The 461373-nt window shown below is 43.5% G+C and carries 391 protein-coding genes, 6 tRNA genes, 1 other RNA gene, 8 pseudogenes and 1 CRISPR repeat array (2 of these 407 only partly in view); of the genes and pseudogenes, 208 read left to right on the plus strand and 198 right to left on the minus strand.

Annotated elements, in window-relative coordinates; genetic code table 11:
- Nucleotides 1-1658, minus strand: partial view of a PD-(D/E)XK nuclease family protein gene (locus LKE40_07645; GenBank protein MCH3917321.1) — the 5' portion only. The gene continues 1054 nt to the left of window position 1, outside the view; 1658 of the gene's 2712 nt are visible here — the first part of the coding sequence; the start codon lies at nt 1656-1658; the stop codon falls past the left edge of the window.
- Between LKE40_07645 and LKE40_07650 the strand changes: the two genes are divergently transcribed.
- From LKE40_07650 to LKE40_07665, 4 genes are all read left to right on the plus strand, one after another.
- Nucleotides 1602-2576 (plus strand): CPBP family intramembrane metalloprotease, encoded by a 975-nt coding sequence (locus LKE40_07650; protein MCH3917322.1) that lies wholly within the window; start codon nt 1602-1604, stop codon nt 2574-2576. The genes LKE40_07645 and LKE40_07650 overlap by 57 nt on opposite strands.
- A 4-nt stretch (nt 2577-2580) precedes the next feature.
- Nucleotides 2581-3603 carry a DNA/RNA non-specific endonuclease gene (locus LKE40_07655; protein ID MCH3917323.1) on the plus strand — a complete coding sequence of 341 codons (1023 nt, stop codon included), beginning with the start codon at nt 2581-2583 and terminating at the stop codon, nt 3601-3603.
- A 527-nt stretch (nt 3604-4130) separates the two neighbouring features.
- The gene (locus LKE40_07660; GenBank protein ID MCH3917324.1) at nt 4131-5042 is read left to right on the plus strand and encodes a DUF488 domain-containing protein; all 912 of its coding nucleotides are present in this window, start codon (nt 4131-4133) and stop codon (nt 5040-5042) included.
- Nucleotides 5043-5056: 14 nt separating this feature from the next.
- Nucleotides 5057-5896, plus strand: coding sequence for a hypothetical protein (locus tag LKE40_07665; GenBank protein ID MCH3917325.1), 840 nt, complete (start codon nt 5057-5059; stop codon nt 5894-5896).
- A gap of 580 nt (nt 5897-6476) precedes the next feature.
- Here LKE40_07665 and galE read toward each other — a convergent pair.
- From galE to LKE40_07680, 3 genes and pseudogenes are all read right to left on the minus strand, one after another.
- A pseudogene (galE, locus tag LKE40_07670) lies at nt 6477-7487 on the minus strand (UDP-glucose 4-epimerase GalE).
- A gap of 94 nt (nt 7488-7581) precedes the next feature.
- The gene (locus LKE40_07675; GenBank protein MCH3917326.1) at nt 7582-8901 is read right to left on the minus strand and encodes a hypothetical protein; all 1320 of its coding nucleotides are present in this window, start codon (nt 8899-8901) and stop codon (nt 7582-7584) included.
- A gap of 16 nt (nt 8902-8917) precedes the next feature.
- On the minus strand, nt 8918-9484 hold the full coding sequence (locus LKE40_07680; protein ID MCH3917327.1) for a hypothetical protein: 567 nt from the start codon (nt 9482-9484) through the stop codon (nt 8918-8920).
- Nucleotides 9485-9659: 175 nt separating this feature from the next.
- On the opposite strand from LKE40_07680, the gene ugpC reads away from it, so the two are divergent.
- Complete coding sequence (gene ugpC, locus LKE40_07685) at nt 9660-10754, plus strand: sn-glycerol-3-phosphate ABC transporter ATP-binding protein UgpC (GenBank protein MCH3917328.1); 1095 nt, start codon at nt 9660-9662, stop codon at nt 10752-10754.
- Between the two features lie 80 nt (nt 10755-10834).
- Complete coding sequence (locus LKE40_07690; protein MCH3917329.1) at nt 10835-11548, plus strand: GNAT family N-acetyltransferase; 714 nt, start codon at nt 10835-10837, stop codon at nt 11546-11548.
- Nucleotides 11549-11559: 11 nt separating this feature from the next.
- On the opposite strand, the gene LKE40_07695 is transcribed toward LKE40_07690, so the two are convergent.
- Nucleotides 11560-12867 (minus strand): aspartate kinase, encoded by a 1308-nt coding sequence (locus tag LKE40_07695; protein ID MCH3917330.1) that lies wholly within the window; start codon nt 12865-12867, stop codon nt 11560-11562.
- Between the two features lie 251 nt (nt 12868-13118).
- On the opposite strand from LKE40_07695, the gene LKE40_07700 reads away from it, so the two are divergent.
- Entirely contained in the window at nt 13119-14537 is a 1419-nt protein-coding gene (locus LKE40_07700; GenBank protein ID MCH3917331.1) for an MFS transporter, read from the plus strand.
- Nucleotides 14538-14877: 340 nt separating this feature from the next.
- Here the strand turns inward: LKE40_07700 and LKE40_07705 are convergent, their stop codons facing one another.
- Both LKE40_07705 and LKE40_07710 read right to left on the minus strand, forming a co-directional pair.
- Entirely contained in the window at nt 14878-17247 is a 2370-nt protein-coding gene (locus tag LKE40_07705) for a ribonucleoside triphosphate reductase (protein MCH3917332.1), read from the minus strand.
- 125 nt (nt 17248-17372) lie between these two features.
- Nucleotides 17373-18065 (minus strand): anaerobic ribonucleoside-triphosphate reductase activating protein, encoded by a 693-nt coding sequence (locus LKE40_07710; GenBank protein MCH3917333.1) that lies wholly within the window; start codon nt 18063-18065, stop codon nt 17373-17375.
- Between the two features lie 304 nt (nt 18066-18369).
- On the opposite strand from LKE40_07710, the gene LKE40_07715 reads away from it, so the two are divergent.
- Complete coding sequence (locus tag LKE40_07715; GenBank protein ID MCH3917334.1) at nt 18370-19614, plus strand: diaminopropionate ammonia-lyase; 1245 nt, start codon at nt 18370-18372, stop codon at nt 19612-19614.
- A gap of 75 nt (nt 19615-19689) precedes the next feature.
- Here LKE40_07715 and LKE40_07720 read toward each other — a convergent pair whose 3' ends face one another.
- From LKE40_07720 to glpK, 12 genes are all read right to left on the minus strand, one after another.
- Nucleotides 19690-20094, minus strand: coding sequence for a VanZ family protein (locus LKE40_07720; protein MCH3917335.1), 405 nt, complete (start codon nt 20092-20094; stop codon nt 19690-19692).
- Nucleotides 20081-21088 (minus strand): TIGR01212 family radical SAM protein, encoded by a 1008-nt coding sequence (locus LKE40_07725; GenBank protein ID MCH3917336.1) that lies wholly within the window; start codon nt 21086-21088, stop codon nt 20081-20083. The genes LKE40_07720 and LKE40_07725 overlap by 14 nt, the downstream gene beginning before the upstream one ends.
- Nucleotide 21089: 1 nt before the next feature.
- On the minus strand, nt 21090-23330 hold the full coding sequence (locus LKE40_07730) for a patatin-like phospholipase family protein (protein MCH3917337.1): 2241 nt from the start codon (nt 23328-23330) through the stop codon (nt 21090-21092).
- A gap of 42 nt (nt 23331-23372) precedes the next feature.
- Nucleotides 23373-24305 (minus strand): methionyl-tRNA formyltransferase, encoded by a 933-nt coding sequence (gene fmt / locus LKE40_07735; protein MCH3917338.1) that lies wholly within the window; start codon nt 24303-24305, stop codon nt 23373-23375.
- Between the two features lie 2 nt (nt 24306-24307).
- On the minus strand, nt 24308-24829 hold the full coding sequence (gene def / locus LKE40_07740) for a peptide deformylase (GenBank protein MCH3917339.1): 522 nt from the start codon (nt 24827-24829) through the stop codon (nt 24308-24310).
- Nucleotides 24830-25068: 239 nt separating this feature from the next.
- Complete coding sequence (priA, locus tag LKE40_07745) at nt 25069-27024, minus strand: primosomal protein N' (protein ID MCH3917340.1); 1956 nt, start codon at nt 27022-27024, stop codon at nt 25069-25071.
- Nucleotides 27025-27044: 20 nt separating this feature from the next.
- Complete coding sequence (locus LKE40_07750) at nt 27045-27824, minus strand: uracil-DNA glycosylase (GenBank protein ID MCH3917341.1); 780 nt, start codon at nt 27822-27824, stop codon at nt 27045-27047.
- Nucleotides 27784-28656: a tRNA pseudouridine(38-40) synthase TruA gene (gene truA / locus LKE40_07755; GenBank protein MCH3917342.1), complete on the minus strand. Its 873-nt coding sequence runs from the start codon at nt 28654-28656 to the stop codon at nt 27784-27786. Before truA ends, LKE40_07750 begins: the two co-directional genes overlap by 41 nt.
- Before the next feature lies 1 nt (nt 28657).
- Complete coding sequence (gene acpS / locus LKE40_07760) at nt 28658-29014, minus strand: holo-ACP synthase (protein MCH3917343.1); 357 nt, start codon at nt 29012-29014, stop codon at nt 28658-28660.
- The gene (locus LKE40_07765; GenBank protein ID MCH3917344.1) at nt 29011-29415 is read right to left on the minus strand and encodes a hypothetical protein; all 405 of its coding nucleotides are present in this window, start codon (nt 29413-29415) and stop codon (nt 29011-29013) included. Before LKE40_07765 ends, acpS begins: the two co-directional genes overlap by 4 nt.
- On the minus strand, nt 29402-30202 hold the full coding sequence (gene cdaA / locus LKE40_07770; GenBank protein MCH3917345.1) for a diadenylate cyclase CdaA: 801 nt from the start codon (nt 30200-30202) through the stop codon (nt 29402-29404). Before cdaA ends, LKE40_07765 begins: the two co-directional genes overlap by 14 nt.
- Before the next feature lie 53 nt (nt 30203-30255).
- Nucleotides 30256-31761 carry a glycerol kinase GlpK gene (gene glpK / locus LKE40_07775; protein ID MCH3917346.1) on the minus strand — a complete coding sequence of 502 codons (1506 nt, stop codon included), beginning with the start codon at nt 31759-31761 and terminating at the stop codon, nt 30256-30258.
- Nucleotides 31762-31822: 61 nt separating this feature from the next.
- Here glpK and LKE40_07780 point away from each other — a divergent pair.
- Nucleotides 31823-32566: pseudogene (locus LKE40_07780) on the plus strand (FAD-dependent oxidoreductase).
- Nucleotides 32567-32697: 131 nt separating this feature from the next.
- Here the strand turns inward: LKE40_07780 and LKE40_07785 are convergent.
- Nucleotides 32698-33651: an IS1595 family transposase gene (locus LKE40_07785; GenBank protein ID MCH3917347.1), complete on the minus strand. Its 954-nt coding sequence runs from the start codon at nt 33649-33651 to the stop codon at nt 32698-32700.
- Between the two features lie 255 nt (nt 33652-33906).
- Between LKE40_07785 and LKE40_07790 the strand changes: the two genes are divergently transcribed.
- A complete protein-coding gene (locus LKE40_07790; GenBank protein ID MCH3917348.1) occupies nt 33907-35223 on the plus strand; it encodes a valine--pyruvate transaminase in 1317 nt (438 codons plus the stop codon).
- Between the two features lie 56 nt (nt 35224-35279).
- Here LKE40_07790 and LKE40_07795 read toward each other — a convergent pair whose 3' ends face one another.
- The 5 genes from LKE40_07795 to LKE40_07815 all read right to left on the minus strand — a co-directional run bounded on the left by LKE40_07795 (nt 35280) and on the right by LKE40_07815 (nt 41304).
- A complete protein-coding gene (locus tag LKE40_07795; GenBank protein MCH3917349.1) occupies nt 35280-36431 on the minus strand; it encodes a hypothetical protein in 1152 nt (383 codons plus the stop codon).
- Nucleotides 36431-37225, minus strand: a complete 795-nt coding sequence (locus tag LKE40_07800; GenBank protein ID MCH3917350.1) for an outer membrane lipoprotein-sorting protein — start codon at nt 37223-37225, stop codon at nt 36431-36433. Before LKE40_07800 ends, LKE40_07795 begins: the two co-directional genes overlap by 1 nt.
- Complete coding sequence (locus LKE40_07805) at nt 37218-39521, minus strand: MMPL family transporter (GenBank protein ID MCH3917351.1); 2304 nt, start codon at nt 39519-39521, stop codon at nt 37218-37220. The genes LKE40_07800 and LKE40_07805 overlap by 8 nt, the downstream gene beginning before the upstream one ends.
- 54 nt (nt 39522-39575) lie before the next feature.
- Nucleotides 39576-40157 carry a TetR/AcrR family transcriptional regulator gene (locus LKE40_07810; GenBank protein MCH3917352.1) on the minus strand — a complete coding sequence of 194 codons (582 nt, stop codon included), beginning with the start codon at nt 40155-40157 and terminating at the stop codon, nt 39576-39578.
- A gap of 172 nt (nt 40158-40329) precedes the next feature.
- The gene (locus LKE40_07815; protein ID MCH3917353.1) at nt 40330-41304 is read right to left on the minus strand and encodes a Gfo/Idh/MocA family oxidoreductase; all 975 of its coding nucleotides are present in this window, start codon (nt 41302-41304) and stop codon (nt 40330-40332) included.
- 177 nt (nt 41305-41481) lie between these two features.
- Here LKE40_07815 and LKE40_07820 point away from each other — a divergent pair, with 177 nt between their 5' ends.
- Complete coding sequence (locus tag LKE40_07820) at nt 41482-41877, plus strand: dinitrogenase iron-molybdenum cofactor biosynthesis protein (protein MCH3917354.1); 396 nt, start codon at nt 41482-41484, stop codon at nt 41875-41877.
- 74 nt (nt 41878-41951) lie between these two features.
- Nucleotides 41952-42335, plus strand: coding sequence for a DUF134 domain-containing protein (locus tag LKE40_07825; GenBank protein MCH3917355.1), 384 nt, complete (start codon nt 41952-41954; stop codon nt 42333-42335).
- Nucleotides 42336-42569: 234 nt separating this feature from the next.
- Here LKE40_07825 and LKE40_07830 read toward each other — a convergent pair whose 3' ends face one another.
- The 7 genes from LKE40_07830 to LKE40_07860 all read right to left on the minus strand — a co-directional run bounded on the left by LKE40_07830 (nt 42570) and on the right by LKE40_07860 (nt 51076).
- Nucleotides 42570-43922 (minus strand): sodium-dependent transporter, encoded by a 1353-nt coding sequence (locus LKE40_07830; protein MCH3917356.1) that lies wholly within the window; start codon nt 43920-43922, stop codon nt 42570-42572.
- A gap of 275 nt (nt 43923-44197) precedes the next feature.
- Nucleotides 44198-44947 (minus strand): amino acid ABC transporter ATP-binding protein, encoded by a 750-nt coding sequence (locus tag LKE40_07835; GenBank protein ID MCH3917357.1) that lies wholly within the window; start codon nt 44945-44947, stop codon nt 44198-44200.
- A complete protein-coding gene (locus tag LKE40_07840) occupies nt 44944-46137 on the minus strand; it encodes an amino acid ABC transporter permease (GenBank protein ID MCH3917358.1) in 1194 nt (397 codons plus the stop codon). Before LKE40_07840 ends, LKE40_07835 begins: the two co-directional genes overlap by 4 nt.
- Nucleotide 46138: 1 nt before the next feature.
- Nucleotides 46139-47350 carry an ABC transporter permease subunit gene (locus tag LKE40_07845; protein ID MCH3917359.1) on the minus strand — a complete coding sequence of 404 codons (1212 nt, stop codon included), beginning with the start codon at nt 47348-47350 and terminating at the stop codon, nt 46139-46141.
- A 96-nt stretch (nt 47351-47446) separates the two neighbouring features.
- Complete coding sequence (locus tag LKE40_07850; GenBank protein ID MCH3917360.1) at nt 47447-48613, minus strand: amino acid ABC transporter substrate-binding protein; 1167 nt, start codon at nt 48611-48613, stop codon at nt 47447-47449.
- 37 nt (nt 48614-48650) lie between these two features.
- On the minus strand, nt 48651-49652 hold the full coding sequence (locus LKE40_07855) for a LacI family transcriptional regulator (protein MCH3917361.1): 1002 nt from the start codon (nt 49650-49652) through the stop codon (nt 48651-48653).
- 284 nt (nt 49653-49936) lie between these two features.
- Nucleotides 49937-51076 (minus strand): transposase, encoded by a 1140-nt coding sequence (locus tag LKE40_07860; protein ID MCH3917362.1) that lies wholly within the window; start codon nt 51074-51076, stop codon nt 49937-49939.
- A gap of 93 nt (nt 51077-51169) precedes the next feature.
- Between LKE40_07860 and LKE40_07865 the strand changes: the two genes are divergently transcribed.
- The 3 genes from LKE40_07865 to LKE40_07875 all read left to right on the plus strand — a co-directional run bounded on the left by LKE40_07865 (nt 51170) and on the right by LKE40_07875 (nt 54944).
- Nucleotides 51170-51325, plus strand: a complete 156-nt coding sequence (locus LKE40_07865; GenBank protein MCH3917363.1) for a hypothetical protein — start codon at nt 51170-51172, stop codon at nt 51323-51325.
- 182 nt (nt 51326-51507) lie between these two features.
- Nucleotides 51508-53736 carry a glycoside hydrolase family 3 C-terminal domain-containing protein gene (locus tag LKE40_07870; GenBank protein MCH3917364.1) on the plus strand — a complete coding sequence of 743 codons (2229 nt, stop codon included), beginning with the start codon at nt 51508-51510 and terminating at the stop codon, nt 53734-53736.
- Nucleotides 53737-53837: 101 nt separating this feature from the next.
- Nucleotides 53838-54944, plus strand: a complete 1107-nt coding sequence (locus LKE40_07875; protein ID MCH3917365.1) for an FAD-dependent oxidoreductase — start codon at nt 53838-53840, stop codon at nt 54942-54944.
- A 464-nt stretch (nt 54945-55408) separates the two neighbouring features.
- On the opposite strand, the gene LKE40_07880 is transcribed toward LKE40_07875, so the two are convergent.
- The gene (locus tag LKE40_07880) at nt 55409-56599 is read right to left on the minus strand and encodes an ATP-binding protein (GenBank protein MCH3917366.1); all 1191 of its coding nucleotides are present in this window, start codon (nt 56597-56599) and stop codon (nt 55409-55411) included.
- Between the two features lie 307 nt (nt 56600-56906).
- Between LKE40_07880 and LKE40_07885 the strand changes: the two genes are divergently transcribed.
- Entirely contained in the window at nt 56907-58181 is a 1275-nt protein-coding gene (locus LKE40_07885; GenBank protein ID MCH3917367.1) for a DUF4143 domain-containing protein, read from the plus strand.
- A gap of 26 nt (nt 58182-58207) precedes the next feature.
- Here the strand turns inward: LKE40_07885 and LKE40_07890 are convergent, their stop codons facing one another.
- Nucleotides 58208-58585 (minus strand): hypothetical protein, encoded by a 378-nt coding sequence (locus LKE40_07890; protein ID MCH3917368.1) that lies wholly within the window; start codon nt 58583-58585, stop codon nt 58208-58210.
- A gap of 147 nt (nt 58586-58732) precedes the next feature.
- Here LKE40_07890 and LKE40_07895 point away from each other — a divergent pair, with 147 nt between their 5' ends.
- Genes LKE40_07895 through LKE40_07910 form a run of 4 tightly spaced genes read left to right on the plus strand, consistent with a single transcriptional unit; the run spans nt 58733 to nt 65443 of the window.
- Nucleotides 58733-60241: a DUF3375 domain-containing protein gene (locus tag LKE40_07895; protein MCH3917369.1), complete on the plus strand. Its 1509-nt coding sequence runs from the start codon at nt 58733-58735 to the stop codon at nt 60239-60241.
- Entirely contained in the window at nt 60238-60861 is a 624-nt protein-coding gene (locus LKE40_07900) for a DUF4194 domain-containing protein (GenBank protein MCH3917370.1), read from the plus strand. Before LKE40_07895 ends, LKE40_07900 begins: the two co-directional genes overlap by 4 nt.
- A complete protein-coding gene (locus tag LKE40_07905) occupies nt 60858-64280 on the plus strand; it encodes a hypothetical protein (protein MCH3917371.1) in 3423 nt (1140 codons plus the stop codon). Before LKE40_07900 ends, LKE40_07905 begins: the two co-directional genes overlap by 4 nt.
- On the plus strand, nt 64277-65443 hold the full coding sequence (locus tag LKE40_07910; GenBank protein ID MCH3917372.1) for a DUF2220 family protein: 1167 nt from the start codon (nt 64277-64279) through the stop codon (nt 65441-65443). The genes LKE40_07905 and LKE40_07910 overlap by 4 nt, the downstream gene beginning before the upstream one ends.
- A gap of 57 nt (nt 65444-65500) precedes the next feature.
- Here the strand turns inward: LKE40_07910 and LKE40_07915 are convergent, their stop codons facing one another.
- From LKE40_07915 to LKE40_07925, 3 genes are read right to left on the minus strand one after another with little or no spacing between them, the layout of a single operon-like run.
- Entirely contained in the window at nt 65501-66361 is an 861-nt protein-coding gene (locus LKE40_07915; protein ID MCH3917373.1) for a hypothetical protein, read from the minus strand.
- Nucleotides 66358-68142 carry a hypothetical protein gene (locus tag LKE40_07920; protein ID MCH3917374.1) on the minus strand — a complete coding sequence of 595 codons (1785 nt, stop codon included), beginning with the start codon at nt 68140-68142 and terminating at the stop codon, nt 66358-66360. Before LKE40_07920 ends, LKE40_07915 begins: the two co-directional genes overlap by 4 nt.
- A gap of 36 nt (nt 68143-68178) precedes the next feature.
- Nucleotides 68179-68334, minus strand: coding sequence for a hypothetical protein (locus tag LKE40_07925; protein MCH3917375.1), 156 nt, complete (start codon nt 68332-68334; stop codon nt 68179-68181).
- Nucleotides 68335-68427: 93 nt separating this feature from the next.
- On the opposite strand from LKE40_07925, the gene LKE40_07930 reads away from it, so the two are divergent.
- A complete protein-coding gene (locus tag LKE40_07930) occupies nt 68428-69567 on the plus strand; it encodes a transposase (GenBank protein ID MCH3917376.1) in 1140 nt (379 codons plus the stop codon).
- A gap of 321 nt (nt 69568-69888) precedes the next feature.
- Here the strand turns inward: LKE40_07930 and LKE40_07935 are convergent, their stop codons facing one another.
- The 5 genes from LKE40_07935 to LKE40_07955 form a co-directional block, all read right to left on the minus strand.
- The gene (locus LKE40_07935) at nt 69889-71262 is read right to left on the minus strand and encodes an ISL3 family transposase (GenBank protein ID MCH3917377.1); all 1374 of its coding nucleotides are present in this window, start codon (nt 71260-71262) and stop codon (nt 69889-69891) included.
- 186 nt (nt 71263-71448) lie between these two features.
- Nucleotides 71449-71799, minus strand: coding sequence for a hypothetical protein (locus LKE40_07940; GenBank protein MCH3917378.1), 351 nt, complete (start codon nt 71797-71799; stop codon nt 71449-71451).
- A 103-nt stretch (nt 71800-71902) separates the two neighbouring features.
- Nucleotides 71903-72505 (minus strand): hypothetical protein, encoded by a 603-nt coding sequence (locus LKE40_07945; GenBank protein ID MCH3917379.1) that lies wholly within the window; start codon nt 72503-72505, stop codon nt 71903-71905.
- Between the two features lie 58 nt (nt 72506-72563).
- Nucleotides 72564-72734: a hypothetical protein gene (locus LKE40_07950; protein ID MCH3917380.1), complete on the minus strand. Its 171-nt coding sequence runs from the start codon at nt 72732-72734 to the stop codon at nt 72564-72566.
- Nucleotides 72735-72948: 214 nt separating this feature from the next.
- Entirely contained in the window at nt 72949-73104 is a 156-nt protein-coding gene (locus LKE40_07955) for a hypothetical protein (protein MCH3917381.1), read from the minus strand.
- 390 nt (nt 73105-73494) lie between these two features.
- Here LKE40_07955 and LKE40_07960 point away from each other — a divergent pair, with 390 nt between their 5' ends.
- A complete protein-coding gene (locus tag LKE40_07960; protein ID MCH3917382.1) occupies nt 73495-73857 on the plus strand; it encodes a hypothetical protein in 363 nt (120 codons plus the stop codon).
- A gap of 159 nt (nt 73858-74016) precedes the next feature.
- Here LKE40_07960 and LKE40_07965 read toward each other — a convergent pair whose 3' ends face one another.
- Genes LKE40_07965 through LKE40_07980 form a run of 4 tightly spaced genes read right to left on the minus strand, consistent with a single transcriptional unit; the run spans nt 74017 to nt 80163 of the window.
- Nucleotides 74017-74982: a hypothetical protein gene (locus LKE40_07965; GenBank protein ID MCH3917383.1), complete on the minus strand. Its 966-nt coding sequence runs from the start codon at nt 74980-74982 to the stop codon at nt 74017-74019.
- Entirely contained in the window at nt 74889-77159 is a 2271-nt protein-coding gene (locus LKE40_07970) for a DEAD/DEAH box helicase (GenBank protein MCH3917384.1), read from the minus strand. Before LKE40_07970 ends, LKE40_07965 begins: the two co-directional genes overlap by 94 nt.
- Complete coding sequence (locus tag LKE40_07975) at nt 77159-78508, minus strand: ATP-binding protein (GenBank protein ID MCH3917385.1); 1350 nt, start codon at nt 78506-78508, stop codon at nt 77159-77161. The genes LKE40_07970 and LKE40_07975 overlap by 1 nt, the downstream gene beginning before the upstream one ends.
- On the minus strand, nt 78505-80163 hold the full coding sequence (locus LKE40_07980; GenBank protein ID MCH3917386.1) for a hypothetical protein: 1659 nt from the start codon (nt 80161-80163) through the stop codon (nt 78505-78507). The genes LKE40_07975 and LKE40_07980 overlap by 4 nt, the downstream gene beginning before the upstream one ends.
- Before the next feature lie 123 nt (nt 80164-80286).
- Here LKE40_07980 and LKE40_07985 point away from each other — a divergent pair, with 123 nt between their 5' ends.
- On the plus strand, nt 80287-81072 hold the full coding sequence (locus LKE40_07985) for a GNAT family N-acetyltransferase (protein ID MCH3917387.1): 786 nt from the start codon (nt 80287-80289) through the stop codon (nt 81070-81072).
- Here the strand turns inward: LKE40_07985 and LKE40_07990 are convergent.
- The 12 genes from LKE40_07990 to LKE40_08045 all read right to left on the minus strand — a co-directional run bounded on the left by LKE40_07990 (nt 81069) and on the right by LKE40_08045 (nt 93048).
- Nucleotides 81069-82061, minus strand: coding sequence for an FAD:protein FMN transferase (locus tag LKE40_07990; protein ID MCH3917388.1), 993 nt, complete (start codon nt 82059-82061; stop codon nt 81069-81071). The genes LKE40_07985 and LKE40_07990 overlap by 4 nt on opposite strands.
- A gap of 113 nt (nt 82062-82174) precedes the next feature.
- Nucleotides 82175-83932, minus strand: coding sequence for a glycerophosphoryl diester phosphodiesterase membrane domain-containing protein (locus tag LKE40_07995; GenBank protein MCH3917389.1), 1758 nt, complete (start codon nt 83930-83932; stop codon nt 82175-82177).
- A gap of 152 nt (nt 83933-84084) precedes the next feature.
- Nucleotides 84085-84825, minus strand: a complete 741-nt coding sequence (locus LKE40_08000; protein MCH3917390.1) for an amino acid ABC transporter ATP-binding protein — start codon at nt 84823-84825, stop codon at nt 84085-84087.
- Entirely contained in the window at nt 84825-85589 is a 765-nt protein-coding gene (locus LKE40_08005) for an amino acid ABC transporter permease (protein MCH3917391.1), read from the minus strand. The genes LKE40_08000 and LKE40_08005 overlap by 1 nt, the downstream gene beginning before the upstream one ends.
- A 47-nt stretch (nt 85590-85636) precedes the next feature.
- On the minus strand, nt 85637-86485 hold the full coding sequence (locus LKE40_08010; protein MCH3917392.1) for a transporter substrate-binding domain-containing protein: 849 nt from the start codon (nt 86483-86485) through the stop codon (nt 85637-85639).
- A 180-nt stretch (nt 86486-86665) separates the two neighbouring features.
- On the minus strand, nt 86666-87451 hold the full coding sequence (trpA, locus tag LKE40_08015; protein MCH3917393.1) for a tryptophan synthase subunit alpha: 786 nt from the start codon (nt 87449-87451) through the stop codon (nt 86666-86668).
- Entirely contained in the window at nt 87444-88628 is a 1185-nt protein-coding gene (gene trpB, locus LKE40_08020) for a tryptophan synthase subunit beta (GenBank protein ID MCH3917394.1), read from the minus strand. The genes trpA and trpB overlap by 8 nt, the downstream gene beginning before the upstream one ends.
- A complete protein-coding gene (locus tag LKE40_08025) occupies nt 88628-89239 on the minus strand; it encodes a phosphoribosylanthranilate isomerase (protein MCH3917395.1) in 612 nt (203 codons plus the stop codon). The genes trpB and LKE40_08025 overlap by 1 nt, the downstream gene beginning before the upstream one ends.
- The gene (trpC, locus tag LKE40_08030; GenBank protein ID MCH3917396.1) at nt 89236-90009 is read right to left on the minus strand and encodes an indole-3-glycerol phosphate synthase TrpC; all 774 of its coding nucleotides are present in this window, start codon (nt 90007-90009) and stop codon (nt 89236-89238) included. The genes LKE40_08025 and trpC overlap by 4 nt, the downstream gene beginning before the upstream one ends.
- Nucleotides 90006-91022 carry an anthranilate phosphoribosyltransferase gene (trpD, locus tag LKE40_08035; protein MCH3917397.1) on the minus strand — a complete coding sequence of 339 codons (1017 nt, stop codon included), beginning with the start codon at nt 91020-91022 and terminating at the stop codon, nt 90006-90008. The genes trpC and trpD overlap by 4 nt, the downstream gene beginning before the upstream one ends.
- Nucleotides 91022-91591, minus strand: a complete 570-nt coding sequence (locus tag LKE40_08040) for an aminodeoxychorismate/anthranilate synthase component II (protein ID MCH3917398.1) — start codon at nt 91589-91591, stop codon at nt 91022-91024. Before LKE40_08040 ends, trpD begins: the two co-directional genes overlap by 1 nt.
- Nucleotides 91588-93048, minus strand: coding sequence for a chorismate-binding protein (locus tag LKE40_08045; GenBank protein ID MCH3917399.1), 1461 nt, complete (start codon nt 93046-93048; stop codon nt 91588-91590). The genes LKE40_08040 and LKE40_08045 overlap by 4 nt, the downstream gene beginning before the upstream one ends.
- 196 nt (nt 93049-93244) lie before the next feature.
- Between LKE40_08045 and LKE40_08050 the strand changes: the two genes are divergently transcribed.
- The 7 genes from LKE40_08050 (at nt 93245) to LKE40_08080 (ending at nt 100046) form a co-directional block, all read left to right on the plus strand.
- Nucleotides 93245-95143 carry a GGDEF domain-containing phosphodiesterase gene (locus tag LKE40_08050; GenBank protein ID MCH3917400.1) on the plus strand — a complete coding sequence of 633 codons (1899 nt, stop codon included), beginning with the start codon at nt 93245-93247 and terminating at the stop codon, nt 95141-95143.
- 133 nt (nt 95144-95276) lie between these two features.
- Nucleotides 95277-95714, plus strand: a complete 438-nt coding sequence (gene dtd, locus LKE40_08055) for a D-aminoacyl-tRNA deacylase (GenBank protein ID MCH3917401.1) — start codon at nt 95277-95279, stop codon at nt 95712-95714.
- Between the two features lie 4 nt (nt 95715-95718).
- Nucleotides 95719-96282, plus strand: coding sequence for a 3'-5' exonuclease (locus LKE40_08060; GenBank protein MCH3917402.1), 564 nt, complete (start codon nt 95719-95721; stop codon nt 96280-96282).
- Nucleotides 96283-96640: 358 nt separating this feature from the next.
- Entirely contained in the window at nt 96641-97780 is a 1140-nt protein-coding gene (locus tag LKE40_08065) for a betaine/proline/choline family ABC transporter ATP-binding protein (GenBank protein ID MCH3917403.1), read from the plus strand.
- The gene (locus LKE40_08070) at nt 97780-98403 is read left to right on the plus strand and encodes an ABC transporter permease (GenBank protein MCH3917404.1); all 624 of its coding nucleotides are present in this window, start codon (nt 97780-97782) and stop codon (nt 98401-98403) included. The genes LKE40_08065 and LKE40_08070 overlap by 1 nt, the downstream gene beginning before the upstream one ends.
- Nucleotides 98404-98457: 54 nt before the next feature.
- Complete coding sequence (locus tag LKE40_08075) at nt 98458-99336, plus strand: glycine/betaine ABC transporter substrate-binding protein (protein ID MCH3917405.1); 879 nt, start codon at nt 98458-98460, stop codon at nt 99334-99336.
- 53 nt (nt 99337-99389) lie between these two features.
- Nucleotides 99390-100046, plus strand: a complete 657-nt coding sequence (locus tag LKE40_08080) for a GntR family transcriptional regulator (protein ID MCH3917406.1) — start codon at nt 99390-99392, stop codon at nt 100044-100046.
- Here LKE40_08080 and LKE40_08085 read toward each other — a convergent pair.
- Entirely contained in the window at nt 100037-101353 is a 1317-nt protein-coding gene (locus LKE40_08085) for a hypothetical protein (GenBank protein MCH3917407.1), read from the minus strand. The genes LKE40_08080 and LKE40_08085 overlap by 10 nt on opposite strands.
- A gap of 213 nt (nt 101354-101566) precedes the next feature.
- Between LKE40_08085 and LKE40_08090 the strand changes: the two genes are divergently transcribed.
- On the plus strand, nt 101567-102439 hold the full coding sequence (locus LKE40_08090) for a hypothetical protein (GenBank protein ID MCH3917408.1): 873 nt from the start codon (nt 101567-101569) through the stop codon (nt 102437-102439).
- A gap of 67 nt (nt 102440-102506) precedes the next feature.
- On the opposite strand, the gene LKE40_08095 is transcribed toward LKE40_08090, so the two are convergent.
- The 7 genes from LKE40_08095 to LKE40_08125 form a co-directional block, all read right to left on the minus strand.
- Complete coding sequence (locus LKE40_08095) at nt 102507-103472, minus strand: alpha/beta hydrolase (protein ID MCH3917409.1); 966 nt, start codon at nt 103470-103472, stop codon at nt 102507-102509.
- Entirely contained in the window at nt 103465-104463 is a 999-nt protein-coding gene (locus LKE40_08100) for an ABC transporter permease (protein ID MCH3917410.1), read from the minus strand. The genes LKE40_08095 and LKE40_08100 overlap by 8 nt, the downstream gene beginning before the upstream one ends.
- Nucleotides 104460-105968 (minus strand): sugar ABC transporter ATP-binding protein, encoded by a 1509-nt coding sequence (locus tag LKE40_08105; GenBank protein ID MCH3917411.1) that lies wholly within the window; start codon nt 105966-105968, stop codon nt 104460-104462. Before LKE40_08105 ends, LKE40_08100 begins: the two co-directional genes overlap by 4 nt.
- A 47-nt stretch (nt 105969-106015) precedes the next feature.
- On the minus strand, nt 106016-106984 hold the full coding sequence (locus LKE40_08110; GenBank protein ID MCH3917412.1) for a sugar ABC transporter substrate-binding protein: 969 nt from the start codon (nt 106982-106984) through the stop codon (nt 106016-106018).
- A 275-nt stretch (nt 106985-107259) separates the two neighbouring features.
- Nucleotides 107260-108012, minus strand: a complete 753-nt coding sequence (locus tag LKE40_08115) for an SDR family oxidoreductase (GenBank protein MCH3917413.1) — start codon at nt 108010-108012, stop codon at nt 107260-107262.
- Nucleotides 108005-109045: a LacI family transcriptional regulator gene (locus LKE40_08120; GenBank protein ID MCH3917414.1), complete on the minus strand. Its 1041-nt coding sequence runs from the start codon at nt 109043-109045 to the stop codon at nt 108005-108007. The genes LKE40_08115 and LKE40_08120 overlap by 8 nt, the downstream gene beginning before the upstream one ends.
- Nucleotides 109045-110079, minus strand: a complete 1035-nt coding sequence (locus LKE40_08125; protein ID MCH3917415.1) for an NAD(P)-dependent alcohol dehydrogenase — start codon at nt 110077-110079, stop codon at nt 109045-109047. The genes LKE40_08120 and LKE40_08125 overlap by 1 nt, the downstream gene beginning before the upstream one ends.
- Before the next feature lie 375 nt (nt 110080-110454).
- On the opposite strand from LKE40_08125, the gene LKE40_08130 reads away from it, so the two are divergent.
- From LKE40_08130 to LKE40_08140, 3 genes are all read left to right on the plus strand, one after another.
- Nucleotides 110455-111975: an FGGY-family carbohydrate kinase gene (locus LKE40_08130; protein ID MCH3917416.1), complete on the plus strand. Its 1521-nt coding sequence runs from the start codon at nt 110455-110457 to the stop codon at nt 111973-111975.
- Between the two features lie 185 nt (nt 111976-112160).
- Entirely contained in the window at nt 112161-113405 is a 1245-nt protein-coding gene (locus LKE40_08135) for an MFS transporter (GenBank protein MCH3917417.1), read from the plus strand.
- Between the two features lie 160 nt (nt 113406-113565).
- Nucleotides 113566-115161 (plus strand): ATPase, encoded by a 1596-nt coding sequence (locus tag LKE40_08140; protein ID MCH3917418.1) that lies wholly within the window; start codon nt 113566-113568, stop codon nt 115159-115161.
- Nucleotides 115162-115247: 86 nt separating this feature from the next.
- Here the strand turns inward: LKE40_08140 and LKE40_08145 are convergent, their stop codons facing one another.
- From LKE40_08145 to LKE40_08170, 6 genes are all read right to left on the minus strand, one after another.
- Nucleotides 115248-116063, minus strand: a complete 816-nt coding sequence (locus LKE40_08145) for a histidinol-phosphatase (protein MCH3917419.1) — start codon at nt 116061-116063, stop codon at nt 115248-115250.
- A 262-nt stretch (nt 116064-116325) separates the two neighbouring features.
- Nucleotides 116326-117312 carry an Abi family protein gene (locus LKE40_08150; protein MCH3917420.1) on the minus strand — a complete coding sequence of 329 codons (987 nt, stop codon included), beginning with the start codon at nt 117310-117312 and terminating at the stop codon, nt 116326-116328.
- A gap of 136 nt (nt 117313-117448) precedes the next feature.
- Complete coding sequence (locus LKE40_08155) at nt 117449-118507, minus strand: GGDEF domain-containing protein (GenBank protein ID MCH3917421.1); 1059 nt, start codon at nt 118505-118507, stop codon at nt 117449-117451.
- Nucleotides 118508-118666: 159 nt separating this feature from the next.
- Nucleotides 118667-119638 carry a permease gene (locus LKE40_08160; GenBank protein MCH3917422.1) on the minus strand — a complete coding sequence of 324 codons (972 nt, stop codon included), beginning with the start codon at nt 119636-119638 and terminating at the stop codon, nt 118667-118669.
- Between the two features lie 197 nt (nt 119639-119835).
- On the minus strand, nt 119836-120111 hold the full coding sequence (locus LKE40_08165) for a thioredoxin family protein (GenBank protein MCH3917423.1): 276 nt from the start codon (nt 120109-120111) through the stop codon (nt 119836-119838).
- Between the two features lie 53 nt (nt 120112-120164).
- On the minus strand, nt 120165-120467 hold the full coding sequence (locus LKE40_08170) for a metalloregulator ArsR/SmtB family transcription factor (protein MCH3917424.1): 303 nt from the start codon (nt 120465-120467) through the stop codon (nt 120165-120167).
- A 261-nt stretch (nt 120468-120728) separates the two neighbouring features.
- Here LKE40_08170 and LKE40_08175 point away from each other — a divergent pair, with 261 nt between their 5' ends.
- From LKE40_08175 to LKE40_08210, 8 genes are all read left to right on the plus strand, one after another.
- Nucleotides 120729-122036, plus strand: a complete 1308-nt coding sequence (locus tag LKE40_08175; protein ID MCH3917425.1) for an extracellular solute-binding protein — start codon at nt 120729-120731, stop codon at nt 122034-122036.
- 69 nt (nt 122037-122105) lie between these two features.
- Nucleotides 122106-123011 (plus strand): sugar ABC transporter permease, encoded by a 906-nt coding sequence (locus LKE40_08180; protein ID MCH3917426.1) that lies wholly within the window; start codon nt 122106-122108, stop codon nt 123009-123011.
- On the plus strand, nt 123012-123851 hold the full coding sequence (locus tag LKE40_08185) for a carbohydrate ABC transporter permease (protein ID MCH3917427.1): 840 nt from the start codon (nt 123012-123014) through the stop codon (nt 123849-123851).
- A gap of 116 nt (nt 123852-123967) precedes the next feature.
- Complete coding sequence (locus tag LKE40_08190) at nt 123968-125719, plus strand: sensor histidine kinase (GenBank protein ID MCH3917428.1); 1752 nt, start codon at nt 123968-123970, stop codon at nt 125717-125719.
- Nucleotides 125712-127283 carry a response regulator gene (locus LKE40_08195; protein ID MCH3917429.1) on the plus strand — a complete coding sequence of 524 codons (1572 nt, stop codon included), beginning with the start codon at nt 125712-125714 and terminating at the stop codon, nt 127281-127283. Before LKE40_08190 ends, LKE40_08195 begins: the two co-directional genes overlap by 8 nt.
- Before the next feature lie 107 nt (nt 127284-127390).
- Nucleotides 127391-128452, plus strand: coding sequence for a hypothetical protein (locus LKE40_08200; GenBank protein ID MCH3917430.1), 1062 nt, complete (start codon nt 127391-127393; stop codon nt 128450-128452).
- 34 nt (nt 128453-128486) lie between these two features.
- On the plus strand, nt 128487-129581 hold the full coding sequence (locus LKE40_08205) for a glycoside hydrolase family 3 C-terminal domain-containing protein (protein ID MCH3917431.1): 1095 nt from the start codon (nt 128487-128489) through the stop codon (nt 129579-129581).
- On the plus strand, nt 129578-131686 hold the full coding sequence (locus LKE40_08210) for a glycoside hydrolase family 3 C-terminal domain-containing protein (protein ID MCH3917432.1): 2109 nt from the start codon (nt 129578-129580) through the stop codon (nt 131684-131686). The genes LKE40_08205 and LKE40_08210 overlap by 4 nt, the downstream gene beginning before the upstream one ends.
- A 153-nt stretch (nt 131687-131839) precedes the next feature.
- Here the strand turns inward: LKE40_08210 and LKE40_08215 are convergent, their stop codons facing one another.
- The 4 genes from LKE40_08215 to LKE40_08230 form a co-directional block, all read right to left on the minus strand.
- Nucleotides 131840-132130, minus strand: coding sequence for a ferritin (locus tag LKE40_08215; GenBank protein MCH3917433.1), 291 nt, complete (start codon nt 132128-132130; stop codon nt 131840-131842).
- A 31-nt stretch (nt 132131-132161) separates the two neighbouring features.
- Entirely contained in the window at nt 132162-133196 is a 1035-nt protein-coding gene (locus tag LKE40_08220; GenBank protein ID MCH3917434.1) for a 2-hydroxyacid dehydrogenase, read from the minus strand.
- Between the two features lie 232 nt (nt 133197-133428).
- Nucleotides 133429-133881, minus strand: a complete 453-nt coding sequence (locus LKE40_08225; GenBank protein MCH3917435.1) for an arsenate reductase ArsC — start codon at nt 133879-133881, stop codon at nt 133429-133431.
- Between the two features lie 45 nt (nt 133882-133926).
- On the minus strand, nt 133927-134319 hold the full coding sequence (locus tag LKE40_08230) for a VOC family protein (GenBank protein ID MCH3917436.1): 393 nt from the start codon (nt 134317-134319) through the stop codon (nt 133927-133929).
- 152 nt (nt 134320-134471) lie between these two features.
- Here LKE40_08230 and LKE40_08235 point away from each other — a divergent pair, with 152 nt between their 5' ends.
- Nucleotides 134472-135419 carry an NAD(P)-binding domain-containing protein gene (locus tag LKE40_08235; GenBank protein ID MCH3917437.1) on the plus strand — a complete coding sequence of 316 codons (948 nt, stop codon included), beginning with the start codon at nt 134472-134474 and terminating at the stop codon, nt 135417-135419.
- 95 nt (nt 135420-135514) lie between these two features.
- Here the strand turns inward: LKE40_08235 and LKE40_08240 are convergent, their stop codons facing one another.
- The 3 genes from LKE40_08240 to LKE40_08250 all read right to left on the minus strand — a co-directional run bounded on the left by LKE40_08240 (nt 135515) and on the right by LKE40_08250 (nt 139283).
- Nucleotides 135515-136696, minus strand: coding sequence for a sugar ABC transporter permease (locus tag LKE40_08240; protein MCH3917438.1), 1182 nt, complete (start codon nt 136694-136696; stop codon nt 135515-135517).
- A gap of 1 nt (nt 136697) precedes the next feature.
- Nucleotides 136698-138239: a sugar ABC transporter ATP-binding protein gene (locus tag LKE40_08245; protein MCH3917439.1), complete on the minus strand. Its 1542-nt coding sequence runs from the start codon at nt 138237-138239 to the stop codon at nt 136698-136700.
- 69 nt (nt 138240-138308) lie between these two features.
- On the minus strand, nt 138309-139283 hold the full coding sequence (locus LKE40_08250) for a sugar-binding protein (GenBank protein MCH3917440.1): 975 nt from the start codon (nt 139281-139283) through the stop codon (nt 138309-138311).
- 835 nt (nt 139284-140118) lie between these two features.
- Here LKE40_08250 and LKE40_08255 point away from each other — a divergent pair.
- The 4 genes from LKE40_08255 to LKE40_08270 all read left to right on the plus strand — a co-directional run bounded on the left by LKE40_08255 (nt 140119) and on the right by LKE40_08270 (nt 144877).
- Nucleotides 140119-141339, plus strand: a complete 1221-nt coding sequence (locus LKE40_08255) for a dicarboxylate/amino acid:cation symporter (protein ID MCH3917441.1) — start codon at nt 140119-140121, stop codon at nt 141337-141339.
- Between the two features lie 459 nt (nt 141340-141798).
- Nucleotides 141799-143076, plus strand: coding sequence for an extracellular solute-binding protein (locus LKE40_08260; protein MCH3917442.1), 1278 nt, complete (start codon nt 141799-141801; stop codon nt 143074-143076).
- An 87-nt stretch (nt 143077-143163) separates the two neighbouring features.
- Nucleotides 143164-144042, plus strand: coding sequence for a sugar ABC transporter permease (locus LKE40_08265; protein ID MCH3917443.1), 879 nt, complete (start codon nt 143164-143166; stop codon nt 144040-144042).
- A 1-nt stretch (nt 144043) separates the two neighbouring features.
- A complete protein-coding gene (locus tag LKE40_08270) occupies nt 144044-144877 on the plus strand; it encodes a carbohydrate ABC transporter permease (protein ID MCH3917444.1) in 834 nt (277 codons plus the stop codon).
- A gap of 43 nt (nt 144878-144920) precedes the next feature.
- Here LKE40_08270 and LKE40_08275 read toward each other — a convergent pair whose 3' ends face one another.
- Nucleotides 144921-146633 (minus strand): ABC transporter ATP-binding protein/permease, encoded by a 1713-nt coding sequence (locus tag LKE40_08275; protein ID MCH3917445.1) that lies wholly within the window; start codon nt 146631-146633, stop codon nt 144921-144923.
- Between the two features lie 158 nt (nt 146634-146791).
- Between LKE40_08275 and LKE40_08280 the strand changes: the two genes are divergently transcribed.
- Nucleotides 146792-147643, plus strand: a complete 852-nt coding sequence (locus tag LKE40_08280; GenBank protein MCH3917446.1) for a pyridoxamine kinase — start codon at nt 146792-146794, stop codon at nt 147641-147643.
- 32 nt (nt 147644-147675) lie between these two features.
- Here LKE40_08280 and LKE40_08285 read toward each other — a convergent pair whose 3' ends face one another.
- The 7 genes from LKE40_08285 to LKE40_08315 all read right to left on the minus strand — a co-directional run bounded on the left by LKE40_08285 (nt 147676) and on the right by LKE40_08315 (nt 155590).
- Nucleotides 147676-148203 carry a GGDEF domain-containing protein gene (locus LKE40_08285; GenBank protein ID MCH3917447.1) on the minus strand — a complete coding sequence of 176 codons (528 nt, stop codon included), beginning with the start codon at nt 148201-148203 and terminating at the stop codon, nt 147676-147678.
- 743 nt (nt 148204-148946) lie between these two features.
- Nucleotides 148947-150578 carry a formate--tetrahydrofolate ligase gene (locus LKE40_08290; protein ID MCH3917448.1) on the minus strand — a complete coding sequence of 544 codons (1632 nt, stop codon included), beginning with the start codon at nt 150576-150578 and terminating at the stop codon, nt 148947-148949.
- 238 nt (nt 150579-150816) lie between these two features.
- Entirely contained in the window at nt 150817-151980 is a 1164-nt protein-coding gene (locus LKE40_08295) for a GGDEF domain-containing protein (GenBank protein ID MCH3917449.1), read from the minus strand.
- A gap of 414 nt (nt 151981-152394) precedes the next feature.
- On the minus strand, nt 152395-153402 hold the full coding sequence (locus LKE40_08300) for a GGDEF domain-containing protein (protein MCH3917450.1): 1008 nt from the start codon (nt 153400-153402) through the stop codon (nt 152395-152397).
- Between the two features lie 159 nt (nt 153403-153561).
- Nucleotides 153562-154671 carry a GGDEF domain-containing protein gene (locus LKE40_08305; GenBank protein ID MCH3917451.1) on the minus strand — a complete coding sequence of 370 codons (1110 nt, stop codon included), beginning with the start codon at nt 154669-154671 and terminating at the stop codon, nt 153562-153564.
- 120 nt (nt 154672-154791) lie between these two features.
- On the minus strand, nt 154792-154950 hold the full coding sequence (locus tag LKE40_08310) for a hypothetical protein (protein MCH3917452.1): 159 nt from the start codon (nt 154948-154950) through the stop codon (nt 154792-154794).
- A 130-nt stretch (nt 154951-155080) separates the two neighbouring features.
- A complete protein-coding gene (locus LKE40_08315) occupies nt 155081-155590 on the minus strand; it encodes a phosphoribosylanthranilate isomerase (protein ID MCH3917453.1) in 510 nt (169 codons plus the stop codon).
- A gap of 797 nt (nt 155591-156387) precedes the next feature.
- Between LKE40_08315 and LKE40_08320 the strand changes: the two are divergent.
- Nucleotides 156388-157079, plus strand: a pseudogene (locus LKE40_08320) (DUF4143 domain-containing protein).
- Between the two features lie 308 nt (nt 157080-157387).
- Here the strand turns inward: LKE40_08320 and rlmD are convergent.
- The gene (gene rlmD, locus LKE40_08325) at nt 157388-158548 is read right to left on the minus strand and encodes a 23S rRNA (uracil(1939)-C(5))-methyltransferase RlmD (protein MCH3917454.1); all 1161 of its coding nucleotides are present in this window, start codon (nt 158546-158548) and stop codon (nt 157388-157390) included.
- Between the two features lie 73 nt (nt 158549-158621).
- On the opposite strand from rlmD, the gene LKE40_08330 reads away from it, so the two are divergent.
- Nucleotides 158622-159377, plus strand: a complete 756-nt coding sequence (locus LKE40_08330) for a fumarylacetoacetate hydrolase family protein (GenBank protein MCH3917455.1) — start codon at nt 158622-158624, stop codon at nt 159375-159377.
- Nucleotides 159378-159478: 101 nt separating this feature from the next.
- Here LKE40_08330 and LKE40_08335 read toward each other — a convergent pair whose 3' ends face one another.
- From LKE40_08335 to LKE40_08375, 9 genes are all read right to left on the minus strand, one after another.
- Nucleotides 159479-159688, minus strand: a complete 210-nt coding sequence (locus LKE40_08335; GenBank protein MCH3917456.1) for a hypothetical protein — start codon at nt 159686-159688, stop codon at nt 159479-159481.
- Complete coding sequence (locus tag LKE40_08340) at nt 159675-160343, minus strand: DJ-1/PfpI family protein (protein MCH3917457.1); 669 nt, start codon at nt 160341-160343, stop codon at nt 159675-159677. Before LKE40_08340 ends, LKE40_08335 begins: the two co-directional genes overlap by 14 nt.
- A gap of 78 nt (nt 160344-160421) precedes the next feature.
- Complete coding sequence (locus tag LKE40_08345) at nt 160422-161696, minus strand: transposase (GenBank protein ID MCH3917458.1); 1275 nt, start codon at nt 161694-161696, stop codon at nt 160422-160424.
- A 571-nt stretch (nt 161697-162267) separates the two neighbouring features.
- Entirely contained in the window at nt 162268-163626 is a 1359-nt protein-coding gene (locus LKE40_08350) for a hypothetical protein (protein MCH3917459.1), read from the minus strand.
- Nucleotides 163627-163894: 268 nt separating this feature from the next.
- Nucleotides 163895-165559, minus strand: coding sequence for an asparagine synthase B (asnB, locus tag LKE40_08355; GenBank protein MCH3917460.1), 1665 nt, complete (start codon nt 165557-165559; stop codon nt 163895-163897).
- 114 nt (nt 165560-165673) lie between these two features.
- The gene (locus tag LKE40_08360) at nt 165674-167827 is read right to left on the minus strand and encodes a heavy metal translocating P-type ATPase (GenBank protein ID MCH3917461.1); all 2154 of its coding nucleotides are present in this window, start codon (nt 167825-167827) and stop codon (nt 165674-165676) included.
- The gene (locus tag LKE40_08365) at nt 167827-168027 is read right to left on the minus strand and encodes a heavy-metal-associated domain-containing protein (protein MCH3917462.1); all 201 of its coding nucleotides are present in this window, start codon (nt 168025-168027) and stop codon (nt 167827-167829) included. The genes LKE40_08360 and LKE40_08365 overlap by 1 nt, the downstream gene beginning before the upstream one ends.
- A gap of 178 nt (nt 168028-168205) precedes the next feature.
- Nucleotides 168206-168805, minus strand: coding sequence for a GNAT family N-acetyltransferase (locus LKE40_08370; GenBank protein ID MCH3917463.1), 600 nt, complete (start codon nt 168803-168805; stop codon nt 168206-168208).
- A 243-nt stretch (nt 168806-169048) separates the two neighbouring features.
- Complete coding sequence (locus LKE40_08375) at nt 169049-171139, minus strand: glutamine synthetase III (GenBank protein ID MCH3917464.1); 2091 nt, start codon at nt 171137-171139, stop codon at nt 169049-169051.
- Between the two features lie 653 nt (nt 171140-171792).
- Here LKE40_08375 and LKE40_08380 point away from each other — a divergent pair.
- From LKE40_08380 to LKE40_08415, 8 genes are read left to right on the plus strand one after another with little or no spacing between them, the layout of a single operon-like run.
- Nucleotides 171793-172905 carry a glutamine amidotransferase family protein gene (locus tag LKE40_08380; protein ID MCH3917465.1) on the plus strand — a complete coding sequence of 371 codons (1113 nt, stop codon included), beginning with the start codon at nt 171793-171795 and terminating at the stop codon, nt 172903-172905.
- Nucleotides 172896-174401, plus strand: coding sequence for a glutamate synthase-related protein (locus LKE40_08385; protein MCH3917466.1), 1506 nt, complete (start codon nt 172896-172898; stop codon nt 174399-174401). The genes LKE40_08380 and LKE40_08385 overlap by 10 nt, the downstream gene beginning before the upstream one ends.
- Before the next feature lie 4 nt (nt 174402-174405).
- Nucleotides 174406-174834 (plus strand): 4Fe-4S binding protein, encoded by a 429-nt coding sequence (locus LKE40_08390; protein ID MCH3917467.1) that lies wholly within the window; start codon nt 174406-174408, stop codon nt 174832-174834.
- Nucleotide 174835: 1 nt separating this feature from the next.
- The gene (locus tag LKE40_08395) at nt 174836-176071 is read left to right on the plus strand and encodes an FAD-dependent oxidoreductase (GenBank protein ID MCH3917468.1); all 1236 of its coding nucleotides are present in this window, start codon (nt 174836-174838) and stop codon (nt 176069-176071) included.
- Nucleotides 176068-176802 (plus strand): glutamate synthase, encoded by a 735-nt coding sequence (locus LKE40_08400; protein MCH3917469.1) that lies wholly within the window; start codon nt 176068-176070, stop codon nt 176800-176802. The genes LKE40_08395 and LKE40_08400 overlap by 4 nt, the downstream gene beginning before the upstream one ends.
- Before the next feature lie 16 nt (nt 176803-176818).
- Entirely contained in the window at nt 176819-178102 is a 1284-nt protein-coding gene (locus LKE40_08405; GenBank protein MCH3917470.1) for a glutamine synthetase family protein, read from the plus strand.
- A gap of 19 nt (nt 178103-178121) precedes the next feature.
- Nucleotides 178122-178703: an ANTAR domain-containing protein gene (locus LKE40_08410; GenBank protein MCH3917471.1), complete on the plus strand. Its 582-nt coding sequence runs from the start codon at nt 178122-178124 to the stop codon at nt 178701-178703.
- 21 nt (nt 178704-178724) lie between these two features.
- Nucleotides 178725-180332 carry a CTP synthase gene (locus tag LKE40_08415; GenBank protein ID MCH3917472.1) on the plus strand — a complete coding sequence of 536 codons (1608 nt, stop codon included), beginning with the start codon at nt 178725-178727 and terminating at the stop codon, nt 180330-180332.
- A gap of 188 nt (nt 180333-180520) precedes the next feature.
- On the opposite strand, the gene hcp is transcribed toward LKE40_08415, so the two are convergent.
- Nucleotides 180521-182149, minus strand: a complete 1629-nt coding sequence (hcp, locus tag LKE40_08420) for a hydroxylamine reductase (protein ID MCH3917473.1) — start codon at nt 182147-182149, stop codon at nt 180521-180523.
- A 135-nt stretch (nt 182150-182284) separates the two neighbouring features.
- Entirely contained in the window at nt 182285-182995 is a 711-nt protein-coding gene (locus LKE40_08425) for a 4Fe-4S binding protein (protein ID MCH3917474.1), read from the minus strand.
- Between the two features lie 96 nt (nt 182996-183091).
- On the opposite strand from LKE40_08425, the gene LKE40_08430 reads away from it, so the two are divergent.
- The 7 genes from LKE40_08430 to LKE40_08460 all read left to right on the plus strand — a co-directional run bounded on the left by LKE40_08430 (nt 183092) and on the right by LKE40_08460 (nt 189406).
- Complete coding sequence (locus LKE40_08430; GenBank protein ID MCH3917475.1) at nt 183092-183769, plus strand: Crp/Fnr family transcriptional regulator; 678 nt, start codon at nt 183092-183094, stop codon at nt 183767-183769.
- A 469-nt stretch (nt 183770-184238) separates the two neighbouring features.
- Complete coding sequence (locus LKE40_08435) at nt 184239-185000, plus strand: MBL fold metallo-hydrolase (protein MCH3917476.1); 762 nt, start codon at nt 184239-184241, stop codon at nt 184998-185000.
- A 210-nt stretch (nt 185001-185210) separates the two neighbouring features.
- Nucleotides 185211-185283: transfer RNA gene (locus tag LKE40_08440), tRNA-Ala, on the plus strand.
- Between the two features lie 700 nt (nt 185284-185983).
- Nucleotides 185984-186268 carry a chitobiase/beta-hexosaminidase C-terminal domain-containing protein gene (locus tag LKE40_08445; protein ID MCH3917477.1) on the plus strand — a complete coding sequence of 95 codons (285 nt, stop codon included), beginning with the start codon at nt 185984-185986 and terminating at the stop codon, nt 186266-186268.
- Nucleotides 186269-186675: 407 nt separating this feature from the next.
- Nucleotides 186676-187362 (plus strand): TetR/AcrR family transcriptional regulator, encoded by a 687-nt coding sequence (locus LKE40_08450; protein MCH3917478.1) that lies wholly within the window; start codon nt 186676-186678, stop codon nt 187360-187362.
- Between the two features lie 268 nt (nt 187363-187630).
- Nucleotides 187631-188470, plus strand: a complete 840-nt coding sequence (locus LKE40_08455; protein ID MCH3917479.1) for an NYN domain-containing protein — start codon at nt 187631-187633, stop codon at nt 188468-188470.
- A 324-nt stretch (nt 188471-188794) separates the two neighbouring features.
- Complete coding sequence (locus LKE40_08460) at nt 188795-189406, plus strand: hypothetical protein (GenBank protein MCH3917480.1); 612 nt, start codon at nt 188795-188797, stop codon at nt 189404-189406.
- A gap of 158 nt (nt 189407-189564) precedes the next feature.
- Here LKE40_08460 and LKE40_08465 read toward each other — a convergent pair.
- Nucleotides 189565-191750, minus strand: a pseudogene (locus tag LKE40_08465) (DUF4954 family protein).
- Between the two features lie 273 nt (nt 191751-192023).
- Here LKE40_08465 and LKE40_08470 point away from each other — a divergent pair.
- Nucleotides 192024-193103, plus strand: a complete 1080-nt coding sequence (locus LKE40_08470) for an alpha/beta hydrolase (protein ID MCH3917481.1) — start codon at nt 192024-192026, stop codon at nt 193101-193103.
- Here LKE40_08470 and LKE40_08475 read toward each other — a convergent pair.
- Genes LKE40_08475 through LKE40_08490 form a run of 4 tightly spaced genes read right to left on the minus strand, consistent with a single transcriptional unit; the run spans nt 193096 to nt 195787 of the window.
- Nucleotides 193096-194136 (minus strand): hypothetical protein, encoded by a 1041-nt coding sequence (locus tag LKE40_08475; protein MCH3917482.1) that lies wholly within the window; start codon nt 194134-194136, stop codon nt 193096-193098. The genes LKE40_08470 and LKE40_08475 overlap by 8 nt on opposite strands.
- A 7-nt stretch (nt 194137-194143) precedes the next feature.
- Entirely contained in the window at nt 194144-194431 is a 288-nt protein-coding gene (locus LKE40_08480) for a leader peptide processing enzyme (GenBank protein ID MCH3917483.1), read from the minus strand.
- A 60-nt stretch (nt 194432-194491) separates the two neighbouring features.
- Nucleotides 194492-195025, minus strand: coding sequence for a signal peptidase II (gene lspA, locus LKE40_08485; GenBank protein MCH3917484.1), 534 nt, complete (start codon nt 195023-195025; stop codon nt 194492-194494).
- 9 nt (nt 195026-195034) lie between these two features.
- Nucleotides 195035-195787, minus strand: coding sequence for a Nif3-like dinuclear metal center hexameric protein (locus LKE40_08490; protein ID MCH3917485.1), 753 nt, complete (start codon nt 195785-195787; stop codon nt 195035-195037).
- Nucleotides 195788-195811: 24 nt separating this feature from the next.
- On the opposite strand from LKE40_08490, the gene LKE40_08495 reads away from it, so the two are divergent.
- Nucleotides 195812-197860, plus strand: coding sequence for an AAA family ATPase (locus tag LKE40_08495; protein MCH3917486.1), 2049 nt, complete (start codon nt 195812-195814; stop codon nt 197858-197860).
- Here the strand turns inward: LKE40_08495 and LKE40_08500 are convergent.
- Together LKE40_08500 and rsmI are read right to left on the minus strand one after the other, a co-directional pair.
- Complete coding sequence (locus tag LKE40_08500; protein MCH3917487.1) at nt 197846-198640, minus strand: TrmH family RNA methyltransferase; 795 nt, start codon at nt 198638-198640, stop codon at nt 197846-197848. The genes LKE40_08495 and LKE40_08500 overlap by 15 nt on opposite strands.
- Entirely contained in the window at nt 198609-199325 is a 717-nt protein-coding gene (gene rsmI, locus LKE40_08505; protein ID MCH3917488.1) for a 16S rRNA (cytidine(1402)-2'-O)-methyltransferase, read from the minus strand. Before rsmI ends, LKE40_08500 begins: the two co-directional genes overlap by 32 nt.
- A 304-nt stretch (nt 199326-199629) precedes the next feature.
- Between rsmI and LKE40_08510 the strand changes: the two genes are divergently transcribed.
- The 3 genes from LKE40_08510 to LKE40_08520 all read left to right on the plus strand — a co-directional run bounded on the left by LKE40_08510 (nt 199630) and on the right by LKE40_08520 (nt 201463).
- Nucleotides 199630-200286: a PspA/IM30 family protein gene (locus LKE40_08510; protein MCH3917489.1), complete on the plus strand. Its 657-nt coding sequence runs from the start codon at nt 199630-199632 to the stop codon at nt 200284-200286.
- A gap of 1 nt (nt 200287) precedes the next feature.
- On the plus strand, nt 200288-200527 hold the full coding sequence (locus LKE40_08515; GenBank protein MCH3917490.1) for a PspC domain-containing protein: 240 nt from the start codon (nt 200288-200290) through the stop codon (nt 200525-200527).
- 282 nt (nt 200528-200809) lie between these two features.
- Nucleotides 200810-201463, plus strand: a complete 654-nt coding sequence (locus LKE40_08520) for a CPBP family intramembrane metalloprotease (protein ID MCH3917491.1) — start codon at nt 200810-200812, stop codon at nt 201461-201463.
- 73 nt (nt 201464-201536) lie between these two features.
- Here the strand turns inward: LKE40_08520 and pspF are convergent, their stop codons facing one another.
- Entirely contained in the window at nt 201537-202577 is a 1041-nt protein-coding gene (gene pspF / locus LKE40_08525; protein ID MCH3917492.1) for a phage shock protein operon transcriptional activator, read from the minus strand.
- A 329-nt stretch (nt 202578-202906) separates the two neighbouring features.
- Here pspF and LKE40_08530 point away from each other — a divergent pair, with 329 nt between their 5' ends.
- The 4 genes from LKE40_08530 to LKE40_08545 are packed head-to-tail and all read left to right on the plus strand — an operon-like array spanning nt 202907 to nt 205230.
- Entirely contained in the window at nt 202907-203575 is a 669-nt protein-coding gene (locus LKE40_08530; GenBank protein MCH3917493.1) for a PspA/IM30 family protein, read from the plus strand.
- Nucleotides 203572-203913: a hypothetical protein gene (locus LKE40_08535; protein ID MCH3917494.1), complete on the plus strand. Its 342-nt coding sequence runs from the start codon at nt 203572-203574 to the stop codon at nt 203911-203913. The genes LKE40_08530 and LKE40_08535 overlap by 4 nt, the downstream gene beginning before the upstream one ends.
- Before the next feature lie 19 nt (nt 203914-203932).
- A complete protein-coding gene (locus LKE40_08540; GenBank protein ID MCH3917495.1) occupies nt 203933-204388 on the plus strand; it encodes a PspC domain-containing protein in 456 nt (151 codons plus the stop codon).
- Entirely contained in the window at nt 204385-205230 is an 846-nt protein-coding gene (locus LKE40_08545; protein MCH3917496.1) for a DUF4097 domain-containing protein, read from the plus strand. The genes LKE40_08540 and LKE40_08545 overlap by 4 nt, the downstream gene beginning before the upstream one ends.
- A 109-nt stretch (nt 205231-205339) precedes the next feature.
- Here LKE40_08545 and xylB read toward each other — a convergent pair whose 3' ends face one another.
- The 5 genes from xylB to LKE40_08570 form a co-directional block, all read right to left on the minus strand.
- Nucleotides 205340-206824: a xylulokinase gene (gene xylB, locus LKE40_08550; GenBank protein MCH3917497.1), complete on the minus strand. Its 1485-nt coding sequence runs from the start codon at nt 206822-206824 to the stop codon at nt 205340-205342.
- Between the two features lie 9 nt (nt 206825-206833).
- A complete protein-coding gene (locus tag LKE40_08555) occupies nt 206834-207835 on the minus strand; it encodes a LacI family transcriptional regulator (protein ID MCH3917498.1) in 1002 nt (333 codons plus the stop codon).
- Between the two features lie 60 nt (nt 207836-207895).
- Nucleotides 207896-208897: an ABC transporter permease gene (locus tag LKE40_08560; GenBank protein MCH3917499.1), complete on the minus strand. Its 1002-nt coding sequence runs from the start codon at nt 208895-208897 to the stop codon at nt 207896-207898.
- Between the two features lie 13 nt (nt 208898-208910).
- Nucleotides 208911-210404 carry a sugar ABC transporter ATP-binding protein gene (locus LKE40_08565; protein ID MCH3917500.1) on the minus strand — a complete coding sequence of 498 codons (1494 nt, stop codon included), beginning with the start codon at nt 210402-210404 and terminating at the stop codon, nt 208911-208913.
- A gap of 73 nt (nt 210405-210477) precedes the next feature.
- Complete coding sequence (locus LKE40_08570) at nt 210478-211452, minus strand: sugar ABC transporter substrate-binding protein (protein ID MCH3917501.1); 975 nt, start codon at nt 211450-211452, stop codon at nt 210478-210480.
- A 272-nt stretch (nt 211453-211724) separates the two neighbouring features.
- Between LKE40_08570 and LKE40_08575 the strand changes: the two genes are divergently transcribed.
- The 6 genes from LKE40_08575 (at nt 211725) to LKE40_08600 (ending at nt 221049) form a co-directional block, all read left to right on the plus strand.
- Complete coding sequence (locus LKE40_08575) at nt 211725-212765, plus strand: NAD(P)-dependent alcohol dehydrogenase (protein MCH3917502.1); 1041 nt, start codon at nt 211725-211727, stop codon at nt 212763-212765.
- Between the two features lie 308 nt (nt 212766-213073).
- Nucleotides 213074-213469 carry a hypothetical protein gene (locus tag LKE40_08580; protein MCH3917503.1) on the plus strand — a complete coding sequence of 132 codons (396 nt, stop codon included), beginning with the start codon at nt 213074-213076 and terminating at the stop codon, nt 213467-213469.
- 273 nt (nt 213470-213742) lie between these two features.
- Nucleotides 213743-214894 carry a glutamine-hydrolyzing carbamoyl-phosphate synthase small subunit gene (gene carA / locus LKE40_08585; protein ID MCH3917504.1) on the plus strand — a complete coding sequence of 384 codons (1152 nt, stop codon included), beginning with the start codon at nt 213743-213745 and terminating at the stop codon, nt 214892-214894.
- Entirely contained in the window at nt 214891-218097 is a 3207-nt protein-coding gene (carB, locus tag LKE40_08590) for a carbamoyl-phosphate synthase large subunit (protein MCH3917505.1), read from the plus strand. Before carA ends, carB begins: the two co-directional genes overlap by 4 nt.
- A gap of 224 nt (nt 218098-218321) precedes the next feature.
- The gene (gene aspS / locus LKE40_08595) at nt 218322-220118 is read left to right on the plus strand and encodes an aspartate--tRNA ligase (protein MCH3917506.1); all 1797 of its coding nucleotides are present in this window, start codon (nt 218322-218324) and stop codon (nt 220116-220118) included.
- A gap of 22 nt (nt 220119-220140) precedes the next feature.
- Nucleotides 220141-221049, plus strand: coding sequence for a cation diffusion facilitator family transporter (locus tag LKE40_08600; GenBank protein MCH3917507.1), 909 nt, complete (start codon nt 220141-220143; stop codon nt 221047-221049).
- A 37-nt stretch (nt 221050-221086) separates the two neighbouring features.
- Here the strand turns inward: LKE40_08600 and LKE40_08605 are convergent, their stop codons facing one another.
- From LKE40_08605 to LKE40_08625, 5 genes and pseudogenes are all read right to left on the minus strand, one after another.
- Entirely contained in the window at nt 221087-221641 is a 555-nt protein-coding gene (locus LKE40_08605; protein ID MCH3917508.1) for a DUF6062 family protein, read from the minus strand.
- Nucleotides 221642-221712: 71 nt separating this feature from the next.
- A pseudogene (locus LKE40_08610) lies at nt 221713-221835 on the minus strand (DUF6062 family protein).
- Entirely contained in the window at nt 221835-222569 is a 735-nt protein-coding gene (locus tag LKE40_08615; protein ID MCH3917509.1) for a glycerophosphodiester phosphodiesterase, read from the minus strand. Before LKE40_08615 ends, LKE40_08610 begins: the two are co-directional and overlap by 1 nt.
- 166 nt (nt 222570-222735) lie before the next feature.
- The gene (locus LKE40_08620) at nt 222736-223683 is read right to left on the minus strand and encodes a 1-deoxy-D-xylulose-5-phosphate synthase (protein ID MCH3917510.1); all 948 of its coding nucleotides are present in this window, start codon (nt 223681-223683) and stop codon (nt 222736-222738) included.
- Entirely contained in the window at nt 223680-224510 is an 831-nt protein-coding gene (locus tag LKE40_08625; GenBank protein ID MCH3917511.1) for a transketolase, read from the minus strand. The genes LKE40_08620 and LKE40_08625 overlap by 4 nt, the downstream gene beginning before the upstream one ends.
- Before the next feature lie 701 nt (nt 224511-225211).
- On the opposite strand from LKE40_08625, the gene LKE40_08630 reads away from it, so the two are divergent.
- Nucleotides 225212-225778, plus strand: coding sequence for a hypothetical protein (locus tag LKE40_08630; protein ID MCH3917512.1), 567 nt, complete (start codon nt 225212-225214; stop codon nt 225776-225778).
- A 190-nt stretch (nt 225779-225968) separates the two neighbouring features.
- On the plus strand, nt 225969-227729 hold the full coding sequence (locus LKE40_08635) for a proline--tRNA ligase (GenBank protein ID MCH3917513.1): 1761 nt from the start codon (nt 225969-225971) through the stop codon (nt 227727-227729).
- Between the two features lie 108 nt (nt 227730-227837).
- Here the strand turns inward: LKE40_08635 and LKE40_08640 are convergent, their stop codons facing one another.
- The 3 genes from LKE40_08640 to LKE40_08650 form a co-directional block, all read right to left on the minus strand.
- Entirely contained in the window at nt 227838-228350 is a 513-nt protein-coding gene (locus LKE40_08640; GenBank protein MCH3917514.1) for an ankyrin repeat domain-containing protein, read from the minus strand.
- Nucleotides 228351-228535: 185 nt separating this feature from the next.
- A complete protein-coding gene (locus LKE40_08645; GenBank protein MCH3917515.1) occupies nt 228536-229168 on the minus strand; it encodes a rhomboid family intramembrane serine protease in 633 nt (210 codons plus the stop codon).
- Between the two features lie 53 nt (nt 229169-229221).
- Nucleotides 229222-230094, minus strand: coding sequence for a DMT family transporter (locus LKE40_08650; protein ID MCH3917516.1), 873 nt, complete (start codon nt 230092-230094; stop codon nt 229222-229224).
- A gap of 987 nt (nt 230095-231081) precedes the next feature.
- Between LKE40_08650 and LKE40_08655 the strand changes: the two genes are divergently transcribed.
- Together LKE40_08655 and LKE40_08660 are read left to right on the plus strand one after the other, a co-directional pair.
- Nucleotides 231082-231741 carry an SGNH/GDSL hydrolase family protein gene (locus tag LKE40_08655; GenBank protein ID MCH3917517.1) on the plus strand — a complete coding sequence of 220 codons (660 nt, stop codon included), beginning with the start codon at nt 231082-231084 and terminating at the stop codon, nt 231739-231741.
- A gap of 70 nt (nt 231742-231811) precedes the next feature.
- The gene (locus tag LKE40_08660) at nt 231812-232423 is read left to right on the plus strand and encodes an RlmE family RNA methyltransferase (GenBank protein MCH3917518.1); all 612 of its coding nucleotides are present in this window, start codon (nt 231812-231814) and stop codon (nt 232421-232423) included.
- Between the two features lie 13 nt (nt 232424-232436).
- Here the strand turns inward: LKE40_08660 and LKE40_08665 are convergent, their stop codons facing one another.
- Both LKE40_08665 and htpG read right to left on the minus strand, forming a co-directional pair.
- The gene (locus LKE40_08665) at nt 232437-233021 is read right to left on the minus strand and encodes a mechanosensitive ion channel family protein (protein MCH3917519.1); all 585 of its coding nucleotides are present in this window, start codon (nt 233019-233021) and stop codon (nt 232437-232439) included.
- A 489-nt stretch (nt 233022-233510) separates the two neighbouring features.
- A complete protein-coding gene (gene htpG, locus LKE40_08670; protein ID MCH3917520.1) occupies nt 233511-235394 on the minus strand; it encodes a molecular chaperone HtpG in 1884 nt (627 codons plus the stop codon).
- Nucleotides 235395-235660: 266 nt separating this feature from the next.
- Here htpG and LKE40_08675 point away from each other — a divergent pair, with 266 nt between their 5' ends.
- The gene (locus LKE40_08675; protein ID MCH3917521.1) at nt 235661-236290 is read left to right on the plus strand and encodes a glycerophosphodiester phosphodiesterase; all 630 of its coding nucleotides are present in this window, start codon (nt 235661-235663) and stop codon (nt 236288-236290) included.
- A 51-nt stretch (nt 236291-236341) separates the two neighbouring features.
- On the opposite strand, the gene LKE40_08680 is transcribed toward LKE40_08675, so the two are convergent.
- Nucleotides 236342-237328, minus strand: a complete 987-nt coding sequence (locus tag LKE40_08680) for a LacI family transcriptional regulator (GenBank protein MCH3917522.1) — start codon at nt 237326-237328, stop codon at nt 236342-236344.
- A gap of 153 nt (nt 237329-237481) precedes the next feature.
- Between LKE40_08680 and LKE40_08685 the strand changes: the two genes are divergently transcribed.
- From LKE40_08685 to LKE40_08720, 8 genes are all read left to right on the plus strand, one after another.
- Nucleotides 237482-238876 carry an extracellular solute-binding protein gene (locus LKE40_08685; GenBank protein MCH3917523.1) on the plus strand — a complete coding sequence of 465 codons (1395 nt, stop codon included), beginning with the start codon at nt 237482-237484 and terminating at the stop codon, nt 238874-238876.
- A 62-nt stretch (nt 238877-238938) separates the two neighbouring features.
- A complete protein-coding gene (locus tag LKE40_08690; protein MCH3917524.1) occupies nt 238939-239853 on the plus strand; it encodes a sugar ABC transporter permease in 915 nt (304 codons plus the stop codon).
- 10 nt (nt 239854-239863) lie between these two features.
- A complete protein-coding gene (locus tag LKE40_08695) occupies nt 239864-240742 on the plus strand; it encodes a carbohydrate ABC transporter permease (GenBank protein MCH3917525.1) in 879 nt (292 codons plus the stop codon).
- Nucleotides 240743-240757: 15 nt separating this feature from the next.
- Nucleotides 240758-241837, plus strand: a complete 1080-nt coding sequence (locus tag LKE40_08700) for an ABC transporter ATP-binding protein (GenBank protein ID MCH3917526.1) — start codon at nt 240758-240760, stop codon at nt 241835-241837.
- A 647-nt stretch (nt 241838-242484) separates the two neighbouring features.
- Entirely contained in the window at nt 242485-243225 is a 741-nt protein-coding gene (locus LKE40_08705; GenBank protein ID MCH3917527.1) for a GntR family transcriptional regulator, read from the plus strand.
- Nucleotides 243226-243286: 61 nt separating this feature from the next.
- A complete protein-coding gene (locus LKE40_08710) occupies nt 243287-243442 on the plus strand; it encodes a hypothetical protein (protein MCH3917528.1) in 156 nt (51 codons plus the stop codon).
- Nucleotides 243406-244185 carry an ATP-binding cassette domain-containing protein gene (locus LKE40_08715; GenBank protein MCH3917529.1) on the plus strand — a complete coding sequence of 260 codons (780 nt, stop codon included), beginning with the start codon at nt 243406-243408 and terminating at the stop codon, nt 244183-244185. Before LKE40_08710 ends, LKE40_08715 begins: the two co-directional genes overlap by 37 nt.
- Before the next feature lie 180 nt (nt 244186-244365).
- Nucleotides 244366-244968: an NAD(P)H-dependent oxidoreductase gene (locus LKE40_08720; protein MCH3917530.1), complete on the plus strand. Its 603-nt coding sequence runs from the start codon at nt 244366-244368 to the stop codon at nt 244966-244968.
- Between the two features lie 23 nt (nt 244969-244991).
- On the opposite strand, the gene LKE40_08725 is transcribed toward LKE40_08720, so the two are convergent.
- The 4 genes from LKE40_08725 to LKE40_08740 form a co-directional block, all read right to left on the minus strand.
- A complete protein-coding gene (locus LKE40_08725) occupies nt 244992-245909 on the minus strand; it encodes a transcriptional regulator (GenBank protein ID MCH3917531.1) in 918 nt (305 codons plus the stop codon).
- Nucleotides 245909-246631, minus strand: coding sequence for a metallophosphoesterase (locus tag LKE40_08730; GenBank protein ID MCH3917532.1), 723 nt, complete (start codon nt 246629-246631; stop codon nt 245909-245911). The genes LKE40_08725 and LKE40_08730 overlap by 1 nt, the downstream gene beginning before the upstream one ends.
- Before the next feature lie 80 nt (nt 246632-246711).
- Entirely contained in the window at nt 246712-248178 is a 1467-nt protein-coding gene (locus tag LKE40_08735; GenBank protein MCH3917533.1) for an AraC family transcriptional regulator, read from the minus strand.
- Nucleotides 248135-249154 (minus strand): hypothetical protein, encoded by a 1020-nt coding sequence (locus LKE40_08740; GenBank protein ID MCH3917534.1) that lies wholly within the window; start codon nt 249152-249154, stop codon nt 248135-248137. The genes LKE40_08735 and LKE40_08740 overlap by 44 nt, the downstream gene beginning before the upstream one ends.
- A gap of 103 nt (nt 249155-249257) precedes the next feature.
- Here LKE40_08740 and LKE40_08745 point away from each other — a divergent pair, with 103 nt between their 5' ends.
- The 15 genes from LKE40_08745 (at nt 249258) to LKE40_08815 (ending at nt 263290) form a co-directional block, all read left to right on the plus strand.
- The gene (locus LKE40_08745) at nt 249258-250040 is read left to right on the plus strand and encodes an IclR family transcriptional regulator (protein MCH3917535.1); all 783 of its coding nucleotides are present in this window, start codon (nt 249258-249260) and stop codon (nt 250038-250040) included.
- 59 nt (nt 250041-250099) lie between these two features.
- Nucleotides 250100-251149, plus strand: coding sequence for a hypothetical protein (locus LKE40_08750; GenBank protein ID MCH3917536.1), 1050 nt, complete (start codon nt 250100-250102; stop codon nt 251147-251149).
- A 374-nt stretch (nt 251150-251523) separates the two neighbouring features.
- Nucleotides 251524-252471: an L-lactate dehydrogenase gene (locus tag LKE40_08755; protein ID MCH3917537.1), complete on the plus strand. Its 948-nt coding sequence runs from the start codon at nt 251524-251526 to the stop codon at nt 252469-252471.
- Between the two features lie 12 nt (nt 252472-252483).
- A complete protein-coding gene (fumC, locus tag LKE40_08760; GenBank protein ID MCH3917538.1) occupies nt 252484-253860 on the plus strand; it encodes a class II fumarate hydratase in 1377 nt (458 codons plus the stop codon).
- Nucleotides 253861-253868: 8 nt separating this feature from the next.
- A complete protein-coding gene (locus tag LKE40_08765; GenBank protein MCH3917539.1) occupies nt 253869-254678 on the plus strand; it encodes a CoB--CoM heterodisulfide reductase iron-sulfur subunit B family protein in 810 nt (269 codons plus the stop codon).
- Complete coding sequence (locus LKE40_08770; protein ID MCH3917540.1) at nt 254671-255060, plus strand: 4Fe-4S dicluster domain-containing protein; 390 nt, start codon at nt 254671-254673, stop codon at nt 255058-255060. The genes LKE40_08765 and LKE40_08770 overlap by 8 nt, the downstream gene beginning before the upstream one ends.
- A gap of 9 nt (nt 255061-255069) precedes the next feature.
- Complete coding sequence (locus tag LKE40_08775) at nt 255070-257061, plus strand: CoB--CoM heterodisulfide reductase iron-sulfur subunit A family protein (GenBank protein MCH3917541.1); 1992 nt, start codon at nt 255070-255072, stop codon at nt 257059-257061.
- Nucleotides 257052-257495 carry a hydrogenase iron-sulfur subunit gene (locus tag LKE40_08780; protein MCH3917542.1) on the plus strand — a complete coding sequence of 148 codons (444 nt, stop codon included), beginning with the start codon at nt 257052-257054 and terminating at the stop codon, nt 257493-257495. Before LKE40_08775 ends, LKE40_08780 begins: the two co-directional genes overlap by 10 nt.
- Nucleotides 257480-258454, plus strand: coding sequence for a 4Fe-4S dicluster domain-containing protein (locus LKE40_08785; GenBank protein MCH3917543.1), 975 nt, complete (start codon nt 257480-257482; stop codon nt 258452-258454). Before LKE40_08780 ends, LKE40_08785 begins: the two co-directional genes overlap by 16 nt.
- Nucleotides 258454-259485 carry a 4Fe-4S dicluster domain-containing protein gene (locus LKE40_08790; GenBank protein ID MCH3917544.1) on the plus strand — a complete coding sequence of 344 codons (1032 nt, stop codon included), beginning with the start codon at nt 258454-258456 and terminating at the stop codon, nt 259483-259485. Before LKE40_08785 ends, LKE40_08790 begins: the two co-directional genes overlap by 1 nt.
- Nucleotides 259479-260309, plus strand: a complete 831-nt coding sequence (locus LKE40_08795; protein ID MCH3917545.1) for an FAD/NAD(P)-binding protein — start codon at nt 259479-259481, stop codon at nt 260307-260309. The genes LKE40_08790 and LKE40_08795 overlap by 7 nt, the downstream gene beginning before the upstream one ends.
- Nucleotides 260310-260323: 14 nt before the next feature.
- Nucleotides 260324-261001: a 4Fe-4S dicluster domain-containing protein gene (locus LKE40_08800; GenBank protein MCH3917546.1), complete on the plus strand. Its 678-nt coding sequence runs from the start codon at nt 260324-260326 to the stop codon at nt 260999-261001.
- Between the two features lie 10 nt (nt 261002-261011).
- Entirely contained in the window at nt 261012-262616 is a 1605-nt protein-coding gene (locus LKE40_08805) for an FAD-binding protein (protein ID MCH3917547.1), read from the plus strand.
- 72 nt (nt 262617-262688) lie between these two features.
- Nucleotides 262689-263015, plus strand: coding sequence for a hypothetical protein (locus LKE40_08810; protein MCH3917548.1), 327 nt, complete (start codon nt 262689-262691; stop codon nt 263013-263015).
- 17 nt (nt 263016-263032) lie between these two features.
- Nucleotides 263033-263290 (plus strand): (2Fe-2S) ferredoxin domain-containing protein, encoded by a 258-nt coding sequence (locus LKE40_08815; protein ID MCH3917549.1) that lies wholly within the window; start codon nt 263033-263035, stop codon nt 263288-263290.
- Nucleotides 263291-263423: 133 nt separating this feature from the next.
- A CRISPR array of direct repeats spans nt 263424-275043; the repeat unit is 32 nt; unit sequence ATTTCAATACACGCTCCTCTGTGAGGAGCGAC.
- A 146-nt stretch (nt 275044-275189) separates the two neighbouring features.
- On the opposite strand, the gene cas2 is transcribed toward LKE40_08815, so the two are convergent.
- The 10 genes from cas2 to LKE40_08865 form a co-directional block, all read right to left on the minus strand.
- On the minus strand, nt 275190-275480 hold the full coding sequence (cas2, locus tag LKE40_08820) for a CRISPR-associated endonuclease Cas2 (protein MCH3917550.1): 291 nt from the start codon (nt 275478-275480) through the stop codon (nt 275190-275192).
- A gap of 4 nt (nt 275481-275484) precedes the next feature.
- Entirely contained in the window at nt 275485-276510 is a 1026-nt protein-coding gene (cas1c, locus tag LKE40_08825) for a type I-C CRISPR-associated endonuclease Cas1c (GenBank protein MCH3917551.1), read from the minus strand.
- Entirely contained in the window at nt 276507-277172 is a 666-nt protein-coding gene (gene cas4, locus LKE40_08830) for a CRISPR-associated protein Cas4 (GenBank protein MCH3917552.1), read from the minus strand. Before cas4 ends, cas1c begins: the two co-directional genes overlap by 4 nt.
- Nucleotides 277172-278041 (minus strand): type I-C CRISPR-associated protein Cas7/Csd2, encoded by an 870-nt coding sequence (cas7c, locus tag LKE40_08835; GenBank protein MCH3917553.1) that lies wholly within the window; start codon nt 278039-278041, stop codon nt 277172-277174. Before cas7c ends, cas4 begins: the two co-directional genes overlap by 1 nt.
- Nucleotides 278038-279864, minus strand: coding sequence for a type I-C CRISPR-associated protein Cas8c/Csd1 (gene cas8c, locus LKE40_08840; GenBank protein MCH3917554.1), 1827 nt, complete (start codon nt 279862-279864; stop codon nt 278038-278040). Before cas8c ends, cas7c begins: the two co-directional genes overlap by 4 nt.
- Entirely contained in the window at nt 279861-280514 is a 654-nt protein-coding gene (gene cas5c, locus LKE40_08845; protein MCH3917555.1) for a type I-C CRISPR-associated protein Cas5c, read from the minus strand. The genes cas8c and cas5c overlap by 4 nt, the downstream gene beginning before the upstream one ends.
- 9 nt (nt 280515-280523) lie before the next feature.
- On the minus strand, nt 280524-282695 hold the full coding sequence (cas3, locus tag LKE40_08850; protein ID MCH3917556.1) for a CRISPR-associated helicase Cas3': 2172 nt from the start codon (nt 282693-282695) through the stop codon (nt 280524-280526).
- Nucleotides 282696-282932: 237 nt separating this feature from the next.
- Nucleotides 282933-284018 (minus strand): ABC transporter ATP-binding protein, encoded by a 1086-nt coding sequence (locus tag LKE40_08855; protein MCH3917557.1) that lies wholly within the window; start codon nt 284016-284018, stop codon nt 282933-282935.
- A 15-nt stretch (nt 284019-284033) separates the two neighbouring features.
- Nucleotides 284034-285722, minus strand: coding sequence for an iron ABC transporter permease (locus LKE40_08860; GenBank protein MCH3917558.1), 1689 nt, complete (start codon nt 285720-285722; stop codon nt 284034-284036).
- 64 nt (nt 285723-285786) lie between these two features.
- Nucleotides 285787-286812: an ABC transporter substrate-binding protein gene (locus tag LKE40_08865; GenBank protein ID MCH3917559.1), complete on the minus strand. Its 1026-nt coding sequence runs from the start codon at nt 286810-286812 to the stop codon at nt 285787-285789.
- A gap of 198 nt (nt 286813-287010) precedes the next feature.
- Here LKE40_08865 and LKE40_08870 point away from each other — a divergent pair, with 198 nt between their 5' ends.
- The 6 genes from LKE40_08870 (at nt 287011) to LKE40_08895 (ending at nt 294957) form a co-directional block, all read left to right on the plus strand.
- The gene (locus LKE40_08870; GenBank protein MCH3917560.1) at nt 287011-288600 is read left to right on the plus strand and encodes a helix-turn-helix domain-containing protein; all 1590 of its coding nucleotides are present in this window, start codon (nt 287011-287013) and stop codon (nt 288598-288600) included.
- Nucleotides 288597-290087, plus strand: coding sequence for a sensor histidine kinase (locus LKE40_08875; protein ID MCH3917561.1), 1491 nt, complete (start codon nt 288597-288599; stop codon nt 290085-290087). Before LKE40_08870 ends, LKE40_08875 begins: the two co-directional genes overlap by 4 nt.
- A gap of 137 nt (nt 290088-290224) precedes the next feature.
- Entirely contained in the window at nt 290225-291223 is a 999-nt protein-coding gene (locus LKE40_08880; protein ID MCH3917562.1) for an ABC transporter substrate-binding protein, read from the plus strand.
- 136 nt (nt 291224-291359) lie between these two features.
- Nucleotides 291360-292871, plus strand: a complete 1512-nt coding sequence (locus LKE40_08885; GenBank protein ID MCH3917563.1) for a sugar ABC transporter ATP-binding protein — start codon at nt 291360-291362, stop codon at nt 292869-292871.
- Nucleotides 292868-293932 carry an ABC transporter permease gene (locus tag LKE40_08890; protein MCH3917564.1) on the plus strand — a complete coding sequence of 355 codons (1065 nt, stop codon included), beginning with the start codon at nt 292868-292870 and terminating at the stop codon, nt 293930-293932. The genes LKE40_08885 and LKE40_08890 overlap by 4 nt, the downstream gene beginning before the upstream one ends.
- Nucleotides 293933-293934: 2 nt before the next feature.
- Nucleotides 293935-294957 (plus strand): sugar ABC transporter permease YjfF, encoded by a 1023-nt coding sequence (locus LKE40_08895; protein ID MCH3917565.1) that lies wholly within the window; start codon nt 293935-293937, stop codon nt 294955-294957.
- 141 nt (nt 294958-295098) lie between these two features.
- Here the strand turns inward: LKE40_08895 and LKE40_08900 are convergent, their stop codons facing one another.
- Nucleotides 295099-296220, minus strand: coding sequence for a thymidine kinase (locus tag LKE40_08900; GenBank protein MCH3917566.1), 1122 nt, complete (start codon nt 296218-296220; stop codon nt 295099-295101).
- On the minus strand, nt 296213-296872 hold the full coding sequence (deoC, locus tag LKE40_08905) for a deoxyribose-phosphate aldolase (GenBank protein ID MCH3917567.1): 660 nt from the start codon (nt 296870-296872) through the stop codon (nt 296213-296215). Before deoC ends, LKE40_08900 begins: the two co-directional genes overlap by 8 nt.
- 141 nt (nt 296873-297013) lie before the next feature.
- Between deoC and LKE40_08910 the strand changes: the two genes are divergently transcribed.
- Genes LKE40_08910 through LKE40_08920 form a run of 3 tightly spaced genes read left to right on the plus strand, consistent with a single transcriptional unit; the run spans nt 297014 to nt 299498 of the window.
- On the plus strand, nt 297014-297952 hold the full coding sequence (locus LKE40_08910) for an 8-oxo-dGTP diphosphatase (GenBank protein ID MCH3917568.1): 939 nt from the start codon (nt 297014-297016) through the stop codon (nt 297950-297952).
- Nucleotides 297939-298859, plus strand: coding sequence for an aldo/keto reductase (locus LKE40_08915; GenBank protein MCH3917569.1), 921 nt, complete (start codon nt 297939-297941; stop codon nt 298857-298859). Before LKE40_08910 ends, LKE40_08915 begins: the two co-directional genes overlap by 14 nt.
- Nucleotides 298860-298898: 39 nt before the next feature.
- Entirely contained in the window at nt 298899-299498 is a 600-nt protein-coding gene (locus LKE40_08920) for a YigZ family protein (GenBank protein ID MCH3917570.1), read from the plus strand.
- A gap of 5 nt (nt 299499-299503) precedes the next feature.
- On the opposite strand, the gene LKE40_08925 is transcribed toward LKE40_08920, so the two are convergent.
- Complete coding sequence (locus LKE40_08925) at nt 299504-300928, minus strand: M28 family peptidase (protein MCH3917571.1); 1425 nt, start codon at nt 300926-300928, stop codon at nt 299504-299506.
- A gap of 209 nt (nt 300929-301137) precedes the next feature.
- On the opposite strand from LKE40_08925, the gene LKE40_08930 reads away from it, so the two are divergent.
- The 14 genes from LKE40_08930 to LKE40_08995 all read left to right on the plus strand — a co-directional run bounded on the left by LKE40_08930 (nt 301138) and on the right by LKE40_08995 (nt 314767).
- Nucleotides 301138-301222, plus strand: a tRNA-Ser gene (locus LKE40_08930).
- 26 nt (nt 301223-301248) lie between these two features.
- Nucleotides 301249-301335 (plus strand) — tRNA-Ser (locus LKE40_08935).
- A gap of 547 nt (nt 301336-301882) precedes the next feature.
- Nucleotides 301883-302680, plus strand: coding sequence for an aldolase/citrate lyase family protein (locus LKE40_08940; GenBank protein ID MCH3917572.1), 798 nt, complete (start codon nt 301883-301885; stop codon nt 302678-302680).
- A gap of 14 nt (nt 302681-302694) precedes the next feature.
- Nucleotides 302695-303657 carry a dihydrofolate reductase gene (locus tag LKE40_08945; GenBank protein ID MCH3917573.1) on the plus strand — a complete coding sequence of 321 codons (963 nt, stop codon included), beginning with the start codon at nt 302695-302697 and terminating at the stop codon, nt 303655-303657.
- A 10-nt stretch (nt 303658-303667) separates the two neighbouring features.
- Nucleotides 303668-304636, plus strand: a complete 969-nt coding sequence (locus LKE40_08950) for a D-2-hydroxyacid dehydrogenase (GenBank protein MCH3917574.1) — start codon at nt 303668-303670, stop codon at nt 304634-304636.
- A gap of 137 nt (nt 304637-304773) precedes the next feature.
- On the plus strand, nt 304774-306180 hold the full coding sequence (locus tag LKE40_08955) for a GntP family permease (GenBank protein MCH3917575.1): 1407 nt from the start codon (nt 304774-304776) through the stop codon (nt 306178-306180).
- Between the two features lie 144 nt (nt 306181-306324).
- The gene (locus tag LKE40_08960; GenBank protein ID MCH3917576.1) at nt 306325-307224 is read left to right on the plus strand and encodes an AraC family transcriptional regulator; all 900 of its coding nucleotides are present in this window, start codon (nt 306325-306327) and stop codon (nt 307222-307224) included.
- Nucleotides 307225-307426: 202 nt separating this feature from the next.
- Nucleotides 307427-308449: an SPFH domain-containing protein gene (locus LKE40_08965; GenBank protein ID MCH3917577.1), complete on the plus strand. Its 1023-nt coding sequence runs from the start codon at nt 307427-307429 to the stop codon at nt 308447-308449.
- A gap of 27 nt (nt 308450-308476) precedes the next feature.
- Complete coding sequence (locus tag LKE40_08970) at nt 308477-308707, plus strand: Arc family DNA-binding protein (protein ID MCH3917578.1); 231 nt, start codon at nt 308477-308479, stop codon at nt 308705-308707.
- Nucleotides 308708-309140: 433 nt separating this feature from the next.
- Nucleotides 309141-310172 carry an ABC transporter substrate-binding protein gene (locus tag LKE40_08975; protein MCH3917579.1) on the plus strand — a complete coding sequence of 344 codons (1032 nt, stop codon included), beginning with the start codon at nt 309141-309143 and terminating at the stop codon, nt 310170-310172.
- A gap of 77 nt (nt 310173-310249) precedes the next feature.
- A complete protein-coding gene (locus LKE40_08980) occupies nt 310250-311932 on the plus strand; it encodes an iron ABC transporter permease (GenBank protein MCH3917580.1) in 1683 nt (560 codons plus the stop codon).
- 5 nt (nt 311933-311937) lie between these two features.
- Nucleotides 311938-313029 (plus strand): ABC transporter ATP-binding protein, encoded by a 1092-nt coding sequence (locus LKE40_08985; protein MCH3917581.1) that lies wholly within the window; start codon nt 311938-311940, stop codon nt 313027-313029.
- The gene (locus LKE40_08990) at nt 313030-313926 is read left to right on the plus strand and encodes a PfkB family carbohydrate kinase (protein ID MCH3917582.1); all 897 of its coding nucleotides are present in this window, start codon (nt 313030-313032) and stop codon (nt 313924-313926) included.
- Nucleotides 313907-314767, plus strand: coding sequence for a sugar phosphate isomerase/epimerase (locus tag LKE40_08995; GenBank protein MCH3917583.1), 861 nt, complete (start codon nt 313907-313909; stop codon nt 314765-314767). Before LKE40_08990 ends, LKE40_08995 begins: the two co-directional genes overlap by 20 nt.
- Before the next feature lie 8 nt (nt 314768-314775).
- On the opposite strand, the gene LKE40_09000 is transcribed toward LKE40_08995, so the two are convergent.
- The gene (locus LKE40_09000) at nt 314776-315702 is read right to left on the minus strand and encodes a LacI family transcriptional regulator (protein ID MCH3917584.1); all 927 of its coding nucleotides are present in this window, start codon (nt 315700-315702) and stop codon (nt 314776-314778) included.
- Between the two features lie 397 nt (nt 315703-316099).
- On the opposite strand from LKE40_09000, the gene LKE40_09005 reads away from it, so the two are divergent.
- On the plus strand, nt 316100-316744 hold the full coding sequence (locus LKE40_09005; GenBank protein ID MCH3917585.1) for a sulfite exporter TauE/SafE family protein: 645 nt from the start codon (nt 316100-316102) through the stop codon (nt 316742-316744).
- A 67-nt stretch (nt 316745-316811) separates the two neighbouring features.
- Here the strand turns inward: LKE40_09005 and larA are convergent, their stop codons facing one another.
- On the minus strand, nt 316812-318050 hold the full coding sequence (larA, locus tag LKE40_09010; protein ID MCH3917586.1) for a nickel-dependent lactate racemase: 1239 nt from the start codon (nt 318048-318050) through the stop codon (nt 316812-316814).
- A gap of 150 nt (nt 318051-318200) precedes the next feature.
- On the minus strand, nt 318201-319229 hold the full coding sequence (locus tag LKE40_09015; protein MCH3917587.1) for a type II glyceraldehyde-3-phosphate dehydrogenase: 1029 nt from the start codon (nt 319227-319229) through the stop codon (nt 318201-318203).
- Nucleotides 319230-319759: 530 nt separating this feature from the next.
- Between LKE40_09015 and LKE40_09020 the strand changes: the two genes are divergently transcribed.
- From LKE40_09020 to LKE40_09030, 3 genes are all read left to right on the plus strand, one after another.
- Nucleotides 319760-320758 (plus strand): Gfo/Idh/MocA family oxidoreductase, encoded by a 999-nt coding sequence (locus LKE40_09020; GenBank protein MCH3917588.1) that lies wholly within the window; start codon nt 319760-319762, stop codon nt 320756-320758.
- Nucleotides 320758-321690: a sugar phosphate isomerase/epimerase gene (locus LKE40_09025; protein ID MCH3917589.1), complete on the plus strand. Its 933-nt coding sequence runs from the start codon at nt 320758-320760 to the stop codon at nt 321688-321690. Before LKE40_09020 ends, LKE40_09025 begins: the two co-directional genes overlap by 1 nt.
- Nucleotides 321691-322113: 423 nt before the next feature.
- Nucleotides 322114-323118: a LacI family transcriptional regulator gene (locus LKE40_09030; GenBank protein MCH3917590.1), complete on the plus strand. Its 1005-nt coding sequence runs from the start codon at nt 322114-322116 to the stop codon at nt 323116-323118.
- 95 nt (nt 323119-323213) lie between these two features.
- Here LKE40_09030 and pgk read toward each other — a convergent pair whose 3' ends face one another.
- From pgk to LKE40_09085, 11 genes are all read right to left on the minus strand, one after another.
- The gene (gene pgk, locus LKE40_09035) at nt 323214-324458 is read right to left on the minus strand and encodes a phosphoglycerate kinase (protein ID MCH3917591.1); all 1245 of its coding nucleotides are present in this window, start codon (nt 324456-324458) and stop codon (nt 323214-323216) included.
- A complete protein-coding gene (locus LKE40_09040; GenBank protein MCH3917592.1) occupies nt 324455-325483 on the minus strand; it encodes a type II glyceraldehyde-3-phosphate dehydrogenase in 1029 nt (342 codons plus the stop codon). Before LKE40_09040 ends, pgk begins: the two co-directional genes overlap by 4 nt.
- Nucleotides 325484-325495: 12 nt before the next feature.
- Nucleotides 325496-326143, minus strand: a complete 648-nt coding sequence (locus LKE40_09045; GenBank protein ID MCH3917593.1) for a cytidylate kinase-like family protein — start codon at nt 326141-326143, stop codon at nt 325496-325498.
- A gap of 9 nt (nt 326144-326152) precedes the next feature.
- The gene (gene iolG, locus LKE40_09050) at nt 326153-327181 is read right to left on the minus strand and encodes an inositol 2-dehydrogenase (GenBank protein MCH3917594.1); all 1029 of its coding nucleotides are present in this window, start codon (nt 327179-327181) and stop codon (nt 326153-326155) included.
- Between the two features lie 9 nt (nt 327182-327190).
- Nucleotides 327191-328087 carry a myo-inosose-2 dehydratase gene (gene iolE / locus LKE40_09055; GenBank protein MCH3917595.1) on the minus strand — a complete coding sequence of 299 codons (897 nt, stop codon included), beginning with the start codon at nt 328085-328087 and terminating at the stop codon, nt 327191-327193.
- 9 nt (nt 328088-328096) lie between these two features.
- Complete coding sequence (iolD, locus tag LKE40_09060; protein ID MCH3917596.1) at nt 328097-329977, minus strand: 3D-(3,5/4)-trihydroxycyclohexane-1,2-dione acylhydrolase (decyclizing); 1881 nt, start codon at nt 329975-329977, stop codon at nt 328097-328099.
- A 10-nt stretch (nt 329978-329987) separates the two neighbouring features.
- Nucleotides 329988-330794, minus strand: a complete 807-nt coding sequence (locus LKE40_09065; GenBank protein ID MCH3917597.1) for a 5-deoxy-glucuronate isomerase — start codon at nt 330792-330794, stop codon at nt 329988-329990.
- A gap of 412 nt (nt 330795-331206) precedes the next feature.
- Complete coding sequence (locus tag LKE40_09070) at nt 331207-332172, minus strand: sugar ABC transporter substrate-binding protein (GenBank protein MCH3917598.1); 966 nt, start codon at nt 332170-332172, stop codon at nt 331207-331209.
- A 68-nt stretch (nt 332173-332240) separates the two neighbouring features.
- Nucleotides 332241-333230 (minus strand): ABC transporter permease, encoded by a 990-nt coding sequence (locus LKE40_09075; GenBank protein MCH3917599.1) that lies wholly within the window; start codon nt 333228-333230, stop codon nt 332241-332243.
- 11 nt (nt 333231-333241) lie between these two features.
- On the minus strand, nt 333242-334243 hold the full coding sequence (locus tag LKE40_09080) for a Gfo/Idh/MocA family oxidoreductase (GenBank protein MCH3917600.1): 1002 nt from the start codon (nt 334241-334243) through the stop codon (nt 333242-333244).
- Between the two features lie 10 nt (nt 334244-334253).
- Nucleotides 334254-335759, minus strand: a complete 1506-nt coding sequence (locus LKE40_09085; protein ID MCH3917601.1) for a sugar ABC transporter ATP-binding protein — start codon at nt 335757-335759, stop codon at nt 334254-334256.
- 815 nt (nt 335760-336574) lie between these two features.
- Between LKE40_09085 and LKE40_09090 the strand changes: the two genes are divergently transcribed.
- The 5 genes from LKE40_09090 to LKE40_09110 all read left to right on the plus strand — a co-directional run bounded on the left by LKE40_09090 (nt 336575) and on the right by LKE40_09110 (nt 340885).
- Nucleotides 336575-337609 carry a LacI family transcriptional regulator gene (locus LKE40_09090; protein ID MCH3917602.1) on the plus strand — a complete coding sequence of 345 codons (1035 nt, stop codon included), beginning with the start codon at nt 336575-336577 and terminating at the stop codon, nt 337607-337609.
- A 328-nt stretch (nt 337610-337937) separates the two neighbouring features.
- Entirely contained in the window at nt 337938-338672 is a 735-nt protein-coding gene (locus LKE40_09095; GenBank protein ID MCH3917603.1) for an amino acid ABC transporter ATP-binding protein, read from the plus strand.
- 52 nt (nt 338673-338724) lie between these two features.
- Nucleotides 338725-339516 (plus strand): transporter substrate-binding domain-containing protein, encoded by a 792-nt coding sequence (locus LKE40_09100; protein MCH3917604.1) that lies wholly within the window; start codon nt 338725-338727, stop codon nt 339514-339516.
- A 32-nt stretch (nt 339517-339548) separates the two neighbouring features.
- Complete coding sequence (locus LKE40_09105) at nt 339549-340217, plus strand: amino acid ABC transporter permease (GenBank protein ID MCH3917605.1); 669 nt, start codon at nt 339549-339551, stop codon at nt 340215-340217.
- Nucleotides 340214-340885 carry an amino acid ABC transporter permease gene (locus LKE40_09110; protein MCH3917606.1) on the plus strand — a complete coding sequence of 224 codons (672 nt, stop codon included), beginning with the start codon at nt 340214-340216 and terminating at the stop codon, nt 340883-340885. Before LKE40_09105 ends, LKE40_09110 begins: the two co-directional genes overlap by 4 nt.
- A gap of 69 nt (nt 340886-340954) precedes the next feature.
- On the opposite strand, the gene eda is transcribed toward LKE40_09110, so the two are convergent.
- Nucleotides 340955-341917, minus strand: coding sequence for a bifunctional 4-hydroxy-2-oxoglutarate aldolase/2-dehydro-3-deoxy-phosphogluconate aldolase (gene eda, locus LKE40_09115; GenBank protein ID MCH3917607.1), 963 nt, complete (start codon nt 341915-341917; stop codon nt 340955-340957).
- 174 nt (nt 341918-342091) lie between these two features.
- Here eda and LKE40_09120 point away from each other — a divergent pair, with 174 nt between their 5' ends.
- Complete coding sequence (locus LKE40_09120; GenBank protein MCH3917608.1) at nt 342092-343126, plus strand: sugar kinase; 1035 nt, start codon at nt 342092-342094, stop codon at nt 343124-343126.
- Nucleotides 343127-343323: 197 nt separating this feature from the next.
- On the plus strand, nt 343324-344277 hold the full coding sequence (locus LKE40_09125; protein MCH3917609.1) for an HD domain-containing protein: 954 nt from the start codon (nt 343324-343326) through the stop codon (nt 344275-344277).
- 110 nt (nt 344278-344387) lie between these two features.
- Here LKE40_09125 and LKE40_09130 read toward each other — a convergent pair whose 3' ends face one another.
- Nucleotides 344388-344873, minus strand: coding sequence for a hypothetical protein (locus LKE40_09130; GenBank protein MCH3917610.1), 486 nt, complete (start codon nt 344871-344873; stop codon nt 344388-344390).
- 262 nt (nt 344874-345135) lie between these two features.
- Here LKE40_09130 and LKE40_09135 point away from each other — a divergent pair, with 262 nt between their 5' ends.
- Nucleotides 345136-346539: a hypothetical protein gene (locus LKE40_09135; protein MCH3917611.1), complete on the plus strand. Its 1404-nt coding sequence runs from the start codon at nt 345136-345138 to the stop codon at nt 346537-346539.
- A 136-nt stretch (nt 346540-346675) separates the two neighbouring features.
- On the opposite strand, the gene LKE40_09140 is transcribed toward LKE40_09135, so the two are convergent.
- The 8 genes from LKE40_09140 to LKE40_09175 form a co-directional block, all read right to left on the minus strand.
- Nucleotides 346676-349408, minus strand: coding sequence for an AAA domain-containing protein (locus tag LKE40_09140; protein ID MCH3917612.1), 2733 nt, complete (start codon nt 349406-349408; stop codon nt 346676-346678).
- A gap of 630 nt (nt 349409-350038) precedes the next feature.
- On the minus strand, nt 350039-350899 hold the full coding sequence (locus tag LKE40_09145; protein MCH3917613.1) for a sugar phosphate isomerase/epimerase: 861 nt from the start codon (nt 350897-350899) through the stop codon (nt 350039-350041).
- Nucleotides 350896-351897, minus strand: a complete 1002-nt coding sequence (locus tag LKE40_09150) for an ABC transporter permease (GenBank protein MCH3917614.1) — start codon at nt 351895-351897, stop codon at nt 350896-350898. The genes LKE40_09145 and LKE40_09150 overlap by 4 nt, the downstream gene beginning before the upstream one ends.
- A gap of 2 nt (nt 351898-351899) precedes the next feature.
- Nucleotides 351900-352922 (minus strand): ABC transporter permease, encoded by a 1023-nt coding sequence (locus LKE40_09155; GenBank protein ID MCH3917615.1) that lies wholly within the window; start codon nt 352920-352922, stop codon nt 351900-351902.
- Nucleotides 352923-352924: 2 nt separating this feature from the next.
- The gene (locus LKE40_09160; protein ID MCH3917616.1) at nt 352925-354430 is read right to left on the minus strand and encodes a sugar ABC transporter ATP-binding protein; all 1506 of its coding nucleotides are present in this window, start codon (nt 354428-354430) and stop codon (nt 352925-352927) included.
- Between the two features lie 73 nt (nt 354431-354503).
- Nucleotides 354504-355508, minus strand: a complete 1005-nt coding sequence (locus LKE40_09165) for an autoinducer 2 ABC transporter substrate-binding protein (GenBank protein ID MCH3917617.1) — start codon at nt 355506-355508, stop codon at nt 354504-354506.
- Between the two features lie 25 nt (nt 355509-355533).
- Complete coding sequence (locus tag LKE40_09170; GenBank protein ID MCH3917618.1) at nt 355534-356016, minus strand: VOC family protein; 483 nt, start codon at nt 356014-356016, stop codon at nt 355534-355536.
- A 14-nt stretch (nt 356017-356030) separates the two neighbouring features.
- Complete coding sequence (locus LKE40_09175) at nt 356031-356606, minus strand: sugar isomerase (GenBank protein ID MCH3917619.1); 576 nt, start codon at nt 356604-356606, stop codon at nt 356031-356033.
- A 161-nt stretch (nt 356607-356767) separates the two neighbouring features.
- Between LKE40_09175 and LKE40_09180 the strand changes: the two genes are divergently transcribed.
- Both LKE40_09180 and LKE40_09185 read left to right on the plus strand, forming a co-directional pair.
- Nucleotides 356768-357271, plus strand: coding sequence for a VOC family protein (locus LKE40_09180; GenBank protein MCH3917620.1), 504 nt, complete (start codon nt 356768-356770; stop codon nt 357269-357271).
- A gap of 2 nt (nt 357272-357273) precedes the next feature.
- On the plus strand, nt 357274-358044 hold the full coding sequence (locus tag LKE40_09185; protein ID MCH3917621.1) for a DeoR/GlpR family DNA-binding transcription regulator: 771 nt from the start codon (nt 357274-357276) through the stop codon (nt 358042-358044).
- Here LKE40_09185 and LKE40_09190 read toward each other — a convergent pair.
- From LKE40_09190 to LKE40_09215, 6 genes are all read right to left on the minus strand, one after another.
- The gene (locus LKE40_09190; protein MCH3917622.1) at nt 358039-358716 is read right to left on the minus strand and encodes a fructose-bisphosphate aldolase; all 678 of its coding nucleotides are present in this window, start codon (nt 358714-358716) and stop codon (nt 358039-358041) included. The two genes, LKE40_09185 and LKE40_09190, sit on opposite strands and share 6 nt — an antisense overlap.
- Before the next feature lie 4 nt (nt 358717-358720).
- The gene (locus tag LKE40_09195) at nt 358721-360166 is read right to left on the minus strand and encodes a rhamnulokinase (GenBank protein MCH3917623.1); all 1446 of its coding nucleotides are present in this window, start codon (nt 360164-360166) and stop codon (nt 358721-358723) included.
- A 2-nt stretch (nt 360167-360168) separates the two neighbouring features.
- Nucleotides 360169-360942, minus strand: coding sequence for a DeoR/GlpR family DNA-binding transcription regulator (locus LKE40_09200; protein ID MCH3917624.1), 774 nt, complete (start codon nt 360940-360942; stop codon nt 360169-360171).
- A gap of 122 nt (nt 360943-361064) precedes the next feature.
- Nucleotides 361065-361667, minus strand: a complete 603-nt coding sequence (locus LKE40_09205; GenBank protein ID MCH3917625.1) for a class II aldolase/adducin family protein — start codon at nt 361665-361667, stop codon at nt 361065-361067.
- Nucleotides 361668-361840: 173 nt separating this feature from the next.
- A complete protein-coding gene (locus LKE40_09210; protein MCH3917626.1) occupies nt 361841-362254 on the minus strand; it encodes a hypothetical protein in 414 nt (137 codons plus the stop codon).
- Between the two features lie 45 nt (nt 362255-362299).
- A complete protein-coding gene (locus LKE40_09215) occupies nt 362300-363220 on the minus strand; it encodes a polysaccharide biosynthesis C-terminal domain-containing protein (protein ID MCH3917627.1) in 921 nt (306 codons plus the stop codon).
- A 230-nt stretch (nt 363221-363450) separates the two neighbouring features.
- Here LKE40_09215 and LKE40_09220 point away from each other — a divergent pair, with 230 nt between their 5' ends.
- From LKE40_09220 to recR, 14 genes and pseudogenes are all read left to right on the plus strand, one after another.
- A complete protein-coding gene (locus LKE40_09220) occupies nt 363451-363750 on the plus strand; it encodes a MarR family transcriptional regulator (protein MCH3917628.1) in 300 nt (99 codons plus the stop codon).
- Between the two features lie 266 nt (nt 363751-364016).
- On the plus strand, nt 364017-364607 hold the full coding sequence (locus tag LKE40_09225) for a DUF2589 domain-containing protein (GenBank protein MCH3917629.1): 591 nt from the start codon (nt 364017-364019) through the stop codon (nt 364605-364607).
- A 44-nt stretch (nt 364608-364651) separates the two neighbouring features.
- Complete coding sequence (locus tag LKE40_09230) at nt 364652-365221, plus strand: DUF2589 domain-containing protein (protein MCH3917630.1); 570 nt, start codon at nt 364652-364654, stop codon at nt 365219-365221.
- Nucleotides 365222-365274: 53 nt separating this feature from the next.
- Nucleotides 365275-365778 carry a DUF2589 domain-containing protein gene (locus tag LKE40_09235; GenBank protein MCH3917631.1) on the plus strand — a complete coding sequence of 168 codons (504 nt, stop codon included), beginning with the start codon at nt 365275-365277 and terminating at the stop codon, nt 365776-365778.
- A complete protein-coding gene (locus LKE40_09240; GenBank protein MCH3917632.1) occupies nt 365775-366518 on the plus strand; it encodes a hypothetical protein in 744 nt (247 codons plus the stop codon). Before LKE40_09235 ends, LKE40_09240 begins: the two co-directional genes overlap by 4 nt.
- Before the next feature lie 485 nt (nt 366519-367003).
- A complete protein-coding gene (locus tag LKE40_09245; GenBank protein ID MCH3917633.1) occupies nt 367004-367279 on the plus strand; it encodes a helix-turn-helix domain-containing protein in 276 nt (91 codons plus the stop codon).
- A 102-nt stretch (nt 367280-367381) separates the two neighbouring features.
- Nucleotides 367382-367816, plus strand: coding sequence for an L-fucose mutarotase (fucU, locus tag LKE40_09250; GenBank protein ID MCH3917634.1), 435 nt, complete (start codon nt 367382-367384; stop codon nt 367814-367816).
- Between the two features lie 242 nt (nt 367817-368058).
- Nucleotides 368059-368132: transfer RNA gene (locus LKE40_09255), tRNA-Arg, on the plus strand.
- Nucleotides 368133-368155: 23 nt separating this feature from the next.
- Nucleotides 368156-368243 (plus strand) — tRNA-Ser (locus LKE40_09260).
- Nucleotides 368244-368293: 50 nt separating this feature from the next.
- Nucleotides 368294-368379 (plus strand) — tRNA-Ser (locus LKE40_09265).
- 8 nt (nt 368380-368387) lie between these two features.
- An RNA gene (gene ffs / locus LKE40_09270) (signal recognition particle sRNA small type) lies at nt 368388-368486 on the plus strand.
- A gap of 82 nt (nt 368487-368568) precedes the next feature.
- Nucleotides 368569-369822, plus strand: a pseudogene (gene dnaX, locus LKE40_09275) (DNA polymerase III subunit gamma/tau).
- A 460-nt stretch (nt 369823-370282) separates the two neighbouring features.
- On the plus strand, nt 370283-370612 hold the full coding sequence (locus tag LKE40_09280) for a YbaB/EbfC family nucleoid-associated protein (GenBank protein MCH3917635.1): 330 nt from the start codon (nt 370283-370285) through the stop codon (nt 370610-370612).
- Nucleotides 370609-371196: a recombination mediator RecR gene (recR, locus tag LKE40_09285; GenBank protein MCH3917636.1), complete on the plus strand. Its 588-nt coding sequence runs from the start codon at nt 370609-370611 to the stop codon at nt 371194-371196. Before LKE40_09280 ends, recR begins: the two co-directional genes overlap by 4 nt.
- A gap of 35 nt (nt 371197-371231) precedes the next feature.
- Here the strand turns inward: recR and djlA are convergent, their stop codons facing one another.
- Both djlA and LKE40_09295 read right to left on the minus strand, forming a co-directional pair.
- On the minus strand, nt 371232-372017 hold the full coding sequence (djlA, locus tag LKE40_09290) for a co-chaperone DjlA (GenBank protein ID MCH3917637.1): 786 nt from the start codon (nt 372015-372017) through the stop codon (nt 371232-371234).
- The gene (locus tag LKE40_09295; protein ID MCH3917638.1) at nt 372017-373435 is read right to left on the minus strand and encodes a hypothetical protein; all 1419 of its coding nucleotides are present in this window, start codon (nt 373433-373435) and stop codon (nt 372017-372019) included. Before LKE40_09295 ends, djlA begins: the two co-directional genes overlap by 1 nt.
- A 408-nt stretch (nt 373436-373843) precedes the next feature.
- Between LKE40_09295 and nagA the strand changes: the two genes are divergently transcribed.
- From nagA to LKE40_09310, 3 genes are all read left to right on the plus strand, one after another.
- On the plus strand, nt 373844-375022 hold the full coding sequence (gene nagA / locus LKE40_09300; protein ID MCH3917639.1) for an N-acetylglucosamine-6-phosphate deacetylase: 1179 nt from the start codon (nt 373844-373846) through the stop codon (nt 375020-375022).
- Nucleotides 375023-375091: 69 nt separating this feature from the next.
- On the plus strand, nt 375092-376531 hold the full coding sequence (locus LKE40_09305; GenBank protein ID MCH3917640.1) for an aminoacyl-histidine dipeptidase: 1440 nt from the start codon (nt 375092-375094) through the stop codon (nt 376529-376531).
- Nucleotides 376532-376652: 121 nt separating this feature from the next.
- Complete coding sequence (locus LKE40_09310; protein ID MCH3917641.1) at nt 376653-377423, plus strand: gamma-glutamyl-gamma-aminobutyrate hydrolase family protein; 771 nt, start codon at nt 376653-376655, stop codon at nt 377421-377423.
- A 127-nt stretch (nt 377424-377550) separates the two neighbouring features.
- Here the strand turns inward: LKE40_09310 and LKE40_09315 are convergent, their stop codons facing one another.
- Complete coding sequence (locus LKE40_09315; GenBank protein ID MCH3917642.1) at nt 377551-378768, minus strand: FprA family A-type flavoprotein; 1218 nt, start codon at nt 378766-378768, stop codon at nt 377551-377553.
- Between the two features lie 269 nt (nt 378769-379037).
- On the opposite strand from LKE40_09315, the gene LKE40_09320 reads away from it, so the two are divergent.
- Entirely contained in the window at nt 379038-379451 is a 414-nt protein-coding gene (locus tag LKE40_09320; protein MCH3917643.1) for a hypothetical protein, read from the plus strand.
- Here the strand turns inward: LKE40_09320 and LKE40_09325 are convergent.
- Nucleotides 379448-380461, minus strand: coding sequence for a lysine exporter LysO family protein (locus LKE40_09325; GenBank protein MCH3917644.1), 1014 nt, complete (start codon nt 380459-380461; stop codon nt 379448-379450). The genes LKE40_09320 and LKE40_09325 overlap by 4 nt on opposite strands.
- Nucleotides 380462-380594: 133 nt before the next feature.
- Between LKE40_09325 and LKE40_09330 the strand changes: the two genes are divergently transcribed.
- Entirely contained in the window at nt 380595-381788 is a 1194-nt protein-coding gene (locus LKE40_09330) for a TraB/GumN family protein (GenBank protein MCH3917645.1), read from the plus strand.
- 35 nt (nt 381789-381823) lie between these two features.
- Here the strand turns inward: LKE40_09330 and radA are convergent, their stop codons facing one another.
- From radA to LKE40_09350, 4 genes are all read right to left on the minus strand, one after another.
- Nucleotides 381824-383182, minus strand: coding sequence for a DNA repair protein RadA (gene radA / locus LKE40_09335; protein ID MCH3917646.1), 1359 nt, complete (start codon nt 383180-383182; stop codon nt 381824-381826).
- 86 nt (nt 383183-383268) lie between these two features.
- Nucleotides 383269-384216 (minus strand): peptidylprolyl isomerase, encoded by a 948-nt coding sequence (locus LKE40_09340; protein ID MCH3917647.1) that lies wholly within the window; start codon nt 384214-384216, stop codon nt 383269-383271.
- A 9-nt stretch (nt 384217-384225) separates the two neighbouring features.
- Entirely contained in the window at nt 384226-385179 is a 954-nt protein-coding gene (locus LKE40_09345) for a ParB/RepB/Spo0J family partition protein (GenBank protein MCH3917648.1), read from the minus strand.
- The gene (locus LKE40_09350; GenBank protein ID MCH3917649.1) at nt 385169-385930 is read right to left on the minus strand and encodes a ParA family protein; all 762 of its coding nucleotides are present in this window, start codon (nt 385928-385930) and stop codon (nt 385169-385171) included. Before LKE40_09350 ends, LKE40_09345 begins: the two co-directional genes overlap by 11 nt.
- A gap of 142 nt (nt 385931-386072) precedes the next feature.
- Here LKE40_09350 and LKE40_09355 point away from each other — a divergent pair, with 142 nt between their 5' ends.
- The gene (locus LKE40_09355) at nt 386073-386300 is read left to right on the plus strand and encodes a NifU family protein (protein MCH3917650.1); all 228 of its coding nucleotides are present in this window, start codon (nt 386073-386075) and stop codon (nt 386298-386300) included.
- Nucleotides 386301-386809: 509 nt separating this feature from the next.
- On the opposite strand, the gene gyrA is transcribed toward LKE40_09355, so the two are convergent.
- Together gyrA and gyrB are read right to left on the minus strand one after the other, a co-directional pair.
- Complete coding sequence (gene gyrA, locus LKE40_09360; GenBank protein ID MCH3917651.1) at nt 386810-389281, minus strand: DNA topoisomerase (ATP-hydrolyzing) subunit A; 2472 nt, start codon at nt 389279-389281, stop codon at nt 386810-386812.
- A gap of 77 nt (nt 389282-389358) precedes the next feature.
- Nucleotides 389359-391350 carry a DNA topoisomerase (ATP-hydrolyzing) subunit B gene (gene gyrB, locus LKE40_09365; GenBank protein MCH3917652.1) on the minus strand — a complete coding sequence of 664 codons (1992 nt, stop codon included), beginning with the start codon at nt 391348-391350 and terminating at the stop codon, nt 389359-389361.
- Nucleotides 391351-391655: 305 nt separating this feature from the next.
- On the opposite strand from gyrB, the gene dnaA reads away from it, so the two are divergent.
- From dnaA to LKE40_09405, 8 genes are all read left to right on the plus strand, one after another.
- Nucleotides 391656-393194 (plus strand): chromosomal replication initiator protein DnaA, encoded by a 1539-nt coding sequence (dnaA, locus tag LKE40_09370; protein ID MCH3917653.1) that lies wholly within the window; start codon nt 391656-391658, stop codon nt 393192-393194.
- Between the two features lie 355 nt (nt 393195-393549).
- Nucleotides 393550-394671: a DNA polymerase III subunit beta gene (gene dnaN, locus LKE40_09375; protein ID MCH3917654.1), complete on the plus strand. Its 1122-nt coding sequence runs from the start codon at nt 393550-393552 to the stop codon at nt 394669-394671.
- A gap of 44 nt (nt 394672-394715) precedes the next feature.
- Nucleotides 394716-395759 (plus strand): DNA replication and repair protein RecF, encoded by a 1044-nt coding sequence (recF, locus tag LKE40_09380; GenBank protein MCH3917655.1) that lies wholly within the window; start codon nt 394716-394718, stop codon nt 395757-395759.
- Nucleotides 395752-396066, plus strand: a complete 315-nt coding sequence (locus LKE40_09385; GenBank protein MCH3917656.1) for a DUF721 domain-containing protein — start codon at nt 395752-395754, stop codon at nt 396064-396066. The genes recF and LKE40_09385 overlap by 8 nt, the downstream gene beginning before the upstream one ends.
- Nucleotides 396067-396229: 163 nt before the next feature.
- A complete protein-coding gene (rpmH, locus tag LKE40_09390) occupies nt 396230-396397 on the plus strand; it encodes a 50S ribosomal protein L34 (protein ID MCH3917657.1) in 168 nt (55 codons plus the stop codon).
- Nucleotides 396378-396737, plus strand: a complete 360-nt coding sequence (rnpA, locus tag LKE40_09395) for a ribonuclease P protein component (protein MCH3917658.1) — start codon at nt 396378-396380, stop codon at nt 396735-396737. The genes rpmH and rnpA overlap by 20 nt, the downstream gene beginning before the upstream one ends.
- Nucleotides 396738-396817: 80 nt before the next feature.
- On the plus strand, nt 396818-398668 hold the full coding sequence (yidC, locus tag LKE40_09400) for a membrane protein insertase YidC (GenBank protein ID MCH3917659.1): 1851 nt from the start codon (nt 396818-396820) through the stop codon (nt 398666-398668).
- Between the two features lie 101 nt (nt 398669-398769).
- Nucleotides 398770-399459, plus strand: a complete 690-nt coding sequence (locus LKE40_09405) for a protein jag (protein ID MCH3917660.1) — start codon at nt 398770-398772, stop codon at nt 399457-399459.
- 89 nt (nt 399460-399548) lie between these two features.
- Here the strand turns inward: LKE40_09405 and metK are convergent, their stop codons facing one another.
- A complete protein-coding gene (metK, locus tag LKE40_09410; GenBank protein MCH3917661.1) occupies nt 399549-400703 on the minus strand; it encodes a methionine adenosyltransferase in 1155 nt (384 codons plus the stop codon).
- Between the two features lie 291 nt (nt 400704-400994).
- On the opposite strand from metK, the gene murA reads away from it, so the two are divergent.
- A complete protein-coding gene (gene murA / locus LKE40_09415) occupies nt 400995-402287 on the plus strand; it encodes a UDP-N-acetylglucosamine 1-carboxyvinyltransferase (GenBank protein ID MCH3917662.1) in 1293 nt (430 codons plus the stop codon).
- A 423-nt stretch (nt 402288-402710) separates the two neighbouring features.
- Here the strand turns inward: murA and LKE40_09420 are convergent, their stop codons facing one another.
- Genes LKE40_09420 through LKE40_09430 form a run of 3 tightly spaced genes read right to left on the minus strand, consistent with a single transcriptional unit; the run spans nt 402711 to nt 404915 of the window.
- On the minus strand, nt 402711-403256 hold the full coding sequence (locus LKE40_09420; GenBank protein MCH3917663.1) for an RsmE family RNA methyltransferase: 546 nt from the start codon (nt 403254-403256) through the stop codon (nt 402711-402713).
- Nucleotides 403257-403269: 13 nt separating this feature from the next.
- Complete coding sequence (locus LKE40_09425) at nt 403270-403491, minus strand: 16S rRNA (uracil(1498)-N(3))-methyltransferase (GenBank protein ID MCH3917664.1); 222 nt, start codon at nt 403489-403491, stop codon at nt 403270-403272.
- Nucleotides 403488-404915 (minus strand): S41 family peptidase, encoded by a 1428-nt coding sequence (locus LKE40_09430; GenBank protein ID MCH3917665.1) that lies wholly within the window; start codon nt 404913-404915, stop codon nt 403488-403490. The genes LKE40_09425 and LKE40_09430 overlap by 4 nt, the downstream gene beginning before the upstream one ends.
- Nucleotides 404916-405048: 133 nt before the next feature.
- Between LKE40_09430 and lgt the strand changes: the two genes are divergently transcribed.
- From lgt to gpmI, 3 genes are read left to right on the plus strand one after another with little or no spacing between them, the layout of a single operon-like run.
- A complete protein-coding gene (gene lgt, locus LKE40_09435; protein ID MCH3917666.1) occupies nt 405049-406011 on the plus strand; it encodes a prolipoprotein diacylglyceryl transferase in 963 nt (320 codons plus the stop codon).
- Complete coding sequence (locus LKE40_09440) at nt 405998-407776, plus strand: aminopeptidase P family protein (GenBank protein ID MCH3917667.1); 1779 nt, start codon at nt 405998-406000, stop codon at nt 407774-407776. Before lgt ends, LKE40_09440 begins: the two co-directional genes overlap by 14 nt.
- Before the next feature lie 50 nt (nt 407777-407826).
- Nucleotides 407827-409473: a 2,3-bisphosphoglycerate-independent phosphoglycerate mutase gene (gpmI, locus tag LKE40_09445; protein ID MCH3917668.1), complete on the plus strand. Its 1647-nt coding sequence runs from the start codon at nt 407827-407829 to the stop codon at nt 409471-409473.
- A gap of 610 nt (nt 409474-410083) precedes the next feature.
- On the opposite strand, the gene LKE40_09450 is transcribed toward gpmI, so the two are convergent.
- The 4 genes from LKE40_09450 to pth all read right to left on the minus strand — a co-directional run bounded on the left by LKE40_09450 (nt 410084) and on the right by pth (nt 416290).
- Nucleotides 410084-410851 carry a hypothetical protein gene (locus LKE40_09450; protein MCH3917669.1) on the minus strand — a complete coding sequence of 256 codons (768 nt, stop codon included), beginning with the start codon at nt 410849-410851 and terminating at the stop codon, nt 410084-410086.
- A gap of 3 nt (nt 410852-410854) precedes the next feature.
- On the minus strand, nt 410855-412102 hold the full coding sequence (locus LKE40_09455; protein ID MCH3917670.1) for a cation:dicarboxylase symporter family transporter: 1248 nt from the start codon (nt 412100-412102) through the stop codon (nt 410855-410857).
- A 94-nt stretch (nt 412103-412196) separates the two neighbouring features.
- Nucleotides 412197-415523 (minus strand): alpha-amylase family glycosyl hydrolase, encoded by a 3327-nt coding sequence (locus LKE40_09460; protein ID MCH3917671.1) that lies wholly within the window; start codon nt 415521-415523, stop codon nt 412197-412199.
- A gap of 266 nt (nt 415524-415789) precedes the next feature.
- Nucleotides 415790-416290 carry an aminoacyl-tRNA hydrolase gene (gene pth, locus LKE40_09465; GenBank protein MCH3917672.1) on the minus strand — a complete coding sequence of 167 codons (501 nt, stop codon included), beginning with the start codon at nt 416288-416290 and terminating at the stop codon, nt 415790-415792.
- 37 nt (nt 416291-416327) lie between these two features.
- On the opposite strand from pth, the gene cutA reads away from it, so the two are divergent.
- Nucleotides 416328-416645 (plus strand): divalent cation tolerance protein CutA, encoded by a 318-nt coding sequence (gene cutA, locus LKE40_09470; GenBank protein ID MCH3917673.1) that lies wholly within the window; start codon nt 416328-416330, stop codon nt 416643-416645.
- Between the two features lie 12 nt (nt 416646-416657).
- Entirely contained in the window at nt 416658-417752 is a 1095-nt protein-coding gene (locus tag LKE40_09475) for a DUF362 domain-containing protein (protein ID MCH3917674.1), read from the plus strand.
- A gap of 6 nt (nt 417753-417758) precedes the next feature.
- Here the strand turns inward: LKE40_09475 and LKE40_09480 are convergent, their stop codons facing one another.
- On the minus strand, nt 417759-418355 hold the full coding sequence (locus tag LKE40_09480; GenBank protein MCH3917675.1) for an endonuclease III: 597 nt from the start codon (nt 418353-418355) through the stop codon (nt 417759-417761).
- A gap of 824 nt (nt 418356-419179) precedes the next feature.
- The gene (locus LKE40_09485; protein MCH3917676.1) at nt 419180-419686 is read right to left on the minus strand and encodes a hypothetical protein; all 507 of its coding nucleotides are present in this window, start codon (nt 419684-419686) and stop codon (nt 419180-419182) included.
- Between the two features lie 364 nt (nt 419687-420050).
- Here LKE40_09485 and aroF point away from each other — a divergent pair, with 364 nt between their 5' ends.
- Genes aroF through LKE40_09500 form a run of 3 tightly spaced genes read left to right on the plus strand, consistent with a single transcriptional unit; the run spans nt 420051 to nt 423285 of the window.
- Nucleotides 420051-421958 carry a 3-deoxy-7-phosphoheptulonate synthase gene (gene aroF, locus LKE40_09490; GenBank protein ID MCH3917677.1) on the plus strand — a complete coding sequence of 636 codons (1908 nt, stop codon included), beginning with the start codon at nt 420051-420053 and terminating at the stop codon, nt 421956-421958.
- A gap of 4 nt (nt 421959-421962) precedes the next feature.
- Nucleotides 421963-422511, plus strand: coding sequence for a DUF4416 family protein (locus tag LKE40_09495; GenBank protein MCH3917678.1), 549 nt, complete (start codon nt 421963-421965; stop codon nt 422509-422511).
- A gap of 6 nt (nt 422512-422517) precedes the next feature.
- Entirely contained in the window at nt 422518-423285 is a 768-nt protein-coding gene (locus tag LKE40_09500; protein ID MCH3917679.1) for a hypothetical protein, read from the plus strand.
- On the opposite strand, the gene LKE40_09505 is transcribed toward LKE40_09500, so the two are convergent.
- Together LKE40_09505 and leuS are read right to left on the minus strand one after the other, a co-directional pair.
- The gene (locus tag LKE40_09505) at nt 423251-423799 is read right to left on the minus strand and encodes a GNAT family N-acetyltransferase (GenBank protein MCH3917680.1); all 549 of its coding nucleotides are present in this window, start codon (nt 423797-423799) and stop codon (nt 423251-423253) included. The genes LKE40_09500 and LKE40_09505 overlap by 35 nt on opposite strands.
- 62 nt (nt 423800-423861) lie before the next feature.
- Complete coding sequence (leuS, locus tag LKE40_09510) at nt 423862-426378, minus strand: leucine--tRNA ligase (GenBank protein ID MCH3917681.1); 2517 nt, start codon at nt 426376-426378, stop codon at nt 423862-423864.
- A 163-nt stretch (nt 426379-426541) separates the two neighbouring features.
- On the opposite strand from leuS, the gene LKE40_09515 reads away from it, so the two are divergent.
- From LKE40_09515 to LKE40_09530, 4 genes are all read left to right on the plus strand, one after another.
- Nucleotides 426542-427213 (plus strand): alpha/beta fold hydrolase, encoded by a 672-nt coding sequence (locus tag LKE40_09515; protein ID MCH3917682.1) that lies wholly within the window; start codon nt 426542-426544, stop codon nt 427211-427213.
- The gene (locus tag LKE40_09520; protein ID MCH3917683.1) at nt 427167-427448 is read left to right on the plus strand and encodes an alpha/beta hydrolase; all 282 of its coding nucleotides are present in this window, start codon (nt 427167-427169) and stop codon (nt 427446-427448) included. The genes LKE40_09515 and LKE40_09520 overlap by 47 nt, the downstream gene beginning before the upstream one ends.
- Nucleotides 427449-427661: 213 nt before the next feature.
- Nucleotides 427662-428615, plus strand: coding sequence for an IS1595 family transposase (locus tag LKE40_09525; GenBank protein MCH3917684.1), 954 nt, complete (start codon nt 427662-427664; stop codon nt 428613-428615).
- Between the two features lie 220 nt (nt 428616-428835).
- Nucleotides 428836-429867 (plus strand): YeiH family protein, encoded by a 1032-nt coding sequence (locus LKE40_09530; protein ID MCH3917685.1) that lies wholly within the window; start codon nt 428836-428838, stop codon nt 429865-429867.
- A 4-nt stretch (nt 429868-429871) separates the two neighbouring features.
- Here LKE40_09530 and LKE40_09535 read toward each other — a convergent pair whose 3' ends face one another.
- From LKE40_09535 to LKE40_09545, 3 genes are all read right to left on the minus strand, one after another.
- Complete coding sequence (locus LKE40_09535) at nt 429872-431131, minus strand: hemolysin family protein (GenBank protein ID MCH3917686.1); 1260 nt, start codon at nt 431129-431131, stop codon at nt 429872-429874.
- A 150-nt stretch (nt 431132-431281) separates the two neighbouring features.
- Nucleotides 431282-431860: a hypothetical protein gene (locus LKE40_09540; GenBank protein MCH3917687.1), complete on the minus strand. Its 579-nt coding sequence runs from the start codon at nt 431858-431860 to the stop codon at nt 431282-431284.
- Nucleotides 431861-432225: 365 nt separating this feature from the next.
- On the minus strand, nt 432226-432711 hold the full coding sequence (locus LKE40_09545) for a lysoplasmalogenase (GenBank protein ID MCH3917688.1): 486 nt from the start codon (nt 432709-432711) through the stop codon (nt 432226-432228).
- Between the two features lie 43 nt (nt 432712-432754).
- On the opposite strand from LKE40_09545, the gene LKE40_09550 reads away from it, so the two are divergent.
- The 7 genes from LKE40_09550 (at nt 432755) to LKE40_09580 (ending at nt 438526) form a co-directional block, all read left to right on the plus strand.
- A complete protein-coding gene (locus LKE40_09550; GenBank protein MCH3917689.1) occupies nt 432755-432958 on the plus strand; it encodes a hypothetical protein in 204 nt (67 codons plus the stop codon).
- 78 nt (nt 432959-433036) lie between these two features.
- Complete coding sequence (locus tag LKE40_09555; protein MCH3917690.1) at nt 433037-433801, plus strand: FadR family transcriptional regulator; 765 nt, start codon at nt 433037-433039, stop codon at nt 433799-433801.
- An 11-nt stretch (nt 433802-433812) separates the two neighbouring features.
- Nucleotides 433813-434844, plus strand: coding sequence for a sialic acid TRAP transporter substrate-binding protein SiaP (locus tag LKE40_09560; protein ID MCH3917691.1), 1032 nt, complete (start codon nt 433813-433815; stop codon nt 434842-434844).
- A gap of 67 nt (nt 434845-434911) precedes the next feature.
- The gene (locus tag LKE40_09565; GenBank protein ID MCH3917692.1) at nt 434912-435463 is read left to right on the plus strand and encodes a TRAP transporter small permease; all 552 of its coding nucleotides are present in this window, start codon (nt 434912-434914) and stop codon (nt 435461-435463) included.
- Complete coding sequence (locus LKE40_09570) at nt 435460-436749, plus strand: TRAP transporter large permease (protein MCH3917693.1); 1290 nt, start codon at nt 435460-435462, stop codon at nt 436747-436749. The genes LKE40_09565 and LKE40_09570 overlap by 4 nt, the downstream gene beginning before the upstream one ends.
- Nucleotides 436750-436759: 10 nt before the next feature.
- A complete protein-coding gene (locus LKE40_09575; GenBank protein MCH3917694.1) occupies nt 436760-437680 on the plus strand; it encodes a dihydrodipicolinate synthase family protein in 921 nt (306 codons plus the stop codon).
- Between the two features lie 69 nt (nt 437681-437749).
- Nucleotides 437750-438526, plus strand: coding sequence for an aldolase/citrate lyase family protein (locus tag LKE40_09580; protein MCH3917695.1), 777 nt, complete (start codon nt 437750-437752; stop codon nt 438524-438526).
- Between the two features lie 11 nt (nt 438527-438537).
- Here the strand turns inward: LKE40_09580 and LKE40_09585 are convergent, their stop codons facing one another.
- The gene (locus LKE40_09585; protein ID MCH3917696.1) at nt 438538-439002 is read right to left on the minus strand and encodes a YhcH/YjgK/YiaL family protein; all 465 of its coding nucleotides are present in this window, start codon (nt 439000-439002) and stop codon (nt 438538-438540) included.
- Between the two features lie 181 nt (nt 439003-439183).
- Between LKE40_09585 and LKE40_09590 the strand changes: the two genes are divergently transcribed.
- The 10 genes and pseudogenes from LKE40_09590 to LKE40_09635 all read left to right on the plus strand — a co-directional run bounded on the left by LKE40_09590 (nt 439184) and on the right by LKE40_09635 (nt 451487).
- Nucleotides 439184-440998, plus strand: a complete 1815-nt coding sequence (locus LKE40_09590) for a type IIA DNA topoisomerase subunit B (GenBank protein ID MCH3917697.1) — start codon at nt 439184-439186, stop codon at nt 440996-440998.
- Nucleotides 440998-442992, plus strand: a pseudogene (locus LKE40_09595) (DNA topoisomerase IV subunit A). The gene LKE40_09590 and the pseudogene LKE40_09595 overlap by 1 nt, the downstream one beginning before the upstream one ends.
- Nucleotides 442979-443692, plus strand: coding sequence for an RNA pseudouridine synthase (locus LKE40_09600; GenBank protein ID MCH3917698.1), 714 nt, complete (start codon nt 442979-442981; stop codon nt 443690-443692). Before LKE40_09595 ends, LKE40_09600 begins: the two are co-directional and overlap by 14 nt.
- Before the next feature lie 216 nt (nt 443693-443908).
- Complete coding sequence (locus tag LKE40_09605) at nt 443909-445267, plus strand: extracellular solute-binding protein (GenBank protein MCH3917699.1); 1359 nt, start codon at nt 443909-443911, stop codon at nt 445265-445267.
- A 71-nt stretch (nt 445268-445338) separates the two neighbouring features.
- A complete protein-coding gene (locus tag LKE40_09610; protein ID MCH3917700.1) occupies nt 445339-446244 on the plus strand; it encodes a sugar ABC transporter permease in 906 nt (301 codons plus the stop codon).
- Nucleotides 446241-447080 carry a carbohydrate ABC transporter permease gene (locus tag LKE40_09615; GenBank protein MCH3917701.1) on the plus strand — a complete coding sequence of 280 codons (840 nt, stop codon included), beginning with the start codon at nt 446241-446243 and terminating at the stop codon, nt 447078-447080. The genes LKE40_09610 and LKE40_09615 overlap by 4 nt, the downstream gene beginning before the upstream one ends.
- A 61-nt stretch (nt 447081-447141) precedes the next feature.
- Nucleotides 447142-448524 (plus strand): annotated as a pseudogene (locus LKE40_09620) (alpha-N-arabinofuranosidase).
- A gap of 263 nt (nt 448525-448787) precedes the next feature.
- Nucleotides 448788-449714 (plus strand): winged helix-turn-helix transcriptional regulator, encoded by a 927-nt coding sequence (locus tag LKE40_09625; GenBank protein ID MCH3917702.1) that lies wholly within the window; start codon nt 448788-448790, stop codon nt 449712-449714.
- 179 nt (nt 449715-449893) lie between these two features.
- Nucleotides 449894-450301: a hypothetical protein gene (locus LKE40_09630; GenBank protein MCH3917703.1), complete on the plus strand. Its 408-nt coding sequence runs from the start codon at nt 449894-449896 to the stop codon at nt 450299-450301.
- Nucleotides 450302-450533: 232 nt separating this feature from the next.
- The gene (locus LKE40_09635) at nt 450534-451487 is read left to right on the plus strand and encodes an IS1595 family transposase (protein ID MCH3917704.1); all 954 of its coding nucleotides are present in this window, start codon (nt 450534-450536) and stop codon (nt 451485-451487) included.
- A gap of 97 nt (nt 451488-451584) precedes the next feature.
- Here LKE40_09635 and LKE40_09640 read toward each other — a convergent pair whose 3' ends face one another.
- Nucleotides 451585-454521 (minus strand): pyruvate, phosphate dikinase, encoded by a 2937-nt coding sequence (locus LKE40_09640; protein MCH3917705.1) that lies wholly within the window; start codon nt 454519-454521, stop codon nt 451585-451587.
- A gap of 276 nt (nt 454522-454797) precedes the next feature.
- Between LKE40_09640 and gdhA the strand changes: the two genes are divergently transcribed.
- Nucleotides 454798-456135 (plus strand): NADP-specific glutamate dehydrogenase, encoded by a 1338-nt coding sequence (gene gdhA / locus LKE40_09645; GenBank protein MCH3917706.1) that lies wholly within the window; start codon nt 454798-454800, stop codon nt 456133-456135.
- Nucleotides 456136-456279: 144 nt separating this feature from the next.
- Here the strand turns inward: gdhA and LKE40_09650 are convergent, their stop codons facing one another.
- On the minus strand, nt 456280-457332 hold the full coding sequence (locus LKE40_09650; protein MCH3917707.1) for a LacI family DNA-binding transcriptional regulator: 1053 nt from the start codon (nt 457330-457332) through the stop codon (nt 456280-456282).
- Nucleotides 457333-457537: 205 nt separating this feature from the next.
- Here LKE40_09650 and LKE40_09655 point away from each other — a divergent pair, with 205 nt between their 5' ends.
- From LKE40_09655 to nifJ, 4 genes are all read left to right on the plus strand, one after another.
- Nucleotides 457538-458164: a DUF4867 family protein gene (locus tag LKE40_09655; protein ID MCH3917708.1), complete on the plus strand. Its 627-nt coding sequence runs from the start codon at nt 457538-457540 to the stop codon at nt 458162-458164.
- 11 nt (nt 458165-458175) lie between these two features.
- A complete protein-coding gene (locus LKE40_09660) occupies nt 458176-459648 on the plus strand; it encodes an L-fucose/L-arabinose isomerase family protein (protein MCH3917709.1) in 1473 nt (490 codons plus the stop codon).
- A gap of 412 nt (nt 459649-460060) precedes the next feature.
- Nucleotides 460061-460288, plus strand: coding sequence for a hypothetical protein (locus tag LKE40_09665; GenBank protein MCH3917710.1), 228 nt, complete (start codon nt 460061-460063; stop codon nt 460286-460288).
- A 240-nt stretch (nt 460289-460528) separates the two neighbouring features.
- Nucleotides 460529-461373: the 5' portion of a pyruvate:ferredoxin (flavodoxin) oxidoreductase gene (gene nifJ, locus LKE40_09670; GenBank protein ID MCH3917711.1), read on the plus strand. Its footprint extends 2692 nt past the window's final position; 845 of the gene's 3537 nt are visible here — the first part of the coding sequence; it begins with the start codon at nt 460529-460531; its stop codon lies off the right edge, out of view.

Below are 461373 nucleotides of genomic sequence, written 5' to 3' on the forward strand. Positions count from 1 at the left end.
AGAATTTCAGGTATGTCGGCTCTTGTACGTTTTCCTAACCCATGTTCAACAAAAAACGGAGGGGGCAGTTGGGCTCCCCGATAATCTTCCTGTGCATAGGAAAAAAAACATTTGCCCTCATTGAGGCAATAGTCACTCAATACTGCGGGAGTAAGGTCCTCTTCCTCCCTTAGCCTTGCATCTTCTACAGAAGGAGGTAAAAGAGACAAGGGTCGGTCAATGACATGGGCAGCATCATAATTCAACCCCAAGACAAAATGATATGGCACCGTAAGAGAAGCTGACAGAGGATATGGCTGGACCACTACTCCCGTTCCGGCTTCCTGAGGAACATATGTATCACTGTCAAGCAATTTGATAAATTGTGCATAGAGGGAGCCAAAAGTCGAAAAACCGCAGTGTCCAAGGGATTCTTCCAGCTCATCAAGCTTACCCATACAGTATCCATAGACATCTTCGCCTTCAGTTCCTTTCCAACCGATCTCACCGAACAGATACTTCTGGAAATGATGCAAACCCTTCCGCAGGGTATCAATGGTATGGCTACCACATATACCGACAATTTCCTTTTTCAGTTGAAGATACCATTTGCGAAGGGAAAGATCCTCCTTGCGGTCAAGCTTGTCCAACCAATAGTCACCTTCCCTTGCCAATGCTCCATGGGCAACATTGTACGCTACACCTTTTTTGATCAAGTTCCTTCCCGTTGAGGGATCCGTGAAAGGAAAAGCAGGATCAAGCAAGAAGGATTTCATGGAATCAAGAGAAAAGCTGTCTTCATAGACCTGTTCGATCCTCTTGAAGAAACGTCCTGCAGGATAACAGGTAGGCAACTTTCCCCTATGGTAACTCAACGGAATATCCAGCCTTGCAGCCGTTTCTGCAAAATCTTCTATGGCATCATCAAACGATGTCAATGTCACCATGATATCCCGAGGTGGGACACCATCATCAAGGAGGCTTGCAATCCTTCGCAATGAAGTCCGCTGTTCGGCAACATAATTCGGAAAAATCTCCAGCCCCAGATCTTCACGGTTTGTATCCAACGGTTGGTCCAATGCGCCTTGACGTTCTATTTTCCCTTCCATTCCTTCCAACCGATTGAGAAAAGCATAACATCCGGCTTTTGCATCTCCACTGAATATCACATAGTGGCGTTCCAAGGTTTCCTTTGGGGCAAAAGCAACCGACGGTCTTTCAAAAAGGGGTTCAAACAAATGGTTTTGTTCCAAGAACGCAGTATAAGAACCATAAATATGCTGGATATCCCGCTCCATTGCACTTTCTATGAGATGCTGTTTGAAAACTTCACTGTCAAGTACTTGCCTGAAAGAAGGCAGAACAGAGGCAATATAGGAAGAAAATCTGTCTACCGCTTCAGGATAACGATCCTTGTCAATGAAATATTCCAATTTCTCGTGTGTAAGAAAATCCTGACAGAACAATTGCCTGATCAAACCAGTAACCTGGACAAGTCCCGAGTGAGAAGGCAAAAAGATTTTCTGAAAAGTATCCCAACTTATTGCCTGGTCACTCAAAATGGCATGTCGTCGGCTATTCTGTACATACGCTACCAGATAAGACCGGGCAACCACTTCATTATGAAAGACACAGACTTTTCCTTCGTCAAAGGCCTGAAAGACTTTTTGTTCTATCATGGCATTGATTATAGCATACCTTTTTCCTATGATGGAACAATGTTACGGAACTTCTTTCTACGACATCTCAGATGGCTTTTGGCCATGTTGCTTAGTTTATCTTTCTTTTATCTCCTGGGACCGGTTATCCTTGCTATGCTGAATCTTGTCCTTACGGATAAAACAAGTATTGCACTGGCCCTCATCAAAGCCAATATCTGTCACCTCTGCCTGGCTCTAGGTATTCTGTTTTGCCTATCAAATTTGCTGAACTGTACGCTTTCCCAAGCTATCACTGACGCAGGCCATTTCAGGTGGAACCTTTTCCTGCAGGGATTTGTATCTCTTTTTCTTATCTTTGTTGTTTACCTCGCCATAAGCTTACAAGCTTATACATCATCATATAGTCCTCCAGATGGGCAATGGACAGCCAGACTTCTGTTGCTCCCCTTGCTTTTGTTATTGACGCCGATCCAAGTCGGTGCAGAAGAAATAACCTATCGGCTATTTCCCCTGCGCTTCCTGTTCGGACGGCTATGGGGTACAGCAAAGCAAAAGGCAGCGGCTAGTTTTGTCCTTGCCTTTCTCTTTATGGCAATCCATCTGCATAACCATGAAGTAACGACTTCAACAAATCTGCCTTTGACATTGGGATATTATCTTATCTTCGGATTTGCAGCTACCTACATTACATTGGATACAGGAGGATTGGAAGCGGCGTTTGGCATGCATCTGGCAAATAATCTCTACACAACAACAATCTGCAACTATGTGGGGTCAACACTCCCGTCCCTTCCCTTATTCTTGAAAGCAACAGATATGGTCAGTGTTACTGACCTAGCCGTTCTTGCAGTAGCAATGTTGCTTGTATACGTGCTTTGCCATAGAACTACCAGAAGGAAAAGTGCTATGGTAGATAGCCGAAAAGGAGAACAATAGGAACATGCCAAGACGAAAAAAACATACTCGGGTAAGGATAATCATCATCCTGATACTTGCCTATATCATCCTCAGCATCATCTCCCTGTACTACAAGCCGTTCCAGCTTCCCAATGCAACAGAATCAGTCTCAGGGAAACAGATTGCAAACCTAGAGATTCCAAAGTCTGTCGGACAAGACTTCATCACAAAGCATCCGGGCTATACGCTCAGTTACAATGAGAACTATGAAGTTGCTGACTGGGTAGCTTATGAAATCACCAGGGCTGACATCTATGGGAATGCAACCAGAAGTGATGATTTCAGGATTGACCCGACGATCCCCACGGGAAGCGCGGCATTGGAAGATTACCGTGGCAGCGGTTATGATCGTGGACATCTGTTGCCTTCTGCTGCAAGAAAGGCCTCTGAGAATGAGCAAAGTGCCACCTTCTACATGTCAAACATGTCAATGCAGGCACCGAAATTCAACAGGGGAATCTGGAAGGAACTGGAAGAAACCGTAAGGACCTTTGCTGATAGGGCCGGAAGGGTATATGTAGTGTCCGGTCCAGTACTTACCGATGGGCCATTCAAAACTGTAGGGAAAGACAAGGTTGCTGTACCAAAAGAATTCTATAAAGTCGTACTTGTTGACAATCCTGATGAAACAAAAGGCATCGGTTTTATTGTTCCGAACGAAGGCTCGAAAAAAGACCCGAAGGATTTTGCTGTTTCAATCGACAAGGTAGAACAATTGACTGATCTGGACTTTTATCCTAATCTACCCGATACCATTGAAAATAAGGTAGAAGCCCAATGCAACGTAAATGATTGGGACTGGAATACATTTTCTGCATCTGGAAAAGCAGATTCAACGGCAACTGAAAATACATCAACCAAGCCTTCCTATGAAAAACCGGAAGACCAGGCTAAAGATTACCTGAACAAGGTAATGGCAAATATGAAGACAACGACACTATCATTTCTGCTTAAGTATATCAGTGCAGAGAATCTACAGTTACTGGGGATTGATGCTACTTCATGACAGAAATATGGCTTTTAGGCTATCATTCTTATAAAAGCATACGAACATAAACAAATTTGTTTTTTTCATGCAATCAAAGGAATTATTTACATCAGTCTATGGCACTCAACAAAATTGGTATGACAAAGAAAAGGAACATATTCAAGGCTTTGGCTGTTCCCAGCAAAAGAATACCATAGGGTATCAAATCAGAAATCGAAAACTCCTCTCCATATTGTGCAAAAGAGCCAAAAGAAATTACAATCTGAAATATATGGTTAGACAATCATACTTCAGGTATGCCATTATTAGGCACGACAAAAGCTCATAGGAACACTCACCATATAAAAGCTACATGACAAAAATCAAACTTAATCCACTTCTTTAAAAATGAAACAAATTAGCAAAAGTACAAATTGGCTATAAGTTTTTCGTCCAATTTTTTTGAAAGAGTGATATTATCAAAGCGAAATATGTACCTATTGATTTTAATAATCGGGGACTGGAAAGAACAAGTCCTTTCTGTTATTACAGTATGAGGAGCCAAGATGTTTACACGCCAAAAAATAGTTTTAAATCTTCTTGATATAGCCAATTGTGAAGTGTCTTCTCTGCAATTGCAGAAATTGATGTTTTTATATTCACTTACCGCGGGACAACAAAACCGAGTATACGACTTTGTACCCCATAAATTTGGATGTTATTCTTTCACCCTACATCAGGATCAACGCAAGCTAGAAGATATGAGATTGATTAAAGTCCGCAGACCTTATGGAGCTGATTATTCTTTCATTTCTCTTATCAAACCGAAATTCGTACCTATAATAAAAAAAGAAACTAGAGAAAAGTTGCAGTTGCTTGTAAGAAAATTCATCGGATTATCAGAATCTGAACTGATAGCACAGGTTTATGAAAAGAAACCATACTATGCAATACGTAGTGATATTCTATCTCATTTTGATAAAAACAAAACCTTGTTAGAAAAGATTGATTTGTTACAGACAAAGTTTGGAAATGAAAAACATTGTTTGTATACTATTGGATATGAAAAGAAAAGTTTAGAATCCTTTATAAATGAACTTATAGTACATAACATAAAACTGGTTGTTGATGTAAGAAGAAATGCATATAGCATGAAACCCAATTTCAAGGGATTTGAATTGGAAAATATATTGGAAAAAACAGACATAGACTATGTCCATATTCCTGAAATAGGTATTGCTTCAGAAGATAGAAAAACATTTTTACCACAAGGTCAAAGAGAAGAACTTTTCAGACTGTACTATGATTCATTAACAGAAAAGAAAAATTTCGTTGATAAAGTAATAGAATACTATCAACAAGGAAATATAGCCCTCATGTGTTTTGAGTTAAATCCTAAGGACTGCCATAGATTACAATTGGCCAAGTTCTGTAAAGCAAATTATCCAGATGATGAAATTGAAATATGCAATATTTGACAAAGGGAAAGGTCATGAAAATTTTAGTCCTTGTTAAAACATATCCACAGCCTTCTAACAGCAGCGGTGAAACAGTTTGTACAGCAGGAATGACTGAAGATGGGAATTGGATTAGAATTTATCCCATTCCTTTAAGAATGTATAAAGATGAAAAGAATGAATTTAAAAAATGGGATTGGATTGAAGTTGAGGTAGAAAAGCGTGATCCAAGGTTAGATCCACGCAAAGAATCCTATCATTGTGACTATAGAACCATAAAGGTAGTCGGTTCCATCGGCACTGAAAACGCTACTTGGAAAACAAGAAAGACCCTTTGCTTGCAACATGGTTACTATACGAGTATTGATAAACTTATCTTGGATTCAAAAACAAAAACTCCTGGATTTATTTCCCTAGCTGTCTTTAAACCAAAGAAAATAACTCGACTTGTGGTTACTCCTGTTGCTATTGAAGAGCGACAGCAAAAACGTGACGAAATTGAAAAAAAATTCAAGCAACAACGAGAACTTTTTCCAGAATTTCAAGTCAATGATATGTGGCAAATGTCAGAAGAATTACCATATTGCTTTCGATATGAATTTTTAGACAGCAATGATAAAAGCCATACCATTCAAATTGAGGATTGGGAAATGGGTGCATTATTTCGAAAATACAAAGGCAACGACGAATTGGCCCTTCAGAAAGTACGGGAAAAATATGAAAAATCCTTTATTGAAAAAAAAGATATATATTTCTTTATGGGTACAGTTTTTAAAAACCATATGAAAAACACAAGAAACCCATGGGCAATTATTGGCGTCTTTTATCCTCCCAAAAGTAAATCTCAAAAAGAAATCCAACTTGAATTGTTCTGATTAAGGAAATTTTTTCACGCATCGACAGGAATAAGCACATATCAACTCCTGTGAGTATATATCAAAATTAATTCTCTAAAAGCATATGCTAAAATTTAAGAATCTATGATTTTTAGTACCTGTCCTTTCAGTTGTCCCATCCTGGCAGCTTGACCTTCATCCATGTAAGCAACACTCTGTCAATCCTTTGGCTGCTTATTCCTATGGCTCAAGTAACAATACCCCAAAATCTCATACAACGTTCAGCATTATGCCCTGATCAGCTCGGTACCTCGCTGCAAAACACTCTAAAAATCAGGTGTGCATGTTATGGTGTTTTACCGGTTTGAAAAATTTCCTTGACATTCACAGCGAAACCCGAAAGTATACTGTCACCGGTCGTCGTCAGACAACCCATGGCACAACTGGAAAACGTACTGCGGTTAAAAAGACAAATCGGAGTGTCAACCTGCCCCGTGTACCCAAAAATGCAAACTTCTGGAACACAGATCAAACTACTACTGTTACCATAACAAGCCACTGATCATATACAATGCAGTATCCCGGAAAAATACAGACAAGGTTATAGGATCTGAAACTTTCAGTCCCTATAGCCATTCGGATTCTTTTTCTGCCAGTTCCAAGCATCCCTGCACATATCAACAAGGTTTTTCTGTGCACTCCAACCAAGAAGTTTCTTGGCCTTTGAAACATCGGCATAGCAGGTAGCAATATCTCCGGACCTGCGAGGCACTATGCTATATGGGATAGCAATGCCCGTAGCCTTCTCAAATGCATGGACCATATCAAGTACACTGTAGCCTACTCCAGTTCCCAAGTTGATTATCTCAACGCCTTCATGCTGATGCTCACAGGCAGCTACATGCCCGCTGGCAAGATCTACGACATGGATATAATCCCGCACGCCCGTGCCATCAGGAGTCGGATAGTCATTTCCAAAAACAGACAGTTTCTTAAGTTTACCGACGGCAACCTGACAGATATAGGGCATGAGATTATTCGGAATACCGACAGGATCTTCTCCGATAAGGCCAGATTCATGTGCCCCTACAGGATTGAAGTAACGCAGCAAGTCTACGGAAACTTCAGGATTGGCATGTGAAAAGTCCTTCAAAATCTGTTCAATCATATATTTGGTCCATCCATACGGATTGGTACAGCCAGTAGGCATATCTTCTGTAAACGGTACTTTCTCAGACATGCCATAAACTGTTGCAGAAGAACTGAACACTATTTTCTTTATCTTGAATTCCTGCATCAGTTCACAGAGAGTCAGCGTCGAATCAAGATTATTGCGATAGTATGCCAAGGGCTTTGTAACAGACTCACCTACTGCCTTGTAACCGGCAAAGTGAATGATTGCATCAAAATCGTACGCTTGGAATATTTTTCTCATGGCTTCTTTGTCACATACATCAGCCTTCATAGAAAGGAATTTCTTTTCCTACGATCCGTTCGACGCGGGCAACTGCCTTCTTTGCGGCTGTTGTAGAAATTATCGACAATAACGGCTTCATGTCCCTGCTTCCGTCAAAGCAATGCAAGTGTGAGTACCGATGTAACCGGCACCCCCGGTAAGCAGAATTCTCATAATCATCCTCCTATGACTGCAAGCATACATTGCTTATGCAACAAGCAATATGCCATATGTACACGTGTACTATTACTATGGAAACAGACTGTTGTCAACCTATCCGAAAAGACGGCCTGCCGTCAGGATTGCCTCCTGCCAAAGGCAAACCGGCATTCTCCCATGCAGGCAGTTCATCCAAAGCCTGAGAAAAAAGTCTGATAGCTTTCCTTATCTTGTCATCAGTAGCATGTTCCAACCCGAACATCGAAACAAAATCAGAAACAAACCGTTCGGCATCATCTCCATAGGCATGGGACAGCTGCTTGAACTTCAGGTTGAAATTCATCTGCAGCAATCTATCAGACGGAATATCCAACAAGGACCGTAAAGCTTCGACATATCTGTTTTCAGGAATATAGGAAAAATCTGCATATCGATAGAATTCTGCCTTGGAAGGAACTGCATATCGATGCGCTCCCTGCTGCCGTTGATACAGCATCCAGTATAGACTGAGATAGTGCTTGTCAGCAGTCTTGTCCTTCTGCAGATTATCCATGAATGACTGACTCCAATACCTATCTGCCGATATGCCGTTGAATTCACCGGACACATATGCATCAGAAGAAAAGGGACAGACTACGGATGCATCGATATGATTGGCAATCAAATCGAAATCCTCACGGGAAACTGCCTCATTGTCTTCAAATTTCTTATAAATCCTGTACGCATGCGATTTTTCTATAAAGCCATACAGTTGCATTGCTGCCACGATAAAGCTGTTGACCCTGTCGATACAGCGAAGAGTCAGACGGCCGTCAGCAAGTCCTGCATCAAGCCACTGGTCTTTTTTCCTGTCAACCGCCCGCAAGCCACCATTGTACCATGATGGCTGGACCTGGGCAGCAGCTTCAAATAATCGGTCAAGTTCATCATCATCTTCAATTTCAAAAAAATTCAGGATACCAGGCAAGACATAGGCATGTTCCCGTACCGTAATACCGTTGAAAGATACATAGAAGCGCATAAGGAACTGTTTTCCCAGTTCTTCCTTGTTGTCACTCCGAGGTGTCTTCGAAAGGCAGTATGCCTTCAGTGTATCCAATTCGGGTGTCACGGGCAGATTCCGTACATCGCTCCAGCCGGTGGCATCTTTGCTGGACAAACCTGCAGGAAGAGGAAACTCATAGCAATAGAAAAACAAATCAGTATATTGTGCTTCATTGTATAACCGAGAAAACAACACGCCATCCCTGACGATGAAATCAGGCCCTTGAGCCTGATTTGCCATTTCCTGTATCTGATTTATGGGAACACCTTCCAACAAAGGATGGAAATGCTTGAAATCAAGACGACCGGACAACGGAAGGACACCATAACGATTGGCAAGCCCGCTGAGAGTTTCGTACAAGACTTTCTTCTGTATCTCATTCATAGACAATTACCTTTTCTTACTTTTCAAAGACCCGTTTTACATCTTTGTCTGCAACAGGAACTTCCAGGATATCTACAGGAAGCCACACAAGTCTTTTTGCCCCGATGATATCCATGGTTATACCGATTTTCTTTGACCGTTTGTCAACTTTAGCCACTTCCCCACAACAATCGACCAAAGGACCTGAAACAACCCGGACGACACTACCCAATTCCAAGGTTACCTTTGACGGCTTGATAAGACCATCATAGGTATATACCCATTCTGCATATGCAATGTCATTGCCAAACATCCGGAAAGTATTGTCTACACGATTACGGACCAATCCGAAACAGTAGGGATTCTGGTGGATGTCCCTGGCATAGTACCCCAGTTCCTGCTCCGTTCTCAAAAGGATATACCCAGGCAACAGCGGTTTTTTAGTCTCGACATAAACTTTTCCATGCCTTTCCCTGATCAGCTTGTAGGGAAATACAATCTCAACATCATCGGCATCTTCAAAAGTCCGTTCGAATTCTTTCTGTAAATGAGGTATAAGCTTGTTTTCCGCTCCGACCCTACTTGATATGCAGTAGTATGCCATGGAATCAACCTACTGCAAAGCTTTTAAAAAATCAAGATTTCATTATGTTCAGGCAAAAGGACAATGTTTTTTCTCAAAACACGATAAAAAGGCCAAATCAAGAAGGAAAAAGTTTGACATGACCTGTAAAAGCCCGTACACTAAATCCTAGATAAAATAACTATAGGAGCTTTTTATGGCAACTGTAAAACTCAAGAACATTTGTAAGATATACGATGGTAATGTCAAAGCTGTTGACAATGTAAACATCGATATTGAAGACAAAGAGTTCGTGGTCCTCGTAGGACCTTCCGGATGTGGTAAATCTACCACACTTCGTATGATTGCCGGATTGGAAGATATTACATCCGGTGAGTTGACTATTGATGACAAGATTGTCAACGATGTTCCCCCGAAAGACAGAGATATTGCAATGGTTTTCCAGAACTATGCACTCTATCCTCACATGACGGTCTATGACAACATGGCCTTCGGTCTTAAAATCCGAAAGTTCCCCAAAGAAGACATTGACCAGCGCGTAAGGGAAGCAGCAAAGATCCTTGATATCGAAGAACTGCTTGACAGAAAGCCGAAGGCACTTTCCGGTGGACAGAGACAGCGTGTAGCTGTCGGCCGTGCAATTGTCCGTCAGCCAAAGGTCTTCCTGTTTGATGAGCCCTTGTCAAACTTGGATGCGAAGCTACGTGTCCAGATGAGAGCAGAAATCTCAGGATTGCACAACAGGTTGCAGGCTACGATGATCTATGTTACCCATGACCAGGTTGAAGCACTGACCATGGCAGACAAGATTGTCGTCATGAAGTTCGGTGTCATCCAGCAGATCGGAAAACCGCTTGAACTCTACAATGAACCAGACAACAAGTTTGTTGCAGGCTTTATCGGATCACCACCGATGAACTTCATCAATGTAAAAGTTGAAGCAAAAGATGATGACATCTATATCAATGAAGGTACTTTTGCCATCAAGGTGCTTCCCGAACAAGCAAAGTTGCTGAAACCTTATATCGGCAAAGAAATCACGTTCGGTGTTCGTCCTGAGGATGTCGCATTCAGCAAGGAACCGATTGAAAACAAGACTATCAACGGCGATATTTCTGTTGTTGAACCTCTTGGCAGTGAAACCCACGTATATGTAACTACTTCCAAGGCACAGGTCATCGGTAAGATTGATCCTGAGCATACCGTGAAAGTAAACACCAAGATTTCACTTCTTCCTGACCTTGAAAGGTCAAAGTTCTTTGATAATGAGACAGAATTGGTAATCAGATAATCCGATACTATTCTCAAAAAAGGACGGGGTTGCCTTGAAATGACAACCCCGTTTTTATTATATGTCATTAGGAAAACAAGATGACTGCCATTGAAAGAAAAAAAGAAGCAACTACAGTACTCAGACAAACCGGTATTGCTGCACATATCGATATGCTGGAAGCAATCAAAGAGCCAACATCAGTCATACTCCATTGCGATGCACAAGGCATACTCATCAGATACAACGGCGCCTACATGCTCAGTGTCTTTGCATTGTCCGCTGTCAGGCTATTTGACAAATACCTTCCACTCCAAGGTAATGGGCCTATTGTCGTAAGGCAGGCCTTTGAACGTCAGCACCTCCAGGACCGTGGCTATAAAGAAGAAATCCGTTGTGTTACGGCATTCTATGATGGGCCACAACTCAGTGAGGCTGATTTACCTACATTTATAACTTTCTCAAAACTAGTTCCCGATGATCTGGATTTCATATGGAACTATTATCATGAACTGGCAACGGAAGCTTACCTGACAGACAGGTTGGAAAAAGGTGTCATGACAGCTGTCACTTCCAAAGGTAAAAAGGCAGGCTTCATAGGAATCCATCAAGAAGGCGCACTTGGCATGCTGGAAATCTTACCAGAATACAGAAGAAAAGGCTATGCTGCCATGCTGGAACGTCATGTCATGAACCAGCTTATCGCAAATGGCAAAATTCCCTATGCTCATATCAAATCGGATAATGAACCTTCTCTGGCATTACATAGAAAATTAGGTTTTTCCTTTGCAAAGGAAGAAATAAGCTGGTTCTGACAACTAGCTTTTCAAGCAAAGACCTCATCAAACAGAGCCTGCACAGCTTTCTTTCTGTCTTCCTCTGCTACACCGAGGAGCATCGTCAGGGAGGAAGCTCCATAATTGACAAACTTCAGTGGAATTCCTGCCTGAACCAAAGCTGTAGATGCCTTGTCGACAATATGTGGCAATGTCATTATTCCCTGCCCGACGATACCGACGATAGCGAAACCTCTTTCAAAAGATGCATCGTCAAGTTGGAATTCCTCCTTTATGCGGGCACAAAGGGAATCCAAGACACTATCACTGGCCATGGCACTGTCGAAGTACCAGACAATCGAATCTATACCGAACAAGGAAAGAGTTGGCCTGATACCATAGATATGCATCATAGTCAACAGAGCGTGTCTGGTCCCTGGCTTCTTGAACAGCATCAGCTTGCTGACAATGATCCTGCTGTAGTTGCCAATTGCAGAAACACCAACCAATGGTTTCCCATCCATACTCCGTGAAGCCGTAATAAGTGTTCCCGGCGCAGCAGGATCATTGGTATTACGGATATTTATCGGTATTTCAGCCTCTCTGACAGGAGCTATGGCTTCCTCATGGAAAACACTGGCCCCTATGGCAGAAAGTTCCCGTACTTCCCTGTAGGTCATTTTCAGAATCGGAGCAGCGCCTTTCACGTAACGCGGATCAGCATTAAAACATCCTGCTACATCAGTCCAGTTTTCATATAATTCTGCCTGGACGGCTCTTGCCAGGATCGCACCGCTTATATCCGAACCACCTCTGCTGAATGTCTTGACCTTCTGCTCTTCTCCCATCCCATAGAAACCGGGCAAGACATAGTGGCCTTCAGGTTTCAGAGCCTTCTGCAAATTGAACCATGTCTTAGGTGCAATCGTACCATCAGCATGAAGCTCAATGACATCCGCGGCATCAATGAATGTCCAGCCAAGATATTGGGCTACCAGTTTTGCATTGAGATACTCACCTCGGCTTGCGGCATAATCTGCACCTTCCCCCGCATTGATTTTCTCAAGCACTTCGCCAAGTGCCTGTTCCATGGACAAGGTATCAAGATTCAATTCAACCATGATCTGACGGTAACGCTGAGATACCCTTTCAAACTCTTGGTTGCAGTTCCCTTTGGACTGTACGGCTTTTTGACAGGCATAGAGCATATCAGTAACCTTGATATCATCACTCGACCGTTTGCCCGGAGCCGAAACAATGACAATCCTCCGGCGTTCATCCGCCTCAAGTATTGCCTTGACTTTTTTCAATTGCCCGGCATCGGCAACCGAACTACCGCCGAACTTACAGACGACCATATGCCTACCTCCAAGATTGCTGACTTTTTGGAAATTACCTTCTTCTTCGTAGTATCAAGAAAATCCGTCTGACCTCCGTCAGATGTGTTTTCCCTTCACTCTGAAGTGATGTCTCTTTATTCTATGGAGAGACAAAATTTTTGGCAAGTAGAATTTTAAAAACAAACCACACAGCAAGTAACTTCTGGAAAAAATATCTATCTTCTGTTGCAATACCTATGCTATGCTATCTCAAAAGGGAGTCATGGGTCTTGAAACAACTACAACAGACTGTCACAAAAAGAAAAAATCATCAGGCAACTGTCATTCTTCTTTGTCTGACCACCCTGATGTCAACCATTGATACCAGCATAGTTACCATTGGATTACCGACGATAGCAGGGCAACTGCATGCTGATTTCCCGACTGTACAATGGATCATGCTCAGTTATATGCTGGCCCTGACTTCCCTTATTGTCGGCATAGGACGCATAGCTGACATATTCGGCAAGAAAAGGCTCTATGCCATCGGCATCCTGTTGTTCATTATCAGTTCAGTACTATGCGGAATTTCAACATCTGTCGTACAGCTGATTATCTTCCGTACCATCCAAGGCATCGGAGGAGCCATATTGATTACCCTGTCATTTGCCTTGGCTGGCGATGTTCTGCCAAAAGACAAATTGGAAAATGGTATGGCCGCAATAACAGCCATGCTCCCGATAGGCTTTGCCATCGGCCCCTCTGTCGGGGGGCTGCTGATTACATGGACTGGTTGGCGTACTATTTTCTTTCTGAACTTGCCATTGGGACTCGTCGCACTCTTGCTTTTCAGATATCTGCCGGTTCTGCCGATACCGACAAGAGGGCAGGCTCTAGATCTCAAGGGCATGCTGCTGCTCAGCTTCAGTCTGATATGCTATGTCCTCAGCATTACCTTGGCAGAAAAAAAAGGCCCTTGCTTCGGTGTCCTTTGCCTGGTTATAGCCGCAGTGGCAGGAATAATATTATTCATACATCAGGAAAAAACAGCAAAAGAACCTTTGATTCAGCTTAACGTCTTTCATAATATCATATTCAGTGCAAGCCTAGGTATCAGTGTAATCCTCTATCTGGTGATCAATGGCTATGGATTCATCATGCCGTACTACCTTGAGCAGGCAAAAGGACTGACAGCAGCTGCCGCAGGCAGCCTGATGATGGCAGGTCCGGTCGGATGTGCAGTACTTACACCAGTTTCCAGCATCATGTCAAAACGAATAGGCAATATAAAAGTCATGGAATTGGGTATGCTGATGCTGGTAATAGGCATGATCGCCCTGTCTTCTTTGGCTGAAGGGACATCACTTCCTCTCATTGTCATTGAACTCTTCTTTACAAACGGCAGCCTTGCTTTCTTTCAGACACCGAACAATGCTTTCATCATGTCAATGGCAAAGCCCGGACAGCGAGGAGTGATTTCCGGCCTTCTCAACCTTTCACGTACCATGGGGCAGGCTTCGGGAACTACAATCATAGGTGCATTTTTCTTTCTTTTTGCACAAACACCTTCAATACACACAGCTCCATCAGAAAATATCGTAGCAGGTATACACGGAGCATTCATCATAGCTGCAGGTTTTGCTGCAGGCGCATTTTTTCTCGGTCTGTTTGCCTATAATACAAAGGGAAAAAGTAAATCCATCAGATAACAAGAAAAGGGAGAACATTGCTGTTCCCCCCCTTCAATGGAATATGTTAACTATTTGGAAACCAAGTCGAACGGCAGAAACGACAACCAAATGGTCATTACTGATATCCTGCAGACTCTTCCTTTTGGTTAATGATAAAACATATCTCTCGGATTGGCAAGATATTTTTTCAAAGGAAGCAAGGTTTTAACATCAGCAGGCAACCGATAGCTGTCATCCTCTGAGTACCTATCAGAAAAAGCCATTTCCAGCATTTCTTCGGAAAATTTTTGGAAACTGATCTGATTTTCCTCTGTCGGTCTGCCTGACATTCCGACAGAGAAAAACCATACAAGAACAATCAACAGACCTTTTCGGTAAAGCCCTTGATGGCAGATGCATCCGAGTAAACAGAAACTTCTCCCTCATGGACAACAACCAACGAAGGTGCCTGCATTATTCCGAATTGAGAAGCAAGGTCCTTCTGGACCGTTGCATCAACAGTTTCATACTGGATGCCGGCACCATCAAGGAAACGCTTGGCTATCTTGCAATTGGGGCAAGTAGGAGTTACAAACAGAAGTGTCTGGTCTTTGCTGCCGACCATGGTAATCTGCTGTTCCTTTTTCTTCACTTCCCTTGTCTTGGGATCAAGGACACTCTGCTCGAAATTATATACTTTCCTTTCCTTGAACTCTTCAGCCTTACCGATGTTCCAGTTCTTTACAGGACGATAGTAACCGGTAATCCTGCTGTAGACTTCCGTCTCCTTACCGCACTCAGGGCATGTGTAATGCTCTCCGGCAATATACCCGTGCTCATGGCAGACGGAATAAGTCGGGCTAAGCGTGAAATATGGCAACTTGAAATTAGATGCAATCTTTCGGACCATAAGTGCCGCGTCACTCCACGAAGAAAGCTTTTCTCCCAGGAATGCATGGAATACAGTACCTGACGTATAAAGCGTATGCAACTGATCCTGTTTTTCCAGAGCTTCAAAAACATCAGATGTATACCCCACCGGCAGATTGGTGCTGTTGGTGTAGTATGGGCTGCTATCATCCTTGGAAGCAGTAATGATATCAGGAAACTGCTTCCTGTCATGGGCGGCAAGCCTGTAGGCCGTTGACTCGGCAGGAGTAGCCTCCAGGTTATAGAGATCTCCCGTTGCCTCCTGGTAATCAGACAACCTGTCCCTCATATGGTTGAGTACATTGACGGCAAAGCTCTGTCCTGCATCATCCGCAATAGTACAGCGTAGCCATTTTGCATTGAGACAAGCTTCATTCATGCCAACCAAGCCGATTGTCGAAAAATGGTTCTTGAATGTACCAAGATATCGTTTCGTATACGGATACAATCCTTCCTCAAGCAACTTTGTAATGATATTTCTTTTGGTTTTCAGTGACCGGGCAGCGATATCCATCAGATGATCAAGACGTGTATAAAATTCTTTTTCATCTTTTGAAAGATAGGCAATCCTAGGCATATTGATCGTTACTACGCCTACACTGCCAGTAGATTCCCCACTACCAAAGAATCCTCCGCTTTTCTTCCTCAACTCGCGCAGGTCCAAGCGAAGACGGCAACACATGCTACGCACATCACTGGGTTTCATGTCACTGTTGATATAATTGGAGAAATAAGGAGTACCATACTTGGCTGTCATTTCAAAAAGCAACCTGTTGTTCTCTGTATCGGACCAATCGAAATCCCTTGTTATCGAATAAGTCGGGATAGGATATTGGAAGCCTCTGCCTACGGCATCGCCTTCAATGAATACTTCAATGAAAGCCTTGTTGACCATATCCATTTCCTTCTGGCAGTCTCCATAGGTAAAATCCATCTCTTTACCACCTACGATGGCCGGAAGCTTTTTCAAATCATCAGGACAAGTCCAGTCAATGGTCACATTGGTAAAAGGTGCCTGCGTACCCCAACGGGACGGTGTATTGACTCCGAAAATAAATGATTCGATGCACTGCTTGGTTTCCTTATAGGAAAGGTCGTCTACCTTGATGAACGGAGCAAGATAGGTATCAAAGGAACTGAAAGCCTGAGCGCCAGCCCATTCGTTCTGCATGATGCCAAGAAAGTTGACCATCTGGTTGCACAACGAAGAAAGATGCGCTGCCGGCTTGCTTGTAATCTTGCCAGGTACCCCACCCAATCCTTCAGTGATCAGCTGCTTCAAAGACCAACCGGCGCAATAACCGGTAAGCATCGAAAGGTCATGGATATGGATATCGGCATTGCGATGCGCATTGCTGATCTCATCATCATAGATTTCAGAAAGCCAATAGTTGGCTGTAATGGCTCCGCTGTTGGACAGAATAAGTCCACCGACAGAATAGGTAACAGTAGAGTTTTCCTTGACACGCCAATCATTAAGATGCAGGTAATTGTCAACGATATCCTTATAATCAAGGATAGTCGACTTCATGTTCCTGATTTTCTCCCTCTGCTTACGATAGAGAATATATGCCTTGGCAACTTCAGAGTACCCAGCAAGGACCAGCACCCTTTCAACAGAATCCTGAATATTTTCGACCGCAATCAGGTCATTGGAAATCTTATTTTCAAAATCAGCCGTCACTTTGAGGGCAAGAAGGTCGATCACATTGGTGTTATAGTTTTTACCTGAAGCTTCAAACGCTTTTTCAATCGCATGAGAAATTCGTTTGATATCAAAGTCAACGACCTTACCATCTCGTTTCGTTACTTTATACATTTCTACTGTCTCCATTTATTAAGAATGTTTCTTGATATAGATGGAGTATAGCACAATATTTTTAACTACGCAAGATAAAGAGTATTTTTTTTATAGATACACTATGACTAGTGTCAAATACAATTTCACACTCCCCGAAGTTCAACAAAATCCATATAATTTTTTAATCTAATCTGGAAGTTTTCTTCTTCTTTCTTAGTAAAACCATGCAATCCTGACACTATGTTCCGCCCCTTGTCTTCGAAAGTCTGAAGAAAATAATGCTGACCTCTGCCAAGCCACAGGCCGATTGCATCAATATCTTTTTCAGTATGAAGTTCCCTCACAAGCGTTGTCCTGAATTCATGCTGGACAGTACTATGTTTCAGCAAATCGACACTTTCCAGAATCGGTTTGACGTCAAAAGATTCCAGTCCCGTTGCCTGTGCATATTTCTCAGGACTGCTTTTGATATCCATGGCAACATAATCTACGTTTCCTCCTGCAAGCAATTCTGCAAGCCGCGAAGGAATCGAACCATTGGTATCAACCTTGACCTTGAAACCTAGTTCCTTCAAATATGAACAGTATGCTCCGATATCCTGCTGGATCAGAGGCTCGCCCCCTGTGATGCAAACCCCATCAAGCAAGCCGATCCGGCTTTTCAGGAAAACATCGAGATCATCAAGATCAAGGACCGGTTGGGAAGACGGATCTTCCACCAAAGAAGCATTCTGACAAAAAGGACAACGGAAATTACAGCCCCCGGTAAAAAGCGTACAGGCCATCAATCCCGGATAGTCCAATACAGTTGCCTTGACGATTCCATGAAATTTCATTTGCATCCACCTTTTGCTACTGACAAACGGACAGCAGCCCTATCAAAAGTAACTGACTTTGCCGTGAAGAATCAATATGACCCGGTAAAAACAACCATATCAGGATATTAGAAAAATAGATGATATAATAAAATAATCAATGTTATACTTATGTATACAATTATATATAAAGTTTATTTTTACTAAAAAATAAATATTTTCATTTTTTATTACATCAGATACTTGCCAATTGCATCAATAGATAGTACCTTGTCGGAGCAACAGGCACTACCACAAGGATAAGAATATCCAGGAGATAAATCATATGGAACATGAATCAGACATAAGTTGGATCATCAATGACCACGTAGAACAAGACAACTCACGGGCAAAGGAGCTGTTTCCCCTCTCTGCCGCTAGACTAGCAAGAAGACTTCACAGCGAGATACCGGATTATAGCATGACCAGACTTGCCGCACTGCCGAATCTTTCAAGAATGCTGCAAGTAGAGGGCATATACGTCAAGGATGAAGGGCAAAGGATGGGACTAAACAGCTTCAAGGTAATGGGTGGCAGCTTTGCATTGTTCCGCTACCTGCAGCGCAAGCTGGGGCTTACAGATGATGAACTCAGTTTCAATATACTTACCAGTCCGAAAACAAAGAAAAAGCTAGGAACCATTACTTTTGCCAGTGCAACAGACGGCAATCACGGCAAAGGCATTGCATGGGCTGCAAGATTATTGGGACACCGTTGTGTCATCTATGTACACAGTCAGACCAGCCAGAACAGAATCGATGCCATCAAGCAGTACGGGGCTGAAGTAAAGGTAATTCCTGGGAACTATGACCATGCAGTCCGCACATGCGGCATTGACGCCAAGAAATATGGTTGGGAAGTAATCAGTGACACAAGCTGGAAAGGCTATACCGTCATTCCGACACAAATCATGCAGGGATACAACACCATGTTGCTGGAAGCACAGGAACAGTTCAGCGGACAGGGAATTTCACTGCCGACCCATGTCTTTATACAGGCAGGGGTAGGAGCGCTGGCCGCATCAGTCATCGGATTCTATACAGGGCTCTGTGCTCCGGAAAACAGACCTAAGTTCGTCGTTGTCGAACCAAGCCAGGCAGCCTGTATATTTGCAAGTGCGCAGGCAGATGATGGGAAACCCCATACCATAGATGGTTCTCTGTCGACCATCATGGCAGGTCTTGCCTGCGGTGAGCCAAGTCCGGTCGCTTGGGACATATTGAAACGTTATACTCATGCATTTCTTTCGGTACCTGATTATGTTGCAGCCAGAGGCATGAGGATCATGGCAGTTCCACTCAAGGGGGATCCCATGATCATCAGCGGTGAATCCGGTGCCGTCACCCTGGGAGCACTCTATCAGCTGCTCACGCTTCCCGGCAACGAACAGTTGAAGCAATACCTTGGATTGGGAAAAGACAGCAGGATACTGATCATCAATACAGAAGGCAATACAGATCCTACAAGTTTCAGACAGATTATCTGGGATGGACAAGACCCTGTGCCAAAAGAATATGTAACAAGACATTGACAACATCAATCTCTATTCTTTTCACCAAGGACATTCATTCTTTCTTCCGACATCTTACAAGAAGAAAGGATGAATTCAATTTTCAGGGCAGAAAAAATGGCGATATAGATATAAAATGGCAAGTGATATCAGGATCCCTGATACTATGCCGATACAATCGGCAAGCAAATCAAGCAGATCATAATCCCGGCCTACAAACCCCTGTATGATTTCCATGGTATATCCGAACACAGCACCCAGAAGCAAAGTCTGCAGGAAAGGACGCCAGGAAAACTGCCTTGATTTTCCATTGAAAGCAAAGAAAAGACTGAAACCAAAAGCTGCATAGGCAAAAGCATGGGCTCCCTTATCCTGCAAGGGGAAAAACTTCACCAATGATTCCCCTTCAGGATGTCGGGCAAGGCTGAGGTACATAAGTAAAAATGCCAGCAGCACTGACAATACGCGAAACATTTTGGTGATGGTCCTAGACTTCATCATAAAGGTCTCCCTGTACATATCCCCTTTCATACATCAGAGAAGCAAGATCCCGCAGGAATTTTTCCTTGTCACCGATTCCTCTGGGAGCAACCAGCCGATGCACAGGCGTTTCACACAGCATTCTCTGAACCACTATCCTAGGATCAAGATGCCTAAGCATAATGATGCAATTCTCCATGATCCTGCGCCTTGCAGGAACGGTAAGTTCTCCTTCAAGATACTCTCTATGGAATTCCGTTCCGCCGGCAATGTCAAGGTTATGGATCTTGATAGCTTCGCTTCCGACTGCATTTACCAAGGCAGCAGTCCTACGATAGTCCTCGGTATTTTCCCCAGGCAGCCCGTTGATCACATGGGTACACACCTTTATGCCCTTTGCATGCAATCTTTTGACAGCCTGAACGTAGCAATCTACATCGTGACCTCTGTGTATCCGGGACAAAGTCACATCATTGGCGCTCTGCAGGCCGACTTCCACCCAGACCTGTGCAACAATACCGCCGTAGGAAGCCAAAAGGTCAACCACCTCTTCTTCCAGGCAATCGGGACGGGTAGAAACAATGAATTCCAAGAACTGCCCGCAGGAAAGTGCAGCATCATAGATAGCCTTCAGCTCTGTTACCGGCGCATAGGTATTCGTCCAAGCCTGAAAATATAGGGAAAAACGTTCTGCACCATATCGTCTTCTGACAAAATGCATGCCACTTTCTATCTGTTGCCTCAAACTGTCAATTCGCATCGGCAAATCAAACTGCATCCTTGGTCGTACCGATGCAATTTCATTACGGAAATTTCCGGCAGCGGCCCATTTACCTTCTTCTTTTCTTTGATAAGCCGCTCTTGCACCTGTCGCATCACAGAAAAAACAGCCACCTTTTCTATCCTTATCCCTGTTCGGACAGGAAAATCCGCCATCAATACCTACTCTGTATACCTTGTAACCATAAGTCTCCTTCAGGTAGCTGCTATAGGTTCGCCAGGGTCTTTCTTTCATATCAGAGTACCGCCAGGGACAAACAAAGTCTACCACGCACCGAACAGCCAAGACCCACGACAAAATTACCAAAATCGGTATCGATACCACACCCAGCCAATACACCGAAATCCCAGATGCCAAAAGGATCTGTCAATTCTTCAGGGGCTTCCATCAAATAGGAACCTACACCTACGCTATCAATAGGGTCATAGGTATCAAACGCCCCGGCCTTGGCCTCAAGCAAAAAATACAATGGAATATCAGGTCGTAATTTCGCTTCATAGATAGCTGACAGCATGGTATAGCCACGCCTGAAAAAATATTGAGGATAGCCCGGAAAGCCTTCCAAGCCACCGATATCATAGTAGGAATCCGTCAGCTGGTAATGTTCCTGCTTGCAACCGAACTGTGCATCGAAAATCAGACGCCGTGCATTGTCGATAGGGACATCAACCGTAAACTGACCTTCATAGAACCAACCCAGTTCCTGATTCGGCAGGCTCAGACCTCCTGCCACACGGAAAAACTGTCCTTTGTCCGAAAAAAGCTTACGCACTCGGGTGTTCCATACATACCCGACGTTCACACTCGGTATGCTTATGGCTCCATCTTGCCAATCGAGATCTACGATTTCGGAAGGAAGAGCCAAGCTGCCCATCAAGGCAAGGGAATAGCCACATACAAAATCAAACCGGGAATGTGCTGCAGGCATGATATCAAATCCGGTCGAAATTCCAAAACTGGAACCAAAGGCAGGAACATAACTGTCAAGACGTGAATCTGTTGCAACAGAAAGTGAACCGGCCTTGATTATCAAATCACCAAGAAGGCTGAGTTTAGTATCCTTATAGCGACCCAATCCATAGGTAAGCCCCAGATCTGCCCGGATCGTTGAACCGAAATCAAGATATGCAATATATTCCATGGAAGAACGTACAGGCGATTCAAGTGTCAGGTTACAGGAAAATATCGAATCCATCCAACTTTTGTTGTCCTGATCAGAGGAAATACCCAATGAACCATTCATTCCCAGGCTGACTGAAGATGTCGAACGATCCCAATTGCGGATATAACATACCAACGTGCCATGGCTTTTCCCGTCTTCGATTTTTCCTGATGGTTCAAACTCGAAAGAAACCGTTGAGAAACCATTCAGGTCACGGAAGGAAAGGAGATCATCCTTCAGCGAATCTATCACAGAAGGAGTCAGTTCTTTTCCTATGTATTTGGTAAACAGCGTTTCATAAGCATAGGAACGTCTACTTCCTGCCACAAACCTAAAAGAAAGGGAATCAACTACTGGAACCGGCAATTTATCATATGGTCCTTTGGTATCCTTCCTGAACTCAAGGGCTCTTGTCTGGCTGATTTTTGCAGCCAAAGCCAAAATATCTGTTTCCCTGGCTTCTGCTGCTTTTTGTCCTATCTCCAATATCATCTGAGGATTGGAATAATCAAGAGTAGAGACTTTCTTTGCATCAGGCAGTATCAACAAATCAGCAGCCCGCTGGCTTTCTGCCCGTCCATGAAACGTAGCAAGGCTTATGGTTTGGTTGATGACCCCGGTCAAAGACGAATATGCTCCTGGTTTTCCCAGATCTTCACTTGTTACGTCAACGGCAATGATGATATCTGCTCCCCATTCCTTGGCCAAGGATACAGGAAGATTATCAACCAAGCCACCATCCATGCAGACCGTACCGTCCTTAAGGACAAAAGGAAAAAAAGCAACCGGTAATGACATGCTTGCACGCAACGCATCGACCAAGGAACCATTCTTCAACTTGACAGCTTCCCCTGTCGATACATTGGTCGCAAGGGCAGCAAAAGGCACAGGAAGGTCACTGAAATTTTTGGTCCCTTCGACTTTTACCAGTTTTGATGAAATATAATTGAGAATCTTCTGGTCACCGATGAACCCAGGATCGTCTCCCAACCCTCTGCTGCTTATGCCGAGACTGATCAGATTGTCATTTTTGCGACGGAAAAGATACGGAACAGACTGTGAGGCTCGTATCGGAGAAGAAAGTAGCAAAGATACGATATCATCCCGAGAAAAAAGCTCAGCCATCTCCTTGGGAGTGTATCCTGCAGCATACAATCCGGCAACCAAGGCACCCTGGCTTGTCCCACAGACGAAGTCAATAGGAATACCGGCATCTTCCAGTGCCTGTATGACAGGGATTTCCGCAATACCCTTTGCTCCTCCGCCAGATAATACCAAAGCGACCTTAGGATAAAGTGCGACTGCCTGATGCATGGACAACAACAATAGCAGAAATGGAAGATATTTTTTCAATCGTTACCTCAACACGGCATTCCTGATGGAAGGATTTCCATTTACAAAGGCCCTGAAGTCCATCTCCTTCTTACCTGCCAACTGCAACCTGTCAACATAAAGCAAACCGTCCCCGCAGGCAATGCCGATTCCTTTTTCCTTGTCAACCTTTACTACTGTACCAGGAATGACCTCAGGACATGGTTCTTCTTCAAAAGGAAAATGTACACCTGTAATTGCAAGTTGCTTATCGTCATAGACGGCAACAGCCTTTGGCCAAGGATAAAAAGCTCTCACTTTGCAGTGAAGCGACCATGCGGAAGCCGTCCAATCGACTGGAGCTTGTTCCTTTTCAAGCATTGCCGTATAGCTGGGTTCTCCTTGCTGAGGCCGCAAGGCTACCGGTCCTTTTTCCAAGTCCTTCAGAAAGGATACAAGCTGTCCGGCCGCAAGATCCGATACCTTTTGTGTAAGGGATTCTGTCGTTTCACTACCATCCAATCCAACCAATTGGACAGAAGCAAGGTCACCCTCGTCAACACCAAGACTCATCTGTTGGATACTGATACCAGTCTGTCTTTCACCATGCAATATGGCATATTGGATAGGAGCAGCACCCCTATATGCAGGAAGTAAGGAAGGATGAATGTTATAGCATCCCCGAGGAAACAGTGAAAGCATCTTCTTGCCAAAGATCTTGCCATAAGCAAAGCAAATCAGGACATCACAGCCGTAGGAAGCAACCTGTTCAAGGACAGCCCCTCTCAGTCTTTCAGGCTGCAGGACATCAATTCCCAGACCGACGGCCTTTTCCTTGACCGGGCTTGGAACAAGCGTATGATGCCTCCCCTGAGGTCGGTCAGGGTTAGTCAGTACGGCTGGTACGTCAAACTGCGAAGCCGCAGCCTGCAAAGACGGAACAGCTATTAAAGGTGTACCGGCAAAAAGAATCCGCATGCTCATGTTCTCCCTAATTTGACATGATTCTTCTTTTCATAACGACGGATCATCTTTTCTTTTTCAGCTTCAGGTAATCGATCGATGAAACAGATCCCATTGAGATGATCATTTTCGTGAAGAATGGCACGTGCAAACAGGCCGGAAGCCTCTACCCTGAAAGCCTGCCCTTTGACATCCTGAGCCTGCACAGTAACACTGGCAGCCCTTTCCACATCATGCCAGACCATCGGGATGGAAAGACATCCTTCTTCCATCACTACTGTTTCCGCAGAAGTCTCGATGATCTCCGGGTTTACAAAAGCCATACGGTGTCCCTGCTGGTCATTGACCACAAACAACCGCATATCTACCCCGACTTGTGGAGCTGCCAATCCGACCCCATCCGCATCTTCCATCGTTTCGAACATTGCATCAGCAAGAAGAGAAACTGAAGAATCAAACTTAGAGACACGTTTGCATTTTCTAGAGAGTATTTCATCTCCCAATTTATAAATATCCAACATAGTGCTGATTGTAGGCATAAAGTTGTCCATCGTCAATGAACAACGCCTGCAAAACCCCCTATAAATTAATCTGTACTACTGATAATGTACTGACAATTTGCCATATCGAAAAGAAAAATCAAGACAAAGCAGAAAAAGCGTGACAATATTTGTCATCTGCACCTTCCTGTTCCATCAGCCGACAGTGTACCTTAGGTACCGCAGTAATGCAAGTCGTCATCCAGCTACGGTATACGTGGCTATAGCGACATTCCCCCCTACATCATCTGCAGAGGATCCACATCGATTTCAATATACAAGCCAGAAGGCACCTTATACTGTTCCAATATCCTTTTTGTCCACAAATGCAAAAGCGATGCCTGCTTGCCCTGAAGCAACAGGTGATAACGGTAATTACCACCAAGTTTTGAAAGCAGACATTCTGTCGGTCCCAACAGTTCCAGTTCTTCCCCTGTACGTTTGTGAACTTCATCAGCCAGAATCCTTGCTACTTCCGCAAGGTCATCTATCCCCTTTTCTACAGCTCCTTCCCGCCTTCCTCTCACTACAAGATTCACTTGTCTGGAATATGGAGGGAAACCAGTCTGTTGTCGGACTGCAAGTTCCTGGCTATAGAAATCAGGGCCCTTGCCTCTCAATGCATATTGTATGGCCTTGTCCTGTGGTTTGAAGGTCTGGATGATGACCTGCCCGCTATTGGAAAAACGTCCGGCTCTGCCTGCTACCTGCGTAAGCAGCCCAAAGGTCCTCTCCTCAGCCCTGAAATCAGGAAGATTCATACCTGAATCAGCCAGCACGATGCCGACAAGTTCCACATCAGGAAAATTGAATCCTTTTGCAACCATCTGGGTGCCGAGCAGGATATCACTCTGATGCGTAGAAAAACGATGGAGTATCTGTGCAACATTACCGCGTTTCAAGGCAGCATCCGCATCAAGTCGTTCTACATGGTTGAAAGGAAACAGCCGGGAAACCTCCTGTTCCACCATTTCAGTACCGAATCCACTGTATCCTACATCCAAGGAATTGCATTGGGGACAGACAGAAATAGGTTTTGTTGAATAGCCGCAGTAATGGCAAAGCATGCGATTCCTATCCTTGTGATAGGTAAGAGCCACAGAGCAATGCGGACAGGTCATTTCATAGCCACAGCTGTTGCAATGGAAAAAATATGAATAACCCCGACGGTTCAGGAATAGTATCACCTGTTTATGCCTGTCAAGTGTCTGTTGCATTGCACTCATCAGTTTTGAGGAAATAACTCCTTTTTCGCCGAGCATATCAACTACTTCTATCTTGGGCATGCATCCTCCGCTCACACGGAATGGAAGATCAAGCCTGTGTACCTTTCCTTCCCCCATAAGTCTCCAGGCCTCAAGAGAAGGTGTTGCACTGCCCATAACCAAGGTTGCATGGCAGGAAGCACACCTCCATTGGGCTACCTGGCGAGCATGATACCGGGGCGCCTGACCGCTTTTATAGGAATTTTCATGTTCCTCATCCAAGATAACCAGCCCAAGGTTCCTGAACGGAGCAAAGATACAGCTTCTTACCCCGATAGCCAGACTGACATCGCCTCTCAATATCTTCTTCCATTCCTTCAGTCTCTGGCTGGCAGTAAGCCCCGAATGAAGGATTGCAACTTCGCCTTGGAACCGCTTTGAAACCTGAGCTATCAGTTGGTGGGTCAGAGTTATCTCAGGAACCAGATAAATGACCTGACGGCCTTCCTTGATGACCTGCTCGGCACACCTGAAGTATACTTCGCTCTTTCCTGATCCAGTCACTCCGTAGAGATAATACATGGTATCTTTTCCAGCAAGAATAGTATCAATTGCCTCCTGCTGGTAGGAAGAAAGCTGTTCTATCGGCTCTTCTGCGGCTTCCAGATCATCTGTAACCGTATCCATCCGGGAATCCTGCCTGCCGCCTGGTATCTGCAAAGCCAGGCATTCACCTACATGGCACAGATAGAATTCGGCAAGCCATCTTGCCATCTTGACCTGGTCATCGGTAAATACTTCCTCCTTGTCTATGATTCTACGGATGTCTTTGATCTCATAGTCGGCCTCAAGTGTATCCATGACAGAGATTACGTACCCAACCATCCTACGACGGCCAAACGGTACTTCAACCCTGATTCCCGTCTGCATCGCAGATTCATACTTTTCAGGCACATGGTATGAAAAAGGATCATCAAGAGGAAGGTCCATCAGTACTTTTACGTACAAAACTACCTCCTTGAAGGAATAGGAAGTTTCAGATACCTTGCAACCCGCTGCATATCATGCCAGACAGGCAACTTCCACTGTGGATTCCGCAGTACCGCAGCAGGATGATAGGTAACAAGGAAAGGAATCTTCCGATAGAGATGGAAATGACCCCGCATTGCTTTCAAAGAAAGGTCTGTCCCGGCCAAAGCTGTCCCGGCTACACGGCCTAGGCAAAGAATAAGCTGCGGCTGTACCAGTTGGATCTGCCTATCCAAATATTTTCGACAGCTGTCCATTTCCTCTGGCACCGGTCGTCTTTTCCCTGGAAAGCACTTTACCACATTGCTAATGTACACATCCCTGCGTATTTCCAGTCCAATGGCGGCAAGCCAAGTTGTCAGGGCGTCTCCGGAAGGACCGACAAACGGCCGGCCAGTCATGTTTTCCGTCATCCCAGGACCTTCGCCTATCAGCATCAAACGACACGGGGCAGGTCCTTCTCCAAATACGACCTTGTTCCTGATATCACAGAGCCGGCAATCCCGACATCCTTCCACCATCGTCCGTAGTTGCTCAAGCGAAGCATGTGCAGTAGCATCTGACGGCTCAGCTGTTTCAACAACTTTCTCTGTCGGCATTTCGGGCAATGTAAAACGGGGCAGAGGCGAAACTTGTATCTCATCAGCAAGCAAATTGCCTGAGACTACCCGTTCTGCCTCTTCCAACAGACCGTAACAAGCACCATAAGCCTTTTCAAGTTCACTCTTCTCCATTTTCCTTACCCTTTTTCCATCGCTCATCTTCTTCAAACCAAGCATATTCCTCTGGATCATAGGAAATGCGATTGAGATACAATCCACAGGCCTCTGCCGTTCTTCCGCACTGGCACCTTTCCTTGGCATGTAAAACTGCAGCAAACTGCTCCGCAGACAGACCTTTTGCTGCAAACTCCAGCTGAGTTCCGACCAAGGATCGGACCATGTGATAAAGGAAAGCATTGCCACAGATGGTATATATCAGGACATCACTGCCGAAACGATCTTTTTCAATCCGCCAATCAGAGGCATAGATATCTCTCCATTTTGACGGACAAAGGTCTCCGCTGGCAGTAAAAGTCGTAAAATCATGCGTACCAAAAATCAACCCTGCATATGACTGCAAAAGTTCCAAAGGAGGAAAATGACGGACCATCTTGACGTACCCTGCATCAAAAGGAAACATCTGGTCTGCTTCTTTGACAAAGTATTTATACTCTCTTGCCATAGCAGTGAAACGGGCATGGAATCGCCCATCTGCCTCATGGCACTCCATTACCCTGATACCATGCGGCAACTTGCTGTTCAGGATAAAAGGAAACGCCTTTGCAGGAATCGACTGGTTATCAGTATCAAAGTGAGCCACCTGGCCCAACGCGTGTACACCGCTGTCCGTTCTCCCCGATCCCTCGACTATTACCCTGTTTCCCAAGGTCTGTTCCAATATTTCCTCCAAGGCACCTTCAACCGTAGGAGCATTGTCCTGCACCTGCCATCCACTGAAACAATTTCCGTCGTACGCAACAGTCAGGACAAATCGTCTGTAATGCTCCTTCAGTGGTTTTAGCGGAGGTCTTCGCCAATCAGAACGGGACATATCAACCCTCCACCAACACAACGGCAATTGCCGAAGGATCATCATGGCTGATGGAAAGCAAAATTGACAATCCAGGATAACGTTCTGCAGTTTTTCCATACAGATGCATGCAGGGCTTGCCATCTTCCAAATTTTCAACCAGGACTTCAGAAGTCACTATACCACCCAATCCGGTTCCCAAAGCCTTTGCCAAGGCTTCTTTTGCAGCAAACCGTCCTGCCAAGAACTCAAGGCGAGCCTCACCGTGCAACTGTGCAGCTTGGGCAACTTCTTCAGGATGGAATAGCCTGGAAACCGTATATTCGGTAAGTCTGCTCATCCGTGCAATATTTACAATATCGATGCCAATTCCCTTCATGATATAGGAACCTTACCAAACTTTATGCGACAGGTATGTGTCTTGGCAGTAGCAGTTACTTCTCCTCTCTTGAATGTATCAGAATCATAGGAAAGGACCACGTCCGCCTGGGCAATACCCGGTTTATCAACATACGAAAAATCAGCGCTGGCCTTGATTTGGGAAGGATCAATGAGATAAATCAGATGTTCATCACCATGGATCCAGATATCTACATTCTTAGGAACAAGGCTTTCAGCTTGATAACCTTGAGGCAAGACAACCGTCAGGGGAATGGTCACCTCCCTGTCTTTCTGCCTTGCATAACCAATGAAAGAAACGAGGCAAATAGCAAGCAGCAGACAAGTCATCTTGACTTTCCAATTATAGGAAACGAACTGGACAAGTTTATTTTGTGACATTTTCTTCATCCTCCAGTTCATTCAGACTGCTCAGGTCATTGGAGAAAAGCTGAGGAATCAATTCCTCAATTTCCGTGGCACTGAGGTCATAGTAAAGATTTGCATCATAGGCAAGGGACAGTGCTCCGGTTTCCTCGGAAACCACCAATACAATGGCATCACTTTCTTCCGTCTGTCCCAACGCAGCACGGTGACGGGTACCGAAGTTTTTCCTGATATCCGCCTGCCCGCTAAGTGGCAGGTAACATCCAGCCGCTATGATCTTGTCATTCTGGATAATCATCGCTCCATCATGCAATGGAGTATCATGGTCAAAAACTGTCAGGATCAGGGAAGTAGAAAGATCTGCATTGAGCATAGTCCCTGAGTTAATTACTTGGGCAATTGCATCTTTACGCGGAAAGACAATCAAAGCTCCTCGTCTTTTGCTACTGAGGACGGTACAGGCATTGACGACGCTTTCAATCTGTTCAGTGGTCGAAGCCAGGGTTGCGATACGAAGCCGTGACTTACCGAACCATTCGGTCGAAAAGGACCTGCGCAACTCCGGTTGGAATACTACACACAGGAACACGACGAATGGCACCTTTAGAAAATCCATCAGTGAGATGATTTCCGGGAAATCCAAGATGTAGAAGATGATGTAGATGACAAATACAAAGAAAATCATCCGAATCATCCGCTGCATGCGGGTTTTATCCAGGGCTAAGTAAAACTGATAAAAAGCCCATGCCAGGAAAAGCACTTCTGCGGTCAATTTAAGGAAATCAATGGTAAAAATATTCAATGCCTATATGACTCCTTTTCCCAATCAGCTTCACTATCAGTGTAATTCTAATTTCAGGAATTGCCAACCCAGTTTAAAGTCCGCGAAACAGATTTTCGCCACATTGCAATACGTTCTTTCCGTATTGAATCAGACAGATTGGGCTCCCAACGTTTCGCTTCCTGCCAATGGGACTTGAGCTCATCAAGATTCTTCCAAATCCCTACAGACAGACCAGCAGCATAAGCAGCACCCAAAGCCGTTGTTTCGACTATCTTTGGCCTGATGACCGATACTCCGAGAATATTTGACTGGAATTCCATCAAAGGACGGCTGTTCGTAAGCCCGCCATCGACTTTCAGTTCCTTCATGGGAATACCGGAATCCTTTTCCATGGCCTCAAAAAGATCATAGGCCTGGTAAGCTGTAGCATTGAGAATGGCCCGGCATAGATGAGCCCGGGTAGCAAAACCAGTGAGCCCGACAATGACACCCCTGGCATCACTTCTCCAGTACGGAGCAAAAAGGCCACTGAAGGCTGGAACGATATAGACTCCTCCACAGTCATCAGGAACTGAAGCAGCCAATTCGTCCAGCTCCTTGGGACTCGAAACTATTTCAAGGTTGTCCCTGGCCCATTGGACCAGTGATCCTGCTACTGCAATGGAGCCCTCCAGCGCATAGACAGGCTTCTGATCCCCTATCTGATAGGCGACCGTAGTAAGCAAGCCGTTCTTGGATATATATGGAGTATTGCCGGTATTCACCAAAAGGAAGCAACCAGTACCATAGGTACTCTTACCTTGCCCCTCATCATAGCAGGCCTGGCCGAACAAAGCTGCCTGCTGGTCTCCAAGCGTCCCACAGACAGGAATCGAAGCCTTGAAAGGGCCATTAGGCAATGTATTCCCATAGATCTTGCCGGAAGAAGGTACGATGGTAGGCAAACTTACCCGAGGAATATTGAACAGCTTGAGCAATTCATCATCCCATTCCAATTTATTGATATCCATCAGAAGGTAACGGGAGGCATTGGTCACGTCGGTGACGATAGCCTCACCACCTGTAAGATTCCATGTCAGCCATGTATCAATTGTCCCAAAGATTGCCAATCCTCTCTCGGCAGCAGCACGAAGTCCTTTTACATTGTCTAACAGCCAGGCAATCTTGCTGGCCGCAAAATAGGGACTGAGACGAAGCCCTGATTCCTTTGCAAGCCAAGCTGGGTCTACATGGCCCTCCAGACTATTGATAAGATCCGTACCTCTGGTATCCTGCCAAACGATGGCATTGTACCAGACAGTTCCCGTAATAGGATTCCATGCAACCACTGTTTCTCTCTGGTTGGTAATCCCGATTCCGCTTATCTGGTCCCCGGAAATTCCTGCCTTCTGCAACGTGGCCCTGATACATTGGCTTGTATTCTCCCAGATTTCCCATGGATCATGTTCAACCCAGCCAGGTTTTGGATAAATCTGCTTATGTTCTATCTGGTGAGAAGCAACGATATTGCCATCTTCATCAAAAAGTATGAAACGTGAGGATGTAGTACCCTGATCAATTGAACCTATATAAGACATACTGAATTCCTTCTTTTTTGCTTTGGTGGTTATTATACGACAAGTCACAGACAAATGCAAAAAGAAAATTAAACAGTTAATGACTACTGATGGTTTTGAAGCTATCTTTGTTGGTGCAGGTGCTGGACTTCCTAAGTTCTTAGGTATTCCAGGAGAAAACTACGTTGGTGTTTTCTCTGCAAATGAATATCTCACTCGTAGTAACTTAATGAAAGCCTATGAAACCCATAAGGCTTTGACTCCTGAATGGAGAAGTGAAAGAGTTGCTATCTTTGGTGGTGGTAATGTTGCCATGGATTCAGCTCGTACTGCTTTGCGTCTTGGTGCAAAAGAAGTTACTATCGTTTACAGACGATCAGAATCAGAACTTCCAGCACGAAAAGAAGAAGTTGCTCATGCGAAGGAAGAGGGTGTTAAGTTTATGCTTCTCCATCAACCAAAAGCTATTGTTGCCGATGAAAAGGGTAAAGTAACAGGCGTTAATGTGATTACCTGTGAATTAGGCGAACCTGATGCTTCTGGAAGAAGAAGACCTGTAGAGATGGAAGGTACTGAAAAGGTTGTTCCTTTTGATACCGTTGTTGTTGCTATTGGTAACACCAGTAACCCACTCATTAAGCTTACAACAAAGGGTATTGATACCAATAAACGTGGTAACTTTATTGTCAATGAAGAAACTTGTGAGACATCAATTCCTGGTGTATATGCAGGTGGTGATATTGTTCTTGGTGCTGCGACCGTTATTCTTGCTATGGGGCAAGGTCGTAAGGCTGCAAAGTCAATGAACGAATATTTGTCAAAATAGTATCGCTGTGACATTTTTGTCCATTGATATACCATATATGACACCTCGTGCTTTTTTATAGTGCGGGGTGTTTCTTTCTACTTGTCATTCGCTTTTTCTTTTAGGCTCTGTTTTCCGAGTGTATTGTAGGGCTAGCCAACAGTGGGAAAAGGCAAGGGAGGCTTGTGAAATATCCCCCAATAGGTTGAACATGTTCCGATTGTCCGCATCTTGTCCAGCAATACGGTTTTCAGGTCCAGACGATTCAATCCGGGGTTCTCGACCTCGAAGCCATTCCAGGCAAGATAGTTGTCAAGATATTTCGTGGAAACACCCCTGAATCCAGCCAGCAACCCCCGAAGACGGCTATGCAGGCTGTTGACCTTCTGCAAGTTGTATCGCCCTCGTACCGGGCATCCCTGTATGCCCGCCTTCAGCTGTACCACCGGCAGGCCATCCGAGGCGCAGAATTCCCGGCTTGCCCGGCTCTTGTCGGTCACCATCACCACGTCATCGCCCAGGTGCGAGGCCAGGACAAAGGAAAGGTAGCGGGGTTGCACCATCCCCCTGCCGGCAGCCTTCGCCAGGGTCTTCCCCTGCTCGTCGATGGCGCACGGCACGCAGACCTTCTGGTTGCTCAAGCCCCTCGTATGGGTCGCTTTCCCTCTCTCATGACGATGGCCCGTCACCCTATGGGTCTTGTATGCCGGGCTCCGATGCCGCTTTCCCCTAATTCCCAAGTTGTTTTCCGCATCGCAGTTGCCTTTGTAGTTGTCCTGGATGTACGTCTCGTCTTCCTGTACCCGGCCGCTGAGCAAGTTCCCCGTGGATCCCGTCGCCAGTGCATCGAGGATCTTGTGCCGCCAGAAGAACGAGGTGCTCAGCGCTATGCCGCACTTGCGTGCGGCCTCCCGCAAGGGAAGCCTCAGGGCGAATGCCTCCAGATAGGCCTCCCAGGTTTCCTTGCCGTGCTTGCTCTTGTATCGCACAGAACCGGTGGTCGCCCCGAACGTACGCCCGCAATCCCCGCAGAGATACCGCTGCCTGCCCCTGACGAAGCCGTTGCGACGGACATGGACACCGGAGCAGTGGGGACAACGCGGCATGTCCTCGTGACTGTCCCGATGCTTGTCGGGAGCATCCGTTGCCAGTTCGGCCAATGCAATGACCCTCTGGCGGTCCTGTTCCGACAGATTCCCGAGCATTTCCGCCAATGTTTCAAGGCTGATGGTTTCTTTGTTTTTACCTAACATATGTTGAGTATATTACAAAAAGACGGTCGCTTCAAGCGCTTAGCAATACACTTGGAAAACAGAGCCTTCTTTTATTAAGGTATTCATAATATAAAAAGAGGTGTTATGATGGAAATGTCCGCATTTGGTACGAAATTAACCAGTCAATCAGGAATATTACAATTGATGGATGATCTTGGTAAAAAGGGAGCTGAGGGGCTCACCATGTATGGTCTTGGTGGAGGAAACCCTGCTCGTATTCCAGAAGTGGAAGCGATGTACCGAAAAGAAATGGAAACACTCCTCCATGATGGTGATTCTTTTGAAAAGGCTATTGCTCATTATGATGCACCTCAAGGTCGCATGAATTTTGTGCATTCGATTGCTACTTCGTTATCCAAAGAATATGGGTGGAATCTCGGCGAAGAAAATGTGGCTATTACCAATGGTAGTCAAAGTGCCATGTTTTATTTGTTCAATCTTTTATCTGGCACCTTTACGACAGAGGAAGGAAAAGCCTACAAAAGAACCATTCTTTTTCCTCTGATGCCAGAGTACGTTGGGTATGCCGATCAAGGCATAGAGAGCGATACGTTTGTCAGTGTACCTTCTCTGTGTACCTATTTTGATAATCACACCTTCAAATATCAAATTGATTTTGAGAAGGTTGCACAATATCTCGATAATCATAGTCAGGTTGGTGTAGATGGAATGGTTGGTGCTCTGTGTATTAGTCGACCGACAAACCCTAGTGGTAATGTATTAACCGATGAAGAAGTGATGACGTTATCTTCTCTAGCTCAAGCACACCATATACCGCTTATTATTGATAGTGCATATGGTCTTCCTTTTCCTCGTATTGTTTTTACTGAAAATGCAACTCCTTTTTGGAATGAAAATATTATTTTATCCATGAGTTTGAGCAAAATAGGGCTTCCTGCAATACGAACTGGCATTGTTGTTGCACAACCAGAAATGGTGCAGGCTCTCTCAAATATTAACGCTATTGCAGCCTTAGCTTCAGGTTCAATGGGGCAGGTCCTTGCTGGTCCTTTATTTGATGATGGCACGCTTATTCGTTTTGCTCATAGGTATGTGCAACCATTTTATAAGAAGAAATCAGCACAAGCTCAGCAGTATATACAACAAGCGTTTGAGGGGAAACCGTATTGGTATCACGTGAGTGAAGGGGCTATTTTTCTTTGGCTTTATTTGCCAAACCTTACTATTCCAACAATCCAATTTTATCAAAAATTGAAAGAGAAAGGCGTTATTACCGTGCCCGGAGAATATTCCTTTTTTGGTCATGAAGATCAAAAAAAGGGGTTGCATTATCCTCATCCTCATTATGATAAGTGTTTGAGACTTAACTATAGCGGCGACGATGAATGTGTGAGAAAGGGTATAGAGATTATCAGTACTACCTATGATGCATATCGCAGGTAAGTCTTCCGAGGAGAAAGAATCAGTATTTGTGTTCCTTTCTCCTCTGATTTTTTTGTTTAGAAGCTGAGTTTTATCTTTGTATACAGCATGCTATTATCATCAAATTGTCCATAAGTTCCGGAGTCTCCCAAAAAGATGTTGCAACCTGCCATGACTGTTATATCATCAGAAAGACTATAGGTAACTTTTGGACGAATCAATGCATTTATTTCATCAAATTCGATATATGTGAAGATTTCAAAGAGTATCGTATTGTCATAGAACTCTTTATTTGCCATCAGTGTTATGGTATTTTGCCATTGATCTACTGAAGTGTTATCTTCATAATCAAGGTACACTTTTTCAATGAATTGCGCACTGAGATTCCAGCTATTGACGGTAGTGTCAATTCCCACCATATAATGGAGATAATCCATTTCAAGGGTCGCATTGACATATTTTCCTGTGTTCCATGCTCCTTCTCCACGGATGATATAATGATGTACTGTGGTGCTAAAACTGCCTCCAATAATGCCCATTCGGTGATGGGTAAAGTCACCATCTGTTGTTATAGTTGGTTCATCATCCCACATAGAGCCACTCATAATGTCAAAATCGATGGTTGAAGAGTACAGCGAATATTTTCCAAAGATTTCACTATTTTCAAGGGATGCATCAATGTCCTCCGTACTGTCGCCAAAATCTATTCCGTTCACATTCCAAATTGAATCTGCTTCAGGCATGGTATTGGGCGTAAAGAGAGGAATCCATACCAGTTCGTACGTTGCATCATTTCTATAGTAATCGACTTTGACGGCGGTAACTCCTAATCTGATTTCATCGAAATCAGGAAGAAGAAATTCGCTGAGATTTTTAGGTGATACGACGTCGGTGATAAAGACTCCATCAGCTTTCCCATAGATGATTTGCTGTTTACCAATTCGTACATCGACATCTTGAGAATACATATCAATATAGGCTTCTGTGAGCCCTACACTCAGGTCTGTATCAAAATCATAGGTGAGTGAAGGAGAGAGATGGACTGCTGAGTTATCACCATAATAGTCTAACGTGAGGTCAAAGGTATTTTGCAGTATGGAATAGTCAAAATCTTGGGTAGGTAAGACTCCCATATAATTTTGGAGACTTCCATGGATAGAAAGATCTGAAGCATATAACTGAGAAGCTATAAGCATAAGAGAGGTACATAAAAGGGTTTTTCTTTTCATTATCGTATTCCTTTTGTCATGGTTCTCACCGAAAAATCTGAGTCTTTGATGCCTGAATTGAGGACAAAGTTATTTAGTTCCATCAGTGTTATATGGTCTTTTTGGACATTTTCCATTTTTAAGCTGGTTATCATCCAATACCCTTCGATATTTTCATAATCGGTCACCGTCAGGGTTTTGAGCAGAGCTCCATCTTGATCATAAAAGTCCTTTTTTAATCCCATCCAGTATGCATCTGAAACCCACGTGATTGTTTTTCCATACATATCATCTTTTTCGATGGGGATACTTTCTACTTTGATGCAATGGACACCGTTGATGGTCTCTTCTCCGATAATGGTGTGAGTATCTTCACTGGGGAGTCTTTCCCCCATATCGTCATAGGTGAAATCAGAGCCCATGAAGTAGTCACTACTCTTTCCACTGGCAATCCGTTTGACTTTTTTTAAAGCAGGAAGATAAATCCACTGGCTGTCCTCTTTTTCATTATCATTACTAAAGCTCATAAACGACGTGTTTCTTACATCGGCGGGTGCCGTAAAAAACATAATCTTTTTGGTTTCTTCTCCATCATCTTTGATGTATTGTTGAATTTCTCTCACTCTTTGGTCTCCTCGAGAGTTTTCGAGAGTCATGATGAGTTCTGCCTTTTGATCCTCCGGTGTTGGTCTTTCATAGACATTATCAATGACTTGTTGTGCACTGTAGTCTCTGTGAGCGAAAAGAATGGAAGAGGAGAGGAAAAGAAAGAGAGAAAATACGATGAAAGAGCGAATTGTTGTGTGTTTATTCATGTGAAATCTCCTTGTGAATAAATATGTGAGATTGAACCAAAATGTATGCCATAATGGTTAAGGTTCCGATAAAGCTGGTGAACATGTTGAGTGATACAAGAAAACCAAGTGTTCTATTTGGGGGAAAGGATGAGAACATGAGCACCATAAATCCTGCAATAACGACAAGTGCATTGAAAAGTATTGCCGTCCCAGAATGCTTGATTGCCATGATCATTGCCTTTTGGGGGTCATTTGTTTCGCGGGCATATATTTTATACATCTCAAGATAATGAATGGCATAATCGACGCCCATCCCGATTGCAATACTGGAAAGAAGTGCGGTTGTGGTATCAAGGGGAATATTGAAGAGCCCCATAAGTCCAAAACTGATGCAGACGGTAATAAAGCTTGGAATGACGCCAATCAATCCTATTATCACGTTTTTAAACATGAGCGAAATGAGAAGAATGACGATGGCAAGAGAAATAAAAATACTATAAATCTGTCCTTTCAGAATTAAATCGGTAAAGACAAGAGAGCGATATCCTGAACCGGCATATTTCATATGGATGCCCAGTTCTTCAAATTGAGGTTGGTATTTTTCGATAATATCAATGGCCGATTGTATAGCCAAAGAGCTATCATTCTTGAGTTGGAATGTCATGTTTGCCTTTTGATACGGATAATCAACAACCTTCAAAAGATTATCGGGGTCGCCAGACATTTCATATAAGAGTAGGTATTGCGCCACCAGTTCCTGTGAATCAGGAATGACATTATATGCCATGTTGTCAGCATGCATGACCATATTCATCCTTTTGAGATAATCGACAATGGAGAAGGAATTACCAACAACTGGAAGAGCATGCTCAACGTCATTTTGTAACTCATCCATCAGCATGAGCACGCGAGGATTTTTAAACGTATCTTCTTCATTTGCATCGAAGATAACATTCATTGTTGACGTCCCTCCGAAATGGTCATTGATAAAGGTATCTGCAATGGCGATGTTACTCGTTTGTTCAAACTGGGAGAGAAAACTTGAATCAATCCAAATTTTTGAAGTTCCCCAAAGTGAGACGATAACAAGGGTGACGGTCATCATCATGGTGAAGGTGGCATGGTTGAGTATCCAGAGGGTAAATTTTTCGCTGAAAGAGGAGTTGTGCAACAATGTCTTATTTTTTTTGGGTCTTTTCCATCGCGGAAGTCCAAAGAGGGTGATTCCGGCAGGAATGAGACTGAGTGATAAACACATGGCTACTAAAACACCAAAGGCTGCAAATAATCCAAAATATTTCACTGGATATACTTCTGATGTAAGAAGTGATAAGAAACCGATAGCCGTTGTTACCGAGGTCATGATGACCGGTTTCCACATGAGCTGAAGCATATCTAAAATACAGGTTTTGTCATTTGCTTCTGGGTGGTTTTCTTTAAAATGTCTGAGATGGCTGAAAAGATGAATACCATCTGCGACACCGATGGCAATGAGCATAACGGGAAGCATTGTTGATACCGCGTAAATGGGAATATTGAGTGCAGACATGAGCCCAAATGACCACAGAACACTGCATAAAACAACAAATAATGTGAGAATCATTGCCATGAAACTTTGCATCACTAAAAGGAGTACCAGTACAATAGTGATAATCACCAGAGGGACCATTTTTGCCATATCTGAAGAGGCAAGAGAGGCAAGGGATCCTTCAACAATGGGTCTGCCTGCGACATAGATTTTTTCTGGTCCTTCATAGGATTGTGCGAGATCTAATATGCGCTGGTAGAACGCTTGAGAAAATGAGTCATCATGGATTGTTGCAATAATGAGGGTTACTTTTTCATCTGCAGATACAATTCGATGAAAGACCATCTCATTCTTTTCAACGGCTTCTTGTACGGCTTTAAGCTGTTTCTCTGTTGATGGTACGTGGGTGAAAAAAGGTTCAACTTCAAGCCCGTAGTCAGAACCCGTAATATTATCTGCGGTCGAGAGGGAGGTGATATCAGTGGCATCAATTTCCTTCATCTCCTGCAGTTTTTGGGTGATTTCTTTGACCTTTTCTAACGTTTCAGTCTGGTAGATGCCTTGAGGATTTTCCACCGCAATAATAATACCATCATGGATGGAGAACCATTCTTCTGCTTGATTGCTGTAGATAAAGGCTGGGTTATTCTGCGGCATATACTTGTCTAAATTGGTTTCAATATGGGTATTGGTTTTGAGAGGATAGATAAATCCTAGAGAAATGAGAAGTATTGCTATGAGAACGATAGCGGGATGACTCCTTAAAGTTTTAAGTAACCGATACATACCTGCTCCTTTGTTGGTTAGTTATTAATAACTAACCTTGTATATAAAAAAATATTAGCCAAGTAAAAGGGTGCGTAAAGCATTCCATGTTTCTTTGAGTGCTTCTTCAAGATCAAATTGAAATCCTGCAAGTTTCCATCTGACGATGGTAAATCTGAGTGAACCTATAATCATATAGGTTAATTGTTCTGCTGAAATATCATGTCTTACTTCACCGTTCTGTTGAATTTTTTCAATGACAATGCGGGTAAGATTATTCATTTGAGTCATGATTTGTAAGACACGGTTTGAAAATGTTTTATTGTTCTGGAAAATTTCTTCTGAAAAAACAATGGATGAAATTTCTGGATTTTCGATAAATAATTGGGCTTTGCTGATAAACATTTGTTCTAACAAAGCAAGGGATGGGGCCTCTTTTTCACTCTCTGCTTGGAATCGCTTGTTTGCATCTTCAACGATGTTCAGCATGGAGAGAATAATATCGGTTTTACTTGAAAAGTGTCTATAAATGGCAGGTTCTGTTACCTGCAGTTTTGCAGCTAAAGTTTTCATAGTGAAATATTGAATACCACCTTCTGAAATAAGTTCAATTGATGCTTTGACTATTTCACTTTGTCTTTTTGTAAGACCTTTCAATTTTTTTCTCCTGCATGTTAGTAAATACTAACCTACTGTATGTTTTGAGATATGTCAAGTTAATTAAGAATACAAACTAAATTTATCAAGATTTTATTTTAATTTCGTAGACCACTATTACTATTGCTTCTATGTATAATCCCACTTGTCAGCACTTTCGATATAAAGGGTTTTATTCCCTTTCGCAAGGATATACCAATCCCCACCGCCTACGGATTGTATCCATCAGTTTCATCATGAAAAGCGTATCCTGATGCGGCATCTCAGGGCATTCGACTTTGCCCTCGGCTATAGCCTTTGCACAGGCCCTCACTTCGTATTCATATCCGGAAATCTGTTTAGGACAATGTCTCTCTTCGGCAAGCTTGCCTGTATCATCAAAGATTCTCAGCACCTCAGGGTTGTTGATATTCTGGACTTCCAGATATCCCTTGGTACCATAGATCATCCCCCTTCTGTCAGACAATCCGAACATACTGGCAGTCAGATTTGCCAGCTTGCCGCCGTGGTAGACAAGTGTCATCTGGTCAATGGCATCTACACCAGTTGAAAAAGGTACCATGCAAGTCTGGATCCTTGCTATGTCCTTGCCCAGGACCATCACTGCAAAATTCAGCGGATAAATCCCGATATCCAAGAGAGACCCACCTGCCAAAGCAGGATTAAAGACACGTTCCTTCCAGTCAATCTTATAGCTCAGGTCAGCAGACAGATGCTTTACTTCTCCTATGGTACCATCCGCTATGAGTGATTCAATCATCTTCCTTGAAGGCATAAAACGAGTCCACATAGCTTCACAAAGAAGCAGGTGACGTTCCTTTGCCAACTGCACCAACTCTTCTGCCTGCAGCAGATTGACGGTAAATGCCTTTTCAACCAGGACATTCCGTCCTTCAAGCAAAGCTTGTTTTGCAATGGTAAAATGCTCAGTATGGACCGTTGCCACGTATACCAGATCAACTTCATTGTCTTCCAGCAATTGTCCATATGATCCATAGACCTTTTCGGCCGGATGTTTTTTACTGAAAGCAACTGCCTTTTCACGGCTTCTCGAAGCAACTGCAAATAGTCGCGCATCTTCCATCTGCTCAAGGGTACAGGCCATTTTATCAGCTATATGTCCCAAACCGACGATACCTACTTTCAACATCACCATTTCCTCCGACAGGGAAAAGGATAGCATGGATAATCCAGTTGCAACAGCCCTACGGTAATTCTCCAGTATCCATCTGCAAAAAAAAATCTTTTGCTACAGAAGTTATTGACTTATGCCACAAACCATACGTATACTTCTATTAGTGTATATCAAGGAGTATATAATAAGATGATTATTGCTACTACGTATGAAAATGGCCAGATCGGCCAACATTTCGGTCATACCGAAGAATTCAAGTTCTACACAGTCGAAGATAAGAAAATTGTGTCATCAAAGGTCATTCCGACAGGAGAGTTCAGCCATGGGACTCTTCCGACATTCATCAAGCAGAACGGTGCAACCCTTCTGATCTGCGGAGGACTTGGCGGTGGAGCAAGGACTGCACTTGCCGAAGCCGGCATTGATCTGATACCTGGCGCAGCAGGAGATGCCGATCAGGTAGTCAAGAGTTATCTTGCAGGCAATCTTGAGTACGATCCAGATATCCAATGTGCTGGACATGAACACAATGGAAGCGACCATGAATGTGGCCAGGATCATCAAGGTTGTGGCGGCAGTCATTGATAATCAGTAGGGAACCCTATATATGGCCTTCCCTATCACAGGGGAAGGCCATATCATAAGTTCAGGAGGAAAAGATGCCAAGACCAAGGAAAAACCGTAGGATCTGCGGTGGTATGCCCCGGTTCAGCGACTTTGTACCGAGAGGATCCCATGAGGGCAACATGCCCATACATATGAGCATCGACGAATATGAAGCCCTCCGTTTGATCGATTATGAAGGCCTCATGCAGTCAGAAGCAGCTGACCGCATGAATGTAGCGCGCACGACTGCACAAGCCATTTACAACAACGCCAGAGCAAAAGTAGCTACTTGTCTGGTAGAAGGCCGTGAGTTGCTCATCGAAGGTGGAGACATAGAAGTCTGTCCAAGGGAAAACACCTGTCCGCATCCAGGCAGGAGATGCAGATACGGAAGAATGCGACGACAATCGGATCAGAAAGATTCTCCAACCGAGTAGTCTACAATTTTAAGACTTTGGCAAGAAAAAACCCTGTCATATGAGATATGTCTGAAATAATTTCCTAAGATATCAAAAACACTCCAACCAGTTTTTCCACCAATTCTTCTTGCGTCAGCTCCATGCTTTTGTACTTGCCTGAACAAATGCATACAATCAACATTATTTCATTTATAAGAGTATAATTGACTAATATAGATCTATTATTCTACAAGCGACAAAAGCTATCGTGACTCATAGCGAAAGTACCCCGATTCTCTCCAGGATTGCACTGACAAGGATAAGTACGATGCAAACCGGAGCAATAAAGGAAATACTGGCTGAAAACAGCTTTTCACCCTTGAAAGGAGAAGAAATCTTGACTTCGTCAGCAATCGTCTTCGTCTTGATTACCCGTGCAATGAAATAGCATGTCCCGAGTGCAGCAATCGGCATCATTACAGAATTGGTAATGAAATCGAAGAAATCAAACAACGAAAGATGGAATATCTTCAGGAAAGAAAGCGGACCGAATCCCAACGATGTAATGATGCCAAGAACAAGCGTATAGGCAGTTGCAATCAGGCAACTTTTCCGTCGGGAAAAACCAAATCTATCAGTCATAATGGAAACAATGGCTTCCAGCAAAGCTATCGAACTGGTCAATGCAGCAAACAGCACCAGCAGGAAAAACAAGGTTCCCATAAACAAGCCGAATCCACCCAGATTAACAAAAACCTTAGGCAACGTAACGAACATCAAGGAAGCTCCTGCTTGCATTGCAGAAGGGTCACCTCCAGAAAAGACAAAGACAGCAGGGATGATCATCAGCCCAGAAAGAAGCGCGACGCCAGTATCAAACACTTCTACCTGGATGACTGCGTCGTCCAAGGCAACCTCTCTTTTCATATATGAACCATAGGTAATGAGAATACCCATGGAAATCGAAAGAGAGTAAAACATCTGACCCATAGCGGCAAGTACCGTCTTCGCCTTGAAGTTTGAAAAATCAGGAAAGAGAAAGTACTTCACTCCTTCGCTTGCCCCTGGCAACGTAATGCTGTATATGGCCAGTATCAACGAAAGGATGATGAGAGCTGGCATCAGAATCTTGCTCATTTTCTCGATACCGCGGTCAACTCCCAAAAGCACGATAATACAGGTTGCGATAACAAACAGGACAAAGCAGGTGATCGGACGTATATCCTGTCCGACGAAAGCTGCAAAATAACCATTTTGCGCCATTGCCTGTGCACTTCCGCCACAGAATCCAACAAAGTAGTTGATTACCCATCCACCAACGACAGAATAGTACGGAAGAATCAAGATCGGTACCAACGAAGGAAGGATACCCATCCACCGATAGCGAGCAGAAAGGTCCCCGAAAGCATCTATGGAACTTTTTCCTGTTTTTCTGCCGATTGCTGTCTCAGCAACCAGCAAGGCAAATCCGAATACAACAGTCAGGACCAAGTAGACAAGAAGAAATATGCCACCTCCATACTTTGCTGCCAGATAAGGAAACCTCCAGATATTCCCAAGTCCTACCGCACTGCCTGCCGTAGCCAAAACATATCCGAGTTTTCCTGAAAAACTATTTTCCTGCATACCCACCCCTTGATTTTCAAAATAACTTGACAAGGGTATGCAGGAAGAAGAAAAAAATCAACTATGTTTACTGTTTTACTAAAACAAATTTGATATCATGCAGGAAACAGAAACCAATAAAATAGTAACAAATCCCTTAGTAGAAATTATGTCATATCCTATTGCTTCATTGCTATCTCCTAATCATTTATTTATCAAATATGAATATAGAATAATGCATCATATGCCGAGGCAGAGACAGATCCCACCCCGGCATCGGAAAATTCAAAGGTTTTCTACTGATGTAGGATCTGGGAAAGAAAATGTTTGGTCCTCTCTTCCTGCGGATGTGCAAAGAATTGTGCTGGTGGAGCAGTTTCGACAATCTTTCCCTTGTCAAAGAAAATGATATTGTCACTTACAGCCTGTGCAAACCTGATTTCATGGGTAACACAGATGATCGTCATGTTGGACTGTGCCAATTCAGTCATGACATCAAGTACTTCCTTGATCATCTCAGGATCGAGTGCTGAAGTAGGCTCATCGAACAACATGATCTCAGGATCCATAGCCAAGGACCTGGCAATGGCTACCCTTTGCTGTTCACCACCTGACAGTTGGAGCGGATATTTGTCCACATGTGCAGCCATGCCGACCCTTCCAAGCAATTCATATGCTTTTTCCTTGGCTTCTTTCTTGCTTCGCTTCAAATTCCAGACCTGAGCAAGGGTAATGTTATCCATTACAGTCAGATGAGGAAACAAATTAAAAGACTGGAAGACAAAGCCACATTTTTTTCGGATTTCGTTGAGTTCTTTCAGATTGTTGCCCATTACATGTCCTTCGACGGTAATGACTCCTTCCTGATGTTCCTCCAACCCGTTGATCGTCCTTATGAACGTACTCTTGCCACTCCCAGAGGGACCGATGATAACGGTAACTTCGCCCTTATAGAATGTATAATCAATTCCTTTAAGAACTTCAAATTCAGGAGTATACCACTTATGGACATTCTCAAAAGTGATGATCGGTTCTTTATTGCTCATCTGCCAACTCCTCCGTGCACATTGGTATTAAGTTTCTTTTCCAATTTATAGGATGCTCCGCTGATACTGTAGCAAAGTACAAAATATATCAGTGCCAGGAAGGAAAGCACCTGGGTACTGCAGGTCATATACTTCGGATTCGAGGAAATCGAAGTAGATATACCGATGAGATCAAGCAATCCGATAATCGATACCAAGGAAGTATCTTTCAATATGCCTGTAAATTCAGAAACAAGTACAGGTATCATCCGCTTGAGGACCTGAGGCAAAATAATCAAAACCATGGTATGGAATGAATTGAATCCCAGCGCTTCAGCCGCCTCATATTGAGTCTTCGGAATGCCTTGCAAGCCCCCCCTGAAATTCTCTGCCATATAGGCACTATGGAATAAAATAATACCGATAATTGCCCTTGCAAGGACCGAAGGACTCAAACTCGGCGGTAAAGCCAGTGGAATGATCAGGTAACCGATGAAGAGAATGGTAATCAGAGGAACACCACGTACGACTTCGATAAGGAACGTACTCACTCCCTTGATCAACGGGAGTTTAGACCGACGGCCAAGAGCAAGCAACAGACCTACAGGAAACGATACGACAATAGTAGTCAGTGAAACCAACATGGAAAGCAATAGTCCGCCCCAATAGTTGGACTTTACGTGATGACTGCCGAATCCTGAAACTAAAATAAAAGCAAGCGGAATGAACAGAAGCCAAGCTACAGCCAGTATCTTCAGCCGAAGAGAAGCTGGAACAAGTTTTGTACCATAGAACCCAGCGAGGCATAAGGCAAAACACACCAAGCAGAATATCCTATTTGTAACAGAAAAAGGTATAAGGCTCATACCCAAGAAAAAGATCATGATTAAAATCAGCGGCACAGGCAGTTTCTCATATCGGCAAGAAAAGGTCGCTGAAATAAAAAAGAAGAAATAACAGACAATGACCCACACCTGAGGCAACTGCGCGGCAGGATAACTGCCGACAAGAATCAGCTTGAGATTTGCAGGAATGACATGCCAATCCAAATGTGCCAACGGAACAATGCCATCAATGACCAGCTTATAGAGCAGATAGAAAGTAAAAATCGTCAGCAGAGAATTCAAAGGAGTGGAAAAAAGATTTTTCTTTATCCAGTAGATCATCGGATGCTGAATTTCCATAGGAGTCTTGAATACATTCTTGTTCATATCACCGCTCCTTCAATTGTACGCGGGAATTGTACCAGTTCATAAACAGACTGGTCAGGATACTCAGGGTCAGGTAAATAACCATTACAATAAGAATCATTTCCAACGACCTGCCGGTCTGGTTGATAATTGTGCCTGCAATGGAAAAAAGGTCAGGGAAGCCGATCGCAACTCCAAGAGAAGTATTTTTTGCCACCCCTAGGAATATGCTTGTAAGCGGCGGTATGACCACAATCTTTGCCTGTGGAATGACTACCAGCCGCAATGTCTTCATATGTGAAAAGCCCAAGGCTCTTGCAGCTTCCACTTGTCCTCTGGGAACACCTTGGATACCGGCACGGAACGCTTCTGCGATAAAAGCTGAAGTATACAGTACCAAACCTGAGAACAGTGAAAACCATTCAGCAGAAATCGAAAGTCCGCCGACTGTATTGAATTTCTCTATTTTAGGATAATCCAACTTAAGAGGTGATGTCGGGAACAGAAGTATGGTCAAGAGGCTGAGTCCGAAGAAAAGACAAATCGGCAGGAAAATGAACATTTGTTTCCTACCTGTCTTCTTTCCCTTGAGATACAGATAGATTCCCAATATGACCGCCACCACAGCAAATACATAAAGAAACAACTTATAGGTGGGAAAAGTCTCCGTAGGTCGCGGCCAGGCTATTGCCATACCACGATTGGAAAAAATGAACGTTGCACTGCGCACGCCGTCAGCACTTATCCTATGCCCAGCAATAATAGCTTTGGAAATGCCAGGAAGCCTAAGGAAAAAGGCACGGTACCAAATCAACAGCAACATGAGCAGCGGGATATTTCTTATAATCTCAATATAGGCCAAAGCCAGCTTCTTCAACAGCCAATTTGAACTAAGCCTGCACAAAGCAATGATCAATCCAAGAATCGTCGCAAAGAAAATTGCAAGGAAAGAAATGGATATCGTATTCAGGAAGCCGACAAGGATAGCCCTTGCATTCGAAGAACTGTTGCCAAAATGAATCAACTGTTCTCCGATATCGAATCCGGCAGTAAGTGACAGAAAATGAAAAGATGGAAGCAGCCCACGTTTTGTCAGGCTGGCAATGACATTTGCATAACCGGCTGAAATAAAATAAACCAGTATCAGGAAGAACAACACCTGCAGTGCGCCATTATGGAAACGTTTGTCCTGAAACCAATTATGGGCTTTGTCTTGCAACAGGGGATTTTTCACGTTTTATTACCTTAGAAATTATTTCCCTGGTTTTTTTGCCAGGGAAAACGAAATTACCGGTCTGGCCAAAAAGGCCAGACTGCCCAGACAAACCGATTACCGGAACGGATAGGAATAGTTCAAACCACCTTCCGTCCATGGACGGTTGAGACCACGGGCTACGTTGAAAATCGTACCAGGCCCAAGATGCCTGTCAAAGATCTCCTTGTAGTTACCCATAGTCTTGATTACGTTGTAAGCCCAATCAGGACTCAGTCCAAGCTGTTTGCCACTGTTGCCACGGGTCCCAAGTACAGTCTGGACTTCAGGTGTCTTTGTGGTTGCCTTGATCTGATCAACATTGGCACTGGTAATATTGTGTTCGTCGCCAAAGAAGAGAGCAAACAGCGTCCACTGGCAGATATCCTTCCATTTGCTGTCACCTTCACGTACGGCAATGCCAAGCGGTTCCTTGCTGATCGTCGTATCCAATGTCACATAGTCCGAAGCATTGGGATAGGTTGCAGCGGTTGCAGCGATACTGCTCTTATCACCCGTCCATGCATCTGCCCTGCCAGAGAAGAAGGCATTCTTCAGTTCATCAAGACTCTCAAAGAGAAGCGGCTTATATGTGATACCCTTGGCTGCCATGTAATCTGACAGGTTGGATTCACTTGTTGAACCGGTAAGAACTGCAATCGTTGCTCCAGCCAAATCCTCAGGAGTCTTGATGCCGCTGTCCTTACGTACAAGGAAAGTCTGTCCATCATAGAAATAAGGTACGGTAAAGTCCAATCCCAATTCAGTATCCCTGGTCTCAGTGATCGTAGCCGTCCTCACCAACAGGTCTATTTCTCCATTCTGCAATGCTACGAATCTTTCCTTGCTGGTAAGAGGTCTGAATTCAATCTTGCTGGGATCGCCAAAGATTGCTGTTGCAATGGCACGGGCGATATCTGCCTCAAAGCCTTTGTAGGTTCCATCACTTTCAAGATAGGAGAAACCTGCATTGGCGCTGTTGACACCGGCAATCAAATAGCCTCTGTCAAGGACAGTCTTGAGCGTAGAACCCTCCGTAGTTGCAACGGCGGCAGCTGCAGTCAAAGCAGGTGCCGGTGTAGCCGCAGGTGCTACCGTTGCTGTAGTAGTAGCAGCAGTCTGGGTCTGAGTAGTAGCATTCGATGCAGTCTGTGCAGCAGAAGCATCTTCCTTGCTGCTGCCCTTGCAGGAGGCCAGCAGCACACTGCAGACAAGCAGCACAACAAATAACATTTTTTTCTTCATATGATCCTCCAAATCAACTGAATGACAAGCAAATTCTTTATGTGTATTCCAAACAAGGAATCAAATGCAAAGGACTGACGCTTTTCCCCTCAATCCGAGCAAGCAAGGTATCCACAGTTACCTTGGCAATTGTCTTGGTATCCTGTTGGACCAAAAGATTGTTTTGTGGAAGCCTTGTTACCGTATCGTCAAAATAGTAGTAATCAAAGACACAGGAGTCGACCGAATAGAAACGCACATCATCATCCAAACTGCCATATTCGCACAATGCCTTGTAAATCAACGGGAAATAGTAACCTGAATGGAGAAAATAGCCTTTCGCTTTCGGAAGATATCTGAGTGAAGTCTTCAGGCTGTCAAAGTTCCTATCAACATAATTGAAACCATACATCCTCGCCTTCAGTCCAAGATGTCCCATTGTATCAGTATATCCGTTGAACCTGGTCGTCGATGTCTGGTTATCCAACCTGTCAGTCCGTCTGAGGAATATCAGATCATCTATTCCATCGGCAACAGCTTTTTTGACAAGATTGCAGGCAACACCATAATGATCACTACGAATCTGAGGAGCTGAGCTATACATATTCGCTCTGTCAACAAACACATAAGGAAACCCTGCATCATCCATCTTTTTATATAAGGCTGCATGGGTCTTTTCAGAAAGGGCTGCAATGGCCAATCCATCGAAAAGATGACTGTCATACATCTTCAGGGCACTTAGTTCTTTGTCAGGATCTTCAAAATTGTTTATCACGACCGTCGTATATCCCTTGGTCGCAGCATAGTGTTCTACATAGTAAACAAGTTGGGAAAAGAAACCTACCGGAGTAAAAGGAACAATCAAGGCAAACACATGGGTATGCCCTTGGCGCATTGCACTTGCCAACCTGTTCGGCTGGTAATCCAAATCATGGGCAACTTTCATAATTCTCTGCCTGGTCTGGTCACTGACCCGTACTTTTTTCCCGTTCAGTACCTGCGAGACCAATGAAACAGAAACATGAGCTTGTTCTGCAATAGTTGCTATAGTAACTTTCACCACTTCATCCTATGCTAAAACGATTTATCACAGCCATATCTAACCATACTTTTCTGCTGCTGTCAATTTTTTTTTCATTTTGGAGGTTTTTGCAAAACTCACGAATGCCTGAATAAATATTCACGGATGATGCATATCCATGCAGAAGCCATGCCTGACAGCTGCAGGGGATGGAAACCGGCCGCATCACGTAGCCTTCATGGCCTGCCGCAGGCCTGCGCGCACACGCAGGACGGACGCCCTCCCGGGTGCCTGCACTCTGCCATCATTTCCATTCCTTCCTGCTATGCGCTCTTCTTCCTTGCCGCCTGCTGCCGTGCTTCCAGCACCTTGCCCATCCGCTTGACGGTCAGCAGCAGCACCGCAAGCCGCAGGTCGAAACGTGCCCTCGGCCCCCGGCCGTACAGCGCCTTCGGCAGGAAACACTCCTTCAGCTCGCTGTTGGTACGCTCCACCGTGGTCCGTGCCCGGTACCTGGCGCGTCCCGCAGGGTCCATCTCCTCCTTGGCCCCGTTGCGGTCGGCCTTGAAGTCGATGAGCGGCACCCTGCCCATGGCAAGCACCCTGTCCCTGATCGCCCCGCTGCTGTAGCCACCGTCCATGAGGGCATACAGCCAGGTGCACCGCCCTGCGGCGATGCGCAGCAGGGGGATCGCCGGCTGCGTGTCATGCACGCACGCCCCCGTCACCGCACTGGCCACCGGGATGCCGCTGTCGTCCACTGCCAGGTGTACCTTGTAGCCCACGCGCCACTGCATGTGCCCCCTGCTGTTCCGCTTCCCCGTGACCGTGCACCGCTGTTCCAGCGTGGCCAGGTAGGCATGGGGGTCCCCGCTGTCGCGCAGCTGCACCAGGCGTGCCTCCTGCCCCTTCCTTTCCTGCACCGCCTTCTCCTCTGCGCTGCCGGCCTTCGGGCGGCCCCTCCGGCCCTTCTGCCGCTTCGCCCTCACCGCAGGCTTCTCCCGTGCATCCACGGGCGTGCTGTCAAGGCTCAGGTGGCACACCGTCCTGCCTGCATAGAACTGCCTGCACAGCCGGTCATGGATCCCCCGGAAGTCCATCTCCTCCAGCAGCCGTGACGTCCGCCTGCTCACCGACGACGGGCTGGGTACCCGCCCCAGCTGTGTCACCGTCCTCAGGTTCGGGCTCGACTGCAGCAGGGCAACCGCAGCCGTGACGGTGTCCAGGCGGAAGAAGAGCAGCACCGCACGCACCGCCAGTATGTCCATCAGGCTGTAGCCCCTGCGCCCGGTACGCCCTCCCGCAGGCCGTGAAAGCCGCGTGGGGACCAGGGCAACCAGTGCCTGCCAGTAGCGCAGGAACTCCACCTCCTTCGGGGTGGGCTCAAGGAAGAAGCAGCCGCACAGGTCCTGCCGGTCGAAGAGGAGGGGTTGCAGTGAAAGGCGGTTCGGTGTACTATCCATGGTAAAGGCTCCTTTTATTCTTTTTTACAATCAAAGTATATCAAAAGCGAGCCTTTTTTCATACCCTAAAAAGAATTGTTTTTCAAGAAAAAGATGACGGTACACCTGTCCTTTGCCGTACGGGGCGGGGCTGTCCTCCCGGCACCATGGCATGCCGGTGCAGCCTTCCCCTCAGTTTCTCCCCTTTCTTTCCCTTCCGGGCACAGGCCGGGAATCCTGCTGAGAAAACTGCATATTTATGCACACTGACCCATCAGTTTCGAGTTTTGCAAAAACCTCTTTGACAAAATAATTAACTCAAATATCAAAATCAGCACCATATGAAAAAACGGAATATTTATACAATTACATCAAAAAACAAACAAGAAAAAGAAAAAATCGTAGGTTTTCAGCAAGAAGATGATGTACAATGAATCCAATCGGAGGAATCAATGAAACAACCGGAGGAACTAGTCAGACAGATGACATTGGAAGAAAAAGCCAGCCTATGCAGCGGTGAAGATTTCTGGCATACCAAGGCAGTCGAAAGACTTGGCATACCACAGATAATGATGAGTGATGGCCCTCATGGATTGAGGACTCAAAAGGAAAGGGTCGATCAGCTCGGCATAAACGAAAGCATCGAGGCAATCTGCTTCCCTACCGGCTGTGCCCTTGCATCAAGTTTTGATCCGAAAGTCATGGCCTGTCTCGGAGAAAACCTTGCAGCAGAAGCCCAAAGCGAAGGTGTACATACGGTCCTGGGACCGGCCGTCAATATCAAACGAAGCCCATTGTGTGGTAGGAATTTTGAATACCTTTCTGAAGATCCCCTTGCCGCAGGCAAGATGGCTGCTTCATACGTCAAGGCCATGCAGGCAAAAGGCACCGGAGTAAGCCTCAAGCATTTTGCTGCAAACAACCAGGAGCTTTGCCGCATGCGTGTCGATGAGCACATCAGCGGGAGAGCCCTCCGTGAAATATATCTGGCAAATTTTGAAAAAGTCGTAAAAGAAGCATCGCCATGGACCATCATGTGCAGTTACAACAGGATCAACGGTACATATTCAAGTGAAAATACATGGCTTCTCACTCAAGTCCTGCGTAAAGAATGGGGCTACACCGGTATCGTCATGACTGATTGGGGAGCAATGAACAGAAGGACCATAGCCTTGAAGGCCGGTCTGGATCTTGAAATGCCGTCCAGCCATGGAGAAACTGACAAGCAGATAGTCAAGGCAGTACGAGAAGGAAAACTCGATGAGGCATTTGTAGACCAAACTGTAGTAAGGATGCTTGCCTATATCCAAAAATGCTTGGAAGGAATGCCAAAAGAAACCAGCCCATATGACAAGAATGCGCACTCAGAACTGTCAGGAAAGCTTGAAGAGGAATGCGCAGTCCTTCTGAAGAACAAGAACAATCTGTTACCTTTGAAAAAAGGAATGAAACTGGCTGTCATCGGTGAGTTTGCCAAAAAACCACGATATCAGGGAGGAGGAAGCAGCCACATACATAGTACGAAGGTCGTAGGAGCCCTGGAAGCTTTTGATGCAATGGATATTCCTTATACCTATGCAAAGGGATTTCCATATGATGAAGATAAAGAAGACGAAAAACTCTTTGAAGAAGCAATCAATGCCGCAAAAGATGCTGACATAGCCATCATATTTGCAGGACTTCCTGAAAGTTTTGAAAGTGAAGGCTTTGACCGAAAAGACATGGAACTCCCTGCTTGTCAAAACCAGTTGATTGCACGTATTGCCGCAGTGCAGCCAAATATTGCAGTAGTCCTACATAATGGAAGTCCCGTAACCATACCATGGTTGGACAAAGTAAGTTCAATCTTGGAAATGTACCTCGGAGGGCAACAGGTAGGAACTGCAACCGTCAACCTGCTGACAGGCAAGGCAAATCCATCCGGCAGACTCAGCGAAACCTTTCCTGTCCGACTGGAAGATACTCCATGCTATCTTACCTATCCGGGCAACGGACGGACAGCATTGTATGGTGAAGATATATTCGTCGGTTACCGTTACTACGAAAAAAAAGGTATAGCTGTCAATTTCCCATTTGGCTTCGGACTCTCATATACGACATTTACCCTTTCTGACCTTGTCCTTTCAAATGAGGAAATTACAGACAAAGATAGCCTTACTGTACAGGTAAAGATAAAAAATACAGGAAACCGCCTTGGAAAGGAAGTCGTACAACTTTATGTAGCAAATCCAAAAGACGGTGAAGAGCTTCGTCCTTTGAAGGAATTGAGGGATTTTGCAAAGGTAGAGCTCAAGCCTCAGGAAGAAAAGACCGTTGCCTTCACCTTGGGGAAAAGAGCCTTTGCCTACTGGGAAGAAAGACTTCATGACTGGTATGTCCCGGAAGGTACCTATACCATCTGCATCGGAACCTCCAGCAAAGACATAGCATTACAGAAGAAAATCCATATCAAGGCAACAACAGCTATTCCATTCAAGGTGGCTGATACGACAACCTGCGCTGATGTATGGAACTATGCATCAAATTCAGGGCTTCTCGATGACTTGCTCAGACGACATGGAAAAGATCCGACAGACCCCCAGGAAAAAGCCACATGGGTGGATATGCCATTGCACAGCATAGTCTCTTTTCTTCCCGTTTCAATGGAAGAAATTGACGAACTGATACAAAAATTACATTGAGCAAAATCATACATCAAGGACTGATGGTAGCCGATTGTCTGTTTTAACTTTATTTACAATCGGCAACCATTGGTCTATCATATCCTCCATCGGAGGTTTATATGAAGACAATAGTAATCGGGAACGGGCCAGCGGGCAATGCCGCAGCTGCAATCCTGGCAAAGGCAGGAATGGATGTTACGCTTTATTCTGATGAAAAGGTGGGTTTCTACAGCAGGATAAAGTTGCCACAATGCCTTGAATCAATACAGACATTATCGGCTTTACCACAAAAAAGCGAGCCTCCGTATATACAACATAAAGCTATATTGCATATTGATAGGACACATAAGATGGTTATTCCAGCAGAGGGAAAGCCGGAATCTTATGATAAATTGATTTTAGCAACAGGAAGCAAGCCCAGACGGTTGTTTGTTGATTCCGGACTTGATGGTATCCTTACGTTACGTACCTATGAGGATGCCTGCCTGCTGCTTGACAGACTGAAGGAACCGGCAGTGGTTCTCGGCGGAGGATTACTCGGGCTGGAAGCAGCCATTGCCCTGAAGAAAAAAGTCGACAAGGTATTTGTCATCGAAAATGCAAACCATATATTGGCTCGCCAGGTAAATGATGAGGTTGCAGCACTGATAAAAAAGGAATTGGAAAAAATCGGTATTGAAGTGTATTGCGGACAGGGCATTGCTTCCGTAACAGGCAAGGAAAAACTCAAATCCGTAGTGCTCTCTGGTGGCAAAGAAATAGAAGCCTCTACGCTTCTGCTCTCCATAGGTGTCATTCCTTCGACCAGCTTGGCAAAAGAATGTGGTCTCAAGACCGAAAGGGCAATCGAAGTCGATGCACATTGTGCAACAAGTGATCCCGATATTTTTGCAATCGGAGACTGTGCTCAGTTCAATGGCAGCTGCCCTGGTCTTATGCCTGTAGCTCTTGCAATGGCCAAGGTTGCAGCTTCCTGTATCATGGGCAAAGAAGCAACCTACCAGATTCCCACATTGCCAGCCCGCTTTGAAGTCGATGGTCTGAAGATTGCCTCATTCGGGCATCTTGATGGTCAAGAAACAACTATACGCAAAGATGGAGAAACCGAAGTATACTACTGTCAGAATGGTATTGTTTCCGGTATAGTCCTTGCAGGAAAACTGACCTCCCTTGCAAAGGCAAGCAAGCTCTTCGGGAAACCGTTTGATCCGGCTGCCATCTACTGATAAGAACAAGACAGAGGACTATTATACTATCATCCTATGACTTTTGTAACGGTCCTTATGGTTTTTATTCGTAACTACTCAGGTACTTTTACCCAGAACAAATACGTCAAAGATACCTGCAAACACTTGGAACAGTAGAGCAAAAGCTCTTGGGTTGTTCTTCCTTGCGGTATCAATCACCGAGAAAATGAAGAAAAAGTGAACACCTCCGCCATCGGAACGGAAAGAATCTGCAATCTTTATCTTCAGATGTGCAAGCTGAATGATTTCTCGGCTATGTTAAAAGGCAATCAGTCAACCTGTTAACACCGCTACCAGAACTGTGCTTACCCTATCTTAATTCCATTGAGCCCCTTCCCTCTGCAGACATTTCTTACTTCTCCACAGATTTCAAGCAGATATTGCAAACAGTATAGTCCGTAAATGTTTTTTATTTATCCTGCAATCAGATAAACATATGAATCCTACCCTTTCAGCAACCATTCCAAGACATTGAGCTGTTTTATGCCGTTATATGACATCATCGGCGTATAGTCCATGGTGAGAAGATATTTGGGATTATGGTCCCTTATTGCATCAAGCGGAGCAAGTTCCCGCTTCAAAGTCGACTCAGCCATTACCGTCTGTGCAACTTGATAGTATGAGGTTCCCTCTGAACCAATAGCAATGAAATCCACTTCAGCATTTCCAACTTTTCCTATATGAATTTCATAACCACGTCGTAAAAGTTCAAGGTAAACAATATTCTCCAATATATGTCCCATATCCACCTGTTTTTGTCCTAGTATGAAATAGCGAAGTCCAATGTCTACCACATAGTATTTGGCTCCTGTCGCAAGGTACTGCTTTCCTTTTACATCATAGCGTCCCACTTTATAGAGAATGAAACTGTCACACAGAGCGGAAAGGTAGCTCTCGACAGTTGGTACGCTAATCTTTCTCCCCTTCGATGCCATTGCATTGGCAATCTTAGAGGAAGAACAGAGGTTACCGATGCTGTCGAACATAAATTCCACTATATTCTGTAACATGGACGAATTGGATATATTTTTTCTAGTAATGACATCCTTGATCAAAATCGTATTGTAAACTCCTTCCAGATAGGTCCTTATATCTTGCTTTCTTATAAGTTCAAGAGTTCCAGGAAAAGAACTGTTCTGTAAGTAGTTCATATACAACATCCCTGTATTGGTATCAGTAAACGCCGAAACATATTCTTTGAGGGAAAGCGGAAGCATCTTGATTTCTACATACCTTCCGGAAAGTAAGGTTGCAAGTTCCCCAGACAACAGAAAAGCATTGGATCCTGTGATATATAAGTCTACGTTTTTCTTTACATAAAGCCAGTCTACTGCTTCCTGAAAGTCTTTCACTTGCTGTACTTCATCTAGAAATACATAGTTCATTCTCTCCTTCTGCAGCCTGACTTCTACATAACGATACAGAGTTTCTGCCGTACGGATGTCACGATAGTCACCATCTTCCAGATTGACTGCCAAAATCTGTTCATCCGCTATACCGATGGTTTTCAGATAAGCTTGGTACAGTTCAAGCATGGTTGATTTACCACAACGACGGATTCCTGTCACGACTTTTATCAATTTCTTATCCTTGAAGCTTATCAAATCCTGAAGATATTCTTCCCTTTCTATCATCCGTACAGCTCCTTATGATTTCATAAACTCAAAATAGCACAGCCCTATCTATTTGTCAAATTTATAAACTAAATTTTATAAAAATATATTCTATACATAGTTTATAAATCATAACATTCATTTTTATCTATACAAACAGCATCAAATCATAGTATATTAAAAAAATCTACAACGCCATCTTTGTAGCCAAAATCAAAAAAGCCAAACCTAGGAACAACATCAAGCCAAAGTTAGGAATACTGTTCCTAACTTTGGCTTGATGTGCTATACTCTGTCTTGAATAATTTGAATTGGAGAGGCCCCTGATATGCAAGAATACAAAAAACGTATTGCCGATGCACTACTTGCCGAAAAATTAGCAGGGAAAGGTGCAGTTTTGATAGAAGGTCCCAAATGGTGTGGCAAGACAACAACTGCAGAACAGCAAGCAAAAAGTATCCTGTATATGGATGACCCCCAACGAGGAGCTACAAACCGTGTCCTAGCAGATGCAAATCCCCAATTACTTCTTGAAGGAAAAACTCCAAGGCTTATTGATGAATGGCAGATTGCTCCGAAACTTTGGGATGTAATCCGCTTTGAGGTCGATCATCGCAGGGAATTTTCCCAGTTCATTCTTACAGGTTCTGCAGTTCCTCCTTCAACGGAAGAAATTCACCATACAGGAACCGGCAGGTTTTCCTGGCTTAGAATGCGACCGATGAGTCTTATGGAATCCGGTGAATCAAACGCTTCCATTGGCCTTGGTTCATTATTTGAATCACCTGAGACTATTTATGCCGAAAACAAACTCAACCTGAACGATATCTGTTTTTTGATCTGTCGAGGCGGATGGCCACTTTCAACATATCTGGACGGAAAACTTGCTTTGAATCAAGCAAGAGATTATTTCGATGCTGTTGTAAACAGTGATATTTCCCGAGCGGATAATATCAGAAGGGATCCACAGCGGACTAAACGTTTGATGAGATCTTTTGCAAGACACCAAGGGCAACAAGTCGGCAATGCAACCATTTGCAAAGACATCAAAATAAATGATGTAGAATCCATAAGTCCGGATACCGTCCACTCATACATCGGAGCCCTGAAGAAAATATTCGTAATTGAAGATGCTCCCTCATGGAATCCAAATCTACGTTCAAAGACAGCAATACGAACATCTGACACCCGCTATTTCGTGGACCCATCCATTGCCGCAGCTTCACTTGGATTCGGACCTGGAGATTTGGTTTCAGACATGGAGACCTGTGGCCTTATGTTTGAAACAATGGCTATCAGGGACCTACGGATTTATGCAGAAGCACTGGATGGTGCTGTATATCATTACAGGGACAAGACCGGACTTGAATGTGATGCCGTAGTACATCTGCGAAATGGTTCATACGGCCTGATAGAAATCAAGATAGGCGGAGAAAAACTGATTGACCAAGGTGCTACATCATTGAAGAAACTGGCAAATATCATCGATACGGAAAAAATGAAAAATCCATCATTCCTGATGATTCTTACAGCAACGTCTGAAATCGCATACAGACGGCCAGATGGCGTCTATGTAGTACCAATCGGTTGCCTCGGAGTATGATTGAGTATTTTCGTTTGGTCCTTACTTCAACTGCCAGAAGATTTCCATAACCTATGTATCGATTGTTCTCCGAAGTAAGCTTCTGCAATCTTATCAAGCTGTCCTGCAATCTGTGAAAAAGGCAAAGTCAGATCCAGTGTCTTGACACTGAACCTGTTGCCATGTATCTGAAACACACTATCCGGTTGGATTTCTTCATCTGTCTTAGCATAGAGAAGCAGGCCTGAAACATTCTTGTCAGATACGTAATGGCAATTTTTCACATAAGTAAAAATCTGATAAAGGTTATGAGAATACAATGTATGCTTGTCATAATGCCCCTGTGTTATATGATCATAGTATTTTATGTAAATAATCGGCGCTTCATTCCTTTTATTCAAGTCAAGGATAGCTTTCTCTACCATAATTCAAAATATTACTTCAGGATCTTACTCCCGACATTGTCAAAGCTATATATCATCACTTATCTCTTCATCTTAAAAGCACACACGTATAGCATGTAGCAGGAAAATCATGATATACTCAGGACATCTATACTATGGAGCAAGGATTTGTTTTCAGACATCGATACAGTTGAAAACCTGATTCGTTCTGATGGTGGTCTGACATTACTGTCAAAGCGAAATGCAGCGTTCATCATCTCTTTCCTTTCAGGAACCTTCAAGGAATATAATGAAGGAACCAGCAGTGCAATCGAACAGACTCATCTGGTCCAGCTCTTGGCTTCCTATATCACGGCAAACAAGGAAAGCAGGCAATACATCGATGATGGAGAACAACCAGAAGAAGGCACCTTGGATTGGGACAATCAGGCAAAAGCCCTTGCTATGATCAAATCATGGTCAAGTCCTGAAAACAACTTCATATTCCGGTACTATGATGATATGCAACATGAAATGGTCGAGCTTTCGGCCGGTACAGAAAGACTGTTGCGCTATCTGGATGAAGTCCAGGATTCCAAGAAACTTTTCGTAGGTACCGAATCACGCTTTGCACAGATCCTTACCATGTTCCAGCAACTTGATGAGAACACAATTGTCAATCCGAAGGCAAGGATTGACGAACTCGAAAGGAAAAAGCAACAGATAGACCGTCAGATCAAGGAAATCGAAGAGACAGGGCAAGCCACCACCTATACCCAGCTTCAGGTCGCAGAAAGACTGCATGACCTTGAACGCCTGTCACAAGGACTGCTTGCTGATTTCAGGCAACTGAAAGACAACAACCATTTGATTTTTTCCGAACTATGCCACAGGCAACTGAAACCTACAGAAGACAGAGGGACACTCCTAGGCTATATCATCGACTCAACCGAAGCCTTGGAAAATTCCCCGCAAGGACAGAGTTTCACAGGATTCTGGAACTACCTCAGTGCCATGAGCAGCGGCGATTCCCTCGCATCGAAAGCTACTTTGATCCGGGAAAGAATGCCTGAACAGAAAATAAACATGGATTTCTTTTCTCACTTGGAAGAATCCCTTTACCAAGCAGGAAAATCAATCCTTGAAGAAAATCATCTCCTTTCTGAAAGACTGAAGAAAGTCATCACACGCAAGAATACTCCTGATTACCAGCTGATCGCGAGCTTGATCAGGCAAATCAAGACCTTGGCCGTAGATCCGAAAGTCCAGCTTCCCAAGTCCTCTGAACCCTTCCTTTCCATGGATGACAAGGTATATCTGAACGGGAACATGGCACGGCCCCCGATTCTTCCTCCGCTCAAGAGTGAAGCAACGGATGAATATCTTATCGTAGATCCACCGAAGATTGACCTTGCAGAACTGGTTGCTGATATACATATCGATGAGGAAGAATTGCTGAATATCCTAGAAGAGGAAAGGAAAAAAGCCACAAGAGAAGGTCGTGGCCTTACAATTCAAGATATCCTTACACGTCATCCTCTACGCTATGGATTTGCAGAGTTGATCACCTATCTTGCCATTCTTTTCAAAGTTCCTTGGTGTCAGGTGCATGATGATGAACAGGACAGTATCTGTTATGAAAATGAAGAAGGGCAGCATATACGGCTGCATATACCGAAAGTGGAGATTTTGACATGAATGAAAATGACATTTTAAGTGACAGCAAAAGCTGGGGAGACCTATGCGTCCGTCTGATAAAGGGACCGATATTCCAAGATGACACCCCTGATGTCTTTTCAAAAATTGTAACATGGAAAAACCAAATCGATGCCTACCTGCATGTAATCGGCTTGACGCTTGTCCTCGATACCACTGATGATTACGCATATCTGGCCCAACTTGAAGATGAAGAAGGAAACGTAAAGGGATCATTGCAACGGTTGATGATCCGCCATCCTCTTTCCTATGAAGCATCTCTTATCCTTGTCATCCTAAGAGAAGAACTTGACAAGATGGATGCAGGAGAAAAGCATGATTTCGGTGCCATACTCAAGGAAAGCCAAATAGCAGAACTGGTAGAACCTTATTACGATCAGACAATGGACCGTATCCGTTACAAGAACATCATTGCATCAAATCTCAATATTTTGGAAAGCATGGACCTTATCAAACAAATCAAGCGACCAACGGAAGGAACCCTGCCACTGGGACAGGACCGGGAATACTTGCTCCGTCCATTGATCAGAGCAAAAGTAAGTGCACAGTTCATGAATGATTTCAAACTCAGGCTTGAAAAACGCAAGGAGGAAGAAGCATGAGCAACGACTTGGGACTGGACTTCGGACAAAAACATTCAGGTTATCGGCTTTCCTATGCACAGATGTTCAATTGGGGTACCTTTGACCGTCATATTGTCACAATGGAAGTCGGAGGCAAAAATGCACTGCTCACAGGCTCCAATGGTTCAGGCAAGACGACTCTGGTCGATGCATTGCTGACACTTCTGGTACCTTCTCAATTCAGGACATACAACCTTTCTTCCGGCATAGAAGGTAAAACAGGCAGGAATGAAGAAAGCTATGTACTGGGTGCATATTCAACCAGCAAGGATGAAGATGCCTATGCAGCTACCCATAGGTGCTTACGAGACCAAAGTTGCCACAGTATTCTCCTTGCCTGTTTTACAAATACGACAGCGACGACACCGCTGACACTGATGCAGATAAGGTATTTCTCGACACAAGGGATATTGCAACGCAAATATTTCCTTATCGAAGGTAGCATGACAATTGAAATGATCAAGAAAAAAGATGCCGGGTATAAACCAGGCACAAACTGGATCGATAATTTCAGAAATACCTTCAGGGAACTCAACATCTTTGTCTATGATACATTCAAGGCTTACTGCAATGACTTTTCCCGACGCTTTGGCTTCCGTTCATCAGAAAAAGCTTTGAGAATCCTTGGACAGACCGTCGGCATGAAAGATTTGATGGATCTCAATGACTTCATACGGACAAAGATGCTCGATGAAGAGGATATCGGCTCCAATTTCAACAGTATCTTGGAAAACTATCAGAACCTCATAGGTCTGAAAGATACCATTGACAAAGAAGAATACCAAATCAAGCAACTAAAAGAAATAAACCGATTCGGAAAAATCTATCTGAAGGCAGACGAACACTACAAAGCGCTGCAGTTCCGTCGCGATACAGTGGCTTTGGTATGGCAGGCAAAAGCAAAAGTCGAACTTTGCCAGCAAAAACTGCAAAAAGAAGAAGAACAGCAACGTAGGGATATTGCAAAACAAATAACAATTGAAGAAAGCCAGGAGAGAATCAAGAAAGAAATAGAATCTATCCAGGCCACGCTAGCTTCTGATGAGCGGGAAACACAAATAAACAACCTGAAGGCTACCAGATACGAAAAGAACCGCAGACTTGAAGACTCAATACGTCCCAACAGGCATAGCTATGAAGATTGGGCCAAAAAGACATCACTTCAGATTCCACAGGACTTCGACAGCTTCCAAGCGAATAAAAAAGAGGCCTGTGCGCAAAAAGAAAAACTTTCGACACAGATTGCAGAAAGCGAAATTGAAAAGCAGGACTTCATAGTACAACGAGCCAAGCTGCAGGAAGTACTTGGTAAGATTGAACAGAGACTGCAGGCTTTGCAAATGAGAAAAAGCAACATGAGCCTTGAATACCTGCAACTGAGAGAGCAACTGGCAGCAGACACAGGTCTGGAGCTTAATCAATTGCCTTATCTTGGAGAATTGGTCCAAGTAGCAGCCAGTTGTCCTTACAATCGCACGGCAATTGAATCCATCATTGCTCCTCTTGCCCACATACTTCTGATATCGAAGGAAAACCTGCCTAAGATAATCGGATGGTTGGAAAAGCATAATCTGGAAGAAGCAGTCGAAGTCTGTACGGTACGTCAGGATTCCAAAGGTCCTTCAGCTATCAGGATAAGCAAGGAAGAAATTGAAGACAAAGAAGCCATAACCTTGAACCAACTGTTGGAAACAAAGGCAGACTGTCCGTTCCGCAAGGACCTCCAGAAACTATTGAAATCAAAACTCCATCTTGTCTTGGCAGAAGATCCTGTCTTCCTCTATGAAGGCAATGACAAATTCACGGCAGACGGCTTGGTTCACCAAGGACAGACCTATGGCAAAGGCATTACGTCAGAAGAAAAAGACATACACATCACCGGTTGGGATATTGAAGAGAAGAAATCCCGGCTTGTTGCCTCCTCTGAAGAACTGAACAGACAGATTGCCGATATCAACCGGCAGTATGAATTGCTCCAGAACCGCCTGCTCGCACAGCAAAGCAGACAAGAAGCTTTCTCCAGAATCCTTGAGTTTGTCGATTATAAACAGATTGACTGCAATGAAATCGAAACTGAAATTGCTACGCTTGACAGTCAGATAGAAGCCTTGTTGGAAGAAACGAAAGATCTGGAATCCTTAAGAAAGAAAATCGAAGAGCGTAGGGAAAAGGAACAGGAACTGGGCAATGAAAGGGACAAGCTGCTGAAAAGCCTCGGTAGACTGGAAGACAGTATCTTGCAACATAGGCAGATAGCTGAAGACAACAGGCATATCCTTGAGGAAAAAAAGGCAGGTTCTCTCCAGGATGCCATAGCAGAACTTGTTACAGCTTACATGCTTCCGCAACAATTTCAGGAATTCCCAACACTCAAGGATTGCTATGATTCACTTGAAAAGAACATAAACAGCCAGATTGACAGCGTCACACGAGAACAGTCGGAAGCCCGTGGTAAAACTGTCGGTCTCATGGGAGAATTCAAGAAACCCAAGGAACAACGTTTTTCAACATGGGTAAGCGATGTAAATGATCTCGTCGTAGAAATCGGTGCACTGCCTGCTTACCAAGCCATGCTTGACAGACTGCAGAAGGAGGACCTTCCCAAATATAAGGAACAGTTCGGCAGGATGCAGGCAGACAAAGTCAAGAAAGATATCCAGGACCTTAACATCTGTCTCAACAATTGGGAAAAGAAGATTGCAAGGAATATCAGCGAATTGAATGACAGCCTTTCTGATATTACCTATGCAAAAAACCCTTCGACACGGATTCAGCTTGTCATGTCCACTGCACGGGACAAGGACATCAAGGAATTCAAATCCTTGCTCTCAAAGGCACTTCCGGATGTCGGTATCGGAGCCAATACGGATGCCTCCGCTGCAGAACGTGCAAATACCTTGTTCCTTGAAGCTGTCCAGGCACTTGTTGACCGCCTGAAGAATGATGCATTGTTCAGAAACAAAGTCCTTGATGTACGTCGCTGGCATGATTTCGCAGCTGAGGAAACAGACATACAGACAGGAAAGCAGATACGGTTCTACCAAGACAGTGAAGGTATCAGCGGCGGGCAGAAAGCAAAGCTTGCCTATACCATCATGGCAGCCGCCATTGCCCATCAGTTTGATGTCTTTGATTTCGACAACGAAACAAAATCCTTCCGGTTTGTCATCGTAGATGAAGCTTTCAGCAAGAGTGACGATGAAAATTCCCGATATGCCATGAATCTCTTTGCAAAGATGGACCTGCAGCTGATGGTGGTTACACCGATGGACAAGGTCAATCTTGTAGAACCTTTCATTGAAAATGTACAGGTAGCTGTCTGTGATGACGGCAAACATTCCTATCTGCACAATATTTCCAAAGAAACCTTGGAAAATGCAAAGCAAGGACAGACATGATCGATAGCCAGGGAATCATAAGAAAGGCAAAGAATAAATTTGACAGCTACCTTGCTGCCATCATCAATGAAAACGTAGATGAAGTCGTTCCATGGACAATACGTTGCAGCAAGCAACCGGGAAGTGCTGCTGACGAGGCAGAAGCAGCTTATGTGGAACTTGGGACACATTGTAAGGACAAGCTTGGTCAGGGCTATACCCTTGAGCTAAAAAAGGTCAAAGGCCAGACACGAATCAAAGAAATCCGAGTTGATACGCCTGAAGATCTGTCGTTCCTTTGTGGCTGCAGCAAGGAAACTGCAATATTCAAGGAAACAATTGCAGCATTCAAGGAAATGTTCCCAGATGAACGGACCGTTGCATGGTTGCTTGAAAACAGAAAAATGCTATTCAAATGGACAGCTGACCAACGAAACAGGTTCCTGGACCTTGCATGTTATCTCCACGATCATCCGGATTCAGGCCTTTACCCTCGAGAACTTCCGGTCAAGGTGCCTACGAAATTCCTTGAACAGCATGCAGGAATACTTGTCTCTTTCCTTCAGATATTCGGCCCTCTCAGGACAGGTACTTCAGATTTGTCCAAGCTTGGACTTCTGGACAGAGATTTTACTTTGCTTGCCAGAGCCTACGCTCCTTTTACCCTTGTTCTCAACGATGCTCCCATATTAAGAACTACGGTCGCAAGCCTTACCCTTGATGAACTGGAAACCTGTACCTACCAGTTCAACGCTATTTTTATTCTTGAAAACGAAACGACTTTCAGATCTTTTCCGATTCCGAAGAACTGCCTGGCTCTTTATTTCGGAGGATTTGCAATCGGACGTATCCCAAAGGATTTTTCATTCTTCAGCAACGCAAAGGTCTTTTATTTCGGTGATTTGGATGAACATGGGTTTGCCATACTTTCACTATGCAGAAGCAGATGTCCCAATACCCAGTCTTTCTGCATGGATAGACTGACACTATCCAAGTTCAACCGATATAGAAGCAAGGGAGAAACATGCAAGGAACCTGTCGACGGCCTGACAGATGAAGAACGCCAGACCCTTGCCTTGCTTAAGGCTGAACCGAAAAGGAACCGGTTGGAACAGGAAAAGATAAGCAAGGAATGGGTGCTGGCAAGGCTTGAAAAGGAAAAAGTATTTACAACAGCTATTTAGCCAAAAAGATTATATTATGTTTATTCAAACAAAGATACTCAGTTTTTATTGCTTATATCAATAAAGTAAAGGCCTAATCTTTGTCGTATAAAATTTTTTATAAAATAGTTCTTCTCTTAACAAAAATGGCACAGATTTGGACATTTCAGAAAGTAGCTGCTGAGCATTTTCTGATTTATCATTTAAGGCATAAATAAGATTAGGATATTTTTTTATCTTTGAACCAAACAATATCTTAATATGATGTGTTAAATCAGGTCGCAGCTCTTCCATAGTGCTCCTCGTTTGCGCAGTCTTTTCAGAATTATTTTCAATATCGCCTAGTAAATGCACATAATACAATAATGCAGCCATACTATCAATTTTATTTCCAAATGATTGAATAAAACTAGAAATCCAAGAAACCTGTGTTTTATTAATTGTAGCCTCTTTACAGGCAAATTTATACTTTGATTTTGATAACAAATCAAAATCAAATACTTTCACTAAGGTATCTGTCAATAGTTTTTTTCTTTTTAACCATTGCGGTTGAACATAAAAATCGTATTTATCAGTATAGTCATAGTCCCATCCCATATGAGTATACTTTTCGTGATAAGGTCCCCCTTTTACACCACTACTCAGTTCCTCTAAGGAAGGTAAAAACTCTACTCCACCATCCTGTAAGGTTACTAGGGCTCGCGTACCAGCATAACGAGAAGATAGAGTAAAATCTGTAGTTAAATAAACTGCGTCACAAATCATTTCAATCTCTCGAACACGACTTTTTACGATCCTATAATAATTCCTATCACCGATTAGCATACTACATATATCTTTATCATGCTCATCTCGTGACTTAGCTCCAAGATTAAAAAGAAAGCAAAATACTAATAAAAAAAATAAAAATCTAGTTTTTTTATGATTAAAATGAATCATAAAATATTGCTCAACAGAAATTTACCATTTCTTTCTTTTATAAAGGAAAACGTTAAAAATTCATTACCCGTTGTAATTCTAACCGTATAGCCGTAACCATAATTTTCTGCTTTATAATTTTTATTATCTCCAAAAATGGTTGTAATAGTATTTCGTCCCAATCTATTGACATTCTGTAAAATATTTTTAATTGTCTTTTTTCTAAGGCCATCAACTGGAATTATTATTTTTGCTCTGAAATTCTGTAAATCTGTGTCATTTTTTTCTCTTTCAATCATAATTTTTTTGGGAACAACTCTATAAAGATTGTCTTTTTCATCTAATCCCTTTATTTCAATTTTACTATCACTTGCAATGAAAGTAGCAGGTAAAGTCAAAACTAGAGAATTCCGTAAAGGATTAGTTTTAAGGTTAATACCAGATTTTGAAGGAAGCACATTAAACAGACTATGAAGTAATTGGGGAACTATAAGTGACTGTTTGATTATCTGGTTAATTTTATAAATTTCATCTTGAGAAGATTTTTCTTCTCTTTGTATTTGTAAAAGAAACTGTATATTTTGCAAATAAGCAGGGCTTAATGGAGGAAGTTCATGTTCTCTTGATTTTATCAATTGCTTATAGTCTTTTTCTACTGCATCTCGTCGCTCTTTTGTCATTGCTTTTAATTTTTTCTCTGGAATTTTTTTAACTGGCATAACATAGGTCTGCAAAGAATTTTCTTGTTGTTTAGATAGTTCAATAATATTTGACCGCACTAATACGTATGCTTTATCTATACAAGCGTTCTTATCAGAAAAATCATCTGAAGCTATTGATAAATAAGTCACAGCACAAAAATACCGTTGTAACCAATCATCATTACTAGTATTGTCAAGAATCGTCTGTAACATTTGCAATATGGTTGCATGATATTTGACAGGATCATTACACACATATCCAAAAGCAACAACACCACGAGTTAAAGCCTGCCCAAACTTAATATCTTTCCTATAAATATGATCATTATTGACAAGATTTTTATAGCTTTTCAAAGCATCCAGACAACCTTGATATTTGCCATTTTCATAATATGTTTTAGACAATGCTAACCAATAATCAGGTAATTTCGCATAAACTGCCTGATTATCAAGTAGCCATTGTAATCGTCGAACAATTATTTTATCATTAGTATTTTTCACAAATTCGGAAAGAGATTCTTGACTAAGAGAATCAGTTTTATTCAAATTCCCCGCATTTGTCTGATAGATTATGTAATCAAAAATACTTTCATTCAAATTATGGATTGTTGCTCTTTCTTGATCATCTAGTTTCCAATTCTTTTGCATAAATTCCAAATCTATAGAATCTTTAGCTGCGGCATAACTAGAAACAGAAGAGGATGCTGTACCAACAACAGCAACAATAGCTCTTAAAGGATCACGAATCATATAAGACATACCCATAATACTTATAGGCGAAGGAATTGCTTGCTTTATGGCTTGTGTTTCTTCATGTTCATATAAAATTTGAAGCCTTTGTCGCTCAATATCTGTAATTCGAAAATTTTCAATATCATCTAGTAATTCATGAATATAAAATTGGGTTGTTTCATCTATTATGGAAGGATCATAATTATTTAAAAGTGATGAATATATATCATCAAGCATAAGACGATTGTCCTGTTCCTCTAATACCTGATTTGCCGTTAAAGTCAACTGATTTAATAAAGCTAAAGAAATATCAGAAGAATCTTTTGTATATCCCTTCATTAAGGATATAGCACCTAAAACTATAAACATTATAATGAGGTTTTTGCAAAACTCGAAACTGATGGGTCAGTGTGCATAAATATGCAGTTTTCTCAGCAGGATTCCCGGCCTGTGCCCGGAAGGGAAAGAAAGGGGAGAAACTGAGGGGAAGGCTGCACCGGCATGCCATGGTGCCGGGAGGACAGCCCCGCCCCGTACGGCAAAGGACAGGTGTACCGTCATCTTTTTCTTGAAAAACAATTCTTTTTAGGGTATGAAAAAAGGCTCGCTTTTGATATACTTTGATTGTAAAAAAGAATAAAAGGAGCCTTTACCATGGATAGTACACCGAACCGCCTTTCACTGCAACCCCTCCTCTTCGACCGGCAGGACCTGTGCGGCTGCTTCTTCCTTGAGCCCACCCCGAAGGAGGTGGAGTTCCTGCGCTACTGGCAGGCACTGGTTGCCCTGGTCCCCACGCGGCTTTCACGGCCTGCGGGAGGGCGTACCGGGCGCAGGGGCTACAGCCTGATGGACATACTGGCGGTGCGTGCGGTGCTGCTCTTCTTCCGCCTGGACACCGTCACGGCTGCGGTTGCCCTGCTGCAGTCGAGCCCGAACCTGAGGACGGTGACACAGCTGGGGCGGGTACCCAGCCCGTCGTCGGTGAGCAGGCGGACGTCACGGCTGCTGGAGGAGATGGACTTCCGGGGGATCCATGACCGGCTGTGCAGGCAGTTCTATGCAGGCAGGACGGTGTGCCACCTGAGCCTTGACAGCACGCCCGTGGATGCACGGGAGAAGCCTGCGGTGAGGGCGAAGCGGCAGAAGGGCCGGAGGGGCCGCCCGAAGGCCGGCAGCGCAGAGGAGAAGGCGGTGCAGGAAAGGAAGGGGCAGGAGGCACGCCTGGTGCAGCTGCGCGACAGCGGGGACCCCCATGCCTACCTGGCCACGCTGGAACAGCGGTGCACGGTCACGGGGAAGCGGAACAGCAGGGGGCACATGCAGTGGCGCGTGGGCTACAAGGTACACCTGGCAGTGGACGACAGCGGCATCCCGGTGGCCAGTGCGGTGACGGGGGCGTGCGTGCATGACACGCAGCCGGCGATCCCCCTGCTGCGCATCGCCGCAGGGCGGTGCACCTGGCTGTATGCCCTCATGGACGGTGGCTACAGCAGCGGGGCGATCAGGGACAGGGTGCTTGCCATGGGCAGGGTGCCGCTCATCGACTTCAAGGCCGACCGCAACGGGGCCAAGGAGGAGATGGACCCTGCGGGACGCGCCAGGTACCGGGCACGGACCACGGTGGAGCGTACCAACAGCGAGCTGAAGGAGTGTTTCCTGCCGAAGGCGCTGTACGGCCGGGGGCCGAGGGCACGTTTCGACCTGCGGCTTGCGGTGCTGCTGCTGACCGTCAAGCGGATGGGCAAGGTGCTGGAAGCACGGCAGCAGGCGGCAAGGAAGAAGAGCGCATAGCAGGAAGGAATGGAAATGATGGCAGAGTGCAGGCACCCGGGAGGGCGTCCGTCCTGCGTGTGCGCGCAGGCCTGCGGCAGGCCATGAAGGCTACGTGATGCGGCCGGTTTCCATCCCCTGCAGCTGTCAGGCATGGCTTCTGCATGGATATGCATCATCCGTGAATATTTATTCAGGCATTCGTGAGTTTTGCAAAAACCTCTAATACATTTAAATTTTTTCAAAATTACATCCCAGAATTATCATAAATTAGCCAAAATAATGCATATAGAGTTTATTATATTCGATTTTTAAATAATATTTAAGCTAATAACGGCTCAATCATAAAGTTTGTGGGTTTTTAAGGATTTTATGTGACACTTGATTTCTCACATAACTTTTCCTACTTGCATCAAAGAGCTTTAGAAAGAAATATTCATCATCAGAATAGCCAAAAGCCTTGCGCCTGGCCGTCTTAATTTTGTTGTTAATTCCTTCTATCTTACCTGCAGATATATTATATGTAGCATGAGCTATTATACCTTCAAAGTGATTATCTAGAAGCCGATAAAACCAAAGAAAATGTTTATTTTTGGTATTGCTACAAATATCCATAATCTCAGATATTTCGTTTGCCATTTTAGCTTCATCTGTCATCTTATATGCATCTGAGAGCTTTTCTTTAATTATATCTAGAGTAAAGAGAAGTTTGTTTTGTTTAATTAATTCTTCGTATCTATCAACATAACCAGATTTTCTAACAACTTCTCCTTTATGAAAGAGCGTGCTGCCTTTTGATATTACTTTCCCATCTTCTGCTTCTTTGTCTTTCTTTTGAAGAGTTTGCACAGAAGATGTAAGAATATATCTGCTCTTCTTAAGAGAAGCTGCAGCCTTGTTATCTCCCTCTGCAATTAACCTTCGAAATTCATCCTTTCTAACTTCTCCTACAACTTTATCATTCAAATTTTTTTTAATATGAAAGAAATCGAATATAGGTTGTATATGAGGGCAACGATGCTCAAAAGCTTCTTCAAAGTCACTGTTCATGTCGCATGCTATAGCTTCAACTCCATCCATCCAATCAAGACCTACATGGTCTATAAATGCATATACAGTTGCTTTCTTCTTGCCATGCGCTAACCAGAGGATATGACCTGTTTCCATATCAATAATTACTACCGCATATTTATGACCATTATGTAGCTTAAATTCATCGATTCCAAGGAACCTTGCTTGCCTTTCTGGTTTGATGAGAGTTTTATCATCTATAGTATATTTTTCTTTCAATCGTTGTAAATCAATATCTTTAACAGTATTCTTTCCAAGGCCAGTAAGTTCTGCTATTTCTTTATTGGTAAAGCCATAAGCTAATAGATCTCTAGTGTATTGGCAGAGCTCACAACTAATCCTGTGCCCTTTTGCTTGGAAAGGGACTTCCTGCATCTGTGTATAGCTGCATTCAGGGCATCTATATCGAATCTTAGAAAATCTAATAGTACTTAATCTGCTTCCGAAACAAAGATGCTTTAAATTGACTTCATATTTATTATTAACATGCATTTTCTTATGACAATAAGGACAAATACAAGGCTTTTTATCTTTTTTTAGAGTCCCATGAAGAAGATACATCTCTTTATTTGATACTGTATTTACGATTTCCGTAGTTTGATTGTTAAAGCCTACCAATCTTGATGGTAATTTGATATATTTCATTTAGGGCAACTCTCTTATGTTTAATGTGTGGTAACTACAACATAAAGATGTTGCCCTTTTTTTACAACCTTTTAGAAAACACTATTTAGTAAATGTTAATTTAAAATCACACAAGAAAAGTGATTGAGCCCTAATAACTCACAAATTCCTAAATTTTCAGGGACTTTGTATAATTAATCCGACAGCCTAGTCCTGGGCTGCATTTCTTTTCTTCCTTCCGGTTTTGGAACCGATATGCTTGGTTTCCAGTCCGCAGCCCTTCGGTAGCTCAAGATCGAGATACTTGCAGATCTCCAGCTGCCGTCCCATGAACGGGGTCACGATCCGAGCCTTGCCGTTGTGCTCGATGCACAGGATGTCCTTCATCTCATCAATGACGGCGTCAACGGTCTCGAACCGGTCCTTCAGCTCCAGCTTTCTCCAGACGTGCTTGATATGGGAATAGACGGAAAGGCCGACGAAGTGGACCAGAAGCCGACCTTCCTTTCCCTTCTCCGACCAGGCAGGATTCCTGTCATCGGGCATTGCCCCCTTCATGTCGGAGAATGTGCGCGGTATGATGTTTTTATCGGTTCATAGTAAGGAGTTTTTTCAGTAATACAGTAAGGACTTTTCCATATCTGAAAAATCTTCTTGACATTCACACGGAGAAGTACTTCTCCTGTTCGTCACGGAGCCTGTAGGTCTCCCAGGCCTCGGCCGCATCGTAGCCAAGGTCGTTCTGGAGCAGCACGATGTAGCCCATCGTCCGCTTCCTTGACTCGACCCTCTTCAAACTGAATGCGAACGAATCCACATGGCTGCCTTGGTCAAGGACGATGTCATAAAGCGGGCAGTCATCCTTCAGGTCCTGCAGGACGGGAACCTCCGTGCCCTGTTCCTTCAGATCTGAAAGGAGGAACCTCTGCTCCTTGATCGCGGCATCGAGCTCCCTCGTCTTCAATGCCTTCCGCACCGGGTCGAAATAGATGTCAGCCTTGAGCGTGGAGGATTTCCGGGGCTCCCCATGCAGGGTGTCCTCATACCAGTACCTCACATCAGACTGGCATTCGTAGTTCTTCGTGTCCTGGTACTTGTAGACGGTTCCCCTGTCGATGTCCAGGCTCCGTGCAATCTCCGTCGGCGTATAGCCATCCATTTTCAATTTCCGTATACTTTCTATTATGGGCATCTTGATCAACTCCTCGTTCCTCCTTGCTTGGATTTTGGTTTGCAAAGAGTAGAACCTCAGGGGATTCCGCATCAAGATGCTCCTTTTTCACCTCGATGAAAGTGTCGATTTCCACATGAGTATTCGTTGATTAAGAGACTACCATACACACATTGTCATCTACGATGGTGCCCCGGTCGACGATTCTGAAGCGATGCCTGCCGTCCTTCTCATAGGCTTCATTGGACGAGGCATAGAGATTTGCCCCGTTTTTCCTGGGATGAAGATGTATCTTCCCATCGTTACGTTGCGGCATTGCCATTCCGACCTCCTATATACTATCGTTCAAGTCATACGAGTGGAAGTCAATGAGAAAGCAGAGTATACAGAAGTGAGAATACCTTTTCTAATAAAGGAATTACTATCACCATGCGTTTGCCATGATTGAGTTAATTATACGAAGTAACTGAAAACTCAGGACAAATTAAGATATAATTTAACTTTTTGAGGTTTTTGCAAAACTCGAAGCTGATTGGTCAGTGTGCATAAATATGCAGTTTCCTCAGCAGGATTCCCGGCCTGTGTCCGGAAGGGAAAGAAAAGGGAGGAACTGAGGGAAAGGCTGCACCGGCATGCCATGGTGCCGGGAGGACAGCCCCGCCCCGTACGGCAAAGGACAGGTGTACCGTCATCTTTTTCTTGAAAAACAATTCTTTTTAGGGTATGAAAAAAGGCTCGCTTTTGATATACTCTGATTGTAAAAGAAATAAAAAAAAGGAGCCTTTACCATGGATAGTACACCGAACCGCCTTTCACTGCAACCCCTCCTCTTCGACCGGCAGGACCTGTGCGGCTGCTTCTTCCTTGAGCCCACGCCGAAGGAGGTGGAGTTCCTGCGCTACTGGCAGGCACTGGCCGCCCTGGTCCCTCAGCGGCTTTCCCGGCCTGCGGGAGGGCGTACCGGGCGCAGGGGCTACAGCCTGACGGACATACTGGCGGTGCGTGCGGTGCTGCTCTTCTTCCGCCTGGACACCGTCACGGCGGCGGTTGCCCTGCTGCAGTCGAGCCCGAACCTGAGGACGGTGACACAGCTGGGGCGGGTACCCAGCCCGTCGTCGGTGAGCAGGCGGACGGCACGGCTGCTGGAGGAGATGGACTTCCGGGGGATCCATGACCGGCTGTGCAGGCAGTTCTATGCAGGCAGGACGGTGTGCCACCTGAGCCTTGACAGCACGCCCGTGGATGCACGGGAGAGGCCTGCGGCTTGCGGTGTTGCTGCTGACCGTCAAGCGAATGGGAAAGGTGCTGGAAGCACGGCAGCAGGCAGCAAGGAAGAAGAGCGCATAACAGGAAGGAATGGAAATGATGGCAGAGTACAGGCACCCGGGAGGGTGTCCGTCCTGCGTGTGCGCGCAGGCCTGCGGCAGGCCATGAAGGCTACGTGATGCGGCCGGTTCCCATCCCCTGTAGCTGTCAGGCATGGCTTCTGCATGGATATGCATCATCCGTGAATATTTATTCAGGCATCCGTGAGTTTTGCAAAAACCTCTTTTATTCATTTTTTAAATAATACTATACCCTATAAAATGTTAATCAAGCTATTGTTACCTATTTTTCTTTCTCTTGTTAACCGACCGTTTATTTCCTGAGTACCCAGTAGTAGCTTCTTTCTTCAACTTCTCTATTTGGGCAATCTGTTTCTCATCCATCCATGTAGGCAACAATTTATCGACCCATTGGTTCTGCTTGCCTCTATGAATCAAGTAATAATAGCCATAAAAGGAAAATACTATTGCTCCGATAAAATTGACGAACAGATCTTTCATTGTATCAATCAGACCGATGTCAAGATAACCGTTGATAGGCAGTACGGTACCATTGACACTTGTCTGGGATATATCGGAAACATGTACTACCTGCATACCCTTCGAATCCAATGCAACAGAATTGATCGTATGGATAATCATATCTTTCTGCATATCTGTTCCTGTAAACTGGTCCATCAGAAATTCAACGAATTCCCATAAGACCCCCAGTGTCATTGAAAAACAAAATCCAGTAAAAACAACGAACATAGGAGATACCTTGAATGAAAATTTCTCATTCCGATTGAACAAATCAATGAGGGAAAACCCAACTGCTGCCATAACAAAGCCATTGATCGCATGCAATGCAGTATCCCAGAAAGGTACCAACAGGTAAAAGGAACCAAGCTCACCGAGAATTGCAGAAGCAAATACGGAAGCCATGATCAGTATTTCCAACGTATCCGGTACATCAAGATGATAATTTATTTCGACAAAAGCTGGCAAAATGAAAACGATAAGTGTCAATATACATATGAACACACTTTCATAGGATCCTTTGAACAGGCTAAAGATCAGGACAGCTACAACAATACTGCGAAGCAAAAAATAAAATATTGCAGTTCTTTTGTGTTCATGAAACTGACGGAAAATTCCAAGATGCATCAGGTTCAATCGTCTGATTGGTTTCGATTCCTCTGTCCTGATGTCTTTTTCCCCAGTCTCCCCTGTTCCGTGCTTTTTGTCATCATGTTGCTTTGGCATCTTTGTTTCTCCATAAGCCTTCCAAGCCCTTTCTTCATACCAGCAGGATCGTAAGCCCAAGTCACATAGGCTTCTTTCCGCAGTTCCATTGGCAAAAGTGTATCATATTTGAAATTACCCCGCATGGCTTGTTCATCCACATCAAGTTCCATCAAGTCAACGGGAGCATATCGGATTGCTTCCAAAGCTGTCCGAACTGCCTGCTCCGTCAAAGCTCCACGACCTTCTACGGCAAGGCAGAAATCATCTTCCATGATTGCGTCGATGCCGCGGCTCTTGAAACAGGCAGAAAGACAAGCAAGAGACCGACTGCCAAGCCAAGGATAAATTCTTACCATATCCCTTTCAATCCGTACAACTACATCATTGCCGATACCAAGGGAGCGATAACGTTCACGGGCCTTACCCAGATAATCAACAGCACAGGGATCAAGATAAGGATAGCTTTCATCACTATCCAGAATTTCCTTGATCTTTACAAGGATCCTGTCGTCGACTTGCAGGCTACCGTTCCCTTCCCATTTGGCATAACCACCTTTTCCATCGGAAACAACAAATGCAATCATCCTGTCATAGTCTATCTCGGTAATTTTCCATTTGTAGCCAGAAAGTACAATCCTGTCCCCTTTCCTAAGGTCTCTTCCGACTGTCCCAAGGACCTTGTCTTGGAATTTGATAGTCATCTCAGGCATGACGAGAAAAACCGAATAAAAGTCATAGAAAGAAACCAGCTCTTCTCCCCGTTCTCCAAGATTTATCGTGCCATCTTCCATTGTCTCAAGCAGTTTTTCATCCAGCATACCATGCAATAGAGTACGGTAAGCATCAATAGTTATGGCCCTGAAAGGACTAAGGGTAAGTATATGGCGGGCAAGAGACTGTACCGAAAGTGCTCCCAAGCTCCTCAAAACTGAAAGAGTCTGATGCAGAGCAAGGAAATAACATTTTTCCAAGGGATGCACCGGCTCAATCCAATGCTCCTTCAGGTAAAGTTCAATAGTTGCAATCGTAGAAAGAAGATCAAAAGGCAAATAGGTAGGATCCGCTTTCCAGACAGCATCCCGACGTTTGAGAACAAAAGCCATATTACGATTCTGACCCTTACGTCCCGTCCGTCCTAACCTCTGGACAAAAGAAGAAACAGAAAGCGGAGCTCCTGTCTGTACAATCATATCCAAGGAGCCGACATCAATGCCAAGCTCAAGCGTTACCGTTGCTCCCACACACACAGAACCGGGATGGTTCTTCAATGCGTCTTCAGCTTCTCCTCGCTGCAAACGGCTCAATGAGCCATGATGGGCAAAGACCTCAAGGCAATTCCCACGGGCAGCCGACATGTCATGCAAGCCGGCAACCGCAAATTCCACTTCATTCCTGGTATTTGCAAAAACGATGGAACGATGTCCTTTTACGAGGTGATAAAGTACTTCCATCCATGGCTGTGTGGTATCGACGATATCGTTTTCTTCTTTCCGGATATATGGACATTCCTTCACCAAGAGATTGAGCTTACCCCCTGCGGCTCCAGAACTACAGACTATACAGTCGAGTCCATTTCCTGCTTCCAACCATTTTGAAGCTTCGTCATAATCAGCAAGCGTAGCAGAAAGTCCGATATGTCGCACAGGATGACCAATCATCTGTGCTATCCTGCCGATCAGCGATTGTACTTGCAGGCCTCTTTCACTGCCCATGAATGCATGGACTTCATCAATGATGATATAACGTAGATCACCGAACAACCGCCTGCAATGACGGCTTTCTCTGATCAGGAGAGCTTCAAGGGATTCCGGTGTAATCTGAATGATACCCTGAGGATGTGCAATAATCCTTTTCTTTGCGGAAGCAAGGGCTTGTCCATGCCATCGGACTATAGGCAGTTCCTCTTCTTCCAAGATATCCTGCAACCGTTCGAACTGATCATTGATCAATGCAATCAAAGGGCTGATATACAGGACTGCTATGGTCGATGAAGGATGCATTTCCAAGTCACTGAGCACAGGAAAGAAAGCAGCTTCGGTCTTGCCGCTTGCAGTTCCGCTTGTCAGCAACACATTGTGCGATTCCGTAAGAATGGCAGGTATCGCCTTTTCTTGTATTTCCCTTAAGTCCATCCATCCTTTTTTATAGATATATTCCTGAATGGTCGGAGAAAGTAATTCATATGCCTGTTCCATCAGAGTGTAAATGTGGAGAATTCATCTTCCGGCCCTTGCCCTTCACCTGCCATTCCAGACTCATCATCCTTCAGTGGTTCAGCATAAGTAAAACCACTGCCTGACATGATTGACTGGACGGAGTCCCCTGGATTCTGCAATAACAGATTCATAAGCTCAATGAAATCACGTATGATTTCTCGCGGAGTAAGCCTGTCAGCAGCACCGACACGCCCTAGTTCACAGCCAAGGAAGAACCGAATCTCTTCTGCAGAAAAATGCCTTCCTGTTGAAAAAAGATCGGCATGCAGCATACTCAGCCTTTCCATAAGAACAAAAAGTTCTTCTCCTGACAGTTTCTTTATCCTGATGATAGGAGAAAGCAAATCCTTCATGTCTTTCGTAGCCAAACGACCTGTTTCCAACCGCGACCGAAGAGCCTCATAGCTGAATACACCTCTTCTGGTATCTTCGACGCTTTTTGGTGTTGCACCCATCAGAATTCCAAGATAGCTTGCTTTTCCCTGAAGTGTATCATTGTACATCGCGAGCAATTTCTCATAATTATTCTGTCGGCTTATCTTGTTGGATATCTTATACAGGTTGATCATTTCATCAATGAAGACAAAGGTACCCTTATAACCTGCCTGCTGACAGAAAACAGCCAGCAACTTGATATAATCATACCAGTCCTTGTCCGTAATCACCAACGAAATGCCCAAATCAGTTTTTGCGTCCCTCCGATATTGGTATTCTCCCCGAAACCAACGAAGCACCTTGTCCCTAAGGTCATCATTTCCATCCCTATACGCCCTATAATAAGTAAGTAGCAAACCTGCAAATTCATACCCATGAACCAATTGTCGTATATCTGCACAACGGGAATAAATCTGCTGTTCCATCTCTTTGTCAAGCTCAGCGTCCACAAAACCCTTTGCCTTCGCCTCAAACAACAACTCATTAATCCATTTGTCCAAGACCAAAGGCAATGCACCACCTTCCGGATGTGCCGCAGTGGAAAGGTTCCTTACCAATTCCCTGTAAGTAGCAAGGCCTTCGTCATGAGTACCTACAAGCTTACGATCCGGGGAAAGGTCCGCATCCATGACGACAAAGCCTTTCTTGGTGACATGGCTGCGAATGATGGAAAACAAAAAACTTTTCCCTGCTCCAAACGGACCTTCTATAAAACGAAAAGTGGCCCCACCGTCTTCGATAATTTCAACATCCCTTAATATGGCTTCAAGCTCTTCTGTTCTGCCGACGGCAATATACTCTGCACCATCCCGAGGTACAACGCCGCCTCTCAGGGCATTCATCAGCCTGTTTGCAATCCTCTTAGGAGGCATCTTGAATTCGGCATCACTCATAATTTCCCCTGCTCCTTGACCAGTTCTCCGATTCTTCCACGATACTCATCCAACACACTGTTGTCTTCAATCAGCACATCATCATATATTGTAAGAGCTTTCTCATTGATTTGTTCAACCATAAGATTAAGCATCAGCCCATGGGAACGACAGAAGGCATCGGCCATCTTATCATCACCACCGCATAAGTAGCTGACTACCTGCGTCTCATCAGGAGTGAAGGCTTTAGCCAGTGCCTCAAGAGAATCTGAAACAGCAGCAGGTAAGAAAGATCCTTCTTCTGTAAACTTGTTTTTCCCTTTTGCAGTTCCTTCAGGCAGAGGAAAGGAATGGGTATCCTTCAATTTCAAAAAATAAGTACGTGCCTCCTCTGGCTTTTCCTGTTCTGTTTTTTTGACGGTTTCTTCATCTTCGACAATCAATCTGTCCTGAATAACTGCACTATCTTTCCTTATCTCTGCTACATTCTCCAGGTTGATGCTGAATTCACAGACATGTTTTCTAGCTTTCAATTCTTCAGGTGTCAGCCCATAGGCCTTCTTTGCATAGGGATGTTCAGATACCCATTGCATGACAACCTTGAGCATCGTATCCTGGTTCTTTTCCCTTCGGCCAGCATAGTAAGCAAAGTAGCTGTCATTTTCGCGTTGTGAAAAATTCTCCAATATATTACGAGGTCCCCCACAACAGTAGGTAAGTACTTTTCCCAACAATTGTAGGTATATCCTGCAGTTCTCTGTACAGTCATACGACAAGGACATCACTACCTCTCGTAAACGTCCATTATGTACCTCATAGGTAACCTGATCATCCATTGGAATAGAAAAATCAGGTAATACAGGAAAATCAACATACAGTGGCTTTGCTCCCTCACAAGGAGATCCTGCATCTTCCATTGCAAATAATTCACTTGAATCATTGAGATACCCCAACGAACCATAAAACCCTTCTGAAATGCATGGAACCGCCAAATCAAGATAGCATTCTTCCATTAGAAAAAGAATAGCCGAGTCAAAGCATTGATCCTTCAAATGAAGTACTTTATAAAGGTAGGAAAAACTAATAATATTTTCTCTTTGGGAAACAGTTTCAGGAAACAACTGCATATCTGTTTTTTTCTCAAGTCTGTTCAGTTCTTCAGATTGTCCGCCATAAAGAAAATACAGGTTACGATATGCAGACAACAGGAATCTCTTCATCTTGCTTTTCCCCACTGCAGGCAACAGCAACTGAAACGCCCGATCTAATTCTTTTTCGATATCGGCAGTGTTCCTGGAATATATGCCATTCAAAATTTCCATCAAGTAAAGACTGATGAAAAAAGAATCAGGATAGGTCGGAGAAATCCCTTTTCTCAACGCAGTTCTGAAACCAAAGTATGCTACTAGATTTGCACGCTCAAGAAGGAAATACTGCGGACAGAACTTTGTCTTCGAAGTTAATCCCTTGACAGGTTTTTCCTTTTCAAAATCGATGCTTGCCAAATAGAAAGCATCGGATATAAAGCGAGCAATGCTCTTTTTCCGTTCGTTTCCCAAAGTCGTAAGCTTTGTTTTCCATTTGCCTGAAAAACTACTGGCTGTACGGAATGATTGGTATGACTGTATCCTGGACATATAGCCACTGATGATGGAATCAAGCGTCTGTTCATTCATACCTTTCCTCTTTCGCCTACAATACCATACACATGGAAATACCTCAAGCATTGTACCAGAGAGACTCCCCTGCATTGCATCGACTTTTCATTTCCCATAGACTTGGAAAAGAGAGGATAACAAATGAAACTGGCACTTGCAAAAAGGAATGAAGAGGACAGGATAAAACAGTTCTGGAAAGACAATCTCGCCGGAAATACACTACTGCTGGATAAATTCTTTGAAGCCAGAAGGGAAATTGACCATTGCTATATTGCAAAAGATGAAAACGGAAACATACTGAGCATGCTGCACTGTCTCCAACAGGGATTTACCAGGGAAATGCATACGACACCAACGGCTTACATCGTCGGTGCAGCAACAAGACCTGATTACCAGCGGCAGGGATTGATGAACGATCTGCTGGAACTGGCATATACCGAAGAACACAAGATATTGACGATCAATCCCGGATTTAATTCCTATTTCCTTCATCATGGATTCTATACTGCAGCACATATGGCTTGTTTCAGGCTTACCGGCAACAAAAACGGGGAATTGTGCAACGACAGCAAATGTCCACTTGAAACAATCTATATAAATGCAACAGAAAAATCAGGAGCATTGGACCGAGACAGTTTTGCTTGGGATCTGCTCAAAGAAAGCATGTCCATTGTCTTTGCTGAAAGCAACAACGAAAAGGGATATGCTTTGGTAGCAGATGGCATAGCCTACGAAACCATGTGCGAGGGTCTTTGCAGTGCAAGGGCTCTGAAAGAAAAAATAGAACAAATGCCGATACAGCAGGTCTGGATGCCATCCGATTCGCCCATGGCATCCCTATTCGATCAAATTCCAGTACTCCTGCCGATCGGCATGAGCAACGAAACATCAATCTGTGCAGGTGTATACATAGCACAGCAGCTTTAATTCCGACGTACGTCCTCATATACATAAGGAAATGACGGAGTCGTGGTGATCGATCCGTCATTCAACAGAAAAATGGCTGCTACCTGCGGAAATTTCTTCAGGAGAGCCAAAGCCTTGCTGCTACCAAGCACAAAGCAAGTCGTTGAGAGTACATCACAAAGAGTTGCATCCTTTCCTATGATAGTTGAACTAGCAATATCGGTTTCTGCCGGATACAAGGTCTTCGGATCAAGGATATGGCAGTATACTTTTCCATCCTTGACAAAATACCGTTCATAGGCTCCGGAGGTAACGACAGCTACATCATCAAGAGAAAGCAGGACATAGGATTCTCCTCTTTCCTTGAAAGGAGCCTGCAAACCGATTTTCCAAGGCTTGTCCTTTGCTTTGCTACCAATTACCCTGACATTTCCGCCCAGATTGATAATGGCACGGCCAACACCTTTTTCCTTGAAGTAGCTGACCAGGCAATCTGTAGCATACCCCTTGCCTATGGCACCCAGATCAATTTCCATTCCTTTGGGAATTGTGATGGTATGCTCTGCCTTGTTGATGGAAACCTGGCTATAATCAGCATCAACCTGTGCAAGTTCTGCCTCGGATGGTATCCTTTCATGTTCTGTTCCGATTCCCCACAAGGCCACGGCCTTGCCTATAGCAGGATCAAAGGCTCCTCCGGTAGCATCTGCCAATTCAAAAGCCCGACAGAAAAGGTCAAAATAGGAAGTATCAGCAACCTTTATCTTTCCCGTATCATTGAGCGTCTTGACCAATGATCCTTCCTTGGTACGTGAAAGATTATCGTCAATATCCTGGAGCAAGTCAAAAGCTCCTAGGTAAAGATTCTCATCGCTCCCTTTAGGAAGGGATACTGCACAGACAGTTCCCATATATATACCGCTCTTTGCAACCATCGGTACTGTTGTCTGTTTGTTGCATGCAAATAGAAGCAAACAACAAGGAAACAGCAGGAACAGCTTATGCTTCATTCTGTCTTGTCCTCGCTTTGATCTGAAATACGTCATTGTCAGAGTATAGAAGGTGTACGAAAAAGATTGAAGACCATCAGCAAAAACAATGGAAAACAGAAACAGGACCTTTACTATAATTTGAACAGACTAGGAGGAAATTCAGAAACAAACAGAAGTTTCAGATGACTGGTATTCCGATCAATCGTCTGTCTGTAAAGCTCCTGTTCCATTTCCTTCGGATAATCAGTTATGATACCATCAACATTCAACTTGAAGAATTTTCTGGCATCCTCCATATCATCGACATTCCAGACAAAGATCTGTTTGTTGATTTCATGTACCTGCTTGATTGCACTGGTTGTGGCAAAACTCTTTTCTATGCTGAAGAAATCGGCATACGGGAAATCTTGGAACTTTCCGGCAGCTACCACCATGATCAGACCTGTCTTTCGCATTGAATTCAGTTGCTTGACATATCTGAGGGCATTGGCATCAAGGGAACTGATAAGATGTCTTGGATATTTCTTCAGCAAAGCAGTCACTTCCTCTGCCATAGCCTCGGCATTGGTACCACTGGTCTTAAGTTCTATGTTCAGCACGACCGTAGGCTTTACCAGAGGAAGCAGTTCTTCCAAGGTCATCAGATGACCGCTCTTGTCACCTACATGGATCGGCACTGCCAATACCTGATCCAAATCCATATTCTCGATGTTCTTGTCAAGACCGGCAAGCCGCTTCAGGTTATGGTCATGGCAAATAACAAGCTTATGGTCCTTCGTTTCCACGACATCCAGTTCAATATAAGCCACACCATCAGCCATTGCACGCAAGAAAGCCGGTTTTGTATTCTCGATTTCAGTAATGCCGGCTCCACGATGTGCCATTATCTTGGTTCGCAGATTCACACTGACAAAGGAAGTTGACAAAACAAAAACAAATAAGATAGCACCCAGAATACAGTTTCTGATGACACGGCCTTTATGCGACAGACGCCTTGGGCCGCAGAGGAACTGCACCTCAGGTACAGGTTCATGAGCAAAGAAGATGCTGGCAATGACATACATGATATATACTTTGACAATGACATTGACTGCAACGGTAATAACCAGATTCGCTGTCAGCAAGGCACTGCAGATAAGACGGAAAGGAAGTCCCTGTCCCAAATGCAGACTGATATGATAAAAAGCCGTCTGGGTACCTAGGAGTCCAGTCAGCAACAGGAACGTAATAGCCGTACATTTCAGCAAAGCCGGAACGATTTCCTTGGCAGTATGGTGTACCAAGGTATTGCTTTTGGCTTCTGCAACTGCAAACCTTGGATTCTTGCTGACCAACAGGTAAAGAAAGGAAAACAGATTCAAGAAAGAATAGCGCAGTGCAGCGACGATGCCTACGATAAGACCGGACATCAACAGTGGATTTGCTTTTATATATTCCATGATGAAAGATGGGATCTTCAGGTTTTCAATAACCGGATTCTGGTAAACGATGCCAGAAAACGGCAATAAAAGGCAAATATAGATATATAGACCTATATTGTGCCACCTGGGCATCTTGTCCGTGACATCAAATGTCTTTTGCAACAAACCAAGGATGCTGATCTCTCCCTTTTGCTGGACACCTGCCAGGTAAATCAGATTTATGGCATTGTAGTCAAACAGCGTTACAAGACTTATGGCAAAAAAGAAAAAGAGCCAGGCAATGATTACCAAGGGGTTGCATAAAAAATGCAATACATTGCTTTGGTCCAGGAAAGGATAGCCAGCCAATCGGATGACCGTGTTGATTCCCAATCGGAGCAATGGAGAAAAAATGAAAGAAATGAATGCAGTGTAAATAGCTTCAAAGACTACAAGAATAATTAAATTGTCTTTTATTAGCTTGTACATCAAAACTCCTTGCTACAACGGCCCCAGCATATCGCTTTTACACAGAGGAATCAATTCTATCATCAAGTCACAGGAAATAACAGCATATAACCAGAAGGACAACGCTGTATGCCAACGTTGTCCTCCTTTTCTCAGTTTTTCTTTTTGCTTAATTAACGTTCCTCATTGTATCGGGACAGGAACTCTTTGGTCCTCGGACTCTCAGGATGTCCGAATATCTGGCTCGGCGGACCTTCTTCCTCAATCTTCCCATCGGCCATATAGACGACATGACTGGAAATATCACGGGCAAAAGACATCTCATGGGTTACGACAAGCATCGTCATGCCTTCCTTTGCCAGTGTTTTCATGACATCCAAGACCTCTCCTACCATTTCAGGATCAAGCGCAGATGTAGGTTCATCAAACAAAAGGACTTCGGGTTCCATTGCCAGAGCCCTGGCAATGGCTACCCTTTGTTTCTGTCCGCCTGACAGATGATGCGGCTTGGCATTGATATAAGGAGCCATTCCGACCTTATGAAGATAATTCAAAGCTGACTTCTTTGCTTCTCCAGAAGATTTCTTGAGTACTTTTATCTGTCCCAATGTACAGTTGCTCAGCACCGAATGGTTGTTGAACAGATTGAAGGATTGGAACACCATACCTACCTTCGCCCTATAGGCAGCTTCCGCAACCCCGCCGTTTACGACATTTGTTCCATGGAACAGGACTTCACCAGAAGTCGGCTCCTCAAGCAGATTTATGCAACGCAGCAAGGTCGATTTTCCGGAACCGGATGCACCGATTATGGAAGTAACATCCCCTGTATCAACGGTAAAATCAATATCCTTAAGAACCTCATTTGAGCCAAATGTTTTGGAAAGATGCTTGATTTTCAGTATTTCACCCATCAAATTTCCCCCCTTGCAGTCGGAAAATTGGTCATGCCACTGGTAAAAGCAAGCGTATCAGATGTCGCCAAATCAAAGCTTTCAGGACCATCCATCTTTTTCTCCAGCCATCTCAGAATCCTGGAACAGGTAAAAGTAAGGATGAAATAGATGATCAGTGTAACAGTTGCAGCTTCAAAGTAGGTATATAGAGCTCCTGCAATGCTTTTGAAAGTAAAGAACAGTTCAACTGTACCAATGATGGAAAGCACACAGGTATCTTTGATGTTGATGATCAGGTTGTTGCCTATCTGGGGCATTATCAGACGAAGAGCCTGAGGAAGAATTACATAGATCATTGTCTGAAAATGATTCATGCCTATAGCCTTGGCACCTTCTGTCTGTCCGATATCGACCGAAAGGATACCTCCTCTGACTGTCTCTGCCATATAGGCTCCTGTATTGATGGATACGATCAGAATGGCTGCATGCCACATGCCCATGTTCACATTGAAGAGCTGGCTGGCACCATAGTAGATAAAAGCAGCCTGCAGCATCATCGGTGTCCCTCTGAAAAACTCCACATAGGCAGTAAGGATCAACTTGACAATCTTGAGCAAGACCCTGCCTGCAGGGTTTGCACTCTTTTTCGGTTCAATCGTCTGGACGATACCTACGGCAAAGCCGATGAGACATCCGAGGGCCGTACAGATCAACGCAAGAGCCATCGTGACACCGGTTCCCTTGATCAGGGAACCGCTGTATGTGTGCACGATGTACGCCATACGCTGAAGGAAATTCATATCAGCTATAGACATGTTTACATCCTATATTATTTTGACAAAGGCTGGACTGCTATAGCCTGCTCCATCATTTTGTTGAAATCATCAACTGTAAGTGTTGCAAGCACACCGTTGATTGCCTTTGTCAGCTCTGGGTTTTTCTTGGATACGGAAACACCGATGTTGATATCTTCCTGGCTTACATTGAAATCATCACCTGAATTTGCAAAATCAAGGATCTTCATATCAGGATAAGCAACCAATGCCGCCTGTGCTGTCGGCATATCAGTGCAAATGTAATCTACCCTCTTGCTTTCAAGTGCAACCAACATTGCAGGAGCAGATTCCTGTGCAGGAAGGATATTGGCATCTTTGATCTGAGGCAGACACTTGTCATACCAAATGGTTCCAAGCTGGCTGGTACAGGTACCGCCTGTAAGATCGGAAAGACCCTTGGCAGAAGCATATTTGCTGCTCTTCAATGTCAGACAAACGATGGAAGCATAATAATATGGTGCCGTGAAATCAACCATCTGCTTTCTTTCGGAAGTAATTGATTGGCCTGCAATGACACAATCTACGGAACCAGACTGTACAGCAGGGACCAATGAATCCCAGTCAAGCTTGACAATGGAAAGCTTATATCCCAGTTTCTCTGCAATCAACTTAGCCATCATGACATCATATCCATAGGCATAGTCATTGGAATCAGCAATAGGAACAGCACCATTGGAATCGTCCGTCTGTGTCCAGTTATAAGGTGCGTAGCCACATTCCATAGCCACCCTCAGAGTTTTCTGTGCAGGAGCTGCGGAGGAAGCAGTTTCATCAGAACCTTGAGCAAAGACAGAACTACAGGCAATTGCAATTGCCAATGCACCGACAAGGAATTTTTTCATTTTTCACCTCTCCATTTGTGTATAAGACTGGAAGTTTGCCATCATCCAGTACAGGTGGTAAACCTTCCTTCTTTATGTATTAAGAAAGTATCAACATGTTAAACTGTTGTCAATAGTGTTCTAAGTTCCAAGAGGCTGTTAAAATAAAAACATTTTTGACTTTTTTTGAAACAGTATTGCTTATTTTGCTCCTTCCTGTGCGGCAATCTTAAGTTCTTTTGCAAAATCAAGTACAGCAGGAACACAATCCTTTCCTTGGTCAGCAATCAATTTGACGATTGCAGATCCGACGATGATTCCATCAGAAAGGGCAGCCATTTTTGATGCTTGCCCGGCATTGCCGATACCAAAACCGATGGCACAAGGAATGTCAGGCCTGACATTTCTTACCTGCTTGATCAGTGCCCCGATATCAGAAGACAACGTATTTCTGGTACCGGTAACACCAAGCGAGGAAACACAATAGATAAACCCTGTGGCTTCCTTGGCAATCTTTTTCACTCGGTCAGCAGAAGTAGGCGCAATCATTGAAATCAAGTCAATATCATGAGCTTGAAATGCACTGGAAAATTCCTTCCGCTCTTCAAACGGAACATCAGGAAGGATCAAGGCATCTACACCGGCTTCCCCTGCTTTTGTAGCAAAACGTTCAATGCCATAAGAAAAAATGACATTCGCATAGGTCATGAAAGCAAGTGGTATGGAAGATTTCTTCCTGATCCGTTCCACCAGAGCAAACACTGCATCGGTCGTTACCCCGCCTTCCAGTGCCCTTCGGCTTGCAGCCATGATTACCGGACCTTCGGCAGTGGGGTCAGAAAAAGGGATGCCCAGCTCAATCAGGTCACTTCCGGCCTCTTCCAAGGCATAGACAAGTTTTTCTGTGGTTTCAATATCAGGATCACCGACAGTAATAAAAGGAATGAAAGCCTTGCCTTTCCCAAATGCATTGCTTACCCTACTCATTGATGTCTTCTCCTCTGTAACGTGCAATCTGTACGCAATCCTTGTCCCCGCGACCCGACAGATTGACGACAATGATCTTGTCTTTGTCCATGGTCGGCGCCAGCTGCATGGCATAGGCAGCCGCATGGGCACTCTCTATTGCAGGGATTATGCCTTCCATCTTCGAAAGGTATTCAAAGGCTTCTACTGCCTGTTCATCCGTAATGGGGTAGTATTCAGCTCTTCCGATATCTTTCAGATGTGCATGCTCAGGTCCTATTCCAGGATAATCCAACCCAGCAGAAATGGAATAGACCGGGGTAATCTGGCCATAGTCATCCTGACAGAAATAACTCTTCATTCCATGGAAGATGCCAAGCTTACCGACAGCAAGCGTAGCCGCAGTGTAAGGTGTATGGACACCCCTGCCCGCGGCTTCAAGTCCGATCAGGCGGACCTGCTTGTCAGGAATAAAATCATAGAAGGCTCCGATTGCATTTGAACCTCCGCCGACACAGGCAAGGATTGCATCAGGAAGCCGGCCTTCCTTTGCGAGGCATTGCTGTCGTATTTCCTTGGAAATGACAGACTGAAAATCCCGTACGATAGTAGGAAAAGGATGAGGTCCCATTACAGAACCCAATACATAATGCGTATCACTGATACGTCCTGTCCATTCCCTCATGGCTTGGGATACCGCATCTTTCAGTGTCCCGGTTCCTGTAGTGACCGGCACGACCTTGGAACCCAGCAATTTCATCTTATATACATTCAGCGCCTGCCGTTCGATATCCTTGCTTCCCATGAATATCTCGCACTCCAGTCCCATCAGCGCTGCGGCAGTTGCAGTTGCAACTCCATGCTGTCCTGCTCCGGTCTCAGCAATGACCCGCGTCTTACCCATGCGTTTTGCAAGCAGGCACTGCCCCAGGACGTTGTTGATCTTATGGGCACCGGTATGGTTCATATCCTCACGTTTCAGATATATCTTGGCTCCACCCAAATCCTCACTCATCTTCTTCGCATAGTATAGACGAGATGGCCTTCCGGCATACTCATTCAGCAAGTAATCAAGTTCCTTCTTGAATGCCGGATCATCCTTGTAAGTAGCATAGGCTTCTTCAAGTTCAATCAAGGCATTCATCAAAGTTTCAGGCACATACTGTCCGCCATGAATTCCAAAATGACCTTTTTCCATCATGATTCTCCAGTGAGACGATGCAACGTCTCTACCAATTTCCTGATTTTTTCCTCATCTTTATATCCATCAGTCTCTACAGAGCTACTGACATCAACGGCATAGGGATGAAAAAACTCTATTGCAGCTTGCAGGTTGGAAGACCCGATGCCACCTGCAATAAACAAAGGCTTGTCTGTTACCGACTCTTTCTTCCAGTCAAATGTCTGCCCTGAGCCAGCTCCGCTATCCAGCAGGAAGCACGAAGCACTTGGAAAAGAAAGCAAGGAAACTTCTTCCTTACCGTTCATTCTCACTGCCTTGATGACTGGCACATCGCATTTGGCTTTCAACGTCTGTATGTAGCTTTCATCCTCATTTCCATGCAACTGGACCATACTGATGGCTCCTGACTGTACGGCAGTTTCAACTTCTTCAAGCGAAGCATCGACAAAGACACCGACAGTCCTGATGCGAGCATCAAGCAAGGACCTCAATCTGACGGCAGTCTTCACATCTATCTGTCTTTTGCTAGAAGCAAAGACAAAGCCGGCATAATCAGGCAGGAACCGATTGAGCAAACCTACATCTTCATCTCTGCGGATACCACAGATTTTCAACCTGACACTCATGATTGCCCTCTCAAATTTGCCAGCAACACCTGTTTGTCATCGGCTCTCATGAAACTTTCTCCGATCAATACGGCATCTGCACCAAAATCCTCTGCTCTTTTTATGTCATTTCTGGTAGCATAGCCGCTCTCACTGACCATCAGGCAATCAGATGGAATGTATTTCCTCAATCTGGCAGAAGTGGCCAAATCAACCTTGAAAGTCCTCAAATCCCTGTTATTGATCCCAATGATCCTTGCGTTGCAAGCAAGTGCCTTTTCAATCTCCACCTCATCATGGGCTTCCACCAAGGCATCAAGTCCAAGGCAGTCACACAATGAAATGAAAGCTTCCAAAGTCTGCCTGTCAAGCAAAGCACAGATAAGCAGCACACAGCTTGCACCCAATACCTTTGCCTGATGGATCTGATAAGCATCAAGGACGAAGTCCTTGCGTAGCAAAGGCAGTGCAACAGATCCAGCAATCTGTTTGAGATACCTGCTGCTACCTTGGAAAAAATGTGGCTCGGTCAGGACTGACACAGCATCTATACCTATCCGCTCGTATTCTCTGGCTATTGCCACAGGATCAAACTGTGGAGCGATCAGTCCTTTTGATGGAGAAGCTTTCTTGACTTCAGCTATGAAAGACAGCCTCGGCCGTGACAGTGCCTGTGCAAAAGGAAACGACCTGTCCTTCCGAGAACTGAAAGCTTCCCGTTCCATTCCTTCCTTGTCAGTGACTGCAGCAAGCCGTTTTCTCGTATCGGCCGCAATCTCATCCAGAATCACTGCTTTACCTCGTTGGTTGCCTTGATCATCTGCTGCAGTTTTGCAAGGGCCCTCCCACTGTCAATAGCCTTTTCTACTTCAGCAAGAGCCTGAGGGAATGTCAGATCGGCTTTTCCTACATACAGGCCTGCAGCACTGTTGAGCAGAACCGTATCACGTTTCGGACCTTTCCTGCCCTTCAGTATATCCAGTGTAATAGCTGCATTTTCCGCCGGAGTTCCCCCAACCAAATCTTCCTTCCTGCACAAACTGAAACCATATGATGTAGGATCAATGAAATAATTTTTTACCCAACCGTTCCTTATTTCACAGACCTTGGTTTTGCCTACCATGGAAATCTCATCAAGGCCATCCAAACCGTACACGACCAAGCCTCTTTTTACCCCAAGGTTCAGCAACACCTGTGCCAGTGGTTCCACAAGGGATTCATCGTATACTCCCATTACCTGATAGGCAGCCCCTGCAGGATTGGACAAAGGTCCAAGGATATTGAAGATAGTCCTGATGGACAACTGCTTCCGTACCGGTGCAACATACTTCATGGCAGTATGGTACTTCTGTGCAAACAGAAAGCAGATGCCGATTTTCTGCAGTATTTCCTTTGCCTGTTCAGGAATCAGGTCAATGTTGACACCCAAAGCTTCAAGGACATCAGCCGCTCCACATTTACTGGTTGCAGCCCTGTTGCCATGTTTTGCTACAGGAACACCGCAGGCGGCTACAACTATCGAGGATGTCGTGGAAATATTGAATGAATTGGAATGGTCTCCGCCTGTTCCGACGATTTCCAGCACATCCATATCATTGAGCAACTTCAATGCATGCGACCTCATCATTCGGGCAGATGCAGTAATTTCATCAATTGTTTCACCTTTCATCGAAAGTCCGAGCAGATATGCACCGATCTGCAATTCACTCGCCTTGCCGCTCATGATCTCATCCATCACAGCCGAGGCAACGTCAGCCGCAAGGTCTTTCTTTTCACTTAATTGGATTATTGCTTCCTTTATCATCATCTTGCTCCCTTGAGAAAATTCTTGACTATATCTTTTCCATGTTCCGTCAATATTGATTCAGGATGGAACTGCAGACCGACTACATGACGTCCGAAATCTTCCACTGCCATGACTTCATCCATATCCGTACGGGCCGTCACGGTAAGGTCCGGAGGCAACGTGTCCTCAACAACTGCCAGTGAATGGTACCTTGCAACGGTCAAAGGAGAAGGAATCCCTGAAAATACCCCTTCATGGCTCAAGTTTGCCAAGGAACTTTTCCCATGCATCAGTCTCGGGGCATGTGCAACAGTTGCACCATAGGCACAGCAGATTGCCTGATGCCCAAGACAGACACCCAAGATGGGAATAAGCCCACGGAAATGCTTGACCACATTGATACAGATACCTGCATCTTCCGGCTTTCCAGGCCCGGGGGAAATAAAGATATGAGTCGGTGCCAGCTCTGCGATCTCCTCCACCGACAGCTCATCATTGCGTATCGTCCTGATATGGGGATCCAATGTCCCGATCAGCTGATAAAGGTTATAGGAAAAACTGTCATAGTTATCTATAAGAAGTATCATGCTTCCTCCTCCAGGGCATTGATGACGGCCTGAGCCTTGTTCAGGCATTCCTGATGTTCTTTCTCTGGAACCGAATCAGCTACGATACCAGCCCCGCTTCTGACATAGACCTTTCCATGTTTCTTGAACGCCAGCCGTATGGCAATGCAGGTATCCAAGCCACCGCTGAAGGAAAGGTAGCCGATTGCCCCGCCATAAATGCCTCTCTTGTTATGCTCAAGCTCATTGATGAGCTGGCAGGCCCTGATCTTCGGAGCTCCCGAAAGGGTACCGGCAGGAAGAATCGAATCTATGGCATCAAGACTGTCCAGATCATCCCGCAAGGTTCCTGTTACAGTAGAGCCAAGATGCATTACATGTGAGAATTTCTCAACCTTCATATACTTCTCTACGTTGACACTCCCGAAACAGCTGATCTTGCCTATGTCATTGCGGCCCAAGTCAACCAGCATGGTATGTTCGGCTTTTTCCTTCTCATCTGTCAGCAACTCCGTCTCAAGCCTGTCATCTTCTGCTTTGTCGCGTCCCCTGGGTTTCGTTCCAGCAAGAGGAAACGTACTCAGTTTCCTGTCTTCCAACTTGACCAGGGTCTCCGGTGATGCACCGGCAATTTCAATTTCATCGCTTGAAAAATAAAACATATATGGAGAAGGATTCATTTGCCTCAGAGCTGCATAGACTTGTTTGAGGCTTCCTTCGTATGGGGCAACCAACCTATTCGAAAGCACTACCTGGAAAATATCCCCATCATAGATATGTTTTTTTGCCTTCTCGACCATCGTACAGTATTCGTCTTTCGAGAAAAGAGGTACAAGAGGTCCAAGCAGTCTCCCGTGCTTCTCTAGTTTCGGTTCTGTATGCTGTGTAAGCAGGTATTCCATGTTCTGCAAGGCAAGGACACCCTTGCTATAGCTGGTTTCGATATCGTTCCGCTTGATATTGACGATAAGGAAAATCTTCTGCTCAAGATTGTCAATGGCTATCAACTTGTCAAACAACATCAAGTCAAGGTCATTGAAGCCCTCTTCGTCCTCGGCATCAAGCCGTAGGACTGGTTCACTGTAGGCAATGAAATCATATGAAAAATAGCCGACCAATCCTCCTGTAAAAGGTGGCAGTCCCTCGACCAAGGGACTACGGTTCTCGCTGAGGATTTTTCGGAGATAGGGATGAGGTTTTTCAGCTTTGAGATGTAATTCTGTCCCTGATCTGATGCAGAGATCTTCCCCAAGCATGGTAATCTCAAGACTGGGATCGAAACCAAGAAAGGAATATCTTCCCCAATTCTTACTGTCTTCACAGGACTCCAACAGAAAACAATGCTTGCTCACCTGCTGAAGAATGGCAAGGATATCCGTGGCAGACCTTTTTTCCAAAGGAATGGTCCGCGAAATCGGTATGGTTGTAAAAGATGCCTCATAGCTTTTGGCTTGGGCAAGGCTCGGATAACACTTCATGCTTGGCTCCTGTTTCTACATATAGAAATACTGGTGTTACTATAGAAAGAAACTTTGTTTCTGTCAACAGAATCTAAGAAAAAGAAAAAAAATTCTTCATCGTACGGTAGAAGCAATATAAAACAAAAAATCAAATCACATAAAAAGATTTACAGGATATCGTTTTTCAGCTACCATTGATCAAGGATACCCCGAAATGCAATATGATTTAAAATACAATATTACAGCCCTTGCTTTCCTCGTACTTCTTACTATTTCTTTTTTCAGGACGAAACGCTTTCCCAACAAAGCAAACAGAACCTATGGTCTTGTCCTTGTCATTACTTTTTTCTGTGTCAGTTTCGATTGTCTCACCGCCTATACCATTTCTTTTCCTTACCTGCTTCCCGTATGGTCCAACTATGTGCTGAATATCTTTTTCTTTATCATGCATACTTCTTTGGGTTTCCTGGCTTTGATCTATGTCCTGCTGATAACTGACAACAATATAAAACCCTTGAAGAGATTTCCAATCATAGTTTTCAGTGCTTTCTATATACTGTTGGTCCTGCTGATTCTGACTACCATGTTCCATCATGGTATTTTTTACTTTGACCGGAACAGGACCTACACACATGGAAAACTGTATGTTCCTTATTTCATTATCCTTTCATCTTTCCTGATCACAGGATCAATCTACTCCATTGCAAGAAGAAATTTCCTTCAAAAGGACCAGAGGCTGACCATCCCGATCTATACTGCAATCTTGATAGGTGCAAACATCATACAATTTCGTACCCCATCCATCTTCATCAATGGGGTCTCAGTCATCTTGGCTGAGTATATGATGTATATTACCTTGCAAAACCCTTCTGAATATTTTGACCAGACTACAGGACTTTATTCCCGCTATGCCTTGGATACCTACATGGAAGACTGCATACACGACAAAAAGCAGTTCCAAGTCGTCATGGTCAACATGAAACACACCAATGCCATCAACAAGGCACTGGGTATTACATTTACAAATCAGATATTGAGGGAACTTGCTGCTACACTGGCTGCAATTGCGGGAAAGAAAAACCTCTGTTTCAATGTAACAGGAGATATTGCTGTCATTCTTACCCATGAGGAAAAAGAACATAAAAGAATTTATGAAAAACTACATACAGCCTTTCCTTCCATCATGGAAATTGAACATAAGAAAGTAGAGGTAGAACTTCATTTAGGCTCCATCGACACCTTGGAAGGACTTTCCAATACTTCTGAATTTCATGAAATGCTACGGTTGTGCAACATAATGTCAAGGGATAAGAACAGTAAGAAGGAACTTACAACAGCAGAGCTGACAGGTATCAAGAAATACCAAAAAGCTGAAAAGAACTTAAAGGATGCACTGCTTTTCAAGCAAATATTGCTCACTCTCCAGCCTATCTACAATTCGCAAACAAAGAAGATCATAGGGGCTGAAGCCCTAGCTCGGATTGAAAACGAAAAAGGTCAATTGCTCCAACCCGCCAGTTTTATTCCCATTGCAGAAGACAACGGTCTTGTTACCGAACTTGATATGCAGATTTTTGCAAACGCATGCGAAGCTTTGAAGAAAATCAATAGGACGAATGCTGATTTCACAGTTTCAGTCAATCTTGCTGCCATCGATTTCCTATCTGATAAAATTGTTGAACGAATATTCCAGATCATAGACAAATATGACATTGACACCCAAAAATTGGTAATTGAGCTTACAGAAACAGGGGCTTCAATTTCCCCTATGATCCTACAAGTAATGCAAAGGCTAAAAGCAAAAGGCATCAGGTTGGCCATTGATGATTTCGGTATAGGTTTTGCCAACTATGATGCAATTCTCAGGCTTCCTGTCGACTTCATCAAGATTGACAGGAACCTTCTCCTGCTTTGTCAGGAACAACCGAAATACCAAGTCATCCTGGAACATCTTGCCATTGCACTGAAACAAGTAGGGCGTCTGGTCTTGATCGAAGGCATAGAAACTCCAGAACAGGCAACACTAGCTAGCAAAATGGGTATCTGTCTCCAACAAGGTTTCCTCTATGGCAAGCCTGATTCAATAGACAAGATGCTGCAATTGCTCCAGTGAAGAGAGAAGACATGCTTCTTCAGCCTCTCGAAACTTATCCATTTCCATGGTATAGTAGCAACATTGTAGAGGGTTGTCATTTTCTTCATAGTAAACAGCAGCAACACAACCTTGGATCAACAAGGGGAAAAACATGAAATGTGTCATACAACGAGTCAAAGATGCCAGACTGACAGTAGAAGACAAACTGATAAGCAGCATCGATGAAGGGCTTTTGATCTACTGGGGAGTTGCCAAAGGCGATGGTCCTGAAAAAGTTACTTACCTCTGCAATAAGATAGCAAAGCTCAGGCTGTTTACCGATGCAGAAGGCAAACAGAATCTTTCCAGCTACGATGTACAGGCAAAACTCATGGTCGTCAGCCAATTTACGCTCTGTGCAGATCTTTTCAAAGGAAACCGCCCCTCCTATGACAAGGCAGCAAGCGGCCAAGAAGCAGAACCACTGTACGAACTTGCACTCAGGACCTTCAGGAAACTAGGGTTTCAGACTGTCGCAGGTGTCTTCGGAGCCCATATGATGATAAATTATACGAATGTCGGTCCACTTACCATGGTAATAGAGAAATAGGATCATGAACTATACAGCATTGGACTTTGAAACTGCAAATGCAAAACCAGGAGGTGCATGCTCCCTCGGACTGGCAAAATTCAACGGAGACGGAAAACTGATCGGCACATGGTACTCCCTTATCCGTCCGGTCATACCATACTTCAATCCCTATATGAGTGCCATCCATGGACTGGACAGCAGCAAATGCCTCTGTTCTCCTGAATTTGACAGACTCTGGCCGGAAATACTTGATTTCATCCAGGACGATGTATTGGTCGCCCACAATGCCCAGTTCGACATGCGTGTGCTGAAAGGTTGCCTTGACTGTTATGGATTGGGACTGCCGGTAAATCCGTATGCCTGTACCCTTCAGATCAGCCGAAAGGTCTGGCCTTGTCTGGAAAACCATAAATTGACTACGCTCAGCCAACATTTCGGTTTTGACTATAAGGCACACTATGCTTTGGATGATGCGATAAACTGTGGCTTGCTTTTGGCAAAAGCAGGGAATGGGCATCTTGGCAATCTTCACAGCTTCGAATGTTTTCTTGAACAGATACACCTGAACATCAGGTTCCTTCAGTAACGGAAACGCCTGGGTTACGGCAATGAAAGCTGTCCATCATACAGCATACATACAGCTCATGGAATTCCTTTATACAAGGAAAAGTTCCTATCACAGAAAACCTTCGTAAACATACCGATCTATGTTTACCTCCTAGAATATAAAATGGTTTCACTTTATTCCTATATCTAGGATAATGCATTGCAAAAACCATCGTAATTTCATTTTAATCAAGTGATTATGCTCAGGAATCCCCCCCTTGACCAACTGACAACCTGTTAATATAATTAAGTTGTCAGTTGATTTTATACAAATTCATTACGTCCCAAACAATCATTTCATTTTTTTTGATAGTAAAGAATTCATATCCGGAGGATAAATGATAACATATAGTCATGTATATAAGTCCTATAAAAATGGGGCTTATGTCATCAAAGATTTAAATCTCCAGATCAAGGATGGTGAACTTATCGTCCTTGTAGGAGAAAGTGGCTGCGGCAAGACCACCACAATGCAAATGCTGAACCGATTGATTGAACCTACAAAAGGCAGGATTTCAATCAATGGCAATGACATCATGGAAATGGATCCCATCGACTTAAGGAAACACATTGGATACGTCATTCAGAATACCGGTCTGTTTCCTCATTGGACCATTGAAGAAAACATAGCAACGCTACTACGATTGAGAAAAGTTTCAAAACAAGAAACTGAAATGAAAGTAAAGCAATTCATGGATCTGGTAAACTTGGAATATGACCAATTTGCCAAACGTTATCCAAAGCAACTTTCAGGCGGGCAACAGCAACGGGTAGGAGTTGCTAGGGCACTGATAAACGAACCGGAAATCATACTGATGGATGAGCCGTTTTCTGCTCTTGATCCCATCACCAGGGAACAGCTCCAGGATGAATTGCTAAAACTTCACGATGAACTGCACAAAACAATCATTTTCGTCACTCATGATATTGACGAAGCCATAAAACTGGGAGATAGGATTGCGGTAATGCAACATGGCAAGATTTCCCAGATTGACACTGCAGAAAACATTCTCAAGAATCCTGCAAATGAATTTGTAGAAAAATTCGTAGGAAAGAACCGGTTATGGAAAACACCGGATATGCTCACTGCACAGGATGTCATGGACACTGATTTCGTCACCATAGATCCTGACAGATCGGTCATACAGGCAATTGAACTGATGCAAGCACATAAGAAACCGATACTCTGTGTCGTTCAAAAAGCACCGAATGATCGTAAGAAACTAGTCGGTCTTATCGGTACAAACAGGCTTTGGAGCATAAAAGACAGGACTGTAAGAATAAAAGATGTCATGAAAACAAACCCAAAGGCTTTCCTCCCTTCTACCAGTCTGACCGAAATCATAGCAGAACGAGAAAAAAACAATGTAGTCTTCAGTGCGGTAGTTGATTCAGAAGGCATATTGCAAGGAATGATCACAAATACTTCAATACTCAACATCCTAAGCCAGATCATGCCTGGGAAGGAGGATTACTGATGTTCAATTTCATACTGACCCATGGTCCGGAAGTAGTATCAAAGACTCTGGAACATATCTCACTTTCACTGTCTGCCGTCATCCTCGCCTGTATCATAGGTATTCCTGTCGGTTTTCTCATCGTCAATCATAAAAAGTTGTCAAACCTGGTCCTGGGCATTGCAAACATAATCCAGACAATTCCATCTCTGGCAATGTTTGCTTTTGCACTGCCTTTATTCGGGATCGGTGTCAAACCAGCCATCTTCGCCTTGTTCCTTTATGCATTGCTTCCTATCATCAAGAACACATTGCTCGGGATAAGAAGTGTTGATCCTGCCATCATCAAGGCAGCCAGAGGCATGGGGATGTCAAAGAAACAGATTATGTTCATGGTAGAAGTCCCTCTTTCCATATCCATAATCATGGGTGGTATCCGCATTGCGACGGTTACCAGCATCGGCGTCACGACAATTGCCACCTTGATTGCGGCAGGAGGACTGGGAGATTTCATTTATCAAGGACTGAGTACCTTCAACCAACCGATGATACTTACAGGCGCTTTCCTTTCTGCCTTGCTTGCCCTTGTTTCCGATTTCTTCCTCGGACTGCTGGAAAAGAAGTTGACATCCAAAGGCCTATAACACAGGTCATAAGGTATCGTCAATCTATTTTAATATAAATTTAGGAGTATACATATGAAAAACAAAATAAGATTATTCTTAGCAGGAACATTGCTGTTCATGACGGCAGTATCTTGCTCTTCACATGATAAGACAATCACTATCGTGCACAAGAATTTTACCGAACAGCGCCTGATCGGACAGGCAATGGGCATATACCTCAAGGACAAAGGATTCAAGACAGAAGTCAAGGAACTGGGTGGTTCCATGCTCTGTTTCAATGCCTTGGTCAGCGGGGAAGCAGATATGTATCCTGAATATACAGGTACGGTCTATTCAACGATATTCAAACATACGAAAATCTTGTCAGAGCAGGATACCTATGACATGGTCAAAAAAGAAAGTGAAGAAAAATATGGTATCACGTGGTTGGAACCGATGGGATTCAACAATACCTATGTTCTCTCTGTAACCAAGGAAACAGCAAAGAAATATAATCTGCACAACATTTCAGACCTTGCACCTTATGCAAAGGATCTGGTTCTCGGTGGGGATTCTGAATTCGGAGTTAGGGAAATAGATGGATACCCGGCACTGATCAAGAAGTACGGATTCCAGTTCAAGAGCTACAAGAGCATGGACCAAGGCCTGACCTACCAGGCATTGGTCAATGAAAAGATTGATATCAATGCATCCTATGCTACCGATGGTAGAATTGCAAAGTATGGACTGGTCAATCTGAAGGATGACAAGCAGGTATTCCCACCCTATTACTGTACGCCGATCATGAAGCAAAGTTTCGTCGACAAGAATCCAAAGGTAGTCGCATACCTCAACAAGCTGAAGGGTGTATGGAGCAACGAAGACATGCAAAAATACAACCAGATGGTTGACGATGGTAAAGATATTGACAAAGTAGCTACACAGATGTTACAAGATAAAAATCTTATTTGATTAAGTTACCTGGCAATCGGTACACCCGATTGCCAAATACAGGTGGCAATAAATTGAACAGAATCAGGGCCACGGTTCCCAGTTATATGAAGATTGCAATTGATATTGCCCATTCCATCAGTGACGGGCAATATAGGGAAGGTGACTTGCTCCATATCCGTACGGCTTTAGTCGGTAAATACGGTGTTTCTGCGGAAACAGTCAGAAGAGCGATCAACATTCTCGGTGATGTCGGTGTCGTAGACATCAGAAAGAACTTCGGCGTATATGTCCTTTCGGAAAAGAAAGCATTGCAGTTCATGCTGGACATGGGAGACTTCGGCACTTTGACCAGTCTGGTAGACTCTCTCCAGAAAAAAATGAAAGCCGCAATTGATAATATAACCAGCATGCAGGATACATTGATTGACTTGACGACAAGAATCGGCCATTACAGCAAGCTGTCTTCGATCTCTCCCCGGAAACTCCAGTTGTCTTCGGCCTGTCTGTACTTGGGAAAAACCATTGCAGACATCCAGCTTTGGCAGCATACAGGCGCTACAATCATAGCCATCCAGCATGGAAACGGCCTGACCTTATCTCCAGGTCCTTCCTACAGGTTTGTTATCGACGATATCTTGTACTATGTCGAAAGCCCGGATAAGAAAGAATGTATTGTTTCCTATCTGGGCCTGGCATCTCCAACTGAAGGAACCGACAGTCAATCGTAAAACTTTTCCAGGGCCTCGCCATAAGAGTGGAACATGCCGATCCCCACACCAGCATGGATCACAGCCCCCATGGCACTGTCTTCGATTTCTTCATGGAATAAGATTTTCTTCCCATATGCCTGTTCTGCTTTCTGCCGCAGCAACAGATTCTTCTTCAAGCCGTTGCCGGCACCAAGCAACAGGGTCTTTTCCTTTTTTACTGCTTCTGGAAGCATCCTATAAAAGCGGAACAGCTCTTCCACCATGCCTTCGGTCAGGGCCAAGGTCATTGATTCAGGTGTAAAGTTATCAACATCAATGTCCGTAAAAGAAGCATAGGCTCCTGGCTTTCCCCGCTCACCGAGGAACATGGGCTGGCATACCATAGGATGGCCCGATACTGAAAAATCAAATCCGTCCATATGCTTTATTATCCGAGCAATATCGCAGGTATATCCGAAACTTTCCAACACCTTGCAAAAGAACCTTGCAAGGATACGATAAGAATCACCACCGCACAGTGAAAAAGCAACATGAAGGAAACCGTCAGTTCCCAACGGACGTTTTTCAAAACCAGAAAAAGAAGCTTTTCCACTCTGATAAAACGACAGTTGTCCTGATGTACCGTAATGCAGCAACAAGGTATGTTCCAAACCTTTTACAGAACCAAGAAAACTGGCCTGATTGTCTCCAAGAGGCTGGACCATAGGTACATCCCTGTAAATTCCTTGAATCTTTGGTTCTTCCGTCACAGAAGGGAACAGTACATCATCATAGACAAGTTCTTCCTTCTCTACATCCCAGATTCCAAGGCTCGCTGCAATCGAAACATCACATACGGGCCGAGTAGTTCCGATAAGCCGAAGAAGTACATAGTCACCGATATTGCAGAAAGATGTTGCTGTTGCAGGACGTGGAATACATGCATCAGTTACGATGCCATATCCAGTATAGACAGGAAATCCTAATTTTTCAGAAAGCAATTCTTCAGTAGAGATACCATCAGCATGTTTTTTTCTTCCCCATTGGTTCTGCCAGGTATAAAACGGCGAAACAGCATTGCCATGTGCGTCTACATAGACGATGCCATGCATCTGGGATGAAATGGAACAGCCGACAATTTCATCATCTCCTTCATCTATCAAAGCATCAAGGATACGTTTTGTCTTCACATAAATAGCTTCAGGATCCTGAAGCGCATCCTGCAGGTCGCTGCCTTCGATATAGGCATTGTCACAGGACAAAGTGCGGCAGATTTTCTTAGTTTCAACGTCAACCGAAATTCCACAGATGCTCGTCGTTCCGATGTCCAATCCAATAAGCTTCATTAATTATTTCCTCCTTAGCTTAAAGATCTTATCATAAGCTACAGATTAATAAATTACCATCTGAATTTGCACCGTGTTGTTAGCGGGTAATTGAAACAGGAGTATCCAAGCTGGTATCATCAGTCTTGCAGTTGCAAGACTGTGTTGCCGGCCGGTTGCGATGTGGTAGTCCTTCTGGCCGGCTTCCCTTTCTTGCAAAAAGGACTACCACCCATGAGTATCATCAAATCCAAATCCCGTAGGGAGACCCCGTGGAGCGGAGACGGCAATGCGTCTGCGCTCCAGCAGTTCATTGACGAAAGCAACCAGGCCAATTATGAACGGAGACATCCGTCAGAAATCGGTGCAACGGAGGCCGGGTTCATAAACTCCTTCATACCGGACGGATGCCCTTGGTGCGGATCATCGCAATACATTTCCTTCGGCAAGACCAGGACAAGGATCAGGAGATATCGCTGCCGCCAGTGCGGCAGGACATCCACTCCAATCACAGGCACCATCTTCGACAGCAGGAAGATCCCCTTGTCCCAGTGGCTGGATTTTCTGCTGTCCTTGTTTGGTTACGGAAGCTTCAGGATGGTATCGAAATCGAACAGGAATGCGTACAGTACGACCATGTACTGGCTCCACAAGGTGTTCCTGGTCCTCCGGGGAATCCAGGACGATATCGTCCTGGACTGCAAGGAAGTCCAGCTGGATGAAACCTGTTTCAAGGTACGCAAGCCGGACGTCCGGAAGAAACCAAACGGCAAGGAGTATGCAGGGCTCTCAAGGAACCAGATATGCATCGGCATAGCCTATGACGGTGTGCGTATGGTTGCCTTCGAGGAAGGGACCGGCAAGCCGGCAAAGACGAAGACGTACGGGCTTTTCCGAAGGCACATACCCCGGGGGACATTGATCGTCCATGACATGGAACATGCCCGTGACAAGCTCGTCCGGGAACTCGGACTCACCAGCAGGACCTACAGCTCCAAGGAAATGAAGAAGCTCCCCGAAGACAAGTTCAAAAAGGTCGAGATACTCATGAATCGGGCAATGCATTTCCGCGAAAGGCTAAAATTTAGGGATGGATTCCGCAAATAGAGCGTTCATTTGCAGTTTCGTAACAACACTGTGCAAATTCAGATGGATAAATTAAAATTGCAAATAATCAACGTGGAACACTTTCACAAATTAACTGAAGAGCTTCGAATGTTTTTTGATATGTCCGATTAATAAACCCATGGATCATTCCTAAAAACAAATGGTAATCAACGGTAACACCAGAATCTTCAAGCTTTGCTGCATAAAATAATGCATGATCAAGCAAAGGGTCACATTCTGCTGAAATAATACATGCAGATGGCAAGCCCTTTAGATTTTTTGCAAGAAGAGGAGAAGCGTAGCAATTAAATTTTTCTTTTTTATTTTTTAAATAAAAAGAAAAATTCTCATCTCTTGCACTTGAATAAAGCAAAAAATATCCTCCTTTACCATATCGATTCTCAGACGTAACTATATTATCAAAATAAAAACTAGTTACTGGATAAATTAAAATTTGTTTATGAATTTTAGGTCCATTTCGATCACGGGCAAGCAAACAAAGAGCAGCTACGAAATTTCCACCAGAACTATCTCCACATAATGTAACGCTATTAATATTTCCTGAAAAATTTTCAGCATGCTTTACTACCCATTGTATAGAAGCATAAGAATCTTCAAGACCTATAGGAAAAGGAAATTCTGGTGCCAATCTATATTCTACAGCAATAACGACAATCTTTCCAAAATTTGCAAAGAATCTTGGCACATAATCATATACGTCAAGGTTATTCATGCACCATTCTCCTCCATGAAAGAAAATCATAATAGGAAAAGGGCCTTTACCTTTAGGATGATAGATTCGTATAGGGATCATTGTACCATTACCTTCAATAAGCAAATCTGTTGTATCAATGGTCATTAAATCAAGATAACAATGACATTTTTTCATCAATTCTGTCAATTCAGCAACAGACTCTAAGTTATTTCGCTTGCGCCAAGAAGCAGGACAAACTAAATCAATCTGCTGAGGTTGCGGAATATTAACCTCAAATGATGGTTCACCATAAACAGGTTCAATGTATTTCCTATACATTTTGATGCCCCAAGTTTAAATCTTTTCCGGCAGTAATATCTGCAACTTTGACTTTTTTATCCATATGCTGATAACTATCCAAAATAACAGCAGCAACAAAAATTGCTCCTCGAATAACTCGTTGTGTGTATTCATCGATATTCATCAAAGTCAAACCATTAGTTAGCATTGAAATAAGAACAACACCACAACAAGCCTTAAAAACTTTTCCTTCGCCTCCTGCAAGACTTACTCCGCCTATTACTGTAGCTGTTAATGCATCCATTTCCATTCCTTCGCCACTCATTGGTTGTCCAGAACCAACACGACCATACATAATAATCCCAGCAATTCCACACAGGAACCCACTCAATAAATAGGCGAATATACGAAGTCTATAAGTATTGATACCAGAAAGTCTTGCTGCTTCATCATTACTTCCAGAAGCATAAAATTGCCTACCAAGATATGTTTTATTCAACACAAATGAAGCAAATAGGGCAATTATTATGAATATGATAATTGGAATTGGTATACTACCTATAAATCCTTGTCCAAAAATTTTAGAATTTTCAGGGATTCCATATACCGGTAATCCTCCACAAACGATATAAGCAAAACCACCAATAATAATGCTAAACGCATAAGTACCAATCATTGCTACAATTTTTGTTTTTTCGATAATCCATCCCATTATTGTACTTAATACTGTACAAATCAAAAGAGTCAGCAACATTGCATATCCCCAACTCATACCAGTGTTAACACAGAAAATTGCAACTAAGACCGTAACAATAGAAATAAAAGAACCTATGGCTAAATTCAATCCTCCAGCAATCATAACAATCATACCACCTATACTGGCAATTCCTAATATAGAGGATTGACGTAGTATAGTAATAATATTACTACCTTTAATAAATGCATGATTACCCATAAAGAACACAATTGCCAACAATAACATTACAAACACAATTGTATATTCCTTAAACCCATCAGCCAATTTTTTCATTTGCATTTCCCCTTTTGGTTCTTTTCCCCAGAAGCATAAAATAAAATTTTTTCTTGTGAATAATTTCTTTTTTGCAATTCAGTCATCAACTTACCTTCATACAAAATCAGTAGCTTATCTGTAATGCCAATAATTTCCTGCATATCTGAAGACACAACAACAATTGCCATTCCTTTCTCCGCAAGTTGATTAATTAATTTGTAAATCTCATATTTATTACCAACATCAATCCCACGTGTAGGTTCATCTAGAATTAGTATTTTAGCATCGCTTGCCAACCATTTTGCCAAAGCAACTTTTTGTTGATTTCCCCCAGATAAGTTAATTACCTTCTGTCTTTTGCTTGGTGTTTTAATCGATAATTCACGTATTTGTTTTTCTACAATAGTTTCTTCTTTTTTGAGATCTACTATACCGTTATTAGAAATTTTCCTTAAAATGGGAAGAGAAATATTATCATTGACTGATAATCGAAGTAAAACACCAAGATTTTTTCTATCTTCAGGTACTAATCCAATACCGAGTGCTACAGCATCTTCTGGTTTTTTTATCTCAACTTCTTTGCCATCAATAAAGATTTGACCAGTTATTTTTGAATCTGCACCAAAAATCAATCTAGTTAATTCAGTTCGTCCAGCACCAACCAGTCCTCCCAAACCAAGTATTTCACCTTGTCTGACGGAAAATGAAATAGGACTATTATGCTGACCTGAAAGTTCTTTTATTTCAAGCATAGTTCTTCCATAATGCAAATTTCTTTGAGGAAAGGTTTCTGTCAGTTTACGCCCTACCATATCGAAAATCAAATTTTCTTTATTTACATTGCAAATATTGTTGATTGAGACTAACGATCCATCACGTAAAACAGCAACACGGTCTGCAATATCAAAAATTTCATCAAGTCGATGTGAAATATATATTATAGTTATTCCAGAGGTTTTTAACTCTTTGATAATTTTCCCAAGTACAATAACTTCATCATCTGTTAAAGGTGCAGTAGGTTCATCCATAATGATAAATCGGGCATTTTTGGCCAATGCTTTACCTATTTCAACTAATTGCATTTGTGCAACTGAAAGATTTTTCACCAGTGTTGAAGGTTTCATACTTGCATGCAAACGTAAAAGTATTTCATTAGCTTTTGATTGTAGCAATTTTTTATCTATAATTATTCCAGAATTCAACTTTTGTCCCAAAAATAAATTCTCAGCGACAGTCAATGTCGGAGCCAAAGTAAACTCTTGATAAATTGCGGCAATACCAATACGTTGAGAAAGTTGTGGAGTTAATTTAAAAAAGTGATTTCCATTAAAAAAAATTTCACCTTTATCAGGTTCAATCGCACCTGTAATTATTTTTATCAAAGTTGATTTTCCTGCTCCATTTTCTCCGGCTAAAGCTAGTATTTCTCCAGGATACACATCAATCGATATGCTATCCAAAGCCATAACCCCTGGATATTGCTTTGAAACTTGTCTCATTGACAAAATTGGAGTTCCTATCATTTTTCCACCTTTTTACGAGGAGGATTCCCCCCCCTCGCAAATAAATTTTATAGGTAATCTTGAATATTATCCTGTGTAATTGCAATAAATGGAGAAGTATAATTACCTCCTCCCTTATCTTGGGCCAGCTTGACAGCAATATCAATAAATTGCGGAGCAGCAGCAACTAAACCAGTTGTAATGGTTCCTCGATATATTTCTTTTTCTGCAATCGCCTTTAAAGCATCATTTGTTGCATCACATCCAAAAATACCCACTTTATCATTACCATAATTTGCAGCTTTAAAAGCTTCATAGACACCAAGACAACCAGCATCATTAATTCCTACAATAAGATTAAGTTTTTTTCCTGATTGAAGGAAATTTTCACCGGAGGTAACTCCCTTAGGGGTATATCCACCTTCCCCTTGGATTACAAATTGGACATTTGGACATAAGTCTTTCATAGCTGCCAAATAACCATTTTCTCTAATTTTTAAAAAATTATAACTTGGATAGTTGCAAGAAGCTGCTAATACTGTTTCTTTATCAGAAAAAGTTTTTTTGACCCAATTTGCTGCATTCTTACCTATTGCATAGCCCATTTGATAATTATCATACCCAAAATAAGCATCAGCGCCTTCAACATTCGTATCATAGGCAAAAAACTTGACTCCAGCCTTCTGAGCCTCCTTCATCACAGACTCCATAGCTGGTCCATCATTAACATGAACAATAATAGTATCAACTCCTGCAGAAATATAATTTTCACAAGCAGTAATCTTATCTCCTGTAGTGCTACAAGCTTTATAAACGAATTTGACACCAATTTTCTTTGCATAGTCTTGCATTGCTTTGACTTGCATAGCAAAAATCTCATCACTCAGTTCTGAACACACATATGCAATCGTTATGTCAGACATTTTTTTGTCAGTGGCAGTTGCTACAGATGTAGTAGCTTGTTCCTTCGTTCCTTGTGCAAATACATTTGAAGAAAACATCAAAGCAATTAAAACAAAGCAAAAAAGTTTTCTCATTTTTTTCTCCCTTATAAAATTAATCGATTACCTAAATAGAAAAATATAATTTTCACATTTTATAAAAAATGTTATAAAATATTACACTGAAATAAAAAAATAACTCTAAGTTTCAAACAAATCATTTCCATTCACTTTATCTGTTTTCATTTTGTGTGTAACAGAAGACAATCAGTTATTATAATAAATTTAATCGTTTGAAATTAAAATATCATGGATTTATGTAACTGTCAAGAAAATATTTACAACACTTTCTATCCTCATGAAATCACAAATTATATGCAGGTAAAAGCCCCATCTACAACCACATCACATCCGGTTGTATAAGACGATTCATCACTTGCCAGATATATAATGGCACTGACTAGCTCCTCAGGAGTTCCCAAACGATGTATAGGTATCTGTTGCTTCCAACTTTCCTTCCAGGCATCGCAGGCTCGTTGGGTAATTGCGGTACCAATATATCCAGGACTTATGCAATTTACCCTTACGCCCTTGTTAACCCATTCAACAGCCAAGGATTTCGTCAAGAGAATGACACCAGCTTTAGAAGCATTGTATGAACACTGGGGCTGAGGAAAATTGACAATATGTCCCGACATAGATGCAGTATTGATGATACTTCCTTTTCCCTGGGCAATCATAACCTTTCCTACTTCCTTACATGTAAGGAAAATGCTACTCAAATTAACATCAATTACTTTCTTCCATTGTGCATAGGACATATTCTCAGCATCTTCATTTATGCAGATACCTGCATTGTTATGGGCAATGTCAATCCTTCCCCATCTGCCCACGATCGCCTTGATCATGCCCTGGACCTGATCTTCCTTTGTTACATCACATTCTATAGCAAAGGAATCTACTCCTTTAGCTTTCACTTCTTCGGCAACCTGCCTGGCCGTATCCACAGCAAGATCCACTATGGCGACATCAGCACCTCTTTCTGCAAGACCGAGGGAAACGGCTCTGCCGATTCCTCCTGCCCCGCCTGTTACGTAAGCTTTCTTACCCGTCAAATCAAACATGTTGCTCATCTCCTTTATTTCCAACCAAAACCAACTTGGTATGAATTCTGTATTCAGATGTCAGGAATATTTCACCATTCATGCGTCTGAGCAAAGTCTTCGCAGCAACCGTTCCAAGAGCTTTCTCATCTTGCTTGACTGCCAGGAATGGCATCTGGACTCCAAACATCCAAAATGAAGCATCAAATGTTGCAAACAACAGGTCCCTGCCTGTAATCAAATGATTTCTATTAAAATAATTTATTGCAGTAAAGGCAAATATTTCATTACCTGAAAAAATTCCATCAACTCTTTTCTTCTGTAATACATAAGTCAATGACTCGTCCCAATCACCTCCCTGAAGCATTTCTCCGAATGTCTTCGGATGTTCAACACCAAAGATCTCACATTCGTGGTCAACTTCAAGCCCATTTTGTACAATGGCATCCTCAAATCCCTCGACCCGTTCCCGCATCGTGGCATCAAAACGGGGAGAAAGAAATGCAAGTTTCCTAGCTCCCAGCTCCACCAGTTTTTGCGTACCGAGAAAGGCCCCATTGTTGTTGGTAGACAGAACCGTATCCCGTCGGACTCCCTTTGGTTTCCTATCAAGAAACACACAGGGGATATCTTCCAATAGAGATGCAAGATCCTGCCATTGCTTGGCAACAGGAACAATGATGATACCTGCGAAGTTTTCTCTTACACAGTTCTGTATGTGCAGGGCCTCCTTTTCCTCTGATTCCTCACTGTTCATATAAAACAGGTGATATCCAGCCTGATTCAATACATTTACTATTGCATTTCCTATCTCAATATAAAAATAGTTTGAAAGATTCGAAACAAGGAACCCGACTATATTTGACCTGCCATTCCTGAGCTTTCGAGCGGTAGGATTGACTTGATAAGACAAGACATTGATTGCCTCCGCTACTTTTTTTTGCGTCCGGACACTCACGCCCGGGTTCCCGTTGATTACATGGGAAACCGTTGCCGTTGACACGCCGGCAAGACGGGCCACATCCTTCATCGATGCATCGGAACTACTGTTCATCAGAAAACAATCTGCACCTTGACGGCAGTCGATCCTTTTGCCGAAGCAAACTCATATGCTTCTATGCTTTTATCGAAAGGATACACAGCAGAAACAAGCGGCTTCACGTCAATATTCCCCGAAGCAACCAAATCAATGGCACGAGGATACTTATGTGCATACCTGAACACCGTCTCCATACGCAGTTCCTTAGCCTGCAAGCCCGTAATGCTGAATATGCCTTCCCCGGCTGCAGGAATGCCGACCAAAACCACACAGCCACCGGGACAGGCATACTGATGGATATCCCGATAAAGCAAATCGGTACCTGTTGCCTCAAATACAACATTTGCGCCCCAACCATCAGTAGCGGTATTGATGATCTGTGCCAAGTCCTCTCTTTTCGTATCTATAGGAATCAAGTTCTTATACCTGTTACAAATCTTCAGTTTTTCACTGTTGATATCAGCAACGAACACTTTGCTGCAACCACCGGCCAAAGCGGAAAGTGCAGTTACAATGCCAATAGTTCCGCAACCAAGTACAATCGCTATATCCCCAGGTCTTATGGCAGCCTTCGTTGCAGCCTGCAACCCGATTGCAAGCGGTTCAACCATAGCACCCTCAGCAAAGCTGACAGAATCAGGAAGTTTAAATGTAAAAGCTTCAGGGTGCACTACTTCTTCACAAAGGCAACCATCAATCGGGGGAGTTGCCCAAAAACGTACCGAAGGGTCCAGATTATACATCCCAAGGGATGTTTCCCTGCTGTGGGAATCAGGAATGCCAGGTTCCATGCACACGCGGTCCCCCACATGCAGATGTTCTACTCGTTTTCCTGTTGCGACGACAACACCAGAGGCTTCATGTCCCATTACCATAGGTTTCTTTACTACATAGTCCCCGATTGCGCCATGCAGATAGTAATGGATATCACTGCCACAGATACCGACATTTTTTATCTTGATTCTGACATCAAAATCGCCCATCTTTTCATAGAGACTGACGTCATCAATAGATAGAGTCTTTGCCTTATGCAATACAAGAGCTTTCACAGATACCTCCAAAAGAGTTGTTAATCGATTAATATTATACTACACCTTGCTTCTTAGTTTTGCAATGAATATTTCTTTATTTATTCATCCAGACTAATATCGAGTTTTATGCGTAGTCATGATTTTTGTTTTTTATACCATTCAGGTATCAAAAACATGCTATAATCGCAAACAAGACTTATTTATTTGATAGATATCAATCGATTAAATTTTCTTGATTTTCCGCTTTCCGGTGGTATAATTCATCAAGAAAAGTCTAAGGAAATATATATGCTTGTTACACTCAAAAAAATTCTTGCTGAAGTCCTATAAAACTTTCCAAAGCCATGAAAACAAAAAGAAATATGATGGATCAACATCGAGGAGATAACAACTATGTCAACCTACGTCCTTGCCCATGATCTCGGCACTTCGGGAAACAAAGCAACCTTATTTGATGACAAAGGCAGGCTTACTGATTCAGTAACAGATCATTACAAGCTAGTGTTTCTTCATCAGAATTGGGCAGAACAGCAGGCAGAGGACTGGTGGAATTCAGTCTGCAGGACAACAAAGAAACTACTGGAAGGCCATAATCCGTCGGGAATTGCTGCAGTTTCCTTCAGCGGGCAGATGCAAGGTTGTCTATGTGTGGACAAACAAGGACATCCCCTTCATCCGTCATTGATCTATTGTGACCAAAGAGCTACAGACCAGGCAGATATACTGATACGCAAGCTGTCACTGCCGTATATCTATCGCATCACAGGACATCGGGCAAGCGCTACCTACACCCTTGAAAAACTGATGTGGATCAGAGAACATGCTCCTGAAATCTATGCCAGTACACGTTATGTCCTGCAAGCAAAGGACTACATACTTTTTAAGCTCACCGGAAATTTCGTTACCGAAGGCAACGACGCCTCAGGGACAAATGCATTCGATCTGCAAAAATTTACATGGTCTGATGAAATTATCAAGGCATCAGGCATAGACAAAGACAAATTTCCTCGTGTAGCACATTCGAGTGATATCATTGGGGCAGTTACAAAAGAAGCAGCTGAAACAACCGGCCTCATGGAAGGAACTCCTGTAATAGCAGGTGCCGGTGACGGAGGATGTGCAACTTTAGGGGGAGGATCAATCAACCCAGGAGAAGTCTACAGCTATATAGGCTCCTCTGCATGGACCTCGGCAACTGCGACAAAACCTATTTCCGAGCCATCAATGAAGACTTTTACCTGGGCTCATCCGATTACGGGACTTTACCAGCTGTGTGGTACCATGCAGACAGCAGGCAACAGTTACCGTTGGTATATTGATGATATCCTGGAAGGATCGGACAATACAGATGCCTATGAACAGCTCAATAAGAAGATCCTGACTTCCACTGTCCCAGGAGCTGGCGGTTTGCTTTTCCTTCCTTACCTTCTCGGAGAAAGGACTCCTTGGTGGAACGAAAAAGCAAAGGGTTGTTTCATAGGCTTGTCCTTGCAAACAAAAAGAGAAGATATGGCAAGGGCAATACTGGAAGGCATTGCCATGAACCTGAACTACTCATACAAGGAATATGAGAAAATCCTGGATTTCAAAAGAGCAACCATCATCGGAGGAGGTGCCAGGAATACTTCCTTGATCCAAATCCTGTGTGATGTCATAGGGAAACCGATCGATGCACTGCAATACCTTGAAGAATCGACCAGCATGGGAGCTGCCCTGTTGGCAGGAGTCGGTTGCGGGCTTTACGAATCTTTTACACAGATACGGACAATGAATCCGATCAGCAGACATTACGAACCGATAGAAAACCACACAAAACTCTATGCTGAATTATCAAAGCTATTTGAACAGGCATATTTCGGCAACAAACAGCTTTTTGATGAAATCTACAGATTCAAGGAAGACTTTCCAGAATAGAGAAAAATCATAACACAGCTATGGGGTGATATTTTCTGAGTCAAAAAGACCGAGTATACCAGCAATTCTCCCAGAAAATTGAAATTAGAGAAAGTAATAAGTCTGTAACTATGACAAGGTGTGGACATAACTATTTTTCTTGCTTTAGAATATCTCAACTATATCTGTCATCATCAGGAGTCCACATGTCCTTTCTGTCCAACTTCGGCAAAAAAAATATTATATCAACCTTTCAGGAAGGATATTCTCCTTGGCCTTTTCTCATAACCACATTATGCTATGGACTGACGTTCGGCCTCACAAAAGGCATCATGGACAACTACCTGGCTGAGATAGCAAATGTCATGGAATTTGAACGTGGCGTCATCGAATTCTGCAGGGAATTGCCCGGTTTGTTCCTTATTTTCATTTTGGCTGCCATGTACCGAAACTCAGATAAAAAGAATTACCAGATTGCATTGGGCATTGCAATGATAGGACTAAGCGGCTTAGCTTTTGCACGTAGCAGCAAATGGATCATCGTTGTTTTCCTGGTCATCAACAGCCTGGGAGAACATATCGTCATGCAAGTGAGACAAAGTCTTTCCATTGAAATGGCGAAACCCGGCAAAAGCGGCAAATCACTGGGAATCATGACAGGGTTCCGTTCATTGGGACGAATTACAGGTTTCCTCTTGATTCCGGTCTTCTATCTTATCTTTGCTCGATTTTCGCTGGGGAGAAGTGACGCCAGAAGTTATAAGCTGATCTATCTGTTCGCACTTTGCATAACCATCATTGCATTTTTCCTTTCGACTAAGATCCCAGAAATAAAGGAAAAACAATCAAATGCACCCATTGCCAAGATTTACTTTAATAAAAAATTCGGAAAATATTATGTACTTTCTGTTTTCTACGGAGCACGAAAACAAGTTTTCCTGACTTTTGCACCTTATGTCCTCGTACTTCAATATGGTGCAAGCGCTTCCGTTATGTCCATGCTTTTTGCCATCACTGCCGGCATGTCCATCATATTCAGCCCTATCATTGGACGAATCATCGATCGAATCGGATATAGGACAGTCATGATTGCCGATACCCTCATTCTTATCATCGTATGCTTCTTTTACGGCTTTGCACATCGGCTATTCCCTGAACACATAGCTTTTTATGTTGTCTGTAGCAACTACGTATTCGATTCCATTCTTTCACTGTGCAGCATGGCAAGCTTGGTCTATATCAAAGACCTTGCAGACAACCAAAAGGAAGTCAGCCAGACCATTTCCTCAGGAATTTCCGTCAATCATCTCATCAGTATCATCATTGCCCTATGCGGTGGCCTGATCTGGGAAAAAGCCGGTATAGAGCTGTTGTTCTCACTTTCTGCTCTTCTTGGTTTGATAAACAGTATTGTTGCTGCTACCATACCCAAGACTAGGAAAGGCCTTTAACTGTCAACAAAGCGGCAAATAGGAAAATTCTCCAAATTGAACGGAAAATAATACCATTCATTCTGCTTGTTGTAAGCTTTTTTTCGGCTTATACTTATTGTAACTCGATAATGAAGGAGGAAGGGCAACGCCATCACAGATGCTTCGTTGTCTATCACTAATGGATCGTATACAGAAAGAACTCACGGAAGGCAAGACGGTACTTGGCATTGAATTTGGTTCTACGCGAATCAAAGCCATTCTCATAGATACAAAAAACGAACCGATTGCCCAAGGAAGCTTTGATTGGGAAAACTCCCTTATCGATGGAGTATGGACATACTCCTTGGAAGAAATAAGGCAGGGCCTTCAGACTTGCTATGGTAACCTGAAACAGGACGTCATGGACAAATATGAAGTAAAACTGACAAAGTTAAAGGCAATGGGTATCAGCGCCATGATGCATGGATACCTTGCTTTTGACAAAAATGGCAAGTTGCTCACTCCTTTCAGGACATGGAGAAATACATTCACCCATGAAGCTTCAAATGTCCTAGCTCAGTTGTTTGATTATCCTGTTCCCGAGCGATGGAGTATCTCCCATCTCTATTATTCAGTCATGAAGGACCAGCCTCATCTCAAATCCCTTGACTATATCTGTACCCTTGCAGGGTATGTGCACTGGCTGCTTACAGGTAAGAAAGTACTTGGAATCGGTGATGCATCCGGCATGTTTCCTATCAATGACAAGACAAGGGATTACGATCAGCAATTCATCGATAAATTCGAAGCACTCATCAAAGATAAGCAGTATGGTTGGAATCTGAGAAGTATTCTTCCCAAGGTATTGCTTGCAGGTGAAGATGCCGGAACCTTAAGTAAGGAAGGAGCAAAACTGCTCGATCCTTCCATGGAACTAGCAACCGGCATCCCGTTCTGCCCTCCTGAAGGCGATGCGGGGACAGGTATGGTGGCAACCAACAGCGTGGCACCGAAAACAGGCAATGTTTCCGCAGGTACTTCAGTATTTGCTATGGTAGTCTTGGAAAGACCACTTTCAAAGAGCTATCATAACCTGATCGACCTTGTAACGACTCCTGACGGTTCCCCTGTTGCCATGGCACATGCAAACAACTGCACAGGCGAATATGACAAATGGATAGGGCTTTTCAACGAAGTGCTTGAAGCCACTGGCAGACCGATCAAGAAAGGAGAGCTCTATGATATCCTCCTAGGCAAGGCATTGGAAGGTGACAATGACTGCGGAGGCCTGATACCCTTCAATTATCTTTCGGGAGAAACCATGGTAGGAGTAAAAAGCGGAAGACCGTTGTTTGTCCGCACCTCTTCATGCCATTTCAGTCTTCCGAATTTCATGAGAGCACAGTTGTTTACTTCTCTTGCCGCATTGCGAACTGGTATGGATATCCTATTTGAAAATGAACAGGTACAGGTCGATGCCATCAATGGGCATGGAGGATTCTTCAAGACAAAGGAAGTCGGTCAGAAAATAATGGCAGCAGCTCTGCATACCCCGATTTCCATTCTGGAAACAGCTGGGGAAGGCGGTGCCTGGGGTATTGCCCTTCTTGCATCCTATCTTGTAAACGGAAGCAATCAGAAACTGGAAGACTTCTTGAACAAACAGGTATTCCAGGACAGCAAGGCTTCAACACTTGAACCAGACAAAAAGGACATCGAAGGATTCAATGCTTTCATGACCAATTTCAGGAAAGCCTTGCCTATCGAAAGAATGGCCGGAGAACACATAGTCTAGTAAAATCGATTGGTTCTCTATTGCAAAAAGGCTGCAAAACCATGATGAGTGGTAACTGCAGCCTTTTCTTTCCTGCAAACATATCTTCAGAATTGAATCTGGACAAATCCTGAATCAGTAAGTTCGGTCAAAGTCGTAAAACCTATGCTCCTAAGAAGCATTTCCGCTTTTTCAAATCCAAAGACAAGGTCTTCCTTACGGTGAGCATCAGAAGAAAGGCAAATGGGAAAACCAAGTTCCTTGATACGCCGAAGCAAAAAGGCATCTGGATATGGCTGCGTCCTATAACCTCTGGAGATAGCCCCTGTATTCACTTCAAAGATCTTCCCGCAATCTCCGATTGCTTCCATTGCAGCAAGAGCTATGTCCTGATATTTCCTATCCTCATGGTCGAAGAGAGGTATTCCCTGTTCATCAAACTTTGTAATCAGATCGAAATGACCGACTATGTCAAAATCTGTTCGCTTGGCAAAATCCACAAATGTATCATAGTAAGCCCGGGCAAGCTGAAGCGGTCCCCCGAGCATGTCTATGCCTTCTTTCAGCAGTTTAGGGGTATCATCGATAGTAACCATGCCTGATATCGTCGGTAAGAAATGGATAGAACCGATGTGATAGTCTGCCTGGGGATAGAGGACCGGGTATACTGCATCGATTTCAAGTCCGGAAAAAACAGAAATTCTATCTTTGTATTTTTCCTTCAATGTCGAAAGTTCTGAAAAATATTGCTTCGTGGCTCCAAGTGACATACCACACGTATCATTCTTGAGCCCTGTATAGGCGTGTCCTGAGAATCCTATGGAACGGAATGAAAGTGACAAGGCTTGTCCAATCATTTCCTCAAGGCTATTCTTGCCATCACAGTATAGACTATGTGTATGCAGGTTGCTCCGGCTGATCATCTGAAGGTCCTCCTCATTCTGGTTCAGTGTACAGGACTACTATACAGAGAACTGCACAAGAGGACCATATCCTCCGAAAATTCCCTCATGACAGTCCTTGCTTATCTTTGGAATCAAAGCAGACTTTTCTTTGTCAGAGCAATAAGAAGCCATAAAAAAAATCAGGAGAGCTACGAGGAGCTCTCCCTAAAAGAATAACGCTAGCTATTCTTTGATCATCAATCTAATAATATTGTCACAAGCTTTAGTTGTCAATAGAAATTTAAAAAATAGAAATAGATGCTTTCTCATAATAAAAAGCTAGTATTTTTTTAAACAATTGGTATGCCTTACAGATATTCTCTTGTTTTGTAAATAGTTCCTTATGTTTTATACACCGATTATCCAAGAAAAACATCAAATAATAAAACTCATGATTCTTTACTTTCTTGCTCATAATAACAGAATCCATTCCTAAGATAATCATTGCCAAATCACGAAGTAAAAGGGATCTATTAAGTAAATTTTTTTCACCATCAGTCAAATACAAATTACTTAATTTTGAAAAAAGCTGTTTATTTTGATTTTTATCCCCGTTCTCAACATTTCTATTTGGTTCTTTAAACAAAGAAGGAAGAAGACAATTATTATGCGCACAAGCATTACGAATAATACGCACTGACCAAAAACAATTTTGTGTCCAAATAACATTAGCATTTTTTCGATGATGTTGTCGCTCATAGAATGAAAGGAAGTTTACATACTCACCAAACGTAAGCAATTCCATAAGTACCCAAACAGGCATATCTTCACTATATTTAAGTTTTAGGTCACAGCAATAATCTCGACGTTCACTTGCGTTTTTTTTATTTTTTTCTTTAATTTTAGGATTTGCTTCTAAAAAATCAGCAACAATCTGATAACCATCATCTTTGGAGTCTTCCGTACATTGATTCAAGAGATTTATTTTAGAAAAATGTTCTATTGAAATGGTAATGTTCAAAAGTAAGCGCCGAAGGTACCAATCAATTTTTGACAACTCAACCAATTGATCTATACAAAGATTTCTATATTTACCAATATCCTTTCCTGTAAGATTTTTTTCAAATAGTTTGGCATATGATTTAAGGTTAAAGAAATTAACTGACTTTGTTAAGTAGTTTTTAACATCTTCTTCACTATGAGGTGAAATATCAATGCCTTCGTTTTCCTCCATATAGTTCACTTGCTGTGAAAATGTCAGTTTAGTTTTTCGTCGTGATCCTGACACGTAGTTTTTTCCTCCTCAGACATCCAAATCTATAGTTAGAATACAAAACCAAAACTTAAAAAATGTATATATCTCAATAAATAACATTAAGTAATATCTTCTGTTTTGGGAATACATAAAAAATAAAAAGTCATGATTATTCAGCAAACCTGCAGCAGGCCTTGCCGGCAGCCTTGGCTTCATAAAGCGCAGCATCAGCCTGTCGGGTCAAATCTTCCTGAGTCATCCCAGGTTTCAGAAAACTGACACCGAAACTCGCACTGACAGACAACCCTCTGTATATCTCCTTGAACCGTTTCTGAATACTATCAATAAGAGCCTTCACCTGCAGTTTTCCTTCTGGCCGGCAAAGCAGAATGACAAATTCTTCCCCACCCCATCGAGCAAGATACCCGTCTGCAGGAACCAGTTCACTGAGAATCTGTGCATGGTGCACCAAGAGGGCATCACCATCAATGTGACCATGGGAATCATTGACAGACTTGAAATCATCCAAATCCATGATAACAAAGGCAATAGAGAAATCTATCGCATCAGCTGCAAACAATTCATTGAGTTTTGCCTGCAATCCCATGCGGTTATGTAGCCCTGTCAATTCATCGGTGCGGCTTAGGTGTGCATACATGGTCCGGCTGGTAACCAATGCTTCATTTGTCTTTGCTCGGACTGTTTCAATCAGCAGTCCTACAAAATAAGTACATGCATACGTCAGAGGAAAACGATGGAGAAAAGCATCGGTATATTCACATTTCAACAGGGATCTGCCAAATGACGTACAAAACAGGAAAAGCAATGTGATGAATTCTATTCCACAGAGAATCGTTCCATTCTTTGTACCAAGTGCATATAAACCACAGCAAGGAAGCAAGATAATCCAGACTGGAGAATATCCTTCTACTCCTCCTGTAATGATAAAGCTAGTCAAAAGCAAATATACGGCAATTGCAAACAGGAACTCATGCAATGCACGATGAGAAGGAAACTTGGCAGCAAAAAAAGCAATAGACAAACAGCAGATACCAAAGAAAAAAGTTTCTCTCATCAAAGCATACTGATGGACATACACATTGAAGAAACTCATGAACAGTGATATCAATCCAAACAGAAGAGGAAACAGGACAATCTGCATTTCCCTCCTGTATGTATCGTCCATCAGCTTCTCATTCAATCTGCCCAGGAATCTTTTCCCTACCATTTCTCATACTTCCTTGCCTACCATATCACATAATCAGCAGCTATACCAGAAAATCATATAGCAAGCAAATGGATTTTATGAAAACAGTCAAAAATACTCAGCCTTACAGGATATCAATCCTGTAAGACAGGCATATGGTTACCTTTAAACCATAACATTTCACCCAAGAAGCCACGGAGCAACTGCATTGAAGACATACCCGACAATGATGATACCTATGGTTGTAATGACTAGGAAAGCTCCGATAAGCCGGACTTTGATGACTTTCCGAAGTATGATCATCTCAGGCAGGGACAGAGCTGTCGTCGCCATCATGAATGCAAGGGCCGTACCTATGCCTACGCCTTTTGAAATCAAAGCCTCTGCAATCGGAATCGTTCCCAAGGCATTGGAATACAACGGTACTCCGCAGACGACAGCAACAAGCACAGCAAAAGGATTACCCGGTCCCGCATAATGAGAAAGCAATGAAGCCGGAGCCCAACCATGAATCAAAGCTCCCAAACCTATGCCGATAAGCAGGAAAAGCCAGACACGCCCTACGATATCCTTGAGGTTTGTCCAAGCAAAACCCAGCCTTTCCTTTTGGCTCCGTTCCGGAATCTGAGTTTTTCCGGCTTGGATTTCATAGACATAGGATTCCACTTCTTTTTCCATATGCAGCGCACCTATGAGCAAGCCACCGCAAATACCGACAATAACTCCTGTAACGACATATACGGTAGCAATCCGCCAACCAAAGGATGCAAGTAGGATTGCAAAAGCTGCTTCGTTGACAATCGGGGAAGTAATCAGGAATGAGAACGTTACCCCTAAAGGTATGCCTGCTTCAACAAATCCTATGAAAATAGGAACAGAAGAACAGGAACAGAAAGGTGTCACGATACCAAGCAATGAAGCTACGACATTGCCTCCTATGCCTCCGAAACGTTCCAATATCTTCTTGGTACGTTCCGGAGGAAAGTAACTTCTCAGATATGAAATCAGAAATACCATCAGAGACAAAAGGATTATTATCTTGATTGAATCATAAAAAAAGAAATGTATGCTGCTGCCAAGCCGGGTTGTCATGGAAATGCCGAAGACATTTTCAACCAGCAACCTGACAAGACTGTCAAGCCAAGTGAACATATAAGCTCCTACTTAGTATTGATCCAAGACAAAGGATCAGATTTGATACTGATTGATTCCAACGGAAACCACCCTCACCGCAAAACAGCAGTTTCCATAATATTTATCAATCATATAAAAATTTAAACAAAGTTCGATGGGTATCAAGCTACACTGGAGGGGGAAACATCCAGTCAATAGCCCGATACCCGATAAAACTACTTCTGTAATACCAACTTTTTGATTTCTGCAGGGGAAAGGACTTTCCCTGATGACACGACTTTTCCATCTATTGCAAGGGCAGGTGTACTCATCACTCCCATCTGCATGATCTTTCCGATATCGGTCAGATGACCTACTTCATAACCAGTACCTTCCAAGGCTACCTTGGCATTGCTTTCCATCTTCTGGCATTTGGGGCAGCCAGATCCCAGAACTTGGACAAGCCCCTTTTTTTCTCCGTTTTCAGTGGCCTTTTCTTCAGAAATATTCATGTTACACTCCTCATATCAAAAATTTTTGATATATAAAAATAAAAAATTTTCCTTCAGCACTTCTGCACTGACTGATCTTCCTTCGTCACCAGCAATTGCATCAGCATATCGACAGCACAATCCCTTCCTTTTTCAGACAAACTGTAATGACTCCATTTGCCATCCTGCCGGCAACAGACCAGACCGGCATCACTCAGGACCTTCAGATGATAGGACAAGCCTGATTGTCCAAGATCACAATACTGCTGCAACCGGCAGACACAGGTTTCTCCCTTCTGCAAGAGCTTAAGTATATGAATCCTTCTCTTATCAGACAAAGCCTTGAATACTGCAGCAATTTCCTCATCCGAATACACGCTGACACCTCATATCAATATATTTTGATTTGACATATTCATCCTAGTAATATTGCCAAACTTCGTCAATAGATTCAGAAAATAAAACTCATTGGATTTTATTATTTTTTCTGTCAAGAAATCAAAAAATATTGTTCAAGCAAAGAAATAAGGAAAGATTTTTAAAGAAACTAGGATGATTATTCAATATCAGGCAGCTAAGAAGCCTTCTAGAATAAAGACGTATTGATGATAATCAATACAAGACAAAAGGAGCACAACATGAAAAAACAGTTGGTTATGGGTATTGCAGTATTGGCAATTGCAACAGGCGTTACTTTTGCAAATGGCCAAGGAGAAACCACTGCTGCAAGTACAAAGACAAAGCAGGAAATCACCTTCTGGAACATAGCAACGGAGAATCCAGACAAGATGATCATGGACTACACTGTTGACAAGTACAACAAAAGGACAGATACAGACTATACCGTCAAGGAAGTACCTACCCAAAATGATTCTTATAAAGAGAAAATCATCATTGCCATGAGCTCCGGCCAATGTCCTGACATGTATACCTCATGGTCTGGTGGACCAATGAACGAATACATTGAATCCGGCTTTGCACAGCCTCTTGATGATTTGGTCAAAAACAGCGACCTCCCTGACAAGTTGATGCCGGCAGCTTTGGCACAAGCATCCTATAATGGACATATCTATGCCATTCCAGTACTCAACGTAGCTCTTTCCGGTATTTTCTATAACAAGGAAATCTTTGCAAAATATAATCTCCAGGTACCAAAAACCATCGGTGAATTGGAAAAGGACTGTGATGTGCTGGTTGCACATGGCATCATTCCATTCGCATTGGCAAACAAGACAAAATGGACAGGTTCCATGTATTTCATGAACCTTGCTGCACGAAAAGGCGGACTTGAGCCCTTCCGTAAGGCAGTAGCAGGAACAGGCACCTTTGAAGATGAATGTTTTATCTATGCAGGACAGAAAATCCAGGAATGGGTCAAGAAAGGCTATTTCCCTGAAGGCGTCAACTCCCTTAATGAAGATGACGGACAAGCAAGACAGCTGATGTATCAGAACAAAGCAGCCATGACCTGCAATGGTTCATGGTACACAGGAAACTTCCAGACCGACAGCAAGGAATTCTATAAGAAAATAGGTTGGTTTGCCTTCCCTGCCCTCGAAGGTTCTTCTGCCGATGCTTCAATCCAGATCGGTACTATCGGCGACCAGTTCATTTCCTTCAACTGCACAGGCGACAAGCTGAAGGCAGCATTCGACTGCATTTCTCATTATGCAGATGAAGATTCCATCAAGCTGATGGTAGAAAACGGAAAGATTCCACCGGTAAAGGATGTTTCACAGTACCTGACCGATCCTGTCACGAAGAGTATTCTTGCTGCTGCAAGCAAAGCATCTTCCGTACAGCTCTGGTATGACCAATATCTGCCTCCTGCAGTTGCCCAGACACATCTCAACACCTGTCAGGAACTCTTTGGCCTGACGATGACACCACAGGAAGCTGCAGCCAAGTTTGAAGCTTCGATGAAGGAATATCTAGCTTCAAAATGATATGAACTGAAGCATACAACAGCTGCTGTCCCATCAAACGGCAGCTGTTTTTTTCAAAAGGAGAAAGCCATGAAACATCACGCAGAATCATTGCGCCGATGGCAAGACAAGTCAGCAAACCAAGCAGCTTTCGTTTTCCTTCTCCCTGTCATGCTGGTCCTGATTATCTTTATCTTCTACCCGATAATCGACACATTCAAGATCAGCGGATACAAATGGAACGGTATATCTGCTTCAAAACAGTCAATTGGTTTTGCAAACTGGATAGAACTGCTGACAGACAATCATTTCTGGGTTGCCTTCCTCAACAACATCAAGATCATGATCCTTTCCATACTCATACAAATCCCGTTGGGCACCGCCCTTGCTACATTCGTTGAGTTCGGAGGGAAAAAAACGACTTTGTTCAAGGTAGTCTGGTTTATCCCGATGCTGATGTCCTCTGTGGCCATCGGGTTCCTGTTTACCTATGTACTGGCTACCAACGGAGGATTGATCAGCAGCATATCGAATCTGCTGGGAGGTCCGAACATCGATCTGCTAGGCAATCCAAAGACTGTACTCTATACAGTCATTGCAATCATTTGCTGGCAGTTTACTCCGTTTTATATGGTCTACATCATGGCCGCTTTCACCAATATTCCTGTAGAAATATTCGAAGCCTCATTGATAGATGGTGCCACCAGAGGTCAGTATTTCTGGAGAATTGCCTTGCCATTGCTCAAACCAGCCCTGTCTACAGGAGCAATCATGTCCATAGTAGGTTCACTCAAGTACTTCGACCTCGTGTATGTCATGACAGGCGGAGGTCCAGGAACTGCTTCCGAACTGATGGCAACCTATATGTATAAACTGACTTTCAAGACCTTTGAGATGGGCTATGGTTCGACCGTAGCAGGCGGCATGTTCATCTTAATCTCCGTACTTGCAGTACTTACATTCAAAATCCTACGACACTACCAGGAGGATGTATAAATGACAACATCAAGCAAAAAAAGCCATTTATATTGGGCCATTGCAATAATTCTGGCCATTTTCTATTTCATTCTGTCCCTTATGCCTTTCATCTATATGGTACTCAATTCTTTCAAAGGCAAATTCGAGATGCTTGTAAACGGTGTCTTTTCCATGCCGGAAAGTCTGGATTTTTCAAATTATGTCACTGTATTGTCCGGAGGTTTCTTCAGATATTTCTTCAACAGCGTCATCGTCCTTGCATTGACCTTGGTCATCCTGCTTTTCATCACAGCCTGCGCTTCCTATCCTCTTTCACGATTCAAATTCAAGTTGTCAGGTCAGATTTATGCGTTGATCATAGCCTGCATGTCCATACCGATCCATATTACCCTGATTCCAATCTTCAAGATGGCCAATGCAACAGGTATATATGACACCATCTGGTCATTGATCGGCCCTTATGTAGCTTTCGGCGTTCCTATCTCCGTATTCATACTGACCAGCTTCATGTGCTGCATACCGAAGGAAATCGAAGAATCTGCAGAAATAGACGGCTGCAGCAAATACGGGATTTTCTTCCGGATAATCCTACCTCTTTCGACCCCAGGGCTCTCCACACTGGCAATCTACAATGGTGTCAATGTGTGGAACGAATTCGCTTTTGCCTATACGCTGACCCAGTCAAAGGAAAACAGGACGCTGCCTTTGGCAGTATGGGAGTTCCAAGGACAGTATTCCATGGATATTCCCATGATCATGACAGTCCTTACGCTGACTATACTGCCGATGATCATTCTCTTCATTTTTTTCCAAGATAAGTTGGTCAAGGGAATTACAGCAGGAGCAATAAAGGGATGATGCATGTTTGACAAAAGTTTTCCCTGTCCTACATACAGAATCGGAACTTTCTTCATTGGCATCTTCTGACATAGAAACCTGTGGTAAAATGAAAAGGACAAAGGATAAAGACAGGTATGCATGCAATAGGAAAAAACAAAAGGCTCAAGTTCAATCAACGGATATATCTTTTCACGACTTTTACCATCCTTATCTTTTCTGCACTCCTGCTTGCTTCTGCCATTGCAATGCTCCAGGTTCTGGCAAACAGGGCATCAATACATACGGAGCAAAGCAGGATTGACCAGGATGCTGACGGACTTTCCAAAAATTTTGAAGTATACAAAAACCTGGCCTATGCCATCTCCATTTCTGCAGCCACCCAGGATTTCCTCTACTCAACGAAAGGAACGGACCAAGGATACTATGAAAAGCTGGAAGCTGCAAAAGATAACATAAAGAACATATGCATTGCAAACAGCAATATCAATTTCATCACTATCATACCGAAACAAGGAGATGGATATATATTCACAAGTACCCAGTACAGTCTCAAGACCATTGACCCATTGGAGATATACACAAAGGATATAAAGAACAGTCATCCATTCTGCCAAGGAAATTTCAGGATATCCTTTTCCAATGCATATTTTCCCCAGTATGGACCTTACCTGAATGTTTATTTCCCACTCTACTCAACAAAGACAATCAACCAAGTCCTGGGCTATCTGTGTTTTTCGATAAACGACAAGACGCTGACCAACATCAGCAAAGCAGGTTCAGATTCCTTGCTGTTATCACAGCAAGGAGAAACGATCACTTCAGACCCATCGGTATACTATCCTCAGATGAACCAGTTCACCAACCGAAGCGGTTACGTCACTTCAAACGGAAGGTTCTACTTCTACACACAGGTCCCGGACTCGACTCTGATCCTGGTCCATTCGATACCGACAGGTTCGATTACCCGTAAATTGCCACAGATAGCCATGCCGTTGACATTGCTCATCCTCATACTGCTTGCAATCTGCCTGGCATTGCTCAAGCCGGTAATCAAACATGCGTATGCCCCGATGTCAGCACTGCTGAAGGCAATGCAGGAAGTAACCACAAACAGAAACATCTCCCATAGAATTGACTGTGACACCTTCGGTGCCGATTTCTCAAAGATTGCCCAAGGCTTCAATGCTATGATGGAAGAAATCAACTCCTTGATCCTCCAGGTCCAGGAAGAACAGAAGACAAAGGAAAAACTACGCTACTATATGCTACAATCCCAGATAAAACCCCATTTTCTCTACAACACCCTTGAGTGTATCCATTGGCAGGCTCTTGCAGACGGAAACAAGAAGATATCAAAGCTTGTACTTGCATTGGGCTCCTATTATAAAATCAGCTTAAGCAAAGGAGCTGAGATCATAAGTCTCAGAGAGGAACTTGAACTGGTCAGGAATTATCTTGTCATTCAAAACATGCGTTATGGAAACATCATTGAAAATAAAATTGAAATAGATGAAGAATATCTTGCCTTACCTATTCCCAAGATTACCTTGCAGCCTTTGGTAGAAAATGCCATTTATCATGGCATCAGAGCAAAGAGTGGCAACAAAGGATCTGTTGCAATTACAATCTGCAGGCAAGCCCCGTTTTATTGCCTCTATATTACAGACTCTGGTTCAGGAGAAGCAAACAAACCGGCAAAACAGCTCAATGAACTTCTTACAAAAGAAAATCCAAATGCAGGCTATGGCATCTACAACGTCAACAAACGTCTGCAACTTTACTATGGCAAGACCTGCGGATTGCATTTTATCGACAATTCCATGGGTGGCCTGACGGTTGAAATCAAGTTGACATGGCTGAAAACCAAGGGAGAACCGTATGTATAACCTGCTCGTAGTAGATGATGAGATGATGATCAGGGAAGGAATCAAGAAGGCAATCGATTGGGAAAAAATAGGCATCAAGATCATATTGACAGCAGCAAGTGGCCAAGAAGCCCTGCATCTGCTGCAGCAAAATGAAATCAACATCATGATTACCGACATCAACATGAGCGAAATGTCAGGACTTCAGCTCATCGCACAGTGCCGAAGCCAATGGCCTGACCTGCGGATCATCGTCCTGTCAGGGTATGATGATTTTGAATATGCAAGGGAAAGCCTGAGACTGAAAGTACTCGATTTTCTATTGAAACCCATAGATGAGACAACCCTCCAGGAAACAGTAAAAAAACAAGTTGCTTATCTCGATGAACTCAAAGACAAGACAAAGAAGGAAATATATCTGCACAGGACACTTGGAACTGCGGCACAGCTCAACCTTGAACAGATACTGATCAAGCTTCTCCATGGAAATACCATTACTTCCGAAGAACAACAGATGCTCACGGCACATTACTATTTCAACTTCAAGGAATCCCTTCAAGTCGTAGTATTGCTTTCTCCTGCAATAGACAGAAATATCAGCCAGGAGTATCTGCAGGGAAACAAAGTACTGAATATCTGCATAGAACAAGTCGATGTAAAGGAACTTGGACTAGCCCTGATGGAAACCGACCGGAAAATCATTTTGATCTTACAGATTGAACGCCTGGAAAAGCCGATTGAGGCACTGATTGAAAAAATCAAATCAATGCTCAAGCAACAGGCTATTCCTATCCCTCAAGTCTGCATAGGAAGCAAGTCAGAAGGACTGGCAGATCTTCATATATCCTATAATGATGCACTTCTGCCTTTGGATTCAAAAAAGGAAGAGTTAAGAAAAGCTCTGCAAATGAAACGTTCCGCTTTCAGCCAGGGACAGTATGCTGATATTTTCATCAACATAAAACAGATGCTCATTGATGCTACACCCAACGGGGATAAAGTCATGCATGTCTTTGAACTATTTGCACAGTCTCTGTCTCTGTTCAATATCAGTGAAAACAATACGAAACGTTATTGTTTCGAATTGATCAGTGACGCTTTTTTTTCCTATTTCAATAGTACCTCCTGTGCACTACCGAAAGGAAAGCTATCAAAGCTCATGGAGTTGCTCCGTACTACAGGCAAAAATGATACCATTGCTATTTCAAAAGGATATCTGACTTGCCTTTATGCGAAAGAAGAACAGCTTTCGGCACAGTGGGATGAAGCCATAAGGAAAGCAATTGACTATATCCAAATCAATCTGAACAAAGATCTCAGTGTCTCACAGCTTGCAGAAATGCAACATTATACTCCGAATTATTTCTCCAGGCTTTTTAAAAAGGAAACAGGGCAAGGTTGCAACGAATACATCGTCAGCAAAAGAATTGAAAAAGCCAAGGAGTTGCTTCTGAATACCAATTTCCCGACTGGAAAGATAGCAGAATTGGTCGGGTATAGGGATATCAATTATTTCTCGATTGCCTTCAAGAAATACTGTGGTGCTGCTCCTACCAGCTACAGGAAAAGAGCAAGGAAGGGATAAGAGTCCCAAAACAGTTTTTTCAATAAAAAAGATGAAAAAATCAATATCGACCCTCTTCCTTGGGTGCTAGAGTTAGCATTGGACAATCAGGAGAAAAGGAAAATATCATGAGTGAATACATCAAGTTTGACCATACGGACCAATTGACATCAATGCCTTCTGCAAGATTGGCAGAAGTAAGGAAAGCAGTACTCAGGGACCTGCATGAACATCCCGTAAGACACATAGGGACAGAATGGGGTGTCCTTGCAGATATACCACAGGAAAAAACGGAAGCGGCAATCACGGATATCATCGGGAAGATGAGCTTGGAAGACAAAGTAAACCAAATGTCGGCTGATTACGATCCGGCTACGGCGACTTTCATCTATGACCGTTATAACTTCGGACCTTACTATGCAGGAGAAGACCTCAAGAATGATATTCCAGCCATAAAGTTCACTGATGGACCGACGGGAGTCGTAATGGGATATCACGCAACCGCCTTTCCAGTTTCAATTGCAAGGGCAGCTACATTTGACCCGGAGTTGGAAACAAAAGTCGGCAATATCATCGGAATCGAGGCAAAAGCAGGAGGAGCAAATCTGTTTGCAGGTGTCTGTATCAATCTGTTACGTCATCCAGGTTGGGGCCGAGCCCAGGAAAGCTATGGGGAAGATCCTTTCCTGCAAGGTACGATGGGAGCAGCTTTGGTAGATGGGGTCCAGCGCCATGTCATGGCCTGTATAAAGCATTTTGCAGCAAACAGCATCGAGAATTCCCGTTTCAGGGTCAGTGTCGAAATGAGTGAAAGGGTTCTCAGGGAAATGTATCTCCCGCATTTCAGGAAATGTATCGAAGCCGGTGCTGCAAGTGTCATGAGCGCATACAACAAGGTACGGGGACAATGGTGCGGCCACAACCGTTACCTGCTCAGACAGATTCTGAAAACAGAATGGGGTTTCAAGGGATTCGTAATGTCAGATTTCGTCTACGGCATCAGAGGGACAGTAGAACCGGCCAAAGCAGGTCTCGATATCGAAATGAACACCACTCAATTCTATGGCAAGCGGCTTGTCGATGCAGTAAGGGATGGACTAGTAGAAGAAGATAAAATTGATGAAGCAGTACGAAGGATACTCAGAGAGAAAATTCGGTTCGCCGATGTAGAAAAAGGGAAAAACCTATGACAAGGCCCTTATCGGAAGCAAGGAACATGCAAAGTTGGCTCTTGAAGTAGCAAGGAAATCGACAGTTCTTCTCAAGAATGAAGACATCCTTCCGCTTGACCGTTCCAAGACCAAGAAAATCCTGGTTGCTGGTGATCAGGCCCTGTTAGGTTGCGTGGGAGACAGCAAAGGCAGTTCAGCAGTATTCCCCAGCTATGTCGTCACTGCCCTGGATGGTATAAGAAAAGCAGCAGGATCTGATATCACTGTGGAATTTGCCAGAGGGATCGTTGCAGATGAAGTAAGGCAAAAAGGTAAGGACTGCGATGCAGTCGTCGTATTCGTCGGGTTGACCTATCTGGACGAAGGAGAATATTTTTCGCCTTCCTCGGATGCTCCCGTCGGAGGGGATCGGCTTGACCTGTCTCTGCATCCTTCTGATATTGCCTTGATCGAAGCTGCAGCAGAAGGCAATGCACATACCGTCGTCGTACTCCAGGGAGGCAGCGCCATCCAAGTAGAACCTTGGTGCCATGAAGTCAAGGCAATCCTGATGCAATGGTATGCAGGCATGGAAGGAGGAACAGCATTGGGAGAAATTCTCTTCGGAGATGTCAACCCAAGCGGCAAGCTGCCAGTCACCATCCCCGCCTCTTCCCAGCAACTTCCTTATTTTGGCCTCCACCTGGATTCCATTGTATACGGTTACTACCACGGTTACTTTGCCGCTGACCGCTATAGGCAGCAGGTTTCGTATCCTTTCGGTTTCGGACTCAGCTATACGACTTTTGCTTATGCAGGTCTTGAAGTCTCACAGCAGACAGACGGGATACTTAAGCTCAGCGTAGATGTAACCAACACAGGAAAGAAAAAAGGCACTGAAGTCGTCCAGGCCTACATCGGCTACATACACCCGGCTGTTGAACGGCACGTAAAGGACCTGAGAGGTTTTTCTCGAATTACCCTTGAACCTGGTACGACAAGACACGTAGTCATACCTATCAAGACATCCGAACTGGCTTACTATGATGATAAGGAAAGAAAATGGAAGCTCGATCCTATTACTTACATTGCCTATGTAGGAGGATCATCAGATACGAAATCTCTGATAAGCAAGATATTTACCTTACACGAAAGGAGAAACTCATGAGAAACAGACAATGGGCAGAAACCAAAGCCAAAGCTTTGGTAGCAAAGATGACAATAGAGGAAAAAGCTTCGCAACTACGCTATGATGCCCCGCAGATCGAAAGGCTAGGTATCCCTGCATACAACTGGTGGAACGAAGGTCTGCACGGTGTCGCCCGGGCAGGCGTAGCGACAGTGTTCCCACAGGCCATCGCTTTGGCTGCCATGTTTGATGATGCCATGATGGAAAAGATCGGAGACGTCATCGCAACGGAAGCCAGGGCAAAATACAATCAGGCTATTGCGCAAAATGACAGGGATATCTACAAAGGACTGACTTTCTGGTCTCCGAACATCAACATATTCAGGGATCCCCGTTGGGGAAGAGGACATGAAACCTACGGTGAAGATCCATACTTGGCTTCCCGGCTCGGCTGTGCCTTTGTAAATGGACTCCAAGGTAGCGGAAAATATCTGAAAGTTGCAGCCTGTGCCAAGCATTTCGCAGTGCACAGCGGCCCTGAACATCTGCGCCATCAGTTCAATGCAATTGCATCAAAAAAAGATCTGGCAGAAACTTATCTCCCAGCTTTTGAAGCTTTAGTCAAGGATGCTGAAGTAGAAGCAGTAATGGGCGCCTATAACAGAACAAATGGAGAACCCTGCTGTGCAAACGGTCCCCTGATGAAAACACTTCGCAAGGAATGGGGATTCAAAGGCCATTTTGTCTCAGACTGCTGGGCAATCAGGGACTTTCATGAACACCACAAGGTCACTTCCACACCAGAGGAATCCGTTGCCTTGGCTTTAAAAAGCGGATGTGATGTCAATTGTGGCTGTACCTACCAATATGTACTGTCTGCTTTGCAAAAGGGTTTGATTACTGAAGCTGATATTGATAGGGCTGCTACCCGTCTATTTACTACCCGCTATCTGCTTGGTATGTTTGAAAAAAACGAATTTGATGATATAAGCTCTGATGTAATAGAAAGCAAGCCTCATATTGACCTTGCCTTGGATGCTGCCAGGAAAAGCTGCGTACTGCTGAAAAACGATGGTACACTTCCATTGGAAAAAGACAAACTGCATACCATCGGTGTCATCGGTCCGAATGCAAATAACAGAGTGGCTTTGATCGGCAACTATCATGGGACTTCCAGCCGTTACATTACCCCGTTGGAAGGCATACAGGATGAAGTGGACGATAGCATCAGGGTCCTGTACAGCCTCGGTTGTCCGCTCTTCAAGAAAAAGGATGAAGGTTTGGCAAAAGACGGAGACAGGATGAGTGAAGCGATCAGCGTAGCCATGCGAAGCGATGTGGTCATCCTCTGTCTCGGCCTTGACGAAACATTGGAAGGCGAAGAATTTGATGCAAGCAACGAAGTCGGTTCAGGAGACAAGCAGGACCTGAAATTGCCTGGACTTCAGGAAGAACTGATGAAACGTATTATCGAGACAGGCAAACCGGTCGTCGTACTTCTACAAGCAGGAAGTTCACTTGACCTGTCTTATGCAAAAGCACACGCCGCGGCAATCCTACTGGCATGGTACCCAGGTGCACGGGGAGGAAAAGCAATTGCAGAAATCCTGTTCGGCAAGGTTTCTCCCAGTGGAAAGTTACCCATAACTTTCTATAAGGACAGTGCAAAGCTCAGAGCTTTTACGGATTATGCAATGGAAGACAGGACCTATCGGTATGTCAATGCGGACAATGTACTCTATCCTTTCGGCTATGGACTGACCTATGGCAGGGCAGAAGTCATACAGGCTCATCTCCTAGCTGAACCTACACAAAACAGCGATATTGAGATGGAAGTAATGATACGGAATGCCTCAGCCATAGCTACAGAAGAAGTACTTGAAGCCTATATACAGGCCATAGATTCACCTTATGCCGTAGCAAATCAAAGTCTTTGCCAATTCAAAAGAATTTCATTGGAAGGAAAAGAAAACAGAAATATACGATTTTCAATTCCAAACAAAGCAATGCAGACAGTTGATGAAAATGGGAAAGCCTTGGTCCGAGGGCATAGGTTTATTCTGACCGTTGGATTCAGTCAGAATGACAAAGTAAGCCGAACATTGATGAAATATCCACCGAAATCAATCAATTTTACAATCTGAACTTCTGCTTTACGAAAGATATTTCTTATTCATCAAACTAATTCCTTAATTTACCTTCTCTTTGTGGAACTGAAACAGATTTTATTGAACTCAAATCATAAATCCCTGGAATTCCACAAAGAGAGAGTATTGTGCTCCATTTAGAAGTTTGATTTACTTCCCTTCCATTTCAATTTTCAGCAAGGAACCTTCCGTGAACAAATATTCATGCAGTTCCTTGTCAAAGGCAGGAAGTTTCCTTCGAAGCCATTCGATGAGCATGGCAGCATGTTCAAGTTCCTCATCACGGTTATGGGCAACCAGTGCCTTCAGCTCGTTGTCCTCTGTCGTCGCAACTCTCTGATGGTAGTAGTCTACGGCCTCAATCTCCTCGATCAAGCTTTTCAGCCCTCGGATAATATCCCTATCTTTCTGTGATAGTTCCGTTGCTGGTTCAAGATACATATATTTCCTCCTTTTGATTTACTATATAAGTTCAGAAACATCGCCCGTTTTTCTGATGATTACATACACCACCTTTCTGCTTGCACTGGTAACAGATTTCATTGGCAAGCGGTTTGCCTGCAAAGAAATCATCAATATTCTGCAAGGTCGTCTGGGCAATATTGGAAAGAGCCTCTTTCGTCAGGAATGCCTGGTGCGAGGTAAGCAATACGTTGTTGAAGGAAAGCAATCTGGCAAGGATATCATCCGTAATGACATCATTTGAGAAATCCTCAAAGAAGTAATTTGCTTCTTCTTCATACACGTCCAGACCTGCCATACCTATCTTCCGGGTTTTCAAAGCATCAATCAAAGCCTTGGTATCAATCAGCCCACCTCGGGAAGTATTGATCAGGGCAACTCCATCTTTCATCTTCGCAATAGCCTGTGCATCAATGAGATGATGGGTTTCGGAAGTAAGCGGACAGTGCAAGGAAATGACATCTGACTTGGAAAGCAATTCATCAAGTCCGACATAGGTAATGTAGTCGATATCCTTCGGATAGTTATCATAGGCCAGTATATCCATGCCGAATCCATGGGCTATTTCAGCCAATATACAGCCAATTTTTCCAGTTCCTATGATACCGATGGTCTTGCCATGGAGATCAAAACCTGTAAGTCCCGCAAGATTGAAATTATTTTCTCTCGTGCGGTTGTAAGCCTTGTGAGTCTTTCTGTTCAAGGTCAAAAGCAATGCAAAAGCATGCTCGGCAACAGCATATGGAGAGTAAGCCGGTACCCTTACCACATGTATCTTTCCATAGGCAGCCTTGAAATCAATATTATTGAATCCTGCACACCTCATGGCAACAAGGCCAACCTGCTCATCTGCCAATGTATCGACTACGGCCTTGCTGAGCGTATCATTGACAAAAGCACAGACAACATCATATCCCTTTGCCATACTTGCCGTATCAGCATCGAGCTTGTACGGGAAGTATTTGATATGCATCTTTTTTGAATCCAACAAGGTATCAAAAGAATCCCGGTCATAGGGTTTTGTATCAAAAAAAGCAATCTTGATCATGGGCTATCTCCTTATTCCCTGTCATTATCAATGATACACAAGTTCTGACTTGACGTATACATACTAACCGATATTTCTGCCTATTTACAGCACAAATCATAACCACAAAAAAAGTATCACAAAATATCCTCATATAACATATGAAATAAATACAAAACTTCGTTTTTTTTCGAGTGCAGAAAAAACAAAAATACATTTTTTCTACAGAATCTATCCCTGAAAACCTGAATCAGAACTTAGCTAAGGCAAGTGTACTGTCATTCCTGTACAGTTCGAGAAAAGAAAGTATCTTTTTCTTGATTTCATCTCTCACAACAACCGTTGCCGACAGAATTTCATCAGTACTGCCAGTCAACCCTGCAGGATCAGGGAAAGGCCAATGAAAAACCTTTTCCTGGCAAGGAAATACCGGACACTGTACTGCGGCATCTTTGCTACATACGGCAATAACATAAGTAAAAGAATGACCTCGCTCCCAAAGTGACTGTACGCTCTTAGGCTGGGCTTTGCTGATATCTATGCCATCCAGTGCCATGGCCTTCACTGCATATGGATTCAGTATACCGGGTTTTAATCCCGCGCTCTCTACCTCATCAAATACATCTGAACCATATTTTCTGAAATACGCCGCAGCCATCTGGCTTCTGGCTGTATTACCGACACAAATAACGAGTAGATTCATCGTCTTGCTCCTTGATATTATTCCAAATCATCATATAAGGAAGTGTTATCCAACATTGAAAGATCCTATCTCAATGAGATTTCCTTCCGGATCAGCAATATAACAGGTATGTTGTCCCCAAGGTTCAGTTGTCGGTTTCAGTATAGGTTCGGCACCTTTCTTGACAACCGTCTCATATATCCGATCTACATCTGAATATGTTTCAGCAGCCAATGCAATCTCAAAATGACCATTGATACCTTCAGCATAGCCATATGTACGTGATGTCATCTGCTCAAAATTTTTCCGTCCATAAAACATCAACAGCACGCCATCTTTTCTGACTCCGGCATCAGGCTGTAGGCCATCCCACTCCACGTCAAATCCAAGTACATCACGATAAAAACAGACCATGGCCTTCATATCTTTCACAAAAAGCCCCAATCCCTCAAATTTCATGGCATACCTCCGTCAGTAATAGCATAAATCCTTACACTAAAGCAACTATAAGGTAACATCCAAATGGAAAATGGTTGAATAGATCAGGCAACACTTTCCCAACTTGGAGCTTTTCTTTTATTATGCTACACTTTCCTTGAGGAAGACAAGCCATGAAAATTTCAGTACTTGAACCACTAGGTATACCAGAAAAGATGCTGGTTAAGAAAATTCGGCAAGCGACAGGGAGTACCCCACAGCTAGTCTGTTATGATGACCGCAAAGAAGATGAAGCTTCCTTGATCGCCCGAAGCAAAGATGCAGATATCGTCGTACTCTCAAACATCAGATACAGCGAATCAGTTTTGGAGCACTGCCCTTATCTTAAACTGATATGTGTAGCTTTTACCGGTGTCGACCATATCGACCTTGATTATTGCAAGGCAAGAGGTATAACAGTATGTAATTGTGCCGGTTACTCCACCGTAGCTGTTGCAGATCTTGTATTTGCCCTTGTCCTTGACCTTGCAAGGAATATCCTTGACTGCGACAAAGCCTGCAGAACAAGCGGAACAAAAAATGGTCTTGTAGGATTTGAACTCGAAGGCAAAAAATTCGGCATCATAGGATTGGGAGCAATCGGAACAAGAGTTGCTGAAATTGCCAATGCATTCGGATGTGAGGTCTATACATATACAAGGACCAAAAAGGAAGTGGCAAATGTCACTTTCTGCAATCTGGATACCCTGCTCAACACGTGTGACATCATTTCAATCCATGTACCACAGAATTCTGATACCATCGGAATGATTGGAAAAAGGGAACTTTCCCTAATGAAGAGTTCAGCCTTGCTTATCAATACAGCACGAGGTCCTATCGTAGATATGGAAGCTCTCTCTGAAGCATTGACCGATGGTACCATTGCAGGAGCCGGCATAGACGTCTTTGCTATGGAACCACCCATACCAGAAGATTATCCGCTGCTGCATGCACCTCATGCAATCGTCACTCCGCATATTGCCTTTGCAACCACGCAAGCTTTTGAAAAACGTGCCGATATCATTGCTGAAAATCTAAGGCAATGGTTGCATGGTACACCAGTCAATGTCATTGTCCGGTGACTAGCAAAAGGCAACAACCCATCTAGGGGTTGCTGCCTAAGACTTCCCATGCAATTACCTGCAAGAGAATATACCTGTTACTGACAGCCAATCACTTACTTGCTTGCACGTTTTTTTGAAAGTACATCAAAAACGACAGCAAGCAGGAGTACCAGTCCTTTTACTGCTTTCTGCCAGTTGGCATCGACTCCCATGATTGACATACCATTGTTCAGAATACCTATGAACAAAGCTCCGATTACTGTACCAAGTACAGTTCCACTGCCACCGAACACACCGGCACCACCGACGAAACAAGCAGCAATGGCATCCATTTCATAACCGGTACCTGCCGAAGGAGATGCACTGTTGAAACGTGCACAGCAGATCAAAGCAGCGATAGCAGAAAGAAAACCCATATTTACATAGGCAAAGAAAAGGATCTTGTTAGTATCGATACCAGAGAGTTCCGTTGCCTTTGCATTTCCTCCCATAGCGTAGAAATGACGTCCAGGGACTGTCTTTGCAGTAAAGTAGCTGTAAATCGAAATGATCACAAGCAACCAGATAAGTATGACAGGAAGGCCCTTATAACGTCCAAGCAAAGAAGCAAACCAAAGAATCAGAGCACAGACCACGATAAGCCGAATCAATTGTGGAAGGCCTGCCTCATATTCATATCCTTTTCGCTTCTTGTTGTTCGTAGAATGAATCTTACTGAAAACATAGACCGCACATGCTATGATGCCAAGCAACATTGAAAACAGGAATACGCTGTCCGCACTTGTTCCCTGAGGGAAATAACTGGCAAAGACATTCATGTAATTGTCAGGGAACGGGCTGATGGTCAAGCCGTTGAGAATAATATTGGCAATACCTCGGAACAGGAGCATGCCAGAAAGTGTAACAATAAAAGATGATATACGTATATAGGCAATCCAGAATGCTTGCCAAGCACCTAAGGCTATACCAAACAACAGACAGAGTATGATTGCAGCTCCCGTATTCATATGAGCATCAACGATAAGCTTACCTGCTATGGCGCCGATCAGGCAAACCAAGGAACCTACAGACAGGTCAATGTTGCCTCCGCTTATGATACAGAGCAACATACCGGTAGCCAAGACAAGTACATATGCATTCTGGCTTATGATATTGGTCACATTTGCAGGTTTCAGCAATGAACCTCGCCCTGATGTGACTATGAGAATTTGGAAAAATATGATGACTGCGACCAAAGCAAGCAACATTGTGTTATCCTTCAGCCGGTCCTTGATGTTTATTTTTCTTTCTGCCATTTTATTTCGACTCCTTTTTTTCACTCTGCAGAATCATAGCCATTATCTTTTCCTGAGAGGCTTCTTCATGGGACAGCTCCCCTACGATACGGCCTTCATTCATTACATAGATCCTATCTGCCATACCTAACAGTTCAGGCATTTCAGAAGAAATCATGATTACAGCCTTACCCTCAGCAACCATCCGGTTCATCAGACAATAGATTTCATACTTGGCACCGACATCAATACCTCTGGTCGGTTCATCCAGGAACAGAATGTTCGGTTCTGCAAAAAGCCATTTCCCGACAAGGACCTTCTGCTGGTTTCCACCGGAAAGATTGCCTACCAGCTGCTCCTCGCTGGCACATCTGGTACCCATTTCCTGAATCATATCCTTGGCAGCCTGGTCTTCCAGGTCAACATCAATAGTCACGTTTCCACTGCACACTTTTTTTAACCGAGAAAGTGTTGTATTCTTCTTTATCGACATTGAAAGAATCAGTCCGTTCTGCTTACGATCCTCGGTAACATAGGCCAACTGGTGGTCAATGGCTTCCTTCGGCGTATGCAAAAGGACCTTCTTTCCATCAATGAAAAGTTCTCCAGAAATGTTTCTGCCGTAGCTTCTGCCAAAAATACTCATGGCAAGTTCCGTACGGCCAGCTCCCATCAGTCCGCTGATTCCGACAATTTCTCCTGCATTGACACGAAAAGAAATATCATTGCAGACTTTTTTCCCCTCGTATTCAGGGTGGTAAACGGTCCAATCCTTGACCTCAAGACGGGTCTTTCCAATTACAGGTACGCGTTTGGGAAAACGGTTGGTAAGTTCTCGTCCGACCATCGCTTTGATAATCTGTCCCTCATCAAAGCCCTCTTCCTTGGTCAATGTCGTAATTACAGCGCCATCCCTAAGGATGGTAACTTCATCCGCACAATAGGCAATTTCATTGATTTTGTGAGAAATAAGAATCGATGTCATGCCCTTCTGCTTGAAAGAAACCAACAAGTCAAGCAAATGATTGGAATCCTCTTCATTCAAAGAAGATGTAGGTTCATCCAGGATCAGGACCTTGACATTCTTTGCCAACGCCTTGGCAATCTCAACCATCTGTTGCTTACCGACGCTGATATCCTTTACAAGCGTGTGAGAAGATTCATGAAGACCGACCAAACGCAGGTACTCATCCGCCTTTCCATAGGTTTCGTCCCAGTCAATATTTCCCTTTGATCCCCTTTCATTCCCAAGGAACATATTTTCCCCGATACTGAGGAGAGGAACCATAGCTAATTCCTGATGTATGATGACAATGCCTTTTGCTTCGCTTTCCTTTATGGTATGGAACCTGCATTCCTTACTGTCAAAAAAAATCTGCCCTTTGAAAGTTCCCACCGGATATAATCCGCTGAGCACATTCATCAAGGTAGATTTCCCTGCCCCATTCTCTCCGCAAATGGCATGTATCTCGCCCTCCGTTACCTGCAGGTTTACATCATCAAGTGCTATGACACCAGGAAATTCTTTAGTAATATGCCTCATTTCCAGCAATATTTTTCCCATACACTACCCCTATAATGTTCAGGCAGGTATATACCTGCCTGAACAGTCTTTCCGCATTACCTGCAAGTTTTACAGACCAAGTTGCTCCTTGGTATAATAACCGGAGTCAACAAGCAATTGCTGATAATTGTCTATGGATGCATAAACAGGAGTGCACAGATATGTCGGAATGATACCAGAACCGTTATCATAGCTCTTGGTATCATTGATTTCAGGCTGTCCGCCCTTCATGAGGGCATCGACCATTGTCACGACCTTGCTGGCAAGTGTCCTTGTATCCTTGAACACACTCATGGACTGTTCGCCCTTGATCATGTTCTTGACAGAAGTCACATCGCAGTCCTGACCGGTAAGGAACGGGAAGTTATCCTTTGTATATCCGGCATCGACCAAAGCATTGGATATACCCTGGGCAACACTGTCATTTGAAGAAAGGACAGCATCAAGCTTCTGGGCATTCGGACCATACCCACAGCTGGTAATCAGATTTTCCATTCTCTGCTGTGCTGATTCAGTGCTCCAGTTCGGAGTTGAACATTGTTCTTTACCTGTCTGTCCGGACAAGCAGACAATCTTTCCACTGTCAAGATATGGCTTCAGGATAGACATAGCACCGCCCCAGAAGTAGACACAGTTGTTGTCATCAGGAGCACCGGTGAAGAATTCCATATAGGCAGGAGTCGTACGGTTGTCAAGGTCAAGCTTGTCTTTCAGGAACTGTCCCTGGATGACTCCGACACCGTAATTATCGAACGTTGCATAATATGAAACAGCATCACTGTTCATGATCAGCCTATCATAGGCAATGACAGGAATATTCTTTTCCTTGGCGCCCTTGAGTACTTCTGTCAAGGCAGATCCATCAATTGATGCAATGACAAGAGCAGCATCATTGTTCATGATCATATTCTCAACCTGATTGACCTGTGTCGGAATATCATTGTCACCAGCATACTGAAGGTCAACTGCATAGCCAGCCGCTTCAAGTTCTTTCTTCATGTTGGCTCCATCCTGATTCCACCTTTGCAAGCTTTTGGTCGGCATAGAAACACCGATACGCTTCTTTGCAGCACCGGAAGCAGCCTGTTCAGTTCCCCCCTGGGCAAACAGAAGAGTCCCTGCAGCAATGCCAAACAAAGCAACCATTAGGATTTTTTTCATCATTATCCTCCTTTTGGATATATAGGTATCTACTGCACCACAGCTCCTAACATGCCATGATGCGTATACGCAAAAAATATATGTGTCCGAGCACGAAAATTATCATAAACATCAGCTTCAATCGGTCTCCCCCCAAAACCAATCCTTTTTAGGACATCAGTTCCTAAACATAAAATTCAAGGGAAAATTAAACTTGCCGACCCTATGAAACATTATATACTACAGACAGATTCCGAACATCGGAAGGGCACCCCGCCTCCCGATATGCTTTTCCAACTCACCGATGCAATAGAAGCCATTTCTTTGCAACTGCATCGGAAAACTGCCCTCCCTTCGCCCCGAAATCACATGAACCGAATATGGATACATTCCATATAATGTAAGTTTCTCTCAGAATTTTGTTCCCGTACATTCAAAATTTTATGATATTTCTTAATATTTTTTCGATTTTGCCTTTCTGCACTCCTCTAGACTATGGATAGATGTAAAAAACATCACGGAAAATTATTCTTTACCAAACACAGGAACAGCAAGCAACATTCCCTGATACCATGCTATCGAAAAACCCACATAGATCTGCAAGCAATAAGATTTTCCTTTATATAAAGGGAAAAATGACTTATACTTTTCACATCATAAGGAGGTCATTTTGCACATAAAAAACAAAGTGTTAAAATGGTATTTTACTACTAACTTATTGTATCGGATTCTTGCCGGAATGATTATAGGTGCCATATTGGGACTTATCTTCGGACAGCACATTCTTTGGATAGCTCCCTTTGGTTCCCTATTTGTCAGACTGCTGAAGATGATCGTCATGCCGATCATCATCTCAACTCTGATTTGTGGTGCAGCATCAATCAGCCCAGCTACCTTAGGCAAAGTCGGTATCCGCATTGTTCTGATTTATCTGCTTACTTCCGCTTTTGCAGTATTCATCGGCCTTCTCTCCGGTGTCATATTCCATCCCAGCGCAGACTTGAATGGTTTTGCATTGGCTTCCGTAGCAGGCAAGCAGGCAGCTTCTGTTTCTCTTTCCGATACTTTGCTTGGCATCGTCCCGACGAATGTCTTCTCATCCATCGTACAGTCTCAGGTATTGCCTGTCATATTCTTTTCAATTCTCTTCGGGCTAGGGATTTCCTATCTCACTACAAGCAAAGATGAAAAGATCAAGAAATCCGGTGATACAATGCTCAGTTTCTTCAACGGAGTTTCTCAAGTCATGACAAACATGGTAGGAGGCATCATGCAATACGCTCCTATAGGTGTGCTTGCCCTGATTGCCGAAGTATTCGCAAAACAAGGTGCAAAGATCGTCGGTTCCCTTGGTATGGTCACCGTTGCATGCTTCAGCGGCTATCTGCTTCAGATCCTGTTGGTCTATGTAGGAATGATCACGCTCTTTGGTCTCAATCCACGCAAATTCTGGCATGAAGCAAAGAACCCGTTTGTAACAGGATTAGGTACCCGTTCTTCCTATGGCACACTTCCCGTAACCATGCAAGCAGCAGAAAACTTAGGCGTTTCAAAAGATATCTATAGTTTTTCTCTTCCTCTTGGAGCTACGATCAACATGGATGGTACTGCAATCTATCAAGGAGTCTGTGCCACTTTCATTTGTCTGACGGCAACAGGAGCTCCTCTTACACCAACCCAGATGGGTATCGTCATCCTGACAGCTACCCTCATGTCCATCGGGACAGCAGGAGTTCCCGGTGCAGGAGCACTGATGCTTCTGATGGTTCTTGATTCAATCGGATTGAAAGTTGAAGCAGGTACGGCAGTTGCCGCTGCTTATGCAATGATTCTCGGGATTGATGCCATATTGGATATGGGACGTACAGCATTGAATGTCACAGGAGATCTGGCTTCCACTTCATGCGTAGCAAAATCTCTGGGACAAATTGACGAAAAGAAATTCAATAAAATCAAATAATTTGTCAACCTAAAGGCAACAGGTTCTTTTTCATCTTGGAAAGGAGCCTGTTTTTTTTCCCTTCAAGCCGTTTCGCTACGTTTTCTCCAGGCTTATGTTTTCGATTTATTTGCTGTCACCGACATTGGGTCTACATTTGAAACAAATTGAACTTGCCTAAGGAAGAGGAATTGCACGATATTTTTCGAAAACAAAAAGTTTCTGCAAATATTGCAACTTCAATGCAACTTTATATAAAAATTATCAACATTGTATAAAGTTTAGCAAAATATCGTCTTATACGTTGCAAAATCTAAAAATTGAAATAATTATCGCAATAATACAAATTAATATATACTTTTTTCATACTTTCTTCACATTTATCTGATTTTTCATTGGTAATATTTGCAAAAATAAAAAATTATTTTGCAATATAATGAAATATGAGTTAAAATATTGCAAAACACAAGGAGGACCAAAATGAAAAAGGTATTCAGTTTGGTTATGATCGGAATTCTTGCTGCTTCTGCCGTGTTTGCCCAAGGTAGCGGTGAAGGGCAGTCAGGAGCAAAAAAAGTAAAATTGACTATTGCGGGAAGGGACGGTGCCTATGGAGATGCCATGCAGATTGCAGTCAATGACTATATGGCACAACATCCGAATGTTGATATCGAACTGTTGAAACTTTCAGGCAGCAGCCTCTTCGAGAAGACAGTCATTGATATCAAGACCCAGACAGGAACATACGACATCATATTGATTGATGATACCAACGTCACACAATTCCAGAAATCAGGCTGGTTGGTCGATTTGGACAACTTGTATAAAGAAGAAGGAAAGACTGTGGATTCTGACCTGATTCCATCCACAGTAAAACTGGGACGTTATCCATATGCGGACAATGGTACACTCTTTGCCATGCCGATCGTAGGAAATGTTGAACTGTTCGCCTACAGAAAGGACCTGATGGCAAAATATGGTTATGAGAACCCAACGACCTATTCACAGATTCTGGAAGCCGTGAAAAAAATTGATGCAGGAGAAAAGGGTGTGGACGGAGTTGTCTTCAGAGGAGTCAAAGGCAATCCGATCGTAACAGGTTTCCTCCCAATATTCTGGGCTTTCGGCGGGCATGTACTTGATGCAGATGGAAACGTCACATTTGACTCACCGCAAGCACGTGCAGCAATGAACTATTTCCTTGAATTGGCAAAATATGCACCGGAAGGTGTATCCATGTACCAGTCTACACAAGTCAAGGATGCTATCTATGCCGGCACAGCTGCAGTAGCTACTGAAGTATGGCCCGGTTGGATCGGAGAACTTGAGAATCCTGAAAAGTCCAAGGTTGTCGGAAAGGTAGCAGTCGTAAAAAGCCCAGGAGAAAAAGTCAATGCATCATCCATGCTTGGCGTTTGGCTTGCCGCAATCCCTACGACTTCCCAACATCAGAAAGCAGCTTTCGATTTCCTGCAGTTCCTGACAAGCAAGGACATGCAGTCAAAGATGTCTCTTGAAACAGGTGTACCGCCTACAAGGGTTTCTGTATTCAAGGAAGAAGCACAACAGGCCAAGTATCCTTGGTACACTGCTCAGTTGGATGCACTTGAAAATGGTGTTGCAAGACCAAGATCGGTAAAATGGAAGGAAATTGAAGACCAATTGGGTACAGTCCTTCAGGAAGCAATCCTCGGCAACTATGATGCGAAGCAAGCTGTTGCTGAAGCCACAAAGGACATAAAGTCAGTATTGGAATAGACTGAAAATTTACTTTTCAGGACAGGATACATATAGGTATCCTGTCCTATATTGTCAATATTGACGTAACAAAAGGACCATATACCGATGAAACAACTCAATTCACGAAGGGACAGTTCTGCATTTTTCTATTGGCTCATGCTCCCTACCGTACTCGTCATTGCGATACTTACCATCTATCCATTGATCAGAGTATTTACTTTGTCTTTCTACAAATATAACTTCATAAGTGATACACCGACTTACATCGGTACAAAGAACTATGCAACCATTACCCATGACGCACTTTTCTGGCAATCATTGAAAAACACACTTGTATTTTCCATGCTTGCAACATTTTTTGAAGTATTTTTCGGAACCGTACTGGCAATTGTCTTCCAGCGGAAATTCAAACATAAGCAATTGTTCATGACATTGATCATATTTCCCATGATGCTTTCTACAATGGTCATCTGTGCCATCTGGCGCGTCATGTACCACTACGATATCGGTCTTTTCAACTATCTGCTTACCGCTCTTAGCATGCAAAAAGTCGGCTGGCTGATTTCTCCTGACCAAGCACTTTACTCAATTGTCTATGTAGATATCTGGCAATGGACACCTTTCTGTTTTTTATTGGCGCAGGCAGCCATGTCTTCGATTGACGAATATCTCTATGAAGCAGCTGCAATAGATGGGGCAACCTTTTCCCAAAGTTTAAGGAAAATAACCCTTCCGCTCATAAGGCCACAGATATATCTGCTGATTACATTGAGAATCATCGATACATTCAAGCTCTACGGCAAGGTGTATGCATTGACTATGGGAGGCCCAGGCAATGCAACTGAGACACTGTCTTTCTACATTTATAGGGAAGGTTTTTCCTATTTCAACCTTGGACGCTCTTCCACTGCGTCTATACTGACGCTCGTCATCGTCAGCCTTATCGCAAGCCTGTCAGTCAGACAGTCATTGAAGGACATCTAAGATGCAGAACCATTATTCCAAGACATCAACAATCCTATTCAGGGTACTTGTATGCATATTGCTTGTCATAACGCTGTTCCCGATCTATTGGATCATCAACACCTCGTTCAAGGGATCTTTGGAAGTGGTATCACCTATACCGACATTTTTCCCTCATAAACCGACATTGGAAAATTTTACAAATGTGCTTACTTCGGGATTCTGGGGAAATCTGCTCAATTCACTGATCGTTACCGTCTGTGCAACGCTGCTTTCACTTGTCCTTGCCTACTGCAGTTCCTATGCACTGGTCAGGCATAATTTTCCCCTGAAATTCAATCTTGTATTCCTCATCTGGATACTCATCGTCAAGGTACTCCCACCTGTCGTACTTGCGATACCGCTCTATATGATGCTCAACTTCTTCAAGCTGATCAATCATCTCAGCGCATTGATCATAGTATACCAAGTCTACACCTTGCCATACTGCATCTGGATGATCTTTGGATTCCTCAAGGCAGTACCCAAGGAATATGAGGAAGCTGCCCTGATCGACGGAGCAAGCAGAAGCTACATACTCTTCAGGATCGTCATGCCTTTGGTCCGGGCCGGCTTGATCGCAACTTCCATATTTGCCGCAATCACAGCCTGGGATGAATTCCTGTTTGCCTTGCTGTTCATCAGGACACCGGCAAAGCTGACACTGCCATTGGTCATAGTCAACTATATCGGAGAGTATGAAACACTCTGGGGCGAACTCATGGCGATCGGCTTGTTCACGGCAATTCCTATGCTTCTGTTTACGAACTTCGTGTATAAATACTACACCCAGGGATTTTCGATGAACCTGAAGTAAAGATTTCCGGCAGGTTGCCTTGCCTCAACCTGCCGATGATTTCTTACAACTTCTGAGCCCTGTACAACCGTGCATAGACACCGTCTTGCGCAAGAAGCTGCTCATGATTACCACTTTCTACGATCTGTCCGTTTTCCAAGGCAAGTATCCTGTCAGCATCCCTGACCGTAGAAAGCCTATGCGCAATGACAAGGGAAGTCCTGCCTTTTGAAAGCTTCTTGAAGGCATCGGTGATCAATTGCTCGCTCTGAGAATCAAGGGAACTGGTTGCCTCATCAAATACCAGAATCGGAGGATTCTTGAGAAAGACCCTGGCTATGGATAATCTCTGCTTCTGCCCACCTGAAAGACGCGTACCCTTTTCACCTACCTGAGTATCGAGACCGGCAGGAAGCGAATGTACGAACTCATCAAGGTTGGCAGCTTTCAAAGCTTCCCAGAGTTCTTCTTCAGAGGCATCCAGCCTTCCATACAACAGGTTCTCCCTTATTGAGGCATCAAAAAGAAAAATGTCCTGGCGTACAAAGCCAATGGAATTTCTCAGAGTTACCTGTGTTACATCGGCAATATTCTGTCCATCAATGCTGATGGAACCTTCCTGAGGTTCGTAAAAACGTGGCAACAGTGAAGCAAGAGTCGTCTTACCTGCACCAGATTCACCCACCAAGGCAATGCTTTCACCTCCCTTGATGGAAAAGGTAAGATCCTTTAATACGACTTCACCATCTTCATAGGAAAAGGATACATGATCATAACAGATATTACCTTGTGTAACGACCAGGGGTCTTGCCTCTGGGCTGTCGCTGATCGTAGGCTTGACATCCATGACTTCCTCAAACCTTTCAAAAGCAACAATGCCTTGCTGCAGTTGCTCTGTAAAGTTGATAAGCCGGTCAATCGGTGGCAGAATGACCGCAATATACAGGATGAAGGTCAACAAATCGTAGGACTCCAGCAATCCCTTATACATAAGGATAGCACCACCGGCAATAGGGAAAAGATAGCAGAGATTACGAAGCAAGCCCATTACTGCATGATAACTGGCCATTGCACAATACTGCTGGCTCTTGCTTTTCTTAAGCGTACCATTGACTGTATCAAACTGTCCCTGCTGAAACTGTTCCCGGGAAAAGGATTTTACTTCACGGATACCTTGGATTCCGTTCTCAACGGCACTGTTTACTTCTGCAACAGTCCTGCGGACTTCCATGAAACGACCTTTCAAGCGCAATCCCCATCGGACTCCATAAATTACCAGGAAGGGAAAAGGGATCATGGTAACCAATGTCAGCCGCCAATTGTAGGAAAACATTACGGCAAAAGCCCCGATAAGAGTTACTGCACTCATGATCAGATCCTCAGGACAATGATGAGCAGTTTCCGTTATGTCAAAAAGGTCGTTGGTCATCCTACTCATCAAGTGCCCGGTCTTTGACTTATCAAAAAACTCAAAGGGCAACTGCTGGAGATGGGCAAACAGATCATGTCGCATATCAGTTTCCATGCCTACACCAAGGATATGCCCCCATCTGACACGGATATACTCACTGACATATTGCACCAGATAGACTGCAAGCAAAGCAAGCAATGTCCAGACCAACGGCATCCAAAGTTTCTGAGGGATATAGACCTTCAGGAGCGTCCTCGTCAATACGGGGAAAAGAACAGATAATCCGGCATAGATGAGGGCTGCTACCGTATCAAGTATGAACAAACCCTTATAGGGTTTGTAATATGATAGAAATCTTTTCAACATAATCTGAAACTAGCGTTTTTCCAAGGAGTTTTCAAGAAAGGAAACTATAAAAAAACAAGTTGTACAAATAAAATAAACAAATCGTATACAATTAGCATCGATTGCATTTATAGTCGATATGGTCTATTATCCTTCCAAAAAGAAAAGAGCAATAGACAATGAAAAGAATAGTTACCATACAGGATATTTCAGGAATAGGCAAGTGTTCCCTTACTGTGGCACTCCCGATTATTTCAGCAATGGGCATCGAAACTTCAGTGTTACCGACAGCGGTACTTTCTACACATACGGCCTTTGAAGGTTTTACCTTCAGAGACCTGACGGAGGACATAGAACCGATACTTTCCCATTGGAAAAAGTTAGATCTTCATTTTGATGCCATCTATACAGGCTATCTCGGTTCTCAGAAACAAATCGAACTCATGTCAACTATGTTTGATGCCTACAGGCAAAGTGGTTCACTCATATTTGTCGACCCCTGCATGGCAGACAACGGCAAGCTCTATCCCGGCTTTACAAAGGAGTTTACCATTGAAATGGCTAAGCTTTGCGGCAAAGCCGATATCATCGTTCCCAATATGACCGAAGCCTGTTATTTGCTGGATATTCCTTATCAAGAAAATGAATATGATGAAGCCTATGTAAAGAAACTGCTAAAGGGACTGGCAGCAAAAGGCACAAGAAAAGTTGCAATCAAGGGAATCACCTGCAAAGAAAACAAAATCGGCATCATGGCATATGATGCCCAGACAGACAGCTTTTCCAGTTATTACCATCAGAGACTTCCGCAGAATTTCCACGGGACAGGAGACATCTTTGCCAGCGTCTGTGTCGGTGCCATGATGAAAGGTATGGTATTCTCCCAAGCTCTGCAATTGGCCGCAGATTTTGTCGTAGAATCCATCAAGAAAACTCTTGCAGACAAAGAAGCAAATTGGTATGGCGTAAATTTCGAAGAAGCTTTCCCTTATCTGCTGAAAAGACTTGAGGAAGACAACATAATTCCCTAAAAAACAAGACACCAAAAACTTTTCATACAGCATCAAACGGAAATGTTCTTAGACTTTCTCTCCTGTTTGTTCATATACATGGCGCTATCAGCCGTTGCCCTGAAAGCATCGATGCTTTCTCCCTTGCTATAAACTGCACATCCCATGCTTGGCAAGAGACAGTACCGTGCATGGGCACTCTGGTTGTAAGCCGAGGAAAATGACCTGATCCTTGCCATCAGTTGCTCAATTTCCTTATATTCCGTCCGTTCGCCCAAGACAACGAATTCATCTCCACCTATCCGAGCAATGAAATCATCATTGCCGGAACAGGCTTGTCGAAGCAATCTTGCCATATGCATCAAAGCTTCATCCCCTACTATGTGGCCTTGGATATCATTGATGCTCTTGAAGCCATCAAGATCCAGCATGATCTGGAACAGGAGGTGCTTGCCATTATACTCACGGATCCTCCGTTGCAGATGTTGGTCAAATCTCCGGCGGTTATAGAGACCTGTCAGATGGTCTGTTGAGATTTCACCATTCTGTATATTGATGTAGACACTTGTACATGCCAGCATCGTACAGACCCAGATAAGTGAAAAACCAAAGAAAAGGCTCTGTATGAATGCTGCTGCTATAACCAGAAGAGAAAACAAAGCCAGATGCAAATCAACATCCTTTGTCTCTTTCCTTGAAGCCCTGAAATAATCCCTGAAAGCCAATGTACAGGATAGGACAAGGTAAAAGAAAGCTATCAAGGTCATGATGAAAAACAGTGGCCCACGCTTATAATGGTTTGTAGCGTCAATTACAAAGAACCATTTGGTAACAGGGGAAATAAGACTTATTACAGTAGAGATTTCCATAGGTATGGCGTAGAATTTGGCACGCTTCTTCAAATCCGCTTTATTTTCATAAATCTTGAAATCAGTATACACAAGCAACAGAAAGCATATGAAAGGATTACTGATGTAATAGAGAGTAGTCACAATATAATTGGTGACCAGCAACCAGGTCCCTGACTTTCCATCAACTACCCACATAATTGTATCCAATATAAAAATCAACAAAGTCAGAATCAATATCCTACTGAACATCCAAAGGTCAAAAGGAACATCTTTTCTTTTATTCAATTTGATATTGTTCAATAGGAACAGCAGAATTATGGATCCAACCATATTGATTTCTACGTATAAATAAGTCACTGACATAGGAACTTTCCTCCCCAAACGATTATGACATCAAGCTCTTCATATATTGCTTCTTGCCCATCTGACCTACTTTTCCCATAGCAACCATACACAGCCACAAAAGCAATACTTCAACCATCCAAACCTACCAAAGGTTCCTCTTCCATCTGTACGGCTGCGGGAACAGCATTGAGACCTGGCATGGTCAATACTTTTCCTGTCATCGGAATAAGGAAACCAGCTCCTGCTGAAAGCAATACTTCACGTACCGTAATGGCAAAGCCTTTCGGAGCTCCCAATATCTTGGGATTATCAGTCAATGAACTGGGTGTCTTGGCCATACAGATATATAGATCATCCAGCCCCATTTCGTGATACTTTGCCAGCTGTCTTTCTGCCTGCTCAGTATAAATGACTTTTCCTGCTCCATAAATTTCCTTGGCTATTGTCTCAATTTTCTTCTTGACCGGCCAATCCAACTCATAAAGAGGCCTATACTGACTGTCATTTCCTGCAAGCATCGAGACTACCTTCTTTGCCAGATCGATCGCGCCAGCCCCTCCTTTTGCAAAACCATCAAGGAAAGCAACTTCATAGCCCTGCGCAGTACACCAGCCAGAAAGCGCATCGACTTCTGCCTGGGTATCAAATTCAAAATGATTGATTGCTATGACAACGGGCACACCAAACTTACGGACAGCCTCGACATGCGCCTTCAGATTACAGGTTCCCTCAAGCAAAGCTGCAACATTTTCTTTGTCAAGTTCCTCGTAAGGCACACCTCCATGCATCTTCAAAGCCTTTACAGTTGCAACGACCACAGCACCGACAGGCTGGGTCCCTGCAACACGGCAACAGATATCCATGAATTTCTCAGCCCCCAAGTCGGCACCGAATCCAGCTTCTGTTATGGTAATCGGTGCAAGTTGCATTGCAAGGTGAAGTGCACTGATCGAACTACACCCATGTGCAATATTTGCAAAAGGGCCTCCGTGGACAAAGACAGGATTATGCTCAAGCGTTTGCACAAGATTCGGCAGCAATGCATCTTTCATCAGTTTCATCACAGCATGGGAAACCCTGAGGTCTGCAAGGGTCACAGGTTGCCCATCATAGGTATAGGCAACGATGATCTTTCTAATCCGTCTGTAAAAGTCTTGGGCGTCCAAGGACAGGCAAAGGATTGCCATCAACTCAGAAGCAACGGTGATGACGAAATGGCCCTTATGTTCTATACCGTTTCCTTTGCCTTGCCCTACAGTAATGTTTCTCAATTCCCTGTCATTCATATCCATTGCCCGTGACCATACGATATGATCAGGATCAATGTGCAAGGGGTTGCCCTGATAGATTGAATTGTCCAATACTGCAGCAATAAGATTGATCGAGGATGTAAGCGCATGCATGTCACCGGTAAAATGAAGATTGATATCTTCTTCTGGTCCGATTGAGGCTTTGCCTCCTCCTGTTGCCCCACCTTTCAGGCCGAAAACAGGCCCCATCGAAGGTTCCCGAAGACAAAGCATAGCCTTTTCCCCTATCATGGAAAGACCATCGGCAAGAGCAATTGAAGCAGTCGTCTTGCCTTCTCCTGCCTTGGTTGGCGTAATGGAAGTCACCAACACAAGCTTGCCTGGTTGCTTCTTTCCTATAGCGGAGTAAATCTTATTGTCAACCTTTGCTTTATAATTGCCGTAATGAATCAAATATGATTGGTCAATTCCAACCGAACGAGCAACTTCCTCAATCCCAACAAGTCCCATGCAGTTTCTCCTTCCTTGTGCCCCTGGCATACTACACCGGAAAGATAAGCAAGCAACTCATGGCGTATGTATTCCGATGTGCTGAAACCTGAGCAGCAGCACCTTCTTTATAGCATGGTTCCTAAGAAATGCAACAGTCAATCAAGATATATTTATTGCCAATAATGATAAAAAACAGAAAAAAATAGAATAATAGCTAACTTATAAATAATGACAAGCAATCATTTTTCCAGTCAGTTTAATAATTTCGTATCGTATTTTTTTCGAGTTTCTTTCTTTGTTTTTCATAGTACATACTTTCGTCTGCTGCCATATAAAATGAGTCCAAGGTGTCACGCTCTTCAAGAACTGCATAACCCATGCTCGCTTCCAAGGTATAAGGGGTCAATCTCTGGGCATTGAATGTTTCCATCAGAGTATGGATTTTTTTCATCAGTTGCTCAATTTCTTTTTTTTCTGACCGTTCCCCTACTATAATGAATTCGTCACCACCCATTCTAGCCAAGAAATCCTCTGACTTTCCACAGGCTTGCTGCAACAACCTCGCAACCCGTACAAGGGCCTCATCGCCCGCAGTATGACCGAATTTGTCATTGATGATCTTGAACCCGTCAAGGTCAAACATCAATAGAAACAGAAGGGACTTACGCTTGCCCTTGGTCCGACGTTGCAGATGCTGTTCAAGCCTACGCCGATTATACAGACCGGTCAGATGGTCCGTTGAAAGTTCATCATTCTGGATATTGATATAGAGACCGGTGCAGGCAAGCATGGAACAGACCCAAATGATAGAAATTCCAAAGAACAGGCTCTGTATCCCGGCTGCTATTATGATTACCAAAGAAAAGAATGCAAGATGCAAGTCAATCCTTTTGTTTTCACTTCTTCTGTTCCGTTGATAATCCCTAAAAGCCATGATACAGCAGGTAGAAAGATAAAAGAAAGAAGATAGGACCATGACAATGAAAAAATTTCCATGGGAATATCGGTTCCTTGCATCTATGGAAAAGAACCAACCTGTAAAGGGACTGGCCAAGGTCATGACAGAACATACACAGACAGGAATGATGTAGAAGCGGCATCGCCTGAGCAAATCCGTCCGGCTTTCATGAATCTTGAAATCTGCATAGAGAAGCAAGAAGAATGAAATCAAAGGGTTATATAGATAATATACAGTAGTTACAATATAGTTGATGCTTTTCCACAGTTGCCCAGGCCGGCCGTCAGCAACCCACATACCGCTGTCAAACAGGAAAATCAACAGGTTCATGATCAGAATGGACCTAAACAGCTTCTGATCCATTGACATGACCCTTCCCAGAGTTCCTTTATCAATGTTATGCAGGAGAAGTAACAGCACCGATGCCCCGACAGCGTTGATTTCCACATATAAGAATGACATCAAAACAAAAGACCTCCAATAAACAGTGCAAAGACTCCGACATATAAGATCAGCACCAACCATTGCATCGGACAAACCGAAGAATTCATTTCACTCTTATCACATCAGGTGAAAAACAATCCATTTTCTTCTCCAAAACAAAGAGAAAATACCATACAGAAGGGAAAAACCTTATAACCGGCATTGAACATATTCGGAACTACCGTCCTAAGGTACTTGATGCAGACTCGGGTAAAAACAAGATATCAGAAGTATTACTGCACATACTGCTTTCACCGCAACTTGAGTAATTTTTCCTCTTAAAATACTTTATGTCAAGTATTTATTTCCATTTGCAACAAACTGGTTCATTCTGCTACAAAAACAACATCCATCCCTTGAGAATACAACAAAATCACGACAAACAAAAAAACTTTATTCTTGCATGAGCACTTTCTTCTGTTTTGCCTTATGGCAATACATATGGTCATCAGCTTCACTGAATACCATATAAGGGCTTTTTTCTTCTTGTTCAGAAGGTAGAAAAGATGAAAAACCATGTGCAATGCTTATGGGTACCTTGCGATTCCTGCTACAAATTTCTATTTTTGAGTCCAGGTCCACCAACAGATTTTTAGCATCCATATCCGACAAATATCGGCTGATGACACAGAACTCATCTCCACCGATACGATATGCATCACCATATTCCCTGAAGCATAGATTGATGGATGCAGCTGCAACGGCAATCATTTCATCGCCGGCCTTATGTCCAAAAGTATCATTGGTCAATTTCAAATTATTGAGATCAAAGACAAACAAAGTTGCACTTTTGTTTTCCCTTGGAATACGAAGCATTCTCTTTTCGAAAGCTTCACGGTTCTTGATGCCTGTCTGCATGTCGTAGTCAAACTGCAGATCAAGGAAAAACATATAGTAAAGCAATAAAGCAATGGACAACCCACCGTTGAGGGTAAGTATTTCAGGATTCAAGATTTGCAAGAAACTTGTAATCAAGGTAAAGCAAATAATCAGGAAAAGGAATACCTTCGTATGTCTTTCATAGGTATTGAGCCTTTTTCCTTCTATAGTCACGACCCAAAGGAAATAATATAGGCAAATTGCCGTTGTCACAAAGAAAAGCGGTCCACGGGAATATGCATTCATTGCATCGACACTGAATAACAGGCCAGTCCAGAAACTGGCAATACTCAGAATAGTGTTCACAACCAGAGGAAGGATAAAACCAGCAGATTTCCATTTTACGGTACATTGGTTTCCTGCAAACGGTATGAGAAAATATGGCACAATAGGATTAAGCCCAAAACCGATGACATTCAGCAGCTTGTGAGGAAATATATACGTTGCCTGGCTGTATTGCGCAAGAGTCTGGCAAATGATTTCTGTCAGCAATATACCGATCATGGCAATGACAGAAAACATAAAATACCTGTTCCTATAGTTTTCCCGGACATGACGATCAGAAAGACTAATGGCAAACAATAAAGGTACAATGGAAAAAATATCCAGAATAATCTTTGAAACCATATCTATTCGCTCAAAACTCCCTCAAAATATTCATAGACAATAGGCAAGCCTGACTTAGTACTTTGCTTTATCCTGATTGTTTTTCCTCTGTACTTTATCATAATACATTGCATTATCCGCAAGGGTAAAGGCTTTGTAAGGTGTAATATCAGCTACGCGTACGGCAAAACCATGTGCGATGCTTATTTTCTCATCCGAACAGCCTTCGTTGATCTTATCTATGCAGGCATCAAAGTCCCTGAGAATTTTCCAGGCTTTCACGGTATCAAAGGAATTGCATATTGCACAAAATTCGTCTCCGCCAATCCTATATGACTGTCCGATGGAAGAAAATATCTTTTTCATGCAGTCGGCTGCTATCCGAATCTTTTCATCGCCCGTAACATGTCCACAACTGTCATTGATCATTTTCAGGTTATTCAAATCAAAGACAAATATTGTTACAGGTTTATTTGTCTGTGACAATTCCTGCATATATGCTTCAAATGCCTTGCGATTCCCCAATCCGGTTTGAATATCATAACTGAACTGCCGTTCCAAAAGAAATATATAGAAAAGAAGCAAAGCCAAGGCACTGCTTCCCCAAATGACCAAGATACGGGGAAAACCCATCTGAATGGCTATAGCAAGCAATGGCAACAGATAAATAGCACTCAATAACCTGTTGTCCTTCTGAACTCTTTCTTCACGATGTCGCAAGAAGACAATACCGATAAGAAAGTAATAATATAGGCAGAGACAGATCGGTATCCACTGATATGGCCCTCTGGAATAGAAGCCTTCATTCGTAACATGAAAAATCCAGCCTGTTTTTATACTGATAAAACTGAGTACAATATTTGCTTCAAAAAGCAATGTAAGCAACCGAACTGCACGTTTTCTGAATAGTCCATCATTTATAAACAGCAGGATAGCGTATAGTATGATAGGAGCAATCGAAAACCCTAAGGCATTTATAACCGTAATAGCAACAGCATGCCTCGGAAGCGAAGCAGTTCCCAAGATATGTACGGTGATTTCCATTACCAGCTGGACACAAGTAAGCGCAGATGCAACAAGATAGTGAAATGTCTGCATTTCATAGATTGACCTATAGCGGACAAGGCTGATAGTAAAAAGCAAAGGTATAATTGAAAAGATATCAACGAAAAGAAAAGAATTCATACATGTTTTCCCTATCACTGCTGTCTTCCCCTACAGCAGATAATGCCCCGTCTGTCGGATGTGAATGTCATGGATTTTGATCCTATCATCCATAAATAAACCATGGCAATTATCCAACAGTCATAAAGAGTTTTCAAGGGAACGTTTTATCAAGAAGGAAAAATATCTGAAGAAAATCCCATCAAATTGGCCTATTGCCACATATTTTATTGTTCTTTCCAATAAGATTGCCTTCCAGTTTCCACAATCCTCCATATTTACCACCAGAACTTCCGGCATATCCACTTTAGTTCAATGTTTTATCACTTCAATTCTACGAAACATTGCCAATTTATTTTGTTTTCAATTTGATGCCATAAAGGGGCTGTCCCTACCTATAACAAGCAAGAACATCAGAATTCTTCTTGTTTCAAACCCTTCTTAAGCCTTTCAGCCTTTGCCTGAGATATAAAATCTTTTCTTTGTCCCTATTCACTTTGTCAGCACTTCTGTAACTATCATGTGCCGAAGCACTATAGATAGACAAATACTGTTCTAGTGTCGGGAGATAAAAAGAGGCTCCTTTTGTTTTCATAAATGGAATATCGCTGGAAGAAATTCCCGCAAAATCGAGCAAGGAGTTGCTTACCCCGAACTCTATAGTATATGAACCATTCGTAATTTCATGTTCGTGTACATCAACTACATGATATCCTGCAATTGTTACCATATTAAGGATATCATTCCACCGATTAATCCGAATATCGTCCGGTGCATCCCATCCTCTCGGGTCTCCCGGTACATGTATGTCGATATCTTTTGCATGCCAATCCAAACCTGAAATATATTCAAGGCCCAAAGACCCCATAAGTACAGGACAGATTCCAATCATGTTCAATAACTGTGCAATTCTTAAAAATTCATCAAACATACCCGCCATATCATATCCTTATATACTTGAATACGGACCGTAAAGATCAGACAGAATCCTGTAGAGAATATTGTTCCTTGTACAATCCCGTCGGATACGACCACAGTAAAAAGACTGTTCAAGTATCTCTTTCCAAAGACAAACAAGTCTAGCTTAGCGGAGCATAGTTCTGATCAATTTTGTGATTACTTCATCTTTACCGCCAGATAAATCGAATTTGAATAAACAAAAAAACATATCTGACCCATGACAAGAAAGCACGAGCACTCTTATACCTTCTGTGCAAAACAATAAGATAACCACAAGCATAAACTTATTTTAGCATTACGTTGCCACAAACTCCATAGGCGGTCTTGCCTCTATCGGTATTTTGTAAATCATTGTCCTCAGATAAGACTCACGCAAGAAAATGAATCCCTTTACATCTTTGCTTAGTATTATGAAATCGTTCTCTGATAAGCGTATGTTAATTTCATTTGGCTTTTGTTCCATTTGGACTCCTTTGTGTTTATCAGGAATTTGGTCAACCTCAACAAGTTGATTTTTGTTCTCAAAAGGTAATACTTGCTAAATTAATGCTATGCATTATTTCAATACCCTTGCTTTTGTCAGGAATATATTTCCTTTGCTATTACAGGTGTAGGTAAGCAAATCTCGGAGAAAATTTCTCTTCGCTATGCATTTATAAAAAACCCTGCAAGAAATCGGCTCATGCTGAAAATTTCGTATGCTAAAGAAAATATTCACTGTAATAACTGTAATATTAGTACGTTTTTACATCGTATTTTTTTGATATCTGGTGCCATAAGGATTTCAACGAAGTACGTGAGATCCAGAAACGTATTTTGGCAGCATATGAACAGGACTTTTCCAAGCACGCACCCTATGAAACCGTACCAAAGATCCGCATGATCTGGAACAGCATTCCATCACAGCTTGCCAAGGGGAAAAAAAATTCATCTACGGGCTTGTCCGCGAGGGCAGTCGGGCAAAGGAATATGAAACGGCAATCATGTGGCTTACCGACTGCGGGCTTGTCCATAAGGTCAGCCGTGTCAACGCCGGCGGAATCCCGCTGAAAGCCTATGAGGACGTTCGGGCATTCAAGCTGTTCATCGTGGACGTGGGACTGCTGGGTTGCATGGTAAGCTTACGCCAACGTACACTGCTTGACGGCAATGATCTGTTTGCAAAGTTCAAAGGCGCACTGACTGAGCAGTATGTCTGCCAACAACTTAAAACGATTGAGTACTTGAGCGTCTATTATTTTACCAACGACCGGGGCTCCTGCGAGGTAGATTTCGTCATCGACACCGGAGAGAAAATCATCCCTGTAGAGGTTAAGGCAGAGGTCAATCTCAGAGCGAAGAGCTTGAAAACCTACCGTGAAAAATACAACCCGAAAATCTCCGTCCGCACTTCTATGACAGATTATAAAAAGGAAGACTGGCTTGTGAATCTGCCGCTGTATGCAGTTGAAGAGATTGGAAAAGTATGAAGTAAGCAATCATGATAAAAGCATCTGAAAACGGTAGTATCACATAGACTTATCTCAATGTAACTGAAGTTTCGCAGTTAGCGAAATAGTCTTTTTCAAGCTCTCTTCGGGAATATCAAAAGGTTTTTAAAAAAGTTAACTATCAGTATGGTTCTATGGATTCCGACAAGATAAAGGATTCGGCAATATCATCGAAGACACCCCTGACAATGAGAATAAGAAAAATGTAGCTATACGATACCGCCATAGTAGCAGCACTGGCAGCCTTGATAATGTCAGTGCCTTATTCTGTAAACGGAATACCTAATCTATGCATCAGCCCGCTGTAGCAACACTATAGTCTCCACGTGAGTCGTATAAGGGAACATATCTATCGGTTGGATTCCTACTACCCTGTAGTCACTGAAACGATCCAGATACCGAAGGTCACGGTCAAGAGTCTCAGCATTGCAGGAAATATAGATTATCTTCCGAGGTCCCAGTTTGATGGCAGCTGCAAGGAAACGTTCGTCACTGCCGGGCCTCGGAGGATCAAGGAAAAGCACATCCACCTTGACATGCTCCTTCGCCATCTGCTTGCAATACTCACTTGCATCGCCCTCAATGAAACTGGCGTTTTCAATGTGGTTCAACCGGGCATTTTCAATGGCATCAGAAACTGCACTGTGGTTGATCTCTATACCGATCAACTGTGAGATGCCCCTGCTAGCAGCAACCAGACCGATGGTACCAGTCCCACAGTAAGCATCAAGGACAACATCGGTTTCTTTCAGTTGGGCCATTTTCATGGCAATTTCATATAGCTGTTCTGCCTGAAACGTATTGACTTGGTAGAATGATTTTGCAGATAACCTGAATTTCAAGCCACAAAGCTCGTCTTCAATGTATCCCTTTCCATACAGGATTTCATCCTTTCCTTCGCCCAGCACCATGGAAGTCTTTTCTCCATTCAAATCCAAAAGAATCGTCTCCACCTGGGGATTGTACTGCCTCAGCAAGGCTGCAAATTGCTTTTTCTGGGCAAAAATCGGATTACCGATGACAATCACGACCAGCAACTGTCCTGTCGCAAAAGCCTTCCTGACCAAGACATGCCTGATCAGACCGGTACCTAAGTCTTCATCATAAGGAAGGATACCGAACTTCTTCATCAGCTTACGCACCGAATGGAAAATCTCATCAGCCTCTTCAGCCTCAAGCATACAGGAACGGACAGGTACTACCCAGTGAGTGCCCCGTCGGTAGATACCGCTGACAATCTTTCCATTCTGCAAGGCAAATACAGCCTGAGCTTTATTACGATAATGTACAGGTTTTTCCATAGCAAGGATAGGAGCGACAGGCCCCCAGTATCCCAAGACATCCTCGCAATAGTCCATCTTATCATCCAATTGTTCCTGATAACTCAGATCCTGCAACTGACAGCCGCCGCAGCGGTCTGCAAGCGGACAAGGCATATACTTACTCATATCCCACAGACTATCCCCAAACTGAAGCGTTGGTCAATTGAATTCAACATCATACGATGATAGACTCTATAGTATGAAATATGTACGATATGGAAAAAACAACACGATAAGCTACGGTTTGCTTGAGCAAAATGGCAAAATCAGGAAGATAGATGGCAATCCGTTCGACAGTTACACCGAAACAGCTACTGTCTATGACATAAATGAAATCAACTTGCTTACACCATGTATCTTTTCAAAGGCATTGTGCATAGGGTTGAACTACAGGGACCATGCGGTTGAATTCGGACTACCGATCCCGACAAGTCCTGTTGTATTCATGAAACCATCTACATCCATGTTGCCATACGGCGGCACTGTAGTGAAACCGGAAATCTGCCAAAGACTTGACTATGAAGCCGAACTTGCCATAGTCATCGGCAAGAAAGCCCATAATGTTTCGGAAGACGCAGCAAAACAATATATCCTCGGGTATACCTGTGCAAACGACATAACTGCCAGGGATCTCCAGCCGAAACAAGGACAATGGACCATTGCAAAAGGTTTTGATACCTTCTGTCCTTTCGGTCCGTTCATCAGTGATGAAGTTGACCCTGCACACTTGGATATTTCAAGTACCTTGGATGGCAAAGTAATGCAAAGCAGCAACACTTCAAACCTTATTTTTCCAGTACCCTTCCTTGTCAGCTACCTCAGCAGCATCATGACCTTGCTCCCAGGCGACATCATACTCACGGGAACACCCGGAGGTATCAGCGGCATGCAGAAAGGAGCAAGGATAGAAATCAAAATTGAAGGTTTGGGAACCTTAGTCAATACCATAGGTTAGAAACAAGACAAAAACTTTGTCTTTCCCTATCACTACACAGGGGAAAGACAACCAGTTTTTCCAAAGCCTCTCCTGTGCTTCCTAAGAACTTCAAATCGAAGCTATTCCTTGCATTTTGAAAATGTTACCCATTTTTCTTTCAGGGAAATTTTTCCGACTTGGTACCCATAGTCCAACAATTCCTTCTTGAAGTTCAAGAAAGAATGGTCAATAGGAAATCCCAAGATTTGTTCTATTTCTCCAAAGGATAACCTGAACGTACCTTCATCCCTTGCCTGTATGCTTTTCCACAGAGGATCATATTTGCTCATCGTTTTTCTCCATCGATTCCTGATGATAGGAGCTATCCTTGAAGCTTTCCATCAGGATTCCAAAACATTTGGCATCTCCGGTTGCAAAATAGCTATACCAGGCTTCAATTGTTACCTTTGTATACATATCCAGGCTTTCAAGGATGTAACGGGCCCAAAGCAATCCTCCTGCAGATGAAGCCGTAATCAGATTTCCATCCCTTACGGCAGACACATCCTTGTAGAAAGCCTGCCCTGTATAATTCGTTGACAGCTGTGACAGGAAACAAACTGCATTGCTTGTGTGCTGACGGGAATTCAATATACCCATATTTGCCAGTCCCAATGTTGCACCACAGATTGCCGCAACCACAGTACCGTTTGAAAGCAAATCCGACACCAATGACAGGATCTTTTGCTGTGCAGCTTCCATCCAGACATCTGCACCCGGCAGCAACAATGCCGCCACTTCGTCCTTTTTGATTTCATCAATGGTACAATCAGGAATAATTGTTACGCCACCGGCTGTGACAATGGCATTCTTAGATAATCCGACAGTACAGAATCGGTATACAGGTTTGACCAACATCTTCTGAAGCGTAAAACCTTGGAGAAAATACCCCGTTTCCCAATCTGCCATCGTATCCACTACATACATATAGACGGTTTTCTTCATTACAGTATGGCTTCCTTTCTTTCTTCATGGGCAAGTATTTTATGAAACTATATAGTACAACTTTCCCAATGAGTGAGACTATACGGGCTTCACTTTAGGAGGACGACCGCGTTTCTTCTTCGGTTGAAGCTTCTCTGTGGGATGAATGTCGAGTCTCTTCAGGACTTCCTCCTGTGACGGATTGATCTTGATCAGACGCCACCCGATACCAGGATCATTGAACATCTTCGCCCTTGCCAGGATCCTCATGATCTTCTTATACGGCAAATCTTCGAGTAACTTGGCCTCGTCAAAGGCAGCTATCATCCTGAAGGTGAGCACGGAAGCGAGGAAGTCGCAGAACTCGCTTCCTATCACGCTGTAGTCGTCATGCACACGGGTCTCATCGAATTCGAGTGCTGACTTGTAGAATCTCATGACAATCTCGATCTCCCATCTCTTGGAATAGGCTTTGTAGATCGTCTGGGGATCTGTGTCCAGATCGCACTCAAGGACCACCGTCCCGAATGTCGCTCTTGCCTTCTCAAGATCAGTGAGGCGGTAATTCTTCTTTTTCCGGCTTCGGCTCAGCCAGTCACGTTCTTCCTTTGAAGCCCTGTAGGCATCCCGGAAGGAATAGAGCCATCGGTCCCCACCTTTCTCCTTCCTGCAGGTTATGCCTTCATACCCTTGAAGAAGCTCTGTAAACTCAAGCATATGGAGTTGCGATGCAATCTTCGCATTCCTCTTCAGAGGATTCAGGTAATGGAGGTCGGGATGCTGCTTGAAATGCTGCCTTGCTACGGACTGGGGGAATCCTTTGTCTGCAACTACGATTCCCTTTGTCAGTTGGTGCTCGGAGATGAATTCATCGTAGGCGGTGACATCAAGCATGTTGCCCGGAAAACACTTGGAGCATACCGGTTCCATCGCTTCAAGATCGAAAGCGAACAGGACAGAGATGTCCCTGGTTCCTTTCGTCCTGGCTTTCCTGGAAAAATCCGAGAGAGAATTTACCTTCGATTCATCCGATTTCAATGTCCCGTCAATCAGTACATGGTGATCCATCTCGACTTTCGAAGCCCTGGCCCTCATGAACAGGGTGATCTTTGAACAGGTACGTCCAAGATTGTTCAGGAAGGTGGAGACCGTGTTCTTCGAGAGGGCTACATCAGGATACAGCTCGGACAGGAAACTCTCCTCATACGCATCTTTCAGCTCATAATCCTTTATACCGCTGAAGCAGACCCTGAGCACAGCGATGGACCAGATCCTGAGCGCATCCTCCCTGCCATAGGATTCTCCTAGCTCAATGAGCATGTCAGCAAAGAGTTTCTGCGCAAGGATGATGTTTGCCCAGTCCTTGAGGTCCACGGCCGCCCCAGACACGGGCGGCGGGGCATCTTCCCCGAGGGGTATGTACTTGCCGTCCACTATATGGCCGATGGTCGGACCGTTGACCGGAAGTCTTCGGCTTCCGACACTTCTGCATCCGACCCTGGCCCTTACCGCGTAACGGTCGCGGTCCTTGCCGTACACGATGACGATTGAATTCTTGGGTCGCTCGACCGCTAGTACTTCCTTTGGGATCGGCATGGCAGTCCCTCCTTGTGTATAGTCTTAATTATACAATAATTAGACTATATATGCAAGAAGAAACCGTATGCTGACATGAGAAATTTCCAACATTCCGCAAGCAAAGCCGCGAGAGAAACGACAAATCGACTGTAACCCTCTCCATAAATTACAGGAAAGAGGGGTTCTGTATGAGAAATGGATGATTTCAAGTGTTATTGTATAGTCCTATTGATTGGGAAAGTTGTAATATAGCAAAGCAATTTTTCTGTATATCTTCATTCCGAAGCCATACCCTGATCTATGGCAAAACCATAACGAAATGGCCCTCCTTTAAAAAAGAAGGGCCAGAAGAAGAAAGTACTGTAATCTATTTTAAAACGGCTATGCCGTTGATATACAACATATATCCATTCAGATCAATCTGTGAAACATTTCCATCATAGGTTGTTATGTAGCTGTCACCTGTCAGCTTCCATGTACTCGTGTCATCAAGCTTGACAATGACGCTACCTTTCCCTTTTGCTACAGTTTCGTTTATGGAACCGCTGAAGGTACTGTCCTTGGACAATTCCATCTGGAGGAAAGATCCACCGTTGACGGCAACCTTTCCTGACAAAGTCTCACTCTTGGCTACGAACACAAGATGTCCATCACTTGTCTCGTTTGCGTCTTGTTTCTGGAGATTGTCATTGCCAGTTACGGTCAGCAACATCCCGCCGACTGAGGTAAGACCGACATGGTCAAGCATGATGGTCGCATCACTACCGGATACATAGAAGAGATCTCCCGTTCCTGTGGCTATAGAACCACCGGTTACGGATAAAGATGCTTCACCTGTATTCGTCATATCCAGCGAACCTCGGCAAATCCTGACACCATGGGCATTGTTCCCATCCGCATCTTTCATTACCCCGGAAAGTGTACAATCGTCAAGGATGACATTGTTACAACCCTCTATGACTGCACCTTCGCAACTATTTGCTACGAAAATTGTATCAGATGCAGAAATATCACCGGCAGCATAGATGGCAGGACTTGCTTTGCCGGAAGTGACAAAGTTACCACCCTCGACTACGATCTTTCCACCAGCCCTGCCGGTCATGACGGCAGGTGAACGGTTTCCCGATGTCGTGACATCAAGATCAGTAGCATGTATCGTACCACCATCGATGGTTTTGATGCCACTTGAATTGTTTCCGGCAGTTGTAACCATGGAATCATTGATTGTAATATCGGTACCCATGCCGGAAGAAACGATTGCATCTCCTTGTTCTGCATTTGAGACAACGGCTGCATCACTGATACTTGTCTGAGCTCCACCGATAGCCAGCAAGGCTGCATCCTGTCCAGATGAATTATTTTCTTTCTCAGTATCAGTGGAGCTATTTGCAGCAGTTTTTTTAACTGTGATATCAGAAAGGTGTACGGTAGCGCCATCAATTCTCAAGGCATTTCCGTTCCCATTCATCGATACATAGGTAGTTCCATCTATGGCGGTGTCTTTTTTTATCGTCGTAGCAGCTACCCCGACTGTAATGTCTGGACTACCAGACAACATATCAGGAGATGGCATATGGTTACCACCGGGATCATCTCCCGGCTTATGCTGCCCATTTACGGCACCAGGCCTGGTCAGATTTTTCTCCTCCCAGCTTCTATTGGTTGCACAACCAACAAAAGCCAGGCTAGACATAAACAAAACCAAAATCATATATCTCTTATTCATCTTCAACTCTTGGACCCCGATATCCTATCTCAGTCATAAGGAAAGTATACAGAAGAATTATGTACAAATCGTAGACGTCATTTGTGAATCATATGAAGAATGTAAAACTGTAGATAAGTGTACCTGCATTACAAAGTAATCCCAGCAGGTACTTTTCGGGCCGTTGCCGATATTCAGACTGTTGTCCTGAAGTTCTTCTTATATAAAAACAGAGATACCATCTTTCGGTACCTCTGTCTTCATGCTACAAATCATCAATAGCCGGCAGTTATTCCTGGTCCTCATGGACACCGGCAACTGCACGTCCGCTCGGTTCGTTCATGCTCTTGAATGCAGCATCCCATTCCAAGGCCACTGCAGTGGAACAAGCAACAGAAGCTTCATGCGGTACACAGCTGGCAGCACCCTCACTCTTGAAATGCTTGGTAAACAGAATACGATAATACGCTTCTTCCTTGGTTGATGGCGTATTGATCGGGAATCTGTTTGCTATGGTTTCGAACTGTCTGTCAGTAATCATCTCATCAGTCATAGCCTTGAGTGTATCAATCCATGAATAACCTACGCCATCAGAGAACTGCTCTTTCTGTCTCCATACGATTTCCTTGGGAAGCATATCCTCGAAAGCTTTTCGCAGGATCCACTTTTCCATATGGCCATCCCTGCACATCTTGAGCTCGGGATTGAGCCGCATGGCTACGTCTATGAACTCCTTGTCAAGGAAAGGAACCCTCCCCTCGACACCCCAAGCCGCAAGCGCCTTGTTTGCTCTCAGGCAATCATAGAGATGCAGTTTACTGAGCTTTCTCACTGTCTCTTCGTGGAAATCCTTGGCACTGGGAGCCTTATGGAAGTACAGATAGCCCCCGAAAAGCTCATCACTGCCCTCACCTGAAAGGACCATCTTGATCCCCATGCTCTTGATCACACGGGCAAGCAGATACATCGGGGTCGCTGCCCTGATTGTCGTAATATCATAGGTCTCCAAGTGATAGACGACATCCTCAACAGCATCAAGTGCTTCCTGGATCGTAAAATGTACTTCATGGTGAACAGTCCCAAGATAGTCAGCGACAACTTTGGCTGCCTTGAGATCCGGAGATCCTTCCAACCCGATTGCAAAACTATGGAGCCTAGGCCACCAGGCTACCTCAGTATTGCCTGATTCAACCCTGGAAGAAGCATATTTTGCTACAATTGCCGAAATGATGGAACTGTCAAGTCCTCCTGAAAGCAACACGCCATAAGGTACATCGCTCATCAGCTGACGTTCGACAGCAGATTCAAGAGCAACACGGACATCCTTAGCGGTCCCGCCGTTGTCCTTGACAGCGTCATAGCTCATCCAATCCCTGTGATACCACGTAGTCGTTTTCTTGTCCGGGCTATAGAAATATTGTCCAGGCTGGAATTCACACAGTGAAGGACAGATGCCTTCCAATGCCTTCAATTCACTTGCGACATAGTAATGTCCGTCGACATCCCATCCCTGATACAGCGGAATGATACCGATGTGGTCACGGGCAATGAGATAGCAGTCCTTTTCCATATCATAGAGTGCAAAGGCAAATATACCATTCAAATCTTCAAGGAAATCCGGTCCCTTGTCCCTATAAAGAGCAAGGATAACCTCACAGTCACTATGAGTCAGGAATTCATAACGACCTTCGTACCTTTTCCTGATCTCCATATGGTTATAGATTTCTCCATTGGCGGCAAGGACAAGCTTGCCATCCTTGCTGTATAGTGGCTGCTTGCCCGAAAGCGGATCGACGATACTCAACCTTTCATGTGAGAGGATGGCATCCTTACCCTGATACACACCAGACCAATCAGGTCCCCGGTGCCTCAGTTTCTTGGACATTTCGAGAACTTGGGTGCGATATTGATCGCTGTCCTCAGTAATGTCAAACATTCCTACGAATCCACACATATCGGTCTCCCTAAAAGTTTAAAAAAAAGGCGCACTCCAGCTCCATGCGGGTGAAGAACGCCTTTGTTCTTTGCGTTACGCTAGCGCATATGTCTACCATCTGTCAAGACATAATCAGGAAAACCGATTGAGTCTCAGGGCATTGGTCACTACGAAGAAACTTGACAGGCTCATGCAGAAAGCTGCCAAAGCCGGCGTAAGGGCAATACCTCCGAAAGGAACCAGCAGTCCTGCCGCAATCGGAATACCTATCGTATTGTAACAGAACGCCCAGAAGAGATTCTGCTTGACATTACGCATGGTAGCATGGGAAAGGCTCTTTGCCTTGGCAACTTCTTCCAATTTTCCGCCCACAAGCACGACCTGTGCACTTTCCTTTGCAACATCACTTGCCGCAGCAACGGCTATGCCGACATCAGCAGCAGCCAAGGCCGGAGCGTCATTGATACCATCTCCCACCATTGCCACAGGTCCTCCGCCGACTTCTTCCTTGATCTTCTTCAATGCCGCTTCCTTGTCACCAGGCAGCAATCCTGCATAATAACCATCCAAGGACATCTTCGAGGCAATTGCCTTTGCCGTACCCTCGCTATCACCGGTAAGCATGTAGCACTTGGCGCCACCTGCCTGCAGTTCTTCAATTACCTTTGCAGATTCAGGACGCAATGTATCCGCTACCCCGATCGTGGCAAGTATCCGACCTTCAGACTGCACAAGCAGGATGGTCCGACCTTGGCTACGAAGGTCTTCCAATGCCGCCAGTATATCAGGTTCCGTCACCGGAACAAGTTTTTCATTTCCGACCAAGACATTCTTGCCATCGACCATTCCCCTTATGCCGCTTCCGACTTCAGCCTTGAAATCATCGACAAAAGCAAGAGAAAGCCCCTTTTCCTTTGCCTTTTTTACGATAGCCTTTGCTATAGGGTGCTCACTTTGGGCTTCCAAGCTTGCAGCAAGCCGAAGTCCCTCATCAGGACTACTCCCGATGATATCGGTCACCTCAAGCTTGCCTTCAGTCAAAGTCCCTGTCTTGTCAAAGGCAAAAGCCTTTACATGATCCATTTGTTCAATTGCAGCAGCTTCCCTGAACAGGATGCCGAGCTTCGCTCCACGCCCGCTGGCCACCATGATGGCAATGGGAGTAGCAAGTCCCAATGCACAGGGACATGCTATGACCAATACGCTGACCGCACGTTCAAGTGAAAGTGCAAAGTTACCGGTAGGAATATACCAGATGAAGAACACGGCAAGTGCAATCAGCATCACGATCGGTACGAATACCCCGGCAACTTTGTCAGCTACCCTGGCAATAGGAGCCTTTGAACCCTGTGCTTTCTTTACCAGTTCGATGATGCCAGAAAGAGCGGTATCAGCTCCGACTTCCGTAGCTGTATAGCTGATGGCTCCGGTTGTGTTGATCGTAGCCGCATAGACTTTATCACCCTTGTTTTTGGAAACCGGCAAGCTTTCTCCTGTCAGCATCGACTCATCGACGGAAGTACTGCCTTCATCAATCACACCATCTACAGGAATCCGTTCTCCAGGTTTGACAAGGACCTTGTCCCCTACCACGACACGTTTGCAGGCAATGACAGATTCATATCCGTTACGCATGACCGTTGCAGTTTCTGGTGCAAGCTGCATCAATGTCTCGATTGCCTCGCTGGTCTTTCCTTTTGAACGAGCCTCGAAATATTTGCCAAGCATCACCAAAGCTATGATCATGCTGACACCATCAAAATAAAGCGGACCGCCGCGGAATACATTCCACGTGCTGAACAGGAAACTTGCAGTAGTCGCAACAGCCACGAGGCTGTCCATATTCGGATTACGCTTGAACAGCAGCTTGAAACCTGTCGTAAAGAAGTAGTAACCATCAATCATAGTCGCCAGTGCCAGAGCAAGCTGCAAGTAGGGAAGCCGCGGTATTGCCGCCGTCGCCATCGATCCCATGGAAAAGACCATAAGGAGCACTGCAAAAAGAATTGCAACGATCAGGCGGTTCCGGCGATCCTTCAGCTTGTCACTTTTTTTCTGCAGATGCTCAGTCAAGTCTTCTTCTACAACCGAGAAGCCTGCCCTTTCGATAGCCTGCTTGAGTTTTTCTGAATCAACCTTATGCTCATCGTAGACGACTTCAGCCTTTTCCGTCGCAAGATTGACAGAAGCAGTCTGCACGCCATCAACCCGTTTGAGCGTACGTTCTACAGCAGCACTGCAGGCGGCACATTCCATTCCGCCTACACAGATTTCCTTTTCAGCCATCAGACAACCTCATAGCCTATATCATAGATAAGCTTTTTTGCATCTTCTACAGTCTGCGGATCTTTCGCTTCAACTACAACATTCCCTGTCTTTGCATCAGCTTTACAAGATGTGATACCATTCATCCCCAGCAAAGCCTTGGTAACCCTGGCTTCACATTTAGAACACATCATTCCTGTCGTCTTTATTGTCGTCGTCATCATATTTCTCCTTACTGCCGGTGTTCGGTATGGTACATCGGCAACACAATATAGTATACTTTTTTACTAGGAATACTCTTTTCTTAGAAAATACTACTAATGCAACTAAAAGACAAGGCCAAATTATATTAGTTAGAGAAATTTAATTTATATTTGGGACAAAATAATTTTACAAAGCTCAATCAATCAGCAATCCCATGACGATACCATCAATGAATTGTCCGTCAACATAGAATAATCTTGACACATGACCTTCCTCAGCAAAACCAAAATGCCGATACAGTGAAATTGCCCGCTTATTGTCTGCCCGAACCGTCAGGTCAAGTTTCCGTAAGCCTGCAGCAGGTGTCCTCGCCCACACCAACATCGTTCCAAGCAAGCTCGTACCGATTCCTCTGCCCCAATAGTCCTTTATGACAGAAAGACCGACTTCTCCCCTATGTCGGATCTTTTTTCGGGATGAGGTATCGACACTAAGGCAGCCAACGATACGTTCTCCATCGATGGCAAGCAACTGTATGGAATTCATAGTCTCATGCTTTGCCTCAAGAAAAGTCTGCTCCGCTTCTACGTCATCGCCTATTCCCCGGCCATCCATTGCCAGATTTTCAGTTTCACCGCCAACAATTTTCAGATAATCCAGCAAGGCCCGGGCATCCTCTTTCACAGCCCGGCGAATGATTATGTCTCCCTGTTTACCCAAAGGATATTCCTCCTTGCACATGACCGGAACATGTTTTGATACCCCTGCATCGTTTCCTGGATTTGTATCTACCATTTTACATCTTCATGCACATGTGGTCCATCTATGGAAACCTGAAGGCAACCATCAGCATCTCAGGTGTACTTTCTCAATGTTGTGACGGACCTATGGTAGAAAATACAATATGATTCTCTTTACCAAAGAAGCAAACAAAAACAATTGGCAAGAAGAAATGGCTCCCAAGTATACCTGGGAGCCATTTGGAACTGAATAAATATTTTGAGAGAATCGAATCAGCGCTCGATCAAACGCCCATTGTTATACAGAATACAGCATTTCACCATACACCGGGAACGGCCAGAACTTACTGTCAACCATCAGCTCAAGTTCATCGGCACTGACCCGCACCTCACTCATCAGAGGAAGTACTGTATCGTGGAAATACACTGCGCATTCCTTTGAACCTTCAAAATCATGGGATGCAAGCACAGCTGCGTCAAGTTCTTCAAGTCTGAGAGACATGCTGTCAATCAGAGAAGAAAGCTTGGTAACCAGTTCAGTCTGGGACTTCATCGTCAAGCTGGGAACTGCTGTCTTTGCTGCACTGATTTCAGAAGATACAGCAGAAAGATATCCGTTACAGGCCGGTATGACCTGTTTGCTTACCATATCAATCAAGGTCAAAGCCTCAATGTTGATTGTCTTTGCATACTGGTCAAAGAGAATCTCTACCCTGCTGGCAAGCTCACATCTGCTCAGCACCTTTTCCTGCTCAAACAACTTGACGTTCTTGTCAGAAAGATACACAGGGTAAGCATCAACGGCAGAAGTAAGATTCAGCAAACCACGTTTCTTTGCCTCGCCAATCCATTCAGGACTGTAGTTATTGCCATTGAAAACAATATGCTTGTGTGCATTATATGTATCCTTTACCAACTTCCGCAATGTCTGCGTAAAGTCATCGGCATCTTCAAGCACATCGGCAAACTCACCCAAGATCTGAGCAACCGCAGTATTGAGAATGGTATTCGGACCGGAAATTGAAGCAGCACTACCAAGCATCCTGAACTCAAACTTGTTGCCAGTAAAGGCAAACGGAGAAGTTCTGTTCCTGTCCGTCGTATCCTTCGGGAAATCAGGAAGTACATGGACGCCAAGGATCATATTCTGCTTTTCGACTCCATCAGCTACACGGCCATTGCCGATAGCCTCAAGGATGTCAGTCAACTCGTCTCCAAGGAACATTGAAACGATGGCAGGAGGTGCCTCGTTTGCTCCCAGACGGTGATCGTTGCCAGGTGAAGCAACGCTTGCTCTCAGCAAATCCTGATATTCATCTACAGCCTTGATCACAGCAACAAGGAAAAGCAGGAACTGTGCATTGTCTTTCGGTGATGCACCAGGCTCCAGCAGATTTATGCCGGTATCAGTCGAAATGGACCAGTTGTTATGCTTGCCGGAACCATTGACACCGGCGAAGGGCTTTTCTTGCAACAGGCAGGCCAAACCATGTTTTTCAGCAATCTTCTTCATCATTTCCATGGTCAGCTGGTTATGGTCACAGGCAACATTGGTCGTCGTAAAGACCGGAGCCAACTCATGCTGGGCAGGAGATACTTCATTGTGCTTGGTCTTTGCAAAGATACCAAGTTTCCAAAGTTCCTTGTCCAGATCCTGCATAAAAGCACTGACCCTCGGGCGAAGACTTCCGAAATAGTGATCAGCAAGTTCCTGGCCTTTTGGAGGACGGGCACCGAGCAGGGTCCTACCGGTATACTTGAGATCCTTACGAAGTTCAAACAATTTCTGATCAATAAGGAAATATTCCTGTTCAGGACCGACGGTGGTAAATACCTGCTTCACATCATCATGACCAAACAGCTTGAGAATCCTTTTCGCCTGATCACTGATAGCTTCCATGGAACGAAGCAACGGAGTCTTCTTGTCAAGCACCTCGCCGCTGTAAGAACAGAAAGCAGTCGGAATATAAAGTGTCTTTTCCTTGACGAACGCATAGCTGGTCGGGTCCCATGCGGTATAGCCACGGGCTTCAAACGTAGCCCTCAGACCACCGGAAGGGAAAGAGGATGCATCCGGTTCACCTTTGATCAGCTCCTTGCCCGAAAAACTCAGCGTGATATTGCCGTTTTCCGTCGGATTGATAAATGAATCATGTTTCTCTGCGGTAATACCGGTCATCGGCTGGAACCAATGTGTGAAATGAGTAGCCCCTTTTTCCAAGGCCCATTCCTTCATCGCATGTGCTACGACATTGGCAATATCAAGGTCAAGGTCCTTTCCGTCCCTTATGGTTTCCTTTAATTTCTTATAGACATCCTTCGGCAGACGTTCACGCATCACATCATCGCCAAAAACCATGGAACCAAAAAAATCTGTAATCTTTTCCATCACATTTGTCTCCTTGCTGGAAGTCGCTGCCAATCAGTCGTCCTGACCGTTGCAGAAATGTATCCAGTTAAAAAAAGCGCCGTAGTCCTGCCGAACTACAGCGCCATTGCTGATGGAATCTTCATACAACAAAATACAAATGCTTGTCAACACATACTGCCTGAAATTTTCCAACAAATCAAAATATCTACCTTTCAGCCTCTGGGAAAATAGCAATCAAAGCCATTTTTACTAAAAACATCCCATTCACGCTTACTGCAAAGTCCTTGATTATGTATTTTTTTGCAATAGTTTGAGCAAAAAAGCTTATTTTTATACACTTTTTTGCATAGGAAATAAAACAATACATCAATTCACATAACCAATTTTGCCTTTTGCATCAAATAATTTGATAAAAACGTGTCTAATAAGGCAAATAATCAAATATGTTCTATTCTCCTCAAAAAAATCTACTATATAGATAAGTTATAGACAAGAAGTTACAATTTCTGTATTATCCTCAACAAAAAGACAATGGTGTCTTGTCCGGGGAAGGAATCTCTCCTCAGCTTACGATTTCATGAGTAGACAAGGACGTCTGCAGCATGGAGAACTTTCCGTCTGCAGACGCTTTTTTTCTCTTTGGACACTGCACAAAAATAGGAGACTGACTTATGTTCAATGCACCGAAAGAAGGGGACGTCAGAATACCCTCAGGCTGCGCTATCAGCGGTATCTTCTCCAAGAAAGGCAAACGCTTTTCCGGAGAACAAGCCATAAAGTCGATCACCTTGATGCACGACCGTTCCAACGGTCTCGGCGGAGGTTTCGCAGGTTATGGCATCTACCCTGAATATAAGGATTACTATGCCTTCCATCTTTTCTATGATGACACCATAGCAAAGAAAGAATGCGAGGAGTTCCTGGAAGATCATTTTGATATGATCAACCTTTCAAAGATACCTACCCGTAAGATTCCGCAGATTACAAACGAGCCGATGATCTGGAGATATTTTCTTTCTCCGCTTCCTACAAAACTTGCCGAGAGCCAACTGCCTGAAAGCGAGTATGTTGCTCAATGTGTCATCAAGGTAAACACTACGATCAAGGGAGCGTGCATCTTCTCCTCCGGGAAAAACATGGGCGTATTCAAAGCCCAGGGATTCCCTGAAGATGTTGGACGATTCTACCGCCTGGAAGAGTATGCAGGCTATAGCTGGACCGTACACGGACGCTATCCGACCAATACTCCTGGCTGGTGGGGCGGAGCTCATCCTTTTTCCCTGCTTGACTGCAGTGTCGTCCATAACGGAGAGATTTCCAGCTATGACGCAAACCGTCGTTTCATAGAAATGTTCGGTTATCGGTGCACATTGCTCACAGACACCGAAGTCATTACGTATATGATCGATTACCTGCATCGGAAACAGGGACTCGGCTATGAGAAAGTAGCCCATATCCTTGCAGCTCCTTTCTGGAGCACCATTGACCGAATGAATGAGAAGGACAAAGCTGAATATACCTATCTTCGAGACAACTTCGCCAGCATGCTCATTACAGGACCATTCTCTATCATCGTTGGTTTTACTGGAGGACTCATGGCTCTGAATGACCGTCTGAAGCTAAGATCTCTGGTCGTCGGAACAAAAGACGACATGGTCTACATGGCTAGCGAAGAAGCCGCCATACGCGTGCTTTCTCCACAGCTCGATTCCATTACCTACCCAAAAGGGGGTGAACCCTTTATCGTCACCTTGGACAAGGAGGCATACCAGCAATGTCAATAAACTTTCTCCAGCCGGAATATGAAGTAGTAAGGAACATGGACAGGTGCATTACCTGCCGTGTCTGTGAAAGACAATGTGCCAATGAAGTGCACCATTACAATGCTGACCTTGACCGGATGGTCAGCGATGACTCAAAATGCGTTGACTGTCAGCGATGTGTTACCCTTTGCCCCACAAACGCATTGAAAATTGTCAAGACAAACAATTGTTTCAAGGAAAATGCAAACTGGCATACAAGTGACATTACGGATATCTACCGCCAGGCAACCACCGGCGGCGTCCTGTTGGGGTCAATGGGAACTCCGAAGGAATATCCTGTGTATTGGGACAAGCTCCTCATCAACGCCTCCCAAGTCACGAACCCTTCCATCGACCCCTTGAGGGAACCGATGGAAACAAGGACTTTCCTTGGGAAAAAAGATGCTACCATCCACTATGACAAAGACGGCAACATCATTACCAAGACAACCCCGCAGCTTGAACTGTCAACTCCTATCATGTTCAGCGCAATGAGCTATGGGTCCATCAGCTACAATGCTCACAAAAGCCTTGCCATGGCAGCTACCAAACTGGGCATCTACTACAACACAGGCGAAGGTGGCCTCCATGAAGATTTCTACGTATATGGACCAAACACCATCGTACAGGTAGCCTCCGGTAGATTCGGCGTACATTCCGACTATCTGGAAGCAGGTGCTGCCATCGAAATCAAGATGGGCCAGGGTGCAAAACCCGGCATAGGAGGACACCTTCCTGGAGCCAAGATTACCGAAGCAGTTTCAAAGACCCGTATGATTCCTCAGGGAACCGATGCAATAAGTCCGGCACCACATCATGATATCTATTCGATTGAAGATCTCAGGCAGCTGGTCTACATGCTGAAGGAAAGTACGAACTACAAGAAACCCGTCATCGTCAAGATTGCTGCCGTACATAACGTCGGAGCTATTGCAAGTGGTATTGCACGTTGCGGAGCCGATATCATTGCCATCGACGGATTCAGAGGCGGCACAGGAGCTGCTCCGGCAAGAATCAGGGACAATGTCGGTATCCCAATCGAACTGGCATTGGCTTCAGTCGACAGAAGGCTGAGGGAAGAAGGTATCAGGAATCAGGTAAGTTTGGTCGTAGGAGGATCGATACGTTCCTCTGCCGATGTCATAAAGGCTATCGCTTTGGGAGCCGATGCCTGCTATATCGCAACCAGTGCACTCATTGCCCTCGGGTGTCATCTGTGCAGGACCTGCCATCTGGGAAAATGTAACTGGGGCATAGCTACCCAGGTACCGGAACTGGTAAAAAGACTCAATCCGGCAATAGGCAGTGAGCATCTGGTCAACCTTGTTACCGCATGGACACATGAGATCAAGGAAATGATGGGAGGCATGGGTATCAACTCCATAGAAGCCCTGAGAGGAAACCGCCTCATGCTCAGAGGTGTGGGACTCACAGAAAAAGAGCTTGAGATCCTTGGGGTCAAGCACGCAGGAGAGTAGAACTATGAAAAGAGTATATGTTGAAGAAGACTGGTGCCTTGCTTGTCATCTATGTGAGTATTGGTGTGCGTTCAGCAACAGCGGCAAAGACAACATGGTTGCAGCCTTGAAGAACAAGACCATCAAACCGATGATCCAAGTTGAAGAAGGTGACAAGATCAATTTTGCAGTCAGCTGCAGGCACTGTGAAGATCCCATCTGCGTCAAATCCTGTATTTCCGGTGCACTGAGCATCGAAGACGGGGTCATCAAGATAGACAAGAGCAAATGCGTTGACTGCTATACCTGTATCATGGCCTGCCCTTATGGCGTGCTGATGCCGAATGAAGACGAAGGCATCATGCAGAAATGCGAACTGTGTACACCACGGGGTACGGCACCTTACTGTGCCGCCCACTGCCCGAACCAGGCAATTATCTATGAGGAGCGATAACATGAACAAGTATCTGATCATAGGAGCTTCGATTGCAGCCGCTTCGGCAATCGAAGCAATACGGAAAAATGACAAGGAAGGCAGCATTACCGTCATAGGAAAAGAGCCCTATGCACCTTACTGCCGCCCGCTCATTTCCTATGCACTGCTGGGTAAGACGACCTTTGAAAAAATGCCCTACAGGGATGCATCCTTTTATAAAAAAATGAAGGCAAAGCTCATACTCGGCAAGGAAGCTACCAGCATTGACAAAGCAAAGAAACAGGTAATCCTTGATGACGGTACGAGACTTCCCTATGACAAGCTGTTGGTTTCCACAGGCTCCCGTCCGTTCGTACCTCCGATGGAAGGCTTGGACAAAGTTGAGAAAAAATTCAGTTTCATGACAATTGACGATGCAAAGTCATTGGAAAAGGAACTTGATCCAGAAGCAAAGGTATTGGTTGTCGGAGCTGGATTGATCGGCCTGAAATGTTGCGAAGGCATCCTTGCCAAGGTAAAGAGCATCGATGTCGTCGACCTTGCCCCGCGGATACTTCCTTCTATCCTCGATGACAAGGCAGCTGCACGTGTACAGGATTATCTGGAAGGGAAAGGCATCAGGTTCTTCCTGAAAGATTCGGTCGCTTCCTTCACAAAGAAAACAGCTACGCTGAAAAGCGGGACAAAGCTTACTTTCGACCTGCTCGTACTTGCCGTCGGGGTCAGGCCCAACACAGCTCTGGTGGCAGACATAGGCGGTACCGTGAACAGAGGTATCGTTACCGACGACTGCTGCAAGACCAGCATCGAAGATATCTATGCAGCAGGAGACTGCACTACTTCCCATGACATCACCAGTGACAGTGACAAGATACTTGCGCTCTTCCCAAATGCAAACATGCAGGGTGAGGTTGCAGGGAACCAGATGAGCGGCGGTACGCTACGCTATGACCATGCCATTGCTGCCAATGCCATCGGTTTCTTCGGTCTACATATCATTACAGCAGGAAGTTACATAGGTGACCAGCTCGACCTTTCTACGAAAGACGGGTACAAGGTGCTCTTTACCAAGGATGACCACCTTGTCGGCATGATACTCATCGGAGATACCGTACTTCGTGCAGGTATCTATACAAACCTCATCAGGAAACAGATTCCTCTCTCTTCCCTTGACTTCGAACAGATTGCCCAGCAGCCAAGGCTCATGGCTTTTGCAAAGAAAGACAGGGTGAGCATGCTAGGAGAAAAAAGATGAAAAAGCAAAACATCACCGTAGGGCATATGAACTTCAAGGAGCTCAATGACCTTGTACGGGAAAGTACGAATTCCTCCATTGAGCTCAATGATGTACAAGGCCAGCGTTTTATCGGAGCTGGCATGAAAGACAAGACACTTTCCATCTATGGAGTACCGGGCAATGCTTTGGGTGCCTGCATGAACAGCGGTAGCCAGATCATCGTCAACAATGATTGCCAGGATGCCATCGGTGACACGATGAATGACGGCATGATCACCGTGTGCGGCAACTGCGGAGATACTGCAGGCTATGCCATGAGAGGAGGTGCCATCCTTATCAAGGAAAGCGCTGGTTACCGTATCGGCATCCACATGAAAGCTTACAAGGAAAAGCAGCCTGTGATCATCATCGGTGACAAAGCCGGTTCTTTCCTTGGAGAATATCTTGCCGGCGGAACCATCATCGTTCTGGGAATGAGACAACACGGGAAATGTCCGGTAGGGAACTTCTGCGGAACTGGTATGCATGGAGGACAAATCTTCCTCCGTACCGATGAATTACCCAAGGATCTTCCCCCACAGATCAAGGCAGAAATAGCCACGAAAGAAGACTTGGAATCCATCGATGCTTACCTTGAATTGTTCTGTACGACCTTCTCATTTGACAAACAGCAACTGTTGGATGCAAAATACTATAAGCTTACACCGAATTCTACTTCACCGTACAAGCAGTTGTATACCGCAATCTGACCAAAGGGGAGCAGCAATGTCTTCAATACAGAATCAAATTACCCAATTCATCGACGAACAGGACGTCAAGTTCGTCAGGCTTGCTTTCTGTGATATACAGGGAAACCTGAAGAATGTCTCGATCAGCAGTGAAGAGCTTGCAAGGGCCTTTACCGATGGAGTTTCCTTTGATTCTTCCGCCATCCGAGGTTTCGGAAGCGTAGAAGACAGCGACCTGTTGCTTTTCCCTGATGCTGACAGCCTGCAGGTATTGCCCTGGAGACCCTCAAGCGGCAAGGTCATGCAACTGTACTGCGACATCAAGCATACAGATGGCAAGCCATATGAGAAAGACGGACATACCCTGACCAAGCAATTCATCAGTGAATCTGCACTGAAGGGATATACTTTTTCCATCGGAAGTGAATGTGAGTTCTATCTGTTCAAACTTGACCAGGAAGGGGAACCGACCGATATTCCTCTTGACCATGGCGGCTACTTCGATGTAGCCCCGATTGACAAGGGAGAAAACATCAGAAGAGAAATCTGCCTGACTTTACAGGAAATGGGCTTTCATACGGAACGTTCTCATCACGAAAGCGGACCAGGCCAGATGGAAGTCGACTTTTCTTACAGCGGACTGCTCAATGCTGCTGACAATATGATTACATTCAAAAGCGTTGTCAGAGCCAGTGCAAGCCGAAACGGACTACATGCATCCTTCCTGCCGAAACCTCTTGCGGGCAGAAGCGGCAGCGGCATGCATGTCAATATCTCAGTAAGCAAAGAAGGGGAAAACGACAGCGTCGAGTTACGTCGTCACATGATTGCAGGGATTCTCAGCCACCTGAGGGAAATTGCTGCCTTCAGTTCCCCGCATGTCAATTCCTATGAACGGCTTGGAAGTTTCGAAGCACCGAAAGGTATCGGCTGGGGATATGGCAACAGGTCCCTTGCAATAAGGATCCCACGTTCCGAAGGCCCTTATGCAAGGATTGAAGTCAGAACAGCCGACGCTTCGGCAAATCCTTACCTGCTCTACACACTGCTTTGCAGAGCTGCGTGTGAAGGCATTGATAAAAAACTTGATCCGGGGAAACCGACAAATATCAATGCATTCGACGGATTTGACGGTCCTTGTCTTCCTACCAGCCTTTCCGAAGCAATCAGTCTTGCCGAAGAAAGTGTATTTGTACGGAAGACTATTCCGGCACCTCTGCTGGAATCATATCTGAATGAGGCAAGGCAGGAAGTCCGTCTTGCAAACGAAAGCGATGATGTCTACGGAAAGGGCAGGCAACTGCTCTTCCCTTATCTGTAGGTGTAATGAAAGAGCAAGCATGGTTGACCTAAGCAGGATCTTAATCGTAAGTCCGACAGGAAAAGGACAGATGACCTTCAGGACATTGCTTCAGGAAAGCGGTGTCCATGCTGATATGTCTTCATGTTTTTCCTGTAACGAAGCGAGAAGAGCCATACAGGAGGTAGATTTCGATCTCGTGTTGATCAATGCACCGCTTCCCGATGAATCAGGCATTGACTTTGCTCTCACGGTGACAGAACAGACACTTTCCTCCGTTCTTCTGATCATCGAAGAAAACCAAGTTCCTCCCGTCATGCAGAAAGTCCAGCAAGGCGGGGTGCTGGTGATCGGAAAACCGATCATCAAGTCGATCTTCTTCCAGAGTATTACGCTAGCCGCGACCCTAAGACAGCGTCTAGCTGGCATGAAAAAAGAAAATTCAAAGCTTAGAAACAAGCTAGAAGAGATAAAACTAGTGGACAAAGCCAAGTGCACCCTAGTACAATACCTCGGATTGGATGAAGAAAGAGCCCATCACTATGTAGAAAAAATGGCGATGGACCAGCGAAGGAACAAGAGTGAGATTGCAAAAGCAATTCTCAAGACATACCAGCATTAACAAATCTTTTCGGAGGAAAGAATGACCAAACATATCTTCGTAACCGGTGGTGTTGTATCCGGACTAGGAAAGGGTATTACTGCCGCATCCCTAGGTCGATTGTTGAAGAACAGAGGGCTGAAGGTCGCTGCACAGAAACTTGACCCCTACATGAATGTCGATCCTGGTACGATGAGTCCTTACCAACATGGTGAAGTATACGTCACGGAGGATGGGGCTGAAACCGACCTGGATCTGGGACACTATGAGAGATTCATCGACGTAGACCTCAACAAATTCTCCAACCTGACCAGCGGAAGATGCTACTACAACGTCTTGGAAAAGGAGCGAAACGGAGAATACCTTGGATCTACGGTCCAGATTATTCCACACGTGACCAATGAGATCAAACGTTTCATTTTCTCCATTGAAGAAAAGACACAGGCTGACGTCATCATCACTGAAATCGGCGGAACTACCGGTGACATTGAGAGTCAGCCTTTTTTAGAGGCTATCAGACAGGTAAGCCATGAAGTAGGACCACATAATTGCCTGTTTATCCATGTTACCCTCGTACCTTATATCAAGGGAAGCAACGAACACAAAAGCAAACCTACCCAGCACTCCGTAAAGGAACTGATGTCTTCTGGAATTTTCCCGGATATCATCGTCTGCCGATGTGATGAACCGCTTGAGAATTCCATCAAGGATAAGATTGCCCTGTTCTGCAATGTCAAGCGTGACTGTGTCATTGAAAACAGGACATTGCCGATACTTTATCAGGCACCGGTAATGCTGCATAATGAACATCTTGACGATATCGTGTGCAGGGAACTTAACCTCGACACAAGGCCATGTAATCTTGACAACTGGAACAACATGCTCAACAGGATAGCTCTGGCTACGAAAAAAGTCGAAATCGCCTTGGTAGGCAAATATACCCAGTTGCATGACGCTTACCTTTCCGTAATGGAAGCTCTCAAGCATGGCGGATGGGAAAACGGATGCCAAGTCAAGATACGATGGGTAGATTCCGAGCAGGTAACAAGGGAAAATGTTTCACAGATCCTTGAGGGTGTGGATGGTATCCTTGTTCCAGGTGGCTTCGGAGACCGAGGTATCGAAGGTATGATTGAAGCTGCAATCTATGCAATGTATAGCAAGATTCCTTACCTTGGCATCTGTCTTGGAATGCAGATTGCCGTCATGGGTTTTGCCCGTGAAAAGCTAGGATGGGAAGATGCAAACTCCAGTGAATTTGACAAAAAGACAAAGCATCCTGTCATTGATCTTATGCCGGACCAAGTCGGTATTGACAAAAAGGGCGGCACCATGCGCTTAGGTTCCTATCCGTGCAAAACCAGGCCGGGAACGTTGCTCAGGGCCACATACAGCGATGAGGAACTTATCCATGAAAGGCATAGACATAGATATGAATTCAACAACATATTCAGGGAAGACCTTGTCAAGGCAGGACTTATCATAGGCGGAACCAGCCCGGACGACCGTTTGGTTGAATCAATTGAATTGAAGGACCATCCATTCTATCTGGGAGTCCAGTTCCATCCGGAATTCAAGAGCCGTCCGACAAAGGCAAACCCTTGTTTCCATGGATTCCTCAAAGCAGCCAGTGCCTATTCAGATAGATAAAGGCAAGCTTGTCTCTTGATTATGACAGTAAGGATCCAGCATAACCTACAGCAGGTTATGCTGGTATTTTTTATCATACTTCAAAGCAACTTGGAATCCTTTTGCTCAAGCTTTGAACACATGCGAATCGGATGCAATGAAGTTTATCCAGTTTTCTTCCATAATTGATTCCCTTATGCAGATTGCTGCTATTCTGTCATCAGTGCAATATCATCATCGGCAGAACCGATACCTGAAATACCGAATTTTTCAACAAGCACTTTTACCACATTCGGCGACAGGAAACCAGGAAGAGTCGGACCAAGATGAATATGCTTTATACCAAGGGACAGCAAGGCAAGCAACACGATGACAGCCTTCTGCTCATACCATGCAATATTGTACGCAATCGGCAGTTCGTTCACATCGTCAAGTCCAAAGATTTCCTTTAGCTTGAGAGCAATGACAACCAACGAATAGGAATCGTTGCATTGCCCTGCATCCAAAACCCGCGGGATACCTCTGATATCTCCGAGATTCAGCTTGTTGTATCGATACTTTGCACATCCGGCAGTAAGGATAACGGTATCATGAGGCAGTTTCTCTGCAAATGTTGTATAGTATTCTCGGGATTTCATCCGTCCGTCACAGCCCGCCATGACGATAAACTTCTTGATTGCTCCGGATTTTACCGCATCGACAATTTTATCTGCCAAAGCAAAGACCTGATCATGTGCAAAACCACCGACAATAGTACCATGTTCTATTTCTTCCGGCGCAGGAAGTGTCTTTGCAAGTGCAATGATCTCAGAAAAATCCTTTTTGCCGCTGGTATCCGGTACTATATGTGAGCAACCAGGAAAACCAGAAGAACCTGTGGTAAAAATCCGGTTGCGGACTTCTTCACTTTTCGGTGGTACGATACAGTTCGTAGTAAAAAGAATCGGTCCATGGAATGTTTCAAACTCTGTAGTCTGTTTCCACCAGGCATTGCCATAGTTACCTGCAAAATTATCGTATTTCTTGAATGCCGGATAGTAATGGGCCGGGAGCATTTCTCCATGCGTGTATACATCGACACCTGTCCCCTCTGTCTGTTCCAAAAGTTGCTGAAGATCTGCCAAATCATGTCCTGAAATAAGAATTGCAGGGTTTTTTCTTACCCCGATATCAACTGCCGTTATCTGCGGGTTACCAAAAGCAGATGTATTTGCTTCATCAAGCAATGCCATACCTTTGACACCATATGTGCCGGTCTCAAGAGTCAGAGCAACCAAGTCATCTGCAGAAAGCGTATCGTCAAGCGTAGCTTCAAGTGCCTTGTAAACAAATGCATATAAAGAATCATCTTCCTTACCAAGGTTTTCTGCATGTTCTGCATATGCAGCCAAACCTTTGAGACCATACGTAATCATCTCACGGAGAGAACGGATATCTTCATCTTGGGTTGCAAGAATACCACAGACAGTCGCTTTTGCAAGCATATCCTGACGTGTGGCAACGGTAAATGTAGCAGCATCATGCAAGCCCTCAAGAGAAACAGATATATGCAGATTGTCCCTTAATCCCAACATTTTCCTGATCTGCGCCTCAATTGCATCAGGATCAAAATTCGTGTTGGTAATTGTCACAAACAGACTGTTAAGCACTTCATGGTTAAGCGTATCAAGAAGATCAACCTTCAGATTTCCCTTGACAACCATATCTGCAATTCCTTTCAAAGTATAAATCAACAGATCCTGCAGTTTTGCAACTTCCTCGGTTTTTCCGCAGACACCCCTGACCTTGCAGCCATGTCCCCCAGCTGTTTCCTGACACTGATAACAAAACATTCCCATAATATACCTCCTGGTAAATCGACCGGAACAAATTCATGCACAGACACAAAAAGCTTAAATTCATTTCCGATATAATATAAACTCTGTCGCTCCATCCTTCCTGAATATGGTACCGACAGGTTACGACAACTCCCCTTATTCCAGGATGTCACCTTCCGTTGATATGGTAACTACTTGCCATGGAATAAATTTTCCACTTGCCTGAAGCGCTTTCTTTACAGCAGCTTCAATACCACCGCAGCAAGGAACTTCCATACGTACAACCATAACGCTTTTGATTTCATTGCCTGCAATGATCTGTGTCAGCTTTTCTGTATAATCACCCTCATCAAGTTTCGGACAACCTATAAGCGTTATCCTGTTCCTGATAAATTTGTCATGAAAATTGCCATATGCATATGCCGTACAATCTGCAGCAACAAGCAAATTTGCATTTCTGAAATACGGAGCATGTACCGGAGCCAATTTGATTTGCACCGGCCATTGGGAAAGTTGACTACAAGATCCTGATGCATACTTGGCAGGTAAAGATTCGGTTGCCGGCAGATGCCGGATTGTCTTCGACTGTGTTCCAGGACAACCACAGGCAAGAGACTCCACGGCAGATCCCTGCTGTTTATGTTCCCGTACGGCATCTGCATCATATGATGCAGCTTCTCTTGTTTCGAAACTGATTGCACCGGCAGGACAAGCCGGCAGGCAATCTCCCAACCCATCACAGTAATCATCTCTCAAAAGTCTTGCTTTGCCATGTACCATACCTATGGCACCTTCATGGCATGCCGCAGCACAAAGTCCGCAACCAGTACATTTTTCTTCATCAATACTGATAATTTTACGTAGCATGTCGTTTATCTCCTGTTCTGTTGTTGACGTTACGGCATCAATGTACTACGGTTGAGTTAGCAAGTCCGTTGTAATTACAACATTTAAGGAAAAATTATGGATTTTTTTTCTGCATACAGACCTATCCTGATGTCCTGCGAGCTTTTCAAGGGAATACAGGAAAAAGAATTAAGGATGCTACTACAATGTCTGGACACAGTTTCAGTCCGCTTTGAAAAAAATACCACAGTACTGCTCTGCGGCAAACACATCGAACAGTTCGGCCTGGTACTCTCGGGACAGGTACAGATCTTTCAGGAAGATTACTATGGCAACAAAAGCATCCTGGCACAATTCGATACAGGAAATATCTTTGCTGAATCATTTGCATTTGCCGGAATTCCAGAGATCCCTGTAACAGCTTGGGCAACAGAAGAAAGTATTATTCTTTTCATCAACAGCAGCCGACTGCTGTCATCCTGCAGGCATGCCTGTACTTTTCATACCAAGTTGATTCAGAACATGATGACAATCATCGCAAGAAAAAACATCCTGTTGACGCAAAAAATTGAATGTACTTCAAAAAAGACAATCAAAGCCAAGCTCTTAGCATATCTTTCGCTCCAAGCACAGATTGCAAAAGGCAACCACTTCCGTATTCCTTTCAACCGCCAGGAACTTGCTGATTTTCTGGCAGTTGACCGCAGTGCCATGTCTGCGGTTCTTTCAAAAATGGCAGATGACGGTACTATAAGATTCCATAAAAACGAATTTGAACTCCTGGAACAATCCTAAAAGTACCTTTTTTAGCTACGGGCAATGTTCTTTGTAGTTTCTCAAGACAACTTGTACAGCAATTTCCATTACATTATTCCCCTACTCAGAAAAACAAAAAGCATAGGCCAATTATCTTCTTTTATCATGTTTTCCCAACATATAAGGCCTTAGTCTATGGCTTCAAAGAAGAACACCTCAACTACATTTTTGAATAATTTTCCGCATCAAGAGATAAAAACATTTATTTACATAAAAAGTAATTAACACATTTACTCAAACAATGGTTTTCTTTTTGTTTTTTCCACGGCAAGTCTCATGGAAAACTGAAATTATCATGGGTACATCCTCAGACAAACATATGCATATACATCTATTATTATAAATTAGTATACATTTATATAATCTTGATAAAATAATTCCGTCATGATATAAGCAAGGTAACTTAAGTAAACAGCAGGCCTGTGACAAATCTAAAGAGGAAGGAAAAATGAGCGATTGGTTTACAATAGACCATATAGATGATGATACCCATATCATCAGTGAATACCGTCATTGGGAAGAAACACATTGCTATCTGCTTATTGGAAAAGAAAGAGCTCTCCTGCTTGACACAGGACTGGGCATATGCAATATCCATGATGAGGTAATCAAGCTCACGGAGAAGCCGATCACTGCTGTGGCAACACATATCCATTGGGACCATATCGGCGGTCATAAATACTTTCCCGATTTCTATGCCCATGAAGACGAATTGAATTGGCTAGCAGGAGAATTTCCACTGACCATGGAGCAAATCAAAGGTATGGTAATTGACCGCTGCAACCTCCCTGAAGGATACGATATCAACAGCTATGAATTTTTCCAAGGCAGGCCAACAAGGGTACTGAAGGACAATGATATCATAGATATCGGAGGCCGTAGCGTACAGGTATTGCATACGCCTGGACATTCTCCTGGGCATATGTGCTTTTATGAAAGGAAACGTGGATATCTTTTTACCGGAGATTTGGTTTACAAAGATACTTTATTTGCCTATTATCCTTCAACCGATCCCCAGGCATATCTGAAGTCAATTGAGCGGATTGCAGCACTCCCTGTCAAAAGAGTCTTTCCTGCACACCATAGCCTGGATATCCATCCTGAAATCCTTCTTAGGATGAGGGACGCATTCAGACAACTGCAGACGGAAGGCAAACTGCACCATGGCAGCGGAGTTTTCAAGTATAAGGATTTCGGTATCTGGATTTAATTTCATCAAAGATACAGGTTGGTCAATGATTGACTTGTATAATCGGTTACAGCCTCCCCAGGCATCAAGGTAAAGCTTGCAGACAGGGGGGATACGAAAGAACTCTGCTGTTGACTTTTCCGACCTTTTTGACTATGGTTTCTTCTCGTTGATAGATTTGTATAAATGAAAATTGAAATACAATTACAAACTATCCTGCAATGATTCAACGGGGATGTAGCTCACCTGGTAGAGCGACAGGTTCGCAATCTGTAGGTAGAGGGTTCGAGTCCCTTCATCTCCATCAAAACAGCAACAAAAAGCATGGCAAGAAAAACCAGTCCCCATGCAGGGAGCCAAGGATAGTATCCCAGGCTCCCTTCGTTGATAAAGACATGTTTATATTTCAAAGCGAGCTATGAAACAGCTAGTATAATTAGATTCCTTCTCTAAAAATAAACATAAAGCAGACAGAGTGCTCGAGTTCCCTTTCGGCAATCAGTAGGGATAGGGATCACACTATAGCATGAAGCACACAATACCCTGTTATGCCTTTTTCAAAAAAGAAAGCTTTACACCGTGGAATACAGGATATAGAAAAATTGATCTGCATCGAAAGAAAACCGAAACATCATAGCTGAAAGGTTAACCGAAATCGTTTCTCTCACATTCATATTGCTTCTTGGATCAGACAGGAAATCTGTCATCTGAATAAAGCCCGCCCGCACTGCAAGCCATCCATATGCTTAGAGGTATTCATTTTCACATTTCATTCTTTATCATTTTCAGGACAATAAATTACAGAATAATATAGATTTCTCATTTTTTATACAAAGTAAGGTTGACTTTTCTTGTCTATTGCAGTATTCATTTCTATTTTTATAAATGAAAAAAGATTGTAACGAAAGCGAGAAAAGATAAAAGATATGTTTAAACCTATTACAAAAATACACAAGTTGATGCTACTGGCTGCAGGCCTCTTACTGTTTTTGATCCCTACGGTGTTGCCGGCTACAAGCAATCCATTGTCATTGCTTGTCAAAACAACAGCTCCTGTTATTATTGCAGTACCGGTAGGAGACGGTTCAGAACATCTGATCAGCATGGCAACAACGGCTGATGACGCAACCATCTACTACACGACCGATGGATCTGCACCGAATAGACATTCAAAGGAATATGATCCAATGACAGACATCATGGTCAGTGGCTCAACCACCATCAGAGCAATGGCTACAGCATTAGGACATAGTGATTCTGCCGTAGCTGCCATTACTATTGGAAAATAATCAAAATGACATAATCTGGGAGAGATTTTCCTCTCTTTGGGATTTTTTCCAGAGAGAGGATTTTTTTCTACTTACAAGAGTGTTTGCACATTTATTAGTTGTCATATAAACCTATTTTAAAAAACGTATCCATTTTTACAAATAGCTTATTTAGACAAGCTGTAGTACGTTTTACTATATTCTCTGCCAAATTTACAGATGTCGCAACCCAATAATATTATACATATATATAGTTGTTAACTTTATTATAGCTTTTTACTAAGTTTACAAGCAAGTTGTTGCATCAATCATTTTTTTTGATTATATTGAATTCATTGGCTTGAACCATTTTAATGCGATATGTACGTCCTGATGCATTTTCATCTATGACTACTATTCATACGGAAAACGAAGGAAGACAGCAAAACATGATCAGAACAAGAGCAAGAAACGACGAAGAAAAAGCAGAAAAAGCACAGTTGCTTACGAATGCTGCTGCAAAATTATTAAAGACAAAAAGCTACTACGAGCTTACAACTTTGGATGTCACGAACGAGGCAGGAGTATCCAACGGGACGCTCTTTGTATATTTCAAGACAAAGGAAGCCCTGTTCCTCCATGTATTGGTCCAGGAACATATAAAACGCCAGAATGACTATTATAATATGCTGAAACTAATCAAGATTACAGATTTCCCCATGTTCAAGAAAGTCATTCTGACAGAAATGGAAGATGCCTTCAGAACGCGACCGGTATTGGCGAAGTTGGATCCTTTACGTACCACTGTATTGGAACATAATGTGGACCCACAGGAACTGATAACCCAAAGGGAGTCTGTACAGACCTATGTAAACCGGACGGCAAAAGCCTTTACGGAAAATTTTCCGCTTGTCACAATGGATGATATGTTTGGTATATTTCAGGCTATTTCAGCTCTCAGTATTGGTTTCTTGACTATATTGGAACAACCCAAAAGCATTGCCCCTCAGATAGATGACCATCATCTGCCCTTTTTCAAACACAATTACATTGATCAAGCTGTTGAGTGCATGAGTATTTTCCTAGATGGACTGAAGGCCAGAAAGGAAAGTGAAAAATCTACAGCAAAGAGTTGAATCTTACCTCTATTTACTATCTGCCGTTGATTTCTCATCCCAGTTTACTTGACGAGGTAAGCCTGAGATATGATAATTGACTTATCAAGGATATAGATGATAAGGCATAAAGTTTTTCCTTTATTTTACGATGACAGCTTTTTCATCTGGCTGGCACAGTTGTTTACATGTTGCTGTAAAAGCAAATGAACAGTACCTATATCCGTTGAATTTGATCCAAGGAGGATTATGATGCCTTCACGGACTCCGCAGGGTATCAGACAGACAGTTGAAAACAGATAAAAGATTCGCAGTACTTATTGATTCCGACAATATTGCCTCAAAATACATAACCATCATCCTTGATGAAATAAGCAAGGAAGGAATTGCAACCTACAAAAGGATTTATGGAGACTGGACCAGTCCGAACTCAGGACAATGGAAAAAAGCCTTGCTTGAGTATTCCGTCATTCCTGTTCAACAATATAGCTATACACAAGGCAAGAATTCGACTGACAGCGCCATGATTATAGATGCCATGGATATCCTTTACTCAGGGAAAGTAGATGGTTTCTGTCTCGTTTCCAGTGACAGCGATTTTACCAGGCTTGCCGCACGGCTCAGAGAAGCGGGAATGGCTGTCTTGGGAATGGGAGAAAGGAAGACACCGAAACCTTTCATTGCTGCTTGCAACCAATTCAAATACCTCGACATGCTTTGGAAAACAGCTCAGGAAGAAGACAAGCAAAATGAAAGAATCAAGCAAAGTGACGCTTCCGATGTTACCAGCAACGAGACAAAGGGACAAAAAGACATGCAGGCTTCTGCCATTTCAACAGAGCAAAAGCCTATAATTGCCGCCATCAGGACCATCATCAATGAAAGTTCAGATGACGACGGCTGGCTAAATGCTGCCCAACTCGGCTCCATCTTGGTAAAGCGTTACCCTGACTTTGATGTCAGGAACTATGGTTTTTCAAAGATGACCGCATTTCTTGCTTCATTGGATACTGTTGAAATCAAAAAAGTTGCCCAAAGGGACAATGGCGTTGTTGTTTACGTAAAAAATGCAAAGAAAATCCATAGGAAAAATTCAGATAAAAGGTCTCCCGCTACCATTTTTTCATAAAAAGCTTCAGTTACAAGAAAAATCAAGGGAGTATCGACAACATTCCGACACATTGATGTAGAAATATGTAGAATTCCGCAAACTGCTTTATCTGATTGAAAAAGCGCTGTATATATTGTAGGTGTCTTAAAGAACAGATCCAAGCTCCGTTTCCAGGATTTCCAAGGTCCTGGGAACGTGCATTATCCCGTTGTATTTCAACGGAAAGACAACAGGATCATCAGTATGAAAAACGGAATTCGCAGAATTCCATAATGCCAAACCATAGGAGGAAGACAGCGACCCCATCATATATAGAATGGAGTCTTCTGCCTGAAAAGAAACATGAGCACACTGAGAAAACTGACACTTGCAGTATTTGCAGCAAGTCTGATTATGGCTCCTATGTTCGCTGCTTCCAAGATTGCAACGACAGAGGATGGCACCGTCGTTATCCTGAATACAGATAACAACACCTACAAGGTCTTCACCCAGAAAACCTATGACAAGCCGACTGGTTTTACAGTAAAGGATCCCTCGAAAGTCGACTACTTAGGCAAATCATGGAGTAGCATTACACTTGCAGCCATGGGAAATTATCTGCCATCCCACAGCGCATTTTATAGGGGGACCTATTCTACAGGAGAGTTCTATCTCCTTGACATGAAAACAACCGTCAATGCCAATCTTCCTATTTCAACAGCGGATTATAGTATCCCGACCTTGAATTTGAAAGACGGTACGTCCGTAAAGGGGACAAACGAAAGACTCAGTGCAGTCAGAGAGCATTCTTCATTAGGTTGGTACACAGATTCTGTAACAAAACAGCAACTCGAATACACAGTCATCTATGAAGTGCCGCTGAATGCAACTCCTGTAAGTTTTACCTACACCGATTCAAATGGTCAGAATCCAAAGATCATAAGCCTTGGCAGCAAGGGAACACTGAGCGAATAGATTAGGCATCAGCTACTTTTCTTCTTGAAGAGAAAGTAGGCTTTGCTATGTTTCAAGTTGGTTATATTTGTTGCACTGGACAATCGCTGACAAACCATAACGAACCTGCAGGAGTTCCTTTCGGGAACTCCTGCTTTTTCCTATAGTTACATCAATAATCAGGAAAAACGGACAGCATCCAATTCCTCGTTCAGTTCCTGTGTTATCCTGGCACTTTCTTCGATGAAAGGATTTTCATCAACCTTGCCAAGTACAATATCCCTTTCTTCATCATTCCTGAAGGTAATTGACCGGAAGGGATTCTTGTAATCCTTGCTCTTCGTCACATATACCTGTTTCTCAATATAGGAACGGATTATCCGAGTCTGTCCTCGTACTTCATCCCAGCAAGATGCATCAATGAAATCAGTTCCTTTGATAGCCTTCAGTATACCGAGGGCATTTGATACCTTGTCATCTTCATACTCGGCAAACCACGTTGCATAAGCGGCATGCATATCATCCCAACTGCAGACAACTCCAGTGTTCACCTTTTCTCTCAGCCGATTTACTTTGGACTCGGGAACCAATTGGCCACCAAGATTAAGCCAAGGATCAATATCACCCTGCATCCTGTTCTCAAACTCACTGACAGATATCCCATGGGTAAGGCACCAGTGAGCAATGGTTTTGACAGCATAGTAAAGAAGCATTTCCCCATAAGCCTTATATGCTCCGTATACTTTCAATATTTCAACAGGATCCTTGGAATTTTCAATGTTTTCACCGATGACTACAAGGCTATCTACTTTCGATTCTTCACCCTCAAGCAACTGTCTGCCTAGCAGTAAAAGTTCTTCACCAGATTTCACACTGCAATCATCCTGTTGTCTCAACCAAGCTTGGGCAGTCCATCTGCAAAGCAGTTTTTCTGCCTTAAGGATTTCATTTGCTGTATCAGGAGCAAGATAATCCGCAATGACTTCCTGACGTTTGACTACCCTACGGTCACGTTTCCTGATCTTGTAGCTGTTCCTTTCCAATGCATAGAGATTATACATCCACCAATATGCAGGCATCAGCAACCTATGGTCTGCATCGTTGCTACTCAGCAGGCAGAAAGGCAGCATGATATGCAATTCCGAAGGATAATTGCCCTTTGCAATAAGTGTATAACTGGCAAAGAAACAATTATGCTTCAACGTGCTGGATAAAGCAGGCCAGAAACCTCGTTCCGCAACCAGCTCGCCATCCGCACCCCTGCTGTTATGGTTACTGCCGATGTTTGACCCCGCAGCCATATTGGAAAGTCCTTGGATATTGCTGGCAATGAGAAATGAATTGTTATGGTGCTGCTCATGTCCGGGAAAGACCAAGTTATTGAGTACTTCACAGCAACTGACCGTGGAATTGTCGCCAAGAACCGAATTGATCAGACGTGCACCATATTTCAGGTTAGTATTGTCCATCATCACGAACCGTACGGCCTTGCAACCATAGAAGATATGGCATCCACCACCGATGATACCGTTTACCAACTCTACGCCTTCTCCGATCTGGGAAGGCATTTGCCTTGAAGAGCTGACGGTCAGGTTCTTCAGTTTGTTTGCGCCCTTTGCATAACAGCAAGGACCGAACATCACATCCTTGATCGTCCTGCAGCTTTTGATAACCGTCTCACTACCTACGATGCCATACCAGCCACGTTCAGTTCCGATGGTAGCCTCAGTAAATTGCGTAAAATGTTCCATAAGCTTTGTATCGGTCCTGTAGCTACCCCACAGCCAGGCATCAGCGCAAGTCATGGAAACAAAAGGAAGAATCTTCCTGTTTCCGGCTTCATTCATGATATCGACAGTTACCCGTACACTCTCATTCTCGCCTTCCTTGACTACACCCACTCCGAATTTGGCATGGTCCGTGGTCTGCATCTCATCGACCTGATGCAGGATAACCCTTATCCTGAAGAATATAATGACTCAGATAAGAACAATGATGTACAGGCACAGTTGTCCCCGATATCACAGGAAATTATCATGCTGTCTTCAATTCCCTGAGGCACAATGAAATCATGATATTTCAAAAGCCGGTCATCAATCTTACCGATACGGACAAGACCAATGAAACGAGATTGGTTTATCAATGAGGTATCAAACGGATCCTTGACAAGGATTCTGGACCAATCTGAACTTACATTTCCATTCTTGACCAAATCAACAATTTCATCTGCTCTCAGATGACGCCATTCTTGTTCATTTGCCTTTACCTGGAGGTTACGGAACCAATATTCGTCACGGCCAGCCTTGATATATCTGGAATCAACAAAACAGATATCTTTTTTCTCAAGCAATTCAACTCTTTCCATATCAGCAAGTATAGTTGACCATAGATACTCAGGCAAGGAATAACCTGCAGATTTCTTGAAATCAAAGCAATTCCATGGATAATTTTTCACATATACGATATAGCAAGGAATTGTTTTCCATAAAAAAACAATATTTGTTTTTCTCCTTTTTCCTCTGATGGTCAGGAAAGAACAACAAAGAAAACAAATAATGTTTATTTACAACATCATATCGAAAAGTAGTAGGGAATTATGCTTGCTTTGCAGTCCTTTGTCAGCTATCATGGAGATATTATGGATGAGATTAAGCTTCCAAATAGCCAGAAACGGCTCATAGAAATGATCAGAAAGGTACCGACCGGTACCGATTTGTCAAAACTTGACCAGAAGGCTTTGGATGTATTGAATGATGCAGCACTTCCCAACAGACGGTGTTTGCGGCATACCTTGTCAAAACATACAGGACACGTCAGCAAGAAAACCTTCATCATACCGGTTGACGGAGCTGCTATCACAGGATATCTCTTTGAAAAGGAAAGTACTGCTGAATCAGACGGTCTTTCTCCACTCATCATCTTCTATCACGGAGGTGGCTGGATCTGGGGCAACATGGAACTATATGCCTATGTCTGTGCCAGAATCGTCAATGCCACAGGAGCAAGGATACTTTCCGTCGATTATCGTCTGGCACCGAAATATAAATTCCCTATTCCTCTTGATGACTGCTACAGCAGCCTGCTTTGGGCTGCAAAAGGTGCCAAGTATTGGCGAACCGATCCTGACAGGATATTCGTAATGGGTGATTGTGCAGGAGGTAACCTTGCCGCAGCAGTCTGCAGGAAAGCAAGGGATAAGAAAGGCCCTCATATTGCAGGACAGATTCTGCTCTATCCGATAACAGATGGCAGGATGAGGACCGCCAGTTATGAAAAATATGCAACAACCCCGACCCTTACTTCCAAGGAAGTAAGTTTCTATATAAGCAACTACATGGTCGAGCCCAAGGATATAATGAATGCGGCATTTTCCCCATTGCTTGCAAAAGACCAATCAAGGCTTCCTCAAGCTCTCATCATAGGAGCAGAGATTGATCCATTGCATGATGACGGTATGCTCTATGCCGATGCCCTGGCAAGTGCAGATACTCCTGTGCAGTATCTTGAAGTCAAAGGTTCACTACACGGATTCATTACCATACCAGAAGCAAAAGGAAATGAAGAAACAGAATGTGCAATACAGCAGTTCGTCTACGGCAGAAGTGTAGGAACTATTGTCCTTACCACAAAAAAACAAATGGAAAGAGACAAAAAGCAACATCTGAAGGAACAGAAGCAAAAAGATGGCTTGCATGGTGATATCACTATCATCAAGTAGTACTTGGCGGAAATACTTGCCGAGGCTGAGGATCCTTACCCAATAACAGCCCTATGGATTCCCTTACGACAGTAAAAGGGCCTTTTTTTATTAAAGCATCAGCTGAATAGTAACAGTAATGACAATAATCGTCAGGTTTATAACACACATCACAACCGGTAATATATCGGCTGGCCCATCCTTCCTTGGGAGTAACGAAAAGAGGCTTCCTGTCTGAGCGATGCCAAGAAAGTCCATCAGTAGATTCAATCTGAATCAGGCTGCTGACAGTCCTTGACTGATGCTTGTCCCACCCGAATGCACATTCGAAACCGACATATCCCTCCTGTGAAGGGACAACCTTGATTGATCCGACAGCCATATTCCTATATGGATCATCAGGGTCAGGTCCAAGCAAAGGTCCACTTCCCTGCAACGTATAGGGACCTTCGAGCCTGGAAGCCCGTGCCAAGGCAAAATAAAGGGAAGCTTTCTGATGGGTATCTTCCATTGTCAGATGTGATGCCCCGAAAAAAAGGCTGAATCCATGCTGTTCATCAAAGAACAGCTGGGGACGGGAAAGCCTCGGATCATCCAGCATATCCTTGGCAAAAGGAACATCCTTGCTGCTTAACAAGGTAATAGGCTCACTGAAGACGATGAAATCTTTCGTACTGCGCATCTCAATCCTGCTGTTGCGCTCGCCCCAAGCCTTGCGGCTCCTCAATTTTTTCCAGTTGAAGTTAGATGGTGTAGCATCATGTTTTTCATAGAGCAAATACCAGATACCGCTCTTATTGAACAGAAACGGAGAATTGCCACGCAGTTCAACCATTCCCTGCGGATCCCAATCAAGCCCATTGGAACTGATGAAATGTTCCAGGCCAACCCATGTATGTGCAAAAAGATGCCATTGGTTATCTCCGGCAACATCAGGAAGGATAAAAGCCGGATCACACAGACGCGGCATATACCACAACGAATGGATTATCGGTTCATCACTGAAAGGATACCAGTTCAGCGCGTCATAGGCCGCGACACCGGTGCGCTGCATGACTTACCTACCTTCCCGATGATGGATGATGGTGTCTTGAAGAAAAAAGAGGAGACAGTTTTTCATCCAAGTGCCATTTGTTACTCACCCACTTGATGCCTTTCGAGTAGATGAACATGCTCCCGCCTATACCGATGACCAGAGCGACAAGCATGCCAACAAGTACCCTATTGCTATCCGTTCCGAAGATCTTGATGAAAAGGATAAAAGCTCCAATGCCCAAGACTAGCATGAGCAACATGTTGACAAGCGTCGCCACTATGATGAAAATCACCGTATTTGTCTTTTTAGTCATTGCATATATCCCTTTCTTTTTTTATCCGTCATCTGATGATATCACAAAAACACCGGTCTGTCAGTGCTCGTTTTTACTGTTCTTGCTCCTGCTATGGAGACTTTTTGCCAACATGCTGAGCAACAGGAGACAACCGCTTATTACCAGGGTAGCATCAGCAAGGTTCCAGACAGGCCAGAATTCCAGGCCAAAAAGGCCATACACCCGATTTTCCATGAAATCTACGACTTGGAACCCCCTGAAGAGCCTATCCCATAAGTTTCCCATACCTCCCCCAAGGAAAGCTGCAAGCAACCATCTTTGGTAGGGCGTCACTTCACTGTCCTTGCCATACATCAGGTACAGGATAAAACACAGTACAAGAATCGGAACAAGGATAAAAAGGACGGACCTGATATTCTGGGAAAGCGAACTGCCCAAGCTGAAAGCAACGGCATTGTTGGTTACATGCACGATCCTCAGAAAATCACCGAATAGGGAATAGCCGACAGTGTCTTCGGGAATATGGGCTACAATCCAATTCTTTGAAAGCTGATCCATCAGCAAAATACCAAAAGAAAGCAACAAAGGAAAAAACTTCTTCACATTCTTCATGCAAGGCTCCTAGAGTCCGGTAGGTACATCAATGAAACTGACAACCAGCTGCAATTCATTCATAAGGTGCAAAGCCAATTCCTTGACTCCAAAAACCTCAGTAGCGTAATGTCCTCCGCAAAGCATGGATATTTCTTCTTCCTCACACCAATGATAGGTACTATGGCGGGATTCACCGGTAATCAACAGGTCACAACCAGTTGCTTTTGCTTCATAGATATCATCAGCTCCCTCACCGCTGACAATCGCAACCTTTCTGATCGGTCCCTTGTTGAAATCAAGTTTTTTCGGATCAGAAAAACCAAGTTTTTCTGCAATCCCATCAAGGTCATCAGGAGTTTTCAGCATACCTACGACACCTATGGCTTTTCCTTTGTAAAGGGAAAAAGGCTCAATCCCCTCAAGTCCAAGGACCTTGGCCATGGCGATATTGTTTCCGACTTCAGGATGGGCATCAAGGGGAAGATGTGCAGCGTAAAGATCAAGATTACCATCAAGCATCGCCTTGACCCTTTTCCCATGTGAACCGACCAAGGCTATAGGCTTACCCCAGAACAGCCCATGATGGACGACCAACATATCTGCACCGCTCACAATAGCCCGCTCAATGGACTGACGACAGGCATCGACAGCAAAGGCAACATGGGAGATTTCCTTTTCCTCACCTCCGACTTGAAGACCATTGAGGGAAATATCGACTCCTTCGAAGTCCTTTATACAAAGATAGTCATCCAGATATGCTACCAGTTTCGATTGTTTCATGGACAAAAGTATAACGGAGTTGACATGAATATTCCACCTCTCTATATTGAAAACATGGCAATCCACGATTTCAAGATACGGGAACTGGATCCCGCTGATGCTTCCTTCTCTTTTTCACCTGATTTGCTGGATGCCTCTTCACCTATCCTCGACAAGTCAGCAATTATAGGCCAACCAAGAGCCCTCAGGGCCTTGGAAATGGGCATCGGAATCAACCGATGGGGTTATAATATCTTTGTCAGCGGAGATTCCGGTACCGGCAAGCTTCCTGCAATAAAGGCTATAGCCAGCAGATATGAAAAGGACATAGCCCAACTCAGGGATATTGCATATGTACACAATTTTACCAATCCTGATAGCCCGAGAGTCTTGGTGTTTTCTCCTGGCAACGGCATGAAGTTCTTCCAGGACATGGAAGTTTTCTGCTCACATCTTGACCTGTGGTTGAAGGAAGGAACGGAAGAAACTGCAATAGAGCAAGGAACCGAAGCAATCAAAAAGCTGATGACTGCTTATCCTGAGGGAAAAGTAAACCAACATCTGCACAACATCCAACTGGACCTTTCCAGGCACCTCCAAAGCCACCAGAACCTCAACCGGTATAGAGTAAACCTGATCATCAACCACCAGTTCACCACAAGGAAACCTTTTGTAGTCGAGAACCATCCGTCCTTTATAAATCTGTTCGGAGGCCTGGCAAAAAACAAGAAAGGCAAACTTCTCCCCTATCAAATGATCAAGGCTGGTACCATCCATGAAGCAATGGGAGGTATTCTGGTCCTCAGATCCGAAGAAGTATTGCAGGAGATAAGCCTATGGGAAACATTGAAACGTTACCTCGAAGCAAACAGACAGGCACTGAAGGATCCTCTTGCATCACAGAAAGGAGGTACGATGGGAAAGAACATCCGTCCCGAAATACCTCCCCTGCTTTTCAAACTGATCCTCATAGGAAGTGAAGCAGACTATGACAAGCTCAGTGAAAACGATGAACAGTTCCTCAAATATTTCAAGATTTCAGCACAGTTTGACTATTCGATGGAAGCAACGAAGGAAAATGCCAATGCTACGGTACAGTATCTGAGGAATTTTGCATCCAGGCAAGGTCTGCTGGAACTCACTGACGACGGAGCACTTCAGCTATTGCGCTACAGTGCATGGTTTGCAGAAGACAGAAGGGAACTCACCACCCAATTCTCCCAGCTGACGGACATCCTGATGGAGGCTGACTGGTGGGCACATCGACTTGGCAAGGACAAGATTGACAAAATGCTGATCATCCGCGCCAATGATGAAAGGGACTATGCTTCCTCGCTTACTGAAAGCAAGATCAACAGGGACATAGAACAAGGAGATATGCTCATTTCGCTATCAGGAAACAAAGTAGGTGTGGTCAATGGTCTGGCAGTCATGGATCGTGGAGCAGCATCCTTCGGAACTCCTACCGTCATTACGGCTTCTGTAGCTCCCGGCAGTGAGGGAATTGTCAATATAGAACATGAAGCAGGGCTCTCAGGTGAAATCCATGACAAAGGGCTCCTGATCATGGAAGGGTACCTGAGGAAGCACTATGCACGGACCTTCCCTCTTTCATTCTATGCAGGTATCTGCTTTGAACAAAGCTATGCGGAAATTGACGGAGACAGTGCTTCTTCGACGGAACTCTATGCATTGCTTTCTGCGATTGCAGAAATACCGATCAGACAGGATATTGCGGTAACAGGCAGTGTCAATCAACTGGGAAGCATTCAACCGGTCGGAGGCATAAATGAAAAAATCGAGGGATTCTACAATGCATGCTTCAGGTTGGGCCTCACCGGCAAGCAGGGGGTGATCATCCCCCAGCAGAATATTGACAACCTGATCCTCTCACACCATGTGCAGCAAGCAATCAAAGATGGAAAATTCCATATCTATCCTATAACCACCATAGATGAAGGCATGCAGATACTGACCAACAGAAGTGCCGGTACCAGAGGACCGAAAGGTAATTTTCCTGTAGGTACCTTCAATCGAGATGTGGAAGATGCACTCAAGAAACTATATCAGATGGGAAGCTCAAACAGAAACTGAAAACCAGGCCTGCAGCATGATGCCGGCAGCAACTGAAACATTGATCGATCCCTTGCTACCTGACAAAGGAATTGTCACTCTCCCTGAAGAAGCATCACAAAGCGCAAGCAACCTGGGACTGACGCCGAATTCTTCACTGCCAAGCACAGCAATACCATCGCGAGGAAACACAAAGTCATATAACAGAGTACCCCCGCTTTCCAAGGCAAATACAGGCCTTCCACAGGAAGCAAGATAGTTGCAGATCTCATCTTCTTCCAAGACTTTGTGTGCTACGGTAGCAATCGTTCCCTTTGCTGTACGGAAGCAGCGGGGATGTTTTGTAGAAGCTGTTCCTTCCACCATCAGTATGCGGTCGACGCCAAAGGAATCAGCAGTACGGAAAATCGATCCTACATTGAAAGGGGACCGTAGTCTGTCCAGTACCAATGTATGCGGCAAGATACTGCGGACGCCTCCATCCAAAAGGCCTGCATCATCGGTAAAATCCCAATCAGAGGGTTCCGCACCAAGACATTGCAGGAGCAGCTGGCACAGGTCTTCTTCATAGGTAGCCTCCCAATGTCCCATCAATAAAAAGGTACAGAGTTTGTCTACCTTATCTGCATGTTCCCCCAAAACGGAAACTGCTTTTTCTTCCATCAGCAGAGGAATCACCTGGGAAAGGTAGGCAGGGGAATAGGCACCTTTTGCTGCCTGGTGGAAAATCATGGAAATCTTTCTGATCTGGGTCCGTGGCCGAAGGCTCCTAAGCTTTGCTATCGTTATCATCGTTTTCATCTTCCTTCCCGGCAGCATCAGGAGCAACAAGCAACGCGAACTCCCCTTTGAGGGCAGTGCGGCCTTCAAGGTCCTGGAGGACACTTGCTGCTGTTCCACGGATAAATTCCTCATGAAGCTTGGTCATTTCCCGACCTATGACAACATGCCGATTACCATCAATCTGCACGAGGTCACGCAGAAGCCGTATCATCCTATACGGAGATTCATAAAGTACGAAAGCTTCGTTTCTAGCAAGCAATTGTTCCAGTCTTTTCTTCCTTCTACCAGACTTCGGAGAAAGAAAGCCTTCGAAAAGGAAAGATTTTCCTACATATCCGGCACAACTGACCAGGGTAGCAACAGCACTGACTCCAGGTACAGGAACGACCGTAAAACCAGCATTGCTGACGGCAGCCGCAACCCTTGCCCCTGGGTCACTGATCCCAGGTGTCCCGGCATCAGACACATATGCTATATCATTTCCCTTTTCCATCAAAGCAACGATTCCATTGCTGGAAGCTGCCTCGTTGTAAGAATGGCAAGCGATAAGACGTTTATGAATATCAAAATGCACAAGCAATCCTTGCGTATGCCTGGTATCTTCACAGGCTATGACATCGACTTTCTTCAATATTTCCAAAGCTCTGAGAGTAATATCATCAAGATTACCAATCGGAGTAGCTACCATATACAATGTACTCATAGAAGCATTCTACACAGAAAGCATACTGCACACAAGTATGGCAAAAACAAACAGTTGGTATTTTTTACCAACACATGGTACGTATATCAGTAATATTACCACTCTATGCCAAATAACAATACTTCATTCCGAATAAAAACTTAAATTTAAATATAATTTATTATTTATAAAGTAGTTGAACTAAAAATATTTTTCTATTTCATACGTTTTACCAACCCTTGAGAGAACACTTGGCACAGGCAATGCATAGAGATTGACGTAACAAAAAAAAATATAAGCCCGTCGGGCAAAAGGAAGAATAAAAATGAACACATTGAAAAGATTCAAGAACATCATCCACTCAAACGTCAACAGTGCCCTGGACTCTATGGAAGATCCTGAGAAAATGATCAAGCTCATGATCCATGACCTTGAGGAAGCCCTGCTGAAAGTAAAGAAAAGCCAAAAAGAGAAGTCTACTGAGAAGAAAGTCATGGAAAAGGAAATGGCAGAACTTCAGGAACGTATCGAGCGTTGGACAAGCAGGTCCCGCCTTGCCGTAGAACAGGGACGCGATGATTTGGCCAAGGAAGCCATCATGGAGAAAAGGGCTACCGAACATCGCATCGCCCAACTGAAGGAAAACATAAAGAACCTTGAATCAATCATCATGAGCGAGGATGAATCCATTTCCCAACTTACTGAAAAACTGAAAGAAATCACACTGAAGCAGGACACCTTGCTTTCAAGAGCTCGTCATGCAAAGGAAAAGCAGGCAGTAAGGCAGACCTTGAAAGAAACCGACAGCTGGGAAATTTCCGAAAAATTCAATGAACTGGAAGCAAAGATTGAGCAAATGGAAAGTGATGCCCATATCAGCGGAGCTGATACTGACAGTGCATTCGTAAGGATGGAAAGGGAAAAAGAAGCAGATGAAGAATTGGCAAAGCTCAAAGAGCAGCTGAAAAAGGAACAGGACTGACATGGACCGAAACTATTGGCATGAGGATGATTGGCATGACTACCACAACAGGCGGCACAAAGGTACACTCAGGCGTAGCCGACATGGAATCCTACTGGGAGTATGCCAGGGTATAGCGGATTGGAGCGGAATCAGCGTAGGTATCATACGGGTACTGACTATCATCGCTTTCTTTGCATCACATTTTGTACCGGTCGGCATCGTATACCTGCTGATGGCAATTTTCCTTGATACAGAATAACAGATACTTCCCGACTGATTCGGAACATATTAAAGCCAAGGCAAGAACCGGCATATGTTCCGGATCAGCATTTTTGTTTACAGAGATTTTCAAGATTCCCTTTCACGCAAGGGAAAAGCACAACATGAAAAAACGAACGGCATCTTTGCTGGAAATATCCAGCTTTTTTTCATTTGGCTTATATTGGTCAGCCTGTCAGGTTACCTGCCGGATCCTAGGTTCTGCACATCAGACAATGCCCTGAAAAGACTATGGTAGGAATTCATTACCTGTGCAATCACATTGATCCTGACCGCAATCTATGGAAAAGCCACAAAGGATATCAAAATACATGCCAACATCATGGCACTTTCCATGACAGGAAGCCTGCTTGGCATAGCTTTGGGCATCATATGGATTACCCTCCCTGTTGCTATCCTCCATGGAGCCCAAGTCCTTGGTTTCATAAGCTCAAACAAAATCCATCAGCCATTCATCTGGATCATCGCCCTCCTGCTGAATGCAGCAATGCAGGAATACTTGGTACACGGGTATATCTTTTTTCTGCTGAGGGCAAGGACAAATACGATCATTGCCATCATCATATCGGCAGCTTTATTTACAATCATGCATGCAGAAGCCTTCGAAACAGGAATCATTGCAGTCCTCAATGTAGTGACCACGGCCATTTTCATGTCTTTGCTCCTGCTTTACACAGGAAGCATACTTGTACCCATAATCGTACATTTCATCTGGAATACTACAGGAGGAATCATACTTGGCTACATATCCCTTCCGACAGATTACCCCCATCTGTTGAATATTACTCTTGAAGGCAATCCATTGCTGACAGGCGGGCTTGCAGGGCTTGAAGGCAGCATGGTAGTCCTGCTTGTCAACTGTGTACTCGTAGCAACAACAGCCCGCATGATCTTACAAAAGGCAAGGAATAGCTGAACATCTTCATTTCCCAGGCACTTAATTCCCCCCTGTACAATCTCCGGACTTATTTCGATTTTATACAATCTTTCTATAAATTGTCCTTGAACTTACGGTACATACCCCGCAGCTGGTCATAGGTCAAGTTCATCAAACGGGCCGCTTCCCTCTGGTTTCCATTCGCTTCCCCCAGGGCCTGCCGCAAATAGGTCACATCAAATTCCTGCCTCTTCTGCTGATAAAGGGCAAGATCAATCTTTCCGGCACAAGGGAAGCTTCCGGATACAGGTATTTCCTTTATTTCTTCTTCCTGTAGCCCCAAAGACGCAGGCTTTTCCTCTTCCGACAGAGGAAATGGATTTCTGAAAGGATCAAAATCAACTTCGTTTATACCTTTTCCATCCGATTTATAGACTGCCCTTTCAACTACATTTTTCAGTTCCCGCACATTTCCCGGCCACGAATAAGCAAGAAGCTGCTGCTCAACTTCATCAGAAAAAACAGGAATATCAGGGAAACCGCATTCAAAGCTCATACGGGAAGCAAAATGATGAGCCAGAAGCAAAATGTCATCACCACGTTCTCGCAACGGAGGCAGGAAAAGAACCTCAAAAGAAAGCCTGTCCAAGAGATCTTCCTTGAATTTACCTTCCTTACACAGCTGTTTCAGATCAGCATTGGTTGCACCTACGATCCTTACGTTCACCTGATGGGATGTCGAAGAACCCACACGCTCAAAAGTCCCATACTCAACGACTCGCAGTATCTTTTCCTGCACCTCCAAAGGAATAAGGCCTATTTCATCAAGGAACAGGGTCCCCCCCTCAGCTTCTTCGAAACGACCTTTCCGTGCTTTTGTTGCACCGGTAAAAGCTCCTGCTTCATGTCCAAACAGCTCGGTTTCCAACAAAGATGAGGGCAAAGCCGCACAGTTTACGGCAACCAAGGGACCTTCCCATCTACCAGACAGGTAATGCAGCCGGTTGGCAGCAATTTCCTTGCCGGTCCCTCTTTCACCAATAATCAGTACACTCCGTTCAATCGGTGCGACTTTGCTCAATTTTTCCTGAAAATCAAGAAAAACTTCACTTTCGCCCAACGGTTGCATCTGCAGTCTCTTGTCTTCAACCATTGCAAAACTCCATGGTAAATATTACCATATTGTGGTCATTTTAACCACAAACGTCAACTATCTATATAAACAGCAGAACAAAGAAAAAACAAATAAAATATGGATAGCCAAAACACTCAAAAAAAAAAACAATGCAGACAGAATATTTAATATTATTCATTATAAAACAACAACTTACGTCACAATATAATATTCACTTCCCTAATTCATTCACTTCACTCTCCCTTGCTGGTTTTTTCAATTATCTATATAGATAATCTTGACAATAAAGTTGGCATAGTCATTGCATACTTTATTTACGCAGATACCTCTGCAGGTAAGGAGACCAGATGAGCATATTTTCAAGATTTATGGATATAGTAAACTCAAATGTCAACGCTCTGCTGGACAAAGCAGAAGACCCTGAAAAAATGATCAAGCTCATGATCCAGGAAATGGAAGATACTCTGATTGAACTCAAGACTTCCTGTGCTGCAACAATGGCCAATGAGGCCAGGACAAAAAGACAAGTAAAGGAACTTGAAGCAACGATGCATCGTTGGCAGGATCGTGCAATCCTTGCAATCCAGAAAGGAAGGGAAGATCTTGCAAAGGAAGCTCTGCTTGAAAAGAAAAAAGCAAGCGAAAAGCTGACAAAGACCTTGACCGAACTTGACAATCTCAATGAAGATGTGAAAGTAAATAAAGATGAAATTTCGCAGCTCAATGAAAAACTTGCTTCTGTCAAGCTTAAATACAAAACAATGCAGGACAGGACCAGAAGAGCTGAGGAAGAGACTGCGGCAAGGGATTCAATGCATACAAACAGTGAAGTCTTCGGACATTTTTCCCAAATGGAAGAGAAGATTGACAGAATGAATGCCCGAAACGAACTGGATAAGACAGAAGGCGAAGATTTAGAAAAGAAATTTTCAGACCTTGAAGGCATGGATGACATTGAAAAGGAGCTCAACAGTCTGAAAGACAAGCTGAAGGACAAGGAGGAACTCCACGGATGAATACCGCAATAGCCATCGTAGCCATAGTTTTTGGTTGGTTAACTATTTCTTCAATTATCAGTGCAAAAAGAAGCAGGGAACGGGACAAGATCAACGCAGCCCTCAGGATGGAAGAAATGGAACATGGTTATCCGCCAGGGACCTATAGTAATTTCAGGAAAAAAGGCTCAAAGCATAAAGATGCAGATTTGAAAGATTTTGAACGACAAAAAGATTTCAAGGACAGGGCAGACTTGAAAAATGGAATCAAGAACCTGCAGGGTAGAGTAGCTAATTTGGATACTATCCTGCAGGAGCAAGCACATAAAAACAAACAGGGAACTACAACCAATGATTAGTACAAGGATGAGAAGCAGTATGAGATACAAGAGGGACATAAGGGATATCAGGAGAACTGATGACGGCAGAATCTTCGGGGTATGTTCAGGTATTGCCCATTGGGCACAGCTGGATGCCAGAAAGTTTGAGCTGATCGTATTCATCATTGTCGTCTGCACAGGGTTTTTCCCTGGTGCACTTATTTATCTGGCTCTTTCCTTGCTCATTCCAATGGAAGGAGAGGCTTATCAGACAAGGTATACCCGTCGGCATCACCATCACCACCATGATTCCTACGAGTCAACGCATTCTTCCTATACATCAAATCCCTACTATGAGGAAGAAAGCGACGAGGAAGAAGAGGAAGATACCCGGTCAACTGAAGATCTGAAAAAAGAATATAATGACCTGAAGAGAAAAGTCGAAGACATGGAAAGTCAGATGTTTGACAAGGAACGGGATTGGGATATGAGATTCCATGAGGACAACACATGATCCGGGATACAAAATCGAACAAGATCTTCATGCTTTCGGTCCTTATCCTGGTTATGCTCCTGATTGCTTACCAGCATCACCTTGGAAATGACAGCAAGAAAGTCGAAGGCCTTGAAGCTACGCACATTGTCGTTTCCTCTTCTGCAGCTGATATCAACATATGGCCGGATACACATGCAAAGTCAATAACAGTGGAAAGCTCTGGCCCAGGAGCAGACGATCTTGTCGTGCAGCAGACAGGAGACAAGCTCGAAATCAAATTGAATGACAAGACATGGACTGCAGCTTTCCTTAGCAAAAAGACGCCTGTTATCAACCTTACGGTTCCGACTTCATTCACGGACCTCAGCATCCAAAGCCTGTCAGGAAATATCAGTTTCTTTGCAGCTTTGAATGCAGATACCATCAGTCTGAAGGCTACCAACGGGAACATCAGCACAGAAGACCTGAAAGTCAAAGACCATATCACGATCTCCGCTGTCAATGGCAACATCAGGGTGCCGACACTTGATGCAAAAGATGTTGTGATAGAAACTGTCCATGGCGATATCGAATCTCAAAAAGTTGCTGTAAATCAATTGTCTGCAAAGACAGTTTCCGGAAATATTGACCTTGACCAGATTACGAAAGCCTTGCAAGTCAATCTTCACACAACTACCGGAGATATTTCTGCTTACACGTCGATGCCTCCCCAGCAGATTCAGGCAAAGACAGGTATCGGTTCAATCAAGATAAACGGTAAGGATGCAAAATCTCCTTATCAGTATACGACAAAGGCAACAGGAGTTCAGTTCTCATGCACTGCCGATACAGGCAATATCGAGTTGACCTATCCACAGTAGTCATTTTACAGGATGCTAAAAGAAAGGAACCTGATGCCATCGCCGGCATCAGGTCCTTTCTTTTATAACCATTGTTCAAAAAACACAGGATCTTTCCTTCAAGGAAAGGCTATACGTGCGAGAAGATTCCGGAAAGAGCTCCATCATAACTGCGATATTTTGCATAAGCCCGGCTATAAGCAGCTTCAAGTGCCCTGTCAGGTTCATAATGCCTGCCAGACAATAACTTGACATGTGCCCTTGTTGTTTCCGCTATGGTATGTCCATCGATAAGTGCCAGTACCTGCAAGGCACCGCCGAAAGCAGCAGTCTCCTTGACTGCAGGAATTGATACGGGCAATCCAAAAATATCACTGACCATCTGAGCCCATACCTTGCTGTTCGAACCTCCGCCGATCAAAAGAAGACTCTTTGGCTGAAACCCTTTTTCAACAAAAGCTTCCAGACCGACTTTCATGCTGTATACAGCACTTTCCAGAGCTGCCCTTGCAATATTTTCCCGGGAAGTATTCCCCATCTTGAGTCCGGCAAGCACACCTTCACCATGAGGATAGTTAGGCGTTCGTTCCCCATTGAAATATGGCAGGAATACCACGCCATTGCATCCTGCAGGAGCTTCTGAGGCCAGTTTGTCAAAGGACACCACATCGGATCCAAAAAGCTTTCGTACCTGTTCACTGACCACCGTACAATTCATCGTACAAAGCAAAGGCAAGTATCCACCGCTGCTTGAGATAAATGCCGCAAGCCGGCCTTTCTCATCTGTAATGCAAGTATCACTGTAACCGAACAGAGTACCACTGGTACCCATGCTCATTACCAAGGATCCCTCTTCAGTACAGCCGCACCCTATCGCCCCCATCATATTGTCACCGCCGCCACAGGAAACTAGAATACCAGCAGGAATACCAAGCAATGCAGCTGTCTTTTCCGTTACACGTCCAGCTTCTTCCGTACAGGCAATTACACGAGGCAGGCATTCACTCAGATCACGCTCAGCATCAATAGCTGCAAGGACAGGTTTTGACCATTTACGGTTCCTCACATCAAAGAGTGCCGTCCCGCTGGCATCCCCTTGCTCCATAACGAACTCTCCTGTCAGAAAATAGTTGATGAAATCATGTGGGAGCAGTATATGTCGAAGCTTTGCATAAGTTTTTTTGTCATGTTCCTTCAAGGCCAGTATCTTGCTTGCCGTATACCCAGGCAATATCTGGTTGCCGAGCAAGGCAAATACACGTTCCTTGCCTCCAAGTTTCTCCGTAAGTTCAACGCACTGTCCGGCCGTAGAAGTATCGCACCACAACTTCACGGGCACCAAAGGTTTTCCAGCTGCATCCAACGCAACAAAGCCATGCTGTTGCCCAGAGACTCCGATACCCCTTATCTGCTTTCTGACTTCGGAAGGCAATTGTGAAAAGCAATCGACGATTGCATCGGAAAACCATGAGGCCTCCTGTTCCCTGCTGCCGTCTTCCCTGCTGATCAGCTGATGGGAAGAGGAAGCCGTTGCCACGACTTTCTTTTCTTCTGAATCATAACAGAGCACTTTTGTGCTCTGGGTTCCACAATCTATTCCCACTGTAATTGCCATCTCTACCTCCTAATTTTCCTTTGTCTTCAACCGGTCGATGAACCCCGTCTCGAAATATACCTCAGAAGTTTCACTGCTGAGTTCATCACCACCTTCGATCATATTGACTACCTGTTCAACAGCAGCCCTGGCAATTTCTTGTGTCGGCTGTGTTATCACAGAAATAGGATACTTAAGGAAATCAAGCCATCTGTTGTCATCGTACGTCACTACCTTCATATCTTCAGGAATGGAAAGCCCCAGCCGGGCTATGCCTTCCACAGCCAGATGGCAGACCCCTGATGTGGCACAGATTATCCCGTCTATCTTTTCTTTCTCCAGGAATGCCATGACCTGTTCCACCGCATCAGTCTGGAAATATTCAATCTGCTTTATGAGCGGATGTCCCTGAGGGAATTTTTCCTGCACTTCAAGCTTATAGCCAAGTTCCCTTTGATGGACACTATAAATCTGGGAAGGATATCCGATGAATCCAATTCTTCTGCATCCATGAGACATCAGGTATCTGGTAGCAAAGACTCCGGTTCCCAAATTGTTTATCCCAAAGAATATCTTGTTGAGACGGTCATACTTGCGGTCAAAGCAAACGACAGGTATATGGCTACTGGCAAGAAGCTTCGGACAACGGGTAGAATCAACAGGAGAGATAATGATGCCGCTGATTCGCTCATTGCTGAGCATCTTTACGACATTCTGCTCCTCAATCTCCGGGTCATCTTCAGAATCATTGACAACTACGGAGGCATTGAGTGCCTTGCAATGGTTTTCAATTGCCTTGATGACAGCAATGGAATAATCTTCCGTTATATCAGCCACGATAAGACCGATATACTTCAGCTTCTTTGAATTGGGCTTGGGCCTTTCAAAAGATAGTCCCTGCATGGTATCTTCGACCAGCTTGCGGGTTTCCTGCTTGACATACCGGGTATTGTTGATGACATGTGATACTGTCGAAATCGACACTCCCGCCGCAGTTGCTATATCCTTCAGTGTCACATGTTTTTCTTCCATCAACTCTCCTCCTGGGTTGACAATCCCATTACCATGCAAATAAAAAAATAACACACCTTGTTATTTCTTCTGATCCTCAATCCTTCCAAGGTGTCTGCTGGTTCTTCTGTTTTTCGTCCAGATGTCATAAATGACTGCCAAAGCAATGATAGCACCCCTTACCACCTGCTGTAAATAAGAATTGACGTTCTGAAGATTCATGATATTGTTCAGGAAACCGACAATGAAAGCACCGACGACTGTACCTCCCGCTGTTCCGATACCACCGGAGAAACTTGTACCGCCGATAATTGATGAAGTCAAAGCTGTAAATTCATAATTTATTGCTCCGTTCGGCAGACCGGCATTGACACGGGACATAAAAAGGACACCAGCAACACCTACGAACAAACCGTTTATCAGGAATGCAATCATCTTATTGCGCTTGACATTTATGCCGGAAGCTACAGCTGCCTCTTCATTGCCACCTATCGCATACAGAGATCTACCAAAGGCAGTATTCCGCAAAATATACCATGTCGCTACAAGGCAAATTACCAGAAAAATAAGCGGAGTCGGAATGAATCCGACAGATCCTTGTCCTACCTCCGTATATTTTCCGATCTGATAGATATTCTGTCCATTCGTAAACAAAAGAGCACCACCTCTTGCCATTGCCTGCATTGCCAATGTAGCAATGAAAGGCGGAGCACTGAATTTCGTAATCATCCATCCGTTCAGGGCATTGCAGGCAATGCCTACACCTATGGCAACAAGAAATGCGACTCCCATCATCCCAGTCACCTTATAAGCCGCCACAGAAAGAACACCAGCAAAAGCAACGACAGAACCAGCAGAAAGATCAAGCATACCGCAGATAATCAGTATGGTTTCACCGAATGCCAAGATGGTTGTTACTGAAATTTGCCGAGAAACATTCGACAAGTTCCTGACAGAAAAGAAATTACTATTCAAAAAAGAAAATACGATAAATAAAATGACAAGAACGAAAAAAATACTGTATTTTCTTGTAATAATAGACCAAAAGGACGTAAAGCCCCTCTCCTCGTTTTTATTGTTCATAGTCTTCCCTTCCTCAACGGCCCATACCCGTAGCTAATCTCATGATGGTTTCCTGGGAAAATTCATCATGTTTCAGTTCCCCTGTAATCGTCCCGTTCGCCATTACATAAATCCGATCACACATTCCTATCAACTCCGGTAGCTCCGAAGAAATCATCAGCAAAGCTTTACCTTTCTCTGCCAAATACATCATCAGTTTATAAATTTCATACTTGGCCCCTACATCTATACCTCTGGTCGGTTCATCCAAAATCAGTACATCAGGATCACTCAACATCCACTTTGCAAGGACGACCTTCTGCTGATTACCACCGCTCAAAGCTTCAATCGGGGTATCAAGTGACGGAGTCTTTACATTCATATCGGAACACACCTTGGATACAGCTTCCTCTTCCTCATTTGTATGAAGATAGCCCTTATAGAATATCTTTTTCAGGCTTGCCAACGTAGTATTTTCCTTGACACTGCGAACAGGAATAATCCCATAACGCCTCCTATCTTCCGAAAGCATGACAACCTTATGGGCAATACAGTCCTTTACGTTCCTAAGCTTGGTATGTGTGCCGTCAATTTCTATTTCTCCCCCAGAATAGGGATCCAAACCAAAAATAGCTCTTGCCACTTCGGTTCTTCCTGCCCCCATCAACCCGGCAAATCCTACAATTTCCCCTGCAGATATATGGAAAGACACATCATGAAATACATGGACAGACGAAAGTCCCTTCACTTCAAGCTTTGTCTTTCCTAAGGGAATAGATTCCTTAGGATAGGTTTTGTCTATTTTACGTCCGACCATCAGCGATATGACCGTATCGATATCAAAATCCTTTTTTGATCTTGTGGCGACAACAGCTCCGTCTCTCAGAATCGTTATTTCATCAGCAATCTGGAAAATTTCTTCCATCTTATGAGAAATATAGATAATACTCGTACCACGGGCTTTCAATTCAAGAATCTTGTCAAACAGGTTATCAACTTCCTTATTGGAAATTGCAGAAGTCGGCTCATCCATGATGATGATCTGTGATTTATTGGAAATGGCTTTCAGAATCTCCAGCATCTGGATATCAGAAATTGACAGTTCCTTCAACGGCTGGTCTGCACGGTAAGACAAACCTTCTGAAGCCAAAAGTGCAAGTGTCTGCCTGCGTATTTCTTTCCAGTCTATACGTCCGAACCTATCTTTCGGCCATTTTCCAAGAAAAAGACTCTCCTCAACAGTCAATTCCGGAATAAAGTTCAGTTCCTGGAAAATCATTGAAATTCCCAAGGACCTTGCTTTGATCGGATCCTTTATATGGACTTCTTTTCCATCGATGAAAATTTTTCCGGCATCAGGAGCATAGATGCCGTTCAGAATCTTCATCAGGGTGGATTTCCCTGCTCCATTCTCACCGCAGAGTACATGGACTGTCCCAGCCCTTACAGCAAAATTAATCTTTTCCAAGGCTTTTACACCTGGAAATGATTTTTCAATATCAGTCATTTCTAACTTGTACTGACTCATGAACAACATCCCTCAATATAATTTGGTGGAGCACTATCGGCTCCACCATATCGAAACCTGTATCGATCCATGTCTATTTGATAGAACCGACTTCCTTGTACATCTGTATGTACTTGTCAACATTGTCACTGTTGACCAACGGGCAATCGATATTCATGTCAATCTGTGACTTTTCACCAGTCAACAGAGAATGGGAGGTAGCCAGCAAATTCTTTGCAAGTTCAAATGCATTCTGCAAACAGGTCGAAGTCATCTTTCCACTCTTGATCAGCAGACAAGCCTCCGCGGTACCATCGACACCATATGCAAGGATATGAGCATAAGCAGGATTATCCTTGACGACTTCCAAGGCACCTGCACACATATTGTCATTCATGGAAATGATTGCGTCGATACGGTCATTGGCCTGTACCCAGTCTTCCATGCAAGCCATTGCCTCATCCTTGTTCCAGTTGGCAATCTGCTCCCCTACAATCTTGACATCAGGTCTCTTGTCAAAGAATTCCTTCTGCCAGCTGACCCTTCTCTGATCCGCATGGAAATTTCCCGGAGGGCCAAGCAAAACAACCACATTGGCATTCTGTGGAACTTGGGTAAGTGCAGCACGGGCATTCACCGCAGCCTGTTCGTATGGATCTGCATCTACAGAAGAAGCACCTTTGATACCCGCTATACGGGCATTCGTAGTAATGCATTTTATTCCTGCTGCGACAACTTTCTCAGCATATGGTCGCTGGGATTCTCCGTTGTTAGGTTGGATAATAATGCAGTCAAACTGGTTCGTAATGGCATTTTCAATCAAAGAATTCTCAATGTCATCCGAAGCCTGCCCATCAAAGACACTCACATCAATGTCATCATACTTCTCAGCTTCAGCCTTTACGGAATTTGCCAGCCATGCTGCAAAAGAATCTGCCTGAGCCCTCGCAATATAGGCAACTTTGTAGACCTTCTGCCCAGAAGCAGTAGTCTGTTCATTCTGACCATTGGCAAACAAAGTACCCATGACCAGCAGTGACGCCAAAAGGGTCACCATACATTTTTTCATCTCATTTCCTCCTTTTACTTGCACAAAAATAATTATTTTTTTTCGCAAATATTATATTGTTTTTTAAGCATATCACATAAAAACAACCTGTCAAGAAAAAAATATAAATCAATTAATTACTTTTATTATAAATAATAAATATATCACACACTTTAATCAATTAGATAATAATCTACTTATTTTCGCAAATATTATAATATTTTTTCGCAAATAATAATTGACAAGAGAAACAATCCATGTAAACATCTTAAATGCAGAGGAGAAGACCAAACATGAAAGCATTGGTATTGGAAAAAGTCAGGACCTTGTCTCTCAGAGATTTCCCCATAGAAGACAGGCTGGCTGCTGATGACGTAAGGATAACACCTAAAAGAGTCGGTATCTGCGGCAGTGACATACATTACTATACACAGGGAAAAATCGGCAATTTTATCGTCAGCGAGCCTATGATACTAGGCCATGAAGCAAGCGGCATAGTAACTGAAGTAGGAGCAGACGTAACCGGGCTGAAGCAAGGAGACCGAGTCTGCATGGAACCGGGCATACCTGACTTCCATAGTTTTGAGACACTCAATGGCATGTACAATCTCGACCCATCCGTCAGATTCTGGGCAACCCCGCCCGTCCATGGATGCCTGCGGGAATCCTTCGTACATCCGGCAAGCCTTACTTTCAAGCTGCCGGACAACGTATCCTTTGAAGAAGGCGCCATCGTCGAGCCCGTAGCAATCGGCATGTATGCCGCAAAGAAAGCAAAGATTGAACCGGGAGACGTAGCATTGGTAATGGGCGCAGGAACCATCGGTATCGTGACAGCCCTTTCAGCACTTGCCTCAGGTTGTTCAAAAGTAATCATTTCAGATATCAAGGAAGAGAAGCTCAACATCATCAGGACCAACTACAGCGACAACCTCATTACCGTGAACACGACAAAAGAAAACCTGCTGGAAAAAGTAAAAGAAACAACGGCACGGGGAGTAGACATATTCTTCGAAGCCACCGGAGCAAGCGGCATCCTTGAAAGCTTTACCAAGTTTGTCAGGCCAGGAGGACGGGCTGTACTGATCGGAATGCCGACCGGTCCTGTACCTCTGGATGTAGTCGGCTGCCAAGCAAAGGAAATCACACTCTACACACTCTTCAGATACGTAAACATGTTCGAGAAATCTCTCCGTCTCATCAGCTCAGGAACATTGAAAGTAACACCGTTGATTACTCAGAGATTTGCTTTTTCAGATGCAGTCAACGCCTTCAGGTTCGCAGCAGAAGGAAGAACTGATACTATAAAGGTGATGCTGAACATGGAAAAATAAGCCTGCAAGGGAAAAAATCAGATAACAATGAGAACAGACCGGATACTCCAACAGAGGAATGTCCGGCCTGTTTTCTATATTAGGGATTTTTCCATACATCCAAAAAATCAACAGATTAATCAAGTTCTGTTACTTTAACACGTCATCAAAAAAACATCTACAATTTTAAAAATAGTCGTTATTATATATATTATAGTCTGTATTTTTCTATAAATTAGTGTTATTTATCTTGCACATTAAAGAAAAATCTGCGATATTATATATCGATAATTAAGTATAGAAAATAGATTTTTCCAAGGAGGAAAAATATGACTGATAGAGAAAAATTACTTATCGACAACATCATTCAGGAATCGGACGGTTTCTTTAACCAAGAGGATGGAGAAGGTGTATACGCCTCCGTATGCGGGCACCTCAACTTTCTCAGGAAGGATGTCGGCCAATTCGTAACCTTCGACGATGCTTGCTTCTCTTGGATGGAAAACATCTTTCTTCCTTTGCACAATGCCCTGAAAAATTCTCCCCATGCCATCGGCTTTCCAAAGAAAAAGATGGGCAAGCTGTTCTTTGAAATCTGTGACAACTGGTATTACATGTCCCAGCTTGACCCTTCCACCACAGCAGATGAAGCTGTAATCAATTACTACAAGAATTTTGCTTCAACTGTCGGACGAGTCCTTATCAACGCATATACGGTTGCCTAAGATTGCTCAAAAACATAAAACCAATAGCCTCTGTCTTGGACCTTTGTTCCTGACAGAGGCTATTTTGTTTGTTTTCATGCTTTTGATGGAGTTCATTCCAAGCAACGATACGAAACTAATATAAATGTTGCATTTTGTCTTGTTTTCTGCACCAAAGCGCACCAATCATTTCCTTATGCGAAGAGTTATTCTGCTTTTTTGTTGCAAATCATCTTGATTATGTTGCGTTATACGCATATACTTTCCTCAATTTAAGCAAACAGGAACAATTGAATGGAACATACATTTCTCATACTGGAAGACGGTATGGTCTTCCAGGGAACAGGTTTCGGAAAAGCCGCACCAGCAATTGAAGACTTGCTCCAGGCAGCAGAAACACCGACAGGAGAAGTTGTCTTCAACACCAGCATGTGTGGCTATCCAGAAATACTCACTGACCCTTCATACAATGGACAACTGATAGTCATGACCTATCCACATATCGGCAACTATGGTGTCGATCCCATATGGTCAGAAAATATGAGAAAAAGTAGCAAGGTACCTTGTGTCGGGTTCATCTGCCATGATTATTATACAGGTTTTCTTCCTCCTGATAGAATCAGTCTTGGTGACTATATGGCAGAACATGGAGTCTGTGGCCTATACGGCATCGACACAAGGACCCTTACATTGCGTCTTAGGGACAAGGGTTCCTGCAAGGGCATACTGGTACGGACAGAAGAAATGACTGATTTCAGAAAAACCATGGTTATGGAATTCCTATCGGCTTTCCCTTCCATTACCGACAGGGACCTGATCACGGATGTCTCAACAGGAAAGACCATTCAGGACCCGACCTGCGAAATACCAGTCCCGACGGATACAGCTGCAGTCAGATTTGCATTGGTCGATTTCGGTATCAAGAAATCAATCATACAAGAACTGTACAAAAGGAATGCCAAGGTAACGCTTTTCCCTCCGACAGTAACTGCAGACGAAATACTTGCCTCCGGCTGCGACAGCCTGTTCCTTTCAAATGGCCCTGGAGATCCAGCCAGACTTCAAGGCGCTGTGGAAATGACAAGAAAAGTAATCGGCAAGATGCCCGTATGCGGCATTTGTCTGGGACATCAGCTGATCACATGGGCCTTGGGTGGCAGAACTGTCAAGATGAAGTTTGGCCATCACGGAGCCAACCAGCCGGTAACAGAAACTACAACCGGAAAGACCTTTGTCACCAGTCAGAACCATGGTTTCATGAGCGAACGTTCCAGCTTGCCGAAAGATGTTGAAATCTGGTTTACCAATGCAAATGACGGAAGCATCGAAGGCATCCGGCAGAAAAAACTGCAGGTACAGTCAGTCCAGTTCCACCCTGAAGCATCCCCTGGGCCCCAAGACGGCAGATGGATCTTCGATCTGTTCATCAAAGGAGCAAAAAAATGAGCGCAAGAAAAGATATCCATCGCATTTTGGTGATAGGAAGCGGTCCTATCGTCATAGGTCAGGCCTGTGAGTTCGACTATAGCGGCAACCAAGCAGTAAGGGCACTCAAGGAAGAAGGGTACGAAGTCATTCTCATCAACCCGAATCCAGCAACCATGATGACGACTCCGGGCAGTGCAGATAAGATATATATGGAACCTCTGAAGACTGAATATGTCGAGCAAATATTGCAAAGAGACCGTCCTGATGCAATTCTTTCCACCATGGGAGGTCAGACAGGTCTGAATCTGACGCTTGAACTTGCAAGGAAGGGATTATTGGACAAATATGGTGTCCAAGTCATCGGCGCTGGCATTGATTCCATCAACAAAGCGGAAGACAGAGGAGAATTCAAGAAAATCGTCGAAAGCCTTGGCTTGGAATCAGCAAAAAGTGCCATCGTACATACTACAGAAGAGGCCGTAAAGGTTCCCTCCCTGATTTCTTTTCCTTTGATCATACGTCCGAGCTACACGCTGGGCGGCATGGGTGGTTCCATAGCCTATGATGAAAAGGAATATCTGCCTCTTATCGAAAAGGCCCTTGAAACAAGCCCCGTACATGAGGCTTTGGTCGAAGAATCTCTCATTGGATGGAAAGAGTTCGAGATGGAAGTCATGCGTGATAGCAAAGACAACGCCATCATAGTCTGTTCCATCGAGAATATCGATCCCATGGGAGTCCATACAGGAGATTCCATTACCATAGCTCCTATCCAGACACTTGATGACCGGCAATATCAACGCATGAGGAATGCCTCAATTGATATTCTGAGAGCAGTCGGCGTTGACTGCGGAGGGTCAAACGTACAGTTTGCAATGAAACCGGACTCTGACCGGATGATTGTCATTGAAATGAACCCGAGGGTTTCAAGGTCTTCCGCCCTTGCTTCCAAGGCAACAGGTTTTCCTATCGCCCGTTGCAGTGCCAAGCTTGCCATAGGTTACACCCTCGATGAAGTAATGAATGAAATCACAGGACAAAGTGCTTCCTGCTTTGAACCTGCCTTGGATTACTGTGCCGTAAAGGTTCCAAGGTTTGAATTGGAAAAATTTCCCTTGCCTTCCAGTGCCTTGGGCACCCAGATGAGAAGTGTAGGAGAAGCCTTGGCTCTCGGAAGGACTGCCTTGGAAGCCCTGAACAAAGCCATCAGGGCCAGTGAACAGAAAAAAGAAGGACTGGAGTGCATCGATCACGGAGTCGATACGTATCTGAAAAGTGCACATCCTCTGAGGATATTTGCAGCATATACCAAGCTGTATGAATTGGAAGAAGACGGAATTGGCCAAATCAGCAAAATCACGGGTTTTGACAGATGGTTCCTTTACCAGCTTTGCCGACAAGTCAAAATGGACAAAGCTCTTCAGAGGGGGAACCTGGACAGACAGCTTCTGCTGCAGGCTAAGCAATATGGCATGAGTGATGCACGGATTGCTACCCTTTCAGGACATACAAAAAAGGAAATCGAGCAAATAAGGCAAGAAAACAACATACGTACCTGTGTACATTTTGTCGATACCTGTGCCGGTGAGTTCAAGGCACTTACACCGTATTGCTACACAACCTATGGAGAAAAAGATGAAGGAACTCCGATAGAAAAAGACGGAATAATCATCCTGGCAAGTGGGCCGAACAGAATCGGACAAGGACTGGAATTCGACACTTGCTGTAGTTTGGCTTCCCTTGCATACCAGAAGCTAGGCAGGAAGACAATCATGGTCAACAGCAATCCCGAGACCGTCAGTACAGATTATAACGTCAGTGATCGGCTGTACATAGAACCACTCACGGCAGAACACGTCAAGGGAATCATGGATAAAGAAGGAACCCATGACGTTGTCGTCCAGCTTGGAGGTCAGACTCCGCTTAACATGGCTAAGGAACTGAAAGATTACGGAGCAAATATCATCGGTACATCCTTAGAAGGTATCGATGAGACAGAAGACCGTGCCTTGTTTTCGGCACTTATAAAGAAGTTGGAACTCAGACAAGCTGCAAACAAGATGGCAGGTACGGTCGAGGAAGTCCATAAAGCCGCACAGGAAATCGGCTTTCCCGTACTGCTGCGTCCATCCTTCGTCCTCGGAGGCCGTAGCATGTTCATTGCCTATGACCAATCTGGCCTTGATGAATTCTTCAACAACGAAATATCATTTTCTCCTGAGGCACCCATACTTGTGGACCAATTCCTTGAAGATGCCTTTGAATATGACCTTGACGCCGTTTCTGATGGTAAAAGCCTCTATGTAGGAGGCATACTCCAGCATATAGAGGCAGCAGGCATTCATAGCGGAGACAGTGCAGCAGTCTTTCCTCCCTACAAGTCAAAGCCTGAAATCCTGCGGCAAATGAAGGAAGCTGCACTTGCTATCGCAAAGACACTCAACGTCAGAGGTTTGATAAACATACAGTTCGCAGTCAAGGATGACCGGCTTTATTTCATCGAAGTAAATCCAAGAGCAAGCCGTACGGTTCCTTTCATATCGAAAAGCAGTGGCATCAACCTGATTGACGCAGCAGTCAAAGTCTGGCAGGGAATTGACTTGGTACAGCAAGGGTTGATCAAGAAAGAAGGCAGTTTCGAAGAAGGGCACTGCGTAACCGGCTGGGCAATCAAGGAAGCAGTCTTTTCATTTGACAGATTTGCCAATGTAGATCCGGCTCTCGGCCCTGAAATGAGAAGCACAGGAGAAGTCGTAGGTATGGGACGTACATTCGGAGAAGCCTACGCAAAAAGCCAAGCGGGAGCAGGAAACAAGTTGCCTACGTCTGGAAGAGTAGTCATCAGCGTCAATCGAAAGGATAGAAAAACCATTGTCCCTATTGCCAGAAAACTCCAAGAATTAGGATTTTCGATTGCAGCTACGAAGGGAACGGCCCGCGATTTATTCGATGCAGGCATCCTGTGTGATGTCATGCTGAAAACACATGAAGGACACCCGAATATCGTCGACCACCTGCGGCACCGCAAGGTTGACCTTGTAATCAACACACCGATGGGATTCAGAGCCAGAAGAAGTGATGACGAAATAAGGACAGAAGCAATGAGACTCAAAATCCCTTATACGACAACAACCAGCGCAGCTCAAGCTGCAGTGGAAGCAATCATGTTCCTACAGGAAAAACAGTATACAGTCAGGGAATTGCCTTCCTTCAAACAGTAAGACAGCAACAGGCCACCCCATGTACCTCATCGAGGGGACCCTTGCCCGGGAGAGTGTCTGTCCTGCGTGTGCGCGCAGGCCATAAAAGCTACGTGATGCGGCCAGTTCTGAAAATCACTCATCATACAGTACCATATTAGCACACAATATAAGTACCTTATATAGTTGTATTATCAAATGAATGATGTTATCATCGAGTCTGACTATTCGTAAAGGACATATTTATGGCAGAAGAAGCTTTTTCACAAAGGACCGTCACTTGTGGCGGCCTGACAAAGGCAGATGCAGGAAAGCATGTAGTATTGAACGGTTGGGTACACCGTGACAGAAACCATGGAGCTCTACATTTCATCAACCTCCGGGATCGGTATGGGATTACTCAGGTAGTTGTCGACGATGATGCAAGTGAAGAACTTCAACAGACAGCAACACAGCTCAAAATGGAATATTGTATTGCCGTGACAGGTATCGTACGTCTTCGCCCGGATTCCATGATCAACCCTGATATGGCAACAGGAGAAATTGAAGTCAAGGCTGAAAAGATTGAAATCCTCAGTACTTGCAAACCCTTGCCTTTCATGATTGATGATGAAGCCAATGCAAATGAAGACCTTAGGTTGAAGTATAGGTTCCTCGATCTCAGGACAAAAGGGATGCAGGACCGTATCAGGCTCAGACACGAAGTTGTGAAGGCAATTCGCCAATATCTATATAAAACCGATTTCTACGAAATAGAGACCCCGACACTAATCAGAAGTACTCCCGAAGGAGCAAGGGACTTCCTTGTCCCTTCCCGTATTTATCCTGGTAAATTCTACGCGTTGCCGCAAAGCCCGCAATTACTCAAACAGTTGCTTATGGTAAGTGGCTTCGACAAATATTTTCAGATTGCCCGCTGCTACAGGGATGAAGATGCCAGAGGAGACCGTCAACTTGAATTTACCCAGCTTGATATGGAAATGAGCTTTGTAAACAGAGACGATGTCCTCGAATTAGTCGAAGAGTTATTCAATTATGTCTTCAAGCAGGTGATGGATTATGATCTGCCGGAACACTTCAGGAGAATTACCTATCAGGATAGCATGGATACTTACGGTACAGACAAACCGGATCTGAGATTCAAGGTTGAAATGCATGACATCAGTACCCTTGCATCAAAAACCACCTTTGCGACATTCAAGGATACCCTGGCAGAAGGCGGTTGCATCAAAGCACTCTGTGCCCCAAAGACTGATGCAGTAGCTTTCTCCAGAAAGTATATCGACAGTCTTCAGGAAGCAGCGAAGATCTATGGAGCAAACGGCTTAGGATGGGCCAAAGTCGGTGCAGGTTGTACACTTACAGGTGGTGTATCTAAGTTTTTTGCGGGCATCGAATCTGACCTCTGCAAGGAACTAGGAGCACAGGAAGGAGACCTCATCTGCATCGTGGCACAAAAAGATTGGAAAAAATGCTGTACAAGCCTCGGTGCTGTCAGATCCAAACTTGGCAAGGATCTCAACCTTATAGGTCCCGGTTTCGAACTTTGCTGGATCATTGATTTCCCCTTGTTTGAATACAACGAAGACGAAGGGCATTGGGAAGCTGCACATCATATGTTCAGCATGCCACAGGTAGAATATTTGGATACGTTGGAAAGTAATCCAGGGGCAGTCAAGGGTGATTTATATGACTTGGTACTCAATGGATATGAACTTGCTTCAGGTTCTATCCGTATCCATGATGTGGAATTGCAGAAAAGGATTTTCCGCATCTGCAATTTCAGTGATGAAGAAGCAGAAAGAAGATTCGGGTTCCTGCTCAATGCATTCAGTTATGGAGCTCCACCTCATGGGGGCATTGCACCCGGCATAGATAGATTGGTAATGCTGTTGGCAGGCCAGAACTCTATCAAGGAAGTAATAGCCTTCCCAAAGAACACCGCAGCCTATTCTCCCATGGATGATGCCCCTTCATATGTAGATAAGCAACAGTTGGATGAACTCCATCTCTCCATTAATTATCCTAATGATCACACATAGGACAAAATGTAAGGAGAAAATCATGAATGGAAAAGAAAAAATTGCCATGAAAGTCAGCTCCACAAGCATTGTCATCAACCTGTTGCTGTCTTTTTTCAAGTTTTTTGCTGGAATATTCGGTCATAGCGAAGCTTTGATCAGCGATGCCATTCATTCTGCTTCAGACGTCTTTTCTACCATCATCGTCATGATCGGCATAAAGATTTCCGAAAAGGCACCAGACCCCTCCCATCAGTACGGACACGAAAAGTTTGAAAGCTTGGCAACCATTATCCTTGGCATCATTCTTTTCCTTACAGGCTTGGAAATCGGCAAGACAGGTCTGATGTCCATCATAAAGGGAACGTACACAAAGAATCTTGAGCCGACCCTGATCACGGTAGTTGCCGCTGCAACATCAATCATCATCAAGGAAGCAATGTTCTGGTATACCAGAGCCGCGGCAAAAAAAACCGGGAGTTCTGCACTCATGGCAGATGCATGGCATCATCGCTCAGATGCCCTGTCCTCCATAGGTTCCTTGGCAGGTATCTTGTTTGCCAGACATGACTACCCCGTCATGGATCCTGTGGCATCACTTGTCATCTGTGCTTTCATCCTCAAAGCTTCCATTGATATACTGAAGGATGGAACCGACAAAATGGTTGATCATTCCTGCAGTGACGCTGAAATCAAGGCAATGGCAGCAGTTATAAAAGGTGTAACAGGAGTTGTTCGGCTAGATTCACTGAAAACAAGAAAATTCGGTGACAGAGCTTATGTCGACGTCGAAATCGCAGCAGATGGGAACCTTTCTCTTTATGATTCGCATGCAATTGCCGTAAATGTACATAATCAGATCGAGGAGAATTTTCCGATCGTAAAACACTGCATGGTCCATGTAAATCCTTTGGAAGCACGGACCCCATATGAAATCAAAAGCAATGATTGAAAAAAAGCAATAGCATGCGGATTTCCGCCTACTGTTGCTATTTTTGTTTTTCTGTCGGATCAAGGGAACGACAGCTACCGACAATCTTTGAAACAGTTCTCTTATGGGCATCCTCACAGCCATTCCAGGGTTTGTCACGGTTTTCGCTTTTGTACTTCTGTGTCATCCAATAGACATCCTGTTGGATACGTGCAAGGTTGTCCTGCTCTATTTTTGCAAGTTCACGGACAAATATGTTGCACTGGTCGCTTTCCAATGCCATCTCAGCCATGGAAAGCAACCGATTGAAATGATAAAGACAAAAACCTTTACCCTGTCCGAGTTCTTCACGAAATTGGGTATCGCTGTTCCACAAGGCAACCACAGTATAGAGATACCTGACTGTCCTGTCTTCAATGATATCACAAACCAGGCAACCTCGTTCACGGTTATGAGTTTCCTCTCCCAAGGCATGTATTGCCTGCGAAGTTCTGCGACCAGGTTTTGCCTTTTCCAGCCTGCTGAAATTTTCTGCCAAACGGTCACGGCTGGTCTGCAAATAAGTATCGCAAAGCAAGGCAAGCCCCTGTGGCTTGTTCGCATCAGCCAGCATCCTGAAATGAAAGGACAAAAACCAAGAGCATTGACCTTGACCCTTGTTTCGGGATTCATGACTGAATTGCCAAGAAAAAAAGATACAGCATCTTTTTCTGCTTCTGCAGCAAGATCACAGAGAAAACATTCACTGCCGCCTCGAAGCCCGTCCCAGACGGGAATGGTCTCAAGTTTATAGGATGGCCTCCCCATCAGCAGCCTCTATAGGCTACATATGCTTTGGCGACATCAGGATAATTGCTTATTATGCCATCGACCTGCCAATCAACTGAATCTGTCAGAGTCTGCATATCATTGACGGTCCAGACATTCAGTCCTACGCCATGGTCCTTGCAATCATGGACCTCGGCCTTTGTCAACGTACTGATATCAGGATGATAATACTCGACACCCAGCTTGTTGGCATAGGCACCGACATTGCCAAGTCCACAGGCTTCTACCAGTAGACCACAGGGAATCTTCTTGTCAATCTCTTTCATAAGAATGACAGAACTGTGGTTAAATGAAGAAATTATTATTCTGTCAAGCAAACCATATTTTGCCAACATATCATAGGTTTTCCTTTCAATATCATCATACCAAAACAGGTTTGTCTTGATTTCAATGTTCGTAACGACATCATAATCCTTGATAAAGGAACAGTATTCCTCCAAGGTCGGGATTCCTACCTTTCCATACATATCCTTGAAACGGGCACCTGCCTGCAACCTCTTCAGCTCAGCAAGGGTAAAGTCCCTTACAAACCCAGTGCCATCAGTAGTCCTGTCAACTTTTTCATCATGGATAATTACCAATTTATCATCTTTGCTGAGATGTACGTCAAGCTCGATACCATCAACCTTGGCTTCAGTAACGGCTTTCTTAAAAGCCAGCATAGTATTCTCAGGATATTTGCCTGAAAACCCCCTGTGGCCAAATACTTTGATTTTCATAGTCCGTACTCCTTGTAACAATGGCACTATTTTCTCACATTATGCAAGGAAAGAAAAGAAAAAACAAACCAAGCCGATTGTAAAAAAGCAAAAAAATGCCCTCCAGTGCTAAGATGGAAGGCATTCTGCAGGCTACTGCCTGCCAGACCCAAGAATTAAACTATTTCTTAAGCAAATCAACAGTTTTCTTATAGATATTCTCAGCAGTAAAGCCGAAGGCACCCTTCAGATATTCCAGTGTGCCGACTTCACCGAAACGTTCACCGACATTCAGGAAACCCATCTTCGTCGGGTAGGTCTGTGCCAGATGTGCAGCAATGGCTTCCCCCACACCCCCGGCATACCTGCCGTTCTCACAGACAAGCACCTTTCCACAACGCTGGGCTACTTTTTCAATAAGCTCGGTATCGAGCGGCTTTATCGTATGCAGGTCAACCAATGTTGCATCAATACCATCAGCCTTCAGTGAATCCAACGCTTTGACGGCCTCATTCACCATGACCTCTCCGGTAGCAATGATTGCCACATCTTTTCCTTTTGCCAGTTCAATGCCCTTGCCCAGGACAATCTTGGTTCCTACGGGATATCTGTGTGTAATTCCCTTTCTGGCAGCCCGCGTATATGACGGTTTGTCAAGCGCATAGGCCTGACGGATCAGTTCATATGCACTCTGTGCATCTGAGGGATCGATGATGGTAAGTCCGGGGACCTGCCTCATCAAGGCGATATCTTCGAACGGCATATGTGTACCACCGTTCTTCTGAGCCGTGATGCCAGGGTCGGAACCGATGAGATGCACGACCTGGTGGGCATAGGCCACGGACAGGAAGAACTGGTCATAGTCCCTGCGGCTGGCAAAGCAACCGAAGGTGTGCACGAAAGGCCGCAGGCCCATGGAAGACAGGCCAGCAGCAACCCCGACCATGTTCGCCTCGGCGATGCCGCAGTCATAGAAGCGGCCGGGGAACTTCTCCCCGAACTTATTCGAGCCGAGGCAACTTGCCAGATCCGCATCCAGCATCACCGTCTCTTCATGTTCTGCGCCCAGATCAAGGATTGCAGCCATCACGGCATCACGCATATTGGCCAAGTCACTGGTATCTCTCATCTTGCTACCCCCTCTCTTGCGTACAAGGCGTTGATTGCTTCTTCCGCAGTCTTCTCATCAAAGGCCATGCTATGGTTTCCGGTAATGCCTTCGCCAGGAATGAAGCCATGTGACTTCTCAGTATCCATGACGATCATGGACGGACGGTCCGTGACTTCCTTGGCGTGGTCTATGGCCCTCTTCAGCTCCTTGAAATCATGTCCGTTTATTCTCTGGACATGCCAGCCGAACCCAAGCCATCTGGTATCAACATTCTCAAGCGAGACAATCGAATCAGTAGGCCCGTCAAGCTGCAGCTTGTTCAGGTCGGTGAATGCAATGAGATTGCCAAGCTTCCACTGTGCGGCAGTCTCCGCACCTTCCCAGATCTGTCCTTCCTGGCTCTCTCCGTCCCCTATGACGACAAAGGTCCGTGCATCAAGCCCCTTGACCTTCTGCCCGAGTGCAATACCTACGGCAGCAGAAAAGCCTTGTCCCAGTGACCCACCGGTAAAATCTATCCCAGGTGTCTTGGTCATGTCACAATGGCTTGGAAGCCTTGTGCCGCCATGGTTGAGCGTCATAAGCCAATCTTCCGGGAAATACCCCTTCGTTGACAGGGTGGCATAGACAGCCGGGCCTGCATGGCCCTTCGAACAGACAAACCGATCTCGGTCTTCTTTCTTCGGATCCTTGGGGTCAATCCTCATCTCCTGGTAGTACAGGTAGGTCAGCAGTTCGACAATTGACATGCTGCCACCGATATGTCCTGATCCATGGTGACCAATCTCCCTGATGGTCAAGGCACGGATTTCCAAAGCTTTTCGCTTCAGTTCCTGTAATTCCATATCGCTTCTCCTTATGTTGCATTAATTCCTTCTGGCAACCGATACCCCTCTTCCGCGCATCAAGCAGGCTCCCAGCGTCAGGCAAATCTTCGGCCATTGATAGAATTGAATATAGTATACCATTTACCGCACTTTATTTAAATACCGAAATTCCAATATGTGGATAATGTTATATACATATGTTACAAACAAATAAACAAACACATATCTTTTCTTCTCCTTTAAAATCAAGACAATGGTAAAAAATATTCCCATAGCCATCCAACGACAACATCTTATTTCCTGTAAAAGACAAGTAAGAATAGTTCATCATATAAATTCCATGACCTATGAATATCCTGTGAAGCCTACGGCAGATCATGGATATTACGAAAAGACATTCAAGAAAATTCGATAACATTTGAAGAATATTTACAAAAAGAAACTTTTATTTGACCGGTTAAAAAATAGATTTATAAGCATTTTCCTTAGTGAAACTGAAGACATATTTACTATTGATTTCTCTTGTTAAATAAGTATAATTATTATTACAATATCTATATTCTATTAAATAATTTATTTATGAACAAAATTATATATAATTAATCCACTAAGAATAAAATAAAATTATCATTGACAATATATGTCATATGATTTAGACTAAAATATAGTTTCAACATATATTTGTACACAATCAAGAAATTCTACAACAGGAGAAAAAAATGAAAAAATCATGGTTGGTTATTGGCATGCTAGCCTGTACCGGAAGCCTGTTATTCGCCAATACATCTACTGCAAAAGTCTACGCTACGGTAACCGAAGAGGATGTTAACCCGGTTCTCTATTACACTCCAGATTTCACAGTAGCAAACGGAGTTCTTCTAGGTACTGGAGTGGACATCTATAACGGAACCATCGGAAGCGGAACCAAATTCAATTTGGCAAGTGACGGAAATACCGGTGCATTCTATGTCTATGCTCCTGATTACAATATAGGTGAAAGCACCCTTACGTTTGGCCTCACCGTAACTCCCGGAACATTTTCTTCAGCAACCGTAGGTACTTCTTCCGTGACACCTTCCACATATTATCTTGAGGGATCAACACTAATCACCACCAGTACCGGCAGTGAAATGACAGAAAGTAAAAGTATCGACGTTTCTGGCAGCAGTGGTAATAAAGGAGGAATCATACTTGCCTCCTTCTATCTAAAATGGGACGGAAGTTCCAATGAATTGGCAGCAGATGATTACATCAGCGACATTGACATTGATTTCACAACGGAATAGCAAGCCAATTACATCACATGCAAAGGGACAGCTCTACAAAAAGATCTGTTCCTTTTATTTTGCCCTCTATAAGGAATATGCAACATTTCTAATCTATGGAAACATCATTGTCCAAAAAACTTGTAGCGCCAACTCCATTTTGATACAATGACCGACATATAAGCGCATCATGAATCAGGAGGTAATCGACATGAAGATGAGCCAGATGTTCTCCCATACCCTCAGAGAGGCTCCAAGTGCAGCAGATTGTAAAGGTTACGAATATCTGTTGCGAGCCGGATACATACGTCAGATGGGTGCGGGGATATTCAGCCTGCTTCCACTGGGATACCGTGCAACAGTAAAGATTGAAGGAATTATCAGAGAAGAAATGGATGGTATCGGCGGCCAGGAATTACAGATGCCTGTCGTCAATCCCGCTGATATATGGAAAGAAACAGGACGTTACTATAGCATAGACAAAGAAATGGGTCGGTTCACAGACAGGGCAGGAAGAGACATGGTCCTGGCCATGACCCATGAAGAAGATGTCACGGCCATAGCACGTGGAGAAATAGGTACCTACAAGCGTCTTCCAAGACTGGTATATCAGATCCAGACAAAGTGGAGGGATGACCCACGGCCAAGGGCAGGACTCATCAGAGTACGGGAGTTCACAATGCTGGACAGTTATAGCTTTGATACAGACTGGGAAGGTCTGCGTAAGCAATATAAGGCACACTATGCTTCATATTTCCGTATATTTTCCAAGGCAGGACTGCCAGCCATTGCTGTAAGCGCCGATACCGGCATGATGGGCGGCAAGGTATCCCATGAATACATGTATCTTTCACCCATAGGAGAAGACACTATCATCCGCTGCCCACATTGCGGCTATACAGCAAACCGACAGGTTGCAACGTTCAAAAAGGACTACTATCAGGAAGAAATGAAACCGATTGAAAAAATCAAGACACCTGACTGCAAGACCATTGAAGAACTGTGTGAATTTCTACATATTGAACCGATAAAGACTGCAAAAGCGGTCTTCATGGTCGGTACATTCATTGATGATACCAACGGAAAGGAAGTCGAAAAACTTATCGTAGCCTTAATCAGAGGAACCCTTGAAGTTGAAGAAAACAAGCTGCAGAATTTCGTAAAGGCAAATTCACTCAGAGCAGCCAAGATAGAAGAAATCAAAGGAGCCGGAATGGTTCCTGGCTTTGGTTCTGCAATAGGCTGCAAGGAAGGAACGGTAGTTGTCGTCGATGACAGCGTTGCAAAATCCAACAATCTTGTTGCAGGTGCAAACGAAGAAGGATATCACTTCCTGAATACAAATTTCGGCAGGGATTATCAAGGACAAGTGGCTGACATTGCCAGTGCTACGAACGGCTATAGATGTCCAGTCTGCGGAGAACCGCTTACTGCAAGCAAAGGCGTGGAAATAGGAAATATCTTCCAATTGGGAACCCGCTACAGTGAAGCAATGAATTGCACGTATACAGCAGAAGACGGATCAAGGAAACCGACAGTCATGGGATCATATGGCATCGGCGTAGGTAGGTTGCTGGCTTGTCTGGCAGAAGAATACAATGACGAGGGCGGACTCAAGCTACCCATTTCTGTGGCTCCTTACCAAGTACATCTTATCTGTCTCATCAAAGACAAAGATGTAGGTGAAAACATCTACAAGGAATTGAGCGATGCAGGCATTGAGGTCCTCTATGACGACAGGAAGGAAAGTGCCGGCGTCAAGTTTGCAGATGCTGATTTGATAGGCATACCAGTGAGAATTACCATCGGCAACAGGTCTTTCAAGGAAAGAAAGGCTGAAGTAAAATTCAGAAACAATCTGTCAGAAATGCAACTCTTTGACTTGGACAATCTCACTGACGAGATTCTTGCAGCCATTGCCGGTCTACGCAAGGACATGCAGGAACATATCGTTCACAAGGAACTTGACTGACAGGTAACCATTTTACTTGTTATGTTTCGAAAATAGCACCTTCCCTTATCACAGGGAAGGTGCCGTTGTCCTTGAACAAAAATTTTCACCAGTTCCAGCCTATTACCATCACTCAGCACCTAGTTTCTTCAACGTGTTGACGATGTAGGTCCTTTTATTGGCTTTCGCATACTCAAGTACACTATGCCCCTGGTAATCCTTGGCATTGAAATCAGCTCCCGCCTTGATCAAGGCAGAAACAACCCTCGTTTCCTTGTTGCTGTTGACTGCCATGATAAGTGGTGTTTCACCAAGATAATTCACAGAATTCAAGTCAGCTCCATTTTTAATCAGCGTTTCGATAATTTTTGGATTCGACGAATTTCCTGCAGCCAGATGAAGACTGTTCGAACGATATTTCGGCTCAGTTGCCTTGATATCGGCACCTGCAGCAATCAGAGCATGGAGCACAACAACAGACGGATTGTTCTGAGCGGCAAGCATGACAGGAGTCATCCCCCATTCGTTCTGACAGTGAACATCTGCGCCCTTACGAATCAAATCCCTGATATCCTTGGCTTTTTCTGCCGAGCAAGCAGCAGCCAGCAATTTCTTATTCAAAGCATCAACGTTTTTTGACATTTTTTTCACTCCTATTACTCTTGTTCATAGTACAACTTATGGAAAATATTATCGTTTTTCCTTAAAACTTTGTAAACCCTGCGCCTACCCGATTTACAATAGATTTACCAAAATACTATTTCAGTAAACCCCGCCCTATGACAAACAGAAAAAAATGTCTTGTCCGCTACCAAAGCATTTCAGCCTTATCGGGTACGCTTCCATACATCAATCGGATTGATTTTCATCCTTATCAAGCAATAGAGAAAACCAAACAGCAAACCACCCAGATGCGTGAGATGAGCAACTCCTCCTGCTACTGCAAAGACCTGGCTGAACAGTTCTATGGCAAAATAAGCTATGATCAGATATGGAGCACGCACTGGAATCAATGCAAAAATATAAATAGTAGAGAATGGAAAGAAAACAGCAAAGAGGAGCATAACCCCATAGATGGCACCTGAAGCTCCCATCAACACGACATTGTTACCTGTCAGATAATAGCAAAAGAAGCTGAAAATACCTGACAGGATACCTACTACCAAATAAAAGCACAAGAATTCCCTTGAACCTATCCGGCTTTCAATGGCAGTTCCAAAAATATAAAGTGCAAACATATTGAAGAAAATATGACTGAAATTGGCATGGACAAACATATATGTCAGGAACTGCCACCATGCACCCTGCAGGACCATTGAAGGAATCATGGAAAGATAATAGAAGCCTGAAGGCCATATCAGACGGATAAGGGCATAGACAATGAAATTAAGAATGACCAACTTCAGTGTCACGTTGCTATACGTCATCTTGAACCGTCTGTTGATGAAAGAAGTACTCATGTCTACAAAGTATATTCGCCTTTGGCAAAGGTCAAGGAAACCTCTGTGAAGATTCAGGGTTTTTCAGGCATATCAACGTGTTTTTTATTATAAAGGAACATCAACAAAGCCATGGAAAAAGTCAAACCATAACCAACCAGACTCCATCGGTCAGGTATTTCTGAAAGGAACAAAAAGCCGAACATGGCAGTAAACAGCACGTTGGAATAATCAAAGATGGAAATTTCCCTTGATGGGGCATATCGATAGGCAATAGTCAGAGCAAACTGTGCTATAGTTGCACACACTCCGGCAGCCAGCATGATCAGCAACTGGCGTAGCGTCATAGGTACGTAACCAATGATGAAAAGCGGAAGAGCAATCAACGTGGAGAAAAAAGCAAAATCAAAGACAATCGTAGGCCCTGCTACGCCTCGGATTCCCAGGCCCCGCACACTTGCATATGCAGCTCCGGCAGACATGCCGCCAAGCAAGCCTATCATTGCAGGAAACAGGGTAGCACTTCCTTCCGGCTTGATCACAAAGGCACAACCGACAAAAGCACCGAGCGTATAAAGGAGTTGACGACGGGTAACTTTTTCACGCAGGAAAAGAAAACTGAACAGCATGGTACTGAACGGCGAAATCTTGCTAAGCATCGATGCATCGCTAAGCACAAGATGGTCAATGGCATAGAAATTTGCAAAAAGTCCGACAGTCCCGAAACAGATCCGTGAAAACATCAGCAACGCGTCCTTTTTACGGGGAAAAGCTGGTACATGTTCCTTGCGAAGCACAAAAGCAGCTACAAACAAAGCTACGATGTTTCTGAATATTACTTTTTCAAAAAAAGGGAGATCACCTGCCAACCTGACAAAAAAATTCATCAATGAAAAGCAAAAGGCAGACCCAAGGATATATGCAACAGCCCGTGTCTTGGTATTCATGCCGCTTATTGTAGTCAATCGCTACACAATAATCCACTGCATGTTCTTATGTGCAGAAATTGCACAGATTCACGCAAATATTCAGGTTTTGCCTAGTCATTCCTCAAATAAACCTGTCAAATTCTACGTATAGAAGCAATTTTCAAGTTGGCACGGACATTGCATAAGTTATATTGAAAAGTGAAAAAGATTTTTCAACCTCCTTTTAAGTGTGATTCTTGGCGCCAGCGACTCTCTCCCACCCCAATGCTGGCGCCTTCTTTTATTCTTTGGCCTGTAGAAAACAGAAATTTCCTAGCAAATATGAATTTCCATTACCAACAGGAAAAACACAATCTGACCTACTATTGGCACGATAGTTGCATCATATAAGAGTGAAAAGCAATAAGATTTTTTCATTATTTTTTTACCTCCTTTTAAAGTGTAATTACGACACCAGCGACTCTCTCCTACACCCTATGCTGGTGTCGTTCTTTTCTAAGCCCTTTGTATTTTCAAACGTATTTCAGCCGCAAAATTTTTATCAAATCGCCAGCAGTAGCAAAATCAAACAAGTTGGCATGCAAATTGCATCAATATTGTTGAAAGAATTAGCAATCCTTTCCACAAAGATTTTTTTCATAACCTCCTTTTTAAATGATATAAAGCATCGGAATGTTAAATTCCGGTGCTTTATCTTGCTCTTTGCCTGAAAATCCGCTTAAAATCCTTCTTTTTTAACACAAAAAGGTATTTTTTACACAAGAAAATTTTCTTCTATCCAAAACTACAAAGACAAACCTAAAGAAAAAGAAAGACTTATCACTATGCAAAATTTTCTCATTTGTACGTCTTCCGGAGCTTTTTTCACAGTATGTGTCCATATCATATAAATCAAATTTGTATAGCCAGTCTAAGTAAAACAATCAAAATCAATTCATATTATTCATAATATAATGTCTTTTTCACCTTGCATTCCATAACAAAAGTCAGGAAAATAAAGCTACTATGATCCTCAGTATTCTCGGTGATTCAATCTCCACGTATGATAATTTCATTCCTGCCGGCAATGCATCTGTCTATCCGTTTTTTGATGTCGATTCTCCATCAAAGACATGGTGGGGCCTGTTGCTGGAACAGACAGGACTCCAATTAGGTTGCAATGATTCATATAGCGGCGCAAGAATCACAAAATCCGTTCCTTGGTTTCCTGAATGGAGTTCGTTTATTTCATCCAGGCGGCAGAACAATATAAAGGGTGCTGACCTGTTGATTGTCCTCGGAGGCACAAATGACTTCGGCACCCAATACCTGTTACCGACACTGGATGAGTTTACTGAAGCATATGCATCACTTGTAAACAGCATAGTAACTGGCAATCCGAATACAAAGTGCTGCTTCTGTACCCCACTGCAACGTACCGATATAGATTTATACACAGCAAATCACAAAGGTTTTTCGTTGGCAGACCTACAGCAGTCCATCAGAAATGTCATTGCCACCGACAGCAGGGCATATCTATTGGATATCGGCAGGCATACCATCACCAAAGACATGTCCTGCCTCGGTGATGGATTACATCCAAATGCAAAGGGAATGAGTCTGCTGTGCAAATGGATCCTCAAGGACCTTGAAGATTTACAAATCATACCTCACCCCAAAAACTGAATATTTTCCATAGTATCGTTTTTTACTACTGCCGCTCGACTTGTTGCGACAGCTATGGTATATTCGAATCATGGCAAACAGCAGACGTGACAAACCGGACTTTTACACAAAGAAAGCTCATAAAGAAGGATATCCTGCCCGTTCAGTCTATAAACTTGAAGAAATACAGCAGCAGTTCAACATTATCAAAAAAGGAGACCATATATTGGATGTCGGAGCTGCTCCCGGTTCTTGGACCCTCTATACATACAAAGTATTGCTGGAAGGAACAGGCTCCATTGTTTCCGTTGATCTCAATCCCCTGCATCTGAACCCAGTACCTCCGACGGTAACTTTTTTCCAAGGTGATGCCTTCTCAAATGAAATAAAGCAGAATCTCATTGCACATGGTCCATATGATACGATCATCAGCGATGCAGCACCCATGACGACAGGCAATCGTACAGTCGATACCACAAGAAGTGAATGGCTTGCAGAACAAGTAGTCTATCTTGCTGCAGAACACCTTAAATATCATGGGAATCTCGTGCTCAAGATATTCCAAGGCAACGGTCAACAGGAAGTCCTTGCCATGATAAGAAAATTATTCACAAAGGCAAAGCCTTTCAAACCGCAGGCATGCAGAAAAGACTCTTTTGAAATTTTCCTTGTCGGTCTTGACCGCAACAATACGATGCTATAACACGATAAAGTTTCTACTGTTGCTTTTCTTTTAGTGCACCATCGACATGAATATCCAGTTGCGGAAAAGGTACATCGATACCTTTTTCTGCAAGCTTACCGACAACTTCGGCATTGAATCTCCAATTCACAGCCCAATAGTCAGAAGGTGCTACCCAAGGACGGACAAGGAAATTGACTGACGAATCAGCAAGTTCTGAAACTTCTATGATTGGAACAGGATCGCTCAATACCTCTGGATAAGAAGCAAGCATATCCTTGAAAACTTGTCGACAGACCTCCAAATCAGCACCATATGGAACTCCTATTGTCATGGAAACTCCCCTTCGGGTCGTAAAGGAATAATTGGTGATAGGGCTGTCCCATGCAACCTTGTTGGACATGGTAATTTTCTTGCCATCCGGCGTACGGAGAGTCAGACACATCAGATCCATTCCTACTACAGTCCCTGAGAAATCTCCGACTTCTATATAATCTCCCGTCCTGAATGGTTGGTTGACGACAATCATGACTCCAGAAAAGAAATTTGTAAGGGAATCCTGAAAGGCCAGGCCTAATACTACTCCTGTCACGCCAAGCCCGGCGACCAAAGGGCCCATATTTACACCGATATGCTGGAAGGAAAGTTGCAAGGATGATAATCCATCCGATGACTGACACAATCTTTACAAGGTAATTAGCCATCAAGTCACTGATATTCTTTGATTTTCGGCAAGCACTGCGCAATACCTTATCCAAAGCCAGCAATACGAACCAGCCGATCAAGATAATAAGCAGTCCGCTCAAAAGATTACGCAAAAAACCGGCAAAACCGACATTACGCCAGAACATAAGGGTCTGTTGGAGCGAAGTAACTATAGATTCCTCCTGGGTAGCATCTGCAGCAAGGGCCACTAATATGTTCATATCTTTTTACCTCACACTATAAAATCATGGTATTACTATACTATAGAACAAAGATACAGACAAGAAATACTTATAGGTCTTCCATCAACAAACGTAGCTTCCGCACTCTTTTAATGAAAAATTTTCCTCCCAAGGAAAAACCTCGGAAGGAAAAGTTATACAAGCTGGCCGCCAGTAGATGCTTATCGGCTAAGCAACGAATTCAGCTGTTTGGTAAAGGAAACAGGATCCTTCGGCATTACACCCTGGGAAAGCATCGCCTGTCCCAAAAGTACAGCACACAAATCCTTTGTATATGCTTCATCTTCACTTGCCTCAATTTTTTTGACAAGCGGACTTTCACAATTGACTTCAAGTATAGGTTTGACTTCCTCCACTGTCTGTCCCATGGATTTGAGCATCTGCTGCATCTGTACAGTAGGATCATTTTCATCCACGACCACAATGGCAGGAGAATCTACCAAACGGGTAGAAGCAACGACCTTCTTGACTGCATCTCCAAGAGTCTTCTGGATTTTTTCTACAACAGCCTTTTCTTCCTTGCTTTCTTCCTGCTTCTTGCCATCATCATTCTTCAGATCATCTACTGCACCGCTTTTGTTTATAGCTTTGAGCGGAAGTTCCTTGTAAGTTCCTACAGAGCCGATGACAAAATCATCAATCTCATCACCCATGATGAGTACTTCATATCCCCGCTTCTTATAAGCTTCAAGCAAAGGACTGGCTTTCAGCGTTTCCTCTTTGCCTCCGGTAATATAATAGATGTTCTTCTGTTCCTCAGGCATCCTTTCCTTATACTGCGCCAATGATACATACCCCTCATGGTCAGAAGACTTGAACCTGACGAGTTCAAGTAACGTATCCCTATTGGCATAATCACTATACAGGCCTTCCTTGAGCGGCCTATTGTATTGCCCGATGAACTTCGTATATAACTCCGGATTATCCTCAGAAATCTTCTTGAATTCACCCAAGAGTTTCTTGACGCTCGCATTCCTTATCGTACTCATGATACGATTCTGCTGAAGAATCTCACGGGAAACATTGAGAGGAAGATCTTCGCTGTCTATGACGCCACGGACAAATCTCAGATAAGTAGGCAACAGCTCCTTTTCGTCATCGGTAATGTACACACGCTTGACATAGAGTTTTACACCAGGGCGATAATCCGCATAATTCATATCAAACGGGGCCTTGCTGGGAACATAGAACAAGGTAGTATATTCTGTAGTACCTTCGGCCTTCGTATGCAGATAGAACATAGGATCATCAGAATCGCTGAAAACATTCTTGTAGAAGTTGTTATAATCTTCGTCCTTCAGTTCGCTTTTGTTTCTTTTCCAAAGAGCCGTACAGGAATTGATCTGCTCTACCTTGTGCTCGGTAGTCTTGAGAGGTTCGCCTTTCTCGTCCTTTTTTTTGTCATCATAATTCACTTGGTCATATGCAAGATAAATAGGATAAGCAATATGATCACTGTATTTCTTTATCAGTTGTTCAATTTCCCATCTGTTCGCATATTCTTTGCCATCATCATTGAGATACATGACGATGGTAGTACCCTGCTGGTCTCTGGAAGCTTCTTCAACGGTATAGGTACCTTCACCGGTACTGGTCCATTTCCAAGCCTGTTCATCACCTGCTTTGCGGCTGGTCACTTCAAGTTTTGAAGAAACCATGAATGCGCTGTAGAATCCTACTCCGAACTGTCCGATGAGATTGCTGTCATGACGTTTGTCTTCTTCCATCGCAGCAAGGAACTTTTTTGTTCCGCTGGAGGCTATGGTACCAAGGTTATTCTCAAGATCATCATGATCCATGCCAAGGCCATTGTCACGAAGGGTAAGTGTTGCATTGTCACCTTCGGTGAATTCTATATCAATCCTCGGTTCAAAGGGAAAATCCTTAAGTTTCTCATCTGTCAAAGACAGGTATTTGAGCTTGTCTATTGCATCAGATGAATTTGAAATCAGTTCCCTAAGAAAAATCTCTTTGTTTGAGTATAGAGAATGGATAATGAGCTGCAGAAGCTGTGATACCTCTGTCTTGAATTTCTTACGTTCCACGTTATACCTCCGAAATACATATACATAATTAATTTTAGCAGGAAATCCTGCATTGGCTGCAGGCATAGTCAAAAATACTGAATAATCATCGAGGAGGCAACATGAAATCATGAAAATGCTCCATGACTACACATAGAGAGAAAAGTTTGTCCATAGAGAGAAAACACTATCAGGAAAAAAGTATTTTCTTTTTGCCATTCAAGCAAAAACATTGCATAATACCAAGATAGCCAGCCACAAGGCCAAATGAAACATCAGAGGGAAATATGGAAAAGGTCAATCTTACACTTCATAGCGGAGCAAACGATACGGTTCCGAATACAAGACAATATCTGGACAGCTGCATCGGCATCAAGGCAGATTTCATCGAAGTCGACGCCCGAAGTACAGTAGATGGAACAGTCATCTTGCATCACAACCCGGACATACAAGGCTTGCAAATAAGTACTTCCACCTACACGACACTACAGGAAGCAGACAAGAATCTGACGACATTGGAAGAAGCAATGGTTTTTGCAAAAGAAAACAATTTCAAGCTGAACATCGACCTAAAGGATATTTCAACAGCAAAACCATTGGCTACTGTGCTTCAGAAAGCTTCATTTGTGCAGAAATGTGTCATTTCCGGCTGCCACAAAGAAGATCTTCTGGACATAAGAGCTATTGAGCCCGAAGCAAAGATAATTTTCAATCTGGAGCCGGAAGATTTCGTTTCAGCAAAAGCCCTGGCAGCAAGAATTGATATGTTGAAGGAACTTGAGCCCATAGCTGCCAATCTCAATTACCGTCTGCTAGCTTCGGATCAAATAGGAAATCTCCTGGAATTTCCATCCCACTGTGTGTCTGGACTGTTGATACCGAAGAAGGGTTTACGCTATGCAGTCATTTTGCATTAAACAGTATTACGACAAACCACCCTGCCCTTTTTTTCCGTCATTATGGATCAATCAAGTAGTTTCTCTTACCTTAAGGCAACATGGCACAATCATTTTTACAGGTTCTTCTTCAGGATTGTTGATCATATCGAGCAAGCGCCTGGCAGTTAACCTGCACATCTGCTCGATGCAGATCTGGGAAGTCGTAAGAGCTGGTTTTGTCAGCTTGGCCCAGGGAATGTCATCGAACCCGGTAACAGATACATCATCCGGTATGACATAGCCTCCACGCATGGCAGCATCGATATATCCCAAGGCCATTGCATCATTGACAAATGCAATTCCTGTTTTTTCATTCTTTTTCAATTTGATCCGAAGAAAGCAATCAGCACCGTTCTGCAAAGTCGTATCCGGTTCATTGTATACCTCTTCTGGCAATTTGGCCTCCGCCATTGCCTTTTGGTAACCTATGAGCCTCTGGCGATCATTATACCAATCTGCAGGTCCGGTTACATGAATGATTCTCCTGCAACCCTTTTTAATAAGATGGCTGACAAGCTCGTATTCAGCTTCCATATCATTGCATATGACTGTATTGACTTTGATTTCCTGCAAATCATTTTCAAGTAAGATATATGGCACCTGATATTGTTGGATGGAAAGGATTACCCTGCTAGGAATGGATTGCCCCCGTATTATGAAACCGGCAAAATCAGATGGAGAAAGCGGTGTACTGGCAAAATCAACTTTCTTATCCCTATAAGACAAAGGAATGACAATGAAATTGTTCTTGAGAAAAATCTCCTGGAATTGAGCCAGCGAGTGGTGAAACAAAGCTTCATCCTGCGCCAAGCCTCTCTTGCGGGCAATGACGCCGATAAAATTGGTCTCCGATTTTGCCAAGTTCCTTGCTGAGCAATTCAAGGAAAAACCTTCAGCTTTTACAGCAGCAAGCACCTTGTCCCTCGTAGCCTGGCTGATCCCCGGTTTGTCATTCAGGACACGGGAAATAGTCGAAGCTGAAACATCTAGTTTCTTTGCCAATTCCGTCAAGTTCATTGCAAACTCCTTTTATAATTGTCAAGCTCCTTCTTTGATGCAGCTGATTTAATTGAATACCAGATAAATGAAAAAATCAACTTGACGAATTATAAAGCTGATGCAATAATAATGCAAGCGTTTGTTTTTATTTTGCATCAAGAGGAGGAAGATATGCAAAAAAAGGTATTATTATATCCACTTGCCTTAGGGCTCGCCCTTAGTCCGATCTTTGCCAATGGATCCAGCGAAGCAAAGCAAGAAGGTCCAAGGACTGTAAAAATTTCAGTATGGACCCGTGAGGGTGACACAAACCACTGGAGAGCAGACCTTGCAAAAGAAGCCGCAGTCGATTTGAATAAGCAGCTCGCCGCAGAAGGCAAAGATATCACAATTGACCCGGAACCTTATATCGATGGAGGTGACTGGGGCGGTTTCAAGAAAAAATATGCTCTTGCTGCTGATTCAGGCGAAGCTCCCATGATTGTCATTTCAGGTCACGAGGACATCGCCACATGGGGTCCTGCCGGTTACATTGTTCCTTTCGGAGACTCCGTCAATGCAGTTGAGAAACTGGCTCCACAATTCTCTGACATCAAGGACAATCTCTGGCACTGTGTGACATGGAACAACAAGATCTGGGGTATCCCACAGGATTGTGAAGCCAGACCCATGTTCTTCAACAAGACATTGCTAAAGCAGATGGGTTGGACTGATGCACAGGTCGCAGCACTGCCGCAAGAACTTGCAGACGGTTCCTTTACACAGGAAGATCTGATTGCCACGGCTGAAGAAGCAGTCAAAAAAGGTGTTGTCAAACAAGGATATGGATATTGGCATCGCCCACTGAAAGGTGGAGACTTCATCCAGTTCTACGTTACCAATGGAGGTCATATCTATGATGCCGAAGAAAATAAGCTCATCATTGAACGTGATCCATTGATCAAATGCTATGAATTCCAGAAGAAATGTGTAGATACAGGTATTACGCCGAAGTCCTATATCGGCACAGAATGGAACATCTGGCATAATGCCGTGGCCAACAATCAGGTACTGTTCTTCAACGGCGGTACATGGATGTGGGCAGACTGGGCCAAGAACTATGCAAAAGGCGGAGAAGATGCGCTGTTCAAGAATATAGGCTACGGATATGAACCGACAGGAATCAAGGGCGTACCAGGAACTACACTGAGTCATCCGCTTGCTTATCTGGTTAGTTCACCTTCTGCCTGCGGTAGCAAGGACCAGGACCTTGCCTTCAGACTCATCGGTCTGATGGAAACGACAGAAAGGAATACACGGCATGCAGTAGAAAGCGGCCATCTTGGTGTACTCAAGTCACAGGATACCTACAAGACATATGAAGACAGTAAGTTCCTGAGCAGTTGTGCACCGTTGCTGCAGAATAATTTCTTCCAGCCGAATCATCCGATGTATGGAATCTGGTTTGACAGTTTCTGGACAAATCTTGTATCTGCTGAACAAGGAGAAAAAACCCCACAGCAGGCAGCAGATGACTGCATCAAGACTATGAAAGCCGATATCGGAGATCAACTGATCGTCCGCTGATGCTTGGCCGACTGATTGGCCTGCTCAGCAGGCCAATCAGCCAATAGAAGGAGGTTACAGACGTGAAAAAAGGGAAAAGGGTGAATGTTGCCTATTGGTTCATACTTCCGGCAGCAATCATTGTAGTAATTTATTTCTTCCTTCCCGTCATATTGACACTCGGAATCTCATTTACGAACATGAGTTCCGTAACAGGATTCTCGGCCTGGAAATTCACGGGATTCGAAAATTATCTCAAGATATTCCAGCATCCTGATGCTGCAAATATATTTGCTTCGACGATGATATATGTGGCTTTGACTCTTTGTATCTTCAATGTCGGTATAGGCCTGCTTGTTTCGATTCTTGCTTACCACCTGCCAAAGAGAGTCGGAGGATTCTTCAAGTCACTATGGTTGCTTCCTAGGATTACTCCGACGGTCGTCTATGTACTGATGTGGACCATGCTTGCCGCAGATGCACCATATGGGGTTATCAATTCCATTTTCAAGGTGCCGTTCGGTCTTTCTACTTCCAACCTTATACCTGCCCATGCCATGCTGTTCTGCGTATTGGTCAATGGTTATATAGGAGCATCATTCGGCATGATTATCTTCTCCTCGGCAATTGAATCCATTTCCAAGGACATCATGACTTCTTCACTCGTCGATGGAGCAGGGTTCTTCAACAGGGCCAGATATATCATCATCCCGCAATTGAGATGGCCGTTGCTGTTTGTGACAACTTACCAGACCTTGTCCTTGCTGACATCATTTGAGTATATCATGCTCCTGACTGATGGCAATTACAAAACCAATGTCTGGTCATTGTGGGCATACCATACGGCCCTTAACAACTACTATGGGAACTTCCGCTATGGATTCGGTTCTGCACTGTCAGCAATCCTGGTAGTGGTCGGTATTGTCTTTGCAGTCATCTATCTGAAATTCTTCAAGTTCAACGACTTGGTCAAAGAACCGCTGATTGATGAGATGTAGGAGAAAACAGATGAAAAGAAAAGCTCCGAGGAACTGGATGCAGGTCCTCATATTCATGATTCTTTTGATACTTTCATTACCGATAATCGTAGGATATATCTGGTTGTTTATCTCAACATTCTCCAAGATTACACACGGATTCATCCCCGTGGATGAAAATGGACATATCGGAGGTTTTACCTTACAGAATTGGACATTCCTGAAGAAACCTGAAGTCTGGATTGCTACCGGCAATACTCTTATCATGGCTCTGACCATGACCATCGGCATTGTCCTCATTTCAGCATTGGCCGGCTATGCTTTGTCCAGAATCAAATTTGCAGGAAGGAAAAGCTTCCTTTCCCTGACCTTGGTTCTCCATGCCTTTCCAAGCGTCACGCTTCTCATTGCAATATATTTTGTACTTAGGTTCTTTGCCAAGATACCGATACTTGAGACTTTCATGGGTTATAACACCATCGGAGGTGTCGTCTTCGTCAGTCTGGCTATGATGTTGCCTCTAGGTATCTGGCTTATGAAAGGATTCTTTGACAATGTTTCGTGGGATGTCGAACGTGCAGCGTTGATCGACGGGTGTTCACGTGCAAGGACCTTCTGGAAAATCATGTTTCCCCAAGTCCGCCCAGGCATTGCTGCCCTTGGTATATTTTCATTCATGACAGGATGGAGTTCCTTTATAATTCCCTACACTTTCCTGTCTGGAGGAGCAAAGCATGAAGTCATCTCGATGTACCTCAATACAATGATACACAGTGATACGAATTCAATAAACTACAATGTACTGGCCGCAGTCGGTCTGTTCCAGCTCATTCCCATATTGATTTTCTATTTCTTCAACCAGAAACACCTGATGAATATCTTCAGCGGTGGTACCCATGGCGGCGTTTGACAAAGGAGGATTGCTATGGACGTATATTTGAAACATCTGACGAAAAAATTCGGTAACACGAAAGCCGTCGACGATCTCAGCTTAGAAATAAAAAGCGGTGAGTTTGTTGCCTTCCTGGGGCCTTCCGGCTGCGGGAAGACAACGACATTGCTTATGACTGCAGGCATCTATCGCCCTGATGAAGGAGAAATCTTTTTTGGCGATCAAGATGTTACCTACATGCAACCGAAGGACAGGAACATAGGCATGGTCTTCCAAAGCTATGCACTGTACCCACATATGAATGTCTATGAAAACATAGCATTCTCCATGAAACTGAAGAAACGTCCTGAAGATGAAATGAAAAAGGAAGTCCATGAAGTAGCTGACATGCTCGGTATAGGCAACTTGCTCAAAAGGATGCCCGGAGAGCTATCCGGAGGACAACAGCAAAGAGTCGCACTGGGACGAGCATTGGTAAAGAAACCGAATCTGCTGCTTTTTGATGAACCTCTTTCGAATTTGGATGCAAGACTGAGGATTTCCATGCGCAGTGAAATCAGGCGCCTGCAGAAAGACCTTGGCATTACATGCATATATGTTACCCATGATCAGATTGAAGCCATGACAATGGCAGATAAGGTAGCAGTGATCAAGAGCGGAAAGCTACAGACATATGAACCGCCGATCAAACTTCATGACGAGCCGAAGAATCTGTTCATCGGACAGTTCGTTGGTAACCCACCGATGAACACATGGCATACGACTTTGAAAGAAAAGGATGGAACCTGTCACGTAGTAATGCCTGACGGGGTACTGATGAAGACAAACCTTACCTGCTCATTGCCGAAAGACAAGGATTTGGTTACAGGCATCAGGCCTGAAGACATAGTCATACAAGATGAACCGACGGAAGGTACTTCCTCTGCAGAAATCACACTGATCGAACCACTGGGAAGAGACAATATGTTGGATTGTAAATGTGGTTCTATTAATTTTGAACTTCTGGCAGATCCAAAGAAAAAGCTTGCAGTCGGTGATAGGATATATTTCAAGGCCGATCCCACAGCATGGCAAATATTTGATGCAGCCACATACGAATCATTGCTTTGGTAATATCGCTTTTGCTTTTACAAAGGGAAAAGGATATCGGATCTTTTGAATCTGATATCCTTTTCCCTTATTTTTCCCGTATAGTAAAATACCTTCTGAAAAACAAGAAAAAGTCAAAAAAATACCGCCGATCCTCGAAAGGATAAGCGGCAACCTCCTTTTTGACTCAATCAACATTGAGTCTTCAGTTTGCTCCGCTGGAACAATCGGAACAAACCCTCGCAACGACCTCTATTATTATTACATACCTTCTGGAATCTGTAAAACAATTTTTTCATTTTTTTTCATAAACGTCCTTTCCTCAAGATCAAAGATAGTCACTTCATCACCATATGACCGTTTTCTGCACAGAATGGAATATTTTTGATATAGTACGACACACCTCAACAGCATAAGTACTTATGACAATTCTAAGCTATTCTAGCAAATATCCTAGAAACATCTTCTCATAGTCATAAAATCTATTTATTTACAGCAAATACATTACGTAAAAAATCAAGATAAAACAACGAACTATCTACTGACAGTTGGTTAAGAAAATCAAAGAATAAATACACAGTAATTCTACCAAGTCCATGGAATAAGTGCTACACATGTCAAAAGATTTGTGATAGAATTGTTTAAAGAAATTAAGTAAGGAAATAACAACAATGCTCATAACACCTATAAACAATGAAACAAAATCGACACAAATTGCAAACAAATTGGAAGAGATGATCCTAGCCAAGAAATTCAAGGCAGGCGAACCTCTGCCAAGCCAGCATGAACTTGCTACGACATTCTCCGCATCCAGCCGTTCTGTCAGGGAAGCATTCAAAAATCTTGAAGCAAAAGGCCTGATCCAAGTGAGCCAAGGGAAAAGAGCTATCGTAAAAAGCAACAATCTTGACCAATTCGTCGAGTCCCTGTCAATGTCAATGCTTTCAAAGCAAGTACCAGATAAAAAACTTCTGGCAGATCTCATGCAGGTACGCACCACAATTGAAGTATCCGCGACAAGGGAACTGTCTCGAAATCCAACAAGAATGCTTATTGTACGATCCTTGGACCGCTGCTGTACAAAATTGGAAAGCATCCTGACCACTCTTGATGAAAACCCAAGGGATGTAGAATCACTGAGGCAATTCAAACAGATGGACTTTGAGTTCCATACGACATTGATCAAATCAAATGATAACATCATACTGAATTCAATCTATGAAAATCTGTCTCCTCAGCTATATGCTGCATTGGACCGTCTGAAGGAAACGCTGGCAGAAAAGCGAAAGAAGGTAAATGAATATCGCTACCTCGTAGAAGCATTGGAAAATGGCCAGACAGATTTGGCAGTTGCTTTGACTTTGGTAAACCTTACGAATATCAAAGACAAGTTTGACCAATTGGATTTCTAGCAGAATATAATTCTGGGAAGTACTGGGATAAATTGCCTTTATCCCAGTATATTTTTTAATCATGGCTACCATCGATAGCCCAAAAAAGACATATATAGCCGAAGAGTTCCTTTACCTTCGTAGCAAATGCCATCAATTGAAACATTTCATCGGAAGCAAACTCTTCGATAAGGAAGAAACATGGACACCCTCATTGATGTGGAACATGCCACAGTAAGAAGACAAGGAAAAGATATACTCGAAGATTGTTCCATACGGATCAATGCAGGAGAACACATTGCCATCCTTGGACCCAACGGTGCAGGAAAAAGTACATTGCTCCAGATCTGCTCCATGGAAATCCATCCGCTCTGGACAGAAAATCTAAAAGTAATGAGATTCGGCGAAACAAGGATAAACCAGGAAATACTACGTCAGCATCTCGGCTGTGTATCCAGTACCATCATGTCCATGTGCAATACTACCTACACGGCAAGGGAAGTTGTTGCCGGAGGTCTGCTATCTTCGTTCGGATTGGACTTTCACCATCATCTGACCGATGAAATGTGGCAGGCCGTCGACAATGCTTTGGAAGAAAACGATTGTGGCAAACTGGCATCACAATATATGAACCGTCTTTCCTCAGGAGAGGCCCAAAGGGTACTTCTGGCCCGTGCACTGGTGCATGACCCGCAGCTGCTGTTGCTCGATGAAGCAGCAAATGGCCTGGATTTTCCCTCCAGGGCCCTTTATAGGAAGGCTTTGGCACAAACAATTGAAAAAGGAAAGACAATCGTGATGGTTACCCATGAGCTTTCTCAGATTCTTCCGCAGATCAACAGGATTATTCTTATGGCTGGAGGCAGAATCGTTGCCGACGGAACTAAAAAAGAATTGCTCAATGAAGGGATTCTGAGCAAGTTATATGGGCAACAGGTCTTTGTAGCTGAAAGAAACGGACTTTATTCCGCTTGGTGCTGATCTTTTTAACCATCAGTACAATATCCATGTTATAGTTAATATGAAGTATCCGAGAAACCAAAGGATTTTCCTTGGGCTACTTGTAAACAGAGAGTTCGGAGAACTCTCAAAAGACAATATCTAGGAGGATGGCAGAAAAATCAGTGGCATATATCCATATTTTCTGCCTAACCAACAATAATGAAAAGATGCTCCATCATCCTACACAGTGTCAATGGAAATTGTTTCATCATGGGACGATACCTGAAGGATCTCATGGAAGAAAGGAATTGTGATGCCAGGCTCTACCGGGTGCAAGACGATGATTTGCACATCTGGGCCAATAAATTCGAGACTGCCAATGATTTCCTGGAAGACATACTGGCGCTTCCCATTGCCAACACATCGACTTTGAAGAAAAGCGATATGATTATTTTGGGATGTCCGACTTTATTCGGGAATGTCACTGCAGAAATGAAAGCATTCCTCGACACGACCTATGAAATGTCTGAAACCAGGGAACTGGAATCAAAATTCTTTGCCTGTTTTACCAGCTGTACCCACTCCACCTGCGAGGGCGCCCATGCAATTGATTCAATGCTCCTGTGGGCTCAGAATATGGGACTGATACACATACCTTTCGGCGTACATACCGATATCGATTTTGATAACCAACCAGTCGCAGGTATCGTCCACCTGGAAGGAGAAGAAAGCATGATACGCCCCAGCGAAAGACTGGGAAATGTCATGACCTGTTATGCAGACAATCTTGCCGCATATATCCAGGAGGATGAACAGCAATAGATTCTACAGACAGATAGGTCCGTTCAGTTATTTTTCTTGGAAAAGAAACTTTGAATCAATCTTATCCAGCGGGTCAGGCCTCCTTTACCGTAACGCCGCTTGTAATCGATGGTAGCACTCTCGATCGAGACATCCTGTGACCCGCTGACTTTTTTCAGTTCATCCCAATGTCTGACAATCCACATATAAAGGTCTCCTTCCGTATTCCCAGGAAAGGAAGCAAGAAGATGATCCTTGCGACATTGTTCGATAATAGGAGAATATACGTTCTCATACCAACTTACGGCAGCATCCCTGAAACTGACTTCATCTTTTCTGTTCTCGTTTATATAGTACTTATGGACCAGAATATGGTTTACCAGCTGCGGGTACATGCCGGGAGAAGTAAATGTTATCTCATCCATAGGAAGGAAGTCCTGCGCATGATATTGGTCAAGGAACTGTTTTCGTTCATACTGGATGACCTTCTTCTTCAGTTGCTTCATCGTCATGCCCTGTTCAAGAGAAATCTCACTGTCAAGTTCAACTACCTCTGCATCTATATAGCTGACACCTTGGCTCTTCGCCACGGAAACCCGATGATTGCCATCCCTTACAAAATACCAGTCTCCCAATTTGTAGACACTGATCGCAGGAAGTTCAACAAGATTCAGATGAGCCTGGTCTATGCTTTTCCATCGCTCTTTCAACATTTCTTTCTTGGGATAAAATGCCATGGAAAAATCCCTATGCCTTCCTTCACTGCCGATGATGTTCTTTATCGGTATGGTCTGCATCCCTCTGTATGTCTGGTTCTTCGGCTTGATAAGATCAGTTACTTCATAGAAGGAAAGCAAATCCGTATTCTTCCATCTCAGCGTCGAAAGCAGCACCTGCATCCGAGCCCGGGTCTTTGCTTTCTCAAAATCATTTTCTGTTTGGTAAGAGATTTCATTGTCCATCATGATTTTCCTTTTCCAGTTTCTCGCCTTTTCTTCCCGATGGTATCATCATCCAGAATATAACTTTTATAGATGTTGATGATTTTTGTCCTTTTGTAATAAACGACTCTACGGGCATTGGAATCAGTAAGATGTACATGTCCATGCAAAAGATACTTCGGTTTAAACCAATCCATGAATGTCAGAAAAGCAGAAAATCCCCGATGACAGCGATCAATTTCATCATTGAAACCCAAAGGAGGTGCATGCGTGACCAAAATATCAAGATATCGTCCATAGCGCAGCTTATTGTAAAGCAATTTCGGTACCATCTTGAAAATTCTGGACATCATCTGGTGATCAGTATACTGATGCTTGCCATTGTTATAGTTGTAGGAGCCGCCGAGTCCCACGATAATCAGACCAGTCCGCTTATCCCTCAGGACTTTCCCATCAACAAGTTCCCCGCCACAGAAGATAGAAGGAGATGGGGCTGGCGCAGTGTATTCGGACATATGCCCCAAACTACTGCCGCTTGCCTTCACCAATGCATCAAATTCCTGGAGGTTATGGTTTCCAAAAACAAAGAACAAAGGTTTGTTAAGAGAAGAAACAATGAATTCATAATAGCGCAGAGACAAATCTCCCGCCGATATCACCGCATCGACATCTGCAAAATTATCTTTGATGTGCTGGGAATACACCAATCTGTCCATATCATCAGCAATGCAAAGTATCCTCATGGCTTTCCTCACAACTCGTATTTTAGCAGATAGCAGGAAATCCGCCAACAAAAAAAACAGAAGAAAATACCCTGATAGATTCAGGTTCGGAATTTCTTTGGAGCACTCCCGAAGTAATCCTTGAATACTTTGCTGAAATATGCCTGGTTCCGATACCCGCAGGCTTCTGCCACATCCCTGATGGTCAAATGGCCTTTCCCAAGCAAATCCCGTCCCTTCTGCATACGGATAGCAATAAGGTAATCCCAAGGACTCAGTCCGAATTCACGCTTGAAGCAACGAGAAAGATAGTCTTCGCTTGCGACAGCAGCTTCTGCTATCTGCCAACGGGCAAGAGGTCTGGAAAGATTTTTTTCCATATATACTACGGCCCTTTTGACAGGTAATCCACTGGAAACAGTCGTTGTACATGTACCGGCAAGCAATGATTCAAGATGCGTAAGGAAATGATTATTTTCCAATAAGATAGGAGAAAGCAACAGCAACCGAGAGACCTCATACAAAGATTGGTCAACCTCAGTCGGTTTGATCAGCAGTATCCAGCCCTCTGGTACGACCTGACGAATTTTTGAAATTTCAGGAAGTGTCAGATGGTCCACCAAAAGTATTTCAGGCAGATAATCGGAAATCAATTGCATCAAATCATCCTCAGCATGCACCAGCAGTGTTGATGACCATCCGGATGGAGGGATAACAGAACCTCGGACAAGCGCAAAAGCCTTGCCTTTTTCCTTCAGAAGAATCCGAGGAACACCGATGGGTTCCCTCAAATGAAGAAAAGCCAAGGGAGCATCGGGAAATTCTTCCATAGTTTTGGAAAAATGCAAGCAGGCATCTAGGCTTCTATCCGCTAAGTCCCTGACAACCAATGTATGACCACTGTCAGGCTGAACAATACCAAGACCATCAAGTGATGGAAAAGGAAACTGCAAGGTAACCACATTTCCTTCAACGGAAAAAGCTCCTCCCGAAAGCAACATGACATCCTTGCATCTGAGCAAGGCAATCTGTGGACCAAGTCGTTTTATAGCATAGGAAATACAAATGCCGTTTTTTCCCCAATGACCAGATACAGGTTGTTTTGCACCTGCCAGCAAGAGGACCTTGGAAAGAAGGTCCTTATCAGTCCAAACAGCCGGAAGCTCTGTATCTTCAAAAGACAAATCATACAGTTTTGGATTCCAAGCACGGAGCCCTGTTGCAGAAAAGCCTAACTGGACGAGGTGTTCCATTGCGGAAAGTCCTTCAAGCAGATAGGTCCGTTCCTTGAGCCCCAATCGTCTTTTTGCAGCATAAATACTCTCGATCCTCTTATGGATATCCGACGAAACAGACAGAAGCCTTTTGCCAACGTCGACAGACAGAAGAATCTTTCTTTCAATGAAACCAGCTATGCATGTCAATACAGCCTCAAGTACCCAAGCTCTGTATACAAGAGGACGGACGAGAACATACCCTTCTGCAGGTAACGGAAGGATAACATATCTGCCGCCTTCATCCAGATCAAACGGAAGCAAAAGCTCCTGGTCCAAAGGACTTGGAACCATCAGCTTCCCACAAAAGTTTTCCTTTGCATGCAGGGACAACCACATAGAAACAAGCAAACCCCAAACCATCCTTGCCTGCTTCTATTGCCATGCAGACATCTTCTATCCTGGCAGCCTTGCCAACTGCCTGGGCAAAACAGACCAAAGCCGTAGCACGCTTGTCATCATCAATACGGCTCTGCGCAATTTCTCTGAAACAAACATCGGAGGACGACTTTCCTAACCTGCAAGCAAAATGAAGTATAGGTGTACTGACCGACGGAGGCAGAACGGGCAGTTTTGCCTTTTCCAACGCTAGGTTTTCAAAATCCATACCATATGCCGCTGCATAAGAAACAGCATCTTTTTTTTCAAATGTATCGACAGCTACAAGCAGCGGACAGATTTCACTATTCTTCCGAAATACAAGTTCGATACCTGTCCTTCTAACCTCATTTTCTTCCTGTCCCGCCACCGGTTGCAGACAGACACAGGGAATCGGCAACCTGACCTTGTGAAGAAGCTGTACATCACTGCAGATACAGGCTGAAGGTTTCAGTCTCTTGAATTCAGGATCCTCTGTCACCAAACGTGCATCAAATTCAATTCCTGCTTCCTTGACAGTTTCCTTGAACAGAGACAGATATCGATTTTTGTCATGGCAAAGCAGGGCGATTTTTCCTGTGCCTGACTTTCCTAGCAGATAGCTCAATGCCAGTTGCAACGAAGCCTTGTCGGTTTCAAAACAGGGATGTTCTCCCACATTGAAGCCGACAGTCATCAAATCTGCATCTGTCATCCTGTCATACCAAAGGGAAACGGATGGAGAACTGGTCGGAGGTACCAGACTGATGATTCTATCCACATTTCCAGGACACAGCAGATTCCTTGTTGCTTCCCCATCAACTGCAACAAAAGACAAATCGTTGCTGTTGCATAGAAAAGAAACCCACAGATTATCAGCCAAGTTTTTTACAAGCAGTGCAATCCTTTCCATACATCCAGTATAGGAAAGAGTCAAGAAAGCTTCCAGACCACCAAATTGAAAGATATGGAATAATCTTCTATCATTGTCGGGTATATATTGAGGAGGCGAGATGATGGAAGAAACCAAGGGACAATCCAATGCAGCGGCAAGGACCATTTCCATCCTGGAAATACTCTCAGTCCACAAGAAAATCAATTTGGAAAACTTGTCAAAGGAATCACATCTGCCAAAGGCAACCTTGCTGAGGTTCCTTACGACCCTTACGACCCTTGGTTATGTCCATAGAGATGGAAATGACCTATATAGCCTGACACTGAAACTTTTTTCAGTAGGTTCCCGATGTCTCCAACACATCGATTTACTGGAAGCCGCAAGACCGGAAGCAGAAACCCTGAGCAACAACCTTGGAGAAACAGTCCACATGGGTATCATGGAAGATTCACAGGCAGTATATATACTGAAAGTCGAATCCTCACATACTATCAGGATGTATTCAAGGGTAGGAAAAACAATCCCGCTTTATTGTACTGCAATAGGCAAGGTTCTTCTTTCGGGACTTACGCAAGAACAGCAAGAAACATACATGGAAAAGACCCCGCTGATTCCTTTTACTCCACAGACCTTAGATAGAAAAGGGTTGGAAAAAGAACTGAAAGCTGCAAGCCTAAAAGGCTGGGCGTGGGATGCCCAGGAGCATGAACAGGGAATTACCTGCATTGCCGGCAGAATTACCGACTATACGGGAAAAACAGTGGCAGCATTGAGTGTATCATGGCCTCAGTTCAGGTTCAAACCTGAGCTTTTGGACAATTACTGTGGAAAAATCAAGGAAAGCTGCAGACATATCTCCTCTTTCCTCGGAACAGATGAACTTCAACTGGATCCAGCACAATAATTTCATGTTGAATACTCTTTTTCCTAGACCTAACCTGTAACATGCTTCATACTGATAGCATGGAGCGACAAAGTAACAGACTTATCCACGAACGTCCTCAATGGATCAAGGATTTCAAGAAACCTACCGGTACTGAGATCAAATATATCAACGGTCATTGGTATTTGTATGAACGGACTTCTTATTGGGACAACGAAAAGAAATGCTCAAGGAAAAAATCAGGAAAGGTCCTTGGCAAACTGACAGAACAGGGCCTGATTCCTTCAAAAGAAAGAAACACCACACAGAATAAAGGGACCCTCTGCCTTGAATTTGGCGCAACGTCATTCCTGTTCCAACAAACCAGAACTACCAGAAAGATATTATCATCATTTTTCCCTGAGAACTGGAAAGAAATATATGCCATTGCATTGATAAAGGCAAAGGAAAACCTCCCTTTAGACAGAATTGAAAGCCGTTTTTCTGACTGTTATCTCCAATATACCTTCCCTCGGATCTCTCTCAGTACAGAAAGAATCAAATCTCTTATATTCGAGCTTTCGGCACGGACCGGTACCATCAGCCAGTACATGGCAAAGGAAGTCGAATCAGACCTGCTGTTGCTGAAGAACAAAAAAAAAGAAGTAAGCAACGTACCGTTTGAAGAAAGAAAAGAACTCGAATATGTCATCAAGGAATTGGAGGCATTGCTTGACCCTATAAAATCAGAGGCAGAAATCTGTTCGGCATACAAATGGAAACTTTCCGATCTGGACTATTCCTGGTTGTCCGACTTCGATGATATCATCCTTGATGACCAGAACCTGATGGACAGCACCCTCAATCAAAAATTGGTAGCACACGGTATCCTCGAAGACAAATTGGAAAGTACGGTACAAGGTATCGAGATTGTTCTCTTCTTCATCAATTTCATTGCGATAAAGACTGTTGACAGCATCATAAACACCCTAGATGACCTGAACTTGCTTGATCAGTATCCATATCCTGAATTTATCTGGCAACTCAGTACTATCCGTGCCGTGAAAGCAAACACAAAATGGAAATTGTCACGTATAGGAAAAGAGGCTGGGATACTCTGCAACTTGCTGGGGTTCAGCCCCTGGCTGTGAAAATAAATCCATAGGGAACAACCTTATTTTTTATTATCTTCACTATTCCATCCAACAAAAGAGTGCCAAGACTTCTTAAACATAAATCCACTGCAGACACAAGTAAATAAATGTTGAAATATCGAAACTTATGGTAATAATAACATATATAGCAGACAATACAGATTAACCTAAAATTTATAAATTCTAAAAAAAGATAAAAAAATATCTATTTAGTATTCACAAAACTCTCTGTTTGGTTTACCTTATAGCCGCAAGAAAGATTTTTAATTAATGTGATTGCAATAATATTATAAGCATATATATGAGAACTATTCGAATAATAATAGTCCATATGATAACAATAACTGTCAAATAAGGCAGGGAGAAATGCAATGAAGAACAAAGTGACCATTATTGGATCTGGAAGCGTAGGAGCTACCATAGCTTATACTATGACCGTAACAGGCATTGCTTCTGAAATCGTCATGATAGACATCAATGTCGAAAAATCCCTTGGCGAAGCCTTGGATATCAAACAAGGACTCCCATTCTGTCCGCCTGTTTCCATCTATGCCGGTTCATACGCCGATGCCAAGGATTCCGATATCGTCATTATTACCAGCGGTGTTGCACGCAAGCCAGGCCAGTCAAGGCTGGACCTTGCACAGACAAATGTCAACATCATGAAATCAGTCATACCGGCAATAACAAAGGAAGCTCCCGATGCTATTTATATTGTCGTCGCAAACCCTGTTGATATCCTGACTTATCAATTTTATAAGACTTCGGGATTACCTGCTGCGCACATCCTTGGATCCGGTACCATCCTTGACACGGCACGCCTTCGCTCAAGAATTGCAGATTATTACAAAATCAATCAGAAAAATGTACATGCCTTTGTCTTTGGAGAACATGGTGACAGTTCCTTTGTCCCATGGTCCTTGGCAAACATCTCCAATATCCCAATTGATTCCTATGAAAGTTGTCTGGCCCCAAAGGATGCCGTCAGTCTGCCCCTGGTACATGAAGAAGTGGAAGACTACATAAGGAAATCCGGAGCAAAGATCATAGCAAGGAAAGGTGCTACCTTCTATGCAGTTGCAATATCAGTCTGTCATATCTGCAGATGTATCCTCAGCAGCACTGAATCGACACTTACTGTATCAACTATGATGCAAGGTGAATACGGAATCAGCGATGTATGCCTCAGCACCCTTACGGTAATAGGCAACAACGGTGTAAAATCACATGTAGTGGCACCGTTGCAACCTGATGAAATTACAAAGTTACAGCACAGCGCCCAGTGTCTTAGACACACAATTTCTGACATTTCATTCTAGGAGGGAAGAAAGATGGAGTATCGTATCGAACATGACTCAATGGGACAAGTAAAGGTCCCTGCAGACAAATATTGGGGAGCCCAGACCGAACGGAGCCATGAGAATTTCAAGATAGGCATAGGAATCGAGACCATGCCAAGCGAAATCATACGCTCCTTCGGCATCCTTAAGAAAGCTGCAGCCTTGGCAAATGCACAGCTGAAGCCAGAAAAAATGACTGAAGAGAAGCTCAAGGCAATCTGTCAGGCAAGTGATGAGGTCCTCGAAGGAAAACTGACGGAACATTTTCCCTTGGTAGTCTGGCAGACAGGCAGCGGTACCCAATCCAACATGAATGCAAATGAAGTGATTGCAAACCGAGGCAATGAAATTGCAGGAAAAAAATTGCTTCATCCGAATGATGACATCAACATGTCCCAATCTTCAAACGATACATTCCCCACCGCCATGCATATCAGTGCAGTTACGGCAATCGAAGATACCGTACTGCCTGCCATTGACCGATTGGTCATGACATTCAAGAAACTGGAAAAGGAAAACGAAGGCATTGTAAAAAGTGGAAGGACACATCTGCAGGATGCCACTCCGATTGCATTTTCCCAGGAAATCAGCGGTTGGAGATCATCACTGGAAAAAGATAAGGAACTTCTGTTGCTCTCTCTGCCGCCTCTGAAACAATTGGCTTTAGGTGGCACCGCTGTGGGAACCGGTCTCAATGCTCCAAAAGGCTTTGATACATTGGTCGCAAATGAAATATCAAAGCTTACCGGCAAGGACTTCATTACGGCTCCGAACAAGTTCCATGCATTGACCAGCAAGGATGAAATAGTCTTTGCACATGGGGCACTCAAGTCACTGGCAGCAGATCTGATGAAGATTGCGAATGATGTACGTTGGCTGGCATGCGGACCAAGAGACGGGCTAGGAGAAATAACCATTCCGGCCAATGAACCGGGATCTTCCATCATGCCGGGCAAGGTCAATCCGACTCAATGTGAAGCCATGACCATGGTCGCTGTTCAAGTCATGGGCAACGATGCAGCTGTAGGTATTGCAGCCAGCCAAGGAAATTTTGAGCTGAATGTCTTCATGCCGGTAGCAGCATACAATTTCCTGCAATCAGCAAGGCTCCTTGCCCAAGTAATCGTGTCTTTCAATGACAACTGTGCAGTAGGGATCAAGGCAAACAAGCAGAAGATGCATGACAACCTTCATAATTCCCTCATGCTCGTCACAGCTCTCAACCCATACATCGGTTATGAAAATGCAGCAAAGACAGCACATCTTGCATTTGAAAAAGATATCTCGCTCAGAGAAGCCTGCATTGAACTCGGATTCCTTACCCCTGAAAAGTTTGATGAAGTGTTTCATCCCGAGCAAATGGTATAGGAGCTGATATGGAATACAGTTACTTTCCCGGCTGTACCTTGAAAAACAAGGCACAGGAATTGGATACCTGCGGGCGTATCAGTGCAGAAGCACTTGGCTTTCATCTGGAAGAAATTCCCGAATGGCAATGCTGTGGAGGTACGTACCCTCTTGCAGAAGATGAGATTGCAACAAAACTGGCTTCTGTGCGAGCACTGGCCGCTGCACGGGACGCAGGTCACGACCTGCTGACTCTTTGTTCTGCATGCTTCAATGTCATCAAACAAGTCAATGAAGACATGAAACATGACAAGGATATCTGCTTTCGGGCAAACAACTATCTCAAGTTGGATGAACCTTATACAGGAACTGTACAGGTCGTACATTTTCTTCAGGTCCTACGGGATACAATCGGCTGGGATACGGTAAGGCAAGCAGTCAAGGAGCCTTTGTCAGGACTCAAGATAGGAGCCTATTACGGCTGTTTGCTGCTACGTCCAAGCAAAGTAATGCAGTTTGACGACCCTGAAGATCCTACGATCATGGAAGATTTCATCAAGGCTTTGGGTGCAGAACCGATTATATATTCTCTAAGAAATGAATGTTGCGGTGCATATCTCACTCTTGAGAATAAGGAAATTGCACAGAGACGCAGTGGCAAGGTCTTGGAAAGCGCACAGGATATGGGTGTTGATTTTCTCATAACAGCCTGCCCTCTTTGCCAGTATAACCTGACACAGAATGCCTTGAGCAAGCAGACGCCGGTTTACTACTTTACCCTACTTCTTGCCCATGCATTGGGACTGAAGGAAATGAAAGGAGTATCTACCAATGGATGATCCCAAGAAAATGAAAGCACAGATTGAAGACATCAGCCATGTTGATGTTCGCAAATGCATGCGATGTGGAAAATGTTCCGCCACATGCCCGAACTATGATGACATGGAATACCATCCCCATCAGTTTGTCTGCATGGTTGAAAAGGGCGAAATCAGGAAATTGATGGATTCGAACTCTATTTATACCTGTCTTTCCTGCTTTGCCTGCATTGAACGTTGTCCAAGACAAGTAGAACCAGCCAAGCTCATTGAAGCAACTCGGCTTATGGTAGAACGAGAAAGGGGTGCAAACCATCTCAAGCCTGATATGATCGTGCAGAAGCTGGATGATCAGCTACCTCAGCAGGCACTGGCCAGTGCCTTCAGAAAATATACGAAATAAGGACGCAACATGCAGAAAATCGGTGTTTTTGTGTGCCATTGTGGTACAAATATAGCTGCTACCGTTGACGTAGAACAGGTAGCACAGGCCCTAGGGAAAGAACCTGGTGTCGTCATGGCTGTGCATTATCAGTATATGTGTTCCCAATCCGGCCAAGACATGATCAAGGATGCAATCAAGGAAAAGGGACTTACAGGAGTCGTCATATGTTCCTGTTCGCCACGAATGCATGAAGCAACATTCAGAAAAGCAGCAGCTTCCGTCGGCATGAACCCCTTTATGGTGGAAATTGCAAATATCAGGGAACAATGCTCATGGATCCACAAGGATCGTCAGGAAGCAACTCAAAAAGCAATTGCGTTGGGCAGAGCCGCCATAGCAAAAGTACATCTCAATGCACCGCTGACAGCCGGAGAGACTCCGGTTGCAAAAAAAGCATTGGTAATCGGAGGTGGCATTGCAGGCATACAGGCTGCCTTGGATATAGCAGAAGCAGGTTTTGAAGTTGATATCGTAGAGAAAGAACCGACGATCGGTGGCAAGATGACACAACTTGACAAGACCTTTCCGACCTTGGATTGTGCAGCCTGTATATTGACACCGAAAATGGTTGAATGTGCACAGAATGATAAAATTCATATCCTTTCCTACAGTGAAGTAACAAAAGTCAAAGGTTTTGTCGGCAACTTTGACGTTACCATCAGACGTAAGGCACGATATGTAAATGAGGACAAATGCACAGGTTGCGGACTATGCACACAGAAATGTCCGCAGAAAAAGATACCAAATGCCTTCAACCTCAATATGGATATGCGCAGGGCCATCTATATCCCCTTTGCCCAAGCGGTACCGAAAGTTGCAACCATAGACCCGGACCATTGCAAGATGCTCACTTCCGGCAAGTGTGGGCTATGTGCTACGGTCTGTACGGCAGGAGCCATAGACTATAAGCAGAAAGACAAGTTTATTGAACAGAAATATGGTGCCATTGTCGTAGCTACAGGATTCAATCCGATCAAAGCAGACGCATTCAATGAACTGGGATACAACCAGTCAAAGGATGTAGTGACATCCCTCGAATACGAAAGGCTGATGAATGCGGCAGGTCCTACTGACGGAACACTGCTCCGTCCTTCCGATGGCAAACATCCAAAGACCATCGTATTCGTACAGTGCGTAGGATCCAGGGATACGACCTGCAGGGGCAAGGAATATTGTTCCAAGATCTGCTGCATGTATACGGCCAAACATGCCATGCTTACCAGAGAAAAATATCCAGATACTGATGTCTATGTCTTCTATATAGACGTCAGGACACCAGGCAAGGGCTTCGATGAGTTTTACAGAAGAGCCGTGGAACAGTATGGCGTCCACTATATCAAAGGTCAGGTAGGAAAAGTTTCCCCCTTGTCTGACGGCACGCTGGAAGTACAGGCTTCAGACTTGCTCATGGACGAACAGCTGAAGATAAAGGCAGACATGGTCGTGTTGGCAGTTGCCATGGAAGCCGACAAAACGGCCCGTCCTCTCGCCACCATGCTTACAGCCAGTATGGATACCAATGATTTCTTTACCGAAGCCCATCCTAAATTACGCCCGGTTGAAAGTCCTACGGCTGGTATTTTCCTGGCAGGAGCCTGCCAGGGGCCGAAGGATATTCCAGATACAGTAGCCCAAGCAGGAGCTGCAGCATCAAAGGTCATCGGCCTTCTGGTCAAGAACAACTTAAAAGGAAATCCCTGTGTCGCACACTGCAACGAGAACATGTGCAACGGTTGTTCCTCCTGTGAACATGTATGTGCATACGGTGCCATTACATATGTAGCAAAGGAATTCAAGATGCCGGATAGGACAATAGCCATCAGAAGAGTAGCACAGGTCAACCCTGCGGTATGCCAAGGTTGTGGAGCCTGCACAGTAACCTGTCCTTCCGGAGCCATGGATCTCCAAGGATTCTCAAACAGGGAAATCATGGCGGAGGTAGATGCAATATGCCTATGACAAAAAAAGAATTCAGACCAAAGATCATCGCATTCTGCTGCAATTGGTGTTCCTACGCAGGGGCGGACCTTGCAGGAACAAACAGATTGAATTATCCGGCAGACGTAAAGATTATCCGTGTGCCCTGTTCCTGCAGGGTAAATCCCCTGTTCATCCTGCGGGCATTCCAACGTGGTGCTGACGGAGTCATTATCTGCGGTTGTCATCCCGGGGATTGTCACTATACCAGCGGCAATTACTTTGCCAGAAGGCGTATGACCTTGCTTTTTTCCATGCTTGGCTACTTGGGCATTGAACATGGAAGAACAAGAGTTGCATGGGTCTCTGCCGCAGAAGGTGCAAAGTTTGCTGCAACTATGGACAGTTTTGTCCAAACCGTTGCTCAACTAGGAGAGAACACACGCTTGGAGGATTTGCGATGCAAGAACAACTGATTACAAGAGCAAAGGAACTGCTTGCGGACGGAACCGTCAGCAGAATTGCCGGATGGAGAAAAGGTGAATTTGACTATGACTTGAGTCCAAGCTGCTTTACTTCGGCAGAGGACCTTGAGCATAATTTCATCTACAACGAATTCTCAGCTTCCAATCTCTCAAAGTATATGATTGCATTGTCCAAGAAAGACGGAAAGACACTGGTCTTCCTGAAACCCTGTGATACCTATAGTTTCCAGCAATTGGTCAATGAGCATAGGATACAAAGAGAAAAGGTCTATATCATCGGTATTCCCTGCAACGGCAATGTCGACATCGTACTTGCCCGCCAACAGCTGGGAGATGGGATACTCTCAATGAGCCTTGAAAATGGAAAGATAACCTGCAATACCTTGTATGGCACGAAAGAAATCGCTTTTGAAGATCTTCTGCTTGAACGTTGCAGGAACTGCAAAAGCCAAAAACACGTCATCTATGATGAGCTGATAGGACCAGAAGGAAAGTTGCAGGAAAGCCATCGGTTCGATGAAGTCGACAGACTTGAAGCCATGACATCTAAACAAAGATTTGGCTTTTGGAAGCAGGAGCTGTCAAAATGTATCCGCTGCAATGCCTGCCGCAATGTATGCCCTGCCTGCAGCTGTGAAAAATGTGTCTTTGATAATCCTGACTCAGGATTCCAGAACAAAGCAGCTTCCGTTCAGTTTGAAGATGATATGTTCCATATCATCAGGGCATTCCATGTCGCAGGAAGATGTACGGACTGTGGAGAATGTTCGAGGGTCTGCCCGGAACATATTCCGTTGCATCTGCTCAACAGAAAGTTCATCAAGGACATCAATGCACTTTATGGAACCTATCAGGCAGGAGCGATACAGGATAGCATTTCTCCCCTGACAAGCTACACTACCGGAGATGCAGATCCTTCGATTATTACGGATAAAGGAGAAGAAGCATGATGTTCAGTGTTTCTGAAACAAAACTGTACGAAGTCTTTGCCAAGCTTCAGGAAACAGGTAAAGAGGTTTTTCTGCCGGTAGATACTGAAAAGGGTGAAGCCGAGTTCAGCAAATGGCAGCAGGGGACAAAATTGAGCCAAGCGCTTAATACAGTCCGCAGTGCCAAGGATTTTTTCTTTCCTCAGACGGAGAATCTGGTCAATTTCAAGATTGATGGCAAGAACATTGAGATTGAAGATATCAGAACCGAAGGAAAAGATTTCATCATCTTCGGGGCACGAGCCTGTGATGTAGCATCTTTTTCCTTGCTTGACATGACATTTTTGGCTGATCCGATAGACACCTATTATGCAAACAGAAGGAAGCATGGCATCATCATTTCCCTTGCCTGCAGCAAGCCTGCAGCGACTTGTTTCTGTCCTCTCTTCGGTATAGATGCCACCCAGCCCAATGGTGATATTGATGCCTACCAAGTAGCAGACAGATTCTTCTTCACAGCAAAAAGTGACAAAGGCAAAGCCTTGCTTGAAGAAATCAAGCCCATGCTTGACACTTCATCAGATGACAAGGAAGTTGAAGAACAAAAAGTAGCCACAAAGGAAATACTTGGCAAACTTCCTTTTGCCAATCTTGATCTCAGCCGTTTCAAGGGTGAAAACATGAAGGAAATCTTCAACAGCAAGGCATGGGAATCACTTTCACAGATGTGCCTTGGCTGCGGTACCTGTACCTTCGTCTGCCCGACCTGCCAATGCTTTGACATCAGGGACTTTGATACGGGACATGGTATCAAAAGATTCCGTTGCTGGGACAGCTGCATGTACAGTGATTTTACCCAGATGGCTGCAGCAAATCCAAGACATACACAGAAAGAACGCTTCAGACAAAGATTCATGCACAAACTGGTCTACTATCCACAGAACTATGACGGAACCTATGGCTGTGTAGGATGTGGGCGTTGCCTGAACAAATGTCCTATTTCGATGAACATCGTCAAGGTCATCAAGAAGCTAGGAGAAGAACAATGGTAGCAAAGGAAGCTTTGATCCCGTCCGTCGGTGTCGTTACGGAAATCCGCAGGGAAACTCCTGATGTCAAGACATTCAGAGTCGTCGGAAAAGATGGAAAGAAACTCTTTGAGCATATGCCGGGACAATGTGCCATGCTTTCCGTCCCAGGTATCAGTGAAGCAATGATTTCCATTACTTCTTCGCCTACATGTACCGATTATATGGAATTCAGCATCAAAAAATGTGGCTGTCTTACCTCATGGTTACATGACATGGAACCTGGACAGCAAATTACGGTAAGAGGACCTTACGGTAACTGTTTTCCTGTGGAATCAGAACTCAAAGGACAGGATCTACTGTTTATTTCAGGAGGGATAGGCCTTGCGCCCCTCCATTCGGTAATCAACTATGTCCGAGACAAAAGAGACCAATATGGATCCATCCAAATCATTTATGGTTCCCGTTCGAAGGAAGATCTTGTCGACTATGGAGAGATCATCAACGAATGGGAAGAAGATTCCTCAATTGCCGTAAACCTTACAATTGACCGTGAACAAAACGGTTGGAACGGGCATGTCGGTTTTGTACCGAACTATGTGAAGGAACTAAAGCCAAAAACATCCAGGAAGGTGCTTATCTGTGGCCCTCCGATCATGATCAAGTACACATTGGCTGGATTGAAAGAACTTGGTTTCGAGGACACGCAGATTTATACCACCATGGAAATGAGGATGAAATGCGGAGTCGGCAAATGCGGAAGATGTAATATCGGCAACAAATATGTTTGCAAGGACGGTCCTGTTTTCCGTTTCGATGAATTAGGCGAACTGCCTGATGAATATTGATTGAGGTTTGGAATATGAGTGACAAAATGATTGATGTTTTCTTTTTTGGCAAAAAGTATAAGGTACCGGAAAACCTGACTATTATGACAGCCTTGGAATATGCCGGTTATCAATTGGTCCGCGGTGTTGGATGCAGGAATGGCTTCTGTGGAGCCTGTGCAACCATCTACCGTATCAAGGGAGACACAGAACTAAAGACCTGTCTTGCTTGTCAGACAAAAGTGGAAAAAGATATGTATGTGGCTACCCTGCCATTTTTCCCTTTGGTAAAGCAGCCTTATGATATTGAGAAAATCACCCCATCCCAGGCAATCATGATGCAGCTATATCCTGAGATATATAGCTGTGTCGGTTGCAATGCATGTACAAAGGCATGCCCACAGGGATTGAATGTCATGCAGTACATTGCCTATGCACAACGTGGCGAATTTGATAAATGTGCAGCAGAATCCTTTGACTGCGTCATGTGCGGCATTTGTTCTTCCCGTTGCCCTGCTGGAATTTCACATCCCCAAGTCGCTCTTCTTGCTAGAAGAATCAATGGTAAATATCTTACCCCCAAAAGCAAGGACCTTGAAAATAGGGTACAGGAAATCAAAGACGGTAAATTTGAGGATTTTATCCAAGTATTGATGAACAAACCACTTGATGAAATCAAAAAGCTGTATGAAACCAGGGATATCGAAAAGTAAGGAGCTAAGAATGTATACCGATGAAAACATGCTTGCATCCATTGAGAAAGTGGAAGCAGCAAGACAAAATAATGCTGTCCTGGAACCAAAGAGGATGGATGCAGATGAAAAGGACACTTTGCTGCAGACCTTTCATCCGGACTACATCCAAAACCAGTTTGCAAAACTGGAAATCGGACCGAACAAAGGTGAAAAAGCTCCGCTTGAACTTGTTGACTTGCTACAGGGAAAAAGCCGTGTCAAAGAAAATCAATTCAACCTTGACAATCCTGACTATGATGTCGATGTGTTGATTATAGGCGGCGGCGGTGCCGGTACTGCTGCAGCCATTGAGGCAATCGGTACCGGGGCAAAAGTCTTGGTAGCTACAAAGCTTAGGATGGGAGATGCCAACACAATGATGGCAGAAGGAGGCATCCAAGCTGCCGATGGACCAAACGACAGTCCTGCAATCCACTATCTGGATGCATACGGCGGCGGGCATTTTGCAGCAAAACCTGAACTTCTTTACAAGTTGGTCACGGAAGCTCCAGAAGCAATCCAATGGCTCAATGGTTTAGGCGTCGAGTTCGATAAAAGAGCAGACGGCACTATGGTCACGACTCATGGCGGTGGTACAAGTCGCAAGCGTATGCATGCCGCAAAAGACTATTCTGGTGCTGAAATTATGCGCACACTACGTGATGAAGCCATCAATCGTGGTGTTACCATCGTCGACTTCACTGCAGCAATAGAATTACTTCTTGATAACGAAGGCAAGGCTGCAGGAGCCGTACTCCTCAACATGGAAACAGGTGAACACCTGATTGCAAAATCTAAGACAGTCATCATTGCAACAGGAGGTGCAGGACGGTTACATTACCAAGGTTTTCCTACTTCCAACCATTACGGGGCAACAGCTGATGGCTTGATCATTGCATATCGCGCAGGAGCAAAATTACTTTATCAGGATACACTTCAATACCATCCTACGGGCGCAGCTTTCCCTGAACAGATCTTCGGAGCTTTGGTGACAGAAAAAGTCCGGTCACTAGGAGCAAAACTTGTTAACAAAGATGGAGTAGTTTTCATGCATCCGCTGGAAACAAGAGATGTCACGGCTGCTTCCGTCATCAGAGAATGCAAAGAACGCAAAATGGGTATCGAGACCCCCAGCGGCGGTCAGGGTGTATGGCTTGATACTCCAATGATTGAACTGAAAGGTGGCGAAGGTACTATCGAAAGACGGATTCCTGCAATGCTCAGGATGTTCAGCAAGTATGACATTGATATCAGAAAGGAACCAATCTTGGTTTATCCTACTTTGCATTACCAAAATGGTGGCATCGATATCAATGCAGATTGTATGAGCAATATTGAGAATCTCTATGTTGCAGGAGAAGCTGTAGGTGGTATTCATGGCCGAAACCGGTTGATGGGAAATTCTCTTCTCGATACAGTAGTGTTCGGCAGGGACGCAGGTCGCAACGCTGCGCTTCATGCCAAGGATGTAAAGGTTGGCAAGCTTTCGCTTCACCATATCACAAAATTTGAAGAAGAGCGAACCAAGGCAGGAATAACCTCCGAGACGTTAAGTCCAAAATTACTGCCTTCCTACACTCACAAGAAGAAATAGGAGTCAACTATAATGAGTTCCGCTGTAATTCTAGAAACAATCATGTACATTTGTTTTGGAGCTTCATGGCCAATGTCCATCAACAGATCCTACAAATCACGTTCAACAAAAGGCAAAAGCCTGATGTTCATGTGCTTTATCGGGTTTGGATATCTGTGCGGCATCGGTGCAAAGCTTATTACTGGTACATTCAATCTTGCCTTTTATGTATTGGTGCTGAACATCGTCTTGGTTTCAACTGATATTGGTTTGTATTTCCGCAACAAAAAAATAGAAGCTGCAGAAGAAGCAAAACAAGCTATTGAAACAGTAGAGGCCGCAGAAGAAATTGGAGAAGCTGTTGCTAATGCTGAAGCCGTCGGTGCCATAGAAGAAGCTGTTGCTGAGCATCTTGACTAACAATGAGGTCTGACAGAATGAAAATAGAACTATGCTTAGGGTCTTCCTGCCACGTCAAAGGAGCCCAAAATATACTGAAATTGCTTAAAGAAGCCATCAAAGCCCATAATTTGGAAAACAAAGTTACGCTTGCTGGAACCTTGTGTCTAGGGCATTGTGGTGAACCGGGAGCAAATCTAAAGATCGGTGAAGAAATTATTACAGGTATCACAAAAGACAACTTTGATGAGTTCTTCAAAAACAAGGTAATAAAGCCTTTGGCAACTGCCGAGTAGTAGATCAAATAAATCATAGAGGGAGTGTTGCAAACCTGATTCAGGCACGGCAACACTCTTTTTTTACTTAAAATGCATTCTTGACAAAACAAAAAATGATGAATCAAAAGTATCATTCAAAGTGCAAAAATGAATTTCAATACATGCTCCTCTGTGAGGAGCGACATGTTTACGACGAATTGATTGCATGCAAAACCTTATTTCAATACACGCTCCTCTGTGAGGAGCGACCCTGATGGGTATACAACATTTGATTATCTCTTTATTTCAATACACGCTCCTCTGTGAGGAGCGACAAGGAGCAGGCGATCACGGCCTACATCTATGCACAATTTCAATACACGCTCCTCTGTGAGGAGCGACAAAAATCATTGACGAGCAATCCTCATTGCCCGTATTTCAATATACGCTCCTCTGTGAGGAGCGACAGTAATGGCAATCATCAAATCAACGACACTGACTATTTCAATACACGCTCCTCTGTGAGGAGCGACACAAGGACTCTTGAGGATGGTACGGAAAGTACCATTTCAATACACGCTCCTCTGTGAGGAGCGACCTTGGGGGTGTCTTCCGGAGGTTGATTAGTACAGATTTCAATACACGCTCCTCTGTGAGGAGCGACACATCCATACGGACCGCCCTTTATGGCAACGGCAGATTTCAATACACGCTCCTCTGTGAGGAGCGACACAAGGACTCTTGAGGATGGTACGGAAAGTACCATTTCAATACACGCTCCTCTGTGAGGAGCGACCTTGGGGGTGTCTTCCGGAGGTTGATTAGTACAGATTTCAATACACGCTCCTCTGTGAGGAGCGACACATCCATACGGACCGCCCTTTATGGCAACGGCAGATTTCAATACACGCTCCTCTGTGAGGAGCGACACAAGGACTCTTGAGGATGGTACGGAAAGTACCATTTCAATACACGCTCCTCTGTGAGGAGCGACACAAGGACTCTTGAGGATGGTACGGAAAGTACCATTTCAATACACGCTCCTCTGTGAGGAGCGACCTTGGGGGTGTCTTCCGGAGGTTGATTAGTACAGATTTCAATACACGCTCCTCTGTGAGGAGCGACACATCCATACGGACCGCCCTTTATGGCAACGGCAGATTTCAATACACGCTCCTCTGTGAGGAGCGACGTTGGTCATCCAATCCAAAAAGGGGGGAATCCAATTTCAATACACGCTCCTCTGTGAGGAGCGACGCAGATAGCAAGGGTGGCATATTATCACTAAGGGATTTCAATACACGCTCCTCTGTGAGGAGCGACCATCCATACGGACCGCCCTTTATGGCAACGGCAGATTTCAATACACGCTCCTCTGTGAGGAGCGACAGCCATGCGGAATACAATCGTAGAGGCTAAGGCTATTTCAATACACGCTCCTCTGTGAGGAGCGACCGGAACAGGGACAATCCTCGTGCAAACCGTACGGATTTCAATACACGCTCCTCTGTGAGGAGCGACGGCATCGGCCATGCCCTTGAGATAGGATCTCAAAAATTTCAATACACGCTCCTCTGTGAGGAGCGACGTGGCAGACAAAAGACCACACCTTGGTCACCAAGATTTCAATACACGCTCCTCTGTGAGGAGCGACCTCTGAAGTACCGCCCTCTACCGTCATGTTCCATATTTCAATACACGCTCCTCTGTGAGGAGCGACGGAATTGCAAAGTCAATTGCAGCCGTGGGAACAGATTTCAATACACGCTCCTCTGTGAGGAGCGACGAGGTAACTCAATCGGAGATGTTATCTATTATGCATTTCAATACACGCTCCTCTGTGAGGAGCGACATGCTCAGGATGTCATAAATAAGGCATTCCTGAATTTCAATACACGCTCCTCTGTGAGGAGCGACCCGAACAGGTTTTCCAAAAAGTTGTAGAAAATTATTTCAATACACGCTCCTCTGTGAGGAGCGACAGTTCATCAAGCCCGATGGAGCCAAGATGTTTTTATTTCAATACACGCTCCTCTGTGAGGAGCGACTCGTGCACCATATGCACAATCTGACACAGGTCTTATTTCAATACACGCTCCTCTGTGAGGAGCGACGTGGTTGACACGTTGGCCCGGTACATGTCAGGTGATATTTCAATACACGCTCCTCTGTGAGGAGCGACGACAGTACCATACGTAGTTTCTTTTCCAACTTGATTTCAATACACGCTCCTCTGTGAGGAGCGACAGATGACAGATGGATAATGGTACTATGGGACTTTATTTCAATACACGCTCCTCTGTGAGGAGCGACACCAACAGCAATACGGTACAAGTAGTGTCAGCAATTTCAATACACGCTCCTCTGTGAGGAGCGACATGGAGTGGTGGTCAAGATAGGGCAACAGCAAGATTTCAATACACGCTCCTCTGTGAGGAGCGACGTAGTGGGGATCTCAAACCTGCATGCAACATTCAAATTTCAATACACGCTCCTCTGTGAGGAGCGACTCCGGGGGCATTCCGGGTTCCTTTTTGTTTTGGATTATTTCAATACACGCTCCTCTGTGAGGAGCGACCGGCAACTGGCCCAACCAGATCATCGTACGGATCGGATTTCAATACACGCTCCTCTGTGAGGAGCGACACGCAATACCGAGTTCGTATTTTTCACAGATAAAATTTCAATACACGCTCCTCTGTGAGGAGCGACTTTTCATTTTGGATTCAAAAAAATAAAGCAAATCAATTTCAATACACGCTCCTCTGTGAGGAGCGACGACGACGAGATACCGTTTTGACTGACCGTGATAATTTCAATACACGCTCCTCTGTGAGGAGCGACGCTGATGTGCACGTACAAAAGGACATTATGCAACAATTTCAATACACGCTCCTCTGTGAGGAGCGACGGCAAGCGACGGAGCAGTGATTGAGTTAGACGGAATTTCAATACACGCTCCTCTGTGAGGAGCGACCTGCTGGTCCTTGACCGAGCGGTTGACGGCGAGTATTTCAATACACGCTCCTCTGTGAGGAGCGACTATGGAATTTTCACGACAACCAACGTCGTTTCAATTTCAATACACGCTCCTCTGTGAGGAGCGACCTGTTTTCAGACGTTGAGTACGCAAGCACGGATGAATTTCAATACACGCTCCTCTGTGAGGAGCGACATGTGACCAAATAGGCACCGCAGACATTAAAGATTTCAATACACGCTCCTCTGTGAGGAGCGACTACATTGGTAGGTTGAGTACCTGGACCTGCGACATTTCAATACACGCTCCTCTGTGAGGAGCGACCATAAACGGAATTGTTGATAGGCAAATTGTGGGATTTCAATACACGCTCCTCTGTGAGGAGCGACGCATGGTGTCATCATCGGAGATTCCGCGGAGCCATTTCAATACACGCTCCTCTGTGAGGAGCGACTCTGCTCGCCATCAATCGTCACATGGGACTCCGATTTCAATACACGCTCCTCTGTGAGGAGCGACAAGAAAACCATGACAGCCGAAGAACTCGAGAAGATTTCAATACACGCTCCTCTGTGAGGAGCGACCAGCGAGAGGGTTTTGCCCAACGGTATTTTTCCATTTCAATACACGCTCCTCTGTGAGGAGCGACTCGTTGATAACCGTCTCAGGCGTCGAGTGCTGAATTTCAATACACGCTCCTCTGTGAGGAGCGACGGTGAACAACTCAGATGGCTCGGCAACTGACGAATTTCAATACACGCTCCTCTGTGAGGAGCGACTGTGATTTATCAGGGACTTGATAAGGTTTCTCGTATTTCAATACACGCTCCTCTGTGAGGAGCGACGTCACCTTTGCATGCACACGCTTTTTGTACAAATATTTCAATACACGCTCCTCTGTGAGGAGCGACTGCAATGTACAGGGGCTATCATGCTATTCATTTTATTTCAATACACGCTCCTCTGTGAGGAGCGACTGTCGTCACCTAGCGCAAACGTCCAAAGGTTTGATTTCAATACACGCTCCTCTGTGAGGAGCGACGCGACACACCCTGTCGAGGTGGCGGAGCTGGTAGAGATTTCAATACACGCTCCTCTGTGAGGAGCGACTGCTTGCATAGAGATTAATGTCGTGCGCTGGATATTTCAATACACGCTCCTCTGTGAGGAGCGACACATGTCGAGGAGCACAGGCTTCCAGTGCAAAGGATTTCAATACACGCTCCTCTGTGAGGAGCGACGCTGATGAGGGACTGGAAGAAAACTGATTTTTTATTTCAATACACGCTCCTCTGTGAGGAGCGACGCCGTGTTCCCGTCTTGTTTGACAACTCCCATGGATTTCAATACACGCTCCTCTGTGAGGAGCGACTTGTCGGGGACACTTCACCGTTCCAGGCGGTGCTATTTCAATACACGCTCCTCTGTGAGGAGCGACCGGGATTCACCGCCTCCGCAGACGCAACATCCATTTCAATACACGCTCCTCTGTGAGGAGCGACTGCCAGCATCTATGCGCTGTACGATAACAACCCTATTTCAATACACGCTCCTCTGTGAGGAGCGACATGATGCGGCAAAGGTGGTCAAGCGATATGGACGTATTTCAATACACGCTCCTCTGTGAGGAGCGACTTGCTATTGCGGCGGCAGTGTCCACGGTTGCCGAATTTCAATACACGCTCCTCTGTGAGGAGCGACGGGTGTCAGACATCGGCAGCTTCAAAAACTACTCAATTTCAATACACGCTCCTCTGTGAGGAGCGACATCACCAAGCGCTGATTCCAGGCTAGATATCTCAATTTCAATACACGCTCCTCTGTGAGGAGCGACTTCATTGTTTGTTTTGCTTTTCATCAGCAATGGATTTCAATACACGCTCCTCTGTGAGGAGCGACTGCCCCACCGATAGGTGACGTATGATGCCCCCTCTATTTCAATACACGCTCCTCTGTGAGGAGCGACGACATGGACACACAACGACGACATCTACATCAGGATTTCAATACACGCTCCTCTGTGAGGAGCGACAGCTGAAAATTGCCATGGTTGGGTTGATAGCATTATTTCAATACACGCTCCTCTGTGAGGAGCGACAGGACGCCTACAAAGAGAAATGCCAAAGTCTGGCATTTCAATACACGCTCCTCTGTGAGGAGCGACGCACCAGCAGTTTGCAAAGCAGAAAAACAGCGAGATTTCAATACACGCTCCTCTGTGAGGAGCGACCGCACAGTGTTACTGCATCACAGCTTGGGCTGGATTTCAATACACGCTCCTCTGTGAGGAGCGACACTGAGGGCAACATGTCATATGGCGGATATCGTGAATTTCAATACACGCTCCTCTGTGAGGAGCGACTGTTGACTGGGGGTATAATTGATGGCAAGGAGCATTTCAATACACGCTCCTCTGTGAGGAGCGACTAATCGGTAACAACCGCCTTCGGTATAAATCTTTATTTCAATACACGCTCCTCTGTGAGGAGCGACAAGATATCAAGGCTGTCTATGTTTCTTTGTCCAAGATTTCAATACACGCTCCTCTGTGAGGAGCGACTCGACACGACCGTCACCACGACTGCAAAAATCATATTTCAATACACGCTCCTCTGTGAGGAGCGACTCGCCAAGCGCTGATTCCAGGCTAGATATCTCAATTTCAATACACGCTCCTCTGTGAGGAGCGACGAACATGAACGCAGGTGCTTTCGCCAACACCATTATTTCAATACACGCTCCTCTGTGAGGAGCGACATGTACATTTTTGTTGTTTGCCTTATTTTTTTATTTCAATACACGCTCCTCTGTGAGGAGCGACGCGCAAAAACCTGGATTTCCTTAGCCGAAGATGACATTTCAATACACGCTCCTCTGTGAGGAGCGACTGAGGGCAACATGTCATATGGCGGATATCGTGAATTTCAATACACGCTCCTCTGTGAGGAGCGACGGATATTGTGGACTCGGTGCCTGACGGCGTGCCTATTTCAATACACGCTCCTCTGTGAGGAGCGACAGGAATTGATGCTATCATTAAACAGAGGTTAATATATTTCAATACACGCTCCTCTGTGAGGAGCGACTGAATATGTCTGATTTTATATTTGAGCTTGCAAATTTCAATACACGCTCCTCTGTGAGGAGCGACAAGGTACAAAGACAGAGGTCGTCAAGCAGATAGATTTCAATACACGCTCCTCTGTGAGGAGCGACTGCCAATCGGTTTCCTGTGCCAGGAACCGAATCAATTTCAATACACGCTCCTCTGTGAGGAGCGACTATCTCAGTCTCTATACGGTCCTTCTGTACATCAATTTCAATACACGCTCCTCTGTGAGGAGCGACCAGTATGACTGTCAAAATTTCTTGGATTCCTCTGATTTCAATACACGCTCCTCTGTGAGGAGCGACTAAATGGATGCTGAAAACCTTTTTGGTTTTTCAGATTTCAATACACGCTCCTCTGTGAGGAGCGACCGGAGTCCCGAAAACCTTATCCCTCAGAAATGCAATTTCAATACACGCTCCTCTGTGAGGAGCGACGCGACTACAGGCAGCACCTGCAAGGCCGCAGAGATTTCAATACACGCTCCTCTGTGAGGAGCGACATAATACCTGCCATGGAAAACATCATAAAGATGGATTTCAATACACGCTCCTCTGTGAGGAGCGACAAGTGCATCCAATGCCTCCTGCACTGTCGTTACTATTTCAATACACGCTCCTCTGTGAGGAGCGACTCCTTCCTTGTTCGTGATCCCTTCGATTTTTATATTTCAATACACGCTCCTCTGTGAGGAGCGACCTTTGGGACTTAATGCATGCAAAAAGAACAGCTTATTTCAATACACGCTCCTCTGTGAGGAGCGACCTTGTGAGCAGCCCTTTTTTCAAGCACATACTTATTTCAATACACGCTCCTCTGTGAGGAGCGACTCCTTGCCATCATCTTCCCTCTTAAGGTCATTCAATTTCAATACACGCTCCTCTGTGAGGAGCGACTCACGTCCGCTATATTGCCTTGTACGTTGTTCAAATTTCAATACACGCTCCTCTGTGAGGAGCGACTATGATCGATAATTCCAGGAAATAATCTAATCCTATTTCAATACACGCTCCTCTGTGAGGAGCGACGCCGTATTTCTTCAAAAGCAGATAGTTGCTTCCATTTCAATACACGCTCCTCTGTGAGGAGCGACATGGCAAGCTGCTTCATGCGGTCAAGCGTGGCAATATTTCAATACACGCTCCTCTGTGAGGAGCGACGTATTCCTATGAACTGCATGACATCACCGACATTATTTCAATACACGCTCCTCTGTGAGGAGCGACCAATGCAGACATTATCTTCGCAACCGTGGCATTTATTTCAATACACGCTCCTCTGTGAGGAGCGACTGTCACCGCTTGGTACCTTTTCACCTTCGCTCATATTTCAATACACGCTCCTCTGTGAGGAGCGACAGGATAGCAAACGGTACATCTTCGCTGACTGATATTTCAATACACGCTCCTCTGTGAGGAGCGACTGATGCTTGCAAATGGACTGATCTTCATCCTGTTGATTTCAATACACGCTCCTCTGTGAGGAGCGACAGGAAGCAGAGACATTACCTTTTGGCCATAGTTTATTTCAATACACGCTCCTCTGTGAGGAGCGACACTGCCCGAACCCCGAGTTAGCGGTACCATTGTTATTTCAATACACGCTCCTCTGTGAGGAGCGACACGATACGTGCAAGCCTGTCGGTTATGGAATCTATTTCAATACACGCTCCTCTGTGAGGAGCGACTTCCTCCTAAAATTAACTTGATGGAGCATGTGGATTTCAATACACGCTCCTCTGTGAGGAGCGACCTGAGCGGTATGGAATCGTCGAAAGGCATCAGAAATTTCAATACACGCTCCTCTGTGAGGAGCGACGCTGATCCCTTACGGGTCTGTTTTGCTATCTCAATTTCAATACACGCTCCTCTGTGAGGAGCGACTCAAGATCTTTTTTGTTTGTTTCTTTTGAATCTATTTCAATACACGCTCCTCTGTGAGGAGCGACCATTGTTATCCATAAAAGTACCTCCTGGATGCAGATTTCAATACACGCTCCTCTGTGAGGAGCGACGAGCATTCCCCTACATCGATGATATTCACATTCCCATTTCAATACACGCTCCTCTGTGAGGAGCGACAATTATCAAATGTAACATTGAGGTAACGTTTTGATTTCAATACACGCTCCTCTGTGAGGAGCGACTCGTAGCCCACTTCAGGAGCAATCTTATCTACGATTTCAATACACGCTCCTCTGTGAGGAGCGACGTTCGGCGGCAATGACCTGCTTGACAGCTTTGAGATTTCAATACACGCTCCTCTGTGAGGAGCGACATGCATCGGCCTGGTCAGCATCAAAGAGGTAGGTTATTTCAATACACGCTCCTCTGTGAGGAGCGACACACGTTCGGAGGTATACTGTCGAGTCTTAAGTCTATTTCAATACACGCTCCTCTGTGAGGAGCGACGATTGACCGCACACCATATGTGCGCCCTATACTTATTTCAATACACGCTCCTCTGTGAGGAGCGACATGATTGCACTTGCAGGTATCCATTTCCTTTCATTATTTCAATACACGCTCCTCTGTGAGGAGCGACGGAACAGAAGGCCGATGAAATAAGAGGATTACGATTTCAATACACGCTCCTCTGTGAGGAGCGACTTGGCAAAAGGGACTGATAAAATGATGCGCACGATTTCAATACACGCTCCTCTGTGAGGAGCGACAGTGTCCATATAATCCCCCTACCCTATCGGTAGGGATTTCAATACACGCTCCTCTGTGAGGAGCGACCTCGACTACATAGGCATAGTCAGGCCAGGAACCATTTCAATACACGCTCCTCTGTGAGGAGCGACCGCTAGGATAGCTTGCTGTACGGAGACAGCCAGAATTTCAATACACGCTCCTCTGTGAGGAGCGACCGGAGTTACATTCGAGGTTGTCAGAGGTGACAGGATTTCAATACACGCTCCTCTGTGAGGAGCGACATTGTTATCCATAAAAGTACCTCCTGGATGCAGATTTCAATACACGCTCCTCTGTGAGGAGCGACTCTATTGCCCTCTTGTCCATCTTGTAACATCATATTTCAATACACGCTCCTCTGTGAGGAGCGACTACTCAAGCAAGAGTATGTATATTATGGGGTATTATTTCAATACACGCTCCTCTGTGAGGAGCGACGAATGTGTATTCCTTGAACGTAAGATATTATGGAAATTTCAATACACGCTCCTCTGTGAGGAGCGACCGCTAGGATAGCTTGCTGTACGGAGACAGTCAGAATTTCAATACACGCTCCTCTGTGAGGAGCGACGGCGTGACTTTGCATATTTTATACGCTACTTCTGATTTCAATACACGCTCCTCTGTGAGGAGCGACCGATGGTTTAGTAGCTCATAATAAAACTATTGAGATTTCAATACACGCTCCTCTGTGAGGAGCGACATAAAATTGATATACTTGATAAAGTTATAAAAATTTCAATACACGCTCCTCTGTGAGGAGCGACCGATGTAAGCCATGGAGAGTATATCCCATGCCAATATTTCAATACACGCTCCTCTGTGAGGAGCGACAAGACTGATTACAGGAGCCATTCATATGTCATATTTCAATACACGCTCCTCTGTGAGGAGCGACTGGTTTGGACCCGTATCCGCTCTCACGATACTAGGATTTCAATACACGCTCCTCTGTGAGGAGCGACTGTCAAGCACTTGACCAAGGGTAATCAACATTTCAATACACGCTCCTCTGTGAGGAGCGACCCTACAGGGTACAATTTACTTCAAGGGATACTTGGATTTCAATACACGCTCCTCTGTGAGGAGCGACGCGGAAGTGGCGGGAGGCGTTGACCCCACTGATATTTCAATACACGCTCCTCTGTGAGGAGCGACTGCTTCAACCGCAACATCCGCTCCGTTCGCAACGATTTCAATACACGCTCCTCTGTGAGGAGCGACTGGCTTGCCATTCTTTCTCGGTATAATGCTTATATTTCAATACACGCTCCTCTGTGAGGAGCGACTGCTTTGGGACCAGTTCAGATATAGGCATAATGGATTTCAATACACGCTCCTCTGTGAGGAGCGACCTTAGTCACTTGATCAATATTATCACCTATCACAATTTCAATACACGCTCCTCTGTGAGGAGCGACAATCTTAACCTTCTTTATTATCTTTGAAGGGTTATTTCAATACACGCTCCTCTGTGAGGAGCGACTTTACTTGAGCCTTTACATAATCATCATTACGGATTTCAATACACGCTCCTCTGTGAGGAGCGACCTGACGCTGTATATTATCCGTGTCCTGTTTTATAATTTCAATACACGCTCCTCTGTGAGGAGCGACTGCCAATCGGTTTCCTGTGCCAGGAACCGAATCAATTTCAATACACGCTCCTCTGTGAGGAGCGACTGATGGTAGCGAAGTGCCTTATGGAATCCTTCAGATTTCAATACACGCTCCTCTGTGAGGAGCGACGACAACAATTGCAGGATAGCATATGCAGATAATTATTTCAATACACGCTCCTCTGTGAGGAGCGACCCCGGCGCAGATAGTTGCAGGTGATGAATATGATATTTCAATACACGCTCCTCTGTGAGGAGCGACTTGATGATATTTCAAATGCTTTGGATGGGTTCTTGATTTCAATACACGCTCCTCTGTGAGGAGCGACATTGAATATTCAAGATTATCTACGCCTCTTACAGATTTCAATACACGCTCCTCTGTGAGGAGCGACCGTGCCGTCCATTGCCTGAAGTGACAGAGATATCATTTCAATACACGCTCCTCTGTGAGGAGCGACTGCATCGGCCTGGTCAGCATCAAAGAGGTAGGTTATTTCAATACACGCTCCTCTGTGAGGAGCGACCTGATTGACCGCACACCATATGTGCGCCCTATACTTATTTCAATACACGCTCCTCTGTGAGGAGCGACCTATGTGACCATGGCTACCAGCCTTGTGGCGGATATTTCAATACACGCTCCTCTGTGAGGAGCGACATCCGTGCATATATTCCCATTATGCCTATATCTATTTCAATACACGCTCCTCTGTGAGGAGCGACGAAGCTGACTTCACGCTCTGCCGCAACTGTATCATTTCAATACACGCTCCTCTGTGAGGAGCGACTGATGCTTGCAAATGGACTGATCTTCATCCTGTTGATTTCAATACACGCTCCTCTGTGAGGAGCGACGATTTGCGGTAAGGTAATCACCCAATACAAATTGAATTTCAATACACGCTCCTCTGTGAGGAGCGACACATACATATATTTTATCAAATCTTCCCATCTTGTATTTCAATACACGCTCCTCTGTGAGGAGCGACTGAAATGATACTACTTTATCATCCCAATAGATTGATTTCAATACACGCTCCTCTGTGAGGAGCGACCTTCTTCTTGAGCCCCAATTTTCCAAGCAGTCCTATTTCAATACACGCTCCTCTGTGAGGAGCGACGTCATCTATCCTATACTGACAATAATGGTATCAAATTTCAATACACGCTCCTCTGTGAGGAGCGACATCCTTGATTGCAGATGATATGATACCCATATCTATTTCAATACACGCTCCTCTGTGAGGAGCGACGATTGGTCAATACCTACTCCATTGATTGATGACAATTTCAATACACGCTCCTCTGTGAGGAGCGACTGTCACCGCTTGGTACCTTTTCACCTTCGCTCATATTTCAATACACGCTCCTCTGTGAGGAGCGACAGCTAATAATTGCTTGAATCAATGATTTAATCAAGAGTAAAAATTTATACTTACTTTTTCCATACGTTTATGTTGGATTTACAACAAATCCATAGAAAAAATCAGTGTGAATGCTCTAGTTTTTTTATGATTACCTACTATCCGCACTAGACAAGAATGACACCCTCAGGGTCATATGCAACCTTAGTACCGTAATGTTCAATTTTTGTGGCATAGTTTTTCCCTAAATGATAAATCCTAAGTGAATCTTCTTTCTCATTTATCAATTTCAACAACCCACATCTAAAAGCAAGCAATTGGGCATAATCTACATTACATTCAAAAACTGAATTCTGGACTCTTTGTCCATAATCCTGGCAATACTTTGCAACCTTTTGTAATCGTCTTCTACCTTTGGCTGTTGTTGTCATAATATCATAAGTAATCAATATCATCATACTCTTACTTCCACAGAAACACGGGATAGCCGTCAATATCACTACGAACATATCTTGCAAAGAGCAAGGCTTGTACATATGGTACCAAACCCCATGGGATTTTTTCTTGTATAAAGGGATGTAAAATTTCCTTTTTCTTTCGTTCTTGCCAATTCGATAGAAATTTTTTTCGGCCTGTTTCACTCAGTAAGGTTACACCATTTTCCTCATGGGAAAAATCAGCATGATCAATGTAATGTTTATTTACAAGCGTAAGAACAAAACGATCAACAAACGGTGATCGTAATTCTTCAACAAGATCAAGTGCCAAGGCATATCTGCCGGAACGCAGAACATGATAGTATCCCACAAACGGATCCACCCCTGCAGCGACAAGACCACTTTTGTAATCCAAACCAAGAAGTGTATATCCAAAAGATAAAAGAGCATTGATTTCATCCTGCGGAGGCCGACGATTTCTACCCGAAAAATGAAATGAATCATCCAATATCATCTGATCAAATACACCGAAATATTGACGAGCACAGTCTCCTTCAATTCCCAAAAGGCTTTCTTTATCTACACATTGCTGAACAACTGCAGTATTCTTTTTTAAATTTGTAGAAACAAGTCTGAGTGCTTCAACATCAACTTGAGCCTCATGATCCCTTATATAGCGTTCCAAGGTCCAGCGACTGTTATGAAGTTTTGCGGCTACAGTATTTCTTGCAAGTATCAAACATCGGTCATCATCATCAGACAAACGATATTGTGCATGCCGAAGCAGGACATTTCCACTTTCGCCTCCAAAAGCTGAATAAAGAAATTTCCCAGAAGGTGAGAAAAAACTGACAGATATACCTGCCTGGCAACATTTACCAATAAGTGCAGGAGTCGCTCCCGCATAAGAAAAACAAAAAATTGACTCAAAAATATGCAATGGATATTTACCGACAACAGTGCCATCCTGTTCAACGACAATATCTTCACCTTCAAGTTTCAGATAACTCGAGTCAGTCAGGACAAACAACGTATTCAACAGTTTCTTCATGAAAGCCCATCCTCAGACAATTCTTTTTGCAAGTAAACTTTGACCTTCTTTTTTGCAAAGGAAGGTAGACAATAATCATATAGAGAACAGGCAGAACAAGATTTTGTCTGCGGAGATCTTACCGTTTCCCCCTTTGTGTACATGGCATGCATTTCCTCAAAACATAGTTCCACACGTTCTCTGAAACAAGCAACTTTGATTTCCTCTCTTTTCCTTGTCTGTCCATAATACAAATAACATATCGGTACCTGACAAGAAAACATTTCTTCCAGGCAAAGTGCTTGGGCAACAACCTGATACCTGTCAGCATCATTTATTTTTTGTCTGCCACGCTTATACTCGACAGGAACAACTTGCCAACTCCCTTCATACCCAGGAAGTGCCACACCATTCTTTACAGTCGTACGATGAAATTCCACGACATCACATTTGCCAGAAATCCCCAAACTCGTTGAAGCAATATCCAGATCCCGGATAGTCAAAACATCACCACGCAATTCATGAACGGACTTATCATGAGCCCGTTCATGGAATAACATGCCACTTGTTGTCAGATAATTTTCTGTCCACAGTTTTTCAATATGGATCAAACACCATTGCCGTTTGCAAAACAAATAGTGCTGGATCCCTGATAACTGCAAGAAATCATCTTCACTGTACATTAAAGTTTCCTGATGCAATCAACTCCATCAGGAAGAGCATCTGTATTGACGGACACTTCATAATCCTGATAAGAACGAGGAGCAACGACATCAGCTTTCTTTTGGACCTTGATCCTGTCAAAAAGCTCGTAGGAAGGCGCACAGCCCAATTCACTTGCATGCTTGAATACAATCAGCTTTCGACAAGCCATCTTTCCCCTGGCCGCTGAATGGTCATTTTCAAACATATTTATAATTGAGTCCCACAAAAGTTCAAGATCTGCTTCTGAAAACCCCGTATATTTCCTTGCAAGATTTGCAGAAACGTAACCTTCTGCACGATACAGGGCATAAGGAATAATGTACTTTTTCCCCATCTCGGTTTTCTTTTTTTCAGCATCTTTTGCAGTAGTAATAGCTATCCTGGTTATTGTAATTTCCTGAGGAATCACAGGATCAATGCTTCTGGCAAAAGTCAATTGTACAGGTCCCCGAATCTGGCCACAGTTGAGATTTTGCTTGACAAAAGTCGTCATCACAGCACCAAAAGTCCTGATATCATAGAAATTGCTGCACATGAAATCTCGAGCAACCGTATCCTTGTCCTTATCAGCAATAGCATTGTCTTTGATATACTCCAATGCCCGTGCATCGCTATCGTTCAACGGTGTCCCTTGATTGATATAAATCTGATATCCCTTTTCACCTTCTTTTTTTGTCTCAACATAATTTCGTATCTTTCTCTTCAAGCAAACATCAGTCACCAAACCAAGGCCTGTTTCCGGATCTACCCTAGGCATATTGCCAGAATCAGGATCTCCATTCGGATTACCATTTTCGACATCAAACAATATCACAAAATCATACCTGTTCTTGATTACTTCACTCATACTTCCTTCTCCTCTTCCTCAGTATTCTTTTTCTCAAAACGTTTTTGAGTCTGATGATAATATCCCAAGACAAACATACCTTGGTCCGTAAGGGTCAACCGTGTTGGAAATGCATCGATATTTGCCAAAATTTCTTGTAAGGACCGATTAAAAAAGATTCTTTGCCGATCATCCAATTTCTTGAGATGGGCATTGCTTAATTTCATAAGCAAAGGAAAGATAACCGCTGGGGTTGCACAAGCCCCATTGAAATAACGGTCCTTGATCGTCGCCTTGATTCCGGGATTTGCCGATTCTTGGATTTGTTCCAAAACAGAAAATACACGGCCAAGACAGTAAGGCACATTTTTGCTTTCAGTATTCAATGACACAGATAATTCCTCCTTGGATATTTGATTTGATCTATTTCTCAATAAAAATCCTTTGATAATTGCCGCTTGGTCAGGCGTTACCTTATTTCTCCCCGTGTTTGCCCTTACCCGAAGCATAATCTGTTCAAACAGAGCCTCAGGATACGTCCCTCCGGTAAGGATTGCAGACAACAGGCTACTGGATAAAACCGAAGGCGCAGTATCCTTTGAACCAGGACGTACGGTTTCCCTAAGCAAAAAATACAAGGGAACATACTGCCATGTCTGATATGTAGGTCTGACAATCTCCATCCGTCGGTAATGGGCATAGAGAGCTTCCAGCAAAGCACCGAAGGTATTCTTGTAATACAATCGGACAGAAATCCTTGCATTGTTCGGTACAAGACACATAATATGGAAATTCGTATGCAGATCTATATCCTGAGAAACCGGATTACCTTCTGCAATTTTTGTCATGACGTCCTGCAGCAATTCACCTTCATCCGTCTGATCATCCAATGCAGCCTTGAAAATATCCTCACAGATATTTTTCTTGCTTGTCGATTCTGACCAAAACACATACGCAGCATCGCCTTTCTGCATATGATATTTATCCTGTGTCAGAAAATAGTTGAGCATCGTCGTATAGGCAAAGGACGCATATTCACTGACAGGGGCATTCAGACCTTGGTCATTCACATGACCATAGGACTCAAAGGAAAGTGAATTGAATGCAACCAAAGAAGCACCGGAAGACTGTGCTCCCTTGATTCCTTTTATCTTTCCATGCAGTCTTGCAACAGGGGCTACGTTACCGGTTACCAGACAAAGCTTTTTTTCTTCCGAGGCATGTGCCTGTGTATAGTCATCACACAACCTGCAGATTTCCGGATTGTCCAAGACAGGTTTTCCATCAACCCAAAAGACAAGGTTATAAGTCATCTGGTCCTTACCGAGTTGTTCCAACAGATATTCAGGAACCTCACCAGGATGCCAACTGGCAAAAAAAGCCAGTATTGCTTTTGCTTCAGGACTTGATGAAGATTTCAGAAGTTTTTCATGCAACTCTTTTGACGCTTGGAAGCAAAGCAAGGTCCTTGCCTTATCTTTCGCAATCTGTCCCTGAATTTTTTCAAGGTCCTGCTGTGAACTATCAGTTGCCATAGCTTTTTCATGGTCAGCTTCCTCTTTGCTTACATCACATAATCCAAGAAGATACTTTGCATTATGGCAAAGCGGAAATGCATGTACACCTGACGCAACAGCCGTATGTACCGGAACTTCCATCTGCCGAGGTGCTTCATAGGTCTTTTTCCCTCTGGTGACCTGGTCAAACAAAGGAACAATCCCCTGAAGCTGCCCCGTCAATGACAAAGACAAGGCTCCTGCAACTTTTTCTTTCGACCATCCGAACCTAGGCAACATTCCATCAGGAAGCATTCTCTCATATTGTCCTACAAGTGCTTTTATCATCTGAGCACCTCACAATCCCGGACATCCAAGACGCCGTCCTTGAGCACAGCATTGAAAAAACAAGGAGAAATATCATTCGGATCGGAGAAATCCATATCATACAGCATCAATCCCAACTGACGGGTCTGATGTTCAAGGGGTGCATATGTTTCCGGCGGTTCTCCGAAACAAGCACTGAATTCACGGCATCCCAAATATGGTTGATAATAACATTGCCCTTTTCTTATCCGACGGCTGACGATATTGTAGATTTTCTCAGGCGTATCGTCTTTACCGCAATCCTTGCCCAATTCAAAATGAGCCTCAATGACATAACGGACATCCTGCAATAACGTCGAGGACCTTTGGGCTATATCATTTCCCGTATAGAGAGCAAGTACCTTGTCAGTCCTGTCCATAGCAGATATGACGTTCTTGGCAGAAATCTTGCTCTTGACTTCATTTCGTTTTATCGTTGTGAATTTGATAGGCTTTCTGACAACTATTCTATCTATGATCCACTCAACCCCCGGATGCCAATAAATGGCTTTGAGTATTCCCTTTGCTGCTGAAGGAGTCATCACCTCATAGGAAAATCGTTCAACTTTCAGTTCGGGCCGACTAAACAAAGCATAGTCACCCCAAACTTCTACTTTTACTCCATATCCCATCGTTACCTCCTAACAATCAAAAAATGCATTTCCTTGATTTCCTATTTCAAGTCCCGTATCCTGTGAATATCTTGAGGGATCTTCAAGGATACAAAGGTTATCGCCCAGCAACATGACCGCATGCTCTTTCTGAAGTTCTTCAAGTTGCCAATGATGGACATTTACACTGTATCTCTGTAATTTTCGCAACTCTGAACGTGCATACCAGCCACTTCGGATATCTTCAATTATAAGTCTGGCAGTAGCATCAAAAGGAATGAATACAGGCGTACCATTGTCATCAATAAGGGAAAAGGCTTCTGCAATCTTCTCAAAGGGCATGGCACTGGGTGAACTGCTCAGTAATTTCATGATTCCTTTTGCATCAAAGTTTTCTTCCCCACGGGCAGCATAGAGCCGCGTATAATACTGAGAAACCAATTCAGGATTGTTGAAATCACATCCATAGTTTGCCAAGATCATCTTGGTAATGGCAGCCTGTTGCCTGATTTGCCTGGGTATCGACCCGGATTCTTTTTCATCAGCTTCGAAAATACTGACGATGCTCTTGCCGGAAGCCCGTTTTCCCTCCCTGTTGCATCTCCCTGCCGATTGTACGATGCTATCGACTCCTGTAAGTTCTCTGAACACACGAGGAAAATCAATATCTACACCGGCTTCAATCAGTGATGTCGATATGACGATGCAAGAAACTCCAGCTGAAAGGCACTTACGGATTTCATCAAGTCTCATCGAACGATGGACTGCACACATATTCGTAGTAAGATAAAAGCATTTGCTGTTTGGATAATTCTTTCTTGCCAGCTCAAACAGATGCTTTGCATGTTTCTTTGAGTTAACGATGCACAGGACTTGTGTTTCTGAAACAAATCGGGAAACAAGCTGCACATCGGTCAATTGCCCCTCATCATTATATGTTACGCGTCGCAAGGTCTGGAATATCCTGGTGCTATCTCCGATCACTTGAGTAATCGGTATGGAAAATTTTTGTAAAAAATGTGAAAAGGGTGGCTGTGTTGCACTGCAGAAAAGGACACTGCATGAATAATTCTTGACTAATTCAGCAACTGCATACATACAAGGAACAAGATAAGTTGTCGGAAGCATCTGGACTTCATCAAAGATAATCACACTGTCCACAATATTATGAAGCTTCCTGGATTTGGAAACTTTATTTGTAAACAATGAATCAAAAAACTGTACGTTAGTTGTCACGACAATCGGCATATCCCAATTTTCAGAAGCCAGTTGCAAGAATGAAACTTCATCACCATCGGTTTGATAATCTACATTGCAGTGATGTTCTAAGACGACATCTTCACCGAACAGATTTCGAAATACCTGCGCATTCTGTTCTATGATTGACGTAAACGGAATTACATAGATAATCCGTCTTTTTTTTGTTGCCTGAAGATGGGCAAGGGCAAAATTCATTGATGCCAATGTCTTGCCAGTCCCCGTAGGGACATAGAGAGAATAAATACCGCCTTCTCCTTTTTCTCCCTGTTTCCTACATTGCTCAGCTATGCCAGTCCGTAGCCGGTTCAATTCATCTTTACCTTGAGAGAAAGAACGATAACAAGCTTCGAGCTTTCGGCTACATATGGAAAAATCATAATCATCCATACTTCGTCGGTTACAATCCGGTTGCATGAATTCTTCGGTAGAAAGAAAATCAGCATCAACCAGACAGGAAAAAAGCATACGGACAACCATTGCAAACGCCGGAGAAACAAAGGATGTACACAAAGGAGAAATAGAAGGATTATGAATCGGTTGGTCACCTGGTTTTGGAGAGTAATCACTTGAAAGCAAAGGCAGGCACTCTTTCTTCATCCTTCCAGACAAGGTTGATGATCCGGCGACATCAGCTTTTGTCCCACCATTCAAAAGTCCGGAATGATGACAGGCAATACAATAGGCAGGAATCAAACTATCTCCTGTATTTTCACAGACAGCTTGTGCGCCAGCTGTTGAATGATCTACCTTCTCTCCATCTTCAAGCAAACGATGCTGAAAACCTGCGGTATTCTTTCCAAGGTCATGGAATCTACCGATATAGGCTCCCCACTCCCTTGCTCCGAAATAATCAGCAAAGGAAGCACATCGTGATGCAACAGAATACAAATGTTCACCTAGTTGTTCCAGCTTTCCGTCATCACGTCTGTGCGCAAATACCATATATAATCCTTAGGTATAAGATAATTAATATTACAACCGTTTTCATGAACCCGCAACCTGATATTCCAATATTTTCTAGTTTCCTTCACATCTGGCTAATAATCCAAAGGTACATATCATCGGAACAGAACGACAAGGCAGCAATCCATACCAATAGCCTATCCCAAGATGAATTTGGGATAGGCTTTGTCAAAAGTCAATTGCAATACACTAAGAATGCAGTCTGACCTGATCGTGTCAGGGCCTGATCACATAGGCACTTACAGGATCGAATCCGATATGGATCCTATCTCCTTCCTTGAAGAAACCTTCTTTTATGGGATTGTTTGATACTGCAAAAATCATAATGTCCAAATCGTCCAATTTGATTTCATATTCCATCGTTGCACCAAGGTAAACAGCACTGGTTACCGTACCTTGGAACAAAGATTCCTTGGTTGCATTCAGTTCAAGGCCTTCAGGACGAATAACCACTTCGGCAGCATCCCCTTCTTTCAACCCTTCCAAGGCAGATGGGAAAAAGAGATGTTTCCCAGACAATTCCAGCACGACACCATCTCCTTGTTTCTCAAAGACATGTGACTGAAGGAAATTTGCCCGTCCTATGAAATTTGCAACAAAATGGTTTGCCGGCTTTGAATATACTTCAATAGGTGTACCTATCTGCTGCATGATACCCTTGTCCATGATCATAATACGGTCACTGACCGTCATTGCCTCAATTTGATCATGTGTGACATAGATGCTCGTAATACCAAATTTCTTCTGGATTCGCCGAATCTCAGTCCGCATCTGTTCCCTTAGCTTGGCATCCAGATTTGACAACGGTTCATCAAACAAAAGCACATGGGGTTTGTTCACAATTGCCCTGGCCAGGGCAACGCGTTGCTGCTGACCTCCTGACAACTGGTTAGGCTGACGATTACCTAGGTCAGTGAGGCCCATGGTATGCATGATTTCGTCAACCTCTTTCGCGATTTCACTCTTCTTGTGATGCTTCAATTCAAGTCCGAATCCAATATTGTCCCTTACGCTCATATGAGGAAAAATAGCATAGGACTGGAATACCATGGAAGTATTCCTCTTGTTTGCAGGAATATCATTGACAAGTTCTCCATCAATATAGACATTGCCTTCCGTCGGTCGTTCAAAACCACTGATCATTCTCAGTGTCGTAGTTTTTCCACAACCGGACGGACCAAGGAATGTCACCATTTCTCCTTCCCTTATCTCAATATTGACATCGCTCACCGCAGTGAATTTCTTTGTATGGTCATCTTGGTCGGTAAATACCTTTGTTATATGTTCAAGTCGTACACTCATCGTTTCTTCTCCTCATCAACGGGCCAACAGGGATGTCTTCGTATGATATTTCAACCGAAGGATAGTCTGGATAATTGCCATGGAAACCAAGATGATACCTACCAATATCACCGAAAAAGCTGCTGCTGCACCGATCCTGCCGCTTTCTACCTGGCTCATGATCTGCACGGTCATCAGGTTCCAGTTTGCAGAAACAAGGAAAATAGCAGCACTGATTGCCGTCATACCCCGCACAAAGGCATAAATCAGACCAGAGAAAAAAGCAGGTACCATCAACGGCAATGTAATTTTCCTGAAAGTTATGTTCGCATCTGCCCCAAGGTCCACGGCAGCTTCTTCTATCGAAGGATCAATCTGTCCAAGTACGGCAACTCCTCCTTGGATACCTACGGGAATATACCTGAAAATAAAATTCAGCAGCAGGATCAACAAAGTCCCTGTGAGATATAGAGGTGGTTTATTAAAGGCCAGGATATAACCGATACCGATGACCGTCCCAGGTACGGCAAAGCTGAGCATTGAACTGGCTTCCATGAGCCTGCGACCCAAAAAGCGTTTCCTGACGACAAGGAAAGCAATGACCATTCCAAGGACACCACTGATCGGCGTCGACAGCCCTGCAATGACAAGCGTATCCTTTACAGAATCGAAGCCTACCTGGAATACATATTTGAAATGCTTCAGCGTCGGTGTCGGATCATTGCCCCAACTGGTAGCAATAGCCCCATAGATGATTGAAACATAGATCATAAGAACCACTGCAGCAATCAGGATGCAGACGGCAAACAGAACTCTCCGTGCACCTTCACTGACTACGCTGTTGCTCGAAGATGTGGGTTTCCCTGTTACTGTGATATACTGTTTTTTGCTTACCCAATATTTCTGAAAGAAATAAGCTGACAAAGAAGGAACAAGCAGTACAAATGCCAATGCCGCGCCTTTGCCAAGGTTATACATACCGGTAATCTCCAGATATGCCTGCACGGAGAGAATCGGGAATTCACTGCCTGCAAGGATCATCGGATTACCGAAATCAGCCAAGGACTCTACAAAAAGCACCAGCATGGCACTTGCAATCCCAGGAACTGCCAGAGGCAATGTCACCTTGCGGAATATTGTAAATCTGCTTCCGCCAAGATCCATTGCAGCATCCTCAAGAGTCGGAGAAATAGATTCCAAGACTCCCTGGAGCGTAATATATGCAACGGGGAAAAAAGTAATGACCTGGGCAAACAGCAATCCTTTGAATCCATAGATGTTCGCATTCTTCATACCGAGCAGGACACTTGAAATGAAACCGTTTCTCCCAAAGAGCATGATGATTGCCAACGCTCCGATGAAAGGAGGACTGACAATAGGTATCGTTGCAATGATATTGAAGAATTTCTTCCCGGGAATATTTGCACGGGAAATTGAATATGCAAAGATAAAACCGACAAAAGTCCCTATGATTGCCGTAAGTGCACCGACGATTATCGAATTGACAAAAGCTTGCCGATAGTACCAGAATCCAAAAGCTTCAGTGAAATTCTTCACGGAAAACCTACCATTGGATCTGAAAGCCACGACACAGACCTTTGCCAGAGGGTAAATGATAAAAAGAATCAAACCCAAGAAAATCAGCAGTACGACACACAGCAACAAAGGATCCTTGGCAAGCATCTTTGTTTCTTTCCAATCGTTTTTCAGTTTTGTCGTATTCATATGTCAACCTAGAAAAAAATCGGTGGTGAGACATCCCCACCACCACATAGAATCTGCAGCCCTATTACTTTGCAGTCAGAACTTCATTGACCCATCTGGTCACCAAACGTTCAGAGTTCTCACTGTAATAATCAGTATCGTAAGGAATAATCTTAAGTGAATCAAAAGCAGGCATACCTTCAGCCAATTTTGCCGAAGCAAGTACAGGATAGAAGAAAGTCTGTTGCTCTGAAAGGGCATCCTGTCCTTTCTGTCCAGTCATCCAATCAACAAATGTCTGTGCAGCCTTCAGGTTCTTTGCTCCCTTGAGAATAGATACCGCAGGAGCTTCTGCTGGAACGCCTTCCTTCGGGAATACGACTTTGACAGGAAGTCCCTGGCTGATGAATTGGAAGAATGCAGGAGTAAACTGGATACCGATGGCACAGTCACCGACATTAACACCCTTTGAAGGGCCAGTTCCTGAAGAGGTATATGTCTGTATATTCTTGTTCAACTTTGCCATATAAGCCATTGCATTGTCTTCGCCATAGATTTCGCACAATCCATAGACTTCAGTCTTTGCCGTACCGCTTGACTGCGGAGTCGGTGCCTGAATAAGACCTTTGTATTCAGGTTTCGTCAAATCTTCCCAGGAAGCAGGCATCGTTGCACTAGCTTTCGCAAGTGCCTGTGTATTGATGCCAAAGCAAAGGGGATTCATATAGATACAGCGCCAATACCCATCAGGATCCTTGAAGTTGGCGCCAAGAGCATCAAGTTCAGCACTCTTATATTGTATGGTCAGACCTGCATCTTTTGCCGAAATATGATTTTCACTGGGAGCACCGAACCACACATCGGCCTGAGGCCTTCCTGCTTCAGCCTGAATCCTTGCCAACGCAGGCCCGCTCGACAGATGGACTGATTTCACCTCAATACCGGTATCGGCTGTAAAAGCCTTGAATAATTTCGCCGAGTTTTCTTCATCGACACTGGCATATACAACCAGTTCCTTGGAACCTTCGTTCGAGCTCTCCTGAGCTCCTTGCGCAAATATCGGAGCGACCAATGCACTCACACAGACAAGACAAACCAAACTTTTTCTCATCTTTTCCTCCAACGAGTGATTATAAGTTTTTATATACCATGTGTCAATTTTTATCGGTTCCTTATATTTTTAGTCACTATATAAAACAAACATAGTAAACTTTCAATTGTCAAAGATAATTGTCCCACAAATATAAGAATTTTCTAGCTTCCTCACGGATTGTTGGATATGATGAAAGCAAAAGGGAGGAATCACATAATGGCCATCAGTATCTTTTTGGCTGAGGATGAGCTGATCATACGTCGTAGCATCAGCAAGAACATAGATTGGGAAAGTGAAGGTTTTGAATTTCTCGGAGCAGCTGCAGACGGAGAACTGGCACTGCCGCTTGTCCTTGCAAAAAAACCAGATATACTCATCACTGACATCAAGATGCCTTTCCTTGACGGACTGCAGCTATCAGAACTGGTCAAGAAAAAACTACCGAAAACAAAAATCCTGCTGCTAACAGGATACAAGGACTTTGACTTTGCAAAGAAAGCCATAAGCATCGGTGTTACAGATTACATCCTCAAGCCTATCACAACAGAAAAACTCATTTCCCGTCTTCAGGATATAGCATGGGATATTGAAAACGAACGGGAAAATTCCAGATTGTTAGAAACTTACAAAGCTGAAAAAGCAGAACGGAAAACTGCTTCACGAAACAACTTCTTTGCCAAACTGATCTCCAACATCTACACATTCCAGCAACTTTTGGACAAGGCAAAGGATCTGGACCTGGATCTGGTAGGTACCCAATATGCCATACTTCTTCTCAAGATGACCTTCAGGGAAAGCAACTTGGAAAACGAACAGAAAATAAATGAATTGGAACAACATCTCCCGCTCCCTGACGGATGGATAACTTTTGACCGAGGTGCGGAAGGCCTTGGAATCCTTTGCATCAACTTCGAACCGTCAGAGTGGAAAAAAGAGCATGACCTGCTTTGCAATTATCTTGACCAGAATGAAGGTTTGACATATTTCGGAGCAGTAGGACCTGCAGTAAAACGTCTCACTGAAATTTCTCAATCATATCAAAAAGCAAGCAAGGCTTTTGCCTCCCGTTTCTTTATCGACAGAGACAATATCATCGAAAGCTATGATGCCGTCGGCAATCCTGAAGAAAAACTAGGAACCATTCCATTGTTCCGTTTGGACAGTGACAATATAGACAGAACCATCATTGAACGTTTCCTACAACTTGGGCAACAAGAAGAAGAAGGCCCTTTCATTACGGATTATCTGCAGAAATTTGATGACATCTCCCTTGATTCCCTTGATTTCAGACACTATCTGATGATGGATACATACTTCTGTTGCAGTGACTTTCTTTGTCGTATCGGTTATACAAAAGCAGATCTCAAGCCTTTGGATATAGCACGGCTACAGGGATGTTCAAGGCAAAAACTTGCATCCTGCTTATCTGAATTGCTAAGGCAGACCTTGCAATTACGTGATTCCGTTTCCCACAGCACACACAGCACGCTCATCGAAAATACAAAGAGGTTCATGGAAGGACATTACAACAGCAAGCAAATGGCACTGAACTATGTAGCAGACGAAATGGGTATCAGTCCAAATTACCTTTCCACCCTTTTCAGCAATGAAACAGGCGAGACTTTTACTGAATATCTCACAAAGCTCAAAATGGAAAAGGCAATTGAATTGCTCCTTTCTACTGATATGCGTTCAAGTGAAATTGCCATTGCCATAGGCTATCAGGATCCACATTATTTCAGTCATATGTTTAAAAAATATACAGGACTTTCACCACGTGGTTACAGGACAAGGAAAAGCCAATGAAAAAGAACAACCGTATGACCAAGAACTCCTTGAGTCACAGACTCAAGTATTATTTTGAACAATCGGTAATACCCTTTTCCCTGCTCGTCATCCTGCTGCTGATTTTCTTGGTATATATAGGCAATGCCTACAATCAGATCGTGCTCAATATTACTACGGCAAACGAATACATCCTTACATTCAAGCATGATGTAGACTATGCTTTGTATAGGACGGTCATTGGTTCCGCAAATTCATGGGATACGACATTCGACAAAGATATAAAGGATCCCTATATTACCATCAGCAACATGAAGCAGAATATGCTGAAGCTTCAGAAAATGACCAAAGACAAAGCAAACAGGACCAGACTGAAAAACATTATTTCCAGGTTGGACAGTCTCAAGGGCATGGCAGATACAATCAACCAAAGGGTAAAGGAAAAAGGCCATTATGATGAAAATATGAATTTCCTGGAACTCAATGTATACATTCTGACAGAGTTGATTACAAGCCAAGTCCATGAGTATGTCTACTATGAAGCAGCACATCTGGAATTGGTCAGGCAGAATCTGATGCGGACCTTATTGGTAATGATCGTAGCTGGACTATTGTTCTATTTTACCCTTCTGTTCCGTCTGCAGCGAATAAACAAGGATATTGCAGAAAGTGTACTCAAACCTATCGAAGACATCTGTGATGCGACAGGAGAAATAGCAAAAGGAGAATTCATCAACGTCCAAGATGAGAAATACGATTATGAAGTTGCCGTTCTTTCTTCATCAATCAACCACATGTCAAGGGAAATCGAACGGCTATTGGAAAAAACAAAGCAAGAACAGGAACAGCTCAGGTTGACAGAACTCCAGCTGTACCAATCACAGATAAATCCCCATTTTCTTTATAACACCTTGGATACCATCGTAGCTCTGGTAGAAAGTAAAATGCCAGAAGATGCCGTCATGTTGATTGAACGGTTGTCGGATTTCTTCAGGACTTCCTTGTCTGAAGGAAAACCAAAGATCCTTATCAAAGATGAAATCAGACATGTACAGTCATATCTGGAAATCCAACAGGTACGTTACCAGGATATCATGCAATTTTCCATAACAGTAGATCGGACTCTGATGAATTATCTGATCGTCAAGCTGACACTTCAACCCTTGGTCGAGAATGCACTCTACCATGGCATCAAGCAACGTAGGGGTGTCGGACACATCATCATAACAGGACATGAAGATGACCAAGGAGATATTCTCCTTATGGTCCGTGATGACGGTATCGGCATGGATAAGGAAAAACTCCAGGAACTGCAGGATTCTTTGGAATCAAAGGTCCCCGCAGGGAAAAGAACCTTCGGATTGTACAATGTACACCAACGGCTCAGGCTTAATTATGGACAAACATATGGACTGACCCTTGAAAGTACCCTCGGAAAGGGAACTACCGTATATGTAAAGCTTCCGAAAGAACAATCCAAGGATGATGTTAACGAACACGCAAAATGAAAATAATCAACTTTTTTTCATTTTTTTCAACCACAAAATCAATCATATCCAAAAAAAATCATCATATTGGATAAAATCATCCGTATCTTTATCAAAATTTGTAGCATACAATACTAGCATAAAAAAGGAGATACGCAATGAAAAAGACTGTATTGTTTCTCAGCATACTGCTTTCAGCCGGTATGCTTTTCGCAAACGGCACCCAAGAAACTGCAGCTGGGACTACTTCGGGGCAAAAAGACCTGATAGTCGTCGGATATGCACAGGTCGGAGCAGAATCAGATTGGAGAACAGCTAATACTGAATCCTTCAAGACGACATTCACCGAAGCCAATGGTTACAAACTGATTTTTGATGATGCACAGCAGAAACAGGAAAACCAAATCAAGGCGATCAGAAGCTTCATCCAGCAGGACGTCGATTATATCGTATTGGCTCCTGTCGTAGAAACAGGATGGGATACAGTACTGAAAGAAGCAAAAGATGCAGGTATTCCGGTCATTCTGTCAGACCGTATGGTAAAAGTATCTGATGATTCACTTTATACTTGCTGGGTAGGCGGAAACTTCAAGAAGGAAGGTGAAGATGCCGGTAAGTGGCTTGCCTCATATCTTGATAAACAAGGTAGAAGCAATGACAGTATCAATATTGTCACTTTACAGGGAACCATCGGTTCTTCAGCCCAAGTAGGACGGACCGAAGGTTTCGCAGAAGAGCTTGCAAAACACTCGAACTGGCACATGCTTGCTCGTCAGACTGGTGAATTCACCCAAGCAAAAGGCCAGGAAGTCATGGAATCGTTCCTGAAAAAGTATGATGATATCGATGTAGTCATCAGTGAAAACGACAATATGTCATTTGGTGCCATCGACGCAATCAAAGCTGCAGGAAAGACCTGTGGTCCAAACGGCAAGATCATCATTGTTTCCTTTGATGCTGTCCGTGCTGCTTTTGAAGCAATGAAGGCCGGAGATCTGAACTGTGCCTGTGAATGTAACCCATTGCATGGACCAAGGGTAGCTCAGTTGATCCAAAAACTCGAAAAGGGCGAGAAAGTCGAAAAGATCAACTATGTTGATGAAAAGGTATTCCCCGCAGAAGTTGCTGCAGAAGTTGAACCGACAAGGAAATATTGAACACTGTCTGCACTCAGGGAGACGGAGGAGCGTCCTTCGTCTCCTTTTTTTCAGGTAACTTCATTGATTGCATTACAACGACAGGAACTACAAGGTTTCTGATTTCATCAAGACAATACATCTAAAAGGAGGTCCCATGGAAAACATACTGTTATCCATGAAGGGAATTTCCAAGTCATTTCCAGGAGTAAAAGCTCTGGATAAAGTTGATTTTAGCCTAAATAAGGGCGAGATTCATGCACTGATGGGAGAAAATGGCGCTGGAAAAAGTACCTTGATAAAGGTACTTACCGGTGTGCACCCTTTTGAAGAAGGGACTATCCATCTGGAAGGACATGAAGGACATTTACGCAACAGATCTCCCGAAGATGCACAACGGAACGGCATCAGTACCGTGTTCCAGGAAATCAACCTTTGCCCTAACCTTTCAGTAGCAGAAAACCTTTTTATAGGCAGGGAACCAAAGAAACACGGAAACATAGACTGGAAAGCAATGAACACAAGGGCTAAGGAAGTCCTATTGAAAATGGATATGGATATCGACGTCACCCTTGCTTTGGAAAACTACTCAATTGCCATGCAGCAGATGGTAGCAATTGCAAGAGCTGTCGATATGTCCGCAAAAGTTCTTATTCTGGATGAACCCACTTCGTCCCTTGATGACCAAGAGGTTACGAAGCTGTTTGCTATAATGAAAAGGTTGAAGGAACATGGAGTAGGCATCATTTTCGTTACTCATTTTCTCAACCAAGTTTACGAAATCTGCGACAGGATAACTGTTCTGCGAGGCGGCAAGCTAGTCGGGACTTACACAGTTGCTGAATTACCACGCTTCCAATTGGTATCAAAGATGATGGGCAAGGATTTGGATGAACTATCCGATCTCAGAGCCTGTGGCACCAATGAATGCAAAGGTGATGTCCTGATTGAAACAAAAGGACTGGGAGTGTCCGGTTCCATCAAACCTTTCGATATTGCTCTCCATAAAGGGGAAGTGGTCGGTCTTGCAGGTCTTCTAGGTAGTGGCAGAAGCCAATTAGCCAGAGCTATCTATGGTGCCGACAAACCAGACAAAGGAAAACTATTTGTACGGGGAAAACAATTTGTAGCTCACTCGCCGCTGGATTCCATGAGACAGGGCATGGCATATCTACCTGAAGACAGAAAAGAAGAAGGAATTATACCTGATCTGTCAGTCAGGGAAAACATCATCATTGCCTTGCAGGCACGGAAAGGTTTTTCAAAGGTAATTTCCAGAAAAGAACAAGAAGATTTATGTAACAAGATGATCGATTTACTCCAAATCAAGACACCTTCGACGGAAACAACCGTCAAACAACTATCAGGAGGAAACCAACAGAAAGTCATCTTGGCCCGTTGGTTACTTACTTCTCCTGATTTCTTCATTCTGGATGAACCTACCAGAGGTATAGATATCGGAACAAAGACAGAAATACAGAAACTTGTCATAAAGCTTGCAAAAGAGGGCAAAAGCCTGATGTTCATTTCTTCAGAAATCGATGAAATGCTCAGAACCTGTAACAGGATGGCAATACTCAGGGATGGTGAAAAGGTCTCTGAACTACAGGAAAATGAACTGTCGCAAGAAAATATAATGGCTACGATTGCCAGCGGAGGGAAGAAATGAATCAACAACTGGTAAGACTTACGAAGAAACGTCTGTTTATGCCCATACTATGCTTGTGTATCGTATTGCTCATCAATGTCATCAAGACACCGGACTTCTTCAAGATAACCGTAAGGGAAGGAGTTTTCTACGGATATATCATCGATGTCATCAACAGAGCCAGCGAATTGGTGATACTTGCTGTCGGTATGACGCTTTGTATTGCGTCTTCTGCTGGAACTGATATTTCCGTAGGTGCCGTCATGGCTGTAGCCGCTGCAGTCTGTTGCAGCATACTTGCGGGTGGACAGGTCTCCGTCACTGCATATCAGAACCCTTATATAATCGCAGTCTTGGCTGCCTTGGGAGTCGCAGTCCTCTGTGGAGCCTTCAATGGATTCTTGGTAGCCAATCTGAAAATCCAGCCTATGGTTGCTACGTTGATACTGTTTACAGCAGGGCGAGGTATCGCTCAACTCATTACAAATGGACAGATTACTTATGTAAGGGTAAGCAGTTATAAATTACTTGGAGCTAATATTCCAGGAGTTCCTCTTCCGACCAGTGTCTTTGTTGCAATCCTTGTCATAATCATAGCACAGACTATATTGCGAAAGACTTCACTGGGTATGTATATCGAGGCTGTCGGTATCAATGCAAAGGCATCAAGGCTGGTAGGACTCAAAAGTACGGCAATTATTTTCCTGACTTACGTTATCTGTGGATTGTGCGCAGGCATCTCAGGAATCATCATGTCCAGTAGGATATATTCTGCGGATGCAAACAACATAGGCCTATTGATGGAACTTGATGCCATTCTTGCAGTTGCCTTAGGTGGCAACAATTTGGCTGGTGGCCGATTCAGTATGACGGGTTCAATCATCGGAGCTTACACTATACAGGCCTTGACCACTACCCTCTATGCTATGGGTGTCAGTGCTGACCAGATTCCAGTCTACAAGGCTCTTGTTGTCATTGTCATCGTCAGCTTGCAGTCTGAAGTAGTCAAAGCAAAGTTCAACGATATCAAGAAAAAACATGAATCAAGAAAGACTCTAGTAGCCACAGTGGAGGTTCAGTGACAATGAAACTAAAGAAACATTTTGATTCCAAGACAGTATTGCTGTGGATTACTATCCTCCTGTTTTTTTCCATGTATATCATTGGTATGGTCATTTACCATGACAGAGGCTTTGCAAACCTACAGAATTTTCTCAATCTCTTCATCTCCAATGCAGGATTGATTGTCATCAGTGCAGGCATGACTGTCGTCATGATTACCGGAGGCATAGATATTTCTGTCGGTTCCTTCGTTGCCATGGCCTGTATGATTCTTGCTGACCTGATGGAAAACAAAGGTTTGGATGCAAGTACAGCAATTTTCTTTGTACTGATTGTAGGTATAGTATTCGGCTTTGTACAAGGCTGGTTCATATCTTATCTGAAAATCCAACCGTTTATCATGACTTTGGCAGGTATGTTCTTTGCAAGAGGTATGACAGCAATCATCAGCCAGGATATGATAAACATACAGAACAAGACGTTCCTGGCTATAGCTTCCCATAAGATCTATCTGCCGTTCGGCGGCTATCTGAACAAACATGGCAAGCTCATTCTTCCGTATATCTATCCCACGGTAATCGTTGCCTTGATTGCACTGGTAATCATTTTCTGGATGCTTAGATATACAAAACTCGGCAGGAATATCTATGCAATCGGCGGCAATGAACAAAGTGCAATGCTGATGGGCCTGGACATAAAGAAAACAAAACTTATTGCCTATACGATCAGTGGCCTGTGCAGCGGTATCGGTGGTACTCTGTTCTGTCTGAACACCTGCTCAGGCTTCGTAGAGCAGGCAAAAGGCTTTGAAATGGATGCTATCGCATCAGCAGTCATCGGCGGTACATTGCTGACAGGAGGTGTTGGCAATGTCTTCGGAACCCTCTTCGGTGTATTGATCAACGGTACCATCCAGAGTTTCATTACATTCCAGGGAACTCTTTCCTCCTGGTGGGTACGAATTTCAATTGCAGCACTCCTGGCCTTCTTCATCATTCTCCAAAGCATCTTCGCTTTCATCACAGAAAGAAGGAAAGGCTTATAAAAACATGACTCTCAAACTTTGACTCCAGGTACCTGGCCAGAAAGATGACATCCTCCGCTTGAACAAGCCTCCAAGAGAAAAAGCCATCAATATTTTGACCAGGTACCATTTTTTGTTCTTGCAATAGCAACGGAAAGACTATCAGAGTTCCATTGGTCTTTTATTGTCTTCCAATACCTTTTCCATATATTTCTTGTCCAAGCCAAGGTCTTCCGTAAGTATCCTGAACTTCTGTACATCCAACAGGTTCTGCTCACATAACAGATAAACCAACGCCCTCTCTGCTATATTACCGACCAACAGACTGTCATAATATACCTGTTCCAACGGCATGCCGGCATAACGCTGATGCAGATTATTGTACAGGCTTGAATCTTCCATATGATACTTGAGGCAATACAGCTCCTTATGCAAACCATCCAAATTGCCTTTTGCAGCATCTTCCCCCAACGGCTTCAGTGTATAAAATGTATATTCCTTGCCAGGTAAGAAATGATGTAGATCACATCTTGCCTCATAGTTGGGTTCCAAACGTGAAGTCTTGACCCTGTCTCCACCGACAATAATCAATGGATCAAAATAGAGAGCAGGACATTCTTTTCCTTCTACCCTATAGTATCTGTATGTATAGAAAGCCGGTTCCAGGCAATCCGGATGTTCACAATAGGCCGTCAAGGGAATTACATCAGTGGCAATATCCAACATGAGCCTTGCAGTAGAATTGAACAAATCCCTGCGAAAATTCATGATCAAAGTAGGAAAAATAAACATAATTCCTTTTTCAAGACTGTTGTTCCGCACGACATAGGCAAGTCGTTCATCAAAGAAGGAAGCTTCATCAATGATATAGGTTCCGACGGTAGGATTATCTTCTATTACCCTTTCCAAGCCAAAGGAATCCTTGATCCTGGCAATGTTGCTGCCACATCGGATGTAGCCGCTGCGATATGCCAAGGCATCATCAGGATATTGTGAGAATCGGCCATCCACGGCATCCTTTATGAAAAAAACATTCCTTCGGTCTACGCGCCCCTGACTGGTAGCCCTGCCGACCACCGCACTCTTTTTCTGTGCTACGGCTGCATCCCGCCACACACGTGCAGCAAATTCCGTCTTGCCGGATCCCATCGGACCGATAAGCAAGACTCTCCTTCCCGGCAGGGTAAAATCAAAATGACTGAACGTATCCAGTACATGCAATGTGGGAAAGCCAAGGCTTTTAAGAAAGCAAGAAACCTTGCCATCAAGTCCTTCATCAGGCATGTGTAGCAGCCCCTTTGACGATTGCGATGCCACTGCTTGCACCAATCCTGCTGGCACCGGCATCAATCATTGCCTTTGCTTCTTCATAAGTGTGGATACCACCGCTTGCCTTGACACCAATCTCAGGGCCGACAGTCTTTCTCATCAGTGCTACATCCTCAGTTTTTGCTCCAGCCGAAGAGAAACCTGTGGATGTCTTCACATAATCGGCTCCGGCTTCGACAGCAAGATGACATGCCTTGACCTTTTCCTCATCATTGAGCAGACAAGTCTCAATGATTACCTTGAGCAATCTGCCATTACAGGCTTCTTTGACCGTCTTGATATCCTGTGATACAAGATCGTACCGCTTATCCTTCAGGAATCCGATATTGAGTACCATGTCAATCTCATCTGCACCATCCTTCACGGCCTGTCCTGCTTCAAAGGCTTTTGCCTTGGTACTCATCGCTCCCAAAGGGAATCCGATAACAGAACAGATGTTGACTTTTGTATCTGCAAGCAACCCAACACACTGAGCCACCCGACAGCTATTGACACAGACTGATGCAAATCCATATTCTCTGGCTTCTGCACAGATTCTTTCAATATCCGCTTCTGTAGCTTTTGCAGCCAAAAGCGTATGATCAATATATGATGCAATATTCTTCATGTTGATGATACTCCTTTTCTTTGGTGTTGCCCTGATTCTACTCCAACATGTACTTGAAGACAACAACAATATAGACCTTTCGTCAATTCGACAGGAGGTAACCGATTGACCACAACAGCTCCTGCAAGCTACTCTTACAGCATGAAATTCCTTACTGCATTATCAGACAATTATCTTTGGATTCTGGTTGCCGTGCTCCTGGTCAATCTGCTACAGAAGCGATTCCCTCATTCCTATAAGAAAAGATTGGCAACAATTTATATTGCACTGTTGCTTCTTATCTATAATGTCTTGATCATCCTTATAATAGTAAAAAAACTTAACCCATACCTGGCAATTCCTGCAGCAGTACTGTTGGTCTTCGTTGGTTTCCTTTTCAGGAAGCATGTCTGGCCTTTCAAACTCCATTGTACTTCGTGCGGGAAAAGACTCAACATGGACCAAATACTTGGAAACGATGACAATCTCTGCAGTGAATGTTATCTGAAAGCCCACCCTGAAGAAGCTGAAAAAAAGCGACAGGAACAGGAGAAACAGGAAGAGTTGGCAAGACAGGCTGCTGAAGAAGAAAAATTTGTTTGTCCTGATACCGTCGATGAAATAGACTGGGACAGTTGGGAGCCAGAAGAACGATGTACGCTGGTGTACCTCATAGATGGAGATAAGATTCTCTTGATTGAGAAAAAACAAGGTATGGGAACAGGACTCGTCAATGGTCCTGGCGGTCATATCGAACTTGAAGAAACGGCCGATGAGGCAGCAAAAAGAGAGTTCACAGAAGAAACTGGACTGCATGTACACGAAATCACAAAAGTCGGAGAGCTCAATTTCCAATTCAAAGACGGAGTCTCCATGAGAGGCTATGTCTATCTTGGAAATGGATGGGACGGAGAATTGAAATCATGTGATGAGACAACTCCATTCTGGTGTCCGCTGGATGAATTGCCTGTGGACAAGATGTGGGAAGATGACAGACTCTGGATCAGAAAAGCCATCCAAGGCGATAATTTCACCGGTTGGTTCATTTTTGACGGAGAAAAGATGCTTTCAAAGAAACTCAGTTTTGATGAACAGGAGTGAACTAGGACTAGGACTTTGGCAGGCAGGAGGGGGGTTTGGCTTTTGGGAAGATCAAAACAGAAAAGATTCCCTTCAGGTCCTTCACAAAGCCATACGCAGCGACATCATACATTATGATACGGCCCAATCCTATGGAAACGGAACAAGTGAACAACTGCTTGGACAACAATGTAAGAGATTCCAAGCAACAAAACCAAGAAATTCTTTTTTCTTTGCCACAAAATTACAAAGTCAGATTCCAGATAAAGTAGAGCAACTAGTTGGGAAAAGTCTCCGGCGTCTCTGTACTGATTACTTGGATCTGCTATATCTTCATTGGCCATCTTCTGGAAAAGATCCAAGATACATGCTTGATGCAATGAGAAAAGACAAACGGATCAAATATATCGGCGTCTGTAATTTTCCTCCTGCACTGCTTGCACAACTACTCAAAGATACTGCTCTTGACTATTTCCAATGTCCGATTTCCTTGCTCTGGACCAGACATTTATCCGAACTTCTCCATCTTTGCAAAGAAAGAAACATCAAGATAGTAGGTTATAGCCCATTGGGTATGGGATTGCTTTCAGGCAAACACAGCCTGCCTCCTGATGATGCCAGAAGCAACCTCTATTGTTATCAGATACCTCAGGCATACAAGGCTTTTCTTGACCTGACAGCCTTGTTGTCAGAAATAGCAAGCAAACACGCTGCCACAGCCACTCAGATAGCACTTTCATGGTCTCTAGACCAACAGGCACAAGTTATCCTGACCGGAGCAAGGAACAAAGAGCAGTTAGATACCAGCCTGATGGCAAAGGAACTTATACTTACGGAAGCAGAAAAAAACAGCTTGAAAGAGGCTGCAGAAATTCTCCAACGCCAAGCTCCTGCTGAAATGGACAATATCTTTGCCCATCAATGGTAAGCCTTTGCCATACAAGGCATACCGGAGTATAGTAAATATATGAAAGTTCCCATAGATACGGCCAGAGCAAACCTGGAAATAAAAAAATCAAAATTCATAGCAATTGCCTATCCTTGTACAACCTTGCAGGAAGTCAAGCAACTGGTTACAGAAACAAAAGCAGCATATCCGGATGCTACCCACGTAGTCCATGCTGCAATAGTCGGCCCTACAGGAACAAGTTTTTCCTTCAGTGATGACCATGAACCTAAAAATACGGCAGGACGGCCTGCTTTTGAAGTCTTGAGAGGAAGTGGCATCACGGACATTGCCGTCATGATCATCCGATACTTCGGCGGGACTTTGCTGGGTACCGGTGGCTTGGTAAGGGCTTACGGAGACAGCATGAAGGCTGTATTGGAAAAAACAAAGACTGAAGAATTGGTCCTGAAGAAAAATTTTTCCCTGCAGACCTCATATGACCTGTTCGAACCAATCAAGGCATTGCTTGAACAAGCCGGATGCACCATTGCTGAAGAAACCTTTACTACGACAGTAGATTTTTCCGGTTCAATACCAGAAACAGCATGTATGGAACTGGTCCGACAGGTTTCCGAACTTTCAAAAGGAAAGGATACTATCATTTTCTCATCAGTCTGACTGTTTTAATCTTTCTTGGTAAGCTTATGGATATCCAATTCAGGAAAAGAGACTTCATCCTCATCTGTTTTTGCATCCAAAATGATTTCCTCTTCGTCAAACCGACCTTCATCAACGATCTGGCACAGTCGTATAGAAAGCGAAATTGCTTTTTCCAACGCATGGATATCAATCTTATCCAGGGTATCTTCTTCAGTATGATAGTACTGATGACTTCTGCCCTCACAGGAAACTCCCATCAGCGTACAGGCTTCTATACCGGCACGATAGCCTTCTGCAGCATCAGTTCCACCACAAAACATCGGAAGGGGGCCTGTTTTTACTTTATATCCCATTGCCTGCGCAATCTGTTTGCATTTACCGGCAAATTTGACTGAAAGCTGTTGTGTACCATTGATATCTGTATCAAGAAAAATCAGCTCAGAACTATCATACAGGCAGTCAAAGTTCAGTTGTAAGCCATGTTTCAAAAGAGAACTGTATTTGTCGAACCATGCACGGGAACCTCTGAGGCCTTCTTCTTCTCCATCAAAAGATGCAAAGATCACACGGGTATGCTTCAAAGCTTTCCCGTTTTCTTTTCTCCAATGAAAAAATCTGGCAAGCTCGATTTCCATGGCAACTGAAGCAAGATTATCTCCTGCACCAGGAGAAAACTCATCAGAAAAAAACTTCTTCAGAGGAAGCAGCAAAGGAAAACAAACCAAGAAAATTACCAAGAATACTACCGAGCCAACAGGAGGAAATCCTATGGCAAACAACCGACCTGTAAAAATTTCAACAAACAGCTGTACCAATAAAAGTATTCCTATCATGAAAAAAAGCCCGAATGGAACAAGAACCTTGACTAGATAATCCTTCTTACTTGTTCTGCTGAATGCCGAAATAGGGGCACTGTCATGGTGCGCAGAGAACAAGACAGTATGTGTGACTTCTTCTTCAGGTTCTATGATACCATGGACATTGCGGCCTTTTTTTCCTTTGAAACGTTTTTCCATCCAAGATATCGGACGGTATAAAATGAATTGCCTGATTACCATAAAAGCAAAAAAGACATATATCAGACCTGCAGTAACAGGAAAGCCAAAAAAAAGTAAGATAATGACGAGAAGATACACATAAGGCATCTGTCCAATCCACGATATATATCCATCTCCATGATGGATAAAATCCTGTTGCGTAGTGATATCACAGTATCGGCTGAACAAATCCTTGATTTTTTCCGCAGCCTTCAGACAACTTTCGGAACCGCTGGGACGAGGCCCGAATAAGGTCAGTATGTGCTTTGTAACCTCCAATGCCTTCTGAGCCAATACTCCGGCTTTGAGCGTTTCAACATCTTTTTGACGAGAACTATATATATGTTTGGAAAGCAAGGCATCATTGCCCTTTCTCTTCTCCCTTTTCCTAAAAAGTTTTTTCAGTTCCATACAGGAAAGATGGCGCTGTCTGGAAAATATGTCAAGAAACAACAATCAATTGTCTGAGAACTTTTTATTGAGACAATAACGAACAAACAAGCAGCAAAAAACCTGCTGAGCAGGCAAAAAGGAAGCAAATAAGCCCAGATGTCAATCATCCGCTTGACATTCAGCTTATGTAACCACTATATTAGCACTTGCTGAAAACTAATATTTATGGAGAGATGGCCGAGGGGTCGATGGCGGTTGTCTTGAAAACAACAGAGGGGAAACTCTCCGGGGGTTCGAATCCCTCTCTCTCCGTAGCATATTCGTTATCCTTGGCAAATGGAGAGGTGCGAGAGCGGCCGAATCGGGCTCCCTGCTAAGGAGTTGACCTGGTAACGGGTCCGGGGGTTCGAATCCCCCCTTCTCCGAAATAAAAGAAACAAGTCTAGGGAAATACCTTGGACTTGTTTTTTTTGAAAAATGATGGGTCTTGTATTTCAGTTTCAAAAAAGGCCCTGGGGAACTACAGTCTGTCTTTACTGCTTTGAGAACTGTATTTCCCTGGAATTTTCGTGAATATCCGATCCAACCTTTTCTGTCCTTATTTCAAAAAAATCAGCAAAAATAAGTGGATATGAAATAAAATCATCCGTAAAATAAGCTATTTAAAAATTACTTAAACCAATTAATTCAAAGAACTTCACAAGTTTTCTTATCAAGGTATTTGTTTCAATTTTTCTATAAATGGAATTTATTTACTTATTCATATTATAGTTATTTCCTTATTATCAAATGCACCAATTATATATTGCTTTGCAATTTTACTTCAGAACGCAAAATCCTCATATATAAAAATCAAATACTAATATATGAAATAAATAGATGAGAATATATAATTGACAGTTTGATATACTCCATTAAACTGCAATTATAAATAATAACTGTGTTTTTAAAACCACAGATAAGGAGTATAAAATGATTAAAGAAAACTTATTAAGAAAGGCATTGGATACACATAAACCGACTGTAGCAACAAGAATCTGGAGTACGTGGCCTACGGTCGTAGAAGCCTGTGCTGCTTCCGGTAATTTTGATTATGTAGAATTTGTTGCAGAATATTCTCCGTTTGACCAACATGATTTGGAAAATTGGGTACGGGCATGTGAACTTGGCGGCATTGCATCAATGATCAAGGTCGATTTCCAAAACAGAAACTATGTTGCTCAGAGAGCTTTGGCTTGTGGATTCCAATCCATTATGTTCACTGACCATAAGACTGCAGAAGAAGTTGAGGCAACTTTGCATGCCATCAGCCCGGACAGCAAGCAATATGGAGGCCGCTTCGGTTATCCCAATGCCCGATGGATAGGCTACCAGCCTCATTTGAGTCAGACTGAGTATGCCAAGATGGTACACTCTGCCGTAAAATCATTCATGATTGAAAAAAAAGAGGCAATGGACAATATTGAAGAAATCTGTTCTATCAAAGGTGTTGATATGGTACAGTTCGGGCCTTCCGATTATAGTATGAGCCTGGGTTGGGATGCAAAGGACCATAAGGAAGATATACGTAAGGTAGAAGAAAAAATGATACGTACAGCCCTTGACCATGGGGTTGCTCCCCGCTGTGAATGTGATTCAATTGAAAAAATGCAATATTATATGGATCTTGGTGTCAGGAATTTCTGTATAGGAGACCAATTCCGCATTCTTGATGCTTATTGGAAAGGTACATGCGGTAAAGCCAAAGACCTTGCAGCGACCCTGAAATAAAAGAGGAAAGACCAATGAAAAAAATACTACTTACTTATCCTGTACCGGCACAGACACTTGACCAATTCACAAAAGATTTCAGCCTTACCGTTGCAGACCACAAATTAAGTCACGAAGAAGTTGTCTCAGCTGTTAAGGAATACAACGGACTGTTTGTTTTTGGAGTCAAGGCTGACAGACAAGTCATGGACGCCGGGAAGAAACTCGAAGTCATAGCAAATTTTGGTGTCGGTTATGACAATATCGATTGGAAATATGCGACAGAAAAAGGAATTGCAGTAGTCAATACACCTACTCAGGTTACTGATGCAACAGCAGAACATACCCTTGCCTTGATCATTTCCACCATGCGCGATATTGCTGGTTATGACCGGGAATTGCGACAAGGTGTCTGGAAAACTCCCTTGTTTTCAGATCGGGCAACAGAGCTTACTGATCGGACACTGGGCGTTATCGGTTTTGGCCGTATAGGAAAGGCAGTTGCAAAGAAAGCTACAGGAATCGGTATGAATGTCATTTATTATGATGTATACCGCGCACAACCGGAACTTGAAAAAGAATATAAGGTTACCTATATGGAATTTGACAAAGTCCTTGCCAATAGTGATTGTATTACGTTGCATATGCCCTTTACAGAGAAAAACCGACATCTGTTCAACCTTGAAACTTTCAGAAAAATGAAAAAAACAGCTTATTTCATCAATTGTGCACGAGGTCCGATCGTCAATGAAAAAGATCTGGCAAGGGCCCTGCAGGAAGGTATCATAAAAGGAGCAGGATTGGACGTCTTTGAGAATGAGCCGCATCCTTCACCCGAATTATTACAGTTAAGTAATATTACGCTGACTCCACATGTGGCAAGTTCTACGATGAAAGCCCGTCTGGGAATGGCAAAGGAAGCACTTTCAGGCATTGCTGCTGTATTGAAGGGAAATATCCCTTATAATGTCATCAACCCTGAAGTATTGAAAAAATAAGGAGAGACAGATGGACATAGTTATTTTGGACGGTTATACGGAAAATCCTGGAGACTTGTCTTGGGATGGGATGAAAGAGTTGGGGTCCCTTACTGTATATGACAGGACGTCATTGACAGATAAAGCCGAAATCATCAAACGAATCGGCAATGCAGGTATCATCATCACAAACAAGACTCCGATTGACCGTATGGTCTTTGATGCCTGTCCCTCAATCAAATACGTAGGGCTGCTTGCAACCGGATATAATGTAGTTGATGTTGCATATGCAAAGGAAAAAAATATCCCTGTTACAAATATCCCGACCTATGGTACTGCCGCTGTCGGCCAATTTGCCATCGGACTACTACTGGAAATCTGTCATCATATAGGCCATCACGACCAAGCAGTCCATGAAGGACGCTGGGAACAAAATCCTGACTGGTGCTTCTGGGACTATCCCTTGATTGAGTTGGCCGGCATGAATATGGGAATCATAGGTTTTGGCAGAATCGGACAGACCACAGGCCGGATTGCCCAAGCATTGGGCATGAAGGTCCTCGCCTATGATGCATACAGAAATCCTGCATTGGAAAGCACGACTTGCAAATATGTTGAGTTGGATACACTTTTTTCACAATCTGATGTCATTTGCCTCCATTGTCCTCTGTTCCCGGAAACAAAAGGTATAATCAATAAGCAGAATATTGCAAAAATGAAAGATGGAGTAATCATAATCAACAATTCCAGAGGTCCGTTGGTTGTTGAAAAGGACCTGAAAGAAGCATTGGACAGTGGAAAAGTTGCAGCGGCAGGAGTCGACGTCGTTTCAACGGAACCAATAAAAAAGGACAATCCGTTGCTATCGGCAAAGAACTGTATCATTACCCCGCACATATCTTGGGCTCCGAAAGCTTCGCGGCAAAGACTTATGGATATTGCCGTAAACAATGTCAGGGCATTTCTTGCAGGAAAACCGGTGAATGTAGTCAATAAATAAGTTTGTTTTGCAAAACAACAAAAACATAGAGACAATAGGAGATTTTATTCCAGCAAATAGTTAGTTTATAAACATTTTTATGTTATGAACCTATCTCAAAGAGGCATCTAGAAAAACAATACAAAAGGAGGTTTTGTATGGGTCGTTTTTTCCTTGTGCTTGTACTTGCTGTTGTCGTACTTGTCTTGCTGATTGTCAAATTCGGAGTACATCCTGTCATTTCATTGTTCATAGGAGGCATGATTGCAGGAATGGGCTTCGGTTATGGACTGAAAGGAACCATCACTACATATACTGCAGGTTTTGGTTCAACATTAGGTGGCATCGGCTGTACCATAATATTCGGTTCAATCATTGCCCAGGGAATCAGAGATACGGGCTCTGTCAAGTCATTGGTCAATTTCTTTACCAGACTGTCAAAAGGTAAAAATATGGAATTGTCTACAGGACTTTCTTCATATATCATGTCAATACCCGTCTTCGGCGATATAACGGAAGTGCTGATGGCACCTTTGGCTTCTTTGATTTCAAAAAGAGCCAATAAATCGATGTCAACTATGGCAGGCTATACTATGCTCGGTTGTTCCCTGACACATTCTATGGTGCCACCGACACCAGGCATCCTTGCCGTAGCACTCCTTCTGGGCGCAGATTTGGGTATTGTCATTACCATGGGTATTATCATCACTGTCATTGCATTTTTTCTCACATGGTTACTTACCCGGAACTGGGTCGCAAAAGAATATATTCCGCCCCGTTCAGATTATGTCATCGGTGTCGAAAAAATGAAAGGGAACGACTATCACGAGTTGTTGGTCGTCGAAGACAGATTGCCTGGTATCCTTGCTGCAGCTTCTCCGATCCTGGTCCCAGTCATTCTTATTGCAGCTTCTTCCTTCGCCAACATGAACCTTGCAAAAGACAATATCGTACGACAAATCCTCAATGCCATAGGAGAAAGAAATATAGCATTGTTCATCGGTGTTATCATAACTTTCATTCTGGGTGCAACATATAAAGATAAAGTTTTGAAAAACCGGAAACAGTATAAAGGTGAGCAAGCAGGCATTTTCAAAACCATGGCTTTCAGTTGGGTCAATGAAGGCTTGGAAGTCGCATTGTTACCTTTGATCATCACAGCAATGGGCGGTGGACTAAGTGCCATAATAAAGGCTTATCCTAATATCAAGGAACTTGGAAATCTGATTGCCAACGTACATTTTCCTGCAGCACTTGTACCTGTACTTATCGGTACCATCATGATGGTTTCCGTCGGTTCAAGAACTACTGCAGGCATGACTGCTGCAGCAATCTGTGCACCTATCATGACCATCATGGGGTTGTCTCCCGTTGCAACGACCATTCTGATTGGCAGCGGTACAATGATTGGCTCTCATGTCAGTGACAGCGGTTTTTGGATCGGGACATCTTTGTTTAATCTGAATACAAAACAAGGGCTCAAATATATTACATTACTGCAAGCTATCTGTGGTATTTTCTGTATTCTTTTGTCCCTTTCTTTTCTAAAGATCGGATTATTCTAACTCCGCACTTCCTTTGGAACAATCAAGGACATCACCATACGGTCTGCTCTTCGTGGAAAGCCAATTTCTCCGAAGAGCTTTTCTTGATTGACTTACACAAGTTCCCCTCAGATAATATATACAAAGAGGGAGGAAATAACACAGATGGAAAATGATTATCCCAAACTGGTCTCCAGGGAAGCAAAGCTCATCAAGGAACATGGCTTTGCCATTCATTTCCATAACGGAGGTCCGACAGGTTCTTGTTTTTATCATTTCCATGATTATTACGAAGCAAATTTATATCTCGGCAACAAAGAGCTAAACTACATTGCAAAGGGTACCATATATCCTCTTGTCAGAGGAGACATAGTCCTATGCAATATTTTTGAACCCCACTATTTCCAAACCCCAGAAAGTAAATATTATGAAAGGCTCAGCATCGGGGTCGATGCAAATTATTTGCTCCGATATTCTACAGAAACAACAAACCTCCTGGCACTATTCAACCCTTCGCAAAAGCAGTATCCCATCTTGCATCTTCGCTATGACGGTTTGGAACGGTTCTTGGAAATCCTCAGGCTTCTGCAAACCACAGAACAAGCAATAGACAGACAGTTGACAGAAGAAGCTCTGGCACATTTCTTTTTTGCTGTACTCTATGATGAATATGCAAAAGAAGATGAAAGCATTGCAACAGTGAAAAGCAACAATCGATACTTCAAAATCATTGGGGAATTGATTTCTTATATAGAAATGCATCTTCAGGAGAAAATCTCACTTAAGGAATTATCGGGTGCAGTAAACTACAGTCCACAGTACATTTCGAAACTATTCAAGGAAATAACAAATTATTCGATTGTAGAATACATTGTGGACAAGAGAATATCCCTTGCAAAGAAATTGCTCCGCGAAGACAACTTGATAACAAATATTGCAGCTCAATCTGGATTCAACAATTACAGCTATTTTTACAAAGCATTTAAAAGACATGTAAAAATGAGTCCAGAAGAATATAGGCAACTTTGCCTTTCTGAAAAGAACAATAAAGAAGAAAAAATATAGAATCCTTCATTCTGATATCACCGTCCTAAGTTTTTTCCTCAAACTGTAGCAGATAGACAAACATTGTTTTTTCTTGAAAAATGACAGCCATTTTTATTTCTACTCGACCAGAAAAGAGCCTCAAAAATAATCTTGACAAAAAGCAACTATTATCATAAAAATATATTTATAATATTAATATGATATCATAGGAGAGTATATCATGCCTGAAAAAAATGAAGTACAGACTTCTGCATATGAAGAAGAAAGGCCTGTCGCAAATCCGCACAATGGCATAGCATTCCTTTTGGCAAACAGCTTGATTATCATTCTGGGAATTTTGGGATTCATCATAGCTGTAGGTTCTTGGGATTTCTATATTTCGATTTCGTTGAGAATATTTCTTGGCACCATATCAGGAGCTTACAGTTTCGTCATCGGCCCTCTCCTCTATATGGGCTTGAAAACAGTCAAACCGAACGAAGCAATCGTCCTTACTTTGTTCGGCAAATACTACGGTACATTGAAGAAAGAAGGACTCTACTTCGTCAATCCTTTTGCTACAGCATTCAACCCCGCATCCAATACAGAACCGACAACCGCAGATCCACAACCAACGAAATCAAGACGCAACGGCTCCGGTGCCTATGTACCAAGCAAAAAGATTTCCCTCAAGGCCATGACACTCAACAATCAGAAGCAAACCATCAATGATGCCCTTGGAAATCCGATTATCATAGGCGTTGTTGTCATATGGAAAGTCATAGATACTGCAAAGGCCGTTTTCAACGTTGACAATTATGTAGAATTTCTTTCTATACAATGCGATTCTGCTCTTAGGAATGTCGTCAGGAAATATCCCTATGATGCTGCAGAAGGAGAAGACGAGTTATCCCTGAGAGGCAGCAGCCAGGAAGTAGCTGAGAAATTGACACAGGAACTTCAGGAAAAGGTCAATATCGCAGGTTTACAAATCATTGAAGCCAGGATAACACACCTTTCCTATGCTCCTGAAATTGCAGCTGTCATGCTCCAGAGACAACAAGCTTCAGCAATCATTGCTGCAAGACAAAAGATTGTAGAGGGAGCTGTAAGCATGGTCGAAATGGCACTGAATCAACTTAGTGAAAACCATATCGTTGAATTGGATGATGAAAGGAAAGCAGCCATGGTAAGCAATCTTTTGGTTGTACTCTGTGGAAACAAAGACGCCCAACCTGTTGTCAACAGCGGCTCAATATATTAAGTTGATACAAAAGAAAGGATCTGACTATTGGAACCAAAAGACAAAGAAAAAGGTAAGAAACAGCTGTTGCTCAGGCTTTCTCCGACGTTATGGAAAGAACTTGCCATCTGGGCAGAAGATGATTTCAGATCTATAAACGGCCAGATTGAATACCTTTTGACTGAATGTGTCCGAAAGCGAAGAAAAAAAGATATGGACAATTCTGAAGGAACGGATACCGTATCCTTGAAAGATACTTCAAATCCTTTAAAAAAATAACCGTTGCTCCGTTATCAACAGAATTAAAATAAACATTTAGCGGTCAAGGCAGAATATTGTCTTGGCCGCTAAGTATTTTCTGATTTATTGAATTGATTTTGCAACTTCTCCGACGACCTTAATATCTTATTATTTTTCTTGCAATATTATGTATCTCTATCGCAACAAAACAATAATTAAAATAAATTTAGTATTTTTTGCAATTAATTATCAAATTTTTTCTGCAACCAGAAAAAAAATATATCAAATAGAAATAAAAATATTTATTTATACAATTTATAATTATATTTTAAATAATTATTTTTCTTGACAGGATAATTGTTTAAAACTATCATAATAGATAAAGTGATGGTTGGAAAAATTTTCAATATTTGTTGCAATTTTGCAAAAATAAATTGCATGCATCTCTCATAATCAAAAGGAGGAATTTGATATGAAGAAAGCTATCTGTGCCATAGGCATCTTGGCAATGGCAACGGCTGCAGTATTTGCCCAGGGAAATACAGAAAACGGTATGACAGGAACAAAGGAAGAAAAACACGAAACCCTGCAGATGTATACGGCCCTTGATACCGAAGAAGCAAAATACTACATCGATGAATTCACAAAACAGACAGGCATCAAGGTTGAATTCGTTCGATTGAGCGCAGGGGAAGTTTTGGCTAGGGTCGAAGCAGAAAAGACAAATCCACAGGCTAGTGTCTGGTTCGGCGGATCAAGTACAGACCATATAAATGCAGCAGCCAAGGGTTTGCTTGAACCCTACAAGCCCAATGTTGACTTTACATTGGCTGACAACCTCCATGCTTCGGACAACAGTTGGAACGGTTTCTATACCGGAGCCATCGGTTTTGTTTCGAATACGGACTTCCTGAAGAAAAATGGACTTGAAGCTCCCACAAGCTGGGATGATTTGTTGGACCCGATATATGTAGGACAAATAGAAATGGCTTATCCTTATACATCTGGTACAGCCTATACGACATGGGCAACACAGATCCAAAGATTGGGTCTGGACGGCGCCCTTGATTGGTGGGCAAAATTTGACAAATCCATACATCAGTATACAAAATCCGGTACTGCTTGCATCGCACGGGCAGGACTTGGTGAATGTGCCGTAGGCCTTGCATTTTCCCACGACATCCTGGCAAAAGGTGTAAATATGGGTTATCCATTGGTAATGTCCTTCCCGAAGGAAGGAACCGGTTACGAAGTAGGTGCTGTCTCCTTGATCAAAGGCGGCAAGCAATCTAAAGAAGCCAAGTTGTTCATCGACTGGTGTTTCAGCGTAGAAGCACAGAATCTCTTCCAGAAATACTGCAGGTTACCGGTTAATCCAAAGGCTACGGTCGGAAAGGGCGCAATCAAACTTACCGACATCAAACTTATCAATTATGATGCCGTCAAGATGGGTCTGAACAAAGACACCTATGTAAAGGCTTGGAGAGATAGGATCGGAAAATAAGGTATACACAGTTTTTGCATTCTCAAACAGCAGCCCCGGAGGGGAGCTGCTGTCCTTCTTTCCTACAGGATTAACACATGAATAAAAAGTTTACAGAAAACATGCAGGATGTGAAGAAAATTGCAAAGGAACCTTTTATCCTTTTGTCAATTATAGTCATATTCTATTTATTGATAACATTTGTCATCTTCCCGATTTTCCAAGTATGCAAGACCAGTCTATCTGTCGATGGCAGTTTCAGTCTCAAGAACTTTTCGGAAGTACTGAGCAAATCATACTATATTGAACCGCTTGCAAACAGTTTGTTGCTTGGGTTTCTAGTTGCTACTATCGGAACCTTCTTCGGTTTTGTTTTTGCTTACGCAATTACCAGGACCCCGATGAAAGGCAAAGAAGCTTTTCGCCTGGTTGCAACGTTTCCTATGGTTTCGCCTCCTTTTGTAGTAGCCTTGGCTTGCATTTTACTATTCGGAAGAAGCGGTGTCTTTGCAGGAGTCTTGGGCAATATCTATGGAATAACTGGATTGACCATCGTAGAAGTCATTGCCTACACTCCTACAGCTTTCCTTGCATTGGTAGGTATTCTCCAGTCAATTGATCCCGCCTTGGAAGAAGCTGCAATGGATCTCGGAGCTTCAAGGACCAAAGTCTTCAGGTCTATAATATTTCCCCTGTCAACTCCTGGAATTGTAAGTGCATGGTTGCTTGTCTTTATCCAGTCGCTGGCAGACTTCGGAAATCCAATGATAATCTCCGGAGATTTTTCAGTACTGTCGGTCCAGGCATATCTGCAGATTACAGGTATGTATGACCTAGCCAGAGGCTCAACATTGGCAATACTGCTCCTAGTACCGACATTGGTAGCATATTATCTACAACGTTATTTGCTCGCCAAAAAATCCTATGTAACTGTCACTGGCAAACCGACGGCTTCCACCATCAAGAACTTGGAATGGTATATCAAGCTACCTGTTTATTTTTTCTGCTTCCTTTTTGCTTTTGTCGTGATTCTGTTCTATGGAATGGTCATATGGGGCTCTTTCCAAAAACTATGGGGTGTTGATGCTTCCTTTACGCTCAGAAATTATCAACAGATGTGGAGTGTCGGTTCAGAATATATCAAGGACAGCTTGATTATCGCAGTAATTGTTACACCGATTACAGGTTTGCTGAGTATGTTCATATCTTTCCTTGTAACTAGAAAGAATTTTCCAGGAAAGAACCTGATGGAAGTTTCAGCCATGCTGACTTTCGCCGTGCCAGGAACCGTCGTCGGCATAGGATACATCCTTGCTTTCAACAATCCCTCAGTCCTTATGCCTGCCACATTGACAGGAACTGCGGCAATTATCATTACGTTGCTGATTTTCAGAAATTTGCCCGTAGGTATCAGGAACGGTATAGCTGCCCTTAATCAGATTGATCCCAGTATCGAAGAAGCCTCAATCGACTTAGGGGCTGATAGCGGTACCACTTTCAAGAAAATTACCTTGCCGATGATAACGCCGGCCTTGTTCTCTTCCTTGGCAAACAGCTTTGTACGGTCAATGACTGCCATAAGTGCAATCATATTTGTTGTTTCTGGCCGCTGGAATCTGATTACTGTAGCAATACTTGGTTTCGTGGACAACAGCCAGTATGCACAGGCAGCAGCCATGAGCCTGTTGCTTGTCGTCATCGTACTTATTGCACTTGGCATCATGCGGTTGATAACAGACAGAATCGGCCGTGGTATGAAGTATTCGAACATTGAAGGATAAATAGTATGAAAGAAGGATATTTGACCCTTGAAAATTTGACAAAGACATTCGGAAATGGAAACAATCTGTTTACTGCCGTTGACCATGTAAACCTCCAAGTCAAGGAAGGTGAACTCGTAACTTTGCTCGGACCATCAGGCTGCGGAAAAACCACAACATTAAGGATGATTGCCGGGTTTCATGTTCCCAGTAGCGGAAAAGTATTGATTGATTCTCTGGATATGAGCAGCGTACCGCCTAATAAAAGACCGACTGCCATGGTATTTCAGAATTATGCTTTATTTCCCCACATGACAGTCAAAAAAAATATTTCCTATGGTCTTGAAATCATGAAACTACCTAAGCAGACCATTGAAAACAAAACTCATGAGATCATCCAGATGATCGGCCTGAGCGGTCTTGAAGACAGACAACCCAGACAATTGTCAGGAGGTCAGCAACAAAGAGTAAGTCTTGCCAGAGCCATGGTCATGGAGCCGAAAGTCTTGTTGTTTGATGAACCATTGTCAAACCTTGATGCAAAGTTAAGAGTATCTACCAGACTGGAAATCAGACACCTGCAGCAACGGGTTGGAATTACAAGCGTCTATGTTACTCACGATCAGGAAGAAGCAATGACCATTTCAGACAGAATTGTCATAATGAGCCAAGGCAAGATACAGCAGGTTGATACTCCACAGGAAATCTATGCCCATCCCACAAACCGTTTCGTAGCAGATTTTATAGGAAAAGTAAATTTTCTTGATGGAACAGTCACTGGAATCGAAGATAATCAGTTGATCATCTCCTGTCGAGACAAACAAATTGCAGCACCATATTTCAATAAATCCATCAAGCAGAATGATAGGGTTCTCTTGACTATCCGACCAGAATCAATTGAATTATGCAAGCCGGAAGAAGGTATAGTGGAAGCGCGGGTAAGCAATGCAATTTATTTTGGCTCACAGGTGATATACAACCTGAATCTTGATGACGGCCAGGAATTGAATGCAGAAGTGGCCGACCCACAGTTCCATCCGATATTTGCACAAGGCAGTAAAGTCAGCCTGAAATTCAAAAACGCATCCCTGCATGTTTTACCATATGAGGAGCTATAGATGCCAAAACAGTACACGATACTTATGGTCGGCCATATTTCCAAGGATATCATGGTCGACTACAAGGGCAATGAAGTACGGTTGAACGGAGGAGCAGTATCCTATGCTTCGACGGCCATGGCCAGTACAGGAATTGATTCTTGCATCCTTGCAAAGCTATCAAAAGACCAACAATCTCTGAAAGAAACATTGAGCTGCAAAGGTGTTGACTGGAAGTTCGATGAAACTCCATGCATGACAAGCATGAAGAATATCTATCTGACACCCGATAAGGAGCGACGTGAAATTGAGATAATTTCAGTAGGGCAACCATTTACATTAGAAGAAATTGAAAACATCAATGCAAAGATCTACTACCTGGCAGGATTATTTGTCGGAGAGATTCCTGATGATTTCATTCTTCCTCTGAGCAAGAAAGGAAAAGTTGCCGTAGACGCCCAGGGACTTATCAGGGATATAGATGGAAACAGGCATATATTCTTTCATGATTGGAAAAGAAAAAGAGAATTGTTACCAGCGATACATTACCTGAAAACAGATGCGGCCGAAGCTCAGGTCCTTACGGGATATGAAGACCGCAATAAAGCTATCGAAGAACTTGCCTCTTATGGTGCTAAGGAAGTCATGCTGACACATAATACTGAAGCATTGCTTTTCTGTGACGGAAAACTTTACCGTTCTCAGTACACAAACACCAACAACAGCGGAAGGACCGGAAGAGGTGACACGACCTTTGCCGCTTATCTCGCATGGCGCGTACATCATGGCATACAGGAATCTCTTGATTATTGTACGGCTCTCTGCAGCCTGAAAATGGAAAGTCCCGGAAGATTTGCGCTTGATAAGGAAGCCGTCTTAGACAGAATGAAGGAAAAATATGGGTATCCCCGATCTTAGGCTTGGTGTCAAATTTCCTGCCTCGTTTACACAAATCCAAGAACTTAAGGACATCGGTTATGAGTTCTTGGAACTGAATACAGATACATTCCCCTTCATTATTGAGGGAAGTCTATGTGAACCCGTCGTCAACTGCATAAAGCAAAGAATGAAAAGTACGGGGATACACCTCACTATCCATTCCAGCTATGGCATGGATCTTTGGGCCGAAGATTCGGAGCTCCAAGAAAAAGTCTTGGCTTCATGCATAAGACTGGCTTCCCTGCTTCAAGCCTCCGTGGTTGTCCTGCACTATGAATGCCAAAGCAATGACCTGCGGAAAAGGAAAAAGGTAGAAGATTTATGCAGGAAAGGAGCTGACCTTGCACAAGAAGCAGGTATTTTGCTTTGTCTTGAAAATATAGAGATAGAGCTGGTTGAACCTGTCATTGAATTGGTTGCAAAAATAAATCATCCGAATTTCAAGATGACATTTGATACCGGACATGCTTTTCTTGCCTCACGTTTCCTGCATTTCGATTTTCTGCAATCTCTTAAGGATGCAAGACCTTACCTTGGTCATGTGCATATAAATGACAATACAGGTACATTCCAGCAACTTCGCATTGAAAACAAACTCCTCTATGATACTCTTTCCATCGGCACAAGAAGAGCGTTCGGGCAAGGTGATATACACCTTCCTCCTTATTTCGGAAAAGTACCGTTGGATGAATGTTTCAAGATATTGAAGGGCTATACGGGCCGAATGCTACTTGAATACAAATTCGGGACATTCAATGACCTAGACTCATTCATCTACAACAATACAAAGGATAGAATCCGCAGCATCTGGCAGAAATAGGGAAACGATCAAGTCGTTTGTCTGATGACAAGCCGCCCTTTCATCTCAACTTTGATTGTCGGAGTCCCGTGACCATCCAAGAGATCAATCATTCGTATGGCGGCAATACGGGCCATCCCTTTGACATCTACATGGGCTGTAGTCAATGCCGGGTGCGACAATGTAGCCCATGGGATATCATCAAAGCCTGCAATTGCAAAATCATTTGGCGCATATAATCCGGCCTTCTTTGCTTCATCAAGGAATCCGATAGCCATAGCATCATTGACAAAAAAAATGCCGGCACCTTTCAGCATGTTGCCATACTCAAGGAAAGCATCCCTTCCGGTCCTAAGCGTAGTATCCTTCATATTCAGAATCTCAGGTTTCATCCTGCATTGGGACAATGCCTGGCGATAGCCGTTGATCCTCTCACTGTTGTTGTACCAGTTTTTCGGACCTGTTATGTGAAATATACGAGTATAGCCCTTGGCAATCAAATGCTCGGTCATGCTACAGGCCAACTGACGGTTATTGCACCTTATACTGTCCAACTCAAAGTTTTCATTGTCATTTTCCAACAAAATGATCGGAACATTATATCTCTGCAAAGAGGCAATACATTCGGTCGGAATTGATTGTCCTCGAAGGATAAAACCTTGGAACCTTTCTACGGCTATAGGAGAATTTTCAAAGGAGAGACCTTTCTCATCGGTATAGACCAACGGAATGGAAATGATATTATGCTTGTTCAGTTCAACTTCACATCCTTGTATGGAAGTCTGATAAAAAATATTATCCTGTTCTTCCCCTCTGGCCCTGACGATAAGTCCGATAAACCGTGCATCACTTCCTGCCTGTTTCACTTTCCATGTACTGGAATGCATGCCTTGCTCTTTCAAGGCTTCAAACACCCTGTTGCGGGTCCTCTCACTTATTCCAGGCTTATTGTTCATTACTCTGGAGATTGTAGACGGTGATACGTGTATCTTCTCAGATAAATCTTTTAGTGTCATTGCCATATCCTTTTGCACAGTGTAAAGCATCAGCAGGCGTGTTGCAACATTATTTTGCAATTTTTTGCAATTTTTGCAATATTGTGCAAAATATAGTTTTTAATAATCTCAGAAAAATTCATATCGACAATAATTCCAGCTCTTCATGTTACATCGAAACATTCTAGAAAGAGTTTATATAACTTCTTTTCTTATTATACTTTACAATAATAAAGTTTCTTTGTATCATTATAAAATGATACCTGAAATCGTCACAAATCATCTTGGGCTAATTGCTCTCTCAGGCATACTCCTGGGACTGGACAAGGGAGGCCTAAAGCCTCTGAGTGTACTAGCAATGTATTTTATACTGAAGGTATTTGAACCAGCAATGATGCTCTCCATATTTGCACCGTTGCTATTGGTGGGAGAATTATATCCTGCCTATTATTATAGGAAAAGTGCAAACAGACCGGTCTCAAACAAGCTCTTGGTATGGATGCTTGTCGGCCTCGTCCTAGGAACACTGGTAGGTACTCACATAAACCAGGCAATTTTCTGTATCCTGATAGGTATTTTTGTCATTGCAATGGGAGTAATCAATATCATTCTGGAACGAAAAGAAATCAAAATAAAGCCTACGATTGCCATAATAGGTATCTTAGGTAGCTTGGCAGGATTCGGTTCCATCATAGGAAACGCAGCCGGAGGCATAACAAACATCTATTTTCTTTCACAGACAAAGAACAAAAGGGAATTGCTCGGCAGTTCTTCTTATTTGTATATAATTGTCAACAGTGCAAAGCTTCTGCTCTATATATTTATCTGGAAAATCTTCAGCACAGACACTATTGTCATTACAATCAGCTTGGTTCCTTTCCTGCTGATAGGCGTAATTCTTGCTACAGCAATCATAAAAATAATGCCTGAAGTCGTCTTCAAGGCAATATTCTATTTCTCCGTCTTCTATGCAGGTCTTTCTCTTCTGATAGGAAATCTATAAAGGGTATCCGGCCTGCGAAAGCCTTTGAATATAATCGGATGTCATCATCCTGACATCCGATGTTTTCTTATCCAATCTTCGGAACAGTCACACATCCATCGGTAAGCACCAGGATGGAAGCATCCTTTCCTTTGACAGTCCTGGCTTGTTTCACAGCTTCTTCCAAGGAAGAAAACCTTGTTATGAAAATTTTTTCCCAAATATCCTTATCGAGTTCACTGACACAATAGATGTCTGCCCATTTCATGACCTCGGCCATCTTCCCCGCCTTATGATAACCAAGCTTATATTCACGTTCAATATTTTCAAGCACCTGCTGCGGGGAATCCGAGCTTGAAAGCAAATCATAAAAACTCTTTTCACCGGTTCCATCAAGACAAGCAGCCACAAGGATCAGGATACCACCGGTTTTCAATGCAAGTTTTGCATTGTCAATGGCTTTCTGACTTTGGTATAAATCCAAATCCATCGGAGCCTTGGCAATTGAAATGACAATGTCCGCCTTATGTGCAATGTTGACGGCAAAGACTTCATCAGCAGCGCTGACAGCAACATTGAAACTCTTAATTATATCTCCGGCATATACTTTATATACTTTATGTTCGCTGTCCATTACCGTCTGGATGGAAAATATGCTTTTCCCTTTCAACAGACTCAATACATCAACCATATCCTGATGTACAGGATTGTCATCCAAGTTCAGGGCCTTGGCCTCAGGTCTCAATGCCAATTTATGGTTCATCTGAATTGAAATATATCCGGCAACTCCCGGCATAATTGCCTTCCGTCCCCCGGTATACCCGGCAAAGTAATGAGGTTCGACACTTCCGATTATCAATATGGCATCATTTTCAACGACAGCTTTGTTTACCTTAAGTACGGTACCGTTGCGGCTTTCCCCAAGATACACCAAAGAACTCTCATCCCTGCTGTCATGGCTGGTAATACATCCAGAATAGGCTGCATATGTAGTGCCAAGGATCCTACGAATCTCCTTATCCCTTGCACCACGATGGCAACCTGTTGCAATAAGCAAAGACACTTTGTGTCCTCTAAGCAAAGGTTCTATTGTCTCAAGGACGGAGGCTGTAGGAGTCGGCCTTGTTCCATCATTTACAATAACAAGAATTCGTTCCCGCCCCTTAAGGAAACTTTCAAGGCTTTCACATCCTATCGGATGAGAAAGGGCAGAGGAAATTTCTTGGCTGGCATCAGCAGCCTGCACCTTGTTGGGAGTTATTACCTGTGTGTTTTCAGGTAAATCAATATCCAGATCCTTGCCATTGTACTGGTAGGTTACCTTCATCAGCTTATCTCCTTTTAAAGGGATAGGAGAACAACGCCTCCTGTCCCCTTTAAAAAACAATTATCAAACCTAGGAATTTGCCACTAGAAACCATGATGCCTTTTGTATGTCAGACATGTTATAGCCTTTTCAAGGCCAAAGCAAGTCTGTTTATTTCTTAATCATCCCCAGGTACCGGTTGGTCATCGACGTGCCTTCCTCCCTGCTCAGCTGCATCCTCATCGCTGCCCTTATCGCGTCCATGTTCTCGGGGATCACCACCGCCTCCTGCGGGATGTTGATCGCAAACATGATGTCCCGCCCGCTCTTCACTATCGACTCGTCCCATGCAGCTATCTCGTACATGTCACCCCTCGGGTGCCCAAGGTCCCTGGCGTACTTGAACAGCGACGCGTTGCCAAGGAACCCGTCCGCAAGCCGCACCACCCGGATCCTCGGGTGCGCCCCGAACAGCTCCAGCAGCTCCGGCTTGTCTATGTCGTCCTTCGGCGTCACCACCGCCGTGATGATGTGCCCGTGCGTCACCGGCGTGTGCACCAGGATCCCAGTCGCCTGCACGTGCGGCATGATCGTCATCAGGTCAAGCGCCTGGTGGCTGGGCGCAGGCGCCACCTGCAGCGCGTTCGTCAGCCCCCTGTGGTAGTCACCCGGGTCAGCCACCCGCCGGATGATCGTCACCGCAACCTTCTCCACCCCCACCGCACGGTCGATGCAGTCGATCGCACGGATCAGCCCCGTCGTGTTGCACGAGGTCAGCTTCAGGTAGTCCGCACCTATGCCCTTCTCGTAGTTCGCGTACCCGTGGAAGAAGATGTCAGCCACGTCGTTCTTCTCCCCTCCCTGGAACACCGCCTTGCGCCCGTACTTCTGGTACAGCTTCTTGTTCTGCGCACCTATGCCCGCGTTGGTCGCGTCCAGCATGATGTCCACCTTCCGCACCAGGTCCTCTAGCGTCCCGCTCACCGGGATCCCCTTCTCCTCAAGCAGCCCCGCCTTCTCCGGCGCCGCCGTGTACAGGTCGTAGGGCATCCCCTTCTCCTTCAGCGCCAGCACCGGCAGCGTCGGCGCCACGTCAGCCACCCCAACAAGCTCCATGTCGCCCTGCAGCGCCACCCCGTCGGCCAGCCGCTGCCCTATCGTCCCGTAGCCCGCTACGCCTACTCTCACTTTCCTGTCCATGTTATTTCCTCCTTAATATAATAGACTTCACACTTTAAAAAATAAAACAGTTGTTTTTCATAACTACTTTTCATCTGGAAAAAATCCATGCTCTTCCAGGGACCAATCATTTTCTCTTTCTATCATATTGTTTCCAGACCTGTTTCTAAGAATTCAAAGCACTTACATTGTTTGAAAACGATACCAATATATTTGTATATTCATTCACTGTTTTAGTCAAGTTCATATTTTAGTATAGTAACACTCTATTTATAATATAGGAAATAAATTGATAATTCATTTGACAAAACTTTACTCTGATGCGATTATAATATGGTATCGTTTTCAATAGTTTATTGTAAAACAAAATATGTAGGAATATTTCTGGCTCCTATCCACTCAGCAAGGAACCAGATCTGTCAAAACAAAATGCCGCATCCGGCCCTTTCCTGAAGGTTTCTGTATCGGTAGCAGAATTGCAAACAAAAAACCTAAGGAAAATTTGAATTCCAAAAAGACCAGATGCGGACATAAAATCAAAGGAGAATATGATGATTGGAATTGGTCTCATCGGAACAGGTGCAATGGGTGCACAGCATGCAAGAGACATTGCCAAAATGGCCGGAGCACAAATTGTTGCAATTGCAGATCCAAATAAAAAAAGTGTTGAAGAATTAGCCAATGATTTAGGAAACATCAAGCAATTCACAGATGGAAATGAACTTATTGATGACAAAGCCATCGATGCTGTGATTGTTGCTTCACCTGACCGCTTCCATGCCGGCTATGTATTGAAAGCCCTTCTGAAAGGAAAATTCGTTTTCTGTGAAAAACCTCTTGCCGATACCCCTGACGAAGCTTGGAAAATTGTCGAAGCAGAAAAGAATACAGGCAAACATTTAGTTTCCGTAGGTTTCAACAGACGTTTCGATCCACGTCATCTGGCAGTCAAAGAAAAAGTTGACAGCCAATTTTATGGGCGGCCCTTGCTTTGGAAGGGATTTCACCATAATGCAAGTGCCATGTATGATACGGATGGTTGCTTTATCCTTAACAACTCAGCCGGGCATGATGTTGACAGTGCCTCATGGATACTTGGTTCACACGTCAGGGCTGTCAATGTCAAAGGGTTGCGTTCACATGAAAATCTCGACAAGGATGCCAGGGACCTATTGGTTGTCAACATGGAAATGGAAAATGGAACACTTGCCGTTGCTGAGGTCTATGTAAATTGCCGTTACGGCTATGAAGTCGGTTTGGACGTAGTTTGCCAAGATGGTGTCATTTCCTTCCAACCGAAGGAACTTGTGACTATTCGGCACAGCGATTCAAACTCTTTGCTCATGAGTGATGATTTCCGAGGATATTTCATTGAATCATACAGGACAGAAATGGAAAAATGGATTGAAAGCATGGAAAAGGGAATTAGGTTCCCAGGTGCCAGTGCCTATGATGGATATCTTGCCATAGCAACGACATTTGCAGCCGGCAAATCCCTGATATCTGGAAAACCTGTTGAAGTCAAGCCAAGGGAATTGGAGGAAATTTGATGAAATTAGGTCTCGTTACTGATTCACTGGGGGAACTTTCATTTCCCCTGATGGTAGAAAAAGCGGCCTCATTGGGTATCGAATCACTTGAAATACCGACAGGTGGCTGGTCCCAGGCTCCACATATCGATATCGACAGCTTGCTTGAAAGTAAAAAGGAAAGAGACACCTATCTCCAAGTCATCCATTCAAATGGCTTGGAACTAGGTACACTCAACTGCTCGGGAAACCAACTTGCTCCGAACCCAAAAGGCAAAGAACACAATGAAAATATTGAGAAAACCTTTCAGCTGGCAAACTTGCTGGGAATAGAAAAAATCGTCATGATGAGTGGCCTTCCTGGAGGTTCTCCCCAGGATACCACAGCCACATGGATTACTACCAGCTGGCCTCCGGAAAACATACAAATCGAACGATGGCAATGGGAAGAAAGGATCCTACCATATTGGGAAAAACTTTCCAAGAAAGCAGAACAACTTGGAATTACACAGATTGCCCTTGAAAACCATGGTTGCCAAGCGGTGTATAATGCAGAAACATTGCAAAGGCTAAGAAAGGCAATCGGTCCCATAGTTGGAATGAACCTTGACCCAAGCCATCTGTTCTGGATGGGAGGAGACCCAATCCAAATGGCATATAATCTCAAAGGCATGATTTATCATGTCCATGCAAAGGATGTCAGAATTGAAACAGGAACGGCGACAGGCAATGGCCTTCTTGATACAAAGCCAATCGACAAATGGGCCCAAAGAAGCTGGAATTATGTTGCTGTCGGATATGGACATGACCAACTTTGGTGGAATACTTTCTTCACGGCTCTGAAAAAAGTCGGTTATGATGGCATGGTTTCGTTGGAAATGGAGGATATGTCAATGCCCCCTCTGACTGGAATTGAAAAATCCCTTGCAACAATAAAAGCAGCCATGCCGTGATTGCCTTTTGATTAAACATCCGTACCCGTTCAGTATCTGTATTCCCAATGGAAACATATAGAATCCATTTACGGCTTGCAGATATTGATCGGAACAAAATACTACCCGCTTCTTGATAAGAAACATAATAACAGATAGACAAGACTGATGATCAAGGAAAATTTTTAGTTGGACGTCCTAGACATACAAAAGCCAAGATAGCAAACCCAGTTTATAGATTACCAGATATCAGTTTCCACAGAAAATAAAATACAGACAGAATGATATTTTCGTTTTTGACATACCTTTCCCCTGTTACAAACCGGAATGCATATAAGCTGAAAAGAGCTTGCCTTACCTTTCTTTTTAAGATTATTGGCATTTAAGTTAAGATGGTATATGATGGGAACGATATCACGACAAATGCTTTAGTAGGATAGAAAAATGGTAAGTATTAGGGACGTAGCCAAGCAAGCAGGGGTTTCTGTTTCAACGGTATCACGGGTCATCAACAAAAAATCATGTGTAAGCACGGAAAAAAGGAATAAAATCCTTCGGATAATAAAGGAAACAGGCTACGTACCTAACCGAGCGGCAAGGGATATGGTATTGAAACAGACATCTACCATTGCCATTGTACTTCCAGCCACTTTCAATTTGTTTCAAAAGCAATTGTTTGCAGATATTGCCCATAACTTGGAAAAATTCGGATATCGCACCAGCTTCTATTTCGTCGAACAGAATCAGGAAGGAGAATCTACCTGTTTGCATAGGCTCAAGGGAGAGCGTCTGGATGGTATTATCCTTTTGAATGAGATTGCTCATCCAGAATTTCATGACTATTTGTCAAAAAACAATATTCCCACAGTAATCGTCACTTTTGAAAAGCCAGAATGGGAAGTAACAAGTATTCATATAAGTGAAGAAGATGCTGCTGATGCTGTAGTCAGCTACCTTATCAAACAAGGACATCGGAAAATTGCCTTGCTATGTGGCAGGAAATATTCTTTTGCTATCCAACGTCAACGTGGTTACTGCAGGGCATTAAAAAAAGCTGGTATTCCATATGATGAGAATCTTATTGTCTACATAGATTCATATAGCGTTTCCGACGGAATGGCCGGTATGAAAAAACTTCTTGATGAAAAAAGGGAATTCACGGCTTTATTTGCTATGACAGATGAATTGGCAATAGGTGCAATTCGACAACTGAAAGATGCTGGTTATGCAGTTCCCAAGGATATTTCAGTAGTTGGCTTCGATGGTATTGACATATCAGCCTACAGTATTCCCCGTCTGACGACTATTTTACAGCCTTTAAAAGAAATGGGTCAAATGTCAGCCACACTGATACATTCGCTGATTTGTAATAAAAAGCAACTGAATGTAAATATCGTCCTGCCTTTTACTTTGCGAGAAAGCGAATCAACAGCACCATTAGTTCATTGAAAATATTCTAATCCAACCAAAAAGGAGGATAGAAAGCCCCTACAGCTCTCCATCCCCCTTTTTTTGCCTTGGGATATTCATGGCACAGCAGGTGCCTACCTCTTTGCATGTTCCATGGCTTCGATCAGGGGCAGCTTCTTCCCTGACAGGAAGCGCACCATCGCACCCCCTGCCGTGCAGATGTACCCGATCCTGCTCATGTCAGTGAACCTTGCAGCTGCAGTCACCGAGTCGCCGCCGCCTATCACCGTGAAGCCCCTGCTTTCCTCCATGGCCTTCCACAGCTCCCGTGTCCCGTCCTCGAACCCGGCCTTCTCATAGATGCCCGCAGGCCCGTTCACGAACACCGTGCCGCTTCCGGCTATGGCTTTCCTGTACCGTGCTATCGTACGCTGCCCGATGTCGATGAAGTCCTCTTCCACAGGCAAATCGGCAACACCTATCTCCTGCCGTTTCCCTTCGCACTCATAGGCAAGGTCCTCCGGCACCTCGATCTTTCCGCCATACTTGCCCAGCAGGTCCTTCGCCTCGTCGACGAAGCCCAGCAGCCCCCTGTCAGACAGGAACTGCATCATCTTCCCGCCAAGGTCCTTCCCTCCGGCCATCAGGAACACCTCTCCCGTCACCCCGCACGTCAGGATGCGGTCGGCGCTCCCAGTCTTCAGCACCTGCCCCATCATCCCGAACGCGTCCGAGATCTTCGCGCCTCCCAGCACGAACGTCGACGGGTGCGCGGGGTGCTCCATGATCCTCGTCAGCGTGCTCACTTCCCTGAAGAACAGCGGCCCCGCCGCACTGGGCAGCAGCCGCTGGAACGCCACCATGCTCGGGCATTTCCTGTGCGCAGCCGAGAACGCCTCGTTCACGTACAGGTCGAAGTGCGGCGCAAGCGACCGCACCAGGTAGGTGCCCGCCATCTGCTCCGGCTCCAGCTTCACCACCGTCTCGAACACGGAGACCTCCTCGGTCAGGTAGCGCAGGTTCCCCAGCAGCACCGCTTCCCCGTCTTCCAGGGCCTCTACCTTCGCTATGGCAGCCGGCCCGCATACATCATCTATGTACGCCACAGGCCGCCCCAGCTTCTGGCTCAGCTTCTGCGCATGCTCCGCCATCGGGATCAGGTCCTGGTAGTCCAGCGTGTCCCCCTGGTGCGCGATGATACCTACCCGCGCCCCCTGCTCCAGCAGCCATCGCAGCGTCGGCACCGTCTTGTCCAGGCGGTTCTCGTTCACTATCCTCTTGGTCTCCGGGTCGATGGGGCTGTTGATGTCGCACCTCAGCAGCACCCGCCTGCCCTTCACCTCCATGTCCTCCATCGATGCAAAGCCCAGGCCGCTCATTTCTTTGCCATCCCCAGGTACCGGTTGGTCATCGACGTGCCTTCCTCCCTGCTCAGCTGCATCCTCATCGCTGCCCTTATCGCGTCCATGTTCTCGGGGATCACCACCGCCTCCTGCGGGATGTTGATCGCAAACATGATGTCCCGCCCGCTCTTCACTATCGACTCGTCCCATGCAGCTATCTCGTACATGTCACCCCTCGGGTGCCCAAGGTCCCTGGCGTACTTGAACAGCGACGCGTTGCCAAGGAACCCGTCCGCAAGCCGCACCACCCGGATCCTCGGGTGCGCCCCGAACAGCTCCAGCAGCTCCGGCTTGTCTATGTCGTCCTTCGGCGTCACCACCGCCGTGATGATGTGCCCGTGCGTCACCGGCGTGTGCACCAGGATCCCAGTCGCCTGCACGTGCGGCATGATCGTCATCAGGTCAAGCGCCTGGTGGCTGGGCGCAGGCGCCACCTGCAGCGCGTTCGTCAGCCCCCTGTGGTAGTCACCCGGGTCAGCCACCCGCCGGATGATCGTCACCGCAACCTTCTCCACCCCCACCGCACGGTCGATGCAGTCGATCGCACGGATCAGCCCCGTCGTGTTGCACGAGGTCAGCTTCAGGTAGTCCGCACCTATGCCCTTCTCGTAGTTCGCGTACCCGTGGAAGAAGATGTCAGCCACGTCGTTCTTCTCCCCTCCCTGGAACACCGCCTTGCGCCCGTACTTCTGGTACAGCTTCTTGTTCTGCGCACCGATGCCCGCGTTGGTCGCGTCCAGCATGATGTCCACCTTCCGCACCAGGTCCTCTAGCGTCCCGCTCACCGGGATCCCCTTCTCCTCAAGCAGCCCCGCCTTCTCCGGCGCCGCCGTGTACAGGTCGTAGGGCATCCCCTTCTCCTTCAGCGCCAGCACCGGCAGCGTCGGCGCCACGTCAGCCACCCCAACAAGCTCCATGTCGCCCTGCAGCGCCACCCCGTCGGCCAGCCGCTGCCCTATCGTCCCGTAGCCCGCTACGCCTACTCTCACTTTCCTGTCCATGTTATAGTCTCCTCATTCACTTGATAAAATTTTCTCAACAAAACCAGCCAATATCGAATCTGTCTTGATATCTTTCAGATGTTTTGAATTCTCATTACGTCCAAACTTCAACAAATTACGATAAGCTCCTACTACAGCATCCGTAGCAAGATCCGGGAGTACCACACCAGTATTCAGCACAAGATCAAATTCCATAGCCGGTGAATAGGCAGACCCCATCTCTGTTTCAAGGAAAGCCTTTCGAACCTTGTCATTTTCCTTAATCCGCTTCTGAGCTTCTTCCAAACTGATGTTGTGTTCAGCTTTCTTTCGCTTGACTCTTACATCAAAAGGTGCCGTCATCCGTACATTGAGTACATCGGCAAAGTCATTGAATATTTCAAAGCCACCACGGCCTACGATGACCACATTGTCATGTGCCCCAAGTGCTTCGACTGTCTTTACCAAAAAACTCAATGTCTGGAACCTCATGTTGTCATACCGTTCCCAAAATCCGGGATATTCATTGTAGATTTCCGTATAACGGCTAAAGCCATATTCCCTCATGATTGTGGAAATGGTCTCTTTCCCGACACACTTCATGCCAAGTTCCTTGGCAACTTGCCCGGCAATCAGTGTACCCAAACTTCCCATCTGCCTTGAAATCGTGATTACTCCCATTGGGTCCTCCTATTTGATATATCTAACCTCACTTACGGCAACAGGACGGCCTTCTTTCAACGATTTCGTTGCTGCCAGCGCTATTTCCACAGGTCGGATGGCATCATCGATACCGCATAGGGTCGGTTTGTCCCCAATTACCGAAGCCACAAAATCGCCCACTTCCCTTGCATAGGAATCCATATATCTGTCCAAGAAGAAATACAACGGCTTTTCACTGCTCACTGTATCTTTCGTACTTACTTCTACCAGGCTGGGCCTATCGTTTCCAACCATCGCGCAACCTTTCTCACCGAATACTTCCGTACGTTGATCATAGCCATACACAGCCTGTCTGGAGTTGTCTATTATGGCCAGTGCACCACCGGAAAGCTTCATGCTTACTACTGCAGTATCAACATCTCCGGCTTTGCCGATTCCTTCATCGATAAGGACTGCTCCGGTAGCATATACTTCTTCCACTTCCTGTCCGCTCAAATATCTGACCATGTCAAAGTCATGAATCATCATATCAAGGAAGATACCTCCGCTTACAGCAACATATGCAGGAGTCGGAGGAGCTGGATCCCTTGAAGTCACCTTTACAATATGAACCTTGCCGATCGTCCCGTTTTCAACCTGCTGTCTTACTGCCATATGGTTATGGTCAAAGCGCCTGTTAAATCCAATCTGGAACTTTACTCCGGATTTTCTGACAACTTCCATCGTCTCCGCTATGCGCTTCAGATCCGTATCTACCGGTTTTTCACAGAAGATATGCTTGCCGGCCTTTGCCGCTGCCTGAATCAACTGTGAGTGTGTATTCGTCGGAGAACAAATCAATACTGCATCAATATCCGAGGACTTGATGATTTCCTCTGGATCTGTAGGGGTATTCATGATACCCATGCCATGGCACCAATCCCTCAGCTTGTCATTCATGAACTTGTCTGCCAATGCAACGACCTTTGCAGACGGTACTCTTGTCGTGATGCTCGTGGCATGGACCTTGCCGATCCTGCCCCCTCCTATGATTCCTATCCTTAATGTTTCAGACATATTTTCCTCCTATAGCTGTGTATATTTCCGTATATACTTTCTTGCTTTCATAGCATATTCCAATGGATTGGCCTTTGCAGGATCCTGTTCTGCTTCGACAACCATCCATCCTTTGTAATCATGTGCTTCAAGAATCTTGAAAATCGATGGAAAATCAATCATTCCATCCCCAGGCACCGTAAAGGCTCCGGCTCTGACAGCTCCAAGGAAACTCAGGTGCTCCTTGTGTACTTTTTCGAGCATATCCTTCCGCACATCCTTCAGATGCACATGACCTACCCTACTGACAAAGCGTTCAAGGGCCTTGACGGGATCTTCTCCCGAGAAAGCGAAATGACCTGAATCGTAAAGGAGATATACATAGTCCGGATTTGTTGCATCAAGCAATCTTTCTGTCTCTGCAACCGTCTGGCAACCTGTACCCATATGATGGTGATAGCACAGCTTGAATCCTCTGTCCTTGGCAATCTTGCCGAGTTTGTTCAATCCTTCGGCAAGACGCTTCCATTCTTCAACAGAGAATGTCGGCTTTCCTTCAAAGATAGGAACATCCTGCTTTCCCTGGATGGTATTGCCCTGCTCAGCAGGACCGATGACATGGGCTCCCATTGCTTCAAGAAAATCCAATTGGCTTACAAAAGCCTTTTCGACCTCTCCATAGGACTGTGTCGTCAGATAAGCACTGAACCATTGGTTACAGATCTGCAGCCCCCGTAAATCCAACATAGGTTTGAGTACCTTTGGATCCTTCGGATATTTGTTACCGACTTCTGATCCGGTAAAACCTGCCAATGCCATTTCAGACACGCATTGTTCAAATGTATTTTCACCACCCAAATCCGGCAAATCGTCATTCGTCCATGCGATAGGGGCAATTGCCAGTTTTACTTTCTTTGCATCCATGATGCCGACCTCCTAGAATTTCCTAGCCTTGGCTATTTCACGGTCCATAGCCCGACGGGCATCTGTAACCGACTTCTTGTCACTTACCTGAGGCGTTCCGACACGCCACCATGAACCATAGCTACCTGTCATGGAATTTTCGTCTACTTTGATTTCTATCAAGGTAGACTTGTCTGACTCCTTGGCTTCCTTGAAAGCCTTCCTCACCTGCTCGCTGTCAGTACATCTCCATGCATTGCATCCATAGCCCTCTGCAATCTTTGCATAATCTACAGGTACAATCCTTCCGCCTGCATCAAGCCTGCCTGTCTCCGGGCTTCTGTAAGCAAGAGTACAGCCGAATTGAGGGATTCCCTGTGAACGTTGCAAATTATCTATACAACCGAAACTTGAGTTGTCAAAGAGTACAACATTAATTTTGATGCCATTTTCCAGAGCCGTCAGCAATTCACTGTGGCCCATCACAAAGGCCCCATCACCAACCAAAGCATACACCTCAACATCAGGACGCGCAATCTTTACTCCGACCGCAGCATTTATTTCATACCCCATGCAGGAGTAACCATACTCCATATGATAGGTATCAGTCTTCCGAGTCCGCCATACGCGCTGCAGATCTCCGGGCAATGATCCGGATGCACCGACTACGATTGCTTCTTTGTTCAGCAACTCTTCATTCATCAGGCCCAAAGCCCTCAGTTGCGAATAGCCGCCGCTGCCACCGGTTTCTGTGCTGTACAGACGGTCAACCTCATGCTCCCATTCCGCACGGGCTTCAGTTATCTCATCAGTATAGCTACTGTGATAACCTTTCTTCGAAAGCAATTTGTCCAGTCCGACAAGAGCCAGCTTTGCATCAGCCTTCAATATGTTCGCATTCATCTTGTACAAATCAAAATCACACACATTGATTGAAAGCAGTTTCATGTCGGGATTCTTGAATAGCCATTTTGAGGATGTAGTAAAATCTGTCAATCTAGAACCTACAGATATGACCAGGTCCGCTGCACTGGCAATTTTGTTTGCAGCAGATCCTCCGGTCACTCCCAGTCCACCGAGATTCATCGAATCATCCCAAACCACAGAAGATTTTCCTGCCTGGGTCTCACCGAACGGAATACCGAAGGTATTTGCAAATCGCGAAAATTCCTTGCCGGCTTCTGAATATTTTACACCGCCGCCACAAATCAACATCGGTTTTTTTGAGGCAGTGATTAGAGCCGCTGCGCGCTCAAGAGCACTTTCTGACGGAATGGTACGTTCAATATGATGTATTCTCTTTTCAAAGAACTCAACAGGATAATCATAAGCCTCTCCCTGTACATCCTGAGGTAAGGCAAGGCATACGGCACCGGTATCGCTGGGAGAAGTCAATACTCGCATTGCATTGAGCAACGCAGTCATTGCCTGTTCTGGGCGTGCAATCCGATCCCAATATCTGCATACAGCCCTGAATGCATCGTTTGTCGTTATATTGCAGGAATCAAATTGCTCTATCTGCTGCAAAACAGGATCAGGTTGTCTACAGGCAAATGTATCTCCCGGCAGCAGAAGTACCGGTATCCTGTTTGTCGTTGCGAGTGCTGCTGCCGTTACCATATTGGCAGCACCGGGTCCCACAGAAGTGGTCACCGCCATAATTTTCCTGCGATGGTTCTGTTTGGCATAGCCAATAGCGGCATGTGCCATTCCTTGTTCATTGCAGCCTTTGTAAAAGTTCAGCCCATGGTTCTTTTCCTGCAGAGCTTCTCCGATTCCCAGTACACATCCATGTCCGAAAATACCGAAGACTCCCGTTACGAACTTGGTTACCTCACCATCAAATTCCACATATTGGTTGTCCAGGAATCTTACGACTGCCTGTCCCATAGTAAGTCTGATTGTGTCGCCCATGCTTTTTCTCCTATTGTTTTTCGTACTTTCGCTCCGGCCAGACCTTCACGTCCTTCTCCAGCAGCCACTGGTGCTCCTTGCGGTAGTAGCGCGTCGTCGGCAGCCAGCGGTCGTCCTTCAGGTGCGGGATCATCCAGATGTAGTACATCGCATACCCCGGCGCAGCCACCTGCGAGTGCGTGTGCCCCGGGTAGATCAGCGACGTGTCCCCGTCGTGCACGATCGTCGCCTCGTCCTCAAGCAGCGACACCCCGAAGCCCTGCCTCGGGAACATCCGGTAGTAGTACACCTCAGGCTGCGGGTGGTCGTGCGGCGGGTAGGAGGACCACTTGCCAGGGTGGTTGATCACCTCCCCTAGCACCATGTTCGAGTACGGCGCGCTCTGCCCGTCGAACACCGTCCGCACCGACCTTCTGGAGGTGTCCCCCAGCGTCCCCTCACCGAAGATGTCCGTACGTATGTCCTCCGGCTTATAGAGCACCGACGGGAACCGCTTTTCGTTCTCGCACCGCTCCACGCACACCTCGCTGTCCTCCAGCGCCACAAGCTTCACCGCAACCCCGGCGGCCACCTGCAGGCATATGGGCGCCTGGTCGAACGGCGAGCTCCTCTCCGCCGTGTACACCCGGTCCTCCCATGCGTAGGTCAGCTTCCCTTCCACCAGCATGAACGCCCGCTCGCGCCCCAGGCTGCAGCTGTACTCCTCCCCCTTGCCAAGCTTCAGGATCCCGAAGTCCAGCATCAGCTCACGGTAGGCCCCGTCCAGCTCCGTGATCGGGTTGTACCCCCCGTGCATCTCTTTCTTCTTTATCACCATAACTCTGCCTCGAAAATATATATTTACTGAATCAATAGCTTAAGTTCCAATTTTATGAAAACGGTACCAATTAAATCATAAACCCCAAAAGCTCATATTACAAGATAAAAATTCAGCTTATTTCGAATTTGTAACTGATACTTAGTTTGCCGTTTTACCTATAATTATTGGAAAGGTTTTCAAACGCTTTATCCAATAAATCTGCTTCTTTAAGAATCTATTGCCTTCTTTTTCACAACATAGCAACCAAAGCTACATTTAATTTACTCTATCATAGAAAAGAAACTTCCAAAAATGAAAATTCCTGCAGAAATGCCGATAGCAGATATCATCACCACCAGCGTTCAACAGGCATTTTTCAAATAGAATAACCAGTGGAAAGCCAAGACCTTCCACTGGTAAAACTCACCATTTATTTCTGAAGTTTGTCCAAAGCTGCCTGTGCATTTTCCTTGGTAATGATTTCTATGCCAGAATCAATAGTTTTGTCAAACTTTTCGCCTTTAATAGCCTTGACGGCATATTCAATGCCAAGTTTACCCATTGCTTCCGGTTTCTGAGCAACTGTTGCAAACATTTCGTCTTTGAGAATGGACTGAATGGCAGATTTGTTGCCATCAAAACCGACGACCTTGGCAGGAACCTTGGCCTGTGCACATGCTCTCTGGGCTCCAAGAGCCATTTCGTCATTGGCACAGAATACAATATCAACATTGCTGGTAGTCTGAAGGACATTCTGCATGACATTGAAGCCTTTTTCTTTGTCAGAATATCCTGGCTGGCGAGAAACAATCTTGAAGCCGGCTTTCTTGAAGACTTCTTCAGCACCATTAGCGCGATCAGTACAAGTCGGATTGCCAGGAGCACCTTCAATAATCACAACACTACCGATCTTACCGTTCATCTGCTTGACCATGAATTCAGCACCTTCCTTACCTGCTTCATAGTTTGCAGTTCCAATGAAACAGTTATAGTTTGTGAAATCACTGGGCATAGGGGAATCGATGATAATTACCGGAACACCATTGCTCATGGCCTTGTTTATAACCCGTTCGGCCGTTGTCGGCTGTGAAGGTGAAAACACCAATGCATCCGGCTTATTTGCCAAAGAATCTTCAACCATGTTGATCTGCTGGACGACAGCATCTTCAGTCGGAGGACCAAGCTTGGTTACCTCTACGCCTAATTCCTTTGCTGCATCATCACATCCGGACGCTACACGTTGCCAATACTCACTGCTCAGAGTTTTCAGAACGACAGCGACCTTCAGGGTCTTCTGACCTTCGCTACCTGTTGCAGACTCTTCACTGCCCTGGGCAAATGCCACCGATGGTACCAAAAGTGCCAAAGACAACAAAACCATACCTACCTTTTTCATTTCATTTCCTCCTTCATGTAGTTGAAATGACTATTTTCCTTCGGTATTACATACCGAAAAACTTATTCTTATTTTTTCTCGCTCATATGCTTGAGAACATCGACATATACCGCCAGGATGATTACGCCGCCGATGACAACGGTCTGCATGTTTGCATTGACATTGAGCAAATTCAAACCGTTGCGAAGCACAGAGATGATAAGCACACCAATCAAAGTATTCTGGATTTCACCGACACCTCCGGCGAAAGAAGAACCTCCGATGATTACTGCAGCAATTGAATCAGTATCATAGTCCTTGCCTGCAAGAGGATAAGCGGAATCAACTCGGCCTACCAAGACGATACCAGCAAGTGCAGCAAAGAAACCGGACAATGAATAAACGGTCATAAGCACTCTTCCAGTATTGATACCTGAGAGCCTCGCTGCTTCAATATTACCACCTACAGCATATATATACCTGCCAGTTTTAGTCCTATTCATAAAAAGATACATAATTACATAGACTACTATTACGAGAATAACAGACACAGGAAGCAAACCCAGAGATGTTTCACCAAGGAAAAGTACAGGCTTCGGGAATCCATTTATAGGCAATGTTCCCGTAACCAAAAGAGCCAAGCCTGCACCTATCATCTTGGTACCGATAGTTGAAATGAAAGGATGGGGCAATCTCAGTTTGGTCAGCAATACTGCGTTGAAAAAACCAAACAAAGTACCCATTCCCAAGCAAGCCAACATAGCAATGAAGGGATTTGCCTGCAGGTTGACGGCAACGATACCCATAATCATGATTGACAATGCCAAACAGGAACCAATGGACAAATCGATGCCGGCTGTAAGAATAGCCAGGAACTGCCCAACCGAATAAATTGCAATAAGGGACGCCTGGGACAGTACATTGCTCAAATTTGAAAGTGATAAGAATCTCGGGGTAGCAATTGCAATAACGACACATAGCAGCAAAAGGCTCATCAAGATACCCATATTACTGCCCTTTTTCAGAATTTTCCTTATTACAGAAGTGCCCCCTGTTGCCTTCTTTTCCTCCGTTGCCATATCATATCCTCCTAAAGCACGACCGGCTGATTTTTTTTCAACGATTCATTTATAGCCTTTGCAATTGCCATGGAAGCAACACCATCAGCTACTCCTACTCTGGCCTCTTTCTTACCAGCCAGCACATCAGTGACAAAAATTTGCATTTCATTCAAATAAGCATCCCTGAAGCGTTCAAGGAAACCGGGGAGTGTATTGACTGACATAGCATGGGGGGACAGGACAACTGTTGGATCCTGCTTAAGCTGTCCGACAAAAGTCGCCCCTTGCTCACAGACTATTTCAGTCCGTATATCATAACCATAGCTTGCATTTCTGCTCACTTCCAGAGTTGCAATCTTATCATTCTCAAACAAAATGGATATTGAAGCATGGTCAATATCACCGATTTCTCCCAATTGTGGATAAAGGAGAACCCCACCTCTTGCATAGACTTCTTTTGCTTCACAACCAAAAAACCAACGGCAAAGGTCTATGTCATGGATTGCCATATCAAATACCAATCCTCCTGAATGTTTTGCAAATTCAATCGGAGGACAACCGGGATCCCGGCCAATAGCCAAAATTGAAATAGGAGCTCCCAGTTTTCCACTTTCAATAGTCTTTTTAGCAGTCATATAACCTGCATCAAACCTTCTCATGAACCCCAATTGGACAAAAGCTTGCTTTTCCTGCTGAAGATCCTGCAAAGCTTTTGCTTCTGCCAAATCCAGAGAAAGAGGTTTCTCACAGAAAATCTTTTTACCAGCAAGTATTGCATCTCTCAGGCAGATAGCATGCATCGAGGTTGAAGAAGCAATGCAGACTGCTTCAATTTCCTCATCCGCGAGCATTTCCTTATAGTTTGTATAGGCCTTCACTTTTGGAAAAACTGATACAAACTTGTCAAGGGCTGCCGTCGACACATCAGATACGGCAACAAGTTCAGCTTCTGGAATATTTGCTGCCAAATTCGTTGCATGACGAGTCCCCAATCTTCCCAGACCGATTACGCCACATTTAACCTTTTTCATTTATTTCCTCTTATTTTGCTTTCAAACCTGATGCTGCATACATGATTTTTTCTTGGGTAAATTCAGGACGAGCAAATTTACCTGTTATTGCTCCCTCATGCATAACAATAATTCGGTCCGCCATCCCCATGCATTCATCCATTTCAGAACTGACCATAATCACAGCCTTACCACTTTCAAGCAATGCATTGATAAGGTTGTAAACTTCAATTTTTGCTCCGACATCAATGCCACGGGTAGGTTCATCAATAATGAAAATATCTGCATGTGAAAGAAGCCATTTTGCAATAACGACCTTTTGCTGGTTACCACCGGAAAGGGAACTGGCAAGCGTATCTATCTTCGGAACCTTGATTCTCATATCCTTGACAGCTTTTTCCGTATCCTTGCGACATTTTTCAACATTGAGCCACCCTTTTTTTGTATAGCTAGGCAAAGCAACCAACGTCGAATTGAACTCAACAGAACGGAGAAGAATCAAGCCTTGGGCTTTTCTGTCTTCAGTCAAAAAGGCAATCCCTGCCGATATAGAATCCTTTGGGTTCTTAATCTTTACTTTTTGTCCTCTGACAAAAACTTCTCCGGATGTAATCAGATCTGCTCCGGTGACGCCTCGCATTACTTCTGTTCTGCCAGCTCCGACAAGCCCTGCAAAACCAAGCAATTCACCTGCATATGCCGTAAAACTGACGTCATGGTATACACCCTTATGGGTCAACCCCTTGACTTCCAACAATGGTTCTCCCTTTGTAAAAGTTTTCTTTGGATATTTCTGTTTGATGTCATGGCCAACCATCATGGAAACCATCTGGTCAATACTTACTTCAGAAATAGGAATGGAATCCTTGACAAGGCATCCATCCCGCAGGACAGTCAGACTATCGCAAACGGATTTTATCTCTGCCAACCTATGGGAAATAAAGATAATAGTAACCCCCATCTGTTTCAGTTTACCAATGATCTTAAACAATTCGGAAGTTTCTTTTTCAGAAAGAGCAGCTGTCGGTTCATCCATGATGACCAATTTTGCATTGGTTCGTACCGCTTTGCAAATCTCTATCATCTGTCTGGTTCCGACTCCGAGTTTTCTTAATTCAGTACGGGGATCTACATGCAAATTAAATTCTTTAAGAAGTTCAACAGCTACTTCCAATTGCTTTTCGCGATTGATAATACCTTTCTGTAGCTCAATTTCCCTTCCCAAAAAAAGATTTTCCATGACTGACATATAAGGAACCTGTTGCAATTCCTGATAAATACAGGCAATACCCAATTCCATTGATTTTGCCGGAGTCAGGGAAGAAAAACTCTGCCCATTAAAAATGATTTTTCCTGAAGTCGGGGCATGCGCTCCTGCCAGTGCTTTTATGAGAGTAGATTTCCCTGCACCATTTTCTCCGATGAGACCTCGGACTTCACCTTCTTGAACCTTGATACTGACCTTATCCAACGCTGTAACACCTGGATAAATTTTTGTAATTTCATCAAGTTCAAGCAATGTCTTACCACTACTCACAACCCTCCTCCTTTTATTTCCAACAAACCGGGCTCTGAAGTACAAACCTCAAAGCACATTTTAAAAGTCCAGTTCTACACCTCCGAAAAAAACTGAAAACGTTACCAATAATCATATATTTACCCCAGAAATCCGAAGTCGTCAAGAAAAAATTAAAAAATCTTTTTTATCGATAATAAATTATCTTATTTTTTAAAAATATGTATTTTACAAAACATAAGGCAGAAAAAAAATTTATAATACTTTTATTAAGCAATTAAAAAGAATACATATATAGCGTGTAAAAGTTGATTAATATTTTGCTTTCATATTTTGTATTCTAAGACAAAATTTCTCAATATTGTTGTTAAAAATACTATATTCAAGTTTCATTTAAAATATGAAATCTTATTCAATAATATTTATATCCATTATAATATACATATAATTATAAATTTTATATGAAATTATTTTTTTAAATAAAAATTTAAAAATAACAAATTCATATATAAGGAAAATAAAGAATTATTTTCTCTTTATGACAAATTATCACACATTACAGAAAATAACATAAGCCCATAGTAATTCAATTCATTTGGTATACATCTACGATACCACTACATATAGTGTTAATAAATATCTCTTCTTTTTTACATTTTATTGTTTTGTCTTTTTCATATATTTTTTTTTGCAAAAAAACATTTATTTAAAATCCTAATACAAACACAGAAATCCTTGAAATTTTCCCTTTTTTCTCTTTGGAACCGTTTCTATTTTTTCTTGAATTCTTGCTTTATTTTCTTTACCACAGGATTATTTTCGGCTATCATAGCAACATGAAGCAGATTACAATAAAGGACATTGCGAAGCAGGCCGGTGTAAGTATATCGACGGTTTCACGGTGTCTGAATGATAGCCCGATGGCGAACAGCAAGACAAAGGAACGTGTATTGCAGATTGCTGATGAACAGGGTTTTGAATTCAATGCAGGAGCCCGTTCCCTGGTAAAATGTGAAACAAAGACAATCGGCATAGTCTTGCCAAAAAACTTCAGCGACATTTCTGTCAACGTCTATCACAGCCAGTTGCTCAACGACATACAGACAAATATCCAAGAAAAAGGTTTCGATCTGCTCCTTACCTATGAGTTCAATGATATCACGGGCAAAAATAATATTATCAGACTTGTGTCGACCAACAAAGTTGACGGTCTGATCATGGTAGTCGAAACTTTGGATAAAAAAACCAAAAAATTCCTCGAATCTGCCGATATTCCCATAGTCTATTGTCATTATCCACCGAATCCGGAAGAGGATACGAAGAGAGATATGATTTACACTGACCACTTCCACGGAGGGTATCTGGCAGCAACAGCACTTATCAGAAACGGTTGTACGAGCCTTACTTTTATCGGAGATATCGACGATCATATCGAATTCAATTTGCGATATGAAGGTTTCATGGCAGCAGCAAACAAATATCATTGCAAGGTACTTGCCTTGGAATGCAAAAGGACACAGGAAGATGCAAAGCAACTGGTTCTTCATGAATATAAACGAATCATGGAAACACAAGCTGTTTTTGCCATCAGTGACCTTCTGGCAATAGGAGCCATGACCGCCTTGCAACAAAAAGGAATCAATATACCGCAGGATATCAGTATCCTTGGTTATGATGACAGTGAATTCTGCAGGATGTTTACGCCTATGTTGTCCACCATACACCAACCAAAGGAAGATTTGGCCTTCATGACCTGTGAACGTCTGTTCTTTCTGATAAGAAAAAACAAAAAAGGAGAGTCTTCCCGGCCGAAACATATAAGCATCCAACCTATTTTGGTCGAAAGGCAATCAACAGCAAAAAGAAATTGACAATTACTCCTTTTATTGCATCGGCCGAAGGGTAATTATGGAAAATTTATAGTAACCGATTTTGATATTATTAAAAAAAACATGCAATATGGAGAGCATCTGACCAGTTTTTTTACAACTCAATTGAATTATATTTGTCATAAAGTACGTATAATCAGTAGTTATAGACGAAAATTTGCAATATCAAAAATTTTGTTATAACTTCCTGTTTCTGCTCCTTGAAAAAACTCTCCAAAACAAATCTAATGGTAAGTGGATAAGACAACGGTGTCTGCTAACAGGCAAATACCGTTGTTTTTTTATCCAAGGAGCATCAGCAATGGGAAACATTATCAGTTTTGAACACTTGAATATGCGTTATGGAGACTTGGAAGTACTCAAGGATATTACGCTCTCTTTGGCAGAGGGCTCAAAAACTGTCATTATCGGACCTTCAGGATCTGGGAAAAGTACAATGCTCCGTTGCATGAATCTCTTTGAAAGGCCACAGAAGGGAAAGGTAATCGTCGATGGTGTCGATCTGATGAACCTGAAATCAAAACAATTATGCCAAGTAAGACAATCAATGGGAATGGTATTTCAATCCTTCAACCTTTACCCACACCTGACTGTATTGGATAACTTGACCCTTGCATGCAGGATTTTGAAAAAAGAAAAAAAGGAACAGGCAGAAAAACGGGCCATGCAACATCTTGAAGCCGTTGGATTGGCTGAGAAAAGGGACAGTTATCCTTCCCAGCTTTCAGGAGGACAACAGCAAAGGGTCGCCATTGCAAGAGCACTGACTATGGAACCTAAAGTACTGTTATTCGACGAACCGACCAGTGCGTTGGATCCTGAAATGATCAGTGAAGTGCTGGATATCATGCAGAAGGTTGCACAACAGAACATCACAATGGTTGTGGTAACCCATGAAATGGGTTTTGCCTCAAATATTGCAGATAGGGTCCTTTTCTTGGATCAGGGTGTCATATCTGAAGATGGAACCCCTGAAGAAGTTTTTAATCATCCAAAGCATGAAAGGACAAAACAGTTCCTGTCAAAGATTCTTAAAAGCGCGTAGTAAGGCTGTCTTTTCAAGACAGACAAGTCAATACCTTAGGAGAGGGAAAAATATGAAAAAAATCATTGCAATCGGAGCGATGGCTCTGCTGTCAGCAGTAGCACTTTTTGCAAACGGAACAACCGAAACAGCACCAAAAACCGAAGTTGACAAAATCAAGGCCAGGGGCGTCTTTACTGTCGGGTGTAAGGAAGATGTACCTAATTTCGGATATAAGAATATCCAGACCGGCAAGGTAGAAGGATTTGAAATAGACTTGGCAAACAAGATCGGTGAAAAGATTCTTGGGCCAAATCCAAAGATTGATTTTGTCGGAGTTACAGCAAAAACGAGAGGGCCTTTGCTTGATACAGGTGAACTCGATGCAGTCGTAGCAACTTTCACGGTGACCGATGAAAGAAGGAAAAGCTGGGATTTCTCTGATATCTATTATGTCGATTCCGTTGCAGTCATGGTAAAGAAAAGCAATGGATTTAAATCCTTCAAGGATCTTGATGGAAAAACAATAGGTGTTGCCCAATCCTCAACGACCAAGAAAAGCTTGGAAGCAGAAGCACAGAAAGAAGGCATTACACTCAAGTATAGCGAATTTGCCACATATCCTGAAATCAAAGTTGCCCTTGACTCTGGAAGAATTGATGCCTTCAGCGTTGATCTTTCGATCCTTGCAGGTTATATGGAAGATTCCTGTATGTTGCTTCCAGAACGTTTTGCACCCCAGCAGTATGGTGCAGCTGTCAAGAAGGGTAATGCAGCATTGCTGAAAGTAATCAATGATACAATCGAGGAACTCAAAGCAAGCGGAGAATTGGACAAGATGCAGGAAAACTGGCATCTCAAATAAACTGTCCGTCATAAGCAACTGAGGGGATTCGTATGTTCAGACTTTGGATGTGGCAAGAACTCTTTGCCCACTTCGATATATTTTTGTCAGGCTTTGCCAAGACCATCTTGATTTCTGTCTTGGCATTGCTATTGACCTTTGCCATCGGGATTCTGGTAGGACTACTGAGAGTAAGCGGCAAGAAAGCTGTCAAAACTATCTGCCAAGGCTATATCAGTTTCTTCCAGAATACCCCGTTGGTCGTACAGGTATTCTTTTTTTACAATGTACTACCTAGGTTGGGCATCATGCTCTCACCTTTTATTCTTGGATGCATTTCCCTAGGACTGTACACAGGTGCTTTTGCTGCTTCTATCGTTGAAGCAGCAATCCAAGCTGTTCCCATAGGACAGATGGAAGCGGCGGCCTCGCAGGGGTTTCCTTTTCTCACTGCAATGCGATTGATAATCCTTCCGCAGGCTCTCAAGATTGCCATGCCTCCGATGGCAAACCAGTCTGTAAACTTGATCAAGAATTCTTCAGTTTTGGCGCTTATAGCCGGTGGAGAACTTATGTACAGATCTGACAGTTTTGCAGCTGATGCATCAATTTATGGCCCTACTTTCATTGTAGTCGGTGTTCTTTATCTGATTATCTGCCTACCTTTATCCACTTATGCACGGAACATGGAAGAGCGGCTCAAAAAGGGAGCAGCAAAATGAATCTTTTCTCACCCTATACACTGCCTGAAGTTCTTATATTCCTGCTGAAAGGTCTGCGGATGACTCTTTTCATAGCAGGCATATCCATAGGTTTGTCTTTCGTTTTCGGTGCCATACTCGGAATCGGCAGGCAAATGGGAAAAGGCATCTTCCATAAGATTTGTGCCTTGTATATTGAATGTGTAAGAAACATGCCGCTTCTTCTTTATATTCTTGCATTCAGATTTACGATGCCGACTTATATCGGTAACTATAAGATTCAGAATAAACCGGTTGCCTCGGCAATCCTTGCCATGACAGTCTTCACTTCTGCCATGGTTGCAGAAATTATCAGGGGTGGATTGAATTCAATCCCAAAGGGCCAATGGGAAGCTGCTGCATCACAGGGATTCACAAGAAGTCAGACCTTGATTCATATAATACTACCTCAGGCTGTGCGGAACATCCTCGTCCCCATGGTCGGTCAATTCGTGACCTGTATCAAGGATACATCGTTCTGTGCTGTTGTCGGTATCGGAGAATTGATGATGAACACGACAATCATCATGGGAAAATTCAAGTTCGCAGACCAAGTCATAGTACTTTATGCTATTACAGCTTTTATCTACTATCTGATCAATATACTTCTCATGCATGTTTCACAAAGACTATTCAAGAAACCTTGTTGATCAAGAGGGTTACCTCTTTATGATATTGCAGGCAGACTGAAACGAATCCCCGGTCTGCCTGCTTTTTATTTATTTCCTGACCAGATGAATTGCAAACCCTGCAATTTCCTGTTCAAGGTATGCTACCGTCGTCGCGCCCTTTCCATCTTTCCTGATGGACTCCTGACGAGGTGTAAACCCAAACTGTGCAAGGTAATGGATAGAACGGTCAACATCAATGCAAGAGAAACCCAAATGTCCGTTGGCTCCATAAAAAGAAGTATGCATCAATTCAATCTTATCATCCATGAAGGTAGAAGATTTGCCGATTTTCTGGACCATACCAAAAGCTTCAAAGCTCTTTGCCGCCTTTGATGCAAGTTGTTCATCTGCATTGTTGATTCCGACATGAACCAAAGAAAAACCTTGCAGAGCCAATTCTGCATCCTTGGATTTCTTTGTTATTTCTTCCCAGTTGCCACTGCTGATCAAATCAGATTTGACCATCCAGGAACCACCTACACAAAGTACGTTCGGAGCTTTTGCATAATCGGTAACATTCTGAAGTCCGATACCACCGGTAGGCATGAACTTCAATGAAGGAAATGGTCCTCCCAAATTCTTCAGCATATTGACCCCGCCGCTTGCCTCTGCAGGGAAAAATTTCAAAACAGATAATCCTGCAGCAATTCCCTTCTGGATATCAGAGGGCGTACAGACACCAGGACAAATAGGTATGCCTTTGCCAAGGCACCATGAAACAAGTGTTTCATCATATCCGGGAGATACAATGAAGCGAGCACCGGCTGCGATAGCCTTTGCCGCATTCTCAACAGAAAGTACTGTCCCTGCCCCAACCAGCATCTCCGGATAAGCTTTACAGATCCGTCGTATTGCTTCTTCCGCAGCAGCCGTACGGAAAGTAACTTCTGCAGCAGGGATTCCACCTTTGATCAAAGCTCCGGCCAAGGCTTCTGCATCTGCTGCATCATCAATCTTGACAACAGGAATGATTCCAATTTCATGCACTTTCTGATAGAAATCTTCAAACATACTGACTCTCCTTAAAAAAATGAAACATTGTTCCAAAAATATTGACAATGGAAAGAATACACCCTAACATTAAGAAAAGCAAGTTCCTGTTGCTTTTTCTTTTACAAGTTTTTGCAACAGAACCAATCTCTTACGCAAGGAGGAAACAAGGCCTCACGGACCTTGACACAAAACATGAAAAATGAATTCATTACATTCGGTGAAATCATGCTGAGACTGAAGTCTCCACAGCATGAACGTTTCTTTCAGTCTCCGGCTTTGGAAGCTACTTTTGGTGGCGGGGAAGCAAATGTAGCTGTATCACTTGCAATCATGGGCAAACAGGTAAAGTTTGTTACTGCAGTTCCTGACAATGCAATAGGAGAAGCTTGCATCAGAGAAGTCAGAAAATATAATGTTGATACTACAGACATCAAGAAACAAGGGAATAGACTTGGAATCTACTATCTGGAAACAGGTGCAAATCAAAGAGCAAGCTCTGTCGTCTACGATCGGGCAGGTTCTTCTTTCAGTGATGCTGAAGCAAAAGACTTTGACTTCCCTGCAATCATGAAAAACGCCAGATGGTTCCATATTACAGGAATCACTCCTGCAGTCAGTCAGAAAGCTGCAGATTGTGCCCTTGCCGCAGTCAAAGCTGCAAAAGAACAGGATGCAACAGTTTCAATTGATCTGAACTTTAGGAAAAAACTATGGAAATATGGGAAGGATGCACCATCCGTCATGCGGGAACTTGCAAAATTTGCAGACGTAATCATTGCAAATGAAGAAGATATCCAAAAATGCCTTGGCATTGATGCAGCAGTTGATGTTGCCAGCGGCAAATTGGACACGGACGTCTACAAACAGCTGACAAAAGAAGTCAAACGACAGTTCCCAAATGTCAAGGCTGTGGCAGTGACCCTCAGGGAAAGCAAAAGTGCCGACCATAATGGCTGGAGTGCAGCTCTGGACGGCAAAACAGGATTCTATCTTTCCAAACATTACGAAATTACCGATATCATCGATAGAGTCGGCGGTGGTGACAGCTTTGCTGCCGGAATCATCTATGGCCTGAGTGAATATGGCAATGATGAGCAACACGCAATAGATTTTGCCGTTGCTGCCTCGTGCTTGAAGCACAGCATAAGCGGAGATTTCAATCTTGCAACAAAGCAAGAGATAGAAGCCTTGGCAAACGGCAATGGTTCAGGAAGGGTCCAGCGCTGATTATTGCGCCACAAGGATCCTGCAAATTTTTATAGCTCTCTCATTTGTCCCAAAAGGAGTTACACACCTTTGGGACTTTTTTATGGACATAGCCATCAAAGGAAAACAAATTTTATTATGCTTGATTTTCTTGTCTGGGTTTATTCAACTGCCGTATTGGGGTATGATGAGGCTGATTTTATGTAAGAGGAATGACAATGAAATACATTGAAACCTTCAAGGAAGGTGAAAAAGTCAAAGGCGTATACCTTTGCAAAAAAAGAATTTCTGCAACGACAAAAGCTGGCAAACAGTATGAAATCCTGTTGCTTCAGGACAAAACAGGAACCGTAGATGCAAAGATATGGAATCCAGGGACCCCTGCTTTCGATGATTTTGCCCCAATGGATTATATCAGTGTGCTTGGTGAAGTAACGACATTTCTAGGAAGCCTGCAATTCAATCTGCTCAGGGCAACAAAAGCTCTTGATAATACTTTTGATCCATCAGACTATATGCCGACATCAGAATTTCCGATTGAAGACATGTTCAGTCAATTGATGCAAATCATGGATTCTGTCAAGAATCCGTATCTCCAGCAACTGCTCAAGTCTTTTTTTGTTGATGACAAGGAATTTGTCACAGAATTCAAAGTACATTCTGCAGCAAAATCAGTCCACCATGGTTTCAGGGGTGGTCTCCTTGAACATACCTTAGGTGTAACAAAACTTGCAGACACCTTTTCAACGAACTATCCAATCCTCAATAGGGATTTATTGGTTACGGGAGCAATCCTACACGATATCGGCAAAGTTGAAGAATTGTCCCAGATGCCGGAAAATGACTACACTGATGTAGGTAACTTGCTTGGGCATCTTGTCATCGGTTCTGAAATGATCGGGAACAGAATCAAAACAATTGAAGGTTTCCCAAAAGAGCTGGGACTCGAACTGCAGCACTGCATACTCTCCCATCACGGAGAACTTGAGTATGGTTCACCGAAGAAACCGGAACTGGCTGAAGCCGTAGCGTTGCATTTTGCAGACAATGTAGATGCTTCCATGGAAACGGTCAAAGAACTGCTCAGGGCGGAACCACAGTCTGGCAACTGGATGGGATACCAAAAGCTCTTTGATTCCAACTTCAGAAAAACTACAACAGGCGAAAAGTAAACACAGACTTCCACACCAAGAAAGCTCCTGCCTGACGGCAGGAGCAATTTTTGTACCCATACACGAACTTTTCTCAAAGAAAAGGAAAGCTACCCTTTATCGTAACGTACTCATGAATCAGTCCATGTCAAGAAAGTTATAGGAGTGGCAGTACTTAAATCAATCTCTTCATTGCCGACAAATTTATAGACCAAGGTATCATATGGATGATATATATCAAAGACAAAGGTCAAAGTATCAGCACCAGGTTTTGTGCATACCAGCGTATAGATGCATGTCCCAGACAACTCCTGATATGCGTCATCAAGCGTATATCCTGCAACCAAAAGATCTCCTGTATCAATCTCACGGGCACCGTCCTGAAATTCCCTTTCAGAAGCATCAGCAGAATTCTCGGTAATGGTTATATCAATCTCGTCATCAGTAACGCTGACGTCTCCTAGTGACGGTGTATAATTTATATATTTTACCGTTTTCAGATTTCCCGGAATATCATCTATGTTATTTCCGACACCATCAGTTCCAATATTACAACCAATAAAAAAAGAGGCCACAAAACAAAGCAAGCATGTCATTTGAACATTACCTTTCTTCATGAAAAACCTCCGATATTTTCAAACCTGTAACAGTCGTTGCCAATATATCCGCACGGTAAAGCCACCTGCGAATAATTGACTACGAACTATTACATACCACAAACATTGACTGCAAACCATTTGGTCCAGAAATACTACCTACTGGTTCAGTATACATTGAAAGACAATCTACACAAGGAAATAACATCAGTTGTCATTGCCAAAGATATTGGCAACATCATGCCAACTTGGCAAATACAATAAATAACGATATACTATCTATATGTTTAGTCACAAACTAGATTTTCTGATGAGATTGACAGGAACATCCAATTCTATTTTTTCAAAAAAGGTCCCTCTTTCTCCTTCGTACATAAGTAGATTGAGAAATGGAAAAAGACCTCTTCCGAATCAGCCTACGTTCTTGCCACAACTAGCACAATATTTTTCTCATCAGCTGAACAACGAAGATTGGGAACTCCTTGGCTTCTCAAATATTCCAAAAGACAAGGTAACGACCTTGTTAGGCTGGCTGACATCTGCACAATCTGGCAAACTGACATTTCCTTTAGCGGAAAATAAAAGCAAATCAGAATTTTCATGTCTGTTTGGCAATGACGGAAAAAGAACTTTGGTTATCAGATTTTTCAAGACAATATTGAATGAAAACAAAAAACAGACATTATTGCTATATAGTGATGAAAATATGGATTGGCTGAAAGAAGACCAATCCTTTGCCTTACAATGGAAAACATATCTCAGGCAGATCCTTGAATCTGGACACACCATAAAAATCATCCATACGCTCAACAGGAATCTTGATGAAATGTTTACAGCAATCCAAAAATGGTTGCCTTTGTATATGACAGGACAGATTGAACCTTTCTATTGTCCAAAAATCCGTGACGGTCTATTCCAGCAAACTCTTTTTATTGCATCTTCAAGTTGTGCAATTGTCTCTTCAAGCATCACATATGATTCAGAATATATGCCAAATTACTTTTTCTCAAATAAAGAAATAATTTTTTCACTGCAAAAAGAATACAATAACTTGCTGAAACTTTGCAAACCTATCATCACAAAGCATACTCAAATAGACAAAGGACTCTTTCCACAGATTTCATCCTTTGTAAGTCCTGAAAATCCTGTCATTACTGCCCAACCCGGTTTACCATGGACAACACTTCCCGATGCTACCGCAATAGGAATCTCTTCAGAATATGGAAAGATACACAAAAAATTTTCCTCACATCTGTGTGCTTTGCTTGAATCACAGGAAATGACTGAAATCATAACCTTACCGACACCGGAAGATCTTGAAAAAGGCCTTTTGATACCCTTCACAGGCCTCCTGGGTATAACTGAAAGAAAATATTATACAAAGGATCTGCTATTGCAACACTTTGACAATACCATCAGATACATCAGAAAACATAAAAGTTATATGCTCGTCATACTGCCTGAAAGAAATTTACAAGAAACCATTTACATCAAACAAGACAACATACTGTTTAGCCAAGACAACAAGACGTCTTCCTATCTTTTTTCTGCAGTCCAAGCCAATCTCATACAATCCTTCTGGACCTACCTTTCCTCCTTCAGGCAATACAATGCCATGGGTCAGGAAACAATCATCGAAGAACTTGAAAGGACAAAAGAAATGTTTGCTAAGGAAAGCAACAATTGACTTGAAAACACAAATATGCCAATTTCGACGGACTGGGGGAGGTGAAAAGTAAACAGCTTCAAATAACTGCACTTAGGAAAACAAGAAGAAAATGATGCTATAACAACTTTCACCAATTATTCGTTCAAGAATGAATTTATCTGTATGTTTTCTCATAGTGTTTTACTGCTTGCTCAATCTTTTCCTTTTCACCACTTCCGATTGTCGGGAAACGCAGCAGTGGAATATGATAGAGCTCAAAAATATGGTCTTTCATTCTATCCCGTTTTTTCTGTCGTGTACCATCTTTGTGGTAGTGGAAACCATCCACTTCAATTGCAAACACCGGTTTTTTACTAATTCTGTTATAAATCAAAAAATCTACATGAGTAGCAGTATTCATAGCATATTTACGTTCTTCGTCACTTAAATATTTAGGATTACGAATTAACATATTAAGTGATTGGTGGCAAATAACGTTTAATGACAAGGCAGGATAGCAAGCCAAAATATCTACTATTGTTCCATACATCAAGTTTTCAGAATCATAGCGTGATACTTGCTTATATTTCTCTAAAAATTTCATTCTTTCCATAGTATATTGCTGATAAAGATAATCAAAAACCGAATAGATTTCACTTTGGACAATTTGAAAGTTGTTATATTCAATATAAGAAATCAAATCTCCGATATTGCTGTCAGCAGGTTGGTCATTACCAGATACGACAAGATAAAAACGCTTCTTTGCACGTGATACTGCCACATTCAAAAGATAAGGATTATCTGAAAATTCCGTTACTGTATCGTCCACAGAAGTCAAGATGATTATATCTTTTTCGCGTCCCTGAAACTTGTGCACTGTTGCTACCTCAATTGTATCCAAGTTAAGTTGTTCTTTTATTGCCTTGACCTGTGCATTATATGGAGCAATGATTCCTATATCGCTTTGGGAACATGATTGCAACTTCGGTAGTATTTCTTTGCAAATCACATCAATCTGACGTTGATTGAAATGTTCCCGCTCATGGTTCCCTACAAGTGTTTTATATACTGACAAACTTTCAGGTTCATCATTGTCTTTCGTCATGATAATCAGGCTGTCATCATAAAACTTTTGGTTGCAAAACCCGATGATTTTTGGATGGCAACGGTAATGCTCCCGAAGCAATACCCGCGGTACATCAGGTAATATGCTACAGATTGATTTCAGGCAACTATTATTGGCAAATGAATATCCATCGGGAAACTTATAGGACTTAAAAATGGCCTCAGCCTGCTTTTTCATATCATCTTTTACAACATTGGGAAGTTGTTTGAGGTCTCCGACAATGACAGCATTCTTCGCACAGGATAAAGCAAGTGCACCAGTTGCTATATCAACTTGGGAGGCTTCATCCATGATCAAGTAATCATACACTGCGGCTTTGCCTAAGCTACTAAGAGAAGAAAAGGTAGTACTTAAAACAACAGGGTACTCTTTCGTAAATTTATTAGGCTGTTGCCACAAGTCATCAGATGTAAACACAATACGGTCAGAATGACCACCATACTTTGCAAACAATCTGGCTTGCACATACTCCATAGATGCTTTCTCCAATTCATCAAGTTTTTGTTCAGCATTTGCAACTTTCAGTGTATTTACCAGAAACGTAATTTCAGTATTTAGCTCAGACCTTTTTGCTTTATAAAATAGATTTTGCAAGAGTGCAATAATTGTTGGCAAACCGTTTCTATAGAAATTCCAGTTCGATATTCCATAAATCAGAGCACTTTTTACCTTAAACCAAAAAGAGACAGAACAATTCTTCTCAGTAAATTCACAACATTCTTGCCACAACTCCATAAGTTCCCCGGGTGTTAGAGAATGACGAGGAGTAATTCCATCAACAGCAATACATGCTTCTGTACAGTATTGCCTAAAGTATTTAATTTCCAATTCAAGGGATTTCAGTTCTTGGCGTAATGTTGCAAGACGCTCTTGCCTTGCAAATACATCTGTAAGATCCTGGATGAGCTTTTTAATGTTTCCATATAGACTTTCTTGCTTTTCAGTACTTTTTTCCCACTCGGACAACACAGGATATTTGCCTGTCTGATTCTTAATAAATTCAGCTTTATTATTTGCATTCCCAAGGGATGCAACAAGAAAAGCCATCCCACACTTAGAAAAAGATAGCTTTTCAAAAATATTAGCTATAGCTGAGTTATTATTTGAAACTACTTGCACTGTTTTGCCCTGGACCAACAAATTTGCTATGATGTTAAGAATTGTTTGCGTCTTACCCGTCCCGGGAGGTCCCTGTATAACGCTAATTTGATTAGTCAGTGCATTCTGAACTGCTTTAAATTGGCTGGCATTTCCTCCAAAAGGAAAAATAAAATCATTATTCTGATAAGACGCCGGTTTATGGCTTTGAGGATTCAAATATACAGCCAATGCACTATCTCTTTCTACAAAGTCCAAACGTTCATACTGCCTTTGCAATAACATGATGCCATCTTCTGAACGAAGTTCATTTATTTCGGCAAGTTGTCGTAAGTAATTCATGCAGTCTCGGGAACCCTTTTCACTTAAGCAAGAAAACTCGACAGCTAAGTTCTGCCGATCATAACTACGTTCACTTTTATTCGAAAAACAAATGCGCCAATAATCTGTTAATGCACCATGAAACACATATATTGCCTGAATGTCAAACAGCTCTTGTTCTCCATGCTTGATACGTACCAGAGAAGGATTTAATACTTTAGGACTTTTTAACCAAACAATTGACAGGCAATTGTATGAGTACGTCTTTTCACTTTGAAAAGTGATATCATATTTTCCTGTATCCAAGTTATATTTGCAAAACCTGATATCTGCAGTAATGTCTTGGCCATTGTGCAAAATCATATGCTTGCTTGTATTCACTTGATGCTCTCCCTGGTGCAACGTCAATGATTCTATTTAAAAATCATAAGCAATAGTTTTTAGAAGATTTACTTGGTTTTTACCATAACACTTTTGAATAAAAAAAGGCATTTATATTACTGCACATACACCAATCTCCGGTTTCACCATGTTTCATGGGTAACCAAACATCTAAGGAAAAATCCCTGAAACAGCACTTCTCTATCCCCATGCCAATCAAGTTATCAGCATATTGAATGAATCACCATGCTCTGAAAGAAAACAAGTATAAAGAAAATACCGAAGATTCAGGTTTCTTCTTGTTTTTTTTAAGCCAAAACAAAGATAAACCATCGTAGCATATAGTTATGGCCATTAGTAAATATTGTATCTTCCATTACCTCAAAAAGATACTTTAGCGAATAACGATACACTTTGTTTCATTTCGGATATTATATCTCTTTACCGTCATTCTTACATCACTAGAATTCAATCATAAGATAGAAAATAGAACGAGTCCCTTGAAATGCAGTAATTTTAAGGGACTCTGTTGTTATGATTGTTTTGACAACTTTTTATGGCTAATTTATTGCATCAATAACGATTCTTCACTTATTATCACATGTTTTGTAGCTATGCCAGATACTTTTTCATGTAAGCGGCGGAAACCTTTGCCATCTCGTCCAAATCTGCATGCTTTACAATATCTCGCCAGACGGCAATATCCTGGCCAACCTGTCCTCCGGGAAGCAGGAAAGGCTCCTGGACCAAAGAACCCGCATATGAAATGGCATCAAGAGCTCCTTTGATTGCCTTCCAGTCCATATTGCCATAACCGACAGGCTTCCGGTTGTTTTCTCCCAAATGGAAACCTCCCAATCTTGAACCGGCCAACCTGATGGCATCGGGAATGGAATCTTCCTCAATATTCATATGGAACGTATCCAACAGTATCTTGCAGAAAGGTGAATCAACCTGATCAACATAATCCACAGCCTGTTCACAGGTATTTATCAGAAATTGCTCAAACCTATTCAAGCTCTCACAAAGAAGCGTCACACCTTCATCTTCTGCAACTTTTACAAGCTCCCTCATGGAAGCCAAACTTTTCTCAAGATATCTTTCACGGGAGTCACCCTTGGGAAGTTTCTTCGGCCATGTACTGTATACAGTGCCACAGATAGTCTTGCCTCCCATTGCAGCTACGACATGGATCATATCCTTCATGAAAGCAATACCATTCCTGCGAACATCTTCATCCAAGGAAGAAACATCATGTTCGGCTGTCAGCCCTATTCCAAAAGATAAGATAATTCCTTGATCAATAGCTTCTTTGGTCAGTCTTTCTCTTTGCCCAGCAGAAAGCAATACGACAGTCCCACCGTTGATTTCCAATTGGTCATAGCCAAGTTTCTTTACTTTTGCAATAAAGGGAAAAAAATCCACATCCCATTCATGACACCAATATGCATAATATATACCTACCTTTCTCATTGCACAGCTCCTTTCCGTTTTAGTCCAGATGAAAATTTCCCAGCGATTTCCCTTCCAAACAAAACAATGATGATTATAGCACCCCAAGTGGCAGTTACCATAAAAGGATCAAGTCTCATCAAGTTCAAGCCTGTTGAAATAATCTGCAGGATTATCGATGCCAAAACAGTACCAAGCAACTTGCCGAAACCCCCGGCAGGATCTACACCACCCAAGAAACTGGCCAAGACGGCTATCAGGAGATAAGAATCGTAATAGGTTGCTTTTACCGAATTCATTTGGCCGATCATGATCAACGAACAGACGTAGGCAAAGAATGCAGACAACATGTATTCCTTGATGATTACTTTATTTACATTGATATTGGAAAAACGGGCAGCAACAGGATTTGCTCCTGTAAAATACAACTGCTTTCCAAAAACTGTCTTATCAAGGATGATATGGACAATAATGCAGACTGCAACAAATATTATCAGGGACATCGGTATCCCAAGTACGCTTCCACCTCCTAAGAAAGTCAATGAATCAGGAAAATCCGAAATAGTATAACCTTGTGTAATGACCAGGGAAATTCCTTTCAGCAAAGTCATCATGCCCAAGGTCTCAAGCAATGCCGGTATATTCCAGGCCGCAATCAGATAGCCATTCAGGGCACCGATAAGCATTGTCATAAGAAAAGACAGAACAAGTGCAAGGATAAACTGCCCCCCGTTTGCAGCCATCATATTGCCCTTTGTAAGAGCATTGAGGACTACATAGATAAAAATACCATTGAAATTTGCATTTGCAACAATAGAAAGGTTGATGCCACCTGAAAGTTCACTGACCATCATACCCAGTGCCAGCAGACCGATCATCGGCATCTGATAAGTCATCGCAGAAACATTGTCCCATGAAAGGAATTTCCTTCCGTTTACCAAAGACATCAGGATAAACAGGATAATGATGGTAACATATAGTGGATAATTTTCACTCTTGGAAAATCTTGTCTTTTTCATTTTCAAACCTCCTGCATCTCGACTTTCACCCTTACCTTCTGCCTAAGGTGACGCCGTTCCTGCAATGCATTGACAAAGATACTCAGCAGGATAACACCGCCGATAAAGACGTTGTACCAACTGGAAGAAATCTGCAGAAGTGTCAGGCTGTTGTTGATGAGGGCAAAAAGCAGGACACCAAGGATTGTTCCAAATACACTTCCTGTTCCGCCTGTTATGGAGGCTCCACCAAGCACAACGGCAGCAATCGTATCCATTTCCGTCCCGACGATGGAATTCGGTATGACAGTCATGATAACTGAAATATGAGCAATGGCAGCAATTCCGGCAATTCCCCCGCCGATACCATAGATCATGAGTGTCGAATGTGTCATGTTGATACCGATTCTTTCCGCTGCAGTGGCATTGCCACCGATAAGATAGATGCTCCGTCCCTTCATTGTATACCGCAGGAAGAAGGCAACGGCCAAGGCAAGTGCAAACCACAGGATAGTTACTCCGCTGATCCCATAGGCAGCTCCGTTTTTCGCCGTTGCTGCAAAAATCTTCATGTTTGACATCTTGCCAAGGTAATCAGGCACTTCATAGAGAAGCCGACCTTTCGTCACTACATACATGATTCCATAGAACAGATTCTGAGTTGAAATAGTGATTATGATTGCAGGCATCTTGAAATGATCAATCAGGAAACCATTGAACAATCCCATAAGGGTCCCGACTAAAATTGCCATAAGAAAAGCCACAAGCAAATTGCCATGCACATACCTGAGCAACAGCCATACGACCAGATATTCAGAAACCTGGGCAATGGCTACAAAAGACACATCAAAGCCACCGGAAATGGTAATGACAAGGACCCCTAGGGAAAATATTCCGACGATACTGCAGGCCTTCAATACATTGGCCAAGTTTTCATAAGTAAGGAATGACGGTGCCCGGACCTGAACCAGCAGGGAAAGGACTACAATGATCGCCAATAGCAGTACTTCCCTTTTCTTGAGAATGTCCATTATTCTTCTATTCATTGTCATACCACCCTTTTCTGCTCATTGAGAAGCTGCTGTATATAGGCATCATCTATTTCCTCGGGGGTGGTCAACTCCCTTGATATCCTGCCGTTTTTCATAATCAGAATCCGATTGCAATTGGATGTCAGTTCCCTGATTTCATCAGAAATCAAAATCACAGACATGCCTGATTTTTTTACCATTTCATTTATTGTCTGGAAAATTCCAGCCTTCGCACCTATATCTACCCCAACCGTCGGCCCGTCAAGAATCAACAGCCTGGGATGCATTTCCAGCCACTTTGCAATCACAAGTTTCTGCTGGTTTCCACCTGAAAGTGTCCTCGCCGTCTTGAAGATATCATCGGTTTTTACTCCGATTTCCTTCGTCCAGTAATTGGCAACTTCCGTAATTTTTGCTTCGTCCACAAAATGTCTTGCCGTAATCAGCTCCGGTAATTTAGGTGCTACGATATTATCCCTCTGCGGATAATTGAGAACCAAACCCTGTGTCAACCTATCTTCCGGTACGTAAGCAATTCCATTTTTTACGGCATCATTGACACAAGAAATATGAACTTCTTCCCCATTGATGAATATCTGCCCTGAATCACATGGTGCAATACCAAAGATTGCAGTAGCCAGTTCGGTTCTTCCGGAACCCAACAATCCGGAAATACCCAAGATTTCGCCAGCTCCAAGTGTAAACGAAATATCCCTGAAATTATTACGTTTCGACAAATGCTTTACTTCAAGCAACAGCTGTTCGAATTTTTTCCCACAAGCCTGACATTTCATATATTCAAGGCTTTTTCCTACCATAAGCTGCTCTATTTCCGTAATGCTGAGTTCTTTTTTCCGCCTCGTTGCAATAAGGTGTCCATCCCTCAGGATAGTGACTGTATCACAGATTTCCATGACCTCATCCAATTTGTGGCTGATGAATATGATCGAAATACCACGGCCTCTCAGATTATTGATCAACACAAACAACTTATTGATTTCTTCTCTCGTCAAAGCTGTCGTAGGCTCATCAAAGATCAGCAGCTTTGAGTCAATCATGAGAGCCCGGGCAATAGCGACAAGCTGCTGTTTTGCAATCGGCAATTCTCCCAAGGTATCTTCAAGATCAACATCAATATCAAGCTCATCTATCAATTTCAAGGCATGGTCAGTATACCTTCGCTTGTTTACGAGACCTTTGCTGACCTTCACTTGGTCAGCAAGACAGATATTCTCAAGTACCGTCAGATTCGGAAACAGTGAAAGATCCTGATAGATGACGCTGATTCCCTGGACCAATCCTACCAAAGGCCCCCAAGTCTCGACAGACTGCCCCAATATCGAAATATCTCCGGCGTCGGCCTTAAGGGAACCTGCCAATATCTTGATCAACGTAGATTTTCCGGAACCATTCTCTCCTATAAGTCCTCTGATTTCTCCTTCTTCAATAGCAAAGGAAACATCGGACAAGGCATGGACCCCTCCAAAGGACTTGTAGCAATGCTTGATATCTATATAGTTCATACATGCTCCATTTCACAACTTTCTAAAATACCAGCCGGATCATTCCGGCTGGCAAAAACACGTTCTACTAGCTTCAGAAGCTGTAATTATCACAATTGCTGGCATCTACGATAAGAGGATGGTCAAACAGTATGTTCATTCCATTTACAGTTGGTTTGCCGATGCCCGGAATTTCCATACCTGTCTTGATTTCATCTTTGTGTCCATCAAGGATAAGCTTGGCAATATAGACCATTGCATAAGAAGCATCACCGCTGGACCACAAGACACACAGATCCATCGAACCATCTTTCAGGAATGGAGCAGCTTCTTTCGGGCTGGTTGTTCCTATGACCGTGACATTATCCGTAAGGCCCTTGTCCCTCAACGCCTGTCCAGCACCAGGACCACCCTGGGAACCGAAAGCAAGGATACCCTTGAGATTCGGGTGGACAGTAAGCAATTCCAAAGTCTTCTGCCGTGATGCATTTCTGTCTTCTGATACCGGGAACTTGGTATCGACCATCTTCATTTCCGGGTATTTTTCCTTCTGCCTGGCCAAAGCTGCATCAGCCCAGATGTTATGGGCAGGGACTGTAAGAGAACCGACATAAATACAATATTCCCCTTTCTCTCCCATGCGGGAAGCCAGTTCATCCATGGCTTTTGCACCGAACTTGATATTGTCGATCATTTCAATATCATAATCGGCTTCAGGTTGATTTGGAGATTCATGCGTCAATACGACAATTCCCTTTTCCCTTGCTTTCTTAAAGGCAGGGACACAGGAATTGGCATCATTGGGAACGACAAGCAAGGCATTTACACCTTGGTTGATCGAATCTTCGATCAGACGTACCTGCTGAGCTTCATCAGCAGCGGCAGGAGCCTGCATATATACTTCGCAACCAAAGTCCTCCCCTGCCTTCTTGCTATCCTCATCGTAGGGGATAAACCATGCTGCCTTCAGTTTAGGAATCGTAACCATAGTATATTTTGCAGCCTTTGTACCCTCTCCGTTTTCCGTTTGTCCTTGGGCAAATATAGCTCCTGAGCCAAGAACAAAAGCAATCAATACAATTGATAAAAACCTTTTCATTGAAACCTCCTTGTGCTTTCTTCCATTATTTTTCTTCGGGATAGTGTCTCAGAGGCTCAGGAATCCTTCCTGCATTGCCTATTTCAATCACACACCCGATAGCATTTTCCGTTGACAGATAGTAAAATTCGTCTTCTCCTACCCGACCGCTCTGTATGACCTTGTAACCCTTTGTTTCCAACCGATGTATGGCTTCCTGGCAATCCTTGTAGTAAATCTTAAAATGCTGCAATCCACTTTTGGAACCCGTCTTCTCAAGAAATTCATTGTAGATGCTATAGCCATCCAACGGCTCCATCAGTTCATACTGTATAGGTCCGACCCAGCAGACAGCGAGCTTATAATGCTGCATGTTCGGCTTTCCCCTGTAAAAAGAATCCCGTACAAATTCGGGGCCATATTCATAAATATCCCATGGCCCGATACCAAAATCCTCATATAAATGCTTCATAGTCGCATCAAGGTCAACGACAACCTCGGCAATCTGGCAGATATCACCATCTTTCATGCAATCCATCTCCTTTATTTTCCGGCAAAAGCTTGTTCCAATCCCTCCAGATTAGTATGCCTGTCGTGCATTTTTTCAATATCTATATGATTTCGTTCAATAATCATTTTTACTACGATATCGCAGAAAAGAAACATGGACTGTTCCAGCAAGGTTGCCATGGGCTGTATCGAAGCTACTTCAAGCTCACCTCCGAAAATCTGGCCAGGAACCCTGACAGTAAAGTCTGCCAGTTTGCCTTGTTTGTTTTCCGGATGGGGCCCGACGATTCCGATACGGGCTCCGGCTTTCCTTGCACATTCAATGATGTTCATTTCAACATTGGTAACCCCGCACAGGTCCAGCAGGAGATCTCCTTTCCCGATGCAAGGCGTAATAGTGTCATAGACGATATATGCATCAAAACCCATATGTTTGAGCCTCATGGCAAAACCTCTCATCGAAAGACCCATACGCCCCATAGCATAAAGCTGGATAGTTTTTGCCTTGTTGATTTCTTGGATAAGGACTTCAATTTCTTTTCTGTCTATTTTTTGAAGTACAGTTCTATTTTCTTCCATCACAGCTTCAACAATCTGTAGATATTCCATACTTCCCCCCATGTGATAAATATTAGCAATACGATTTTAAATTTGTCAATAAAAAAAACAAATAGTTTTAACTTCAAACATTATTTGTTTATTTTATTGACTTTTTAGTTAATATAAATGAAAATTAAAAAAAATGTTTATAGTTTTATAAGGATCTCATCATGGAAAGTTATGATTTGTTAGAGCAATCAATCGGCCAAATTGCCTTCGTTACACCTGATTTAGAAAAAAGCATCAAAGCTTATACTACGACTTTCAAAACCAATTGGACAATCTACACCTATGGTCCTGAAATACTTTCAACAATGCGTTATCATGGAAAAGATTCTCCTTTTTCAATTCGTATCGGTTTGTCTTACTTTGGAAAAACCCGCATAGAATTCGTACAACCCTTGGGAGGAAAGACAATACACAGAGATTTCCTTGATAAAAAGGGATACGGCATCCAGCATCTGGGAATCTATGTCGAGAATATGGAAAAGGAAATCAAAAAAGCAGAAAAGGCCGGCATAGCAATCATAATGGAAGGGGCCGGTTTCGGTCTTGATGGAGATGGAAGATTTGTTTATCTTGATACATTGAGCGAATTTGGAGTTACCTACGAGTTGATTGAAAGGCCGAAGCAACGCAGACCCCCTGAAGCTACGATTTTTACAGAAGGATGAATATGAATAGCAGACAACAAGAAGAAATGAAAATGCTTAAGAAGAACCATTTCTTTTCCGTAAGGCAATTATCTGCCCATTTCGGTGTTTCAGAAATGACAATCAGAAGAGATATACAATATCTCGACCAGCAACATTTGGCGAAACAGGTCTTTGGCGGGATAACAGAAAGTGATGTCGATAACATAAAAAACTATGATCACATGACCGAAAAGACAAAGCATTCCCCACAAAAGGATGCGATTGCAAAAGTCGCTGCGTCACTTATCCATAACGGCGATGTCATCTTCATGGATTCAGGGTCAACCATCCAAAGGATTCCAGATTATATTCCCGAGGACATGGAATGCACGTTCATTACTTCCTCACTTCCTGCCATCAACAATCTGCGAAGGTTAACGAAGTCTGCCATCATTGTGTGCGGAGGCCGTTATTCACAGAAATCAAATTCATTCCTGAATAATTCCCACAAGCTGGAATTTGATGAATATCGGGCAATGATTGCTTTCATAGGAGTAACTGGTTTTGACAAAGAGCTGGGGCTTACTTGCAGCTACATTGAAGAAAAAGCATATAAGCAGTCCTTGATAAAAAACAGCATGAAGAGAATCATTGTCACAGATTCCAGCAAATTTGCAAAAGTCAGTACGGCCTGCTTTGCAGACATCAGCCAGTTCAACATAGTCATTACGGATAAAGGGATCAGCAATGAATATAAAGACTACTTGGAAAGTCAAGATATCCAGCTGCTAATTGCAGACCAAGACTTATAGTTGGAAAATATTCTTTGTCCCATACATCCTTTGCCATGCAGCTGCGAAGGTCGCCATTGTCTTTTGTGTAGACATTGAAGACACACAATCCAACAGGATTGAAGGAGGCAAGGAACAGGAACCGGCTCCGTTGGAACAAGCAGAAAAAACCTGGTTGATATTTTTAAAAGACGTAGCCAATACCTGTGCACCGCTATAGGTGCTGGAAAGCAACCGGGACAAATCAAATATGGTCTCAGTCGCATTGGCCCCAAATTCCTCAAGTTCGTTGTAATATACAGCAATTGCCTTGGCTCCTGCATTGGCAGCAAGGAGCCCTTGCATTACTGAAAAAACTGCCGTAGCCGTAACTTTGAAGCCTTCAATGGATAATTCACCGATAACAGCCAAACCATCCTTTGTCACAGGAACCTCTACATGGATGTCTTTTCCAAGTTCAGCAACCAATCTCTCTGCATCCTTGATCATTCCTTCCTTGTCCGCTGCCACTACCTGCACATGCAATTCCCTGTCATAACCTATCAACTTCCTTATATCAGACAGCAATCGGAAGAATTCATCCCTTCCCTGTGCTTCTATCATCACAGGATTTGTCACCACACCATCAAGAGGACACCAGGCAAAGATATCTTCTATCAAATTCACATCCGCACAATCCAATAATATTCCCATAGTATTACTCCTCCTGATACGGTGTATAAGTTATCCGACCTTTGTCTTCTCCCAAAAGTGACAAGCCTTCGCTTACAGAAGCTATTTCTCCCGATGCCTTCATCTGTTGTATGACATTCCCTACGGAAGAAGCTTCCGCAGGACCTGCAATGACTTTCAGATTGCATCTATCTGCAGTCCATTGATCCAATATGCGGTTCTTTGACCCACCACCTATGATATGGACTGTGTTGAAACTCTTCCCTGTCAGAGATTCAAGTTCTTTAAGTGAATCACAATAAGCAGCAGCCAAGCCTTTGTAAGTGGCAACCATGAACTGCCCTTTGTTGGAAGGAACCGACATCCCGTGTATTCTGCACCACCGGCTTATTCTCTCCGGCATCGGACCTCCCAAGGAATTGGGCAACATAAAGCTGTCATCCAAAGGATCTATTGCAGAAACAAAATCCCGTTCCCTCCATGTAGCTTCATCGAGAGCCTGCAAAGATATGGCGGCATGTTCCTTTTCCTCCCAAGCGTGCAGACATTCGTGTTGTATCAACATTCCCATGATGTTGCGCAGGAACGTAATCCTGCCTGAAGCCGCAACTTCATTGGTAAAGCGTTTGTCATAGGCAGCTTTCGTCGTCAAAGGAACATCCAGAAGACAGCCCACCAAAGACCAGGTCCCGCTTGAAATGAACATTGTATGCCCATCCGTTTCTCCGGCAATTGTGGAAACAGCCGAGGCGGTATCATGTTCTGCACTGTTTATAAAGACAACATGCTTACCACAGCCTATTTCCTTTTGTACGGAAGGGAGCAGATTGCCCCTTACCGTACCGGACGAAACAATAGGAGAGAAGATATCCTCATTGAAGCCTAGCTTCTTCATCAAGGTCCGGTTCCAATCACCGGAAAAAGGGTCATAGAGCTGGGTAGTACTGGCGTGGGTCCTTTCACTTTCCATCACACCGGTAAACCAATAGCCGAAAAGGTCAGGAACAGACAGGTAATGGGCGACAGTGCCGAAGATTTCAGGACGGTTTTTCTTTGTTTCATACAGTTGGTACACCGTATTGAAAGACTCTTTGTCTATTCCCGTGGCCTTATAGATTGTCTCCTCTCCCCCTGCTTTTTCAAGGACTTCATCGATGACGGAAAGAGTCCTGGGATCCCTGAAATGATAGGGTAATCCAATCAACTGACCGGTTCTGTCAAGCAGGCCGTAGTCGACACCCCACGTATCAAACCCCATGGATACTATATCATCCCCATATTTTGCAAAAGCAACGCCCAGTCCTTTCTTTATATTCTGGAACATCCCTAGGATTTCCCAATAAACATTCTGTCCTATGACTCCATAGCAAGTCTGGAATTCATATACCTTTTCAAGGGGATGACCGGCACCTCCGACAAACAAACGTCCATGAGAACCTCCCAGATCTACCGCCACATGAAGTTTTTCCATCCCTACGCTCCTCCTCTCATAGCTTCTACCAGACGGACCTCAATTCCCTTCTCTCTTACTTGATGAACAAAATCAGACGGACAACCGGAATCAATGATGAGACAGTCCAACTCATCAAGTGAAAGTATCCTATAGATTCCTTTCTTGTTCAGTTTTGAAGAATCAGCAAGAAGTACCTTTTTCCCGGCATGCGAAGCCATATGCTTGAAAAGAGCAACATTTTCTTCAAGGATAGTCGAGACTCCGAAGTCAGCAGAAAGTCCGTCAGCTCCCATAAAAAAAGTATCAACATAGTAATCATCAACCTGGTCAACCACATGGCTTCCCAAGGTCGCATCCAACAACGGGTAGAACTTACCACCCAAGATGGTCACTTCAAGGTTTCTATTGCTTCTTGCCAAATCAAGTATCAAAGTAGAATTGGTGACTATTTTAAGCTTATAATCAGAATCCAGATAATTCACCAGCATGGAACAGGTACTCCCATGGCAGATAAGCATGGACTGGTTGTCGCTGACAAGAGTTGCTGCTTCCTTTGCAATGGCAGTCTTCTCCGCCATATGGGTATTGAAGCGGAAACGAATCGGCAAACAGACATTGCTATAGACACAGCCACCGCTGCGATATACCAAGTTTTCCCTTTCCAAGGACCTTAGCTCACTCCTGATTGTAACCGCAGAAACATGAAGCATTTCGCCTAGTTCAGTGACTTTGATCCCATTGGGATTTTCCACAAGATCCAATATCATTTTCTGCCGTTGGGTCAAATCATTCATTGTCTTTCCCCGAAATTTTTCGTTATGTTAAGCAGTCGGAAATATATTGTAAGCAACTTTTGTGTCCGGGCAAGATGAAATACAGCCCCTCGATTTCAGAAAAAGGCCTGCCCCCTACAAACCTACGGCCAATTCCTCAGTACTTCACATTGTGCTTCAGTCAGCGTCCTGCTACCTGGGATACTCTGACAGATAATCTGCATCTGGGCTGCCCTCTCCAGCAATTCCATTTTATCGAAAGCATTCAGAAGGGATGTCCCTGCAGCTATTGCCCCGTGATTCTGCATCAGCATCACAGTATGTTTCTTGGCTTCCTGTGAAACAGCGACAGCCAGTTCCTTGCTTCCCATAAGTTGATAAGGAACATTCACAATATCCCTTATGACCCAATATGCCTCAGCTGTATATTTGCTTGTAAGTTCCGTTTCCATGGAAGAAGCGAAAGCACAGGCATAGACAGGATGCGCATGGACTATAGCCTGCATATCCGGCCGTGCCAAAAGTATCATCCGATGCATTCCTGTTTCGATACTGAGCTTGAGATCCGGAGTCATATTAGTGCCATCAAATTTCACAATAGCAATCTGATCTTTTTCGAGATTTCCTTTATCAAGAGCTGATGGTGTAATGCAAAAATAATCAGAATTCAGCCTTAATGAAATGTTTCCTCCACTGGCAGTAGTCAGATGCCTGTCATAGAGCCGTACCATGTAATCAGCAACCATTTTCCTTTCGGAATCAAAATTTTTTATATTCATAAGAAAAGTATATCACGTAAAAACAGAAAGACAATGAAAATTTTGAAAATATTTATTCAGAAAAATGAAATAAACGAAAACAATACGGCAACTATGACAAAATAAATGAATAAAAGTACAATGAAACCCAAGGCAAAATTTTAAGATGAAGATAATAAATTGACCTTTCTGACATCTATAATTGAAACCACAATGGCCAAAATAAAAGCCAATCCATCAGCAACAGGTCCTGCCCAAAGAATTCCATCAATACCCAAGAATTTAGGAAGTATAAGTACCGCAGGTATCAAAAAGACAATTTGTCTTGACAAAGACAGGATCATTGCAGAAACAGGTCTTCCTATTGCCTGCACAAAGATACTGGACACCGTTTGGAATCCATCCAGGATGCAGAAAAGCAGGAATATGCGAAAACTTTTGACAGCAAACTCGTTGTAAAGACTACTTTCAGAGCCAAAAAGAGAAACGATGCTCATCTGTGCAAACTGAAATACAAAAAATGCTGCCGTAGCTGCACAAGTAGCGTTGATAAAAGTCAGCCAAAAGGCTTTCATTACCCTTTTTATTTTTCCTGCCCCATAATTGAAACTGATTGCCGGCTAGGCTCCCGTGGCAATACCGACGACTACAAAAATAAATATCTGGTTGACTTTCAATGTAATTCCCATTGCAGCCAAAGGAATATCAGTTCCGTAGCGGGATAGACTGCCATATTTGACCAGCATGTTATTTATAACTGCCATCATGATGACGGTTGCCATTTGATTGATGAAACTGGAAACGCCAAGTAGCACAATAGACTTGCAATGTCTTGGACTGAAATGGAAATTTTTCCGTTGCAAGCTGACTGATTTCCATTTATGCATATAGGAAAGAGAAACAAAAAAAGCAACAATCTGCCCGATGATAGTAGCGAATGCAGCACCCTGTACGCCCCAGCCAAGGACAAAAATAAATATCGGATCAAGAATCGTATTGAGTACGGCACCGAAAGCCAAAGAGATCATGGCAAGTTTAGGGTTTCCATCTGCTCTTATAATGGAATTCAACGTAGTGGATATCATGACAAACGGAAAACCGATCAGCACGATGCTTCCATAACCCAATGCATAAGGTTCGGCAGTTTCTGTGCAACCAAATAACTTGATGATCGGCTTGAGAAAGACTGCCGACACTACCAAAAATATGATAGTAGCAGTCACAGACATAAGTATGCCATTTGCTACACCTTTGTTTGCATCTTCCCTGCGCCCTTCTCCAAGCTTCAAGTTGAGATATGTTGCAGTCCCATCCCCAAAAAGTACTCCCAATGCCACACAAAGAATTGTCAGGGGAAATACGACATTGGTAGCCGTATTGCCAAGATACCCCACCGCCCTTCCAATGAAGATCTGGTCTACAATATTGTAAAGACCGTTGACGACAAGAGATATAACACAAGGAACAGCATATGTTACTATCAATTTTCCGATGGGTTCAGTTGCCAAAGGGTTGGATTGCAATGAAGATTCTTTTCCCATGGATATTCCTCCAGATAAAAAGATTGCTTAGGCAATAATCCAGCAGACTCAAAGCATGCAGAATGATTAAAACTGTTGCTTGAGCAACTTACTATAGAAAGATAAAGGAGTTAGTTCATGCACGAATTCATGAGTCGATTTTCTATCATACACAGACACTCTTCAATGCTTCTGGATCGGCAACTAAAAAAGAAGACATCACGGCCAGCCAATATACCTACATACTTGTCATCTGTGAAAACCCGGGAGTCTCCCAAGAACAAATATCTGAAATGCTAAAAATTGACAAAGGGTCTGTTGCAAGGACAATCAAGCAGTTTGCAAAAGAAGAATATATCACCCGCATGGTTTCACAGGAAGATAGGAGACAATACTGTATATATCCTACGGAAAAAGCCCGAGAAATATACACAAAGATCCAGGGTCTTGCAGTCCAAAGTGAAAGCAGACTGGTCCAAAACTTTACGGATATAGAAAGGGAAATACTGAAGAACCTTCTGGATAAAGTAATCGGCAATATCTGTACATAGCAATATAAGTCATAATCAGAAAAATTGCCGTCTTGTCATACATATAGCAGTAGTAGAAATATACTTCTGCAGGCCTGATCAACTTTTACTTTTTTACTATTTTCATTCCAAACAAATATTTATATTCCGCCACAATACTTTTTACCTTGTTTGTTTCTTTTTGCTTGACAAAACATGCACGGGGGTGGCGTACCTATAACCATAGGTACGCCACCCCCCTATGCACGGGGCTATACAATGGAAAACAGACAGGAGAAGAAAACATTATGGGTATTTTACATGGAAAAAACTCCTCAAGAGCAGGAGTTGACCTTTCGGAAGTCGTAAAAGGCATGCAACATGCCGTCAATGAAGCACAGAAAACCCTGGAAGCACAGAATCTCAAGTCCTTGCTACGTTTTTTCTATAGTGACGGGGACCCAAAAACCGTTGACCTGCATCTGAAAGACAAGAAACGACTGGAAATACCTCTGGTGACATTGGCAAACCACAATTCGCTGCGAATCGAACATCTCACAATGGAATTCGAAGCACAGATCGAACAAGTAGGTATAAGCGACACAGAGGAGCTGCGCAATGCGCTCAAAGCATCAAATTCACTTGATGGTAAAGATCTTGATGACAACGCAGAAAATGACAATACAGCTTCCTTTTCCATTGGTTTTTCAGGGCAGCCTCACAGCAATACCGTCCAAGTCAAAATTGAATTTACTTCAGAAAAACAAACCGAAGGCCTTGCAAGGATCATGGACGAATACGACAAACTGATTACCCCTTATACAGCATCAGATGACGGACAGGATACCTCTCCCTGGCAAGGACACGATGATGAGAAACCGTCTGCTGACGATAAATGACAAATGTAAAATTACAGGAATCAATCCTGTGAAGGAGAAAAACAATGAGTGAAATTGCTAAGATGATGGGCGGATTGCCCATGAGCGAGTTGATCGGCGGTCCACTGGTTTCCGTAGTATCAGCACAGACAGACTTGGCACACGTGATGATCGGCTATGTAAATGACGTAGGATTCGAAGATGTAGACTCGGGCAAAGCACGGATTCTTGAATTCAACATCAAGAAACCTGTAATTTCCGATGATCAGGTCACGACGACGGACATGACTATCCAAGCACCTATACTCGGATTGCTTCCTATTCCTGCATTGCTGGTCGACCATGTGTCCATTGATTTTCAAATGGAAGTTACGGCAAGTTCTGAAGAAAAATCAAATACTGCAGCAGAAGCCTCAGCAAGCGCATCCGGAAAATTCTGGGGATGCAGCTACTCCGTGTCAGGAAAGGTTTCCACAAGCAAGGAAAACACCCGTTCTACCAACCAGACAGCAAAATACCAAGTACATGTAGAAGCAAATCAACAACCGCAGACTGAATGTCTCGGCAAGTTGATGGACATGTTTTCTACCTGTACAGAAGCCATCAAGATCGGCAACACCACTGAAGCTGTCTGATTACTTTTACATATACCTCGCCGTAATAACGGCGAGGATATGGAGATAACACCATGGATAATCAGAAAGGTATACGCAATGCCATAGCGGATGTTCCGATTGAGCAACTGATAGCAGCTCCATTCAAGGCAGCCATAGAAGCCCAACGGCAACTCGCACAAAGTACAGTAGATTTTATCTCTTCTGTCGGAATGGAAAAAGGAAAAACCAAGACCATTTCCTTTGGACTTACTTCACCGGAAAATGGAGAATCCATGGAAATCAAGGCACCGGTCCTAGCTCTTGTCCCTTTGCCGGAACTTGCAATTGAAGAAATGAACATAGATTTTCAAATGGAAGTTACTGCAACGGATAAGGTCGAACAAGAAGACAGGGAAGAACAAGTTGCCGTTTCAGGAAAAGTTACTTCAAGTGCAACAGGAACAAGGGAAACAAACCAAAGTGCAAAGTACCAGATCCACGTCAAGGCAAAGAAACAAGAACCTCCGGAAGGTTTAAGCCGCATCCTTGATTTGCTGGCAACTTCTGTGGGAGCAGCAAAGGAGGAAAAAACATGAAAATAAAACAAATAAAAAACTCAAAATATTTTGAGTCTTACCTAGTGTTAGGCAAAAATGATACACCAATCAATCAAATACTTAGCGATTGTTACAAAAAGGAATATTCAACAAGGACAGCTCCTTCCGGATACTGTTTTGCCCTATCCGTTCTTTTTGGTAAGGAACTGCTTGCATGCAATGCATGTAATTACCAAGAAGTACATGAAACCGGCAGTACTTTCTTTACCAATATCTTTAACAAAGAAGCTGTTGTATCTGATGTTGTCGGCCTCACAAAAAGTTTTCAATCAATCCAAAGGGTTCAAAACACAATCAGTCAAAATCAATTGGATATTCCTTTGAATACAGTAGGCTTAAAAAGCAAGGACTTGGAAATTTATCCAAAGGTAGATATGGGTTCTATCATCGACAAATGTATTTCAGATCAAATTCTGGGATTTCCCATGCTGTTCTGCTATAATCACCAAGACCAGCAAAACAAATCAGAAGGGCACGTCTTGCTTTTGGGTTGTTTCAAAAATGCAGATTCAACATATAACTGGTACATTTTCGATACAATGTTTTCTACTTTCTTAGTCTCTGCACAAAAAAACATAGCAACCGAAGCAAAAGCCTGGGACAGTCAAAAAGCTACCATCAAAAACTTTACATTGAAAAATGAGCTAGCTTTAAAAGAACCTTTCAATATTCAATATTGTTCCTTGGAAGAAACGACAGGAAGTTCTTGCAGAATCTAAGTTACAGCAATTTTCCATCTATCAGCTTCAAAAACTGCTTGAACGTCTCATATACCTGCAAATAGCACAACAAATTCAAGTAAAAAGTACCGTACAGATCTCATATGCATATATCTTTAAAGAGTCTCCTGGAAATTATTCCGAGGGACTCTGTTGTTTCTATTGCCAGATTCTAGGAACATTATAGCCAAGCGACAAGTATTATTCGGTACAATGCGATAGTCCCTTTTGAAAAATTTGAAGAATTTCTACTTACCAAAAAGAAAAACAGACAGAAAAAGAGGTAAGAAATCAAGCTGGTAATATGCCATTGGAAGTCCGTCATCCCGTTTGACCAAACAAGGGTACATGACGATATTTGCCCATCGGCAGAAAGTTCTACAACTTCCTCCTTGCCTTGGTGTTCATCTGATTGCCTCCTTTTCCATGTCATTACCTCTCGACGCTCAATTTATCCTCAATACTACCTTCTCATCCCAAAGAGCATGCTAGACTTTGGCACCTTTCCAAAGAAGCACTTGGCCCTTTTAAGTAGAAGACGACTTGAAGAAAGGTTCTTAAAAGCTAGGGGAAGGACATTGCTGGAGGAAGTCGTTACGGTAAGGCTTGCGAAGTCAGAACATCTTCTTAGGGAAACCGATGACAAAATTGAAAATATCTGGACTAGCTACGGCTTCGGATCTGCCCAGCGCTTTTTCCATCTGTTCAAAGCAAAGCACGGTGTAACACCTAACGCATGGAGAAAAAATCAAAGGCTATAAATCTTCGTAAAATGGAACAACAAATTCGCGTTCAACGTATTTCATAAGTTCCTGAATACCTTTATCATTCTTATAAATGTTCACTGTAAAAAGGAGATCATAATGCTAAAAGGAATTTCTCCGGTAATTTCCCCAGAATTACTTTGCGAATTATCGAATATGGGACATGGAGATGAACTTATCATTTCCGATGCTTTTTTCCCGGCTTATACAGTAAATAACAACGTCTTGCGTGCAGATGGCATTCCGGCAACGGAATTGCTTGAAGGCATTTTACACCTCATCAATGCAGATGAATGTGTCGAAGAACCATTTGTAATGATGGAAGCGACAAAAGGAGATTCATTTGATCCGAAAGTTGAAAAAGACTACCAAAAAATCATTGATACCCTTTCTCCACATATAAATAAAATAGGAAAGATTGGGCGCTTTGAATTTTATGACCGAGCAAAAAATGCATATCTTGTAGTGGTTTCAGGAGAGATGAGAAAATATGGAAATATTCTCATCAAGAAAGGTGTCACCCCCTGGAAATAATGGATGAGACCTCATCACTACAGCTAGGATAAAAGCATGATATGCAGACACTTTTCCAATGTCCATCAAAATATAAAAAACAATTTTTCCCTATGCCTTGGAAAGTAACTTCCCTGCTCTTGGAAAAAGCGCAGATCCTCATTATTTTTACAGTTGACACTTTTGCTAAAATGGGATACAAATACGGACGTTGCAAAAGTGACCCGTAAGGTTACTGTGCATAAAAGTTTGTTTTTTGTCATGAGGCCATAGCTCAGCTGGATAGAGCATCAGTTTGCGGAACTGAGGGTCGAAGGTTCGAATCCTTTTGGCCTCGTTATTTTTGTGCAAAGAATTGTTGGAGAGATGTCCGAGAGGTCGAAGGAGACGGACTCGAAATCCGTTGTAGCGAATTTCGCTACCGAGGGTTCGAATCCCTCTCTCTCCGATTTTTTCTCTCTTGCCTTAGATGATTATATATTTGTTTATTTGACGTTTGGAGAGATGTCCGAGTGGTCGAAGGTGTACGCTTGGAAGGCGTATGTGCTCACAAGGCACCGAGGGTTCGAATCCCTCTCTCTCCGATTTCAGCCGGCAGATTCCATGCTATGGATGACCACCCAATCCCGCCAGGACAGGAATGTAGCAACGGTAAGTGGATCGTCCATGAGATATGGGTTATTTGCCGGCTGTTTTATTTGTATTATACTCCCATTGCTTTGGTTTTCCCTCCTTTTATGTTATACTGCCAAAATCGGAGGCACCGGAGCATCATGGCCTATGAAGTAACAGCTACACGGAAAAGACCACAATCCTTTGACAATTTGGTCGGACAGGAATTTGTCGTTTCAACAATAAAGAATTCCATCAAAGCCAATCGCATAGCACATGCATATTTATTTTGTGGACCTAGGGGCGTAGGTAAGACTTCATCAGCACGTTTACTGGCAAAAGCTCTGAACTGTGAAAAAGGCCCTACGGATACTCCTTGCGGCGTATGTGACAATTGCAAGGAAATTACACAAGGTAATTGTAGTGATGTCATTGAAATAGATGGCGCCAGCAACAACAGTGTACAAGATATCAGAAACATAAAGGATGAAGTACGTTTTCCACCCCAAAAATGTAGATATAAAATTTATATCATCGATGAAGTACACATGCTATCCACCAATGCCTTCAACGCTTTGCTGAAAACAATTGAAGAGCCCCCTGAATATGCAATATTCATCTTCGCGACCACAGAAACTCAGAAAGTCCCAGCCACAATACGAAGTAGATGCCAACAGTTTCATTTCCAATTGATTGACCTACAGACTATTGTTTCATGCCTGAAAGATGCAGCAGCAGAACTGCAGGTAGAAGCTGATAAGGATGCGCTCTTCTGGATTGCAAAAGAAGCTACAGGATCCATGAGGGATGCCTATACTCTTTTTGATCAAGTTGTTGCATTCAGTGACGGATATATTACACTGAAAAAGATACAGGATAAATTAGGATTCGCAGGAACAGACCAAATCAACAAGATGATGCTCCTTCTAATCCATAATGATAGAGCTTCAGCATTGCTTACTGTTTCCGAAATGGTCAAGAGCGGTACTTCCATCGATCAATGTATCAAGGATTTTGCAAATTATTTCAGGACTTTGTTGCTTATCAGCCAAGGCATAGAGGATCCTAATATCCTTGGCGTACAACCTTCCTCGATTCCTGAAGAAATCAAAAAATCTTATACGGCAGAACAGTTGGAAGCTGCATTGCAGCTTTTTCTTAACCTATACAGAGAAGTCCGCTATTCAATAGATCCAAAATTTGAACTTGAACTTGCTATTTCACGTCTTGCAGCTCTTCCCTACCTTACCTCGAATATCGTTCTGATGGAACGTCTTACTCAACTGAAAAACGACTTGGTAACAGGTAAGCTTTCACCTGCCAAAGCGACATCCACAACAAAAGAAATGCCTTTGTTCCAGCAGGCTCTCCCCCAACAGCAGGCACCCATCCAGCAGCAGGCACCCATCCAGCAGCAGGCACCCATCCAGCAGCAGGCACCCATCCAGCAGCAGGCACCCATCCAGCAGCAGGCACCCATCCAGCAGCAGAATTCTCTTTCTGGAATATTCACAAAGGAAAGCATACCTGAACTTTGCAAACTATTAGAGAATCGATATCCCAACCTTTCCAGTATCTGTACAAAAATACTGAAGATTGAAAATATCAATGGTATCTTATACTGGACGATGCCTGGGAAACTTCTATGTACAAGCTCTTACAAAAGATAAAAAGATAATACAAGCAGGTATAAACAGAGTCAGTGGTTTTAAAGGAACTTTGGAATTCAAGCTGGCACAAAAAGAAGAAGATAAAACAGATTCTTCTGAAGATTCTCCTTTCTTCCAGCAAGTAACCAAAATGTTCCGCGGAAAAATTGAAAAATAAGAAAGGATACTGCAATATTCTGTATGTAATCCCATCAAGGAGATAAAAATGGCAACGAACCCCTTTGACCTGTTCAAGAATATGCAACAGCTACAGGACAAAATGAACCTAATGCGCAACGAACTAGAAAAAATAACAGCAACAGGAAGCGCAGGTGCAGGTTTCGTAGAAATAACCCTCAATGGAAAATTTGAAGTCGTCAACATCACCATCGACAAATCTGTTATAGATCCGGAAGATCCAATAACACTGCAGACACTCATCGCTTCTGCCTTTAACACGGCATCAAGCAACATACAGGCAACTCTGCAGAAAAAAATCAATGGATTTGGCATCTGGCCTCAATATTCAGTGAAAGCAGCAAGGAATAGAAAATGACTGTGTTGGAAGATTTGATATCCAATTTGGCAAGATTACCTGGCATAGGACCGAAATCAGCAGCTCGGCTTGCCTATTATCTGATAAAAACGGACAAAACATTCAATCAAAAGCTAGGTGAACAAATACAGCAGATACAGGATAAGATTTTCCCGTGCAGCATCTGTGGAAGTTTTACGGAAACAGACCCCTGTCCAATCTGCAGTGACCCGACAAGAGACCATGAAACTCTTTGTATCGTTGAACAACCACAGGATGTGATGACATTGCAGGCAAGCGGAAGCTATAACGGCCTTTTCCATGTATTGGGAGGAGCAATAAGTCCCTTGGATGGTATCGGCCCAGAGAAACTCAGCTTCGGCAAGCTCCTTTCACGGTTGGACAACGGCAATTTCAAAGAAGTCATCATTGCAACAAACCCCACGGAAGAAGGAGATACTACAGCCTTATATATTAGACAGATTCTAAGAGATCGCCCGATAACCCTTTCGAGATTGGCAAGCGGACTTCCAATCGGTGGTGACTTGGAATATGCAGACAAACTTACAGTGGCAAGATCCCTAAGAGGACGAGTTAAATTTTGAGTTCATCGCTATTTGACTAATGGCAGAATTTTCGGTTATTTGATGCCTCGCTCTTTCTTGATTGTTTCGTAAGCTTCTTGTATTTCTCTGAACTTTTTTGTTGCAACTGCTACGAAATCATCAGGAAGGCCTTTTGCTTGTACCGTATCAGGGTGATATTCTATACTCATCTTCCGATATGCTTTCTTGACTTCCTCATCTGAGGCCTGAGAAGTCAAACCCAGGACGGTATAAGCACTTTCAGTTACAGATGCACCGGCATAACGGCGTACCATGGCATCAAAATATGCATCAGAAAAACGAAAGATACTTACGACCCTTCTGATTATCTTCTCTTCTGCCTGATCAAGCCTCCCGTCTGCAACACCTACCCTGAACAGGATATCAACCATCAGCTGCAACAGTGCTTGATCGTTTGCAAAGTTTTGGTAAAACTGAGAAGCAAACTGGTCTACCGTTCCTCCACCAGTCAAAGCTGTATTGAAAATACGCAAAGCTGCCTGCTTACCTGCATAATCAAGTTTCAAATCATTGTCAATAAAAGCATTGACGGCATTTCTTTCTTTTTCGGAAACTACACCGTCTGCTTGGGCAAGCCTGGCAAGAAGAGAAAAAGTGGCCAAAAAAAACGTCATATTCCTTTCTTCGGCATTGCTGGCCATACGGCCATTCTGCCGAAAATAAGGAGTGCCATCTGAAATGCGGGAAGTTTCACCAGCATGATCAAACATATTGCCGAAAGCAATGCCTGCAATCATGCCCAAAGGTCCTCCTAGAGTAAAACCTACGGCACCACCGATTAACTTACCAAGCCACGCCATTACAGTTTATCAACAAGCATTGAACACTTGCCAGAAGGAATGGGAAGTGTCTTTTTCTTGTCCTCATCCAAAATCATAATAGTAAAATAATAAAGCTTTTCACTTTCCAGTCTGATTTCCCAACCTCGTGGATTCTTGCTGCTAAGAATCGTAATATTGTTCTTCTTCAAAGAAAGCGTCTCTATACCCATCGCTTCCCTTGAAGGCATAGTCCAGTCCACAGTCTTTCTTGGCAGGGAAATATCAAGTCCAATGATATTTTCAATCATAATGGAAATGGTAAGCAACCCAACTGACGGCAAATAACGTCTTTTTGGAAAACCCTCCATATCAGCACAAGTAGACTTACCTTCCTTGTCAGGCAGATAACCCTCCCAAATATCATCAATCTTGTCTGTATCCGGATGGAACGTATCCAAGACAAAATACATATGCCGAATAGAACATTCACGAGCAAAAACAAATTCATGATAGTTCATCAACCCTTTGACAACCATGAAAGTGTTGAAAGGAAGCACACCTCCGCACCATCCGTTTCCTTTCGGATCAAAATAAGGAGAACTGACAGGGACTCCAGGGAATGGGTTATCTGTTCCAAATTCCTTTGGATCATGTAACTTCTCAATAATCTTGGCACCTTTCTCATCGTTAGGAATTTTTCCTAATAACGTCCAGAAAGCTCCAATAAAGCGGTTATGAATCTGTTTGCCTTCTTTATCAAGATCATAGAAAAACTGGGTTCCTTCATCCCACATCATGGCATTTATCCGAATGTTCAAGGCGAAATACATTCTCTTATACCGAAAACTTAATTCCTTATCATTGAGAATATCACCGATTTCTGACATATACAGTGCATTCATAGCAATCTGTGCATTGAAATCAATCGGATAAAACATTTCTTTCCTAGGTATATTGCCACTGCCACAAGCAGCAGCAGGAACAGAATATAAGCCGTTTTCACACTTGAACTGTTCCAGCCAATCCGTATATTTCTCAAGAATCGGTACGATTTTTCTTAGCCGCTTCTTGTCTCCGATCTTATGATAAAAGCAATATTCAACATAGGCAAAAAGGCAGGGTGAAATCCCTTGAGGATTATCAGCGGTCAATACAGGCTTTCCGTCTTCAAGTGTATAACTACCACGAATTGCACCATTTTCTTCCTGTTTTGAATAAAAAAAATCTATCATAGGAAACGGTGAATAATTTTGGTTGCTATACACAAGGAACAAAGCTGACATGCAGGATTCAAGTTGATTGGACACAGTCTGTCCTGGGTAGGAGAGATAACAGGATGGTGCAAGCTTCCCATCAGAAGTTTTCCACTGTTCATTGATCCAAACCCAAGTCCTATCGTACATATCAACGAAGTCTTGATCATAAAAATGGATGGAAGGGACTTTATTCTTAGTCAAAAATAATACTCCTTAGACCGACATAAATACAGAAATCCTAGTCTATAATATACAAATAATATATGCAACGGGCAAGTTGAACCCCCAACAAAATTCATTCTACACCAATTTCTCTAAATCCGAAAAAAAAACTTTTATTTTTTTTCCCGTTGTCCTCTTCTATTCTTCAACTAGATATTGAATAGCTTTTCCTTTTGCAAAAGAAAAAAGGACCTTAATAAAATCAGGATTAATTCCTGCAGATATCCATCCATCATCATGTCTTTCCCTGCAACATTTCTAGCTCCATCATAAAAAGTCTTCCTTTTTTCTGAGAAAATATACATCGGTGATTTCCATCGCTTCTGCTTTTCCATGTTGACGAATACCCTGGAATCCATCATTATTTAACAAAGGACAGAGGTAGAAATGAAAACAGTATTGACTAATGGAACAGTCATAACAGGTTTTGCTACACTCAAGGACTGTGCAGTATTCATCGATGATGAAGGGTCAATTGCAGACATCTTCAATATGAGAAGATTTGCAGAGAAAAATTTTGGTTCTGATGCCATTATTCTGGATCTTCAGGGAAGCTATGTACTTCCAGGACTTTTTGATTCCCATATACATGGCATCGGGGGATATGGCACGGAAGACAATTCACCAGATTCTATTCTTGGGATGAGTGAAAGACTTGCAGATTTTGGTGTTTCTTCCTTTCTTCCCACAATTTACACAGATTCCTTAGATAAAATGATTGCAGGCATAAAAGCTATTGTTTCTGCAATGGGACATGAACAAGGCGCAAAGATACAGGGTGTGAATGTAGAAGGTCCCTTCATATCACCACTTAGAATCGGTGCACAGAATCCGGAAGGAGTGCAACCTGTCAATCTGGAAGTATTTGACAAACTTATAGAAGCTGGACAGGGCCACATCATATGCATGACTGTTGCTCCTGAGCTCAAACACATGAGAACTCTTGCCTTGGAAGCCAGGAAAGAGGGCATAGTACTTCTGGCAGGACATACCGATGCAACATATGAAAACATTATAGAAGGTATGCAATGTGGAATTTTACATTCTACCCACTTCTTCAATGCAATGAGCCGGTTGCACCACAGAAACCCTGGTACGGTCGGTGCAATTATGATACAGACCAGTATGCGGTGTGAAATCATATGTGACGGAGTTCATGTCCATCCGGAGTTGGTAAAATTGCTGTTACGGGAAAAACCTATCGAGAATATTGTCATGATTACAGATTCACTGAAACCGACAAAACAAAGGTCAGGAGACCTTTTTGCAAATGGAGTTCCGGCAATGCTGAGTCAAGAAGGTGCTTTCGTAAGCAAAGACAACCCAGAACTTCTGCTAGGTAGTGCATTGACACTATTACAGGGAATCCGAAATGTTAAGAATTGGGGTATTTCCTTGGAAAATGCATCTTTGATGGCCTCGACAAATCCTGCTAGGATATATTCCATTCCTAAAATAGGTATGATTCTGCCCGGCAACAAAGCAGATCTTACCATCTTAGACCAAGATTTACGCCTTAAAGGTCTATTCAGAGATGGAAAATTAATAAGAGACAGATTTGCATAATGGACTTACCCAGCTAAATACAAATATACAGGAGGCAAAAAGCCTTTTCAATCAAACGGCTTTATTAGCATGGACTACAACGAATTAGAACCAAAAGCAATATTTTCATATTTCAGGGATATCTCCGCTATTCCTCGTGAATCAGGCAACGAAGAAGGAATTAGACAGTATTTGGTCACCTTTGCAAAAAAACATGATTTTCCGGTTAATGTCGACAGTGTCGGCAATGTAATCATACAGGTACCGGCATCAAAGGGTTATGAAGAAAGATCTTCCGTAGCTTTGCAAGGACATATGGACATGGTATGTGTCAAAGACCCTGGCGTTATCCATGATTTTTCAAAAGATCCCATCAAACTGAAAGTCAAAGAAGATTATATTACCGCAGACGGTACTTCCCTAGGTGGCGATGATGGCATCGCAATGGCTTTGGCCCTGGATGTATTCACTGATACCACATGCAAACATGGACCATTGGAAGGAATCTTCACAGTAAGTGAAGAAACCGGATTGACAGGCGCCTTTGGCATAGACCCGACACTTGTAAAAAGCAGGAAACTTATCAACCTCGACAGTGAAGAGGAAGGGATACTTTATATAGGGTGCGCAGGAGGCATAGAAACAACATCTACGCTCAAGAAAAACAAAACTGCGACAAAGGACAATTGCATGGGTTTCAAATTGTCTGTCAGCGGTTTGGCCGGTGGACACAGCGGCAGTGAAATAGACAAGCAAAGAGCAAACGCAATAAAACTTGTAGCGAGGACCTTAGTGGGAATTCCTTCCTTACGATTAGAAAAAATACAAGGTGGATCAAAACGAAATGTAATCCCTTCACATTGTGACTGTATTTTCGCAATAGAGAAAGAAAACGAAAACCTGCTCAAAAAGGCCTTTTCTGATATACACAATGCTTATAAAGATGAATATGGCATGCAAGATCCAAACGGAAAGATTGTTTTAGAAAGTGTTCCGTGCCCAACGCTGGCTTTCAGTGAAAAGATGAGCTCAGCACTTTTAAAATCCTTGCACATTGCCCCACATGGAGTAGAAGCAATGAGCGTAACCCTCCCCGGTGTCGTAGAAACATCTGCAAACCTAGCAATCATAACCACAGAGGAAAATCAGATTACTGTAATTTCAAGCCACAGATCATCAATCATGAGCAGTCGGGATGACAGTGCTTACAGATTCAGAGATGCCATGGAAACTTGCGGAGCCCAAGTTGAAATTCAAGGAGCCTACCCCTCGTGGAAACCAAATACAAATTCACAGTTGCTTGCTTTCTGTGCCCAGGCCTATGAAGATTATTTCCAGAAGAAGCCCTTGGTCACAGCAATTCATGCAGGTTTGGAATGCGGTATCATAAACAGCAGGATAGAAGGCATGGATTCCATTTCCTTTGGCCCTGGTATGGAACATGTGCATTCTACAGCAGAAAGACTTTGCATCTCCTCTACTGCAAGAACAAGCAAATTCCTGAAGCACCTTCTTGAGATCATACAATAGTATTTTAATTCATGTACAAAAAAAATATTATAAAATTTTGAGTCATTTATTACTTCATGGCAAATATAATATCTTATATTTGCCAATTTATTTAAATGACTTTGAAATATAAGAGATTTATATGACATTTGAAAAACCTATAATAGCTATAGCTGTCTCATATACGACGACGCCCCCACCCTCACCTTTTACACAATATAAAAGGCACTTCTGTGTTGACACCTATGTGCAAAGTATCATCAAGGCAGGAGGATTGCCGATCCTGATTCCGACATTCAATAGCAAAAGGGAATCTGACCAAATTTATTTATTGAAAAAAGCTGATGGTATATTGATTCCCGGAGGTAATGACATAGATCCCATACTCTATGGAGAACAGAAGTCTGACCTGTGTGGCCCCACAGAAAGAGAGTGCGATGAATTTCTGTTGGAGTTGATACGGACGGCACGACAGATGGAAAAACCTCTGCTTGGCATCTGCAAAGGTTGCCAATTGCTCAACGTGGCATATGGGGGAACACTCTATCAGGACCAAACGCAAATTCCCAATCTAAAAGAAAAAATCAATCATATGCATATGGAAGCTTGCCAAGAACCATTCCATACCGTCTTCTTGGAAAGGCAAAGCCAGCTTTCTTCAATATTCAACAGCAGCAAAGAACTCAAGACAAACAGCCTTCACCACCAGTCAATTAAAAAAACAGGAAACGGTCTTAGGATAAATGCATATTGCATTGATGGAACCATTGAAGGAATTGAGACTTTGGAAGGTCCTTTTTGTCTTGGCATACAATGGCATCCTGAAGTGATGTATTTCCATAATGATTACATGAAACCAATTTTTTCATCTTTTATCAAAGAATCGATTAAAAATCACAAAATCAACTACTGAGAAAAACATAGCCGATTCCTTAATATAATGATTAAAAGTTTTTAAATGTTTTTCCCAATTCTACTATAAAAAAACAGGGCACACCTTTTTCAGTATGCCTTGTTTTCTGATGCTAAAGTAAAATCATTTAATTATTATCTTTGATTGCCTGTGCCATTCTTGCAGCCAGTTCAAAGGCTCTTTTTTGGTCTTCTTCTTTTGGAGATCCTTGGAATTCCACATCTCCCATATAATCAAGCTTCAGGGACTTGATAAAAGGTAAAAACTGTTTGCTGGCACCGCCTGACCACCCGTAGGACCCAAAGCGTACGCATCTCCTTCCATATACCCTCGAACGCTCAAGTTGATCAAGGACGGCATACATCGGGGGAAACATCTTATACTCATAGGTAGGCATACCGATTATGATTCCCTGGCTTCTCCAGACCTTTTCAAGTACGAATGATTCATGCGTCTGCGGAACTTGCAAAACATGCAAGCCGACACCTTTTACGCTTTCCACACCAGCTTTCAGGGAATCTACCAAGGAAGCAGTATTGCCATACATGCTTGACCAGACTATTGTAATTTCCTTTTCCTGGGGACCATCCATATATGTGGCCAATTTTTTATACCAATTGATCACACGAGCCGGATCTTTTCTCCAGACTATGCCATGAGAGGGACAAACCATCTTTATATCCAGTTTTGAAAGCTTTTCGATGCCTTTAAGCACAAACAAAGAGAAGGTACTTACGATATTTGCATAATATCTTTCGATTTCTGTTTTATAAAGTTCTTTTTCTTCTTCTGTCTGTTCGTCATCAAAACAGTGTTCATAACGGCCATAGGCGCCAAAACCATCACAAGAAAAGAGAATACCATCCTCAACGACAAAGGTCATCATGGTTTCTGGCCAATGAATATTAGGTGTAAGCGTAAAAAGCAGGGTTTTTCCCCCAATGTCAAGTTTTTCGCCATCTTGGACTACATGGATGTTTTTATGGACATCATAAAAGGTCTCTACCAAAGGGACAGCCTTTTGCGAGCAATAAATCTCAACCTTGGGATTTTTAGCAACGAAAGCCGCCAAAGTACCAGTATGATCCGGTTCCATATGATTGAGAACCAGCACATCGATATCCGGAACAGAAAGACCAATATCTTTCATCTGTTCTTCTATTTCATCAGCTGCACCATCCCAATCCTTTACAAGATCAACAAGCACATTCTTGCCAGATCCTTTGACAACATAGGAATTGAGCATAACACCATTAGGTATCGGCCATATACCTTCAAAAAGATCCCTTGTACCAATTTTTGCCGACACTCTATACACATTATCAGCCAGTCTGTTTGCTTTCATATTACGTTATCCAGACTTCAAATGAAGACCGTTTCCTCCCCATTATACAAGTTATTTGCGGATTCTTCAAATCCATTATCCACTCGGGAAAACATAGTGCCCAAGCAATCTAATAGTATCACAAAACGACAGCAGTTCCAACCGACGGGCAACAGCACAGAGACGCCAAATCAGTACTGGATTTTATTTTTTGTGTGCAGTAAGGTAATACCATGACAAAAGGTAACCAACCATTGCATCTTCATCTTTTTCAGCCCCTTGCTTACACAATGGAACATAAAAGCAATTCAGAAAAACCAGAGGACAGCTATATAAGGCTGTTGGGTAAACTGGACAAAAGCCCTTCAGGCTGCGAAGCAACTTTACAGATATCCTACCGACATAGTGACGGAATTGACTTTGAAATAGAGAAAATAGGTTTTGCACAACCTCCGGAAAAGGCCGTACAGGAAGCTGTCGCAGCAGGAAAGGAAATCCCCTTGCCAGAACATAATATGGAAATTCCGGCAGGAACATATATCTTTGAACAGATACCATGGTTACCAAATAAGGAATCATTCGAGAGTTCTCTGCTTTCTTTCTCCTGTGCCCCAGGTTTTCCGAACCAAGGCTTTTTCTTTGTAAGATTGCTTAAAGAAAACAGCCTTGAAGTCATCATGCAGTTGCTCGGCCCTCTTTCTTAAAAAAATACAGAAATAAGAAGGGGTGCAAGAATAGTAGTCATCAGCCCATGGTACAGACTTGGTATAGCAAGGGCACTGCCGAAACGGGAAGACAGCAAGGGAAGCGTGACATCCATGGTAGTTGCACCTCCTGCACAAACTGCCGGGTAAAACCAGAAACGCCCCAAATGAGCAAACATAGGGATAAGAAAAAAGGAAAGACTTTCTCTAAACACGTTGCTAAGAAAAGAAATTGAGCCAAGGACTGGAAAACCAAGATTTGCAATCATAACACCAGACAGGGAATACCAACCGAACCCACTTGAAATACCCAGAGCTTGCGACAGCGTAAGATTACAAAAAAAAGGTACCAGCAAAGCTCCTAGGTATGTACCAAGGACTGTCCATAAGGGCAAGAGCAACATCCAGGGCGATGCAAGAAGTTTCTTAAGACTCAGACCACTTGAACCAATACCCATACCGGAAAAGAAAAGCAAAGCATAAAGTAAATATGATATTATACTATCAGAAAAGGGCAAAGAAGGTATAAGTAATCGACATATCAAACCTAAAAATACAATCGAAAGGAAAAGCAACGGCTCCCTGATGATGAGAAAAATATGCTTCAATATCGAATGAAGGTTTTTCTTTTCTTTTGATGGTTTTTCTCCGTATAATTCATTTACATCACGAACACTTACATGTATAGCTTGCTGAAAGGTTTTTCCCTTATCATCAATTATTGAACTACTTTTCCTATCAAACAGCAAGGAAGCAAGGAAACCTACCAAACAGGAACCCGCAACAGAAAAGGAGCCAACACAAAGGGAAATACTTCCAATGGAAACAAGCTGATCAAGTATACCATCAATGGAACCTATTTCAACACCAAGGAAAAACAGCAGACCGAAGAGAGTAAGATTCTGTATAATAGCGGCTCGTCTTGTAAATCCAGTCGGAAGTTTCTTGACGGCCAAAGTCCCCAGAATCATGGAAAAAATCAATCTGCATAGATATAAGAATGTACTCATGAAAGAACTATAATATAGCAGAAAAGAGCATGGCAATAACAAACAAACGATTTTAGACCTTTTCCTTAAAATTCAAAAGAAGGCTATAGCGGCTCCCTTTACGCTTTGTCTATAGCCCTGTATAGTTTGCAGTATGAATATTGAAACCATAAGTGATACCGTCCACAAAATCATTTTCAGTGATAACAGTGAACTGTTGTTGGTCGGTACTGCACATATATCCAAAGAAAGTGTCAATGAAGTCAAAACATGGTTTGATGACTATGGGCCTGACCATGTCTGTATAGAACTTGATAAAACCCGCTATTCAACAAAAAAGGATGAAAAGAGCTGGTCAGAAACCTCAATAACAAAAGTCCTTAAAGAAGGAAAAGGTTTCCTGTTACTTGCAAATATGGCCCTTGCATCCTTTCAGAAAAGAATGGGCAAGCAGACAGGTTCAAAGCCTGGTGAAGAAATTCTTGGTGCTGCACATTTGGCAGAAGAAAGAGAAATACCCTTTTCCTTCTGTGATCGCGAAATTCAGACTACATTCAGAAGAGCTTGGAGAAAATCAAATTTCTGGAACAAATGCAAACTCTTGGGAGCATTGCTTTCTGCGGCCCTCAGCAGGGAAGAAATAAGCGAACAAGAACTTGAAAAACTCAAGCAAGCAGATGTCATGGAAACAATGCTTGAGGAGATGGCAAAGGAACTCCCAACTATCAAGGAAGTCTTGATTGATGAAAGGGACAAATACCTTGCGACAAGCATGTTCATGGCACCAGGTAAAAAGAAACTCGGAGTCATCGGTGCAGGACACACAAAAGGAATCCTCGAAACCTTACAATTGCTTGACGAAAAGAAGATTTCAATTGATACGGCAGAACTTTGTCAGGTACCCCCAGGAGGTAAAACTGGCAAAATATTAAAATGGATTATACCTGCAGCTATCATTGCAATTATTGCTGCAGGGTTCATTCACGCAGGATGGAACCAAGGTCTTAAGATGTTTGTCTATTGGATATTGGTAAATGCAATATTTACCGGTATAGGAGGCATTATCAGCCTTGCCCACCCGTTGAATATCCTTATCAGCATGGCAGCAGCTCCTTTTACAAGTCTCAATCCGACAATTGGAGTCGGCATAGTTTCTGGACTTCTTGAGCTTAAGTTTAAAAAACCTAAAGTCACTGATCTCAACAATATAAGTGAAGATGCTCTTTCTTTGAAAGGATGGTACCATAACAGAACCTTACATGCACTTCTTGTTTTCTTTTTTTGTAGCCTAGGTTCTGCCATCGGGACATTCATTGGATTCCCCGTGTTGCTTAGGTTTTTTGCCTGAGCAATACGGTCCCATCATACAGAACTTCTCTTCTTTTAAAAACTGAGTTCGCATTCTTCAATAGCTTGCCTTATGTTCCGACAGATTTTTAATCCATCAGACGACTTCACCTTGGAACCAAAAGGGAGCAGGACCTCTTTATAAGCCATTTCCTGCGCAGCTTTTATCCTTTTGTCAGCGAAACCGACAGGTCGTACTTCACCAGCAAGACTGATTTCACCGAAGCTGATACTCTTGCCGCCAAGACTTTTCCCTGACAAAGAGGACCATAAAGCCAAAGCAAGAGGAAGTTCTATGGAAACTTCATTGAGTTTCATACCACCACCCACATTGACATAGAGATCTTGATCTGACAAATGGATGCCAGCATGCCGTTCCAAGACTGCAGCAACCCTTGTCACTCTTGCACTATCTATTCGGTCGCTATAGATTCTTGAATATCCATTTTTAGCGGGTATTGCCAAAGCCTGTATCTCAACAATAAAAGTTCTCGTTCCCTCAACAACTGCTGTAAAAGATATACCCGGAGGTAAAGTGCCTTCTGGCCTTTGGTTCAGGAAAAACCCTGCAGGGTTTTCAACAACTTCAAGTCCTTTTTCCGTCATCAGAAAAATACCAATCTCATCGACAGAACCAAAACGATTTTTTGTTGCCCTTAACATTCGGACTCCACTACCACTTTGTTCAAAATATAATACGGTATCAACCAAATGTTCTACAATTTTTGGTCCAGCAATTGTTCCATCCTTCGTAACATGGCCAATAAGGAAAAGAGAACAACCTAATTTTTTTGTAAGTCCGATCAAAGCCATTGCACAACCTCTCATTTGATTTGGAGAGCCGGCAGGAGAAGGAATATCAACAGAAGACAAAGTTTGCAAAGAATCAATGATCAAAAGGGAAGGTTGGACCTTTTCTATTATTTGTACCAACATCTCTAATCGTGTATCGTTGAAAAAAACAATTGAATTTTCATGTAAACAAAGACGTTGAGCACGAAGTTTTACCTGCGAAGGACTCTCTTCGCCACTAACATAAAGAGTTTTTCTTACCGTACTGCAGTTGGCTGCAACCTGAAGCATCAAAGTTGATTTACCTATTCCCGGTTCACCGCCGACCAATACAGCAGACCCTTCCATCATACCCCCGCCCATAACTCGATCAAGTTCACTTAATCCAGTAGAAAATCTATAATTATTTGCAAATTTTACTTCATTTAAAAGCATTGGTTCACTTTCTGCGGAAAGATCTACCCTTTTGCCTATTTTTTCTTCTTCTGGAATATATTCTTCCTGAAAAGTATTCCATCCCCCACAATCAGGACATCTTCCCAACCATTTGGGCTCAATTCTTCCACATTTACTACAGACATACTGTACTTTTTTCCCTTTCACAAAAGCCTCCTATATCCAGAAAAAAGGAATCCTTTGCAATGGTTGCCTAAGGATTCCTCATAAAAGAAATATTTTTCTACCCTAATTTAAAAAGCTAATAATTCTACTTCAAAGATTAAGGTTGCATTCGGAGGAATTACTCCAGGATAGCCATAGGAACCATATCCAAGTTCAGGAGGAATAATCAATACTCTTTTTTCTCCTTTCGTCATGGTCTTCAATGCTTCATTCCACCCTTCAATCACTTGTCCTATGGCAAATTGAGCCGGAGAACCTCGCTTAATCGAAGAATCAAAAAGCGTTCCATCCATAAGTCGGCCTTCATAATGGACTGTAACAGTCTGTCCCTGACGCGGACTCTTGCCACCTTTACCTTCTTTTAAAACAACATACTGCAATCCTGATTCTGTCATAATGGCGTCAGGCCATTTTTCTTTAATCTTCTTCTCTTGTTCTGCTTTCTCTTTTTCTTCTGCTTCCTGCGATTTTTTCAAAGCTGCATCAACAAAGTTCTTGAATGTTTCACGTGAAACATTGAAACCTGTTGCTTTTTCTCCCACTCTTTTAATTTTTACAGTTTTTATCTTATCTCCCTGCTTAATAGAATTCACTACATCCTGACCATCGACCACATGTCCAAAAACCGTATGCTTATCATTCAGCCATTCGGTCTTGACATGTGTAATAAAAAACTGACTGCCATTCGTACCAGGTCCAGCATTGGCCATTGCAAGAACACCAGGGCCATCATGCCTGAGGGTTGAGTCAAATTCATCTGGAAAAGTATAACCTGGGCCTCCTGTGCCATTTCCCAAAGGACAGCCTCCCTGAATCATAAAATTGTCAATGACACGGTGGAATGTCAAACCGTCATAAAAAGGTTTACCTTCATTTTTTTTATTCAATGTCCCTTCAGCCAAACCGATAAAGTTAGAAACTGTCATTGGACATTTTTCATATTCAAGGCTTAAAGTAATAAGGCCCTTATCTGTATCCATCAAAGCATAAATGCCATTTCCTAATTCTCCACTCATTGATATCTCCTATACTTCAAACAAATCACTACCCGGTGACAATATTTGATAAATCCTTTCTAATTCTTCACTGCTTTTATAGGCAATGGTTATTTTCCCTTTATCCAAAGATCCTTTTATTTCTACTTTACAACCTAAAGCTTGGATATACTTTTCTTGAATGTCATGCAGGTCAGGATCCAGGCCAACTTGACCTCCCTTTTCTTTATCATCCTTTTTTGTGTTTTTGCCTTTTTTCCCTTGGTTAAGATCAGCGGCCAACTTCTCTGCTTCGCGTACAGAAAGATGTTTCTCCCTGAGATTCTTTAGCATAAGAATCCGATCCGCAGGATTAACAAGAGAAAGGAAAGCTCTTGCATGTCCGGCACTATATGTACCTTCAATGATACCCTGCTGCACTTCCTCCGGCAATTGAAGCAAACGCAAGCTATTCGTTATTGTTGAACGACTCTTCCCGAGTTTCTTTGACAGTTCGTCATGGGTAAGAGAAGTTTCCTGAAGGAGATAAGCATATGCATGAGCCTCTTCAATGGCATTGAGATTTTCGCGCTGTATATTTTCTATCAAAGCAACTTCCAATCGTTGCATATCTGAAAAAGACCTTATAAGAACAGGAATTTTTTTAAGACCTGCAAGTTTTGCTGCTCGATATCTTCTTTCTCCAGCAATAATAGTATATTCTTGTGGAGTAAGTTCTTCAACGATAATCGGTTGGAGTATTCCCTGGTCTTTGATTGAATCAGCTAATTCAAGCAAGGTTTTTTCATCAAAATTTTTTCTAGGTTGATGAGGGTTTGATCGAATCTTCTCAATTTCAATTTCATGAACAACGGCCCCAGAATTTGTTGCAATAGTTCCAGATTTTCCTTCCTCTTCGTTCTCTCCTAGAAGGAAATCAAGAGAATATCCATCTATAAGAGATCCCATTCCCTTGCCAAGCCCTGTCTTTTTTTTAATCGACACGAGCAATCACCTCCTCAGCAAGCTTAACGTAAGCTTTTGTGCCCGCACAGCTTGAATCATATGCAATAACAGGAAGGCCATGAGAAGGCGCTTCAGAAAGTCTGACATTTCTTGGTATCATAGTAGAAAAAACCTTATCTCTGAAATACTGTGAAACATCTTCAACGACTTCATTGGCCAATTTTGTCCTCTTGCTATACATTGTAAAAAGAATTCCCAAAACCTCAAGTTCAGGATTAAGTGACCGACGCAAGCTGGCAATAGTTCTCATCAGCAGGTTAAGTCCCTCCATAGCCAAATATTCACATTGCATCGGGATAATGACATAACGAGCCCAACAAAGCGTATTGACTGTCACAATTCCCAACGAAGGAGGACAATCCCCAAGAATAAAGTCAAAATGATCATCCAAAGGAGCAAGAGCCTTCTTGACAAAAAAATTACGTTCATCTTCATCAACAAGTTCCACATTCAAACCGGCGATATCAACACTTCCGGCAAGCAAATATAAATTTTTCATACTGCTGCTCTGGCAGGCATCAAGGGCATTGACCTGTGCTGTAATGACTTCATAGGTCCCTGCTGCCTTTGCATCTCCCGAAACAGAACTGGTCAAATTTCCTTGGGCATCAAAATCGACCAGCAATACCTTCTTGCCCATTCTCGCCAAGGACGCACCAAGATTAACCACGCTGGTGGTTTTTCCGACGCCGCCTTTCTGATTCAAAAAAATAATCCTGACCGCACTCATACTTGCATGATAAAAGATAAATCATTTTCTGTCAGCAATAAAAAAACAATAATGTATAAAAAAGAAAAGAAAGGGAAATACAATCATATCTGTTGACGCAACGGTAATTGTCGAGTATTTTTTTAATACCTAGGAGAAAACAATGGAAGAAAAAGTTGTTGAAGCTATTGAGGCAATCCGCCCTTCCCTACAGAATGATGGGGGCGATGTTACTTTTGTCAAAATGGAAGGAAAGACTGTTTTTGTAGAACTAGTTGGTTCTTGCGCAGGGTGTCCATTATCACAGATGACGCTCAAGGGCGGAATAGAACGCTATCTTAAAGAAAAAGTCGATCCAGAAATAATCGTAGAAAACATCAACATGATGTAATTGATTTTTATCATTTGGATAGGCACAGAAACCCTGTGCCTATTTTTTATTTTTTTGCTATACAAATTCAAAAACATGGCGTACCATATAAATGTCTTCTGTTACTTACTAAATCGGCCCCCTTTCTGAACCAAAGAATCCTGCCAAGATTCTTAACGCATAGATTTCAGAAAGGGGAGTTTTTTTACAAGCCATTTTCAAATTACGCAAACCTCTGTCTTCCCCCCCTTTTCCTTCATCGGTTTCACGTGAAACATCTTAAATATTTTAGCCTTGGTTGGTTAATCTCCATAAAAGATACTTAAGCTATCATTTTTACTATAATTAATTTTATTTATTTTATTATAACAAAATAAATTAATGTATTTTCTATAATATAAATGTTTCTACATAAAGTTACAGATAACAATAAAGAAGATTACTTTTCAAACAGTAACTAATAAACAAAAAGCCTGCTATTTGTAGACTTTAGCAGGCTTTTTAGGTAAATATATTACTTTTTTATTTTATTATTCTTTATTTTCTTCCTCTATAAGACTTTGTTCGGCCTTGTCTTCTGCCAAAGTTTCACTTTCACTTTCGTTTTCTTCTTCTTCAACGGAAGTTTCTGCTATTGCTACAATCTTATCTTCAACAGATTTCAAAGTCACGACCTTTACTCCGATAGCATTTCTCCCAAGGATATTGATATCTCGGATATGGACTCTTACTGTCTGTCCAAACATAGTAACCATCACTATATCATTCTCATCATTGACCGCCAAAGCAGTAACAATCCTTCCTGTCTGTTGGTTAAGTCTATAAATCTTCTGTCCTTTGGTTCCTCTGCCATGTGTAACGAATTCTTCAAAACGGACCTGCTTTCCTTGCCCGTTCTCTGTAACCATCATGATACGCTTCTCTTCATCTACCTTGATAAGCCCGGTAACTTCATCACTTTCACAAAGCCGAATACCACGGACACCATGGGTAGCACGACCATTTTCCCTTACATCAGCAACATTGAAACGCAAGCCAAGTCCATCAGCCGTCACAAGCATTACATCATTATCTTCATGTACAAGTTCACATTGCAACAATTCATCGCCCTCGTCCAGCAAGACTCCACGGATACCCCTCTTCTTTGCATTGACAAACATATCAAGCCGGGTTCTCTTCACAACACCAAGTTTTGTCGCCATCATAAGGAAAGTCTCTTCATCAAAGTCCTTGAAATTGATGATTGTTGTTATTTTCTCTCCGCCGGCAAGTTGAAGCAGTGTCTTGATACTTACACCCTTGGCATATCTGCTGGCCTCAGGAATTTCAAAGACCTTTGTATAGTAGACAAGCCCCTCGTTAGTAACAAACAGCACATACTCATGGGTAGAAGCAATGAACATATGTTCAACAAAATCACCATCCTGGAGCTTTGCAGTCTTTATACCCTTACCCCTTCTTCCTTGGGCCTTGTATTCATCAACAGGGATTCTCTTTGCAAAACCCTTGTTACTGATAAGAACAACGACTTCTTCATCCTTTATGAAATCCTCAACCTGGCTTTCATCAAGTTCTCGGGTCATTATAGCAGTCATTCTCTTGTCTTTCGGACAAAGCGTATCTGCCATAGACCTGGTTTCACCCGAGACAACAGCAAGAATTTTCTTCTCATCTGCAAGCAAATCCTTGTAATAGGTAATCTTTTGTTCAAGATCTGCCAATTCCTCAAGGATCTTTGAAGCTTCCATGTGAGACAATCTTCCAAGTTTCATATCTATGATAGCTTGTGCCTGTATCTGGTCCAAAGCAAAACGGGCTATAAGGCTATCACAGGCAACGGAATTGTTTTCAGACCGTTTGATAATCGCAATGATTTCATCAATATTATCCAACCCGATCTTGAGACCTTCAAGGATATGCGCCCTTTCCTGAGCCTTCCGCAAATCATACCTTGTACGTCTGGTAACGACTTCTTCCCTATGCTTGATATAGTAATGCAGCATCTGCTTCAAATTAAGAAGCATCGGTTTCCCGTCAACCAAGGCAAGATTATTGACATTGAAATTCGACTGCAAAGCCGTTCTGGCAAATAGATGGTTGAGCACAACCAATGGTTCAGCCCCTTGTTTCAGTATAACAACAATCCTTATGCCATTCCTATCCGATTCATCCCTGACCGAAGCTATATTAGGGATAGCATTGTCCTTTCTGTACTGATCAATTTTTTTTACAAGTTCAGCCTTGTTGACCTGATAAGGAATTTCCGTAAACACAATCTGGTCATGTCCATGTACTTGGTTTTCAATCTCATATTGAGAACGTATTATTACCTTCCCTCTGCCTGTAGAAAAAGCATCACGTATCCCCTTAAGCCCACAGATAATACCTCCTGTAGGGAAATCAGGCCCCTTGATATAATTCAACATCAATTCATCTATGGTAATGTCAGGATTCTTGATAAGGGCATCAATTGCATCACAGATTTCCTTTAGGTTATGTGGAGGCATGTTGGTAGCCATACCGACAGCGATGCCGCTAGAACCATTGGCAAGCATGAACGGGAAAGACGCAGGAAGGACTGTCGGTTCGCTAAGGGAATCGTCATAGTTCGGTCCAAAATCTACCGTATCTTTGCCGATATCAGTAAGCATAGCCTCACCGATACGGCTCATCTTTGCTTCTGTATATCGCATAGCTGCAGGAGGATCTCCATCAACGGACCCAAAGTTACCCTGCGGAGCTACAACAGGATATCTAAGAGAAAAATCCTGTGCCAGACGTACCAAAGCATCATATACTGAAGCATCTCCATGTGGATGATACTTACCTAGTACATCTCCTACGATCCTGGCACTCTTTTTGTAGGCTCCGTTATATTTCAACCCCATCTCATACATATCAAAAAGGATTCTTCTATGTACAGGTTTCAGCCCGTCCCTTACATCAGGCAGGGCTCGGCTGACAATGACGGACATCGCATAATTGAGATACGACTCTTTCATTTCCTTCGAAACATCTGCTACAATGATGTTTTCCTTGTTCTGTTCTATTTTCTGCTCATCGTCCATGCTGTTTTTCCTCATACATCCAAATTAGCGACATACGTTGCATTTGCTTCAATGAATTCACGTCGTGGTGTAACATCCTCACCCATAAGCATGGAGAAAACCCTATCAGCTTCCTCTGCATCAGACAGGTGAATCTGGCTGATTTTCCTTGTCGCAGGATTCATTGTTGTTTCCCAAAGTTGGTCAGGATTCATTTCACCGAGACCTTTGTAACGCTGGATGGCAACGCCTTTTGATGTATCAGAGATATTATTCTCTTCAAGTATCCTAACCCTTTCCTTTTCGTCGTAGGCATAGAAAATTTTCTTGTTTATCGTAATCTTATACAAAGGAGGCATGGCAAAGTACACATACCCGGCTTCGATCAGCGGACGCATATATCTAAAAAAGAAAGTCAGCAAAAGAGTACGAATATGTGAACCATCGACATCAGCATCAGCCATGATAATTACCTTGTGATAACGAACCTTGTCGATATCGAAGGTACTGTCCGGATCCTCATCCGGGGACTCATCCTCAATGCTGTTGTTATATCTGGTAATACCAGCTCCGATCGTCTGTATGACAGGCTGAAGCTTGTCATTGCCGATCACCTTGAATTCAGGAGCCTTTTCCACGTTGAGCATTTTTCCCCAAAGAGGAAGAATAGCCTGTATGGTCCGGTCCCGACCTTGTTTGGCAGAGCCACCTGCACTGTCTCCCTCGACTATGAAGACCTCACATTTTGCAGGATCTTTTTCCGAACAGTTGGCAAGCTTACCCGGCAATCCTCCTGTATCATTCTTTTTTCTAATCTGTTCGCGGGCTTTCCTGGCAGCAATCCTTCCTTGTGCAGCACTTATGATCTTGTTGAGGATTGTTTCTGAAATGGCAGGATATTCATCAAGATAATTGCCAAGCTTCTCGTATACAAGAGACTGTACGAATCCCTGTACAGAAGAATTGCCAAGTTTCATTTTCGTCTGTCCCTCAAACTGGGGTTCCGGCATTTTTACAGAAACAATTGCAGTCAATCCCTCTGCAATATCTGCAGGGTCCAACTTATCATCAAACTTCTTCAGAAGCTTGGTATTCTTCTGAAGCTGGTTGTTTATTGTCCTGGAAAGACCGCTTTTGAAACCAGAAAGATGTGTACCACCTTCCCTCGTGTTGATATTGTTGACGAAGGTAAGAATCTTCTGATCATACTTGTCGTTGTACTGCATCGCAACTTCAACCCGTATGTTATCTTTTTCACCCTCAAAATCAATTGGTTTTTCATGCAGTATGTGTTTATATTCATTAAGGTAGCTCACAAACTGAGAAAGCCCACCTTCTGCATGGTAGCGTTCTTCCTTTTGCTTTTCCTTGTCTCTCCGATCATATACTTCAATGGAAATACCCTTGTTGAGAAAAGCCAGTTCCTTGAACCTGTTAGAAAGTATTTCATAGTCAAAGGAATTTCTTTCCATAATAGTAAAATCAGGCGTAAAACTTACTATTGTCCCTGTCCGGTCTGTGTGTCCGAACTTTGAAACAGGAGCTTCAGGAATACCCTTGTGATATACCTGACGGAATATATCAGGCGCCCTGTATACTCTGACTTCCATCCAATCAGACAATGCATTTACACAGGAAACACCGACTCCATGAAGCCCTCCGGAAACCTTATAGGCATTTTTGTCAAATTTCCCTCCGGCATGTAATTGGGTCAATACAACTTCCAATGTACTTTTCTTTTCCGTAGGATGCATTTCTACCGGAATACCACGTCCGTTGTCTTCTACAGTACAGACTTCCCTACCAAGATCATCAATATCGAAAAAGACTTTGATATCCGTGCAGAAGCCCGCCATTGCTTCATCAATACTATTGTCAACGACCTCATAGACAAGATGATGCAAACCATCAATACCTGTTGAACCAATATACATGCCAGGTCTCTTCCTGACTGCTTCAAGACCCTTCAGAACTTGTATATTGCCAGCACCATATGCTTCAATCTTACCTTCGGGTTTTTGCATGTCATGATGTTCATCAGGCATGATAGACTCATTCTCCTTGATACCTTCAACCATAAATATATCCTTGTATGATAATGAAAATTAATTATAAGATTAATCTGATTCATTATACCATGTGAAGCATATTGTTACAACTCGAATCAGAGCTTGGAAAGCTTATCATCATCAGAAATTCCAGCCTTATTAAAATTTTTCAAGTAAGTCGACAACATATCGTAACTTTTACCTGCATCAACTTTCTGTAGGCAATATCCATCAACATTTTTTTACTTGCATGCAAAAGCCCTTACCGTTACACTGTCATCATGATTACTCCAGAAGACGACTACGCTTCCTATTGGGACCGAGCACTTCAACTCTTGAAGGAAAGCATACCGAAAAACGAAGCCGATACATGGCTCTCGAAGATGGCTTATGTTCGTTCAGAAGAAGGAAAGCTGTTCATTGCAGTATCAAGCAAGTTTACTATGGACTATATCAAACGAAAATACAAAGATACTCTCACAAAAGACCTCTGCGAAATGGCAGGACAAGTAATCAGTATCCAATTCGAAATACATTCCTCACATGAACTGAACCAACTTATAAGGAAAAGGTCTGGACAGGCAGACGAAGCAAGGAAAGAAACTGACCCAATAAATATATTGACGAAAATAAGCCAAGAAAGCCAAGTCTATCCTGACAAGACAGAAAATCTTGAAAATAAAACTGATATCAGTTCAATTCTTTCCGTGGATGATGACGGAAAAATTAAAAAAAAACAATTGAAAAACGTAGATCCAAATATGGAAAGAAGAGAAGCAAGCAACCTTACGGCAAGGTATACTTTCGATGCTTTCGTTCCAGGAGACAACAGCTCTTTTGCTTATAACGCAGCTACGGTAATTGCAAAAAACCCAGGAGTGAATTTCAATCCTTGCCTTATCTACGGAGGAGTAGGACTTGGAAAAACACATCTTCTGCAATCAATAGGAAATTATATAATCGATCATAATGCAAGACAGAAAGTAGTATATGTCACTGCAGAAATGTTTACAAACGAATTTATCGAAGCAATAAAAACCGGACAGACACAACAATTCAAAAACAAGTTCAGAAAAGTAAACGTGCTGCTTATCGATGACATACATTTTCTCTCTGGAAAAAGCAGCACTCAAGAAGAACTGTTCCATACTTTCAATGATCTATATGAAACAAAAAGACAAATGGTCTTTACTTGTGACCGGCCTATTTCAGAACTGAAAGATATCACAGAACGATTGAAATCAAGATTTGAAAGAGGCCTGAACGTTGATCTCCAACCACCGAAATATGAAACGAAATTTGCCATACTCAAGAAAAAATGTGAAGAACAAAGAACTCAGCTACCTGATGCAATACTCGATTATCTGTGTAATAGCATCAACACAAATGTAAGGGACCTTGAGGCCGCATTGCTGAAACTCACAGCATATTCTTCTTTGTTGAAAGAGCATATGACTCTTGAAAAAGCTCAAAAGCTAATCGGAATAATGCCCACCACAATGGGTACTTCTTCTGTTGTGCAGACAATAACCGTTGATACGATAATCAAAGTTACTGCTGAACATTTCAAGGTATCGCCATATGATCTCAAAGGGAAAAAACGAACTAAAAGATTCGTTATACCACGACAGGTTGCAATGTATCTTTCAAGAGAAATGACCGTATATTCCACTACAGAAATCGGTACGGATTTCGGAAGGGACCATACGACAGTCATGCATGCAATAGAAAGAATTGAAAGCCTTACAAAAACAGATACAGAACTTGAAAAAATAATCAATTCAATAAAAGTTGAAATATTAAATTTTAAAAATAATTAAGAAAATAACAAAAGAAAAACAATTTTTTTTCCTTTTCCTGTGGATAAACTGTGCATAAGTTGTGCATATCCTGTTGATATATTGTGGATATCTTGTGCATAACTTAAAATCTTAACTAAAGATACCTGTGCATAACCTGTGGAAAAGCTGTGGAAAGCCTGTGGATAAAAAATACACCTGTGGAAAGCCTGTGGATATTTCACACATCTATGCACAGGATATACACAGCCTATCCACAAGAACTTAAACAATTATTTTTTTCATATCAATAAATTAAAAAAGTTATCCACATATCCACAGGTCCTATTACTATTATTATTACTTTTTTATATAATCAGTAGACAAGGAGACAAAGATGAAGTTTATTTGTGAAAAGGAAACCTTACTCACTTCAATCGGACAAGCAAAGGAATTCACTACATCAAGAAGTTCCCTTTCCATAAGTTCTAACGTTTTTCTAAAAACAGTACAGAATTCTTTGGAATTAAGAACAACAGACAATAACCTGGGATTTGTTACCTATATAAATGTCAAGACCATAGAAGAAGGTGAAACTACAGTTGACTGTGAAAGGCTTCTTGATGTACTGAAAGGCTTCAGTGACATATCTGATATAATCGCAGAAACAAAGGAAGACATTCTCATTGTACAGCCTGGTGGAAACTCTGAAAAGAAATTCAACTTTGATCTCAAGACTATCGAATCTTCTGAATTTCCAACGATGAAAAATGCAGATGACCTTACCTTCTTTGATTTCAATTCTGCAGATTTGACTGATATGATAAAACAGACAAGTTTCGCAGTAAGCACTGATGAAACCAGACGCTTCCTCTGTGGTCTTTTTATGCATAGGACCGAAACAGGCATAAACATGGTTGCTACAGACGGCAAACGTCTTTCTATCGTCGAACGAAAAATCAGTGAAGAAATTCCTTTGTTTCCTCCAGCAATCATTCCGAACAAATTCATAGGTTGCCTAAAAAGATTTCTTTCCTCTGATGCGAAGTTGGAACTTGCAATAACCGATAACCTCATCGGTGCAAGAATAAACGAAAATATCTTTATCTATTCAGCTCTGGTAAACGGTACTTTTCCAAAATATAACAAGATTATCCCTGGTGAACAAAAGAACAAATGTATCCTCAATATTTCTGATATGAAGGATGCTATAAATAGGGTTTCCATTTTTGTTCTTGATAAATCAAATAAAATTTATCTACAGTTAAGGGAAAATAAATTGACCATTTCAAGTGATGTTACCGATCAGGGAAAGGCTTCAGAAATACTTGAATGTGACTATAGCGGCGAATCCTGTGATATTGCAATCAACTACGAATATCTGATCAATCCTCTCAACGTAATGGAAGGTGAATATTTCTCGTTGAATTTTGATTCTCCCGAAAGGTCCATAAAACTGATTCCGGAAACAGGCTCCCACGATTACTTCCATATCGTCATGCCTATTCAGCAGATTTAATGCGTATCCTCCGTATTGTCACAAAGTCTTTTAGGAATCTTTCCTTGCAGGAAGGAATCGATACGGATGCGCAACAAGTACTGCTGATTGGAGAGAATGGACAAGGAAAAACAAATTTTCTTGAAGCAATATATGTACTTTGCTATGCTTCTTCCTTCAGAACCAATAATCTGAAGGAACTTGTTTCATATGGGAAAAAGGAGGTTTCTCTTTCTGCTCTTTTCATAGATGACAATGGAGAAAAAAGAAAAATCCATTTCAAAATAGCAAAAGGCAAGAAGGAAATTGTCCTTGACGGTAAAGTCATACATGATCGAAAACAGTTGATGTATACTATTCCTTGTATTGTTTTTTCACATGACGACATTGATTTTATCAGAGGTGTACCTGAAGCAAGAAGAAAATATTTCAATCAGACAATGAGCATGTATGATCCTGTTTTCTTTGATGACTTGCGTAGATATAACAGGATTCTCAGGCAGAGAAATGTTTATCTTAAAAGCGGCAAGACTGATTTGCTTGATATCTATGACCGGATGCTTTGTGAAATCGGTCTTTCCCTTATGAAGAAAAGAAAAGAAACCGTGGAAGATATGAACGGACTTTTTTCTTCTTTATATGAAAGAGTCTCGTCCCTTTCGGGTATAAGTCTTCTGTATCAGCCTTCTTGGAAAAATTGCAGCACGATAGAAGAAGCTATGGAAGAACTGAAAAGAAACAGGGAACGTGACTTGAAATTTCAGATTACAAATACAGGTATCCACCGTGATAATTTTTCTGTTATTTCAAATAATGGTGCACTTTCTTCTTTTGGTTCTACGGGACAACAGCGACTGGCATCACTTGTGCTCCGTGCAACCCAGAGCAAATTCTTCCAAGAGAAGACAGGAAGAAAACCTGTATTGCTCATTGACGATGTTCTTTTGGAGTTGGATAATCAAAAAAGAAGTATTTTTCTTTCTTTGCTTGAAGGCTATAGTCAAGCTTTCTTTACTTTTCTGCCTGAGGAATCATATTTCAAGGAAAAGCAGACAGAATATCAGTTGATGCTTGATGTAAGAAATGGAGAATTGATGCAGCATGTCTGATGATGAAGAGAGGGTGTGTATCAATGATGCAGTACCAGGTAGTGAAATAGTAAAGCTTATATTGTCCAGACTCCGCGTAGAAGATTCTGGAGAACAAGGACTGATTTTGCATTGGCAGGATATCGTAGGCAAGACGTTAGCAGAACATGTACGTATCTATGAAAGAAAATATGATACACTTGTCTTGATAGCGGATCATCCAGCATGGAACCAAAAATTTGAATTTTCAAAGAAAAGAATTCTAAAAAGAATCAATGCTGATTACCCTAAGCTTTTAGTCAAGTCAATACAGATAATTACAAAATAGGAATGTTTCCTTATATGAATACCAAGAAGGAAAACAATATGTCCACGTTGTTCAGGTATTGACGGATATTTACTTGCTCTGTATACTAAGCCACTCAGAGGGTATGTGCCCTTTTAAAAAGAAGACTATGCCGCGAAAGCGATGAAATTTTGGAGATATTGCCATGAGTTACAAAGGTAAGAGAACGTATCAGCCAAGTAAGATGAAGAGAAACAGGAAGTTTGGATTTCGTGCCCGCATGGCTACCTATGGCGGAAGGGCAGTCCTTGCACGCCGCAGAGCAAAAGGTAGACATAAATTGACTGTCAGCGATGAGAAAAAACCTTACTAAGCTTGAGATAATCAGAAAAAAACCAGACATCGACAAAGTTTTCAGACGAGGGCAATCAGTCTCATGCCGTGGTATGAAGCTGATTACTGCACCAAATGGACTTGAATTTAGCCGAATAATCGTAATTCCTGTAAAACATTATGGAAATTCTGTAGAGAGGAATAGAATACGACGGCAGGTAAAAGAATTCTGGAGATGTAGTAAAGAGTATTTGATGTCTGGTTTTGATTTTGTTTTTTTGGTATATCCAGGAAAGGTCTCTGACCATGACAAGCAAGTGAAGAAACTCATTAATCTCTGTGTTGAAGCCGGGGTGTATCTTTCGATACCGGAAAAATAGCACTGTTCATATTCCCTTGATATTTCTTTTTTGTCTTCCTGAACTATTATACCAAAGATGTATAATACAGGAGAAAACACGTGGACAAAAACACAGTTCTGGCAATTGTATTGTTTTTTGTTGTCATAACGGGGAGCATGTTGATACAGTCGACATTTTTTTCCCCATCTGTGGATGAGCAAGTAGCAACAGAGACTACTGCGGGAAAAACGACAGAGGTACCTACAGAGGTAGCAGAAAGCCAAAGTACAAACGATTTTTCTTCTGATTCTTTTGCTTCTGTTCCTTCTGCTTCAGCTTGGAATTCTGGTTTGTCTGGTTCCTTTACTGCTGTTGATGATAGTGCAAAGAACATGCAATTTCATTATGAAACCAATGTTTTTGATGTCACTTTTGATACAGCCGGAGCTTCCATAGCTTCCTTGAAGCTGAAAAATCATAAGTCAATAGATGGTTCTTCCGTTGATTTGATTTTCAATGGTAATACAGGAAAGAATGCTTTCCTTATGTATGCAGGCGATGATAGGACGAATCCTATTGATTGTCCATTCTCCTATAAGGTAGAGAAAAACAAGGTTATCTTTACCAAAACTTTTGCCATGATCAAGGATGACGGAACAAAGGGCAATACCTTTACTTTGACCAAGACCTATACATTCGGTGAGGATGATTATCTTTTTCAGATTGACATACAGAACGTCAACAGTGTGAACAAGGCGTTGCCACTTGATTTCGGAAACAATGCCTATACATTGGCTTTTGAACCCCAAGTAGGACCTTCCTTTACCTCAATGCCGAACAACAACTATTCATATCGTCGTTTTTATTATATGAAAGATGGTGCCAAGAAGAAAACGACAGTCAAGCTTTCTGATAAAAAATTCTCTACTGATGACTATCTTACATGGGGTGCCGTAGTAGGAAAATATTTCTCTATCATTGCAATTCCTGATGCTACGAAATACCATGTGACAATGGTCCAGGATAGCGATGTCGGCAATGTGGTGCAGACAGATTCTATGTACTGGACACGTCCTGCTGTCAAGAGTGCTTCCAAGACAGATACTTTCCGATTCTATTGTGGTCCGCAGCTGAAGGAAGCAATGAGGATATATGATAACAAGAATGACAATGCCTTCGGGTTGTCAGGTCTGAAACTTGAAGGAGCTCTTGAAACTTCTGCTTGGCTAGGCTGGCTTGAAGCATTCCTCATGCTTTGCCTCAATCTTATCTATAAGATTATACCTAATTATGGTATTGCCATCATTGTCATTACTATTCTGTTGAAATTGGCAACAAATCCCCTGACAAAAAAGAGTACCGAAAGTTCAGCAAAAATGGCTCAACTCAGTCCGCAGATAAAGGAACTACAGGATAAGTATTCAAATAATCCTGACAAACTCAACAAGGAAATGTCTGAACTATATCAGAAAGAGCATATCAATCCTGTAAGCGGCTGTTTGCCTATGCTCATTCAATTTCCGATTTTGATTGCTTTCTATGGTTTGCTGAACAGGCATTTTGAATTGAGAGGAGCTATGTTCATCCCTGGGTGGATCCCAGATCTTTCCCAGCCTGATACCGTACTTACTTTTAAATTTATTATTCCTTTCATTGGCAATCAGTTACATCTGTTACCGATAATCTATACCGTCAGCATGATCTATTCTATGAAAATGACACAGGCAAGCCAGGGTGAAGCTGCAGGACAGACTGCTTCAATGATGAAATTCATGACCTATGGCATGCCGTTGATTTTCTTCTTTGTCCTTTACAGTGCTCCTTCTGGTCTGTTGCTGTATTGGTCCGTCATGAACCTTGTTACGATGATTCAGCAGGCTTATGCCAATTCAAAGCTGAAGAAGAAAGAAGTTTCAGGAAAATCCAACAAGACTTTCAAGATCGAAAACAAAAAGAATAAAAAGAAGTGAATCAGGGAAGGGAAAGAGCTTGTATATTTCCCTTCCTTTTTTGCAATGGAAAATTATCTGCAGAGAACAGTAAATGCTATTCTTCTGCAACGGAGAAAAATATGACTAAAGAATTTGAAGGGCGTACGGAGGCCGAGGCAATAGCGAAAGCTGTTGAAGAGCTTCAAATCGAGCGTGAAGATTTTGATGTGGAGGTCCTGGAGCCTGTAAGAAAGGGATTGTTTAAGAAAAATGTCCATATCAGAATTCATTATGCTGATGGAGGCAACGAAGCTGTTGAAGCTGTTGCTGCCGTACCTGCTGAAAAGAAGGACAATGAAGATGTACCTTGTACCGTAAATGATGATTTGGAAAAGGAAGTAATTACTTTCTTGACAAATGTCCTGGAAAAGATGGGGTATCAAAGCAATGTAAGCGTGGATTATCGAAAGGAAAACAAGCTTGGATTGAAAATTGACAGTGATTATTCTTCCATAATCATTGGTAGAAAAGGCAAAAACCTGGATGCATTGCAATTGCTTTCAAATGTATTTGCCGGAAAAATTGATCCGGATTTGAAGATCATCGTAGATAGTGAAAATTATCGAGTACGTCATGAAGAGCAAATTGTCAGGATTGCTTTCAAGACTGCCGAGCAAGTTTCCCATAGTGGTCGTTCAAGGCTTCTTGAACCGATGAATCCGTTTGAACGCAGGTTAGTACATACGGCACTCAATGATTTTGAGGGTGTAACGACTAAGAGTGAAGGAGACGGTCTGTATAAGCAGATACGAGTAATTCCTACAAAATAAAAGAGAAGAGATAGATAAAGGGAAGGAGTTTCCGTCCTTCCCTTTTATTTTTCTCTATTGAATTTCTATCAACAAGCAGAAACAAATAATTACATTTTCAAGGTAATAATCTGTTCCCAAGGTGCTTGTTCATGACAGAAATGGCCATAGTTATCATATGCCCTATAGATAGGTCTCAGAAGGTCAAAGGTTTTGATGATACCTGATGGAGTAAGATCAAAGTTCTTTTCAATGATTTCTTCCAATTTGCTGTTATCCAGTTTTCCTGTACCAAAAGAATCTACAAGAATAGATACGGGCTTAGGTACACCTATTGCATAAGCCAGTTCAACTTCGCAACGGGAACACAGTTTGTTTGCAACAAGGTTTTTGGCCACATGACGTGCCATGTAAGCTGCACTTCTGTCCACTTTTGAAGGGTCTTTTCCAGAAAAAGCACCACCGCCATGTCTGCCCATGCCACCATAGGTATCCACAATGATTTTTCTTCCTGTAAGGCCGGTATCACCTGCAGGACCTCCGACGCAGAAACGTCCGGTAGGATTTATGAAGAATTCTGTGTCAGCATCCAGGAGGCCAGTAGGATCAAGAATAGGATGGATGACATTTTCCAGCAGATATGCCTCCAAGAATTCTCTTGTTATATTTTCTTTGTGCTGATGGCTCATGACGACATTGGTGATCCTTACAGGTTTGTTGTCTTTATCATATTCGATTGATACCTGGCTTTTTGAATCAGGGCGTAGAAATGGTGCCTTGCCTGTTTTTCTCAATTCAGTAGCTTTCTGCAACAGTTTATGAGAGTACATGATAGGTGCCGGCATGAGCTGTTCTGTTTCATCACAAGCATAGCCGAACATCATGCCTTGGTCTCCTGCTCCTTGTGCTCCGAACAAGCTCGTAGAAGCGGTGACTCCCAGAGAAATATCAGGGCTCTGGGAATGTATCAGGTTGGTTATCTGTACGGTTTCTGCATCAAAGCCACAACCAGGTTCTGTATAGCCGATATCGCTGATTACACTTCTGATCAGAGAATCGATATCAAATTTAGCTTTTGTGGTTATCTCGCCTGCAACAACGACCGTATCGGTTGTAACAAGGGTTTCACAGGCAACACGGGAAGCCGGGTCCTGAGACAGACAGGCATCGAGTATGGCATCACTGATCTGATCGCATACTTTGTCAGGATGTCCTTCACTTACGCTTTCCGAAGTGAAGACATGATTGTTTTTGTGTTGGATCATTGTTTGTCCTTCCTTATTTTTGATAAACTGGGAAGAAGGTTACAGAGGCTGTATGTGCAGTCCCTCCCTTTTTAGCAGTTTGCTTTTTACGTCCGCAAGCCGGGAGGCTATCAAATCGACGTTAGACTCAATATACTGATAATGGTTGTAAATGCCTATGGTCAGATTATTGAGAATGTGTAACAATTTGATAGAGAAATTTAGGTGTTGACACAAATTGCCATATAAAAGTGTAGTAGTTTTTTCTCGCATGTAGCTGTATGTTCTGTATGTTGAAAGGAGAGGTGGCTGATGTATATGTATAGAATCAAGGGTGGAAAACAAATCAAAGGGACAGTAACCATCAGTGGAAATAAAAATGCAGCCCTTCCTTGCCTTGCTGCGACATTGCTGACTGATGAACCTGTTATACTTGAGAATATACCTGATGTAGAAGATATCCGTCTTATGTGTGCTCTCCTTGAGGATCTCGGTTCGAAAATTGAACTAATCGGACATGGTAGGATTCGTATTACAAGTGGAAAAAGGCAAGGTAAGCCAGATCCTCTTAAAGTCAAGGCTATAAGAGCTTCTATTCTTCTTGTCGGTCCGTTGCTTGCTTTGCAACATGAAGTGGAATTACCACCACCAGGTGGAGATGTTATCGGAGTTCGTCGAGTCGATACCCATTTCCATGGATTTGAAAGCCTTGGAGCAAGCTGTAAGGCTCAGGATGGTTTGCTTATATTTGAAGCAAAAGAACTGAAGGGAACTGAAATTTTCCTTGATGAAGCTTCTGTGACTGCAACAGAAAACTTATTGCTTTGCTGTGCCTTGCTTGAAGATCGTTCGGTACTATTCAATTGTGCCTGTGAACCTCATGTACAGGATCTCTGCCGGATGCTGCAGCTGATGGGATGTACCATCGATGGGATTGGATCAAATCTCATTTGCATTACAGGAAAAAAACAATTGAAAGGATGTACCTTTTCCATCGGATGCGATTACATGGAAGTAGGGACGATGATCGGGCTTGCTGTTGCCACGGGAGGGGAAGTTTCTATAAAAGGAATTACAGGCAAGCACATCGGAAGTGTCCTTGCAAATGGTTTTTCTAAGCTTGGAGTTGTCTTTGAAAGGAAAGATGATGAGCTTTTTGTTCCTTCTTCCCTTTGCCGAAAGATTCCGACAGGTCTGGATGGTGGTACGAACAAGATAGATGACGCTCCTTGGCCAGGATTTCCTTCCGATTTGCTTTCTATCCTTACGGTCTGTGCTACACAGTTGGATGGCTCTGTCCTGATGCATGAAAAAATGTTTGAATCCCGGATGTTTTTTGTTGATTGGTTGATAAGAATGGGTGCTGATATCGTACTTTGCGATCCTCACCGTGCTGTAGTAAAGGGTCCTTGCAAACTTCAACCTACGGCCATGACAAGTCCTGATGTACGGGCTGGTATGGCTCTTGTCATAGCGGCTGCGTGCAGCAATGGAGTTTCTACGATTGACAATGTCTATCAGATTGAACGGGGATACGAAGATATTGTCGGCAAGCTTCGTCAGCTTGGTGTCGATATTTCACGAGAACCTTGTCTGTTTGGATGAGAGGGAAGCTTCTTTTTTGTCTGGGAAAATGAATTGTCGGCCAAAGAAAAAAATCCCGTTACCATGAATATTAGTATGGGAGAATGCTAAAAGGTAGTAATAATATTGGATAGCAATGCTATTGAAAGCTATATAAACGATATAAAAAATGCCAAAAAGAAAATTACTTGTGGATAACTTTGGTATGGGAATAACAAACCAAATCTAACATACTAGTGAACACATGTTTAGATATTTAATAATTATTTACAATAAAAGGAAATAAATATTATTTCTTCATAGATATGTATTTATATTTAAAGGGCGGTAAAAATTAAATTTTAGGGTATATGTATGATGCAATTCCTATGCCATTTACAACTATTTATCCACAAGTTTCAGAAACCTTTGTGGATAACTTCAGGTCTCTGTTGGAAAAGAAAATTAAATTTTTCTTGTTTTGTTGTTTTCTTGTAACAAAGTCTGGACAGAGCTCAGTGCATATATTGCAGCAGTTTCTGCACGCAATATATTTGTCTTGAGAAGTATCGGAATTCCTCCATTGGATAGCAAATGGATACATTCATCATCGGAAAGCCCTCCTTCAGACCCTATAAGCAAGGCCAAGGGGCGCTCTATCGGATAGTCCTGCAGTACTTCACTCAACGATAGCTGACCTTTCAGACTTTTCTGATGGAAGAAAAGCAAAGTTCCTTTTTTGTTCCAGAAAGACGGAAGTTCCATCAGAGGAATTACATCATTTAGTTTTGTATCCTTCAGTGATCCTGATTGCTGTATGGCTTCCTTTATTATTGCTCCGTAACGTTCTGAATTGTTATCTTTCTTTGAAATGCAAAAACGGCTTTGCACGAAGGTAATAGAGTCTACTCCTATTTCTGTTGCCATACGAAGTATGGTTTCATTTTTTTTCCCTTTGCAGAGACATTGGAAAAGATGTAGATTCGGCAAATTCTCATTTTCTTCCGGCAACTCATCTGTACTATTACCATTCTTGATGTCGGCAAGAGGGGCGACGAATGAAAGAACAGCTGTTTTTATCGGATGACTTGAGAGTCATCTGCCATAGCAAACCTTTTGGTCCCTTTGCAATGATTTTGCTTCCTGGTTTCAATCGCAGGACCTTGATTAAATAGCGGCTGTCATTTCCCCTGATCGTCAGATAATGTTCACCGGAAAAAGACGGAGGAAGGACATAGAGTCTCATTTTGTTCCTTTTTCGAGAAAATCTACGGCTTTTATGAGGACAGGATCATAATCCAGGTCATATACTGGTCGGTCGGAATAATCCATTTCGTAAAGATATTCATTGCGTATGAGCAGGCAAAGCGTATCATGGTCAAGCACAGAATCTGCATGCAACTTGGCAAATTTCTCAATGTTTTCCTTTGTATAATCGGAATTTTCCTTGATGAAATCAGAAAGTACATTGTCGTTTCTCAAATCCATCATTGCTTGAAGTTGCTTTTCGTCGTAATCTTTTTCTGGTACTTCAATATCAGGTTGTATACCCTTTTTATGGATGTCTTTTCCGCTTGGTGTGTAATAGTGGGCTATCGTAACCTGGAGATATCCACCATTGAACGGCAGGACTTGCTGCTCTATGCCTTTGCCGAAGGTTTTTGAACCGATGACTGTTGCCCTTCCATTGTCTCTCAATGCGCCTGTAAGAATTTCTGAAGCAGAAGCTGTTCCTCCATTGACCAAAATTACGACAGGCAGGTCCCTTGGTACTGTGACGCCCTTTCCTGAATAGATTTCTGAGGGTTCCTTTGACACCTTTCCATTGTATCTTTCGCTCATGATCAATTTATGATCAAGGAATAGATCTGCTATGTCCTTGCAACTCTGGACATCGCCACCACCATTGTTCCGAAGGTCGATGACAAGGGCATCGATATTTTCTTCCAGTATATCTTTCAAAGCTTCTGTTGCCTGCTGGGATGTCTGGGAGGTAAACTGATTTATGATGAGATAACCAATATGTCCATGTATGACGGCTTTTTCAACAGTCGGGGTCTTGACGACAGCTCTTGTTACCGTAACCTTGAAGCTTTTTTCGCCTCTCCAGATAGTAAGTTCTACCTTTGTTCCTGCTTTGCCCCTGAGCTGTTTTGAGGCTTCGTTTGCCGTAAGGTCATCGACTGGTTTTCCGTCTATTTCCCCAATCAGATCTCCTGCCCGTAGACCTGCACGTTCAGTCGGTCCTCCAGGAAACGGCGAGGTTATTTTTATCATGTAGGTTTCTTTGTCGGAAGCCTTTTTCATGGAGGGATCATATTTTATCAGATAGGTACCGATACCTTCATATATACCTGTGATGTTTTCTTTGTAGTCTTCTGCATCTTCTTCAGGGACAAAGAATGAATATTCATCTCCGATTGAGGCAACAAGGGCTTTTGTCATGTCATCCATTGCCTTCTTGCTGTCCAATGGATTCAAGGATATCTGATCCAAAACCCTGTAGAGGTATTCCAGATTGTTAAAGTTGTTTGTTATGACATTTGAAGTTGCTTTTTCTTCTTCCGAATATGTACTCTGTTGCGTTGCAAGAGAAGAACTTCCTCCTGCAAAAAGCAAACAAGGGGAAAGAAGCATCAATACCACTATGATTTTTCTGATTCTGTCCATAATTTGAATAATACACCAAAATATCCTGCTTTGTCATAGAAAAATCAATTTTATCTGTAGAATAGATAGGAGTTTCCTATGGTGTAAAGAATACCTGTTGACCTGTAAATCCTTGGACGATACACTTTCAAACATGATATTGTTTACCACTTTTCCTCACTGGATTTCTCCGGAGATTTTGCCAGGATTACCCTTCCGCTGGTATGGCTTGATGTATGTCCTGGCTTTTCTTACAGCCTATATATTGGTGAGGAAGGAAGCCCGGGATGGGACCGTTGTCTTGGATGCCGAACAGACCCAAGGATTGTTCTTTGCCGGTATCATCGGTTTGCTCTTGGGAGCTAGGCTTGTTTCTGTATTGGTATATGACGGGACTTCTTTTTATTGGACACATCCTTGGCTGATTTTTTGGCCTTTTGAGGGTAAGCATTTTGTAGGGCTTCCCGGCATGAGCTATCACGGAGGGCTTATAGGAGCAATCCTTGGCGTTATGATTTGGTGTCATCATAATGGAAAAAATTTCTTTGAAATTGCAGACAGCATCGTCGTTGCTGTTCCTTTAGGGTACACCTTCGGACGTTTGGGCAACTTTATCAACGGAGAACTTTGGGGACGGGTAACTACTTCTTCCCTCGGCATGATTTTTCCAAATGCCATTCATTTTTCTACGAACTATGCATGGGTAAGGGATATTGCGAACAAATTGTCCATTTCTTACGTCCAGGGATCAATGGTAAACCTGCCTCGTCATCCTTCCCAGTTGTATGAAGCCTTTTTTGAGGGGATTGTACTTTTCCTATGCCTTTGGTTCATTATCAAACCAAGGATTAAGGATCATTTTCCTGGTTATGGGCTGAGTTGGTATATCATAGGCTATGGTACCATAAGGTTTTTTATTGAATATTTCAGACAGCCTGATGAAAATCTGGGCTTTATTATAAAGCTTGGTCCAGCTGACAGCAATCCGGCTTTGTTGCAATCTTTCCTTAACTTCAGTCTTGGACAAATCTTTTGTTTTGCAATGATTATTGCCGGAATTGTGCTTTATATAATTCTGAACCATATGAAAGAGGTAAAAAACAATGACAATAGATGAAAAAGTAAAAGAACTGAGAACGTTGATGGCAAAGGAAGGCTTGGATGCCTATTTCATCAACGGGACAGGGCCTCATAACAGTGAATATGTGTGTGATAGATGGAAAACAAGGCAATTCATCACTGGATTTACCGGTAGTGCCGGAACTGTGGTAGTTACTGCTGATGATGCTGTACTTTGGGTAGATTCCAGGTATTTTATCCAGGGTGCCCATCAGATCGAAGGTTCCTGTTTTCACTTGATCAAGGAAGGGATTGACAATAATCCGGGGCCCTTGGCCTGGTTGGTTGCACATCTGGACAAAGGTGCCGTCATCGGCATTTCGGCTGATACCCTTATGCTTGGTGAAATGGACAAGATGCAACAAGAACTTGTAGGACTGCAGTTACGTCCTACCCATGACCTTTTGTCTCCTATCTGGAAAGACAGGCCTTCTGTCCCAGAGGAAAAAGTCGTTGCACTTCCTGAAGGGATTGCCGGAGAAACGCGTGCTCATAAACTGCAGCGAATAAGGCAGCATATGCAGGAGAGGCAGTGTAGCTGGTTCCTATTGCCGACTTTGGATGATATTGCATGGACAATGAACCTAAGAGGCCAGGATATCGAGTATAATCCGGTATTTATGGCCTATCTGCTTATCGGAACTGACAGTGCATATCTATTTACGTCAAGGAAACGTTTTACTTCTCAACTTCTTGAGAATGTAGAAAAAGAAGTGAAAGTCCTGGATTATGACAGTGCTGTCGATGCAATTGGTCATATCGTTGAACCTGGTAGCAGTGTGTTGCTTGATAGAAATATGGTCAATACACTTTTCAGCTCTATCCTGGGCAAGGTCAATGTCGTTGATGAGATGAATGTCACTACCCTTATGAAAGCCTGTAAGAATGAAGTTGAGTTGGAAGGCGAAAGAAAGGCACATCTGCTTGATGGCATTGCTTTGATCAATTTTCTTTCAAGTCTGGACTACTCAAAACCTCATTATGATGAAGCAGAACTAGCTGATAAACTGAATGAAGAGCGCCTGAAATGTAAGCAGTGTGTAGATGTTTCTTTCGGTACCATTGCTGGTTATCAGGAAAATGGGGCAATGTGCCATTACCGTCCGACACATGAAGTAACCAAGAAGGTAACAGGATCGGGGTTGCTTGTATTGGATAGTGGCGGACAATATGAATTCGGTACTACAGATGTCACAAGGACATTGCTTTTTGGCGAGCCGACAGCAGAGCAGAAGAGGGATTATACTTTGGTTCTGAAAGGTAATCTTGCCCTGGCTAGGCAGAAATTTCCTGAAGGAACACGTGGAATCCAACTGGATGTACTTGCCAAGCAATACTTATGGCAGGAAGGCCTGACCTTTTACCATGGTACCGGGCATGGTGTAGGGCATCGTCTTTGCGTGCATGAAGGGCCGCAGAGAATAAGCAGTGCCATGATAGATGTAGCTTTGAAATGTGGTATGGTGACTAGTGATGAACCAGGCCTTTATATAGAAGGAAAACATGGGATCAGAATTGAGAACTTGCTTGCGGTAAAGGAAGAAAAAAAGACTCCCTTTGGCCAATTCCTTGGTTTCGAGGTCCTTACCCTTTATCCCTTTGAACGACGCCTGATAGATGTAGGTTTGCTTTCTGATGAAGAAATCGCACAGATTGATACCTATCATGCAAGGGTGAGGAAGGCTCTCAAAGATAGAGTTGAAAAGAAAGCTGTTGCATTCCTTTTGGAAGCCACAGAGCCTTTGAAGAAAACGGCAAAATAATTGCTTATAGTACCTATGCAACTGTAGCCAAAGAAATTGAGGAGTAATATATGGTAGATGCATTGAAAAAGAACGGAAAAATTTCCAGGAAAGGCCCTGTTGTCCTTGTAATCATGGATGGTGTCGGTTTCGGGAAATATAAGGATGGAGATGCCGTAGCAGCATCTGATACAAAACATCTTGAGTCATTGTTCAAGGCATATCCTTGGACAAAGCTCAAAGCTCATGGAAAAGCCGTAGGACTTCCTTCGGATGCTGATATGGGAAACAGCGAGGTCGGGCATAATGCCATGGGATGCGGACGGGTATTTTCCCAAGGAGCAAAACTGGTTTCTGATTCAATCAATTCTGGAAAGATGTTCAAGGAAGCAACGTGGCAGAAGCTTTCCAAAAATGTAGTTGATCATGGAACGACCTTGCATTTTATCGGTCTTTTGTCGGATGGTAATGTGCATTCTCATATTGACCACTTGAAGAAAATGATTGTGCAGGCAAAGGCTGACGGTGTAAAGAAAGTCCGAGTACATGCTTTACTGGATGGTCGAGATGTTGGTGAAATGAGTGCACTTGACTATTTTGATCCTTTTGCCCAGTTCCTGAAAGATCTTTCTACAGATGGTTTCGATGCCAAGATAGCATCCGGTGGCGGACGAATGGTCATTACTATGGACCGCTATAACGCAAATTGGGACATGGTAAAGAAAGGTTGGGAAACCCATGTCTTAGGAGAAGGGAGACTTTTTGCCAGTGCTCATGAGGCCATTGAAACTCTTCGTAAAGAAACCGGTGCAATAGATCAGGATTTGCCTCCATTTGTCATTGCGGAAAATGGGAAACCAATCGGAACCATCAACGACAATGATTCTGTTATCCTTTTCAATTTCAGAGGTGACCGTGCCCTTGAAATAACCAAGGCTTTTGAAGCAAAGGACTTGAAGGAATTTGATCGGAAAAGACATCCGAAAGTCGAATATGCAGGGATGATGGAATATGATGGAGACCTGCATGTTCCCCATCAGTATCTTGTTTCTCCTCCGGCCATAGACAAGACTATGGCAGAATATCTCTGTGCCAGTGGAGTGAAACAGTTCTCTATTTCTGAAACTCAGAAGTTCGGTCATGTTACTTATTTTTTCAATGGCAACAAGACTGGCAAGTTTGATGAAAAGCTTGAAGAATACGTTGAAGTCCCTTCTGATATCGTGCCGTTTGAACAACGTCCTTGGATGAAATGTGCAGAAATTGCAGACAGGGTCATAGAAGAAGTCAAAGAAGGAAAATGGGATTTTATCAAACTGAATTTTCCAAATGGTGATATGGTCGGGCATACCGGAGTGTTTGAGGCTGTCGAATGTTCCATGGAAGCAATGGATTTGCAGATCGGAAGGATGTATAAGGCAGTGAAGGCCGCAGGTGGTATCATGGTCATTACTGCAGACCATGGCAATGCAGATGATATGTATGAGCATGGCAAGGATGGAAAATTGAAGCTTAAGGAGAACGGAGAACCAAAATCAAAGACTTCCCATTCATTGAATCCCGTTCCTTGCATCATTGTTGATCCTGAGTATAACGATGAATATGACAAGAAACTTGTAGAGGGGCTTGGTATCAGCAGTATTGCTGCAACATGCATGAACCTGTTGGGTTTTGTCCCTCCTGAGGAATATGATTCATCCATTGTTCGCATGAACTGACAGTAAATTCCATTTATAAAGGATCTGGAAAGTTTTTCTGGGTCCTTTTTCTTTTTAGAAGAAACAATCTGTTAAAGATGATGAAAAAATACCATATAGGGGATATATGGATAATTAAAAATAGTTATTTAGAACATAATTATTTTTCTCATTTTAATTGTCAGAAATAATAATACTTGTTATACTAATGGCGTATTGTTTGCAAGCAAGAGAAAAGTTCTTGTCGGAGCTTTTGCTCCGACAGGTATATCTGATTAAACTGTTTTTCCTATTTTTGGAATTGTTCAATAAATAACAAAAATAATCAATCGAAATAATTTTTTTCCATAGCTACATCTTTGGGTTTTTGATCCAAAAAGAGGCTGGAAGCTTTCCTATCGGGGCTATTGCCATCTCTTGGTACAGAACAATGCTTTTATCTGTTGCGATATTATCGTAACCATACCTATAACCCATTTTATAATTGTGGATGACTTATTGATTTGCTCTTGAAAGAAAGTTGCTTAATCTTCAAGCTTTCTGCTGGGCGAAAATCAATAGAAAAAGCTTGTATAGGCTATATATCTAGAAAGCATGGATTTCTTTTAATTTTTCTTGTTTTATAGCTATGTCAGATTCTGTAAGTTCTTATGTTTTGAATCAACAGGAAGGAGCCGACAAGTAGGAAAAGCACGGATAATAAATTGCCGAAAAAAAGGTTTACAAATTCGAAACGGGCAAGAAAAGTTGCAAGCATAAGCAATGTGTACGAAATGAATTTTATCTTTCCATGTCTTGAATATGATTTCCATGAAAAGGGATTGAGTGTCAGTAAAGCAACCAGCATAAGTGCAGTAAACAGTATGTTGAATTTTTGTTGTGGAACCAGTGGAAGCCAGATGTTTGTTGTTGTCGGAGATGAGATTGGGGTAATCTTGACGATGACTAGGCTGAATATCAAAGCAAACAAGATATATTGGGCATTTGTTTTTGTATTTACTTCATTTCGAAATAATGCAATGAGAAAGAAAAGAAGAGCAGCAAATATCAAGCAGAAAAGATGAACTTCTGCGATGAAAACCATCGGAATCAAATTGATCTTTACAACTTGCTGAAAGCTTGGAAGTACAATAAGCCCATCTAAGCTAAGACAAAGCAACAGGATATGCAGACTTTGTGTTTCTAAATCAACATTCCTAGGAGAAAGCTGCAAAAGTTGGAAAGCAACGACAACGTAGATTATTTCTCTGATGAAAATCGGTAGGAACGTCTCGGGAAGTACAAAGGTAGATATATGTTCCCTGAACAATAGGATTGAAGCTGAGGCAATAGCAAAAAGAATCACTGCGGCAATAATGGTCTGTATGGAAAAGATTGCCTTTCTTATCAGCTTGTTCATATCCTAGAGAATGTCCTCATACATTACCTGTGTACCGGTTTCCAGCCAAAGAGAAGTTACTGAAGCTCCAAGGCAGGCAAGATACGAATCTATCATAGTCCCGATGCCGCACAGTAATGGCAGGATACCTACAAGTGTCATTTCTGCTTCATGAAGATCTATACCCAGCATCTTGAGCGTAAGGTAAGTGATAAAGAACACTTCGTAACCGAGGTAAGCACTGCTGATGAAGGAGACCACAGTACATCCCATTGCAATGATTAGAAGAAGCTGTATGGAAGGAATAGTTCCTGACGCTGCATAAACAAGGCCGATGATGCTGAAAGAGGATACCAGTGCACTTCCGCCTTTTGAAAATATAATATTTATCGGAATCGTAGAAGATGCGACTCTTTTTTGAATGCCAAGACTTTTCCTGGATACAGCAAGGGTAATCGGAGAAGCAAAGAAAATATTAGCAGAAAACAGACTTGCGAGCAGAGGAGCCAACGACCGATAGAGGATACGGTACGGATTATCCTTGAACCCAGTGAAAATGCCAAATAGCAAAGGAAGGAGACCCAGCATTACGGCTAAAGCCAATATAAGGAGTACAAGAAGAAAATGTCCTGCAACAAAAACTGTACCTTCAGATTGCAATGTGGAAAAAAAGGCACTTGAAGCAAAGAAAACAAAAGCAAAGCCATAGATACTGAATGTCGTACTCAATTTATACATGACTTCGCTGAAAGAATTCATGACAACATATGCTGGTCTTATCATTTCATTTGAGGGCTTCAGGAAAAATCCGAGGAGCCAAGCTGTCAAGACAACGGGAAGCAACAGGCTTTGGGTTGAAGCCAGAGTATAGAACGGATTAGCAGGGACCAACGATTGTGAAACAGCTTTACGTACTGCAGAAATATAGTTGACGACAGCCCCTGTGTCAGCTCCTGCAGTAGAAGTTGCAGGAAAAGCAACAGGAAGAATCTTGAAAACCAAGGTACCAGCCAAAGACAGTATTATAGTTGATAGCAACGACCACAAAAATGTCGAACCTGCGGTTTTTGCTCCCAGTCTATCTTTTCGAAGTGATGCAACAGCAGAAGCAAAAGTAATGAAAACAATTGGAATCAGAATAAATCCTCCCAATTGAATCAAGACTGAAGTTATCGATTGCACCAATCTGCAATACTGTGAAAATTGTCCTAGAAGCAGTGTGGTGGCCAAGCCCATCAACGTTGCCGTAAGATATGTTATCCAGCTTTTCATACGAAATAGCTTAACTCATCAAGTATCTGTAGTCAATGCAGAAACCTATACAATAAGTCTAGTTGGCTTTTCAAAAAGCTTCCTTTGATTCCCTTTAATTTATCAGCTTGTCAACTTTATACTCACTGGTACTTTCTTTTTCCAGATTCTGTTCCAAATATTCCATGAATGGGAAATCAGTATCAGGGAACAAACCGGCAGACAATGCACTGAGTATAATCAATTCTTGCATGGCTTCCTTGTTGTACCAGACAGTTCCTTGATATGTATTACACATTGCAAAATCCAAAGCTCCTTGGTGCTGAAGGAGGAGTTGCAATGCTTTTTTAGGATTTGTTCCCATGTAGCGGTAAGCAATCAAGAAAACAGCGCTTCCATGACAGATCCTTCTTGTCTGGTCACCCTTGCATCCGATTTCTTCGAGTTGGTTTTCAAAGAAATGGTCTGTGAGCATTTTGTCATTGGCTTCCAGCAGTTCTTCCAAACTCATCTTATCATTGACAAAAGGAGTGAGGAATAAGGCTCCGGCCATAACCAGAGGCAATTCATCCATGATTGTCACAAGATTGCATAGGATTGGATTATCCGTAAAAAGACTTGCAAATTTTGTCAGTGTCCCGAGCATTTTTGCCGGGATGATTTCTGCAGGAGGCCCCGGCAATAATTCCTTTGCTGTCGAAGGCATGTTTTCGTAGACCAAAGGTAGCTTTGCATACATTTCAGCAAGTTGAATAATCAGTTTTCTGTTCATTGCCTTTGTTGACTTGCTTTTTAACAGGGCAGTAAGCGTATCCAATGTATGGTGATTCCTTAAGCTTGTCATCGTGGAGAACAGTGGTTCGAGACGAAGCAAACGAACTGCATTTTCCATATCATCGATGCCTTTGCCTTCCAGCATGTTACAGATTTTTTCATAATTGCCATCCACGTCTTCAACTTCCTTGATCTGCATATACACACGACTCTCATAGCCGTTCAGATGTACCCACAATCCTTCTTCAAAGAGCCGGAGAGAAGGCACTATATAGTAAAGCCCATCGGAAAAATTCTTGCAGATGAGAAATCTTTTTCCGCTGACTGTCAATCCAAGAGCTTCGGCCAGTGACGTTGTTTTTTTCTGGCCTGTTGTTTTGTCGAGCTTTGGTGCGGAGGTACGAATGAAACCCTCCACTTGTTCATACTGGTTGTTGTAGAGTACAAGAGATTTTTCTTTACCGTAGCTGTTTGAATAACAGAAGGCTGATTCTTGGATGTTGGAGCCATTGCAAAGGTCGTAAAGCTGGAAATGCGCTACACCGCTGTAGAGGCTACGCTTTTTCAACAGGGGGAAAATTTTCTTTTCATGTCCTTCTACCAGTTGCTGGTTTGGCCATTCATCCCAGTATGCCCTGCGATATTCCATGCCATATTTTTCGTGAAAACCTTCAATTTGACCATGTCCGAACATCGGAAGCCCTGGCATTGTTGCCAGAAGTGTACAGACACCGAAATATTTATCTCCGTCTCCGAATTGACCGATTGCAGTTTCTTCATCAGGATTGCTCATAAAATTGACATATCTTTTCAGGATTTCTGGTTCGAAGCTTATTGTTGCCTTTATGGCTTCTCTGTACTTTCTGTTTTCCTGATTCTTGAGCATATTCATGAATGCACTGTTGTAGACCCTGTGCATACCCAGCGTCCTGACGAAATAACCCTCCATCATCCAGAAAGCTTCGGCTAACAGCAATGTATCGGGTAATTCCTGTGCCATTCTATCAACCACTTCTCTCCAGAACTCTTTTGGAATTCTTGCATCAAATTCCCTGTCTGTCAGGCTGTATGAGGCTCTTCCTGCAATATCACCGCCATGTCCAGGCTTTGGATACCAAAGTCTTTGGATGTGTTTTTTAGCCAAAGTCATAGCTGCGTCGAATCTGATGATGTGAAAATTCTGTGCAACATGTCTGATCTGCTGATACACGGCTTCTCGGGTAACCGGATTGAGAAAATCAAGCTGTGCGGTATCATTCCATGGCATGGAAGTTCCGTCATTTCCATGGAAAATATAACGGGTTTCTCCTGTACGTTTGTCAATGCGCCGAAATGTGACAGCCGCATCACTTTGGTCATAGTAGTGATCTTCGATTTTTATTTCAATGTCAGGATTACTTGAAAGGTCCGGTCCGTTGTAGGTATAGGATGGGAAAGGAGGAAAACTTTGTTGGAGAAAATACTCAGGATGATACATTACCCAATCACTGTCGATGCCTGTATGGTTCGGTACCATGTCGGAAGCTAGCTTGATACCTCTTTCTGCACAACGTTGCCTGAGGTTTTCCAAGGCTTCCCATCCTCCGATTGCGGGAGCGATTTCTTCATTCTTGAGAGAGTAAGCAGAGGCTTCTGCATCAGGATTTCCACATAGTTGCTTGATCCTTTTGCTTGCATCGCTTCGTTCCCAAAGCCCTATCAGCCATAACGCTGTAAAACCTCTCTCTTGTAGAAAGTCAAGTTCTTTGTCAGGAATCTGATCCAGTCGGGTAATTGAACATCCATAGAACTTACTGAGCTGGTCAAGCCAGACAAGTGTGCTCTTTGCAATCATTACCACATTAGGCATCCAATTACGGTCTTCGGAAAAGGCTTCATACTCATCCATGCTTCTGCTGTAATCAGGGACGTAGGTTTCTGGTTTTCCCGGAGTATTTCCGAAACCTCTTGGCTTTTCTTCTTCCTTAGCAAAGTCAATTGCGTTGAGTAGCAGCCGCTCGATTTCTTTTGGTATGAAATCCTTCCAAGCAGAAAGGATATATTGGAGTTGTTCAATAAGAGAATCGGGATGCAAACGTGCAGGGCGGGTCAGAAAAGAGAAAAGATCTTCATCAGTTCCGCCTACGGTCGGATTATTTTTCAGATATCCTCCCATCAGAGCTGAAAGAGCTTTGGTAGCTTGGGGAAAAACGACATTGTCCGGTGTAATGAAAGGCGCAATTGCCTTGACTATGGCAGGGTTGGTTGCCAAGACCTGATGGATGAAAAAGCCGCGGATTGTTTCTTCTGTAAAATAATCTATGTTCGGTACTTGCTCGGACAGAAGGGGCGAAGGGAATTCCTTTGCAAAGAATGCTATTACTTCCTGGCAGTCATAATTTTTACCGACCAATGATTCGATTCTTGAAAAGAAGTCGGTATTCGTGTGGGTGATATATTCTGTGATTATATGTTGGTATAGGTAATGAAGGATAGCACAAGCATTAAGGTGTGCCGCACTTATGTATAAATGCTTTTTTTTCTCTGTATTTGTCGAATTGAATCGGTATGCGATGTCTGCAGCCTGACGATAATATTCTGGGACGGGAATATCTGTTCTGAACAAAGGTGCAAAATAATTTATTTCCGTCCTGGTTCGGACGGAAATTCTCAGGTCTCTGGAATCCATGGTACATCCTCCTGACTGTTCTTATTGCAGTATAGCATAGTTATATTCAAATAGAGGATTATTCTTGTCTTTTGTCAGGATTTTCCTCCTGTTTGTTGGTCCGAGATGTATTTGTTTTCTCCTGTCCATCAAAGGGGAGAGGGACCTACTTGTTAAACATAAAAGATATTCGGGGGATACTCAAGCTGTAAGTAACCAAAGATGCTAACAAAGTGGTCTTGTTGAAATGCTGGACAGGTATCTCACAAGCCTAGACTTTATTCTGTTCACATGTTTGCTTTGATTTTTGTTATTGCTTTTTCAGTCAGTTGTGGTAGTTGATGTTTTTCTTCTTTTGAAAAATGGGATAGTACATATGAAGCCACATCCTGTTTTGTCGGCCGACCGATTCCGAACCTCAGTCTTAGGAATGAATCGCTTTTTAAATAATCCCTTATGGACTTCAGTCCGTTATGTCCTTTCAGTCCACCGCCGGCCTGGAGAGCAATTTCTCCAAATTCAAGCTCAAGGTCATCATGAACGACAAGCAGCTCTTCCGGATGGATTGCAAAATAGGTGGCAGCTAAGGCAACACTTCTTCCGCTTTCGTTCATGTATGTCTGGGGTTTCAATAGTTTTAAACCATTTTCACTTGCAAGCAATCCATTGAATTTTTTCTGGAAATTTGCCGAGGGATACATAACGTTGCAGATGGAAAACCCAATATTATGACGAGTTTCTTCATATTGCTTGCCGGGGTTGCCTAAAAAAACTATCATTTTGACCATAAGGTAACAATAGACCAAGAACGGGAGATTGACAACAATGTATATGCTTGGAGTATATGTACCGAAGGAATATCTTGAAAAAGTAAAGCAGGCACTGTTCTTTGCTGGTGGTGGCAAGTTTGGAAACTATGATTGCTGTTGCTGGCAGACGCGCGGTGAAGGGCAGTTTCGTCCCCTGGTTGGATCCGATCCTTTTCTCGGTACTGTAGGGAAAATGGAAAAAGTTGAAGAATGGAAGCTTGAGATGATTGTTCCGGAAGAAACGGCTGAAGCTGTCATCAAGGCTTTGAAAAAATCTCATCCTTATGAAGTTCCCGCTTACCATCTGCTGAAGATGGATGAAATTGATATGTGAGGTATACAGACGATGGAAAAGAACGACATCATTATTACATATGGTACTGATGGTTTTGCAATGACAAAGGATCTGCTTGCGCAGGTTCATATTGAAAATCTTATTCCCGATAAAAAAGCAAAAATTGCTTTGAAACCAAATCTTGTAGTTGCCAAGAGACCAGAAAGTGGTGCAACTACACATCCCTCGGTTGTCAGAGCTGTCATAGAATTTCTCCAGGAACATGGTTACGAGAATATCAAGATCATCGAATCTGCTTGGGTCGGTGACTCAACGAAAGAAGGCTTTGAAATCAACGGGTATGGCCAGATAAGCAGAAAATATGGTGTGCCTCTCGTAGATGTGAAGGACGATGCCTATGAAACGAAAACAATGGATGGCATAACAATGCAGATTAGCAGGGAAATCCTTTCAACGGACTTTTTGATTTCTCTTCCTGTGCTGAAAGGTCACTGTCAGACATGGATGACCTGTGCGCTCAAGAATATGAAAGGGTGTCTTTCTGACAGGAGCAAACGGTTGTTCCATTCATTGGGGCTTATGCGACCGATTGCAGCTCTGAATGCAATCCGATGTGCAGATTTGGTCATTGTGGATTCTCTGAATGGAGACTTGGATTTTGAAGAAGGAGGGAACCCTGTCCGTACTGACCGCATGTTTGTAGCCAGGGACTCCGTGCTCTGTGATACCTTCGGTGCTTCTTTGCTTGGATTCAGGAAAGAAGATGTCGAATATATTCCTCTTGCAGAAAAATTAGGCGTCGGTTGTGCAGATTTGAAAAAGGCAAGACTCATACAGCTTAACCAACCTTCTGTCGGCAACTTGGAAAAACCACGGGGGGCTGTTGCACATCTTGCAGCACATACCTTGCCTGACCAAGCCTGTTCTGCCTGTTATGGGAATCTCATTCATGCGCTGAAACGCTTGGAGGAAATTGACAAGTTAGATAGGGTAAAAGGCAAGATCTGCATAGGACAAGGGTATCGTGGAAAAACTGGCAAGGATATGATCGGTGTCGGTTCCTGTACGCATGGATTGGGGAAAAGCCTGCCGGGATGCCCACCTTCTGCTGATGATATCATTGCTTTTTTGTTGGATCGGTCATGAAAAATGTCATCGGCTGTGAGTAACACCGATTTTGGGGCAGCTGGTCTGTTCACTGCATAGGCTGCAACGAGGGCTTATGCTGAGACAGATATGCTGCCCATACGTTACCAGCAGTTCGTTGAGAGAAATCCAATATTTTTTCGGCATGATTTTCCGAAGAGCTCTTTCAGTTTCTTCGGGAGTCTTTGTCTGTACCCATCCCATCCTATTGGCTATCTGATGGACATGACAGTCGACGCATATGGCATCGATGCCGAAACCTAGGTTCAAGGTAAGATTTGCTGTTTTCAGTCCTACTCCCGGTAGTTTCATCAAATCATTTTGATCTGCCGGGACGGCTCCTCCATATTCCTTAAGCAACACCTTTGAAATGCTTATGATATTTTCAGCTTTTCGTCTGTAAAATCCACAGGGATAAATCAACCTTGAGATCTTTTCCATGCCCAAGGCGAGCATTTCCTGGGGAGTTTTTGCTTTTGCAAAGAGTCTGTGAGAAGCTTGAAGGGTAACAGTATCCTTTGTCCTGAGAGATAAAAGCGTTGAAATCAGGACAAGGAAGGGATCTCTGTCCGTTTCAATGGCAACGGTTGAAACAGAAGGCAATGGAGTCCCCTTCTTTTTCCAATGTCTTCAAAAGTCTTGCAAACAGAGCATCCCAATCTTTTTCTTTCATGACAATTCAGTCTATTCTTTGTTTTCTTTTCGGACAAGAGTAAAAAGGCACCTTCGGGGGCGAAGGTGCCAAGTGTAAGAGAAAAGTGTATAAGAACACTGTTTCACCAGGCTGTTTTAGACATCCGTATAAGACTTGTAGTTACATCGGATGTGGCTCTTTCCTTATATTTGTAGCATGTAGGGATTAAGCCAAGAGTTAGTATCAAGGGGAAAAGTGCTACTCTTTCATTGTCAAATAAAAGAGAAATTCATGATAACAGGAATGCTGGATATATCCAGAAGATTTTCTCGATTAGTCCGTTTTTTGTTCTTGATACCATTTCCCTTGGTACATAACAGAGTATATAACTACATGTTACTTGTGTCAATATATACGTTAAAATTATATAAATAAAATTGTAAAATTTTATAATTTTATATTCGATAGTGAATAAAAAATGTAAACATACTACATTAGAAGTGTTTGTTTGTGTAAATATGTAATTATACTACCTGTAGTATATCATAAAATATCTTTTTGGAAAGATGCTAGGTGACAACTTTGCAGGAATGTCTGGTTATTTTGGAATTTTCAAGTAACCTGATCGGAAGGATTGGATGGATTGGTCTGTTGCTCCTGGAAAGAAAAAATCCGTAGGTGCGACGATTGCTGCATCATCGAATTGTCTTGCGGATACAATGAGAACAGGCACCTTATCAGGCGCCTGTTCTCTATATAGTTCTTGAGATTTTACTCAGCAGCAATTGATTGACTAGTTCGTCGTGTAGGTAACCGTTACGTTACTATGGTAGCTACCAGCGGCAAGGGTCGTTTTAGGATTCCATTTCAGTTTGAATTGCCAAAGGGTGACAGCTGTACCTTTATGATATCCTGCAGGGAATGTGAAGTTTGCACTGTAGGTGTCTTCATATGCAATATTGACATTGATACCAGTATCAGCATTGTTGTTTGCATCCTGTAAGAAATTGGTTGCAGTTACGGTCGTATTATAGGTGGCCTGCTCTTTCAGATTTCCAGTTCCCTTGAGGGTGAAGACATCTGTTGAAGAAACGGTCGAAATATCACCGACGGAAATGTCGGTAAGAGTTCCTTCCGTCTTTGAGATCAAGGTGCTGTTGCTACCGTAATACAGATTCAATACGACGGCTGTTTCAGCTACATCAGACTTAAGCTTGACGTAATTGGAGGTAGAAGTCGTTGCAAAAGTTGCACTTGCTGCGATTGCTGCTACTGCGATGATTGCTGCTAATTTTTTCATTTTGTAATCCATCCTTAGTATTTTCTTTTAATCCAGTACCTTTTCCCTTGGTACAATCACATAGTACTGTATCTTGTAACTTATGTCAACAGAAAAGATAAAAATTTTCATTTATTTTTATAAAAAATATAATTATATATAATATAATAAATTATAATATTTATTGATGTCATAACATGAGAAAATATTAATTAATTTTAAGAATTTTGCATAAAAGTGTTTTGCCTTATGTTGCTTCTTAGGACAGAAGATGTGATAAAAATTTTGTTTTGTTTCCGATTGTTCGGTATCAAGAACCGGATAATATGGATGGTAAGTCAATCCTCTTGATTTTTTCCAACAACTAACCTAACGTGAAGTCATTATGATTGTAGTACTTAAACATAATATTACCGCATCACAAAAAACGGCGGTTAAGAAATTTCTTATAGACAGTGGTTTCAAAGTCAAAGAAATCGTTGGACAGGAAGAGACTGTTCTTGGTGCTGTCGGCAGGACAGGAATTGATCACCGTTCTGTTGAGCTGATGGAAGGCGTTTCCAAGGTTGTGCCAATCAGCAAACCCTATAAGCTTGCTTCAAGGGAGTTGAAAAAGGAAGACACTATCGTCAAGGTCGGAAATGTCAGCATCGGTGGTAACCGTATTGCAGTCATTGCCGGTCCCTGTGCCGTTGAATCAGAGAAACAGATAATGTCCATTGCTGCAGAAGTCCGTGAAGCCGGTGCAGTCATTCTGCGAGGCGGAGCTTTCAAGCCAAGGACTTCACCGTACTCTTTCCAGGGATTGGGGGAAGAAGGTCTCAAATATCTGCGCAAGGCTGGAGACAAATATGAGATGCCCATTGCAACGGAAGTCGTCAGTCCCATGGATGTTGAAATGATGTCCCATTATGTGGATATGTTTCAGATCGGTGCTAGGAACATGCAGAACTTTGAGTTGCTCAAGACTGTCGGAAGAACCGGCATGCCGGTATTGCTGAAACGAGGTCTTGCCGCAACTATTGAGGAATGGCTGATGGCGGCAGAGTACCTTATGGCAAACGGGACCGACCAGATCGTGCTCTGTGAAAGAGGTATACGGACATACGAACGGGCCACAAGGAATACGTTGGATTGCAGCGCAATTCCGATTGTCCAGAAACTTACGCACCTACCTGTCATCGGGGATCCCAGTCATGCAACAGGTATAAGGGATTTGGTTGCTCCTATGTCTCTGGCTCTCATTGCAAGCGGATCCTCCGGCCTTATTGTCGAAGTCCACAATCATCCGGAGGCTGCGCTCAGCGATGGACCGCAGTCTCTTTATCCTTCCCAGTTTGAAAAGCTGATGAGAGATGTCCAGACGATGGCTCCTGTCGTCGGGAAAAGCCTTGAGAGAATTCCTCGGATGTTGCCGAAAGGTCTTGAGGAGAAAGGAAAGGCTGCTGACCTTTCTTCGATGGTGGTTTCCTTCCAGGGAGAAAGAGGCGCTTTCAGTGAGCTGGCTGTCCGCCGTACTTTTGATGAAAATGCTGCAGTGTTGCCTCTGAAGGCCTTTGAAGATGTGTTTGAGAGTGTCATGAAAGGTGATGCAACATTCGGGGTTGTGCCTATAGAGAATACACTTGGTGGTACAATTTTCGACAACATAGACAACCTCTTGAAATATCCAGGTATCCAAGTAGTCGGAGAACAGCAGATTCGGGTCATTCATAATCTGATTGCCTTGCCTTCGGCAACAAAGGACCAGATCAAGAAAGTCTATTCCCATCCTCAGGGACTGGCACAATGTGAGGCTTACCTTCACAATGAATTGCCACAGGCTGAAGCCGTACCGTTCTTTGATACCGCTGGTGCCGTTGCCTTTATCAAGAAACAGGATGATCCATCTTTGGCTGCCATTGCCGGTGCACCGGCTGCAGCTTACTATGGCATGAAGATCCTCGCTCAGGGCATTGAATCACATCCAAGCAATTATACAAGATTCTATGTTCTTTCCAGGACCGAGAATGCGGCCTTCTTCAGAAGTTCAAGCAATCCGGACAAAGCTGCAATGACTTTTTCTGTCTCTGATACTCCTGGTGCTCTTTTCGAGGCACTTAAGGTACTTTCCCAAAGAGGCCTGAACCTGAAGAAACTTGAATCCCGTCCCATTCCTGGTAAGCCATGGGAGTATTCTTTCTTCGTTGAGACTGAACTGAAAGACCAACAGATTTTTGAACAGGCTTGCAAGGAAATGCAGCAGCAGTGTACGTCTTTCAGGGTGCTTGGTACCTTCAAGTCGGCGGAATAAGATTATGGCTGAACCAAAAGCCTACCCTTCCAGCCAGTTGCTTGTAGGCGTGCTTTCCAATCTCGATGAAGCAGAAGAAAAGACTGCTTTAGCCCGACTTGTTGATTTGTTCGGCCCTATAATGAAACGGACGGAATCCCGTCCGTTTTCCTATACTTCCTACTACGATGCTGAAATGGGAGGTCCTCCGCGACGTTTCTTTCTCCTTTTTGAAAAGCTGGTCGATCCCTCGACTCTCAGTGCCTTGAAATTGAAAACCAATGCCATGGAGCAGGAATATGCCCAAAAGGGACTTAGACGTCTCAATCTTGACCCTGGTCTTCTTAGCCTCAGTTCTCTTATCCTTGCATCTGCCAAGAACCGGAGCCATAGGATACCTATTGGCGGAAGCATCTATGCAGAAGTTACCCTTATCTATAAGGATGGCTGTTTTCGACCTTTGCCATGGACATACGCCGATTATGCCAGTCCTGAGTATCTGGATTGGTTCAAGACTTGCAGGCAGGAATTGCGACAGCGCCTGAGAAAGCAAAGCACTCATTTTCCTTTATAGGAGGATATGAATCCTTTCAGGCTATTGATACTGACCGGGGCTTTGTTTTTGATGGAATTGGAGAGTATTTCTTGCCAATTGGTCATGCCGGAACGGACAGTAACTGTCCATATTGACGAAGTACATCCCTTTGAAGCAGCAACTGACAGAAAACTTTGGTATACACTTTCCTATACTTCTGTTTCCGGCAAGCTAAGGAGTCTTTATGTCCCTGGACATATTGACCAGGTTTCCGTGGCTGTTGACAGGAATGCCTTTGTCTATTTTTTGGCGACACCGATAGGAGAATTCAATCCACTTGGCGGAGTATTGTTTCCTGATGGAACAGAAGATATTTATTTGCATTATGAAGATGGTAACTTGGTTTCATTTTTTGTTTCCTTGGATCAAAATTATACGGCAGTGGTCAACATGGTAAACTATGGGAAGGTCAGGCAAAAGCTGGAAAATATGAATGCTTTGGATGCCTTTGATAGGCGGAAATTGGCTTCGGACCTGCTCAATGGGAAACTTTGTGATTCTTCTTTTTCTGTGCAGGATTGCCTTACTGTCACGACAGGGCAAGTACCGAAAGGACATTGGATCAGTGAAGATTTGCGTGAGGAAGGTTTTTGGATTGATGGAACTTCTGATAAGATTGTTACGCTGTTTCTGTGTGAAGGGACACATCGGTATCTTGAAACCGAGAGTGGACGGATGCTGACAGTTGTTGTAGATGCTTCCGACAGGAAAGCCTATCTTACACTGTCCAAGGCCCCTCCTTGCCTGCTTTAAGTAATGGTTTCGGGGACTTGATATCTTTATTCAGCAGTTTTTCCATCCATACCATATCATGCCAAGTTCCTAGTTTATAACCGCACCGTGTAAAGCGTCCGATGGTTTCAAAACCTCTTTTTTTATGGAATTCGATACTTGCAGGGTTAGGAACGGAAATGCAGGCGTAGAGATTAAGGAAGTTGTGTTCTGCCAACAGCTGTTCAAGCCGGTCATATAAGATCGTACCGATGCCAGCATGTCTTTTTTTTTCTGTTACGTAAACGGACAATTCACAGGACCAATCATATGCCGGTCTGTTTTTGAATGTTGAAGCATATGCATAACCTACAATTTCTCCATCCATAACAGCGACTATGTAAGGATATTTCTTGCATGTGTTTTGGATCCTCTGGGAAAATTCTTCTATGGTCGGGACTGCATACTCAAAGGTAATTGCAGTCTTTTCGACGTATGGAGCATAAATATGTACAAGCTCTGCTGCATCTGAAGGCTTTGCTTGCCTGATTTGCATATCCTTATCCTCATCTGACAGAAACAGGACAGAAAATATTCTGTCCCGTTCTGTCTGTCTTGTTATTTGATGACGAAATTAACAAGTCTGCCCGGGATAGCAATTTTCTTGACAATGGTTTTTCCTTTCAGCCATTTGCTAATATTGTCGTTATCCATTGCCAAGGAAATCATTTCTTCCTTAGGCGTTTCTTTCGGCATCATGGTTTTCGCCCTGACCTTGCCATTGACCTGTATGACTAGCTGGACCTCATCATCGATAGTCAGCTTTTCGTCATAGACAGGCCAGGCCACTTTTGAAACTGAAGGTTCATGCCCTGCCCGTTGCCACAGTTCTTCTGCAAGATGAGGTACGTAAGGCGAGAGCAGTTTGATTAGAGTCTCCCATACTTCGCGAGGAAGCGTCTCTGTCTTGTAAAGCTCGTTTACCAATACCATCATCTGTGAAATTGCCGTATTGAAACTTAGGTTTGCCGTATCATCAGTGACTTTCTTTATGGTCTTGTGCAGGAGCCTTTCCAAATCCTTGCTGGGTTTTTCTTCGGTGATCGTCCTTTCATCTCCGAGTCTCCATACCCTGTCAAGGAACCGGTAGACCCCGGAAATTCCAGAAGTAGACCAAGGCTTAGATACTTGCAGCGGTCCCATGAACATTTCATACATCCTCATCGAGTCTGCGCCATAGGAGGTAATTATGTCATCAGGATTGATGACATTCTTGAGACTCTTTGACATCTTGGCAATGACCCTGGTAAGGGGAATATCAGTTCCCTTTTCTACAAAATGATCATTTCCTTTGTCTTCGACCATATCGACGGAAACCAACGATTTGTCTGGCCTTTCATAAGCAAAACTTGTTATCATGCCTTGATTGATAAGACGATGGAAGGGTTCTTTTGTATTAACCATGCCCAAATCATAGAGCACTTTATGCCAGAATCTTGCATAGAGCAAATGTAAGACGGCATGTTCGGCCCCGCCTACATAAAGATCTACCGGCATCCAGTAGTTCATCTTTTCTTTGCTTACGAATTCCTTGTCGTTATGCGGGTCGAGATAACGCAGATAATACCAGCATGAACCGGCCCACTGAGGCATGGTATTTGTTTCCCGTTTTGCAGGACCGCCACAAACCGGGCATGTAGTATTGACCCATGTATCGATCTTTGCCAAGGGGCTTTCTCCTGTTCCGCTTGGCTCGTAGCTGTCTACTTCAGGTAGTAACAGCGGCAATTGGTCTTCAGGTACGAGTACATTTCCACACTTGGGGCAATGTACCAATGGAATGGGTTCACCCCAATATCTTTGTCGGCTGAATATCCAATCCCGGAGTTTGTAGTTGACTGCTTTGTGTCCATAGCCTTTTTCTTCAAGCCATGCAAGCATCTTGTCAATGGCATCCTGTTTGTCAAGGCCGTCCAGAAATCCGGAATTGACATGAATACCGTCTTCTGTCCATGCTTGTTTTTGGACATCTACCTTGCTTTTCAATACTTCAATGATAGGAAGATTGAATTTCTTGGCAAAATCCCAGTCACGGGTATCATGTGCCGGTACGGCCATGATGGCTCCGGTTCCGTAGCTGATCAATACATAGTCTGCAATCCAGATAGGGATTTTTTTCCCATTTACCGGGTTGATCGCATAGCTGCCTGAGAATATGCCTGTCTTGTCTTTCGCGAGATCTGTCCGTTCCATGTCGCTTTTTTTTGCAACTTCGTCCAGATACTGTTCCAGTTCTTTCTTGTGTGCTTCTGTAGTAAGTTTATGTACCAGAGGATGCTCAGGTGAGATGACCATATAGGTCGCTCCGAAGAGCGTGTCACAGCGGGTCGTATAAACCTCAAGCTTATCGTCAAATTTTTCAAGCTGGAAGAAAACAGCCGCACCTTCACTTCTACCTATCCAATTACGTTGCATCGTCTTGACTGATTCGGGCCAATCCAGTTCATCAAGACCTTCAAGCAACTTGTCGGCATAGGCGGTGATTTTCAAGACCCATTGACGGATGTTCTTTCTGACAACAACAGTCCCACATCGCTCGCATCGGCCTTCTTTGACTTCCTCATTGGCTAGTCCGGTCTTGCAGCTGGGACACCAATTTATGGGTGTCTGAGATTCATAGGCAAGTCCCCGCTTGTAAAGCTGCTCAAAGATCCACTGCGTCCATTTATAATAATCCTCCTTGTGCGTGGATATTTCCCGGTTCCAATCGTAGCTGAAACCCAAGCTTTTGATTTGTCTTCTGAAATTGTCTATGTTCTTTTCTGTAGTTTCCCTTGGGTGTGTCCCTGTCTTGATGGCATAGTTCTCTGCCGGTAGACCAAAGGAGTCAAATCCCATGGGATGCAGTACATTGTAACCTCTCATCCTCAGAAAGCGGCAGTAGATATCAGTCGCTGTGTAACCTTCCGGATGACCGACATGCAGACCTGCTCCTGAGGGATAAGGAAACATGTCCAATACATACTTGCGTTTTTCCGGTGGGAAAGATGCATCTTCAGCAGTGGCGAAGGTCTGGTTTTTTTCCCAGTAAGCCTGCCATTTCTTTTCTATTTCGTTAAATGGATACGTGCTCATGCGTCCAATCATACCTTTGCCGTTTGGTTGCGTCAATAAAATGAAGGCATTGACATCCATATTCCTTTTTTCTTTCTAAAACAGCCTCAGGGAAGCAGGCTTCCACATATACTTCTTGATGAAAAGAACGGGTTCCGTTACCGTTGGTCAGGGAGTTTTCGGGATGTCAAATATCTTCATTTCAATTGTATTGTCCTGTTTCTTTTTCTGCTTTGTTCTCGTGCGGATTGCGGCAAGGAAAGCCGTATATCCTAGGGTCCCGACCCTTGAGGGAACAGAAAGGACAGTCAGGGAAGCCGGGCAATGGGGAGCTTATGATTCTCTTTCCAAACAGCCTTTGGACTTTATGCTTGCTGATGGGTATATGATCCATGGGGTTCTGATTCTGGCTCCTGTGAAGACGGATCGGTACGTTGTTTTTGTACATGGATTTGGTTTTTCCCGTTACGGTGGCATAAAATATCTGCCTCCTTTTCTTAAGAATGGTTATAATGTCTTTCTGTATGACTTGCGGGGTCATGGGGCCAATAGTAAAGCTTTTGTCGGTATGGGGGAGCAGGAAAGCCGGGACCTTATGGAAATCATCAGCCAAATGAGGCAGCGTTTCGGCAAGCATATCCATATAGGCCTGCAGGGAGAATCACTTGGGGCTTTTACCGCATTGCTTGTTGCTGCTTGTCGGAACGACATTTCCTTCTGTGTCGAGGATTGTGCTTACAGCAATACCAAGGACGAACTTACCTATCAACTGCATAAGCAGATGCACCTGCCATCCTTTTTTCTATCCGTTGATTGCTTGTTTTGCGAAGTATCGCTATGGACAGCATTGGAATGACTACGATGCCCGCAGGGCTCTTGCCGATTGCAAAGTTCCAATTCTTTTTATCCATGGTGATGCTGATTTGTTTACGCCTCCTGTTATGGCAAGACAATTATATGACAGTGCGGCAAAGAGCAAGTATAGAAAACTTGTATATGTAAAAAATGCCGGGCATGCCTTATCTCAACCTACAGATCCTGTTCTTTATGATAAGGAAGTAGAGGATTTCCTTAAGCATGTCATTTGTTGAGGCTCTGTTTTCCAAGTGTATTGCTAAGCGCTTGAAGCGACCGTCTTTTTGTAATACACTCAACATATGTTAGGTAAAAACAAAGAAACCATCAGCCTTGAAACATTGGCGGAAATGTTCGGGAATCTGTCGGAACAGGATCGCCAGAGGGTCATTGCATTGGCCGAACTGGCAACGGATGCTCCCGACAAGCATCGGGACAGTCACGAGGACATGCCGCGTTGTCCCCACTGCTCCGGTGTCCATGTCCGTCGCAACGGCTTCGTCAGGGGCAGGCAGCGGTATCTCTGCGGGGATTGCGGGCGTACGTTCGGGGCGACCACCGGTTCTGTGCGATACAAGAGCAAGCACGGCAAGGAAACCTGGGAGGCCTATCTGGAGGCATTCGCCCTGAGGCTTCCCTTGCGGGAGGCCGCACGCAAGTGCGGCATAGCGCTGAGCACCTCGTTCTTCTGGCGGCACAAGATCCTCGATGCACTGGCGACGGGATCCACGGGGAACTTGCTCAGCGGCCGGGTACAGGAAGACGAGACGTACATCCAGGACAACTACAAAGGCAACTGCGATGCGGAAAACAACTTGGGAATTAGGGGAAAGCGGCATCGGAGCCCGGCATACAAGACCCATAGGGTGACGGGCCATCGTCATGAGAGAGGGAAAGCGACCCATACGAGGGGCTTGAGCAACCAGAAGGTCTGCGTGCCGTGCGCCATCGACGAGCAGGGGAAGACCCTGGCGAAGGCTGCCGGCAGGGGGATGGTGCAACCCCGCTACCTTTCCTTTGTCCTGGCCTCGCACCTGGGCGATGACGTGGTGATGGTGACCGACAAGAGCCGGGCAAGCCGGGAATTCTGCGCCTCGGATGGCCTGCCGGTGGTACAGCTGAAGGCGGGCATACAGGGATGCCCGGTACGAGGGCGATACAACTTGCAGAAGGTCAACAGCCTGCATAGCCGTCTTCGGGGGCTGCTGGCTGGATTCAGGGGTGTCTCCACGAAATATCTTGACAACTATCTTGCCTGGAATGGCTTCGAGGTCGAGAACCCCGGATCGAATCGCCTGGATCTGAAAACCGTATTGCTGGACAAGATGCGGACAATCGGAACATGTTCAACCTATTGGGGGATATTTCACAAGCCTCCCTTGCCTTTTCCCACTGTTGGCTAGCCCTGCAATACACTCGGAAAACAGAGCCTTTGTTGAAATAGAAGGATGAAGAAAAAGTTGTCCTTGGTTTCTTTTAAAGAAAATAGTTTTCATCAGTACCTTATGGATTTTTCATCATGTAGATATATAAAAATTTATTATAGATATATAATAGACTATTATCTCGTTTTATTAATGTCCTGTGGTATGCTCTCCTTATATTTTTTAGGAGAGATAGTCTATGTATGCCATTCGAAATTTGTCCAAAGGAATTCTGCTCAGCCTTGCTGTGGCTGTTCCTGCATATGTTTTAGGGAAGATTTTCCCAATCATCGGAGGTCCTGTATGTGCAATCCTCCTTGGTATGGCTGTTGCCCTGTTCCTTAAGGATAAGCCCCCTTTTGAAGCCGGAATACGTTTCACATCAAAGAAAATCCTGCAGTATGCTGTTATCCTGCTTGGTTTTGGTTTGGACCTGCGGACGATAACGGCAACAGGACGGCAATCACTTCCTATCATCATAGGTACGATTTCTACCTCCTTGGTCATAGCTTTCCTTTTGAAGAAAGCCATGCATATCGATTCGAAGACTGCAGTATTGGTGGGAGTCGGTTCTTCTGTTTGCGGAGGGTCTGCCATTGCGGCAGCTGCCCCATGTATCGATGCCGATGACGAAGAAATTGCCCAAGCTATTTCTGTCATATTCTTTTTCAATGTCATCGCAGCTATATGCTTTCCTAATTTTGGAGCTTTGTTGGGTTTTGACCGGACCAGCGGCAATGCTTTCGGCGTATTTGCCGGGACAGCAATCAATGATACGTCTTCTGTGACTGCTGCGGCTTCCACCTGGGACAGCATGTTTGCCTTGGGAACAGCTACCTTGGACAAAGCTGTAACGGTCAAGCTTACGCGGACGCTTGCAATTATTCCGATTACGCTTGTACTTGCGTTTCAACAGGCAAGAAAAAGAGAAGAAGCCAGAACCGAAAAGATCAACTGGTTCAAGGTTTTTCCTATGTTTATCATCTATTTCCTGCTTGCTTCAGTCATTACTACGATAGCTGGTAGCTATGGCGTAGATGCTTCTTTTTTTCTGCCGATGAAACAACTAAGCAAATTCTTCATTGTATTGGCTATGGCAGCCATAGGGCTCAATACGAATATCATAAAGTTGGTGAAGACGGGAGGAAAGCCTATCTTGCTTGGTTTCGCCTGCTGGATCGGTATTACTTTCGTAAGTCTTTTATTGCAGCATGTAATGGGTATCTGGTAGAAATTCAGTCGGGTTCTTCGGGTGGGGCTTTGGTGAAAAGGACATTTTCTATTGAGTTGCCGTCCATGTGCCGGATCGTCCATGTACCCAAGTTGTCGGTCAGCACTTCTCCTTCTTGTGGAATATCCTTTTTCAATTCCATCAGGTATGCTGCGACTGTACCGTCTTTTTCTCTTGGAACCTTCCGTATATCCATTTCGTCGCAGAACTGGAGGAAGGGTGTGTCACCCTGGACCTTGAAAGTGCCTTCGAGTCCTTTGATTTTTTCAATTTGTTCACCTTGCCCTGTTTCGTGTTCGTCATAAAGTTCTCCGAACAGCTGTTCAATGACATCTTCCATTGTAACGATTCCAGAAAAACCTCCATATTCATCCAGGACTACAGCTAGCTGCAGCTTGGATTTCTTGAATTGGAAGAACATGTCATCTACATGTTTGCTTTCCGGGACAAATATCGGTTCCATTGCTATGCTTGTGATGGGTTGGTCAAGTTTTTCCTGCAACTGGGCCTCAAGGATGCTTCTCAGCAGTACGATTCCGATGACCTCTTCTTGGTTTTCGTGATAGATGGGGACTCTTGAGAAATGAGAATTGATGATGGGATCATAAGCTTGCCTGATCGTCAGGTCATCCCTGATGGAAAAGACATCCATTCTATGTGTCATGATTGTCTTGACATGGGCCTGCGAAAAATGCAGTACCCTTTGCATCATATCAGATTCATAGGCGTCGACAACGCCGCCTTCCTGTGCAGCATCCACCACATGCATGATGCCTTCTACTGTAAGGCCGCTTTTTGTCTTCGGGGCAAAAAGTTTTCCGAAGCCTTTGCCGATTGCCTTGAACAGCCAGACAAATGGATAAAGTACCAGGGAAAGGAATCGTATCGGGTAAGCCATCCGTGTTGCAATGGACATGGAATGGGTGATAGCAAGCTGTTTTGGAGTTATTTCACCGAAAATAAGGATGATGACAGTCAGTATGCCGGTTCCTGCAGCAACAAGGCCAGAACCGAAGAACTGCAGGCAGAATGTCGTGACCAGGCTGGATGCAGATATATTGACGACGTTATTACCGATCAGGATTGTCGTCAGCAAGGTATCCTTGTCCTGAAGCAATTTTGCAGCCAAACGGGCAGATTTCCGGTCACTGTTTTCAAGTTCCTTTGCTTTTATCAAGGAAATGGAAGTGAAAGCTGTTTCCGTAGAAGAGAATATGCCACTGAGAAAAATCAGCAGCACGATAGTGAGGATCTGGCTAACCATGTCGTCGCTCACTTCTTGTCAATGAGTGTCTGTTGCAACACTCCCGCGTAGGTAAAGGGTCGTCCATATGATTCTAGCATACGTGATAGAAATGTTTTGTACAAGATGTAATCTGTTGTAAGCAAATGAATGGAAGCTGTCTATAAAGTCTTATTGTATTTGATAGGTAATGGTCACGTCACTATAGTAAGTGCCGGGATCCAAGGTCGAGTCACCATCCCAGCTGAGATAAAACTTTGTCAGGAGATCTACATGATAACCAGCGACAAGATAAATGCTTTTGTGGTATGCATCAAAAGGCCGATAGTAATAATAATAAGAATTATAACTGTATTCTCCATCATCAGTAGTAGTATGGACGGTCGGAGTTATGGTGGTGGTCCTTGTCCTATTGTTTGCGTTGTTTGTTCCTTTGTAGAAGTTTGATGGAGAAATAAAGATATCCAAGTAACTAGGCCACCATGCATTATAGGCAAAGGCAATTCTGAAATCATGTGTCTGTCCATCTTCTGTCAAAGGTGGAATATCATCAATGATATAGCGGTGACCAGGGTTGGAATAGTCATCCAGTCCGACCCATTGGGTACCGTTCAGATTGTAAGAAAGGTAAGCAGAAAGATCTGATTCTGCAACAGTACCTGAAAGTTGAATATAACTTGCTGAATCATCTGCAAAGAGCGGAACAAGTGTCAAAAGCAATGCGGCACATGCTGCAATTAGTTTTTTCATTTTCTTGCTCAGCTCCTTCCATTAATATCGATATCTGATATACCGTGTCTATAATATACTTTATGATGAAACTTATGTCAACAGAAAAATAAAATCTATCATTGCATGCGATGTATATTTACTTAATTATTTAATTTAAAAGTAATTAAAATATAAGTACTTTGACCAAAATGATGATTTTTATTGGAAATTTTATAAACATAAGCATTATTATCATGAAGATATCTGAGATTTAACGATGAGTATGTCAGAAGTTTCTTTGATTTTTGAAAATACTTTCCAATTGAAAAATGACAAATATCTTGCCTTCAGAGTTTTCTCTGTAGCCAAGATATATATAGTAAGGACTTTCAAATGAATAAATATCAGAGAAGTATCGTTCCTATGGAAAGAGCAATCAAAGCCAATCCGTAAGTTCCCATTACTTGGATATCAGAATGGATCTTTTTCTGTGAAGTGACGTTTTTTGCCAGAAGCGTATCGCTCAGGGTAAAGATAGTGGTACCGAAAAGCAGGAAGAAATTCATTGTCATTGCACTGGATGCAATGAAGAAGCACATCATCAGAGTATAGATTCGCATCGGCAACTTGGCTTTTCCTGCATTTCTTGTAATTGCAAGTAACTTATATAAAGGATAGAGCATAATTACGAGGACTATCGGCAAAGCCATCGGATTCTTTATCCTTGCAAAGAACTGAAGGATGAAACATAAATGTCCCATGAAAAAAGCTATGATTCCCAAGCCGAATGATTTCTGGTCTGATCTAAGCAGAAAGAAATCACCGGCCATATAGCATAGATAGGCAAGTATAAGTAAATTCAGCAAATCGGAATCATGTGGAATATTCATAAAAGTATTGAAAAATGCCAACGGAGCAAGCAGCAACTTAGTGATGTCCCCTGCCTTTCTTCAAATTCTTTGTCCGGACATAAAGATGGCAGATAAGTACAAGGAAGAACAGGAAGAGGAAAATAAAGTTTTTCATATAGCAATGATATGCCGTTTTTTCCAACAACGCAACGAAGAAATTTCATTTCGTATGTACGGTAGATATCGATTTGGTCGAGGTCTGCATAAAGAAAAAAATTTTTGTTGACAGATTCCAGATTTGCTATAAGATGATACTTGCTAAGCTGTCAGACAGGTTGACAGCTTGAAAAAAGGAGTACGTAACATGGATGCAGGGTTTCATGTCAACAGGGTAAATCTTTCACAGCAGATTGCTGATCATATTGAGGAACTTATTCTTTCTCCTGAATTCAATGTAAATGACAGGCTGCCGTCTGAGCAAGAACTTTCTTCGCAATTCAACGTCAGTAGGCCAATCATCAGGGAAGCTTTGAAGCTGCTGGTAGAAAGGGGCCTGATCGTACAGAAAAATGGAGCGGGGGCATTCATTACCAAACCTGGACAAAAGAATATCTATAAGTCGTTGTTCCGCATTGTTGCCATGGACAATATCAACTATGAGGAAATCCACGAAACCCGACTGATTCTTGAAATTTCTTCTGCACGGCTTGCAGCAAAACGTATTACAGAAAAACAGTTGCAGCAGTTGGCTGAAATTTTCCAGCAGGAATTGGACATGAGCATAGATATGCATAAGCGGGTTTCCCTTGATGCCGAGTTTCATAACAAGATTGCCGAAGGAAGCGGCAATGATTTGCTGATGATGTTTGTACAGTCTCTTATTTCAATCACGGAAGGCTATATGGTCAAAGGTGGCATGATTGAAGGAGGCAAGGAAGATGCCATAAGGGAGCATCGGCTTATCTTGGATTCTCTCAGACAAAGAGATGAAGGAGAGGCTGCTGTGGCTATGAAGAAACATCTTATCCAAGCAATTACGAATGTCAAGAAATATTGCTTCGAACACCAGGAGATAACAGATCCATTGAAGGATTTTGAAAGTTTACATAACAAGGATCAAAAAAATTAAGGAGGTTTCTTATGAATAAGAAAATTTCAGGTTTTGTAATCGTTGGATTGGCTGCAAGCTTATTGTTTGCCAATGGAACGACAGAAAGTGCACCAGCCAGCGGTACCAAGAGTCAGGGAAACAAGCCTGTCGAACTGGTTTACACGATGACTGCAGTTCCTACTGATGCGCATGCACAGGCTATGCAGGTATTCAAGAAGACCGTTGAAAAAGTTTCGAACGGTAATATCAAGGTCATTACCTATGACAGTGGGTCTTTGTTCAAGCAGGACCAGGAAGTTGCTGCTGTGAAATCCGGACAAGCCGATATTACGGCAACTTCTGCCTCTTGGTTGACTGATGGTTCTCCTTGGGTAAGCATGTTTACGGCAGGATATATGTTCAAAAGTTATGACCATATGAGAGCCTTCTTTGATAGTGATGCAGCCCAGAAGATGTTTGGTCGAATAGCCAAAGAACAGGGTATCAGGCCGCTTGGTGCAGAATATCTGGGTACAAGGGAACTTGATATGGTCGATGATATCGATGTCAAGACTCCTGCTGATCTCAAAGGTATCAACCTCAGGATGCCTAATTCTGAATCTTGGATTTTCTTAGGAAAGGCTTTGGGAGCAAATCCGACCCCAATCAGTTTCTCTGAATTGTATATGGCACTTCAGACCAAGACGGTTGATGGACAGGACAACCCGTTGCCGACTACCAAGAATGCCAAGTTCTATGAAGTGACGAAATCCATTACTCTGACTGACCATTTGATTGATACTGTCTGGCCGACTATCAATGAAGCAAAATGGGAAAGCCTTACTGACCAGCAGAAGGCATGGATCATGGAAGGTGTGAAGGCTGGTATCGAATACTGTGACAAGACAAATCTGGATGCAGAAGCCAAATTGGTTCAGTTCTTCAAGGACCAGGGCCTGAAAGTATACCAAGCGGACAAAGACGCTTTCTCCTCTCATGTCTTGGATCTTTATCTGCAGAGCAAATATGCCGCTTCTTGGGATAAGGATTTGTACAATCAAGTACAGTCCTTGGCGAAATAACGGTTGTTTCTTTAGAATCATCGCCGGAACTCCGGCGATGATCGCTTAGGATGATAAGGATATTTTCATGCAAGAAAGAAAAAATTCAGCTTTCTCAAGGATTTTCCTACAGATAAGGAATTTTTTTGAGCTTTATCTGCCGATTGCCGTATTTGTACTTATGTTTACGGTGTTTATTCTGCAGGTTTTTTTCAGATACGTCGTCAATCATCCATTGACATGGACCCAGGATGTGATTGTCGTATGCTTTTGTTGGCTTGTGCCCCTTGGGGCTTCCTATGCCATGAGAAAACATGACCATGTCATGTTTACGATGATTTATGACGGTGTGAAACCTAAGGTTGCTGCACTGCTGCGTCTGCTTGGAAACCTCATTATCATCATCACGTATTTGGTCTTGATCATACCCTCGTATAAGTATTGCCATTTCGTGGCTTTTCAGAAAACTGCAACTCTTCGTCTTTCGTATTTTTGGGTATTCTTGCCTTTTGTATATTTTTTGATTGCTGTCATCGGATATACCCTCCCAGAAGTACGTGAAGATATAACTATATTGCTCGGAAAGAAAAAAGACAGCGCAGTACATGAACATTCAGTCTTGAAGGAGGCCAGCCGATGAGTATTCCCTTGATCCTGGCATTGGCCATGTTTATCCTTATGTTTGTGTTGCGGATGCCGATTGCCATCGGTATGGTATCTGTAGCAGTCGTATACCTGCTTTCCAAGGGCATGGATCTGTCCTTGGTTACCAACATGGTAATGAATACCTACTTTACCAATTATGTAATCATTGCAGTGCCTTTGTTCATTTTTACTGCCAATGTCATGAACAGCGGTACGGTTACCAATAAGATCTTCGGATTCTGCAATGCAACTTTGGGAAGGCTGAGAGGTGCCCTTGGCCATGTGAATATAGTTGCATCCCTGATTTTTGCCGGTATGACCGGTTCGGCCATTGCCGATGCAGCAGGTCTAGGTAAGATTGAGATTACTGCTATGAACGATGCCGGTTATGACCCAGAGTTTTCTTGTGCCGTTACAGCTGCCTCTGCAACGGTCGGTCCTATTTTTCCTCCCAGTATTCCTCTTGTCATTTATGCAATGCTGAGTGGTACCAGTGTCGGCGCGCTGTTCCTTGGTGGTATGATACCGGCATTTTTACTTACGATTGCCTTGATGATCTATGTCGGTATCATTTCAAAGAAAAGAGAGTATCCCCGAGGACAGCATTTTACCGGTGCACAGATACTTGCCATTACTTTCCAGGCTGTTCCTGCCCTGCTGACCCCGGTTATCCTGCTTGTTGGCATCTATACCGGCGTCATGACACCGACAGAAGCTGGTGCAATTGCCGGTTTGTATGCGTTGCTTGTATCGATTTTTGCCTATAAGAATATGAGCTTGAAGGAATTCTGGAATCTGCTGGTTACGACTATACATGATGTAGGTACTGTTTCCATTATCATCGGTACAGCATCTGCTATCAGCTATATTGTAGCTCGGGAGCAGGTTGCCACGGTTGTTGCTGAGTATATCACCCGTATCTGCACGAATCCGAATACATTCCTGTTGCTTGTCAATGTTACCATACTGATTCTTGGCATGTTCATTGATACATCTGTAATACAATTGGTATTTGTCCCGATACTGATTCCTATTGCCTCTTACTATGGCATTGATTTGATACATTTCGGCTTGGTGGTTACCTTCAATATGATGGTTGGACTTTCGACGCCACCGTTCGGCATGCTGTTGTTCATTACATCCGGGATATCCGGTACCAGCCTGAAAGGAATCATGAAAGAAATTGTATGGCCGTTGGTTGTCATGATCCTTTGCTTGGTTGTCATTACCTATTTCCCTGATTTTGTACTGTTTTTACCAAAAACCTTTGGAATGATGTAAGGAAAAGAAGATGAAGGAATATCATGGTTGCTGGCCTACGATGATTACACCGTATACACCAGAAGGAAAAATTGATTATAAGGCAGTTGACGGTCTTGTAAAATGGTATATTTCGAGAGGCTGTGACGGTATCTTTGCTGTATGCCAAAGCTCTGAAATGTTTTTTCTCACTGATCAGGAAAAATTCGATCTTGCAAAAGCAACGAAGGAAGCTTCCCAAGGAAAAGTAAAAGTCATAGCTTCCGGACATACTGATGATGATCATGCCAAGCAGATCGATGAACTTGGAAAAATGAGTGAAACCGGTGCCGATGCTGTCGTATTGGTCAGCAACCGGATGGCAAGGCAGGAAGAAGGTGAAGATGTCTTTGAGAAAAATGCTTCGGATATATTCCGGCAACTTCCAGATGTGACTTTCGGATTGTATGAATGTCCCTATCCGTACCGGAGACTTTTGACGACGGATTTTCTCTATGACTGTGCTAGGACGGGCAAACTGGTCTTTCTGAAGGATGTGAGTTGTTCCAAGGCCATATTGAAGGAACGGATCGGCAGGATAAAGGATACGAAACTCAGCCTGTTCAATGCAAACACTTCTACATTGCTGGATTCCTTTATATATGGAGCCGACGGCTACAACGGGGTCATGGCGAATTTCCATATCGATCTATATAAGTGGCTTTATGAGAATTTCCGTCACGAGCCGGAACTTGCGCAGGAACTTCAGGACTTTTTGACGCTCAGCGCCATCACTGAGGCCCGTTGCTATCCTGTCAGTGCAAAATGGCATCAGAATGCCTATGACGTGCCGATGCAACTGGTTACGAGGAGCAAGGATGTCAATCTGCTCGTTGAGAATGACAGGAATGAACTTGAAGCTTTGCATAGAAGGGAAACAGCTTGGCGGAAACGCCTTGGTCTTCCTCAATAGAAACAAAAGCCGGCCAGAGTAGGCCGGCAATTTTCATTCAGAAGAGATATTGATAGACAGGAGCAGGATATGAACAAAGGAAGAGCACTGTTGGACAGGATGAAGGATCCCTCCGCAGCAATGGTTGTCGGTGGTCATGTTTTTCTTACGGATCCTTCCATAAGTGAAGCCATGGCAGGATATGGATATGATTTTATTTGGATTGACGGTGAGCATGGTCCTTTTGACAAGAATACCTTGCTTTCCCATGTCGTATTTGCGAATGAGGGGGGAGCCGCTGCTTTTGTCAGGGTGCCGAAAAATGATCCCGATGTGATCAAACCGATATTGGAAATGGGTATTGATGGTATAATTATTCCACAGGTCAAGTCTGCGGAAGAAGCAAAGGCGGCGCTTTCGGCGTGCCTGTATCCCCCGAGAGGCATCAGAGGGTTTGGACCGAGAAGGGCAATAAAATACAATGCAATGAGCATGGGTGACTATCTGTCTGATGCTGACGATTCGTTCCTGCGAATTCTCCAGATCGAGCATGTCGATGCTGTCCGCCATATCGATGAAATTGTGGCCCTTGATGGCCTTGATGCACTGATAATCGGCCCGATGGACCTGAGCAGTTCCATCGGCTTGCTGGGGAAACCGCTTGCTCCAGAAGTGGTGGAGCTTGGAGTCAAGACAATCAAGGCTGCCAAACGACATGGTATTCCTTGTGGCGTATCAATTGGACCGGATGCAACACTAATCAATGCATGGAAAAAAGCCGGCGTTGATTTTATCAGTTGTGGTGATGATGTTTCTTTCTTGCAGATCGGTGCCGCAAAGACAATTGCTGAAATAAGGAAGGCATAGCCATCGATATTCTATCGGACGGCAATCTTTACCACTACCTTTGTTACTTGGCAATGTGTCTTTTCACAGTCGATGCAGGGCATGTGTGCATCTTTCGGATCGAGTAAAATCAAAAGTCCGTTGCCAAGGACAATGCAATGTGCCGGTGACTCGGAAGAACCAAGGACAAAATCATGTGTATCATCAAATGGTTCTGCGAGGTGTACTGTACTGCTGTCAACTACATAGACTTTTTCTGATCCCCTTGTAAGGTATTGGAGGTCAATATATTTCTTGTGGTATTCATATTTGCCTTCTTCCACGGGTTTTGTGGCATATTGTGAAACCATGGCAAACACATTGTCTCCATCGATTTCATATCGGCCGGTTGCCAGACTTTCCAAGTCCGTGGATGCAAGCCAGGAAACAGCTGTTTTGATATTTGCAGAATTGCTGCCATTATATCGGATGAAGTTCTGAAGGTCTGCAATAAACATGGTAATCGATCCTCCCCTTCGATGCCCATAGGGCAATCTGTCTAAGAATGTAGCTTTTTACCTGTTGTTCTGCAAGCAGGACTCTGGAAAGTTTTTGCCCTATGATGCAACAGCAGTTTTTCCTTTCCTGTCATGCAGAATGTTTGTAAAAGATGTTTTTCTGGTGTATAGTAGTCTGCATATGGCAAAGACAGCAAAGCACGATTACAACGAAGACCAGATCCAGACTTTGTCAGCTCTGGAGCATATCAGGCTTCGCTCCGGTATGTACATAGGGCGTCTGGGCAATGGCAGTCATGAGAATGACGGTATCTATGTCCTTTTCAAGGAGGTCATAGATAACAGTATCGATGAATTCAATGAACATTTCGGGACAAAGATTGAGATAACACGCAAGGATCAGATGATATGTGTCCGTGACTATGGCAGAGGCATACCTCTTGGAAAGGTCATTGACTGTGTTTCAAAGATCAATACAGGGGCAAAATATACCAATGAAGTCTTTCACCGTTCCGTCGGATTGAACGGCGTAGGAACCAAGGCTGTCAATGCCTTGTCTTCCCATTTCCTGGTGACGAGCTATCGGGCAGGAAAATATATGAGCGCAATCTTTGCGAGAGGCAAGCTTCTCTCGCAGAAAAAAGGGACAGCAGCAAAGGAAGCGGATGGCACCTATACTGAATTCATTCCGGATGTGGAAATCTTCAAGCACTATGATTTCAATGAGGATTTTCTTGACACAAGACTCTGGAACTATGCCTATCTCAATCCTGGTCTTACCCTATTGTACAATGGCAAGCGTTATCAATCCTCAAGAGGGCTCCTTGATTTGCTTGAAAAAGAAATCGACGGAAATGAGTTGTACGACTTGATTCACTATCGGGGAGAGTTCATTGAGTTTGCCTTTACCCACATTGCCAATAGTTATGGGGAAAATTATTTTTCTTATGTAAATGGGCAGCATACGGTTGACGGAGGTACGCATCTTTCTGCGTTCAAGGAGGGAGTCCTTAAGGCTGTCAATGAATTTTTCAAGAAAAGCTGGAGTACGCAGGACGTAAGAGAAGGTATCCTAGGGGCCATTTCAATAAAAATTGAAAACCCGGTATTTGAAAGCCAGACAAAAAATAAATTGGGTAATACGGAAATCCGAAGCTGGATAGTCCAGGAAGTCAAGGACGGAACCATCGATTTCCTTTTCAAGAATCCTGAAGCAGCCCAGAAACTGTCTGAAAAAGTCGTCCATAATGAAAAACTGCGCAAGGAACTGAATGAAGTGAGAAAGAGTTCCCGCAATTCAGCCAAAAGGATTTCCCTCAACATCCCGAAACTCAAGGACTGCCGTTATCATCTCAAGCAAAGTGCATCCCATGAGACAGAGTGTGAGAATTCCATGATTTTTCTTACTGAAGGAGACAGTGCCTCCGGGTCCATAACAAAGACCAGGGATGTACATACGCAGGCAGTCTATAGCCTTCGTGGCAAGATTCTCAATGTCTACAATAAGAGTAAATCAGAAATATATAAGAACACGGAACTCTATGATATGATGAAAGCTCTTGGAATCGAAGATGGCGTGGATGGCCTGAGATACGGGAAAGTCATCATAGCTACAGATGCCGATACCGATGGCTACCATATCAGGAACCTGCTGATGACATATTTCTTGACTTATTTTGAGGATTTGGTCCTTGCGGGCCGGCTCTATATCCTCGAAACACCATTGTTCAGGGTACGTAATAAAAAACAGACGGCCTATTGTTACACGGAAGAACAGAGAGACTTGCTTGTCCAGCAGATCAAGGGTGCAGAGGTAACACGGTTCAAGGGACTTGGGGAAATCGATCCCAAGGAATTCGGTGCATTCATAGGAGAAGATATGAAACTTGAGCCGGTGACTGTCGGGACTTTGGCTGAAGCTAAGAAAGCCGTAGGTTTCTATCAAGGTGACAATACCCCTGAAAGAAGGGATTTCATCATGGAGAATCTGATCTGATGGCCCAAGCAGAAAAACTATTCAGAAACAATTTCCTGGAGTACGCTTCGTACGTCATCAAGGACCGTGCCATTGCGGATATCAATGATGGTTTCAAACCTGTACAACGAAGGATCATCCATACGTTGTTTGAAATGGATGACGGCAAGTTCCATAAGGTTGCAAATGTCGTCGGGTGGGCCATGCGGTATCATCCCCATGGAGATGCTTCCATCTATGAGGCATTGGTAAATCTTGCAAACCACGACCTTCTCATTGAACGCCAGGGTAACTTCGGCAATGCCATGACCGGTGACAGGGCTGCAGCTTCCCGTTACATTGAATGTAGGATAAAGCCTTTTGCAAAGAAAGTACTCTATAACCCCGAACTGACAGAATACGTGGATTCTTATGATGGTAGGAACAAGGAACCTGTTTCCTTTCCTGCAAAGATTCCCTTGGTTATCATCCAAGGTGTCCAGGGTATAGCTGTCGGGATGGCCACGACTATTTTCCCGCATAATCTTGAAGAAGTCCTTTCTGCCATGGAGAGTGAACTGAGGGGCAGGAACTTCGTACTGTATCCTGATTTCCCAAGTGGCGGTCTGGTTGATGTCTCGGATTATCAGGATGGCAAGGGCAGTGTCCTGGTCAGAGCAAAAGCTTGATACTTCAGATCCGAAGAAGATTGTAGTCACGGAACTTCCTTATGGAATTACCAGTGAACGCCTGATTACGACGATTGATGCCGCAGCAAAGAAGGGAAGGCTCAAACTGGCATCAATCAATGACTATACGGCTGAAAAGGTCAACATAGAAATCAACCTTGCAAGAGGTATCTATAGCGAAGATGTTGTCAAAAGCCTGTATGCCTATACGGAATGTGAGAAGAAACTCAGCGGCAATCCGTTGGTAATCAGGGACAATATACCGGTCATCATGGGAGTCAGTGAAATCGTCAAGTATCATACTGCTCATTTGCTTGATATACTGAAGGCCGAGCTTGAACTGGAAAGAGGACATCTGGTTGACCGTCTCCATCAACGGACTTTGGAAAGGATTTTCATAGAAGAACGCATATATAAGAAGATAGAGAAACAGAAAAGTGCCGAAGGTGTCCTGCAGGCTGTCATTACGGGATTCGGTCCTTTTGCAGACCAGATGATACGGCCGGTAACTGCAGATGATGTCGATCGCTTGCTGAAGATTCCTATCAGGAGAATCAGCTTGTTTGATATCTCCAAGAACAAGGAAGAAATCGAAGGTATCAATGGAGATATTGCAAAGGTTGAGGATAAGCTGGCCCATTTGAAGGATACGGCGGTTTCATTTCTTCATGAGCTGAAGGCAATGGTCCCGAAAGAGAGATTGCAGCGAAAAAGCAAACTGACTAATTTCGAGACGGTCAGTGAGAAGGAAATTGCAGCAAGGGACCTTGCTCTCAGGTATGATGCAAAGACCGGTTATCTTGGCTATGAGATCAAAAGCGGGACAGCCATGCTGGATATCAGTCGTTTTGACAGGATCCTGATAGTCATGAAAGATGGGACCTACAGGTTCTTGTTGATCCTGCAAAGGAATATATCGGCAAAAAAATGCTTTATCTTGGCTATGGCGAGAAAGAAGATCTTGGAAAGGTTACTTTTTCTCTGATCATGCAGCAGAAACAATACAAGTATCTGTTTATCAAACGGTTCCAGATCAAACCCGGACAGCTGAACAAGGCTTATGAATTGCTTCCTTCCGACAGTTTCAAGGTAGTCAAGTTGAGTACCTGTGAAGATGCAGAGATACGGGTTGTCTATAAACCGAAACCAGGTATCAGGGTCAAGGAAGAATGCTTTTATCTCAGCAGTTTCCTTGTCAAGAACAGTAGGTCCAAAGGAGTACGTCTGACCGTAAAGGAAGTACAGTCCCTGCGGATGCGACCGGTCAAACGAGTCGAAGAACCGGCTGACCAGCAACCATCGCTTTTCAATGAAAATGAAGAGGAGGAGAACAATGATGATGTTTGAAGAATCGGTCAAAAACAGGATCCTTTATGAAGACAACCATCTTATTGTCATAAACAAACTGCCCGGGGAATTGGTCCAAGGGGATGAAAGCGGTGACAGGACCCTTGCTGATGATGTAAAGGACTACCTGAAGAAGACCTATAACAAACCTGGCAATGTTTTTCTAGGCATTCCTCACCGATTGGACAGACCGACTAGCGGAATCGTCATCTATGCCAAGACTGACAAGGCCCTGAAAAGGCTTTGTGATATGTTCCGTCGCAATGAAGTGAAAAAAATCTATTGGGCTATCGTAGACAAAATGCCAGAGAAACCCTCGGGGACATTGGTCCACTATCTGGTCCGTAATGAACGGCAGAACAAAAGTGTTGCAACACCTGTAGAAAAGAGGGGAAGCAAGCTGGCAAAGCTATCCTATCGTCTGCTTGCATGTTCAAAGACTTATTTTTTGCTTGAAATTGATTTGCATACAGGGCGTCATCATCAGATAAGAGCCCAGCTGGCTGCCATCGGCCTGCATATAAAGGGTGACCTGAAATATGGGGCGGCAAGGAGCAATCCCGATGGTGGAATCAGCTTGCATGCCAGAAAGGTTTCCTTTGAGCATCCGGTGAAAAAGACGCCGCTGGTCCTTGTTGCGGAGCCACCTCATGAAGTTGTGTGGAATGCTTTCATGGCTGCCCGGCCTGACCAGGACTGACCGTTTCTGTATGCTTTTTGATTCAAGTATTTCCAATGTATCTTCCCTTATTGCCTGAGGGAAGAATTTTTTTAGCAAAAAGAAGCAGTTTTTATTATAGATATACATATAATATTTTAGGTTTATTTAAAAAATACTTGACAACTCACACTTGTAAGGTATCCTAATAATAGCGTTAACGTAAACATAGAAAGTATTTTAAAAAGGAGGAACATAATGAAGAAGTTATTGATCGCACTTATGGCTTGTTGCCTATGTGCAGGAATGGCTTTTGCCAATGGAACTTCAGAACAGCAAGAACCGTCTGAAACAGCTCCAGCAACGGAAGAAGGATCCATTGTCGGGCGCAATACCTTTGTGAAAGGCGGTACGGATCTTTCACTATGGACGTTCCAGGAGCTCCATGTGGGGTTCTATACTGCCATGGCTGATGCTTGGAACAAGGCATATCCGAATGAGCCTATCAACCTGACGGTTTCGACAGGTGACAGTACTGCCATGCATACGAAGATGCTGGTTGCCCTGCAGTCCGGTACGGGTGCTCCCGATATCTGTGATGTTGAAATAGGACATTTCGGCACATTCCTCAAAGGCAATTATCTGCTTCCGCTCAATGATGTAGTAAAGCCTTATCAGAATGATGTAGTCATGTCCCGTATCAAGATGTATGGAGATAGGACCGGTAACTGGTATGGAATAGATTTCCATGTCGGAGCAGCTGTTACCTACTATAACATGGATATCATGAATGCTGCAGGTGTTGATCCTGCCGATATAGTTACGTGGGATGATTACTACAATGCAGGGCTCAAGGTCCTACAGAAGACCGGAAAGCCGATGTGTGCTGTTGAAGTAAGGGATTTGTTCCTGCCACAGCTTATGTTGCTTGAAAAGAACACCCAGTATGTTGCTGCGGACGGACAGCCCCAGATATATACCCGACAGCATGTTGATGTCGTCAACTTCATAAGGAAAATGCTCAAGGCAGGTATCTGTATCATAGCTCCGGGCGGTGGCTATCACACTGAGGAATGGTATGGATTCTTTGACAAAGGTGGAGTTGCTTCCATTTCAATGCCGCTGTGGTATATGGGAAGATTCACTGATTACATGACCGATCTTGATGGCAAGATGGGCATCTATGAGATTCCTGTATGGAAGAAGGGCGATACCCGTTGTGTGCTTCAGGGTGGAACCGGTACTGCCGTGACTGTACAGTCCAAGCATCCGGACCTTGCAAAGCGTTTCCTTGCTTATGCAAAACTGTCTGATGCCGGCAACCGTTACATCTGGAACATCCTTGGATTTGATCCTATCAGGACTTCCCTGTGGACCGATCCGACTGTGACGAAGGATCCGAATAATAAATTCTTGAAATTCTTCAAGACCAATCCGTTTGACATTCTCAATGATGTCGGTTCGGATCTGACAGCTCCGAATATTTCAGGAGCATATGCAGCAACATATTCTGTCCTTGTTTCAACGACTTACAGCAATGTATTTGAAAATGAGGTTGATCAGGACGCTGCATCCATTTTGAAGGATGAGCAGGCTTCCGTAATCTACGACGAGTAATGCTTTATGCGTGACCAGTGGAACAGAGGCCTTCAGGCTTCTGTTCCCTTCTGTTTTTCAAAGGAAATTCCATGGACAAGTCTTTTTTCAAGCATTTTCTTTATTCGCAGAAAATAGCTCCTTATGTTTTCCTGTTGCCTTTTGTCATTACCTTCTGTGTCTTTTTCATCTACCCGGTCTTTGATACGGTGATGATGAGTTTTCAGAAAGTATCGGCAGGCGGAAACACATTCAGAGGACTGAAGAATTACCGATTGCTGATGAATCCTATTTTTTTCAAGGCATTGGGGCACAGCGTATTCTATACCATCGTTACTCTCTGCCTTATGATTCCTATTCCCATGGTATTGGCAGCTTTGCTTGATTCCCGTCTGATGAAAGCAAAAACCATATTCAGAGGCATCATGTTCATACCTGCATTGACGTCTGTCGTCGTCGCAGGAACTGTGTTCCGGTTGATGTTCGGGGAACTTGAAGGCTCTTTCTGCAATCAGGTGCTGGCATTCTTTTCATATGGACCGCTGGTATGGCTAAGGAAACCTGTCACGGTCTGGATAGCTCTTTTCCTTTTGTGCCTATGGCGTTGGACCGGTGTGAACATGATGTATTATCTGGCAGGGCTACAGCAGATTCCACGGGAACTATATGAATCGGCAGAAGTCGATGGTGCGGGACCTTTGTCCAGATTTTTTAGGATTACCCTTCCTCTCCTTAGGCCTACTACCATATATGTGCTGACGATTTCCATTTATGGAGGCATGGCGATGTTCACTGAGTCCTATATTCTTTTCAACGGGAATAGTTCTCCAAACAATGTAGGACTGACCGTTGTCGGTTACTTGTATCGGATGGGATGGGAACAGAACAACATAGGACTTGCCAGTGCCACCAGCTGTATCCTTCTCTTCATTGTCATGACAATCAATGTCATACAGCTTGCTTGCAACGGGACTTTCCGGAAAGGAGCTGACAAATGAAAAACAGATCAGATACCTTTCGTTCGGTTTTGTTGTTCGTTTTGTTCGTCATAGTTGTTTTTTTGATACTCTTGCCGCTTCTGCTTCTTTTTGTAGCTTCTTTTCGTCCTGGTGCCGATCTCATGAGGGAGGGACTTAGCTTCAGGATTGATTGGCAGCATTCCAGTCTTAGGAACTATCTGTTGCTTTTCAGTGGCAAGAATCCATACTTTACCTGGTACGTCAACAGCCTTTATCTTATGATTCTCCAGGTTGCACTATCCTTATTGCTGAGTGCCTGCGTCGGCTATGGCTTTGCTATGTATGATTTCAAGCTCAAAAACTTCCTGTTCGGCTGTGTCCTTCTTGTCATGATGGTACCCACCGAGGCTATCATGCTTCCCTTGTATAGGCTGACAATAAAAATGGGAAATATAGACAGCTACAGTGGTATTCTCTTGCCTTATATTGTCATTCCTATGCTGATCTTTTTCTTCCGGCAGTATCTGAGCGGTATTCCTAGGGACTTCCTTGATGCTGCACGGATAGATGGCTGCTCGGAATATGGTATCTTTGTGAGGGTCATGGTTCCGTTGATGAAACCTTCCTTTGCTGCAATGGGTATATATGAAGGGATGCAAAGCTGGAATAATTTCCTATGGCCGATGATTGTCATCAGGACATCGACAAAGACGACATTGCCTGTCGGTCTTGCTGGTCTGATTACTCCATATGGAAACAATTATGACATTCTTATTGCCGGTTCGTGCTTTGCGATAGTACCGGTGCTGATACTTTTTGTCTGCTTCCAATCGTATTTCATCGATGGCATGACTGCCGGTGGTATCAAAGGATGAAAATCGGTATAGATATGAAAATACAAGCCATAGTAACATGGGCTATAGATAAGGAAAGATGATGATACAAGCAAAGATAATATTTGATAAAGACTATAGGATCGGCAAGGTGGACAAAAGGCTTTTCAGTTCTTTTTTGGAACATCTTGGTCGCGCAATCTATACGGGAATCTACCAATCGGGTTCACCCTTCAGTGATACAGAAGGATTTCGAAAGGATGTCCTTAGGCTGGTACAGGAACTTCAGATACCCTGTGTCCGTTATCCTGGTGGTAATTTTGTAAGTGGCTTTCGCTGGGAAGACAGCATAGGGCCTGTCAAGGATCGTCCTAGACGACTTGATTTTGCTTGGAATACTGTGGAGACGAATGCCTTCGGTTTGCAGGAATTTGAAAGATGGGCCGCAAAAGCCAGTGTCCAGACAATGATGGCCATAAACCTTGGGACACGGGGTATCGAAGAAGCCCGGGCTTTGCTTGAATATTGCAATCATCCTGCAGGGACCTATTATTCAGATCTTCGGGCTTCGCATGGGGCTCGGAAACCTTATGGGATCAAGCTATGGTGCCTTGGCAATGAAATGGATGGTCCTTGGCAGATCGGGCATAAGGATGCTGATGCATACGGACAGCTTGCAGAAGAAACAGGAAAGCTGTTCAAGCAATATGATCCTTCCCTTGAACTTGTTGCCTGCGGTTCCTCGAATCCTGACATGCCGACTTTCGGGAGTTGGGAGGCAACTGTACTGCAGCGTGCCTATGACCATGTGGATTATCTTTCCTTGCATCAGTACTATCGCAACGATGGCCCGGATGATCCTCTGTTCCTTTCTGCAGGTATTACCATGGATCGGTTTATCCGTTCTGTTGTTGCAACCTGTGATTACGTAAAGGCACTGAAACGTTCTGACAAGACGATCAATCTGAGCTTTGATGAGTGGAACGTGTGGTTCCATTCCAACAGTGCAGATGCAAAGATAGAGCCTTGGAGCGTAGCTCCTCCATTGCTTGAAGATATTTATGATGCTGCTGATGCACTTGTGGTCGGCTCTTTGCTGATTACTTTGATAAAGCATGCAGACAGGGTGAAAATTGCTTGTCTGGCACAGTTGGTCAATGTGATTGCCCCGATTATGGCTGAACCTGATGGAAAGGCCTGGAGACAGACGATATTCTATCCATTCTTGCTTGCTTCCTTGCATGGAAGAGGTATCAGCATGCAACCTGTCATACTTTCACCTGCCTATGGGTGCAGCATGTATGCTGATGTCCCTTATCTTGATTGTGCTGCTGTCTTTCATGAGGAAGAAGAGGAACTTACGGTTTTTGCCATCAACAGGTCCTTGAAGGATCAGATGGAAGTTTTGTTGGATATGAGGTCGTTTGGACCGTATGTGCTTGCTGAACATATTTATTTGGATTGTAGTAATTTACGCGCAACCAACAGCGCCAAGGCCGAAAATATCCACCCGGAACGGAAACAGCCGGCTGCTGACGGTTCCCTGGTCTTGTTGCCTGCTTCTTGGAATGTTCTGAGATATAAGAGCGTGAAGAGATAAGACAAAACTTCCTGCAGGATGGCAATCTTGTCATCCTGTGGTCAGAAAAAGATTTGCATTCGAGAGTCAAAGGCCTGTCCTTGACTTATTTCTTGTAAGCCTTCATGATTTTTATCTGTTGATTTCCCAACGATAAAGAAGGTATTCCTATGTTACATATCCATTCCCTTCATGAAGGGCTTCCAGTCTTCAAGGCATTGGGGTCCGAAGTCCGGGTCAAGATCCTGGAGCTTTTGCTTGAAGATGATACCATAAGTCTCAATGAGCTTGCCAAGAAACTGAATATAACCAATGGAGCTCTTTCTTCACATATCAAGAAGCTGGAATCGTGTGGTTTGATATCAATTGCAAAGGAAAATGGTCCTGGACATGGGAACTTGAAGAAGTGCAAGGTCTATGTAGACAAGATTCTCATTGAACTTGAAAACCAGGCTTATCTGAACAATGTGTATCAGGCGGAAATACGAATCGGACATTACAGTGATCATGAGGTATATCCGACTTGTGGTTTGGCATCGGCAAAATCTTTGATCGGAGAAGTCGATGACAGTCGATATTTTGATCATCCTGACCGGTATGAGGCAGATTTGCTTTGGTTTACCAAAGGCTATGTTACCTATGAAGTTCCGAATTTTATTCCACCGAACCAAAAGATTGATCAGATTTCGCTTTCCTTTGAAATCGGCAGTGAGGCTCCCGGTTCAAATGACAACTGGCCCTCGGATATCTATTTCCTTTTGAATGGGAAAAATATAGGAAAGTGGCTCAGTCCCGGAGATTTCGGAAGTTCAAGAGGACTTTTTTCTCCTGATTGGTGGTACCCGAACTGGAACCAGTATGGGTTGCTGAAGTTGCTGGTAGTAAACAGGAGGGGAACCTTCATCGACGGAATCAAGATTTCAGATGTCTCACTCAAGGATTTTGATTTTGGGTACCGTAGTCGTATTTCCATAACTTTCAGTGTCCCTGAGTATGCCGAACATGTAGGTGGACTGACTCTGTTCGGGAAATCCTTCGGTAACTACAGGCAGAATATCAACGTCCAGCTTTACTATAGTCCTGTCAACGGTACGTAACGGCTTTTGCTGGACTCACATAGGTGACTTGGTCACTGAAAACCATATTTGATTTTCCTATTATATAAGCATAAGGAAGGAATACATCTATTCTTCACAGTCAATGCCTGACGGTTTTGTTGGTTCCTACTTATATTTGGTTTATACAGAAAGATCCTTCGGGAAAAGGAGTGATGCTTATGTCATGGACAGTTTGGTTGCTGATAGGTTCAGCCTTTGCACTATATGGTTATTATAGAAAAAATATAAATGTGATGGCAAATGCCGTGGCTGCTTATGTTGCGGGAACACTTGTACATCTTGGTCTGACGGATTCACTGATTCCTTACGTAGCTTTTATTTTGGTTTCATGGACACTTGTCATTGCACAGACGCGCTGGCTTGCAGGTGCTTATGCATATCTGTTGGGGCGGCAGGTCCGTCTTGACAAGAATCTTGAGCCTGGCCAGACGCAGGAGATTGAACTTGACCATAAGGCTTTCAGGATCAAAAGCATTACGGGTCAGAAGCTCAAGGCTGGAGCCAGGACTGTCATCGTAGCAGTCAAAGGTTCTGTTGCTTTGGTCAAGGCTGTGGATGAAGGGTAAGGCTTTCATAAAAAGATATGGCTCTGTTTTCCAAGTGTATTGCTAAGCGCTTGAAGCGACCGTCTTTTTGTAATATACTCAACATATGTTAGGTAAAAACAAAGAAACCATCAGCCTTGAAACATTGGCGGAAATGCTCGGGAATCTGTCGGAACAGGATCGCCAGAGGGTCATTGCATTGGCCGAACTGGCAACGGATGCTCCCGACAAGCATCGGGACAGTCACGAGGACATGCCGCGTTGTCCCCACTGCTCCGGTGTCCATGTCCGTCGCAACGGCTTCGTCAGGGGCAGGCAGCGGTATCTCTGCGGGGATTGCGGGCGTACGTTCGGGGCGACCACCGGTTCTGTGCGATACAAGAGCAAGCACGGCAAGGAAACCTGGGAGGCCTATCTGGAGGCATTCGCCCTGAGGCTTCCCTTGCGGGAGGCCGCACGCAAGTGCGGCATAGCGCTGAGCACCTCGTTCTTCTGGCGGCACAAGATCCTCGATGCACTGGCGACGGGATCCACGGGGAACTTGCTCAGCGGCCGGGTACAGGAAGACGAGACGTACATCCAGGACAACTACAAAGGCAACTGCGATGCGGAAAACAACTTGGGAATTAGGGGAAAGCGGCATCGGAGCCCGGCATACAAGACCTACAGGGTGACGGGCCATCGTCATGAGAGAGGGAAAGCGACCCATACGAGGGGCTTGAGCAACCAGAAGGTCTGCGTGCCGTGCGCCATCGACGAGCAGGGGAAGACCCTGGCGAAGGCTGCCGGCAGGGGGATGGTGCAACCCCGCTACCTTTCCTTTGTCCTGGCCTCGCACCTGGGCGATGACGTGGTGATGGTGACCGACAAGAGCCGGGCAAGCCGGGAATTCTGCGCCTCGGATGGCCTGCCGGTGGTACAGCTGAAGGCGGGCATACAGGGATGCCCGGTACGAGGGCGATACAACTTGCAGAAGGTCAACAGCCTGCATAGCCGTCTTCGGGGGTTGCTGGCTGGATTCAGGGGTGTTTCCACGAAATATCTTGACAACTATCTTGCCTGGAATGGCTTCGAGGTCGAGAACCCCGGATTGAATCGTCTGGACCTGAAAACCGTATTGCTGGACAAGATGCGGACAATCGGAACATGTTCAACCTATTGGGGGATATTTCACAAGCCTCCCTTGCCTTTTCCCACTGTTGGCTAGCCCTGCAATACACTCGGAAAACAGAGCCAAAGATATTGATGATAGAGTCAAGGATACTTTGTTCAAAGGCGGCAGCTAGACAGTTGTCGCCTTTTTATCAATGGACTGTGATGATTCCCCTTCTTTCCAATCCGTCTATCCTGATATCAAAAGATTGAGTGTTCCGATAATGGATGAAATGGGAACTTTCTTCAACCTTTTCCAATTTGCTGAATCCATCCAGGTTGAGTTTCCCTTGGTTGAAGGAAGGATTGACTGTCATATAACAGTTTCCTAATAATGTCAGGTTCTGAAAGAAATGTGTACCTTGGCTGGGCTCTACCTGAAAATCAGGGAATCCTGTTTCTACAATGACTCGTGCGTGTGAAATCTGTGCCCATACGACAGGTATACCGAGCCAAGGATCACAGGAACCTAGTCTTCCTGCCACAATCAATAGAAAATCCTGTCCGGTAGACTCGGCCTCGGTATTGAATTTTTCTATTTCTGTTGCCATGCCGGCCATTTCCTTTGGATTGAACTGATCGTATTTGATGACGATGGCATCCTTGATTTCTGAAATCTTCCCATTTCCCATGACCATTTCAGAATAAACCAATGCATCTGTCTGTTCTGATTCATCGATTCTTACATCACTTTCTTCCATACCTTCTGCAATAGGTCTTATCTGGAGTAGGCTGAATTCTGGTTTTTTGGGAAGTTTTCTATTTAGGTTTACGGCAAATTCAATTTCGATGGGAGTATTCATGGCTTTTTGCCCAAGCTCAAGGATATCTCTGACAATTGCTGCAAGAGGAAACATATCATATTTGAGTATGCCGTTGAAAGTAAGGATTTTTTCCCCTTTTGCATTGCAATCTTCATTCAGCAGGCCTGTTGAAAGATCGATTGTAGAAGCGCAGCCTTTCAGTACATCAGGAAACTGTCCTGCTTCTGTTATGTCGAGTAATTTCAGATTGTCAACATCGTCAAACGGATGATATCCCTGATGCATGTGCAGTGCATAGAATGAAGTCTGGTTGCTTGCTCCGTTTCCGGTAAGATTCTGAATTGGTTTTTTGGGGTATCTAGGAGAAAAACGAAAAGCTTTGCCATTGTCAACAATTGTCTTTCCGAATCCAAAAGACAACATACCTATGCCGTCTCTGGGGTCTTCGCCTGGAAGGGGATAGTAGTTGAGGGAACGGGCTACGCCGCTGATGTTCGGATACCAGTAATCTCCATGCCGAGAACCGATGACTTGCTGTATGATGACTGCCATCTGTTCTTCTTCCAATATATGGTCAGTAGCTTTCATATATTCCTTTGCATGCCTGAAATAAGTTGAAGCCCATACAGTCTTGACTGCGGCTTCAAGTTCAAATAGCCTTTTGCCTTCGTTGCCGACATTTGGTATCATGCAGGTTTCATATACGCCGGCAAACGGTTGGAAATGGGAATCTTCAAGCAGGGATGAAGAGCGGATGGAAATCGGTTGAGAAATGACATTGATGACAGCCGTCAGGTCTGCCTTCAGGTCTTGTTCCAGTGGTTTTGAAAGGAACAAAGAGAGCAGTTTTTTATCATCCATATCCTGTAGCACCATTTCCTTAAGTCCGTTTTCTTCCATGAATTGGACAAAGCTGCCTGTCGAAATGACGACTGTGCGGGGTATGGAAAGATAGACTTCAGGATATTTGTCGATGATGCCGCTTGCTCTCAGTTCCATGTTGATGAAAGCCAAGCCACGGCCTTTGCCGCCCAAGGAACCATTTCCGATTCGGGAAAAGAACAGGGTCTCATCATAATTGTCCCGTGAGAACTGGGCCAATACCCCACGAGTCCTTTCTGTCCTGTATTCTTTGATTTTTGAAACAAGATCTTCCCGTGCTTTTTCAGGATCCATGTATGCTTCGATTTTCAACGGTTTCAGCTGTGCTGCCAGGACATAGAGGCTTTGGGCCCTGAGCCATCTGGAAAAATCATTCCTGTTGCTATGGTAGATATATGAGTTGATCGGTATTGCAGCAAGGGCATGCTGCAACTCTCTCATGGTCGTTGCGATTGCAATTGTCTTGCCGGTATCCGGATCCTTGAAATGGAATGGCCCGAACCCGTAGTGTGCTATGACGTAATCATGCAAATCAGACAATAACGTGCTTGACTTTTTCCATAAGAAACTTGCACCTTCATCCCGGCATGTCTGTGCACAGCCTTCATCCATGCTCTGGATCAGGACAGGAAGCGATGGATTATCTGCTTTGACCTTCCTACATAGTTCCAAACCGGCCAGTTTGTCTTCCTTTCCGTTTCTTTCATAGGACATGTCCGTGATGAGACCAAGGATATTGTTTCTGAAGGTCGCATACAGATCCCATGCCTTCTCAAAGTTTTTTGCCAATACAATTTTGGGCCGTCCTCTCATACGGAGGATTTTTCCCCAGCTGTTGAGCCCTTCGAGGATACTTGATCTGTTTTGCTGTATCAAGCACGTGTAGAGCAAAGGCAGGAAGGATGAATAAAACCGTACGGAATCCTCGACAAGTATGATTACCTGTATTTCCGCTTCATGCGTGTCATGTACCAGATTCATCTCATCTTCCATCAGTTTGACCATTGCCAGGAAGATGTTCGGGTCGCCTTGGTAGTAGAAGAAATTGTCGATTGAAGTTGACATGCTTCCTTTTATCTGCTTGTTTCTCCTGTGGACAGGAGAAGGAGACAGGACTACCACAGGCATGGTCGGGTACAATCTCTTTATTTCGTCTGCCAGCTGTTCGACATTCTCGCTGCCGAGGTCAAGCATTGATATGACGAGTTCAAATTTTCGATCTGACTTGAGGGCTGCCAAAGCTTCTTCCGGGGTATTGGCATGGGTAATTTTAGGCGGTGTGCTCAAACCTAACTGGGTATATTCCAGAAAAAGTTCTTCTTCAACCCTGCCATCTTCTTCAAGAAGGAACCTGTCATAATCACTGCAGATAAGCAGTACATTGTATATATGCCGGAGCATGAGATTGCTGAAAGGCAACCATGTCGGATCAAGTGTGTACATACCAGAATCATAACACTGTCATAGTGTGAATACAACTTTTTATTTCTTGGAGACAATGTAAGAATTGGGCTATGGAAGTGGATTAAGGGATTTTCATCATGTCAATTGGTTCTTTTCGTTACGTATAAAATTAATTGGTAAATATTGAAAAAATATTATTTTTTTTGATGATATACATTAATCTGTATAATAATTTTTATGTATATTGCAACTTGACTGAACGTGTAACTGGGTTTACCCTATTCTCGCTAACAAAGCGAAAGGAGACAGATTAACATGTATGATCTAGAGACGTTCATGACATGGCTGAAACAAAAGAATCCAGGACAGAAAGAATTTCTGCAGGCTGCAAGGGAAGTGCTTGAATGCATTCTGCCGGTAGTCAATGACAATCCGGTATATTGTAAGAACAAGATTCCTGAAAGGATTACCGAACCTGACAGAATCTATGAATTTAAGGTTGAATGGGAAGATGACAACGGAGAAATACAAGTAAATCGAGGTTGGAGGGTACAGTTCAACAATGCACTGGGACCGTACAAAGGGGGACTGAGGTTCCATGCATCAGTTACGTTGGATTCCCTGAAATTTCTTGGTTTTGAGCAGACCTTCAAGAACAGCCTGACAGGGCTTCCGATGGGCGGAGGCAAAGGTGGTTCTGATTTCAATCCGAGGGGAAGAAGCGATAGTGAAATATTACGGTTCTGTCGGAGTTTCATGAGTGAGCTTTATCATTATATCGGAAGTAATACCGATGTTCCTGCCGGAGATATCGGAGTCGGAGGTAGGGAGATAGGTTTCCTTTATGGGCAGTACAAACGTCTGAAGAAAGAAAATACAGGTGTGCTTACGGGAAAAGGGCCCGGTTGGGGAGGATCTTTGGTAAGACCTGAAGCAACGGGCTATGGAACAATGTATTTTGCCCAAGAAATGCTAAGCCGTAACGGGGATTCAATCAAGGGAAAACGAATTGCAATAAGCGGCTTTGGCAATGTTGCCTGGGGCGCAGTCATGAAAGCTGCGCAATTGGGAGCCAAAGTTGTTACTATCAGTGGCCCTGATGGCTATATCTTGGATGAAGAAGGCATCAATACCAAGGAAAAAATGGACTATATGCTGTATCTGAGGGCCTCAAACAATGATGTTGTAGCTCCCTATGCCAAGCGCTTCAATGCTAAGTTTATTCCACACAAGAAGCCTTGGGAAGTTCCTGTGGCCATGGCATTTACCTGCGCCATTCAGAATGAGCTGGATATAGCGGATGCAAAACAACTTGTTGCCGGCGGCTGCAAATATATAATAGAAACGAGCAACATGGGCGTTACTTCGACGGCTATGGAATATCTGCTTGAGCAAAAGATTGATTTTGCACCGGGTAAGGCTGCAAATGCCGGAGGCGTGGCTGTCTCAGGACTTGAGATGAGCCAAAATGCCATGCATCTGTCATGGCCTGCTGATGAAGTTGATGAGAAGCTGAAACATATCATGCAGAATATACATCAGATGTGTGTCAAGGAAGGTCTCCGTGAGGATGGAACCGTCAATTATGTCAGAGGAGCTAACATAGCAGGTTTCCGCAAGGTAGCCGATGCAATGGTTGCACAAGGGTATTGAGCACTTCCCGATACTCTCGGTTGGTTTTTGTTTTGCAGGCGGTCGGATTATCGGCCGCCTGACCTCTTTGTTGGAAGACTGATTTATCTGCAGGGTCTGTTTTGCCCAAGATGACATTGGGTTCAGACTGTTTTTGTAATCATATCATGATGTCTTGTGTTGGTCCGGATTCATTGCATTTTCCTTGATGACAAGTACTGTATCGACAATAGTATCAGGAACAGTTCCTTGTTTTTTGTTTACCAGATAATCAAACATCTTGGAAACAGATTCATATCCTTGCCGATAAGGTTGCTGACAGACAGTTGCATCTATGATGCCGCGTTCCAGTAACTGTGCCGTGGCCTTGCTTCTGTCGAAAGTAAGGATATGCGGTCTGTGCCCTTTTCTTGTTTCTTCAATGGCCCGGCATGTTCCTGCAACGCCACCGGCAACGATAAAAACGGTAGTTATTTCCTTGTGTGTTTCCAAAGCTTTTCTGCTCAGTTCGTATCCATGGTTCTCATCATCAAGAGATTCCAGCATGTCAACGATTTTGTAGTCCAGGCCCTTTGCCTGTAGGGTATCAAGAAATCCTTTTACCCTTTGGTTATGTCCATACATGGATCGAGAACCGGAAACAATGAGTATATGCTGTGGCTCTTTTGTCATTAAGGCTAGCATTCCCGCAGAAGTACAACCTGATTGGTAGTAATCCGGCCCTATATAGAAAAGTCTCAAAGATGTCGGGATATCCGTATTGACGCAGCCGACAGGCAATCCTTGCTTTGTGAAGGTTTCTATTTTCTTGGCAACCATCGGATCGTCGGGTGAAACGATAAGGAGGGCATCCGCTCCTTTTGCAACAAGGCTGTCCATGTATCGGCAATGTTCTTCCAGTCCATATCCTTTTATATTCCTTATATCCAAAGAAAGGCCATAGTCCTTGTTGTCTTCCTGGAAGGTTTCAAGGCCTCTGATAAGCTCGTCAAAGAAATGATTGCCTATACTTGGAAGCAAGCAGCCGATTCTTATCGGGGATTTATTGGCCGCAAGGAGCCTGCCGGCTTTATTGGTGGTGTAACCCATTGTCCGGCATAAAGTTCTGATTCGGATGGCAACTTCACTGTTTACTCCGGGACGGTTGTGCAGTACCCTGTCTACCGTTCCTCTTGAAACACCTGCTTTGGCTGCAATATCCTTGATTGTAATTGCCATGTTTGCTCCTGAGCTTTGATTCTAACATGGTCAGGAACAGTAAACCATATCAATTGGAGAAAAAGTTCCTGTTACTGTCCCTTGTGTGGAATCTTGTATTTTTTCTTTTGACAATCAGTAGAGGCAATGGTACAATAACCAGAGTCGTGTACGAGCACGGTATATCAAGAATTTTTTAAATTTGCAAGGAGAGAAGGAAGAAATCGTGAATATTCGACCGGTAACTTCAGAATATTTCAATACTTATGGGGCGGTTATTTCCGGCTATGATGTCAGTGGCTTGCTCAAGACGCTTGATGAGAAGACTCCTAAGCCTGGAAAAGGTACGGTCTATGTAGCAAGTTGTTCGGATTTGGAGAAAGTTTTGATTACAAAAGAGCTTGAAGCCAATGCATACGGCGGCTTGCCCATAGAGGTCGGTTACTGCAATGGCAATAACCATGTACTCAATTGCTTGGAATATCATCGGGGAAGTGAGCTCAATATTCCATCTCAGGATGTAATCCTTTTACTGGCAGACAAAAGGAAGATGAAGGACAATACGATTGATACACAGGAAATAGAAGCTTTTCTTGTTCCTGCCGGAACGGTTGTCCAACTTTATGAAACGACCTTGCATTATGCTCCTTGTACTGCTCCGGGGCAAGAAGGCTTTCGCGTTGTCATTGTTCTTCTGAAAGGTACCAATACACAAAAGGAAGATATTGTTGTGAAAAGCGACGAAGACAAGCTCCTCTTCGCAAGAAATAAATGGCTTGTTGCACATAAGGATAGTCCGGAAGCAAAGAGAGGGGCTTTTGTGGGCTTGCATGGAATCAATCTGACCGTATAGGAGGGAACAGTATGCAGAATATTCCAAAAGTAAAATTGGGAATCATAGCTGTGTCACGGGATTGTTTTGTCATTTCTCTTTCACAGTCTCGCAGAAAGGCAATTGTCGAAGCTTTTGGGCCAGGGTTATACGAAGCCAAGACAACGGTAGAAAACGAACTCGATGCCAAGAAAGCCGTCGAGGAAGTAGTAGCTGCCGGATGCAATGCACTATGCGTTTTCCTTGGGAACTTTGGTCCGGAGACACCGGAGACTCAAATTGCACAGTATTTCGAAGGACCTGTTATGTATGCTGCTGCAGCAGAGGATGGAGCAGACAAGCTGGTCGGTGACAGGGGAGATGCTTACTGTGGGATGCTGAATTGTTCCTATAACCTAGGGCTTAGGAAAATTAAGGCTGTCATCCCTTCTTATCCTGTCGGTACTGCTGCAGACATTGTAAGAATGCTCAAGGATTTTATCCCGGTAGCCAGAGCTATCATAGGGCTGTCCAGTCTGAAGGTAATTTCTTTTGGACCTCGGCCCCAGGACTTTTTTGCCTGCAACGCTCCGATAAAGCCATTGTATGATCTTGGGATTGAAATTCAGGAAAATTCTGAGCTTGACTTGCTGGTTGCTTATCGCAGCCATGCAAATGACAAACGTATTCCTGCCGTGGTCAAGGATATGGAACAGGAACTAGGAAAAGGAGAACACTATCCTGATCTTCTGCCGAAGTTGGCACAGTATGAACTTACCTTGCTTGATTGGATAGAAGCAAACAGAGGTTCGCGTTCCTATGTAGTCTTTGCAAATAAATGTTGGCCGGCATTTCCTAAGGAATTTGGCTTTGAACCTTGTTACGTAAATAGCCGGCTGGCATCCAAGGGCATTCCTGTTGCATGTGAAACTGATATCTACGGTGCTGTTTCAGAGTATATCGGAACCTGTATTACCGATGCCCCGGTTACCTTGCTTGATATCAACAATACCGTACCAGAGGATATGTATAGCGACCAGATTCAAGGAAAATATCCGTATGTCCTGCATGATACCTTCATGGGCTTCCATTGTGGTAATACGCCATCATGTAGACTTACATGCGGAACACTTAATTACCAGCTGATTCAAAATCGCCTTTTGGAAGACGGTGGTACACCTGATTTTACAAGGGGAACATTGGAAGGGGATATTGCCGCAGGACCTATAACGTTCTTCAGATTACACGGCAATCCTGATTCTTCTCTTCAGGCATATGTAGCTCAGGGAGAAGTGCTTCCTGTACCTACTCGTTCTTTTGGGGGAATCGGAGTCTTTGCAATTTCTGAAATGGGCAGATTCTATCGACATGTCTTGATTTCCAAGCATTACCCGCATCACGGTGCCGTTACCTTCGGACATGTAGGCAAGGCTCTGTATGCATTGTTTGATTATCTGGGAATTCCTGATATTTCTTTCAACCAGCCCAAGGGAATGCTGTATAAGGATGAAAATCCTTTTGATTGATTTCCCTGACGGTTTGTAAGTACCTTCCTGTGTCAGGTACGGTTGCATATGTTTGCAACCGTACCGTTTTCTTTTTGCAGAAAACAAGCTGTGTCCATCAATGTGGAAAGCTTTTGATGTTTTTTTTGTGTTGATATAGTTTCTTTTTTTATGGAATTGAGAGGTTTTTGAAAAAAAATAAAAATTTCTTAAAATTTTTTTGCCGAACAGTCTTTGAAATCAGGTGCAAAACCTATTTTGTATTACTTGATTTCTATAAGTGATACTTGGAAAAATGATAGTTCCGATGTGAGTAAATACAAAAAACTTATATAAAATTTTAGTATTTTTTTAACTCCTGCATGCCTCTTGCATACGTATGGAAACCGTGATAGGGTGTCGACGTGTAAAAGAAAGGAAGGAGTAATTAAGTATGGCTTCTAATGAATTACAGACTTGCAGGGACAATAATGCCTTATCCATACAGCGACTTAGTCTTGGAAATTCACAGGGAATGTTTTCGCCTTTGGGAGAAGCCAGAAAAGATGTGATAGAGGAACTACGCAAGGAGCCGGAACCTGTTCGGATGGAGAGTGTCCATGTATCACCGAGGAAGACTCAGAAAAAGAAACAGGGCATATTCAAATGGTTTACGAAATAAAATAATCCAAAAGGTTTCCATTATACTTGAATCCCCATCGAAGCGATGGGGATTGTTGTTTTTCCCTGATTACAAAAATGACTGACAGTATAAGAATTTTAATACTTTGTTCTACTTGCAATCAGAAAAATCGTGTACTATAATGAAATTCGTGTGCAATAGCCAACCTATTGCTGCTTTGTGCAATGTATGGTCCCGTGAGGGAATTCATCAAAATATACGATTTATGGAGTGTCGAAAATGGACAACAAGAAAATGGTTACGATTGATGGTAACACTGCTGCTGCGCATATTGCATATGCCTTCAGCGATGTGGCTGCCATTTATCCGATCACTCCTTCTTCACCAATGGGAGAATACGCTGATGCTTGGGCTAGCACCGGACGCAAGAACCTTTGGGGTAAGAAGGTCGAAATTATGGAAATGCAGTCGGAAGCCGGTGCATCCGGAGCGGTACATGGTGCTTTGTCTGCAGGTGCTTTGACGACGACATTTACAGCTTCCCAGGGTTTGTTGCTTATGATCCCGAATATGTACAAGATTGCCGGTGAAATGATTCCGACTGTCTTCCATGTGTCCGCAAGATCTCTTGCTGCTCAGTCACTCTCCATCTTCGGAGACCATTCTGATGTCATGGCTTGCCGTAACACCGGTTTTGCAATGACTGCAGCAAGCAGCATTCAGGAAACTATGGATATGGCGCTGGTAGCCCATCTGTCTACCCTTAAGAGCAAGGTTCCGTTCCTTGCATTCTTTGATGGGTTCCGGACTTCTCATGAAATCCAGAAGGTAGAAGAAATTTCCTATGATGATATCAGACCTTTGGTCGACGAATCTCTCATCAAGGAATTCCGTGAACGTGCTCAGCGTCCTGAGCATCCCATGGTCAAAGTTGCTGCCCAGAATGAAGATGTATATTTCCAGGGCCGTGAAACCGTCAATCCTTATTATGATGCTGTACCAGAAATCGTACAGGGTTACATGGATGAGGTTTCAAAACTGACAGGCCGTCCTTTGCATCTATTTGAGTATTCAGGAGCTTCTGATGCTACTGATGTTATTATTGTCATGGGCAGTGGTGCAGA

Source organism: Spirochaetia bacterium, from assembly GCA_022482625.1.
In the GTDB taxonomy this organism is placed as follows: Bacteria; Spirochaetota; Spirochaetia; order Sphaerochaetales; family Sphaerochaetaceae; genus Pleomorphochaeta.

What these genes read in the sequence shown, in the direction of transcription:
- LKE40_08095 (MCH3917409.1), bottom strand. Translation starts at nt 103,472, where the DNA reads ATGTATAGGAAATACATTGAACCTGTTTATGGTGAACCATCATTTGAG.
- LKE40_09570 (MCH3917693.1), top strand. Translation starts at nt 435,460, where the DNA reads ATGAGTATTCCCTTGATCCTGGCATTGGCCATGTTTATCCTTATGTTT.
- LKE40_08315 (MCH3917453.1), bottom strand. Translation starts at nt 155,590, where the DNA reads ATGGCGGGTATGTTTGATGAATTTTTAAGAATTGCACAGTTATTGAAC.
- LKE40_09550 (MCH3917689.1), top strand. Translation starts at nt 432,755, where the DNA reads ATGTCCCCTGCCTTTCTTCAAATTCTTTGTCCGGACATAAAGATGGCA.
- LKE40_08460 (MCH3917480.1), top strand. Translation starts at nt 188,795, where the DNA reads ATGAGCACACTGAGAAAACTGACACTTGCAGTATTTGCAGCAAGTCTG.
- LKE40_09140 (MCH3917612.1), bottom strand. Translation starts at nt 349,408, where the DNA reads ATGATTTTGCACAATGGCCAAGACATTACTGCAGATATCAGGTTTTGC.
- LKE40_09355 (MCH3917650.1), top strand. Translation starts at nt 386,073, where the DNA reads ATGGAAGAAAAAGTTGTTGAAGCTATTGAGGCAATCCGCCCTTCCCTA.
- LKE40_08145 (MCH3917419.1), bottom strand. Translation starts at nt 116,063, where the DNA reads ATGATCAGCCGGAGCAACCTGCATACACATAGTCTATACTGTGATGGC.
- LKE40_08100 (MCH3917410.1), bottom strand. Translation starts at nt 104,463, where the DNA reads ATGAAAAAATTGGCTGATGGGTTTAAGGAATATACAATTGTGTTTGTA.
- LKE40_08910 (MCH3917568.1), top strand. Translation starts at nt 297,014, where the DNA reads ATGAAATTCCTTACTGCATTATCAGACAATTATCTTTGGATTCTGGTT.
- aroF (MCH3917677.1), top strand. Translation starts at nt 420,051, where the DNA reads ATGATTGTAGTACTTAAACATAATATTACCGCATCACAAAAAACGGCG.
- acpS (MCH3917343.1), bottom strand. Translation starts at nt 29,014, where the DNA reads ATGAAGGGAATTGGCATCGATATTGTAAATATTGCACGGATGAGCAGA.
- LKE40_07800 (MCH3917350.1), bottom strand. Translation starts at nt 37,225, where the DNA reads ATGAATAAACACACAACAATTCGCTCTTTCATCGTATTTTCTCTCTTT.
- LKE40_08075 (MCH3917405.1), top strand. Translation starts at nt 98,458, where the DNA reads ATGAAAAACAAAATAAGATTATTCTTAGCAGGAACATTGCTGTTCATG.
- dtd (MCH3917401.1), top strand. Translation starts at nt 95,277, where the DNA reads ATGAAATGTGTCATACAACGAGTCAAAGATGCCAGACTGACAGTAGAA.
- LKE40_07945 (MCH3917379.1), bottom strand. Translation starts at nt 72,505, where the DNA reads ATGCGGAATCCCCTGAGGTTCTACTCTTTGCAAACCAAAATCCAAGCA.
- LKE40_08675 (MCH3917521.1), top strand. Translation starts at nt 235,661, where the DNA reads ATGGAAAAGGTCAATCTTACACTTCATAGCGGAGCAAACGATACGGTT.
- LKE40_09195 (MCH3917623.1), bottom strand. Translation starts at nt 360,166, where the DNA reads ATGGAAAAACTTCATGTGGCGGTAGATCTGGGAGGTTCTCATGGACGT.
- LKE40_08645 (MCH3917515.1), bottom strand. Translation starts at nt 229,168, where the DNA reads ATGAGTACTTCTTTCATCAACAGACGGTTCAAGATGACGTATAGCAAC.
- LKE40_08375 (MCH3917464.1), bottom strand. Translation starts at nt 171,139, where the DNA reads ATGGAAAAGATTACAGATTTTTTTGGTTCCATGGTTTTTGGCGATGAT.
- LKE40_08975 (MCH3917579.1), top strand. Translation starts at nt 309,141, where the DNA reads ATGAAGAAAGCTATCTGTGCCATAGGCATCTTGGCAATGGCAACGGCT.
- LKE40_09230 (MCH3917630.1), top strand. Translation starts at nt 364,652, where the DNA reads ATGAGTGAAATTGCTAAGATGATGGGCGGATTGCCCATGAGCGAGTTG.
- iolG (MCH3917594.1), bottom strand. Translation starts at nt 327,181, where the DNA reads ATGTCTGAAACATTAAGGATAGGAATCATAGGAGGGGGCAGGATCGGC.
- LKE40_08175 (MCH3917425.1), top strand. Translation starts at nt 120,729, where the DNA reads ATGAAAAAACAGTTGGTTATGGGTATTGCAGTATTGGCAATTGCAACA.
- LKE40_08925 (MCH3917571.1), bottom strand. Translation starts at nt 300,928, where the DNA reads ATGGAACTGAAAAAACTTTTTAGGAAAAGGGAGAAGAGAAAGGGCAAT.
- LKE40_08410 (MCH3917471.1), top strand. Translation starts at nt 178,122, where the DNA reads ATGGTTGACCTAAGCAGGATCTTAATCGTAAGTCCGACAGGAAAAGGA.
- LKE40_09440 (MCH3917667.1), top strand. Translation starts at nt 405,998, where the DNA reads ATGACAATAGATGAAAAAGTAAAAGAACTGAGAACGTTGATGGCAAAG.
- LKE40_08800 (MCH3917546.1), top strand. Translation starts at nt 260,324, where the DNA reads ATGAGTGACAAAATGATTGATGTTTTCTTTTTTGGCAAAAAGTATAAG.
- LKE40_08385 (MCH3917466.1), top strand. Translation starts at nt 172,896, where the DNA reads ATGTCAATAAACTTTCTCCAGCCGGAATATGAAGTAGTAAGGAACATG.
- LKE40_09315 (MCH3917642.1), bottom strand. Translation starts at nt 378,768, where the DNA reads ATGAAAGCAAACAGACTGGCTGATAATGTGTATAGAGTGTCGGCAAAA.
- cas4 (MCH3917552.1), bottom strand. Translation starts at nt 277,172, where the DNA reads ATGTACAGTGAAGATGATTTCTTGCAGTTATCAGGGATCCAGCACTAT.
- LKE40_09540 (MCH3917687.1), bottom strand. Translation starts at nt 431,860, where the DNA reads ATGAAAAAACTAATTGCAGCATGTGCCGCATTGCTTTTGACACTTGTT.
- LKE40_07665 (MCH3917325.1), top strand. Translation starts at nt 5,057, where the DNA reads ATGAAAATTTTAGTCCTTGTTAAAACATATCCACAGCCTTCTAACAGC.
- LKE40_07990 (MCH3917388.1), bottom strand. Translation starts at nt 82,061, where the DNA reads ATGAAGCATAAGCTGTTCCTGCTGTTTCCTTGTTGTTTGCTTCTATTT.
- LKE40_08230 (MCH3917436.1), bottom strand. Translation starts at nt 134,319, where the DNA reads ATGAAATTTGAGGGATTGGGGCTTTTTGTGAAAGATATGAAGGCCATG.
- LKE40_08795 (MCH3917545.1), top strand. Translation starts at nt 259,479, where the DNA reads ATGGTAGCAAAGGAAGCTTTGATCCCGTCCGTCGGTGTCGTTACGGAA.
- LKE40_09130 (MCH3917610.1), bottom strand. Translation starts at nt 344,873, where the DNA reads ATGAAGAAAGGTAATGTTCAAATGACATGCTTGCTTTGTTTTGTGGCC.
- LKE40_09165 (MCH3917617.1), bottom strand. Translation starts at nt 355,508, where the DNA reads ATGAAAAGGTTTTTATCAATTGTATTGATTGCTTTTGTTCTTGGCTCA.
- LKE40_09215 (MCH3917627.1), bottom strand. Translation starts at nt 363,220, where the DNA reads ATGGGAAAAGAATCTTCATTGCAATCCAACCCTTTGGCAACTGAACCC.
- LKE40_08815 (MCH3917549.1), top strand. Translation starts at nt 263,033, where the DNA reads ATGAAAATAGAACTATGCTTAGGGTCTTCCTGCCACGTCAAAGGAGCC.
- LKE40_08050 (MCH3917400.1), top strand. Translation starts at nt 93,245, where the DNA reads ATGCAATATGATTTAAAATACAATATTACAGCCCTTGCTTTCCTCGTA.
- LKE40_09525 (MCH3917684.1), top strand. Translation starts at nt 427,662, where the DNA reads ATGCCGCGTTGTCCCCACTGCTCCGGTGTCCATGTCCGTCGCAACGGC.
- LKE40_07720 (MCH3917335.1), bottom strand. Translation starts at nt 20,094, where the DNA reads ATGATGAAGTCTAGGACCATCACCAAAATGTTTCGCGTATTGTCAGTG.
- LKE40_08875 (MCH3917561.1), top strand. Translation starts at nt 288,597, where the DNA reads ATGAAAAAGAACAACCGTATGACCAAGAACTCCTTGAGTCACAGACTC.
- LKE40_07765 (MCH3917344.1), bottom strand. Translation starts at nt 29,415, where the DNA reads ATGTCACAAAATAAACTTGTCCAGTTCGTTTCCTATAATTGGAAAGTC.
- LKE40_09635 (MCH3917704.1), top strand. Translation starts at nt 450,534, where the DNA reads ATGCCGCGTTGTCCCCACTGCTCCGGTGTCCATGTCCGTCGCAACGGC.
- LKE40_07675 (MCH3917326.1), bottom strand. Translation starts at nt 8,901, where the DNA reads ATGAATGAGATACAGAAGAAAGTCTTGTACGAAACTCTCAGCGGGCTT.
- LKE40_08945 (MCH3917573.1), top strand. Translation starts at nt 302,695, where the DNA reads ATGAAAAAAATACTACTTACTTATCCTGTACCGGCACAGACACTTGAC.
- LKE40_07875 (MCH3917365.1), top strand. Translation starts at nt 53,838, where the DNA reads ATGAAGACAATAGTAATCGGGAACGGGCCAGCGGGCAATGCCGCAGCT.
- LKE40_08120 (MCH3917414.1), bottom strand. Translation starts at nt 109,045, where the DNA reads ATGAACAGTAGTTCCGATGCATCGATGAAGGATGTGGCCCGTCTTGCC.
- LKE40_07795 (MCH3917349.1), bottom strand. Translation starts at nt 36,431, where the DNA reads ATGAAAAGAAAAACCCTTTTATGTACCTCTCTTATGCTTATAGCTTCT.
- LKE40_08305 (MCH3917451.1), bottom strand. Translation starts at nt 154,671, where the DNA reads ATGAATTCTTTTCTTTTCGTTGATATCTTTTCAATTATACCTTTGCTT.
- LKE40_08600 (MCH3917507.1), top strand. Translation starts at nt 220,141, where the DNA reads ATGAATGGAAAAGAAAAAATTGCCATGAAAGTCAGCTCCACAAGCATT.
- LKE40_07975 (MCH3917385.1), bottom strand. Translation starts at nt 78,508, where the DNA reads ATGAGTGATGCCGAATTCAAGATGCCTCCTAAGAGGATTGCAAACAGG.
- LKE40_09120 (MCH3917608.1), top strand. Translation starts at nt 342,092, where the DNA reads ATGAAAAATGAATTCATTACATTCGGTGAAATCATGCTGAGACTGAAG.
- LKE40_08005 (MCH3917391.1), bottom strand. Translation starts at nt 85,589, where the DNA reads ATGGCGTACATCGTGCACACATACAGCGGTTCCCTGATCAAGGGAACC.
- LKE40_08535 (MCH3917494.1), top strand. Translation starts at nt 203,572, where the DNA reads ATGAATACCGCAATAGCCATCGTAGCCATAGTTTTTGGTTGGTTAACT.
- LKE40_08135 (MCH3917417.1), top strand. Translation starts at nt 112,161, where the DNA reads ATGTCCTTTCTGTCCAACTTCGGCAAAAAAAATATTATATCAACCTTT.
- LKE40_09080 (MCH3917600.1), bottom strand. Translation starts at nt 334,243, where the DNA reads ATGAAAAAGGTTAAATGTGGCGTAATCGGTCTGGGAAGATTGGGGACT.
- LKE40_07725 (MCH3917336.1), bottom strand. Translation starts at nt 21,088, where the DNA reads ATGAAAGAAAGACCCTGGCGAACCTATAGCAGCTACCTGAAGGAGACT.
- LKE40_09350 (MCH3917649.1), bottom strand. Translation starts at nt 385,930, where the DNA reads ATGAGTGCGGTCAGGATTATTTTTTTGAATCAGAAAGGCGGCGTCGGA.
- LKE40_08070 (MCH3917404.1), top strand. Translation starts at nt 97,780, where the DNA reads ATGTTCAATTTCATACTGACCCATGGTCCGGAAGTAGTATCAAAGACT.
- LKE40_07690 (MCH3917329.1), top strand. Translation starts at nt 10,835, where the DNA reads ATGACTGCCATTGAAAGAAAAAAAGAAGCAACTACAGTACTCAGACAA.
- LKE40_08805 (MCH3917547.1), top strand. Translation starts at nt 261,012, where the DNA reads ATGTATACCGATGAAAACATGCTTGCATCCATTGAGAAAGTGGAAGCA.
- carB (MCH3917505.1), top strand. Translation starts at nt 214,891, where the DNA reads ATGAGCGCAAGAAAAGATATCCATCGCATTTTGGTGATAGGAAGCGGT.
- LKE40_09605 (MCH3917699.1), top strand. Translation starts at nt 443,909, where the DNA reads ATGAAGAAGTTATTGATCGCACTTATGGCTTGTTGCCTATGTGCAGGA.
- LKE40_07890 (MCH3917368.1), bottom strand. Translation starts at nt 58,585, where the DNA reads ATGGTAGAGAAAGCTATCCTTGACTTGAATAAAAGGAATGAAGCGCCG.
- LKE40_08480 (MCH3917483.1), bottom strand. Translation starts at nt 194,431, where the DNA reads ATGACTAAAAAGACAAATACGGTGATTTTCATCATAGTGGCGACGCTT.
- LKE40_09015 (MCH3917587.1), bottom strand. Translation starts at nt 319,229, where the DNA reads ATGGACAGGAAAGTGAGAGTAGGCGTAGCGGGCTACGGGACGATAGGG.
- LKE40_08365 (MCH3917462.1), bottom strand. Translation starts at nt 168,027, where the DNA reads ATGACGACGACAATAAAGACGACAGGAATGATGTGTTCTAAATGTGAA.
- LKE40_08165 (MCH3917423.1), bottom strand. Translation starts at nt 120,111, where the DNA reads ATGAATATTTCTGAAGAAAAGGCCACTGAAAACGGAGAAAAAAAGGGG.
- asnB (MCH3917460.1), bottom strand. Translation starts at nt 165,559, where the DNA reads ATGTGTGGATTCGTAGGAATGTTTGACATTACTGAGGACAGCGATCAA.
- LKE40_07930 (MCH3917376.1), top strand. Translation starts at nt 68,428, where the DNA reads ATGGATAGTACACCGAACCGCCTTTCACTGCAACCCCTCCTCTTCGAC.
- LKE40_08660 (MCH3917518.1), top strand. Translation starts at nt 231,812, where the DNA reads ATGGCAAACAGCAGACGTGACAAACCGGACTTTTACACAAAGAAAGCT.
- LKE40_09585 (MCH3917696.1), bottom strand. Translation starts at nt 439,002, where the DNA reads ATGTTTATTGCAGACCTTCAGAACTTCATCCGATATAATGGCAGCAAT.
- LKE40_09185 (MCH3917621.1), top strand. Translation starts at nt 357,274, where the DNA reads ATGAATAGCAGACAACAAGAAGAAATGAAAATGCTTAAGAAGAACCAT.
- LKE40_09145 (MCH3917613.1), bottom strand. Translation starts at nt 350,899, where the DNA reads ATGAGAAAGGTAGGTATATATTATGCATATTGGTGTCATGAATGGGAT.
- LKE40_08785 (MCH3917543.1), top strand. Translation starts at nt 257,480, where the DNA reads ATGCAAGAACAACTGATTACAAGAGCAAAGGAACTGCTTGCGGACGGA.
- recR (MCH3917636.1), top strand. Translation starts at nt 370,609, where the DNA reads ATGACTGTGTTGGAAGATTTGATATCCAATTTGGCAAGATTACCTGGC.
- LKE40_08435 (MCH3917476.1), top strand. Translation starts at nt 184,239, where the DNA reads ATGAGCGATTGGTTTACAATAGACCATATAGATGATGATACCCATATC.
- LKE40_07835 (MCH3917357.1), bottom strand. Translation starts at nt 44,947, where the DNA reads ATGAGCAATAAAGAACCGATCATCACTTTTGAGAATGTCCATAAGTGG.
- LKE40_09325 (MCH3917644.1), bottom strand. Translation starts at nt 380,461, where the DNA reads ATGAGTACATTCTTATATCTATGCAGATTGATTTTTTCCATGATTCTG.
- LKE40_09210 (MCH3917626.1), bottom strand. Translation starts at nt 362,254, where the DNA reads ATGAAAGCCTTTTGGCTGACTTTTATCAACGCTACTTGTGCAGCTACG.
- LKE40_09005 (MCH3917585.1), top strand. Translation starts at nt 316,100, where the DNA reads ATGTATTTTATACTGAAGGTATTTGAACCAGCAATGATGCTCTCCATA.
- LKE40_09405 (MCH3917660.1), top strand. Translation starts at nt 398,770, where the DNA reads ATGACTAAAGAATTTGAAGGGCGTACGGAGGCCGAGGCAATAGCGAAA.
- LKE40_08350 (MCH3917459.1), bottom strand. Translation starts at nt 163,626, where the DNA reads ATGAATAAGAGATATATGATTTTGGTTTTGTTTATGTCTAGCCTGGCT.
- LKE40_07940 (MCH3917378.1), bottom strand. Translation starts at nt 71,799, where the DNA reads ATGAAGGGGGCAATGCCCGATGACAGGAATCCTGCCTGGTCGGAGAAG.
- LKE40_07830 (MCH3917356.1), bottom strand. Translation starts at nt 43,922, where the DNA reads ATGCAGGAAAATAGTTTTTCAGGAAAACTCGGATATGTTTTGGCTACG.
- LKE40_08710 (MCH3917528.1), top strand. Translation starts at nt 243,287, where the DNA reads ATGGCTACCATCGATAGCCCAAAAAAGACATATATAGCCGAAGAGTTC.
- LKE40_08260 (MCH3917442.1), top strand. Translation starts at nt 141,799, where the DNA reads ATGAAAAAGGTATTCAGTTTGGTTATGATCGGAATTCTTGCTGCTTCT.
- LKE40_08490 (MCH3917485.1), bottom strand. Translation starts at nt 195,787, where the DNA reads ATGAAACAATCGAAACTGGTAGCATATCTGGATGACTATCTTTGTATA.
- LKE40_08890 (MCH3917564.1), top strand. Translation starts at nt 292,868, where the DNA reads ATGAATCAACAACTGGTAAGACTTACGAAGAAACGTCTGTTTATGCCC.
- LKE40_08780 (MCH3917542.1), top strand. Translation starts at nt 257,052, where the DNA reads ATGCCTATGACAAAAAAAGAATTCAGACCAAAGATCATCGCATTCTGC.
- LKE40_08740 (MCH3917534.1), bottom strand. Translation starts at nt 249,154, where the DNA reads ATGGAAAGGATTGCACTGCTTGTAAAAAACTTGGCTGATAATCTGTGG.
- LKE40_08065 (MCH3917403.1), top strand. Translation starts at nt 96,641, where the DNA reads ATGATAACATATAGTCATGTATATAAGTCCTATAAAAATGGGGCTTAT.
- LKE40_08290 (MCH3917448.1), bottom strand. Translation starts at nt 150,578, where the DNA reads ATGGGACTTGTTGGGATTGAGGAAGTTGCTCGTTCGGTTGGAATTGAC.
- LKE40_08540 (MCH3917495.1), top strand. Translation starts at nt 203,933, where the DNA reads ATGAGATACAAGAGGGACATAAGGGATATCAGGAGAACTGATGACGGC.
- LKE40_08630 (MCH3917512.1), top strand. Translation starts at nt 225,212, where the DNA reads ATGAAAAAATCATGGTTGGTTATTGGCATGCTAGCCTGTACCGGAAGC.
- LKE40_08620 (MCH3917510.1), bottom strand. Translation starts at nt 223,683, where the DNA reads ATGAGAGATACCAGTGACTTGGCCAATATGCGTGATGCCGTGATGGCT.
- LKE40_09505 (MCH3917680.1), bottom strand. Translation starts at nt 423,799, where the DNA reads ATGCAAATCAGGCAAGCAAAGCCTTCAGATGCAGCAGAGCTTGTACAT.
- LKE40_07655 (MCH3917323.1), top strand. Translation starts at nt 2,581, where the DNA reads ATGCCAAGACGAAAAAAACATACTCGGGTAAGGATAATCATCATCCTG.
- LKE40_07910 (MCH3917372.1), top strand. Translation starts at nt 64,277, where the DNA reads ATGATCGATAGCCAGGGAATCATAAGAAAGGCAAAGAATAAATTTGAC.
- LKE40_08680 (MCH3917522.1), bottom strand. Translation starts at nt 237,328, where the DNA reads ATGAACTTGACGGAATTGGCAAAGAAACTAGATGTTTCAGCTTCGACT.
- LKE40_08685 (MCH3917523.1), top strand. Translation starts at nt 237,482, where the DNA reads ATGCAAAAAAAGGTATTATTATATCCACTTGCCTTAGGGCTCGCCCTT.
- LKE40_08225 (MCH3917435.1), bottom strand. Translation starts at nt 133,881, where the DNA reads ATGAATCTACTCGTTATTTGTGTCGGTAATACAGCCAGAAGCCAGATG.
- LKE40_07710 (MCH3917333.1), bottom strand. Translation starts at nt 18,065, where the DNA reads ATGAAATTTCATGGAATCGTCAAGGCAACTGTATTGGACTATCCGGGA.
- LKE40_08770 (MCH3917540.1), top strand. Translation starts at nt 254,671, where the DNA reads ATGGATGATCCCAAGAAAATGAAAGCACAGATTGAAGACATCAGCCAT.
- rpmH (MCH3917657.1), top strand. Translation starts at nt 396,230, where the DNA reads ATGAGTTACAAAGGTAAGAGAACGTATCAGCCAAGTAAGATGAAGAGA.
- gpmI (MCH3917668.1), top strand. Translation starts at nt 407,827, where the DNA reads ATGGTAGATGCATTGAAAAAGAACGGAAAAATTTCCAGGAAAGGCCCT.
- LKE40_08895 (MCH3917565.1), top strand. Translation starts at nt 293,935, where the DNA reads ATGAAACTAAAGAAACATTTTGATTCCAAGACAGTATTGCTGTGGATT.
- LKE40_08210 (MCH3917432.1), top strand. Translation starts at nt 129,578, where the DNA reads ATGAGAAACAGACAATGGGCAGAAACCAAAGCCAAAGCTTTGGTAGCA.
- LKE40_09580 (MCH3917695.1), top strand. Translation starts at nt 437,750, where the DNA reads ATGAACAAAGGAAGAGCACTGTTGGACAGGATGAAGGATCCCTCCGCA.
- pgk (MCH3917591.1), bottom strand. Translation starts at nt 324,458, where the DNA reads ATGAGCGGCCTGGGCTTTGCATCGATGGAGGACATGGAGGTGAAGGGC.
- LKE40_09630 (MCH3917703.1), top strand. Translation starts at nt 449,894, where the DNA reads ATGTCATGGACAGTTTGGTTGCTGATAGGTTCAGCCTTTGCACTATAT.
- LKE40_08380 (MCH3917465.1), top strand. Translation starts at nt 171,793, where the DNA reads ATGTTCAATGCACCGAAAGAAGGGGACGTCAGAATACCCTCAGGCTGC.
- gyrB (MCH3917652.1), bottom strand. Translation starts at nt 391,350, where the DNA reads ATGCAAAAACCCGAAGGTAAGATTGAAGCATATGGTGCTGGCAATATA.
- LKE40_08635 (MCH3917513.1), top strand. Translation starts at nt 225,969, where the DNA reads ATGAAGATGAGCCAGATGTTCTCCCATACCCTCAGAGAGGCTCCAAGT.
- LKE40_08515 (MCH3917490.1), top strand. Translation starts at nt 200,288, where the DNA reads ATGGACCGAAACTATTGGCATGAGGATGATTGGCATGACTACCACAAC.
- LKE40_08330 (MCH3917455.1), top strand. Translation starts at nt 158,622, where the DNA reads ATGAAATATGTACGATATGGAAAAAACAACACGATAAGCTACGGTTTG.
- LKE40_07995 (MCH3917389.1), bottom strand. Translation starts at nt 83,932, where the DNA reads ATGTACAAGCTAATAAAAGACAATTTAATTATTCTTGTAGTCTTTGAA.
- LKE40_09495 (MCH3917678.1), top strand. Translation starts at nt 421,963, where the DNA reads ATGGCTGAACCAAAAGCCTACCCTTCCAGCCAGTTGCTTGTAGGCGTG.
- LKE40_07785 (MCH3917347.1), bottom strand. Translation starts at nt 33,651, where the DNA reads ATGCCGCGTTGTCCCCACTGCTCCGGTGTCCATGTCCGTCGCAACGGC.
- LKE40_08870 (MCH3917560.1), top strand. Translation starts at nt 287,011, where the DNA reads ATGGCCATCAGTATCTTTTTGGCTGAGGATGAGCTGATCATACGTCGT.
- LKE40_09650 (MCH3917707.1), bottom strand. Translation starts at nt 457,332, where the DNA reads ATGGCAATTACAATCAAGGATATTGCAGCCAAAGCAGGTGTTTCAAGA.
- fucU (MCH3917634.1), top strand. Translation starts at nt 367,382, where the DNA reads ATGCTAAAAGGAATTTCTCCGGTAATTTCCCCAGAATTACTTTGCGAA.
- LKE40_08195 (MCH3917429.1), top strand. Translation starts at nt 125,712, where the DNA reads ATGTATAACCTGCTCGTAGTAGATGATGAGATGATGATCAGGGAAGGA.
- LKE40_08045 (MCH3917399.1), bottom strand. Translation starts at nt 93,048, where the DNA reads ATGAAGTGTTATCCGAGCCTTGCCCAAGCCAAAAGCTATGAGGCATCT.
- LKE40_07955 (MCH3917381.1), bottom strand. Translation starts at nt 73,104, where the DNA reads ATGACGGTACACCTGTCCTTTGCCGTACGGGGCGGGGCTGTCCTCCCG.
- murA (MCH3917662.1), top strand. Translation starts at nt 400,995, where the DNA reads ATGTATATGTATAGAATCAAGGGTGGAAAACAAATCAAAGGGACAGTA.
- LKE40_08495 (MCH3917486.1), top strand. Translation starts at nt 195,812, where the DNA reads ATGAATATTCCACCTCTCTATATTGAAAACATGGCAATCCACGATTTC.
- LKE40_09150 (MCH3917614.1), bottom strand. Translation starts at nt 351,897, where the DNA reads ATGAAAAAGACAAGATTTTCCAAGAGTGAAAATTATCCACTATATGTT.
- LKE40_07860 (MCH3917362.1), bottom strand. Translation starts at nt 51,076, where the DNA reads ATGGATAGTACACCGAACCGCCTTTCACTGCAACCCCTCCTCTTCGAC.
- cas7c (MCH3917553.1), bottom strand. Translation starts at nt 278,041, where the DNA reads ATGAGTGAAGTAATCAAGAACAGGTATGATTTTGTGATATTGTTTGAT.
- LKE40_08950 (MCH3917574.1), top strand. Translation starts at nt 303,668, where the DNA reads ATGGACATAGTTATTTTGGACGGTTATACGGAAAATCCTGGAGACTTG.
- LKE40_08415 (MCH3917472.1), top strand. Translation starts at nt 178,725, where the DNA reads ATGACCAAACATATCTTCGTAACCGGTGGTGTTGTATCCGGACTAGGA.
- LKE40_08400 (MCH3917469.1), top strand. Translation starts at nt 176,068, where the DNA reads ATGAAAAAGCAAAACATCACCGTAGGGCATATGAACTTCAAGGAGCTC.
- LKE40_09665 (MCH3917710.1), top strand. Translation starts at nt 460,061, where the DNA reads ATGGCTTCTAATGAATTACAGACTTGCAGGGACAATAATGCCTTATCC.
- LKE40_08040 (MCH3917398.1), bottom strand. Translation starts at nt 91,591, where the DNA reads ATGATACTTCTTATAGATAACTATGACAGTTTTTCCTATAACCTTTAT.
- LKE40_09565 (MCH3917692.1), top strand. Translation starts at nt 434,912, where the DNA reads ATGCAAGAAAGAAAAAATTCAGCTTTCTCAAGGATTTTCCTACAGATA.
- LKE40_08700 (MCH3917526.1), top strand. Translation starts at nt 240,758, where the DNA reads ATGGACGTATATTTGAAACATCTGACGAAAAAATTCGGTAACACGAAA.
- LKE40_08360 (MCH3917461.1), bottom strand. Translation starts at nt 167,827, where the DNA reads ATGGCTGAAAAGGAAATCTGTGTAGGCGGAATGGAATGTGCCGCCTGC.
- LKE40_09245 (MCH3917633.1), top strand. Translation starts at nt 367,004, where the DNA reads ATGCTAGACTTTGGCACCTTTCCAAAGAAGCACTTGGCCCTTTTAAGT.
- eda (MCH3917607.1), bottom strand. Translation starts at nt 341,917, where the DNA reads ATGTTTGAAGATTTCTATCAGAAAGTGCATGAAATTGGAATCATTCCT.
- LKE40_08475 (MCH3917482.1), bottom strand. Translation starts at nt 194,136, where the DNA reads ATGCAGCGCACCGGTGTCGCGGCCTATGACGCGCTGAACTGGTATCCT.
- LKE40_08265 (MCH3917443.1), top strand. Translation starts at nt 143,164, where the DNA reads ATGAAACAACTCAATTCACGAAGGGACAGTTCTGCATTTTTCTATTGG.
- LKE40_07935 (MCH3917377.1), bottom strand. Translation starts at nt 71,262, where the DNA reads ATGAAATATATCAAATTACCATCAAGATTGGTAGGCTTTAACAATCAA.
- LKE40_07695 (MCH3917330.1), bottom strand. Translation starts at nt 12,867, where the DNA reads ATGGTCGTCTGTAAGTTCGGCGGTAGTTCGGTTGCCGATGCCGGGCAA.
- LKE40_08240 (MCH3917438.1), bottom strand. Translation starts at nt 136,696, where the DNA reads ATGGCAGAAAGAAAAATAAACATCAAGGACCGGCTGAAGGATAACACA.
- LKE40_08855 (MCH3917557.1), bottom strand. Translation starts at nt 284,018, where the DNA reads ATGAGTGTACGACTTGAACATATAACAAAGGTATTTACCGACCAAGAT.
- LKE40_09175 (MCH3917619.1), bottom strand. Translation starts at nt 356,606, where the DNA reads ATGGAATATCTACAGATTGTTGAAGCTGTGATGGAAGAAAATAGAACT.
- pth (MCH3917672.1), bottom strand. Translation starts at nt 416,290, where the DNA reads ATGGTCAAAATGATAGTTTTTTTAGGCAACCCCGGCAAGCAATATGAA.
- larA (MCH3917586.1), bottom strand. Translation starts at nt 318,050, where the DNA reads ATGAAGGTAACCTACCAGTACAATGGCAAGGATCTGGATATTGATTTA.
- LKE40_08530 (MCH3917493.1), top strand. Translation starts at nt 202,907, where the DNA reads ATGAGCATATTTTCAAGATTTATGGATATAGTAAACTCAAATGTCAAC.
- LKE40_08190 (MCH3917428.1), top strand. Translation starts at nt 123,968, where the DNA reads ATGCATGCAATAGGAAAAAACAAAAGGCTCAAGTTCAATCAACGGATA.
- LKE40_08920 (MCH3917570.1), top strand. Translation starts at nt 298,899, where the DNA reads ATGAAAGTTCCCATAGATACGGCCAGAGCAAACCTGGAAATAAAAAAA.
- LKE40_07925 (MCH3917375.1), bottom strand. Translation starts at nt 68,334, where the DNA reads ATGACGGTACACCTGTCCTTTGCCGTACGGGGCGGGGCTGTCCTCCCG.
- LKE40_07715 (MCH3917334.1), top strand. Translation starts at nt 18,370, where the DNA reads ATGGAACATGAATCAGACATAAGTTGGATCATCAATGACCACGTAGAA.
- LKE40_08300 (MCH3917450.1), bottom strand. Translation starts at nt 153,402, where the DNA reads ATGTTTTCTGTCATTGCCATGATCGGTATATTGCTGACAGAAATCATT.
- LKE40_09455 (MCH3917670.1), bottom strand. Translation starts at nt 412,102, where the DNA reads ATGAAAAGCTGGATAACATATCTTACGGCAACGTTGATGGGCTTGGCC.
- LKE40_08880 (MCH3917562.1), top strand. Translation starts at nt 290,225, where the DNA reads ATGAAAAAGACTGTATTGTTTCTCAGCATACTGCTTTCAGCCGGTATG.
- LKE40_08885 (MCH3917563.1), top strand. Translation starts at nt 291,360, where the DNA reads ATGGAAAACATACTGTTATCCATGAAGGGAATTTCCAAGTCATTTCCA.
- LKE40_08755 (MCH3917537.1), top strand. Translation starts at nt 251,524, where the DNA reads ATGAAGAACAAAGTGACCATTATTGGATCTGGAAGCGTAGGAGCTACC.
- LKE40_09000 (MCH3917584.1), bottom strand. Translation starts at nt 315,702, where the DNA reads ATGAACAATAAGCCTGGAATAAGTGAGAGGACCCGCAACAGGGTGTTT.
- LKE40_09040 (MCH3917592.1), bottom strand. Translation starts at nt 325,483, where the DNA reads ATGGACAGGAAAGTGAGAGTAGGCGTAGCGGGCTACGGGACGATAGGG.
- LKE40_08940 (MCH3917572.1), top strand. Translation starts at nt 301,883, where the DNA reads ATGATTAAAGAAAACTTATTAAGAAAGGCATTGGATACACATAAACCG.
- LKE40_08395 (MCH3917468.1), top strand. Translation starts at nt 174,836, where the DNA reads ATGAACAAGTATCTGATCATAGGAGCTTCGATTGCAGCCGCTTCGGCA.
- LKE40_08860 (MCH3917558.1), bottom strand. Translation starts at nt 285,722, where the DNA reads ATGAATACGACAAAACTGAAAAACGATTGGAAAGAAACAAAGATGCTT.
- LKE40_08390 (MCH3917467.1), top strand. Translation starts at nt 174,406, where the DNA reads ATGAAAAGAGTATATGTTGAAGAAGACTGGTGCCTTGCTTGTCATCTA.
- metK (MCH3917661.1), bottom strand. Translation starts at nt 400,703, where the DNA reads ATGATCCAACACAAAAACAATCATGTCTTCACTTCGGAAAGCGTAAGT.
- LKE40_09305 (MCH3917640.1), top strand. Translation starts at nt 375,092, where the DNA reads ATGGACTACAACGAATTAGAACCAAAAGCAATATTTTCATATTTCAGG.
- LKE40_09225 (MCH3917629.1), top strand. Translation starts at nt 364,017, where the DNA reads ATGGGTATTTTACATGGAAAAAACTCCTCAAGAGCAGGAGTTGACCTT.
- LKE40_09500 (MCH3917679.1), top strand. Translation starts at nt 422,518, where the DNA reads ATGAATCCTTTCAGGCTATTGATACTGACCGGGGCTTTGTTTTTGATG.
- LKE40_08665 (MCH3917519.1), bottom strand. Translation starts at nt 233,021, where the DNA reads ATGGGCCCTTTGGTCGCCGGGCTTGGCGTGACAGGAGTAGTATTAGGC.
- LKE40_09235 (MCH3917631.1), top strand. Translation starts at nt 365,275, where the DNA reads ATGGATAATCAGAAAGGTATACGCAATGCCATAGCGGATGTTCCGATT.
- LKE40_08995 (MCH3917583.1), top strand. Translation starts at nt 313,907, where the DNA reads ATGGGTATCCCCGATCTTAGGCTTGGTGTCAAATTTCCTGCCTCGTTT.
- LKE40_09430 (MCH3917665.1), bottom strand. Translation starts at nt 404,915, where the DNA reads ATGGACAGAATCAGAAAAATCATAGTGGTATTGATGCTTCTTTCCCCT.
- hcp (MCH3917473.1), bottom strand. Translation starts at nt 182,149, where the DNA reads ATGGGAATGTTTTGTTATCAGTGTCAGGAAACAGCTGGGGGACATGGC.
- LKE40_08900 (MCH3917566.1), bottom strand. Translation starts at nt 296,220, where the DNA reads ATGCCTGATGAAGGACTTGATGGCAAGGTTTCTTGCTTTCTTAAAAGC.
- cas8c (MCH3917554.1), bottom strand. Translation starts at nt 279,864, where the DNA reads ATGATAAAAGCACTTGTAGGACAATATGAGAGAATGCTTCCTGATGGA.
- LKE40_09065 (MCH3917597.1), bottom strand. Translation starts at nt 330,794, where the DNA reads ATGGTGATAAAGAAGAAAGAGATGCACGGGGGGTACAACCCGATCACG.
- glpK (MCH3917346.1), bottom strand. Translation starts at nt 31,761, where the DNA reads ATGTCTTATATAGGTTCAATTGATCAGGGTACTACATCCTCACGTTTC.
- LKE40_09070 (MCH3917598.1), bottom strand. Translation starts at nt 332,172, where the DNA reads ATGAAAAAGGTAGGTATGGTTTTGTTGTCTTTGGCACTTTTGGTACCA.
- LKE40_08775 (MCH3917541.1), top strand. Translation starts at nt 255,070, where the DNA reads ATGCAGAAAATCGGTGTTTTTGTGTGCCATTGTGGTACAAATATAGCT.
- LKE40_07980 (MCH3917386.1), bottom strand. Translation starts at nt 80,163, where the DNA reads ATGAATGAACAGACGCTTGATTCCATCATCAGTGGCTATATGTCCAGG.
- LKE40_08310 (MCH3917452.1), bottom strand. Translation starts at nt 154,950, where the DNA reads ATGCCGGAAGTTCTGGTGGTAAATATGGAGGATTGTGGAAACTGGAAG.
- LKE40_07920 (MCH3917374.1), bottom strand. Translation starts at nt 68,142, where the DNA reads ATGTTTATAGTTTTAGGTGCTATATCCTTAATGAAGGGATATACAAAA.
- LKE40_09125 (MCH3917609.1), top strand. Translation starts at nt 343,324, where the DNA reads ATGAAATACATTGAAACCTTCAAGGAAGGTGAAAAAGTCAAAGGCGTA.
- xylB (MCH3917497.1), bottom strand. Translation starts at nt 206,824, where the DNA reads ATGGCAATTACAGTGGGAATAGATTGTGGAACCCAGAGCACAAAAGTG.
- LKE40_08985 (MCH3917581.1), top strand. Translation starts at nt 311,938, where the DNA reads ATGAAAGAAGGATATTTGACCCTTGAAAATTTGACAAAGACATTCGGA.
- LKE40_09190 (MCH3917622.1), bottom strand. Translation starts at nt 358,716, where the DNA reads ATGGGAATATTATTGGATTGTGCGGATGTGAATTTGATAGAAGATATC.
- LKE40_07650 (MCH3917322.1), top strand. Translation starts at nt 1,602, where the DNA reads ATGAAAGACACAGACTTTTCCTTCGTCAAAGGCCTGAAAGACTTTTTG.
- rsmI (MCH3917488.1), bottom strand. Translation starts at nt 199,325, where the DNA reads ATGAGTACATTGTATATGGTAGCTACTCCGATTGGTAATCTTGATGAT.
- LKE40_08705 (MCH3917527.1), top strand. Translation starts at nt 242,485, where the DNA reads ATGCTCATAACACCTATAAACAATGAAACAAAATCGACACAAATTGCA.
- LKE40_08280 (MCH3917446.1), top strand. Translation starts at nt 146,792, where the DNA reads ATGAAAAGAATAGTTACCATACAGGATATTTCAGGAATAGGCAAGTGT.
- LKE40_07660 (MCH3917324.1), top strand. Translation starts at nt 4,131, where the DNA reads ATGTTTACACGCCAAAAAATAGTTTTAAATCTTCTTGATATAGCCAAT.
- LKE40_09475 (MCH3917674.1), top strand. Translation starts at nt 416,658, where the DNA reads ATGGAAAAGAACGACATCATTATTACATATGGTACTGATGGTTTTGCA.
- trpD (MCH3917397.1), bottom strand. Translation starts at nt 91,022, where the DNA reads ATGATAAAGGAAGCAATAATCCAATTAAGTGAAAAGAAAGACCTTGCG.
- LKE40_08980 (MCH3917580.1), top strand. Translation starts at nt 310,250, where the DNA reads ATGAATAAAAAGTTTACAGAAAACATGCAGGATGTGAAGAAAATTGCA.
- LKE40_07950 (MCH3917380.1), bottom strand. Translation starts at nt 72,734, where the DNA reads ATGGCAATGCCGCAACGTAACGATGGGAAGATACATCTTCATCCCAGG.
- pspF (MCH3917492.1), bottom strand. Translation starts at nt 202,577, where the DNA reads ATGGTTGAAGACAAGAGACTGCAGATGCAACCGTTGGGCGAAAGTGAA.
- deoC (MCH3917567.1), bottom strand. Translation starts at nt 296,872, where the DNA reads ATGAAGAATATTGCATCATATATTGATCATACGCTTTTGGCTGCAAAA.
- gdhA (MCH3917706.1), top strand. Translation starts at nt 454,798, where the DNA reads ATGTATGATCTAGAGACGTTCATGACATGGCTGAAACAAAAGAATCCA.
- LKE40_08370 (MCH3917463.1), bottom strand. Translation starts at nt 168,805, where the DNA reads ATGGTAGATACAAATCCAGGAAACGATGCAGGGGTATCAAAACATGTT.
- LKE40_08140 (MCH3917418.1), top strand. Translation starts at nt 113,566, where the DNA reads ATGGATCGTATACAGAAAGAACTCACGGAAGGCAAGACGGTACTTGGC.
- LKE40_09280 (MCH3917635.1), top strand. Translation starts at nt 370,283, where the DNA reads ATGGCAACGAACCCCTTTGACCTGTTCAAGAATATGCAACAGCTACAG.
- cas5c (MCH3917555.1), bottom strand. Translation starts at nt 280,514, where the DNA reads ATGGGATATGGAGTAAAAGTAGAAGTTTGGGGTGACTATGCTTTGTTT.
- LKE40_07790 (MCH3917348.1), top strand. Translation starts at nt 33,907, where the DNA reads ATGGAAATGTCCGCATTTGGTACGAAATTAACCAGTCAATCAGGAATA.
- rlmD (MCH3917454.1), bottom strand. Translation starts at nt 158,548, where the DNA reads ATGAGTAAGTATATGCCTTGTCCGCTTGCAGACCGCTGCGGCGGCTGT.
- gyrA (MCH3917651.1), bottom strand. Translation starts at nt 389,281, where the DNA reads ATGAAAGAGTCGTATCTCAATTATGCGATGTCCGTCATTGTCAGCCGA.
- cas3 (MCH3917556.1), bottom strand. Translation starts at nt 282,695, where the DNA reads ATGGTATTTGCGCACAGACGTGATGACGGAAAGCTGGAACAACTAGGT.
- LKE40_08865 (MCH3917559.1), bottom strand. Translation starts at nt 286,812, where the DNA reads ATGAGAAAAAGTTTGGTTTGTCTTGTCTGTGTGAGTGCATTGGTCGCT.
- LKE40_09535 (MCH3917686.1), bottom strand. Translation starts at nt 431,131, where the DNA reads ATGGTTAGCCAGATCCTCACTATCGTGCTGCTGATTTTTCTCAGTGGC.
- LKE40_09205 (MCH3917625.1), bottom strand. Translation starts at nt 361,667, where the DNA reads ATGGTTGCTGATTACATGGTACGGCTCTATGACAGGCATCTGACTACT.
- LKE40_08720 (MCH3917530.1), top strand. Translation starts at nt 244,366, where the DNA reads ATGAAAAGATGCTCCATCATCCTACACAGTGTCAATGGAAATTGTTTC.
- LKE40_08570 (MCH3917501.1), bottom strand. Translation starts at nt 211,452, where the DNA reads ATGAAAAAATGTATGGTGACCCTTTTGGCGTCACTGCTGGTCATGGGT.
- LKE40_09030 (MCH3917590.1), top strand. Translation starts at nt 322,114, where the DNA reads ATGGTAAGTATTAGGGACGTAGCCAAGCAAGCAGGGGTTTCTGTTTCA.
- LKE40_08500 (MCH3917487.1), bottom strand. Translation starts at nt 198,640, where the DNA reads ATGAAAACGATGATAACGATAGCAAAGCTTAGGAGCCTTCGGCCACGG.
- LKE40_07730 (MCH3917337.1), bottom strand. Translation starts at nt 23,330, where the DNA reads ATGCATCAGGCAGTCGCACTTTATCCTAAGGTCGCTTTGGTATTATCT.
- LKE40_09560 (MCH3917691.1), top strand. Translation starts at nt 433,813, where the DNA reads ATGAATAAGAAAATTTCAGGTTTTGTAATCGTTGGATTGGCTGCAAGC.
- LKE40_09180 (MCH3917620.1), top strand. Translation starts at nt 356,768, where the DNA reads ATGGAAAGTTATGATTTGTTAGAGCAATCAATCGGCCAAATTGCCTTC.
- LKE40_08285 (MCH3917447.1), bottom strand. Translation starts at nt 148,203, where the DNA reads ATGCTGGCATGTACAAGTGTCTACATCAATATACAGAATGGTGAAATC.
- LKE40_08245 (MCH3917439.1), bottom strand. Translation starts at nt 138,239, where the DNA reads ATGGGAAAAATATTGCTGGAAATGAGGCATATTACTAAAGAATTTCCT.
- LKE40_08060 (MCH3917402.1), top strand. Translation starts at nt 95,719, where the DNA reads ATGAACTATACAGCATTGGACTTTGAAACTGCAAATGCAAAACCAGGA.
- def (MCH3917339.1), bottom strand. Translation starts at nt 24,829, where the DNA reads ATGCCTACAATCAGCACTATGTTGGATATTTATAAATTGGGAGATGAA.
- LKE40_09575 (MCH3917694.1), top strand. Translation starts at nt 436,760, where the DNA reads ATGAAGGAATATCATGGTTGCTGGCCTACGATGATTACACCGTATACA.
- LKE40_09385 (MCH3917656.1), top strand. Translation starts at nt 395,752, where the DNA reads ATGTCTGATGATGAAGAGAGGGTGTGTATCAATGATGCAGTACCAGGT.
- LKE40_08955 (MCH3917575.1), top strand. Translation starts at nt 304,774, where the DNA reads ATGGGTCGTTTTTTCCTTGTGCTTGTACTTGCTGTTGTCGTACTTGTC.
- LKE40_08915 (MCH3917569.1), top strand. Translation starts at nt 297,939, where the DNA reads ATGAACAGGAGTGAACTAGGACTAGGACTTTGGCAGGCAGGAGGGGGG.
- aspS (MCH3917506.1), top strand. Translation starts at nt 218,322, where the DNA reads ATGGCAGAAGAAGCTTTTTCACAAAGGACCGTCACTTGTGGCGGCCTG.
- LKE40_08810 (MCH3917548.1), top strand. Translation starts at nt 262,689, where the DNA reads ATGTCCATCAACAGATCCTACAAATCACGTTCAACAAAAGGCAAAAGC.
- LKE40_08965 (MCH3917577.1), top strand. Translation starts at nt 307,427, where the DNA reads ATGCCTGAAAAAAATGAAGTACAGACTTCTGCATATGAAGAAGAAAGG.
- LKE40_09450 (MCH3917669.1), bottom strand. Translation starts at nt 410,851, where the DNA reads ATGAACAAGCTGATAAGAAAGGCAATCTTTTCCATACAGACCATTATT.
- LKE40_08640 (MCH3917514.1), bottom strand. Translation starts at nt 228,350, where the DNA reads ATGTCAAAAAACGTTGATGCTTTGAATAAGAAATTGCTGGCTGCTGCT.
- LKE40_07750 (MCH3917341.1), bottom strand. Translation starts at nt 27,824, where the DNA reads ATGAGCGATGGAAAAAGGGTAAGGAAAATGGAGAAGAGTGAACTTGAA.
- LKE40_08960 (MCH3917576.1), top strand. Translation starts at nt 306,325, where the DNA reads ATGGAAAATGATTATCCCAAACTGGTCTCCAGGGAAGCAAAGCTCATC.
- LKE40_08340 (MCH3917457.1), bottom strand. Translation starts at nt 160,343, where the DNA reads ATGAAGAAAACCGTCTATATGTATGTAGTGGATACGATGGCAGATTGG.
- LKE40_08275 (MCH3917445.1), bottom strand. Translation starts at nt 146,633, where the DNA reads ATGTTGAAAAGATTTCTATCATATTACAAACCCTATAAGGGTTTGTTC.
- LKE40_08105 (MCH3917411.1), bottom strand. Translation starts at nt 105,968, where the DNA reads ATGATAGGAACTCCAATTTTGTCAATGAGACAAGTTTCAAAGCAATAT.
- LKE40_08725 (MCH3917531.1), bottom strand. Translation starts at nt 245,909, where the DNA reads ATGGACAATGAAATCTCTTACCAAACAGAAAATGATTTTGAGAAAGCA.
- LKE40_09110 (MCH3917606.1), top strand. Translation starts at nt 340,214, where the DNA reads ATGAATCTTTTCTCACCCTATACACTGCCTGAAGTTCTTATATTCCTG.
- LKE40_07840 (MCH3917358.1), bottom strand. Translation starts at nt 46,137, where the DNA reads ATGAACAAGAATGTATTCAAGACTCCTATGGAAATTCAGCATCCGATG.
- LKE40_08085 (MCH3917407.1), bottom strand. Translation starts at nt 101,353, where the DNA reads ATGAAGCTTATTGGATTGGACATCGGAACGACGAGCATCTGTGGAATT.
- LKE40_09530 (MCH3917685.1), top strand. Translation starts at nt 428,836, where the DNA reads ATGTATGCCATTCGAAATTTGTCCAAAGGAATTCTGCTCAGCCTTGCT.
- LKE40_09330 (MCH3917645.1), top strand. Translation starts at nt 380,595, where the DNA reads ATGAATATTGAAACCATAAGTGATACCGTCCACAAAATCATTTTCAGT.
- LKE40_08745 (MCH3917535.1), top strand. Translation starts at nt 249,258, where the DNA reads ATGGAAGAAACCAAGGGACAATCCAATGCAGCGGCAAGGACCATTTCC.
- LKE40_08025 (MCH3917395.1), bottom strand. Translation starts at nt 89,239, where the DNA reads ATGAGTGTCAGGTTGAAAATCTGTGGTATCCGCAGAGATGAAGATGTA.
- LKE40_09615 (MCH3917701.1), top strand. Translation starts at nt 446,241, where the DNA reads ATGAAAAACAGATCAGATACCTTTCGTTCGGTTTTGTTGTTCGTTTTG.
- LKE40_08560 (MCH3917499.1), bottom strand. Translation starts at nt 208,897, where the DNA reads ATGAACAATAAAAACGAGGAGAGGGGCTTTACGTCCTTTTGGTCTATT.
- cas1c (MCH3917551.1), bottom strand. Translation starts at nt 276,510, where the DNA reads ATGAAGAAACTGTTGAATACGTTGTTTGTCCTGACTGACTCGAGTTAT.
- fumC (MCH3917538.1), top strand. Translation starts at nt 252,484, where the DNA reads ATGGAGTATCGTATCGAACATGACTCAATGGGACAAGTAAAGGTCCCT.
- LKE40_09100 (MCH3917604.1), top strand. Translation starts at nt 338,725, where the DNA reads ATGAAAAAAATCATTGCAATCGGAGCGATGGCTCTGCTGTCAGCAGTA.
- LKE40_08270 (MCH3917444.1), top strand. Translation starts at nt 144,044, where the DNA reads ATGCAGAACCATTATTCCAAGACATCAACAATCCTATTCAGGGTACTT.
- LKE40_08470 (MCH3917481.1), top strand. Translation starts at nt 192,024, where the DNA reads ATGGATGAGATTAAGCTTCCAAATAGCCAGAAACGGCTCATAGAAATG.
- LKE40_08130 (MCH3917416.1), top strand. Translation starts at nt 110,455, where the DNA reads ATGTCAACCTACGTCCTTGCCCATGATCTCGGCACTTCGGGAAACAAA.
- LKE40_08735 (MCH3917533.1), bottom strand. Translation starts at nt 248,178, where the DNA reads ATGGTTCCAAGTCCTTTGGACCAGGAGCTTTTGCTTCCGTTTGATCTG.
- LKE40_07705 (MCH3917332.1), bottom strand. Translation starts at nt 17,247, where the DNA reads ATGTATAAAGTAACGAAACGAGATGGTAAGGTCGTTGACTTTGATATC.
- fmt (MCH3917338.1), bottom strand. Translation starts at nt 24,305, where the DNA reads ATGCGGATTCTTTTTGCCGGTACACCTTTAATAGCTGTTCCGTCTTTG.
- truA (MCH3917342.1), bottom strand. Translation starts at nt 28,656, where the DNA reads ATGTCCCGTTCTGATTGGCGAAGACCTCCGCTAAAACCACTGAAGGAG.
- LKE40_07680 (MCH3917327.1), bottom strand. Translation starts at nt 9,484, where the DNA reads ATGGCATACTACTGCATATCAAGTAGGGTCGGAGCGGAAAACAAGCTT.
- LKE40_09340 (MCH3917647.1), bottom strand. Translation starts at nt 384,216, where the DNA reads ATGAGTGGAGAATTAGGAAATGGCATTTATGCTTTGATGGATACAGAT.
- leuS (MCH3917681.1), bottom strand. Translation starts at nt 426,378, where the DNA reads ATGAGCACGTATCCATTTAACGAAATAGAAAAGAAATGGCAGGCTTAC.
- LKE40_09105 (MCH3917605.1), top strand. Translation starts at nt 339,549, where the DNA reads ATGTTCAGACTTTGGATGTGGCAAGAACTCTTTGCCCACTTCGATATA.
- LKE40_08575 (MCH3917502.1), top strand. Translation starts at nt 211,725, where the DNA reads ATGAAAGCATTGGTATTGGAAAAAGTCAGGACCTTGTCTCTCAGAGAT.
- LKE40_09545 (MCH3917688.1), bottom strand. Translation starts at nt 432,711, where the DNA reads ATGAATATTCCACATGATTCCGATTTGCTGAATTTACTTATACTTGCC.
- LKE40_09485 (MCH3917676.1), bottom strand. Translation starts at nt 419,686, where the DNA reads ATGAAAAAATTAGCAGCAATCATCGCAGTAGCAGCAATCGCAGCAAGT.
- trpB (MCH3917394.1), bottom strand. Translation starts at nt 88,628, where the DNA reads ATGGAAAAAGGTCATTTTGGAATTCATGGCGGACAGTATGTGCCTGAA.
- LKE40_07915 (MCH3917373.1), bottom strand. Translation starts at nt 66,361, where the DNA reads ATGATTCATTTTAATCATAAAAAAACTAGATTTTTATTTTTTTTATTA.
- LKE40_08545 (MCH3917496.1), top strand. Translation starts at nt 204,385, where the DNA reads ATGATCCGGGATACAAAATCGAACAAGATCTTCATGCTTTCGGTCCTT.
- LKE40_09660 (MCH3917709.1), top strand. Translation starts at nt 458,176, where the DNA reads ATGCAGAATATTCCAAAAGTAAAATTGGGAATCATAGCTGTGTCACGG.
- LKE40_07805 (MCH3917351.1), bottom strand. Translation starts at nt 39,521, where the DNA reads ATGTATCGGTTACTTAAAACTTTAAGGAGTCATCCCGCTATCGTTCTC.
- LKE40_08695 (MCH3917525.1), top strand. Translation starts at nt 239,864, where the DNA reads ATGAAAAGAAAAGCTCCGAGGAACTGGATGCAGGTCCTCATATTCATG.
- LKE40_08730 (MCH3917532.1), bottom strand. Translation starts at nt 246,631, where the DNA reads ATGAGGATACTTTGCATTGCTGATGATATGGACAGATTGGTGTATTCC.
- cas2 (MCH3917550.1), bottom strand. Translation starts at nt 275,480, where the DNA reads ATGATGATATTGATTACTTATGATATTATGACAACAACAGCCAAAGGT.
- dnaN (MCH3917654.1), top strand. Translation starts at nt 393,550, where the DNA reads ATGAAGTTTATTTGTGAAAAGGAAACCTTACTCACTTCAATCGGACAA.
- LKE40_08605 (MCH3917508.1), bottom strand. Translation starts at nt 221,641, where the DNA reads ATGCTGGCTGATGCGAACAAGCCACAGGGGCTTGCCTTGCTTTGCGAT.
- LKE40_07880 (MCH3917366.1), bottom strand. Translation starts at nt 56,599, where the DNA reads ATGATAGAAAGGGAAGAATATCTTCAGGATTTGATAAGCTTCAAGGAT.
- LKE40_07905 (MCH3917371.1), top strand. Translation starts at nt 60,858, where the DNA reads ATGAGCAACGACTTGGGACTGGACTTCGGACAAAAACATTCAGGTTAT.
- LKE40_07850 (MCH3917360.1), bottom strand. Translation starts at nt 48,613, where the DNA reads ATGAAGAAAAAAATGTTATTTGTTGTGCTGCTTGTCTGCAGTGTGCTG.
- rnpA (MCH3917658.1), top strand. Translation starts at nt 396,378, where the DNA reads ATGAGAAAAAACCTTACTAAGCTTGAGATAATCAGAAAAAAACCAGAC.
- lspA (MCH3917484.1), bottom strand. Translation starts at nt 195,025, where the DNA reads ATGAAGAATGTGAAGAAGTTTTTTCCTTTGTTGCTTTCTTTTGGTATT.
- LKE40_08090 (MCH3917408.1), top strand. Translation starts at nt 101,567, where the DNA reads ATGAGTATCATCAAATCCAAATCCCGTAGGGAGACCCCGTGGAGCGGA.
- LKE40_08255 (MCH3917441.1), top strand. Translation starts at nt 140,119, where the DNA reads ATGATTATAGGTGCCATATTGGGACTTATCTTCGGACAGCACATTCTT.
- LKE40_09135 (MCH3917611.1), top strand. Translation starts at nt 345,136, where the DNA reads ATGTTTAGTCACAAACTAGATTTTCTGATGAGATTGACAGGAACATCC.
- LKE40_08450 (MCH3917478.1), top strand. Translation starts at nt 186,676, where the DNA reads ATGATCAGAACAAGAGCAAGAAACGACGAAGAAAAAGCAGAAAAAGCA.
- LKE40_09240 (MCH3917632.1), top strand. Translation starts at nt 365,775, where the DNA reads ATGAAAATAAAACAAATAAAAAACTCAAAATATTTTGAGTCTTACCTA.
- LKE40_09025 (MCH3917589.1), top strand. Translation starts at nt 320,758, where the DNA reads ATGAAATTAGGTCTCGTTACTGATTCACTGGGGGAACTTTCATTTCCC.
- LKE40_09600 (MCH3917698.1), top strand. Translation starts at nt 442,979, where the DNA reads ATGATGATGTTTGAAGAATCGGTCAAAAACAGGATCCTTTATGAAGAC.
- LKE40_08750 (MCH3917536.1), top strand. Translation starts at nt 250,100, where the DNA reads ATGGAGCGACAAAGTAACAGACTTATCCACGAACGTCCTCAATGGATC.
- LKE40_09590 (MCH3917697.1), top strand. Translation starts at nt 439,184, where the DNA reads ATGGCAAAGACAGCAAAGCACGATTACAACGAAGACCAGATCCAGACT.
- LKE40_07885 (MCH3917367.1), top strand. Translation starts at nt 56,907, where the DNA reads ATGCAAGAATACAAAAAACGTATTGCCGATGCACTACTTGCCGAAAAA.
- LKE40_09640 (MCH3917705.1), bottom strand. Translation starts at nt 454,521, where the DNA reads ATGTACACACTTGATCCGACATGGTTGCCTTTCAGCAATCTCATGCTC.
- LKE40_08250 (MCH3917440.1), bottom strand. Translation starts at nt 139,283, where the DNA reads ATGCCGACCAAAAGCTTGCAAAGGTGGAATCAGGATGGAGCCAACATG.
- dnaA (MCH3917653.1), top strand. Translation starts at nt 391,656, where the DNA reads ATGATTACTCCAGAAGACGACTACGCTTCCTATTGGGACCGAGCACTT.
- LKE40_08000 (MCH3917390.1), bottom strand. Translation starts at nt 84,825, where the DNA reads ATGGGTGAAATACTGAAAATCAAGCATCTTTCCAAAACATTTGGCTCA.
- LKE40_08215 (MCH3917433.1), bottom strand. Translation starts at nt 132,130, where the DNA reads ATGTATCTTGAACCAGCAACGGAACTATCACAGAAAGATAGGGATATT.
- LKE40_08155 (MCH3917421.1), bottom strand. Translation starts at nt 118,507, where the DNA reads ATGGTAGGGAAAAGATTCCTGGGCAGATTGAATGAGAAGCTGATGGAC.
- LKE40_09075 (MCH3917599.1), bottom strand. Translation starts at nt 333,230, where the DNA reads ATGGCAACGGAGGAAAAGAAGGCAACAGGGGGCACTTCTGTAATAAGG.
- LKE40_08565 (MCH3917500.1), bottom strand. Translation starts at nt 210,404, where the DNA reads ATGAGTCAGTACAAGTTAGAAATGACTGATATTGAAAAATCATTTCCA.
- trpA (MCH3917393.1), bottom strand. Translation starts at nt 87,451, where the DNA reads ATGAGTAGGGTAAGCAATGCATTTGGGAAAGGCAAGGCTTTCATTCCT.
- LKE40_09515 (MCH3917682.1), top strand. Translation starts at nt 426,542, where the DNA reads ATGTCAAATATCTTCATTTCAATTGTATTGTCCTGTTTCTTTTTCTGC.
- LKE40_09200 (MCH3917624.1), bottom strand. Translation starts at nt 360,942, where the DNA reads ATGAATGATTTGACCCAACGGCAGAAAATGATATTGGATCTTGTGGAA.
- LKE40_08180 (MCH3917426.1), top strand. Translation starts at nt 122,106, where the DNA reads ATGAAACATCACGCAGAATCATTGCGCCGATGGCAAGACAAGTCAGCA.
- cutA (MCH3917673.1), top strand. Translation starts at nt 416,328, where the DNA reads ATGTATATGCTTGGAGTATATGTACCGAAGGAATATCTTGAAAAAGTA.
- LKE40_09610 (MCH3917700.1), top strand. Translation starts at nt 445,339, where the DNA reads ATGGACAAGTCTTTTTTCAAGCATTTTCTTTATTCGCAGAAAATAGCT.
- priA (MCH3917340.1), bottom strand. Translation starts at nt 27,024, where the DNA reads ATGGACCTTCCTCTTGATGATCCTTTTTCATACCATGTGCCTGAAAAG.
- LKE40_08185 (MCH3917427.1), top strand. Translation starts at nt 123,012, where the DNA reads ATGACAACATCAAGCAAAAAAAGCCATTTATATTGGGCCATTGCAATA.
- LKE40_09090 (MCH3917602.1), top strand. Translation starts at nt 336,575, where the DNA reads ATGAAGCAGATTACAATAAAGGACATTGCGAAGCAGGCCGGTGTAAGT.
- ugpC (MCH3917328.1), top strand. Translation starts at nt 9,660, where the DNA reads ATGGCAACTGTAAAACTCAAGAACATTTGTAAGATATACGATGGTAAT.
- LKE40_08555 (MCH3917498.1), bottom strand. Translation starts at nt 207,835, where the DNA reads ATGGAAGAAAAACATGTGACACTGAAGGATATAGCAACTGCGGCGGGA.
- LKE40_07820 (MCH3917354.1), top strand. Translation starts at nt 41,482, where the DNA reads ATGATTATTGCTACTACGTATGAAAATGGCCAGATCGGCCAACATTTC.
- LKE40_09320 (MCH3917643.1), top strand. Translation starts at nt 379,038, where the DNA reads ATGGAACATAAAAGCAATTCAGAAAAACCAGAGGACAGCTATATAAGG.
- LKE40_09170 (MCH3917618.1), bottom strand. Translation starts at nt 356,016, where the DNA reads ATGAAAGATGGTGATATCTGCCAGATTGCCGAGGTTGTCGTTGACCTT.
- LKE40_09310 (MCH3917641.1), top strand. Translation starts at nt 376,653, where the DNA reads ATGACATTTGAAAAACCTATAATAGCTATAGCTGTCTCATATACGACG.
- carA (MCH3917504.1), top strand. Translation starts at nt 213,743, where the DNA reads ATGGAACATACATTTCTCATACTGGAAGACGGTATGGTCTTCCAGGGA.
- LKE40_07970 (MCH3917384.1), bottom strand. Translation starts at nt 77,159, where the DNA reads ATGGAACAGGCATATGAATTACTTTCTCCGACCATTCAGGAATATATC.
- LKE40_08235 (MCH3917437.1), top strand. Translation starts at nt 134,472, where the DNA reads ATGAAAATTTCAGTACTTGAACCACTAGGTATACCAGAAAAGATGCTG.
- LKE40_09020 (MCH3917588.1), top strand. Translation starts at nt 319,760, where the DNA reads ATGATTGGAATTGGTCTCATCGGAACAGGTGCAATGGGTGCACAGCAT.
- LKE40_08655 (MCH3917517.1), top strand. Translation starts at nt 231,082, where the DNA reads ATGATCCTCAGTATTCTCGGTGATTCAATCTCCACGTATGATAATTTC.
- LKE40_08405 (MCH3917470.1), top strand. Translation starts at nt 176,819, where the DNA reads ATGTCTTCAATACAGAATCAAATTACCCAATTCATCGACGAACAGGAC.
- LKE40_09155 (MCH3917615.1), bottom strand. Translation starts at nt 352,922, where the DNA reads ATGAATAGAAGAATAATGGACATTCTCAAGAAAAGGGAAGTACTGCTA.
- LKE40_08425 (MCH3917474.1), bottom strand. Translation starts at nt 182,995, where the DNA reads ATGCTACGTAAAATTATCAGTATTGATGAAGAAAAATGTACTGGTTGC.
- LKE40_09460 (MCH3917671.1), bottom strand. Translation starts at nt 415,523, where the DNA reads ATGGATTCCAGAGACCTGAGAATTTCCGTCCGAACCAGGACGGAAATA.
- LKE40_08430 (MCH3917475.1), top strand. Translation starts at nt 183,092, where the DNA reads ATGGATTTTTTTTCTGCATACAGACCTATCCTGATGTCCTGCGAGCTT.
- LKE40_08990 (MCH3917582.1), top strand. Translation starts at nt 313,030, where the DNA reads ATGCCAAAACAGTACACGATACTTATGGTCGGCCATATTTCCAAGGAT.
- LKE40_08580 (MCH3917503.1), top strand. Translation starts at nt 213,074, where the DNA reads ATGACTGATAGAGAAAAATTACTTATCGACAACATCATTCAGGAATCG.
- LKE40_07965 (MCH3917383.1), bottom strand. Translation starts at nt 74,982, where the DNA reads ATGCCAAAGCAACATGATGACAAAAAGCACGGAACAGGGGAGACTGGG.
- LKE40_07865 (MCH3917363.1), top strand. Translation starts at nt 51,170, where the DNA reads ATGACGGTACACCTGTCCTTTGCCGTACGGGGCGGGGCTGTCCTCCCG.
- iolD (MCH3917596.1), bottom strand. Translation starts at nt 329,977, where the DNA reads ATGGGCGACACAATCAGACTTACTATGGGACAGGCAGTCGTAAGATTC.
- LKE40_08295 (MCH3917449.1), bottom strand. Translation starts at nt 151,980, where the DNA reads ATGTCATTCTTATATGTGGAAATCAACGCTGTCGGGGCATCGGTGCTG.
- LKE40_08200 (MCH3917430.1), top strand. Translation starts at nt 127,391, where the DNA reads ATGAGTGAATACATCAAGTTTGACCATACGGACCAATTGACATCAATG.
- LKE40_07985 (MCH3917387.1), top strand. Translation starts at nt 80,287, where the DNA reads ATGAAACTGGCACTTGCAAAAAGGAATGAAGAGGACAGGATAAAACAG.
- LKE40_09045 (MCH3917593.1), bottom strand. Translation starts at nt 326,143, where the DNA reads ATGGGAGTAATCACGATTTCAAGGCAGATGGGAAGTTTGGGTACACTG.
- LKE40_08335 (MCH3917456.1), bottom strand. Translation starts at nt 159,688, where the DNA reads ATGAGCAAATATGATCCTCTGTGGAAAAGCATACAGGCAAGGGATGAA.
- LKE40_07900 (MCH3917370.1), top strand. Translation starts at nt 60,238, where the DNA reads ATGAATGAAAATGACATTTTAAGTGACAGCAAAAGCTGGGGAGACCTA.
- LKE40_07825 (MCH3917355.1), top strand. Translation starts at nt 41,952, where the DNA reads ATGCCAAGACCAAGGAAAAACCGTAGGATCTGCGGTGGTATGCCCCGG.
- LKE40_08790 (MCH3917544.1), top strand. Translation starts at nt 258,454, where the DNA reads ATGTTCAGTGTTTCTGAAACAAAACTGTACGAAGTCTTTGCCAAGCTT.
- LKE40_07870 (MCH3917364.1), top strand. Translation starts at nt 51,508, where the DNA reads ATGAAACAACCGGAGGAACTAGTCAGACAGATGACATTGGAAGAAAAA.
- LKE40_08510 (MCH3917489.1), top strand. Translation starts at nt 199,630, where the DNA reads ATGAACACATTGAAAAGATTCAAGAACATCATCCACTCAAACGTCAAC.
- LKE40_09425 (MCH3917664.1), bottom strand. Translation starts at nt 403,491, where the DNA reads ATGAGACTCTATGTCCTTCCTCCGTCTTTTTCCGGTGAACATTATCTG.
- LKE40_08650 (MCH3917516.1), bottom strand. Translation starts at nt 230,094, where the DNA reads ATGAATACCAAGACACGGGCTGTTGCATATATCCTTGGGTCTGCCTTT.
- LKE40_08625 (MCH3917511.1), bottom strand. Translation starts at nt 224,510, where the DNA reads ATGGAATTACAGGAACTGAAGCGAAAAGCTTTGGAAATCCGTGCCTTG.
- LKE40_09160 (MCH3917616.1), bottom strand. Translation starts at nt 354,430, where the DNA reads ATGAACTATATAGATATCAAGCATTGCTACAAGTCCTTTGGAGGGGTC.
- LKE40_08115 (MCH3917413.1), bottom strand. Translation starts at nt 108,012, where the DNA reads ATGTTTGATTTGACGGGTAAGAAAGCTTACGTAACAGGCGGGGCAGGA.
- LKE40_08715 (MCH3917529.1), top strand. Translation starts at nt 243,406, where the DNA reads ATGGACACCCTCATTGATGTGGAACATGCCACAGTAAGAAGACAAGGA.
- LKE40_08110 (MCH3917412.1), bottom strand. Translation starts at nt 106,984, where the DNA reads ATGAGAAAACTTTTTTGCTTTGTTTTAATTGCTTTGATGTTTTCTTCA.
- LKE40_09555 (MCH3917690.1), top strand. Translation starts at nt 433,037, where the DNA reads ATGGATGCAGGGTTTCATGTCAACAGGGTAAATCTTTCACAGCAGATT.
- djlA (MCH3917637.1), bottom strand. Translation starts at nt 372,017, where the DNA reads ATGGCGTGGCTTGGTAAGTTAATCGGTGGTGCCGTAGGTTTTACTCTA.
- LKE40_08010 (MCH3917392.1), bottom strand. Translation starts at nt 86,485, where the DNA reads ATGAAAAAATTCCTTGTCGGTGCATTGGCAATTGCAATTGCCTGTAGT.
- LKE40_08160 (MCH3917422.1), bottom strand. Translation starts at nt 119,638, where the DNA reads ATGTTCACTTGGCTTGACAGTCTTGTCAGGTTGCTGGTTGAAAATGTC.
- LKE40_09625 (MCH3917702.1), top strand. Translation starts at nt 448,788, where the DNA reads ATGTTACATATCCATTCCCTTCATGAAGGGCTTCCAGTCTTCAAGGCA.
- lgt (MCH3917666.1), top strand. Translation starts at nt 405,049, where the DNA reads ATGATATTGTTTACCACTTTTCCTCACTGGATTTCTCCGGAGATTTTG.
- nagA (MCH3917639.1), top strand. Translation starts at nt 373,844, where the DNA reads ATGAAAACAGTATTGACTAATGGAACAGTCATAACAGGTTTTGCTACA.
- LKE40_08765 (MCH3917539.1), top strand. Translation starts at nt 253,869, where the DNA reads ATGGAATACAGTTACTTTCCCGGCTGTACCTTGAAAAACAAGGCACAG.